Source organism: Flavobacterium sp. ENC (assembly GCF_020991415.1).
In the GTDB taxonomy this organism is placed as follows: domain Bacteria; phylum Bacteroidota; class Bacteroidia; order Flavobacteriales; family Flavobacteriaceae; genus Flavobacterium.
In genome coordinates this window covers 1-461,373 of the sequence record NZ_JAJMOY010000001.1, presented here as the reverse complement: position 1 = coordinate 461,373, position 461,373 = coordinate 1, and the positions used below count along the sequence as shown (strand labels likewise).

The 461,373-nt window shown below is 36.5% G+C and carries 366 protein-coding genes, 6 tRNA genes and 3 riboswitches (1 of these 375 only partly in view); of the genes, 177 read left to right on the top strand and 195 right to left on the bottom strand.

The features are described from left to right. The 3 genes from LPB89_RS01850 to LPB89_RS01840 form a co-directional block, all read left to right on the top strand. Positions 1-1,902: the 3' portion of a peptidase domain-containing ABC transporter gene (locus tag LPB89_RS01850; RefSeq protein WP_230700009.1), read on the top strand. It extends 291 nt beyond the left edge of the window; the window shows 1,902 of its 2,193 coding nt (coding positions 292-2,193); its start codon lies off the left edge, out of view; its stop codon occupies positions 1,900-1,902. A 2-nt stretch (positions 1,903-1,904) separates the two neighbouring features. Then, a complete protein-coding gene (locus LPB89_RS01845; protein WP_230700008.1) occupies positions 1,905-3,200 on the top strand; it encodes an HlyD family secretion protein in 1,296 nt (431 codons plus the stop codon). 420 nt (positions 3,201-3,620) lie between these two features. Further along, complete coding sequence (locus tag LPB89_RS01840) at positions 3,621-3,800, top strand: hypothetical protein (RefSeq protein ID WP_230700007.1); 180 nt, start codon at positions 3,621-3,623, stop codon at positions 3,798-3,800. Positions 3,801-3,847: 47 nt separating this feature from the next. On the opposite strand, the gene LPB89_RS01835 is transcribed toward LPB89_RS01840, so the two are convergent. From LPB89_RS01835 to LPB89_RS01825, 3 genes are all read right to left on the bottom strand, one after another. Beyond that, entirely contained in the window at positions 3,848-4,555 is a 708-nt protein-coding gene (locus LPB89_RS01835) for a tRNA1(Val) (adenine(37)-N6)-methyltransferase (RefSeq protein WP_230700006.1), read from the bottom strand. A 113-nt stretch (positions 4,556-4,668) separates the two neighbouring features. Next, positions 4,669-5,193, bottom strand: coding sequence for a ribosome maturation factor RimM (gene rimM, locus LPB89_RS01830; RefSeq protein WP_127340642.1), 525 nt, complete (start codon positions 5,191-5,193; stop codon positions 4,669-4,671). A 15-nt stretch (positions 5,194-5,208) separates the two neighbouring features. Beyond that, positions 5,209-5,784: a 30S ribosomal protein S16 gene (locus tag LPB89_RS01825; RefSeq protein WP_230700005.1), complete on the bottom strand. Its 576-nt coding sequence runs from the start codon at positions 5,782-5,784 to the stop codon at positions 5,209-5,211. Positions 5,785-5,979: 195 nt separating this feature from the next. Here LPB89_RS01825 and LPB89_RS01820 point away from each other — a divergent pair, with 195 nt between their 5' ends. Together LPB89_RS01820 and LPB89_RS01815 are read left to right on the top strand one after the other, a co-directional pair. After that, entirely contained in the window at positions 5,980-6,471 is a 492-nt protein-coding gene (locus tag LPB89_RS01820) for a DUF6252 family protein (protein ID WP_230700004.1), read from the top strand. 130 nt (positions 6,472-6,601) lie between these two features. Beyond that, on the top strand, positions 6,602-6,961 hold the full coding sequence (locus tag LPB89_RS01815) for an RNA-binding protein (RefSeq protein ID WP_026982652.1): 360 nt from the start codon (positions 6,602-6,604) through the stop codon (positions 6,959-6,961). A gap of 253 nt (positions 6,962-7,214) precedes the next feature. On the opposite strand, the gene leuB is transcribed toward LPB89_RS01815, so the two are convergent. The 6 genes from leuB to LPB89_RS01785 all read right to left on the bottom strand — a co-directional run bounded on the left by leuB (position 7,215) and on the right by LPB89_RS01785 (position 14,481). Beyond that, positions 7,215-8,276 (bottom strand): 3-isopropylmalate dehydrogenase, encoded by a 1,062-nt coding sequence (gene leuB / locus LPB89_RS01810; RefSeq protein ID WP_127340647.1) that lies wholly within the window; start codon positions 8,274-8,276, stop codon positions 7,215-7,217. Between the two features lie 98 nt (positions 8,277-8,374). Beyond that, entirely contained in the window at positions 8,375-9,895 is a 1,521-nt protein-coding gene (locus LPB89_RS01805) for an alpha-isopropylmalate synthase regulatory domain-containing protein (RefSeq protein ID WP_230700003.1), read from the bottom strand. A gap of 122 nt (positions 9,896-10,017) precedes the next feature. Beyond that, positions 10,018-10,614, bottom strand: a complete 597-nt coding sequence (gene leuD, locus LPB89_RS01800) for a 3-isopropylmalate dehydratase small subunit (RefSeq protein ID WP_035686517.1) — start codon at positions 10,612-10,614, stop codon at positions 10,018-10,020. Between the two features lie 163 nt (positions 10,615-10,777). Next, positions 10,778-12,172, bottom strand: a complete 1,395-nt coding sequence (gene leuC / locus LPB89_RS01795) for a 3-isopropylmalate dehydratase large subunit (protein ID WP_230700002.1) — start codon at positions 12,170-12,172, stop codon at positions 10,778-10,780. Positions 12,173-12,687: 515 nt separating this feature from the next. Further along, positions 12,688-13,608 (bottom strand): AraC family transcriptional regulator, encoded by a 921-nt coding sequence (locus LPB89_RS01790; RefSeq protein ID WP_230700001.1) that lies wholly within the window; start codon positions 13,606-13,608, stop codon positions 12,688-12,690. A gap of 69 nt (positions 13,609-13,677) precedes the next feature. Continuing rightward, positions 13,678-14,481 (bottom strand): SDR family oxidoreductase, encoded by an 804-nt coding sequence (locus LPB89_RS01785; RefSeq protein ID WP_230700000.1) that lies wholly within the window; start codon positions 14,479-14,481, stop codon positions 13,678-13,680. A 332-nt stretch (positions 14,482-14,813) separates the two neighbouring features. Between LPB89_RS01785 and dnaE the strand changes: the two genes are divergently transcribed. After that, positions 14,814-19,352 carry a DNA polymerase III subunit alpha gene (dnaE, locus tag LPB89_RS01780; RefSeq protein ID WP_230699999.1) on the top strand — a complete coding sequence of 1,513 codons (4,539 nt, stop codon included), beginning with the start codon at positions 14,814-14,816 and terminating at the stop codon, positions 19,350-19,352. Between the two features lie 177 nt (positions 19,353-19,529). Then, a complete protein-coding gene (locus LPB89_RS01775; protein WP_154340237.1) occupies positions 19,530-20,498 on the top strand; it encodes an outer membrane beta-barrel protein in 969 nt (322 codons plus the stop codon). Between the two features lie 382 nt (positions 20,499-20,880). Here LPB89_RS01775 and LPB89_RS01770 read toward each other — a convergent pair whose 3' ends face one another. The 4 genes from LPB89_RS01770 to LPB89_RS01755 all read right to left on the bottom strand — a co-directional run bounded on the left by LPB89_RS01770 (position 20,881) and on the right by LPB89_RS01755 (position 28,415). Continuing rightward, the gene (locus tag LPB89_RS01770; RefSeq protein ID WP_230699998.1) at positions 20,881-21,873 is read right to left on the bottom strand and encodes a Gfo/Idh/MocA family protein; all 993 of its coding nucleotides are present in this window, start codon (positions 21,871-21,873) and stop codon (positions 20,881-20,883) included. A 1,551-nt stretch (positions 21,874-23,424) separates the two neighbouring features. Further along, entirely contained in the window at positions 23,425-25,533 is a 2,109-nt protein-coding gene (locus LPB89_RS01765) for a prolyl oligopeptidase family protein (protein ID WP_230699997.1), read from the bottom strand. Positions 25,534-25,695: 162 nt separating this feature from the next. Further along, positions 25,696-27,903 carry a TonB-dependent receptor gene (locus tag LPB89_RS01760; RefSeq protein WP_230699996.1) on the bottom strand — a complete coding sequence of 736 codons (2,208 nt, stop codon included), beginning with the start codon at positions 27,901-27,903 and terminating at the stop codon, positions 25,696-25,698. Between the two features lie 158 nt (positions 27,904-28,061). Further along, positions 28,062-28,415 carry a hypothetical protein gene (locus tag LPB89_RS01755; RefSeq protein WP_230699995.1) on the bottom strand — a complete coding sequence of 118 codons (354 nt, stop codon included), beginning with the start codon at positions 28,413-28,415 and terminating at the stop codon, positions 28,062-28,064. A 222-nt stretch (positions 28,416-28,637) separates the two neighbouring features. Here LPB89_RS01755 and LPB89_RS01750 point away from each other — a divergent pair, with 222 nt between their 5' ends. Next, a complete protein-coding gene (locus tag LPB89_RS01750; RefSeq protein ID WP_230699994.1) occupies positions 28,638-29,345 on the top strand; it encodes a porin family protein in 708 nt (235 codons plus the stop codon). Here the strand turns inward: LPB89_RS01750 and LPB89_RS01745 are convergent. After that, a complete protein-coding gene (locus tag LPB89_RS01745) occupies positions 29,340-29,945 on the bottom strand; it encodes a hypothetical protein (protein ID WP_230699993.1) in 606 nt (201 codons plus the stop codon). The genes LPB89_RS01750 and LPB89_RS01745 overlap by 6 nt on opposite strands. Positions 29,946-30,129: 184 nt before the next feature. Here LPB89_RS01745 and LPB89_RS01740 point away from each other — a divergent pair, with 184 nt between their 5' ends. From LPB89_RS01740 to LPB89_RS01730, 3 genes are all read left to right on the top strand, one after another. Continuing rightward, complete coding sequence (locus LPB89_RS01740) at positions 30,130-32,598, top strand: bifunctional UDP-N-acetylmuramoyl-tripeptide:D-alanyl-D-alanine ligase/alanine racemase (RefSeq protein ID WP_230699992.1); 2,469 nt, start codon at positions 30,130-30,132, stop codon at positions 32,596-32,598. Between the two features lie 68 nt (positions 32,599-32,666). Continuing rightward, positions 32,667-33,047, top strand: a complete 381-nt coding sequence (gene mscL / locus LPB89_RS01735) for a large conductance mechanosensitive channel protein MscL (RefSeq protein ID WP_127340661.1) — start codon at positions 32,667-32,669, stop codon at positions 33,045-33,047. A gap of 173 nt (positions 33,048-33,220) precedes the next feature. Continuing rightward, positions 33,221-34,210, top strand: coding sequence for an aspartate-semialdehyde dehydrogenase (locus LPB89_RS01730; protein ID WP_230699991.1), 990 nt, complete (start codon positions 33,221-33,223; stop codon positions 34,208-34,210). Between the two features lie 203 nt (positions 34,211-34,413). On the opposite strand, the gene LPB89_RS01725 is transcribed toward LPB89_RS01730, so the two are convergent. The 4 genes from LPB89_RS01725 to LPB89_RS01710 form a co-directional block, all read right to left on the bottom strand. Continuing rightward, complete coding sequence (locus tag LPB89_RS01725; protein ID WP_026982672.1) at positions 34,414-34,731, bottom strand: 2Fe-2S iron-sulfur cluster-binding protein; 318 nt, start codon at positions 34,729-34,731, stop codon at positions 34,414-34,416. Positions 34,732-34,789: 58 nt separating this feature from the next. Then, positions 34,790-35,275 carry a hypothetical protein gene (locus tag LPB89_RS01720; RefSeq protein WP_230699990.1) on the bottom strand — a complete coding sequence of 162 codons (486 nt, stop codon included), beginning with the start codon at positions 35,273-35,275 and terminating at the stop codon, positions 34,790-34,792. Positions 35,276-35,488: 213 nt separating this feature from the next. After that, positions 35,489-35,728 carry a NifU family protein gene (locus tag LPB89_RS01715; RefSeq protein ID WP_026982674.1) on the bottom strand — a complete coding sequence of 80 codons (240 nt, stop codon included), beginning with the start codon at positions 35,726-35,728 and terminating at the stop codon, positions 35,489-35,491. A gap of 106 nt (positions 35,729-35,834) precedes the next feature. Then, positions 35,835-36,965 carry an Mrp/NBP35 family ATP-binding protein gene (locus tag LPB89_RS01710; RefSeq protein ID WP_127340666.1) on the bottom strand — a complete coding sequence of 377 codons (1,131 nt, stop codon included), beginning with the start codon at positions 36,963-36,965 and terminating at the stop codon, positions 35,835-35,837. A gap of 413 nt (positions 36,966-37,378) precedes the next feature. On the opposite strand from LPB89_RS01710, the gene LPB89_RS01705 reads away from it, so the two are divergent. Further along, on the top strand, positions 37,379-38,992 hold the full coding sequence (locus LPB89_RS01705; protein WP_230699989.1) for a murein L,D-transpeptidase: 1,614 nt from the start codon (positions 37,379-37,381) through the stop codon (positions 38,990-38,992). Positions 38,993-39,066: 74 nt separating this feature from the next. Here LPB89_RS01705 and LPB89_RS01700 read toward each other — a convergent pair whose 3' ends face one another. From LPB89_RS01700 to LPB89_RS01690, 4 genes are all read right to left on the bottom strand, one after another. After that, a complete protein-coding gene (locus tag LPB89_RS01700; protein ID WP_230699988.1) occupies positions 39,067-41,502 on the bottom strand; it encodes an ABC transporter permease in 2,436 nt (811 codons plus the stop codon). Positions 41,503-41,506: 4 nt separating this feature from the next. Next, on the bottom strand, positions 41,507-41,629 hold the full coding sequence (locus tag LPB89_RS21975; RefSeq protein WP_255667660.1) for a hypothetical protein: 123 nt from the start codon (positions 41,627-41,629) through the stop codon (positions 41,507-41,509). Between the two features lie 8 nt (positions 41,630-41,637). Next, positions 41,638-42,345, bottom strand: coding sequence for an ABC transporter ATP-binding protein (locus tag LPB89_RS01695; protein ID WP_230699987.1), 708 nt, complete (start codon positions 42,343-42,345; stop codon positions 41,638-41,640). A 121-nt stretch (positions 42,346-42,466) separates the two neighbouring features. Next, positions 42,467-43,711 (bottom strand): efflux RND transporter periplasmic adaptor subunit, encoded by a 1,245-nt coding sequence (locus LPB89_RS01690; protein ID WP_230699986.1) that lies wholly within the window; start codon positions 43,709-43,711, stop codon positions 42,467-42,469. A 157-nt stretch (positions 43,712-43,868) separates the two neighbouring features. On the opposite strand from LPB89_RS01690, the gene LPB89_RS01685 reads away from it, so the two are divergent. Further along, on the top strand, positions 43,869-45,215 hold the full coding sequence (locus LPB89_RS01685; protein WP_127340671.1) for a sigma-54 dependent transcriptional regulator: 1,347 nt from the start codon (positions 43,869-43,871) through the stop codon (positions 45,213-45,215). 553 nt (positions 45,216-45,768) lie between these two features. Next, positions 45,769-47,094, top strand: a complete 1,326-nt coding sequence (locus LPB89_RS01680; RefSeq protein ID WP_230699985.1) for a PAS domain-containing sensor histidine kinase — start codon at positions 45,769-45,771, stop codon at positions 47,092-47,094. Between the two features lie 237 nt (positions 47,095-47,331). Here LPB89_RS01680 and LPB89_RS01675 read toward each other — a convergent pair whose 3' ends face one another. From LPB89_RS01675 to LPB89_RS01655, 5 genes are all read right to left on the bottom strand, one after another. Beyond that, complete coding sequence (locus LPB89_RS01675) at positions 47,332-47,658, bottom strand: MGMT family protein (RefSeq protein WP_230699984.1); 327 nt, start codon at positions 47,656-47,658, stop codon at positions 47,332-47,334. A 144-nt stretch (positions 47,659-47,802) separates the two neighbouring features. Further along, positions 47,803-48,438, bottom strand: a complete 636-nt coding sequence (locus LPB89_RS01670; RefSeq protein ID WP_230699983.1) for a LysE family transporter — start codon at positions 48,436-48,438, stop codon at positions 47,803-47,805. Between the two features lie 40 nt (positions 48,439-48,478). Further along, on the bottom strand, positions 48,479-49,156 hold the full coding sequence (gene trmB, locus LPB89_RS01665; RefSeq protein ID WP_230700545.1) for a tRNA (guanosine(46)-N7)-methyltransferase TrmB: 678 nt from the start codon (positions 49,154-49,156) through the stop codon (positions 48,479-48,481). A gap of 289 nt (positions 49,157-49,445) precedes the next feature. After that, on the bottom strand, positions 49,446-50,828 hold the full coding sequence (locus tag LPB89_RS01660; RefSeq protein WP_154340255.1) for an ammonium transporter: 1,383 nt from the start codon (positions 50,826-50,828) through the stop codon (positions 49,446-49,448). Between the two features lie 263 nt (positions 50,829-51,091). Continuing rightward, on the bottom strand, positions 51,092-51,583 hold the full coding sequence (locus LPB89_RS01655; protein WP_230699982.1) for a nuclear transport factor 2 family protein: 492 nt from the start codon (positions 51,581-51,583) through the stop codon (positions 51,092-51,094). A gap of 439 nt (positions 51,584-52,022) precedes the next feature. On the opposite strand from LPB89_RS01655, the gene LPB89_RS01650 reads away from it, so the two are divergent. After that, positions 52,023-52,703, top strand: coding sequence for a hypothetical protein (locus LPB89_RS01650; protein ID WP_230699981.1), 681 nt, complete (start codon positions 52,023-52,025; stop codon positions 52,701-52,703). Positions 52,704-52,789: 86 nt separating this feature from the next. Here the strand turns inward: LPB89_RS01650 and LPB89_RS01645 are convergent, their stop codons facing one another. Further along, positions 52,790-53,104, bottom strand: a complete 315-nt coding sequence (locus LPB89_RS01645; RefSeq protein WP_230699980.1) for an HPF/RaiA family ribosome-associated protein — start codon at positions 53,102-53,104, stop codon at positions 52,790-52,792. A gap of 362 nt (positions 53,105-53,466) precedes the next feature. Here LPB89_RS01645 and LPB89_RS01640 point away from each other — a divergent pair, with 362 nt between their 5' ends. Then, entirely contained in the window at positions 53,467-53,700 is a 234-nt protein-coding gene (locus LPB89_RS01640; RefSeq protein WP_127340679.1) for a hypothetical protein, read from the top strand. A 309-nt stretch (positions 53,701-54,009) separates the two neighbouring features. Here the strand turns inward: LPB89_RS01640 and LPB89_RS01635 are convergent, their stop codons facing one another. The 3 genes from LPB89_RS01635 to LPB89_RS01625 all read right to left on the bottom strand — a co-directional run bounded on the left by LPB89_RS01635 (position 54,010) and on the right by LPB89_RS01625 (position 60,205). Next, positions 54,010-57,159, bottom strand: coding sequence for a DUF3427 domain-containing protein (locus LPB89_RS01635; RefSeq protein ID WP_230699979.1), 3,150 nt, complete (start codon positions 57,157-57,159; stop codon positions 54,010-54,012). Next, complete coding sequence (locus tag LPB89_RS01630) at positions 57,156-57,551, bottom strand: (deoxy)nucleoside triphosphate pyrophosphohydrolase (RefSeq protein ID WP_255667658.1); 396 nt, start codon at positions 57,549-57,551, stop codon at positions 57,156-57,158. The genes LPB89_RS01635 and LPB89_RS01630 overlap by 4 nt, the downstream gene beginning before the upstream one ends. Before the next feature lie 191 nt (positions 57,552-57,742). Continuing rightward, on the bottom strand, positions 57,743-60,205 hold the full coding sequence (locus LPB89_RS01625) for an AsmA-like C-terminal region-containing protein (RefSeq protein ID WP_230699978.1): 2,463 nt from the start codon (positions 60,203-60,205) through the stop codon (positions 57,743-57,745). Between the two features lie 266 nt (positions 60,206-60,471). Here LPB89_RS01625 and trxA point away from each other — a divergent pair, with 266 nt between their 5' ends. After that, positions 60,472-60,789, top strand: a complete 318-nt coding sequence (gene trxA / locus LPB89_RS01620) for a thioredoxin (protein ID WP_041516662.1) — start codon at positions 60,472-60,474, stop codon at positions 60,787-60,789. A gap of 416 nt (positions 60,790-61,205) precedes the next feature. Here the strand turns inward: trxA and LPB89_RS01615 are convergent, their stop codons facing one another. After that, positions 61,206-63,287 (bottom strand): ATP-binding protein, encoded by a 2,082-nt coding sequence (locus tag LPB89_RS01615; protein ID WP_230699977.1) that lies wholly within the window; start codon positions 63,285-63,287, stop codon positions 61,206-61,208. Then, the gene (locus tag LPB89_RS01610; protein WP_230699976.1) at positions 63,288-63,992 is read right to left on the bottom strand and encodes a LytTR family DNA-binding domain-containing protein; all 705 of its coding nucleotides are present in this window, start codon (positions 63,990-63,992) and stop codon (positions 63,288-63,290) included. Between the two features lie 203 nt (positions 63,993-64,195). Between LPB89_RS01610 and LPB89_RS01605 the strand changes: the two genes are divergently transcribed. The 4 genes from LPB89_RS01605 to LPB89_RS01590 all read left to right on the top strand — a co-directional run bounded on the left by LPB89_RS01605 (position 64,196) and on the right by LPB89_RS01590 (position 66,581). Continuing rightward, entirely contained in the window at positions 64,196-64,732 is a 537-nt protein-coding gene (locus tag LPB89_RS01605) for a hypothetical protein (protein ID WP_230699975.1), read from the top strand. 68 nt (positions 64,733-64,800) lie between these two features. After that, positions 64,801-65,397: a hypothetical protein gene (locus LPB89_RS01600; RefSeq protein WP_230699974.1), complete on the top strand. Its 597-nt coding sequence runs from the start codon at positions 64,801-64,803 to the stop codon at positions 65,395-65,397. Positions 65,398-65,494: 97 nt separating this feature from the next. Then, the gene (locus LPB89_RS01595; RefSeq protein WP_127340691.1) at positions 65,495-66,421 is read left to right on the top strand and encodes a DUF58 domain-containing protein; all 927 of its coding nucleotides are present in this window, start codon (positions 65,495-65,497) and stop codon (positions 66,419-66,421) included. An 86-nt stretch (positions 66,422-66,507) separates the two neighbouring features. Further along, positions 66,508-66,581, top strand: a tRNA-Asp gene (locus LPB89_RS01590). A 312-nt stretch (positions 66,582-66,893) separates the two neighbouring features. On the opposite strand, the gene LPB89_RS01585 is transcribed toward LPB89_RS01590, so the two are convergent. Further along, complete coding sequence (locus tag LPB89_RS01585; RefSeq protein ID WP_230699973.1) at positions 66,894-67,073, bottom strand: hypothetical protein; 180 nt, start codon at positions 67,071-67,073, stop codon at positions 66,894-66,896. Between the two features lie 406 nt (positions 67,074-67,479). Between LPB89_RS01585 and LPB89_RS01580 the strand changes: the two genes are divergently transcribed. Further along, positions 67,480-67,553: transfer RNA gene (locus tag LPB89_RS01580), tRNA-Asp, on the top strand. A gap of 197 nt (positions 67,554-67,750) precedes the next feature. Here LPB89_RS01580 and map read toward each other — a convergent pair. The 3 genes from map to LPB89_RS01565 form a co-directional block, all read right to left on the bottom strand. Then, the gene (gene map / locus LPB89_RS01575; RefSeq protein ID WP_230699972.1) at positions 67,751-68,515 is read right to left on the bottom strand and encodes a type I methionyl aminopeptidase; all 765 of its coding nucleotides are present in this window, start codon (positions 68,513-68,515) and stop codon (positions 67,751-67,753) included. 40 nt (positions 68,516-68,555) lie between these two features. Next, positions 68,556-68,918 carry a ketosteroid isomerase gene (locus LPB89_RS01570; RefSeq protein WP_230699971.1) on the bottom strand — a complete coding sequence of 121 codons (363 nt, stop codon included), beginning with the start codon at positions 68,916-68,918 and terminating at the stop codon, positions 68,556-68,558. A gap of 130 nt (positions 68,919-69,048) precedes the next feature. Further along, complete coding sequence (locus LPB89_RS01565; RefSeq protein WP_230699970.1) at positions 69,049-69,522, bottom strand: YcxB family protein; 474 nt, start codon at positions 69,520-69,522, stop codon at positions 69,049-69,051. A gap of 274 nt (positions 69,523-69,796) precedes the next feature. On the opposite strand from LPB89_RS01565, the gene LPB89_RS01560 reads away from it, so the two are divergent. Beyond that, the gene (locus tag LPB89_RS01560; protein WP_370635436.1) at positions 69,797-70,078 is read left to right on the top strand and encodes a hypothetical protein; all 282 of its coding nucleotides are present in this window, start codon (positions 69,797-69,799) and stop codon (positions 70,076-70,078) included. Between the two features lie 819 nt (positions 70,079-70,897). Here the strand turns inward: LPB89_RS01560 and LPB89_RS01555 are convergent. The 4 genes from LPB89_RS01555 to LPB89_RS01540 form a co-directional block, all read right to left on the bottom strand. After that, positions 70,898-74,590, bottom strand: a complete 3,693-nt coding sequence (locus LPB89_RS01555; RefSeq protein WP_230699969.1) for a YecA family protein — start codon at positions 74,588-74,590, stop codon at positions 70,898-70,900. Between the two features lie 372 nt (positions 74,591-74,962). Continuing rightward, entirely contained in the window at positions 74,963-79,810 is a 4,848-nt protein-coding gene (locus tag LPB89_RS01550) for a RecQ family ATP-dependent DNA helicase (RefSeq protein WP_230700540.1), read from the bottom strand. Between the two features lie 201 nt (positions 79,811-80,011). Beyond that, positions 80,012-80,998, bottom strand: coding sequence for a hypothetical protein (locus LPB89_RS01545; protein ID WP_230699968.1), 987 nt, complete (start codon positions 80,996-80,998; stop codon positions 80,012-80,014). Between the two features lie 261 nt (positions 80,999-81,259). Beyond that, on the bottom strand, positions 81,260-82,165 hold the full coding sequence (locus LPB89_RS01540; protein ID WP_230699967.1) for a hypothetical protein: 906 nt from the start codon (positions 82,163-82,165) through the stop codon (positions 81,260-81,262). Positions 82,166-82,557: 392 nt separating this feature from the next. Here LPB89_RS01540 and LPB89_RS01535 point away from each other — a divergent pair, with 392 nt between their 5' ends. After that, positions 82,558-83,223 carry a GNAT family N-acetyltransferase gene (locus tag LPB89_RS01535; RefSeq protein ID WP_230699966.1) on the top strand — a complete coding sequence of 222 codons (666 nt, stop codon included), beginning with the start codon at positions 82,558-82,560 and terminating at the stop codon, positions 83,221-83,223. Positions 83,224-83,411: 188 nt separating this feature from the next. Here the strand turns inward: LPB89_RS01535 and LPB89_RS01530 are convergent, their stop codons facing one another. The 8 genes from LPB89_RS01530 to LPB89_RS01495 all read right to left on the bottom strand — a co-directional run bounded on the left by LPB89_RS01530 (position 83,412) and on the right by LPB89_RS01495 (position 95,076). Next, positions 83,412-83,906, bottom strand: a complete 495-nt coding sequence (locus LPB89_RS01530) for an AbiV family abortive infection protein (protein WP_230699965.1) — start codon at positions 83,904-83,906, stop codon at positions 83,412-83,414. A 29-nt stretch (positions 83,907-83,935) separates the two neighbouring features. Next, the gene (locus LPB89_RS01525) at positions 83,936-85,405 is read right to left on the bottom strand and encodes a class I SAM-dependent DNA methyltransferase (protein ID WP_230699964.1); all 1,470 of its coding nucleotides are present in this window, start codon (positions 85,403-85,405) and stop codon (positions 83,936-83,938) included. Between the two features lie 11 nt (positions 85,406-85,416). Further along, complete coding sequence (locus tag LPB89_RS01520; RefSeq protein ID WP_230699963.1) at positions 85,417-86,214, bottom strand: hypothetical protein; 798 nt, start codon at positions 86,212-86,214, stop codon at positions 85,417-85,419. After that, positions 86,211-87,791 carry an AAA family ATPase gene (locus LPB89_RS01515; RefSeq protein WP_230699962.1) on the bottom strand — a complete coding sequence of 527 codons (1,581 nt, stop codon included), beginning with the start codon at positions 87,789-87,791 and terminating at the stop codon, positions 86,211-86,213. Before LPB89_RS01515 ends, LPB89_RS01520 begins: the two co-directional genes overlap by 4 nt. Further along, positions 87,778-89,445: a restriction endonuclease subunit S gene (locus LPB89_RS01510; RefSeq protein ID WP_230699961.1), complete on the bottom strand. Its 1,668-nt coding sequence runs from the start codon at positions 89,443-89,445 to the stop codon at positions 87,778-87,780. Before LPB89_RS01510 ends, LPB89_RS01515 begins: the two co-directional genes overlap by 14 nt. Before the next feature lies 1 nt (position 89,446). After that, complete coding sequence (locus tag LPB89_RS01505) at positions 89,447-90,238, bottom strand: nucleotidyl transferase AbiEii/AbiGii toxin family protein (protein ID WP_230699960.1); 792 nt, start codon at positions 90,236-90,238, stop codon at positions 89,447-89,449. After that, positions 90,235-91,044 carry a type IV toxin-antitoxin system AbiEi family antitoxin gene (locus LPB89_RS01500; protein ID WP_230699959.1) on the bottom strand — a complete coding sequence of 270 codons (810 nt, stop codon included), beginning with the start codon at positions 91,042-91,044 and terminating at the stop codon, positions 90,235-90,237. Before LPB89_RS01500 ends, LPB89_RS01505 begins: the two co-directional genes overlap by 4 nt. Positions 91,045-91,842: 798 nt before the next feature. Beyond that, positions 91,843-95,076, bottom strand: coding sequence for a TM0106 family RecB-like putative nuclease (locus LPB89_RS01495; RefSeq protein WP_230699958.1), 3,234 nt, complete (start codon positions 95,074-95,076; stop codon positions 91,843-91,845). Between the two features lie 564 nt (positions 95,077-95,640). Between LPB89_RS01495 and LPB89_RS01490 the strand changes: the two genes are divergently transcribed. Next, a complete protein-coding gene (locus LPB89_RS01490) occupies positions 95,641-97,140 on the top strand; it encodes a recombinase family protein (RefSeq protein WP_230699957.1) in 1,500 nt (499 codons plus the stop codon). Continuing rightward, complete coding sequence (locus LPB89_RS01485; protein WP_230699956.1) at positions 97,124-97,345, top strand: PTS sugar transporter subunit IIBC; 222 nt, start codon at positions 97,124-97,126, stop codon at positions 97,343-97,345. Before LPB89_RS01490 ends, LPB89_RS01485 begins: the two co-directional genes overlap by 17 nt. Positions 97,346-97,477: 132 nt before the next feature. On the opposite strand, the gene LPB89_RS01480 is transcribed toward LPB89_RS01485, so the two are convergent. Then, positions 97,478-97,559, bottom strand: a tRNA-Leu gene (locus LPB89_RS01480). A 108-nt stretch (positions 97,560-97,667) separates the two neighbouring features. Between LPB89_RS01480 and LPB89_RS01475 the strand changes: the two genes are divergently transcribed. The 3 genes from LPB89_RS01475 to LPB89_RS01465 all read left to right on the top strand — a co-directional run bounded on the left by LPB89_RS01475 (position 97,668) and on the right by LPB89_RS01465 (position 101,227). Next, positions 97,668-99,056: a dipeptidase gene (locus LPB89_RS01475; RefSeq protein WP_230699955.1), complete on the top strand. Its 1,389-nt coding sequence runs from the start codon at positions 97,668-97,670 to the stop codon at positions 99,054-99,056. A 576-nt stretch (positions 99,057-99,632) separates the two neighbouring features. Then, positions 99,633-100,004 carry a BlaI/MecI/CopY family transcriptional regulator gene (locus tag LPB89_RS01470; protein WP_127337971.1) on the top strand — a complete coding sequence of 124 codons (372 nt, stop codon included), beginning with the start codon at positions 99,633-99,635 and terminating at the stop codon, positions 100,002-100,004. Beyond that, a complete protein-coding gene (locus tag LPB89_RS01465) occupies positions 100,001-101,227 on the top strand; it encodes an energy transducer TonB (RefSeq protein ID WP_230699954.1) in 1,227 nt (408 codons plus the stop codon). The genes LPB89_RS01470 and LPB89_RS01465 overlap by 4 nt, the downstream gene beginning before the upstream one ends. Positions 101,228-101,314: 87 nt before the next feature. On the opposite strand, the gene LPB89_RS01460 is transcribed toward LPB89_RS01465, so the two are convergent. Continuing rightward, positions 101,315-102,679: a saccharopine dehydrogenase family protein gene (locus LPB89_RS01460; RefSeq protein WP_230699953.1), complete on the bottom strand. Its 1,365-nt coding sequence runs from the start codon at positions 102,677-102,679 to the stop codon at positions 101,315-101,317. A 194-nt stretch (positions 102,680-102,873) separates the two neighbouring features. On the opposite strand from LPB89_RS01460, the gene LPB89_RS01455 reads away from it, so the two are divergent. Together LPB89_RS01455 and pckA are read left to right on the top strand one after the other, a co-directional pair. Then, on the top strand, positions 102,874-103,260 hold the full coding sequence (locus tag LPB89_RS01455) for a DUF423 domain-containing protein (RefSeq protein ID WP_230699952.1): 387 nt from the start codon (positions 102,874-102,876) through the stop codon (positions 103,258-103,260). A 203-nt stretch (positions 103,261-103,463) separates the two neighbouring features. Further along, a complete protein-coding gene (gene pckA / locus LPB89_RS01450; protein WP_230699951.1) occupies positions 103,464-105,068 on the top strand; it encodes a phosphoenolpyruvate carboxykinase (ATP) in 1,605 nt (534 codons plus the stop codon). A gap of 607 nt (positions 105,069-105,675) precedes the next feature. Here pckA and LPB89_RS01445 read toward each other — a convergent pair. Beyond that, positions 105,676-106,728, bottom strand: coding sequence for a phytase (locus LPB89_RS01445; protein ID WP_230699950.1), 1,053 nt, complete (start codon positions 106,726-106,728; stop codon positions 105,676-105,678). A 74-nt stretch (positions 106,729-106,802) separates the two neighbouring features. Then, the gene (locus tag LPB89_RS01440) at positions 106,803-109,613 is read right to left on the bottom strand and encodes a TonB-dependent receptor (RefSeq protein ID WP_230699949.1); all 2,811 of its coding nucleotides are present in this window, start codon (positions 109,611-109,613) and stop codon (positions 106,803-106,805) included. A 266-nt stretch (positions 109,614-109,879) separates the two neighbouring features. On the opposite strand from LPB89_RS01440, the gene LPB89_RS01435 reads away from it, so the two are divergent. Continuing rightward, positions 109,880-110,980, top strand: a complete 1,101-nt coding sequence (locus tag LPB89_RS01435; protein ID WP_230699948.1) for a DUF4407 domain-containing protein — start codon at positions 109,880-109,882, stop codon at positions 110,978-110,980. A gap of 138 nt (positions 110,981-111,118) precedes the next feature. On the opposite strand, the gene LPB89_RS01430 is transcribed toward LPB89_RS01435, so the two are convergent. The 9 genes from LPB89_RS01430 to ruvC form a co-directional block, all read right to left on the bottom strand. Next, positions 111,119-111,823, bottom strand: a complete 705-nt coding sequence (locus LPB89_RS01430; protein WP_230699947.1) for a PH domain-containing protein — start codon at positions 111,821-111,823, stop codon at positions 111,119-111,121. An 84-nt stretch (positions 111,824-111,907) separates the two neighbouring features. After that, on the bottom strand, positions 111,908-112,279 hold the full coding sequence (locus LPB89_RS01425; protein ID WP_230699946.1) for an MmcQ/YjbR family DNA-binding protein: 372 nt from the start codon (positions 112,277-112,279) through the stop codon (positions 111,908-111,910). Continuing rightward, positions 112,276-112,638: a DUF4260 domain-containing protein gene (locus LPB89_RS01420; protein WP_230699945.1), complete on the bottom strand. Its 363-nt coding sequence runs from the start codon at positions 112,636-112,638 to the stop codon at positions 112,276-112,278. Before LPB89_RS01420 ends, LPB89_RS01425 begins: the two co-directional genes overlap by 4 nt. Beyond that, the gene (locus LPB89_RS01415; RefSeq protein WP_230699944.1) at positions 112,635-113,042 is read right to left on the bottom strand and encodes a GNAT family N-acetyltransferase; all 408 of its coding nucleotides are present in this window, start codon (positions 113,040-113,042) and stop codon (positions 112,635-112,637) included. The genes LPB89_RS01420 and LPB89_RS01415 overlap by 4 nt, the downstream gene beginning before the upstream one ends. A gap of 51 nt (positions 113,043-113,093) precedes the next feature. Further along, the gene (locus LPB89_RS01410) at positions 113,094-114,149 is read right to left on the bottom strand and encodes a DUF4421 family protein (protein WP_230699943.1); all 1,056 of its coding nucleotides are present in this window, start codon (positions 114,147-114,149) and stop codon (positions 113,094-113,096) included. 63 nt (positions 114,150-114,212) lie between these two features. Next, the gene (locus LPB89_RS01405) at positions 114,213-114,998 is read right to left on the bottom strand and encodes a cyclase family protein (RefSeq protein WP_230699942.1); all 786 of its coding nucleotides are present in this window, start codon (positions 114,996-114,998) and stop codon (positions 114,213-114,215) included. A gap of 53 nt (positions 114,999-115,051) precedes the next feature. Further along, positions 115,052-115,429, bottom strand: a complete 378-nt coding sequence (locus LPB89_RS01400) for a GxxExxY protein (RefSeq protein ID WP_230699941.1) — start codon at positions 115,427-115,429, stop codon at positions 115,052-115,054. Between the two features lie 176 nt (positions 115,430-115,605). Further along, positions 115,606-116,739, bottom strand: a complete 1,134-nt coding sequence (gene hemW / locus LPB89_RS01395) for a radical SAM family heme chaperone HemW (protein ID WP_230700538.1) — start codon at positions 116,737-116,739, stop codon at positions 115,606-115,608. 103 nt (positions 116,740-116,842) lie between these two features. Beyond that, a complete protein-coding gene (gene ruvC / locus LPB89_RS01390) occupies positions 116,843-117,397 on the bottom strand; it encodes a crossover junction endodeoxyribonuclease RuvC (RefSeq protein WP_065449180.1) in 555 nt (184 codons plus the stop codon). 144 nt (positions 117,398-117,541) lie between these two features. Between ruvC and LPB89_RS01385 the strand changes: the two genes are divergently transcribed. Next, entirely contained in the window at positions 117,542-118,486 is a 945-nt protein-coding gene (locus LPB89_RS01385) for a flippase-like domain-containing protein (protein ID WP_230699940.1), read from the top strand. Further along, a complete protein-coding gene (locus LPB89_RS01380; protein WP_230699939.1) occupies positions 118,483-119,586 on the top strand; it encodes a glycosyltransferase in 1,104 nt (367 codons plus the stop codon). Before LPB89_RS01385 ends, LPB89_RS01380 begins: the two co-directional genes overlap by 4 nt. A gap of 87 nt (positions 119,587-119,673) precedes the next feature. On the opposite strand, the gene LPB89_RS01375 is transcribed toward LPB89_RS01380, so the two are convergent. Next, a complete protein-coding gene (locus LPB89_RS01375; RefSeq protein ID WP_127337954.1) occupies positions 119,674-120,159 on the bottom strand; it encodes a hypothetical protein in 486 nt (161 codons plus the stop codon). Positions 120,160-120,318: 159 nt separating this feature from the next. On the opposite strand from LPB89_RS01375, the gene LPB89_RS01370 reads away from it, so the two are divergent. Both LPB89_RS01370 and LPB89_RS01365 read left to right on the top strand, forming a co-directional pair. Then, complete coding sequence (locus LPB89_RS01370) at positions 120,319-120,819, top strand: DUF456 domain-containing protein (RefSeq protein ID WP_230699938.1); 501 nt, start codon at positions 120,319-120,321, stop codon at positions 120,817-120,819. 282 nt (positions 120,820-121,101) lie between these two features. Further along, positions 121,102-121,701 (top strand): DUF937 domain-containing protein, encoded by a 600-nt coding sequence (locus tag LPB89_RS01365; RefSeq protein ID WP_230699937.1) that lies wholly within the window; start codon positions 121,102-121,104, stop codon positions 121,699-121,701. A gap of 82 nt (positions 121,702-121,783) precedes the next feature. Here the strand turns inward: LPB89_RS01365 and LPB89_RS01360 are convergent, their stop codons facing one another. The 5 genes from LPB89_RS01360 to LPB89_RS01340 form a co-directional block, all read right to left on the bottom strand. Next, positions 121,784-122,692: a pseudouridine synthase gene (locus tag LPB89_RS01360; RefSeq protein WP_230700536.1), complete on the bottom strand. Its 909-nt coding sequence runs from the start codon at positions 122,690-122,692 to the stop codon at positions 121,784-121,786. Between the two features lie 172 nt (positions 122,693-122,864). Continuing rightward, a complete protein-coding gene (locus LPB89_RS01355; RefSeq protein WP_230699936.1) occupies positions 122,865-123,821 on the bottom strand; it encodes a geranylgeranylglycerol-phosphate geranylgeranyltransferase in 957 nt (318 codons plus the stop codon). A 115-nt stretch (positions 123,822-123,936) separates the two neighbouring features. Continuing rightward, positions 123,937-124,875 (bottom strand): mevalonate kinase, encoded by a 939-nt coding sequence (locus tag LPB89_RS01350; protein ID WP_230699935.1) that lies wholly within the window; start codon positions 124,873-124,875, stop codon positions 123,937-123,939. Between the two features lie 30 nt (positions 124,876-124,905). Continuing rightward, positions 124,906-125,256, bottom strand: a complete 351-nt coding sequence (locus LPB89_RS01345; RefSeq protein ID WP_230699934.1) for a four helix bundle protein — start codon at positions 125,254-125,256, stop codon at positions 124,906-124,908. A 28-nt stretch (positions 125,257-125,284) separates the two neighbouring features. Beyond that, complete coding sequence (locus LPB89_RS01340; protein WP_230699933.1) at positions 125,285-126,394, bottom strand: diphosphomevalonate/mevalonate 3,5-bisphosphate decarboxylase family protein; 1,110 nt, start codon at positions 126,392-126,394, stop codon at positions 125,285-125,287. A 160-nt stretch (positions 126,395-126,554) separates the two neighbouring features. Here LPB89_RS01340 and LPB89_RS01335 point away from each other — a divergent pair, with 160 nt between their 5' ends. Then, the gene (locus LPB89_RS01335; protein WP_230699932.1) at positions 126,555-127,031 is read left to right on the top strand and encodes a TspO/MBR family protein; all 477 of its coding nucleotides are present in this window, start codon (positions 126,555-126,557) and stop codon (positions 127,029-127,031) included. Positions 127,032-127,041: 10 nt separating this feature from the next. Here the strand turns inward: LPB89_RS01335 and LPB89_RS01330 are convergent, their stop codons facing one another. The 11 genes from LPB89_RS01330 to LPB89_RS01280 all read right to left on the bottom strand — a co-directional run bounded on the left by LPB89_RS01330 (position 127,042) and on the right by LPB89_RS01280 (position 142,486). Continuing rightward, a complete protein-coding gene (locus LPB89_RS01330) occupies positions 127,042-127,788 on the bottom strand; it encodes a hypothetical protein (protein WP_230699931.1) in 747 nt (248 codons plus the stop codon). Between the two features lie 154 nt (positions 127,789-127,942). After that, positions 127,943-128,590: an HAD family hydrolase gene (locus tag LPB89_RS01325; protein ID WP_230699930.1), complete on the bottom strand. Its 648-nt coding sequence runs from the start codon at positions 128,588-128,590 to the stop codon at positions 127,943-127,945. A 4-nt stretch (positions 128,591-128,594) separates the two neighbouring features. Beyond that, positions 128,595-129,803 (bottom strand): NAD(P)/FAD-dependent oxidoreductase, encoded by a 1,209-nt coding sequence (locus LPB89_RS01320; RefSeq protein WP_230699929.1) that lies wholly within the window; start codon positions 129,801-129,803, stop codon positions 128,595-128,597. A 118-nt stretch (positions 129,804-129,921) separates the two neighbouring features. Further along, on the bottom strand, positions 129,922-130,599 hold the full coding sequence (locus tag LPB89_RS01315; RefSeq protein WP_230699928.1) for a glycerophosphodiester phosphodiesterase family protein: 678 nt from the start codon (positions 130,597-130,599) through the stop codon (positions 129,922-129,924). A 268-nt stretch (positions 130,600-130,867) separates the two neighbouring features. Continuing rightward, positions 130,868-132,457, bottom strand: a complete 1,590-nt coding sequence (locus LPB89_RS01310; protein WP_230699927.1) for an alpha-amylase family glycosyl hydrolase — start codon at positions 132,455-132,457, stop codon at positions 130,868-130,870. 176 nt (positions 132,458-132,633) lie between these two features. Continuing rightward, positions 132,634-134,505 carry a glycoside hydrolase family 13 protein gene (locus LPB89_RS01305; protein WP_230699926.1) on the bottom strand — a complete coding sequence of 624 codons (1,872 nt, stop codon included), beginning with the start codon at positions 134,503-134,505 and terminating at the stop codon, positions 132,634-132,636. 145 nt (positions 134,506-134,650) lie between these two features. Further along, positions 134,651-136,765, bottom strand: coding sequence for a glycoside hydrolase family 97 protein (locus LPB89_RS01300; RefSeq protein WP_230699925.1), 2,115 nt, complete (start codon positions 136,763-136,765; stop codon positions 134,651-134,653). A 27-nt stretch (positions 136,766-136,792) separates the two neighbouring features. Further along, positions 136,793-139,099 (bottom strand): glycoside hydrolase family 65 protein, encoded by a 2,307-nt coding sequence (locus tag LPB89_RS01295; RefSeq protein ID WP_230699924.1) that lies wholly within the window; start codon positions 139,097-139,099, stop codon positions 136,793-136,795. A 145-nt stretch (positions 139,100-139,244) separates the two neighbouring features. Beyond that, positions 139,245-139,898: a beta-phosphoglucomutase gene (gene pgmB, locus LPB89_RS01290; protein WP_230699923.1), complete on the bottom strand. Its 654-nt coding sequence runs from the start codon at positions 139,896-139,898 to the stop codon at positions 139,245-139,247. Between the two features lie 20 nt (positions 139,899-139,918). Continuing rightward, positions 139,919-141,274 (bottom strand): MFS transporter, encoded by a 1,356-nt coding sequence (locus LPB89_RS01285; protein ID WP_230699922.1) that lies wholly within the window; start codon positions 141,272-141,274, stop codon positions 139,919-139,921. A 180-nt stretch (positions 141,275-141,454) separates the two neighbouring features. Then, positions 141,455-142,486, bottom strand: coding sequence for a LacI family DNA-binding transcriptional regulator (locus LPB89_RS01280; protein WP_230699921.1), 1,032 nt, complete (start codon positions 142,484-142,486; stop codon positions 141,455-141,457). 235 nt (positions 142,487-142,721) lie between these two features. On the opposite strand from LPB89_RS01280, the gene LPB89_RS01275 reads away from it, so the two are divergent. The 4 genes from LPB89_RS01275 (at position 142,722) to LPB89_RS01260 (ending at position 151,420) form a co-directional block, all read left to right on the top strand. After that, the gene (locus LPB89_RS01275) at positions 142,722-145,697 is read left to right on the top strand and encodes a TonB-dependent receptor (protein WP_230699920.1); all 2,976 of its coding nucleotides are present in this window, start codon (positions 142,722-142,724) and stop codon (positions 145,695-145,697) included. 37 nt (positions 145,698-145,734) lie between these two features. Then, entirely contained in the window at positions 145,735-147,363 is a 1,629-nt protein-coding gene (locus LPB89_RS01270) for a RagB/SusD family nutrient uptake outer membrane protein (protein ID WP_230699919.1), read from the top strand. A 19-nt stretch (positions 147,364-147,382) separates the two neighbouring features. Continuing rightward, positions 147,383-148,480 carry a SusE domain-containing protein gene (locus LPB89_RS01265; protein ID WP_230699918.1) on the top strand — a complete coding sequence of 366 codons (1,098 nt, stop codon included), beginning with the start codon at positions 147,383-147,385 and terminating at the stop codon, positions 148,478-148,480. Between the two features lie 72 nt (positions 148,481-148,552). After that, positions 148,553-151,420 (top strand): alpha-amylase family glycosyl hydrolase, encoded by a 2,868-nt coding sequence (locus LPB89_RS01260; RefSeq protein ID WP_230699917.1) that lies wholly within the window; start codon positions 148,553-148,555, stop codon positions 151,418-151,420. Between the two features lie 69 nt (positions 151,421-151,489). Here LPB89_RS01260 and LPB89_RS01255 read toward each other — a convergent pair whose 3' ends face one another. From LPB89_RS01255 to LPB89_RS01245, 3 genes are all read right to left on the bottom strand, one after another. Continuing rightward, complete coding sequence (locus LPB89_RS01255; RefSeq protein WP_127337929.1) at positions 151,490-151,714, bottom strand: DUF6814 family protein; 225 nt, start codon at positions 151,712-151,714, stop codon at positions 151,490-151,492. 10 nt (positions 151,715-151,724) lie between these two features. Beyond that, positions 151,725-153,221 carry an MFS transporter gene (locus tag LPB89_RS01250; RefSeq protein WP_230699916.1) on the bottom strand — a complete coding sequence of 499 codons (1,497 nt, stop codon included), beginning with the start codon at positions 153,219-153,221 and terminating at the stop codon, positions 151,725-151,727. Between the two features lie 1,148 nt (positions 153,222-154,369). Continuing rightward, positions 154,370-154,442: transfer RNA gene (locus tag LPB89_RS01245), tRNA-Phe, on the bottom strand. A 99-nt stretch (positions 154,443-154,541) separates the two neighbouring features. On the opposite strand from LPB89_RS01245, the gene LPB89_RS01240 reads away from it, so the two are divergent. From LPB89_RS01240 to LPB89_RS01210, 7 genes are all read left to right on the top strand, one after another. Continuing rightward, on the top strand, positions 154,542-155,276 hold the full coding sequence (locus LPB89_RS01240) for a type III pantothenate kinase (protein WP_230699915.1): 735 nt from the start codon (positions 154,542-154,544) through the stop codon (positions 155,274-155,276). After that, on the top strand, positions 155,269-156,498 hold the full coding sequence (locus LPB89_RS01235) for an outer membrane protein transport protein (RefSeq protein WP_230699914.1): 1,230 nt from the start codon (positions 155,269-155,271) through the stop codon (positions 156,496-156,498). Before LPB89_RS01240 ends, LPB89_RS01235 begins: the two co-directional genes overlap by 8 nt. Positions 156,499-156,548: 50 nt before the next feature. Continuing rightward, positions 156,549-157,100 (top strand): LPS export ABC transporter periplasmic protein LptC, encoded by a 552-nt coding sequence (gene lptC, locus LPB89_RS01230; protein ID WP_154338879.1) that lies wholly within the window; start codon positions 156,549-156,551, stop codon positions 157,098-157,100. A 10-nt stretch (positions 157,101-157,110) separates the two neighbouring features. After that, entirely contained in the window at positions 157,111-157,305 is a 195-nt protein-coding gene (locus LPB89_RS01225) for a hypothetical protein (RefSeq protein ID WP_230699913.1), read from the top strand. Between the two features lie 3 nt (positions 157,306-157,308). Further along, a complete protein-coding gene (locus tag LPB89_RS01220; RefSeq protein ID WP_230699912.1) occupies positions 157,309-158,568 on the top strand; it encodes a hemolysin family protein in 1,260 nt (419 codons plus the stop codon). A gap of 109 nt (positions 158,569-158,677) precedes the next feature. Then, a complete protein-coding gene (locus LPB89_RS01215) occupies positions 158,678-160,777 on the top strand; it encodes a peptidylprolyl isomerase (RefSeq protein WP_230699911.1) in 2,100 nt (699 codons plus the stop codon). A gap of 285 nt (positions 160,778-161,062) precedes the next feature. Further along, positions 161,063-161,515: a hypothetical protein gene (locus LPB89_RS01210; protein ID WP_230699910.1), complete on the top strand. Its 453-nt coding sequence runs from the start codon at positions 161,063-161,065 to the stop codon at positions 161,513-161,515. 33 nt (positions 161,516-161,548) lie between these two features. Here LPB89_RS01210 and LPB89_RS01205 read toward each other — a convergent pair whose 3' ends face one another. Next, entirely contained in the window at positions 161,549-162,463 is a 915-nt protein-coding gene (locus tag LPB89_RS01205; protein ID WP_230699909.1) for a GYDIA family GHMP kinase, read from the bottom strand. A 112-nt stretch (positions 162,464-162,575) separates the two neighbouring features. Continuing rightward, the gene (locus tag LPB89_RS01200; protein WP_230699908.1) at positions 162,576-163,889 is read right to left on the bottom strand and encodes a hydroxymethylglutaryl-CoA reductase, degradative; all 1,314 of its coding nucleotides are present in this window, start codon (positions 163,887-163,889) and stop codon (positions 162,576-162,578) included. 182 nt (positions 163,890-164,071) lie between these two features. Here LPB89_RS01200 and LPB89_RS01195 point away from each other — a divergent pair, with 182 nt between their 5' ends. From LPB89_RS01195 to LPB89_RS01170, 6 genes are all read left to right on the top strand, one after another. Further along, a complete protein-coding gene (locus LPB89_RS01195; RefSeq protein ID WP_230699907.1) occupies positions 164,072-166,243 on the top strand; it encodes a S9 family peptidase in 2,172 nt (723 codons plus the stop codon). A 36-nt stretch (positions 166,244-166,279) separates the two neighbouring features. Beyond that, on the top strand, positions 166,280-167,956 hold the full coding sequence (locus LPB89_RS01190; protein WP_230699906.1) for a peptide MFS transporter: 1,677 nt from the start codon (positions 166,280-166,282) through the stop codon (positions 167,954-167,956). A 1-nt stretch (position 167,957) separates the two neighbouring features. Beyond that, positions 167,958-169,442 (top strand): peptide MFS transporter, encoded by a 1,485-nt coding sequence (locus tag LPB89_RS01185; protein WP_230700534.1) that lies wholly within the window; start codon positions 167,958-167,960, stop codon positions 169,440-169,442. 53 nt (positions 169,443-169,495) lie between these two features. Beyond that, on the top strand, positions 169,496-169,963 hold the full coding sequence (locus LPB89_RS01180) for a thioredoxin family protein (RefSeq protein WP_230699905.1): 468 nt from the start codon (positions 169,496-169,498) through the stop codon (positions 169,961-169,963). Positions 169,964-170,183: 220 nt separating this feature from the next. Beyond that, positions 170,184-170,636 (top strand): thioredoxin family protein, encoded by a 453-nt coding sequence (locus LPB89_RS01175; RefSeq protein WP_230699904.1) that lies wholly within the window; start codon positions 170,184-170,186, stop codon positions 170,634-170,636. A gap of 269 nt (positions 170,637-170,905) precedes the next feature. Continuing rightward, positions 170,906-171,355: a thioredoxin family protein gene (locus LPB89_RS01170; protein WP_230699903.1), complete on the top strand. Its 450-nt coding sequence runs from the start codon at positions 170,906-170,908 to the stop codon at positions 171,353-171,355. Here LPB89_RS01170 and LPB89_RS01165 read toward each other — a convergent pair. The 5 genes from LPB89_RS01165 to surE form a co-directional block, all read right to left on the bottom strand. Then, positions 171,347-173,407, bottom strand: coding sequence for a ComEC/Rec2 family competence protein (locus LPB89_RS01165; RefSeq protein WP_230699902.1), 2,061 nt, complete (start codon positions 173,405-173,407; stop codon positions 171,347-171,349). The two genes, LPB89_RS01170 and LPB89_RS01165, sit on opposite strands and share 9 nt — an antisense overlap. 53 nt (positions 173,408-173,460) lie before the next feature. Further along, positions 173,461-173,946, bottom strand: coding sequence for a C40 family peptidase (locus LPB89_RS01160; protein WP_230699901.1), 486 nt, complete (start codon positions 173,944-173,946; stop codon positions 173,461-173,463). Positions 173,947-173,956: 10 nt separating this feature from the next. Further along, positions 173,957-175,075, bottom strand: a complete 1,119-nt coding sequence (gene lpxB, locus LPB89_RS01155; RefSeq protein WP_230699900.1) for a lipid-A-disaccharide synthase — start codon at positions 175,073-175,075, stop codon at positions 173,957-173,959. 65 nt (positions 175,076-175,140) lie between these two features. Then, positions 175,141-175,413, bottom strand: coding sequence for a hypothetical protein (locus LPB89_RS01150; protein ID WP_154338894.1), 273 nt, complete (start codon positions 175,411-175,413; stop codon positions 175,141-175,143). Further along, positions 175,406-176,185, bottom strand: a complete 780-nt coding sequence (surE, locus tag LPB89_RS01145) for a 5'/3'-nucleotidase SurE (protein WP_230699899.1) — start codon at positions 176,183-176,185, stop codon at positions 175,406-175,408. Before surE ends, LPB89_RS01150 begins: the two co-directional genes overlap by 8 nt. Before the next feature lie 204 nt (positions 176,186-176,389). Between surE and LPB89_RS01140 the strand changes: the two genes are divergently transcribed. Then, complete coding sequence (locus LPB89_RS01140) at positions 176,390-178,576, top strand: carboxy terminal-processing peptidase (RefSeq protein WP_230699898.1); 2,187 nt, start codon at positions 176,390-176,392, stop codon at positions 178,574-178,576. Positions 178,577-178,663: 87 nt separating this feature from the next. After that, positions 178,664-179,443, top strand: a complete 780-nt coding sequence (locus tag LPB89_RS01135; protein ID WP_230699897.1) for a DNA/RNA non-specific endonuclease — start codon at positions 178,664-178,666, stop codon at positions 179,441-179,443. Here the strand turns inward: LPB89_RS01135 and rpe are convergent. The 16 genes from rpe to LPB89_RS01055 form a co-directional block, all read right to left on the bottom strand. Then, the gene (gene rpe / locus LPB89_RS01130) at positions 179,420-180,082 is read right to left on the bottom strand and encodes a ribulose-phosphate 3-epimerase (protein ID WP_230699896.1); all 663 of its coding nucleotides are present in this window, start codon (positions 180,080-180,082) and stop codon (positions 179,420-179,422) included. The genes LPB89_RS01135 and rpe overlap by 24 nt on opposite strands. A 366-nt stretch (positions 180,083-180,448) precedes the next feature. Beyond that, positions 180,449-181,312: an RNA polymerase sigma factor RpoD/SigA gene (locus LPB89_RS01125; RefSeq protein ID WP_007804760.1), complete on the bottom strand. Its 864-nt coding sequence runs from the start codon at positions 181,310-181,312 to the stop codon at positions 180,449-180,451. Between the two features lie 84 nt (positions 181,313-181,396). Next, on the bottom strand, positions 181,397-182,872 hold the full coding sequence (locus LPB89_RS01120) for a porin family protein (RefSeq protein WP_230699895.1): 1,476 nt from the start codon (positions 182,870-182,872) through the stop codon (positions 181,397-181,399). After that, positions 182,862-183,413, bottom strand: a complete 552-nt coding sequence (locus LPB89_RS01115; protein WP_230699894.1) for an RNA polymerase sigma factor — start codon at positions 183,411-183,413, stop codon at positions 182,862-182,864. Before LPB89_RS01115 ends, LPB89_RS01120 begins: the two co-directional genes overlap by 11 nt. Positions 183,414-183,562: 149 nt before the next feature. Then, positions 183,563-185,317 carry a hypothetical protein gene (locus tag LPB89_RS01110; protein WP_230699893.1) on the bottom strand — a complete coding sequence of 585 codons (1,755 nt, stop codon included), beginning with the start codon at positions 185,315-185,317 and terminating at the stop codon, positions 183,563-183,565. Between the two features lie 20 nt (positions 185,318-185,337). Next, positions 185,338-186,564, bottom strand: coding sequence for a DUF4249 domain-containing protein (locus LPB89_RS01105; protein ID WP_230699892.1), 1,227 nt, complete (start codon positions 186,562-186,564; stop codon positions 185,338-185,340). Positions 186,565-186,662: 98 nt separating this feature from the next. Next, the gene (locus LPB89_RS01100; protein ID WP_230699891.1) at positions 186,663-187,883 is read right to left on the bottom strand and encodes a DUF4249 domain-containing protein; all 1,221 of its coding nucleotides are present in this window, start codon (positions 187,881-187,883) and stop codon (positions 186,663-186,665) included. Positions 187,884-187,894: 11 nt separating this feature from the next. Further along, positions 187,895-190,672 (bottom strand): TonB-dependent receptor domain-containing protein, encoded by a 2,778-nt coding sequence (locus LPB89_RS01095; protein WP_230699890.1) that lies wholly within the window; start codon positions 190,670-190,672, stop codon positions 187,895-187,897. Between the two features lie 4 nt (positions 190,673-190,676). Next, positions 190,677-191,447 (bottom strand): hypothetical protein, encoded by a 771-nt coding sequence (locus LPB89_RS01090; RefSeq protein ID WP_230699889.1) that lies wholly within the window; start codon positions 191,445-191,447, stop codon positions 190,677-190,679. A gap of 195 nt (positions 191,448-191,642) precedes the next feature. After that, positions 191,643-193,385 (bottom strand): hypothetical protein, encoded by a 1,743-nt coding sequence (locus tag LPB89_RS01085; RefSeq protein ID WP_230699888.1) that lies wholly within the window; start codon positions 193,383-193,385, stop codon positions 191,643-191,645. Continuing rightward, complete coding sequence (locus LPB89_RS01080) at positions 193,373-194,587, bottom strand: DUF4249 domain-containing protein (protein ID WP_230699887.1); 1,215 nt, start codon at positions 194,585-194,587, stop codon at positions 193,373-193,375. Before LPB89_RS01080 ends, LPB89_RS01085 begins: the two co-directional genes overlap by 13 nt. Before the next feature lie 2 nt (positions 194,588-194,589). Further along, a complete protein-coding gene (locus LPB89_RS01075) occupies positions 194,590-197,340 on the bottom strand; it encodes a TonB-dependent receptor (RefSeq protein ID WP_230699886.1) in 2,751 nt (916 codons plus the stop codon). Positions 197,341-197,351: 11 nt separating this feature from the next. After that, complete coding sequence (locus LPB89_RS01070; RefSeq protein WP_230699885.1) at positions 197,352-198,077, bottom strand: hypothetical protein; 726 nt, start codon at positions 198,075-198,077, stop codon at positions 197,352-197,354. A 158-nt stretch (positions 198,078-198,235) separates the two neighbouring features. Then, entirely contained in the window at positions 198,236-200,371 is a 2,136-nt protein-coding gene (locus LPB89_RS01065) for a polyribonucleotide nucleotidyltransferase (protein ID WP_127337893.1), read from the bottom strand. 178 nt (positions 200,372-200,549) lie between these two features. After that, positions 200,550-200,816 (bottom strand): 30S ribosomal protein S15, encoded by a 267-nt coding sequence (gene rpsO, locus LPB89_RS01060; RefSeq protein ID WP_041516556.1) that lies wholly within the window; start codon positions 200,814-200,816, stop codon positions 200,550-200,552. Positions 200,817-200,979: 163 nt separating this feature from the next. Beyond that, complete coding sequence (locus tag LPB89_RS01055) at positions 200,980-201,435, bottom strand: GAF domain-containing protein (RefSeq protein ID WP_230699884.1); 456 nt, start codon at positions 201,433-201,435, stop codon at positions 200,980-200,982. A 70-nt stretch (positions 201,436-201,505) separates the two neighbouring features. On the opposite strand from LPB89_RS01055, the gene xrtF reads away from it, so the two are divergent. The 6 genes from xrtF (at position 201,506) to LPB89_RS01025 (ending at position 206,213) form a co-directional block, all read left to right on the top strand. Then, entirely contained in the window at positions 201,506-202,042 is a 537-nt protein-coding gene (xrtF, locus tag LPB89_RS01050; RefSeq protein ID WP_230699883.1) for an exosortase family protein XrtF, read from the top strand. Beyond that, positions 202,032-202,478 carry an exosortase F system-associated protein gene (locus LPB89_RS01045; protein WP_230699882.1) on the top strand — a complete coding sequence of 149 codons (447 nt, stop codon included), beginning with the start codon at positions 202,032-202,034 and terminating at the stop codon, positions 202,476-202,478. Before xrtF ends, LPB89_RS01045 begins: the two co-directional genes overlap by 11 nt. Positions 202,479-202,524: 46 nt before the next feature. After that, the gene (locus LPB89_RS01040; protein WP_230699881.1) at positions 202,525-202,923 is read left to right on the top strand and encodes a hypothetical protein; all 399 of its coding nucleotides are present in this window, start codon (positions 202,525-202,527) and stop codon (positions 202,921-202,923) included. A gap of 102 nt (positions 202,924-203,025) precedes the next feature. Beyond that, the gene (locus LPB89_RS01035; RefSeq protein ID WP_230699880.1) at positions 203,026-205,032 is read left to right on the top strand and encodes a TonB-dependent siderophore receptor; all 2,007 of its coding nucleotides are present in this window, start codon (positions 203,026-203,028) and stop codon (positions 205,030-205,032) included. A 29-nt stretch (positions 205,033-205,061) separates the two neighbouring features. After that, positions 205,062-205,403 (top strand): heavy-metal-associated domain-containing protein, encoded by a 342-nt coding sequence (locus LPB89_RS01030; protein WP_230699879.1) that lies wholly within the window; start codon positions 205,062-205,064, stop codon positions 205,401-205,403. Between the two features lie 129 nt (positions 205,404-205,532). Further along, complete coding sequence (locus LPB89_RS01025; protein ID WP_230699878.1) at positions 205,533-206,213, top strand: DedA family protein; 681 nt, start codon at positions 205,533-205,535, stop codon at positions 206,211-206,213. 228 nt (positions 206,214-206,441) lie between these two features. On the opposite strand, the gene rodA is transcribed toward LPB89_RS01025, so the two are convergent. The 6 genes from rodA to purH all read right to left on the bottom strand — a co-directional run bounded on the left by rodA (position 206,442) and on the right by purH (position 213,695). Further along, on the bottom strand, positions 206,442-207,677 hold the full coding sequence (gene rodA / locus LPB89_RS01020; protein WP_230699877.1) for a rod shape-determining protein RodA: 1,236 nt from the start codon (positions 207,675-207,677) through the stop codon (positions 206,442-206,444). Positions 207,678-207,690: 13 nt separating this feature from the next. Then, complete coding sequence (gene mrdA / locus LPB89_RS01015) at positions 207,691-209,655, bottom strand: penicillin-binding protein 2 (protein ID WP_230699876.1); 1,965 nt, start codon at positions 209,653-209,655, stop codon at positions 207,691-207,693. Continuing rightward, entirely contained in the window at positions 209,652-210,158 is a 507-nt protein-coding gene (locus tag LPB89_RS01010; protein ID WP_230699875.1) for a rod shape-determining protein MreD, read from the bottom strand. Before LPB89_RS01010 ends, mrdA begins: the two co-directional genes overlap by 4 nt. Beyond that, positions 210,151-210,975 carry a rod shape-determining protein MreC gene (gene mreC / locus LPB89_RS01005; RefSeq protein WP_230699874.1) on the bottom strand — a complete coding sequence of 275 codons (825 nt, stop codon included), beginning with the start codon at positions 210,973-210,975 and terminating at the stop codon, positions 210,151-210,153. The genes LPB89_RS01010 and mreC overlap by 8 nt, the downstream gene beginning before the upstream one ends. 110 nt (positions 210,976-211,085) lie before the next feature. After that, positions 211,086-212,114: a rod shape-determining protein gene (locus tag LPB89_RS01000; RefSeq protein ID WP_007804822.1), complete on the bottom strand. Its 1,029-nt coding sequence runs from the start codon at positions 212,112-212,114 to the stop codon at positions 211,086-211,088. Between the two features lie 54 nt (positions 212,115-212,168). After that, the gene (gene purH, locus LPB89_RS00995) at positions 212,169-213,695 is read right to left on the bottom strand and encodes a bifunctional phosphoribosylaminoimidazolecarboxamide formyltransferase/IMP cyclohydrolase (RefSeq protein ID WP_230699873.1); all 1,527 of its coding nucleotides are present in this window, start codon (positions 213,693-213,695) and stop codon (positions 212,169-212,171) included. 165 nt (positions 213,696-213,860) lie between these two features. Here purH and LPB89_RS00990 point away from each other — a divergent pair, with 165 nt between their 5' ends. From LPB89_RS00990 to LPB89_RS00980, 3 genes are all read left to right on the top strand, one after another. Then, complete coding sequence (locus LPB89_RS00990; RefSeq protein ID WP_230699872.1) at positions 213,861-215,108, top strand: ABC transporter permease; 1,248 nt, start codon at positions 213,861-213,863, stop codon at positions 215,106-215,108. A gap of 99 nt (positions 215,109-215,207) precedes the next feature. After that, positions 215,208-216,254: an NAD(P)-dependent alcohol dehydrogenase gene (locus LPB89_RS00985; protein ID WP_230699871.1), complete on the top strand. Its 1,047-nt coding sequence runs from the start codon at positions 215,208-215,210 to the stop codon at positions 216,252-216,254. 299 nt (positions 216,255-216,553) lie between these two features. Then, positions 216,554-217,438 carry a cupin-like domain-containing protein gene (locus LPB89_RS00980; RefSeq protein WP_230699870.1) on the top strand — a complete coding sequence of 295 codons (885 nt, stop codon included), beginning with the start codon at positions 216,554-216,556 and terminating at the stop codon, positions 217,436-217,438. A gap of 102 nt (positions 217,439-217,540) precedes the next feature. Here the strand turns inward: LPB89_RS00980 and LPB89_RS00975 are convergent, their stop codons facing one another. The 8 genes from LPB89_RS00975 to LPB89_RS00940 all read right to left on the bottom strand — a co-directional run bounded on the left by LPB89_RS00975 (position 217,541) and on the right by LPB89_RS00940 (position 226,607). Then, positions 217,541-217,960 (bottom strand): helix-turn-helix domain-containing protein, encoded by a 420-nt coding sequence (locus LPB89_RS00975; RefSeq protein WP_230699869.1) that lies wholly within the window; start codon positions 217,958-217,960, stop codon positions 217,541-217,543. A 190-nt stretch (positions 217,961-218,150) separates the two neighbouring features. Continuing rightward, positions 218,151-218,768 (bottom strand): hypothetical protein, encoded by a 618-nt coding sequence (locus LPB89_RS00970; RefSeq protein WP_230699868.1) that lies wholly within the window; start codon positions 218,766-218,768, stop codon positions 218,151-218,153. Positions 218,769-219,057: 289 nt separating this feature from the next. Next, positions 219,058-219,519 carry a hypothetical protein gene (locus tag LPB89_RS00965; protein WP_230699867.1) on the bottom strand — a complete coding sequence of 154 codons (462 nt, stop codon included), beginning with the start codon at positions 219,517-219,519 and terminating at the stop codon, positions 219,058-219,060. A gap of 58 nt (positions 219,520-219,577) precedes the next feature. After that, entirely contained in the window at positions 219,578-219,913 is a 336-nt protein-coding gene (locus tag LPB89_RS00960) for a hypothetical protein (RefSeq protein WP_230699866.1), read from the bottom strand. A 127-nt stretch (positions 219,914-220,040) separates the two neighbouring features. Further along, entirely contained in the window at positions 220,041-221,831 is a 1,791-nt protein-coding gene (locus LPB89_RS00955) for a hypothetical protein (RefSeq protein ID WP_230699865.1), read from the bottom strand. Positions 221,832-221,994: 163 nt separating this feature from the next. Further along, positions 221,995-222,849 (bottom strand): acetyl-CoA carboxylase, carboxyltransferase subunit beta, encoded by an 855-nt coding sequence (gene accD / locus LPB89_RS00950; RefSeq protein ID WP_042566115.1) that lies wholly within the window; start codon positions 222,847-222,849, stop codon positions 221,995-221,997. A 74-nt stretch (positions 222,850-222,923) separates the two neighbouring features. After that, a complete protein-coding gene (gene fbaA / locus LPB89_RS00945) occupies positions 222,924-223,991 on the bottom strand; it encodes a class II fructose-bisphosphate aldolase (protein WP_127337875.1) in 1,068 nt (355 codons plus the stop codon). Between the two features lie 60 nt (positions 223,992-224,051). After that, positions 224,052-226,607 carry a BamA/TamA family outer membrane protein gene (locus tag LPB89_RS00940; RefSeq protein ID WP_230699864.1) on the bottom strand — a complete coding sequence of 852 codons (2,556 nt, stop codon included), beginning with the start codon at positions 226,605-226,607 and terminating at the stop codon, positions 224,052-224,054. A gap of 37 nt (positions 226,608-226,644) precedes the next feature. On the opposite strand from LPB89_RS00940, the gene LPB89_RS00935 reads away from it, so the two are divergent. Further along, positions 226,645-227,373, top strand: a complete 729-nt coding sequence (locus LPB89_RS00935) for an RNA methyltransferase (RefSeq protein ID WP_230699863.1) — start codon at positions 226,645-226,647, stop codon at positions 227,371-227,373. Between the two features lie 9 nt (positions 227,374-227,382). Here LPB89_RS00935 and LPB89_RS00930 read toward each other — a convergent pair whose 3' ends face one another. From LPB89_RS00930 to LPB89_RS00915, 4 genes are all read right to left on the bottom strand, one after another. Beyond that, positions 227,383-228,108, bottom strand: coding sequence for a porin family protein (locus LPB89_RS00930; RefSeq protein ID WP_230699862.1), 726 nt, complete (start codon positions 228,106-228,108; stop codon positions 227,383-227,385). Between the two features lies 1 nt (position 228,109). Then, positions 228,110-228,841: a bifunctional demethylmenaquinone methyltransferase/2-methoxy-6-polyprenyl-1,4-benzoquinol methylase UbiE gene (ubiE, locus tag LPB89_RS00925; RefSeq protein WP_154338938.1), complete on the bottom strand. Its 732-nt coding sequence runs from the start codon at positions 228,839-228,841 to the stop codon at positions 228,110-228,112. 564 nt (positions 228,842-229,405) lie between these two features. Further along, positions 229,406-229,888 (bottom strand): dihydrofolate reductase, encoded by a 483-nt coding sequence (locus LPB89_RS00920; protein WP_230699861.1) that lies wholly within the window; start codon positions 229,886-229,888, stop codon positions 229,406-229,408. 11 nt (positions 229,889-229,899) lie between these two features. Beyond that, a complete protein-coding gene (locus LPB89_RS00915) occupies positions 229,900-230,271 on the bottom strand; it encodes a 2TM domain-containing protein (RefSeq protein ID WP_230699860.1) in 372 nt (123 codons plus the stop codon). 244 nt (positions 230,272-230,515) lie between these two features. Between LPB89_RS00915 and LPB89_RS00910 the strand changes: the two genes are divergently transcribed. Beyond that, on the top strand, positions 230,516-230,812 hold the full coding sequence (locus tag LPB89_RS00910; protein WP_230699859.1) for an isoamylase early set domain-containing protein: 297 nt from the start codon (positions 230,516-230,518) through the stop codon (positions 230,810-230,812). Between the two features lie 30 nt (positions 230,813-230,842). Here LPB89_RS00910 and LPB89_RS00905 read toward each other — a convergent pair whose 3' ends face one another. The 4 genes from LPB89_RS00905 to LPB89_RS00890 form a co-directional block, all read right to left on the bottom strand. After that, complete coding sequence (locus tag LPB89_RS00905; protein WP_230699858.1) at positions 230,843-231,694, bottom strand: thymidylate synthase; 852 nt, start codon at positions 231,692-231,694, stop codon at positions 230,843-230,845. Positions 231,695-231,883: 189 nt separating this feature from the next. Further along, on the bottom strand, positions 231,884-232,507 hold the full coding sequence (locus tag LPB89_RS00900) for a bifunctional nuclease family protein (RefSeq protein ID WP_127337866.1): 624 nt from the start codon (positions 232,505-232,507) through the stop codon (positions 231,884-231,886). A gap of 165 nt (positions 232,508-232,672) precedes the next feature. Next, positions 232,673-233,641, bottom strand: a complete 969-nt coding sequence (locus LPB89_RS00895) for an electron transfer flavoprotein subunit alpha/FixB family protein (RefSeq protein ID WP_230699857.1) — start codon at positions 233,639-233,641, stop codon at positions 232,673-232,675. A gap of 145 nt (positions 233,642-233,786) precedes the next feature. Then, positions 233,787-234,533 (bottom strand): electron transfer flavoprotein subunit beta/FixA family protein, encoded by a 747-nt coding sequence (locus LPB89_RS00890; protein ID WP_154338942.1) that lies wholly within the window; start codon positions 234,531-234,533, stop codon positions 233,787-233,789. A gap of 477 nt (positions 234,534-235,010) precedes the next feature. Between LPB89_RS00890 and LPB89_RS00885 the strand changes: the two genes are divergently transcribed. The 5 genes from LPB89_RS00885 to LPB89_RS00865 all read left to right on the top strand — a co-directional run bounded on the left by LPB89_RS00885 (position 235,011) and on the right by LPB89_RS00865 (position 242,923). Beyond that, positions 235,011-235,988 carry a pyruvate dehydrogenase complex E1 component subunit beta gene (locus LPB89_RS00885; RefSeq protein ID WP_127337862.1) on the top strand — a complete coding sequence of 326 codons (978 nt, stop codon included), beginning with the start codon at positions 235,011-235,013 and terminating at the stop codon, positions 235,986-235,988. Between the two features lie 69 nt (positions 235,989-236,057). After that, positions 236,058-238,559: a DUF5686 family protein gene (locus tag LPB89_RS00880; RefSeq protein WP_230699856.1), complete on the top strand. Its 2,502-nt coding sequence runs from the start codon at positions 236,058-236,060 to the stop codon at positions 238,557-238,559. 461 nt (positions 238,560-239,020) lie between these two features. After that, positions 239,021-239,620 (top strand): DNA-3-methyladenine glycosylase, encoded by a 600-nt coding sequence (locus tag LPB89_RS00875; protein WP_230699855.1) that lies wholly within the window; start codon positions 239,021-239,023, stop codon positions 239,618-239,620. 110 nt (positions 239,621-239,730) lie between these two features. Next, entirely contained in the window at positions 239,731-240,261 is a 531-nt protein-coding gene (locus LPB89_RS00870) for an inorganic diphosphatase (RefSeq protein WP_230699854.1), read from the top strand. Between the two features lie 112 nt (positions 240,262-240,373). After that, positions 240,374-242,923 (top strand): sodium-translocating pyrophosphatase, encoded by a 2,550-nt coding sequence (locus tag LPB89_RS00865; protein WP_230699853.1) that lies wholly within the window; start codon positions 240,374-240,376, stop codon positions 242,921-242,923. 53 nt (positions 242,924-242,976) lie between these two features. Here LPB89_RS00865 and LPB89_RS00860 read toward each other — a convergent pair whose 3' ends face one another. The 3 genes from LPB89_RS00860 to LPB89_RS00850 all read right to left on the bottom strand — a co-directional run bounded on the left by LPB89_RS00860 (position 242,977) and on the right by LPB89_RS00850 (position 244,753). After that, entirely contained in the window at positions 242,977-243,156 is a 180-nt protein-coding gene (locus LPB89_RS00860) for a hypothetical protein (RefSeq protein WP_230699852.1), read from the bottom strand. A gap of 167 nt (positions 243,157-243,323) precedes the next feature. Next, positions 243,324-243,938 (bottom strand): deoxynucleoside kinase, encoded by a 615-nt coding sequence (locus LPB89_RS00855; protein WP_154338948.1) that lies wholly within the window; start codon positions 243,936-243,938, stop codon positions 243,324-243,326. Further along, positions 243,938-244,753, bottom strand: a complete 816-nt coding sequence (locus LPB89_RS00850) for a hypothetical protein (protein WP_230699851.1) — start codon at positions 244,751-244,753, stop codon at positions 243,938-243,940. Before LPB89_RS00850 ends, LPB89_RS00855 begins: the two co-directional genes overlap by 1 nt. A gap of 222 nt (positions 244,754-244,975) precedes the next feature. Between LPB89_RS00850 and LPB89_RS00845 the strand changes: the two genes are divergently transcribed. The 4 genes from LPB89_RS00845 (at position 244,976) to LPB89_RS00830 (ending at position 252,555) form a co-directional block, all read left to right on the top strand. Next, positions 244,976-245,884 (top strand): GLPGLI family protein, encoded by a 909-nt coding sequence (locus LPB89_RS00845; RefSeq protein ID WP_230699850.1) that lies wholly within the window; start codon positions 244,976-244,978, stop codon positions 245,882-245,884. Between the two features lie 40 nt (positions 245,885-245,924). Further along, entirely contained in the window at positions 245,925-248,612 is a 2,688-nt protein-coding gene (locus LPB89_RS00840; RefSeq protein ID WP_230699849.1) for a carboxypeptidase-like regulatory domain-containing protein, read from the top strand. A gap of 94 nt (positions 248,613-248,706) precedes the next feature. Continuing rightward, complete coding sequence (locus tag LPB89_RS00835; RefSeq protein WP_230699848.1) at positions 248,707-250,950, top strand: CDC27 family protein; 2,244 nt, start codon at positions 248,707-248,709, stop codon at positions 250,948-250,950. A 138-nt stretch (positions 250,951-251,088) separates the two neighbouring features. Further along, the gene (locus tag LPB89_RS00830; protein WP_230699847.1) at positions 251,089-252,555 is read left to right on the top strand and encodes a M28 family peptidase; all 1,467 of its coding nucleotides are present in this window, start codon (positions 251,089-251,091) and stop codon (positions 252,553-252,555) included. Positions 252,556-252,702: 147 nt separating this feature from the next. Here LPB89_RS00830 and metK read toward each other — a convergent pair whose 3' ends face one another. Beyond that, positions 252,703-253,953 (bottom strand): methionine adenosyltransferase, encoded by a 1,251-nt coding sequence (gene metK, locus LPB89_RS00825; protein ID WP_127337849.1) that lies wholly within the window; start codon positions 253,951-253,953, stop codon positions 252,703-252,705. 538 nt (positions 253,954-254,491) lie between these two features. On the opposite strand from metK, the gene LPB89_RS00820 reads away from it, so the two are divergent. From LPB89_RS00820 to LPB89_RS00765, 12 genes are all read left to right on the top strand, one after another. Then, a complete protein-coding gene (locus LPB89_RS00820; RefSeq protein WP_230699846.1) occupies positions 254,492-257,338 on the top strand; it encodes a TonB-dependent siderophore receptor in 2,847 nt (948 codons plus the stop codon). Between the two features lie 384 nt (positions 257,339-257,722). Further along, positions 257,723-257,905, top strand: coding sequence for a hypothetical protein (locus tag LPB89_RS00815; RefSeq protein WP_230699845.1), 183 nt, complete (start codon positions 257,723-257,725; stop codon positions 257,903-257,905). Between the two features lie 53 nt (positions 257,906-257,958). Next, positions 257,959-259,260, top strand: coding sequence for an O-acetylhomoserine aminocarboxypropyltransferase/cysteine synthase family protein (locus tag LPB89_RS00810; RefSeq protein WP_230699844.1), 1,302 nt, complete (start codon positions 257,959-257,961; stop codon positions 259,258-259,260). Positions 259,261-259,476: 216 nt separating this feature from the next. After that, the gene (locus LPB89_RS00805) at positions 259,477-260,565 is read left to right on the top strand and encodes an aspartate kinase (protein ID WP_230699843.1); all 1,089 of its coding nucleotides are present in this window, start codon (positions 259,477-259,479) and stop codon (positions 260,563-260,565) included. Positions 260,566-261,204: 639 nt separating this feature from the next. Beyond that, positions 261,205-261,408, top strand: coding sequence for a hypothetical protein (locus LPB89_RS00800; RefSeq protein WP_230699842.1), 204 nt, complete (start codon positions 261,205-261,207; stop codon positions 261,406-261,408). Positions 261,409-261,595: 187 nt separating this feature from the next. Beyond that, a riboswitch (SAM riboswitch) is annotated at positions 261,596-261,704 on the top strand. 77 nt (positions 261,705-261,781) lie between these two features. Beyond that, positions 261,782-262,765, top strand: coding sequence for an alpha/beta fold hydrolase (locus LPB89_RS00795; protein WP_230699841.1), 984 nt, complete (start codon positions 261,782-261,784; stop codon positions 262,763-262,765). A gap of 1 nt (position 262,766) precedes the next feature. Further along, positions 262,767-265,181: a bifunctional aspartate kinase/homoserine dehydrogenase I gene (gene thrA, locus LPB89_RS00790; protein WP_230699840.1), complete on the top strand. Its 2,415-nt coding sequence runs from the start codon at positions 262,767-262,769 to the stop codon at positions 265,179-265,181. 52 nt (positions 265,182-265,233) lie between these two features. Next, on the top strand, positions 265,234-265,665 hold the full coding sequence (locus tag LPB89_RS00785; protein WP_127337842.1) for an OsmC family protein: 432 nt from the start codon (positions 265,234-265,236) through the stop codon (positions 265,663-265,665). A 149-nt stretch (positions 265,666-265,814) separates the two neighbouring features. Further along, positions 265,815-266,987, top strand: a complete 1,173-nt coding sequence (locus LPB89_RS00780; protein WP_230699839.1) for a PLP-dependent aspartate aminotransferase family protein — start codon at positions 265,815-265,817, stop codon at positions 266,985-266,987. A 199-nt stretch (positions 266,988-267,186) separates the two neighbouring features. Then, on the top strand, positions 267,187-267,696 hold the full coding sequence (locus LPB89_RS00775) for an RDD family protein (RefSeq protein WP_230699838.1): 510 nt from the start codon (positions 267,187-267,189) through the stop codon (positions 267,694-267,696). Between the two features lie 5 nt (positions 267,697-267,701). Continuing rightward, a complete protein-coding gene (locus tag LPB89_RS00770; RefSeq protein WP_230699837.1) occupies positions 267,702-268,241 on the top strand; it encodes an RDD family protein in 540 nt (179 codons plus the stop codon). A 135-nt stretch (positions 268,242-268,376) separates the two neighbouring features. Further along, positions 268,377-268,787 (top strand): Rrf2 family transcriptional regulator, encoded by a 411-nt coding sequence (locus tag LPB89_RS00765; RefSeq protein WP_008466594.1) that lies wholly within the window; start codon positions 268,377-268,379, stop codon positions 268,785-268,787. A gap of 121 nt (positions 268,788-268,908) precedes the next feature. Here the strand turns inward: LPB89_RS00765 and LPB89_RS00760 are convergent, their stop codons facing one another. Continuing rightward, the gene (locus tag LPB89_RS00760) at positions 268,909-269,691 is read right to left on the bottom strand and encodes a sulfite exporter TauE/SafE family protein (protein WP_154338965.1); all 783 of its coding nucleotides are present in this window, start codon (positions 269,689-269,691) and stop codon (positions 268,909-268,911) included. Positions 269,692-269,971: 280 nt separating this feature from the next. Here LPB89_RS00760 and LPB89_RS00755 point away from each other — a divergent pair, with 280 nt between their 5' ends. The 16 genes from LPB89_RS00755 (at position 269,972) to LPB89_RS00680 (ending at position 290,635) form a co-directional block, all read left to right on the top strand. After that, a complete protein-coding gene (locus LPB89_RS00755; protein WP_230699836.1) occupies positions 269,972-270,904 on the top strand; it encodes a sulfite exporter TauE/SafE family protein in 933 nt (310 codons plus the stop codon). Between the two features lie 26 nt (positions 270,905-270,930). Then, on the top strand, positions 270,931-271,641 hold the full coding sequence (locus LPB89_RS00750) for a phosphoadenylyl-sulfate reductase (protein WP_230699835.1): 711 nt from the start codon (positions 270,931-270,933) through the stop codon (positions 271,639-271,641). Positions 271,642-271,846: 205 nt separating this feature from the next. Further along, positions 271,847-272,746, top strand: a complete 900-nt coding sequence (cysD, locus tag LPB89_RS00745; protein WP_127337837.1) for a sulfate adenylyltransferase subunit CysD — start codon at positions 271,847-271,849, stop codon at positions 272,744-272,746. A 155-nt stretch (positions 272,747-272,901) separates the two neighbouring features. Further along, the gene (locus LPB89_RS00740) at positions 272,902-274,146 is read left to right on the top strand and encodes a sulfate adenylyltransferase subunit 1 (RefSeq protein WP_230699834.1); all 1,245 of its coding nucleotides are present in this window, start codon (positions 272,902-272,904) and stop codon (positions 274,144-274,146) included. A gap of 114 nt (positions 274,147-274,260) precedes the next feature. Then, the gene (locus tag LPB89_RS00735; RefSeq protein WP_230699833.1) at positions 274,261-276,351 is read left to right on the top strand and encodes a HEPN domain-containing protein; all 2,091 of its coding nucleotides are present in this window, start codon (positions 274,261-274,263) and stop codon (positions 276,349-276,351) included. Continuing rightward, a complete protein-coding gene (gene cobA / locus LPB89_RS00730) occupies positions 276,344-277,120 on the top strand; it encodes a uroporphyrinogen-III C-methyltransferase (RefSeq protein ID WP_230699832.1) in 777 nt (258 codons plus the stop codon). Before LPB89_RS00735 ends, cobA begins: the two co-directional genes overlap by 8 nt. Before the next feature lie 42 nt (positions 277,121-277,162). After that, positions 277,163-277,744 (top strand): bifunctional precorrin-2 dehydrogenase/sirohydrochlorin ferrochelatase, encoded by a 582-nt coding sequence (locus LPB89_RS00725; RefSeq protein WP_127337833.1) that lies wholly within the window; start codon positions 277,163-277,165, stop codon positions 277,742-277,744. A gap of 97 nt (positions 277,745-277,841) precedes the next feature. Next, on the top strand, positions 277,842-278,894 hold the full coding sequence (locus tag LPB89_RS00720) for an NAD(P)/FAD-dependent oxidoreductase (protein WP_127337832.1): 1,053 nt from the start codon (positions 277,842-277,844) through the stop codon (positions 278,892-278,894). A 466-nt stretch (positions 278,895-279,360) separates the two neighbouring features. Next, a riboswitch (SAM riboswitch) is annotated at positions 279,361-279,474 on the top strand. 218 nt (positions 279,475-279,692) lie between these two features. Further along, the gene (locus LPB89_RS00715; RefSeq protein ID WP_230699831.1) at positions 279,693-280,697 is read left to right on the top strand and encodes a homocysteine S-methyltransferase family protein; all 1,005 of its coding nucleotides are present in this window, start codon (positions 279,693-279,695) and stop codon (positions 280,695-280,697) included. A 479-nt stretch (positions 280,698-281,176) separates the two neighbouring features. Further along, on the top strand, positions 281,177-283,852 hold the full coding sequence (gene metH, locus LPB89_RS00710; RefSeq protein WP_230699830.1) for a methionine synthase: 2,676 nt from the start codon (positions 281,177-281,179) through the stop codon (positions 283,850-283,852). A 158-nt stretch (positions 283,853-284,010) separates the two neighbouring features. After that, positions 284,011-284,967, top strand: coding sequence for a methylenetetrahydrofolate reductase [NAD(P)H] (gene metF, locus LPB89_RS00705; protein WP_127337827.1), 957 nt, complete (start codon positions 284,011-284,013; stop codon positions 284,965-284,967). 160 nt (positions 284,968-285,127) lie between these two features. Beyond that, positions 285,128-285,781 carry a class I SAM-dependent methyltransferase gene (locus tag LPB89_RS00700; RefSeq protein ID WP_230699829.1) on the top strand — a complete coding sequence of 218 codons (654 nt, stop codon included), beginning with the start codon at positions 285,128-285,130 and terminating at the stop codon, positions 285,779-285,781. A 100-nt stretch (positions 285,782-285,881) separates the two neighbouring features. Beyond that, positions 285,882-287,105, top strand: a complete 1,224-nt coding sequence (locus tag LPB89_RS00695; protein WP_230699828.1) for a dicarboxylate/amino acid:cation symporter — start codon at positions 285,882-285,884, stop codon at positions 287,103-287,105. Between the two features lie 93 nt (positions 287,106-287,198). After that, positions 287,199-288,605, top strand: coding sequence for a pyridoxal-dependent decarboxylase (locus LPB89_RS00690; RefSeq protein ID WP_230699827.1), 1,407 nt, complete (start codon positions 287,199-287,201; stop codon positions 288,603-288,605). Positions 288,606-288,661: 56 nt separating this feature from the next. Then, complete coding sequence (locus LPB89_RS00685) at positions 288,662-289,789, top strand: AraC family transcriptional regulator (protein WP_230699826.1); 1,128 nt, start codon at positions 288,662-288,664, stop codon at positions 289,787-289,789. 81 nt (positions 289,790-289,870) lie between these two features. After that, entirely contained in the window at positions 289,871-290,635 is a 765-nt protein-coding gene (locus LPB89_RS00680; RefSeq protein ID WP_230699825.1) for a hypothetical protein, read from the top strand. Between the two features lie 71 nt (positions 290,636-290,706). Here the strand turns inward: LPB89_RS00680 and gldA are convergent, their stop codons facing one another. Next, positions 290,707-291,603 carry a gliding motility-associated ABC transporter ATP-binding subunit GldA gene (gldA, locus tag LPB89_RS00675; RefSeq protein ID WP_230699824.1) on the bottom strand — a complete coding sequence of 299 codons (897 nt, stop codon included), beginning with the start codon at positions 291,601-291,603 and terminating at the stop codon, positions 290,707-290,709. A 144-nt stretch (positions 291,604-291,747) separates the two neighbouring features. Between gldA and LPB89_RS00670 the strand changes: the two genes are divergently transcribed. After that, on the top strand, positions 291,748-292,329 hold the full coding sequence (locus LPB89_RS00670; protein ID WP_230699823.1) for an outer membrane beta-barrel protein: 582 nt from the start codon (positions 291,748-291,750) through the stop codon (positions 292,327-292,329). Between the two features lie 351 nt (positions 292,330-292,680). Here LPB89_RS00670 and metE read toward each other — a convergent pair whose 3' ends face one another. Continuing rightward, positions 292,681-294,999 carry a 5-methyltetrahydropteroyltriglutamate--homocysteine S-methyltransferase gene (metE, locus tag LPB89_RS00665; RefSeq protein ID WP_230699822.1) on the bottom strand — a complete coding sequence of 773 codons (2,319 nt, stop codon included), beginning with the start codon at positions 294,997-294,999 and terminating at the stop codon, positions 292,681-292,683. Positions 295,000-295,155: 156 nt separating this feature from the next. Here metE and LPB89_RS00660 point away from each other — a divergent pair, with 156 nt between their 5' ends. Together LPB89_RS00660 and LPB89_RS00655 are read left to right on the top strand one after the other, a co-directional pair. Continuing rightward, positions 295,156-295,617: an Lrp/AsnC family transcriptional regulator gene (locus LPB89_RS00660; RefSeq protein WP_230699821.1), complete on the top strand. Its 462-nt coding sequence runs from the start codon at positions 295,156-295,158 to the stop codon at positions 295,615-295,617. A 257-nt stretch (positions 295,618-295,874) separates the two neighbouring features. Further along, positions 295,875-297,221: a deoxyguanosinetriphosphate triphosphohydrolase gene (locus LPB89_RS00655; protein WP_230699820.1), complete on the top strand. Its 1,347-nt coding sequence runs from the start codon at positions 295,875-295,877 to the stop codon at positions 297,219-297,221. 1 nt (position 297,222) lies between these two features. Here LPB89_RS00655 and LPB89_RS00650 read toward each other — a convergent pair whose 3' ends face one another. The 3 genes from LPB89_RS00650 to LPB89_RS00640 form a co-directional block, all read right to left on the bottom strand. Continuing rightward, positions 297,223-298,227 (bottom strand): DUF3078 domain-containing protein, encoded by a 1,005-nt coding sequence (locus LPB89_RS00650; RefSeq protein WP_230699819.1) that lies wholly within the window; start codon positions 298,225-298,227, stop codon positions 297,223-297,225. 46 nt (positions 298,228-298,273) lie between these two features. Beyond that, complete coding sequence (locus LPB89_RS00645) at positions 298,274-300,055, bottom strand: 1-deoxy-D-xylulose-5-phosphate synthase (RefSeq protein ID WP_230699818.1); 1,782 nt, start codon at positions 300,053-300,055, stop codon at positions 298,274-298,276. 66 nt (positions 300,056-300,121) lie between these two features. Then, positions 300,122-300,988, bottom strand: coding sequence for a hypothetical protein (locus LPB89_RS00640; protein ID WP_230699817.1), 867 nt, complete (start codon positions 300,986-300,988; stop codon positions 300,122-300,124). Between the two features lie 276 nt (positions 300,989-301,264). On the opposite strand from LPB89_RS00640, the gene LPB89_RS00635 reads away from it, so the two are divergent. The 4 genes from LPB89_RS00635 (at position 301,265) to pbpC (ending at position 310,785) form a co-directional block, all read left to right on the top strand. Further along, positions 301,265-301,708: a nucleoside deaminase gene (locus LPB89_RS00635; protein WP_089477896.1), complete on the top strand. Its 444-nt coding sequence runs from the start codon at positions 301,265-301,267 to the stop codon at positions 301,706-301,708. 15 nt (positions 301,709-301,723) lie between these two features. After that, on the top strand, positions 301,724-302,356 hold the full coding sequence (locus LPB89_RS00630) for a hypothetical protein (RefSeq protein ID WP_230699816.1): 633 nt from the start codon (positions 301,724-301,726) through the stop codon (positions 302,354-302,356). A 234-nt stretch (positions 302,357-302,590) separates the two neighbouring features. Beyond that, complete coding sequence (locus LPB89_RS00625) at positions 302,591-308,281, top strand: MG2 domain-containing protein (protein WP_230699815.1); 5,691 nt, start codon at positions 302,591-302,593, stop codon at positions 308,279-308,281. A gap of 128 nt (positions 308,282-308,409) precedes the next feature. Beyond that, a complete protein-coding gene (pbpC, locus tag LPB89_RS00620; protein WP_230699814.1) occupies positions 308,410-310,785 on the top strand; it encodes a penicillin-binding protein 1C in 2,376 nt (791 codons plus the stop codon). A 475-nt stretch (positions 310,786-311,260) separates the two neighbouring features. Here the strand turns inward: pbpC and LPB89_RS00615 are convergent, their stop codons facing one another. Continuing rightward, on the bottom strand, positions 311,261-312,805 hold the full coding sequence (locus LPB89_RS00615) for a ribonuclease E/G (RefSeq protein ID WP_127337806.1): 1,545 nt from the start codon (positions 312,803-312,805) through the stop codon (positions 311,261-311,263). 388 nt (positions 312,806-313,193) lie between these two features. Continuing rightward, positions 313,194-313,484: an HU family DNA-binding protein gene (locus LPB89_RS00610; protein WP_007805026.1), complete on the bottom strand. Its 291-nt coding sequence runs from the start codon at positions 313,482-313,484 to the stop codon at positions 313,194-313,196. Positions 313,485-313,624: 140 nt separating this feature from the next. Between LPB89_RS00610 and mutY the strand changes: the two genes are divergently transcribed. Genes mutY through gldD form a run of 4 tightly spaced genes read left to right on the top strand, consistent with a single transcriptional unit; the run spans position 313,625 to position 317,030 of the window. Then, on the top strand, positions 313,625-314,671 hold the full coding sequence (gene mutY / locus LPB89_RS00605; RefSeq protein WP_230699813.1) for an A/G-specific adenine glycosylase: 1,047 nt from the start codon (positions 313,625-313,627) through the stop codon (positions 314,669-314,671). A 37-nt stretch (positions 314,672-314,708) separates the two neighbouring features. Continuing rightward, entirely contained in the window at positions 314,709-315,149 is a 441-nt protein-coding gene (locus LPB89_RS00600; RefSeq protein ID WP_127337985.1) for a single-stranded DNA-binding protein, read from the top strand. Between the two features lie 23 nt (positions 315,150-315,172). Beyond that, positions 315,173-316,468 (top strand): gliding motility-associated protein GldE, encoded by a 1,296-nt coding sequence (locus LPB89_RS00595; RefSeq protein WP_230699812.1) that lies wholly within the window; start codon positions 315,173-315,175, stop codon positions 316,466-316,468. Position 316,469: 1 nt separating this feature from the next. Then, positions 316,470-317,030: a gliding motility lipoprotein GldD gene (gene gldD / locus LPB89_RS00590; protein ID WP_132031868.1), complete on the top strand. Its 561-nt coding sequence runs from the start codon at positions 316,470-316,472 to the stop codon at positions 317,028-317,030. 56 nt (positions 317,031-317,086) lie between these two features. Here the strand turns inward: gldD and LPB89_RS00585 are convergent, their stop codons facing one another. Beyond that, positions 317,087-319,525, bottom strand: coding sequence for a T9SS type A sorting domain-containing protein (locus LPB89_RS00585; protein WP_230699811.1), 2,439 nt, complete (start codon positions 319,523-319,525; stop codon positions 317,087-317,089). A 188-nt stretch (positions 319,526-319,713) separates the two neighbouring features. Next, a complete protein-coding gene (locus LPB89_RS00580) occupies positions 319,714-320,091 on the bottom strand; it encodes a heavy-metal-associated domain-containing protein (RefSeq protein WP_230699810.1) in 378 nt (125 codons plus the stop codon). A 102-nt stretch (positions 320,092-320,193) separates the two neighbouring features. Between LPB89_RS00580 and LPB89_RS00575 the strand changes: the two genes are divergently transcribed. Continuing rightward, positions 320,194-321,060 carry a DMT family transporter gene (locus tag LPB89_RS00575; protein ID WP_230699809.1) on the top strand — a complete coding sequence of 289 codons (867 nt, stop codon included), beginning with the start codon at positions 320,194-320,196 and terminating at the stop codon, positions 321,058-321,060. Between the two features lie 192 nt (positions 321,061-321,252). Here the strand turns inward: LPB89_RS00575 and LPB89_RS00570 are convergent, their stop codons facing one another. Both LPB89_RS00570 and LPB89_RS00565 read right to left on the bottom strand, forming a co-directional pair. Continuing rightward, complete coding sequence (locus LPB89_RS00570; RefSeq protein ID WP_230699808.1) at positions 321,253-323,301, bottom strand: pitrilysin family protein; 2,049 nt, start codon at positions 323,299-323,301, stop codon at positions 321,253-321,255. Between the two features lie 12 nt (positions 323,302-323,313). Beyond that, entirely contained in the window at positions 323,314-324,636 is a 1,323-nt protein-coding gene (locus LPB89_RS00565; protein ID WP_127337800.1) for a pitrilysin family protein, read from the bottom strand. 264 nt (positions 324,637-324,900) lie between these two features. Here LPB89_RS00565 and rplU point away from each other — a divergent pair, with 264 nt between their 5' ends. From rplU to LPB89_RS00550, 3 genes are all read left to right on the top strand, one after another. Next, positions 324,901-325,344 carry a 50S ribosomal protein L21 gene (gene rplU / locus LPB89_RS00560; RefSeq protein ID WP_230699807.1) on the top strand — a complete coding sequence of 148 codons (444 nt, stop codon included), beginning with the start codon at positions 324,901-324,903 and terminating at the stop codon, positions 325,342-325,344. Positions 325,345-325,368: 24 nt separating this feature from the next. Beyond that, positions 325,369-325,629 (top strand): 50S ribosomal protein L27, encoded by a 261-nt coding sequence (gene rpmA, locus LPB89_RS00555; protein ID WP_035685981.1) that lies wholly within the window; start codon positions 325,369-325,371, stop codon positions 325,627-325,629. A 385-nt stretch (positions 325,630-326,014) separates the two neighbouring features. Next, entirely contained in the window at positions 326,015-327,301 is a 1,287-nt protein-coding gene (locus LPB89_RS00550; protein WP_230699806.1) for a hypothetical protein, read from the top strand. A gap of 242 nt (positions 327,302-327,543) precedes the next feature. Here LPB89_RS00550 and LPB89_RS00545 read toward each other — a convergent pair whose 3' ends face one another. After that, positions 327,544-330,300, bottom strand: a complete 2,757-nt coding sequence (locus LPB89_RS00545; protein ID WP_230699805.1) for an AsmA-like C-terminal region-containing protein — start codon at positions 330,298-330,300, stop codon at positions 327,544-327,546. 54 nt (positions 330,301-330,354) lie between these two features. Then, positions 330,355-330,936, bottom strand: a complete 582-nt coding sequence (locus LPB89_RS00540) for a tRNA-(ms[2]io[6]A)-hydroxylase (protein ID WP_127337796.1) — start codon at positions 330,934-330,936, stop codon at positions 330,355-330,357. A 114-nt stretch (positions 330,937-331,050) separates the two neighbouring features. On the opposite strand from LPB89_RS00540, the gene LPB89_RS00535 reads away from it, so the two are divergent. Beyond that, complete coding sequence (locus tag LPB89_RS00535) at positions 331,051-332,295, top strand: glycosyltransferase family 4 protein (protein WP_230699804.1); 1,245 nt, start codon at positions 331,051-331,053, stop codon at positions 332,293-332,295. Here the strand turns inward: LPB89_RS00535 and LPB89_RS00530 are convergent. From LPB89_RS00530 to porU, 9 genes are all read right to left on the bottom strand, one after another. Next, positions 332,292-333,167 carry a helix-turn-helix domain-containing protein gene (locus tag LPB89_RS00530; protein WP_230699803.1) on the bottom strand — a complete coding sequence of 292 codons (876 nt, stop codon included), beginning with the start codon at positions 333,165-333,167 and terminating at the stop codon, positions 332,292-332,294. The genes LPB89_RS00535 and LPB89_RS00530 overlap by 4 nt on opposite strands. A gap of 11 nt (positions 333,168-333,178) precedes the next feature. Continuing rightward, a complete protein-coding gene (locus LPB89_RS00525) occupies positions 333,179-333,592 on the bottom strand; it encodes a nuclear transport factor 2 family protein (protein ID WP_230699802.1) in 414 nt (137 codons plus the stop codon). Between the two features lie 78 nt (positions 333,593-333,670). Further along, positions 333,671-334,222: a carboxymuconolactone decarboxylase family protein gene (locus tag LPB89_RS00520; protein ID WP_230699801.1), complete on the bottom strand. Its 552-nt coding sequence runs from the start codon at positions 334,220-334,222 to the stop codon at positions 333,671-333,673. A 270-nt stretch (positions 334,223-334,492) separates the two neighbouring features. Next, positions 334,493-336,355 (bottom strand): hydrolase/aminopeptidase, encoded by a 1,863-nt coding sequence (locus LPB89_RS00515; RefSeq protein ID WP_230699800.1) that lies wholly within the window; start codon positions 336,353-336,355, stop codon positions 334,493-334,495. Between the two features lie 116 nt (positions 336,356-336,471). Continuing rightward, positions 336,472-338,142: a dihydrolipoamide acetyltransferase family protein gene (locus LPB89_RS00510; RefSeq protein WP_230699799.1), complete on the bottom strand. Its 1,671-nt coding sequence runs from the start codon at positions 338,140-338,142 to the stop codon at positions 336,472-336,474. Positions 338,143-338,148: 6 nt separating this feature from the next. Further along, positions 338,149-339,147, bottom strand: a complete 999-nt coding sequence (pdhA, locus tag LPB89_RS00505; protein ID WP_230699798.1) for a pyruvate dehydrogenase (acetyl-transferring) E1 component subunit alpha — start codon at positions 339,145-339,147, stop codon at positions 338,149-338,151. Between the two features lie 157 nt (positions 339,148-339,304). Then, entirely contained in the window at positions 339,305-339,787 is a 483-nt protein-coding gene (gene cdd / locus LPB89_RS00500; RefSeq protein ID WP_127337788.1) for a cytidine deaminase, read from the bottom strand. Positions 339,788-339,862: 75 nt separating this feature from the next. After that, on the bottom strand, positions 339,863-341,062 hold the full coding sequence (porV, locus tag LPB89_RS00495) for a type IX secretion system outer membrane channel protein PorV (RefSeq protein ID WP_230699797.1): 1,200 nt from the start codon (positions 341,060-341,062) through the stop codon (positions 339,863-339,865). A gap of 40 nt (positions 341,063-341,102) precedes the next feature. Continuing rightward, on the bottom strand, positions 341,103-344,939 hold the full coding sequence (gene porU, locus LPB89_RS00490) for a type IX secretion system sortase PorU (protein ID WP_230699796.1): 3,837 nt from the start codon (positions 344,937-344,939) through the stop codon (positions 341,103-341,105). Positions 344,940-345,152: 213 nt separating this feature from the next. On the opposite strand from porU, the gene gldJ reads away from it, so the two are divergent. Next, positions 345,153-346,835, top strand: coding sequence for a gliding motility lipoprotein GldJ (gene gldJ / locus LPB89_RS00485; protein ID WP_230699795.1), 1,683 nt, complete (start codon positions 345,153-345,155; stop codon positions 346,833-346,835). Between the two features lie 116 nt (positions 346,836-346,951). Then, positions 346,952-348,235, top strand: a complete 1,284-nt coding sequence (murF, locus tag LPB89_RS00480) for a UDP-N-acetylmuramoyl-tripeptide--D-alanyl-D-alanine ligase (protein ID WP_230699794.1) — start codon at positions 346,952-346,954, stop codon at positions 348,233-348,235. A gap of 43 nt (positions 348,236-348,278) precedes the next feature. On the opposite strand, the gene LPB89_RS00475 is transcribed toward murF, so the two are convergent. Next, positions 348,279-351,158: a triple tyrosine motif-containing protein gene (locus LPB89_RS00475; RefSeq protein ID WP_230699793.1), complete on the bottom strand. Its 2,880-nt coding sequence runs from the start codon at positions 351,156-351,158 to the stop codon at positions 348,279-348,281. 344 nt (positions 351,159-351,502) lie between these two features. Between LPB89_RS00475 and LPB89_RS00470 the strand changes: the two genes are divergently transcribed. From LPB89_RS00470 to bglX, 11 genes are all read left to right on the top strand, one after another. Further along, entirely contained in the window at positions 351,503-354,625 is a 3,123-nt protein-coding gene (locus LPB89_RS00470) for a TonB-dependent receptor (RefSeq protein WP_230699792.1), read from the top strand. Positions 354,626-354,642: 17 nt separating this feature from the next. Beyond that, entirely contained in the window at positions 354,643-356,169 is a 1,527-nt protein-coding gene (locus tag LPB89_RS00465; RefSeq protein WP_230699791.1) for a RagB/SusD family nutrient uptake outer membrane protein, read from the top strand. Between the two features lie 185 nt (positions 356,170-356,354). Continuing rightward, positions 356,355-357,815, top strand: a complete 1,461-nt coding sequence (locus tag LPB89_RS00460; RefSeq protein ID WP_230699790.1) for a glycoside hydrolase family 30 beta sandwich domain-containing protein — start codon at positions 356,355-356,357, stop codon at positions 357,813-357,815. 87 nt (positions 357,816-357,902) lie between these two features. After that, a complete protein-coding gene (locus LPB89_RS00455; protein WP_230699789.1) occupies positions 357,903-359,372 on the top strand; it encodes a glycoside hydrolase family 30 beta sandwich domain-containing protein in 1,470 nt (489 codons plus the stop codon). A 34-nt stretch (positions 359,373-359,406) separates the two neighbouring features. Further along, positions 359,407-361,671 carry a glycoside hydrolase family 3 N-terminal domain-containing protein gene (locus LPB89_RS00450; protein WP_230699788.1) on the top strand — a complete coding sequence of 755 codons (2,265 nt, stop codon included), beginning with the start codon at positions 359,407-359,409 and terminating at the stop codon, positions 361,669-361,671. Between the two features lie 100 nt (positions 361,672-361,771). After that, on the top strand, positions 361,772-363,514 hold the full coding sequence (locus LPB89_RS00445; protein ID WP_230699787.1) for a cellulase family glycosylhydrolase: 1,743 nt from the start codon (positions 361,772-361,774) through the stop codon (positions 363,512-363,514). Between the two features lie 208 nt (positions 363,515-363,722). After that, positions 363,723-366,716, top strand: coding sequence for a TonB-dependent receptor (locus LPB89_RS00440; protein ID WP_230699786.1), 2,994 nt, complete (start codon positions 363,723-363,725; stop codon positions 366,714-366,716). A 29-nt stretch (positions 366,717-366,745) separates the two neighbouring features. Next, the gene (locus LPB89_RS00435; protein WP_230699785.1) at positions 366,746-368,197 is read left to right on the top strand and encodes a RagB/SusD family nutrient uptake outer membrane protein; all 1,452 of its coding nucleotides are present in this window, start codon (positions 366,746-366,748) and stop codon (positions 368,195-368,197) included. Positions 368,198-368,416: 219 nt separating this feature from the next. After that, on the top strand, positions 368,417-369,256 hold the full coding sequence (locus LPB89_RS00430; RefSeq protein ID WP_230699784.1) for an endonuclease/exonuclease/phosphatase family protein: 840 nt from the start codon (positions 368,417-368,419) through the stop codon (positions 369,254-369,256). 1 nt (position 369,257) lies between these two features. Beyond that, a complete protein-coding gene (locus LPB89_RS00425; protein WP_230699783.1) occupies positions 369,258-370,682 on the top strand; it encodes a glycoside hydrolase family 30 beta sandwich domain-containing protein in 1,425 nt (474 codons plus the stop codon). A gap of 14 nt (positions 370,683-370,696) precedes the next feature. Beyond that, complete coding sequence (gene bglX / locus LPB89_RS00420; protein ID WP_230699782.1) at positions 370,697-372,922, top strand: beta-glucosidase BglX; 2,226 nt, start codon at positions 370,697-370,699, stop codon at positions 372,920-372,922. Between the two features lie 80 nt (positions 372,923-373,002). On the opposite strand, the gene LPB89_RS00415 is transcribed toward bglX, so the two are convergent. Next, entirely contained in the window at positions 373,003-375,024 is a 2,022-nt protein-coding gene (locus LPB89_RS00415) for a hypothetical protein (protein WP_230699781.1), read from the bottom strand. 294 nt (positions 375,025-375,318) lie between these two features. Then, a complete protein-coding gene (locus tag LPB89_RS00410) occupies positions 375,319-375,576 on the bottom strand; it encodes a hypothetical protein (protein ID WP_230699780.1) in 258 nt (85 codons plus the stop codon). 306 nt (positions 375,577-375,882) lie between these two features. Here LPB89_RS00410 and LPB89_RS00405 point away from each other — a divergent pair, with 306 nt between their 5' ends. After that, positions 375,883-376,638: an NUDIX domain-containing protein gene (locus LPB89_RS00405; RefSeq protein WP_230699779.1), complete on the top strand. Its 756-nt coding sequence runs from the start codon at positions 375,883-375,885 to the stop codon at positions 376,636-376,638. A gap of 30 nt (positions 376,639-376,668) precedes the next feature. Continuing rightward, the gene (locus LPB89_RS00400) at positions 376,669-376,989 is read left to right on the top strand and encodes an MmcQ/YjbR family DNA-binding protein (RefSeq protein WP_230699778.1); all 321 of its coding nucleotides are present in this window, start codon (positions 376,669-376,671) and stop codon (positions 376,987-376,989) included. 37 nt (positions 376,990-377,026) lie between these two features. On the opposite strand, the gene LPB89_RS00395 is transcribed toward LPB89_RS00400, so the two are convergent. The 9 genes from LPB89_RS00395 to ahcY form a co-directional block, all read right to left on the bottom strand. Beyond that, a complete protein-coding gene (locus LPB89_RS00395; RefSeq protein ID WP_230699777.1) occupies positions 377,027-377,635 on the bottom strand; it encodes an alpha-ketoglutarate-dependent dioxygenase AlkB in 609 nt (202 codons plus the stop codon). Further along, complete coding sequence (locus LPB89_RS00390) at positions 377,622-377,867, bottom strand: Ada metal-binding domain-containing protein (RefSeq protein WP_230699776.1); 246 nt, start codon at positions 377,865-377,867, stop codon at positions 377,622-377,624. Before LPB89_RS00390 ends, LPB89_RS00395 begins: the two co-directional genes overlap by 14 nt. A gap of 723 nt (positions 377,868-378,590) precedes the next feature. Next, on the bottom strand, positions 378,591-379,304 hold the full coding sequence (locus LPB89_RS00385) for a 2OG-Fe(II) oxygenase (RefSeq protein WP_230699775.1): 714 nt from the start codon (positions 379,302-379,304) through the stop codon (positions 378,591-378,593). Positions 379,305-379,306: 2 nt separating this feature from the next. Continuing rightward, on the bottom strand, positions 379,307-380,029 hold the full coding sequence (locus LPB89_RS00380) for an alpha/beta fold hydrolase (RefSeq protein WP_230699774.1): 723 nt from the start codon (positions 380,027-380,029) through the stop codon (positions 379,307-379,309). Positions 380,030-380,102: 73 nt separating this feature from the next. Then, positions 380,103-380,948: a methylated-DNA--[protein]-cysteine S-methyltransferase gene (locus LPB89_RS00375; protein WP_230699773.1), complete on the bottom strand. Its 846-nt coding sequence runs from the start codon at positions 380,946-380,948 to the stop codon at positions 380,103-380,105. Between the two features lie 162 nt (positions 380,949-381,110). Next, positions 381,111-382,187, bottom strand: coding sequence for a WG repeat-containing protein (locus tag LPB89_RS00370; protein ID WP_230699772.1), 1,077 nt, complete (start codon positions 382,185-382,187; stop codon positions 381,111-381,113). Between the two features lie 115 nt (positions 382,188-382,302). Then, positions 382,303-382,425, bottom strand: coding sequence for a hypothetical protein (locus tag LPB89_RS21970; protein WP_255667655.1), 123 nt, complete (start codon positions 382,423-382,425; stop codon positions 382,303-382,305). 202 nt (positions 382,426-382,627) lie between these two features. Then, positions 382,628-382,843: a hypothetical protein gene (locus LPB89_RS00365; RefSeq protein WP_230699771.1), complete on the bottom strand. Its 216-nt coding sequence runs from the start codon at positions 382,841-382,843 to the stop codon at positions 382,628-382,630. Between the two features lie 385 nt (positions 382,844-383,228). Next, positions 383,229-384,545 carry an adenosylhomocysteinase gene (gene ahcY / locus LPB89_RS00360; RefSeq protein ID WP_230699770.1) on the bottom strand — a complete coding sequence of 439 codons (1,317 nt, stop codon included), beginning with the start codon at positions 384,543-384,545 and terminating at the stop codon, positions 383,229-383,231. A gap of 296 nt (positions 384,546-384,841) precedes the next feature. On the opposite strand from ahcY, the gene LPB89_RS00355 reads away from it, so the two are divergent. Next, entirely contained in the window at positions 384,842-385,498 is a 657-nt protein-coding gene (locus tag LPB89_RS00355) for a 4'-phosphopantetheinyl transferase superfamily protein (RefSeq protein ID WP_230699769.1), read from the top strand. Between the two features lie 95 nt (positions 385,499-385,593). On the opposite strand, the gene LPB89_RS00350 is transcribed toward LPB89_RS00355, so the two are convergent. The 3 genes from LPB89_RS00350 to LPB89_RS00340 all read right to left on the bottom strand — a co-directional run bounded on the left by LPB89_RS00350 (position 385,594) and on the right by LPB89_RS00340 (position 386,954). Then, a complete protein-coding gene (locus tag LPB89_RS00350; RefSeq protein ID WP_230699768.1) occupies positions 385,594-385,992 on the bottom strand; it encodes a group III truncated hemoglobin in 399 nt (132 codons plus the stop codon). After that, the gene (locus LPB89_RS00345; protein WP_230699767.1) at positions 385,989-386,276 is read right to left on the bottom strand and encodes a hypothetical protein; all 288 of its coding nucleotides are present in this window, start codon (positions 386,274-386,276) and stop codon (positions 385,989-385,991) included. Before LPB89_RS00345 ends, LPB89_RS00350 begins: the two co-directional genes overlap by 4 nt. An 81-nt stretch (positions 386,277-386,357) precedes the next feature. Next, a complete protein-coding gene (locus tag LPB89_RS00340; protein WP_230699766.1) occupies positions 386,358-386,954 on the bottom strand; it encodes a Crp/Fnr family transcriptional regulator in 597 nt (198 codons plus the stop codon). A gap of 94 nt (positions 386,955-387,048) precedes the next feature. On the opposite strand from LPB89_RS00340, the gene LPB89_RS00335 reads away from it, so the two are divergent. The 5 genes from LPB89_RS00335 to LPB89_RS00315 all read left to right on the top strand — a co-directional run bounded on the left by LPB89_RS00335 (position 387,049) and on the right by LPB89_RS00315 (position 393,367). Continuing rightward, positions 387,049-387,774 carry a geranylgeranylglyceryl/heptaprenylglyceryl phosphate synthase gene (locus tag LPB89_RS00335; protein WP_230699765.1) on the top strand — a complete coding sequence of 242 codons (726 nt, stop codon included), beginning with the start codon at positions 387,049-387,051 and terminating at the stop codon, positions 387,772-387,774. A 20-nt stretch (positions 387,775-387,794) separates the two neighbouring features. Next, the gene (gene pnuC, locus LPB89_RS00330) at positions 387,795-388,418 is read left to right on the top strand and encodes a nicotinamide riboside transporter PnuC (RefSeq protein ID WP_230699764.1); all 624 of its coding nucleotides are present in this window, start codon (positions 387,795-387,797) and stop codon (positions 388,416-388,418) included. Continuing rightward, on the top strand, positions 388,379-390,493 hold the full coding sequence (locus LPB89_RS00325) for a DUF4301 family protein (protein ID WP_230699763.1): 2,115 nt from the start codon (positions 388,379-388,381) through the stop codon (positions 390,491-390,493). Before pnuC ends, LPB89_RS00325 begins: the two co-directional genes overlap by 40 nt. Then, the gene (gene arfB / locus LPB89_RS00320) at positions 390,493-390,897 is read left to right on the top strand and encodes an alternative ribosome rescue aminoacyl-tRNA hydrolase ArfB (protein WP_230699762.1); all 405 of its coding nucleotides are present in this window, start codon (positions 390,493-390,495) and stop codon (positions 390,895-390,897) included. Before LPB89_RS00325 ends, arfB begins: the two co-directional genes overlap by 1 nt. A gap of 280 nt (positions 390,898-391,177) precedes the next feature. Beyond that, complete coding sequence (locus LPB89_RS00315) at positions 391,178-393,367, top strand: TonB-dependent receptor (protein ID WP_230699761.1); 2,190 nt, start codon at positions 391,178-391,180, stop codon at positions 393,365-393,367. Between the two features lie 55 nt (positions 393,368-393,422). On the opposite strand, the gene LPB89_RS00310 is transcribed toward LPB89_RS00315, so the two are convergent. Then, positions 393,423-393,836: a hypothetical protein gene (locus LPB89_RS00310; protein ID WP_230699760.1), complete on the bottom strand. Its 414-nt coding sequence runs from the start codon at positions 393,834-393,836 to the stop codon at positions 393,423-393,425. A 155-nt stretch (positions 393,837-393,991) separates the two neighbouring features. On the opposite strand from LPB89_RS00310, the gene greA reads away from it, so the two are divergent. Both greA and LPB89_RS00300 read left to right on the top strand, forming a co-directional pair. Then, entirely contained in the window at positions 393,992-394,468 is a 477-nt protein-coding gene (gene greA / locus LPB89_RS00305; protein WP_029271926.1) for a transcription elongation factor GreA, read from the top strand. Between the two features lie 74 nt (positions 394,469-394,542). After that, positions 394,543-394,932 (top strand): HIT family protein, encoded by a 390-nt coding sequence (locus LPB89_RS00300; protein ID WP_230699759.1) that lies wholly within the window; start codon positions 394,543-394,545, stop codon positions 394,930-394,932. Positions 394,933-395,020: 88 nt separating this feature from the next. Here the strand turns inward: LPB89_RS00300 and LPB89_RS00295 are convergent, their stop codons facing one another. Next, positions 395,021-396,178, bottom strand: coding sequence for a PAS domain-containing sensor histidine kinase (locus LPB89_RS00295; protein ID WP_230699758.1), 1,158 nt, complete (start codon positions 396,176-396,178; stop codon positions 395,021-395,023). 159 nt (positions 396,179-396,337) lie between these two features. On the opposite strand from LPB89_RS00295, the gene LPB89_RS00290 reads away from it, so the two are divergent. The 4 genes from LPB89_RS00290 to LPB89_RS00275 all read left to right on the top strand — a co-directional run bounded on the left by LPB89_RS00290 (position 396,338) and on the right by LPB89_RS00275 (position 399,231). Beyond that, a complete protein-coding gene (locus LPB89_RS00290; protein ID WP_230699757.1) occupies positions 396,338-397,213 on the top strand; it encodes a flavin reductase family protein in 876 nt (291 codons plus the stop codon). A 30-nt stretch (positions 397,214-397,243) separates the two neighbouring features. Beyond that, positions 397,244-397,615 carry a DUF3127 domain-containing protein gene (locus tag LPB89_RS00285; RefSeq protein WP_230699756.1) on the top strand — a complete coding sequence of 124 codons (372 nt, stop codon included), beginning with the start codon at positions 397,244-397,246 and terminating at the stop codon, positions 397,613-397,615. Between the two features lie 181 nt (positions 397,616-397,796). Then, entirely contained in the window at positions 397,797-398,435 is a 639-nt protein-coding gene (aat, locus tag LPB89_RS00280) for a leucyl/phenylalanyl-tRNA--protein transferase (RefSeq protein WP_230699755.1), read from the top strand. A 1-nt stretch (position 398,436) separates the two neighbouring features. Then, complete coding sequence (locus LPB89_RS00275; protein WP_230699754.1) at positions 398,437-399,231, top strand: MOSC domain-containing protein; 795 nt, start codon at positions 398,437-398,439, stop codon at positions 399,229-399,231. On the opposite strand, the gene LPB89_RS00270 is transcribed toward LPB89_RS00275, so the two are convergent. From LPB89_RS00270 to LPB89_RS00220, 11 genes are all read right to left on the bottom strand, one after another. Beyond that, on the bottom strand, positions 399,228-399,938 hold the full coding sequence (locus LPB89_RS00270; RefSeq protein WP_230699753.1) for a HesA/MoeB/ThiF family protein: 711 nt from the start codon (positions 399,936-399,938) through the stop codon (positions 399,228-399,230). The genes LPB89_RS00275 and LPB89_RS00270 overlap by 4 nt on opposite strands. Before the next feature lie 159 nt (positions 399,939-400,097). Continuing rightward, a complete protein-coding gene (gene thiH, locus LPB89_RS00265) occupies positions 400,098-401,210 on the bottom strand; it encodes a 2-iminoacetate synthase ThiH (protein ID WP_230699752.1) in 1,113 nt (370 codons plus the stop codon). 137 nt (positions 401,211-401,347) lie between these two features. After that, positions 401,348-402,124 carry a thiazole synthase gene (locus tag LPB89_RS00260; protein WP_305070299.1) on the bottom strand — a complete coding sequence of 259 codons (777 nt, stop codon included), beginning with the start codon at positions 402,122-402,124 and terminating at the stop codon, positions 401,348-401,350. After that, positions 402,105-402,743: a thiamine phosphate synthase gene (locus LPB89_RS00255; RefSeq protein ID WP_230699751.1), complete on the bottom strand. Its 639-nt coding sequence runs from the start codon at positions 402,741-402,743 to the stop codon at positions 402,105-402,107. Before LPB89_RS00255 ends, LPB89_RS00260 begins: the two co-directional genes overlap by 20 nt. After that, positions 402,733-403,488 (bottom strand): hydroxymethylpyrimidine/phosphomethylpyrimidine kinase, encoded by a 756-nt coding sequence (locus tag LPB89_RS00250; protein ID WP_230699750.1) that lies wholly within the window; start codon positions 403,486-403,488, stop codon positions 402,733-402,735. Before LPB89_RS00250 ends, LPB89_RS00255 begins: the two co-directional genes overlap by 11 nt. Continuing rightward, positions 403,455-404,045, bottom strand: coding sequence for a thiamine phosphate synthase (locus LPB89_RS00245; protein ID WP_230699749.1), 591 nt, complete (start codon positions 404,043-404,045; stop codon positions 403,455-403,457). The genes LPB89_RS00250 and LPB89_RS00245 overlap by 34 nt, the downstream gene beginning before the upstream one ends. A gap of 53 nt (positions 404,046-404,098) precedes the next feature. Then, positions 404,099-405,922 carry a phosphomethylpyrimidine synthase ThiC gene (gene thiC / locus LPB89_RS00240; protein WP_230699748.1) on the bottom strand — a complete coding sequence of 608 codons (1,824 nt, stop codon included), beginning with the start codon at positions 405,920-405,922 and terminating at the stop codon, positions 404,099-404,101. 153 nt (positions 405,923-406,075) lie between these two features. After that, positions 406,076-406,282, bottom strand: coding sequence for a sulfur carrier protein ThiS (gene thiS, locus LPB89_RS00235; RefSeq protein WP_154339062.1), 207 nt, complete (start codon positions 406,280-406,282; stop codon positions 406,076-406,078). A gap of 65 nt (positions 406,283-406,347) precedes the next feature. Beyond that, a riboswitch (TPP riboswitch) is annotated at positions 406,348-406,445 on the bottom strand. A 155-nt stretch (positions 406,446-406,600) separates the two neighbouring features. Beyond that, the gene (locus LPB89_RS00230; protein WP_230699747.1) at positions 406,601-407,179 is read right to left on the bottom strand and encodes a DNA-3-methyladenine glycosylase I; all 579 of its coding nucleotides are present in this window, start codon (positions 407,177-407,179) and stop codon (positions 406,601-406,603) included. A 48-nt stretch (positions 407,180-407,227) separates the two neighbouring features. Continuing rightward, positions 407,228-407,908, bottom strand: a complete 681-nt coding sequence (locus tag LPB89_RS00225) for a hypothetical protein (RefSeq protein ID WP_230699746.1) — start codon at positions 407,906-407,908, stop codon at positions 407,228-407,230. A gap of 15 nt (positions 407,909-407,923) precedes the next feature. Then, a complete protein-coding gene (locus LPB89_RS00220; protein ID WP_230699745.1) occupies positions 407,924-408,586 on the bottom strand; it encodes a queuosine precursor transporter in 663 nt (220 codons plus the stop codon). A gap of 180 nt (positions 408,587-408,766) precedes the next feature. Between LPB89_RS00220 and LPB89_RS00215 the strand changes: the two genes are divergently transcribed. Beyond that, entirely contained in the window at positions 408,767-410,887 is a 2,121-nt protein-coding gene (locus tag LPB89_RS00215; RefSeq protein ID WP_230699744.1) for a M3 family metallopeptidase, read from the top strand. Between the two features lie 75 nt (positions 410,888-410,962). On the opposite strand, the gene tsf is transcribed toward LPB89_RS00215, so the two are convergent. From tsf to LPB89_RS00185, 6 genes are all read right to left on the bottom strand, one after another. Continuing rightward, on the bottom strand, positions 410,963-411,925 hold the full coding sequence (gene tsf / locus LPB89_RS00210) for a translation elongation factor Ts (protein ID WP_230699743.1): 963 nt from the start codon (positions 411,923-411,925) through the stop codon (positions 410,963-410,965). Between the two features lie 138 nt (positions 411,926-412,063). Further along, positions 412,064-412,873 carry a 30S ribosomal protein S2 gene (gene rpsB, locus LPB89_RS00205; protein WP_230699742.1) on the bottom strand — a complete coding sequence of 270 codons (810 nt, stop codon included), beginning with the start codon at positions 412,871-412,873 and terminating at the stop codon, positions 412,064-412,066. A gap of 176 nt (positions 412,874-413,049) precedes the next feature. Beyond that, positions 413,050-413,436 (bottom strand): 30S ribosomal protein S9, encoded by a 387-nt coding sequence (gene rpsI, locus LPB89_RS00200; protein ID WP_007808909.1) that lies wholly within the window; start codon positions 413,434-413,436, stop codon positions 413,050-413,052. Then, positions 413,436-413,891 (bottom strand): 50S ribosomal protein L13, encoded by a 456-nt coding sequence (gene rplM, locus LPB89_RS00195; protein WP_026983738.1) that lies wholly within the window; start codon positions 413,889-413,891, stop codon positions 413,436-413,438. The genes rpsI and rplM overlap by 1 nt, the downstream gene beginning before the upstream one ends. Positions 413,892-414,088: 197 nt before the next feature. Then, positions 414,089-414,901, bottom strand: a complete 813-nt coding sequence (locus tag LPB89_RS00190) for a ferritin-like domain-containing protein (RefSeq protein ID WP_230699741.1) — start codon at positions 414,899-414,901, stop codon at positions 414,089-414,091. A 28-nt stretch (positions 414,902-414,929) separates the two neighbouring features. Next, positions 414,930-415,676, bottom strand: a complete 747-nt coding sequence (locus tag LPB89_RS00185) for a ferritin-like domain-containing protein (protein WP_230699740.1) — start codon at positions 415,674-415,676, stop codon at positions 414,930-414,932. Positions 415,677-415,905: 229 nt separating this feature from the next. Here LPB89_RS00185 and LPB89_RS00180 point away from each other — a divergent pair, with 229 nt between their 5' ends. After that, on the top strand, positions 415,906-416,931 hold the full coding sequence (locus tag LPB89_RS00180) for a LacI family DNA-binding transcriptional regulator (RefSeq protein WP_127337729.1): 1,026 nt from the start codon (positions 415,906-415,908) through the stop codon (positions 416,929-416,931). Between the two features lie 206 nt (positions 416,932-417,137). Here LPB89_RS00180 and polA read toward each other — a convergent pair whose 3' ends face one another. Next, complete coding sequence (gene polA, locus LPB89_RS00175) at positions 417,138-419,975, bottom strand: DNA polymerase I (RefSeq protein WP_230699739.1); 2,838 nt, start codon at positions 419,973-419,975, stop codon at positions 417,138-417,140. Between the two features lie 313 nt (positions 419,976-420,288). Between polA and LPB89_RS00170 the strand changes: the two genes are divergently transcribed. The 6 genes from LPB89_RS00170 to LPB89_RS00145 all read left to right on the top strand — a co-directional run bounded on the left by LPB89_RS00170 (position 420,289) and on the right by LPB89_RS00145 (position 424,794). Then, positions 420,289-420,504 (top strand): hypothetical protein, encoded by a 216-nt coding sequence (locus LPB89_RS00170; protein WP_230699738.1) that lies wholly within the window; start codon positions 420,289-420,291, stop codon positions 420,502-420,504. Positions 420,505-420,680: 176 nt separating this feature from the next. Next, entirely contained in the window at positions 420,681-421,355 is a 675-nt protein-coding gene (locus tag LPB89_RS00165; RefSeq protein ID WP_230699737.1) for a response regulator transcription factor, read from the top strand. Positions 421,356-421,365: 10 nt separating this feature from the next. After that, positions 421,366-422,703 (top strand): HAMP domain-containing sensor histidine kinase, encoded by a 1,338-nt coding sequence (locus LPB89_RS00160; RefSeq protein ID WP_230699736.1) that lies wholly within the window; start codon positions 421,366-421,368, stop codon positions 422,701-422,703. 105 nt (positions 422,704-422,808) lie between these two features. Beyond that, on the top strand, positions 422,809-422,997 hold the full coding sequence (locus LPB89_RS00155) for a hypothetical protein (protein WP_230699735.1): 189 nt from the start codon (positions 422,809-422,811) through the stop codon (positions 422,995-422,997). A 186-nt stretch (positions 422,998-423,183) separates the two neighbouring features. After that, a complete protein-coding gene (locus LPB89_RS00150) occupies positions 423,184-424,419 on the top strand; it encodes a metallophosphoesterase (RefSeq protein ID WP_230699734.1) in 1,236 nt (411 codons plus the stop codon). Positions 424,420-424,491: 72 nt separating this feature from the next. Then, a complete protein-coding gene (locus LPB89_RS00145; RefSeq protein WP_115843618.1) occupies positions 424,492-424,794 on the top strand; it encodes a co-chaperone YbbN in 303 nt (100 codons plus the stop codon). Between the two features lie 22 nt (positions 424,795-424,816). Here LPB89_RS00145 and LPB89_RS00140 read toward each other — a convergent pair whose 3' ends face one another. After that, on the bottom strand, positions 424,817-425,455 hold the full coding sequence (locus LPB89_RS00140) for a polysaccharide deacetylase family protein (RefSeq protein WP_230699733.1): 639 nt from the start codon (positions 425,453-425,455) through the stop codon (positions 424,817-424,819). 94 nt (positions 425,456-425,549) lie between these two features. Continuing rightward, positions 425,550-428,831 carry a DUF2723 domain-containing protein gene (locus tag LPB89_RS00135; protein WP_230699732.1) on the bottom strand — a complete coding sequence of 1,094 codons (3,282 nt, stop codon included), beginning with the start codon at positions 428,829-428,831 and terminating at the stop codon, positions 425,550-425,552. A 245-nt stretch (positions 428,832-429,076) separates the two neighbouring features. Here LPB89_RS00135 and LPB89_RS00130 point away from each other — a divergent pair. Beyond that, positions 429,077-429,147: transfer RNA gene (locus LPB89_RS00130), tRNA-Gln, on the top strand. 96 nt (positions 429,148-429,243) lie between these two features. After that, positions 429,244-429,314: transfer RNA gene (locus tag LPB89_RS00125), tRNA-Gln, on the top strand. A gap of 171 nt (positions 429,315-429,485) precedes the next feature. Here LPB89_RS00125 and LPB89_RS00120 read toward each other — a convergent pair. The 3 genes from LPB89_RS00120 to LPB89_RS00110 form a co-directional block, all read right to left on the bottom strand. Continuing rightward, positions 429,486-430,298, bottom strand: coding sequence for an AraC family transcriptional regulator (locus tag LPB89_RS00120; protein WP_230699731.1), 813 nt, complete (start codon positions 430,296-430,298; stop codon positions 429,486-429,488). 64 nt (positions 430,299-430,362) lie between these two features. Then, complete coding sequence (locus tag LPB89_RS00115; RefSeq protein WP_230699730.1) at positions 430,363-431,781, bottom strand: aldehyde dehydrogenase family protein; 1,419 nt, start codon at positions 431,779-431,781, stop codon at positions 430,363-430,365. A 166-nt stretch (positions 431,782-431,947) separates the two neighbouring features. Further along, positions 431,948-432,772 (bottom strand): universal stress protein, encoded by an 825-nt coding sequence (locus LPB89_RS00110; RefSeq protein ID WP_230699729.1) that lies wholly within the window; start codon positions 432,770-432,772, stop codon positions 431,948-431,950. A 175-nt stretch (positions 432,773-432,947) separates the two neighbouring features. Here LPB89_RS00110 and rimP point away from each other — a divergent pair, with 175 nt between their 5' ends. The 8 genes from rimP to LPB89_RS00070 all read left to right on the top strand — a co-directional run bounded on the left by rimP (position 432,948) and on the right by LPB89_RS00070 (position 441,827). Continuing rightward, entirely contained in the window at positions 432,948-433,412 is a 465-nt protein-coding gene (gene rimP, locus LPB89_RS00105) for a ribosome assembly cofactor RimP (RefSeq protein WP_230699728.1), read from the top strand. A 13-nt stretch (positions 433,413-433,425) separates the two neighbouring features. Then, a complete protein-coding gene (gene nusA / locus LPB89_RS00100; protein WP_127337718.1) occupies positions 433,426-434,679 on the top strand; it encodes a transcription termination factor NusA in 1,254 nt (417 codons plus the stop codon). Positions 434,680-434,727: 48 nt separating this feature from the next. Continuing rightward, on the top strand, positions 434,728-437,625 hold the full coding sequence (gene infB / locus LPB89_RS00095) for a translation initiation factor IF-2 (RefSeq protein WP_230699727.1): 2,898 nt from the start codon (positions 434,728-434,730) through the stop codon (positions 437,623-437,625). Between the two features lie 145 nt (positions 437,626-437,770). Further along, positions 437,771-438,280: a DUF4920 domain-containing protein gene (locus tag LPB89_RS00090; RefSeq protein WP_230699726.1), complete on the top strand. Its 510-nt coding sequence runs from the start codon at positions 437,771-437,773 to the stop codon at positions 438,278-438,280. 273 nt (positions 438,281-438,553) lie between these two features. Then, positions 438,554-439,864: a hypothetical protein gene (locus LPB89_RS00085; RefSeq protein WP_230699725.1), complete on the top strand. Its 1,311-nt coding sequence runs from the start codon at positions 438,554-438,556 to the stop codon at positions 439,862-439,864. Between the two features lie 12 nt (positions 439,865-439,876). Continuing rightward, complete coding sequence (locus tag LPB89_RS00080) at positions 439,877-440,347, top strand: hypothetical protein (RefSeq protein ID WP_230699724.1); 471 nt, start codon at positions 439,877-439,879, stop codon at positions 440,345-440,347. 113 nt (positions 440,348-440,460) lie between these two features. Continuing rightward, positions 440,461-440,688: a DUF4920 domain-containing protein gene (locus LPB89_RS00075; protein ID WP_370635424.1), complete on the top strand. Its 228-nt coding sequence runs from the start codon at positions 440,461-440,463 to the stop codon at positions 440,686-440,688. 365 nt (positions 440,689-441,053) lie between these two features. After that, a complete protein-coding gene (locus tag LPB89_RS00070) occupies positions 441,054-441,827 on the top strand; it encodes a phosphatase PAP2 family protein (protein WP_230699723.1) in 774 nt (257 codons plus the stop codon). A 118-nt stretch (positions 441,828-441,945) separates the two neighbouring features. Here LPB89_RS00070 and LPB89_RS00065 read toward each other — a convergent pair whose 3' ends face one another. Beyond that, positions 441,946-442,335, bottom strand: coding sequence for an SPOR domain-containing protein (locus LPB89_RS00065; protein WP_230699722.1), 390 nt, complete (start codon positions 442,333-442,335; stop codon positions 441,946-441,948). A 218-nt stretch (positions 442,336-442,553) separates the two neighbouring features. On the opposite strand from LPB89_RS00065, the gene LPB89_RS00060 reads away from it, so the two are divergent. From LPB89_RS00060 to LPB89_RS00005, 12 genes are all read left to right on the top strand, one after another. After that, positions 442,554-443,882, top strand: a complete 1,329-nt coding sequence (locus LPB89_RS00060; protein WP_230699721.1) for a c-type cytochrome — start codon at positions 442,554-442,556, stop codon at positions 443,880-443,882. Positions 443,883-443,914: 32 nt separating this feature from the next. Continuing rightward, on the top strand, positions 443,915-446,971 hold the full coding sequence (locus LPB89_RS00055; protein WP_230699720.1) for a TAT-variant-translocated molybdopterin oxidoreductase: 3,057 nt from the start codon (positions 443,915-443,917) through the stop codon (positions 446,969-446,971). A gap of 33 nt (positions 446,972-447,004) precedes the next feature. Then, the gene (gene nrfD / locus LPB89_RS00050) at positions 447,005-448,405 is read left to right on the top strand and encodes an NrfD/PsrC family molybdoenzyme membrane anchor subunit (RefSeq protein WP_127337707.1); all 1,401 of its coding nucleotides are present in this window, start codon (positions 447,005-447,007) and stop codon (positions 448,403-448,405) included. Next, the gene (locus LPB89_RS00045; protein WP_127337706.1) at positions 448,398-448,922 is read left to right on the top strand and encodes a DUF3341 domain-containing protein; all 525 of its coding nucleotides are present in this window, start codon (positions 448,398-448,400) and stop codon (positions 448,920-448,922) included. The genes nrfD and LPB89_RS00045 overlap by 8 nt, the downstream gene beginning before the upstream one ends. A gap of 8 nt (positions 448,923-448,930) precedes the next feature. Continuing rightward, entirely contained in the window at positions 448,931-449,476 is a 546-nt protein-coding gene (locus LPB89_RS00040; protein ID WP_059117857.1) for a cytochrome c, read from the top strand. Positions 449,477-449,503: 27 nt separating this feature from the next. Next, on the top strand, positions 449,504-450,898 hold the full coding sequence (locus LPB89_RS00035) for a quinol:cytochrome C oxidoreductase (protein ID WP_230699719.1): 1,395 nt from the start codon (positions 449,504-449,506) through the stop codon (positions 450,896-450,898). Positions 450,899-450,917: 19 nt separating this feature from the next. Continuing rightward, positions 450,918-452,105: a cytochrome c oxidase subunit II gene (locus tag LPB89_RS00030; RefSeq protein ID WP_230699718.1), complete on the top strand. Its 1,188-nt coding sequence runs from the start codon at positions 450,918-450,920 to the stop codon at positions 452,103-452,105. Positions 452,106-452,136: 31 nt separating this feature from the next. After that, a complete protein-coding gene (locus LPB89_RS00025) occupies positions 452,137-453,939 on the top strand; it encodes a cbb3-type cytochrome c oxidase subunit I (protein ID WP_230699717.1) in 1,803 nt (600 codons plus the stop codon). A 189-nt stretch (positions 453,940-454,128) separates the two neighbouring features. Next, positions 454,129-455,151 carry a Holliday junction branch migration DNA helicase RuvB gene (ruvB, locus tag LPB89_RS00020; RefSeq protein ID WP_055096839.1) on the top strand — a complete coding sequence of 341 codons (1,023 nt, stop codon included), beginning with the start codon at positions 454,129-454,131 and terminating at the stop codon, positions 455,149-455,151. A 12-nt stretch (positions 455,152-455,163) separates the two neighbouring features. Beyond that, complete coding sequence (locus tag LPB89_RS00015) at positions 455,164-456,510, top strand: cytochrome P450 (RefSeq protein ID WP_230699716.1); 1,347 nt, start codon at positions 455,164-455,166, stop codon at positions 456,508-456,510. Then, a complete protein-coding gene (gene queG, locus LPB89_RS00010; protein ID WP_230699715.1) occupies positions 456,510-457,439 on the top strand; it encodes a tRNA epoxyqueuosine(34) reductase QueG in 930 nt (309 codons plus the stop codon). Before LPB89_RS00015 ends, queG begins: the two co-directional genes overlap by 1 nt. A gap of 602 nt (positions 457,440-458,041) precedes the next feature. Further along, positions 458,042-461,373: HYR domain-containing protein (locus LPB89_RS00005; protein ID WP_230699714.1), on the top strand; the 3,332-nt coding region annotated here is incomplete at its 3' end.

The window sequence follows — 461,373 nt, the reverse complement described above, 5'->3', positions numbered from 1 at the left end:
GGTATTTATTATATTTCTGATCCCGCTTTTGGTTTAATTGAATATAATAAAGAAGATTTTATTAAATTCTGGATAGGGAACAATGCCGACGAATCTACTCCCGAAGGAATTGCACTGCTGATAGAAGCAACTCCGAAATTCTTCCAGACCGATTTTGATAAAGAGGAAAATAATAGTTTCGGATTCGGATTATTATCACAATATGTTTTACGCTATAAATCATTTTTGATTCAGTTAAGTGTAGGCCTACTGGCGAGCAGTTTGCTGCAATTGATTTTTCCTTTTCTAACCCAGAGTATTGTTGATATTGGAATTCAAAATCAAAACATTCATTTTATATATCTTATTCTTTTTGCGCAATTGTTTCTTTTTGCCGGAAGAATAGGTTTAGAACTCATCCGGAGCTGGATATTACTCCATCTTTCGACGCGGATAAATATTTCGTTGATTTCAGACTTCTTTATCAAACTAATGAACCTGCCGATTTCCTTTTTTGATGTTCGTATGACCGGAGATATAATGCAGCGTATAAACGATCACCGAAGAATAGAGCGAATCCTGACTACTTCGTCATTAAATGTATTGTTTTCCGTAATCAATATGTTTGTTATGGGGGGAGTTCTGGCTTACTTTAATCTCAAGATCTTTTTTGTGTTTTTTGCGGGAAGTGTTCTTTATTTTGTGTGGATCACTTTATTCCTAAAACGAAGAGAAATTCTGGATTACAAACGTTTTGCCGAAGTATCGCAGGAACAAAGTAAAGTAATGGAGCTCATTAACGGTATGCAGGAAATAAAACTTCATAATGCCGAGAAGCAAAAGCGCTGGGGTTGGGAGTATGTGCAGGCCAGATTATTCAGGGTTTCCATAAAAGGACTGGTTTTAGAACAAACGCAGACGATTGGCTCCTCTGTAATAAATGAGCTTAAAAATATTTTTATCATCTTCTTATCCGCAAAATTGGTTATTGACGGTTCTATTACACTGGGTATGATGCTTGCGATAAGTTCAATTGTAGGCAGTTTAAACGGTCCGATTACACAGCTTATCGAGTTTGTCCGTGAACTTCAGGATGCTAAAATTTCACTGGCAAGATTATCTGAAATCCATAACAAGGAAGATGAAACCCAGCAGGAAGCACAGCAGACTACTGAAGTTCCTTTTAATGCTGATCTGGAGATAAAAAACGTATCGTACCGCTATTTGGGATCTGATATCCCCGTATTGGATGATCTTAGCTTAGTAATTCCGGCCAATAAGGTTACAGCCATTGTCGGTGTTAGCGGAAGCGGGAAAACAACCCTGATGAAATTACTGCTGAAATTTTATGAACCTGAAAAAGGAGAGGTAACAATTGGCAGCCTGCAGCTGAAAAATATTTCTCAAAAAGCCTGGAGAGCTAATATTGGTGCTGTTATGCAGGAAGGTTTTATTTTTAGTGACACTATTGCAAATAATATTGCCATTGGCGTTGACAGGGTTAATAAGGAACGATTGGTTTATGCAGCCGATGTGGCTAATATAAAGGAATACATAAGCAGTTTGCCACTGGGCTACAACACAAAAATAGGGGCTGAAGGATTAGGGATGAGCACAGGCCAGAAACAACGGCTCCTCATTGCAAGGGCCGTTTACAAAAATCCGGAAATTCTGTTTTTTGACGAAGCCACTTCTGCCCTGGATGCTAACAATGAAAAAGAAATTATGCGGAAGCTGGATATCTTTTTCAAAGATAAAACAGTAGTTGTAATTGCCCACCGGTTAAGTACCGTAATGAATGCGGATCAGATTGTGGTTTTAGATAAAGGAAAAATTATTGAAATTGGAAGTCATTCGGCTTTAGTAGAACAAAAAGGGAATTATTTTGAATTGGTTCGAAATCAATTGCAATTAGGGAATTAATCATGGCAGAAGATCATAATACATTCGAATTAAGAAGTGAAGAAGTTCAGGATATCCTCACCAAAGTACCACATTGGATGATACGTTGGGGGACGGTCCTGATATTTGCCATCCTTTTTCTACTGTTTTTCGTGTCCTGGTTTATTAAATACCCGGATGTTGTAAATACCGAAATTGTTATTACAACCAATATTCCTCCGGAGAAAATAGTTTCTAAAACATCCGGGCGTATAGAAGCAATACTGGTTAAAGATAAATCGGTTATTAAAAAAAATACGACCCTGGCTATTATAGAAAATACCGCGAGTTATAAAGATGTCTTTTTATTGAAAAGTATAGTGGAAGGTTATAGTATTAATGATTCAAAAAAAGATTTTCCATTTGGTTTACTGAAAAATGCGCAGTTGGGAGAAATTGAAAGTGCTTATGCTGTTTTTCAAAAAGATTACCAGGCACAGGAATTAAATAAAAATCTGCAGCCCTTTGAAGTGGAAAACAGGGCGCAGAGTTCAGAAAACATTCAGATTAAGGAGCGTTTGGAAATTTTGCAGCAGCAAAAAGTCATTAATGAAAGCGAATTACAGCTTCAGAAGAATGAAGTTTCCCGTTTTGAAACATTGTTTAATAAAGGAATCGTTTCCACTCAGGAAATGGAAGCAAAAAAACTAAATTACCTGCAGGCGCAGAAGAACTACAGAAGTCTGTTGTCGTCTATTTCCCAATTAAGGTCATCATTGATCGATAATACGAAATCAAGTCAGAATTCTCATATAAACAGCACTAAGGAAGAGGTTAATTTGGGAAGAAATATGGCGCAGTCTTTTTATCAGTTAAAAAAGGTGATAAAAGACTGGGAACTGACCTATGCCTTAAAATCATCGATTAGTGGTGTTGTTACTTTCTTGCAGGTCTGGACAGAAAATCAAACCATCAATTCGGGAGACAATGTTTTTTCAATAATCCCCGATGCTAAAAATGGATTTATTGGTAAAGTAAAAGCACCGGCGCTGAATTCCGGAAAAATAAAAGTAGGGCAGAGAGTAAATATCAGACTGGCTAATTTTCCCGATCGTGAATTCGGGGTTTTATACGGTAAAATTCAGAACATTTCTCTGGTTCCCGATAAAGACGGCAATTTATTGCTGGACGTTGCCTTGCCAAACGGATTGGAGACTTCTTATAAAAAACAAATCATATTCCAGCAGGAAATGAAAGGCAGTGCCGAAATCGTAACCGAGGATTTGCGATTGCTCGAAAGAATTTTATATCAGTTTAAAAATATTTTTGAGCAGGTTTAATACCACAAAGGTTTGCATCTTACAGTGTTTATTAGGAATGCCTCACGCTTTGCTAAAGTACTGCCTGTTAGGTTTTAATTTCACAAAATAGTGCGAAAATGTTTTTAATTAACCTTTTATTTCCTTCATTTTCACAGATCAATATTTATCTTTATAAGGTTAGTTTTACATAATCATCTCTTTAGATTGATTAGGTCGCAACTTATTTATATATATTCCTGTGTTCAGATTTTACAAACGGTTAGAATCAGTTATTCGGTATATTAAATATGTATGTCATTTAGATTTTCAACTCCCCCGTTGAATGGCTCTTTTTTATATAATTCTAAATGAATTAAAATATTCTTGCGCAAGAGTAGGCATAAGGCTCAAGTGTCTTAAAATGATTGAGTTATTAACAAATCTATAAATTTTTAAATTATGTTAAAAAAAGTTTTAAACTTAAACGGGGTTAAAGAGTTAACTGAAAAAGAACAGAAATTAATAAAAGGAGGAGACTGGAGCTATTCTGAAAAAACAGGCTATTGTGTGAATCCAAGTCCAACTTGTGGAGGAGTCTATCCGGTGCAATATCCCGGAAGCTGGTGTTGTCAAAAATAATCACATCATAAGTATAGAGAGGGAGCTTGGCTTTCTCTCTATCACAATTAAAATTTTAAATAAAAATCCTTAGTCAGTTCCTTATATTCAGAAGTGTAATCGTGTCTTTCGATTTCGATAATTAATTCATCGGTTTCAATTGCTGCTTTTTCGTTTCTGCTAAAAGCCAGTAAACTACGTTTGATATTTGAGGTCGGAGTTCCTTTTACGCGTGTAATTTTTAAAGGGTACAACTCTGATTCTTTAGCCAGGGCGATAAAATTTTCTTCTTCTTTGTAGGGAAGAATTAAGGCGAAAATTCCATTTTCAGAAAGCAGCAGATCTGCAGCTTCTACTAATTCTTCAAAAGGCATAGCGTCCTGAAAACGGGCCAGATCACGCTGTTCATTTTCAGATTTATAATCTTCAGAATAGAAAGGAGGGTTCGAAACGATTAAGTCGTATTCATCTTCAGGTTCTTCAATAAATTCATCCAAACCTGCATGATAGCAGAATAGACGATCGCCCCAGGGAGAACTTTCAAAATTTTCGACAGCTTGTTCGTAAGCATCTTCATCAATTTCCAAAGCATCAATTTGCTCCGCATGGGTTCGCTGAGCAAGCATCAGAGCAATGATTCCCGTTCCGGCACCAATATCTAAAACGCTAAAAGGATTGTGGTCTATTGGAGCCCAGGCACCTAATAAAACACCATCGGTTCCGACCTTCATAGCGGTTTTATCTTGTTGGATAGCGAATTGCTTGAATTTAAACATCAGGTTTGAGATTTAATGGTAATGATTTAGGTAGAAACTTAATAATAGAGACAAAGACTGTTTTGAGAGTAAATCTAAAAATCCAACAATCTAAGAAGTCTGAATAAATCTAATTAAAGGTACATCTCAACCAATCCTTCCGGAAGGTTCATGATAACCTTTTTATTATCACGATCAATTTTCACTAAAAAGTGATCAATCATCGGAATCAGCATTTCAACCTCGCCGTTTAAAACTTCAAAAAGGGGCTGTGCAGTAGTATCGTTTACGGCAGCAATTTTTCCAAATACGCCTAAACGCTGGTCTTCGATTTCAAAACCGATTACTTCGTGGAAATAAAATTTGTTGCCTGTAAGTTTTGGCAGCATATTTAAAGGAAGATAGATGGCATTTCCCATGATGGCATCTGCATCTTCTTCGGTGTTCATGTCTTCAAAACGGATTCTGAGAAAATCGTTTTTATGCAAGGAACTTTTTTCAATAAAAAAAGGAACCAGATGTTTGTTGCATTCAACAAACACTGATTCCAGATTTTCGTATAACTCAGGTTCGTCCGTGTCTAAATAAGCCAGAACTTCTCCTTTGAAACTAAATTTTTTAGCGATTTTACCTAAATAAAAACAATCTTCTTTACGCATTATCGCTAACTAAAATTATGCTTCAGTTGTTTCGTTATTTTCTTCAGCAGCAGGAGCTTCTTCAGTAGCAGCTTCTGCTTCTACTTCAGCAACTTCTTCTTCTTCAACTGCAGGAGTTGCAGCAGCGATAGCATCAGCTTCAGCCTGAGCTGCAGCAGCTAAACGTTTAGCGTTAACTTCTTGTTCTGCTTTAAAAGCTTTAGCTTTAGCATCAGCTTGCGCTTTTGTTAAACCGTCTTTTTTAGCATCAACTTTTCCAGCTTTAGCATCTAACCAGGCAGCTAATTTAGTATCAGCTTGCTCTTGAGTTAAAGCACCTTTACGAATACCTCCATCAAGGTGGTGTTTCAATAAAGCACCTTTGTAAGAAAGAATTGCTCTGGCAGTATCAGTTGGTTGTGCACCATTGTGTAACCATTTAACTGCACTATCAAGGTTTAAGTCGATAGTTGCCGGGTTTGTGTTTGGATTGTAAGTACCGATTTTCTCTAAATATTTACCGTCTCTTTTTGAGCGTGCATCTGCAGCTACAACCCAGTAAAAAGGTTTTCCTTTTTTACCGTGTCTTTGTAATCTAATTTTTACTGACATAATCGTATGATTAAATTTTGAGGTACTCGACCTCTGTTAATTAAGGGCGCAAAGATATAATTTTTTTCTGAATTGTACGTTCAAAATGGTATTAAATGTCCTTAGAGTAAATTATTCCTGATTTTTATTGTTTTTCCGATTTGTTTTTTAATTATTTCTCTCAAATGAAATACTTTTGCGCTAAATTTATTTTACATGAAAAAATGTTTCTGTTTTCTTTCATTAATTTTTTTGCTTGTCACTTCTTGTACAGAAGATGTGAAATTTAATAATCCGGCATTTCAAAGCTTAAAAGACAATGTTTTTTGGCGGGCGCAAATTTATGAAGCTCAAATTGCCCCGGATGATAAAGTAACAATTAAAGGAACGATGGGTTCTGAGCAGGTACAACTTAATTTGCCTTCTTCAGAGGAAAGGACCTACTTCCTAGGATCTGATAATGTTACAAGAGCCTCTTATTATTATGAGATTGGCTCAGATGTTTTTTTATTTAGTACCGGACCAAATATTGGAGAAGGCGAGATAACAATTACAGAATACAATCTCGAAAATAAAACTATTTCAGGAACATTTAAATTTAAGGCTGTAAATTCAAATGCAGCCGAAAATGAAAAAAAGAATATAAGTTTTACCGAAGGCGTGTTTTACAAGGTTCCGGTCACTCCCGGCACAAGTTTCGAAAATTAATTCAATTTTAATTATTAAATTTTTCTAAAATAAGGGTTTTAAAATTAAAATAAAAACATAAATAAACTAATATATAGTAGATTAGAGAAAAATAAGATTACATTTGCTACATTATTATAAATAAGTACATATGAACATTTTTGTTGGAAGCCTTCCATTCAGTATTGAGGAAGCAGATTTAAGAGAGTCTTTCGAGGCTTACGGAGCAGTAGATTCAGTTAAGATCATTACTGATAAATTTACAGGAAGAAGCAAAGGTTTTGGTTTCGTAGAGATGCCAAACGATGCAGAAGCTCAAAAAGCAATTGATGAATTGAACGGAGCTACTGTTCAAGGTCGTGCAATTGTGGTTAATAAATCTGAACCGAAACCAGAAGGCGAAAGAAGAAGCTTCAACAATAACAGTCGCGGTGGAGATTCACGCGGAGGTTATGGTGGAGGAAACAGCCGTGGTGGAAATGACCGTGGTGGTAACAGAGGAGGATATTAATATTTTTTTCTAAATATATAAAAGGGATCAACGAAAGTTGATCCCTTTTTTTTTGTTTCAGGTTTTTTTTGTTTCAAGTTTCAAGTTGGAAAATCTGAAACTTTTGTTTGTCACTTTTTCACAGAGATGCACAGCAGGGGATTAAAGCGAAGACGCATTTCTATGCCTCGCTACATGAAATAAAATTAACTATAAGTCTCAGGTTTCACGTTCCAACAATAACTTGAAACTTGAAACCTGAAACAAAAAAAAACTATAAGTTCGCTACAAGCCAGTCTCCAACTTCGCTGGTTTTGTAGGTTTTTGATCCTTTCGGTGCTAAATCTTCCGTTACAACTCCTTGTTCTAACGATTTGTTTACAACCGCTCTGATGGCTTCAGCTTCGGCTTTTAATCCAAAAGCATCTTCGAACATCATGGCGGCAGATAAAATAGTGGCTAACGGATTTGCAATATTTAATCCGGTTGCCTGTGGATAAGAGCCGTGAATTGGCTCGTATAAGGAAGTATGTTCCCCAACAGAAGCCGAAGGCATTAATCCCATAGAACCTGAAATTACAGAAGCTTCGTCCGTTAGAATATCTCCGAATAAGTTTTCAGTAATCAATACGTCATAAGAGTTTGGCCATTGCACCAAACGCATGGCAACAGCATCAACAAATTCATAAGAAACCGTAACTTCAGGATAATCTTTCTCCATTGCCTGAACGGTTTCTCTCCATAAACGTGAAGTTTCCAAAACGTTTGCTTTGTCTACACAACATAGTTTTTTGCTTCGTGTCATGGCTAATTCAAATCCTTTTTTGGCTAAACGCTGCACTTCGGCTCTGGTATACACACAGTTATCGAAAGCAGTTTCTCCGTCGTCTCTTCTTCCTTTTTCACCAAAGTAGATTCCGCCTGTTAATTCTCTTAAGAAAACCAAATCAGTTCCTTCAATTCGCTCTCTTTTTAAAGGAGAATTGTCAATTAAAGAAGGGAATGTAAAAGTTGGACGCACATTTGCAAATAACCCTAATTTTTTGCGCATCAACAATAATCCCTGCTCCGGACGAACTGGTGCGCTAGGATCATTATCATATTTTGGGTGACCGATTGCGCCAAACAAAACAGCATCAGCTTTCATACAAATTTCGTGAGTTTCATCAGGATAAGGAACCCCAACGGCATCAATGGCACAAGCTCCTGTAAGAGCTGGTGTCCAGGTTATTTCATGATTGAATTTTTTTGCAATAGCATCAGATACTTTTACAGCTTCATTTATTACCTCAGGACCAATTCCGTCTCCTGCTAAAAGGGCTATGTTAAATTTCATTTTTTATGTTTGTTATGTTATTTGTTAGGTTCTAAGTTTCTGAGATGCTAAGTTCCTAAGTTTTCTTAGTGTCTTAGAAACTTAGCACCTTAGTAGCTTTACGGAATCACATTCAGCATTTTTTGTGTTGCAATAATCGCCGCAACGGTCTGATCTGAGTCTAATCCTCTGGTTTTAAATTCTTTTCCGTTGTTTACCCAGGTGATAATCGTTTCGCATAAGGCATCAGAGCTGCTGCCTGGCGGAATTCTCACGGCGTAATCGATCAGTTTTGGTAATGTTAATTTCTTTTGTTTATAAATTTTAGACAATGCATTCATGAAAGCATCAAATTGTCCGTCCCCCTGCGCATTTTCTTCGATAACTTCGCCATCAATTTTCAATAGCAAAGTGGTTGACGGTCGCATTCCTTTGGAGTGTACTAATATATAGGACTCGATCGTGATTTTATCCTGATAGGTATGACTGTCCAGAACGTCTGAAATGATATAGGGAAGATCTTCTTTGGTGACAGTTTCTTTTTTGTCTCCCAATTCAATGATTCTCTGTGTAACTAATTTTAAGTCTTCCTGGTTGAGTTTTAAACCCAGCTCCTGAAGGTTTTTTTCAATATTAGCTTTTCCTGAGGTTTTCCCAAGAGCGTATTTTCTTTTTCTTCCAAAACGTTCCGGAAGCAAATCGTTAAAATACAAGTTGTTTTTATTGTCGCCGTCGGCATGAATTCCGGCAGTCTGTGTAAAAACGTTATCGCCTACAATGGGTTTGTTGGCAGGAATCCTGTACCCTGTAAAAGTTTCCACCAGTTTGCTTACCGAATACAAGGAAGTCTCTTTTATATTGATGCTTACTTCCGGCATGTAATCGTTTATTACGGCCACGGTGCTTTCCAAAGGGGCATTTCCGGCGCGTTCTCCCATTCCGTTTACGGTTACGTGCAAGCCGTTAATCCCGGCTTTTACAGCTTCCATAACATTGGCCACACTTAAATCGTAATCATTGTGAGCGTGAAAATCAAAATGGGTTTTTGGATATCTCGCTGTAATTTTTGAAATAAATTCAAAAGCCTGCGACGGAATTAATACGCCAAGGGTATCCGGAAGTAAAATCCTTTTTACGGGCTGCTGCGTTAAAAAATCCAAATACTGAAAAACGTATTCAGGAGAATTACGCATTCCGTTGCTCCAGTCTTCCAGATATACATTAGTTTCTATATTATTTTCTTTCGCTAAAGTGATAGCTTGTGCAATTTCGGAAAAATGCTGTTCAGGTGTTTTTTTTAATTGATGGGTGAGGTGATTTAAAGAACCTTTCGTTAATAAATTCTGGACTTTTGCACCCGATTTTTTCATCCATTCAATAGATAATCCTCCGTCTACAAAGGTAAGAACTTCGATCCGGTTGGCGTATCCTTTTTCTTCAGCCCAGGACATAATGCCTTTTACGCCCTGAAATTCGCCTTCGCTCACCCTTGCAGAAGCAATTTCGATTCTATCAATATTTAATTCTTCCAATAATAATTGTGCAATGGTCAGTTTTTCTGCAGCAGAAAAAGATACTCCGGAGGTTTGTTCACCATCACGAAGCGTCGTATCCATTATTTCAATTTTTCTTTTTTCCATATTGATATGCTATATTTCTAAAAATGAAATTATAGTTGTTTTATGTTTTTCTCTCTTTAATTTAGAAAGACCCGACAGGTTTTTGGAATCTGTCGGGTCTAAATAGAATGAACAAGATTTTTTTAGTAAGGAAGTTTATCGGCGAAAGCCACAATGTCTTCTTTAATATTTTGCAGATAATCAATGTCATCAAAACCATTGATCATATTGTTCTTTTTGTATCCGTTGATGGCGAAAGACTCTTGTTGTCCTGTCGCTAATAAAGTAATCGTCTGGTTGGGTAAGTTGATTTCTAACTCGGTTTTCGGATCTGCTTCGATGGCTTTGAAAATGGTATCGGCAAACTCAGGGCTAACCTGAACCGGTAAAACGCCAATATTCAGACAGTTTCCTTTAAAGATATCGGCAAAGAAACTTGAAACCACAGCTCTGAAACCGTAATCATAAACGGCCCACGCAGCATGTTCTCTGGAAGAACCTGAACCAAAGTTTTTTCCTCCCACCAGAATTTTTCCGCTGTAAGTGGAGTCGTTTAAAACGAAATCCGCTTTTGGGGTATCATCGCCGTTGTATCTCCAGTCTCTAAAAAGATTGTCTCCAAAACCTTCACGTTTTGTAGCTTTCAGGAAACGCGCCGGGATGATTTGATCTGTATCTACGTTCTCAATTGGTAGTGGCACAGCACTACTGGTAAGTATATTAAATTTATCGTATGCCATTTTAATTTTAGATTTTTGGATTTTAGATTTTAGATTTCTCTCGTCGGGATGAATTCTAAAGGCTAAAATTTTTTGTATTAAATAATGTAAATCAGTTTTTTGTTTGAAAATATTTAGACAGAAGACTACACAAAGTGAAAATCTAAAATCTAAACTCTCCAATCTAAAATAATTCTCTAGGGTCTGTTAGTTTTCCGGTAACAGCAGCAGCAGCAGCCATAATCGGGCTGGCTAATAATGTTCTTGAACCGGGGCCCTGACGGCCTTCAAAATTTCGGTTTGAAGTACTTACTGCATATTTTCCGGCTGGAACCTTATCATCGTTCATGGCCAGACATGCGGAGCATCCAGGCTGACGTAATACAAAACCGGCTTCTGTCAGGATGTCCAATAAACCTTCTTCTTTAATCTGAGCTTCCACAACGTGGGAACCCGGAACTAACCAGGCGGTAACGTTTTCTGCTTTTTTTCTTCCTTTCACAATTTCTGTAAAAGCCCTGAAATCTTCAATACGGCCATTTGTGCAGCTTCCAAGGAAAACGTAATCAATTGGTTTTCCAATCATCACGTCGTCTTCTTCAAAGCCCATATAGGCTAAGGATTTTTTATATGTTTCCTCACCGCCTTCAACCTGATTGGCGTTCGGAATATGTTTAGAGATACCAATTCCCATTCCAGGGTTCGTACCATAAGTAATCATTGGTTCAATGTCTGAAGCTTTGATGTTTAGTTCCGCATCAAAAACAGCATCATCATCCGTTTTTAAAGTTTTCCAGTATTCAACTGCTTTGGTCCATGCTTCACCTTTTGGAGCGTATAATCTTCCTTCAAGGAAATCAAAAGTAGTCTGGTCAGGAGCGATCATTCCGCCGCGGGCACCCATTTCAATACTTAGGTTACAAACCGTCATACGACCTTCCATAGTCATATTTTCAAAAACATCTCCGGCGTATTCAACAAAATATCCTGTACCTCCGGAAGTGGTCAGTTGCGCAATAATATAAAGTGCAACGTCTTTTGGACCAACACCTTTGCTCAGTTCGCCATTTACGTTGATACGCATTTTCTTTGGTTTTGGCTGCATGATACACTGCGTAGAAAGTACCATCTCCACCTCAGAAGTTCCGATACCAAAAGCAATCGCTCCGAAGGCACCGTGAGTAGACGTGTGGGAATCTCCACAAACAATAGTGGCACCCGGCAAAGTAATTCCGTTTTCAGGACCCACTACGTGCACAATTCCATTTTTAATGTGACCTAATCCCCAGTGCGAAATTCCGTATTCGGCAGCATTATCTTCAAGAGCTTTAAGCTGATTGGCAGATAAAGCATCCTCCACTGGTAAATGTTGGTTTATGGTTGGTGTATTGTGATCGGCAGTTGCAAAAGTACGTTCCGGGTATAAAACCTTTACGTCTCTGGCTTTTAATCCTAAAAAAGCAACGGGACTTGTAACCTCATGAATGAAATGACGGTCAATAAAAAACACATCCGGTCCATCTTCAATTTTACGCACTACATGTGAATCCCATACTTTGTCAAATAATGTCTTACTCATTTTTTATTTTTTTTAATTGTAATTTCTAACCACAGCAATTTCCTGCTCATTATAATAGGAAAACAAAAGTAAAAAAAGATACAAGGGCGTCAATTTCAATATTTCATTATATACGATACCCAAACCGGAATACAAATTGCAATTGGCATTTATACGCTTGGATTTTATCGAAAAAGGAATAGAAAATTGAATTTATTTTTCTTTTTCTGCTTAAATTATTTCTTATTGTTTTTTGTTTTGATAGTTTGCAAAATTATCTTAAAATAGCTACTAAACAGTGTGTTTTGGCTAAAAAAATGTAACAAATTGAATAAAAGTAGTAATAATTATCAGTTTTGATTTGTTTTTTAAATCTGTTGCCTGTAGGGATTTGAAGGCTTAAAACAGCAATTTTTAAAGATTTTCATTATTCTGAAATTTACCAAAATACTACGACATCCAAGAAGTATATTTTTTATGAAAATTATGATTTTTGAGGCAAAAAAATGATTTGTGGGTGCAGATAATCCTGAAGGCTAATTCAGTGAATTTTTAAACTCTAATGGGGTCAGGCTGGTTTTCTTTTTGAAAAGTTTACTGAAGGACTGAGGGTATTCAAAACCCAGTTCATAAGCTATTTCCGCTACCGAAAGATTGGTGCTAATGAGAAAATCCTTTGATTTTTCTATTAGTTTGGAATGGATATGCTGTTGTGCATTTTGCCCGGTTAGATTCCGAAGCATATCACTCAGGTAATGACTCGAAACGTTAATTTGTGAAGCGAGGAAATCTACTGTAGGCAGCCCTCTTTTTAGTGTTTCAGCGTTATTGAGATAATTATCCAGTGTTTCTTCGACTTTGAGTAATAAATCGTGGCTGATTGTTTTTCGCGTAATGAACTGGCGTTTGTAAAAACGATTGCTGTAATTAAGCAACACGTCAAGATAAGAGACAATCACATCCTGGCTCATTTCGTCGATAGCGGTTTGAAGCTCCTTATCAATGCTGGTTAATAATCCGATAATGGTTGTTTTTTCGCTATCGGAAAGATGCAGTGCTTCATTGGTATCATACGCGAAGAAGCCGTATTTTTTAATCGTTTTTCCTAAAGGATAATTTCGGATAAAGTCCGGATGAAAAAAAAGCGTATAGCCAAAATATTCAGCCCCTTCTTCATTATCGGTAAAAATCAATTGGTTGGGTGAGGTAAACATTAATCCTCCTTCATTAAAATCATAATATCCCTGACCGTAACCCATTTTTCCAGTAGTAGAATATTTATATGATATTTTATAGAAATCAAGCAGGAAATGATTATTGGTCAGATCGGCATTTATGACCAGTTTGGTGTTATCCACCAAAGTTATGAGTGGATGAACCGGTTTAGGTAACCTGAACAAACTATGAAATTGTGATATTGAGGAAATTTTGGTTGGATTATTGTTTTTCTTTTCCATGATATAAATGTATAAAAAATCAAGAATACTACCGCACAGGATTTGATACACTGTGCGGTAGTATTAAATTTAAGCTCCCAAAAATTGTTTGCCAAAGGCAGCGCGAAAAACCTCGTCACCTTGTTCCTGTCTTTGTTTGTAAAGTGCTTTAGCATCTTCTCCGGCTACATATCTCAATTGGATTTTTCCGTCTGTCGCAGCTTCGTAAACTACGTCGGCAATTTGTTCTGCAGTAGATGCCATTTCAAACATCGTGTCAACACTTGCAAACAAGCTTTGTGTCATTGCTTCGTATTCGGGTTTAGTTGCTGAATCAAGTGAGCCGTGCAGGAATTCGGTTTTGATCCCGCCCGGAGAAACCGTTTTAATATGTACGCCAAACGGATTCAATTCATACGCCATGCTTTCACTCCATCCTTCCAGTCCCCATTTGGTGGCGTGGTATACAGAGCCCAGAGGAAAAGAAATCAATCCGCCGATAGAAGTAGTTGAGATAAATAATCCGCTTTTTCTTTCTCTGAAATACGGAATAAAAGCATTGGTCACGCGAATCACTCCAAGCAAATTGGTGTTGAGCTGTTTGGTAATCTGGTCGTCATTGAAGCTCTCCAATGGACCTATTAAACCATAACCGGCATTGTTAAAAACGACATCAATATCGCTTAATGCCAGCGCTTTTTGAACCGTGCTTTGTATCTGGCCATAATTCGTAACATCCAAAGGCAATAGGGTTACATTGTTTAAATTAGAAAGTTCTGTTTCCTTCTCAGGATTTCTCATTGTTGCGATTACATTCCATCCTTTTGCGTGGAATAATTTTGCTGTAGCTTTTCCTAATCCGGAAGAAGCGCCCGTGATAAAAATTGTTTTCATAACTAATTGTTTTAATTTGATAAGGCAAAGTTCAGGATAGGCTACAGTTTAAAAGTGTTCATTTTGGTGCAATGAGTATCCAAAATGGATAATCGAATTTTTGAGGATCAAATAATCGAATTTTTATCATTTTTATTGGTTTTTAACAGTTTCTAATCATGATCCTGATTAATGCTTTTTGTTTAATTCTTTATTTCCTTAAGCGAAAAAAAAGCGTAAATTTGAACTTCCTCCATATTTTACCTGTCGTTTTTCATCGTCCATATAATCAATGATTTACAAGGGTAATAATTGGAATTTGGAATTTATAAAATTGTCTTTTTACAAAACTTATGTATTTAATATTCGATACCGAAACCACCGGATTACCCAAACGCTGGGATGCCCCGATAACCGATTCTGACAACTGGCCCCGCTGTATACAGATCGCATGGCAGCTGCATGACGAAATGGGACAATTGATCGAACATCAGGATTACTTGGTTAAACCAGACGGATTTAATATTCCGTATGATGCAGAACGTATTCACGGAATCTCCACAGAGTTGGCTGAAGCAGATGGAATCACCCTGGCCGAAGTTTTAGAGAAATTCAACATCGCTTTAAGCAAAACCAAATTTATCGTCGGTCAGAATTTAGGTTTTGACGTTAACATCATGGGGGCCGAATTTCATAGAATGGGAGTGGATTCTCCGATGAGTGCTATGCCGGTTTTAGATACCTGTACGGAAGTAACCGCGTCTTTATTACAGCTTCCGGGAGGTCGTGGAGGTAAATTTAAATTACCGACCTTAACAGAATTACACAGTTATCTTTTTAATAAACCGTTTGCAGAAGCCCACAACGCAACTGCCGACGTTGAGGCCACTACGCGTTGTTTTCTGGAACTAATCAGAAGAGAGGTTTTTACCAAAGAAGAATTAGATGTCCCGCAGGATTATTTCAGGGAATTTCAAAATAGAAATCCGCAGGAATTTCCGCTCATTGGTCTGAAACATATCAACTTAAAAGCAGCCTCTGATAAAATCAGGGAGCAATTAAGAGCTTTAGAAGGAAATGCAAGACAGACAACGGTTTCAGATTCTGACAGAGAAGATTTTAAAGCGGCAAAATACGCGCACTTACACAATCATACCCAGTTTTCGGTTTTACAATCCACCATAGGAATTGGCAATATCGTTGCGGCTACAGCCAAAAACGGAATGCCGGCCGTTGCCATGACCGATACCGGAAACATGATGGGGGCTTTCCACTTTGTGAGCGCCGTTATGAATCACAACAAAGCAGCATCAGCTAAAAACAAAGCTTTGGCTGAGGCTGGTGAAGAGCCAACAGAAACCGAAATCAAACCAATCGTGGGCTGTGAATTTAATGTTTGCGACAACCACCTGGATAAAAGCAAAAAAGACAACGGTAATCAGGTTGTATTGCTGGCCAAAAATAAAAAAGGCTATCACAATCTGGCCAAAATGTCGTCGATTGCCTTTACCGACGGGTTTTATTATGTTCCCAGGGTCGATCGAAAAATTATCGAACAATACAAGGAAGATATCATGGTATTGTCCGGAAATTTATACGGAGAAATCCAGAGTAAAATTCTGAACATAGGTGAAAACCAGGCCGAAGAAGCCCTGATTTGGTGGAAAGAACAATTTGGGGATGACTTTTATCTGGAAGTCATGCGCCACAACCAGGAAGATGAGAATCGTGTCAACAAAACCCTGATTGAGTTTTCCCAAAAGCACAATGTCAAATTAATTGCCACCAACAATACCTATTATTTAAATAAAGAAGATGCCAATGCACACGATATTTTATTGTGTGTAAAAGACGGAGAAAAACAAGCGACACCAATTGGCCGTGGCCGCGGGTATCGCTACGGATTACCCAATCAGGAATACTATTACAAGTCGCAGGAAGAGATGAAAAAACTCTTTGCCGATTTGCCGGATGCCATTATCAATATTCAGGAAATTGTAGACAAGGTCGAGATTTACTCGCTTTACAGGGACGTATTGCTTCCGAAATTTGATATTCCCGAAGAATTTATAGTGGCTGAGGATGAAGCCGATGGCGGAGTAAGAGGAGAAAATAAATATTTGCGACACCTGACGATGGTGGGTGCCAAAAAGAGATATGGAGAAATTACGGAATCAATTCAGGAACGTCTGGATTTCGAATTATTAACGATTTCGAATTCCGGATATCCGGGGTACTTTCTGATTGTTCAGGATTTTATCGCCGAAGCCCGGAACATGGACGTTTCGGTAGGTCCGGGCCGTGGATCTGCGGCGGGTTCTGCCGTTGCTTATTGCCTGGGAATTACGAATATTGACCCGATTAAGTACGACTTGCTTTTTGAGCGTTTCCTGAATCCGGATCGTGTATCCATGCCCGATATTGATATCGATTTTGATGACGAGGGCCGTGGACGTGTTATGGATTATGTAATCAATAAGTACGGTAAAAATCAGGTAGCGCAAATTATTACCTATGGTAAAATGGCCACCAAGTCGGCGATTCGTGATACGGCCCGTGTATTGGATTTGCCGTTGTTTGAAGCTGACAGAATTGCAAAACTGATTCCGGCCATGATGCCGTCGAAATGGAATTTAGCGCGTTTTATTTCTGAAAACGAAGACGAGGTTAAAAAAGCACTTCGTTCGGATGAATTTGACAATGTAAAAGAACTGATCGCGATTGCCAATGAAGACGATTTGGCAGGAGAAACCATCCAGCAGGCCAAAATCCTGGAGGGATCAATGCGAAATACCGGTATTCACGCCTGTGGGGTAATTATTACGCCATCGGATATTACGAATTTCGTTCCGGTTACCACTGCTAAAGATTCTGATTTATATGTAACCCAGTTTGATAACTCGGTGGCCGAAAGTGCAGGATTGCTAAAAATGGACTTCCTGGGTCTGAAGACCCTTACCCTGATAAAAGATACCGTTAAACTGGTAAAATACAGAACCGGAATTGATTTGGATCCGGATGTTTTCCCAATAGATGATCAGGAAACGTACGCACTTTTCCAAAGAGGAGAAACGGTTGGAATCTTCCAGTACGAGTCACCCGGAATGCAGAAATACATGAAGGATCTGAAACCAACGGTCTTCGGGGATTTAATTGCCATGAACGCCTTGTATCGACCTGGACCTTTGGAATATATCCCTTCTTTCGTTCGAAGAAAAAATGGCGAAGAAGAAATCAAATACGATTTAGATGCCTGTGAGGAATATTTAGGAGAGACCTACGGAATTACGGTTTACCAGGAGCAGGTAATGCTTTTGTCGCAATCGCTGGCTGATTTTACCAAAGGTGAAGCCGACGTTTTGCGTAAGGCGATGGGTAAGAAACAAAAAGACGTTCTGGATAAAATGAAGCCTAAATTTGTAGAGCAGGCGGCAAAAAAAGGGCATGATGCCAAAATTCTCGAGAAGATCTGGAAAGACTGGGAAGCTTTTGCGAGTTATGCCTTCAACAAATCCCACTCCACTTGTTATGCCTGGATCGCTTATCAGACCGCTTATTTAAAAGCACACTACCCTGCGGAATATATGGCGGCGGTGCTTTCGAATAATATGAATGATATCAAGCAGGTATCCTTTTTTATGGAAGAATGCAAACGTATGGGATTAGAGGTGTTAGGCCCTGATGTGAATGAGTCGTACTATAAATTTACGGTAAATGATAATTATGCTGTCCGTTTCGGGATGGGAGCCATCAAAGGAGTAGGTTCAGGAGCCGTTGCAACAATTGTCGAGAACAGAAAAGACGGAAGATATAAATCTATTTTTGACTTGGCGAAGCGTATTGATTTACGTGCGGCCAATAAAAAAGCAATCGAGAACCTGGCTTTGGCCGGAGGATTTGATTCGTTTGAAGGAACAACAAGAGCCCAGTATTTTCATGACGATGGTGACGGAATAACTTTTTATGAAAAAGCGATGCGTTATGGGGCAAAGTTTCAGGAAAATGAAAACTCATCTCAGGTAAGTTTGTTCGGAGAAGCAAGTGAAGTCCAGATTGCCGAACCTGTTGTGCCTCCTTGTGAAGACTGGAGTACCATGGAAAAACTGGCCAAAGAAAAAGAAGTGGTGGGAATTTATATCTCCGGACATCCGCTGGATGATTTTAGGTTTGAAATGAAATACTTTTGTAATGCCCGACTCGAAGCCCTGAAAAGCATGGAGTTATATGTGGGTAAAAACCTGAATTTTGCCGGAATCATAAATAATGTACAGCACCGTGTCGCTAAAAACGGAAAAGGCTGGGCAGTATTCAATTTAGAAGGCTATGATGAAAGTTACGAGTTTAAGATTTTTGGTGAAGAATACTTAAAGTTTCGCCATTTCCTCATTCAGAATAATTTTGCTTTCCTGAAAATATTAATAAAAGACGGCTGGGTCAATCACGATACCGGTAAAAAATCAGAACCGAGAATGCAGTTTGTTGAGATCAGGCAATTGCAGGATATTCTGGAAGCTTTTGCCAAAAAATTGGTTTTATTGCTAAATATAAAAGACCTGCAAACCGAATTTATTCATAAACTGAGTCATTTATTTAATGAAAACAAAGGGGACAATACGGTTACTTTTGAAATCATGGAATTAGAAAAGATAAAACGACTGGTAGCAGTAGAAACACCAACTGATTTCGAAGAAACAGAGGATGCTGTTTTTGCAGAGGAAAATGAAAATGAAGATGCACCGCTCGAAGAAACTAAAATTCAGGAAGTAAATGAGGTTGAGGAAATTAAGGTAGTAACTAAATTAACGATGCCAAGCAGAAGATTAAAGATTAAAATTTCGACCGAATTACTGCAGGAATTAGAAAAAATGCAGGTTAATTTTAAGCTGAACTAAATTTTAACAGTTAAAATTTGAAAGGATGCATTTTTTTTTAGTTAAAAATATGCATGCATAATAGTTTTTTAGTAATATTGCTCAAAATTACAACGATTTCGCTATAAGTCTAACGAAGCAAACTGTAAGATTGTGTTAAAATAATCTAAGTTTGTATAAATTAATTAAATCAGAATTATGAAAAAGAACCTATTTTTATTAGGATTATTAGTTTGCTCTATGGCCACAATGGCGCAAACAGAAAAAGCAGACAAACCAGAAAGCTGGTATTTTAAATTGGGAGGGTCATACTTTAATCAAACAGCTTCAACTGAGTTTCCGGTTGTTGGAGGTCAATTGCCAAACAGAGATGTTTATGTAGGTACTTTAGCAAATAATAAATTAGCTTCAAGAGAAAGTGTTACAGGATCTTTCGGACAGGGTTTCAGAAGTGGGATTACTGCAGGTTATAGATTTTCTGCACGTTTAGGGGTTGAGATGGCTGCAAACTATTACGTTAGTAACGAAAAAACGATGTCTCAAACAACGAATAGACTTATTTCATATAATCCAGCTAACAGTCCGGCAGCTACATACGTAAGCTTTACTGCGGAAGGAGAAATTAAAGCTTTTGATTTAGCTCCTGCAATTGTAATGTTTTTAGGTGAATCTCATGGTTTTGAGCCATATACTAAAGTTGGAATCATTGTTCCTATCCATGGTACATTAGATATTAAAACGGATAGACAATATACAACGTTCGTAGGTGCTAATCAGGTTGCTTTAACAGATGCATATTCAAAAGATGTAGTGAAACCAAATCCAACTCTTGGATTCATGGCATCTTTAGGTACTTCTTATAAATTAGGAAAACATATTTCTGCTTTCGCAGAATTAGAATACCGTAACTTTACTGTACACGGAAAAACGAAAGAAACAGAAGTATACACTGAAAACGGAGTAGATAAATTAAATACTACAACTTCATTTAGAGCAGCATCATATTCTGCTAATCATACTAAATATGTAGATCATTTAGATGGAAGCTCTAACAATAAAGATTATAATCCAGCTGGATATGATTCTACTAAACCAATGAACGAATTAAGTTCTTATGTTGGAATTTCAGGTTTAGGTTTGACTTTAGGTCTTAAATACAGCCTTTAATTTTATAAAGTTTTATAGTTTTTAGAAAAGAGGATATTCGAAATGGATATCCTCTTTTTTTGGTTTTGTGTCATTTCATTTCTCTACTAAAATTAAATCTTTTTAGGAGCTAATCCCGCTATTCGTTTCAATCTTTTGTGGCGAACCCCCACAAAAGGATTTGCACTGCTATCGGGGCTATGGCAATCATTTTCATAAAAGCTTTTAGTTTACACCAAATCCGACACGTTTTTAAAACCTGTCGGGTTTCCGGGATTGTGTGATCTAAATTTTGAAGGATAAAAAGGCTTTAGCCAAAAGCTCAGGTCTTTTGGCTAAAGCCTTTTCATATTTGATTCTTCAACCTCCGGCTAAAGCTGGAGGCAATTCAAAATTGTAATGATTATTTCGAATTTCTAAATTCTTTCAATACTTCATCGATAACCCAGGTTGTTCTCGCTGCTGAGGTTCCTTTTGACGGAGAAATTCCTTCATTGCCCAAAAGTTCGGCAACAACGGTTTCGATAAAAGGCTGCTGAATATGAAGCGGGTTTTCGATTGTAATAGTTTCTTTTTCCCCGTTTGCATATTGAATATGAATCGGGTCATTTCCGAAAGTAGAGAAAGATATTTTTCCTTTATCACCTACAATTTCAGTATTGTCATAACGCTCAAAACTGGCAAAATTCCATAAACCGGTTCCATGTATTCCGTTTTCGAATAAAAAGGACATCGAAACCGAATCTTCGGCAGGATAAGCGAGAAGTTGCGAAGTCGCATGTCCGCGAACCGATTTGATCGGACCAAAGACAAAGTCCAGAAAATCTAACGTGTGGCAAGCCAAATCAACAAAAATACCACCTCCGGAAATATGGGGTAAAACCGTCCAGGGTAAATTAATATCATCGTCGTATCTTTTTTCAAACGGATGATATAAAACACAATTTACGTGTCTGATCTTGCCTAATTTATTTTGATCTATGAGTTCTTTTATTTTTAAAAATCTTGGCAGACTTCTTCTGTAATAGGCAACAAATAAAGGTACATTATGTTCTTTGCACGCACTTATCATTTCGTTGCATTCTTCAAATGTGAGTGCCATCGGTTTTTCTACATACACCGGCTTTCCGGCTTTGGCACACAAAATAGTATATTCTTTATGGGAAGAAGGCGGTGTTGCAATATATACGGCGTCGACTTCCGTATCGTTAATTAAATCAATTGCATTCGAATACCATTTCGGAACATTATGGCGTTTGGCGTAATCTTCGGCAAGGGCAGCATCCCGACGCATTACAGCTACTAAAGCTGAATTTGGAGCCTTTTGGAAAGCAGGTCCGCTTTTAACTTCGGTTACATTCCCACAACCTATTATTCCCCATTTTACAATTTTCATTTTTCTGGTTTTTTAGTTATTTCAAATTTAAAAAAGGTTTGCCACTAATGGCACGAATTTTCGCGAATTATTTATTTTGTAGCGGAGTAAAAAGAATCTGTTGCTAATTCATGAATTATTTTTTCTCGCAGATCTTGCAGATTTAGCGGATTTTTTTCTAACAGAATCTGCTAAATCTGCAAGATCTGCAGGAGTAAATTATAATAAAAATTCAAAAAGAATAGCCAGGATTTACACATTCCCATGGAATTTAAATTCGTGAAAATTGGTGTAATTCGTGGCTAAAAACAACTTAAGCTTTATTTACTTTTCGGCAAAGCCTTAAACCCCATATTGTAAAGTGTGAACGCCTGATTGTCTACATTTTCCTGAATCATGGCAGCAACAGATTTCAAATTTAAGTATTGTCTGAAAAAGTTTTGCCACGAATTGCACGAATTTGCACGAATTATTTTCACGCAGATTTAAGCAGATGTATACAGATTTTATTTTACCGCAAAGCACGCAAAGTTTTTGCATCAGCTTGGTTTGGTAAAAACACAAAGTTCGCAAAGCTGGTTCAATACAAAGCTTTGCGAACTTTGCATTTTCTGAAGATACTTTTGTAGGTAAAACTTTGCGTGCTTTGCGGTAAAATCAAAGTAGTCCATCGCAAAAAAATAATGCAAAAAATAACCACGAACTCACAAAAATAATTCGTGGCTAATAACATTAAAAGAATAAAGTTTTACTTTTCGGCAAAGTCTTAAACCCAATATTGTAAGTGTGAACGCCTGATTGTCTACATTTTCCTGAATCTTGGCAGCAACAGATTTCAAATTTAAGTATTGTTTGAAAAGGTTTGCCACGAATTACACTAATATCCACGAATTATTTATTTTGTAGCTGAATAAAAAAATTCAATTGCTAATGCATGTATTGTTTTGTCTCGCAGATCTTGCAGATTTAGCAGATTCTGGTGGAAAAAAAATCCGCTAAATCTGCAAAATCAGCGGGAGTAAATTATAATAAAAATTCAAAAAGAATAGCCACGAATTACACTAATATCCACGAATTAGATTCGCGATAATTCGTGCAATTCGTGGCAAAAAAAATCATTTTAATCCTTAAATCTGTGGCAAAAAAAAACAGACTTAGTTTTACTTTTTAGGTAAAGCCGTAAATCCCATATTGTAAAGTGAACGCCTGAATGTCTACATTTTCCTGAATAGTGGCAGCAACAGATTTCAAATTTAAGTATTGTTTGAAAAAGGTTTGTCACGAATTACACTAATATCCACGAATTATTTATTTTGTAGCTGAATAAAAAAATTCAATTGCTAATGCATGTATTGTTTTGTCTCGCAGATCTTGCAGATTTAGCAGATTCTGGTGGAAAAAAAATCCGCTAAATCTGCAAAATCAGCGGGAGTAAATTATAATAAAAATTCAAAAAGAATAGCCACGAATTACACTAATATCCACGAATTAGATTCGCGATAATTCGTGCAATTCGTGGCAAAAAAATCATTTTAATCCTTAAATCTGTGGCTAAAAAAAACAGACTTAGTTTTATTTTTTCGGTAAAGCCGTAAATCCCATATTGTAAAGCGTGAACGCCTGAATATCAACATTTTCCTGAATGGTAGCAGCAACAGATTTTCCTGCACCGTGTCCGGCTTTTACATCAATGCGGATTAAAACAGGATTGTCTCCGGTTTGTTTTTCCTGTAATTCGGCAGCAAATTTAAAACTGTGCGCAGGAACAACACGATCATCATGATCTCCTGTCGTCACCATAGTTGCCGGATAATGTACGCCTTTTTTAACGTTCTGAACCGGTGAATATCCTTTTAGGTATTCGAACATTTCTTTGCTGTCCTGTGCAGTTCCGTAATCAAAAGCCCAACCCGCTCCGGCAGTAAAAGCATTGTAACGCAACATGTCCATAACTCCAACAGCCGGTAAAGCTACTTTCATCAAATCAGGACGCTGCGTCATCGTGGCACCTACTAATAAACCTCCGTTTGAGCCTCCGCGAATGGCTAAGAAATCAGATGAAGTATATTTTTGGGCAATCAGATATTCGGCAGCAGCAATGAAATCATCAAATACATTTTGCTTTTTCAGTTTGGTTCCTGCATCATGCCATTTTTTTCCGTATTCGCCTCCGCCTCTTAAATTGGCAACAGCGTATACACCGTCGTTTTCCATCCAGACTGCATTGGCAATACTGAAGCCCGGCGTCAGGCTAATATTGAATCCGCCATATCCATAAAGGATGGTCGGGTTTTTACCGTTTAATTTCAATCCTTTTTTATACGTGATGATCATTGGGATTTTTGTTCCGTCTTTTGAAGTATAGAAAACCTGTTTTGATTCGTAATCCTCACTTTTGAAATCCACCACTGGCTTTTGATAAATTTCTGATTTCCCTGATTTAGGATCGAAAGAAAAGACAGTTCCTGGAGTCGTATAGTTTGTAAAGCTGTAATACAGAATTTTTTCTTCCTTTTTTCCGCCAAATCCTCCTGCAGTTCCAACGGCCGGAAGTTTAATTTCACGAACTAATTTTCCATTGTAATCGTACTGCAATACTAATGAAACCGCATCTTTGGTATAATTCGCAAAGAAATATCCTGAACCCGTTGAAGGGGCTAAAACATTCTCGGTTTCTTTGATGAAATCTTTCCAGTTTTCCGGTTTTGGATTGCTGACATCTACAGTTACAATACGCTTGTTCGGTGCACCTAAATCAGTATCTATAAACAGTTTACTTCCTTCATTTTCGATAATCTGGTTGTCGCTGTTAAAATTGTCCACAATGGTAATAATCGGGCTGTCCGGTTTGGATAAATCCTTAATGTATAATTCATTTCCGTATGTAGAATTGGCTGCGGAGATTACCAGATAGCGATCATCTTCTGTAACATAACCACCCACATATCTTCTTTTCTGATCGGCTCCAAAAATTATTTTATCGTCTTTTTGAGAAGTGCCTAATTTGTGGAAATACAATTTATGCTGATCTGTTTTGGCAGATAATTCGCTTCCTTTTGGTTTATCATAACTGGAGTAATAAAAACCTTTATTTCCCAACCAGGAAACACCGCTAAATTTGACATCCACTATAGTATCTTCTAAAACTTTTTTAGAAACAGCATCAATGATAATCACTTTTCTCCAGTCGCTTCCACCTTCAGAAATGGAATAAGCTGCTTTTGATCCGTCTTTAGAGAAATTTAAACCACCCAGTGAAGTCGTTCCGTCTTTCGAAAAAGTATTGGGATCGAGAAAGATTTCATCTTTACCTTTTTCTCCTTTTCTATAAATTACGGATTGGTTCTGAAGTCCGTTGTTTTTCGAATAATACGTGAATTTTCCTTCTGTAAAAGGGGCGCCTATTTTTTCGAAATTCCAAAGCTTTTCCATCCGTTTTTTAAGTTCTTCGCGAAATGGAATTTTGTCTAAATAACCGTACGTTACTTCATTTTCAGCCTTTACCCAGGCGCCGGTTTCTGATGATTTGTCATCTTCAAGCCAACGGTACGGATCATTTACTTTCGTATCAAAGTAAGTATCAATTGTTTCTCCTTTTTTGGTTTCGGGGTACTGAATTTTATTTTGTCCAAATGAAATTCCTGCGGTTGTAATAGCCATTATAAGAATTGTTTTTTTCATAGTTAAAGTTTATGGTTGTAACAAAAATAGCACTTTTTGTGGGATGATTAAAAAATTAACCGCAAAGTGCGCCAGGGAATATTGCAAGGTTCGCAAAGCTTTATTTTAAACTTTGCGAACCTTGCGGAAGACACCTTGCGTACTTTGCGGTTAAGACAAAAATTACAAATTGAAATTCACTCCCAGAACAATGTTTCTTCCAATATTCGGAATCCCGTCTGTTTTTAATCTGGAGAGATGTGCAATGTATTTTTTATCGAATAAATTATTTCCATTCAGGTTAATATCGAAGGCCGTTTTACCAAGTTTAACCGTTCCTCCAAAGCCTAAATTTACCAGCGTATACCCTTTTGAAGCGGTTTCGAAACCACTCACATTATCCTGATCAAAAGTAGACGAAACGTTTAGGGATGCAAATCCTTCCTCTAACCAATTTTTGATTTTGAATTCCGTTCTAAGCGTGTTATTCCAGTTATTAGCCGGAATTAAAGGTAAATAATCGTTATTGTCTTTTTTACCTGTCACGGTTTCAAAGCTGGTTTCAAAATGCAGCCAGTCCAGCGGGTGCGGGTGAAAGTGAAAACCAACTTCACCACCGTATAGTTTGGCATTATCCTGAACATAAGCAAAAACATCATTGTCCTCTAAGGTTTGTCCCGTTGGGGAAGTGTAGATGTAATTGTTGATGTGATTGTAAAATCCGTTAACAAAAAATTCAAAATGCGAATTTTTGTATTCCAGGTTCAAATCGGTCTGAACGTTTTGCTCGGTTTTTAAGGCAGCGTTTCCAATTTCGTATCTGTTGGTTCCTTCGTGAACACCATTTGACGTTAATTCAGCTAAGTTGGGTGCCCGGAATCCGGTAGCAACATTCAGGCGAAGGGTTAGTGGTTCAGCCAGTTTGGTTTTGTAGCCTAATGAAGCATTAAAACTGTCAAAAGAGCGGTCTAAAGGCTGAAAATAACCTTCTTCGTCTACAATTCCATGCGCCTCAGAGCTCACGTTTCGGTTGTCAAAACGCAGTCCGGCCTGAATAACATTACTGTTCCATTCGTAATTTGCAGTTCCAAAAACCCCAAAATCATTGGTAGTCGCATCCGGAATCAAATATTCTTCTCCCGAATTGGTATTGGTCTGATGCATTCCCTGTACACCAAGAATGGTTTCAATTTTACCAAATTTCGGAAAATGGTATTTTGCATTATAATTCAAAGTGTTCAGCTTCATGTGCAAAGACGCTGTATTGCTGTCTTCAAATTCACTTCGGTCATTAGAAATGTAACCTAAATCAACATCTAATTTCGAATTTTCAAAAAAGATTACGTTGTTTAAACTCAACAAGTGATTAAAAATTCCCTGTCTTGGAAACTGTGTGTCTTTACTTGAAGACTGTTCCGCAATACCGTCTTCGGGAATCCCGATATCCAATTTATTGTAATTGTATCGTAACACACTTGAAAAAGTCGAGTTGCTGTATCCGATTCCGGTTTTAAAATCCGTTTCGTTGTAACGTGAATTGGTTACACGGTCTCCGTCGGCAATTTTGTAATCGGAGTGGGTGTTGAAACTTCCGCGGGCTAAAAATTTCCAGTTGTCCGTAGACGTTTTCAGTCCAATCGAGGAATTGCTTCCTTGCGTATTAGTAAAGTATTTTTGACTGAAATTGGCTTTGAAAGTATTCGCGTCGGCAAATTTTTCAGGATTAAAGTATAAAACCCCACCCAAAGCATCCGATCCGTACAACAAAGAAGCAGGGCCTTTAATGACTTCAACGCTTTCGATTCCGGCATCATTTAATCCTAATCCGTGTTCGTCTCCAAACTGTTGATTTTCGATACGCACACCTTGCGAATACACCAAAACACGATTCCCGCTAAGTCCCCTGATTACGGGCTTCCCGATAGAAGTTCCTGTTGAAATCTGAGAAACCCCCGGAATGGTTGCCAAACCTTCTATTAAAGTTGAGGTTCCTTTTTGCTGTAATGTTTTGATACTTTCATGTTCTACTTTCATCACGTTTTGCGATTGCAGTTTGTTGAAAGGCGTAGAGACAATTACTTCATCCATTTCGAAAATAGATTCAAGCAATGTAATGTCGAGCGTATTCTCTTTTACCGGTTTGGCAATTGTTTTATTTTGCGTGGTGTAACCGACAAAAGTAAAAGAAAGGCGCAAGTTTCCGTTTGGAAGATTGGTGATTTCATATTTTCCGTTGGCATCAGTTGTGGTGCCTTTATGTAATTCCGGAGCATACACAGAAACTCCCGGCATAGGTTGATTTTGAAGATCGGATACGGTTCCGGAAACGGAATTTTGAGCTGAAAGCAGCCCTGAAAACCCTAAAATAAGGGCTAATAGTAATTTTTTCATTTGAAAATGATGCTATAGTTAAATGGATTTTTCTTTTAAAATAAAACACCAAAATAATAGTAAAGTCTGCCGATCCTGAGACTGTCAGGATGGGGAAACCCAATGCTTTTTTGAAATGTAACTTAAAAGATTTTTAATTTTATTTCGATGTTTCGAAATTAAGCAACTATAGCGGCCGGGGGACCACGAAGTAAGTAAGCGCTTTCTGAAAACGGAAATATTTTTTCTGAAAGAGCAAAGAAATAAGGTATTTCTTTATGGGAAGTATGAAAGTCAAATGAAAATTCCTCCGGAACCAAATAGCTTCCAAAAGAAAAATGACATACATAACAAAGATCATAATTATGATGCTGATGTGTGATTTCTCCGCTTGGATCACTATAATCGTGATGGCATTGTTTCTCTGAAAGTTGCTTTACAATATGCTCATAACTGTGTATCGACTGAAACAATATTGAGAACAATACTGTCAGGGCCAGAGAGACACTTAATATGAGCTGTTTTTTCTTCATGCCAGACAAAGGTATAAAAGAGCAGTCGAAAATGGATCGTTTTTTTTAAATTCTGTTGTTGATTTATTAAAATTAATTCGGCAAATCGGTTTATTTTTACAGAAAAAGAGAATAATTGCTTTCTAATCTTCTCCTGAGCCGGCATTATATTATATTTGTAAGTGAAATAAATCATCTCCAAAAAACGTTTACTTGAAAAACTCTTTAAAATCAAAATACGATATGAGATTACTTTTTAGCTGTTTATTTTTAGTCTCGTTTTTTACTGTTTTTTCGCAGGAAGAAACAAAACCTAAAATAGAGCCAATCGTTAAAATCGATTCGTTGTACCGTGAAGATCAGTTTTACTTTTCTGTAACCTATAATCTTTTTGTGAATATTCCTCCGGGACTGAAGCAGGATAAATTTTCTGTGGGACTGTCGGGCGGTTTTTTGCGTGATATGCCCATTAACAAAAAAAGAACCCTTGCCGTTGCTACAGGTCTTGGTTTAAGTTATCAGAATTTCTTTCAGAATTTTACGATTTCCAAAGATGGGCAGGGAAAGCTGGTATATGGTGTAAATGATTATAATGAAATTGTTTCCAATCGATACAGACAATATTTAATAGATCTTCCGATTGAATTCCGCTGGAGAAATTCAACTTATGAAAGTTATAAGTTCTGGAGAGTTTACGGAGGACTTAAAGTCAGTTATGCATTCTCTACCAAATCTGCTGTAGATGATGGGGAGACGACGTATAAGGTCAGCAATAATCCCGATATCAATAAACTGCAATACGGTACTTATCTTGCAGCAGGTTATAATACCTGGAATGTTTATATCTATTACGGATTAAATCCTTTATTTAAATCATCAGTCAAAACGATTTCAGGTCAGAATGTAAACATTCAGACCATCAATGCCGGTTTGATTTTCTACATTCTATAGCCACAAAGACAGGAATAAAATCTGAGGAAGACTTCCGGCTAAAAGACCAATAAGCAATTCTGTATTGGTATGAGCTTCCATTTCCAGACGTGACGATGCTACTATACCTGTTAATACTACTGCCAGAGCCGTCCAATAAGGATTTTGCATTTGCAGGTGAATGTTTAAGCCTATAATAAAAACAGTTAGTCCGCTAATCGCCAGCATATGAAGGCTTGCTTTTATCTTAAACAGGGAAAGCACCAGTGCTAAAATGGTACTGAACAAGGCGCCAAGAAAAAAGAAATGAAGTTCCGGATAACGGGTGATGACAATACTTCTCTTAACCAGTAAAATGTATAAAAAACATTGTAAAATAAGCGGAATTTTGCGCTGTGAAGTGTCAGGCACCATCACGGATTTTACATGTCCGGTGGAGCGAAGTAACAGGAAAAACAATACGGGTACCAAAACGGTTATAATCAGGATTTGAAATAAAACATAATATTTTTCCCTGTTCGTAAAAACATCCTCTTTGCAGTACAGATAAAACAAAGTGGCATAGACCGATATAAAAACCGGATGCAGAATATAAGAGAATAGGGGCAGTATTTTTTTCAAAACCGGGTAATTTGAGGTGTTAAACAAATATAATAAAATAAAGTTTTTTGCTGCGAATTTGATACGTTTTCACAAATCAAATTATTTTAGTGCAGTTTTTTGCTGCAATTCACCCCGGTATTTTTAAGAAAATCACAACTCTTTTCTGTCTTTAATGTTTTAAATTTGACAAAAAGATTTTTAAATGAGCATAGACTTAAAAAACCTCATTCCTGTTCTTCAGGCCGAATGGATTGGTTTCAATACAGATACTTTTGTAGATCACGTTTCGATCGACAGCCGTTCTTTACAAAACGGATCAAAAACTTTGTTTATTGCCCTGTCCGGCATAAACAATGATGCTCATTTGTATATTCGGGAACTTATTGAAAAAGGCGTTCAGAATTTCGTGGTGCAGTATATTCCTGAAGAGGCAAAGGGAAAAGCCAATTTCCTGCTGGTCGAAAATAGCCTGACTGCACTACAGCAATTTGCGGCGTATTACAGGGATTTATTTCATTTTCCTGTTATCGGACTAACTGGAAGTAACGGCAAAACGATCGTAAAAGAATGGCTTAATTTTTTACTGAGTCCTGATTACAATATTATTAGAAGCCCTAAAAGTTACAACTCTCAGGTGGGAGTTCCCTTATCGGTAATTGCCATTAATGAAAAACACAACCTTGGTATTTTTGAAGCCGGAATTTCGATGGTTAACGAAATGACCCATCTGGAGCAGATCATCAAGCCAAATATTGGCGTTTTAACCAATATTGGATCCGCCCACGATGAAGGGTTTGAGAGTTTGGAACAGAAAATAAACGAGAAACTCCAGCTTTTCAAAAGAGCCACAGTAATTATCTATCAGAAAAATGAACTTGTTGACGCATGTCTGGCTTCTTTTTCGAAAGAAAACCAATTAAAAGGCAGGGTACTTTTTTCGTGGAGTTTCACGGATAAAACCGCGGATGTTTTAATTCTTAAAAAAGAAAGTAAAGACGATACCACCCTTATTCAGTATCAATATCAAAACGGGATTTTTGATTTAGAAATTCCTTTTCAGGATTCTGCTTCAATAGAAAATGTGGTTTCCTGTTTGTTGGTTTTGCTGTATTTCAAATACGACTCCGCAACGATTCAAAACCGAATGCAGCTGCTGTATCCGGTAGAAATGCGCCTTGAAGTAAAAAACGGAATTAATAATTGCAGTATTATTGACGATAGTTACAGTTCCGATTTTCAATCCCTCAAAATTGCTTTGGACTTTCTGGAAAGCCAGAAAAAGAACGCTTCGAAAACGGTAATCTTATCGGATATTTTTCAGAGCGGATTTTCAAATGAAGAATTATATTCCAAAGTTGCGCAATTGATCGCAGACAATAAAGTAAACCGTATTATAGGTATAGGAAAGACGATTTCGTCCTTCGCAGATAAATTTTCAAATGCTATAATGTTTGAGACCACAGCCGATTTTATCTCCGGTTTTGAAAGCCTGAACTTTGCCAATGAAACCATTCTGATAAAAGGGGCAAGGTCTTTTCAGTTTGAAGAGATTGTAACTTTACTCGAAGAGAAAACACACGAAACAATTCTCGAAATCAATCTCAATTCCATCAGTCATAACCTGAATTTCTTTAAAGCCAAATTAGCGTCAAATGTAAAAATGATGGTAATGGTGAAGGCTTTTGGCTATGGGAACGGAGGTTTGGAAATTGCAAAATTATTAGAATATCACAAAGTAGATTACTTGGGTGTAGCTTTCGCCGATGAAGGAATTTCGCTCAAAAGTGGCGGCATCCAATTGCCGATTATGGTTTTGAACCCGGAATCGACAAGCTTCCCGTCCATTATTCAATACCAGCTGGAACCGGAAATTTACAGTGTAAAAGGATTAAATGCTTTTCTGAAGATTGCCCGCGAAAAGAATCTGAAAGATTATCCGATTCATATAAAACTTGATACAGGAATGCACCGTTTGGGTTTTGAAGAAAATACTATTGGGGAATTAATTGCCACTTTAAAAGGAAATACAACCGTCAAAGTTCAGAGTGTTTTATCACATCTGGCAACAAGCGATGATATGAATCATTATGATTTTGTAATTTCCCAGATCAATTTATTTGAAAAATTATCTTCTGAATTAATAAAAGAATTAGGCATCAATCCGATCCGTCATATCCTCAATACATCCGGAATCAGCAATTTTCCGGAAGCGCAATATAATATGGTACGTCTTGGAATTGGTTTATACGGTGTTTCAAATGATCCTCTGGAGCAGAAATACCTCGAAAATGTGGGAACTTTAAAATCAATTATTTCACAGGTTCGTACCATCCCGGCAGGAGACAGCGTGGGCTACGGCCGTCGTTTTATGGCAGAGAAAGAAACAAAAATTGCAACGATCCCGATTGGTTATGCCGATGGCATTTCGAGATTGTGGGGAAATCAGGTGGGCTACATCAATATTAAAAACCAAAAAGCACCCATCGTCGGCAGTATCTGCATGGATATGCTGATGGTTGATGTAAGTGAAATAGATTGTAAAGAAGGAGATTCCGTTGTTATCTTTGGCGAAAATCCAACTGTAACAGAGATTGCAGACGCTTTAAAAACCATACCGTATGAGATTCTGACGAGTATTTCGCAACGGGTAAAGCGCGTTTTTTTCAGGTAGATTTCAGGAACTTTAGAGAAAATTACGTATTTTCGATATCAATTAATTATTAAACTAAAGAGAGAATCATGGGAATATTTTCAGAATTTAAGGAATTTGCAATGAAAGGCAACGTAGTCGATTTGGCTGTCGGGGTTATAATTGGAGCTGCTTTTGGAAAAATTGTAAGCTCATTAATTGAGAATGTTATTACACCATTGTTACTAAAACCGGCATTAGATGCGGCTCATTTGTCTACTATCGAAGAGCTGACGGCATTTGGAGGAGTCAAATATGGTTTGTTTCTTTCGGCAGTCATTAACTTTGTTATTGTTGCCTTTGTTTTATTCTTAATTATTAAAGGAATAAATAATCTTAAAAAGAAAGACGTTCCGCCACCGCCACCGGCTGGCCCGACTCAGGAAGAGTTACTGATCCAGATCAGAGATCTTTTGAAAAATAAACAATAATTACCATATACCGCTACACTAAGTCTAACTTAACCGCTTCTTGATTGAGGCGGTTTTTTTGCTTTTGTTTTTTTTGTAACATTTTGTTATTTTTTGTGAATCGCCTTGTTTTGATTTTTATTATGTATACTTTTGCGTTGTAATTTAGATTAATTCATACTAAAAATATAAAAATGAGAATAGCGGTTGTAGGTGCCACTGGTATGGTTGGCGAAGTAATGCTGAAAGTTTTAGCGGAAAGAAATTTTCCCGTTACAGAATTGATTCCCGTTGCTTCTGAGAGGTCAGTTGGAAAAGAAATTGAATATAAAGGTCAAAAATATAAAGTTGTAGGATTGCAAACTGCTGTTGACATGAAAGCCGATATTGCGGTTTTTTCTGCAGGAGGGGACACTTCATTAGAATGGGCACCAAAATTTGCAGCTGCGGGAACTACAGTAATCGATAATTCTTCTGCCTGGAGAATGGATCCGACCAAAAAACTGATTGTTCCTGAAATCAATGCATCAATATTAACAAAGGAAGATAAAATTATTGCCAATCCCAACTGTTCTACGATTCAGATGGTGCTGGCATTAGCGCCTTTGCATAAAAAATACAACATCAGAAGAATTATTGTTTCTACGTACCAGTCGATCACCGGAACAGGCGTAAAAGCGGTAAGACAATTAGAAAATGAGTATGCAGGAATTCAGGGAGAAATGGCGTATAAATATCCAATTCACAGAAATGCGATTCCACATTGCGACAGTTTTGAAGATAACGGATACACGAAAGAAGAAATGAAATTAGTTCGTGAGACTCAAAAAATCCTTGGGGACAATACGATCAGGGTTACGGCCACTGCGGTGCGTGTTCCGGTGGTTGGCGGTCACAGTGAGGCTGTAAACGTTGAGTTCACCAATGATTTTGATGTAAACGAAGTACGTGAAATTTTACACCATACCGATGGCGTAACCGTTCAGGATAATTTAGATACTTTTACATATCCAATGCCTCTGTATGCTGAAGGAAAAAATGATGTTTTTGTTGGAAGAATCCGTCGTGACGAAAGCCAGGAAAACACCCTAAACATGTGGATTGTTGCCGATAACCTTAGAAAAGGTGCCGCGACAAACACGATTCAAATCGCTGAATATTTAATAGCAGCAGGTTTGGTGTAAAACCGGAGATTAAAGAAAATTGTTATAAAGAGAAAACCGTAATTGCAGTAATGTAATTGCGGTTTTTTTGTAAAATAAATTGAAGAATGAAACCCGACAGGTTTTTAAAACCTGTCGGGTTTAAATGCATAAAAAATTCCAAATTCCAATAGCACACCCGGTACTATTGGAATTTGGAATTTTAAAATATTGTAATTTAGTATTTAATATTCCGGTGCCAGTTCTAATTCCAGCCCTTCTAATTCTGTTGTAATTGGGATCTGACAGCCTAGGCGGCTATTAGATTTAACATAAAACGCTTCCGACAGCATGGCTTCTTCTTCATCTCCCATTTCCGGCAATGCAACATCATTCAGAACATAACACTGGCAGGAAGCACACATTGCCATTCCTCCGCAGGTTCCTTCAACAGGAAGTTCGTATGCTTTGCATAACTCCATTATATTCATTGCCATATCAGTTGGAGCCTGTAATTCGTGTATAACTCCTTCTCGATCTTTGATCTTTATTAATACATCCATTTTAATTGTTGGAATTTTTTTGAGGATTTGAAAACGTGAACAAACCCTTTGTCTTTAATTAACTGTTAGGTTTTAAACTAAAAGCATATTCTCTTCTGTCGTTATCTTTTAAATGCATTTTTACACCCAGCATCGTTCCTTCTTTTTCTAACAAGGTCACTACCGCAATTACGGAGTAATAATCTCTGTCAGACTGAAAAATTAAAGTCCCTTCATAAGTTGAATTGACAACTCCTTGTTTATCTGTTGTTACAGAAAGTTTTCTTGGGTGTGCAAATTCAGCTGCGCTATAGGTTGCTTTATTCGCAAATTTAGCTTTTCCCTCGCAGAAATCATATAAAAAATCGTAATTACCAATTCTCAATGATCCTTCTTCTGCACTTGGATTTGTCGAAAATACAATTTGTCCTGCATAAGTAAAATCAGACCATTCTTCAGACTCATTTACCCAGGCTTTATCAACCACTAGGGTTTTGGAACTTTGTTGCGCATAGTTCGCGGAAACAAAAAATAATAATAAAATTAAAGTGTAAAAATTTCTCATAGATCATGGCTTAAGGGTTCGTCACAAATTTAAGTTAATTCTGTAATAATAAAGCAATATAATCTCTTAAAACTTTATATTATTTTTTGTTAAAATCGCAAAAACAAGTATTTTTATGAATGTTTTTTTTGATTTTACCACTAAAAACACCTTAAGGCCTATTATTCTTGTTAATTATACTACGCAGAAACATGCACAAAAATATCTTTTTTATTACATGATATTTACTACAGTTTCAATCTGCGGTGCATATTTTTTTATCGTGGTTTCAACGCCTGCTTTTAGAGTCATCTGGTTTACACTACAGCTAATGCATGCCCCTTCAAGACGAACTTTAACATGTTTGTCATCGTCAATAGAAATGAGTGTAATGTCTCCTCCGTCAGAATTTAAAAAAGGCCTGATTTCGTCCAGAGCCAGTAATACGTTGCTTGTTAATTCTTCTGTTGTCATAATATTTTGATGTGTCAATTAGAGAATTAGAGAATTAGAAAATGTGTTATCTGTGAAATTTAAATTTTCAAAACAGCATTATCTAATTATCCAATTATCTCATTATCTAATTTTTTTTAACTGCTGAACAACCTGCCATAGTTGTAATTTTAATGGCTTCGGTAGCGGGTAAGCTATCATTTCTGTTTACTACTTCCTGTACCACATTTCGGGTAATTTCTTCAAAAACAGTTTCGATTACCGAAGCTGTCTGCAAAGCTGCCGGGCGGCCATAATCTCCCGCTTCACGGATAGACTGTACAATTGGCACTTCTCCAAGAAAAGGAACATCTAAATCTTCTGCCAGGTTTTTGGCCCCTTCTTGTCCAAAAATGTAATATTTATTATCAGGTAATTCTTCCGGTGTAAAGTACGCCATATTTTCTATGATCCCCAAAACAGGAACATTGATGTTGTCCTGCATAAACATGGCAACCCCTTTTTTGGCATCAGCAAGGGCAACAGCCTGAGGCGTACTTACGACTACTGCTCCTGTAATTGGTAACGATTGCATGATCGAAAGGTGTATGTCTCCTGTCCCCGGAGGTAAATCGATTAACATAAAATCCAATTCTCCCCAGTCTGCATCAAAAATCATTTGGTTTAGTGCTTTTGAAGCCATTGGACCTCTCCAGATAACGGCCTGACTCGGAGCGGTAAAGAATCCGATAGAAAGTATTTTTATTTCGTAGCTTTCAACCGGTTTCATTTTCGATTTTCCGTCAACGGTAATAGAAATTGGTTTTTCATTCTCAACATCAAACATAATTGGCATCGACGGACCGTAAATATCAGCATCAAGAATACCCACTGCAAATCCCATTTTTGCCAGTGTTACCGCAAGATTGGCCGTAACAGTAGATTTTCCTACACCACCTTTACCGGATGCAACGGCGATTATATTTTTGATTCCCGGAATTGCACGACCTTTAATTTCGTTTTTCTCCGGAGTTTCCACTTTAATATTTACTTTAATTTTTGCTTCAGGAGACACCAGTTCGTGAATGGTTTTCCTGATATCGTCTTCTGCTCTTTTTTTAATGTGCATAGCAGGAGTGTGAAGTACTAAATCTACCACAACTTCATCACCAAAAGTAATTACATTGGCAACAGCGCCACTTTCAACCATATTTTTTCCTTCTCCGGCTATAGTGATTGTTTCTAGAGCTTTAAGAATTTCTTTTCTGTCTAATTTCATTTTAACGTCGTATTTTTCAATTGATTGAAATTAATTTAAAAACTGTTTTTATTTAAACTCATTTCAGACTGCAAAGATAACGGATTATGTTCGGATTTTAACTTTTTTACATTGGATTTGTTGATATTGAGATTATTCAAAATTATAGGGTCTAAAGTTCTGTTTCATTGTGTTTGATGAAAAAAAGATTTATTTGCTTTTCTGGCTGATGAGTAATTTGTAGGAAAAATATATTAATTTTAAGACAATTTCACCCTCGCGCCAGGAATAAATTTCAGGAATGTTGCTTATCTTTGAATTACCTCAAATTTAAATTTTTCATCGTTTAAAAAACAGGCAAAAGCGTATTATGGCTCAGCCAAAGGCCTGTTAATTTTATGTGAGTTTATTTATCAATCCAAATAAATAAAATTATGCGAAATTCTATACCCTTTAAATTCATGATTGCCATTGGCATTTGTTGTTTTTGTTTGGCTTCAGCAGAAGCTGTTGAAAGTAAATCAAATAAAACGTTTGAAAATTCATTTACCATTACCAATAGTGCCACAACAGTTACATTGGATAGTGTTTCGGTAAATCAGTTTTTTAAAAAATATTCCAAACTAAAGAAATATAAAAGTGATGTTTTGGATATTTATAAAAACCGGGGCTTCAAATCCATCTGGTACAATCAAAAAAATATCACGGAATTTGGTCATTTGCTGTATCAAAAGGTAAATGTTTTGAAAGAGCAGGGAATTGAAAAGGAAATGCCTTATAAAGACGATATAGATGAAGTTTTTAATGAAAGTTCGGCTGAAAAACCTTCTCAGACCGAAACAGAATTGCTGCTTACCAACATGTATGTTTTTTATGCCAGCAATGTGTATTCGGGCGTTGATCCGGCAACTTTAAAGAAAATCGGATGGTTTTTGCCGGCCAAAACAATTTCGTATGCCAAAATATTAGATTCGCTTATAGTAGATTCAAACCGGTTAGATGAAGATGATAATCTGTTATTCAGTCAGTATTACAAACTTCAGTCAGCCTTAAAAAAATACCGAAAAATGGAGACTGATAATTTGTGGCAGCCCATTACAATTGACCCTGCAACTTACAAAGACCTAAAACCTTTTGATATATCGAATACGATTAAGGATATAAGACAGCGTTTATTTGTAACAGGTGATCTGGCACAGGATTCTAAAAGTGATGTTTATGACGAAGAACTCATGGCAGGCGTTCTGAATTACAAGAAAAGATATGGCCTGAAGCTGAATTATACCTTAACAAAAGAACATATCGATCAGCTGAATGAGCCGATTTCAAAAAGGATAAAAACCATCATGCTCAATATGGAGCGCTGCAGATGGATACCGGCGAAACTCGCAAAAGCAGATGAATACATTATGGTCAATATTCCTTCGTTCCGGCTGATTTATGTCAAAGACGGGAAATATGATTTTACATCAGATATTTTTGTGGGTACAAGAATGACCGAAACGGTTATTTTTAGCGGCAATATGGATCGAATTGTTTTTAGTCCGTATTGGTATGTGCCGAAAAGTATCATTCAAAACGAATTAAAACTGCAGATGGCCAGTGACAAAAATTACCTCGCAGACCATAATATGGAATGGAACGGGGGACGTGTACGACAAAAACCGGGACCGAAAAATTCTCTCGGCCTGGTTAAGTTTATGTTTCCGAATCCCAATGATATTTACCTGCATGATACACCCGCAAAAAGTTTGTTCGATTTCGAAAAACGTACTTTTAGCCATGGCTGTATCAATGTAAAAGAGGCAAAAGGACTGGCACTTGCGATTTTGAAAAATGATCCCGACTGGCCGGCCAATAAAATTGATCAGGCAATGAGCGGCGAAAAAGAAACTACCTGTATGCTTAAAAAGAAAATCCCGATTTATATCGGCTACTTTACTTCCTGGGTAAATGATCAGGGTGAAATTAGTTTTTTTCCGGACGTTTATGAACGCGATGAAAGCCTTGATCAGTTACTGTATTCAGATTCAGGTGCTGTGAAGTAAAAGTCGCAGTCGCAGTATTCAGTCACAGTTCTAACGGAACACTGCGACTGAATACTGCGACTGAAAACTTAAAACTACTCGTATTTCAAATACCTCAGGATGTCTATTTTAGTGACCTGATAGGCTTTGGTTAAAACAATTATCAGCGTCAAAACCAACAAAGAAACTAATGCAATACTGAACGGAACAATGGAAACACCGATTCTGAAAGCAAAATCTTCTAGCCATTTCTGCAATAAAATGTAGGCCGGAACAATTCCGAGAACAAACCCCATCAGGCAGAAAATGACATATTGTTTTGATAATTCTTTCAGTAAAATATCGGTCTCCGCACCCAGTGTTTTCCGGATCGCAATTTCTTTCAGTCTTCTTTCCATCGAAAAGGACGCCAAAGCAAACAATCCAAAAATGGCGATGATGATCACGACAAGATTTAAAATGAAAAACAAATCCTTTTGTTTTACCTGTTCCTCATAGGTTTTGGCAAATCCTTTATCTACAAATTCATATTTAAAAGGATAATCAGAATTTATATTTTTCTGCATGTAAACCTCCAGTTTGGCTAAAGTCTCCGCTAAATTATTGGGCGAAACTTTGACGTAGATATTGTTGAAATTGTTCCATTCTATAGTTTTCATGTTGATAAAAACCATAGGAGGAATTTTGTCCTGTAATCCCGTAATGTTGAAATCCTTTACAACGCCTACAATTTTAAATTTCATATTTTCACCTTCCTCAGTACCCCAGCCTGAAGTAATGATAGTGTTGATGGGATTTTTAAGGTTTAACGTCTTCACCAGCGTTTCATTCATCAGCATATTATCGATCGTATCCGAAGCAAATTGCGGAGACAAATCGCGTCCCTGTACGATTTTGATTTTCATCATTTCCAGAAAACCAAAATCCATTTCAACATTTCTCGGCTGTACAAAAATGCCATTATGGGTAAAACCTGAACTTGAATTCGTACTGTTCCCGAAAGTTCCGGCAAAAGTAGAAACGTTTTCTACTCCCGGTATTTTTAGGATTTCCTGCTTTGAAGACAGGTATTTGTCTGTTCTTTTACCTCGATCCTGATAATTAAAAGGAATTCGGATGATCTGACTGCCGCTAAAACCAAGATCTTTATTCATCATGTAACTTACCTGTGAATTCACGATTAAGGCACCCACAATAAAAAAGGCAGCGATTCCAAACTGAAAAATAAGCATCGAATTTCTGATCCAGATACCGCTTTTGCTTCTGGAGAAATTTCCTTTTAAGACTTTAAGTGTTTCAAAATTTGAAATATAAACGGCTGGAAAAATACCCGCAAGAATAATTACTAATCCAAAAATGAAAATAAGCTGCAGGTAAAATTCACCACCATTCATCGTTAAGGTTTTGTTCAGAAAGGTGTTGTAATAAGGTAATGAAAGTTCCACGATCGCCAAGGCAAAAAGAATCGCCAGAATAACAATAATGGTAGTTTCGAATATAAACTGAACAATTACCTGATTTTTAGTAGCACCGACAACTTTGCGGACTCCGACTTCTTTAGCACGCTTGATAGCCGATGCCGTTGCCAGATTGATATAGTTTACCAACGATAAAACCAAAATCAAAAGCGACAGGCCAATCATGATATAAAGTAATTGCAGGTTGCCTCGTCCTTCCGGATAGTTGCGTCCATTGCTTGATTTTGTGCCGTGCAGGCGGGACGTTTTCAACTGGTCAAGTATGACGGTCGTCTGTCCGTTTTCTTTGATATATTGTGCTACTGTCTGCCCGCTCGATTTAGCGTCTTTCAGCGTTCTGTTGACATAATCAATATTTTGCATTTTTTTCAAAACAGCAGCAGGGTCGCTTCCTTTTTTAGTTTTGATTAATAAACCATAATTAAAATTTCCCCAGCTGTTTTTATCCTGATCTCTCAGAATTCCCCCAAACACATAATTAGGCTCTATAGAAGACGGACTGATCAGGTGATAAACCGATTTTACAATGTAATTATTATTGTCATAATTAATTGACTTGCCAATCGGATCCTCGTTTTTGAAAATTAATTGTGCCGTTTCTTCTGAAATTGCAACGCTGTTCTTTTCTTTCAGGATATTTGTTTTGGCTCCCTTTACAATTGGGAAAGGAAAAATATCAAAAAAACCATTGTCAGAGACCGTAATTTTGGTACCAATGATTTTTTTAGTCCCATATTTTACAGGCGCATCGTTATACCAGGTATTATTCAGGAAACAAATCGATTCAATTTCAGAAATCGTGGCTTTGCAGGTCTCTCCAAAAGGGATCGAGTTCGAAGCCCAGATATCTCCGGTCATTCCGATTTTATTCAGGACCTGAAAGGAATTTTCCTTTTCGGGATTCCACTGATCGTAGGCATTTTCGTTATTCCAGTATAAAATGGCAAAAATTACACCGGCAATGCCGATACTTAATCCCAGAACATTTAAAAATGAAAACAGTTTGTTTTGCTTTAAATGATAAATAAATATTTTAAACCAGTTGCGGATCATCTTTTTATTTCTTTAAAATTACTTCGGTCAAAGTCGAAACAGAAACCTCATTTTTACTTTCGATAGTCATTATTTTGCAAACAAATCCTACCAGAATTAAGATTGCAGTTACAATAAATTTGATCATTTTAATTGTTATTTAGTGTCCATAAAAACATCCACATTTCTCTGGTTGAAGCGTTCAGAGAAGATCACGCCGTCTTTCATATGAATCGTTTTTTGCGAAAACGAAGCATCATAATCAGAGTGCGTCACCATCAGGATTGTTGCGCCTTTAGCGTGTAAATCTGTTAAAAGTTCCATTACTTCATTACCGTTTTTACTGTCCAGGTTTCCCGTTGGCTCATCGGCAAGAATAATTTTGGGATCGTTGACCAAGGCTCTTGCTACCGCAACCCTTTGTTGTTGTCCTCCCGAAAGTTGTTGTGGGAAGTGTTTTAAACGGTGTGAGATATTTAATTTTTCGGCAATCGCTTCAATTTTTTGTTTTCGCTCCGATGATTTGACATTGTTGTACAGCAACGGCAATTCGATATTATCATACACCGAAAGCTCATCGATAAGATTGAAATTCTGAAAAATGAACCCAATGTTTTCTTTACGGACACGTGCTCTTCCTTTCTCCTTTAAGCCAATCATTTCCTCATCCAGCAGTTTATAACTTCCGTCGGTTGCACTGTCCAATAGCCCGATTATATTCAGTAAAGTCGATTTTCCACAGCCCGAAGGTCCCATAATAGTTAAAAAATCACCTTTTTTAATTTCTAAGTTAATTCCGCTTAAGGCAGCTGTTTCTACTTCTTCGGTTCTGAAAACTTTGGTTAAATTTTGAATGGTTATCATATTTTTAAAGTATTAGGTGTTGTTGATTTATTTTTTGATTGATTGATGATTGAAACTTTTATTAATTGTGAATTGTAAATGGTAAACTGAGACTGCGACTGAGACCTGTGACTGCAAACTGTCACTGCGAACTTATAGAAAGCTCTTCAATATCCTTATAATCGGAGTAAGAAGATGTTATTACCGATTCGCCTTCTTTTAATCCTTCGAGTACTTCATAGTACGAAGGGTTTTCGCGGCCTAATTTGATGGTTCTTCTTTCGGCTTTATTTCCTTTTACTACGAAAATCCATTTTCCGGCGGTGTCCTGATTGAAACTTCCTTTCTGAACAACAAGGGTTTTGTTTTTCTCTGATAAGATCAGTTTTACCCCAAAGCTTAATCCGTCCTGTAAAAGGATAGTTTCTTTAGACGTAAAAGCCAGTTCAACCGTAAAATGGCCGTTTTTTACTTCCGGAATTACTTTGGTTACCAAAACTTCAAGCGTCTGGCCTTTAAATTCTACCTGACCTTTCAGCCCTTCGCGTAATTTCTCCAGATAAAACTCATCTACTTCGGCAATAAGTTTGTAGCCTTTTTTGGAATCGATTTTTCCGATGCTTTCCCCGGCCTGAAATGTTTTTCCCAATACCGGTTCAAAAGAAGTCAGTCTTCCGGATTCCGGAGCCGTGATCAAAAAGTTATTTTTGTTGTTTCTCAGAATTTCAAGACTCTTTTCCATGGTTTGTATAGAGCGGTTGATTTGCGAAATCTGAACCTGATTGCTTTGTTTTTCTTTCTGAATACTTTGGTGAATCGTTCTTTTTCGCTCTTCCTGAAAACGCAGTCCTTCCTTAAACGTATTCCAGTCATTTTTCGAAATCACATCTTTGTCAAACAATTTCGAGTTCATGTCGTACAATCTTTTGGCATCGTTATAATCATGCTCAATCAGCACCAGATCCTTGTTCAGGTTTAATTCCTGATTTCTAATGTTCAGTTTGCCTGAATTCAGATTGTTGATTTGCTCGATAATGGCCGTTTCCTGTGTCAGGTAATTAAGTTCAGTGTTCGGATTGTACAAACGGGCCAACGATTGTCCCTTGGTTACCATCGCACCATTTTCTACAAAAATCTCTTTTACCGATCCGCCTTCGGTTACGTTGACAAGCATTACGTTCAGAGGTTCTACTTTGGCCTGAAAAACCACGAAGTCTTCAAAAAACGCTCTTTCGACTTTTTGAACCGTCAGTTCATCTGCTTTTACATTCAGCGTTCGTTTAGTACTGAAAGAAAAAAAGACAATTACTGCCAAAGCTAAAAAAACACCAATTAGTATTGTGAGATTTCTAAATTTTCTATTTTTACGAGGAATTACCTTGTCCATTTTTTAAATAATTTACTGATAATCAATAGGTAAATATTGTGCCATAAAAAGTATTATTGGTAAAGCATTGATTTTAAAGAGACTTTAAAAACCATCAAAAAAAGGAGTGTCCGATAATGAACAGTTGACCGTTCGAAATCGAACAAAAACAAATGACATGCGAAAAAAACTAGCCCAAATATTAGTTGTTGATGATCAGGAAGAAATTCTTTTTTCGGCAAAAATGATTCTGAAAAAGCATTTTGAAACCATTTTTACGGCAAACAGTCCCAAAAAAATCATTTCAATTCTCAATGAAAATGAAATTAATGTGGTTTTACTGGACATGAATTACCGGATAGGTTTTGAAGACGGACGCGAAGGAATTCACTGGCTGAAAGAAATCAAAACACTTTCGCCGCAAACCGTTGTGATTTTAATGACTGCTTTCGGAAAAATTGATACCGCTGTTGAAGGCATCAAAATAGGCGCTTTCGATTATGTACTGAAACCCTGGCACAACGAAAAATTACTCGAAACGATTGATAAAGCAGTTACCGAAAGCCGAAAAAACAGCAAAAAAACACCAGCTGAAAAAGAAGATAAAAAATATTTTGTAGGGACTTCGGCTAAAATAAAACAAGCCTATCTGATGGCTGAAAAAGTAGCCCGAACAGAGGCCAATGTTTTGATTTTGGGAGAAAACGGAACCGGAAAATATGTATTTGCCGAGTTTATCCATTTAAATTCAGCGCGAAAGAAACAGCCGTTTGTACATGTAGATTTAGGTTCACTGAGCGATAGTTTATTCGAAAGTGAGCTTTTTGGCTACGCAAAAGGAGCTTTTACAGATGCCAAAACCGATACGCCCGGAAGATTCGAAATGGCTGCTGAAGGAACCATTTTTCTGGATGAAATTGGAAATATACCGCTTCATCTGCAGGTTAAATTGTTGCATGTTTTACAGACCAAGACCGTTACGCGTCTGGGAGAAAGCAAGCCACGACCGCTGAATGTACGGATTATTGCAGCCACAAACAGCGACATTAAGGCTGAGGTAAAAAACAAAACCTTCAGGGAAGATTTACTGTACCGAATCAATACGATGGAAATCAGCCTGCCGTCACTTCGCGAGCGAAAGGATGATATTGTCCCGATGGCGGATTTTATTTTAGATCAGATTGCGGCCAAATACAATCAGGAAAACTGGCATTTTGAAGCCAATGTGGGCCCTTATTTAGAGAAGTATCCCTGGAAAGGAAATATCCGTGAAATGGAAAACAAAATCGAGCGTGCCTTGATTCTGGCCGATAACCAGACCATTTCGGTAACCGATCTTGATATTCTTGATTTCGAGGATTTTCAGGAAAATGATGATAACCCTTTATCCGAACTGGAGAAAAATGCGATCGAAAAAGCTTTATTCAAACACAACGGAAACATTAGCAAAACAGCGGAGGAACTGGGGTTGTCACGAGCGGCTTTGTACCGCAGAATTGAAAAATACGATTTGAAAAATACATAGATGTAGCGTGATGAATAGTTTTTTCTCTCGCAGATTTTGGAGATTTGGCGGATTTTTTTTTAATATATTTTATCTGCTTAATCTGCCAAATCTGCGAGAGCTAATATTTAAGAAATAATTTAAAAGATATATTGATGAACAGTTTTTTTTCTCGCAGATTTTGGAGGTTTAGCAGATAAATTAGCTTTAGAAACTTTAAACTTTTAATCAGTGAGAATCTGCTTAATCTGCCAAATCTGCGGGAGCCAATATTTAGGAAATAATTTAAAGATTATATTGATGAACAGTTTTTTTTCTCGCAGATTTTGGAGGTTTAGCAGATAAATTAGCTTTAGAAACTTTAAACTTTTAATCAGTGAGAATCTGCTTAATCTGCCAAATCTGCGAGAGCCAATATTAAGAACCAATTTAAAAGATTATATTGATGAACAGTTTTTTCTCTCGCAGATTTTGGAGATTTAGCAGATAAATTAGCTTTAGAAACTTTAAACTTTTAATCAGTGAGAATCTGCACAATCTGCTAAATCTGCGGGAGCCAATAAAAAAATAAACAATGAAAAACCTGAAATTCTACAATGCTTTGTTTTTAAGAATACTGTGTATTATGGTATTGTTTTTCTTTTGCGGTTTTCTGATTTATAAAGGCCTTTATTACAATGCCATTTTGGTTGGTTTTTTTGCGGTTATACTGATTTCTGAAATGTATGTTGCCATAAAAAACCGATTGCTGTTTTACGATAAAACCCTGCTTTCGATACTACAGAATGATTTTTCGACCAATTTCCCGGAAGAGTATAGAAAAGAAAACTTTAAGACGTTGTATCTGTTGTACAATACATTAAAGTTTAAGGAACAAGAGCAGATCTCGAAAGAACTTATTTATCAATCGATTCTGGACAATATTGATACCGCCACTTTAATTTTGGAAAAAGAAAATGACGAATGGCACATTTTCCTGATGAATGATTGTTTTTCGAACCTTTTTAAAGTACCAAAAGTCAGTCATTGGAAATACCTTAAAAATTATCTGCCTTCGCTTTGTAATGAAATCGAGAAACTGGGTTTTACCGAATTAAAATCAGCTATTTCGATAAAAATTGAAGAACAGGATCTGCAGACTTTTGTGTTGCAGACTTCCCATACCAAAACATACGACAAAGAATATTTCATCATTTTATTAGACAGCATACAGCGCGTCATTGAGAAAAAAGAGAAGGAAGCCTGGATCAATCTGATGAAGATTATTTCACACGAATTAATGAATTCCCTGACGCCAATTCGGGCACTTTCGCAAAATTTACTGCACATTGTAGATCAGGAACAACTGGAAGAAGAAGATTTTGAAGATATCAAAAGCAGTATTTCGACCATCATAAACAGAAGCGATCACTTGCAGGTTTTTGTCGAGAATTACCGAAAACTGGCCATGCTTCCGACACCGACTAAAGTAATGACACCAATCAATGCGCTTTTTGAAGATTGTATGCGAATCATGAGCCCGATTCTGAAAGCGGAAAATATCGAATTGATAAACGAAATTAATAGTTCACGATCGATTCTGATTGACAAAAACCAGATGGAACAGGTGATTATCAATTTAATTACCAATAGCGTGTATGCTTTGAAAGAGAAGAGCGAAAAGAAAATGTTTTTGTCCAGTTATACCGAAAACAACCGCTTTTTCATCACCATTTCAGACAACGGAAAAGGAATCGACAACGAGATCAGGGACAAAGTTTTCCTTCCGTTTTTCACCACCAGAAAAGACGGCGCAGGAATTGGGTTAACGCTTTCTAAAAACATCATAGAAGCACACGGCGGTTACCTAAGCTACCAGACCGATGAAGACCGGACGAGTTTTGTGATTTGTTTGATTTAGGGCTTCGACTCCGCTCAGCCTGACAAATTTTGGCTTTCACTCACAGTCACAGTCGCAGTCGCAGTTTTGGTGTCACCCTGAGCGAAGTCGAACGCTTTATTACGAAAAAGGGCTTCGACTCCGCTCAGCCTGACAATGGTTATGGTAAGTTGTCATTTTAATTTTAATAGAGTGTCACCCTGAGCGAAGTCGAAGGCTTTATAACGAAAAGGGCTTCGACTCCGCTCAGCCGGACAATTACAATTGAATTTCCGGTGTCCAAAAGTGTTTTTCGAGATCGATAATCTGATTGTTTTCTATAGCAATACCTTCGCTTTCCAGAAGCTGCTGCATTAGATTGGTTCCGTCAAAATGATGTTTTCCGGTCAGGAGTCCTTTTCGGTTAACGACCCGATGGGCGGGAACATCTTCCATGTTATGACAGGCATTCATGGCCCAGCCTACCATTCTTGCCGAACGGGCTGTCCCCAATGCCTTTGCGATAGCGCCATACGAAGTTACTTTCCCATACGGGATTTGTCTGGCAATCGCATAAACTCTTTCGAAAAAATTATCTTCAGCCATAGTTGATTTTTTTTATCACTCCCAGTAGCTATTCGGGATAAAAAGATTAAGATTTCTAACTAAATAATCGGCTAAATCTCCAAAATCTGCGTGAAAAATATTCCTCACAACAAGAATCATTTTTAATCTGCGGCAAATATATTTTTACCCAAAATAGTAATTCAGAATATTAAAAAGCGTCACCACAGCAATCAAACCGGTAATGCTTCCAATGATCGTATTCATATTTCGCATGATATAATCGGTTTTCTTTTCGATTCTTCCAAAGAAACCAATGTAGCTGTACAAAGCAGCAAATGAACCTACAACTGATCCAAATACAAAAGTAAAAATGACATTGTTTTCAAAAGCAAAAAGATGGTAAGAAGCCAAAGTGACACTCACCACAACATAGTACGGAATCGGGAAGAAATTCAGCCCCGAAAGCAACATGCCCAGAAAGAAACGGCTTTTTTTACTACTTTTTTTAATCTTCGATTTTTTGGCTTTCGGTTCTTTGGCGATAAACAAAAAGTAAATCGTCAGGATCGAAAAGATCGCAAAACCAACTTCACGCAATAAAGTAACCACATCCGGCCTATTGTCGATGACCTGAGCGAATAAAACGGCTAAAGAAACCTGAAAAAAAATGACCAGAACCGCACCAATGACAAACCATAAAGCATTCTTTTTTCCCTCTTTCAGATTTATTTTGGCTGCCGTCATGTTGATTAGACCAGGTGGAATAATTCCGATGAAAGCGGCAATGAAACCTGAAAGTAATGGAGTAAGTAATGCCATTCAGTTAAATGATGGGTTAGTATTTGTTTTTAAAACTAAATTAATCTTTAATTTTAAAACGAATATACGTAATTGCCTTGTTAATCTCTAAATATTGTTTCTCATAAAAAGTCTGGAAAGCAGTTACTTCTTCCGGACTTCCTTCGTTTGTATACACATTATGGTTGGCGTATAAAACTTCGTGTCCTTCTCCGTGCAGTAAGCCTAAGGTATAACCGTGCATAAATTCACTGTCGGTTTTCAGGTTTACCACACCGTCTTTTTTGAGGATTGTTTTGTATAATTTCAGGAACTCAGAATTTGTCATTCTGTGTTTGGTTCTTTTGTATTTGATTTGCGGATCCGGAAAAGTAATCCAGATTTCATCCACTTCATTTTCAGCGAAAATATGATTGATCAATTCGATTTGAGTTCGGATAAACGCAACATTATGCAGGCCTGTTTCAACAGCAGTTTTCGCACCTCTCCAGAAACGCGCGCCTTTAATATCAATTCCAATAAAATTTTTGTCGGGGTATTTTTCGGCTAATCCAACAGAATATTCTCCTTTTCCACAGCCTAATTCTAAAACTAACGGATTGTCATTTTTAAAGAAATCAGTATTCCATTTTCCTCTTAAAGGCATTAAATTGCCCACCACTTCTTCTCTGGTTGGTTGAAAAACGTTTTCAAATGTTTCGTTTTCCCTGAATCTTTTAAGTTTATTTTTACTTCCCACTTTTACAAAAATTTTCAGCAAAATTAAGGAATATAAACGAATGAATCGGAGTGGTTTTGTTTTTTGCCACGAATTACACGAATTTTTACGAATTAATTAAGCAGCATACTCGAAAAAATCAAGTTTAAAGTTTTTAGTTGTCAATTTTTATAATGTTTTTTGCCACGAATTACACGAATTTTCACGAATTAATTTAAGCAGCATACGCAAAGAAAAATTAGTGGAAATTAGTGTAATTCGTGGCAAACCATCTCTTTATTTAATTATAATTCGTAGCAAACCAAATATCTTAATGGTATTGCGTTTCCGGTACGGCCAGCATTTTAGGGTCAAGGGTTTCGTCGTGTTGGGATAAATCCAGTCCGATATGTTCGGATTCTTCGGAAACACGAAGCGGAATAATAAAGTTGGTTACTTTGAATAAGAAATAAGCCCCGAAGAAAGTAAAGATCGAAACCAGTACCAAAGCAATCATATGATGCATAAATACGTTCCAGCCGCCGTGCAGTAAACTAGCTTTTTCGCCATGCGCAAAAATCGCGGTTAGGATCATTCCCATGATTCCGCCCACACCATGACAGGCAAAAACGTCAAGCGTATCATCAAATCTTCTGGAGAAACTACAATTCACAACTGAATTAGAAACCAAAGCCGTTACAAATCCGAAAAACATACTTTCCGGAACCGAAACATAACCTGCTGCGGGAGTTATGGCAACCAAACCTACCACAGCTCCGATACAGGCGCCGAGAGCCGAAACTTTTCTTCCGTTCATTCGGTCAAAGAAAACCCACGTCAGCATGGCTGCCGCCGATGAGGTTGTAGTCGTTGCAAAAGCCATCGCAGCAGTTCCGTTGGCAGCAAGAGCAGACCCGGCGTTAAACCCGAACCAGCCAAACCATAACATTCCGGTTCCTAATAAGACAAACGGAATATTGGTCGGGATATGTAAACTGTTTTTTCTTTTTCCTAAAACCAGCACTCCGGCCAAAGCAGCAAAACCGGAACTCATGTGTACCACGGTTCCCCCTGCAAAATCTTTCACACCAAAATAACTGCCCAAAACACCGGTTGGATACCAAACGGCATGGCATAAAGGTGCATAGATGAAAATCGTAAACAAACTGATGAAAATTAAATACGATATAAAACGAACGCGTTCTGCAAATGAACCTGTAATAATCGCCGGAGCAATAATCGCAAATTTCATCTGAAACAAAGCGAATAACATAAACGGAATCGTGCTCGCTAATTTTTTATGCGGAAGAACGCCCACATAATCCATAAAAGCAAAAGTCGTCGGGTTGCCAAAGAAACTGTAAAAATGTGCTCCTGTGCCAAAACCTACCGGATCTCCAAAAGCTAAACTGAAACCCACGGTAACCCATAAAAGCGTTACCACACCCAGACAGATAAAACTCTGCAGCATCGTCGAGATTACATTTTTTTTGCCGACCATTCCGCCGTAAAAAAAGGATAATCCGGGTGTCATAATCAAAACCAGACAGCAGGAGGTAAGCATCCAGGCAACATCGGCAGGAACAATATGATCTGTAGTTCCAAATTCAGACAGTACGTAATTGTTTTCGGTAACCGTTGGCCAAAATGCGCCTGTAATACAAACAATACTTATAATAATAAAGGAAATGATCCAGCGTTTTTCTATTTTCATTTTTCAGATACTTTATTTAAACCCTATTTTTTTTGGGGTCAAAGTTAAAAAAAAATAAATATTCAGCTTTTTAGGGCTCATAAAATAGAGGGCGCGGCTTTATTTTAGTCAATTTTGTAAAATTCAATACCTTTTTTTGACAGTATGCTATTTTCAGGATTAAAAAAACAGGCTTACTTGATAAATATGTTATAATTAAATCGATATTCGGTTTTGTAAAGCACTCAAAAAGTTAGGATTATAATAACAATCCCTTAATTTGTTTATTTTTTCTGAAGCTTTGCAATCAGGGCATCTTCAATGGGCGCTTTTATTTTGGTCACAGCGTCAACCTCATCGTTCGGAACGGTCATCGATAAAACGTAGTGCTGAATTTTCCATTCTTTTCCCACTTTCACCAAAACACCCGATCCGCGGCAGATTTTCATTTGGGTACTGAGCAATTCATCAAACCAGGCGATTTTTCCAGTTTTGTCAAAAAAGATATGGCGTTCCAAAGCCTTAAAATTCCATGTAGTTCCTTTGTCGAAAAAAGGTTTAGCCCAGGCTTTGAAATCCGGTTTGGTCCAGTTTTCGGTGGCATCGGTTCCGATATAAATTGCATCATCAGCCATGGCATTAAAGTAGGCCTCAAACCTTACTTCGGCAGCTGCTTTGTGCCAGTGGTCTAAAGTATTGTTGATGTTTTCTTTTTCAGCATTTTGTGCATGGACAAAAGTCGCAACGAATAATAAAAGGAGAAGTGATTTTTTCATAATGGGTTTGTTTTTGGTTTTAAAGTTAGTAAATATATTTAACCGAAAAGGGCGCAATATGAAAAGCGCGAAGCACGCAAAGTTTTATTTTTTTTTCTTTGCGACTTCGCGTCTTTGCGTGCAATTCTCAACGCTTCGGGAGGCAGGTGGATATAGTTTAATCACGCAAAGACGCAAAGGCGCAAAGTTTTTTTTTAAGTTTTTCTTTGCGACTTCGCGACTTTGCGTGCAATTTCTCAACGCTTCGGGAGGCAGGTATACATAGTTTAATCACGCAAAGGCGCAAAAGCGCAAAGTCTTTTTTAAAAATCCTTGCGTGCTTTGCGTAAATCTTAGCGCTCCTTGCGGTTAAAAACACACAGTAATCAAAACTTAAATGAACTTATATCCCTTATATGGTTTATTTAGTATATTTGAATGCTCTAAAAATACTACCGTTATGAATTCAAAAATCATTATAAGCTCTATAGTCCTTTCTTCTTTGGTTTTGGTATCCTGCAAGAAGGAACTCGAGCCACAGGAAAACACGCCAACCTCAGAATTGGTAAAACTGGGACTAATGAAAGACACAACCAAAGTCAATACAGCAGCGGCTGCACCTGCGCCAACTGCCAACCCGAATACCGTTATGAACGCCACCGGCGGAATAAATCCGGCACACGGACAACCCGGCCACCGTTGTGATATTGCGGTTGGAGCACCGTTAAATTCGGCTCCGACACAAACACAAACGCAGACCACCACAACTCAAACGGCACAAACCATGCAGGTCAATCCGGGTAAACAGGTGGTGACTACGACCACAACAACGGCAGCTCCCGTAAAAGTGGCCAAAGGAATGAATCCGTCGCACGGGCAACCGGGACATAGATGTGATATTCCTGTTGGAGCACCGCTGAATTCTCCGAAAGCGAGTACAACCGCTACAGCTTCGGCTCCTTCGCAAGGCGGGTCTTTTTCGCAAAAAATAACCGTAACACCACCGCCTGCCAAAAGTAACTTACCGGCATTGCTGAGTACAGAAACTACGAATCAGGTAGCAGAAGGCATGAATCCTGCACATGGACAACCGGGACATCGTTGCGATATTCCTGTTGGGCAGCCGTTACCAAAATCATAAACACAAAAAAACCGAATACAAATCGTATTCGGTTTTTTGTTTCTATTCGTTAGCGATATCTCTATTGGTAGATTGATCTATATAAATTAATACTCTTTCATTTTTTCGAAAGTCGTAGTAAGTGATTTTTTTGCTTTGGCCATCGCACCGCTGAAGGCTTTTTCAAGCGTATCGGAGTGGTCTGTTACAGTTAAGGGTTGTAAATTGGCGACACGAACTTCGATCACGCATTTTTTATCGTTTACGCTGAATTTCTCTCCGTTTTCATCTCCGAAATGTACTTCAACGCGGGTAATTTTTTCTTCAAAACGGTTTAGGCCTTTTTCTAATTCTTCAGAAAAGTAAGTAGCTAATCTTTCGTGTCCTTCGATGTTCTTGTCTGTATTGATTTGAATTTTCATATGGTTTATATTTAATGATTGTTTCTCAAAGCTATCTTAATTAGAATGAAAAGCCAAGTGAGTTAATAAAACATTATGAAAATATTTACCCCATTTTGTCATTTCGACGAAGGAGAAATCACATCACAAACTGCACACCAATAGGAAAATATAAATTGTAAGAATTTATCTTGTATTTTTTTGTACTGACTTGCAGAAGTTCCCATCTTTTGTGTATCTTCGCAGTCCTAAAACTTTCAGATTATGACTTTAAAAAGATTTTCCCGTGTGGTATGCTGGCGGTATTGGAAACAACCGCAACGTTCTGAAAGGCGTAGGACAGCTAACCTACGCGGGTTTTATATTACCTAACCTTTCAGATTATGAGTACCAACACCTTTTCAAAAGAAACCGAATTGAGGTTAAATGATTTCTTCACCCAATCAATTGATCCGGAGAGCATGGCCAAAACCATCAGACACGTCAATTATCTGCTTGCGCTCGGCGTCATGCGCGATCACGAACCGCTGCATTCAGATAAAAGGAGTCTCGAAGTTTGCTTTTATTGGATGAACGAATTAGCCGAAATCCTAAATCCTTATCTGGATGTTGACTGATTAAAAAATTGGAAAAGCCACTGTTAGCAGTGGCTTTTTTTTGTTTAAAGCCGGTTTATTTTGAAAAAAATCTGTTGTAAAATTTCTGTTGTAAAAAAAAGTACAACAAAATATTTACAACGGTTTTGTTGTAAAAGCTTTGTTGGAGAAAAAAGTACAACAGAATATTTACAACAAATTTGTTGTAGAAATGAAATCAAAAAGTAAAAATACAACAAAGGAACTCCTGACTTTATAAATGAAAAAACCAGTCTAACTAGTGACTGGTTGATTTGGGTTTTTGATTGTTTTGCATGCACTTATTAAAAGTTAGTCTATTGACATTTTTGCAGATTCTTTCCAAAGGTAATTCGGAAGTGGTTCATTTAGCTCCCATTTAATATTCATTGGTTTTTCATTTTCATATTCTTTGAAATTTCCTTCTCCAATAAAAACATAGCCCATTGTATTTCCTTTCTCATCATTTGCTTTTTCTCTGATAAAAAGTAAAATTTTCTTATCATTTTCTTGTTGCTTAATATAAGATAAGCCTTTGCCAGTATCTGGTCTCGAGGAGTTTTGACTTTGCCAATGAAATAGAGTTTCACTTATAGCATAATCATCATACATAGTTGTTGGCGAAAAGTTCTCTTCAGTTTTAATTAAATTAATAAAAAGTATTTCTGTATTTAAATTTTTATTTTCTGCAGCGCCTTCTCGATTAGATGATTTTTTATCAAATGTACTCAAACGGAAAGCTGCTAATATTTGATCTCTCGTATATCGAGCATGTAATTTTAAGGGTTGTTGATAAGGTAATTGAATGTCAATTTCTTTAAAACCAATTTTATCGATTAATATTTCTAAAACTTCTATAATCTCATTAACAAGAGTTTTATTTTTTCCTATTTGAATTATACTTTCCTCTAAAGAATCGAATCCTCCAGCATTTTGCCATACATCATAATGTAACATTAACAACATGGTTTTTTGGTTTTCCTCGAAATCATCAATTCTAATATTAAAACCTTTTTTTGCAATTCCTAAAATGAAATTAAAATAACTTGTTGAATTTGTAGAAAGCCATTTATTACTTATAGCAGAATAAATTTGGTTTTCATTTATGTTTTCTAAATCATCAATTATTCCTGCTCGTTGACATAACCTTGACCAGCTATCTTTTTTGTAAATTGTTTCAATTGAGATATGATACAATTCAATGAAATTATTTAAGGTCAAAGGCAAATCAGTTTGATGTTGAAAATTTATGATTTTAGTTATCAATTGATTTACATTTAATGATGTAGCTTTTTTAATGTTTTCAAGAATTGTTTCTTTTGCTTTTTTCTCTAAGACAATTGAACAACCTAAGGGTAAATGGGGAAAATCATCTTCAATTTCTTTTTGAACTGAAGTTGTTGTTTTTCCTATTAAAGCTCTAAACTTACTTTCAAAATCATATTCTGATCTTGAATTTCCAACAAAATCCAAAACAGTTAAGCAATCTTTTCCTTCTGCTAAGCGCAAGCCACGACCTAACTGCTGAAGAAAAACAGTCAAACTTTCTGTTGGTCTTAAAAACAAAACGGTATCAATTTCAGGAATATCAACACCTTCATTGAAAATGTCAACTACAAATAAATAATTGAATTCTTTTTTCTTGAATTTCGCTCTGATTTGGTCTCTTTCACTTGCATTTTTAGCTGTCAAATAACTTGCTTTTAATCCTGCTAAATTAAATTTTTCTGCCATGAAGACCGCATGTTCAATGGTTACGCAAAAGCCAATCGCACGAATGTCACTTATATCATTAATGTATTTATTAAGATTGGTAATTATTTCTCCAACACGAATATCATTTTTAGTATATAATGATGTCAATTCGCTTGCAACATATTTACCTTTTTCCCATTTTACATTTGTTAAATCAATACTATCAGTAATTCCAAAATATTGAAAAGGGCTTAACAGTTTTTTGTTTAATGCTTCAGGAAGTCTAATTTCTGCTGCGATACGGTTACAGAAATCATCTAGGATATTTTCATTATCCATTCTTTCTGGAGTTGCAGTTAATCCTAATAAGATTTTAGGTTTAAAATAGTTTAGAAAAGGTCTATAACTTGAAGCTGATCCATGATGTGCTTCATCAAGAATTATAAAGTCATAGTAATCTGGAGAAAGGTTTAAATCTTTTAATCTATTATTTAAAGTTTGAACAGAAACAAAAAGGTATTCATTAGAATTGGGCTCAATTCCATCAACCCATAAATCACCAAAGTTATTATCTTTTAAAACTCCTTGAAAAGTTGCTTTAGCTTGTTGCAAAATTTCCTTTCTATGTGCTACGAAAAGTAATTTCGATGATTTATTATTATTTCTGAAATTTTTGTAATCAAATGCAGATATTACAGTTTTACCAGTTCCTGTCGCTGCTACTAAAAGATTTCTATATCTATTGTGAACCGTTCTTTCAACTTCTAACTTTTCGAGAATCTCATTTTGGTAGGGAAAGGGTTTAATATCAAAATAAGTTGTTGTGAATGAATATTCTTTTGAAAATCTACCTTGTTTAAGAGCATCAACTAATTTCTCAGAATGAATATTTTTATCGTATAATTCAAAGTCTGCATTTTGCCAATATGCCTCAAATGTTTTTTTAAATTTATCAATTATATGTCCAACTTCTTTAGTGGTAACTTTTAAATTCCACTCTAAGCCATCAGTTAAAGCTGAGCGAGAAAAATTAGAAGAGCCAATATAACCCGTATGAAATCCTGTATTTCTTTGAAACAAATAAGCTTTTGCATGTAAGCGTTCATTTCCTGTATTATAGGAAACCTTAACTTCTGTGTTTTCTAATGACGCCAAAAATTCAACAGCTTTTGAATCCGTTGCACCAATATATGTAGTTGTAATTACTCTTAGTTTTCCTCCTCTTTCGGTAAATTCTCTTAATTCACGCTCAAGAATTCGAATACCTTTCCATTTGATAAACGAAACTAATAAATCGATTTTATCTGAAGATAATATTTCTTTTCGCAATTCACTTTCTAAAGTTGTTCCTGCATTTCCTCCAGTAAAAAGCTCGCTATGAATTAGTCTAGTGTAAGGCGTAATTTGTTTTAAATGTAAATCTAAGTCGGTAAAATGAGCATCGACTTTTGTAAAAACAGCGTTCAATATTTTTCCTTCTGTTTCAATTAAATCACCTTCAAACTCTTCGTTTTTTAATTCATCTCTTAAAAGTTGAATTATTTTATTTGAAATTTTTATTTGATTATCTATTAAATCAATCTCTTTTTGTTTAGGTAAATTTTCTAAAGCATATTTGATGACTTTGCCAATATGTTGTGATAATAATTGAGATGCTTCAGCTTTGTCTATTGAAGTTTTTTTTATTTGAAATGTATCTTTATCTAATTCGTTTATTTTGTGGTTTATCAGCTTAGTAACTAATTCTTCATATAATCCTTGGTTCATATTTCAAGTTTTAAAAATTCTTCAACGATTGGTAAATCTGCATCTGCCCAATCAAGGTTTAATAATTCAGATTTTTCTACTAGTTTATAGTCTTTATGTTCTGCTAACTTAACTTCACCTGAAATGTAATGAGTTAAAAAAGGAATTAAATTAATTTTAAAAGAGCCATAGTCATGAATGTTATTTGATAATTTTTGCAGTACTTCAATATTTATATTTATTTCTTCTTTAACTTCTCTTTTGATACAATCTATTTCACTTTCATTAAATTCTAACTTACCGCCAGGAAATTCCCATTTTAAAGGCAATTTCATTTTTTCATTTCTTTGCGCAACGAGAATTTTTTCATCTTTTAAGATGATTGCACAGGTGACATTTATGATTTTAGACATTTATGATAATTTATAAATAGAAGAGTTGATAATGAAGTTTAATATTAGTGAAATATAATCATATTAGCTATAGTTCTGCTTTTTATAAATATATAAATGAAAACAAAAAAAGAAAATCTTTGTCGAATTACGAGTGTGATTTCTCCCTTCGTTCGAAATGACAAGATTGGGTGGAAGTGTTATAAATAAATCTACTTCCCCTTCTTCCCCCACTTAATTTTCATTTTCCCTTCATCATCAACAGCATTTAAATGCAGGACAAGACCACGTTCGCGAACCGCATCGCGTTCGGCCTGGGTGGCTAGATTGATGTCGTTTTTGGAGTTTCGGAGTGGGATGGTGAGGGCGAGATTGGTGCCACGGCCAAAGGAATAAATACCTTCGGCATCGAGGTTTAGGACGCTCGAACTGATGGTGAAATCCTTGACATCAATCTGCTCTCCGCGCAATTTAAGAATGCCCGATAAATCACTAAACGTAATGTTTTTGACATCGCGAAACGGGAAAGCAAACTTTCCGATTTTTACAATAGGCTCGAAGTTTAACAAAGCGCCCTGTTTGACGTTGAATGTCAGATTGCCGTGCATCGAATTCGTAATCAGCGAGCCATTACCGTTGATAAAACCTGTTACATTGGCCTGGCTGCTGAGTTTTCCCTTGATGTTCCCGGGGTTAAAAGACGTAACGCCGAAGTTGTTAAACGAGCGTAAAAAACTCGCAATATCTACCCGCTTGACCTGTGCGTCAGCGCTAAAGGCAAAGTTTTTTCCGCTGGGCTGTACTTCGCTGTTAAAGGTGATGCTTCCGCCGGAGGTTTGCAGCGAACCGTTTTTGATGACTAATTTCGAGTCGATCATCTGAACCGTTGCCGTGGTATGAGTCGCCGTTAGTTTATTATAATTGATTTTGTCGGCTTTGATGTCGATTACGACCAAACATTTGTCGATTACGGTTCTGAGATGGTTCGAGATAGTAGTTCTTTTGCCTGCTTTTGCAACCGCTTTCGTTTTTTTGGAAGTAGCCAAAACGCCCAGAAATTGTTTAAGGTCGATATTCGGGCAATAGATTTTCCAGTTGACGATCATTTTCTCCGGAGCGTCGTAATAGAGGTTCAGGAAATTGTCAATTTTTCCTTCTATGAAAACAGTGTTGTTTTGGTGTTTATAGGCAATTTGTTTGATCAGCAGCGCCTTTTCGGTAAAGTCCAGATGAATGTTGGTTTTTACGGCACGCACATTTTTTGGGATGTAATGAAAGGAAGCATCATCCACATCTATTTTGCCAATAAAACGCGGTTTTGTAATGTACAAATCGACAATATCAAACTGGAATTTCAGGTTGGCTTTGGCGTGACCGGATGTAAACTGAATCCATTTGTCGTTGCTGATTTCGTTGAGTTTTTCTACTTCAAAATCAGAACTTACGTTTCCGGTAGCCACAGGTTTATTGAGATTGTTAATCGACAATTGTGGAATCGTAAGCGGAATATTTTCATAATCCCCCGCAAATTGGGTCAGGATAATTGCCGAATTGGCGTCGTTGTAACCGTCTTTGGGTTTGAAATTATTGGTGAAAATTCCCTTGAAATTACAGTTTTTGATCAACCCGTCGGGAATACTCAGTTCGTTGTCTTTTATGATCGCCTGAACGACAATTTTGGGATCGCCCTCGGCATTAAAATCGCCTTTGATGTCGCAATTTACGTCTATGGGTTGGCTCAAATTGAATCGGTTTAACTTCGAACTGATGTTGGCAGATAAGACATTCGAAGCATTTTGCCATAAAATGGTAGTCCCGATATTGATTCCGAACAGGGCATTGCCTTTGGCGAGATTAAAAAAAGCGATGATGTCAAAAGAGTCCGTTCCGATTTTTAGATTTCGGGTGACGACATTTATTTTTTCTTTTTCGGAAGAATACGCAACATTAAAAGTTCCCCTGAGTTCTTTCTCTTTGGCAAAACTGCCATGTTTGGTATTAAAAGCCAGACTTTTGATTTGCGTGTCCAGAAATACATCGGTTTGCCAGTCGTCTCCGTCGTATTCTACTTTGGTTTTCAGGCTGGAAACATCAAAATCAAACAGTTTATGTCCCAAACGATTGTCCAGAATAAAATGTACGTCGTTGAGGTCGACCTGATCGATTGTCGTTCCGGTATTGGATTGATCTGCGGGTGATTTTTTCTTTTTGGGTTTAAAGATATCCGCGTTCGAATAACCGTTTTCGGCTTTGTAGACGTAAATATCCGCATCGTTAATGAGGATTTTATGAATGTTGACTTCGTTTTGCAGCAGGCTCCAGATGTTCAGACGCGCTTCGATTTCTTTGGCTTTTAGTAAAGTGTGCTGATGGGTTTTCCATTGGTTATCCTTAAGTTCAACCTCTTTTAAAGCCAGGGTAAAATTAGGGAAGCCGGTTAGGAACTTATACTGAAAATCGCCCACATGAAACTGTCCGTTGATGTTTTCGTTGATGGTGGTGTTGATCTTCGCGATGATTTCAGTCTTGTTCCGGTTGAAATAAAAAGACAGGCTTCCGGCCAGAATAAGAACCATTACAATGCAGCCTGCAACGAAATAGCCAAAACGTCTGGCGTATTTTTTAAAACCCGCGTATTGCAAGAAGTTTTTGATCTGAAGTAAAGCTGTTTTCATCTGAACGGTTTTTCCGGATTACTAAAGGTACACTAAAAATGGGTGAAATTCCTAAAAACGTGCCTTCTCAATCGGGTATAGGACAAAACTTACAAATAAGAATTTTAGTACTAATATAATTAATGACAATACGTTTATAATGAAAACTAATTTGGTTATGGCGTTTGATTGATTTAAAATTTCTAAATTTGTACTCAGTTAAGGAACAAATTAAAAATTGCTCCCCTGAGAGAAATTCAAGGGATAAACTTTAAATAAAAATTATTATGGCATTAGCAATAACAGATGCTACTTTTGACGAAGTAGTTTTGAAATCAGATAAACCAGTAATGGTAGATTTTTGGGCAGCATGGTGCGGTCCTTGTAGAATGGTTGGTCCGATCATTGATCAGATTAGCGAAGAATACGCAGGTAAAGTAGTTGTTGGTAAGGTAGATGTAGATGCTAACCAGGAATTCGCTGCAAAATATGGTGTGCGTAACATACCTACCGTTTTGGTTTTTCATAACGGTGAAGTAGTAGGAAAACAAGTAGGAGTTGCTCCGAAACAAACCTACGCAGATAGTTTAGACGCTTTGTTGTAATCGTAAGATTATGATTTATATAAAGAAGGTTTGGCGAAAGTCAGACCTTTTTTATTTATAAAAAAATGCCAGACCCGACAGGTTTTTAAAACCTGTCGGGTCTAATCGTTACAGGTTAAAAGGTTTTTTTTGCCACGAATGTCACGAATTTCCGCGAATTAATTATTTTGATTTTGCTTAAAAAAGGTTGCCAGAGATTAAAGTGATTTAAAAGGATTTTTTTTGCCACGAATTACACGAATTATCACGAATTATTTATTACGTTTATTGAAAAAGCTTGCTGCAGATTAAAGGAATTTAAAAGATTTTTCTAATCTGTGAAAATCCCTTAATCTGTGGCATAAAAACACACACATTTTAATTCGTGAAAATTCGTGAAATTTGTGGCAACTTATTATTTAAATTCGTGGCAAACTCTATTTTAAGAATTTAATTGTAAAGGTCGTTCCTGAATCGGGTTTTGAAGTTACTTCGATTTTACAATTAATGGCGGTTGCCAAATCCCGAATTAAGTGTAATCCCAATCCGGATTTGATTCCGATGACTTCGGAGTCGTCGTATAAGGCTTTAAACTGTTCCTGAGTTCCGCCGGGGCCATTGTCGGTAATGGAAAGACAGGTTTGGTTGTTTTCTTTGCGGGCTTTCCAGATTATTTTTCCATCGGGAGTTTTATCCAGTGCTTTTATGGCGTTTCCGGTCAGGTTTCGGATAATGGTTTTCAGGTAATTTTCGTCGGTATCCAAAATGATATTTTGCGGATCTTCAAATGAAATTTGGATGTTTTCAATTCCGGAGAAATGCTTTTGGATTTCATCAAATAAAACGGCAACCGGCGTTTTCTGAAGATGAGGTTTAAAGTTTTCCATCTGCCCTTTACTCCACAACAGAATATCTTCCATGGAGGAGAGTAAATTCTCGGCCCCACTAATGACTTTGGTCTGCATTCGTAAAGCGGTGGCTTCGTCAATGAGTTCCGGACTTTCTTTCTGAAGGTGCAGGAAGTGAATTAAATTCGAAACCGGGCTTCGTAAATCGTGGTTCAGGATACTAAAGAAACGTGCTTTTATTTTGTTGGCTTCATCTAATTCCTGATTCAAAACCTGTAATTTCTGATTGGTTTTCTTTCTGTTCTGACTTTGTTTGAATAATAATAATCCGATAATGGCGACTAATGCCAGTCCGAAAACTAAAAATAAAAGCTGTTTTTTAGTTTCTTTAATCTGAATGTTTTTAATCGTATTTTGTGCTGAAAGGCTTTTTATTTCCTGCTTTTTGGTTTTGTTCTGATAACTTGCTTCGGCATTGGCAATGCTTTGTTTGGCCGATTCCTGCATTATCTCGTCATTGTATTTGCTGTAGATTTCGTTGTAATGGTACGCTTCTTTCCACAGCCCCAATGCGGCATAACTCTGGGAAAGTTTTTTATTGATATTTACATAGGATTCCTTATCGTAGGTCAATGCATTTTCTGAAGCTTTTTTTAAGGTTTCGATGGCCTTTTTGTATTCTCCTTTTTCATATAGAACCCTTCCCATTATGGCGTTTGCTTCCATAATGATATCCTCATCATTTGATTTTTTTCCTAATACAACTGCTTTTTTAGCATAACTAAAGGCGGTATTTATTTGGCCTTCATTAGCGTAATATTCCGATACGCTTCTATTGGCAAAACTTAAATTAAGAAATAACGAATCTTTTTTAGAAGGAAAAGTATATACTAAGCGGTAATATTTCTGAATGCTGTCGAGGTTTTTTAAAGGAACAAAACACTGTAGGTAATAGTTGCAGGAAAAAGCACTGACATAAGGAGAAGTCTGTATGTAGGGCTGGGCATAATTTAAATATTCAATGGCTTTATTGTATTGTTTCATTTTGGTGTACGCAGCTGCAATCTGGCTATAAGAAACGCCGATGGTCTCATCGTTGGCCACGGTTTCTCTAAGCAGTTTTTTGTAATTAATCGCTTTGAGCTGGTAACTGATAAAGGTTTCATATTCGGCATTATCAAGATAATATTCGCCAAGGCTTCCGTAAAGAACAGATTTGGTATAGGTGTTTTTTGTCGTGTCCAGAACTTGTTTGATATGGGCTATTAATTGTTTTCGTTTTGAAGTTTCATTAAGGGCGTAATAGGCATAACTGAGGCGCATTAAAATTGAGGTTTCGTTTTTAAGATGGCGGGCCTTTTGTGCAAATTTTAAGGCAAGCTCATAATTAACGCATGCTTGTTTGTTCTGATTGTTGTTGAATTCGTAAGCGTTTCCTTTTAAGAAATAAAACCTTGATTTGTAAGCGAGATGATCTTTAGAAAGTGCAATCCCTTTTTGTGCGGCGATCAGCAGTTTAGGATAATCTTCGGAATCTAAAACTTCGTAGGTGTATTTCAGCCAGACTTTTAGTTTTTCGTTGTTAGTTTTATAGCGGGACAAATTCGGTTCTTGTTGTGCAAAAACAGAAAGCGTTATAAAAAACAGAAATAAAGAAAGGCCCTTTCTCATCTAGATCAGATTTAGGTTTTCCTTATAACTTCTTCCCACCGGAATTGAAATATTATTGTTTAGAATAATTTCCGTCGAATTCATTTTATGGATAAACTGTTTCTGCACCGCAAAACTTCTGTGAATCCGTATGAAGGACTGAAAATGATCTTCTTTGAGAAGATTGCCGATGCTCGACAAAACGCAATGTCTCTTTTTTTCGGTAATCACCAGCGTGTAATCTTTAAGGGCTTCGAGATATAAAATTTCATGCAGTTTGACTTTGGTCTGTTCGTGGCCTTCTTTGATATAAATGGTATCGCCACCGATGCTGGCTTCAAAAAGTAAGGCTTTGAGTTTAATTTCCATAAACTCTTCGACGCGGCTCATAGTCTGAGTGAAGCGATCGAGCTTTAAGGGTTTTACAATAAAATCGAGTGTTTCTATTTCAAAACTTTCTACGGCATGTTCCGGATGTGCGGTGATAAAAATACAAACCGGAATTTCCATAGCCTTTTTTCTAAACTCTATTCCGTTTAGGCCCGGCATATCGATATCCAGAAATAAGATATCGACTTTTTGTTCTTCGATAAACGGAAGCGCTTCATCGGCCGATTCAAAAACACCTAAGATATCCAGGACCGGAAATTTTTTGGCAAACGATAACACCGTAAGTCTGTCTATTTCGTCATCGTCAATAATAATACAAGTATATTTTTTGGTCATTTAATTCGATTTTACGTCGTCTGTCTATTTAAAATGTCGTCTGTCTATTAGCTGTTTTTCCGCCGATTTTAATGCTGCAAATTTGTCTCGTAATAAAGCACAAGATAGAAAGAAACGTTCTTTTAATCGTCTTTGGCTTTTACAAAAATAACGCTATTGAATTAAATACGAATCATTTAATAAATTTTAAAACCAAAATTATTATGAAAATTTCAAAAACCATTTTTACGCTTTTTTTAGTCGCCATTTCTACCATGTCCTGCAGCAGCGATGACGGAACTGACGGAAAAGACGGAATCGATGGACAAGCAGGAGCAACCGGAACCGCCAACGTTATTTACAGTGCATGGCTAACAGCGCCAACAGCAGTTGCAGAAACTATTGATGGGACTTCAGGGATGTCTACCAGCATTGTTGCGCCCCAGTTATCAGAAGATATTCTTGCCAAGGGAACCGTATTGGTCTATATGTCTTTTGGAGCAGGAAACTATCCATTACCTTATACCTCAACAGCAGGAGGATTTGTTAACACCATTACAGCTATCTCTACGGTAAAGAAAATCAAATTGTTCCGATTCAGACATGACGCAGGAGGAACTGTAAATCTTCCAACATCCCTTAGCTGGCGTTATATCCTGATTCCGGGTGGCGTTGCCGCTGCAACAGCTAAAACTGCAAAACCGGATTATTCTAAAATGAGTTATCAGGAAGTTTGTGCACGTTTTAATATTCAGCCTTAATTTTTAGAAAAATAAATAAATATTTAGAATTTAAAAGACCAGATAAATAACCAGTTAAAATAATTTTTATGAAAACTTTAAAAACAATTTTGTCCATTTTTTCGCTTGCTGTGTTTGCTATTTCCTGCAGCAGTGACAACGATAACGGACCAGAACCGATTAAATACGCAGAAGAAAATCCTTTAGATGCTTATATGGCAGGTTCAGGATTCAGCCAAAAAGCGGTTGATGTAAAAAACTCAGGAATCTACGAATATGGTTTTAGCTTTAAACCAACAGTAACGGGAAAAATAAACGCTTTAGTGGTAAAAATTCCGGATGTAAACCCAACTTTAAGAATTACAATATGGGATGCAGCAACCAAAACAGTTATAAAATCTGAAGTTATAAATGTAGCAACAGCCAATGTTACCGTTGAAAAAGCGATCACTCCGATTGCATTGACAAAAGATAAAGAATATTTCTTCACGGTAAACAGTGACGACTGGATCAACAGAACCAAAACAGACGGATCAGCAGCGACTTATCCGATTGTAGCCGGAAATATAACCATTACAGGATATGCGTATATCTCAAGTACAGCAGCAGAAACACTGTTCCCGACAAACGCTCGTAATACCTACTATGCAGGAGATATGAGCTTTAAATTTCAACGAACTGAATAATTTTTATTTTGGATGATTTGAATTAGTTAAAAAGGTTTGGCGTCAGTCAGGCCTTTTTTTATTTTTAAATGATTTAATCTTTTAATACATTTGAAAGATGAAGATCGAATCGGAAATAGAGAAAGTATCCAGCTTTCAGCACCTCGAAATGCTGGCGAATCAGGTAGTGGAAGGATTTATATCGGGAATGCACAAGAGTCCGTTTCATGGGTTCTCGGCTGAATTTGCGGAGCATAAAGTGTATAATGCCGGAGAAAGCACCAAACATATCGACTGGAAATTGTTTGCTAAAACCGATCGCCTGTACACCAAACGTTTTGAGGAAGAAACCAATTTGCGCTGTCACCTGATTGTCGATAACTCGTCGTCGATGCATTATCCGGAACTCAAATCAAATCAGCCCTTTTACGAAAAAAAGATTGGTTTTGCTGTCCTGGCTTCGGCAGTTTTAATGAATATCCTGAAGAAACAGCGTGATGCCGTTGGTCTGAGCGTTTTCTCGGATACGTACGAATATTACGCTCCCGAAAAAGGAAGTGACCGTCACCACCGAATGCTGCTCAATAAATTAGAACAGTTATTAGAACAGCCAAAAGTTAAAAAAAGCACCGATACGATTACTTATCTGCACCAGATTGCCGAAAAAATGCACCGCCGCTCGATGATCATTTTATTTACGGATATGCTGCAATCGGAAGAGGATGAAAAGTTGTTTAACGCCTTGCAGCATTTAAAACACAACAAGCATAAAGTGGTACTGTTTCATGTTATTGACAACAAAACAGAGTTGAAATTCGATTTTGACAATACCCCCAGAAAGTTTATCGACTTAGAATCAGGAGAAGAAGTGTCGATTTTTGCCGATAATGTAAAAGCAGAATATGAAAAAAGAGCAGAGGAGTACTTTAAAACACTGGCGCTGACCTGTGCAAAGAACCAGATTAAGTACGTTCCGGTGAACGTGGGAGATAATTTTGAAAAAATATTGACTACATATTTAGTTGAAAAACAAAACTTTGGCTAACGAATTAAAAATATATTTAATTTTTTTTAGCAAAACGCTTGCAGAAATGAAATTCTGTACTATCTTTGCAACCGCAATAACGCAGAGGTTTGGTAGTTCAGTTGGTTAGAATACATGCCTGTCACGCATGGGGTCGCGGGTTCGAGTCCCGTCCAGACCGCAATATTGGGAGAAGCCTTTCTTAACGGAAAGGCTTTTTTGCCCAAATACGGTATCTAAGATTAGTTGTGTTGTTTGCTACGAATTTGTAACTCGTAGCTGGTTTAGTAGTTAGACCAATGAAAAGCTTTCCACTTTTGTGGATGGCTTTTTTGATTTAGGACCTATCAGAATTAACCGCAAAGAGCGCTAAGATTTACGCAAAGGTTCGCAAAGTTATTTATAGCTTTGCGAACCTTTGCGATTTAAACCTTGCGTACTTTGCGGTTAAATTAGGATTAATTCCTAAATTTTACTTCAAATAAACGAACAGTTAGTTCTGGTCATCATCCTTTACACATCTTGGAAGATTTCTTGGATTTGGACAATAATACGGTCCGGTAATGCAAGTGTCTGTAACATCTGCTGCCGGGCATGTTGGGTTAACGCCCCCATTAATAGATTTTAATTCGTTAACGGTTAATTTTTCGGCACCTTTTAAATTCTTTAACATAGATCTATGGTTTTAATATTGGTTAATATTCCAATCATTTAAGACACTTGGAATTTGTGTCTGCAACACTAAAAAAACAGTGATGCATATCCTTACAAATATTAAGTTTTTATTCAACATAAATACTTTTAGATTGCAGTTTTAAAATTCTGACACAGATAATTTATAAATTGTAGAAGAGGGTAAAAAATAAAAAATTTTCATCCTTCAAGGATTATGATGATACACTTAACACAGTTTAATGTTTTTATCTTACCTAATAAGGGTTAAATCCGGCTCTTTTTGTTTTTGTACTTCAATAGAAATCAATTGGTTAAAATTTTAACTATTTTATTTGTTTAAAAAACGAAAAAAACCTTGCAAAACCCAACTTCTATTGTATTTTTGCACTCACAATAACGCAGTTGGTTTGGTAGTTCAGTTGGTTAGAATACATGCCTGTCACGCATGGGGTCGCGGGTTCGAGTCCCGTCCAGACCGCAATATTGGAAGAAGCCTTTCTTAACGGAAAGGCTTTTTTATTTTTATATTTAACCGCAAAGTTCGCAAGGAGAAAAACGCAAGGTTCGCAAAGTTTATTTATCACTTTGCGAACCTTTGCGTAAATCATAGCGCTCTTTGCGGTTAAATCTTTACTACCCAGCTTTGGAATTTGGCATTTTTAAAACATTTGAAATTTAATTCCAGATTTCATTCATGGCCGTTAGTATAATCGGTTTGCCGTCGGTAACTACAATTGTGTGTTCGTGTTGTGCCATAAAACCGCCTTTGTTCCCGACCATCGTCCAGCCGTCCTGCAGCGTTTCGGCATAGGTTGAGGTGGTGGCAATGAAAGTCTCTATCGCAACCACCGAATTTTTCTTAAATCGGGTCAGGTTAAATTTGTCCCTGTAATTCGCTATTTCGTGCGGGGCTTCGTGAAGGCTTCTTCCGATACCGTGGCCGGTTAGGTTTTTAATCACCTTGTAGCCTCTTTTTTTGGCTTCGGTTTCCATGATAAAACCGATGTCCGAAATGCGGACACCGCCTTTTATATTGTGTATGGCTTTGTGTAAAATTTGTTTCGAAGCCTCAATCAGTTTTTCGTGCTGGTTGACATCGGCACCAATCACAAACGAGCCTCCGTTATCGGACCAAAATCCGCCCAATTCTGCCGAAACATCAATATTAATCAGATCCCCTTCGGCCAATATTTTTTTTTCGGATGGAATGCCGTGACAAAATTCATTGTTCACACTGATGCACGTCCATCCCGGAAAACCGTACGTTAAATATGGAGCCGATTTAGCGCCCATTTCATTAAGGATTTGTCCGCCATAATCGTCTAATTCTTTGGTAGACATTCCCAGTTTGGCAAATTCTCTCATTTTTTTTAAAGTGAAAGCAACAGCGTCACTGGCTTTTTGCATTCCAACTAATTCTGATTCTGTTGTAATTGACATGATTCCTTTTTTTAAAATAAAGTATGCAAAGATAAAAGTTCTATTGCTCTTCTACCAATTCAATATCCATTGTATTGATGAGGTTGTCTTCGAAAGTATAAATATGCTTAACGCTTCCGTCAAACATAAGTTTATCTTCCAGATCTTTTACAATTTGATGCACCACAACTTCAAGGCTTCCGTTTGGTCTTTCGTTAAATTCAGTTGGATATACTTTCGGATTAATTTCTTTCCATTGTCTGGTCCAGTAGGCGTTTATTTCGTCATGACCGCTAATGTAGCCGCCTTCCCAGGCCTTTGACCATTGTACATTAGGCTGCATGGTTTCAAGAGCGGCCTGTATGTTCCTGTCGTTAAAAGCTCCGTAAGCCTTTTCGATTACTTTTTGAAATTCTGTTGCCATAATTTTTGATTAAGAGTTTTTATTTCCCGAAGAATCCTGATAAAAGTTTAAAGATATTTATAATAAATGAATTGCCTCCAGTTTTAACTGGAGGTTATGTATGCTCGAAAAGAAAGGCTTTAGCCGAAATTTATTTATTTTTAATCTTCAAAAACACTTCCTTTCTAAACCAATTTTCATCTTCTTGAGTTTCAAAAACTCGTTTTGGAAAATAGAAACATTGACTTTTTGAAATATATAAAAGATAAAGACCTTTTAGTTCTAAAGCTTTTATGAAGCTCCCTATGGCAATTGTACCTTCAGAGACTTCTCCCATGTTAGAAATAATTTTGTCCGTGAAAATTTCATATTGTGTTTCTTTAAAAAAAATCTCGTTTTCCTTTGAATTTGCAAATCTCCAATATTGAAATAATGTTACTAGCGGTAAAAGAAACCCAAAGGCAATCATAAAAATATCGGAAGAATCTTTCTGATCCTTAAATAAGATTGCCACAGAAAGGAACAATATAAAAGAATACAGCCACCATCGTTTTTTTAATAAAATTCTAATAAGAAAAGATAAATATTCTTTTTTCGTGAGATGGAATTTTTTGGTTTTAATCATTTGATGTTAGTGAAAATTAGATTTAGGGTTTTATAACTAAAGAAAAAAATAAGAAAAACTACCGCCGCTAATACAATATTGATAACTCTATTTTTGAGACTTTGACATTTGCATTATCTGAGGATAATTTGTTATTTATAAACAAATCTAATAATAAATGTATAGCCTCCAGTTTTAACTGGAGGTTTTTTGTGTTTGAAAGTGAAAGGCTTTAGCCGAAATCAATTTTGCATACGAAAAAAATAATTAGAGTTGCACTCATATATGCGTCCAAATGAAAGAAAATTCTCTTGATTTTTGCAATGATTTAAATTGTAAAATTATGACTACAGAAAACCTTTCAAAAGAAGTTGACAAACGACTAACTGAATTTTTTAGCAACACGATTGATCCGAAAGATATGGCAAAAACCATACGGCAAGTCAATTATACGCTTTCTCTATGTACAATGAGTGGATGCGAAACCGTACAACCTGAACTAAACCATCTTGAAAGTAATTTTTACTGGCTGCATAGATTAGCGGAAGTTTTAGATCCTTATCTGGAGGTGGAGTGAGCAAGGTCTGAAGGATACGGAAAACCGTAAAACAAAATCATCGTTATAAATTAGTTTTGGATTATTAATCAAAACCACAACTAAGATGAAATGCAGCAACTGCGGAAAAAAGACATCGTTTATTGGTAAAGTCTGCCACTGGTGCAATAACGACAAATCAAAAGATCAGAAAACCAACTGCGTCATGCTGATTATATCCATAATTATAGTTGTTATTATCTGGACGTGGTTTTGAAAATCGCTTGTCATTCCGAGGAACGAAGGAATCTCATCCAGTATTCGACAACAGTGTGTGCTCAGCGCATGCGATTCCTTCGTTCCTCGGAATGACAAACTGTGTTAAAACAAAAAAGCTTCTGATTTCTCAGAAGCTTTTTTTCAGTGCACCTTATAGTACAAAACTCGAGCCATTTGCTAGAAGATTTGAGGCTTTTGAGTGAGATGCTTTAGAAAAGAGCCGATTAAAGGTATCTAAAATTGATAAGCATTGCTCATAAATTAGTTTTGAGTCTATCTAAAAAGTATGTTTGATGATGTAAGATTTCATTATTATCGAGTGTAATATTTTTCGTTTTAAAATCAAATAATATGGGATTTCTCCCATACATATAAAAGATTTATTAGCAAAAAATGAGAGAATAATCTATTTTTCTTGTATCGGTTGGATCATTGAATAAATTGTAAATGAAACCTTGAATTTCTTCAGGGAAAACCAACTAATGAAATAAAGATTGAACTAAGTATGTTTGATTGCAGTTCAAAATCATTGCTGTATTCCAAGAAGTTCATACTTTCTGCTTTCCATATAATGTCTTTTGGTTAATCAAAAAGTTTTTCACGTTTAATTTCTTGAAATGAATAAATTGGAATTTCTATGTCATGTAAATATTTCACTGGCAATTGATATGATGAAATTACAATTGGAGAAACAGTATATCCTTTTAAATCTATATTTACTTTTTCAGAAAGTTGCTCTAAATTATTAGATATAAATTCACCTCTTTTAATATGCTTTGGCAATTGCTTTTCAAGATAGTTTTTAGAATCAAAATGAAAATCATACATAACTTTAGCCTGCTTGGTATTTTTGCATTCAATCAAATAAACCATTTTTTTGTTGCTATCAATAGTTAAAATATCAATGTCGCCATAGTCTCTGTCAGCATTAGGGAAAACACTTCTTCTGATTCTAATTTCATTTTCTATAACTTGCAGTGGGGTGTTTTTAAACCACTTTAAAACTTTATTTCTAAATTCCTTTGATTTTATATTTAATCGCTCATTTATGAGTGTTGCTATATTTGGGTGTCTAACTTCATCAACCTTTAATGTTCCATTATAAAATATTGCCTTTAAGTTATCTGAAGCCATTATCAAGTGTCTTGCACTCCATATAAGGACCTCAGAATCTCCTTGTTTTAATCTTATTATTGGTCTCCGAATGTAGGATAGTTTTCTGTTAAATCGCCAAATCCACGTTTCTTTAGCATGAAGTCCTTCTGGCACATTTTCTATCTTACCTCTAGATTCTAATTGAGTAAAAGATAGAAATGCTTGTATTTCTGCCTTTGAAAGATTTGAATTTGACATTACTAAATCTATGAATTCATTTTCGGTACAATACCACCAAGAACTTTCCTTCGAAAAGCAGTAACCTGCCATGAACTCTGCAATCATGCCAATTTGATAAAAGTCTATTCCTAAATCTGTTTGAAACACATTTGTAATTTTGTCGTAGTAAGCTTCTTTTTCTATATCAATTTCGGAATTTTGGTCATCATTTTGAAAATGACTATCGAAATCTTCGTTAATACCTTGAATCTCATCTAAGATTATTGAATCTTTGTAACCTGCCAAAATTGTGTCGTGAAAATCATGATTCATCCCTAATCGCCCTGATGGAAGCAATCCCATTTCGGGATTATCTATCCCTAACGCAATACTATCTCTGGTAGTTCCATAAAAGATGATCTCATTAATTAAAGCCAATAAAAAATCAACATCATCAATATTTACTTTTTTGTTGCCTGCAGGAGATTCTGCTACGACATATTCTATTAAACTTCTTAAAGAATGTGAAGCTTTTACCACATTGTTGTAATCTTCGCTATATTCCTTAATTACATCTTGATACTTTTCAAAGCATTTTATTCTCGCTGGCAAATCTAAGTCCCAGTTACTAGAGCTTTGGATAATAGCTTCATGTCTTAACATTAAATCGACAAGAAGTTCTTTTGCATTATAATTATTTAAACATTCCTTTAACTTATTCGTCAATGTATTTATCAATTCACTTAAGAAAGGAACTTTATCGACAGCATTAATTTTTTCAGGAACTTGATATGAAAGATTCATCCATTTAATTTGACTCTCAAGCACAACCGAGACATCAGCATCTTGTATATATCTTGGTTTAGGAATATATCTATCATATCTTTTGAAGTCATTTGCTTTATGAGAAGTTAGCAGCATTTTTTTACTGTTGAGAGGCATTTGAGAAGCTAAGAATCTCTCTCTTTCTTCTTGACTAAATTCTCTCAGTCCATAACCATGCTGTAAAACAATGAATGATTTTAAAATAGTATCCATTAAAATTTGTTCCCCATAATTATCCTTTCGATGTAAAGCGGAAAATATTTCAATAGGTATTTTTAGTTTTATTTTTCTTAAGTACGTATCAGCTTCATATTTTACATTAATCTTTACGCCCTTTTCAATCTCAAATCCTGATATCAGAAAAGATTTTAGTCTTTCATCAAATGACAATATAAATTCAATTGGTAGATTGCCCAGATTTGCCAAGTATGGACTCAAAGTCTCGGCAAATTCATTTAGCCAATAAATCATAGATTCAATAAAATTGCTGCCTACTATCCCAACACTCTCATCATAGCTAAACCAAATCGGAAAAGAATAAACTTCTAAAACTTTGCGTAATTTTCTGTTGAATATTTCTTCAGACGTATAAATTGGCGCATAATCTTTTGTTTTAATCACTGGTAGGTGCCTAAGTTTAACTTCCGAATTATCTCCGATTTTATTTTCAACTTGCATTACAAAATGCTTATCACTTTTTTGTGCAGATTCGGCAATTATTTTCGCTTGAGTACTAAAATCAAAACTCACCATGTTAGGGGCTGGATCATCTGTTGGAAAAAATGAGTCATGATTTCTTTTATACCATTGAAAATATGCTAATATCGAAAATATAGGCATCATTTTTAGATTAGCTTTATCTGCTCTTTCTTCAGCTTTGGCATATTTCCATAAAGTTAATTCGTCTGGTTTCCAATGATTGTAAATGCGCTCAAAGTCAAAAAAACTAAATGCAATTTGGTACTTGGTTTCTTTTAGATACTCAATGGGATAAGTATGGATTTCATCTATTTCATAATGTGCGAATATAGTTACTGAAAGAAATTCGGTTTCTTCGTTATTGATCCTCTTTTTAGCTAAAGCTATAGTTGAATCTGCCCTTTTTTTTATATCATCATCCTGATGTTTTGAAATAAATCTAACGTAGGCATATTTGTTGGCATCCATCTGCCACAATGATTCATAGTTTTTCAATTCCACACCCAAATCAACACTTTCCCACATAACATTGAGATATTTATGCGACTCATTTAAAACCATTTTTTCATAGCATGAATTTAAAACTTCAATCTGGTCTTTCGATTCTATTTGCTTTCTAATAAAAAGGTTTAGACTGTACATTTGCGCAGAAGGCAATGCTAAATAAAATTTATCTTCAAACTTAAAAAAGGGCTTTTTTACTAATACTGTATCTTCCCCTTTGTTTTTAATCAGTTCCTGTTGGGTGGTTACAAAATGCTGTATGACATCTTCCTCAATATGCAGTCTTTTATAAATTTCCTCAATATCTTCTCTTGTAAACTCAAACAAACCTTTATGAATATTAACGAAGCTACTTTCTGGAAAATAAATTTCACCTCTCCAATCATCTTCAAATAGATATCTTTTAAGCCCTATCCGCTCAGCAATCATGTTGTGAATAAACAGCATAAAATATGCTCCGTCACGAATTGTTAGTTTCAATTCTTCAGATAAATCATTTTCCCAAGCAAATATTGAATTTAAGAGTAATTGGTTAATTGGTGTGCTATCTTTAGCTATTCCGGGAAATACAATATTATTGCCATTGAAAAACATAAAATTTTCCGTCCCACATGATTCAGCAGGGTCTTCTCTATAATCATCAGGATAGTCTTTGCCAATTAATCGCTTTACAGAATTATAATCTATTTCTTTACCACCTGTTTCAAAGTTTGAGCAAATTAAATCTTGAATGCTTTCCAATCTGATGAGTTTGGATTGGTTTATCGGTAATAACTGAATTAAAGAAATCATCTTCAATAATTCAGAAGCATCATGTGTTTTGAGGTAGTTTTGAAAAGTATCTGTCGAAAATGTCGTATCTGAATTTATACAACACTTTTTATATTTTTGACCACTTCCACATGGACATAAATCATTTCTTCCAATCTTCATTTTGATTGTATTAGTTAGCTCATAAATTTACAATAAAAATGATGTTGCTAACTGAAAACAATTAAGATTCAATTACATTACAAATTGTTTAGAAATTGGAAATAGGGTAAAATGGGCATTTTACTAAAACAAAAAAAAGCTTATTCGCTTTTAAATAAAGTAAATAAGCTCTTAGAGTTGTACACCAGATATTGCAAAACTCAAACCATTTGCTGGAAGATTTGAAGCTTTTGAGCGAGATAACTATATAATATTTAAAAGTAAGGTCGGAAAGGTAAATACTGGATTTTTTGCGGAAGATTTGTAAAAAAATAGATGTTGGGGGGCATCATTTTTAATTTGGCTAGCATTATTAATCCTTAGTGCTATATTTTACTTATACTCAATAGCTTCAAAATAAAGCTCAGGTAAAATTATTTTGATTTCGTGCGAAGTTCCTTCCTTAAGCCAGTACAATATGAAATTCACATTCGCACTTCTCAATTTATAATGTTTTGACTCCATTTCCTCAATTTTCTTAATGAGTAGCTTTGAAAATTTCAACACAGATTGCCCATTTGAATTTAAGCACTCATCACCCTTAATATATAATATTTCTCCACAGACCAGTTGGGAAACTAAAACCTGTTTGTTGATGAAATAGTCTAACCAGATATCTTTCAGGGTTGCATGTATAGCAATTTTATCAGGTGTATTGTAAGTTTCAAAATCGTCGATTTGTTCAAGATTTTCCGCTGCTAAATGATTGAGATAGTCTGCGTTTAGATGCACATATAGATTGCGTTTTGCTCTTGTCATTGCTACATACAGTTGTCGCTTAGCTTCATCTGTAGCTATATTAAAGTGCTCAAGTAAAAGGAATATATTGTCAAACTCTTTACCCTTGGCTTTATGAATAGTCGACACAAAAATTGTTTCGCCATTTTCATTATAAAAATCCTCCAGTTTAGATTCTCGGATCAAAACTTCTAAATCAGATTTATACTTTTTGTAAGGATTAGTGGTTTCAAAATCTTTGATGATGTTCAGGCAGATTTCTAATTTATTGCTGTTACGGAAGGTGTTGAGTAGCTCTCGTTTAGCATTGTCCCAAACCTCATCACTGATTGTGTAAATATCAGCTCCCAAATCTACTTTATCCAGTAAAAACCGGACTTCAACAAGATTATACAAACTAAAACCGTCATTAGATTGTATCAGTTTTGCCTTAATGCCATTCTTTAAAAGCAGTCCAGCAACTTTGATAGCCTCCTCGTTCGTTTTTGTGAGTACACACGTGGTTCCAGAAAGATCTGCGTTAGCTATATCAGTTACAAGAGGCGTAATCAGATTATTGCTTTGATGCCTAACAACCTTGATCTTTCCATTATCAGTTTGATTAGCAATAATCGGTGTTTCTTTTAACCTGTGATGAATTTGTCGGACAAATTGATTTGAAAATGTAACCAGATTGCTTTTACTACGGTAATTTTCAACCAATTCATGTTTTATGGCCTTGTTGTCATAAATGAACTGTTCAAGATATTTAGAACTCGCGCCCCTAAATTCATAAATATTTTGATCATCATCTCCCACAGCAATAACCCTCATTTCTTCATTCTGCTCCATTAATGCGTTAATAAGAGCGAACTCGTCTGCATTCATATCCTGGGCTTCGTCAATAACTAAAACGGTCTTTGTAATTTTACTGGTCTCAACATCGCCATTTTTAATTCTTTCAACCGTAGTGTTTAAAATATCTGTCGATTTTTCTAAAGTGCCGACCTTACCCAAAAGATCAAAACAGTAAGAATGAAATGTCTTAATCTCAATAAAGTTTGCGGCATTGCCAATCAGTTTTAATAAACGCTTTTTAAATTCGGTAGCAGCCAACCTTGAAAATGTCAGCATTAATAGCTGCTCATGCTTAACATCCTCCATTAACAGGAGCGAAGCCAGTTTATGGACTAACACCTTTGTTTTTCCACTGCCTGGACCGGCAGCAACAACTATATGCTGTGTTTCGTTATCATTAATAATTTTCAACTGTGTAGGGGACAGTTCCCCAAACAGTTGTCTGAATTTTGAAGGGGTAATATTTCGCTTAATCTCATTTTGTCTGCTACCTTTAAAATATTTGTTTAAGAAAGAACTATAATTGAGTTGGAAATAATCTTCCACAAACTGAAGTGCATTCCTGTAATCGGTAATCATTCTTTGGGCATATTCGCCTACTATGTGAATTTGCTGGACTTTGCTTTCGTAAAACTGGTTGAGCTTTTGATAATCTTCTTTAGTGTATTGCTTTTTATTATTTTGTTCGGTTCGCTCAATGGTTAAGCGGTTATACACGACAAGAAAACCACCTTCTATCTTTATTGCCTCAATTCGTGAAAGATAGAACAACGTATCTTCAATATCATCAATGCTTATTTCTTTTTTGAAAAGGCTGAAACTATTATCATAAGCAGCTTTTAGCTCATGTACTGAAAACTCCACCAAAATCTCATCTTTATCTTCCTGATCTTTTATAGCTTCAGTGATAGTTTTATCATAAAAAAATTCAACGATAAATTTTGCAAGCTCATGCCGTTTTTCAAGCTTATCTTTTAGTTGCTCTTTACTTTGAAGGTAGTATACAGCAATGTGATTTTTAGAATGTTCTAAGTTTTTCCTCTTAATCCAGTTTTTAATAGACCAAAAGTTAATTACTGTTTTCAGCCTATTGGTATTTACACCTTCACAACCATTTTTTTCTGCCTCCTCGTTCAATTCTTTCAAATGAAAAATACTTTCTTCTTCTTTGAAAATCGGAAGTAAAAAGTTTTCAATTTTACTGTATGTCTCTACAATGGAAAGTGAACGATTTTTATTGTCTACTTTCTTTATAAATGCGGTCAGATCCTTTGCATCTGCCAGAATATTCTCCTCACGCAGCAAGTTTATCACATTAATGACCTCTTCTTTTACAATACCCAAATGATCGCTAATATAATCTACCCTTGATTCGGCAGTTTCGTTATTGGTCTGCTTTCTGCTTTTACTTGAAAAGAGTTTTTTTATAATACGTACGCCTTGTTCTTTTTGCTTTTCTTCAAACTTTTCGGAAGTGCTTATCTTATCAATAGCTTCCTGGGCATTTTTAGATAAAATACTGTTAGCAAATACCCTGGGCATATTCTGTCCACGTTTTAAATACCCTGCGTCTTCAAGGGCTGCAATTGCGGTAGTTACACGCGTTTCTATTTCTATAACATTGTCATCCCATCCTGCCTTACGGGCGATTTCTAATGCAGAGTTGGATACTTTAGAACGAAATCGTGTAATGTCCTTTATCGCTTTCCACACCTGCTGGATTTCCTTAATGGAAAGCTTAGTCTGGTTCAGGAGAATAAAATGTTTACTTAGGTCTTCTTCGTTAAATAGTACAAAACAATCAGCTGAAATATTTTCATCCCTGCCTGCACGCCCTGCTTCCTGCACATAGTTTTCAAGTGAATCTGAGATTTCGTAATGAAGGACCAAGCCCACATCTTTCTTGTCAACCCCCATACCAAAAGCAGAGGTCGCCACCATAATTTGCGTTTCACCATTTAAAAAGGCATCCTGGTTTTCGGTCTTTTCCTGCTTATCCATTTTGCCATGGTATGGTTTTGCACTAAAACCATCATTTGCTAACCTTTCAGCAAGCAGATAAGCCTTTCTCGTTCGGGACACATAGATAATCGTTGGACAGTTTTTCTCTTCAATTAAATCCCGCGCAGTCAAATATTTTTCTTCTTCATTTTGCTTTTCAAACACCTTGTACTGAAGGTTAGTCCTTGACGCTTTTGAAGTGAAAACTTCAAGATCCAGCGATAACTTTTCACTAAAATAATCCCGTATGTCCTCAATTACCTTTTGTTTTGCCGTTGCAGTAAAGCAGGACACGGGTATGGTATCTTCAAGGCTTTTCTTTTCCTGAATTAATTTTATAAAATCACCAATATATAGATAGTCGACCCTGAAATCTTGTCCCCATGATGAAAAACAGTGTGCTTCATCAATTACAAAACGGACAACTTTCCGCCCTAAAATTAGCTTTTCGATAGTCTTTGAGCGAAGCGACTCAGGAGAAATGTATAAAATAGAAGCAGAACCATCTTCAATCCTCTCAAACGATTTGGCTCTTTCAATCGGATCTAATAGTCCGTTAATAGTAACAGCTTCAGTTATTCCGTTCTTTTCAAGGTTATCAACCTGGTCTTTCATTAGTGACTGAAGCGGAGAAATTATTATGGTCAATCCTTTTGAATTTTCAGCGCTCATAAGTGCCGGAACCTGAAATGTAATTGATTTTCCACCACCTGTTGGAAAAACAGCCAGTACCGACTTGTTATTCACAGCTGCCTTTACAGCTTTTTCCTGAAGCGGTTCACCATCATAAGTCCGGTATGAATCGAAACCAAAGAATCTTTTTAATCCTTTGTAGATGTCAAGGGCATTATTACAGTAATTACAACCGGTTATACAAGGTTTACTTCGTAACCATAGCATTATGCGCTCTACCTCAGGGAAGTTCTTTAGAACCCATGGAGGTGTAATGGAGTGAACCGTTTTATGGGTTATAAATGAATTAATCAATGCCAGGCAATAGGCCAATTCAATAGGATGTTCAGCTATCATTTTGGTTAGATCTACATATTCACAAATTTCGTTACGGAACTTTAATCTAACCAGAGCTTCTGTATTAGGGTTGATACTCCTGTAATTTACAAACTTAAAAAATGCACCAAACTCCTTTGTGGAATTTAAAAGAAGGTAAAAGATTTCTTTAAGGGGTTCATCCGCTTGCCAAAAAGCGGCAACCTCACTATAGAATAAATCTCGTGCCTTGATAGAATCGTTTAACGGGTTGTTTGTGTCTTCCGTCTGAAGTTTGTCATCCTTCAATAATGCATGGTAGGGCTTTGTGGGGAATAGTAAGGGGGATAGGTATAGAGTATCAATTATGTTTTGAGAGTTAATACCAACATCATAAATTGCCTTACCTATATATTTTATATCGTGATTTAAAATGTTATGCCCGCACACATAATCGTCGCCTTTGAGGAACTGGACAAAATCCCCTAAAGATGCTTTATGGAATTGACTGCCGTTTTGTTTAATTGCACCTATATCAAGTATTTTACCTTTGTTTGGTTCAATTTCGGTGTCAATGAATGTAATTAAACGGGTATTATTTTGTTCATCTATTAGCATTAAGCTCAACAAGATTATGGTTTTGTTTATCTATCTGGCTATAAAGTTCACAAATATTTAATAGCGAGCATGATAGTAAGCTAATTTAGCGTAATTTCTTAGTTTATTACAGTGTCTTTCAATAAATTTAATCTGACGCGATTTAATATAAAATATTGCGATAATATTTAATAAATTTCCATTTTGATGCTGGCATTTTTTCTACTCTAAAAAATAACTCAAGGTACCTATTTTGGCTAATACATCTTTTAAGTGATGAGATTTATTCCCCATATCCTCTTCATAGGTGATAGTCATCCCAACATTCAATCTTAACTGTTCTGTTTCTATATCGTCAATAGTTACTTTGATATCCTCTCTTAAAAAATAATATTGGTACGCTATCTGTTCTACTTCTGCAAGTGTTATTTCACTTATAATAGACCTATGAATAACACGGTTACGATCTTCATATAAATTAAACAACAATTTATAAACCGTGTCTGTAATAACTTCGAGGGACAATGCTGTTTTATAAATGTCTTTTTCAGATTTTTTCTTATCGTTGGATCCTTGATATATCCATTCTCGTTCAATTAGGTCATTACTATTCAGGATTTGCTTTTTTAGAATAATTCCAATGCGCAACAATGAATCAATTTGATTACCAAAAAGACAGGTTGCTTCAAAGAAAGCTTTGTTTTCGATAGCTTTGCGGATCAATAAGTCTGTTGCCCCAATACCTTGTAAAAACATTTCAAATCGATAAGACGTCAGTATCCTTTCGCGTTCGCTGTCCTCAATTAGATAAATTGACGCAATGGAACTATACACCACTTTCAATTTCTCAGATAATAAGCCTTCATCGAATCCATCTTCAGGATTTGTCGAGTAGGTATAGGTAAAATAAATATGGTCTGTACCATAGATTGTAGACCAGGATTTACTAACATATCCATCTTTAATCGTATCATTATAATTGCGACAGTCAAAGTCACCCATTTGAGTCGGCGGGAGATACCCCAATAAATCTACTAATTTTTTCTTTTCATCTTCTATTAAGGGGCTGATAGAAAATTGAAAGCAGTCTGAATCTCCTACATTATCATTTTCTTCAAAGCTGTGTACGTCTTTCTCCATTACCCAATATTTCCAGGTAGGAGGAATAGAAATTTGAAATGTACCTTTATAGTCAATTACTTTTTTCATTCAAATATTTCTGTTTGATAATCAGGCTCCCTACACTATTGATAGTTTCGCATTGACTTAATTTATAAATTCAAAAATTGAAAACGATATGGGTTTAGGCTCTTTTTTTAGTTCGTGGATATGATTTGACTACGTTTCGCGTGTATGCGAAGTTGCGGAAAAAGAGCAGAGTATTTTCAGCTAATAAAGACAAACTTAGGAAAAATAATGTTTCTGTTGCCTGAAAATCAGCAATTCATATAAATGTTGTTGAGTGAAGTTTTATGCCAAATAAGTTTCAATTTTTGTACTTATTCCTTCTAGATTTTGAATGTAGCTCTCTATTGTTGAAAAATGTTTTTCGGTAATATATTCCATATCATTAAATGCATTGTGAGCTTCATTTGCTACATCATTAATTTCGATGGCATCAATATCTTCAGGAATATACTTAAATGTTATCTCATTAATTAATGGAACTAGAAATCTTTCGTTTAAAAGGCCACGATCTTTCAAACCGCTTTCGTCCATTATTTCTTTATCTAACAATATGTTTGCTCTAAGAGTGGAATATTCTCTCATAAAAATATCAGTGTCTTCAAATCGCCATTTTTTTGTATTGTTTTCAATTATGAAATCTTTTCCCCGGCGATTACAAAGTTTGAAGTATTTAGAATATAGTACTTGCCTATAACTATAAAACCGTAATTCGAAAAAACCATATTTTTCAAGATACGCACGCACTTCGCTTCTCAAGGATTGTCTGAAATCGTACAAGCGATATAAATTAGACATTAAATCGTTTATATTTGATATAGCCTCTTCATTGCCAAATCCAACTTTTTCATACAAAGATTTTACATCAATAAATTGTAAAAAATCTACCTGAACATCTGGGTGAAAAGTCAACTTAAAATTTTTCTCTTTGTGATATTCTTCTAAGCTAATTTTTTGAGCTTTTATAGCTGCATTAAGTTGATTCAGATTATTTTTAAAAAGCTGAAAAGTTGATTTTACTAACGTTTCATTTTCCTTTTTTTTATCCCTTTTCTCTTTGCTGTAAATCCATTTCGCTATATAATATGCAAGAAAAATACTCGCTGTGCTGACAAACAATGAAAGCCAATCAAACCAGCTAGGAGAACTTTCTGAAAAACTTCCAAACTGGAAATTGAAAATTGATGCCATAGATTATCGTTTTTTAGAAATTACCGCCAATTTATATATACCCGCTACTGAATAGCGCATATCTACCTCTTGATAGATGTATATGCTCTAGTTGATCAAGCGTAAGGTTTTACAATACTACACAAAAAGAACAATATGATTGACATTTTTTAGTCAATCAAAATTTATTTTTTGAAATAGTAAAAACTAGGCTAGCAATTGTGAAATGCATTAGGAAATTAAAGTGATTGTCTTCTAGTGGTTGTACTTGTCTTTCTGTGGAATGTCAGGGAAGGCAATCGAACACCTCATACCGGTTTTGACATTTTTAGAGAGGTTGATATTGTCTGAAATATATATGTTTGTACGTTATTATCTTCGCGTACTTTTGTAGTTCTTATACTTTTAATAAAATGTACACAACAAATAAAATCTCACATGAGATTTCCGATGAGCAAACATTTCAAATTTTAAATTTAGTGGCGCAAGACGCTAATTTAATCAGCGTAAATGTTTTTCAACGACAGAGCCCCATATTTGAATATCTAATGATGCGTGAAATTATGAAAACAAGAACGTACTTAGTACGTTTAGGGGATTTTGGAGCACGAGCAACGCATCTTTTAACCACAGAATATAATGGAATAATTGTCGGCTATATTTTATATCACAGAAGTCTAACGAGTGCTAAAGATATTGCCATTATCAGTACGATAGTTGACCGTCGATATCGCAAGCAGGGCATTCTTAAAAACATGATGAATATTTTAAAAGGAGAAAATGACAGTATATCCTTGACCTGTTTTGCCAATCGAGTACCAGTTTATGAAAAATTAGGTTTTGTGGTTTTTATGCAACAAGAAACACAAATCTGTATGTACTATGGTTATACGGATGATGGAGATATAATTTCTGTCGATGATGAATATATTGACCAAATTGACGTGGTTATAAATGCAAGGAAGAAATTTCAAGATGATAACCCTGGAACATGGCAAACATTATGGAAACAACAGAGCCAAGACAATAGTGCAGAGATTCGAAATGCGGAATTATTCCTTCATAGCAGAACTAATTAAGATCGAAAATTCAAAGTAGAATCCTGTATAATCAATTATATTCCGACTGTTTAAATAATTTAATAATTGTTCGTCGTCAAGAGGAAGCGTAAATATAGGCTCTATTACATCTTTAAGAATTTTCACTATCCGATAAGATTCGTTGAATTCATTTAAAGTAAATCTTGCCGGTGTTTCCCAATTGTCAGTTACACCCAGGTAAAACCTTGGTTTTTTATTTCATTAGCGTTATCCAGCCAACTGAGAAGAAGTTTACAATCATCATCGCTTAGCGAAATCTGTTGAAAAACTTTGTTCATGTAATACCCATCAACTGAAAATTTTGTCAGTGGATCAATATTATTCACAAATCTATCAAAAAATCCAGCCTCAAAATCTTCTGCCGCTGAATCTGTTATTGACTTAAATAATTCTGCAATGTTTTTATGTTTGAATTTGTGATTTTTGAAAAGTTCTTCTTTTTCCTTGGCATCAAGAAAATTATCGTCACCGCTTAGATTTAAAAGTATCAAGGATTTTATATATTCTTCGCTTGATAATATCAATAGTGAAATTGCAATACCGTGTAAGTTTTGGTTACTTAATGTTTCCGCCGCCAGAAAGTGATTTTTTGCATTTTCTAAGGTTAGGCATGCACCATCTATGTAATCTGCTCCGCTGAACTTGAGGAAAGTGTCTTTCATTGATTACAATATTTTCAAATGTTTTTGATTTATTCGCTTAACGATTCTTTTATGGTTTTAAAATTCAAAAGTGCGCTTTCAAGGTCATTTACAATTTCATCAATTAAATCGTCAGGATCGGGCAAGTTATCTAAATCGATTAAATTTTCGTCTTTCAACCAAAAAATATCGAGATTGGTTTTTTCATTTTGCACAATTTCATCGTACTTGTACTTTCTCCAACGTCCTTCTGGATTTTCCGAACCCCAAGTTTCATTCCTTTTAATTATATCCGAAGCATTGTAGCAGTTTATAAAATCTTTTAAACTCTCAAAAGTCAAAGGATTTTTGCGCGGTGTATGATGAATGTTAGTTCGATAATCATAGAACCAAACATCGTTAGTTCCATTTTTTGCAGACGCTTTTTTCTTATCAAAAAATAACACATTAGCCTTAACTCCTTGGGCATAAAAAATGCCTGTTGGCAATCTAAGAATCGTGTGTAAATTTAATTCTTGAAGCATCTTTTGCCTGATCACTTCACCAGCACCGCCTTCAAATAAAACATTGTCTGGTAATACTACTGCGGCTCTGCCATCTTCATCTAACATCGTAACAATATGCTGCAAGAATGCAAGTTGTTTATTACTTGTCGTCACCCAAAAATCCTTTCTTAAAAAATATCCTTCTTTTTCGGCCAGCTTTTCATCTACTGTTGGCACGTCACTACTACTTTTACCAAATGGTGGATTGGCTAGAACAATTTTCACTTTATCAGACAATGTACTTTTTAGACTGTCCGTAACTTCAATTTCCGGAGTTTTCTGCAAATCGCCAATGCCGTGAAGAAACAAATTCATTAAACACAATCTTGCTGTTGAAGGAACTATTTCCCATCCGTGAAACGTCTTAAACCTTAAAAAATCAATTTCACTTTCAGTTAATTTTGAGTTGTTTTCATGGATATAGTTTAGTGCCCCTAGGAAAAATCCTCCTGTACCGCAAGATGGGTCAGCTATTTTTTCTTTAGGTAACGGTTGAATACAATTTACCATTGCTTCAATAACGGGACGTGGTGTAAAATACTGTCCTGCGCCACTACTTTCAGCATTTTTCTGCAATAAAGATTCATATATCTCACCTTTAATGTCTACCGATTCACTTATCCATTTCTCCTCGTTAATCAGATCAATTAATTTTCGTAATTTATATCTGTCGTTGATTTTATTTTGAGCACCACTAAATATTTTGGACAACATTCCGCCCGATTCGCTAAGCTTTTTTAAATTATCACTATACACACTAATTAGTAAATCATCAGCAGTGTTAAGTAAGATTTGCCAATTACAATCTTCAGGAATTTTAAAATTTTTCTTATACTGTGGATCATCATATTCATCAGCCATTTTTAAGAATAACAAGTATGTAATCTGTTCCAAGTAATCACCATAACTAACACCATCATCTCTTAAGGTGTCACAAAATGACCAAATTTTCGCAACTAATGTATTTGTAGACATAATTTAATTTTTTAAGCGGCTATTCTCATTGCCCAAATGAATCCAGAAGTAATGCAGCAAGATTGTGCGGTTGCAGAATATTCAGCATCTTTCTGAACATACTTCTCTAATTCTTTCATCTTATCTTCGATTTCTTGTTCTCTAGAAATGCTTATTATAGTTTGATTTTCCTTTAATAGCTCTGCGATTTTATTAATTAATGTTGCGCAGTCATGCCAAATTTTCTTTCTAGCATCTAATAACCCACCATCATTTAATTTTAGCGACTTAACTGTGTAATCTGCTCTTCGATAATCCCAGTCAGCTTTATTGTTTGATAAAGATTTTGCTTTACCTTCCTCATCAAAAGTCAGCTTCTGAACATCTTTTAATTTTAAGGGATCTAAAAAAAGATGCAACTCATCATTTATAGGATCTGTATTGCAATTTGCTTTATTCTTTTCAACTGCAAATTTATCACTTTTATTAACGTTACTAATACTTCCACAATATCTGAAATTAGTCCATTCAAAAGCTAACCACCAATAACCGCCATAATCTTTTTTGTCTATACCCATTGCACGCTTTTTAGGCCGGAAATGATCAACGTGCATATAGGAGTTATCATCTTTAGATTCTGAGTACCAACACTTCCCATAATTTAGGTCACGAAGAAATTGCTTAATTTCTTTCCACACATTCTCGTTCCCTTCAATTAGTAAAAATCGCTCGGCGTCAGTCGTTGCAGCTAATAATTTTCCCGTGAGACCATTGGCTTTAGTTAGCCAAGCAGCCTCTGGTTTATTGTCTTCAATTGCTATATATCTCATTGCTTGCTTTCTTTATAAATCTTATCCAATATCTTCAATGCAATCTCATTTTGTTGCTTTAATTGTTCAGGTGTTGTGTCATAGTCTATTTTAAATTGTTCCATGCCTCCCACAATTTGAATGAATTTTTGATATAATGGATCCCTATATGTCATATTAATACCCTTGTCGTGATTTAATATCTGGAAAATCTCTTGTAGTTTCAGTTGTTCTTCACTAGAGAGTTCAGAAACAAACTGTTTAGAAACTAATTCATTACGTTGATTTAAAAGTTCTTGTGTTGGTAAATCTAATGTAGTCGGTAACTTAAATATCTCGCTTGTTAAAATTCCTGCTACACCTAATCCACGCGGATCAACTTCAGATTCTTCAACAATAGTTTTACCTTCACTATCTGTTGCAAAAATTCTAACCTGCTCTTTTCGTAAACTACCTATGACTAAAGGGTCATGAGTGCAAAAAATTATTTGAGTAGTTTCTGGACGCTTAACAACTTGATCGATATAATCTAAATATTTCCACTTCCACATTGGATTAAGGTGAGTATCGGGTTCATCTAATAAGATTAATGATTCTTCATCTTTTGTGAATTTTAATAGTCCGAGCACGGTTAAAAGTTGTTTTTCACCTTCGCTTAGCTCGCCCATTGCAAGTTCGCCGTCAACGTTTTCCTTCCATACCTTAATTTTCACATCATGTAATAGATCCGAGATGTGTATGCTCTCTAGGGCATTAAAAAGTTGTATTTTGTCGGAATATTTTAAATCGACTAAGCTTTGGAAGCTTTCTTTATCACTCAAAAAAAGGTAAAGCAAATTGAGCTTTTCTGCCTTTTTATAGTTTGTGCTAATTCTTTCTTCATGATAAATTGGTGCTAACGAGAAAAGCCATAGATCCTCTATAAATCTTCTAACTAATCCTTTAGCATTCCAAAATTGATCAGTTTCTTTTTTGACTTTAGACCAAGCTGGTTGTTTTAAGACAAATAATGCAGAGCCAAAATCGTGAATTTTCAATTCGTCCTTTAAAAATTGTATAGTTTCACTTTCCCGTTCTTTAAACATATAAAATGCGATTAAAGCGAAACTAGCGTGAATATTTTGTGATAGAAAAATTCTTCTGATTCTGTCAAACTTTTCATACTTAGCATCAGCCTTAATTATCTCAGAATAGTATCTTTTTTCATGTTCCGAATAAAGATTCTTTAACCTGTCACTTGTTCCTGAATAATATATAAATACATGTCGTGGCAGGTAATCATCTTTGCTTTTAAAAAATTCATTTTTAGAGCGTAATTTCACATTATCTACAATAAATGAATATCCTGTAGTTGTGGAGAAAGAAACCTCAATATCATAAGTTTTACATTTATATTTTATAAAATAAGTAAATGCTGGCTCGGGGTCTCGTTCTAAATCTAAATCACGAAAAATTATTACTAATGCTTCGAAAAAATTTGACTTGCCGGTAGCATTTAGTCCAATCAAAACAGTTTCCATTGAAGTTTCATCAAAATCAATTTCGAAATTGTCAAGATTTTTAAATGTTGATTTTATATGGACTTTATCTATTCTCATGTTTTAAGGATAAAAGTGATTGAGAACCTTTTTTTACTGCAATTATATCATTTTGAATTAGCTTTAAGGCAGCATAAAAGTTTTCGATCTTGTCCTTATGCTCTGATTGTAACCATACTTCCTCAGCCGAAATAGGAGATTGGGAACTTTTCAATATTTCAATTATTGTCTTTTTTTCTACCATTATTTTCCTTTTTACTGGTTTTTGCTTCTCAATCAGTTTTTGCTTCTTAAAATATTCGGTTTTTTCTAAAGCAATTTTCTGTAACAATAGTTCTGCGCTTTCTCCATTTGGATCAGAAGTAATTAGCTGACCGGAAAAAGCATTCTGCAATATTTTTTTTCTAAAAGTTGAAATCCTTTTCTGGTTTAATAAAATTATTTCTTCCAGCTTTTCTGCAATTGTAAACCTATATTCAATTTCATGTATAATCTGTTGCTGTTCCTCTGGAGGAGGAACATTTAATCTGAACTCACGAATGTCTTTTTGAAAAAGGTGTGGAATTGCACTTCCCGAAATCCGTTCATTAACAAGCGCCTGCAATTGTGGGCCAAGAAATAAATAATATAGGTAGTCCGGTAAAAAAGCTTCTTTTCCGCGTATTATCGCTAAAGATGAATTTATCGTAGCTTTTTCGTTTAATTGCTTTACAATTCCTATTTTTCCAATGCCTGCCCCATCTTTGCATAATAGAACATCGTTGACAGCTAATTTTATTTCTGGGCTTTCCTCATAACGCTTTTCTGTGATATTGTATGCATCTTTAAACTCAACATACTTTCCATAATTTAAGCAATGTACGGAAAGGAATAATGGGCCTTCTTTTGTGTATTCTTCTTTTTTAAGACCTTTCCAGCCAACTCTAGCATTGATTGAAATTAACTTGTCAAGCTTAGCAATTGCCCACCGTGAGATATTAGGATTGTAGTCAAATTCGAAATCGAAATCTTTCTTTAATTTTTTACCAGTTTTTTGCGCTTGATCATATTTATCTTTTCTGTTTTTTGCAATTTCTGTTAGGTAATCGAAAGCGGAAGTTGATAAGCTTGCGTCTCTTTCTTTTTGAGTTAATTCTCCATTAAAAGCCGTTCGTAATATAACTTGTTTATAAATTTTAATCTTCTTTTGAATTTTTAAAAACATTTTTTCAGCCAAATCCAATTCATTAAAAAGTTCTTCTATCTTTTCAACAATTTCATGTTGTTCTGAAAGGGGTGGTACTACGACCAACAAATCTTCTAAATTTTTCTTTGATATTGCTTGGAAAGTTGATCCTGTCCCAAGATTTACTAAATCCTTTTCAATATATCTTAGATAATATAAGATAAACCGATTTGGTATACCACCATATCCGTTGATACTTGCTAATCCGCGACCTATGCATGACTTTTCAGGTGCAATATTAGTAGGGCCAATAGGCGCTCTAACAGAAATTAAAATATTATCTTTTTCCGCAATTTTTAAGGGCTCTGAGCAATATTTATTTATATTCGGGTAAAAGCTGCCGAATTCCGTCTTTCCTTGAAAAAATGGCAACCCGATTTGTTGAGTATTATATGTACTTGATGGAGGTGATTGTCCCATATTAATATGTGAAATATCAACTAATTTTGCTGAAGTCCAGAGTGTAGGTAAAGTAGTTTCTTTATTCATCTTAAATTTTCTCCAATAATTCTTTTTTTATAACTTCATAAGCTGCAACATTATCATACTCTACACCAGGGCGAAGGATCGTATAAATATCCTGCATGAATTCGTCGTCTTTCATCTTCAAATCCATATTGGCGATATACATCTTCTGTGTTGGTGGTTCACCGTCAGAAAACTTCATGTATTCTTTGTAACAATGAATGAGCTTATCACCATCAATTTTCACATTTGCCAATGCATGTTCTAAATCGAATAGATCACGTCCTTTTCGGCGTTGGTATAACGCCCGCATTTTTGTGCCGAGTAATTCCTCTAACTGGTAAGTATTGATTTCACACTGACCCGAAAACCAACCGCTTTTTACCTCGAACGGCACTTTTTGCAATCCTAATACCGTGAAATGCTCTTTGCAATTGATTTCAATTTTTAAGCGCATCGTAATAATCGGAGCAATTTCTGTTTCGAATTTGTAAACGACCGTGTTGTTGTGCGCCCGCGGCTTTGTTGTTCTTTTCATTCCCAAAAATGCCAGTGCTTTCCCCAGTTCTTCCAGTATCGGCTTAATAGGGCCAGCCTTGATTTGTACCAGGTCTATATCTTCTGAATACCTGACCTGTGGCTTTAAGAATATCTTATGCAAAGCCGTACCACCGCGAAATGCAAGATGCTCACTTAAAAAGGGATCGGAAAATATTTCGACTAAAGCCCTCTCTATTACCAAATCTTGCTCTACCTGAGAATCATCCGGCCAAGGCGCATTTGCTTTCCATTCTTGTATATATCGCCTTGGTATCATAGGTCACTTTCGATTTCAACGTTCCTGATAATCTTCCATCTGGGATTTGTTTCGCCAATTTTATCTTTCCCTGGCATAAGCGGAATATTTACGCCTATTCTATCTGCAATTATTCTATATAATATTTCGGCTAATTTTTCATTTTCTAATTCGACCTCCAAAAGATATCCAAGTCTTTGTATTGCAGCAGTTTGGGAGTAGTATTTTGCGGTCTTTTTTAAGCTGGTAGGTCTTATTGCCTCTACTAATTCTTCAAGAATAGTCAATATCCTATTCATACCAATACTTTCAGCATAGTATAATAAATCTAAAGCCGTCAGCTCAGGAGATGAAACATTCATATAACCTGCCTCAGTTTTGATTTCGTTGACATCTTCTTTATTCCATTCATTTTTGATGAAGAAATTCAGCTTCAGCTTCTTGTTTTTAATATCCCGGAGTGCCGGTCTTTCGGTAATTATAAACGTTTCCATTGGCTGCTGATGTCCAGCACCATGAAGTGCGGCGGCAGAAACCAGCCCAACGTAATAATTTTTCCCCAATGCCTTCATCATGTCATCGATGAACATATTTACCGGGATTATTCCCTGATGTGAGTATTCGGCAGGAAGTAATGTATAAAAACCTTTTCTGACCTGAACAATCTTCTTCTTCTTTTTTAATCGGTACAGGTTTTGATTAAGTGCCTTATCAGATACAGGAAATCTTTCTTTAGCTTCGTCTAATGTAAATGCATATCTTCCTTTAGACCTTAATTCATCTAAATATTCATCAAGATAATTATATGTAACAACAGCTTCAGACATGTATATATTTTGTTTGCTATTTACTACACAATGTGTAGTGTTACGCAAATATAATATTTCTCTATTAATATCAGCATTTTGTGTTCGTAAATATTCATATACACCACCGTCATTAGTTATAGCAAGTAAAGTATTTATTATACTTCATGAATTTGTTCATCAACTTGAAGTTTTATTTATTCTATAACTGTCTGAAAGATATTCTTTAGAACTTCTTCAATTACAGCCTATATGGTTAAGCAAAAGGCATTGATTGACGCTCTTATATCTTAGGAGTAGCAACAGTGAATCTATGGGCAATGGCAAAGCAGATTAGATGTCAATCACTTATAGGTAAAAGAGACGAAATCCTTGATATATGAAACCATAGTTTAGCTTTTAAATGTCTGTGAATAATCGTTACCTTTACCAAGGAAATTATGCCAAATGAAAAAAACAGGAAATAGTTCGCGTTGACCATGTGAATAGGACTGTAGTCTATAAAGACCAGTTCCATATCGCGTACCATCCCGAAAAGTACCCTGTTACGAGTGAACCGCATCGCCACAATTATTACGAAATCCTATGGTTCCCGAAAGCCGAAGGTACGCATTGCATCGATGATGTTTGCTTTAAAATGAAAGGGAATGACCTTTTTTTACTTTCTGAAGGCCAATGCACTATTTTCAGAATGTCAATAGTATAATGAATGATATACCTTCGAGATATAATAAACTTTTTCGAGTAGTTCAAATAGTGTAGTTTGAGTTAGCGGAAATTCCTGCTACGTTTGGATGAGTAGGGATTTCATTAACTCAACTATTTTCCAAAGAAATCAGGAAAGCTTATCCATGTTTTTTGTTTAGAGTAAAATGCATAAGGACTGTTAGGTATATCTGTTGGAATTATTCCTAATGCACATAATTCCCTGAAATGCTTTGCGGAAGTAATCCGTAGAGGTTTAAGAAACGTTTTTGCTTCTTCATAACTACGGTATTTTTTATTCTGGTTGGCAATCCTACCGGTACCCAAAAATACACCCCAGCCTTCAAATTCAAAATAAACTTTATTTGGGTCGGGAGGCATCGTATCGGGACGCTGGTCCGTTTTCCTCCATGCAAAGAATTCATGCTGTGTTTTAATTCCGACTGCTTGGATATATGTCTTGGCTTGGTCATAGGTCATTCTTTTCTTTCGTTGCCTTCCTGTGTTGCCGGTACCCAGCCAATCGCCAAGATCAATCCACCCTGTGCGCTTATATTCCTTTTCAGGAGAATAGGGAATTGTGCTTGGTCTTTTGTCACTTCGCAGCCATGCCCAATATTCATCGCGATTCTTTAAACCTAATCTTCTCATATAAGTCCTGGCCTTTTCAAATGGGAGGAATTTGAAGCCAAGCCAGTCGTGCCAGTCGGTCCATCCAGTCTTTTTATAGGTTGAATTGGGCGATGCGGGTATAAAAATCGGCCGCTTTCCTGATTTTATCCATTCATTCCATTGTCCCTTCCGGGTAAATTTTAACCGGCGGACATATAACCGGGCTTGGAGAAATGGCAAAAAAGGAGGCAAATAATCTGGCGGGACATTCTCCCAAAGACCCGCCTTGTGACGTAAAAGGTCAAGAAACGGAATGTTTCTATACCGACATGTCTGGGCAAGGCTAAGCATCTTAAGGTATTCGATGAGCTTTCCTTCACGAATCCTGCCATTCACATTATGTCTGTGCTGTGCAAATGCCTTGATTGCGGCCTCAGCATTATTGTTATTCCATGGGATATCGTCATGTTTGAGGAAGACCCATAATTCATCCCAATGCTTTTTCAAGCGCTTAGAGTATTTTAGGGAGAGCTCACCTCTGTATTCGATGGAAAGATAGGTCTTGTAAAAATCCTCGGTATTTCTCAGATGCTTTTGAAGGTGCTTGTGACTGAGGCCGAATTTGTCTATCGTAGCAATTATCTTAACTAACAGCTCGCTGAAGGCATCCATAAGATTTTTGTATCCTTCGTCAAATGGATTCTTATGGAGGTCATCATTCAAATCCCTGATAAGGTGTATCAGGCACTTTTGCCGCTGAAGCTTCAGCGCATCGTATCCAGGGAAGAAATCGGTGATAATAATGCCATTGTAATCCTTTAGCCATTGTTTTAGAAATTCCGTTTCGCGGGTTAATGTAAAATGATAAAATACGGTATGCGATGTTGCAAATACCCAAACATAGCCCGTGTCTTTTGTCAGCTTTACTGTAGTTTCGTCAATATGGATTACAGGGCTCTTTAATATAATTTTCCATAAGTAATCTACTTCGGGCTGCCACTGGAGCCACCATTTATATTTTCTGCTCACTACATACATGGGGCTTATCCAGATATGGTATTGATCCATTATCATTTTCGCAATCATGTTGCTGCTTATATGGTAGCTTATATACATTTGAGTTATTAATGCCAAAAGGTTGTTTCCATATCGCATTCGTTTGAGGATGGCATTATTGTATTTTATTCCACATTTGCCACACTTACCTTGAGTTGATTTATATTCGACAACATGACGGCGTACACCTGATGAGGTAAATTTTATATCGGTCTGTTTGAAAGACCGCATCGTGTTTTTGAGATAATAAACTTTAGAAGACCCACATCCGGGACAGTTTTGCAGTGGCTTTGCAATTATAACTTCATTCGCCTTTCCGGGCTGCCAGCCCATAACGCCTTTGCCGGGATGTATGCTTGATTCCTTTTCAGAAGTATTAGATATAAAGGGAGCTGTTTTCTTATTGCGCCAATAGATCTTTGTCTGCTGGTAGTCAAAATAAGCGGCCTTGCTGATCATATCATAATCTTCTCCAAAATTCAGATTTGCCTGGAATTTATAAGGGCTTAGCTTTTTCATGGAAGCCACTGCAAGTACATTGTCAGGATTTGCATTAATTGTAAGATCATGAAGCCAGCCGCACACTATTTCCAATGCCTGGCAGTCTTCAAGATTATAATGGGTCAACTTTTCCCTTATACCGGGATCTTTAGTTTCTTCCCATTGCTTTCGTAAGACGATGCTTTGCAGTCCATCGATATTTTCTGTCCAGCCGTAACCGAGAAAATGCGCCAGTTCTTTCAACCCATTGCTGTAGATTGGCGGATATACGGAAGTTCTCAGGTAGGAAAGCAGGTTTGCCATCCTTTTTTGGAGACCGATAAATTCCTGCTTAAAAGGTGTGCCGTACCTTTGCACAATAGCATTTAACGATTTGGTTTCATAGCTTCCATAATGGTAGATAGGAAGGTCAGGATATTGGTTCAAAAGCCGAAACAGGTTTCGGAATATCTCCTTTTCGTTTTCCCTGCTATCAGCCCAGAAAGAAAATGTTTCATCAGGCTTATCCGCGAAATGGACTATTCCTCCAATCAGATAAATAAATCTTTCATCAGGCAGGCCTTCAAAATCTAAATATATGGCTTCTGATATATCTTCAATATCGGGCGTATACATAACATAGGTCTTCTGTTCACGTATCGCCAGTGCCTTAAGCTCCCATAGGTAATTGGAAGCAATTTTCGGCTTGCGTCGGCTGCGCCTTCTTGGACGGAACAGATGGGATAATTGCAGGACTGTAAAGATACCTTTCTTGTGGTATCGTTCGATAATTTTAGGGGAGATGCTCCCTAGAAGACTGATGCAGTCTTTCTCTTTTAGCTTCTGATGGCAGGTTTTCCAGAATTGGCATTCGGGACAGTGCTTGTTTTTATAAAAGGCAGGTGCATCGCTGTCAAGAATCCTTTTTGTATCGGCAAGCAGCTTTTCTGCTTTTATTGAAGGTTTAATTTGGATTAAAAGGTTTTCTTTTCCTTTCAATATATTTAAATGGCTCACTTTTTCACCTGTATCCTCGGATAAAAAGAAAGCATCTGCTGTCAATGCAATTTTATCTATGGCTGAAATTTTTGCAGAGGATAGCTGCGGTGTCTCCAATTCAGAATCAGGATCCCTGTTTATCTGCCATGCTTTGTATGGACAATACTGCATGGCCTGTAATATTTTCCAGTTCGGTTTCATACCGCTTATTCATAAATATGGAGTAAAATAAAAAGTTTCTGAACCTTTATTACGACCATTAAAGTTAAATAAAATATTGCCATTTTTTTTATGATTGAATTGTTTTCTAGTCTAAGATGAAGGAAAGATGACGTACCGCACTGTTTGCTGTTTTAGTATTTTATTGTAAATTTGACTATTGAAAATCAATACTTTATAGGTTATATGATGTTTGAAAATCAATTGTATTTTCTTCTTCATACTGGCTCAGAATTAGCAAGTAAATAATTCCAATCATACAGATAATCTTAAAATCACCTTCCACAATATGCTGTTCAAGTGGTAGTGTGGGACTAGCTACTAAAAGCCTAGCTTTTGATTGGGCAGTGAAGTATACTAAAATTTAAATTATTCCGTGCCTTGCAATAACAACATGAAAATTCTCATCTACGCCTGTAAGATTTAGATTTTAAAAAGCAAGCTGTATTCAAATTATCACAAGTATAGTTGTAAAAATGAATAATCTTTAAAAAAAGGTGTCTGCCCTTAGGAGGAATTTATGATGTTAAATTTAAAAATCAAGGTATGTATGATCAGACTAAATCGGCCTATTTATATATCCGGGTCAGTACAGACGAGCAAAAAAGGAAAGGATATTCCCTGCCCGAACAGGAAGACCGGTTATTAAAATATTGTGCATTCAACAATATAGAGGTAAAAGGTATTTATCGCGAGGACTTCTCAGCCAAAAACTTCAACAGGCCTGAATGGAAAAAGTTAATAACAGTAATTAAAAACAAGTCAAAGGAAGGCAAGAGTATACTTTTCATAAAATGGGATCGGTTTAGCCGAAATATTGAACTTGCCTATGAGATGATAGGAATACTTCGAAAACACAGGACCACAGCAATGGCTATTGATCAACCTATAGATTTTTCTGTTCCTGAAAGTACGGTCATGCTTGCCGTTTACCTATCTGTACCGGAAGCAGAAAACAGCAGGAGGGCTCTAAATACGGCAAATGGTATTCGTCGGGCAAAACTAATGGGCAGGTACCCTAATAAAGCTCCTATAGGATATATCAATATGACGCTTGTTGACGGCAGAAAAATTATTGCTCCTAAACAGCCCGATGCAGAAATTATAAGCTGGGCTTTCCATCAGCTTGCAAAAAATATCCATAAAATAGAGAAAATCCGCAATATGGCCTATGATAAAGGCTTGAAATGTTCCCGATCGCATTTTTTCAGGATCATACATAATCCCGTTTACTGTGGACTTATCCCGGTAAAATTCAATTCAGAAGAACAGCAAATGGTAAAAGGAACCCACGATCCATTGATATCGGAAACATTGTTTTATGAAGTCCAGCATATCATTAATACAAAAAGAAAAGTTACTGCTAAAACTGATATTCTCAAATCGACATTTTTTCTAAGGGGATTTTTAACATGCCCTCTTTGCGGAAGGAAACTAAGCGGAAGCTTTTCCCAAGGATCTACAAAAAAGTATTCATACTATCATTGTCAGGGAAGATGTAAAACAAGAATTAGCGCCCCTTTCCTCAATGATTGTTACCAACGCAAGCTGCAACAGATTGTGCTTTCAAATGGAGCAATTGGGTTATTAAAAATTATTTTAGAAGACTGTAATACAAATTCACAAAAAGCAAAGTACTTACATGACCGAAATATGGTGACAATAAAGCTAAATGAGGAGAATTCAATCCTTTCCAAAGCCCGGAAGTTATTTGTAGTGGATACACTGAAATATGATGATTATAGCGAGTTAAAAAAAGAGAGCCTGGCCAATTCTAAATGCTTGAAAAGTGAGCTGCAGGACATCAATATCAAATTAAAGAGTATTGAAGAGCAAAGCCAATTGGCAAGCAAACCATTTGTAGATATCTTTAAAGGTTTCTCAAGTTTGGATACAGCAAATAAAAAATATCTTGTCAATCTAATTCCACCTGTTAAGGTTGATTTCCAAACAGGAAACATTTCCTTGGAATTGAACGGTGCACTATCAAAAATATTAACATCAAAAAAAAACAAAAAAAACAGTGAATATGAATTTTATAGATAGAAGGATTTCAGTTAACAGGGCAATAGCGATGTTAGCGAAAAATGGCATCGAGGTGGATGATGGTGAAGCGGCTGTTATATTAGACTTTCTTTATCTGATATCGAAAAATCGCAATAAGCCTGAAGATGCGAAAAACGCCGGAACTCTAAAGAGAAATCGAACTTTGGAAAAATGCCATAAAACCACCATAAACAAAGGTTTTTAAATAGTTCTTACGACTGTAAGGATTTTAAACAGTAAAAAAAATCGAACTAAAATGACTAAACAGTAACTGTTTGTGTCATAGATTTTTATTGTCAAAAAAAAAGGAGATACTGTTTAATAGTATCTCCTTAAGTGCGGATAATAGGACTCGAACCTACACGCCTTGCGGCACCAGATCCTAAGTCTGGCATGTCTACCAATTTCACCATATCCGCTCAATTGTGGGTGCAAAGATAAACATAACTTCTAAATTTCAAAGCATTTTTGCAAAAAAATATTAATTCTATTTTTTGTATTTTTGAATTTCTGTAAAAATTAAATAAATGGAAAATATAAAATCTTACGTTCAACAACATAAAGATCGCTTTATCAATGAGTTGATCGAATTATTAAAAATTCCGTCGGTAAGTGCCGACACCGCATATTCGCAAGATGTTATTGACACGGCCGAAGCTGTAAAGGAAAGTTTATCGAAAGCAGGCTGCGATTTTGTCGAAATTTGCGATACTCCGGGGTATCCAATCATCTACGGAGAGAAAATAATCGACCCTAATCTGCCTACCGTTCTCGTATACGGACATTATGATGTACAACCACCGGATCCAATCGAATTATGGACATCGCCACCATTTGAACCCGTAATCAAAAACACGGAAATTCATCCGGAAGGCGCTATTTTTGCCCGTGGTGCCTGTGATGACAAAGGACAAATGTACATGCACGTAAAAGCTTTAGAGCTAATGGTGCAAACCAATACATTGCCTTGTAACGTAAAATTCATGATTGAAGGCGAAGAAGAAGTAGGTTCGGCAAGTTTGGCCTGGTTCGTAGAACGCAATCAGGAAAAACTGAAAAACGACGTGATTCTAATTTCAGATACCGGAATGATTTCGAACCAACAGCCGTCAATCACGACAGGTTTACGTGGTTTGAGTTATGTTGAGGTAGAAGTTACGGGGCCGAATCGTGATTTACATTCCGGTTTATACGGTGGAGCAGTAGCGAATCCGATTAACGTTCTGGCAAAAATGATCGCTTCACTTCATGATGAAGACAATCATATTACGATTCCGGGTTTCTACGATAACGTTCAGGAATTATCTACTGAAGAAAGAGCTGAAATGGCAAAAGCGCCTTTCAGTTTGGAAAAATATAAAAATGCCTTGGCGCTAAACGATGTTTATGGTGAAAAAGGATACGTAACCAACGAACGCAACTCGATTCGTCCAACGTTAGACGTAAACGGAATCTGGGGCGGATATCAGGGTGAAGGTGCCAAAACGGTTATTGCAAGCAAAGCTTTCGCTAAAATCTCGATGCGTTTGGTTCCAAATCAGGACTGGCATGAAATCACAGAACTTTTCACAAAACATTTTACAAGCATTGCACCGTCAGGAGTTACTGTAAAGGTGACGCCTCACCACGGAGGACAGGGCTATGTAACGCCAATTGACAGTATTGGGTACAAAGCGGCAAACATGGCGTATACGGAAACTTTCGGAGTTCCGGCAATTCCGGTTCGTTCCGGTGGAAGTATTCCAATTGTAGCTTTGTTCGAAAAAGAATTAAAAAGCAAAACCATCCTTATGGGCTTCGGATTGGACAGTGACGCGATTCACTCGCCAAACGAGCATTTCGGAATCTTTAATTACCTGAAAGGAATTGAAACGATTCCGTTGTTTTATAAGTATTTTGTAGAGCTTTCGAAATAGGTTTTTGGAAAAAGGTGCAAAGGAACATAGGAGCAAAGGTGCAAAGGTTTTGGCACCGTATGTGTTTTAAATTATAGAGACTCCGGCTTTTAGCCGGAGTTTTTTTTTGCTTTAATCGAAATTTTTAATCTTCGGGTTAATTATTTGGCTAAAGCCATTTTCTTCTGCACTATTGTAAACCCCCAGCTAAAGCTGGGGGCTATTGAAAAAACCTTTGTACCTCTGCATCTATGCACCTTTGCCTCTCAAAAAAGCCTTTGTTCCTTTGAGCCTCTGCCTCTTTGCACCTGCCTACTGAACCTCAAAAGAAAACCTCAGGACCTAAGAAAAAACCTTAGCACCTTTGCCTCTTTGTACCTTAAAAAAACCTTTTTTCTAAAATTCTCTTGCACATTAAAAATTAATCTCTACATTTGTAGAGCAACAACTATAAGTGTAGAGTAAAAAAAATAAAACATACATTAAATCATTGAAATCAATTAATCTGTGGCAAAATAAAAATTCGCGAAAATTCGTGTAATTAGTGGCAAAAAAAACTCAAAAACTTAGTAAATCAGAACCTTAGAACCTCAAAAAATGCAATTATCAAACTCAGAAGAACAATTAATGGAGCATCTGTGGAAGCTTGAAAAGGCTTTTATGAAAGATTTGCTTGAAGCGTATCCCGATCCAAAACCGGCAACGACTACAGTCGCGACTTTGCTGAAACGAATGATCGACAAGAAATTCGTAGCTTATAATGAATTCGGGAATTCAAGGGAATATTATCCTTTGGTCGAAAAGACGGTTTATTTTTCCAAACACGTCAACGGACTGATTAGCAATTTCTTTAATAATTCGGCCTCGCAGTTTGCTTCGTTTTTTACGACCGAAACCAATCTTAGCACTTCTGAATTGGAAGAACTTAGAAAAATAATCGATTCGCAAATTCAAAAAAAGAAAAAATGATCACCTATCTTTTAAAATCCGGAATACTGCTTTTTGTTTTTTATGCGGTATATAAATTGTGGCTGGAAAACGAAAAAATGCTTCGTTTCAACAGGGCGTATTTACTTTTGAGCCTGTTTTTTAGTTTGGTTATTCCCCTTCAGCTTGTTTCATTTCAATCGGTTATTTCGAATGAAACCGGAATTGTTCAGCTGAATGAACTGGTGATTCAAAAAGGTACTGAAAACCTAAGCTCCATCTCAGTAAATGATTTTATAATCGGTTTAATCCTTTCGATTTATGTTTTCATAGTCAGCTTATTCGCTATTCGTTTTTTTGTAAATCTCTATTCATTTTATAAAAAAACCAGGAGAAGTAAAGTACTGGTAATAAATGATGAAAAAATAGTGTTGCTACAGGAAACTGTTTTGCCACACTCCTTTTTGAATACGATTTTCATCAATAAAGAGGAATTCGAAAAAGGTAAAATTCCATCAGAATTAATAGCGCATGAAAAAGCGCATTTACAGCAAAAACACACTTTGGATCTTCTTTTTATCGAGATGCTGCAAATCGTCTTTTGGTTTAATCCATTGCTTGTCTTCTATAAAAAAGCCATCAAACTCAATCATGAATTTTTGGCTGATGAAGCGGTAAATGTTCAGTTCAAATCAGTTGAAAATTATCAAAAGCTATTGCTTGATTTTGCTTTGAATAAAAATACGGTTGCTCTGGCGAGTAACATCAATTATCTAATAACTAAAAAACGTTTACTTATGATGACCAAAAAAGAATCTCCGATTAAAGTAGTATTGAAAATATGTACCGTAAGCATTGTGGGTACTTTGTTGTTGCTTGTTTTTAGCAGCAGAACAATCGCTCAGACAGAAAAAAGTTCCCCAAAATTGAAGGAAGGATTTGCTATTAGCTACGATACTACTAGTGTAAAAGGCCCCGAATTCCCGGGTGGAATGGTCGAATTCTACAAATTTATTGGTAAAAATTTCAAAATGCCGGCAGAAGCATCCAAAAACAAAATAGAGGGAAAAGTATTAATGGAGTTTATGGTTGAAAAAGACGGAAGTTTGTCTGAAATAAAAATTATAAAAGATTTAGGAAATGGCTTAGGTGATGAAGCAACAAGAGTTTTAAAACTTTCCCCAAAATGGAATCCGGCGACGCAGGAAGGTAAGCCTGTGCGGGTAACATATGCTTTACCAATAACAATTAAAAACGATAAGTAAAAAATAAAAAAATCCGCTTCTAAAAACTTTAGAAGCGGATAAAATTAAAAACTAAAAAAATTCTCAAAAAAAATAAATAAATCCGGACTAAAACAAGTCCGGATTATATCCAAAGTAAGGCATGGTCTGTTCGTTGAAAACAACACCATACTCTTCTAATTCTTTTAAAATAGGCAGATACACTTCTTTGTTTATCGGAAGCTGAACGCCGGGGGTTGTGATTTTTCCATTCAAAATCAATAAAGTAGCCATGGCAACCGGTAGACCGACTGTTTTTGCCATCGCGGTATAGGTCTGATCGTCTCCGATGCAAACCATTTTAGAATCGATTTGCTTTTTCTCGCCGTTGATTTCGTATCCGAATTTGTGGTACATGACAATCATATCTTTGTCGTCTGGCTCTAATGTCCAGCTGTCGGAAAGTATTTTTTCTAAAATCTGAGCCGGAGTGGCATTTGATAAATTTACTTTTTTATGCGGATTGAACAAATCCAGTTCCAGAAGTTTGTCCCACATAATATCGTCCTGATCAATTTTTAAGATTAATCGGGTCTTGATTTCAACAGAATCGGTGGGATGATACGGTAAAAAAGAATTTACAAACTGGCGATAGCTCATGTTTTCGGAATCTTCCATGATATAACTGTCATCCGTCATTCCAAGCTGCACAAACATATTCCAGGCTTTCGAATAACCCACTCTTCTGATGGTTCCTCTGTATAACGTCAGGATATCATCTAATCCGTAAATAGAGCGGTATTTTAGCGAATCCCGATTCGAGTACGCTTCAAATTTTCCGTAACCTTCCACCTCAAGGAATTCAGTTCTTCGGAATAAATTGCAATACGGAATGTATTTGTAAGTACCTTCCTGAACAAACTTGGCGGCGCCTCCCTGTCCTGCTAAGACTACGTTTCGGGGTGCCCATGTAAATTTATAATTCCATAAATTATTGTCGGATTCAGGAGCGACCAATCCGCCGCAAAAAGATTCAAAAAGCAGCATTTTTCCGCCTTTTACCCTGATTTCATCAATGACCTTCATGGCACTCATATGGTCTATTCCGGGGTCAAGACCAATTTCGTTCATGAAAATCAGGTTGTTTTCTTTGGCTTCTTCATTTAAGGCCTGCATGGCATCACTTATATAAGAAGCGGTGACAAGGTGTTTTCCGAATTGGATACAGTCTTTGGCAATCTCAATATGTAAATGTGCGGGAAGCATTGATATGACAATAGACGCTTTTTCTATTGCTTCTTTTCTTTCGGTAATATTAAATATGTCTAAAGCTATTGGGGTGGCATTCGGATGTTGCTGCGTCTTTTTTTCTGCCAGGGCTAACGATAAGTCGGCTACAACAAGGTGTAGATTTTCACTCTCTGATTTGGAAAGTAAATAACGGATCAGCGAAGAGGCAGAACGACCAGCTCCAATAATTAAAATGCTTCTCATGTTTTATATTTATAACACAAATATATTAAAATGTTATAAATATAACAATCGGATTGTTCAAAAAAAATCATTTATTTTTAATTTTAAGAATAAAACGAACAAATTCCCGTTACTGCAAAAGATTTTCGAAAAGAGAAAACTTTTTTAAATGGTTTTGAAGTATTTTTGTCTTAATATTGAAAAACATAGAAAACATGAAAAGAAAAATTGTTTTAACAGGTGCTTTTATCGGGATGTTAGCTATTATTTTGGGCGCTTTCGGAGCCCATTTACTTAAAAAATGGCTATCGGTTGAACAATTAAATACTTTTGAAGTTGGCGTCCGTTATCAGATGTACCACGCTTTTTTTCTGTTTTTTCTATCGACCCGAAAAGATATTGCTGAAAAAACCTTAAAGACCATCTATACTCTTGCAGTTGCCGGTGTGGTGCTGTTTAGCGGATCTATCTATTTATTAGTGACCAAAGAGTACACTGTTTTTGACTCAAAAATTATCGTATTCGCAACACCTTTAGGAGGATTTTTATTAATTCTTGCATGGTTGGTGTTATTTGCTACTATTTTGAAGAAAAAATCATAAAATCCCGAATAAAAAATTCTATCTAAAAATTAATCTTTAATTTTGTCTCATAAATAACATATAAGATTACTTATGTGAATTTTTATTGGTTTTTATCTGTATTGATAAAAAATATAACAATTCATGTTTTGAGTATAAAAGCTTAGAATCAAAGTAATTATGTTTGTTCACTAAAAAAAGAAACACACACAACAACAAAATTTATGGACACTAACACACTTTTCACGCAATCGATTTCGTTGAAAGAACTAGGAATTGAAAATGCAACAGTTCGCTATCAATTATCAGCAGATGAATTGCATGCGATTACTTTGCAGGCAGGCCAGGGTGTTGAGAACTCTACGGGAGCGTTGGCAATTAATACGGGCGAATTTACAGGACGTTCTCCACAGGACCGTTTTATCGTAAAAGACAGCATTACAGAAGATAAAGTTTGGTGGGGAAATGTAAATATTCCATTTTCACCGGAAGCTTTTGAAAAGTTATACAATAAAGTAACTCAGTTTTTATCTCATAAAGAAGTATTTGTCAGAGATTCTTACGTTTGCTCTGATGCCAATTACAGATTAAATGTTCGTGTAGTAACCGAAACGGCATGGTCTAATTTGTTTTGTTATAATATGTTTTTAAGACCTGAAGATTCAGAATTAGCCAACTTTACTCCGGAATGGACGGTAATTTGTGCTCCGAGTTTTATGGCAGATCCTGCTGTAGACGGAACACGCCAGTCTAATTTTGCGATTCTGGATTTTACCAAAAAAATTGCCCTTATCGGTGGAACGGGGTATACGGGAGAAATGAAAAAAGGAATTTTTTCTGCTTTGAATTTCATTTTACCGGTTTTCAAAAATACATTACCAATGCACTGCAGCGCCAATGTGGGTGAAGCAGGAGATACGGCGATTTTCTTCGGATTGTCAGGGACAGGAAAAACAACTTTATCGGCAGATCCTGCCCGTAAGTTAATTGGTGATGATGAACACGGATGGACTGCTGAAAATACCGTTTTTAATTTTGAAGGTGGCTGTTATGCTAAAGTTATTAATTTAACGGAAGAAAACGAGCCGGACATTTTTAGAGCGATCAAAAAAGGGGCGCTTTTAGAAAATGTGGTTTTCAAAGCGGGAACAAACGAAGTGGATTACGATGATGTTTCGATCACTCAAAATACACGTGTAAGTTACCCAATCACACATATCGACAATATTCAGCCGGGTTCTATCGGACATAACCCTAAAAATATATTTTTCCTAACGGCAGATTCTTTCGGAATTTTGCCTCCAATCTCAAAACTGACTCCGGGTCAGGCCGCTTACCATTTTATCTCAGGATATACGGCTAAAGTTGCCGGAACTGAAGCAGGAGTTACAGAACCACAACCTAATTTCTCCGCTTGTTTTGGAGCACCATTCATGCCTTTGCACCCAACACGTTATGCAGAAATGCTGACTAAAAAGATGAAAGATGCAGATGTAAAAGTATGGTTGATTAATACCGGTTGGACTGGTGGTGCATACGGAATCGGAACGCGTATGAAATTGAAATATACCCGTGCGATGATTACTGCTGCACTAAACGGTGAACTGGACAATGTAGAATTTAAAAACCATGCCGTTTTTGGAATTGCAAAACCACAAAGCTGTCCGAATGTTCCAAGCGAGATTCTGAATCCAAGAAACACCTGGGAAGACAAAGATTTATACGACAAAAAAGCAATTGAACTGGCTCAGAAATTCAAAGCGAATTTTGCCAAATTTGAAGAGTTTGCCAATGCCGAAATTTTGGCCGGCGCACCGATTACAGAATAAGGAAATTACTAATTCAAACTTGAAAAAGCTGTTCGTTATGAACAGCTTTTTTTTTGTCTCAGTCTCAGTCTCAGTCTCGGTCTCAGTTTTCAGTCTCTGTCTCGATGTCACCCTGAGCGAAGTCGAAGGGCTTTCGTTGCGGGGCTTCGACTTCGCTCAGCCTGACAGATTTTGGGTTTTCGGTCTCAGTTTTCAGTCTCTGTCTCGATGTCACCCTGAGCGAAGTCGAAGGGCTTTACGTTGCGGGGCTTCGACTTCGCTCAGCCTGACAGATTTTGGGTTTTCGGTCTCAGTTTTTAGTCTCTGTCTCGATGTCACCCTGAGCGAAGTTGAAGGGCTTTTGTTGTGGGGCTTCGACTTCGCTCAGCCTGACAGATTTTGGGTTTTCGGTCTCAGTTTTCGGTCTCAGTTTTCAGTCTCTGTTTCGATGTCACCCTGAGCGAAGTCGAAGGGCTTTACGTTGTGGGGGCTTCGACTTCGCTCAGCCTGATAGATTTTGGGTTTTCAGTCGCAGTATGCAGTTTTCGGTCTCAGTTAAAAAACTGAAAACTGAATACCGCGACTGCGACTGAACTCTGCGACTGCGACTAAAAACTGCGACTAAAAACTACTCCTTATCGATACGTGCCTGAATCAAATCCCAGGCGTAATACTGAAAAACCATTCCGTTGCTCATGGCTACGAAAAGGCCGTCTTTATATTTCCCGCCTAAATTAAGGCTGGTTACATCCGCTCCGTCACATTCGATTGTGGATGTTGGGATTTCTGCCAGTAACGGATAATTGTTCGGATTCCCTTTTGCCCCTTCTCTCGGATATACCATAAAAGTATTGGCTTGTTGGTTCGATACTAAAATATAACCTGTAGAATCGGTCTTTTTGTAAATCGCGATTCCTTCATTATCGGCTTTGAAACCTGTTTTTCCGAAAAGAGCTATTTCTTTATTATCGTTTAAAGCAGGATCAGCTTTGTATTTCCTGATTCCAAATTGTTCGTCGCAATATAAAACGGTTCCCAATTCGTTGTCCACTGCAATCGCTTCGATTTCTTTTTTTGCGCTGTAGGCTCCAAATTTTCGAACCACTTTTGCAGTGGCCCCTTTTCCGGTACCTGAAAGTTCGTATTGCCATAAATAACTTCCTGAAGGCCCTGATTTTCTGCCCACAATAGCGAAAATCTTTTTATCACTTGGTCTTGTGTATAATGCGATTCCCATCGGGTCGCGTAATGCTTCGCCTTCAAAAACAGCAATTCCTCCATTGTCAATTGGTTCTAAATCCGGCAGGCTGAAAATTCTGATTTTGTTGCTTTCGCGCTCTGTAGTAACGGCAATGTCTGTTTTTTTTCCGTCAATTACTAAGCCGTAAGCGATATCAACATTGTTCGGTCTTTTTAACGCAATTGATTTTTTTAGAATTTTTCCGTTCAGATCAAAAGCGTACAAACCACCGTCAGTGTCTTTGTCAGTCCCTACAATTATACTTTTTGAAGGATCTGTCGGGTGAATCCAGATGGAGGGATCATCAGTATCGTGAGGTAAAGTTTGTGTAACGACAGTTGGTTTTACGGCATTTTTTGCAATGGGAGCTAACTTGTCTTCTTTGCAGGAAACGAATAAAACACCTAAAAGTAAAAATGACAGTTTTGATTTATTTTTCATTTGGTTCATTATTTTAATGCAATTAGACAGAGCGGTTAAGCCCTGTCTAATTTAAGAATTATATAAATTGATTATTACAAGTCGAATTTCAATCCAAAATTATATCTGGCCTGATAGTATTCTGCTTGTTTGGTATGCGCTTCGATACCTTGATAGTAGCGCAACGGTTGGTTGGTTAAATTATTGGCTTCTGCAAAAAGACGCAATTTCGGTGTGATTTTGAAAGAAGCATTGGCATCAACAAAAAGCTGTTTGTCATAGTAGCTGTCTTTGTAAGACTCTGAACCTAATTCATCTAAATAATCAGAAGTAAAGTTGGTCGAAACTCTGGCAGAGAATCTTTTGTTTTCCCACGATAACGATCCGTTAAACATATGAGGAGTGGTACCCGGAAGGCTGATGTTGTTTCTTTCGTTTCCGTCTTCATCGGCGATTCCTTTTGCTTTAGATTTGGTGTAGGTGTAGTTCAGGTAGATTCCAAAACCTTTCAGGAATTTTCCCGGAAGGAAATCCAACTGACGCTGAAATGCCACTTCAAAACCATACACATCAACAGTATCCCCGTTTCTGGATTGTACAAATGACCAGTTTTCACCCGCCGGAATTGGATTGGCCTGATTTGGAAAATCATTGGCAAATTTTGCATCCGTATATTGATTGTCGCTGTAGTTGTAAATGAAGTCATTTAATTTTTTGTAGAAAACACCTCCTGAAATTAATCCGACAGATTTGAAATAATTTTCTGCCATGAAATCATAATTATAGGAATACGTTACGTCAAGGTCCGGATTTCCGGCAGTAATTTCTTTATCGGCAGCAATATTGTTAACGTAAGGAGCCAGGGCGTAATAGTTTGGTCTTGCTAAAGCGGTTGTAGCCGCCGCTCTTAAAACTAAATCTTTCGTAGCATTATATTGGAACGAGATGCTTGGTAATACGTTAGTATATGAATTGGTCGTGTTGATTGTACTTTCTAATTCTTCTTCGTCTAAGACACGATTTCCGGTATAGTCAATATGCGTATTTTCAACACGGAAACCCAATACCATTGATAATTTATCATTAAAATCCTGATCCCATCTTACATAAGCCGCATAAATGTTTTCTTTGGCATTATAGTTTACCGCCAAATATTCAGCAGCATCAGCTTCTTTATCAAATAAAGTTGCGTTATTCAAATCAAGACTTCCTAAAAAACTTGCAGAAGCAAAGGTCCCCGGAACATATTTGCTGCCCGGATTAAAGTTTTTACCATCAAAATAACTTGTTGGAACTTCTGATAACAATTCCATTCCATCACCCGTTGGTTCGTAGGAAAAGAAAATATTATCTCTCTTTTTTTCTTTTAAACGAAGTCTAAGTCCTGTTCTTAGCCTTCCTTTCTGAGAAGGAATAATCGTAAACGGAAAACGGATGTTTACTTTGGCTCCAAATTCACTTTCGCTCGTATCATCTGTATTTTCTGTTACGGAATCAAATTTGAAATCCTCGACAGATTCTCCGGTTGTCGTTAATAAAGGAAATCTTAAATCAGATAAGTTTTCGTTGATTTCCAAACCTTTCTGACGGTATTCGATATAACGTTCACCCGGACGGTATTCTCTAGCTTTGGCGTAATTTGCCGACCAGTCCAGATCTAATTTCGAGTTGATTAAATGCTCTCCGCGAATAGAATAATTCTGCACACGCTGATCTTCCAGTCTTCTGTTTTTGTTTCTGCTGTTGTCAACTCCGCCTTTTGTCTGGCGTTTTACACGACCTTCAAAACCGGTAATGGTTTCACCATTGTAAATCGGTTCGATATCATCATAAGTTGTTCTGAAGCGATTTTCCCGGTCATCTCTCCAGTTATAAATAGCATTGGCAAAAATGGTGTTGTTTTCATCAAATTTATAATCTAAAGCAACAGATCCGCTGCGGCGAATACGCTGTACATCGTATTTTCTAACTTCTGAAGCTTGTAAATATTCATTTCCAAATTCATCTTTTACCCATTCGTTTTCGACGTTGTCTGAACCGTAATCTACATTATTATAAGATCCGCTGAAAACAGCCCCTAATTTGTTGTCAAAAAAACGGTTTCCGTATACTAAACCTGCGGTGTAGCTTGCGTTTTCGCGTATAGGTAAATAACCTCCGGCAAGAGTAGCAGAAATTCTTTCGCCGTTCGGAGTGGCTCTGGTAATTAAATTTACAGAACCCCCGATAGCATCCGCATCCATATCTGAAGTCAGGGTTTTGTTCACTTCGATAGTCGAAATCATATCAGACGGAATTAAATCCATTTGTACATTTCTGTTGTCTCCTTCAGCAGATGGAATTCTGTCGCCATTTAAAGTAACCGAGTTCAGAGAAGGTGCTAAACCTCTTATGATGATATTACGCGCTTCACCCTGATCATTTTGCATCGTTATCCCCGGAACACGTTTTAAGGCATCTCCGACATTGGCATCAGGAAAACGGCCTACCTGATCAGAAGAAATTACGTTTCCGATATTTTTATTGTTTTTTTGTTGGTTTAAGGCTTTGGCCTGACCTTTTAAGATGTCTCCGACAATCACTTCATTCAATTCAGTTCCTGAAGCTTTAAGGACAAAGTCAAGTACATTATTTTTTCCTTGTTCAACTGTTATTTCATGTGTTATTGACGTATAACCAATATATTTTACTAAAACCTGGTAGGTGCCGACATTTATGTTAAGCAATTCAAAACGACCATTGTAATCGGAAACCGTGTATTTGTTTTCCCCTACAATCTGAATCATTGCTCCCGGCAAGGGAAGTTTATCATCAGCATCTAATACCTTTCCTGATATTATGGCCTTTTGAGCATAACCGGCAAGGGTCAAAAGCATGAATGTTACTACTAAATAATTTTTTTTCATTGTGTGTTTAGTTTCTTTTTTGCGAAACTAGAACCTTAATGTTACTAAAGTCATTAAAGAAAATTAACATAGTGTTATGATTCCTGGCCAACATTAGAAATAGATTAATGTTAAAATAACATTTAATAAAAAATGAATTTTACACTCTCAAGTAAAAACAAATCAAGTATTTACGTCAGAATTAAATTTTTGGCGCTAAATTTGCCCTATCACACGAGCCCGAAGGGCGAACTGACGAAATAATCATCAATCAAAAATCATCAATCATGTTAAAACAATTTTTTATCCTTTGTTCAGGAGTCGACCGAGACCTGCTGGACGGCTGTTCAGAAGGGGAACAAACCAAATATGTAGGTATTGGCGCCACTGTTTTTTTTACTGCGGTTATGGCTTTCTTAGCCAGTGCTTATGCGCTTTTTACTGTTTTTGACTCTATTTATCCGGCCTTGATTTTCGGATTTGTATGGAGTTTATTAATCTTCAATTTAGATCGCTTTATCGTTTCGACGATTAAAAAAAGAGATCGTTTTTTTGATGAATTTCTTCAGGCTACGCCGCGTATTATGCTGGCGGTTATTATTGCCATCGTTATTTCGAAGCCATTGGAAATTAAAATTTTCGAAAAAGAAATCAATACGGTTTTACTGAAAGAAAAAAATGAAATGGAACTGGCCAACAAAAAACAGGTGGGTAATTATTTCAAATCAGACTTAGACAAGAATAAAGCGGAGATCGCAGCTTTGAAAAGTGATATCCTGAAAAAAGAGAAGGAAGTAAATGCTTTATACTCCACTTATATCACAGAAGCGGAAGGTACTGCAGGAACTAAAAAATTAGGAAAAGGTCCCGTTTATAAAGAAAAACGCGAAAAGCACGACGCTTCCCTAAAAGAATTTGCAGCGCTAAAGGCGGCTAACGAAGCAAAAATAGCTGAGAAAGAAAAAACAGGAAAACAGCTTCAGGCCGATTTAGATAAAAAAGTATCGCAGACACAGCCCATCATAGAAGGTTTCGATGGTTTAATGGCAAGAATTAATGCGTTGGACAAATTGCCTTGGCTTCCATCCTTCTTTATTATGTTATTGTTTCTGGCGATTGAGACTTCTCCGATTATTGCGAAACTATTAGCTCCGAAAGGCGAATTTGATTTCAAACAGGAAGAAGCCGAAACAGCAGTAAAAGCTACTTTAGCACAGAATAAATACCAACGTGATTTATTGGTTAAAACCAGCGCTGAAATGCACGACAGGGTTTACGCAGATATCGCAGAAGATAAGAACCTGTATGATTTGCAGCGTAAAAACGCAGCAGATTTATTAGAACTCCAGTCCAATAGTTTTGTAGAAAAACAGAAGGCTACTTTATAGAATTAACCGCAAGGGACGCAAGGTTTTACGCAGTGTTCGCAAAAGTTTATATAAAAAAACATCCTAATTAATAGGATGTTTTTTATGGTTTTTTCTTGCGTGCTTTGCGTAAAACCTTGCGTCCCTTGCGGTTAAATGCTACATATAGCTTAAAATTTCTTTTTTGAATGTATCGTATTCGCCCTGCATAATCAAACCGTTATCCAGTAGCTTTTTGTAATTCTGTAATTTATCAAAAAGTTCTTCTTTCGATAATTCGCTTAATTTACGATCTCCGGTTGGAGCCTGAGGCTGAATCGGCTCAAAAGTTTCCGTGTAAGATGGAGTAGTAGCCGGCATAATTTCTGCAAAACTGGTTACTTCTTCTGTTTCCACTTCTTCGATTTCGTCTTCCGTTTCCACTTCTTCTGTCTGAACAGCTTCCACAACGGGAGTTGCGACAGTTGGGTTTTTTAAGATATCCAGTTGTTCTTTAGCATACGTAAAAATTTTACGGGCCTGAATCTTAGGGATATAATCTATAGAAGCCTGAATATCTGTTTTCGTAGAAAAAGAGAACTCTGAACCTAAAATGTTTTCTTTTACAAAAGTACCTACGATTTCATCCCAGGTATAATCTGTAAAGTCCATTGAAAGACCTAAATTTTTAGGTTTACAAATAATAATTCTTTTGTTTGTTAATACAATACTATCAGGAAAAACAGTTATTGCCGGTTTTTTCTGAACCGCGATATATCCGACTTCTTCACCTTTCATCAATAAATCATTGAGTTTTGAAGTGATTTTTTCAATCGCTTTAGGATCTTGTTCTTCGTTTAAAAACTTTTTAAATTGTTCTTTCATGGGGTATAATTTGCTAAGTTACAATCGCGACAGCTATCGGGACTGAGTGGCTAAGTTTTTTTTCTAACGATGCAAATGTAATGCCTAATTTTCTAATTCAATAATTTCATTTTGAATTTTCTTCGTCAAACTTTTGAAAACCAGTTCGTACGAATGGTCTATTAATTCTTTTACAAATTTTGCCGGCAGATTTCCGTTTAGCGCTATCGTATTCCAGTGCACTTTACTCATATGAAAACCCGGTTTTATCTCTTCATATTCGGCTCTTAGCTCCTGTGCACGATCCGGGTCGCATTTTAAATTTACCGAAGGTTCGTTCTTTTCCCATTGCGATAGAGATGATAGAGCAAACATTTTTCCGCCCACTTTAAAAACCAGCGTGTCTTCATCAAACGGGAAATGTTCGGTCGTTCCTTTTTTCGAAAGACAATATTCGTAAAACGTTTCTAAATTCATACTGTATTGTTTTTACCAATTTTACCTAAATGTGTATCCTGAAATCCGGTTACTAATTTTAATCCATAACCAAACATACGATCCATGGCGGAGTGTGAAAATAAAATAATTCCGGCCAATTTCAAAATTTCAGTTTGGAAATAAATTCCAGACAAATAAACTAAAACAGCAATTCCCCTATGGTGAAAAAAGTTATAGAAAAAGGCACCGCTTTTATTTCCAAAGAGATAGCCCAGCATTGACAAATCGGGAGCCAAGATCAGAACTAAAAACCACCACCATTGATAATTTAAGAGACTGAATAAATAAATTCCCAAAATAAATAAACCTAATTCTTCCAGTTTGATTATTGTTTTCATAGTAATTTTTTTTCCATCATTTTTTCAGGATGTTCTAATAATTTAAAGCCAAATTTCTCATATAAAAAATGCGCATCTGTGGTGGCCAGTCTCCAGATTTTAAGGTCTTTTAAAATGGGTTCGTTCATCATATTTTCGATTAGGACAGACGAATACCCTTTGCCACGATGTTCTTCGCTAATAAAAACATCCATCACATATCCGAAAACCACATAATCGGTAATCACACGCGCAAAGCCAATCTGTTTATCGTTCCGGTAAATTCCAAAACAAACCGAAGCATTAATTGCAGTCTGAACTTCTTCGATCGTTCTTGGCGCTGCCCAGTAAATATCTTTTAAAAAGTTTTGTATAAACGGAACATCAAGTTTGTTTTTATCGGTCGAAACGGTAATCTGATTCATGATTTTTTGCATTACAATAGCTAAACAAACTTTAAGGCTTTTTAGTATTTATTACATTTTAATTTTGCCGTCAATTTTTTCAATTGGTTTTCTAACAAAATCGGGCGCATCAAAACGATAGCCAAAATACAATAATCCGTAGACTTTGTCATTAGAAATACGGGTAGATTTATCTTCGTTATACGAACTGCTGCTAAAGTTTAAACTTGCTCCGCAAAGTATACGACTGCTGTTATAGCCTATTTTGATGCCACCGTCAAGATTTCTGGTGAAGTACGTATTTTTCTCAATAGTTGTAACACCGGCAGTTGTACTCTTGTCCCTGGAGAATTTCACACCAAGCGATGGGGATAAATTGGGTGCAATATAAAATCGATCCCAGATGATGAAATTATAATAATAGCCCGCAGCCAGTCGAAGGTCAAATTCTTTTTGTTTGCCGTCAAGATCATTTATTTTTGATTTGATGGTATTGTAGTTGTAAATTAAGGACGGAACAAAACTTCCCGCACTCTTCTTTTGCCATTCGGTAAGCGACGTAATACTTTTAAGCGAAAACTTAGGATTAAAAATATAAGATGTTGACATTCCGAACTGTATTGTTTTAAAATCCGGAAACTGAAGATAAGGATCTTTCCCTTCGACCCAGTCAGGTGAAAAATCAGACATATTAGAGACGTAATAGCCTTTTGTTTTACTGTATTGAACTGTCTGAAGCCATCTTCCTAAAAAGAACCGAAAATTGTAATCTGAAAATGAAGATTTCCCTTTTAAATTTTCGTCTTTGTTTCCTCCAAAAAATTTCGGGTAAAATCCGTAGCTGAACCCTATAAATTTATAATCGATATTGAGGAATAGTTTGTAACTGTTGTTCGTTTCCAGATTTAAATTGGGTCCTTTTTTGTCATTTAACAAATAACTGTCACTTTGCGTGCTTAAGTTTGCCCGAATCATTATTTTATCCGGATAATAAATAAAGTTTGCTGTGTCTTTTTCCGTCTTTTTCTGGCTGTAAGATTTTGTAAAAGGGAGACAAAAAAAGAGCAGGAACAAACTGACGGCAATAGTTTTTCGCTGAATCTGGCCAAAGTTTTGTCTCTTCTTCATTTTCAAAATATTTTATTGGTAAGTGTAAAAAAAATACAAATTAAATAAAATAATCAGTAATCGTCAAAAAAATACTACAGAATATAAAATCGGCTTGCTTGGACTTGCATCATTTTCAAACGAAGCAATTTGTAAATTTAAGATATAATCCCCATCCTGTGTTTCATCGGGAACATAAATCATTTCGGTAATCGTTGCATTTAAACGTGCATCAGAATTTAGATGCAAGGTGTCTTTTACATTCCAGAATGCTTTATGGGCCAGTAATTTTCCTTCGTCATGCTCTTTATCAACACTTGGCAAATCGATTAGTAAATGCTGAATTCCGTTTTCACGAATGAAAATTGCCGCTTCTTCCGACAAATAAGGCGGATTCGTATTCGAATATTTTCTGGATTTTTTTTCTTTTTGATTCGGAAGTGTTCGGATTATTAAAGCTTCGGTTTTTCCATTGAGTGAAGCTGAGTTTTTTGTCGCATTAAGCGAAGTAGAAATCTGTTCCCTGGTAATCACGAAATCATCTCCGATTTTTTCAGGTGCAATAGTAATGAGTTTTGCGGAAAAGAAAAACTGTTTCAGGGATTCATTAATACTGTAAAAATCATTGGTAATATGCCCCAGACATTCCGTGTGTGTTCCGTGCCCGTGTGGATTGAAAAAGATATTATTAAAGTTCGTTGAAGATTTTCCTTCGGAGACTTTTCCGATCCATTCACCAAAAACTACAGGTTCAATAACCGGTTTTTCAATGTACCAGGCTATCGGATTCTCGTCTGTATTCGTTAAAGGAATCGAGATATCGATTGGTTTTGATAAGTCGATTTCGAAGTTGTTTATTTTTGCTATCATGATTTCTAACCGGAAGGTTCGCCAGGGCTTACGCAAAGGGCGCTACGTTTTTGTTAAAGATTGTTTACAATTCTTCTAATACCATTTTTTATTAAAGCAACATTGAAATTGATTAATAAACCTAACTTGCAATTTGTTAGTTTTAAGTAGGTCAATAACTGGGCAAAATGAATTTCATTTAAAGCATCAACAGCTTTTATTTCCAAAATTAATTTATTTTCAATGATAATGTCTAATCGATATCCAATATCTAACCTTACTTCTTCGTAAATTAAAGGTAAAGGTTTTTGCTTTTCAATTTCTAATCCGGTTTTTTTTAGTTCATAATATAAACATTCTTCGTACGCACTTTCTAATAAACCGGGTCCTAAAGTCTGATGGACTTTTAAAGAACAATTAAAGACAACTTTTGATAATTCATTCTCTGTCATTTTATTTTTTTTCAAATCTAATAAAACAGCAGTAGAATTTAATATCTTTTGAAAGATTTAACTTACTTGTTGTAGTCGCAAAGTTCGCAAGGATTTACGCAGAGTTCGCAAAGGCTTATTTAAAATTTCCTTGTGTCCCTTGCGTAAAACTTTGCGTTCCTTGCGGTTAAACGTAGCTATTCCAAATTTAGATAAAATAAATCTGAAGCAATTCCATCCGTTAAAAATTTTCCTTTTGCGGTTGGTTTAAGGATATTATTTTCAATAAAAAGTAAATCGTCATCAAGAAATTTCCGAGTTTGTTTATTCAGATAAATCAGATAGTCAGGTCCGAATTCAGTTTCAATTCTTTCGAGAGAAACGCCCCAGATAGTTCGTAGTCCTGTCATGATATATTCGTTATAGCGATCTGATTTTGATAGCGTTTCAGTTTCAATAGGCAATACGTTTTCCTGAATTGATTTTATATAAAGTGAATTATTGGCGATATTCCAGCCTCTTTTTAGACCATCATAACTATGTGCCGAAGGCCCGATTCCGATGTATTTTTTTCCCAGCCAATAAGCGGAATTGTTTTTGGAGAAGTAATTCTCTTTTCCGAAATTCGATAATTCGTAATGAATAAAACCACTTTTCTCAAGCGTTTCCACCAAAATCATAAAATGATTAGAAGCCACATCATCTTGTGGTTCGGCAATCTTTCCGGTATCGATAAGTTTTCTTAAAGCCGTTTTTGGTTCCACCGTCAAGGCATAACTCGAAATATGCGGAATGCCGAAACTCAATGCTGTTTCAATATTCTGTTCCCACATTTCATCGCTCATTCCCGGAATTCCATAAATTAAATCCAGTGAAATATTGTCAAAATATTTTGTCGCTTCTGTCAGGCAATTTATTGCTTCTGTGGCATCATGAGCACGATTCATCATCTTTAAATCCTCTTCATAAAAAGACTGAATTCCAATGCTTAAACGATTTATCGGGCTTTTCGATAATTCAAGAATTCGTTCTGCCGACAAATCATCGGGATTGGCTTCAAGCGTAATCTCCGGATTTTCGGAGACGTTGTAATTTTTATAAACTTCTGAAATTAAAAAATTGATTTCTTCATTTGTCAATACAGAAGGTGTTCCACCGCCGAAATAAATGGTTTCAATGGTGTTGTCACTTTGGGCGGAGTCGGGAAGCTCAAACTCGCTTTTGCGCATCCCGATTTCTTTGGCGAGAGCCAAAACCATTTCCTCTTTTTTCTTCATGGAAGTCGAAAAATGAAAATCGCAATAATGGCAAGCCTGTTTGCAGAAGGGTATGTGGATGTAGATTCCGCTCATTTTTTAGTTTTCAGTCTCGGTTTTCAGTCTCAGTCTCAGTCTCAGTCTCAGTAAAACTGCCAACTGCGACTGCGACTGAAAACTATTTTTTCACTCGTTCTTCATTCTGTTTCACAAAAGCATCCCAGCCGGTGTAACTTTTTCCCGCAACGATTTTTCCGGAGTTAAAGAAATGACAGACTGCTGCTGCAAGACCATCGGTGGAATCGAGATTCTTCGGTAGTTCTTTTAATCCTAAAAGCTGTTGCAGCATTTTGGCAACCTGTTCTTTGCTGGCGTTTCCGTTTCCGGTAATGGCCATTTTGATCTTTTTAGGTTCGTATTCCGTAATCGGAATATCTCTGGAAAGTCCCGCTGCCATGGCGACACCTTGCGCACGGCCTAACTTTAGCATCGATTGCACGTTTTTACCAAAGAAAGGGGCTTCGATGGCAATCTCGTCGGGATGATGCGTTTCGATTAATTCTATGGTACGTTCAAAAATAATTTTAAGCTTCTGGTAATGATTGTCATATTTAGAAAGCTGCAATTCGTTCAGCTGAAGGAATTCCATTTTTTTATTGATGACTTTAATCAGTCCGAAACCCATAATTGTTGTTCCGGGGTCAATGCCTAATATGATGCGTTCTTTTGTCATTTTTTATTAGAGGGTTACACAAAGTTTCACCAAATAGTCACAGAGATTCACTAAGTTTGTTTTAATCTTTCTGTGTAACTTTGAGGTTACTTTGTGAATCTTTGTGAAATAGCTTTTTCGCAATAGTTTGCTTTACTTTGCAGCATGATTTCAATTCCCCACAAAGCTAAACAATTCCTTGTTCTTCTGGTCAAACTTTTGATTGTTGGCGGTGCATTTTATTTTATTTACAATCAGCTGGCACACAACGATAAACTCGACTGGCAGAAATTTATCACTTTATTTCGTAAAAACCAGTCTGTTTCAGGAATTGCCTTTATTCTGCTTTTGAGTGTTTTAAACCGGTATTTTGAAATTTTGAAATGGCAGAATCTGGTCAGGGTAATTCACGAAATTTCAATAGGAGAAGCCACCAGACAGGTTCTGGCAGCTTTAACCGCCGGAATTTTTACACCAAACGGAGTCGGAGAGTACGCCGGAAAAGCATTGTTTTATCCCAAAGCAGAAGCAAAGAAAGTGGTTTTTCTCAATCTGATCTGTAACGGAATCCAGATGATCCTAACGGTGATTTTTGGTGTTTTCGGTTTGCTGTATTTTAATGCCAAATACAATGTAATTACACCTCAAACCGTTGCCATTTTATTTGTCGTTTTCTTTTTGTTCTTCGGCATTTTGTTCTCTTTGAAAAAGATTAAAATCAAGGTATATTCGATAGAAAAACTGCTTCATAAAATCAATGAAATTCCAAAGCCGGTTCATCAGAAAAATATAGTTTTAGGCACTTGCCGTTACTTGGTTTTTTCACATCAATATTACTTTTTGTTTTTGGCTTTTGATGTTGAACTACCCTATTTTACGCTAATCGCAACGATTGCAGTAGTATATTTTTTGGCTTCATCGCTGCCCACTTTTCAGTTTCTGGATTTTGCAGTTAAAGGAAGTGTTGCGGTCTATTTCTTTGGAATTCTAGGCGTTAATGAATGGATTGTCGTTTTTATTTCGACTTTGATGTGGTTTTTAAATGTCGTTTTACCGGTGATTTTAGGCAGTTATTATGTGCTGAATTTTAAAGCGAAAACTGTAAAATGAATCTGGCCTTATTCCTCATATTAGCCGTTTACATCATTACGATTGGCGTACTGATTTATGGTTTTTTCAAAGTAAAAAAATATGCAAATACGAATCTGGAGCCACAAACGAGTTTCACCATTATTGTTCCTTTCAGAAATGAAGCGGAGAATTTGCCCCACCTTTTAAAAAGTTTTTCAAAACTGAATTATCCGGCTGATTTATTTGAAGTCATTTTAGTGGATGATGAATCTGCGGAAAAATTCCAAATTCCAAATTCTAAATTCCAAGTTAGGATCATTGATACTATCAGGGTTTCGAAATCTCCTAAAAAAGATGCCATCTCCACGGCAATGAAACACGTAAAAACAGATTGGGTGATTACCACCGACGCAGATTGTACCGTTCATTCAAATTGGTTGTTAACTTTTGATAATTACATTCAGGAAAACGAAGTTTCTATGCTTGCCGGTGCTGTTACTTATGAGGCCAACAATTCGTTTTTGCATCATTTTCAGCAATTAGATTTAACGAGCCTGCAGGGCGCAACCATTGGGAGCTTTGGAATAAAAAAAGCTTTTATGTGCAATGGGGCAAATTTTGCTTATACCAAATCATTATTTGAAAAAATGAATGGTTTTGAAGGAAACAATGCTATTGCAAGCGGAGATGACGTTTTTTTACTCCAAAAAGTTGCAAATTCAGACCAAAACCTGATGCATTATTTAAAATCAGAAGAAACGATTGTAAAAACAAAACCAACCCAGGACTGGGAATCACTATTTTACCAAAGGGTACGGTGGGCGGCGAAAACAAGTTCCTATCAAAGCATCTTTGGAAAAGTGTTGGGACTGATAGTTTTCTTTGCAAATTTGAGTTTCGTAATCGGAACTGTATTTGCGATTTTTGGGATCTGGTCATGGCAACTTTTGATTTTATATGCCGTTTCAAAATTCATAATTGATTTTGGCTTGTTGTATGTCACCAATCAATTTTTAACACGCAGACCAATTAAGAGCTTGGTTTTAAATAGTTTGTTTTACCCTTTCTTCAGTTCGGCTGTTGCTTTGTACAGTTTGTTTGGTTCTTACAAATGGAAGGGGCGAAACTTTAGAGTATAGCTTTTTATCTAAGAAGAAATGCTTCAAAGGTTGCGTAAAGAAAACCGAATACTCTTAAAAACTTCAAACTTAAAAGTTTTCAGAAATTTACTTCGTACTTTTTTCTTTGATAATTACCGGAAGAATAAACTGGGTTTTTACCGGAACTCCGCGTTTGATAGCAGGATTTACTTTTGGAAAATCAACCAGGCGTGCATGAAGGATGCTGTCGATTTTAATAGTGTCATAAGCAACGGAATCTTTTGGGAATTGTGGCTCGAATTTCATTGTAGCGTTAGGAAATACGGTTACTTTTACCTCAATAGTATCCAGTTCAGGATAAAGAATAGACAAGGAATCTACATCCAGTTTTTCCTGAATAAGCTGTGCCATTTTTTCAAAAAAACAGTGCTGACGCAGTTTTTTGTCTGCTATTTTTTCGCAATCGGCGACAGACGGAAATTCATCTACTTCTTTCCAGTTAATCGATTTCAGTTCTTTTTGTAATAATTCTTTTTCAGACGGAACCTGCTTCTCAAAATATTGACAAGAATTTAAAAGTAATACGACTAAAAAAAGAGGGAACTGCTTCAAGATTATGATGTTGAATTGAACTAAATTAATTATGGTATAAAAATACAATTATTTTTTTTGAGAACCTTTGTATTACAGATATTCTTCGTAGCTTTCTGAAAGACATTATTGTTTTAAACAGCAATTTTGTTTTGTCTTATAAAAAAATATTTTTTTCGTATGGATTCAGTATTGCTAGTACTTGGTTTTGTTTGCATGATTGTTGGTGTATTCGGCAGTTTTATGCCGGTTTTACCGGGATTATCCAGTTGTTGGGTAGGTTTATTATTGTTGTATTTAACAAAAGCAGTTGAAAATAATTATTGGGTTTTAGGGATTACACTTTTAATAACAGTAGTTATTACGATTCTGGATTATGTGATTCCGGCAAAAGGGACTAAGAAGTTCGGAGGCAGTTCTTACGGAGTCTGGGGCACCAATATTGGTCTAATAGTTGGGATTCTTTCTCCGATTCCTTTTGGTGTAATTATTGGTCCATTTGTCGGGGCTTTTATAGGAGAACTTATCTATGATTCTCAAAATCATCGCAGGGCACTAAAAGCTGCAACGGGATCCTTACTCGGATTTTTGGCTTCCAGTTTTATTAATTTCCTCTTTTGTATCATTTTTGTCGGTATTTTTATCAGTATAGTGTGGCAAAACCGAAGTGTATTGTTTTAAAATTTCACTTTAGGTTTAAGCTTTTTCTTATTTTTTTATTTTTTTTGAAAAATATTTTAAATTTCTTTTAATTTTTTTTATTTGTTTTTGATTACGAAAGGGTTATGTTCATTGAGACTTTTAGAATTTGATGTTAAATACGTCATAAATGCTTAAGGAAATTTTTAACTGATCTTTTGGAAATGTTAAAATATTTTATATTTTTATCCTGATAAACGATTAAAAGCCCCACTTTGTCGATTATTTTGAATGGATTTAAATAATTTCTAAAAATTAAATATCATGACTCCAAACCTACAAATTGAACTTAGACGTTTTATATCTTCCAATGTTGTTTCAAAGCTGAATAAATTTTATTTTGAAAATGATGCCCTTCTAATAAAAGGAATTGATGTTTCAATAGGAACAGTGCTGATGGGATTGTATAATAAATCAGAGGAGTCGGGTTTTTATAAAGAAATTATTTCACTGATTGGCGACAATTCAACATTTTATGGCGAAGTTGATTTTGCTTCCGGAAGAATTCTTTCCGTAGATGATTGTTATCGAGTAGAAGGGAATGATTTGCTAAAAGAAATTTTCACCAACAAAAAAGGAAGAATTTCAGAAATGATTTCAAATGAAGTCGGAATCAAAAGCGAAACAGCAAGGGAAATTTTAAATTTTTCAGCACTATTAGTCGTTTCGTATCTGAAAAACAATATCCAGCTTTTAGACAGTTTAAAACTACTACTGGAAGAACAAAAAAGAGATATCCTGAATAGTATTCATCCCGGAATTAAAATTATACTTGGTTTTTCGTGTTACGAATCAGTAGATGATAAAAATCAGGCCAACTTGGGAAGATCAATCTTTACACTTTTCGGACACAACTTCTTTTAGTATTTTCAACAAATATTCTTAAATAAAAAATCCCATTTTACAGCAGTAAAACAGGATTTGTATGATTGATTTGAATCGTTTATTAAACGTTTTTCAAATTAATAACTTCTTGGTCCGTCAGAAAACGCCAGTTACCACGTGGTAAATTCTTTTTGGTAAGACCGGCAAAAGAAACACGATCTATACGTAAAACATCATACTCAAAGTTTTCGAAAATTGCACGTACGACCTTTACATTAGATGAACGTAATTTAAGACCCACTTCACTTTTCGCTTCTTTTTCAATATAACTGATTTCTTCAACAAAAACACGGTGTCCGTCAAGAACAAGACCTTTGCTGATTTTTTCCAAATCTTCAAATTTTAGATTTTTATCTAAAGAAACCTGATAAATTTTAGATGATTTCTGATTCGGTAATGTGAACTTACGAATCATATCCGTATCATTGGTAAACAGCAACAAACCGGTTGTGTTTTTATCCATTCTGCCAATAGGGGCAATTTTAGCGGTAGTTGAACCACGAACTAATTCCAGCACATTACGGTATTCCTGACCTTCGTCTAAGGCAGTTGTAAAGTTTTTAGGTTTGTTCAATAAGATGTATTCTTTCTTTTCAGGAGTCAGAACAACACCGTCAAAGTTTACAACATCATTTAATTTCACTAAATATCCCATTTCAGTAACCGGGACACCATTCACTTTAACGTTACCGGACTGAATGTATATATCGGCATCACGACGCGAGCATACACCAGAATTTGAGATGTACTTGTTCAGACGAATTTCGTCTGCAGCTTTTTGTCTTTTTGGCGCCTGATTTTGTTTCTTAATTTTTTGTGCCGCTTCTTCTTCAGCTGCTTTCACAGCAGGTTTCACTTTTTTCGGCCCTTGAGCACGCTTTTGCATGGCAGGTTTTGGCTTGTTAGAGTTTGATCTGGAGCTATTTGGTCTCGATCCGCCTCTGTTATTATTGCCTTCCTTATTGTTCATATAATTCTGTAATTTGTGCAAAGATAGTTTATTCTTGCTAAATAATCCTAAGTTCATTGTTCTTAGATTAGTAGCTATTGTTTTTTGGGTATAGTTACACAGAGATTCATAAAGATATGTAGCGAACCTTATGCAGTTTTGTGTGAATTTGAAAATCTCTGTCGATACTAAATTAAGATCTCAACAGCAGACTCTTGCCATGCCACAAAACACTCGGATTGATTAAAACAATGCAGAAAACCCCGGAAACGATCAGGAATTTCAATACATTGTGAAGTAGTAAATATTGTTCTTTTGAGTTTGATTTCCAGAGATATAAAAGAAAAAAAAGCATTACAACAAAACAGACATAAAAATAGATATCCATAAAGCCCACATCGTAAATATTAATCAGGATATAAACCGGAAAAATCGTCAAAAAGGTTAAAACCGTAATGATTTGTTTTGAAGTTGTTTCATTGTATAATATCGGAATGGTCTTGTAATTGTTTGCAAGGTCGCCTTTCAGGTTTTCAAGATCTTTTATCATTTCGCGAATCAAAAGCAATAAAAACAAGAACATTGCATGTGCTGAAATCACTGCAAAATGGCTCATGTGATCTTCAATTTCTTCAAAGGATATTTTGTTGTAAAAATAGAGTAAGATGGCAAAAAACGGAATTACAGCCAGTAAAGCCGCAGTTAAATTACCAATAATCGGGTATTTTTTTATTTTATGTGAGTAAAACCAAATTAAGAAAATATAAACGGAAAAGAATAAAAAAGCACGCCAGGAAACAATAAGGGCCATTAATACAGCCATGAAATTCAAAGTGAAGTATACCGATAATTTAGTTTTCTGACTCACCAGCCTGTCCAGCATTGATTTGTTGGGCCTGTTGATCAGGTCTTTCTGACTGTCATAAAAATTATTGATAATGTATCCGGAAGCAATTGTAATTGCTGAGGCAAAGACAATCAGAAATAATTTGAAATCAAGTAAAATGTCTAAAGCTCTTTTGTCGGGAGCCAAGATAAAAATAGCCGATAAATACTGTGCTAAAACAATAATGGGAATGTTATAACCTCTCACTACAGAGAATAAACTAATAACTTTCATCGCTAAAATTTTATTCTTTCTGCTTAACATTTTGGGTTAACGGGTTATTTTTTAATAAAAAAAATCAGACAAAGTAGCAAATTAAAAAGGAAAATCAGTAGTAATACTATTTACAGTAACGGCTAATTAGAAGAAAAATTACAATTTAAAACTGGTAAACAACTTCAAGTTTGTAATCTTTAAGGGAAACTTTAGCACGTTCCAGGTCTTCTGTAAAACCAAGAATATAACCGCCTCCTCCTGAGCCGCAAAGTTTTAAGTAATAATCATTAGTATCAATACCATGCTGCCAGATTCCGTGAAATTGCTCCGGGATCATTGGTTTGAAATTGTTTAAAACAACTTTGGAAAGTTTTTTGGTATTGGTAAACAACGACTTCATGTCACCATGCAAAAAGTTTTCTACGCAGGCATCTGTATATTTTACAAATTGGTTTTTAAGCATCGTACGGAAACCTTTGTCTTTCAGGTTTTCCATAAAAATGTTTACCATCGGAGCCGTTTCACCAACAATTCCTGAATCTAATAAAAACACAGCACCCTTTCCGTCAAAACTCTGAGTCGGAATTCCGGTTGCTTCAATATTATCTTTAGAGTTGATTAAAATCGGAATACTTAAATAACTGTTTAAAGGATCTAAACCAGAACTTTTTCCGTGGAAAAAACTCTCCATCTGAGAAAATATATTTTTTAACTGTAATAGTTTTTCGCGGGTTAAGTTCTCTAAAACCGTAATTTTATTAGCCGCATATTTATCATAAATTGCAGCAACAAGTGCACCGCTGCTTCCAACCCCATATCCTTGCGGGATACTTGAATCGAAATACATGCCTGTTTCAACATCATTTTTTAGGGAAGACAAATCAAAAGTAACCAGTTCGGGCTGTTCTGTTTGTAACGTCTCAAGATAAATTACAAAACGTTGTAAACTTGCGTTTGATGCGATTGCTTCAGCCGAAGGATTTTCGGTTTTCTTCAAAGCACCATTATAAAAATTATAAGGGATAGAAAGTCCTTTAGAGTCGCGGATGATTCCGTATTCTCCAAAGAGTAATATTTTTGAGTAAAATAAGGGTCCTTTCATAATTGAAAATGAATAATTAACAATGGATAATTATATGTTTTTAGAAGTTTTTATGATACTCGTAAGCAATCTTAATAATTCTATGATTTTAGGTTTAATATTTTGAAATTCGACATCAGAAAGATATTTTGTTTCGTATAACAAATCTAGCCAATATTCTGTTTCGTTTGCTTCTTTTAATGAAATTGATAATTTATGGATAAAATCTGCTTTACTTTGAGCATGCTCAGACTCTCTTACATTTGCACCAATTGATGTTCCTGAACGTAAAAACTGTTTGGACAAAACAAATTCTTTTTTGTCAATCAAGACTTTATAAAGGTTCACAATGTCAATTGCAAAAGCAAAAGATTTTTCTTTAATAATGTTTTTCTTTTCCATAAAGTTACTAATTATTAATTGACAATTGTTAATTATCAATTAATAAAGATCCGTCTCCAATTTCATCGCAAATGTACTGACCATTCTGGCAAAATACAACTAATTCGTCCTGAATAAATTGAAGTACTTTTTCGCTAACGTTTTCGGGATATAAAACGTGGACATTGGCACCGGCATCCAGCGTAAAGCAAACCGGAATCTGCGTTTCGGTTCTGAATTTCCAAATGGCATTTATGATCTGCAATGTGTTTGGTTTCATTAAAATATAATACGGCATCGAAGTCATCATCATGGCGTGTAAAGTCAAAGCTTCGCTTTCGACCACTTTTATGAATTCGTCAACATTGCCACTTTCAAAAATCGAAATTAAAAGGTCCACATTTTCGTGTGCCTGGGCGAAACGTCTTTCGGCATACGGATGGTTGTGCATTAAATCATGTCCAACGGTACTTGAAACCTGTTTTTCGCCTTTATCGACCAATAAAATAGTATCCTGGTAATTCCTGAAATTATCGTGAATGGTATACGGAAATTCAACGCCAAATAAATCCGAACTTCCTTCAATATTAGCCTGATTTCCCCAAACCACTACATTTCCTTTTACGCTTCTGCAGGCACTTCCCGAACCTAAACGAGCCAAAAATGACGCTTTTTGGTAAAAATATTCTGCTGTCATTTCAGGATTCAGCTCTTTTTCCAAACTCATAAAATTCATGGCCAAAGCAGCCATTCCCGACGCCGAAGAAGCAATTCCGGAACTATGTGGAAACGTATTTTGGGTATCAATCGTAAAATGATATTCTTTGAGGAACGGAAGGTAAACTTCAATTCGTTCTAAAAACTTCTGGATTTTAGGTTTGAAATCTTCTTTTGTTTTTCCTTCAAAAAGTAAATCAAACGAAAAAACGGCTGTTGTCCCACTCAGCGGAGCAGAAGTATATCGCTTTGCAAAACCTAACTTCGTAATGGTTTTGCAATTGCTTAAAGTAAAACTCACCGATGGATTGGCCGGAATCTGGTTGTCTTTTTTCCCCCAGTATTTCACTAATGCAATATTGCTGGGAGCACTCCATTCAAAGTTTCCGGTTTCGATAGTCGAAGTATATTTTTTTGGAATAAAATCAGTTGCTGTAAACATGAAATATAAAATTTTGGCAAAGATAGTTTTTAAAATATTTCACCATAGAAGTTATATAAGAAAATGTAACATCAAACTCAAACCAATTGCTAATATGAACTTCAATAACTTATATGGTTTAACTCTTATTTTTGATTATTTTTGACTAAAAATTAAATAAATGAACAAAATAGCCAAAATTGCAATAACGCTAATAGTGTGTCTGATGGTAGGATATTCGTCAAGTCTTGTGACGAGACCAAGTGTCGAAACCTGGTACCCAACCATTCTAAAGCCATCTTTTAATCCGCCCAATTGGATTTTCATGCCGGTCTGGACGTTGCTGTATGTTTTGATGGCAGTTGCTGCAGGATTGGTGTGGGATAAAATAAAAGAGCAAAATGAAGAAGTAAAAAAAGCATTAGGCTTCTTTGTAGTTCAGCTGATATTGAATGCCATCTGGTCATACCTTTTCTTTGGATTAAAAAACCCAATGCTGGCTTTAATAGAAATTGCACTGCTATGGCTTATGATTTATGAAACCTATTTAAAGTTCGTCAAAATCAATAAAACGGCCGGTTATTTACTGATTCCTTATATGGCCTGGGTAAGTTTTGCGGGAATTTTGAATGCCAGTATATGGTGGCTGAACAGGTAATTTTTTAGTTTCAGTCTTTAGTCTCAGTTTTAAGTTTTTTAAATGTTTCATTTTTAGCATATAAGAAATCCATTGTGGTTAGTATATTATTGTTCTCTATAAGTTTTGCAGATCTTGCGTCAGCATCACAGAATTCAATAAATAAATCTACCTCTTCCGGTTTTAATTTTAAATCTTTTATGAAAAAATCATGAGGTATTGAAGCGGCTATGAGTTTTTTGAAAACAGTTTCAGAAGATTTCTTTTTGAGTTCGTCTTTGTCTTTTTTAAATAAATTTAAAAGTCCTGTTCCCATTCGCGCAAAGTCCATACCATTTGTAATAGTTCCGTCATATACGCCGGTATATTTTTGCAGCGAACCGACATCTTTGGTAAATTTTATGGTATCTATATCGTGTTGGGAGATGTTTATTTTGTCAAATTTTATAGCTGTAACGACTACTTCATCCAGTTCCTCAGGTTTTATAATCATATTGACAAGAATATTGTTGTAATCAATATTTTGCTGAGTTATTTTTAGCCTTGTAAAAAAATAATCTTTAGAAAAAAATAAGATACTGTCTTTCTCTTTTACCGGAATCGAAAATTGTCCCAGCTCATTCGTTCTGGTACTTGTTTTGGCTGTTTTATTAATAACCTCTACCTTGTTAAGCGGATTGTTATTGGAAACTACTTTTCCGTGAAGTAATTTTTCGGTTTGAGAAACAGAAAGCTGATAAGAAAAAAGTGAAATTGTGGTAAGTAAGCTTACTTTCATTGACTGGTATTTAGTTGAAAGTAAAATTATTAGAATAGTCTTAATGAAAACTTATTGAATCTGTAAAGTCTTGTTAATTTAGTCTCAGTCTCAGTTAACAGTTTACAGTTGTCCAGATTGTGACTGCGACTGCGACTGAATACTGGAAAACTTCCTAAACTAACTGAATCAAATCAGAAGGAACGTTCAATACCCATTTTGCACCGCTTGCGATCAGTTCTTCTTTGGTTCGATACCCCCACGAAACCCCTACGGGAAACATATTGGAGTTGATTGCGGTCTGCATGTCTATATCAGAATCTCCGACAAAAAGAATCTCTTCGGGTTTTAAGTTCCATTTTTTGCTTATTTCTATGGCTTCAAACGGATTCGGTTTTTTGAGTGCTTCTGTACTCAGGCCAATTGCAGCATCAAAATAATCAGGAAATATTTCAGTCGCTATTTTTTTGGTCAGTTCATCGGCTTTGTTGGAGAACACAGCCAATTTAATATTTCGGGAGGACAAATGATCCAATAATTCAACAATGCCCTGATAAGGTTTTGTTTTAAGCGTGCAAGTTGTACGATATTCATTGATCATGGCCTGAAAACAAGTTTCGATTTGAGCTTCACTATTATTGAATGCAGGTAAAGCCTTGCTTACTAAATTTCGTAAACCACTACCGATGAAATATTGATAAGTGTCGTACGTATGAGTAGGATGATTCAGGCTTTGAAGTACTGTATTCATGGCATCTGAAATGTCTTCCAATGAATTTACGAGCGTTCCGTCTAAATCAAAAATAATTCCTTTAAATGTCATTCTGTTAAATGTTATTGGCTAAAATAAATCCGCTTGTCCACGCGTTCTGGAAGTTAAACCCGCCCGTGATGGCATCAATATTGACGATTTCGCCGGCAAAATAAAGGTTTTGATGTAATTTGCTTTCCATGGTTTTAAAGTTGATTTCCTTTAAGTCGATACCACCGGCAGTTACAAATTCCTCCTTGAAGGTACTTTTTCCGTTGACCTGAAATGTTGCTTTTGTCAATTGCGAAGCTAAATGCTGCAATTGAATTTTAGATAAGTCAGCCCATTTTGTTTCTGCTTCAATTTCAGAAGCCAGAACTAAGCTTTCCCACAAACGATTCGGAAAGTCGAAAGGCGATTTTTTGGAAACGGCTTTTTTGGCGTGTTCCTGTTTTAGTTCTTTCAGGATTTTTTCTGCATCTTCGGTATCAACATCATTCAGCCAGTTGACAAAGATGGTAAACTGGTAATTTTTGTCGTGTAAAATACGTGCACCCCAGGCAGAAAGTTTTAAAATTGCGGGACCGCTCATTCCCCAGTGCGTAATTAACAAAGGCCCTGTTGATTCAAGTTTGGTATCTTTTACGTTTACGGTCACCTGTGCCGCAACGCCCGGTAATTCTTTGATGCGGGAATCTTTGATGTTGAATGTAAAAAGAGAAGGAACAGGGCTTACAATAGCATGCCCCTGCGTCTGCAGCATTTCCCATATTTTCGGGTTGCTTCCTGTGGCCAGCACTAATTTTTCAGTCGCATAATTTTCATCCTGGGTATCAATTTTCCAGTGATTTTCGGCTTTAAAAATCGATTGTACACTTTGTCCTGTCAGGACTTTAATGCCTAGTTTTCCGGTTGCTTCCAGAAAACAGTCAATGATGGTTTGCGAAGAATTGGAAACCGGAAACATTCGGCCATCGTCTTCGATTTTTAATTCCACACCGTGTTTTTCGAACCATTCAATCGTATCGCCCGAACAAAACTGATGAAAAGGCCCGCGAAGTTCTTTTTCGCCACGCGGATAAAATTTAACCAGTTCATCCGGTTCAAAACAGGCATGTGTTACGTTGCATCTTCCGCCGCCGGAAACACGGACTTTAGAAAGTACTTCTTTTCCTCTTTCCAGAATGGCAATTTTGAGTTTCGGATTTTTCTCTGCAATATTAATGGCTGTAAAAAAGCCTGCAGCACCTCCGCCAACGATGATTATGTCGAAATTTTTGATCATATTTTTTTGGTTGCCATTGATTACAAGAATTGGCACTAATTTTTTATTTGCCACAGATTAAAATGATTTCCGCAGATTTTAAAATCCTTTTAATCTGTGAAATCGGTGGCTGTTTTTTCTATACTTTATCCGGAAAATCAGTTATGATTCCGTCGACGTTGAATTTTTTTATTTTTTGAATGTCTTCCCCGATATTTACTGTCCAGGGCAAAACTAAAAATCCCTGTTTCTGCATTTTTGCTGTGTTTTCCTGATTCAATAAATGATAATAGGGATGAACCGCTTTTGCTTTTATGGTTTCGGCAAAAGCCACAGCTAAATCAAGATCAGTTTCTGTCAAAACGCCAATCGGAATTTTTGAATCTAAATTATGAACTTCCAGCAAAGCATTCCAGTCAAAACTTGAAACAATAAAGTGTTCATATTTCCAGTTTTTCCCGGAAACATATTCATCGATTAAAGCGACAACTTTTGTTAAAGTATCTGCATTCTTTAATTCGATATTGATCAGGCATTTTTTGTTTACCAGATCAAAAACTTCTTTTAAAGTCGGAATTTCATATAGATCTTCAATTAAAAACGATTTCAATTCGGGCAAAGATAGTGTATTTACAAAGCCTTTTCCGTTGGTCATTTTGTCGATGGTTTCGTCGTGAATCACGATCACATGTCCGTCGGAGCTTAGGTGAACGTCGAGTTCGATTCCGTCAGCATTTAGATCTAATGCTTTTTGAAAGGCTTTTAAAGTGTTCTCGGGTTCGTAGGCTTTGGCACCGCGATGTGCTATTTTTAGCATGTCTGAAAAGTTTAACCGCAAAGGTCGCAAAGTTTTACGCAAGGTTCGCAAGGATTTTGTAAAAAAGTTTGCCAATCACGATAGCTATCGGGATAAGAATTAAAATGTTTTTTGTTTCACGCAGATTTTGCAGATAAGGCAGATAAAAAAAAATAATTCATACGCAGATTATTAAATGCATTCTAAAAGATCTGCGTTATCTGCAAAATCTGCGAGCGAAAAATTCCAGCAATAAATTTAAGAAAACGTTTTGATAACGACCTTGCGGTTAAGCAAGTTCCAACAATACAAGCCCAAATTCAGAATCGATGATTGCTTTTCCGTTTTGAACTGTTGTTTCTTTTCCGGAAAAGGCATCTTTTAGTTTTGTACCGCCTTTGAAAATGGAGTCAACAGGAAGTTCTTTAGCGCCAATTCCTAAATCTAAACCAATTATAACTTCATCAACGTAACTTCCATTAGCATAACTTCTGGAGAAAACATAGGGTTTTGCTGAAATCTGCTGGTGGATTCCTGCGCCCACTGCCGGATGATTTTTGCGGAATTGCCCCAGTTTCTGCCAATGCCAAAGGATTCTTTGTGTTTCGGAATTATTTTGAATATCATCCCAGTTCATAAAAGAACGTAAGGTTGCATCTCCTTCTGTACCTTCAATAACCAGTGCGCGGCCCGATTCATCACCATAGTACACCTGAGACATTCCGGGAGAAAGCAATAATTTGGTTCCGGATTCAAAAGTTCGGTTCCGATGTGCGTCAAATGGGTTAGGATCGTCGTGAGAGGATATATAATTAAGAACACTGTATCCTTTTAAGTCCTTCTGAAGTTTCTCTGAATACTTGGAAAATATCAATTCATAATCGTTTTGGGCATCCACTTTAAACTCAAAATTAATCAGGCTGTTAAAACCATGCTCAAAATAATTTACTTTCCGGTCTCCAAAATCATAATCCTCCCCACCACTGATTTCATAACCGTAGACTTCGGCAATGGTATAAAATGGGTTTTGGTCTAAAACTTCTAATGGATGATGTTTTTTCCAGGTTTCAAAAGCATATTCGCATTCTTTTTTAAAATCGACCCAGACAATTTCTTCGGTATGTTTTACGGTGTCGGCCCTGTAGCCGTCAATTCCGAACTCCAGGATATAATCCGTCAGCCACTTTATAATGTAATATTTAGGGGTTCTCGGATAGCCGGTTCTTTTGAAAAAGGAATTCAATGAATCCATTTCTTTCTCGTAACGGCCTTCGTTTTTCCATTTTTCGATTAAAAAAGAGGGGAGTGCAACTTCCTGATTACTTTCGGTTCTAACATCCGGAAGATTATCGACCAAAGTACACATGGTGGTATTTTCGAATGATTTGTAATCGCAGACAATTCCCGTTCTGACCCAGTCTTCCGGCCAGATCGGATCTTCTGGAGTTACGGGGCCGGTATGATTGATCACGCCATCCAGTACAATTCGGATGCCTTTTGCGTGAGCTTTCTTAACCAGATTAGCCAAATCTTCTTTGGTTCCGAAATTAGGATCTAAAGCCGTCCAGTCTCTCGCCCAGTAACCGTGAAATCCGTAACTCAGTCCGGTGCCTTCGTCAACGCCATCGTGAATTTGCTCTACAATCGGCGTAAGCCAGATGGCATTTATTCCTAACAGATCAAAATAACCTTCGTCGATTTTCTTAGTAATTCCGATGATATCCCCGCCTTCAAAACCACGCAGTTTTCCGGGAGTTTTGGTTCGGTTGAAATTTAAATCGTTAGCAGGGTTTCCGTTATAAAAACGATCGGTAAGTAAAAAGTAAACATTTGCTCCTTCCCATACGAAAGGTGTTTTTGCAGTATTGTCTTTATTCATTAAAACTGATTTTAAGCCAGAATATTAAAGATACAGAAAGGAAAGTATAAAATTTAAAAAAATGCCACAGATTATAAGATTAACTCAGATTTTAAAAAATCATTTTAATCTTGTAATCTGTGGCAGAAAATATTGCGAACCTTGCAATTGCCCTTGCGGACTTTGCGGTTAAGTTTTTATTCCAATTCTAAAACAACAGCCGATTTTGGTTCTAAGGTAATCTCGGTAGCTAAATCGAATGTTTTTCCGGTAAGGATATCTTTTCCTGATTTAAAGTTTTTGATGTTTTCCTTAAAGCGATTTGTTTTAACGGTTTGCTCTTTTGCATTGTTATTGAAAACGACCATTACAGTTTTGGCATCCGTGTATCTGAAATAAACATACGTATTGTTTTCCGGGATATAATGCGTCATTTTTCCGAAATGAACGGCTTCATTTGTTTTTCTCCAAGTGAATAATTTGGAGGTAAAATCGAAAAATTTAGCCTGTTCAGCGGTTCTTCCTGCTGCGGTTAAGGCATTATTTTTATCGCCGGCCCATCCGCCCGGGAAATCCTGACGAATGTCTGCGTCGCCACTTTTGCCTTTATCACCGCCCATTCCAATTTCTGAACCGTAATACAATTGCGGAATTCCACGAACAGTAGCCAGTAAAGTCATGACCAGTTTGTATTTCGTAAAATCATATTTATACGTATGATTGATGCGGTCTGTGTCGTGATTTTCGGCAAAAACCAGAATATTATTGGTATTTGGATACAAATAATCTAAAGCGAAATTATTGTAGAATTTAATCATACCGTTATCCCAGTTTGCATTATCGTCATTAAAAGCCGAACCAATCTGATCCTGCAGGGTAAAGTCCATTACGCTTGGCAAATTCGAATTGTAGTTTTCAATGGCCCCAATTTTACTGTCTTTTTGCCAGTACGCTAAATTCGCCTGATTGTGCATCCAGATTTCACCTACGATGTTAAAGTTGGGGTATTCAGTTGTAATTGCTTTAGCCCAATTGGCCATTGCAGTCGCATCAGAATAATTGTAAGTGTCTACTCTGAATCCGTCAAGATTGGCAAATTCGATCCACCAAATGGCGTTTTGTGTGAGGTATTTTGCCACCAGCGGATTTCTTAGGTTTAAATCCGGCATTGAAGGGACAAACCATCCGTCAACACAAATTTCCTGATCTGATTTTGAAGCATGAATATCGGTAAGCACTTCACGTCTGTGGTGCGTTTGCGTGTAATTTTCAAATTGATTGATCCAGGATTTTGTGGGCAGGTCTTTGATCATCCAATGGGTAATTCCCCAGTGGTTGGTAACATAATCCATCACCAGTTTCATGTCTTTTTTATGCATTTCTGCTGAAAGACGGGCATAATCGTCATTGGTTCCGTAACGCGGATCAATTTTGTAAACATCAGATTGTCCGTACGTATGATACGAATGCTGTTTGTCATTGTCTTCGCATAAAGGCGTACTCCAGATTGTTGTGGCGCCTAAAGACGAAATATAATCTAAGTTTTTGATGATTCCTTCGATATCGCCTCCGTGGCGTCCGCCCGGTTCTGCGCGGTTTGCTTTTTCGGTCAATACAGCATCACTGTCGTTCTTAGGGTTTCCATTGGCAAAACGATCCGGCATGATCAGGTAAATCATATCTGATGCATCGTAACTTTTTCGGTCTGCCGAATTGGCTCTTCTTTCCTTAAGCGAATATTTTTGTGTGAAAGCGACTTTATTTTTCAATTTAAACGAAAAAACCAATTCAGAAGCTTTTAGGTTTTGTGTATCGATGGTAACGAAAAGGTAATTTGGATTTTCTGTTTTCTCTACATTTTTGATTGTCACATTGTTCGAAACCGAGGCTTCGTACTGTGCGATATTTTTTCCGTAGAACATAATTTGTACTTCCGGATTTTTCATGCCGGCGTACCAAAATGGTGGTTCGACTTTTTGGATTTGTGCTTTCGCGGAAGCAGCAAATAATAAAATAAAAAGGATTATTTTGTAGAATGAATGATTGTGTGTTGTTTTTTGGGTATTCATAGTTTTTAGATATAAGTATCATCATTGTCAGTTCGAGCGGAGTCGGGATGCCGCAAAGGTTCGCGACTCCGCCCGAACTGACAAAAAAGATATAGTTAAAAAAAAGACAAGTAATCTTGGGGAGGATTACTTGCCTTTGAAAAAATTATTTAGTTTCGATTACACTGATTGCGTAACCTCCGCCCGGGGCAGATAACTGAGATAATTTTGATTTATTGGTTACAGCAATTTTTCTGATGGTGTAAGCCTGCGGATTTGTTTTGTAATGCGCATCTTTTGCATCAGCATAGATTGTTGCGGTGTATTTTTTGCCTTTTTCAAGGAAACTGAAATCGATGTTTGAAGTACGTGGAGTTTCTCCGTTTACGTTTCCAACGAACCAGTTGTTGGTTCCTTTGGCTTTACGGGCAACCGTGATAAAATCGCCTGGTTCAGCTTCGATATACTTACTTTCAGACCAGTCTACCGCGACATCTTTAATGAACTGGAATGCATCAGGAAAACGGTTGTAATTATCAGGAGTATCAGCTGCCATTTGCAACGGGCTGTACATGGTAACATATAATGCCAATTGGTTTGCAATGGTACTGTTTACGTGCGATTTGTTGTCAGGATTCATTTTGCTGATATCCATTTCGAAGATTCCCGGCGTATAATCCATTGGACCTCCAATCAAACGTGTAAAAGGTAAAACCGTCACGTGATTTGGTTTAGAACCTCCAAAAGCCTGGTATTCTGTTCCTCTTGCAGCTTCGTTTCCAATTAAGTTCGGGTACGTTCTGCAAATTCCGGTTGGACGCACTGCTTCGTGAGCGTTCACCATAATTTTATAATCAGCTGCTTTTTCGATGGCATATTGATAGTGGTTTACAATCCACTGGTCGTAATGGTTTTCGCCACGAGGTAAAATGTCTCCAACGTAACCGCTTTTTACAGCATCGTATCCGTTGTCTTTCATGAACTGGTACGCTTTGTCCATATGGCGTTCGTAGTTACGAACAGAGCCTGAAGTTTCGTGGTGCATGATAATTTTAATTCCTTTCGATTTTGCGTATTCGTGCAAGCCTTTCACATCAAAATCAGGGTAAGGCGTTACGAAATCAAAAACATAATCTTTGGAGTGACCAAACCAGTCTTCCCAGCCTTCGTTCCAGCCTTCTACCAAAACGGCATCGAAACCATTTGCAGCAGCAAAATCAATGTATTTTTTTACGTTGGCATTATTGGCTCCGTGTGTTCCGCTTGGTTTTGCTTTTGAGAAATCAGAAACGCCCAATTGTACGGTTGGAAAATCGTTAGTATACGACCACGAGCTTTTTCCTGTAATCATTTCCCACCAGACACCCACATATTTTACGGGTTTAATCCATGAAGTATCGTCAATTTTAGACGGATCGTTCAGGTTTAAAGTCATTTTTGAAGAAAGGATTTCTGTAGCATTATCGCTTACCATAATCGTTCTCCAGGGAGAGTGGCTTGGCGCCTGCATATAACCTTTGTCACCTTTTGCATCCGGCGTTAACCAGGATTCGAAAATCATGTTTTTATCATCCAGATTCAGGTGCATGCAGGAATAGTTGATTAAAGCCGCTTCGTGTAAATTGATGTAGATTCCGTCATTGGTTTTCAGCATCAAAGAAGTCTGAACTCCGGTTGGCGAAAAGTTTTTTTGCGAAACATTTGCTGTATATGCTTTTTCAGATAATCCTCTGATTTCAGATAATTTAGATTTGGTGTAATCGTATTCCTGAGTGTCATAATCTCCCGGAATCCAAAAAGCCGTGTGGTCGCCCGCCATGGCAAATTGAGTTCTTTCTTCTTTGATGACAAAATAAGTAAGGTTCTTTTGTGCCGGAAATTCATATCGAAATCCTAAACCGTCATCAAACAAACGGAAACGGATTACGATTTGTCTGTCGGTTCCTTTTTGGTTTAAAGTAACGGCCAATTCGTTGTAATGATTTCTGATATTGTCCACTTCTCCCCAAACCGGTTTCCAGGTTTCATCAAAAGTCGAAGTTTTGGTATCAACAACCGTAAAATCATTCAGTAAAGATTTTTTGTCATCTTTAAGTTCAAGACCCAATTTACTGGTTTTTACAACTTCTTTATTTTTGTATTTTAAATTATAAGTGGGAGTTCCGTCATTCTGAAGCGAAAATTCCATTACGAACTTGCCTTCGGGTGATTTTAATTGCTGTGCATTTGCAAGGGAGCTAAATGCAAACAAGATTAAACTTGCGAAAAATAAGTTTTTCATGTTTTTTAGTTTTTAAAGTATTGTAATTTAATTAATCTGAACAAGTTGTTTATGGGCCACTATTGGTTTTCCATTTACTACAATTGTTAAATCCTGGTCTCCGTCTACTGTAAAAGTCGTTTCATTATGATTGACAGCCACTTTCAGAATTTGATTCCTGAAATTAATTTTAAAGGAATACCCTTCCCATTCTTTTGGGATTTTCGGAGAAAAATGAAGCTGGTCGTTTTTAACACGCATTCCTCCAAAACCTTCTACTATACTCATCCAGGTTCCGGCCATGGAGGTAATGTGGCAGCCTTCTTCTACTTCTTTGTTGTAATCATCTAAGTCTAAACGGGAAGTTCTTAAATAGAATGTATACGCCATATCCATTTTGTCTAAAGCGGCAGCCTGAATCGAATGCACGCAAGGCGAAAGCGAACTTTCATGAACGGTAAAGGATTCGTAAAACTCAAAGTTACGTTTTAATTCTTCTTTAGTGAAATGGCTTTCAAAGAAATAAAAACACTGTAAAACGTCTGCCTGTTTGATATATGGTGAACGTAAAACGCGGTCCCAGGACCATTTCTGGTTGATTGGACGCTGTGCTTTATCCAGATCTTTTACTGGAACCAAATCTTTGTCTAAGAAACCGTCCTGCTGTAAATAAATCCCCAATTCCTCAGAAGTTGGGAAATACATATCGTCGGCCACTTTTTTCCATTCCTGGATTTCAGCAGCTGAAAGATTTACTTTTTCTATAATGCGTTTGTGGTCGGAAGGATATTCTGAAGCCACCTTTTTAATTTGTTCCGCAGCATAATCAATACACCATTTTGCGATATAATTGGTATAGAAATTATTGTTAATGTTATTCTCGTATTCGTTCGGACCTGTCACTCCAAGAATCACATATTGGTTTTTGTCTTTCGAAAAAGAAGCTCTCTGGTGCCAGAAACGGGCAATTCCGATTAAGACTTCTAATCCTTTTTCAGGAATATACGAGTAATCTCCGGTGTAACGGTAATAATTGAAAATCGCAAAAGCAATCGCTCCATTTCTGTGGATTTCTTCGTGTGTGATTTCCCATTCGTTATGGCATTCTTCGCCATTCATGGTTACCATCGGGTAAAGTGCGGCGCCGTTTTTGAAACCTAAATTATCTTTGGCATTTTCAATCGCCTTATCTAATTGGTTGAAACGGTACGTCAATAAATTACGGGCTACCTGCTGATCTTTGGTTGCCATGTAAAACGGAATGCAATACGCTTCCGTGTCCCAGTAAGTAGATCCGCCGTATTTTTCTCCGGTAAACCCTTTTGGTCCAATGTTCAATCGGCTGTCTTTTCCTAAATAAGTCTGGTTTAACTGGAAGATATTAAAACGGATCCCCTGTTGCGCTTTTACATCGCCCTCGATCGTAATATCCGACATCTCCCAGATTTTACCCCAGGCCTCAATCTGGTTCTGAAGTAATGTATCGTATCCTAAATGTAAAGCTGCTTTAATGGCTTTTTCGGCAGCGGTTAAAGTATTTTCATGATTTAAGGAAACCGTATACCCACCAATTTTCTGAATGGATGAGGTTTGTCCTTTGGCAATAATCGTTCCGTATGTATACTGAACCCTGTCTGCTGTTGAATCGATTGTTGAAGGGGAAATGTTTACATTTTCTCCGTTTGCAAAAATCGTATTGTGCATGAAAGTGGTTACTTTGAAATGCGTTTTAAAAGTCTGTGCGGTTACAAAAGCTTCATTGGTCCCTTTTTTTACTTCAAGGGGTTCCCAAAATTTTTCTTCCCAGTTGGCATCTTCGTTGGTAACGCCGGCATCTACATAAGGTCTGTAAACAATTTTGGCATCTTTGTTTAAAGGCGTAATATCAAATTTAATGACACCCGTTTCATCCAGGTCTAAAGAAAGAAAACGACGCACGTTTACGGCGATTTCAGTTCCGTTTTTCAGGACAGCTTCGAAAGAACGATGGTACCATCCTTCTTTCATATTCAGTTCCCTGCGGAAATTTCTAACTTCTGTACACGTATTCAAATCAAGATTTTCTTCATTGATTTCAACGTCAATTCCAATCCAGTTGGGTGCATTTAATACTTTGGCAAAATATTTCGGATAACCGTTTTTCCACCAGCCCACTTTGGTTTTGTCCGGGTAATAAATTCCGGCGATGTAACTTCCCTGAAAAGTTTCACCGGAATACGTTTCTTCAAAATTGGCGCGTTGTCCCATAGCACCGTTTCCGATACTAAAAAGACTCTCCGACGATTTTACTCTTTCATGGTCAAATCCTTCTTCGATGATGGACCAGTTGTCTGGTTTTATATAATCTTGATTCATTTTTTCAAATTAGATAATATGGCAATTTGATAATTAGATAATTGCCTTGGTTTTTAATAACTTTTTCACATTAGATAAAACAGAAATAATAAGCTAATTAGAGAATTTGTCGATAAGATCATTATCTCATTGACACATTTTCTAATTATCCCATTAACTGCTCTATAAAGCTTGAGTCGATTTCGGTGAAATCTTTAAAAATATAATCAGCTTCATGTAAAATTGTTTCCTCACCAATTCCTACACTCACCATTTCTCCTATGTTTGCTGCCTGAATTCCGGCAACTGAATCTTCGAATACTATTGCATTTTTGGGTTCAATGTTTAATAATTGAGCCGCTTTTAAGAAAACTTCCGGATCCGGCTTGGCATTGGTGACGTCATTCCCGTCTACAATAACATCGAAATACGAAAGGATTCCGGTTTTTTCAAGGATTGGTCTGGCATTTTTACTCGCAGAGCCTAACGCAATTCCCTGATTTTTTTCTTTCAATAGTTGCAGAATTTTAAAAACTCCGGGAAGAATCTCGCTTTCGTCCATGTCAACTAAATAAGATAAGTAATCTTCATTTTTCTGAATCAGCCATTTGTCTTTGTCTTCCTGCGAAGCCTGAACATTTCCTAATTCAAGAATTATATCTAACGAACGAACGCGGCTTACACCTTTTAGCAATTCGTTATTTTCGTGTGTAAAATTTATGTTTAATGCCTTAGCTATTTTCTGCCAGGCCAAAAAGTGGTATTTAGCGGTATCAACGATTACGCCATCAAGATCGAATATGAATGCTTTTTTGTTCATTATAAGGGGGGATTCTTAATTTATGATTTTTGTACAGTATCATCTACATCTTTTACTTTGTAGACTAAAAGAGCGGCAATTAAAAAACTAATTCCACTTGTAATTAAAGCATAGATTGCATCGCCATTATAAAGGTATTTTACAATTGGACCTCCAATAAGTGCATTTACAATTTGTGGAATAACGACAAAGAAGTTGAAGATTCCCATGTAAACTCCCATCTTTTTTGGCGCAATTGATCCTGCAAGAATAGCGTATGGCATGGCCAGAATACTAGCCCATGCGACTCCAATTAAAATCATTGGTAATACAACCCAGTCTTCATTTGGCATGAAATAAATAGAGATTAATCCAATTCCTCCAATAACTAAAGAAAGTGCATGAGTAGATTTTCTTCCAATTTTTTTAGCGATGTAAGGCAGGAAAAACAGTGCGATAATAGCAGAAACTAAGTTGTAAACTCCAAATAAAATCCCAACCCAATCTCCGGCGTCCTGATATTGCTGACTTGAAGTATCATCCAAAGATAATCCGTAAATATGATGTGCAATAGCGGGAGTTGTAAAAACCCACATTCCAAATAATCCAAACCAGGAAAAAAATTGTACCCAGCTCAACTGACGCATTGTTGTTGGCATTTTTGCAAAGTCTGTAAAAATATCTGTAAGTTTTGATTTTTCTTCAGAAGGAACATCAACTTCACTTTGAGGATCTTCAAAATTGGCTAATTCTTCCGGAGTGTATTCTTTTGTGGTAAAAAGTGTCACCAGAATAGAACCTATTAAAACGGCTGCTCCAATAATAAAAGATAATTTCAGATTTAAAGGAATGCTTCCAGGAGCGGCATTGTTCGAAATATGAAAATATTTTGTTAAAACATAAGGCAAAGCCGACCCAATTACGGCTCCAAAGCCAATTAATGAAGTTTGAATACTAAAACCTGCAGTACGCTGATCTGTTCTTAAATTATCACCAACTAAAGCGCGAAACGGCTCCATGGCAATGTTGAAAGAAGCATCCATAATCATTAACATTCCGGCTCCAACCCATAAGGCAGGCAGGACAGAAATGAAGATATTAGCCTGAGGCATTAAAATTAATCCAACTGAAGCTAAAACAGCACCAACAAGAAAAAATGGTTTTCGTCTTCCGAAACGTCCCCAGGTTTTATCGCTGTAATGACCAATAACAGGCTGCACTATTAATCCCATTAGGGGAGCAATAATCCAGAACCATGAAAGTTCATGTACGTCGGCACCAAAAATTTGAAGAATTCTGCTGGCATTTGCATTCTGAAGTGCAAACCCCATTTGTATTCCTAAGAATCCGAAACTCATGTTCCAAATTTCCCAGAAACTTAATTTACGCTTTTCCATTATCGTAATTAAGAAATTAATTAGACGATAAGCGCTTTGCTTATCAAAACTTACTTATTTTTTCGAAGTAAAAGTAAAAGCTTTGAGCAGGCGTAAAAGTATTAATTATTTTTTAAAACAGCCTAACAAAAAAGCCACAAATATTATTCATGGCTTTAGAAAAGGTTGATTTTAAGATTTTTAGTCAGTAGATTCTCTTTTTATCAAATGGGTTTCGATAACTTCGGTGGTATAATTTTCATTTTCTTCCTCCTCATCATTATGTTCGGCTTCCAGTCTTTCGATCAGCATTTTAGCCGCTTTGTTTCCCATTTTTTCCCCACTCTGGCTTACGGTTGTAATACTTGGCGTGGAGTATTTCGAGATAATTCCGTCCGTAAAAGCAATTACGGCCAGGTCTTCGGGAACTTTAAGTCCCATTTTGCTTGCAGTTTTTATAATAGTAACGGCAAAAAGCTCATTTACAGCAAAAACAGCATCAAATGCCCTGTCGTGTAAAAGCTGGCTGATTGTGATTTCGCAGGTATCGACATCTTCAATTTTTATGATTAAATCTTCGTTAAAAGGCAATCCGTTGTCTAATAAGGCTTTTTCGTATCCGTCAGTACGTAATTTCCCGACACTTACATAATCAACAGTGGTCACAAGGGCGATCTTTTTTCGGCCATTATCGATTAAGCTCTGGACCGCTTCGTAAGCGGCAGCTTTATCGTCGATGATCACTTTGTCGCATAAAATATCGTTGGTGACGCGATCGAACATGACTACGGGCATTCCCTGATTGATGACTTCGGTAATGTGGTGAAAATCACCTTTGTACTGGGTTTCTTTTGAAAGGGACATAATAAAACCATCAATGCTTCCGTTGGCCAGCATTTCCATATTTAAGACTTCTTTATCGAAAGAATCGTCCGATAAACATATCACAACACTGTAGCCGTTTTCGTTGGCCACCTGTTCAATTCCGTTGATTACGGTAGAGAAAAAATAATGTACAATTTCCGGAATGATAATACCAATACTTTTGGTTTTTCGATTTTTTAAACTAAGGGCGATGTTGTTGGGCTTGTAGTTGTAAAACTTTGCAAAAGCCTGCACTTTTAATCGTGTTTCTTCACCGATTTCAAGACTGTTTCGCAGTGATTTCGAGACAGTTGAAATCGATACGTCAAGTTCCTTTGCAATCTGTTTTAAGGTTATTTTACGTTTCATATACTAATTTGAAAAAAATCTAATTGTTAATAAAGGTATCCAATATTTTTATAATTGATAATTTTTGACTTAAAAGATTACAAAAAATAGAAAGTTTTCAACACTATCACGTTTTCGTAACCCTATTAAAATTGTAAGTCGTTGAGCATGTTAATAAATTCCTAATTTTGAAATTCGAAGTAAAATTAAAAACTAAACTAACAATCAAAAACTCAAACTAATTTAAACAAAAAGTATGAAAACAATTTACAAAAAGTTGTTATTTTTATTCTTACTGTTGCCGTTTACTGTACTAGCTCAAAGTACTTTAAAAGGAACAGTTGCCGATCTGGCAACGGGACAACCAATTCCGGGAGTAAATGTAAATGTACAAGGTGCTCCGGGCGGAACATCAACAGATTTTGACGGTAAATTTCAGTTATCTAATGTAAAAAACGGAGACAAAATTATTGTTTCGTTTATTGGGTATAAAACGTCAACTGTAACTTATAATGGCCAACAAACCTTAAGTGTTTCCTTAGAAGAAGATACCAATCAGCTGAAAGAAGTTGTGGTACAAGTAGGTTACGGTACTGTTAAGAAAAAAGACGCAACAGGATCTGTATCACAAATTTCTGCTAAAGAATTTAATAAAGGAATTAACGTGACTCCGGAAAGTTTGATCAGCGGTCGTATTGCTGGTGTAAATGTTGTTGGAGGAGGAGCTCCGGGAGCCAAAGCAGATATTAGAATTCGTGGAGGATCTTCATTAAATGCTTCTAATGAGCCTTTAATCGTTTTAGACGGACTTCCTTTGAGCAATGCGGTTCCTAGTGGGGCTACAAGTATCCTTTCTACAATTGACCCGAATGATATTGAATCATTTACGGTTCTTAAAGATGCTTCTGCTGCTGCAATCTACGGATCAAGAGCTGCAAATGGTGTAATTGTTATTACGACTAAAAAAGGAACAAAAGGAGCTGTAAAAGTGAATTTCAGTTCTCAGATTGGTGTGAATACAGTAGCCAATACGGTTGACGTAATGAGTGCAGATCAATACCGTGAACTGGTAAAAACAAAAGGTTCTGCGGCACAACAAGCTTTATTGGGTACTGCCAATACAAACTGGCAGGATGAAATTTTCCATACAGCTTTAACAACCAACAACAATATCTCTGTAAGTGGTTCTTTATTCAATAAATTACCGGTACGTTTATCTGTTGGAAATGTTGATAATCCAGGAATCCTGAGAAACACTTCTTTTGAAAGAACTACGACATCGTTATCGTTAAATCCGGTTCTTTTCGACAATCACTTAAAAATTGATATTAGCGGAAATTTATCTTTTGGTAAAAACCAATTTCAGGATGAAGGTGCTGTAATCGGAAGTGCTATCGGATTTGATCCAACGCAGCCCGTTTACCAGGCAGGTTCCCGTTACGGAGGTTACTTCGAATGGTTGGAGCCTACAGGAAACTTACCATTATTGCCGGCAAGAAATCCTGTGGCAAGATTAAACCAGGATAACAGAAGAGCAACTTCAACAAGAAAATGGGGTAATGTAAGATTAGATTACAAACTGCATTTCTTTGAAGACTTAAGAGTTGTTGTGGAAGCAGGGATTGACAGATTTGACAGTAGCGGATTTACTGAGGTAAGTACTCAAAGTGCTTTAGGATATCAGCCAAAAGCGTTTAGTGATCCTGCTTACGTAAATTTAGGAAACTATTCCAGCTATACGGATGCACTTCAAAACAAAAACTTAAATGCTTATTTTAATTATACTAAAGATTTAGGAAAAATTAAAATTGATGCAACTGCTGGTTATAACTACCAATTGTTTCAAAAAGAAAAATATTCTTCCGGTGAAACCAGACAGCCAAATCCGAATGAGGATGTTGCGACTGATCCGGACGTTAACTTACAATCGTTCTTCGGACGTTTGAATTTAGGATACGACAGCAGATATTTACTGACTTTAAATTACAGAAGAGACGGAACTTCGCGTTTTTCTGAAGACAACAGATGGGGTAATTTCGCAGGGGGTGCTTTTGCATGGAACCTTTCTGAGGAAGCTTTCTTAAAAGATAATGCTACTTTTTCAACTGTAAAATTAAGAGTTGGTTACGGTACAACAGGTCAGCAGGATATTTCTGCTCAATACGATTATTTACGAAGAGTAACTTTGGGAACTATTAATTCGCAGTATATTTTTGGTAATACCGTTTATTCTACGGCAAGACCTGAAGGATATAATGAAAATATCAAATGGGAAGAATTGGCGGAGATGAACTTAGGTATCGATTACGGATTCTTCAACGACAGAGTTACAGGATCTATTAACTATTTCGATAAAAAATCAACCGATTTATTAGCAGATATTGCTGTTCCTGATGGTGCCAACCTAAGAAATCAGGGTTTCTTTAATATTGGTAGTGTAAGAACAAAAGGGGTTGAGTTTAGTATTGCTTCTGATATTGTTAAAACGGATAATCTGACCTGGAATGTAGCTTTTAATACGACTTACATTGATCAGAATATTTCTGAATTAGGAATTACGGTTCCGGGTTTTCAGGGGTATTTAGCAGGAGATAACATTGCCGGTGGAAACGGAAATAAAATCCTGATTAACTCCGTAGGATATGCGCCAAATTCATTCTTTGTATACGAGCAGCTATATGATGCCAATAAGAGACCAATTGCAGGAGCTTATGTGGATAGAAACGCGGATGGTAAAATTGATGCGGGTGACCGTTACAGAGCTGGTAAAACAGCACCGGATTATACTTTTGGTTTGTTCTCTACTTTAAACTACAAAAAGTTTGATTTTACAATGAACTGGAGAGCAAGTGTAGGAAACAAAATTTTTGATAACGTAAGTTCTAACTTAGGGTATTCTGATGCGGGATTAAGAAGACAAACCGATTTATCTAACGTAAGCTCCGATTACTACAATACCGGATTTACTTTTGAAGATAACGGAACATCACGTTATTTGTCTGATTATTTTGTAAAAGATGCTTCTTTTATCAAATTAGATAACGTTACACTTGGATATACTTTTGACAAAACAATCATCAAAAGTGCTTCTTTAAGATTTACAGCGGGTGTTCAGAATGTTTTCATTCTAACGAAATATAACGGTTTAGATCCTGAAAGATTCAACGGAATTGATAATAATGTTTACCCAAGAGCGAGAACTTTCCTGTTTGGAGTAAATGCCAATTTCTAATAGTAGCGTGAAAATCAAAAATTTAAAAACAAACAAAATGAAAATATCATTTAAATATATATCTTATTTTTTCCTATTCGTTTTAGGATTAAGTATGACGCTTACCTCCTGTACGGACGACTTAAATGTGACGCCAAAGGATGATGATGAATTTTTATCTGAAACCTTTTTTCAGGATCCCGGATCTTACAAACAAGTACTGGCAAAATTATACGCAGGTTTGTATGTGGGAGGAAATGACGGTGACGGGACTGTTGGAGATCCATTAAAGAGCCCTGATATCGCAGGACTTGGAGGAGACTTTAGTAGTTATTTAAGATTACTTTTTGTAACACAGGAGTTTACAACAGATGAGGCAATTATTGCCTGGGCCGATGGTACTTTGCCAACTTTGAATTCTCAGACATGGGCTCCGGCCAATGAATTTTTGGAAGGAACATTTTCAAGAGCATTTTATCACATTAGTGTTGCCAATGAGTTTTTAAGACAAACCAGCGATGAAAAATTAACTGCAAGGGGCGTTGATGCAAATCTAAAAGCTGATATCGCTAAATTTAGAGCTGAAGCCCGTTTTTTAAGAGCGTTCTCTTATTATAACTTAATGGATTTGTTCGGAAATGTGCCAATTACTACAGAAAATGACCCTGTTGGATTCTTTTATCCGGTACAAAAATCAAGAGCAGAAGTTTTTGCTTTTATCGAATCTGAATTGAAAGACCTGGACAATAGTTTAGTGGCTTCAAAACAAAATGAATATGGTAGAGTTGATAAAACAGCTGCTAAATTTTTATTGGCGCAAATTTATTTAAATTCTAAAGTTTATACAGGAGTAGAAAGAAATAACGAAGCTGCAACATTACTAAGCGAAATCATTACTGGTTCAGGATATACTTTTGCAGATGTTCCTTATCGTTATTTATTCTCTGCGGATAATAACAGAAATGGTGCTCAAAGTGAATTTATTTTTCCAATTGTTGGAGATGGTAATGCTATCAGAGCAACTGGTGGAGGAATGAGTTTTATCATGCACGCTTCTATTGGAGGTAGTATGAATGCGGCTTCAAGAGGTATGGACGGTGGATGGCAAGGGATTAGAACTCGTAGAGAGTTTGTAAATCTTTTTCCAGACGAAACCGGAACCGGAGATAAAAGAGGTACATTTTATACAGATGGTCAGTCAAAAGATATTAATAATGTTGGAACTTTTACAGATGGTTATGCTGTAACAAAATATATCAATAAAAATGCTGATGGTTCTGCTGCCCAAAGAAATGATATCCCTGATATCGATTTCCCAATGTTCAGATTAACAGATGCTTATTTAATGTATGCTGAAGCAACTGTAAGAGGTGCTAGTACCGGAAACATTAATACCGCTTTAGGGTATGTAAACCAAATTAGAACAAGAGCTGGTGCACAAACTATTACAATTCCTCAGTTAACACTTGATTTCCTTTTGGATGAAAGAGGAAGAGAGTTGTTTTGGGAATGTCACAGAAGAACGGATTTGATTCGTTTTGGAAAATTCACAGGCGGATCTAAAATCTGGCAGTGGAAAGGTGGTTCTGTAAATGGGAATGCTACTGAGTCGTACAGAGATTTAATGCCAATTCCTGCAAGAAACATTCAGGCAAATCCAACATTAAAGCAAAATCCTCAATACTAACATCTTATAAAATATTAAAATGAAAAATAGTTATAAAATTTTAATCGCATTTATTGGTGTATTGCTGGTTTCATGTAACGCTGATGATGTAGAAAACAGACCAATTGTAGAAGGTACTTCTATACCGGAAATTACTTCTCCTGCTGCTGGAAAAGAGTTTATTCTGGATGCAGACAAACCTGCAGAGGAGGCTGGCAAATTTGAATGGTCAGCTGCGAAATATTCAAGAAGTGTTGTTGTTGAATATACTTTGTTAATTGATAAAAAAGGAGGAGATTTTACGGCTGCAAAAACGCTTGCAACTTCTAAAAATACTACTTCTGCGTCAATACTTGCCAGAGATTTAAATCAGGCAGCAATTGATCTTGGGGGACCAACAGAAGTAGCAACGTTATTTGATGTGAAAGTTCGTTCAAGTGTTTCCGGAGGAGTTCCTCAATTAGCTAAAACGGCAGTTACAATTAGTGTAACTCCTTATACTGGAAAAGTTAATTATAATTTTAACGAATGGTATCTAGTTGGGGATGCGACAGTTTCAGGCTGGGATAACAATAAAGGAAATCAGATCTTATTTAGAAGCGGAAAAAATGCTAATGAATATACTTTTACAGGATTTTTTAAAGCAGGAGCTTTCAAAACAATTAAAAACCTTGGTAATTGGGCTCCAATGTACGGAGGTGCTAGTGGTACATTAGCGTATAGAGGAACAGAATCTGATCCTGATCCGGCTAGTTTTGTTATTCCTGCAGATGGATATTACAAATTTACAATGGATGTTCAAAAATTGACTTACAAACTAGAAGCTTATGATGCTTCTGCTGCAAACACATTTGCAACAGTTGGTATTATTGGTAGTAGTACAGCAGGCGGTTGGGATGCATCTACGGCAATGACAAAATCAGCTTTTAATGATCATATTTGGAGTTTAGGCGTAACTTCTTTAAAAGATGGAGAGCTTAAATTTAGAGCAAATAATGCATGGGATGTTTCATGGGGAGGTAATACTGCTTTCTCAGGAGGCGGAACAGGTGATAATATACCAGTGGCAAAATCTAAATATGTAATTTATTTCAATGATTTAGACGGAAGCTACTTAATGATTCCAAATCAGGAATAATTTATTATTGAAATATAAAGGGCTATCTATAAGGTAGCCCTTTTTTAATCCAACTAACCAATCAGCCACATTATGAAAAAAACTTTACTCTTATTTTTCCTTTTGCTGTCGACGGCTATTTTTGCACAACAGCAAACAGTGACATACGCCATAAATCCGTCACCTTTTGAAGATACCACTTCTATTACCATAACAATTAATGGTTCAAGTATTAATGAAGGTACCTGGGGTGTTGCCGGCAATGCCTTATATCTTTGGTCATGGTCGTATAATGTAAACGATGCCGCTCAAATGGATTCCCCTTCAAACGGTTCCTGGACGGCTTCAAACGAAGCCAGTAAATTCACGTATAATGCTGGAACAGATACCTATACAAAAACGTTTGTCCCGTCAGTATATTTTAATAGAAGCGGAATCGGCAGGATGGGATTTCTGGTTAAGGCAAAAGACGGATCAGGAGGAAAACAATCTCAGGATATTGTTGTTGAAGTAGGTTCTTTTCAGGCCACTTTAACTGCTCCGGCCGAAAATAGCGCAAGTATTATTGCTTCAGGTTCCAATTTTACTGTTTCAGCGACCAATACAAATGGTGCTGCAAGCTATACCCTGAAAGCAAACGGAACGACAATCAATACCAATGCAGCTGCATCATCTTATTCCTATTCTCACACGAACATCACGAGCAATCAAAGCTATGAATTAACTATCGTCCAGGGAGCAACAACTATTCTTAAAAAGTTCTCTGTAATTGTAAATCCAAATACGGTTTCAGCAGCAATGCCAGCCGGTTTAGTGGATGGAATTAACTATAATGCTGGTGATGCTACAAAAGCCACATTGGTTCTGGATGCACCATTCAAAGACTTTGTTTACGTTGCAGGAAGTTTTAACAACTGGCAGCCTTCATCGGCATACGCCATGAAAAAAGATCCCACTTCCGGGAAATTCTGGCTCGAAATTACAGGTTTGGTTTCCGGAGTAAACAATACCTATCAATATTGGGTAGTTGATGCAACACCGCTTGCTAATTCACCTTCCCTGGTAAAAACGGCTGATCCGTATTCTACTTTGGTGTTATCTCCTTATGATGATGCCGGAATTCCATCGGCTTCTTATCCGAATATGCCGGTTTATCCGACAGGTCAAAATTTTGAAGTTACCGTACTTAAAACAGGTCAGGCGCCTTACAATTGGCAGGTGACTAATTTTACAAAACCGGAGAAAGATAAATTGGTCGTGTATGAAGTTTTGGTTCGCGATTTTGATGCTGCCAGAAATTATCAAAGTTTGATTGATAAAATAGATTATTTTAAAAATCTTAAAATAAATGCGATCGAATTAATGCCGGTAATGGAATTTGAAGGCAATGAAAGCTGGGGGTATAATACTTCATTTCATATGGCCTTGGATAAATTTTACGGAACATCAGATAAATTAAAAGAGCTGATCGATTTATGTCACCAAAACGGAATTGCAGTTATTCTCGATGTAGCTTTAAATCATGCCTTCGGAAGAAATCCGATGGTGAGAATGTGGATGAATGATCCTGACGGAGATGGTTTTGGTTCGCCAACAGCCGAAAATCCGTATTTTAATATGGTTGCCAAACATACTTACAGCGTTGGGGAAGATTTTAACCATCAATCGCTAAAAACGCAGAATTATGTAGACCGTGTGATCAAACAATGGATTCAGGAATACAAAATAGATGGATTCCGTTGGGATTTGACCAAAGGATTTACACAAGCCTGTACAGCCAGTGATGAGCCCTGTACTAATGGTTACCAACAGGACAGAGTTGATGTTTTGAGAAAATATGCCGATTATTCCTGGAGCCTGGATCCTACGCATTATACGATTTTCGAACATTTAGGTTCAGATTCGGAAGAGCAGCAATGGGCCAATTACAGAGTGAATGAAACTCCAAGCAAGGGAGTTATGATGTGGGGAAAAATGACAGATCCCTATAATGAATTGTCAATGGGCTATGTGAGCAATATTTCAAGAATGACCAGCGGCAGTCGTGGTTTTACGGCTAATCGATTAATGGGTTATGCAGAAAGTCATGATGAAGAACGCCTGATGTATAAAAATATACAATACGGAGCTTCAAACGGAACGTACAATGTGAAGACATTAAATACAGCCTTATCAAGAATGTCTGCTATTGGAGCAGTTTCTTTATTGGTGCCGGGCCCGAAAATGATCTGGCATTTTGGAGAATTAGGATGGGATGATTCAATTTTTACCTGTAATAATGGTACGGTAAATGATGCTTCTGCAACCATTTCGGGAGATTGTAAATTAGATACAAAACCGCAACCGCAATGGGTGGAGAACTGGCTGGGGAATTCAAACAGAAATAAAATCTACAATGACTGGGCTAAAATGATTACGCTAAAAACTACAGAACCGGTATTTTTGGGAACACCGACAATTGCTAATGCAAGTTCGTTAAGTGTCAACATAAAAATCACCAATGCAAATTTAGCGTCAACACAACTGAAAGATGTGTTGATTCTGGCCAACTTTGGACTGACGGCTCAAAATGTCGCAACAGGTTTTCAGTACACAGGAACCTGGTATAATCTAATGGATAATACCACCATAAATGTTACTGATGCTGCAGCACCGATAAATATTCCGGCAGGAGAATACCGAATTTACGGTAACAAACAGGCAAGTCTGGCAATAGCTGATTTTGAAAAAGGAAATATGGTAAATCTGTATCCAAACCCGGTTTCAGATTATTTTACCTTAAATGTAACCACATCAAAAGTGCAGATATATTCTGTTTCAGGGCAATTGGTAAAAAGTTTTGTAACGAATGGAAATGCAGATTTTCAGTTTTCGGTAACAGACCTCACAACAGGATTGTATCTTGTGAAAGCTGTTGATGAAAACAATAAAACACAAGTGATGAAATTCATCAAGAAATAATGGTTTGTTAGTTAGGTAAAAGGGCTGTCTGTAAATAGGCAGCCTTTTTCTTTTAATGTTTTTTCTAATTTATTTCTTTTCGTTGTATTCCCCAATAACGGCGAAATAACCAAAAGTTCCCAAACCCAGCACAATTAAGGGAGTGAGAATAAATAGGATTATAATCCCAAAGACAAGATCATCCTGTTTGTCTGACAGTAGTTTTGGTAAGCCAAATTCAAAAACGCAAAAATAGGCAGCTGCAATTGCCAGTATCACCCATAGAACACCTAACGCCTGTTTGATTGTATTCATTTTTTTAAATTTAAAGGTGATTAATTTTGTTTTTATTATCAATGTAAATCATTCCAATTATAAAGCTTACCGAAGCAATAATAATAGGGTACCATAATCCGTCCAGATAAAAATCAGTTTTTGCTGTTTCTTTGGCATGTGTTACGAAATAAGTGGATATGGCGGGAAGCAATCCTCCAAAAATTCCGTTTCCAACATGATAAGGCAAAGACATCGACGTATATCTGATTTTGGCTGGAAACATTTCCACCAAAAATGCTGCAATTGGACCGTATACCATCGTGACAAATAAAACCTGAATGAACACCAGTAAAATCAAGGTCCATTCATCATTGGAATTAATAAGGATGGAGACGGTAGTCTGGGGTTCTTTCTTCGTATTATATGCCGTTCGTTTTTCTACATACGAAGTTCCGTCACTATAGGTTTTTGAAATTGTGGTGATTACGTCATTATTTTTTGCTATTGCTGTGTTTTGACTTCTTTTTTCTACAATTTCAGTTTTGGTACTAACATCTGTAGTTGTATACATGGTTTTGTAAATGGGTCTGTAGCATAAAATGGCAAGCAGCATTCCGCCCATCATAATGTATTTTCGTCCTATTTTGTCGCTTAACCATCCAAAGACAATAAAAAAAGGTGTTCCCAGTAATAATGCAATTCCCAGTAATCCATCGACTTGCGAGGAGTCAATATTCATTACCGTTTTCATAAAACTCATGGCATAAAATTGTCCGGTGTACCAGACAACCCCTTGTCCCATTGTCGCGCCAAATAAGGCCAGTAAAACAAATTTTAAATTATACCGGTTACCAAAGCTTTCTTTTAGCGGATTTGTACTGGTAGTGCCTTCTTTTTTAGCTTTAGCAAAAACAGGGGATTCATCCATGTTTTTTCGAATCAGATAAGAGACGCCAACCATAACAATAGAAACCCAAAACGGTACACGCCATCCCCAGGAGTCAAAGTCTTCGGCAGAGAGTACATTTTTTGTGGCTAAGATGACCATCAAAGAGATAAATAAACCAACAGTTGCAGTAGTCTGAATCCAGGAAGTCCAATAGCCTTTCTGCCCTTTAGGAGCATGCTCGGCAACATAAGTGGCTGCGCCTCCATATTCTCCGCCAAGAGCAAGTCCTTGCAGTAAACGCAGGATCAACACCAATAAAGGCGCTAAAAAACCGATTGTCTCATAACTGGGAATACAGCCGATTAAAAAGGTCGAACCGCCCATTAATAATAAGGTAGCCATAAACGTATATTTACGGCCAATGATATCTCCGAGTCTTCCAAAAAATAAAGCACCAAAAGGGCGCACTACAAATCCGGCGGCAAAAGTGGCTAAAGTGGATAAAAAAGCTGCAGTCGGATTATCAGTCGGAAAGAATTTGGTTGAGATTACAACAGCCAGACTTCCGAAAATATAGAAGTCATACCATTCTATCATAGTTCCCATTGAGGAGGCTGAAATTACTTTCCAAATGCCTTTTGTAGAATTTTTACTCATAAAATATTTTGTGGTTTTAATAACAAATGAAATCATAAGGTATCATTTCACGAATATATGAGATATTTTTTTATTTAGTTAATACTTTTTTAACAAAAGCGCATTATTTTAAAACAAGTGTGTTTTTAACAGTAATAAACCTTGTTAAAATTATAATTTAAACGCAAAGACACAAAGAAAAAACGCAGTACACGCAAAGTTTATTTAAGTTTTCTTTGCGACTCCGCGACTTTGCGTGAAAAAAAGATGTTAGAAAGAAGGAATTGAAATTTTAAAAGCAAAGACACAAAGAAAAAAACGCAGGGCATGCAAAGTTTATTTTAAGTTTTCTTTGCGACTCCGCGACTTTGCGTGAAAAAACGATGTTTGAAAGAAGGAATTGAAATTTAATTTAAACGCAAAGGCACAAAGAAAAAAACGCAGTGCACGCAAAGTTTATTTAAGTTTTCTTTGCGACTCCGCGACTTTGCGTGAAAAAAAGATGTTCGAAAGAAGGAATTGAAATTTAATTTAAAAGCAAAGACACAAAGAAAAAAGTGCAGGGCGCGCAAAGTTTATTTAAGTTTTCCTTGCGACTCCGCGACTTTGCGTGAAAAAAATGATGTTCGAAAGAAGGAATTGAAGTTTAATTTAAACGCAAAGACACAAAGAAAAAAACGCAGGGCACGCAAAGTTTATTTAAGTTTTCTTTGCGACTCTGCGACTTTGCGTGAAAAAAAGATGTTCGAAAGAAGGAATTGAAATTTAATTTAAACGCAAAGGCACAAAGAAAAAAACGCAAGGCACGCAAAGTTTATTTAAGTTTTCTTTGCGCCTCTGTATGAAGCGATTTCCCGATAGAGAGAAACAAAAAGCTGGTCTTCCCAAGCGTCTGGAATTGCACGCAAAGTCGCAAAGGCGCAAAGTTATTTAAGTTTTTTTTCTTTGCGCTTTTGCGCCTTTGCGTGAAAACTATGTTCAAATAAAGGAAGTGAATTTATTTAATGAAAAGACACAAAGAAAAAAATGCAATCCCGATAGCTATTGGGAGCAAAGCTTAAACTAGACTTTGCGAACCATTGCGTAAACCTTAGTGCACCTTGCGGTTAAATACTTAAGGAAAGTATTAAAAACAAAAAACCCGAATATTTCTATTCGGGTTTTAACGGTGGTGCCTCCAGGGATCGAACCAGGGACACATGGATTTTCAGTCCATTGCTCTACCATCTGAGCTAAGGCACCGTGCTGATTGCGGGTGCAAAGATAGAATCATTTTTCGTTTATCCAAAACATTTTTTAAAAAAAATCAATTCGTATCTTTGCATTTATAAAAAAGCAAACATGATTTTAACTGTTGATGTTGGGAATACCAGAATTAAAGCTGCTGTCTTTGAGGGAAGTACTGTTGTTGAAAATTTTGTTTTTGAGAAAAATGAGCTTGAAAAAAAAATTAAAAAAATTTTAAAAAAATTTCAAAATTGCTCCGATTTGGTCGTTGCTTCGGTCGGAAATATAGAAAAACAGTCTTTTTTGGCTTTCGAAAAGGAACTCAATATTCATTTTTTAACACATGAGGATATTTTTCCTTTTACGAATCAATATTCCACCCCAAAAACTTTGGGAATTGACAGAATGGTTTTGGCGGCGGGCGCCACTTTGCAGTTTCCAAAACAAAACAGATTAGTAATCGATGCGGGAACTTGTATTACCTACGATTTTATCGACGAAAAGGACAATTATCTGGGCGGGGCCATTTCTCCTGGCTTAAGATTGCGATATGAGGCTTTGCATAATTTCACGGCCAGACTGCCTTTACTAACTTTGGAAGTTCCGGAACACTATATAGGAAATTCTACAAAAGAGGCGATTCACTCTGGTGTTGTGAATGGGTTCGTCTATGAGATTGATGGTTTTATCGATGAATATCGGGCAAACTTTTCAAATTTTATAATAATTTTAACGGGTGGCGATGCAGATTTTTTGGCTAAACGATTAAAAAATACCATATTTGCCAATTCAAATTTCCTTTTGGAAAGTTTGAACCAAACATTTCAATATAAAATCGACAATGATTAAAAAAATTATAATAAGTACCTGTTTACTTATATCGTTCGTTTCATTCGCGCAACAAGGTACTGCTTCCCCATATTCTTTCTACGGAATTGGAGATGTAAAGTTCAAAGGAACTCTTGAATTCAGGTCTATGGCAGGTGTTGCGGTAGAACAGGATAGTATACATTTGAATATTGAAAATCCGGCAAGTTATGCCAGTTTGGGACAAACCACTTTTTCTGTGGGGGGAACTTTTGGAACTTCCAAGATCAAAACAGAAGGCGAAACTTCAAAAGCACAAAGAACAACTTTTGATTATCTGGCAGTAGGAATTCCTATGGGAAAATTTGGTGCAGCATTTGGTCTGGTTCCTTTGTCGGCTGTAGGATATAGAATTGCAAATGATAATACGGATACTCCCGGAGCTGTAAGCAGTCAGTTAGAAGGAAAAGGCGGCGTTAATAAAGTGTTCTTTGGTTTAGGATATAAAATTACGCCTAAATGGAACATCGGAGCTGATGTACAATATAATTTTGGTAAAATTACGACCACTAGTATAGAACTTGTAACAGATGTTCAAAATGCCACAAGAGAAGAGAATATTTCTAAAATATCGGGTGCTACTTTCAACATTGGTACCATGTATCAAACCAAAATTTATAAGAAAACGAATTTATATACCAGCTTAAGTTATAACTTTTCAGGTAATTTAAATTCTGATAATACGAGAACAGCTCAGGTTGACGGTGATGCAGATTCCTATACGTACCCTGTTGCTGCAACCGAGTTGAAATTGCCTGGTAAATTTACCATTGGCGCAGGTATTGGAGAAGCAAGAAAATGGCTGATTGGTACTACGCTGGCTTTTCAGGGAGAAGGAAAACTGAATAATCACTACAATACAGTAAGTAATGTGCGTTATGAAAATTATGCAAAATATGCTATTGGAGGTTATTACATTCCGAACTATACCTCTTTCTCAAGTTACTTTAGCAGAATCACCTACAGAGCAGGTCTTAAATACGAAAAAATTGGTTTAGTAATAAAAAACGAATCAGTTAATGATGTAGGGATGAGTTTAGGGGCAGGTTTACCGATTACCGGGTCTTTTTCAAATGTAAATTTTGGAATTGAGTTTGGTAAAAGAGGAACCACTAATTCAGGTTTAGTTCAGGAAAATTATCTAAACTTTAGTGTAGGTTTTTCTTTCAACGACAAATGGTTCGTGAAAAGTAAATACAACTAAGCAGAACTTAATATTTTTTTAAGCTCATTACAATTTACTACATTTGGCAAATGAATTTACCAAAGAAATATATAATTACCATTGTCACAGTGCTAGCTGTGACAATGTTTTTTGGATGCGAAAGTAATTTTAAAGAAGTTCAGAAAATCAACTTTTCAGAGTTTGTTCCCGGAAGTGATGCCGATACGGTTAATATAAAATATACAGATTCCGGACGCATAACCGGAGTACTGATCAGTTCAAAAATGCTGGATTATTCTAATCTTGAATTCCCGTTTACAGAATTTCCGAAAGGCATCGATGTTACCTTATATGATAAAAAACAAAAGCGTACTTTTATAAGGTCCAATTATGCGGTTTCATACAAACAAACCGGAATTATTGATTTGCAGGGAAAAGTAAAAATTACTTCTGAAACAGGTCAGATGCTTGAAACAGAGCAATTGTATTTTGATCAGAAAAACGAATGGTTTTATACCGAAAGAAAATTCAAGCTTACCGATGCAAAGGGAGTTTCTTACGGGCAGGGAATAGATTTTAGTAAAGACTTTAAAGTCATCAATTCACAACGAATAACAGGCGAATTAGAAGCCGAAGAATAAATACAGATTTATGGGCATATTAAAATATACACAATACGTTTACATATTGTTTGCGGTTTTCTTTATTTACGATGGAATTATAAAAGTGAATGAAGGAAATGACACTTCTACATTAAGCTTTATAATCGCCGGCTTAGCGGTTTTTATGTTTTTCTTCAGAAGGAAATATGCTAAGAAATTTGACGATCGTAACAAAAAACAATAAAAAATGGAGATTAGTATTATAATACTATGTTTAATACTATCAGCCTTTTTTTCAGGAATGGAAATAGCTTTTATTTCCTCAAACAAAATTTATCTTGAAATAGAAAAAAAACAAGACAATTTTGTTTCCCAGATCCTGACCAGACTTACAGAGAATCCTTCCAAGTTTATTGCTGCAATGCTTATTGGTAACAACGTGGCACTTGTAGTTTATGGTTTTTATATGGGGGATCTTATTCTGGCTCAGATTGCGAAATTTGGGTTCCATTTTTCTAGCCTTACCAGTTTGCTGGTTCAGACCGCCCTTTCTACTTTTATCGTTTTAATAACGGCAGAGTTTTTTCCGAAAGTCTTTTTTCAGATTTATGCCAATTCATTAATTCGCATTTTTGCCATTCCGGCCTATCTGTTTTATAGGTTGTTTTACTATATCTCGACCTTCTTTATCTGGATTTCAGACTTTATTTTAAGAAAGTTTTTCAAAACAGAAGGAGATCAGGTGCAATTGTACTTCAGTAAAATAGAGCTGGGCAATTATATCACCGAGCAAATGAGTTCTGTTGAGGATAATGAAGAAGTCGATTCCGAGATTCAGATTTTTCAGAATGCTTTAGAGTTTTCAGGTGTAAAAGCACGTGATATTATGACACCGCGCACAGAAATTGTCGATATAGATTTATTTGACAGCGTTGAGGAGCTTAAGGATTTGTTTGTAGAAACCGGTTATTCTAAAATTGTAGTGAGCCAAAACTCACTGGATGATATTGTGGGTTATGTACACTCTTTCGACTTGTTTAAAAAGCCCAAAACCATTAAATCTGTTTTGATGACCGTTGAGTTTGTACCGGAAACCATTTCGATAAAAGATGCCCTGAACCTGCTGATCAAAAAAAGGAGAAATGTAGCTGTGGTGCTGGATGAACACGGAGGTACTTCAGGTATCATAACCATCGAGGATATCGTAGAAGAGCTTTTTGGGGAAATAGAAGATGAGCATGACTTAGACGAAGAACTGATAGAACAGGAGCTGGGAGAAGGTAAATATTTGTTTTCGACACGCCTGGATGTGGAGTATCTGAATGAAGTTTATAAACTGGCTATTCCGGAAGAAGATTCTTACGGAACTTTAGGAGGTTTTATTGTGAATTCGACGAAGGAGATTCCGCAAAAAGGAGTAGAAATCGTTATTGGGCGCTATTATTTTGTGATAGAGGAAGCGTCAAACAAGAAAATTGAATTAGTAAAAATGACTATAAAAGAGTAATTTTTTTAGTAATTAAAAAAAAATGTGCAAAATAAAACACTAGTTGTATTGTTATTAACTAGATAATTGTATTTTCGCAAACTGAATATAAAAATTAACGATAATAAAAATGGCAGTTTTAGCAAAAATTAGACAGCGTTCCGCTTTATTGATAGGAGTTATTGCACTTGCATTATTTGCATTTATAATACAAGATCTGTTCACAAGAGGGACTTTCGGTCAAAGTTCAAAAGATGTGGGAAGCATCGATGGAAAAGATATTTCATTTGAAGACTTTAGAGTTAAAGTTAGTAATGTTGAAAAAAGTGGGCAAGGGATTTCTTCCACTGAAGCTGCAAACAGAGTTTGGGATCAAGAGGTTTCAATCGCTTTATTGTCATCTCAGTTTGATAAATTAGGATTGAGAGTAGGTGAAAAACACCTTTTGGAAGTTTTAAAAGCAGATCCGAATATTGGTAAAAACCCAATGTTCCTGAATGCAGCCGGTATGTTTGATATTGCTAAATTCAAAGAATACATTAAAACAAACCCGGAAGCAGCACAATATATTTCTGAGAAAGAAAAAGATGCTACTTTAAATGCAAAATTTCAAATCTACAATACATTAGTAAAATCAGGACTTTACACAACTGCTAGTGAAGGAAAACTGAAATATGAAATGGAAGCGAACAAAGTAAACTTTGCTTATGCTGCCGGATTATATTCTTCTATTAAAGACAGCGAAGTGAAAATTTCTGATTCTGACATTGTTGATTATATGAAGAAAAACGAGAAAAAATTCAAAGCAGATGAAACTCGTGAAATTCAATACGTTTTAATTGAAGATAAAGCTTCAAAAGAAGACGAAGCTGAAATCAAAGCGAAAATCACTTCATTATTATCAGGAAGCGTTGTTTACAATGCAAAAACAGCTAAGAATGATACTTTGCCAGGTTTCAGAAATGCAACTAACATTGCTGAATTTGTAAACGCAAACTCTGATATTCCTTACGATTCGACTTATGTGGCTAAAAACAATTTACCTGCAGTTGATGCTGATAAATTATTCAGTCTGGCTCCGGGTGAAATCTACGGACCTTATGTTTACGGTAAATACTACTGTATTTCTAAATCTCAGGGATTTAAAGCAGGAGTTAATGCAAAAGCAAGTCATATCTTAATAGGATATACAGGATCTCAGACTCCAAATACAAAAGAAAAAAGAACGAAAGAAGAAGCTAAAGCCAAAGCAGAAGAAATTCTGGCTCAGGTTCAGGCAAATCCGGATAGTTTCATGATGCTGGCTTTTACAAGCTCTGATGATTCATCTGCACAACAAGGTGGTGATTTAGGATATTTTGGTCCAAACCAGATGGTAAAACCATTCAATGACTTTGTATTCAGTAACGGAATTGGTAAAGTTGGTTTAGTTGAAACTCCTTTCGGATTTCATATTATCAAAATTACAGACAAACAGGACGGAATTCGTTTAGCTACAATTGCTCAGAAAATTGAGCCTTCTGAAGCTACTTCTGATAAAGTATTTACTTTAGCTACCAAATTTGAAATGGAAGCTGCTGATAAAGATTTTAATGCTACGGCAAAAGAATTAGGATTGAAAGTTGCTCCTCCTGTAACTGCAAAAGCAATGGATGAAGCGTTTGGATCTTTAGGAAACCAACGTAACATTATAAGATGGGCATTTGATAAAGAAACTAATACAGGTGATGTAAAAAGATTTGAATTAGCAAATATCGGGCACGTAATTGCACAATACAAAAGCGAAAACAAATCAGGTTTAGTATCTGTAAGTTTAGCAAGACCTTATGTTGAGCCAATCTTAAAAAACAAGAAAAAAGCTGAAATGCTAAAAGCTAAAATGACAGGTTCAAGCCTTGAGGCAATTGCTAAAAGTGCAGGTGTTGCTGTTCAGCAGGCTACCAATGTAACTATGGACAACCCGGTTCTTCCTGGAGGAGTTGGACAAGAGCCAAAAGTGGTAGGAAATGCATTTGCTTTAACAGCTAATAAAATTTCTGCTCCAATTGAAGGAAATACAGGTGTTTATGTTGTTAAAAACATTAGTGTAGTAAAAGCTCCGGCTATTACTAACCACGCTGAGTATGTAGCAAAAGTAAAAGCACAAAGCGCATCTGATGCAAGCAGAATTTTACCAGCGTTAAAAAACAATGCCAAAATTGAAGACAACAGATTGCAATTTAACTACTAGTTTTTAGTGTAGTATTTAAATAAAAAATAGATAGCCCGAAATGTTCTTTTGAATGTTTCGGGCTTTTTTATTTTTGATTTATTTGTAATAATAACCCCTCAAATTTTGCTTAATTATATAGAAATAATATAAATACGATCTAAAAAATTTGGGTTATTGAAAATATTAATGTTAATTTGTCTGATTTTTTGTTTTAGCAAATGGTCTAAATCATTAAACAGGTTTAATAAATAAAAGAGACTATGATGAACAAATACTTTAATAATCAAGTGTTTAATGCTTTTTATGTTTAAGTTGTTTAAAAAGAAACCCAGAGTTTATTCCAAAATTGAAAATCATATTTTCGGAATCATCACAGAACTATTAAAAGTGGGTAGTACCGACATCAATTGTGATGAATTGGGAGGGAAGTATTACTTAAGTAACGAGGAACAACACTTTAAAGTTACTATATTAGGAAACGATAATGTGATCAGGCTGACTAACACCCGGGATTCCGTTGCAGAAAAATACGATAAGATTTTTGTTGAGGATGTTTTAAGAGCTGTAAAGGAAGAAAAGCACCGAAGAATGGAGGTTGTTTACGATTCTATAACCAACAGTATCGAAAAGATGGCAGAGCGCTTGCACAACACGCTTATCGAGTCTAATTCTGTTGTGGATTTAGGTGAACAGGAAAATCAAATAGTCCGGCTACTTGAGACGAAACATGTGAAAAATAAAAAAGTAAATTATTAAAAAGGCTTTTTGTTTAAAATAAAAATGATTTACCTACAAGATCATTTCATCATACGAAAGAATAGTTTCATAGCCCCTTGAAACGAAATAGTCCCTCGGATTTTCTTTCGAAATTGCCATTACAAAATCGCCTCCCCAGGCTCCAAGACTTTTAACAACACCATTAAAATCAGGAAAAGCAATCTCTTTTATAGTTTGTATTTCTAAGATGTTACTTAAATGAATTTCATGTTTCTCTACAGCGGAAGCAAATTCTTTTAGCGTTTTAGCGTTTATAACAGCGGCGGTAATTTTATTATTGTGTGCAATATTTTGTGCTAAATGTTCATTCCTGTTATTATAATACGAACTGATGGCTGCTTTACTGCTTTGCTTTTTATTAAGGTAAACAAAGTGAATATTTTCCCTAAATTCAGGATGGAAATCAATTTTATCTACAACAGGGGAGTTCTGATCTAAACGGTACATAATTGGAGTATTGTTTTGCGCGCAGGCAATATCGTAGCCACTGCCGCCAAAACTGTTTTTAAGCAGTGTAAAGGCATCAATTTTGGCCCATTGTGCAATATTGTTCAATAAAGTGGAAGAAGTCCCCAATCCCCAGTTTTTGGGAAATGTAAGGTGCGTACTTGCTTTATAGCCTTCCGAAGAGTCAATAAAAGCAGGATTAAGAAGATAGGCCTCGTGTAAAATATTGATTAATGTCGTTTTTACATTTTCGATTTTAGATTCCGTATTGTTTCTGATTTCAGAAAAAGTAATCGTGTCTTCAAACCAGAGGTGATTATCAAAGTCAAAACTTTTCCATTTAATTTCGGGATCAGAATCGTTTTCAATGATTAAGTTCTGACCAAATTTGGTTGGCAAAGCAAGTGCCTCGGCGCCGTCCAAAACTAAATATTCGCCTGTAATTAGGAGTTTTCCGTTACTATAATAGGTTGTTTTCATGCTTCAATTTAAAATAAATTCCAATTCCGAAGCCTCAGGATAAATTCCAAATTTCAACAATTGGGATTTGCAATTTATTCAGAAGCTATAATACTTGGAATTTTTATTTATTTTATTTTCTTAGATTTTCGATAAATTCGACTACGGCGCTGTGAGAAATCGCATTTTTCTTAAAATGAGCTTTAATTAAATGACGTTCTTCTTCGTTTGCTTCAAATTGATTGATGATGTTGTTCAGGTGCATTTTCATATGCCCTTCCTGGATTCCGGTTGTAGTCAGCGAACGCAAAGCGGCAAAGTTTTGAGCCAGTCCGGCAACCGCAACAATTTGCATTAATTCTTCCGCTGAAGGTTTTTCGAGTATGTCTAAACATAATTTTACCAAAGGATGTAAGGAAGTTAATCCGCCGACAGTACCTAAAGCCAGTGGGATTTCAAGCCAGAAGGTGAAAATTCCGTTTTCGATTTTAGCATGCGATAAACTTGCATACTGACCATTTTTTGCTGCGTAGGCGTGCACGCCGGCTTCTACAGCCCTAAAGTCATTTCCGGTAGCCAGAATGACTGCGTCAACACCATTCATAATACCCTTGTTGTGCGTGACTGCTCTGAAAGGTTCCACTTCGGCAATCTGAACGGCTTGTACAAATCGTTCCGCAAAATCCTGTGGATTTGCAATATGTTTCTCAGTTAAATCTTCAACAGGGCAGGAAACTTCAGCCCTAACGATGCAGTTGGGTACATAATTGGACAGAATACTCATGATGACATTAATGTTTTCATTTTCATCAAACGCATCAGAATTCTGAAATTCCTCTTTCAGGGTCGACGCAAATTGCTCGAGACAGGAATTGATAAAGTTGGCCCCCATGCTGTCTTTGGTTTTGAAAGTAGCATGCAGCTGAAAGTAATGTTCCAGCAGGTTACGTTTGTCTTTGAGCTGGATGTCGAGAATTCCGCCGCCGCGTTGTTGCATGTTTTTTGTAATGCCCTGTGTGCCGGAGAAAAACAGCGGTTTTATTTTATCAAAGAAAGATTGTAATTTTTGTGCATCTCCATTAAAAGTAAAATGAACCTGACCAATTTTTTGCGTATCTAAAACAGTTGCTTTAAATCCGCCGCGTGTTGCCCAGTATTTTGCCGATTTTGAAGCCGCTGCCACCACGGAACTTTCTTCAATTGCCATTGGAATTGTTTTGTACTTCCCGTTAATTAAAAAATTAGGGGCAACTCCGAGTGGTATATATAAATTGGTAATGGTGTTTTCAATGAATTCATCGTGCAGTTGCTGGAGCTTGTCGTCTGAATTCCAGTAATTTCCTATTATTTTAAGGGCCTCCTCAGGCGTTGAAAAATAGGTTTCTGCAATCCAGTTTACTTTTTCTTTTTTGGATAATTTCGAAAATCCGGCAACGGCGTTGTTCATTCTCAGTATATTAAATAGTAATGTTGCCGCAAATATACCAATTCTGGGGTTTTGTTTGCAATCTATTTGAAAATTGAAAAGTACGCAATCGTTATTTTTTTTAACATTTAACACTTGAAATGTGTATTATGTTTATTTTTTTTACTAAAATTGGGCTCTTTTTTATATTTAAAATAATTCTAATGAATGCAAGTAAAATTACTGTAATATTTTTGTTATTAGTTGGTACCGTTTTCGGACAACAAAAAATCACTGTTGAGAATATTTATGGCGGGACTTTCCGCGCCAAGGGGATGGATGAACTGCAATCCCTGAAAAATACAGATCAGTATACGGTGTTGAATGTTGATCAGGCCAGCCGGAGTATGCAGATTGACTTATATGATTTTGCAACGCTGAAAAAAGTATCCAATTTAATTGATACCAAAAATCATAAGGAACTTGCAGACGGTATCGACAGCTATACCTTTGATGCTTCAGAAAAAAAGATTTTAATTGCCTGCAACTCCAATAAAATTTTCCGCCACTCTTTTACCGCAGATTATTTTTTATACGATATCACTTCGAAGTCACTAACCAAATTGTTTGACTTTCAAATTCAGGAGCCTACTTTTTCTCCTGATGGAACCAAAATAGCTTACGCCAGAGAAAACAACTTATACATTTACGACGTAGCTTCAAAAAAAGCAACCGCTGTTACAACTGACGGTAAGAAAAATGCAGTCATTAATGGTATTACCGACTGGGTTTATGAAGAAGAGTTTGCTTTTGTACGAGCATTTGACTGGAGTAAAGACAGTAAAAAATTAGCGTATATCCGTTTTGACGAAAGTGCCGTTCCGGAATTCTCGATGTCCATGTTTCATAAAGATTTATATCCGACAATTGAGACTTTTAAATATCCGAAAGCAGGAGAGAAAAATTCACTGGTTTCATTGCATATTTATGATGCTGCAGCAAATACAGGTAAAAAAGTTGATTTAGGAAACTACAATGATTTTTATATTGCCAGATTACAGTGGACAAATGATGCTAATGTATTATCGGCTCAGGTTTTAAACCGCCATCAGGACAATTTAGATTTGTTGTTTGTAGATGGAACAACGGCTGCCGCAAAAGTAGTTTTGAATGAAAAAGACAAAGCTTATGTAGATGTTACGGATAATTTGACTTTCCTGAAAGACAATAGTTTTATCTGGACAAGCGAAAAAGACGGTTTTAATCATATCTATGTGTATGATAAAGCCGGAAAATTAAAAAATCAGGTTACAAAAGGAAACTGGGAAGTAACTTCCTACTACGGTTTCGACGAAAAGTCAAAAACTGTTTTCTATCAGTCTACGGAGAATGGTTCCATTAACAGAGATATTTACAGAATTGGTTTAGATGGAAAAAACAAAGTACGTTTAACTTCAAAAGTGGGAACAAGTGTTGCGACTTTTAGTCCAAATTTCCAATATTTCATTACTACTTTTTCCAGTAATTTAGTACCAACGACTTATACTTTAAATGAGTCAAAAACAGGAAAAGAAATTCAGGTTATCGAAAACAATCAGGCACTTGCTGACAAATTGAAAGGGTATAATCTTCCTGCCAAAGAATTCTTAGTTCTAAAAACCGCTAAAGGAAACGAACTTAATGCATGGATTTTAAAACCAAAAGATTTTGATGCCTCGAAAAAATATCCTGTTTTCATGTACCAATATTCTGGTCCGGGATCTCAACAGGTAAACAATGACTGGAACAATACAGATGATTACTGGTTTTTATCACTTACACAACAAGGTTATATTGTAGTTTGTGTGGATGGAAGAGGAACTGGTTTTAAAGGTGCTGATTTCAAAAAAGTAACACAATTACAATTAGGAAAATACGAAGTGGAAGATCAGATTGATGCTGCCAAAGTAATTGGTGCTTATCCGTATGTGGATCCTTCAAGAATTGGAATCTTCGGATGGAGTTATGGAGGTTTTATGGCTTCAAACTGTATTTTTCAGGGGAATGATGTTTTCAAAATGGCCATCGCTGTTGCACCGGTAACCAACTGGCGTTTTTATGACAGTGTTTACACGGAAAGATACATGCAGACGCCTCAGGAAAATGCAGGCGGATATGATCAAAATTCTCCTATCAATCATGTTGATAAGTTAAAAGGTAAATTTCTATTGATTCACGGATCCGGTGATGATAACGTTCATGTGCAAAATTCAATGCAAATGATGGAAGCTTTAATTCAGGCAAACAAACAGTTTGATTCTCAGATATATCCGGATAAAAATCATGGTATTTATGGTGGAAAGACCAGAATTCAGCTTTATAATAAAATGACTAACTTTATCAAAGAAAATTTATAATCTAAATCTTATTAACCTTTAAAAATAATGAATAATATGGGAGAAACTCAAGTAAAAACTGGGCATCCAAAAGGACTTTGGGTATTGTTTGGAACGGAGATGTGGGAGCGATTCAACTTTTATGGAATGCGAGCTTTATTAACTTTATTTCTTGTGAATTCATTATTGATGAAGGAAGAAGAAGCGTCTTTAATTTATGGAGGTTTCCTTGGACTTTGTTACCTGACGCCAATGTTGGGTGGTTTTGTGGCCGATCGTTTTTTAGGGAATAGAAATTGTATCCTTTTAGGCGGATTATTGATGGCAACAGGACAAATGTTATTGTTTACCAGCGGTAGTTTGTTTGAGGGTAATTTACCTCTGGCTAAAATTATCATGTACTGTGGTTTGGGGGTTATTGTTTTTGGTAACGGATTCTTTAAGCCGAACATTTCAAGTATGGTGGGAAGTTTGTACCCAAAACAGGAAAAAACAAAACTGGATACTGCTTTTACTATTTTCTACATGGGAATTAATATTGGAGCTTTCTTAGGGCAATCTATTTGTCCTTTGTTGGGAGACGTTAAGGATTCTGGTGGAATTAGAGATATACACGCTTTCAGATGGGGATTTATGGCAGCTTCCGGAGCTATGCTTATCGGAACAGTTCTTTTCTATTTCCTGAAAAATAAATATGTGGTTTCTCCGGAAGGAAGACCGTTAGGAGGTCTTCCATCTAAAAATGTGGCGGAAGATTTTGAAGAAGGAGAAGCTCAAAAAGCTAATTTTTCCGGTAAAGCACTGACTATTGCGGGAATTGCCTTTATAGCATTAGGATTCTTTTTTCATTATGCGGTAGGTCAGAATTTAATTTATACGTTGATTTACTCCAGTGGATTGTCATTGGCAGGATTAATTATATCCGATACTTCGTTGACAAAGATCGAAAGAGACAGAATTATTGTAATTTATATTGTTTCGTTCTTTATTATTTTCTTTTGGGCTGCATTTGAGCAGGCTGGTTCTTCATTGACTTTTATTGCCGATAATCAGACAGACAGACATTTCTTCGGCTGGCAAATGCCTCCGTCGATGGTGCAGATTTTTAATGGTTTGTTCGTGGTAGTAATGGCCGTGCCGTTTAGTATTTTATGGGATTCTTTGAGAGCTAATAACAGAGAGCCGATTTCACCGGTTAAGCTGGCCGTTGGTCTGGTTATTATTTCCGTGAGTTTCTTTATGATTGCAACACAGGTTTCCTATATCGGAACTTCTGGTTTGTTATTGGTAAAATGGCTTATTTTATTGTATTTCTTAAATACATGTGCAGAATTGTGCTTGTCTCCAATTGGTTTATCATTGGTAGGTAAATTATCTCCAAAGCGTTTTGCCTCATTGTTATACGGGGTTTTCTTCCTGTCTAATGCGTCAGGGTATGCCTTAGGAGGAACTTTAGGATCTATTTTGCCAGCAACAGGCGATAAATTTGAAAAAGCAAAGGAATTAGGAATTGACCTTCAGGCAGTTTTAGATAATAAAATAACACCAACTGCAGAGCAACTGGCTTTGTTGGATCAACATCAGATTAGTGCACACAATCACTTTTTTGCCGGTTTTGAAATTCATAACTTATATGAGTTTTTTATGGTATTTGTTGTTCTTACAGGTATCGCGGCACTTGTATTGTTTGCATTGACTCCGTTCCTGAAAAAAATGATGCATGGAGTCAGATAAAATGGAGAAAACAATTACGTTAGAAGAAATTCAGAATTTTAAGGGCAATTATCCAAAACAATTGTGGTATTTGTTTTTTGTTGAAATGTGGGAACGTTTCTGTTTTTACGGAATGCGCGGAGTGCTTACATTTTTTATGGTAGATCAGCTTTTACTGAAAGATGAACATGCTAATTTACAATATGGGGCTATTCAGGCTTTTGTATATGCTTTTACTTTTATCGGAGGTATTTTTGCCGATAAAGTATTAGGGTTCAAAAAATCATTATTCTTCGGTGGAATCGTCATGATTCTAGGAAATCTTTTGATTGCTTTTTCACCACAGGTGCTGTTTTACTACGGGATTGCATTTTCTATTATTGGAACAGGTTTTTTTAAACCGAATGTTTCTTCAATGGTAGGGGAATTATATCACGAAGATGATCACAGACGGGACGCAGGTTACGGAATGTTTTATGCCGGGATCAATGTAGGAGGTCTTTTAGGAGGTGCCTTATGTATTTATCTCGGGAAATATTATTCCTGGCAATTGTGCTTTTTGTCTGCAGCAATAGTCATGTTTTTAGGTTTGGTTACGTTTTTATTTACCAAAAAATATTTAGGCCCGATTGGAGATTCTCCATTATTAAATTTAGAGCCCGGTAAAAGAAGAATTCGCGAGATAGCAGTTTATGCCGTATCAATTTTAAGCTTGCCGTTTATTTTTATAATGGTAAAAAATACAGATTATACAGATTATTTCATGTATACAATCGGTATCATTGCTGTTCTTTATTTTACATATGAACTAATTAAGTTAGGGGATGTGAAACTGCAGAAAAAGCTCTTTGCAGCCTTTTTGTTTGTATTCTTCTATTTGTTGTTTAATGCAATCTATGAGCAAAGTGGTGGTTCGTTATCTCTTTTTGCTAAAGATAACTTAAGTAATAAACTGTTGTTTTTTAACATTGATCCCAATGTTGTAAATAATAGTTCGAACACCTTCTTTGTGGTCGTGTTAAGTCCGCTTATTGGTCTCTTATGGATCTGGCTTGGAAAGAAAAGAATTGAACCTAATACTTTAATTAAATTCGGAATTGGATTCTTGTTTTTGGGAGCTTCTTTTTATATTTTTTATCTCACGAAATTCTTCGCAAATTCTGAAGGTATTGCCTCTTTAAATGTGTTTACTTTTGCTTATCTGGTAACTACTATTGGAGAACTTTGTTTAGGACCAATCGGAATGTCCATTATTACGAAGTTATCGCCAAAAAGATTATTTGGTATGATGATGGGGCTTTGGTTTCTGGCCAGTGCGTTTGGACAACTATTCGCCGGAAAATTAGGTGCTGAAATATCCAGGTCAAATACGGGTGTTACCTTGCTTTCTAAGCTGCAGTCTTACACGGAAGGATATTATCAGCTGGCTATTTATTCTGTTGTTGCCGGAGTTATTTTAATTGCAATTTCGCCAATTATTAGAAAATTAATGCAAGAAGTAAAATAGACGACATTTTGCAATTCAAATTTTGTTTAGATTTGTAAAAAATTAAAACGATCATGAAAAAAATATTTTTAGTTGCCCTGTTTATAGTGGGTGCTTTTACTTCACAGGCACAGGAATTAAAATGGTACACTGATGTCAAAGAAGCCATTACAATAAGCAATAAGGAAAACAAGCCTATGCTGTTGTTTTTTACAGGAAGCGACTGGTGTGGCTGGTGTATCCGATTGCAAAATGAAGTTTTGAAAACACCTGAATTTACAAAATGGGCAAGTCAGAATGTTGTTTTAGTTGAATTGGATTATCCAAGAAGAACGCCTCAGACTCCTGAATTAAAAAATCAGAATAACGAATTGCAGCAGGCTTTCGGAATACAGGGTTTCCCGACCATTTATTTCACAAGTGCTGAAGCCAAAGACGGAAAAGTTAATTTTAAAGGCCTTGGTCAGACAGGATATGTTGCCGGAGGACCATCTGCATGGTTAGCAGTTGCTGACGGAATTGTACATCCAAATAAATCTTAAAAGAATAAATCCTTATAATTTTTTAAAAAACTCCTTACGGTAACGTAAGGAGTTTTTTTGTTTAGTAAGAAAAAGTATCCACTTGTGTTTTGTGTAATTATTAGTTTAATATTTAATTATAGTAAAAAAAACAAATAGTGTATTTTTTGTATTAATAAAAGTTGGAAAATTAAAATATTATGTTAATTTCGTTATGCTAATCTAACCAAAACCTATCGATATGACCAAAAAATTACTTATCCTACTGTTCTTTTTAGGTTCATTTTTAATGCAGTCTCAAAATTTAGTCTGGAGAACTAATATGACCGATGCCATTGCAATAAGTAATGAACAAAGAAAACCAATGTTGATATTATTCACCGCCGCAGGTGTGCCGGATAATCTTCAAAATGAAATATTTAAGACACCGGATTTTGCTGTCTGGTCAAGAGACAATGTTGTTCTTGTAAAATTGGATTTATCAGACATTAATGCATCTGATAGTGATAAAGAGCAAAATCTTAGATTAAAAAATGCTTTTGGGGTTGTAGATTTACCGGAAGTATGTTATGCAAGTGCTTCGATCAGGAAAAACAAAACTACTTTTAGTGCATTAGGGAAAATTGCATACAAGCCTGGAGGTGCACGATCCTGGATTTCAGAATCAGATGCTATTTTGCATCCAAGCGAATGAATAAAATTTAAATTAAGTTTCTTAGTTTAATTTGTAGAATCCCTTTTTGCCGCAAAGCAAAAAGGGATATTTTTTTACATTTTAGAAACAGCACATGAAGTATTGTTATTTAAAGTCCTTATTTTTTTTATTATATAAAATATTTAACGTTTTAATAATAAATATCATTTTACTTCATGTTTAGTTCGTTTTTAGTGATAATATTTATTGTTTTTTATGTCCATTATGTTAATTTAGTTTTTATTTGTTAACTTAATTGACTGAATTCCATGAATAGAAAACTACTTATCCTACTATTTTTTTTAGTTACATTTTTGACAAAGGCACAGAATGTAGTTTGGACCACAAACGTGACTGATGCAATTGCACTGAGTAATGAACAAAGAAAACCCCTGCTAATTTTATTTACCGGAACAGGTGCCTCTGAAAGTATCCAGAGAGAGGTTTTTAATACGATCGAATTTCAGAACTGGTCCCGCAAAAAAGTGATATTAGTAAAACTGGATTTATCTGCTGAGACTTCAAGCGAGATAAAAGAGCAAAGTATTAAATTAAAAAATGCTTTTAATATTATCGAGTTACCGGAAGTGTGTTTTGCCTTTGCTAACACCAGGAATGGAAAGACAATGTTTCAGGCACTTGGAAAATTATCCTATAAAAATGAAGGCGCAAAAAGCTGGATATCTCAATCGGAAATGATTTTAAATCCATCAGAATAAACCAGTAGTAATTTCCTGGTTTAATTTATAGAATCCCATTTCGCCGGTTGAGTGAAATGGGATTCTTTTTTTTGCACAGCTCATCTTCCAGTGTTTTTGAATTGAGTACGAGTTTGATGCATCAGCAATTATTAGTTTGGGTTTTAAATCAAGTAACAGGCGATCTAAATTAATCTTTGGCGATTGGGTAAGAATCAAAATATCGGGACAGCTATTTTTTTTGTAAACACCGCTACTATCAATCAACAGGATTTTGTGGTGGTTAAAAAAGAAGGTATTTTTAATTTTGCTTAGGGATTTTATGGAATCGGAATTTTCAATTATAGCAGGATTCAGTCGATACTTTTCAGAACTTTTATTCCCGACATTCTCATTCGAAAAAAGAAAGATGTCTTTTCCGTTTCTTTCTGTAATAACCGTCTTTCCCTTGACATGATATACGATTAGTTCCTGCCTTTGTTCAAGATCTTTTTTGGTCATAATAAAGGTGATCTGTACAAAAATTACAGAAATAAAAATGGCGATCAATTTAGGGTAACTTGGTTTTTTGAACCAAAAGACAGTAGTAACGGTCAGTGCATAAAAAGCAAGGAGATAATAAGAATTGAAGCCAATGTCACGAATTACGAAGGATTCCAGCGAAGCTACACCATGTGTAATGAGGTTTAGAATGTAAATACTCTTTTCGAAAATTTTAATTAATAAAACAGGACAGCTGTAAAACGCGGAAATTATCATTACCACAATTCCTGTAATCATTATAAAAGACAAAATCGGAAGAATAAGAATGTTGGTCACAAAAAACAGACAGGGAAATTGATGAAAATAGTACAAACAAATCGGAAAAGTTCCAATCTGAGCGGCAAATGAAACCACTAAAGCTTCCCAAATGTAATTGTAAATTTTGTTTTTCGGTTTCCAAAGCTCTTTTAGTAAGGGCTGTATCCAGAGAATAGAAAATAAGGCAATGTAACTCAGCTGAAAACCAACATCAAATAAAAAATAAGGCTCGAATAATAAGATCAGCAAAACAGAAACCAGTAAAGTATGGTAAATATTACTGCCTCTTCTCAGATGATTTCCGATTGCAAGAAAAGAGAACATGATAACCGAACGTAAAACCGGAGGCGAAAGTCCTGAAATAATCCCGAAAAGACTTAAGGAAACTAATATGGCGATTAATTTTATAAAGGAACCTTTTCTTGTATTGGGTATTGGCTTTAAAATAAATAATATAAATAACATTATAAAACCAACATGAAGCCCCGAAACAGACAAAATATGTGTTGCTCCGGAATACTGATAATCCTTGATGATATCGGATGATATTTCCTGGCGCTGCCCTAAAATCAATGCCATTGCGACATTCATTTCCGTTTTATTGAAATGTGCTTTCTCAAGATTATGAATTATTCTTGAATGTATTCCTGCAGCATAAAACCAAATGTCTTTTTTGATCTTTTTACTGACCTTTATTTCGGATCTTGAAATATATAGCTGCGCATAAATGTTCTTGTTAGAAAGATATTTGGCATAATCAAATTGATTGGGATTTTTTGGGGATTTTGCATGCTGTAAAATAGCGTCAGTCTGAATCGTATTCCCGATAAGCAGTGTATTCCGGGTATTGTCTTTTTTGATATTCACAATAATTTTTCCAGTGTAAGTAATGCTGTTAATATAGTTTAAAGAAGCAACATATCGATCATTATAGGTATTGCTTTTTAATTGTTCCGTTAAAGTGAAAGAAATAGGTTGTTCGTTTTCGAAAGCTTTTTTATAATGGATATAATTGGATGGCTTTAAAGAATCTTTATGCAGTAATAAGGTAATAATGCCAAACCAAAAGGAAACAAGGCAGCTACTTATTCCGAAAAAAAGGAGTAGTCTTTTGCTTTTCCCGGACAAGAAATACAGAACAGAAAAAACAAGTCCTGTAATTATTAAAATACAGCCGGCCATAAAAATTGTTGGTTGCCAATAATAACAAGCCAATATGCCTAATATAAAACTGATGGTAACTTTAGCCAACGGGAAATCTAATACTTTCATGGTCTAAAAGTATTAAAATTTTGTAAGAAAAATAATATTATATCGAAAAATAATTATTCAATAACCCTGTTGATCTGAACAAAGGAATTTTGATAATACGGTTCTTTGGTTGATGAAATTATAACGCCTTTTGAGGTTGAAGAATGTACAAATTTTATTTCAGCGCCTGTCCTTTCCGTAATAAGGCCAACGTGATTGATTTGTTTGCTTTTGTTGGTTTTAAAGAAAATCAAATCTCCTTTTCGGGCATCATCAAAAGATATTATTTTTCCAATTTTTGATTGCTCGTAGGAACTTCGGGGCATTGTAATGTTTTCACTTTGAAACGTAGTAAAAACTAAGCCCGAGCAGTCATAGCCACTTTTAGTTGTACCTCCTGCTTTGTACCGCACACCAATATTATCGGTGGCGGTATCAATTAAATGCTTCACCGTACTTTTGTTTTCCCGTTTCGGTTCATTTCTGTCTACGGTTGCCGAACCTGATTTGCAGGAAGCAAATATGATAGATAATAGAGCTAAAACGAGTAATTTTTTCAAAACAAAAATTTTAAAGTTGTTTTAAATCAGCAACAATAAGTTTTGCTGTTTTTTTACTGGCACCGATTCCGCCTAATTTCTGCTCTAAAATGTCATAATTTTTCAGCAGTTTTTCGCGATAGGCAGGCTCCAGTAATTTTTGTAATTCTTCTTTAATGCGTTTGGTAGTACACTCACTCTGAATTAATTCCGTTACCACTTCCTGATCCATAATTAAGTTGACAAGAGAAATGTATTTTAAGGTAATAATACGTTTTGCAATCTGATAGGAAATGTTGCTTCCTTTGTAACAAACTACTTCCGGAACTTTAAATAAAGCTGTTTCCAACGTTGCCGTACCTGATGTCACCAAGGCCGCTGTTGAAGACCGAAGTAAATCGTAGGTCTTATTGGAAATAAATTTGATGTTTTTGTTGGTGATAAATTGCTGGTAAAATTCAAAATCCTGACTTGGGGCACCTGCAATTACAAATTCATACTCCTGAAAATCATCTACAACACTCAGCATTACGCTCAGCATCTTGATAATTTCCTGCTGACGGCTTCCCGGTAAAACGGCTATAATTGGTTTGTTGCTTAAATGATTTTCTCTTCTAAAAACAGCTTCATCAAAAGGAGGCTGGTTCTGAATAGCATCAATTAAAGGATGTCCCACAAAATCAACGGGAAAATGATGTTTATCTTCATAGAAACTTTTCTCAAAAGGTAAGATGACAAACATTTTGTCAACATCTTGCTTGATAGCCTTAATCCTGTTTTCTTTCCAGGCCCATATTTGCGGGGAAATATAATAATGCGTTTTGTAATTAAGCGCTTTGGCCCATTTTGCAATACGCATATTAAAACCCGGATAATCAATAAAAACAATCACATCGGGCTTAAAGGCCGTAATGTCTTTTTTGCAGAAAGTAATGTTCGATAAAATGGTTTTTAAATTGAAAACAACTTCAATAAAACCCATAAAAGCCAATTCCCGGTAGTGTTTTACTAAAGTTCCTCCTGCTTTCTGCATCAAATCACCGCCCCAGAATCTAATTTCAGCCTGGGGATCTTCCTCATAAAGGGCTTTCATTAAATTAGAACCATGCAGGTCTCCCGAAGCTTCACCGGCTATTATATAGTATTTCATATTCGTATTTTTGAGGATGTGTTCTGCTTTTTTTAAAACTAACTTTTGCAACGCAAAGATAAGATTTAAATAAACATAGTAGAAATTGCCAGTACAATCACCGCTAAGATAACGCCACGAGCCATAAATTCCTTGTCTTTTTTTAAAAGAATGGCAAAAACGGCAAGGTCTAAAATAGTTCCCAAAGTGATAATTTTTCCTAAATAACCATGATCTTTAATAGTCTTGAATCCTGTTGCCAGATCAAACTGAGTGAAGAACGTAATAAATAAATAACTTCCTAAAAGAGAAGTAAAAATTCCAACGATAAAACCGATGAGCAGTTCTTTTTTATTCATTTAAATTCCAGGTGTTAAGTTGTTGTATAGAATGGTGGGCCGTTAAGTCAAATTGAACAGGAACGACCGAAATGTATCCGTTTTCCAGTGCCCATTCGTCGGTGTCTTCCCCTTTGTCTTCGTTTACAAATTTCCCTGTCAGCCAGTAATAGTCTTTGCCGAAGGGCGTTTGTCTTTTGTCGAATTTTTGGGCATAATACGCTTTCGCCTGACGGCAGATTTTTATTCCTTTGATTTCATTTTCCTTTAATTTCGGAAAATTGACATTTAAAACGATTCCTTTGGGAAGTTTATTCTCAAGAGTTTCGAGAGTTATTCTTTTTATAAAGGACTTTATAGGTTCAAAATCCGCATTCCAGTCATAATCTAATAAAGAAAATCCGATGGCCGGGATTCCTTCGATTCCTGCCTCAACCGCGGCACTCATGGTTCCGGAATAAATTACATTTATAGAAGAGTTTGAACCGTGATTCACTCCGGAAACACAAAGATCCGGTTTTCTTTTCAGGATTTCATTAACGGCCAGTTTTACGCAGTCGACCGGGGTTCCGGAACAGCTATATTCTGCAATAGGGTCATTTTCTCCTGAAATTTTATCGAGGTACAGCGTATTGTTGATGGTGATGGCATGCCCCATGGCACTTTGCGGTTTGTCCGGTGCAACAACCAGCACTTCTCCAATGGTTTCCATAACACTTATCAAAGCTCTGATTCCCGGAGCGAGAATACCATCATCGTTGGTGACTAATATAAGTGGTTTTTCTTGTTTCATGGTGGCAAATATTTGTCAGTTTAAACGATAAGAAAAGCAAATGTAGTGACAGAATTTCTTAGAATAGTAACAAATAAAATAAAATTTGTCAACTAAATAAAAGTTAACTTTGGGAAGTAAAACATTTTTATATCTTTAACAAAAAATTATAGTGAACTTGGCTTAACTGGCATAGTTTTTACCGTAACTTAGATTAAAAAATTGATGAATGCTATTATTAAATTTATGAAAAGAAATTATAAAATACTTATAGCCGTATTATGCTTGTCGTTGACCTTATTTGCTTTTAAAATAAATGCCGATAAGACAGTTGATCCGGATCCAAACAGAGATAAAACCCTGTTAGAATTACTTGCCTTTGTTATTGAAAAAGGACATTACAGTCCTGCAGAAATTAACGATGAGTTTTCTAAGGGAATTTTTAAAGATTATATAGACGCGCTGGATCCCTCAAAAAGATTCTTCCTTCAGTCTGATATTGATGAATTCAAGCAATATGAGCTGATGCTGGACGATCAGTTCCTAAATAAGGACCTTACTTTTTTCAATCTTACCTATACAAGATTGATGAAACGTATGGAAGAAAGCAAAAAACGTTATAAGACTATTTTAGCACAGCCCTTCAACTACAATGTTGATGAGACTTTTAATGCTGATTATGAGCATTTGCCTTATGCTAAAAATGCAGTTGAAATCAACGAAAGATGGAGAAAGCAAATTAAACTTTCAACGCTTTCTTCTCTTGTGACAAAGCAAAAATTAGAAGAGGATAAAAAGAAAACAGATCCTGCTTATAAAGCAAAATCTTTTGAAACTTTAGAAAAAGAAACCCGTGAGAGTTCTTTGAAATCCCTCGATGATAATTTCAGCCTGATCAAGGATTTGAATAAGGAAGATTGGTTTTCTGTGTATGTAAATTCTATCATGACACGTTTTGATCCGCATACAAGTTATTTTGCACCGGAAGAAAAGGACCGTTTTGATGTGAATATCAGTGGAAAACTGGAAGGGATCGGAGCGAGACTGACAAAGAAAAATGACTTTACCCAGATTGATGAATTGATTTCAGGCGGACCTGCCTGGAAAGGAAAACAACTGGAAGCCGGTGATTTAATTTTGAAAGTAGCACAAGGAAATGAAGAGCCTGTAGATGTTGTAGGTATGCGTCTGGATGATGTTGTGAAGAAAATTAAAGGGCATAAAGGTACTGAGGTTAAACTTACCGTTAAAAAAGTAGACGGAAGCATCAAGGTTATTTCTATTATAAGAGACGTAGTCGAAATAGAGGAAACCTACGCTAAATCCAGTATTGTAGAGAAAAACGGATTGAAATACGGGGTGATTTATTTGCCTAAATTTTATATCGATTTTGAAAATAAAGATGGCCGTGATGCCGGAAAAGATATTGCTCTTGAAGTAGAAAGACTTAAAAAAGAAGATATCAACGGAATCGTACTTGATGTTCGTGATGATGGAGGAGGGTCTTTATCTACAGTAGTTGATATTGCCGGTTTATTTATCGAGGAAGGACCAATTGTTCAGGTAAAATCTGCCGGTAAAAAGAAAGAAGTGCTATACGATAAAGATAAAAAAATCGAGTGGGATGGACCGTTGGTAATTATGGTAAACAGTTTCTCTGCTTCTGCATCGGAAATTTTGGCTGCCGCAATTCAGGATTACAAACGTGGCGTTATTATTGGAAGTAAACAAACGTACGGAAAAGGAACGGTACAAAATGTACTTGATCTGAACCAGTTTGTTCGTAATGCCAATTACGGAGACTTAGGTGCTTTGAAAATTACAGGACAAAAGTTTTACAGAATCAACGGAGGTTCAACACAATTAGAAGGTGTTCATAGTGACGTTGTTATGCCAGATCGTTATGCTTACCTGAAAATGGGAGAACGTGATATTGATAATGCAATGCCATGGGATAAAATAGATCCGGCTGATTACAGTACCTGGACTTCAAATGAAAAATTCAATCAGGCTATCGCAAACAGTACCAGCAGAATTGCTCAGAATTCTCAATTTAAATTAATTGAAGATAATGCAAAATGGATTGATATTAAAAGTAAAGAGAATACGTATAGCTTAAATATTACAAGCTTTAAGGCAACTCAGGAGCAGGTTGAAAATGAAGGTAAAAAATACAAACCAATTTCAGAGTATAAAAATAATTTAGTGTTTAAGTCTTTACCTTATGAAGAGCTTGAAATTAAAAACGATGCTACCTTAAAAGAGAAAAGAGAGGCCTGGCACCAGGCATTATCAAAAGATGTTTATGTAGAAGAAGCCTTAAATGTTTTAGATGATTTACAGACTAATAAATCCTCTATGGTTAAAAATAATTCTTCGAAATTAAAAAAAGATAAATTAGTAAAATCTTAATTTTTACAGAAGATTAATTTGTTATTAAAACGCTCCGAAAGTTTATATTTACGGAGCGTTTTTTTTATGGATTTTAAGTATAAGAATATGAGAAAATTTCTTGTTTTGGTTTTGATGAATTTTGTGTTTTTTTCCTGTAAAAATGAAGTGGAAATCAAGAAGGCAGTGGTAGAAAAGCAGCCCCATTTTACGTCTGATCAAAGTAGTTCTGATTCATTGTACACAGTGGCTTATTTGCCAACATCTACAACGAAACAGATTGTGAATCATAAATATTACACACTTTCTTATAACGAAAAGTTCGAGCAGGCGGAATGGGTTGCTTATGAATTAAAAAAAGAATATTTAAAAAACGGGAATTATAAGCGTCCGTATTTTATTGCAGACCCTAAGGTAACGACAGGTTCTGCCGATTGGAGAAATTATAAAAAATCAGGATATGACAAAGGCCATCTTTGTCCGGCGGGCGATATGGAGTTTGATGTTAATGCCTATACTGACACTTTTTATACCTCAAATATTTCACCCCAAAAGCATGATTTTAATAGTGGTATCTGGAATAGAATAGAGCAGAAAACACGTTATTGGGCAGAAAAATATAATGATATTTACATCGTAACGGGAGGAGTTTTGAAAGATTCAGATAAAAAAATAGGAACAGAAGAGGTTGCTGTTCCTAAGTATTTTTATAAAATCATTCTGGCTAAATCAGGCAATAAACACAAAGCCATTGCATTTTTAGTGCCAAATGAAGACAGTGATAATTCGCTTTACGATTTTGTAGTTCCTGTTGAAACTATCGAAAACAAAACAGGAATTGATTTTTTCCCGAATTTGAAAAATTTAAAAAGCAGTCAGGACTTTTAAATCAGCAATAGTTGCTGTGGGGTTTTCGGCTTTAAAAACAAAGCTTCCGGCAACCAAAACATCTGCTCCGGCTTCTACTAGTTGTTTTGCATTTTTATTGGTTACACCACCATCAATTTCAATAATTGTAGAAGCATTTTTGCGGGTAATCAGTTCTTTTAGTTTTTTTACTTTGGCATAGGTATTTTCAATAAAGGATTGTCCGCCAAATCCGGGATTGACACTCATCACGCAGACAAGATCAATGTCATTGATAACGTCTTCTAATAAATCAATATTGGTATGAGGGTTAATCGCTACTCCGGCTTTCATTCCTTCGGCTTTTATAGCCTGTAATGTTCTGTGCAGGTGTGGGCAGGCTTCGTAATGAACGGTTAATCCATTTGCTCCTAAATCAGCAAAAGTTTTGATGTAACGATCCGGATCGATAATCATTAAATGTACATCAATATATTTTTTAGTATGTTTCGAAATAGCTTCCAAAACAGGCATTCCAAAAGAAATGTTGGGAACAAAAACACCGTCCATAATATCGATATGAAACCAGTCAGCCTCGCTGTTATTGATCATTTCGATATCACGTTGTAAATTGGCAAAATCAGCTGCTAAAACAGAAGGTGCAATAAGTGTATTTTTCATTGTGTAGTGGTGTGTTGTTTTTTTACAAAGATAAATTTTTTATGATTTGCAGTAAAATTTAACCGCAAAGCACGCAAAGATTTTTGGCTTATAAGATTTTGTGAAAAATGCAAAGTTCGCAAAGCTTGTGCTTTTCATATATTTTTAAAATAAACAGCAAAAAAATCTGGCGAACTTTGCGTAAACCCCTTGTGTGCTTTTCGGTTAAAAAATAAAATAAAAAACTCCGGTAATCAGCCGGAGTTTCAATCATCAATCAAAAAACGAACAGTCAATCAAACTGTTGTTTGCGTTAAAATTGTTTCAAGTTTAAGGTTTCAAGTTGTTTTGATCAACCTGAAACTTTAAACCTGAAACAAATATATGTTATCCTAAGTAAGTTTTAAGGATTTTACTTCTTGAAGTATGTTTTAATCTGCGGATCGCTTTTTCCTTAATCTGGCGTACACGTTCACGGGTTAAGTCAAAAGTTTCTCCAATTTCTTCTAATGTCATTGGATGCTGATCGCCAAGTCCAAAATACAAACGAACTACATCTGCCTCTCTTGGAGTTAATGTTTCTAACGAACGTTCAATTTCAGTACGAAGGGATTCGTGGATTAATTCTCTGTCAGGATTTGGAGATTCTCCGGAACGTAAAACGTCATAAAGGTTAGAATCTTCACCTTCAACAAGAGGTGCATCCATAGATAAGTGACGGCCAGAGTTTTTCATGGACTCTTTTACATCATTTACGGTCATGTCAAGTTCTTTTGCAATTTCCTCAGCAGAAGGCGGACGCTCGTTAGATTGCTCTAATAAAGCGTACATTTTGTTGATTTTATTGATAGAACCAATTTTGTTTAATGGTAAACGTACAATACGTGATTGTTCTGCCAAAGCCTGAAGGATCGATTGACGAATCCACCAAACTGCGTAAGAGATAAATTTGAAACCACGTGTTTCATCAAAACGCTGAGCCGCTTTAATCAGACCTAAGTTTCCTTCGTTAATTAAATCAGGAAGTGTTAATCCTTGATTTTGATATTGTTTTGCCACAGATACTACGAAACGTAGGTTGGCTTTTGTTAATTTTTCTAAAGCTCTTTGATCACCGGCCTTTATTCTTTGTGCTAATTCTACCTCTTCATCAGCGGTAATCAGGTCAACTTTTCCGATTTCTTGTAGATATTTATCTAACGATGCAGTTTCACGATTGGTTACCTGCTTGGTGATTTTAAGTTGTCTCATGTTGTTGTCTCCCTATTTTTTAAAGTGTACAAATAGTTATACGTAAGAAGTGGAGAAAAAGTTACAACGAATTGAAAAATATTTTTAAAATTTATAACTAACGCCGGATTGAAGTGAGAAACTATACGGTTTAGCGTCGCCGCTTTCTTTGAAAGTACTTAAATAATATTTGAAGAGAGGATTGATGTCCAGATTAAATTTTGAATTTAATTTATAGCTGATTCCTATTCCTAAATTGTATGAAAAATTGATGCCTGAAATATTTTTTGCTTCCCCGATATTTTGCATAGCAACTTTTTCAGATTGTAGGGAAAGCTGGTTTTTGTCTGAAATTAAGAAGCTGCATCCCGTAAAAGCTTCCATTCCGATTTTACTTTCCTCTTTTTTGAAAGCATATACAAATTCTATTGGAAGTTCATAGTAGGATAGCTTTTGTACTAAGTCCACTTCATTTGAACCGGCAAAGGTTTGTTTTATATTAATTTCAGACTTTAATGCGATATTGTTATAATTTGCTATTAATTCATCTTTATCTAATCGGGTTGAATTTTTTAAGTTTATTTTAGAAAATCCCGCCCTAAAACCGATTCTGTCGTACATGGTTTTTACATAGATACCATAATGCGAAGTGATTGGGTGTTTTTTAGCCAAGTTATCCATAGATGGATCGATCATTGAGGCACTGTTTAAAGATCCTGAAATGGCGGGACCGTAAAAAATGGATATACTCACTTCCGGATCTGATTCTTTGCTTTCAGTAGTATAAACGGTTTTTTTATAGGCTCTTTTCGGAAGTGTGCCTTTGTTTAATTTGAGACTGTCAATTTTTGCAATGGTATCGGTTTTTACTTCAATTATTCGTGGAATGTTTTCCGTTTTTGTTGGTGTTGCAGCGTCTTTTTCCGTAGCGTTCTTTTTAGGAATTTCGTTGACTAGGGGTTTATAGACAGTTTTTTCGGCTTTTGTACTATGATTTTTGGTCTTTTTTTTAGACTTTGGGTCTGTAGTTTTGTTTTTTTTTACCAGTAGTTTATTTTCCTGAGCTTTTGGCTGAATCGTTTTTTTTACGGTTCCCGACTTTAATAGTTTCGTGGTTACCTGTTCTTTTTTAAGTATGACTTTGTATTTTTTTACGACTTCGTATTCTTCGTACTCATTTGTAGAAGTCACCAGTTTGCTCGATTCCTTAACTAGTTTTACACTTTTGGTTTTTTTAACTCGGGTAACGATATCAGATCCTGATTTTTGCAGTTTTGGATTTGATCCCTGATTTTGTTTTTGATCTGATACAAGATCTGATTTTGCTGTAGAAGTTTTAGTTTCTTGTTTTGCATGAGCTGCCGTTTTTTGAGTTTTGTCCTGAAAATCTGAATTAAAATAGAATATTGCAGCAATAAACGCAATAGCAATTGCGCCTGAAAATATCCAGGATAAAATTCTTTTGTTCCTTTTTTTATTAAGATCGGTTTCAATCTTGGACCAGACAAATTCACTTGGATTTTTATCCAAATCAGCTAACTTGCCTTTGATTTTCTTTCCTATTTCAGTTCTATTTTCCATTTTTCCGTTTAGAATAATAAAATGTGCTTTTTGATTTGATTTTTTCTTTCAAAATCTGTTTTGCCCTGTGTAAGTTTGATTTTGAGGTACTTTCGGATATTGATAACATTGCTGCGATTTCCTGATGGGAGTAATCATCCAGTTCGTATAAATTGAAAACCAGACGATATTGGTGAGGCAGCTCCTGAACAAAAGATAAAATAGTTTCCAGAGGCAAATCAATTTCAGTTTCATTGATAGTATGGTCCTCAGGATAATCGTCTTTGATAGCAGTGAGCGTATACGATTGCTTGTACCGGGTTATTGCCTTGTTGATGGTGATTCTTTTAATCCAGCCCTCAAAACTTCCATCTCCTTTATATTTTTTTATATTGGTAAAAATTTCAATAAAAGAGTCGTGAAGATTGTCTTCTGCTTCTGCAGCATTGGGGCAATATTTGAGACTTAACACAAAAAGAGTCTTTTTATACATTTCGTATAACGCTTCTTGTGCTTTTCTGTTTTGCCTGCAACAGTCCTTGATGAGTTGGTCTAAATTCAAATTTTATTTTTTATTCTAACTTACGTTTTATAATCAATAGTATTAAAATGATAAAAAGGTTGCGTGGTGAAATTGAAAATAAATGAAAAACCCTTGTTTCCAGATTTAGAAACAAGGGTTTTTTTCGGAGAAAAACATTGCTTTATTTTTTAATTTACCGTTGAATCTTTTACTTCAAAAGTTTCTTTTAAGGAAACAGGAGTTCCTTCATTTGTAAATCCTTCCAGGTTTACTTCGTATTTTCCTGAAACATCAGAAGTAAAAAAGGAGATTATGTTTTCTTTGTTTTCTAAAGTTAATTCCGGCTGCCAAAGCAATTGATATCTGAAATCCGGAATTCTTTCGTATTTGCTTTTATCGGTGTAATCTTCTTTGAAAGCGATGATTTTATTCTGAGGTCTTTGAATCTCCGTTTTCAAAATATAACTGCCACTTGCCGATGTTACATAATCAGTGTTTTTAGTAGTGAAATTGATTACGCCATTAAAAGCTTTTGGACCATAAAAATAGACGCCCGGAACAATGCTTACTTTATAGATGTTTTCTGTTTTGTAAGTAAATAATTCATTTACATTCTGAATTAAAAGCCCGTCCACCAATACCAAAGCCGGTTCCGAAAAATATTCCAGGTCGTAATTGATATCTCTTAGATTTAAAGAATAATTATTGTCCTTTTCGCGATAATACATCTCTTTTACAACTTCTGTGATAGTTTCTTTTAGGGTAGGGAATTTTGTATAGTCAGCCAGTACATATTCTTTTTCCAGCGGATGATAAAACGGAAAAGTACTCTGATTTGCCGCTATACTGTCTTTTTTTAGCGGGTAATACGAATTCTCTATCTGGTTGGCAACGGATCTTTGTTCGATAGCTTCTTTGTAATCTGCAGTCAGGGATAGCTCATCGTTCGTTTTTAAATCGGAAAAACTGTAGCCTGTCTTTTTATCGATTTCTATTTTATAGTCGTTCTTATCATTTTCCAATACCTGAACCACAACGTTAGAATAATTTGGATTTTTATCCAGAACAAAGTTGAATCTTCCGGATTGATTGGTTTGAACTATTTTAAAGGCAAATTCCTTACCGGGAATAGATAATGCTACGTTTTTATAGCTTACCTGTTTAGGGTCTTTGCTATTTGTAATAGTGCCGGAAATAATTTCTCCTCTAAGCTCAGGAAGAAACTGGATCGAATCATTTATTCGGTTTGTGATTTCATTAGTAGAATTTAATTTTACAAACTCTGAAGCGTTTATTTGTCTTTTCGCAGGCAAATTGTCAATTTTCTTTACCGAAAGAGAAAAACTTCCTTTTTTGATTTCAGGAGTTAAAGAGTTTATTTTTAACTGAACCAGTTCTCTTTCCTGAAATGTATTTTTATCTAATGTTATTGCGAAATTTTTATCCTTAATTTGATTTTCTGCAACAGATGCACTCTCTAATGCTTTTGTTTCCTGGCTCTGGGAGTTATAATTTTTATTTGGGTTAGATTTTTTAGCAGCTAAATAAGGATTTATTACTAAAAGATCCGTTTTAGAAGTTTTAAAATCATTTTTATTCAACATCCATTTGGTGTAGGCAATAAGTCTATAGTTGCCTGTTTCAATTGTGGCCGGAATGAAAAATTCGCCCTGTCCTTTTCCGTTATCCAGATAAATTTTATTGGTAAAAACAACCTGATTGTCACTGTTGATAAGATCAACATAAGCAATTTTGCTGATTTTGCTCAAAGCATTATTGGCCGGATTGGTACAATACAATTTGCAATGCAGTGTCTCTCCGGTAATTAATGTTGTGTTGTTTAAATGAACAAATATATTTTCAGTCGTAGCTGTACTAATAGTTTCATTTTTGTTTAATGAACTATTTTGAGCAATAGCAAAAGTATTTATTGCTATTAGCATTATTGTGCTGGTTATTCGTTTTAATCTATCCAAAATAAAGGTTTAATGTTAGATGAAATTTTAGTACAGTCACCACAAGGTGCAGGAGTAAAAACATAGGTAGTGTTATTATTAAGAGCGGCAAAAAACACATACTCTGTTCCGGCCCCTGTAACTATCGAATATATTTGCGGCCCTCTGCAGAATTTGTCTGTAAAACAGTTAGCCAATGATATTGTCTGACTGCAATCTGCAATAAAAGGCGGGTAAGGATCGTCTTTAAAGATATCCCTGAAATTAAAAAAGATTCTTTTTGATGAAACGGACGATACTTCAAAATAGCCAATTATTTTGTCGTCGGAATTATCATTTGATTTTAAATTACCATAATTAAAACCCGGCTGAACTTGTGATAAAAGACTTGAGGAGGTGGAAAGGTTTTTTAAAGTTTTATAATAGGTATATGAGGCCAGATTCTGAACATATTCACGGACTACAATGCTGTATCGCTCGTACAGGATCGGACTTTTTACATCTATAAAACGGATTGGCAGATTGATTCGGTCCTCACCAAGGCCTACGTTGCTGATTAACAGCAAATCATCTGATTTTTTAGTGGTATAACAAACTCTTGATTCTCCATTATCTCTGGGCACCGTCAGATACGTAAAATCAGGACCCGGATTGCTTGGGTCTAAGATTAGTTTATTGGGTTTCCAGTCGGGAGATACTATTTTATAAGTTTCGTCATATTCGAATCTGTAAAATTGTGATTTTGAAGCCGGGTCATAACTGGTCACTACTATCTGTACCCCTTTTTGGCCATCGATTGTTTCGATTTTAGGTTCCACCTGTACTTCAGTAATAGGAGTTAAGGTTTCTGGTTCAGACGAGTACGATTTTCCGTCAGGGGTTGTTATATTCAGTTGGTATGATTTTCCGGGAACCGCCTGAAAAGCAGTGTTTGAAACATAAAGACCAGAGAATTCTTCAAATTCAAATTCATACGTATTATTATCGCTATCGGTGATGAAGACAGTTGCTCCTTTTTCAGGAGTTGGGCCATTTTCCTCCAGACGATAGGATCGGGTGATTTTTACTTCCTGTTTTTTTAATTCATTGGTAAGGATTGCCTGAACAACCGGTATGCTTTCAAAGGTGTTGGTTTGAAAAGCATATTGCTCGGTACAACTGCTCATAAAAAGGCAAAAAAGTACTAAAGCAATTGTCCTGCCTAAAAAGTTGATATGTTGAATTATAAATTTCATAAGTAGGTAATTTGTATTCTCTTTTTTTATTCTTACCGACATATTTGGTATAGTAACTAAATGTGTCAGGTACTGCTAATTATTTTATTTGTTATTTTTTAGTCTATCCAGAATAAAGGCCTGATGTTAGATGAAATTTGTGTACAATCACCACAAGGTGACGGAACAAATATAATTCTTTCCATATAGTCCTGAGATCCGTAAAATATAAACTCTCGCCCTAATCCCGTAACTATGGAATATATTTTTGGTCCGCCGCAACCCAAACCCCAGCAATTTAATAATTCAAGTGGAGCACAACTGAAAAAAAATGAAGGATGCTGTTCCGTTATAAAGATATCCCTGAAATTGAAAAATATTCTTTTTGATGAAATTGATGATACCTCAAAGAGGCCAATTATTTTCTCATTCGGATCATCATTTGATTTTAAATTGCCATAATTAAACCCTGGTTGTACTTGTGAAAGCAGACTGGCAGAAGTAGAAAGATTTTTTAAGGTTTTGTAATACGTATAAGAAGCTAAATTCTGAACATATTGGCGGACTATAATGCTGTAACGCTGCATAATAACGGGATCCTTGATGTTTATGAAACGGATGGGCAGATTGATACGGTCTTCACTAAGGCCTACATTGCTTATTAACATTAAATCATCTGATTTTTTTGTGGTGTAGCATATTCTTGATTCGCCATTATTTCTGGGAACAGTCAGGAAAGTGTATTCCGGACCCGGGTTGCTTGGGTCTACAATAAGTTTATTAGGTTTCCAGTCGGGCGCTACTATTTTATATGTTTCGTCATATTCGAATCTGTAAAATTGTGATTTTGAGCTGGGATCAAAACTGGTTACCCTTATTTGTACCCCTTTTTCTCCGTCAATGGTTTCGATTTTTGGCTCTACTTCAATTTCACTAACAGGAGTCAGGGTTTCCATTTCGGACGAATATGATTTCCCGTCTTTGGTGGAGAAATTCAACTGGTAGGATCTCCCGGCGACTGCCTGAAAAGGATTGCTGGAAACATACAGACCGGAGAAGTCTTCAAATTCAAATTCGTAGCTGTTGTTTTCGCTGTCGGTTACGTAAACGATAGCTCCTTTTTCGGGAGTTGGTAAGTTTTCCTCCAGACGATAGGATCTCGTAATCTTAATTTCCTGTTTTTTTAACTCATTGGTAATGCTTGCCTGAACAACAAGTATGTTTTCAAATGTATTGGTCTGAAAAGCGTATTGCTCCGTACAACTGCCCGTAGAAAGGCAAAAAAGTACTAAAACAAGTGCTTTACAAAGAAAACGAATATGTCGAATCATGAACTTCATTGTAATGAGTATTAAAATTTGACATTGTAAGTTATGGTAGGAATAGGCACCGAAAATATAGACGTTTTATATGCTTTTATCTCGCCATTAGTTGTTACAAAAAAGATAGAATACGGATTGTTTCTTCCTAAAACATTATAAATCGATATGTTCCAGAAACTATGCGACAGCTTTTTGATTTTATGGTTTCCTTCAATGTTAAATCCAAGATCTAATCGGTAGTAATCAGGGATTCTAAATTTATTCCTGTCACTATACAAGGTATATTCCAAACCATTATAGACATAGCTTCCTATCGGATAGGTAATTGGTCTTCCGGATTGGTATACAAAATTACCGGAAAGACTGTATCTTTTTGTGAATTTATAATTTAATACAGCACTTACTTCGTGTGGTTTGTCAAAGTTTGTCGGGAAATAATGGCCATTGTTTACCTTTTCTTCTGCAAACTGACTGTCTGATTTAATAAAAGTTCGGGCATAGGTATAGCCTAACCAGCCATTAAGGCTGCCTGTATTTTTTTTGATTAACAACTCTACTCCGTAAGCTTTTCCTTCTCCCTGAAGCAGCTGCGTTTCAGGATTTTTATTCAATAGCAATTCAGCGCCAACCTTGTAGTCTAATAAGTTATCAGATTTTTTATAATATCCTTCTAAACTAAGTTCTAATTTGTCATCGTCTAGGTTTTTATAAAAACCTAATGAAAATTGCTGTGCTTTTTGAGGCGCTATATTTAAATCAGACAACTTCCAGGCATCGGTAGGCGATTGTGTTGTATTGCTGGTTAACAGGTGAATGTATTGATATGTTTTGTCATAGCTGGCTTTTACAGAGAAATCATCTGTAAATAAATAACGGGCTGCAATTCGGGGTTCAAATCCACCGTATGTTTTAATCGCTTCATTTTTCTTGTAATATTGGGTTCCAATTACCGTGTTGTCATTAATGGGGGCATTACTTTGGTAAATTCTTTCCGTGGCTTCCCCCAGTGCAGAATAACTCGAATAGCGTAAACCCATAGTGATCAGTAATTTTTCAGTAACATTATAATTGTCTGAAAAATAAACCGCTGATTCTAATGCTTTTTCCCCGTCTATATTTACGGGAATTAAAGTGGCATCTTCCGGTTTTTTAGGATGCAGGTATCCCGGATCAACATTGTAAAGTTTGCTTGAAACACCATAGTTAAAAGCGTGCTTTTTATTTAAGGTATAATTTCCATTTAGGATACCCTGGGTTTCATTTAGTTTATATCCGTAATCAAACGAATTGATTCCTCCGTTGTCATAGTCAATATTGAATTTGTATTCACTATTCGTAAATATCAGATCCGCCTTACTTTTCGCGTTAAAAGAGTGATTCCATTTTAATGAAACCAATGCATTACTGTATTTATAGACAGAATCCGAAGAAATGCTAAAACGATCTTTACTGTAATATAAAGTTGTCTCAATATTATTGTTGTCGCTTATTTTGTGATTGTATTTTAGAATTCCATCAAAAAATGAGGCTTCACTGTTTTTTAAAGATTCATCTTTTAAACGTTTTAGAATCCATTCTGAATAGGTTCCTCTGACACCGACTAATAAGCTAGATTTGTTTTTTATTATAGGCGTGCTTATCGAAAGGTTACTTGTTACAGATCCGATTCCTCCTTCACCTGAGAATTTTTCAGGATTGCCATTTTTTGTGGTAATATCAAAAACAGAAGATAATCTTCCGCCAAATCTTGCGGGAATACTTCCTTTATAAATATCTACTTTACTGGTGGTGTATGGATTAACAGCAGAGAAAAATCCAAGGAAATGCGAGGTATTGTATAAAACAGCATTGTCTAAAAGTATCAGGTTCTGATCGTCTTTTCCTCCACGCACATTAAATCCTGCAGAGCCTTCACCAGTAGTTTTAATCCCGGGTAAGGTAGTGGCAACCCTAAAAATATCACGTTCTCCCAGGACCAGCGGAATGTTTTTTATTCCTTCGACATCTATACTGGAAACCCCGGCTACGGCAGTTTTTACATTTCGATTGGCGTTCTTATTAATGACTACTTCGTCCAGCTCATTGATGCTTTCGTAAAGCGTTACGTCCAGCTTGCCATCGTCATAAACCATAATCGGTTGTGTGTCTTTTCTATGGTTGATAGATTCTATCTCTATATAATTGAGGCCGTAAGGAACATCAATTTTATAATAACCCTGTTCGTCAGTTGTGGTACTGATGTTTTTATCACGCACTTTAATGGTTACGTTAGAAAGAGGTTTTTTAGTTTTCTCATTCTTTATGGTGCCGGATAAGGTGTATGATTTTAATTCTTCTTCTTTTTTCTCTTTCCCAATATAGGTTATGCCGTTACTGGTAGTATTTTGTTTTTTGCTATCGAGTTGTTGGTGAAACAAAGGTTTTGCTTTTTCCTTGTTTTCGGTAATTATTTGCGCAGTAGTGGCAGGTTCAAAATAATTATCGGGCAGGGAACTGTGGATGATAGTATTTTTTGTCAGTATTATTTTTTTATTGGTAATGAAGTAATTCAGGTTTGTTTTTTCGAAAATGACATTAAGCACTTCATCAATGGAAGTATCTGTGAAAGTCCCGTTTATTACAACAGTTTCAGATTTGATCCAGTTTTCATCAAAATAAAATTTGTAACCTGCCGCTTTTTCGAGACTTTCTATAGCTGTTTTTAAGTCGGCATTTTTAAATTCAATTGATATGTTGTTCTTTTTTTCCTGACTAAACGATAACGTATGAAAAGCTAATAAAAACAGGGCTAATATAATTTTTCTCATTTCTTTAATTGACTTCATTAGGGATAAGGCTGTTGATTTCTTTTATTAAATTTTCAATAAAAACTTTCTTATCGTATTCTTCTAATTGAGTATTAGAGTTATAGTATCTTTTTATTTCGCTTTTTTGCTCCGGAAAAATTTCAATAACGTCACTTTTTGAACTTATTTTGTAGTAGGCATCTTTGTATTTTAAGACATATTCATTTTTTTCTTTGAATTCATCAGAGCTATTCTGATTGGTTCCGTCAGAAATAGCCTTGGTATCAATAACTTTTGTTCTGTTTTTATGATGTTTGATATAAAGTGTAATGTTTTTTGAAAAAAGGATTTCCTGGTAATAACCACTCATGTAAGCCGGACTTGCAGGGTTATTGAAATTTATATTAATAAATTTTTTGTTGTTCAGGGTAAACCAGGCTGTTTTCTCTTTAATCAGATTAATGCCCAGATAATCATATTCGCCAGTAGCCTTCAAAACTATGATGTCATTATTGATATCATATTTAAGATCCAGATTGTAATAATTCTGATCCTGATATTTAAGATCTCCTTTGCTGTAGTTATTGGAGAAATAGTAACTATGACTTTTATCCAGCGTCCTGTAGAGATTAACATGACGCGGGCCATTATACAGTTCTAAATTTTGTTTCCCCACTGATTTATCAAACCAGCTGTGTAAGGATGTAGTATTGTTTGTCTGACTGTGTATGGCTTGAATATGTAAGAATAATCCAAATAAGATAAGGAAAATAGATTTATTTTGATAATTTTTCAAAATATTGTGTGATTTTAAGGATTTGATTTGATGATTTCAAAAGTATTAAAAAATGTGATAAAAATCACACAGTAACTGTTAAAACATACTATTTTCTTTTAATTTTTTAGTATAATAGTTTGTTTTATTCAAAGAAAGGTTTCCAAAAGGCCGATTTAGTAATTAGAACAGTTTATTATCCGGATATTCTAAAGATTAATTGGAATTGGATTTTTTCACTTCGATAATTTCCCTTATATAAACAGGCTTTCCACTTGCTGAAAATCCTTCTAACAATACCTCAAATTTTCCGGATATATCGGATGTGTAAAATTTAATACTGGAAACACTTAAATCGGCATTGGGTACCCATAAAAGCTGATGCCTGTAATCTGGGATTCTGGTATTTTTATTGTCTGAATAATCCGGTTGAAAGTGTTGTTTTTTACCCTGAGGCCTCAAAAGTTCCGGTGTTATTATAAAATTACCTTTTAGTTTAGTTTTATAATCTCCATTTTTTGTAGTAAACGCCACCACTCCGTTAAATGATTTTGAACCATAATAATAAAGTCCTTTTACCACATTGACTTTATAAATATTCTTAGGGTTGTAGGTGAAAAATTCGTTTAAATCGTCAAGAATAAGCCCGTCAACAACAACTAATGGTTGCGATGAGGATTCGTAATTTTCATCATAATCATATACATGCAAAGAATAGTTTTGATTGTTTTTTCTGAAAACCACTCCACTTATCACTTCTGTAATGGTTTCTTCCATGGTTGGAAATCTTGTAAAATCATCAAGTTTATATTCTTTAGACAAAGAACCATAAAACGGAGTAAAATTAGCAGGAGAAAGCAAACTGTCTTTTTTGATGTTGTAATAGGCGTTTTCTACCTGACTTGAAACCAGTCTTTCGGTTATATTTTTGTCGGAGTCGGGGTTGAATTTCAAATCAGGAAATTTTAGGTTAGAAAGATCCGCTTCCTTCTGTTTGTCCATTTCGATGCTATAACTTTCTTTGTTATATTCCAGTACCTGAACGATAATATTAGGGTTTGGATTTGCTTTTTCTATATTAAAGATAAATCTCCCTTGCTCGTCTGTTTTGCTAATTTTCGCATCATAATTCTTCCCTACAAGCGAAAGGCCAATTTGTTTATTTTTAATTTCTTCTGTTGCAGATGTTATTCTGCCGGAGATTATCTCTCCTCTCAATTCAGGCAAAACTAAATTTGAGTTATTAACGATATTACTGTAAGAAGTACTCTGATGTGTTGCCTGATAATCGCTAAAAATTATTTTGTTTTGCGCTAAAAAACCATCCGTTTTTCTAACCGAAATCATATAATTTCCTTTTAAAAAATCATCAGAACCGGCATTGACTTTTAGCTCGACTTGCTCCCGATTATTAAATATTTTGTTCTTTAAATCAAAAGAAATATTGTCATTAGTTGTACTTGACAGCACGATCTCTTGTGGATCGGTAACCGGATCAGGAGTAGAAACTGCCTTTTCCCTATAAGGATTTACAATATAGATATCAGTATTGAAAAATTCTTCAGCGCCATTATTTGACAACATCCAGTTTGTATACCCAATAATTTTATAAGTTCCGGTTTCTAAGGTAGTTGGAATAAAAAAATCGCCATTCCCGCTACCGTTTTCCAGAAATAGTTTATGAGTGACAACGGGTTTTTTATTATTGTCAATGAGTTCAAAATAAGCGACTTTGGTGTATTTTGTGGGTGCATTTGTGGTTTTGTCAACACAAAATATTTTATAGTACAACGTCTCACCTGTTAAGAAAGAGTTCGTGTTGGTGCTGATGAAAACCGACTCGTTTAAATTTTTGTCGATAGTTTTAAGTTCCGCTAAAGCATTATTTTTCTGAGCAAATACAATTTGCTGATAACTTAGTAGTAAAGTTAAACCCAATAAATATCTTAATCTATCCAAAATGATGGTTTTATGTTTGAGGAAAAGGAGGTACAATCTCCGCATTGTATAGTATATAATATAATTTTTTGAGAGTCGTCGGTTGGGAAAAACACTCTTGCCCGGGTTTTGATTAATTCTACTATAGTTGGGCCCTGACAAGTTGAATTTGGGCTTGTACTGTAGCAATTATTAAAGTAAAAATTGGCAGCTTCACCTTCGGGAATTACTATTGGGCAGTAATATTGGTATTCCGGAGATGATGTTTTGGGAAAAAGATCATTAAAATTAAAAAATATTCTTTTTTCGGAATAAGACGACACTTCAAAAAAACCAATTACTTTTTCACGCGAATCATCAACAGATTTGATATTTCCACGAAAGAAACCGGGTTGGGTCTGGGACAAAATGCTTCCGTTATCTGATATTTCTTTTAGCGTTTCATAATACGTATGGGCAGCAAGAGTTTGTACATATTGTTTTACCAGAATACTATATCTGTTTCTAATGATGGGGTCTTTGCTGCTGATGAACTTAACAGGGAAATTGCTCACCCGGTCTTCAGATAAGTCGTTGGTGCTTGTTAGTATTATTTCATTCGATTTTTGATCTGAATAGCAAGTTCGTGCTTCTGTGGTTCTTGGACTAAGAGTGACCACATTGCCAGCAGGAACAGCTTCCTGGGAAAACCACATAGGCGCTACAACTTTATAGGTTTCGTCATATTTATACCTGTAATATCTGGATGTACCCGTGGGGTCCGAACTGTTTACTTCAATTTCTACTCCGCGTATTCCATTTTTGGTTATTACATTTGGTACTACACTTCCAATCTGCGTCTGAGTGGTCAGTTTTTCTGTACCCGAAACATATGTTCTTCCGTTTTTGGTTATAATATGTAATTGGTATTGCCGCTCCGGGACTGCCTGAAATTTATCGACAGATACGTAGGAAGAACCAGTCTCGGCAAAATCGTATTTGTTTCCTAAATCATCGGTTACATTTACAATAGCCTGAGATTCAAATTGCGGAAAGCTTTCTTCCAGAGAATACGTTCTGGAAATTTTTACTTCGTGGTTTTTATATTCGTTTGTTAAGGTAGCTTCTACTATTATAACATCTTCAAAGTCATTGTTTTGGTAATTATAGGGCGTAGTGCAGCCGAAAATTGATGCTAAGAGTGCAATTCCGGGAAAGCTATACAGAAAGATCTTTTTCATCATCTTTAAAATTTAAAATTATAAGTAATAGTAGGTATCGGCATTCCAAAAATAGAAGTTTGGTACGCCTTTACCTGTCCTTCTTTCGTTACAAAAAAGATGGAATACGGATTGTTTCTTCCCAATACATTGTATACTGAAATGTTCCAAAAACTATGTGCCAGTTTCTTTATCTTATGATTTCCCTCAATATTTAACCCGATATCGAGTCTGTAATAATCAGGAATTCTAAATTTATTTCGGTCACTGTAAAGCGTATATTCTGCTCCTTCATAGGTGTATTTTCCAATAGGATAGGTAACTGGCCTCCCGGTTTGATAAACAAAATTAGAAGAAAAGCTGTAACGATGTGTAAATTTGTAATTCATCACAATACTTACATCATGAGGTTTGTCAAAATTGGCAGGGAAATAATTTCCGCCATTCACCTTTTCATCATTAAACTGACTGTCCAGTTTTATAAAAGCTCTAGAGTAGGTGTAGCCAATCCATCCGTTAAGTCTTCCGTATGGTTTTTTTAATAAAAATTCTACCCCGTAGGCTTTTCCTTCCCCCTGAAGTAATTCGGTTTCCAGATTTTGATTTAAAAGTATGTTGGCTCCAACTTTGTAGTCTAAAATGTTCTTGGAAGTTTTATAATACCCTTCAAGGCTTAGTTCTAAATGTTCGTAATCTAATGTTTTAAAAAGACCTAATGAATACTGTAATCCGCTTTGCGGTTTAACATTCAGATCCGATAATTTCCAGGTATCTGTTGGCGATTGTGTGGTATTGTTGGATAGTAAATGAATGTATTGAAAATTTTTGTCGAAGCCGGCTTTTATAAAGAAACTGTCATCAACAATATAGCGTAATCCAATTCTGGGTTCAAAACCTCCGGAGGAATTAATAACCTCATTAGTACCATATTTTTTTTCCTCTATTACTGTTGATGGTGTTTTTGGCACCCCATCCTGATAAATCTTTTGGGTTGCTGCTCCCAAAGGGGCATAAAACGAATATCTTGCGCCAATATCGAGCAATAATTGATCTGTAATTTCAAACTTATCCGAGAAAAATAATGCTGATTCCCAGCCTTTTTCGTCATCAATCCGTATCGGAGCTATTAATGAAGATTCGCCATTTGGGTTTAATTGTCCGGGATTAATTTTATAAAGTTTGCTCGAAAGTCCGTAAGTAAATTTATGTTTATCAGTATACAGCGTATTAAATTTTACATTGACCTGAGTTTCGTCAATTTTATATTTAAATAAAAATGATTCAGGAGTAGTGGATTCATAATCAATACTGAATTTATATTCGCTGTTGGTTACGTTAAATTCGCTGCTTGTTTTTTCATTAAAAGCATGTTTCCATTTCAGAGAAACCAGCCTGTTACTGTACTTATATAAAGAGTCAGGCGTTATTGTGTAAGCGTCTTTGCTATAGTATACAGTTCCTTCAACAGTATTGTTTTTGTTTATTTTATGACTGTATTTCGCAATTAAATCATAAAAAGAGGCATGGCTGTTTTTTAGGTTTTCATCGTCCAGGGTTTTTAAAATCCAGTCAGAATAAGTGGCTCTTCCTCCAACCAATAAGCTGGCTTTTCCTTTTACAACAGGAATTGAAGCAGTAAGATTGCTTGTTACGGGACCTAAACCTCCTTCACCGGAAAATTTTTCTGTGTTTCCATTTTTAGAAACAATATCAAAAACAGAGGATAATCTGCCGCCATATTCGGAAGGAATTCCTCCTTTATAAATGTCTACTTTGTTAATGGTATAAGGGTTGAGAGAAGAGAAGAACCCGAATAGGTGAGTGGGATTGTATAGCGTTGCATTGTCTAATAATACAAGATTCTGATCTTCTTTTCCTCCACGCACATTAAAACCGGACGAACCTTCACCTGCCGTTTTTACTCCGGGAATTGTCAGCGCAACTTTAAGAATGTCCCTTTCTCCAAGAACCAAAGGAATCGTTTTTACTCCTTCTGCTTCAATAGTGGTAACGCCTGTTATAGCAGTCCTGACATTCTGATTGCCTTTTCCTTTTACGACAACTTCATCCAGTTGGTTTATTTTTTCAGTGGTCGAAAAGTCAAGATTACCATTGCTGTAAATCATTATTTTTCGTGAGGCAGATCGGTAAAAAACAGATTCAATTTCGATAGTACTTATTCCGGTTGGAAGCTTTAAGCTGTAAAACCCCTCTGCATTTGTAATGGTACTGATAGAAGTGTTTTTTGCTTTTACCGTAATATCTGCCAGAGGTTTATTGTCTTTTAAGTCCGTAATATGTCCTGAAAGCGTATAGAAATCAATTTCAGAAGCTACGGCTTCTTTTCCAATTAAGGCAATTGGAGCGGTGGTATCTGTCTTGTCTTTTTTAACCGAATCATATTGTTGGAAAAAGATTGGAGTTTTGGATTTTTCAGTGCCTTTTGCGGTTTTTCCTTTGTATTTGTCGTAAATAATACTGTTTTTCGTTAGTATGATTTTAGTATCATCAATAAAAAAATTAAGCTCTGTATCTTCAAAAACTTTTGACAATACTTCCCCGATGGTTTCATTGGAATAATTTCCTGATATCAGAACGGTTTTATCAAACCAGTCCTCCTGAAAATAAAACGTATAATGGGTTGAAGCTTCTATTTTTTTTAAAACCTCGACCCTGTTAACATTACTGTAACTGATGCTTATTTTTGTTTGTTGACCCTGCGCATACATGAATTGATTTAAACCAAAAAATAATAAAATAATAGTAAATATTCTCATTGGGATAATTTCTACAGATTTAAATTGTTAATGTATCTCATTAGATTTTTGATAAATAATGAGGGGTCTTCCTTTTTTAAGTTTCGGTTCTTAAAATAAAAATCATTTATTTTTCTTTTGTCTTCAGGATATAATTTTATGATTTCTTTCTTATCATTTATTAAATGGAAGTCGTTGTCCTTAAAAAGAATATAATCATATTTAAGAAGATACCCGATGTAAAAAGCGTTCTCTCCCACGACATTGTTTCTCTCCTTGTAATATTTGATGTAAAGAATGGTGTTGTTAGCAAGAATCACTTCTTCGTAATAGCCTTTTTTGAGATTCGGCGAACTTAGTTCTTTTAGGTTGGTAAATTTTTGATTGCCAATTTTAAAAGAACTGACATAATCCTTAATGATATTTATTTTTGTAGTGTTAGATTCGGCATACGGCCTTAATACTAATTCATCGGCATAGATGTCATACTTTAAGTATAAATCGAAATAGTGCTGGCCATTGTACATAATACTGCCGTTTTTAAAATCATCAATATAATAGCGATTCTGATTATTGGCTGTTTTATCAAAGTTTAAATGGGCGGGTCCGTTTTTGAAGTCTAAAGATTCTATTCCAAGATTTTTATCAAACCAGTTATAAGTAGAAACTTCATTGTTGGTTTGGCTGTGAATATTATAAATGTTTAGGAATAATCCAAATAAAATTAAAAAATACAGGTTTTTTTGAAGTCTTTTCAAAGGATTTTTGGTTTTTGTGTTTTTGGTTTGGGTGTTTCCAAAAGTATCAAAAAAATATTATAAAACCATTTTTATTTATTCTTTCAAACGAAAAACCCCAATTCAAATAAATGAATTGGGGTTTTCTATGAATAAACCTTTAGTAAACTAAGATCTGATTACTCTTTTTTGTCCTCACGCGGAGGTCTTTGTAAAAGCGCTTTTCTGGACACTTTTTCTTTTCTTGTTTTAGGATCAAGACCTAAATATTTTACTTCAAAAACATCTCCCATGTTTACAACATCGGTAACATTTTCAGTACGTTCCCAGGCTAGCTCGGATACGTGCAGTAAAACTTCATTTCCTGGTGCAGCAGTATATTCTACTACAGCTCCAAAGTCAAGCATTTTGATTACTTTAACTTCGTAAGCTTCTCCCATTTGCGGTTTGAAAGTGATCGACTTAATTTTAGCCAATACTGCCTCAATTCCTGCAGGGTCTGTACCTAAGATTTCAATAACACCTTCTTCGTTTACTTCGTTGATCACGATAGTTGTTCCGGTAGCTTTTTGTAATTCCTGAATTACTTTTCCACCAGGTCCGATCAACGCTCCGATAAAGCTTCCAGGAATAGTTCTGGTGATGATTTTAGGAGAGTGTGCTTTAACATCTGCATTTGGTTTTGCAAGAGTTTCAAGTAATTTTCCTAAAATATGCAAACGTCCTTCACGGGCCTGAGCCAAAGCCTGCTCCATGATTTCGTATTTCAATCCGTCAATTTTGATGTCCATCTGACAAGCTGTAATACCTTCAGAAGTTCCGGTTACTTTGAAATCCATATCCCCTAAGTGATCTTCATCACCTAAAATATCAGATAAAACAGCAAAACGCTCTCCGTCTGTAATCAATCCCATTGCAATTCCTGAAACCGGACGAATCATTTGAATACCGGCATCCATTAAAGCTAATGTTCCCGCACAAACGGTAGCCATAGAAGAGGAACCATTTGATTCCAGTACTTCAGAAACAACTCTGATAGTATATGGATTTTCAGCAGGAATCATGTTTTTCAACGCTCTTTGTGCCAGATTTCCGTGTCCAACTTCTCTTCTTGAAGTTCCTCTTAACGGACGAGCTTCACCTGTAGAAAAGGGTGGGAAGTTATAATGTAAATAGAATTTTTCTTCTCCTTGTTCAGAAGGTGAATCGATTTGGTTTGCTTCTCTGGATGTTCCTAAAGTTGCTGTTGCCAAAGCCTGGGTTTCTCCACGTGTAAACAATGCAGAACCGTGAACAGATGGTAAGTAATCTACTTCACACCAGATTGGTCTGATTTCTGTAGTTTTTCTTCCGTCAAGACGGGTTCCTAAATCTAAAGTTACATTACGAACCGCTTCTTTATTGGTTTTGTAGAAATATTTAGCAACTAAATCTCCATTTTCTGCCAATTCTTCTTCAGTAAATAAGGCTTTTACTTCTTCTTTTACGGCATCAAATGCAGCAGAACGTTCGTGTTTCGCCGAACCTTTGCTTGCAATGGCGTAAATTTTATCGTAAGCTGCTGCTTTTACTTTTGCGTAAATAGCATCGTCTGTTTTTTCAGTTTCATAAGTACGAACTTCTTTTTTTCCAAAAGCAGCTGCCAGTCTTTCCTGAGCAGCAATTTGTACTTTAATATGCTCGTGTGCAAATTTAATCGCTTCTAACATTTCAGCTTCTGAGATTTCTTTCATCTCTCCTTCTACCATTGCGATAGAATCAGTCGAAGCTCCAATCATCATATCAATATCAGATAATTCTAATTGTGCGCGGGATGGATTGATGATAAATTTACCGTCAATTCTTCCAACTCTGGCTTCAGAAATTAAAGTTTCAAAAGGAATATCAGACAAAGCAAGTGCTGCCGAAGCGGCTAATCCTGCTAATGCATCCGGCATAACTTCATCGTCATGAGACATAAGCTGAATCATAACCTGAACTTCTGCGTGATAATCACTTGGGAAAAGCGGACGTAAAACACGGTCAACTAATCTCATTGTTAATACTTCGCTATCACTAGGACGAGCTTCTCTTTTGAAGAAACCACCAGGGAAACGACCTGCTGCTGCAAATTTTTCACGGTAATCTACCGTTAATGGTAAAAAGTCAATACCAGGACTTGCTTTTCTTGATGATACAACTGTTCCTAAAATAACAGTTTTACCAATTCTTACTACTACAGAACCATCCGCTTGTTTTGCTAAACGGCCTGTCTCGATTGTGATGCTTCTGCCATCACCTAAATCGATACTTTCTACAAATAATTGTGGAATCATAAATTTTTTCCTTATTGGTTATACAATGGGTTTTAGTTGTGTTGTAGTTGTTGTGTGTAGTTGTTGTTTATTCTAAAACCCAATGAAAAACCAAACTTTTTTTCTTATAAAATGCTTGTAATAAATATATTCCGTAAAAAACAAAAAGAGGCACTTTCGCACCTCTTTTCTATATTGATTATTTTCTGATATTCAATACTTTGATAATCTCACGATATCTGTTGATCTCTTTCTTTTTCAAGTAATCCAACAAAGATCTTCTTTTACCTACTAACAGTACAAGAGAACGCTCAGTGTTGTAATCGTGACGATTTTTTTTCAAGTGCTCAGTTAAGTGTGAAATTCTGTAAGTGAACAATGCAATTTGAGCTTCTGCTTTTCCAGTGTTTGTTGCTTCACCGTGTTGTGCAAAAATCTCTTCTTTTTTTTCTTTAGTTAAATACATTCCAATATTATTTAATGATTTTTATGTAGTCGTACATCTTTTGTAAGACGGTGCAAAATTACATTTTTTTTTCGAAAAAATAAATTTAAAGACTGAAAAATTTAAAGTTCCAATAATTTAGGCAAAAAAATGCCTTTCTGGTAATTCTTTACTATGTTGTTTTTTAAAATAATTTAGCAACTTCCTGGTTTACAAATTCTAAAAACCTTTCGTCGGCTTCTGTAAACGGATCGATAACGTGACTGTCAATGTCAATCTGACCAATGTTTTGTCCGTTAACAAATAAAGGAACAACGATTTCTGACTTCACCGTAAAACTGCAGGCAATATAATTGTCCTGTGCAGCAACATCCGGTACTACAAAGTTGGCATTGCTTTCCGCAACCTGGCCACAGATTCCTTTCCCAAAAGGAATCACGGTGTGATCAGTTTCTGCCCCGACATAAGGACCTAAATGAAGAGTTTTGTTTTCGTGATTCGCAAAATAAAATCCAACCCAATTGTAATATTCAACGTGTTCATTTAACAATTGGCAGACAGCTAATAATTTTTCGTCCCTAACAGTATTGGTGTCAGCAATAATAGCGCTTATTTTTGGTTGTAATTCCTGAAATGTCATAATGCAAAATTTTATGCAAAAGTATTTAATACTGAATTTAAAAAATACATAAATTTGTTAAAAATTTCACTTGAAAAAATATTTACTTCAATTTAAACCTTTTCTGATTTTTATGGGCACTTTTTTTGCTGCTTATATCGGATTGACGGTGATTTATAAACTTTACTTAAACAGTTTTGTAGCAAATGATATTGATGGAATAACCACAATCATTAGTCGTAATGTAGAGCAGTTGATGCACTTGTTCACTGCTGATATTAAAGTTATTAAGAGTGTCTCAGGTCCCTACACGGAGGTTTGGTATAATAACAGGTTTACAATTCGAATTGTAGAAGGGTGTAATGCTGTAAGTGTTATTATTCTGTTTGTTTCTTTTGTGTTAGCATTTTCCGGAAAGTTTAAAACGACTTTGCTCTTTATTCTGTTTGGTATTGCGCTGATTTATGTTATGAATGTCATCCGAATTGGGTTATTGACAGTATTGCTGTATCATTTTCATCAGCAGGAACATCTTCTCCACGGAGTCCTTTTTCCATTAATAATCTACGGACTGGTTTTTAGTTTGTGGGTTTTTTGGGTCAACAAATTTTCTAAGTATGCTAAATAAAGTAAGGGATAATAAGGGAAAAATCACCATTGCGGTTCTTATAGTACTGTGCTTTGGACTTATAAGAGCTTTTGAAGAGGCATTGTTCTATGATCCTTTTTTGGTTTATTTTGATTCCGATTTTAAGGGGCTGCCTTTTCCTGAAGTTGATGTGTCTAAACTTTTTTTCGGACTTTTAGTGCGCTATTTTCTAAACTCCGGTTTGTCGCTTCTGCTTATTTATGTACTGTTTCAGGATTTGGAAATTGTGAAGTTCAGTGCATTGCTCTATAGTTGTTTTCTGGTGATCCTTTTCGCGGCGTTTTTTGTAATTCTCCACTATTATCGTGACGGGAGCTGGCTGCTTTTTTACGTCAGGAGGTTTATTATTCAGCCCATTTTTGTTTTGCTTTTTATTCCTGCCTTTTATTATCAGATGCAGGGTTTTAAAAAATAACATTTTATTTGTTCTTTTCTAAGGTCTTTTGAATATTTTTGCAGCTATGAATGTAAAGAAGTGCACCGGATTATTTTTAGCGTTCCTGCTGTTGGTTTCCAACATAGGGTTTGCTTTTGATGTGCATTATTGCGGAGGTAAAATCGCTTCCGTTTCTTTAAATACTACAGTTTCTGCTGCTCCTGAAAAGAAATGCTGTGGAGCATCCGAGAAAAAATCATCCTGTTGTAAAGATAAAGTAGTTCATTTCGAAAAAAAATCGGATAACGCAACTTTTAAAATATTCTTTTTTCAGGTTCCTTTTCCTGCTGTAATTCAGGATTTCCAGCCGATTACTTTTCTGGCTGTACCAAATTTTAAAAGCCATCAGATTATTTCCTATTATTCTGATGCAAATGCACCACCTTTATATCAGTTATACAGACAATATATTTTTTACGCCTGATTTTACTATTTAGAATCAAGTCTCTCAAGGCTTGTATTGAACTGTTTTTGTGTTTCCCAAAACTTCAGAAATAGCATTTTCTAAATAATTAAAATCATTTTTATGCAAAAAAATATCATGCTTTTTGTGATGCTTTTGCTTTCCGTTTCTGTGTTTTCACAAGAAGACCTCGAAGAAGTAAAAATCACAAAAAAGCAAAAAGGGATTAAAAAATCCTATACTGTTACCGCCAACACGACGCTCATTACAAGCAAAGAATTACTAAAAGCCGCTTGTTGTAACCTTGCCGAAAGTTTCGAGACAAATCCGTCGATTGATGTCAATTTTTCGGATGCTCTGACCGGAACCAAACAAATAAAAATGCTGGGATTAACGAGTCCATATTTAATGATCACGGAAGAAAATATTCCTTCTGTCCGCGGTGCTTCCCAGGCTTACGGGCTATCATTTACACCGGGAACCTGGATCGAAAGCGTACAGATTACCAAAGGAGCCGGAAGTGTTATTAATGGTTACGAAAGTATTTCGGGACAAATAAATACAGAGCTTTTAAAACCGTTAAGTGACATTCCGTTTTTTCTGAATGCTTACGGATCTACTGATTCCCGTTTTGAACTGAATACGCATTTCAATAAAAAATTATCCGACAAATGGGCAACGAGCCTCTTCCTTCATGGCAATACACGTGTGGCAAAGAACGACATGAATAATGATGGTTTTCTCGACAATCCTTTAGGAAAACAAATCAATATTCTGAATCGCTATCAGTATTACGATGCCGAAAGTGGTCTGGTGAGTTTTATCAATTTCAGGTATATGAATGATAAAAAACAAACAGGTGAGGTCAATTTTGATAAAGACCGGGATAAAGGAACCACTAATTACTGGGGCTCGGAAATCAATACAGAACGCTTTGATGTTTCCACAAAAATAGGCTATGTTTTTCCGGATATGCCCTATCAGAGTATTGGTTTTCAGAATGCTTTCAACAGTCATAATCAACAGTCTTACTTCGGCCTAAATCAGTATAACATCAAACAAAACAGTTATTATTCGAATTTGATTTTCAATTCAATTATCAATAATACGATGCATAAATTCACAACAGGCCTGAATTTTTCGTACGATCAGTATCAGGAGTTTGTAAATGTAAATGATTACAGCAGAATTGATAATTCGGTGGGAGCATTTTTTGAATACACCTATGATAATACGGATAATTTCAGTTTGATTTTAGGCGGAAGGGTAGATAATCATAACCGCTTAGGCTTTTTTGTAACACCGCGTTTGCACATGCGATACAATCCGTGGAAGGATGGGGTGCTTCGTTTTTCAGCAGGAAGAGGAAAGCGTTCGGCTAATATCTTTGCCGAAAACCAGCAGCTTTTTGCAAGTGCAAGAACGTTTTCAATTTTAGATAATAATGGAAAACTTTATGGACTGAATCCTGAAATAGCCTGGAATTATGGTGTGAGTTTTTCCCAGAAGTTCAAACTGTTTGGGAAAAACGCCGATGCCGGATTTGATTTATATCGTACGGATTTTCAGAATCAGGCTGTTGTCGATCTGATGCAGAGCCCTCAGGAAGTTTTGTTTTATAATCTTAAAGGAAATTCATTTGCGAACAGCCTGCAGGTAGAGTTTAATTATGAGTTGATTCATAATCTGAATCTGAGAACGGCTTATAAATATTACGATATCCAGACCGATTATCTAAGAGGAACTTTTCAGCGACCGTTGCAGGCAAAACACCGTTTTTTAGGAAATCTTGAATATGAAACCAATCTCAATGATGACAGGCAATGGAAGTTTGATTATACCTTTAACTGGTCAGGAAAACAGCAATTACCGTATACGGAATCAAATCCTGCTGTAGATCAGTTTCCTGATTTTTCGCCTTCTTATGCAGTGATGAATATGCAGGTTACCAGAGTTTTCTCTTCGGTATTTGAGGTTTATATCGGCGGGGAAAACATAGGGAATTATAAACAGGAAAAAGCAATTTTAGGAGCCAATGATCCTTTCGGGCCTAACTTTGATGCTTCTGTAGCATATGCGCCAATATTTGGGCAAATGTATTACGCGGGATTACGATTTAAAATAAAATAATAACTTTATAAACTTTAATATTGAATAAAATGAAACATATAATTTTAATTGCCCTGATTGCTGTTTTTGGATTTTCAGCGCAGGCACAGACTAAGAAAAACAAGAATTTAAAATATGCCACCGAAGTAAATGGCAATTGTGAACAATGTAAGAAACGTATCGAAAAAGCAGCTTTTGGCGTGCCGGGTGTAAAGACAGCCAGCTGGGATATGAGTTCGCACCAGCTTACCGTTATTCTGAATGAAGAAAAATCCTCTCCGGCAGATCTGAATAAGGCAATTGCAAAAGTCGGTCATGATACCAAAGAGGTAAAAGCAGCTCAGGCAGATTACGATAATTTACATTCTTGCTGTAAGTACGAAAGACAATAATTTGAAGAGCCCGGGTTCGAATCCGGGCTTTTTTGAATCGTTAATTTATCTTTAAAATACCGCATTTTATTGTGGTTGAATTAAATTATTGTTACTTTCACGAACTTATAAATATAACCAAACGCATTTATGAATAATTTCGACTGGACCCAATTAATTAACCCTGAATTTTATATTACGTTAAGTGTCGGAGGATTTCAGATTGGATTATATATTGTTTTGTTTATAGTATTTGCTGAGACAGGACTTTTTGCAGGTTTTTTTCTGCCGGGAGACAGCCTGCTTTTTCTAGCGGGTATTTACAGTCGTGATTTGATTCAGAATGTGGTATATATTCCAAGCGATTTTATTAACGTCTTTTTGCTTTCAACGTTGGTTGCGGTGATGGGAGTTTTGGGTAATATGACGGGATATTGGTTTGGAGCCAAAAGCGGCTATTACCTCTTTAAAAAAGAAGATTCCTTCTGGTTTAAAAAGAAATACCTGCTGCAGTCAAAAGATTTCTTTGAGAAATATGGAGGCAAGGCCATTATTTATGCCCGTTTTCTTCCGATCTTCAGGACTTTCGCTCCAATCATTGCAGGGATAGTTTCCATGGATAAAAAGAAATTCATGTTTTATAATATTCTGAGTTCATTCCTCTGGTCATTCTTATTGATCTTTTCAGGGCATTATTTATATGGTGTTTTTCTAAAAGAAGGAATAGATTTAAAGGAACATATTGAATACATTATTATTATCATTGTAATCATCTCTACATTTCCGGTTTTACTTAAATTATTAAAGAAAAGGCCAAGCGAAAAAATATAAACATCAAAATATACACATAAAAAAGTCCGAAGTTTTAAGCTTCGGACTTTTTTATGTGATACAGTCAGTGATAAAAATACGGATCAGCTACTATATTATTTTGATACTATTTAAGTGTTAATTGGAATTTGGAATTCAGTATTGGAATTTAAAATTTACACCCAAGTTTCAGTATTGGAATTTGGAATTTATGCCCATGCTACGGAATTGGAATTTAACTTTTAAAGTTTACCATTCATTAACCTTATTGGCATCCATTTTTAAGAAGATAAACAATAAAATAGTGAATCCCCAAAGTCCGGAACCTCCATAAGAAAAGAAAGGCAACGGCACTCCAATAGTCGGAAAAATCCCGGCAACCATGGCAATATTTACAAAAAAGTGTGTGAATAAAATTCCGGCCACACAATAGCCATACACCCGACTGAATTTTGTCTTCTGCCTTTCAGCTAAATAAATGACTCTCAGTAATAATCCAACGAAAAGGGAAATGACCACTAAGGATCCCAGAAAACCCCATTCCTCACCAACAGTTGTAAAGATGTAATCGGTATGTTGTTCCGGCACAAATCCGCCTTTGGTCTGAGTTCCTTCCAGGAAACCTTTTCCCATCCAGCCACCGGATCCAATGGCGATTTCAGATTGATTGGTGTTGTATCCGATACCTTTCATATCGACACTTTTTCCTAAAAGGATATTGAAGCGGTCTCTATGGTGTTGTTTGAAAACATTGTCAAATACATAATCAACAGAAAGAACAAAACCTGAAATTATGGCCAGTAAGATTGCACTTAAAAGAAGGTTTCGATCGACGACTCTTCCCTTGAAATAGATGATGGTTAATACTGCCAGGGAGATTAAAATTACGACATAGGGTTCCAGGACAAGCGTTAAAACAAATAGTAATATCGCTAAAAAGCCGGTCCATACGTACCATGCCGGTAATCCTTCCCTGAACAAAACAACGATAAAAATACTGTAAATCAGCGCACTTCCCGGGTCGGGTTGTGGTAATATCAGAAGGACCGGTAAAAACACAATGGCTAAAGCCTGAATTTGCCTGTTGGTTTCTTTTAAGTTAATCTGACTGTCACTCAGGTATTTTGCCAATGCCAGTGAAGTTGCCGCTTTGGCAAACTCCGAAGGCTGTATCGTAAAACTTCCTATAGCATACCAGCATCTCTGGCCGGCTATTGTTTTTCCAAAAAGAAACAAACCAGCCAACGATAATAAGGAGACACCAAAAATAATACTGGCATACTTTTCATAAAATTTACCATCCACAAAAAGAACAATAAAAATTAATGGAATTGTACAGGCAATAAAAATTAATTGTTTTTCATAAGTACCATCAGTAGATAATAATGAAGAAGAATAGATGTTTAGCCACCCCAATACTACAAGTACAGCGTAGATAATAACACTTATCCAGTCAATATTATTTTTTACACTTTGATTTCTCATTTGAAATGATCTTTTAGTTTTCTTTTGTTGTGTCTACCGGAATTTTTTTAATTTCTGTTTTTGGAGTTCCTGCTTTTGGAACAATAATCTTAGCTTTCAAAACAGAATCTTTAGGTGTAGATTCAATTAAGCTTGCAGGATTTATTCCTCCAACTTTTGCATATTCGCTAACTAAGCTTTTGTTTAAAACCCGAATTTCCAAATCGGTTCTCGAGATTTTTTTTCTAAGGTATTTTTCAACCATCAAACTGGCAATTGGACCTGCAACAGTGGCTCCAAAACCTCCATTTTCAATCATAATAGCAATTGCGATTTTAGGATTGTCTTTTGGGGCAAAAGCCACAAAAATAGAGTGATCCTTTAGTTTTGTTCTGACACCATCGATTTTTGCATAGTTTTCGGCAGTTCCCGTTTTTCCGCAAATATCGATTCCTTCCACTCTTAAGGCGTAAGCGGTTCCCTTGTTGTATACGTCGAATAAACCACTGATAACCGGAGGAAAATACTTTTTGTCAATTGTAGTCTCATGTTTCGTGGTGAATTTTGCATCAATTTTTTTGCCTTCAATTTTTTTAATAATATGAGGCGTATAATAATAACCCTGATTGGCAACGGTAGCCATCATGTTGGCTAATTGAATTGGAGTCATTAAAACTTCTCCCTGTCCGATTGCGTTTGATACAATAGTAGTACTTCTCCAGCCGCCGTTAGGATATATTTTTTTATATGTTTTTGAAGTCGGAATGTTTCCTTTTTTACCCGTTGGTAAATCGTATCCCATAAATTGGCCTAAACCGAAACTTTTTACGTGATTGCTCCATACATCCACCGCTTCTGCCGGATTTTTGTATTTATTAATGGTCAGCATATACGACTGGGCAAAATAAGTATTACACGAATTGTAAATTCCATTGTGTAACTGGTGCGGGCCAAAACCGTGGCATTTCATAAAACGGCCTCTACCATAACTGAAACCGTGATGGCACATAAAAGTAGTTTGTTCGTTAATGACACCTTCCTGAAGGGCAACCAGTCCGGTTAAGATTTTAAATGGAGATCCCGGAGGATATTCTGCCAGAAGTCCCCTGTCGTACAATGGTTTCGCAATAGAATCATGATACAAAAGCGTATAGTTTTTAGATCTTTGTCTTCCAACCAAAATACCGGGATCATAAGATGGAGCCGTAACCAATGCAAGGATTTCCCCTGATTTCGGTTCAATCGCAACAATTCCGCCTCGTTTGTTGATCATTAATTCTTCACCATACTTTTGAAGTTCAGCATCTATCGTTAAATTAATATCTTCTCCGGCAACGGCAATCGTATCGTATTTTCCTTCTTTATAGGAACCAATTTCCCGGTTATATTTGTCTTTCTGAATGTATTTTACACCTTTTATACCGCGTAAAATTTCTTCGTAGCTTTCTTCAACACCTTGTTTTCCAATTAAATCACCACTATTGTAGTACGGATTTTTGGCAATTAATCTTTCGTTTACCTGAGTGATAAAACCAAAAATATTGGCACCATAGTCTACTTCGTAATCACGAAGTGATCTTTTTTGGAAATAGAAGCCTTCATATTTTCGGATTTTCTCCTGAAAGGCAGCAAATTCGGCCTTGTTTAATTGTGACAGGAAAACAGAAGGCAATCTTGGGCTGTATACTCTGGCCTTTGCGATTCTTTTTTGGTATTCGTCTTTTGTGATATTCAGTAAAGTACAGAACTCATCGACGTTCAGGTCTTCCTTGATTTCGCGGGGAATCACCATGATGTCATAAGAGGCCTGGTTGGCTACCAGTAATTTACCATTTCGATCGTATATGTATCCTCTTTCCGGATAGTCATATACTTTCTTAATTGCATTATTTTCTGATTTTAATTTGAAGGAATCATCAATAATCTGCAAATAAAATACCCTGATCACTAGCAAAGATGCTGCAATAATAATTAAAGAGGGCAGCAGGACTTTTCTCATCTTTTATTGGGCTTAATAAGATATATTATTATAATTGAAACGATTATGGTAAATATGGAACTAAATAAAGTTCGGAGTAAAATGTCACCAATAAACTTAAACTGAAAAGCTTCCAGTGTAAATAGTATGATATGATGTAATATCACTGACACTAAAATAAAGGAGAACCTTTCCGGTGTTAGGGATTCATTCAGTTTTATAGTTTGGTACTCATAACTTAATCCAAATGAAAATTTAAAAATATAAGGCCTGTAATAGGCTAGAATAACACAGGCTGTCGCATGAATTCCGCCTGAATTACAAAACATGTCCATCGTTAATCCAAGCAGGAAACTTGAAATAATTAAACCGGATCTATTACTGTTTACAGGATAAAGAATAATATACAACAGGTACGGAAAAGGACTTATGTATCCAAGGAAATTCATATTATTGAAAATAACAACCTGAATTGCCAGTAACATAATAAATCGAAAAATATTGACTAACAATGCGCTATTCATCTTTCTCCTTTTTTTCTAAATTAATAAGTTCTTCTCGGTCTTTACTTTTAATAATATAAACATGTCCAAGGTTGGTCATGTCGTTAAACAGTTTTACGTTGATCACATAAAAACTGGTTTTGTCCTTAGTGTATATTTTGTCCACCGTTCCGATGTTAATTCCTTCGGGGAAAATTACAGATTGTCCACCGGTCACAATCGTATCTCCTTTTCGGATTGAAGCCAATCTTGGAACGTCTTCCAGCTGCACAAATCCTGTACTTTTGCCATTCCAGGTCAAAGAACCAAAGTGATTTGATTTCTTGATTTTGGCATTGATCTGCGATTTCATATTCAGAATACTAACTACAGTAGAATAGTTTTTTGATGTATTGTCTACAACACCAATAATTCCTAAACTATTGATAACTCCCATATCCTGTTTCACTCCTTCTTTTGTACCGGAGTTTAAGGTGATATAGTTTTCATGTGTATTGTAGGAGTTGTGAATAACCTTTGAAACAATAATATCCGCAGGTTTAACACCTTTTATGCTGTCTGCTAAAGGTACCTTTGTGGTGTCTTCCTTATTGAATAAAAGACTTTTTAATCTTGCGTTTTCAAGTACCAGTTCGTCGTTTTGTGTTCTTAGATTCAAATATTCGTTTACGCGATTAATTCTTTCATAAACACCTCCGCTTAAAAAATTTGCCGAACTGATTACTCTGCTTCTATGGTACGAATGAGATTGAATTGTGAGAGCCAACGAAATACCTAAAAGCAGCAAAAACAGCAATCGATTACTGTTTCTTATAATGAAATTAAAAATTTGCTGCATTTCTTGTTCGGTTATTTTGTTTCAGGATATGCTATTAGGTTCAAATTTTATTAGAGTCAAATGATTCAATCTGACTCTAATAAAAATATAGGAATTGTTTATTTTGAATCTTATTTTATTAAGATGCTTTTGAATTTTGCAATGTTTTTAAGTGCCATTCCGGTCCCGCGAACAACAGCTCTTAATGGATCTTCGGCAATGTAAACCGGTAAATCTGTTTTTTGTGAAATACGTTTGTCAAGACCTCTTAACATCGATCCGCCACCTGCTAAATAAATACCTGTGTTGTAAATGTCGGCGGCTAATTCCGGAGGAGTTTGTGATAAAGTCTCCATTACGGCATCTTCTATACGCTGAATTGATTTGTCTAATGCTTTGGCGATTTCACGGTACGAAACGTCAACTTGTTTAGGTTTACCGGTAAGTAAATCTCTACCCTGAACTGACATATCTTCCGGTGGGCCGTCTAAATCTTCAATAGCAGCTCCAATCTGAATTTTTATTTTCTCAGCAGTGCTTTCTCCAACAAAAAGGTTGTGTTGCGTACGCATGTAGTACACAATATCATTTGTGAAAACGTCACCTGCAATTTTTACAGATTTGTCACATACAATTCCGCCTAATGCAATAACCGCAATTTCAGTTGTTCCACCACCAATATCAACAATCATGTTTCCTTTTGGCTGCATGATATCGATACCGATACCAATTGCAGCTGCCATTGGCTCATGAATCAGATACACTTCTTTTCCGTTTACTCGTTCACAAGATTCTTTTACGGCACGCATTTCAACCTCAGTAATTCCGGAAGGAATACATACTACCATTCTTAAAGCGGGAGTAAACATTCTCTTTTTCAATGCCGGAATACTTTTAATGAACATATTGATCATTTTTTCCGAAGCATCAAAATCGGCAATTACACCGTCCTTCAAAGGCCTTATGGTCTTGATGTTTTCATGCGTTTTACCTTGCATCATGTTGGCTTCCTTACCAACTGCAATGATTTTGCCTGATATTCTGTCACGTGCAACGATTGACGGACTATCAATAACAACTTTATCATTATGTATGATTAAAGTGTTTGCGGTACCAAGGTCTATCGCAATATCCTCGGTCATGAAATCAAAAAATCCCATAAGTTTTTTAGGGGTTTAAAATGTTATAAATTATTTTGAACAAAGTTAAACAAATTAATGTTTAAAATGACGTGTTCCTGTAAATACCATTGCAAGATTATTTTCGTTGCAATAATTTATGCTTAATTCGTCTTTTATTGATCCTCCCGGCTGAATAACAGCGGTTATTCCGGCTTTTTTGGCTAATTCTACACAATCCGGAAAAGGGAAAAATGCATCACTTGCCATTGAAGCTCCTGTCAGGTCGAAACCGAAAGCTTTAGCCTTGTCAATAGCCTGCATTAAAGCATCAACTCTTGAGGTCTGACCCGTTCCTGACGAGATTAATGTTCCGTTTTTAGCAAAAACAATCGTATTCGATTTGGTGTTCTTGCAGATTTTCGAAGCAAATATCAAATCTTCTACTTCCTGAGCGGTCGGCGCTGTAGTAGTAACGGTTTTTAAATGCTCTTTAGTATCCGTAATGTTATTTCTGTCCTGAATTAACAAACCGTTAAGACATGTTCTCACTTGTCTTGAAGGCAATTCAACTTCATTCTGAACTAATATGATTCTGTTTTTCTTTTCCTGTAAAACCGTAATAGCTTCGTCGTCATAACTTGGAGCGATTACCACTTCACAGAATAATTTATTGATTTCCTGAGCAGTAGCCAGATCAATTTTAGTATTTGCAATCAAAACTCCGCCAAACGCAGAGGTAGGATCACAAGCCAAAGCGGCTAAGTAAGCCTCGCTGATCGTTTTTCTTGAAGCTAAACCGCAAGCATTGTTATGTTTTAAAATAGCGAAAGTAGGCCCGTCAGTTTTAAACTCATTAATTAAGTTTACGGCAGCATCTACATCCAGCAGGTTGTTGTATGATAATTCTTTTCCGTGCACTTTTTTGAACATCGCGTCAAAATCTCCGAAGAAGAAGCCTTTTTGGTGTGGATTTTCCCCATAACGTAAAATCTGGCCGTTATCAATACTTTCTTTATAGATGGTTTCATCTGTATTGAAGTAATTAAAAATAGCACCGTCATAATGAGAGGAAACGTGGAACGCTTTTGTAGCAAACAATCTTCTGTTTTCAAGGGTTGTTGCTCCGTTTTGTTCTGTAATCAAATCCAGAAGCAGACTGTATTCATTTACCGAAGCTACAATTACAGTGTCTTTGAAATTTTTGGCACCGGCACGGATTAATGAAATTCCGCCAATATCAATCTTTTCAATAATATCCTGTTCGCTGGCACCTGAAGCAACTGTTTTTTCAAACGGATACAAATCAACTATCACTAAATCAATCTGAGGAATATCAAACTCCTTCATTTGCTGAACGTCACTTTCGTTATCCTGACGGTTCAGGATTCCTCCAAAAATTTTCGGGTGCAGGGTTTTTACTCTTCCGCCAAGAATTTCAGGAAAAGAAGTGATGTCCTCAACCGGAACTACAGGAATACCTAAATTTTTGATAAAATCTTCAGTTCCTCCGGTTGAATAAAGTGTTACATTCTGTTCGTGTAATTTTCTAACGATTGGCTCCAGTCCATCTTTCGAAAAAACAGATATTAACGCCGATTGTATTGTTTTAGTTGTGCTCATTGTGTAGTTATGATTTTCAGACTGCAAAAGTAGTTTTTTTAAATATTATTTTAAAGAAAATTAATGTAACATTATGGTAAAAAAATCTACTGATGAGTAACTTAACTTTTGTTAGGTTTTTGTTTTTAAATTATTGAATTTTACTTTATTGAAAAATACAAAAATATGATTGTTTATCTAAGGTTGCTAAAAGAAAGTTTAAGCTTTGCCATAAATGCTTTACGGAATAACAAATTGCGTACGTTATTGTCATTACTTGGTGTAACAATCGGTATTTTTTCGATTATTGCGGTACTTGCTGCAGTAGATTCTTTAGACCGTAAAATTTCTAAAGACCTGAGCAGTTTAGATAAAAATACAATTTATTTGATGAAATATTGTTTTGGGCCTTCCGAAATTCCGCAATGGAAAAGAGAACAGTTCCCAAACGTAAAATATGACGAGTACATTGCCTTAAAAAATTCGCTTAACAACACACAACAGGTCGGTTATCAGCTTTTTGTCAATCATGAAAGTTTAAAATACGATTCCAAGACCGTTGCCGATGTCAATATTGTGCCTTCTTCCTTTGAGATGGTTGATATTGACGGACTAAGTTTTGATAAAGGAAGGTTTTACAACGAATCAGAATCAAATTCAGGAACCGCGGTTATTGTTTTGGGATATGAAATTGCACAGGGTCTTTTTGGGACGATGGATCCCATTGGGAAAAATATCAGGCTTTACGGGCAACGTTTTACCGTAATTGGCGTGATAACCAAACAGGGTGCAGGTCTGTTTGGCGATAGTAATGATACTTCCGTTTATTTACCGGCCAATTTTTTACGCCGAATGTATGGCGACAACGATTCAATGACACCCGTAATTGTTCTGAAACCGGTAAAAGGGGTTGATATGGATGCCTACAAAGCCGAAGTAGCCCAAAAAATAAGAGGAATCCGTGGAATGAAAGCGGGTGAAATGGATAATTTTTTTGTTAATGTACTTTCAGGGTTTACCGATTTTATTGACGGGATTTTAGGCCAGATGAATGTGGTGGGCTGGATTATCAGTGGCTTTTCGCTTTTGGTTGGCGGTTTCGGTATTGCCAATATCATGTTTGTATCTGTAAAAGAACGTACCAATCTTATCGGAATCCAGAAGTCGTTAGGGGCTAAAAACAGGTTTATTTTATTTCAGTTTTTGTTCGAAGCCATTATTTTATCGGTGATCGGAGGAATCATCGGATTGCTGATGGTTTGGGGGATTTCGGTTATATTGACCAAAGTATTGGATTTTGAATTCGTCTTAAGTTTCGGAAACATAATTTTAGGAACCAGCCTGGCTGCACTTATCGGATTGATTTCGGGAATTCTGCCGGCAATTTCGGCTGCAAATTTAGATCCGGTGGAAGCCATCAGGACCGGAATGTAAATTCAGACCCTAAAAAAAATCATCTTTTTTTACCACTTCAAATTTTATTTTGATGGAGAATTTATTGTAATTTTAATAGCTTAATTAAAATATAATAACATGATACCAGTAAAAGCTTATGCAGCATATGATGCAGAAAATCCGTTAAAACCCTATACGTTTGAAAGAAAAGAAGTTGGTGCTCATCAGGTTCAGATAGAAATCCTGTATAGCGGTGTTTGCCATTCTGATATTCATACGGCAAAAGGAGAATGGGGACCGGTGAATTACCCGTTAGTTCCGGGACACGAAATTGTCGGCCGTATTGTTGCTGTTGGAAGTGAGGTTTCGAAATTTAAAGTGGGAGAATTAGCCGGAATAGGCTGTTTTGTGGATTCCTGCAGAACTTGTCCGAGCTGCCAGGCAGGTGAGGAGCAGTTTTGTGACGAAGGAATGACGCAAACTTACAACAGCGTCGAAAGAGGAACCGATATTCCAACCAGAGGCGGTTATTCGACCAGTATTATCGTCGATGAAAATTATACCCTTCACGTTTCTGAAAAATTAGATTTAAAAGGAGTAGCGCCTTTATTATGTGCCGGAATCACTACGTATTCTCCGTTGCGCTATTTAAAAGTAGGCAAGGGACATAAAGTAGGCGTTTTAGGTTTAGGGGGTTTGGGACATATGGCCGTAAAATTTGCGGTTTCCTTTGGGGCTGAAGTGACCATGTTAAGTCATTCCCCGTCTAAAGAAGCAGATGCCAAAAAATTAGGGGCACATCATTTCGCTCTGACTTCAAATCCGGAGACCATGGAATCATTAGCGAACAGCTTCGATTTTATTTTAAATACCGTTTCGGCCAAACACGATCACAATGCGTATCTGAATTTACTAAAAACAAACGGAACGATGATTGTCGTGGGAGCACCTCCGGCACCGGCAGAAATTCCTGTTTTTACGTTAATCATGAAAAGAAGAAGCATTATTGGAAGTTTGATTGGCGGAATCAAAGAGACGCAGGAAATGCTTGATTACTGCGCCGAACACAATATTACGTCAGATGTAGAAATCATCGATATGTCGTACATTAATGAAGCTTACGAGCGTATGAATAAAAGTGATGTAAAATATCGTTTTGTGATTGATATGGCTTCGCTTAAATAAAAGGTTCTAAGGTGCTGAGTGGCTAAGGTTCTAAGGTTTTTTGCCTCTTTACGCGATTTAATTTCAGAACTATATCGCAAGAACCGGAGAATATTTCTTCGGTTTTTTTGATTTAAATGGTCTGGTTCTGAAATATAAGGACTGGAAAACTTGATGCTTTTGAATGTAAGAGTTGACCCTCTTGAAGCTATTTGGCAGGAAGATCGTCTGTTTTTCTTTTGTGCTATTTTAATGTGAATGTTATGGATAGGAAATAATTAGATAATTTTGAGAAACGGACAATTTAAATTGGGAAAAAAATGAGCTTTATACTAAAACCTGTCGATGTTGTTGAGTCTATTTCCAGACAAGATTTTAAGAAGAACTATTTAGATAAAAAAAAGCCTTTGATCCTAAAAGGGTTAACAAAAGACTGGCCGGCAAGAGAAAAATGGACCACCGATTATTTTAAGGAAATTGCAGGCGATATTGAGGTAAAACTCGTTGACAACTCCAAGGCAGATCCCAAAAAAGTAATTAATGCTTCGATTGCCACGATGAAATTTGGCGATTATCTTGATTTAATAAAAAGGGAGCCCACACAACTGCGTATTTTTTTCTTCAATCTTTTCAAGCACAAACCTGAATTGGTTCAGGATGTAAAAGTGCCAAAAGAATTAATGGGAGGGTTTATAGAAAGTATGCCTGCCATGTTTTTCGGAGGCTCTGAGGCCATCACATTTTTACATTATGATATCGATTTGCCCCATCTTTTTCACACCCATTTTGGAGGAAGAAAACAGGTTATATTGTTTGACTATAAATGGAAAAAAAGGCTCTATTGTGTTCCCAATACAACGTATGCTTTAGAAGAATATGATGTTTCCAACCCTGATTTTGAAAAATTCCCAGCCCTGAAAGGCGTCGAAGGTTATGAAGTTTTCCTGGAACACGGAGACACCTTATTCATGCCCACCGGTATGTGGCACTGGATGCGGTATATTGACGGCTCTTTTTCACTGAGTCTTCGGGCGTGGGACAGTTCCATAACCCGCAAAATGGCCAGCGTCTGGAGTTTGTTCCTGCATGGCGCGGTAGATAGCGCTGTAAAAATAGTTTTCAGGGAACGTTATGCGATATGGCGTGAGAAACTAGCCTTCACCATAGCCGAAAAAGAATTAAAAAAAGGCAGACCTAAAAAATAAGTACAGCTTTAGCGATATCATTTTTGGACAGGCCAAAGTAAAAAATCCCGGGGAAAAATTTCCTCGGGATTTTTTATTAAAATTCATGGGTTTCGAAAAAGCTTATTTTACTTTTAGCAGTTTTTCCAGATATTCATTCTTTTCTTTTTCTGACTGTATCAAACGTTCGTACAATTTTCTGTTTTCATCTGCCATTTCCATTATTTTATCTAATGCGTTGAATGTGCAGTGACTTGGGTTAGCGATAAAGCTATTGACAGCACTACTGTTGTCATAAAAATTATTGAAATAACTGATCATATTTTCTTCTGTAAAGTTTTTTACCGCTGCAACACTTACGCCAAGCGCTTTTGCTACTTGTTTAAGTTTTTCCTCGTCTATAGTTTCGCTGTTCTCGATAATCGAAATTGCCTTTTGGTCGGTTCCTAAAGCTTTAGCAAGGGCTTCCTGTTTCATTTCTTTCCGTTCACGAATACGGCTGATTTTTTGCCCGATATGATTTGGTTTTATTGCTGTGTTCATAATCCAAAGATATTTATATTGCTTTAGAAAAAAATGCCTTTGGTAAAAAACAGCTTTGCTTTTGTAAGTTACTTTTTTGGGTTCTTTTCGGGTGAAATGATTACTTACGGTGTATAAAGCAAAAATGTAATTATTCGCACAATTACTGATTGACGGAGAAAAATTTAAGATATCCCAGAATCTTAAGAATTTAATTTGAAAAATTCACTTTTGGTTTTATGAATGGAAAGGCAATTCTATTTTTGTCCCATTTAATATCCTCCGAATAATAATACTCGTTGTTACGCTTATATTTCAAAACAGTATCTTCTTCTTGTGTTGTTCTTCGTATAAATAAACGGTCCCGAAATTTCGTAAAAGAGTTCAAAGATTTGCGTAAGTCAAAAAATGCTTTAGAATTTACTGTGTCGGAGTTTGAGGCAATACAAGTTATGTTACGGAAATTATCATTATAATTCAATTTGATAAAATCGTAAATATTTTTATTTGAAAGTAAAATTAAGCCTCTGGGTTGTAAATTAATAAAGTATGGAATTGTATCCGCTGTTGGAGTTCCGCAGATCATCCCTATTTCATTCCTTTGAAAATAGTATATTGTGGTGTCTGAATCTATAATAAAAGTATCTGTTCCATAAACAAGCCAGCCGGGAATGGGAGGCATAGGTGGAATAGTGTCTTTACCAATGATTTTTTCGCGATTCTCCTGAGAAATTATATAGGGAATATTTTTTTCAACAATCTTTTCTTCTTTTTTAGCACAGTTCAAAAGAGCTAAACAAAATAATAAAGCAACAAATACTCTTTTCATAAACACTAAGATTTAAAATAAAGATATAAAAAAAGATGAATTATTCAATTTCGTGCTGGCGTTGTCAAGGTTGACCATTATGCATCTTTTTGTTCTATTAGTTGATAAATGGAATCGTTTTTATAGCTTTCTTTAATACAAGCGAAAAAAATATTGTCCTTATAGGCAGTTATCCATGGATTATTACTTTTGGTATAACTAAACTTTTCATATGAGTTTTTGCTGCAAGAGCAGAAACATATCAATATTAAAATGTATTTCATATAGCTTAAATAATTTATTTTATTTGTCACTCATACACGGGACAAAAATCTAATAAATAGACTCTGTAAAGAATGATTTTCCTTTTCTTCTTTTCGGTGTAATCTATTATATAAAGTACTTTCGGAGCACGTAGCAGCTTGCATGCAATGTATTCTCTATCTAAGTCTGTAAAAAAATCAATTCCAATAATATCCTTTTTATGTTTTCGTAAAAAAGATTGATTTTTAATTTTTGTATAGCTTTTGGAATCACCTTCATTAGTTAAAGAATCTTTTATGTCAGGTTTCTCAAATACAATTTGTTTAGTTTTGCCATCTTCTGTTTTTAACAAAAAACTATAGCGTCTGAAGTTCGCAGCGTAAACCTCTTTTTTTTCATTTTCATGTTTTTTAAATGCAATATAAATAGTGTCTAGCTGTTTAACATGGTCAATATTCTGGCTGAATCCAATATTTGTAATAAACAGTAAAATAATTAGCTTTTTCATCTGTTTTATTTTATCGATCAATTTCATTATGCTAATAGGCTATAAAAAACTCCATAGATTATTCAATTGATATAAGACTGCTTCTGTCAACCATTTTTACTTCTACTATTTTGATTTTAGAACGGCAAATATTATCATGATCAATTAAGTATATTTTCTTCTTTTCTAAAAGGAGTATTTCACTTTCACGAAACCCTAATTTTTTAAGAAAATTATAATTGAGGGTAATGTCCCTTCTTTTCTTTAGAAATGATTTTTTTTCAAACTTTACTTCCGGTGTAATCCTATAATTATTCACCAGAGTTAAATCTTGCCTTATTTTTGTATTCTCGACATCAAAATAAAAGTAATAATTGTAATTGTCTCTGTTTACAATGTTGTTTAAACCCTTCATTTGATTTAAATTATCGTTTTTGAAATAGAAATATACGGTATCAGATTCTTTTATCTTTTTAATATCCTGTCCATTTGATTTAACGGACAGACAGAATAAAATACTTAAAACGAAATAAAAGAAGTTTCTATTTTGAAAGGTAGAGTCTAACATAAGTTTGATATTGATTATAATAATTCATTTTGACTTGGTCAATTATATTTGTAGGGATGTTTTCTCCTGTTTGAGGATTATGTACTAAAGTCCCTATTTCAGACTTAAAAAAAGCGCAATCTTGTAATCCAGAAAGTGATATGTTTTTATAAAAATCATCCCAATTGAAATAAACGTCCTGAGTCGGAGACACTGGATGAAAAACTAATTCTTGCAATGATTTACTTTCTGAATTTGAAACCAAAATATTTTTTATCTCTGCAAGCACAGTTTTCATCGTGGGAATCATATTATTATATATAAAATCGTGTTGATTTTGTGTAGCTGTGAAACCATTGTACTTCTGGTTAACAATATTATAAAATTCCATATTATTAATATTAGGTATTGCCATGCCACTTCCAGCGTCACAGAGTTTTACATTCAAAAATGCATGTATGCATTCGTGTAAAATGGTTTTTGCAACAATTAATTTACTGTTATTTTTTATAAAATTGGGATCAATAGTTATAATGTTGGTTGTTGGATTTAATAAATTAGTATCTGTAGTGCCTCCTGCTCCGCTGCTAATACTTCCAATCTGGAATTTCACATTAAATCGCTTACTTTCCGCAAACGTATCAATAAATAGTTTTTTAAACTCCGGAGATTTCGTCAAAGCATCATAAACTTCAATAAACTTTTTCCCTTCAGTAGTCGCGTTTGTAATAGCCAATATATCAATATTCATTGGTGAATTTACAGAGGCGGTAAAATTAATCTTTAAACCGGGATTCGCTACCATGGCCCCTATTATTTGAGTCGTAAGCGCTTTCGCCGCAGCATTAGTATTCTGATCCAGGTAATTTTTTACTTCATTAGCAATATTATCATTGTTGAATAAAAAGGTTAATTGCTCAAAATTAAGTGTATTTCCTAATAATACGTTGATGTCATTGGCCAGTATCGGCACCTCACAATCTACAGACTGACAAGAAGGAGGCAACGATATTCCGGTATCTACCGGGGCACCGCCACCGCTGCCCGGAGTGCTGCCGCCGCCGCCGCCGCCGGCACCACTTTGGTCTCCGCCCATACCACCGCCTCCCATGCTTTCTCCGCAAGAGGCAATTTGGTAGGCTACAACCTGATACGTCGAGTACGGCAAAGAACCTTTGCCCTCGCAATTGGCTGCTTCGGAAGATCCGGAATGGGCTCCGCTGTAGCACTTATGTGCAGTTTCGATTACAGTATACTCGTATGTATTTTCACAGGCCGACTTAGAAGTCAAATTGTTAAAAGAAAAGGTTTCACTATTTACGGCTTTAAACCCCGTTACTTTAAAGTTTTTATGCTCACTCGCGATCCCATCAGGAAAGAAATAAGTGATGATGTAGGCTTTGTATTCCTCCTCGTTAAATCGTTTGGTCAGGATGAGGTTCTCAATCGTGTTGCTGGCAGGGGAATAATTATTTCGCTCAATGTAAAACGTAAACGATTCTTTGGCTTGTTCGTCATTTTTTACATAGGTCAGCCTCTCGGTAAAGATTTTAAAATCCAAAGCCTGAACGGTTCTTTTGGAAGTTGATTTTTGAGTTTCTGAGTTGGTGATCACCTTAAAAAGCGATTCCCTAGATCTAAGGAATTCATAATTTTTATGAAGCATTACTGCACCTTTTTGATCGGTATTTTCTGTTAGTCCTGACTCGCTGCTGCAGCCTGAAAGACATAATACAATGGCAAACACCACTGTTTTAATAAACGGGATGATTTTTTTGGTTGGCATATAAATGGTTTTATAAATTACAAATTTGGCTTATAGGGGGTATATAGGCAGCTAATTTATAAAAAAAAAGCTACAAACAAAATGCGGCTCTAATTTTTTTAATAAAAAAGAAACCCGACAGTTTTAAGGCTGTCGGGTTTGATATTTTAGAAGTTTATAGAAACTATCTGATGTTATTATTCTGAATTAAATCAATATACAAGTTGATCTTATCCTTTAAATCTTTTCTTGGCGTAATAAAATCAAGGAAACCGTGTTCTAAAAGAAATTCGGCAGTCTGGAAACCTTCCGGTAAATCTTTTCCTGTCGTATCACGAACCACACGCGGACCTGCAAAACCAATTAAAGCACCCGGCTCAGAAATATTAATATCTCCCAACATGGCGTAAGAGGCAGTCGTTCCTCCGGTGGTAGGATCTGTGCATAAAGAAATGTACGGTAATCCTGCTTCTGCAAGCTGTGCCAGTTTTACAGAGGTTTTAGCCAGCTGCATTAACGAATAAGCCGCTTCCATCATACGGGCTCCGCCTGATTTTGAAATCATTACAAAAGGCATGTTGTTTTTGATCGCGTGATCAATTCCTCTTGCAATTTTTTCCCCTACAACAGCTCCCATAGACCCGCCAATAAAGGCAAAATCCATACAGCAGATCACAAGTTCTTTTCCTTTCGATTTTCCCACTCCGGTACGCACAGCGTCTTTAAGGTGGGTTTTCTCCATCACATCTTTCAGTCTTTCCGCATATTTTTTTGTATCCACAAAATGCAGGGGATCTTTAGAAGTCATGTTTTTATCTAATTCAACAAACTCATTGTTGTCGAATAAAATCTCAAAATAGGTTGCGCTTCCAATTCTTACGTGAAAATCATCTTCCGGACTCACAAATAGGTTTCTGGCCAATTCGTCAGCATCAATAATTTTTCCCGTTGGAGATTTGTACCACAATCCTTTCGGAACGTCCATCTTATCTTCTGTAGCGGTCGTAATCCCTTTTTCCTGTCTTTTAAACCAAGCCATATTTATTGTTTTTGTTGTTTCAGGTTTAAAGTTTAAAGTTGCGAAACCTGAAACCTGAAACTTTAAACTTTTACTTATAGTGTATTCACATTGTTTAAGTCTGCAAAAGCCTGCTCCAGTCTTGTATTGAATGTTACTTCGCTTTCACGTACCCATCTTCTTGGGTCATAATATTTTTTGTTAGGAGCTTCAGCACCTTCAGGGTTACCGATTTGTGTTTTTAAATAGTCAATGTTTTTAACCATATAATCACGAATTCCCTCTGTATAGGCAAATTGTAAATCGGTATCGATATTCATTTTGATCACTCCGTAGCTAATTCCTTCTCTGATTTCTTCAAGTGTAGAACCTGAACCTCCGTGGAAAACGAAATCTACCGGATTATGACCCGTGTTGAATTTGTTCTGAACGAAATCCTGAGAATTTTTTAAGATTTTCGGAGTTAATTTTACGTTTCCTGGTTTGTAAACACCGTGAACGTTTCCAAAAGCGGCTGCAATAGTAAATTTAGGGCTTACTTTAGATAATTCTTCGTAAGCATAAGCTACTTCTTCCGGTTGTGTATATAATTTTGAGCTGTCTACATCAGAGTTGTCAACACCATCTTCTTCACCACCTGTAATTCCAAGCTCGATTTCCAGTGTCATTCCCATTTTGCTCATTCTTGCCAAATATTCTTTACAGATCTCAATATTTTCTTCGATTGGCTCCTCAGACAAATCGATCATGTGAGAACTGAATAATGGTTTTCCTGTTTCTGCAAAATGTTTTTCAGATGCATCCAATAAACCATCAATCCAGGGTAACAGTTTTTTTGCACAGTGGTCAGTGTGTAAAATTACAGTTGCACCGTAAGCTTCTGCTAAAGTATGAATGTGTTTTGCGCCTGCGATTCCACCAGCGATAGCTGCTTTTTCACCTGCATTAGATAATCCTTTACCAGCGTTAAACTGAGCTCCACCGTTTGAAAACTGAATGATAACCGGAGCGTTTAGTTTAGCTGCAGTTTCAAGAACTCCATTGATTGTACTTGAACCCGTAACATTTACTGCCGGAAGTGCAAATCCTTTTTCTTTCGCATAATTAAAAATCTCCTGAACCTGATCTCCTGTAGCTACTCCTGGTTTAATATTGTGTGCCATTGTAATTTTTTTTATAGTTGTTTTTAGTTTTTAGGTTGCAAAAATAAGAATTAATTAGCATTAGAACGGATAATTTATTCCAAAATTTAAAACCGAGTGGCCAAAATTGTATTCTTTGAACCAACGATTTCCTTCGTCATGCGCCGGATTATAGGTCTTGAAGCCTAAATCTAAACGAATAACAAAGAAGCTTAAATCGTAACGTAATCCAAATCCTGAACCTAAAGCAATTTCAGCTAAATCGTTTACGCCAGAGAATTTCGCTTTCTCATCGATGACATTATCGAGCACATTCCAGATATTTCCGGCATCTGCAAAGATAGCTCCTTTCACGTCTCCAAAAACTTTAAAGCGGAATTCGGCGCTAAGGGCAATTTTCATATTCGCCTCATTAAAGTCATTGGAAGCATTTGTAGTTCCCGGGCCTAATGAGTACGGCTGCCAGGCACGGTTATCATTTGATCCCCCGGAATAATAACTTCGGGAGAACGGAATATAATTTGAATTTCCAAACGGAATTGCGATTCCAAAGAAACTTCTTACGGCCAATACTTTTTCTTTCCCAAAATCCCAGTGCTTGATATAATCAAATTCGGTCTTTATGTATTCGGAATATTCCAGGTTGAATATTTCGTAATTGCCACTGGTGTTTTTCGGTAAATTGGCAACGTTTGAAATGGCGGTCAGTAAAGTACCGGCAGACTCCAGTTTTGTTTTAAACTGATAAAAAGTATTGTCAGCCAAATCTTTTTTGGTCGTTTTGGTGAACGTATAACTGGTGGCCAGAATAAAATCATTCTCCGTTAGACGAACTCTTCGTTCTTCAATGCTCTCGACCTGTTTGTAGTCTGAATTCCCGGGTGTTAAAGCAGTTCGTCCGTTTATAACATCATCGGTAAAACCGGCGGTTCCTTTTGTTATGATCAGATTATTATCGTCATTCAGATTGTCAGGGTTTATGTTATAGGTGCTGGCAATATTATTCAGTTCATTATACGAGGATGTATAAACGTTAAAATAGTTGCCCGGATTTAAATTGCGTACAAACTGAACGTTCAGCAATTCCAGTTTTGCAGTATTGTTTCGTTTAGGTGACCAGTTGTAGGCAAGTCCTCCTGTGAAATTTTCTTTGTCGAGACCAATGTTCCTTTGTTTGGAAAAACCGCTCGAAATACTTGTGGACGGAATCATTCTTTTCGGAATAATTTTTTCGGTTCCGAAAGGCAATAGAATCCTCGGGAAATTTAATTTCATGTCAAGACCATATTCCGAAACATTAAAGAAATTATTATTCGGATTGGCCATGTCTTTTGATGATCCCACATTTACACGTGCTGAAATCTCTAAGGTTTCCGCCCTGTTAAAAACGTTTCGGATCGTTTCCGAAATACTGGCACCGATTCCAAAATCCTGAATATTGGAATGCGTTAAATCTAAACTGGCACCAAAACTGTATTTTTTTCTCGGGGTTAAAAAAACATTCGCAATCAGCGATTCTCCCAGTGGGTCCCGTTTGTCTACTTCATATTGTATCGACGGATAATTGAAAATCTTCAGATTGTTTAAATAGCGTGAAGAAAGCGTTGTTCTGGTGTCGGAGAAAGTGCTTCCTTTCGAAATAAAAACGGCATCTGTAATAGCTCGCGGTTTGTATTTTAATTTTTTATAACTGTACAAATTAAAGTTGTTGTAAGTCGTACTGTCTTTGATCGGAGTTTTCGAATTGGCCGGTGAATAGTCAGTGTAGATATTTACATCGCTTATTTTGTATAATTTAAAGGGTTCTGTTCTGCTGGAATCCCTTTCCTGAATAGTATTGTTGTTGATGATTAAATTGACATCGGCTTTGTTTTTTTTGCCAATGGTATCAATGTCATAAGTCACATAAGTAGGCTGGAAGAAATACGCACCGTGATTTCTGAAATAAGTGGTGATACGGTTTTTCTCGTCTTCAAAATCGGTGGTTTTGTATTGGTTTCCTGATTTTAATAAGGAAGGTTCCTTATTGGTTTTGTATAATGAATCCAAAGCCGGAGTCATAATACTGGTTCTTATGGAATCCAGAAGAAAAGCCGGGCCTGTAGTGATATTGTAATTTATTTTGGCTTTTTTATGGCCTGTACTGTCGATATCATAATTAGTTTTTACATTAAAATAACCATTGTTGAAATAATAAAATTTCAGACGCAATAAAGATTTTTTTGTTTTCGTGGTATCAATGATAACCGGTGGCTCTCCCGTATTTTTCAAAAATTCATGAATCCCCTTGTATAGAAAAGACTGTCCAAGACGGTCTACCTGCTTGGCAGATAATATTTTTGCCTGGCGCTCATATAAGCCCGGATTATTTTTGAATTTTGCCTGGTAGGTAGAATCCGGATTTAAGTTGGCTAAGTTGTATAAATTCAGACGTAATTTGTATCCCAGCAAAGTACCATTTGGTTTTTGGTACATCTGATTGGATGCCGTTTCATCATTTGTAGACTTTCCATTTACAAGAATAGTGTTTTTCGTAAGAAGGCTTTTTCCGTCCGGAACTCTTTTTACAGCATTACAAGCGCAAATAAGTATTGCTATTAGAATAAATGCTAGTATTTTTGTGGAATTCTTTTTCAAGTGATATTAAATATTTAATTCAAAAGTACATTATTTTATGGTTAGTAAAAACCAAATAAAGCTTATATCAGGTTTACATCAAAAAAAGCAACGTTTTGCAAATCAATTATTTTTTGCAGAAGGAGTAAAAGTAATTCAGGAACTTTTACAATCCAACTTTGAATTAGAACATTTATACACCACCCAAAATGATTTTGAGGCCGTTCAGTCTTCAAAACGTACGCTTATTAATGAGCAGGAACTTAAAAAAATAAGTGCGTTATCAACTCCGAATTCGTGTTTAGCGGTTTTCAAAATGCCTTCCGAAAATAAAATTACCGATACCGGCTTAATTCTGGCACTGGACGATATTCGTGATCCCGGAAATTTAGGGACCATTTTACGTCTTTGCGACTGGTTTGGTATTAAGCAGATTATCTGCTCTAAGGAAACCGTTGATATTTACAATCCAAAAGTAGTACAGGCCACAATGGGCTCTATCACCAGGGTAAATGTAAATTATGTCGATTTGAAAACGTTTATGACAAAAACAAAGTTGCCTGTTTTTGGAACCTTTATGGACGGAGAAAACATTTATCAGTCTAATCTGCCACAAAACGGAATCATTATTATGGGTAATGAAGCCAATGGCATTTCTGAAGAGATTGAAAAAATGGTGACGAGCCGACTCACAATTCCAAGGTTCGGCGAACTACAAAAAACCGAAAGTTTGAACGTAGCTACCGCAACAGCAATTATTCTTAGTGAATTTAAACGAAATAGTTAGGCTTTTGTTTTAATGAAAAGTAAAATTTATTAAAATCGCCCTTGATTTCATGGAATCGATGTTATCTGTCCATTGACTCGGGCCGTTAGCCGGATTGTCGCGAATTAATTCGTCTGTTATACCAAACATTCCTCTGATAGACGGTGAGAAAATAAAATATTCCGAGAAAATATCAATTCCAAAGCCAAGTTCGTAAGCCGCAGTCCATGGTTTAACCCTGAATTTTCCTTCAAAGTTATCGTCTTTAGATTTTGAATTACTGGATAAATTTAGCGTAGTCGACATGCCTCCAACTAAATACGGACGAATATTTCCGGTACGTAAGGACGAGAATTTTAATAATAAGGGAAAATGAATATAAGTACTGCTTACTTCTCGTAAATATTCGTTTTTCAACTCTATATTTGGGAAATATAAATCACGCTTTGTGTAATACAATCCTGGTTCAAATCGCAAATTGATATATTCCTGCAATCTTAAATCAGCAACAACACCAACATTAAAACCGGTAGTTTTCTTGACCTGAATATCCGCACCTGGAGGAACAGGAACGGGATTTTTATAATCAAATTTAAAGTCGAAACTATTAAAGCCCAGATAATAACCGAAGTAAAGGCGTTGTTTTTGCCAGTTTTCGAGATTAATAATAGGGTCTTTGCTAAACATGTTTTTAGCAAATTGCGAATATCCTTTTGTCGTTAAGACTAATAAAATTAAGATTACTGTTTTTTTCATACTATTTTTTAGAAGCAGAATAAATGGTTGCAACTCCAAAAGTTTGAGGCATAGCCACAACATCTATAAACCCAATTTTTCGTAAAATATTGTTCAGGGCTTCTCCATAAGGAAAAGCTGCAGCAGATTCGGATAAATATCCGTAAGCCGAATTGTCTTTTGAAAACAGTTTTCCTATTAACGGAAGTATGTTTTTGGTATAAAAGTTATATCCTTGTTTATAAGGTGTTTTGTCCGGAACCGAAGTTTCAAGAATTACAAAGACGCCATTTGGCTTCAGAACTCTTAAGATTTCGGCAAAGCCTTTCTCAAGTGTTTCAAAATTGCGAACTCCAAAACTCACTGTTATGGCATCAAAATAATTGTCCCCAAAAGGCATGTTTTCCGAATCGCCTAAAACTAATTCAATAACATTCGATAATTTCTTTTCTTCTACTTTCTTTTTTCCAACTTCAAGCATTCCTGCCGAAATATCAAGACCTATAATTTTTTCGGCATTCGTCTGTGCCATCAAAATAGCAAGGTCACCGGTTCCAGTCGCAATATCAAGTATGATTTTCGGTTTTTTGTCAGAAACTATTTTTAATACCTTTTTTCGCCACTTAATATCAATACCAAATGAAATTACGCGGTTTAAATTATCATAGTTCCCGGAGATCGTATCAAACATTTGGGCAACTTGTTCTTTTTTGCCTAATGAAGAATTTTTATACGGAGTTATTTTTTCAGACATTTTTTTTATTTACGCAAATATAATACAAATCTTCTTTAACTGTAATTCAGTTTTTTAATTTGTAAATCAAATGTTTTGGAAAAAGATATTTCTGAAGGGGATTCTTTTTTTTTGGGCTATCACGGAAATCCGGTATTTAAAAAAAATCACGGTAAGTGGGTATTGCCGATGTAAGAATTTATGATCAATTTTGTAATGTAATAATAGTTTAATGATTATATGATTGCCGGTTATTTAGTGACTTAAACCAAATGAATGCTGCTGCACTGGTTGTAATTTGTTCTTGAGTAGTTTTTCAAATATTGTTGTGGTTAACAATATTTTATTTTAAAGTGCAAACACGTTCTTAGGATTAAATTTGTTTTTGGAAATTTTAATTTTCTTGTCTTTACGCCTTCGTGGTATTTGGTAGTAAAGACCTTTTGAGATCAGATCTCAAAAGAATTAGTATATGTTGTAACAATCACGCCAGTTGATTTTTATTTTTTACCCAATTCTACTCTTGAAAAGTCCAAACCGGAAATCACTTTAACTAAAAACATCCTCAACTGAGGATGTTTTTTTTTATTTCTTAATGTAAGTTTCGTAAGTATAATCGTATTGATGTTTTTCATCTTTGAAATTCGTTTCGGCTTCAACCAGTTCCCACTCGTTTTTATTGATTTTCGGAAAAAAAGTATCAGCCTCAAAAGTATGATGCACTTTAGTTATTTCAATAATATCTGCATATGGCAGGGCCAGGTTATAGATCTCGCCTCCGCCAATTATATACGAATCTTCGTTATCAGGGCATACTGCAATTGCTTTTTCTATACTATCCACAACAATGCAGCCTTCGGGATTATAGTCTTTTTGACGCGTTACAATCACGTGGGTCCTGTTGGGTAATGGTTTTGGGAAACTCTCAAAAGTCTTTCTGCCCATTATAATATAATGGTTGGTCGTTAATGCTTTGAATCTTTTAAAGTCATTTGGCAGGTGCCAGACCAATTCATTGTTTTTTCCAAGGGCATTGTTTTCGGCAACAGCCGCTATCATTATAATCATGGTATGCTGAACTAAATTTTGTTTTCGTTATCCTCGTTTATTTTTGATGCTAATTGGCTGATCCTTTTTTGCTGTAAGGCAACAAGCCGGTCAATTTGCTCTCTTTCCCAGCCTTTATTCATAAATCTGTCCGTAATATAGACTTTTATAAAATGCAGGATAAAAATGAAAAACCATATTGTTATGGCCCAGATACACCAATTTTGAGTATTATTGGTAGCATTAGCGGTAACAGTCGTATTGGTGCCAAATCCAAAAAACCGATTCGCAATAAATAAAAATAAGCTGCCTAAAAGAAATAAAACAAAATGGAAATAGAGTATTTTCTTTTGTCTCATTCTCCTTCTGGCATATTCATATTGCTCGTGCACTTCTTTTTCCATAAGATCTAAAAAATAATAAGATTATAAAGTTAGAATTTATTTTGAAATCACAATATTTTAAGCCGGGAATATTTACTTTAAATGGAGCTAAGAATCTGAAATCCAAAATTTAAGGCAGTATTAATTAGGAATACGGCTAAAAAAATAACGCCTTTTTGATATTATCACAAATCGCATATGTGTGTATGGAATGTTCTTGTTAATTTGTGTAATTTAGGTGTATCAATCTAAAAATTAAATAGTTATGTCGTTAAAGAAACAATTTGTAAAAACAAAGCCAGTTTGTAAAGTTACATTTTCAATTGATGCCAAAGATGCCAGTGCGGCAGCTGTCGTGGGAGATTTTAACAACTGGAACGCGGAAGAAGGGACTTTAAGTAAATTGAAAAACGGAACTTTTAAAGCCACCTATGATCTGGTTAAGGATGCCATTTACGAGTTCAAATACGTAATCGACGGGACTTACGTTAATGAACCGGAAGCAGATTCCTATAAATGGAATGATTTTGCAGGAAGTGAAAACAGTGTATTAGTAGTATAAAAAAATCCGCTAAAAAGCGGATTTTATATCTTATACGGCAACACTTCCTTTTATGCCGGCGTGCGGCTCGTACTCTAAAAGTGTAAAATCATTATAGTCAAAATCAAAAATATTCCTGATCTCCGGATTTAAAATCATTTTTGGTAATGGTTTCGGTTCACGCGTCAATTGCAATTCCAATTGTTCAAAATGATTGTTATAGATATGCGCATCTCCAAAAGTGTGAATGAATTCACCATACTCTAAATCGCAAACCTGTGCAATCATCATGGTTAAAAGCGCATAAGAAGCAATGTTGAACGGAACTCCCAAAAATATATCAGCACTTCGCTGGTATAGCTGGCACGATAATTTTCCTTTCGTTTCTCCTTTTTCAATATCGGGGCTCGTCACATAAAACTGAAAAAAAGCATGGCACGGAGGCAATGCAGCTTTGTTGTTGGCTACATTTTCTTCAAATGATTTTTTTGTATCGGGTAAAACTGAAGGATTCCATGCGGAAACAAGCATTCTCCTGCTGTTCGGATTTGTTTTTAATTCCGTAATTAATTCCGAAATCTGATCGATTTCCTCACTGTTCCAGTTACGCCACTGATGTCCGTAAACAGGTCCCAGATCTCCGTTTGAATCGGCCCAGGCATCCCAGATTTTAACTCCGTTTTCCTGTAGATATTTAATATTGGTATCGCCTTTTAAAAACCAGAGCAATTCGTAAATGATCGATTTTAAGTGTAATTTTTTGGTCGTAACCATTGGGAAACCTTCACTTAAATCAAAACGCATCTGGTATCCAAAAACACTTTTTGTTCCGGTTCCTGTACGGTCTCCTTTTTGGTTGCCGTTTTCTAAAACATGTTTTACTAAATCTAAGTATTGCTTCATGATTGCTTTATGATTTATGCTGTAGGCTTTAAGCTTTAAGCTTGCTGCTTACAGTTTGATCTTTAATCTCGTTTGCTTTTGCTTTATGCTGTAGGCTTTAAGCTTTAAGCTTGCTGCTTACATTGATCTTTAATCTCCTTTGCTTACTGCCTAAAGCTTATAGCGTAATGCATTCTATAATGTAATGCGTTAACGTTTCGAGATTTCGTCTCTGATTTTTGCTGCTTTTTCATAATCTTCCTGAGAAACTGCCTGATCTAAAAGATCGTTTAATTCCTGCAGGCTGTGTTTTGCATACACATCACCGGATTGGTTGCTTTCTTCCTCACGTCCAAAAGTCTCCGGATTTGATAACACATCATCTATTTCCTGAGCGCCCTGATCTGTCTCTGCAGAATTTGATTTCAGATAAATTCCAGCCTTATCCAGGATGTTTTTATACGTAAAAATAGGAGCATTAAAACGCAATGCCAAAGCTATGGCATCAGATGTTCTGGCATCGATGATTTCTTCGATTTTATCCCTTTCACAGATTAAGCTGGAGTAAAAAACACCGTCGACAAGTTTATGGATAATAACTTGTTTCACTACAATATCAAATCTTTCAGCGAAGTTTTTGAATAAATCGTGTGTCAGCGGGCGTGGAGGTTTTATTTCTTTTTCTAAGGCAATAGCGATCGACTGGGCTTCAAAAGCACCAATTACGATCGGAAGTTTTCTTTCGCCATCAACTTCATTCAAAATAAGGGCATAAGCGCCATTTTGAGTTTGACTGTACGATATTCCTTTTATGGATAGTTTTACTAGACTCATATATGTGGGTAAAAAAGGGCAATTAATGCCTCATTTTAATACTTTTTTTGATTGAAAAATAAAGGTGCAATTTTAATCAAAAAATATGGAACAAAAAAGCTACCTAAAACAAAGATACGATTATCTTGTTTTTAGGCAGCTATATTTTTATAGAGAATTTTATTTCTAAGAGTGTTGTGCTTTAAAGGCTTTTAATTTCTCAATCAATTTTGGTACAATTTCAAAAGCATCACCTACAACACCATAGTCAGCTACTTTAAAGAAAGGAGCCTCAGGATCATTATTGATTACTACTTTTACTTTTGAGGAGTTAATACCCGCAATATGCTGGATTGCTCCCGAAATACCGATTGCGATATAAAGATTGGTTGCAACTGGTTTTCCTGTTTGGCCAACGTGTTCGCTGTGAGGTCTCCATCCTAAATCAGAAACTGGTTTAGAACAGGCAGTTGCAGCGCCCAAAACAGCCGCTAAATCTTCCACTAATCCCCAGTTCTCAGGACCTTTCAATCCACGGCCTCCTGAAACTACTACATCAGCATCAGCGATAGAAACTTTTCCGGTTACTTTTTCTACAGATTCTACTTTTACGCCAAAATCGTTATCACCGATCGTAGGATTAAAATCTTCTTCTGTTGCAGATCCTGCGCTTTCGAAAATTCCGTACGAGTTTTTAGCCAGACCAAGAACTTTTACATCCGTGTCGATTTGTGTAATATTGAAAGCTTTGTTCGAGAACGCATTTCTTTTCACCTGAAATGGTGAAGTGCTCACTGGTAAACCAACCACATTGGAAGCAAAACCAGCTTCCAGAGATACAGCCACAAGTGAAGAAAGGTAGATACTGTCTGTTGTAGAAGATAGTAAAACTAATTTTGTTCCTTCTTTCTGAGCCGCTTGTTTGATTACATCAGCGTAAGCTTTAGCCGTAAAACCAGCTAATTTGTCATTGTTTACTTTCAATACTTTATCAACTCCGTATTTTGATAATTCGCTTACATCACTAGTGTTTATAGTTAAAGCGGTTACGGTTGTTCCTAAAGATTCAGCTACCTTTTTAGCATAAGAAGCTAATTCAAAAGCAACTTTTTTAAATTTTCCTTCTGCAGATTCTGCATATATTAATATTGACATAATAATTTTAGATTTTAGATTTTAGATTTCAGATTTTAAAAATTGAAATCTAAAATGATTATTGATTTTAGATTTGAAGTGAATCAAATGTTGAGTTTTAGATTTTGCATTGCTATCAGCAATCTAAAATCTATATTCTACAATCTTAAATCACCTTAGCCTCGTTGTGTAATAAATTAACTAACTCATCCAGATTATCAGGAGAAACTAATTTCACTGCTGATTTAGGAGCTGGTTTTTCAAATTTCACTGCTTTTGTATTTACGGGAGCGTCAACCGGCTCAAGAATAGTCAGGGCTTTGGTTCTTGCTGTCATAATTCCTCTCATGTTCGGGATACGTAAATCTTTTTCTTCAACAAGACCTTTCTGACCTCCGATAATCAAAGGCAAAGTAGTGCTTACGGTTTCTTTTCCACCATCAATTTCACGAACCGCTTTCACGTTATTTCCTTCAACAGTTACACTTGTACAAGAGTTTAGGAAGTTAGAACCTAAAATTCCTGCAATCATTCCCGGAACCATTCCGCCATTATAATCTAAAGATTCTTTTCCTGCGATTACTAAATCGTAACCACCGGTTTTAATTACTTCAGCCAATTGCTTTGCAACAAAAAAACCATCAGTTGGGTTTGCATTTACGCGAATAGCTTCATTTGCACCAATAGCAAGCGCTTTACGTAAAGTTGGTTCAGTATCAGGACCTCCAACATTTACGACAGTTACAGTAGCGCCTTGTTGCTCCTGAAACCAGATCGCACGTGTTAAACCAAACTCGTCATTAGGATTAATCACATATTGTACACCATTGGTATCGAATTCTGAGTCACCATTTGAGAAGTTAATTTTTGAAGTAGTATCAGGCACATGGCTGATGCAAACTAATATTTTCATAAGTATATAATTTATATTTATAATATTCTTTTACAAATTTAGAAATTAAAATTGGAATAATATACTATGCATGCATAATATTTTTTAAAAACTATTACGTTTTCGAAGATTCCGGATTTTTGACGGCTTTTCATCGAAAAACAAAAATGAAAATGTACTGATTATGACTGATTCTTAGGAATTTTGCAAAGCAGAGCAGGTTTGCAGTGGCTGAATTACCGCAATTATTCCTGTTTAATTTAGGAGAATCAATGCGGGTACCATTTAAAAGAAACAAATACACCAAAGTTTGTGTAAAAGGACAGCGGAATAAAAAAAACGGGAATTACATCGATTTCGTAAACAGCATAATATATTTTTAAAAGTTAAAACCTAAATCGATAGGGAAGTTAGTGTGATTTTAAATTCAATTTATGCTTTTAAGTTATTTAAAATATTTATTTTTGCTCTTCAGAAAATTCAACATACAATATAAATATGAGAACAATACAATTTAGAGAGGCCATTTGTGAAGCGATGAGCGAAGAAATGCGTCACGATGAATCCATATATTTAATGGGCGAAGAAGTTGCAGAATACAACGGAGCTTACAAAGCTTCAAAAGGAATGCTTGCTGAGTTTGGCGAAAAAAGAGTAATTGATACTCCGATTGCAGAGCTTGGTTTTACAGGAATCGCAGTAGGATCAGCAATGAATGGCTGTCGTCCGATCGTAGAATATATGACTTTCAACTTCTGTTTAGTTGGTATTGATCAGATTATAAATAACGCTGCTAAAATGCGTCAGATGACTGGTGGGCAATTTAATGTGCCTATCGTTTTCCGCGGACCAACTGCTTCTGCAGGACAGTTAGGAGCAACTCACTCTCAGGCTTTAGAAAACTGGTTTGCCAATACTCCGGGTCTTAAAGTAGTCGTGCCTTCTACTCCTTATGATGCAAAAGGGCTTTTAAAATCGGCTATTCGTGATAATGATCCTGTAATTTTTATGGAATCTGAGCAAATGTATGGTGACAAAGGTGAAGTGCCGGACGGAGAATACACAATTCCATTGGGAGTTGCTGATGTGAAACGTGAAGGAAAAGATGTTACTATTGTTTCTTTCGGAAAAATTATCAAAGAAGCTTTTATCGCTGCTGATGAATTGGCAAAAGAAGGGATTTCATGTGAAATTATCGATTTAAGAACAGTACGTCCAATGGATAAAGATGCTATTCTTACTTCTGTTAAAAAGACAAACCGTTTGGTAATTTTAGAAGAAGCATGGCCATTTGCAAGTATTTCTTCTGAAATCACTTATATCGTTCAGGAACAGGCTTTCGATTTCCTTGATGCGCCAATTCAGCGTATTACAACGGCAGATACTCCTGCACCTTACTCTCCTGTTTTACTAAAAGACTGGTTGCCAAACGCAGCTGATGTAGTAAAAGCAGTAAAAAAAGTAATGTACAAATAGTTCAATAAACAATACTTATAAAACTTCATCAGTCATAATTAATTGATGAAGTTTTTTTTTTGCCGGATTATGAAAAGATTAATTTTACTTAGCCTCTTTTTTGTATTTGCATTTGCAAATATGGCTACTGCACAAACTAAAGTGAGTGGAATTGTTTTGGATAAATCCAATCAGCCGATCCCGTTTGCTAATGTGGTTTTTAAAGGCTCCAATACAGGAATTGTTTCGAATGAGGATGGGCGTTTTTATCTGGAATCACCTGTTACTTATACCGCTTTACTGGTTACGTCTGCAGGATTTTCAGATAAGGAAGTTCCTTTGGAAAAAGCGGTGAATTATGATTTTAAAATTGTTTTGGGCGAAGCCGAGGCACTTAATGAAGTTGTAATTTTTACCGGAAAAACATCAAAGAAAAACAATCCGGCCTTAGATATCCTGAGAAAAATCTGGGAACGAAAGCGTAAAAACGGGTTGTACCAGTTCAATCAGTATCAAATGCAGAAGTACGAAAAAGTCGAATTCGATATGAATACGATTGACAGTGCTTTCATGAAAAACAAACTTTTCAAAGGAATGGAGTTTGTTTTTAATCATGTGGATACTTCTGATGTTACCGGAAAAACGTATCTGCCGATTTTCATCAACGAATCGGTGTATGATGTGTATGGCGACAATAAACTTAAAAAAACCAAAGAGAATATTACCGGAAGCAAAACATCCGGATTTAATGGAAATCAGCAAATTCTGGCTTTTGTAAAAGACCTTTATTCAGATTATAATATTTACGACAATCACCTTAAATTTTTTGATAAAAGCTTTACAAGCCCGCTCTCAAGAACAGGAATTGATGTTTACAATTATGTGTTGAAAGACAGTGCTTTTATTGATAAAAAATGGTGCTATAACATTGTTTTTTATCCGAGACGTAAAAACGAACTGACCTTTAAAGGAGATTTCTGGGTCAACGATACGACTTTTGCCATCAAGAAAATCAATATGGGCGTTACTAAAAGCGCTAATATCAACTGGGTAAAAGATATTTATATTGAGCAGGAATTTGAGGTAGAAAATGATTCTGTTTTTCTATTGACCCGTGATTATATGATGTCTGATTTTGCCCTGAATAAAAAGGAAAAATCAAAAGGAGTTTACGGTAAGCGAACCACCCTGTTCCGAAATCATAAATTTAATATCCCGAAACCGGAAAAGTTTTATAAAGAAGAAGTCAATTTTATTGATAATGCCGTCTATGACCGACCGCCTGAATTTTGGGAAGAGAATCGTTTCGAAAAACTAAACAAAGATGAAGCGGGCATTTATAAAATGCTGGATACCCTGCAAACCGTTAAAAGATTCAAGCAGCTATATAGTTTGGTCTCCATTTTAGGAAGTGGTTACGTCGAATTTAAAAACTTTGATTACGGACCAATTTTCTCCACATTTGGTTATAATGAGGTCGAAGGTCTGCGTGTACGGGTAGGTGGACGAACCTATTTCGGACCAAATGATCCCTGGCGTGTGCAGGCTTATACAGCTTATGGATTTGATGATCATAAATTCAAATACGGAGCATCCGGAAAATGGATGGTCGATAAGCAAAAACGCGTTATTATCTCCGGAGGAAACAGGCGTGACATCGAACAGATCGGTGCCAGCTTAACGACAACAAATGATATTTTAGGGCGAAGTTTTGCTTCTTCTGCCTTGTTTACAACGGGAAGTAACGGAAAACTGACCAATATTAATCTGAGCAATGTTTCGGTAGAAATGGAACCGATTAAAAACTTTGTAGTTCAGGCCGGTATTTCATACAGGACCTTAGCATCGGCATCACCAACATTTAGTTTAGATTATTATACCACACTGCCTACTGCCGCAAATCCTGCCGGAGTTGTTGCAAGCGAAGTAAAACAGTTTGAAGCCAATGTTCAGTTTGAACTGATGCCAAAACGAAAAACAATTGGTTTTGGAGTAGAACGTGATTTGGTAGACAGTCCTTTCAGTCATTTCTTTGTTAATTTCAGCTATGGACTTAAAGGGGTGATGCAAAGTGATTTCGCTTACGAAAAAATACAGTTGTTTTATAAACAGCCTATTATTATAGGGCCGTTAGGAAGATCGAATATTATTCTGGAAACAGGAAAAACTTTTGGGACTATTCCGTTAGGGTTAATGAGCGTAATTCCGGGTAACCAGACTTATTTTACGATAGAAAATACCTTTAGTAATTTAAATTTCTACGAATTCATCACAGATCAGTATACAACACTACAATGGAATCATGATTTTGGCGGAAGATTATTTGCCAGAATTCCGTTTATGAGAAAACTAAACTGGAGAGAGTTTGTGGGGGTAAAAGGAGTTTACGGAACCATATCTAATGCCAACAGAGCGATAAATGCTTCCGACCAGCCTTATGTGGCACCGGAAAATGTATACTGGGAATATAACGCAGGAATCGGAAATATCTTCAAGGTATTCCGTATTGATTTCTCCTGGAGGGGCAGTTATTTAAATAATCCTGATGCTAATAAATTTGCTGTAAAAGGATCATTTGGATTCTATTTTTAATATTTAGATTAAAATAATCTCACAAAAAAACGTCAGGTTGCCAGATTTTATTTCTTGCAGCCTGGCGTTTTTTCTTGATTTCTAATTAACGATAGGAGTTTAGATTGTTTTACACGGATTTGACAAATTACACGGATTAACGCAGGTTATATAGTTAAAAATAGAATCCGTTAAATCTGCATAAAAAAACTTGGCGACTCTGCGTCCTTGCGTGATTAATTTTAAGAGAGCTTAATTTCCCGCAGATTGAGCAGATTGGACGGATTTTTATTGCTGTTTCTTTTTCTATTATTTGTATTTTTAAGCATTAAGTAATTAAAAATCTGCGTACAAAAAACTTTGCGCCTTTGCGTCTTTGCGTGATTAATTTTAAAACAGCTTAATCTGCCAAATCTGCGAGCAAAAAAACTTTCCGTCTCTGCATGATTTTTATTTAATTTTGGGAAAGACTTACACAACTTATGCAGGAAGCAATCGATTTTCTTTCCGGTAAAAATCCAATATTTCAGGAAATCATAACGAAATACGGATTACCACAAATTCCAAAACGTCCACAGGGTTTTGAAACTTTGGTGTTGCTAATACTCGAGCAGCAGGTTTCCATTGATTCTGCGAAAGCCACATTCTTAAAAATAAAAGCATACACAACTTGTAATCCCGAAACAATGTCGGTTTTACCAGACGAGGAATTTAGAAGTCTTGGCGTGAGCCGTCAAAAAACAAAATATATTAAAATCCTGGCTGATGCCGTTCTGAACAAAGAATTGGATATTGAAAGTTTAGCCACAAAATCAGCACAACAGGTCAGGGAAGAACTCATTAAATTAAAAGGAATAGGAAACTGGACAATAGACATCTATTTAATGTTTTGTTTACAAGAACCGGATTTAATTCCGCTTGGAGATATTGCAGTGATCAATACCATCAAAGAATTATTGAATATTCATGACAAAGTTGAAATGGAAATTCATGCACAGCAGTGGAGTCCTTATCGCTCTTATGCAACCTATTTGCTATGGCATTATTACTTAAATAAGCGAAATCGGAAAATTACCTATTAAATGATTGTTTTTTAAAAGGTAAAGCAGACATTTAACCTGTTTTTTTATTGTAAAAAAGGATTCTTTAGTTACTTTTGCAACCGAAATTAAAGATATAATAAAAAACAAAAATGACCGCAGACAAACTAACAACTTTCGATGTATTAATCGAAATACCAAGAGGAAGCAGAAATAAATACGAGTACGATTTTGAAATTAAAAGAATGCGTTTTGACAGAATGTTATTCTCTTCCATGATGTACCCGGCTGATTACGGATTTATTCCTGAAACTTTAGCTCTTGACGGTGATCCTCTTGATGTATTGGTTTTAATAAACGAACCAACTTTTCCAGGATGTGTTATAGAAGTAAAACCAATTGGTGTTTTCCATATGGCAGATGACAAAGGACCAGACGAAAAAATTATCTGTGTACCGGTTTCAGATCCAATCTGGAATTCACTAAATGATCTTTCAGATATAAACGCACACTTATTGAAAGAAATCGAGCATTTCTTCCAGGTTTATAAAGATCTTGAAAACAAAAAAGTTGATGTTGAAGGTTGGGGAGATGTAAACGAAGCATTTGCAATTATTGCCGAGTGTACAAAGCGTTTTAACGATATCGAAAACAAACCAGAGGGATTATTTAGTATTAAATAATTTTAAGCCTCTTATTTTGTAAAAAAAGCAATACTCCGTCAGGAGTATTGCTTTTTTGTTTAAATTCGTTTTGTTAGTTTGTTGACTATTAACCAAAAACCATTAATATATTATGAATGCATTTATGATTTATTTGCCAATCGTTATGGCAATTTTAGGATTACTTTTCATGGGAATAAAAAGGAGTTGGGTTTTAAAACAAGATGCCGGCGATGGCAAAATGAAAGAGATTTCAGATCACATTTACGAAGGTGCACTTGCCTTTTTAAAAGCAGAATACCGATTGCTGACTTTCTTCGTAATTGCGGCCAGTTTAGTTTTGGCGGGAATTTCATTTATTGTTCCCACCACACATATATTAATAGTAGTAGCGTTTATTTTTGGCGCTTTTTTTTCGGCTTTAGCAGGAAATATGGGAATGAAAATTGCCACGAAAACAAATGTCAGAACAACACAGGCAGCCCGTACCAGTTTACCGCAGGCTTTAAAAGTTTCTTTTGGTGGCGGTACCGTCATGGGACTTGGCGTTGCTGGTTTAGCAGTTTTAGGACTGACAGGTTTCTTTATTGTTTTCTTTCAGATATTCATGAATGGTGTCTGGACTTCGTCTGAAGATATGACAAAAGTTCTGGAAACATTGGCAGGATTTTCACTTGGCGCTGAATCTATCGCATTGTTTGCGAGAGTTGGCGGCGGAATTTATACGAAAGCGGCCGATGTAGGTGCGGATTTAGTAGGTAAAGTTGAGGCAGGAATTCCGGAAGATGATCCGCGTAACCCGGCAACAATCGCAGATAACGTAGGAGATAATGTAGGAGATGTAGCAGGTATGGGAGCCGATTTGTTTGGTTCGTATGTAGCAACAGTTTTAGCGGCTATGGTTTTAGGAAACTATGTCATCAAAGATATGGGCGGAAATATCCAGGATGCCTTTGGAGGAATTGGCCCAATTTTATTGCCAATGGCGATTGCCGGTTTCGGAATTTTATTTTCGATTATCGGAACAACATTGGTAAAAATATCAGATGACAATGCCAAAGAAGCACAAGTACAAAAAGCATTAAATATAGGAAACTGGGTTTCGATTGTCTTAACGGCAATTGCCTGTTTCTTTTTGGTCAGCTATATGTTACCCGAAGTAATGACCATGGAATTCTTCGGAGAAGGAGCACAGCAAATTTCTTCCATGCGTGTTTTCTATGCCACTTTAGTTGGTCTGGTAGTGGGTGGAGCCATTTCATCCGTTACGGAATATTATACAGGATTGGGTACAAAACCGGTAATGGCTATTGTTCAGAAATCCTCAACCGGAGCAGGTACCAATGTTATTGCAGGTTTGGCAACCGGAATGATTTCAACCTTTCCAACCGTATTGTTATTCGCAGCAGCCATCTGGATTTCGTATGCTTTAGCAGGTTTCTATGGCGTGGCATTGGCAGCTTCGGCCATGATGGCAACGACGGCCATGCAATTGGCAATTGATGCTTTCGGGCCAATTTCAGATAATGCCGGAGGAATCGCAGAAATGAGTGAATTGCCAAAAGAAGTTCGTACAAGAACCGATATTCTCGATTCAGTAGGAAATACAACAGCAGCAACCGGAAAAGGGTTTGCGATTGCTTCTGCCGCTTTAACTTCCTTAGCCTTATTTGCCGCCTATGTAACCTTTACGGGAATTGACGGAATCAATATCTTTAAAGCGCCTGTTTTAGCGATGTTATTTGTGGGTGGAATGATACCTGTAGTGTTCTCTGCTTTGGCTATGAATTCTGTTGGAAAAGCCGCTATGGACATGGTGTACGAAGTTCGTCGTCAGTTTAAGGAAATTCCCGGAATCATGGAAGGAACCGGAAAACCGGAATACGGAAAATGTGTTGAAATTTCAACAAAAGCAGCTTTACGCGAAATGATGCTGCCGGGAATTTTGACCATTGGTTTCCCAATTGCCATTGTGCTGTTAGGAAAATTGGTTTACGCAGACAACAATCAGTTAATTGCTGAAATGTTAGGTGGATATATGGCAGGTGTTACTGTTTCCGGTGTACTTTGGGCTGTTTTTCAAAACAATGCCGGAGGAGCCTGGGACAATGCTAAAAAATCTTTTGAAGCAGGAGTTCTCATCAACGGTGAAATGACCTACAAAGGTTCCGATGCGCATAAAGCAGCTGTAACGGGTGATACGGTTGGAGATCCGTTTAAAGATACTTCCGGTCCGTCAATGAATATTTTAATCAAATTAACTTGTCTGATTGGTTTGGTAATCGCACCTATTTTAGGGGAAGGCCATACTGCTTCGGCTATGGCTGGAAAAACTTCTTGTTGTGCCAAAACTGAAATGCATGCCGGAGGTGTTTTCAAATGTGGAGATTTGTCCGGAATGACCAAAGAAGAATGCATTAAAATGTGCAAAGAAAAAGGCTGTACCGCTGAAGAAACAGCAAAATGCCTGGCGCATTACGATGCAAACGGTAAATATGTACACCAAAAAACAGATTGTTTTGATACTACAAAATATGAAAAAAACCGTCTGGAAGTAAATCTCTCTACCGTAAATGGCGTTACTGTCGGAACCGTAACTAAAACGGAGAATGGTAAAACAACAACGGAGGTTTATGAAGGTACTGAAGCTGAAGTAAAAGCAAAAATTGAAGCAGCGAAATAAAATTGCTGCTAATTATCCATAAAAAAATGCCTCTAAGTTTTTAGAGGCATTTTTTATTGATTTTGATTGGGTTCCGGAATCGGATAATGAATTCCCTCATATTTTTCGATTAGAGCTATTAATTCTTCTAATTCCCTGAATTCATTAGTCTCAGGTTTGGCCTCGAAAAGAGCATTCACTCTTTCTAATGCCAGATCATAATCTTTTTCTGTTCTAATGGCGTTGATCTTCATTTTATCAATTTTTAAAATTAGGAAAACTATTTTGCCTGTGTAAAAATAGGAAATTAATTACATTTTAAAAACATTTGCCAAATTAAAATATGTTAGCAAATTTCTTAAAACAAAAATGCCTCTAATTATATTTAGAGGCATTCTTTATTTCGTATAAATCCGTGTTTCTAAAACAATCCGTTTAGTTCAGCATCAATTCGATTGATGATGTTTCCTAAATCTTCCGGATTATCCACGAAATTGATATTGTCTACGTCAATTATCAATAATTTTCCTTTGGTATACGTCTGAATCCAGGCTTCGTATCTTTCGTTCAGGCGGCTCAGATATTCGATTGAGATAGAATTTTCATACTCACGGCCACGTTTGTGAATCTGGCCTACGAGATTGGGAATAGAACTTCTTAAGTAAATTAATAAATCAGGGGCTTTTACCAAAGATTCCATTAATTCGAACAAGGAAGTGTAATTTTCGAAATCACGACTTGTCATTAATCCCATCGAATATAAGTTGGGCGCAAAAATATGGGCGTCTTCGTAAATAGTTCTGTCCTGAACAATTTTTTTCCCGCTTTCACGAATCTGCAGTACCTGACGGAAACGGCTATTGAGGAAATAAATCTGTAAATTAAAGGACCAGCGTTCCATCTGATGATAGAAATCATCCAGATAGGGATTGTCTACCACATCTTCATAATGAGGCTCCCACTTAAAATGCTTGGCTAATAATTTAGTTAAAGTTGTTTTTCCTGCCCCTATATTTCCTGCTATTGCTATGTGCATTACGGTGTTACGATTTTATAATTTGTGATTTCTTTAGCTGTAAAAATAGATAAAATTTGGTCTTTGTAGCAGAATTTATCAAAGGTTTTTTCTAAAATTTCTATTTCAGAAATTGTTTTCGAATTTGTATCAGAAATGTCTTTAAAAAACAAAAAACCACCCTTGCTGAAAATGTATTGATGCGTATTCATAATTTCTATTTTATCAAAATCGGGTATTTTTCCTAACGCGGTCGTTTTTCCAAAAATGTCGCACGAAAACCAATTGTTTTTCTTGTCGATCCAGTAAAAAGTATTAAAATCGGTTTGATAATATTTAATGGTTTCCGTCAGGGGAGTAGAGACCGTTTTATATTCATTTTTCAGATAATCAAAAAGTCCAATCTGCTGGTTTAAGGAATTATAAACCCAAAGCTGATTTTGTGTCGACATACCAATAAACGGAACTACGATCGGGATATTGTTTTGGGAAAAATTAATCTCCGTAATTTTATTCAATTGATTGTCGAGTAGGACAACGCTATTGAAATCTTCATAAAACAATACGATTTTAAGCGGGTTTTGCAAATCGACTTTCGTGATGTTTCCAAGTGAAACGCTTTTGTATTCAAAGGTTTCATTTCCTTTTACTTTTTGGAAAACATTGTTTTTGATGAGGTAGCAATATCCAAATGAGTCATATCCTGAAAATTCATCTGCATCTGTCTTAAAACGGGAAATAGCATCAGGTTTTGATTTTTGATTTTGTGCAAAAGTAACTGGTGAGCAACAGCCAATAAAAAGTATAAATAAAAAATGGCGCACTGTTCTGCTCATGATGTTTGGGTTTGTGAACAGCCAAATTACAAAAACTATCACAGAAACCGGTAAAGGAGACCGTATTTTGACTTTTAAACCTTTATCATTTCTAATAGTCTAATTAATAGTTCATTCTGTCGATAGCCTTAAGGTGTTTATATATTTAATTTTTACCTTTTTAAAATTAATGATACATTTGAAGGTAACTTTATCAAATTACCTAACTTTATAAAAAAACCAATGAAAAATATATACTATTGTTTGTTTTTGATGTTTGCTTTTACCCAACTGCACGCACAGAAGGATTTTCAGGGAATGGCTGTTTATGAGTCCAAAACCCAGGCTCCTAAAATTGAAGGAATGAGAGGAGGCAACCGGGATATTACACCCGAAATGCAGAAAAACATAGAAGAGCGAATGAAAAAAATGCTCGAGAAAACCTTTATCCTGAACTTTGACAAATCGGCTTCTGTTTATAAAGAGGAAGAGAAACTGGAAGCTCCGGGACAACAAGGCGGCGGAATGCGTGTCATGATGAACTCCTTCATGGGCGGCGGCGGAACTTTCTACAAAGATGTAAAGACAAAATCCTATACCGTTGATAAAGAATTTATGGGAAAAGAATTTCTCGTAATAGATTCTTTGCCAAAACTAAACTGGAAACTGGAACCCGAAACCAAACAAATTGGCGGGTATACCTGTTACAGAGCAACGGCTGTAAAAGAAGCCAGTAAAACAGATTTTAGAAATTTCAGACCTAAAAATAACGACGAAAAAAAACCTGAAGATAAAAAGGACGATCCGAAAAAGACCTCCGGAGAAACGAAAACCAATTTTGAGGATAATTTCGAAATGCCAAAAGAAATTATAGTAACAGCCTGGTATTCGCCGGAAATTCCGGTAAATCAGGGTCCTGAAAATTATTGGGGATTACCGGGTTTAATTCTGGAAGTAAACGACGGAAGAACCACTATTTTATGCTCTAAAATTGTTTTGAACGCTAAAGATAAAGTAACCATAAAAGCATCCACAAAAGGGAAAGTAGTTTCACAAAAGGAATACGATGAAACAGTAATGAAAAAAATGGAGGAATTCAGAGAGATGAACCGCGGACGCACCTCAGGACCTACAATCATGGGAGGAAGATAAAAAAGCTTTCCCGTAAATTACTTATTCTAATTCTATCTTCATGAACAAAATACTTTGTTTCTGCGCCTTTCTGTTTACCTGTATTTCATTTTCGCAAAGCGTCCGTTTTGATGGTTTTATTCAGGACGATCAGAAAAATCCGTTGGAAATGGCCAATATTATGGCTGTAAATTCTGCCACAAAAGCAATGGATTCGTATGGCATTACCAATGACAAAGGCAAGTTTCAGTTAACCCTGAAGCCTAACAGTTCTTATGTCATTAAGGTGAGTTACCTCGGAATGAAATCCAAGGAAATTACAATTGCGACGCAAACCGCAAATATGGTTCAGAATATTGTAATGGACGGATCCGGAATTGAACTAGATGATGTTGAAATTGTACGCGAAATGCCTGTTTCGATAAAAGGCGATACCATTGTGTATAATGCCGATTCGTTTAAATCCGGAACGGAAAAGAAACTCGAAGATATTCTTAAAAAACTGCCCGGTGTTGAGGTAAATGCCGACGGAGAAATAGAAGTTGAAGGAAAAAAAGTCTCGAAATTGATGGTGGAAGGCAAAGATTTTTTTGACGGGGATACCAAATTAGGCGTCAAAAATATTCCGGCGGATGCCATCGACAAAGTTCAGGTTTTGCGAAATTATAACGAAGTCGGCGCTTTGAAAGGGCTGGAAAATGATCAGGATAATGTGGCGATGAACATTAAGCTGAAAGAAGGGAAAAAGAACTTCTGGTTTGGAGACATGACAGCCGGAACCGGAGTCGGGGAACTGGACAGCCGGTATATTATAAATCCCAAGTTATTTTATTACAGTCCGAAATACAGCATTAACCTAATCAGCAATTTTAATAATATCGGCGAACTGCCACTGACGGCTCAGGATTATTTTAAGTTCAGCGGAGGGTTTAAGAATATGATGAAAAAAGGCGGCAGTAATTTTAATGTGTCATCAAACGATTTGGGGATTTCGATTTTAAGAAACAATCGCGCGAAGGAAATTGAAACCAAATTCGGTGCGACCAACTTTGCCTATTCGGTGACCAAAGAATGGAATATTAGCGGTTTCGGAATCCTTTCATCCTCAAAGACAGATTTGGAGACCAAATCACAAACCACTATTTTAGAATCCGGAGACCAGCAAAAAAGAGACGAGGTAACGCATCAGAAGAACGATTTGGGACTGTTTAAACTAAGCTCCAGCTACAAGCCAAACGAAAAATTTCAGTTTGATTATGATATCCTGACCAAATTATCGAAACAGGATGAAGATACTGATTTACTCCGTGAGTCGGTTGTAAATACTATTGCGGCAACAGAAACAATCTTTACCCATAAAAAACAGGATCCAACTTCCATCAATCAGAATTTGAGTTTGTATTATACGCAAAGCGATAAAAATATTTTTGCCTTTGAAATGCAGCATTTGTATCAGGAGGAGAACCCGTTTTATAATGCGAATCTGCAATCCAGACCATTTGTTTTGTCCGGTTACGACCTAAATCAGGCCAGAAATGACCTGAACCAGGATCGCTTTGTGAAAACCAACAAAATAGATGCTAAGCTGGATTATTACTATATGGTTACGCCAAAAAGTAATGTCAATATTACTTTGGGCAATACCTATTCGTATCAGGATTTTAACTCCCATATTTTTCAGATGTTAGATAACGGAGCTAAAAATGACCTGAATGATTCCAAAAATAACAATCAGGTAAATTATAATTTTAATGATTCGTTTTTAGGCTTTCATTATAAAATACTGGCAGGGAAATTCACTTTGACTCCCGGAATTAGTCTGCATTCGTACGGAATGAAAAATACCCAGCTGGAAACCGGTTATTCACAGAATTTCACAAAAGTACTGCCGGACTTTTTTGCCTTATACCAAATCAAAAAATCAGAATCGTTAACGTATAATTTTTCGCTTTCCAATGATTTTACCGATATTAACCAATTGGCTGCGGGTTATGTAATATCAGATTACAGCAGTTTGTTTCGCGGAGATCGTTCTTTGGAAAATGCGACTTCTCAGGTCCATTCGCTGCGCTATTTTAAATACAATATGTTCAATTTTGAGAATATTTTTGCAAACGCTACCTATACTAAAAAAGTAGATGCCATAAAAACAGAAGCAGATTTTACCGGAATCAACCAGTCTTCTGTGCCTTATAATTCTAACCTTGCCGATGAAACTTTTTCGGGGATGGGAAATTACGGGCGATCCTTTCTCAAAAACTATAAAGCTTCTGTAAACGCCACTTTAAATTGGTCTAAATTCAATAATATTCAAAATAATAAATCGGCCACAACGGAAAGTTTTAGTCAAAGTTATACCATAAAAGCTTCCACAAATTATAAGAACCTGCCGAACATCGAATTTGGTTATAATGCTCTGATCAATCAATACAGCGGTTCTACATTTTATACCGATAAGCCTTTTGCGCGATTGGATTATTACTTTTTAGAAAGTTTTGCATTTGTTTCAGAGTATGAATTTTATCATTACTACAATTCAGGCAAAACAGTGGACAATGAATATGATTTTTTAAGCGCCAGCTTAATTTACCAAAAAAAAGACAGCAAGTGGGAATATAAAATTGCCGCGACAAACCTTTTAAATACAAGGTATCTTAACGATGAAAACTTTTCCCAGTTTTCTACAAGAGTGTCACAATACACCGTTCAGCCACGCTACATCATCTTTTCGATGAAATATAACTTATAGTATTTTGATTACTAAAAATTAAATATTTGTTGGGTCATTTGTGATCAGAATAAAATATCTTTGTGTTTAGTATTAACAACCAAAAAAGCTAAGCATGCGCAATTTTATATGGAGTTTCTCCGCGTTTTTTTGTTTACTATCGGTTTCTTTTTCTCAGACAAAAAGTATTGAAAAAGGAACTTATATCTCAACAAACAAAGGACAAAAAATCAAATTAAATTTATTAGATGACGGTAAATACGAGCTCGTATTTTATTCCGGCGATTACAAGATCAAAGGCGATTCATTATTATTTTCTCAAAATAAAAAAACAGATAATACCTTCGATTTAACTTTTGCAAGTGATAAAAAAGCAAAAAAAATTAAAATTAAATTCTTAGATCCATCTTATAATGCATTTTATATAGGTACCCAAAAAGGATCTGAAGCAGTACAGTATCAAAAACTGTCAGATATAAAAACCAAGGAAGATCCCGATTGGAAAAATATAGACGTAGCATTCGAAATTGACCGCGCAGATTACCTGTATCTGGTTTTGGAAGGATATGAAACAGACTCTAAGCTTTATAAATATGCTTTGCCAAAAGATGTTTCAGAAATAACTATTAAATACGAGTTGGACGTTTTAGGGGATCTAAATATTTCAGGCGTATACGATCAGAAAACAAATAACCTCAAAATTTTTGGACCCGGAGGAAAAGACCCGATTCTTTTTTTAAGTGATAAAGAAACCCAGCCTGTAACGACTTCCAATGTGACTGCGATTGAAAAACAAACTATTTCAAACTGGACATATCCCGGGAAAGATGTTGCGGGGACTGACGATTACAGCGTAGCTGTCGACAGCACGGTAGTTACTGTTGATAGTGCTTATACTTCTCCTAAAATTAATTTTAAATTGAAGATTGAAAACACCTTAAAAGAGGCAATTGCAGCAACTAAAAAGGCAAATACAAAATTTCTGGTAGTGTATGCGGACAGTAAAAATGCAACTGCAAAAGCTGATTTTGATGCTTTTGTAAAAGAACAGGAAGTTCAGGTGGGTTACAATATGTATGATGTTTATGATCCACAATATGATATCTTTAATTATTATCTGGCGACTGCCGACGATAAAAAATGGCTGAAGGCCAACAAAATTAATGATAACCCAGGTGTCATTATTTTAAATGGGGACGGAGACGTTCTGACCACTGCGAAGTCAACGTTAAATGATCAAAAATCCAAATTCAATTACTATGATGATTTTTGTAAAAAAGTACAGCGTGTCAATGCTTTCAGTTCTTTTAATAAAATAGTAAAAAATAAAAAAACTACAGATGCAGAGCTAATTGCCACTTTTAACAGGGCGGCGGTACTCGAATTGCCTTACGATTATGAAGCGGATTATGATGTCGCTGTTGTTGCAGAAAACAATGCAGCAGATTTTAAACTGCCAAAAGTGGCCTTAGATAAAAAAGAGGTGATGCAGACCTGGAAAAAATTAATAGAAGCCCATCAAAAAGATACGAAACCCAATATGCTTTTGGTAGAAACCATTTTGAAAGAAATTAAAAACCAGGGCTTTTCTAAACAGTTTTTCAAAGAAGACCGTGTTTTGAATGATACGGATTTTCTTTCTATAGATTATTTAATCAAACATTACGACGCTATTGAAAAGGCAAAAACAGAAGCTGTTGATCCGGCTGTACCGGCTACGAATGTTACTAGCTTAAGCGCTGATATTTCATCTGCTTTGCAAATAAACAGCTATGTTTCGCAGGAAGGTGTTGAAGGAACGGCAAATAAAAATAAGATAATCTCAATCTATAAAAAATTAATTGCGATTGGAAAAGGCGGTTTTGAATGTTATAAAAATTATTTTGCCTATCTGAGTCAGGATACAGAGGAAAGTGCCGATAATACTGCCTTTCTCAAAGAATTCAGTACCTACTTTAATACCTATTTAGCTCCGGAGAAAGGAAATGTAATTGAGACCTTAGATCAATTGTTTGCGACAATCGACGCTAATTCCGAGTATTCTTATGATGGATGGAATTCATTTAAGGAATACCACTCTAATTTAGCCAATACAGCAGCATGGTCTGTGGTAGAGAAACCTGCAAATGCGGCTTTTATTAAATCAGCAATTGTATGGTCGGAATACAGCCTGGTGGTGACGAAAAACAATCCGTATTATTTAGATACGCTGGCACAGCTGTATTACAAAGACGGCCAAAAAGAGAAAGCAATCGAATTACAGAAAAAAGCATTGCAATATTCCGCTACTGTTTATGAACCGGATACATTAAATGATATGAAAGAAGTACTGGAAAAAATGCAAAACGGAACGTACTAAAAACAAAACTGATTAAAATTAGAAAGCCTTTGAAACTATATCAAAGGCTTTTTTTTAGTGCTTATATTTTGCAATTTCAGTATGCGGAGTTCTTTTTTGGCTTTAAATTAGTAAGTTTGAAAGAGTAAATGAAACCATATGAAAAACAAAATGATCTTAGGTTTGATAATTTGTGGAGGAATTGCTTTCTCCCAGACCATCAAAAAACCTTTAGTTACGGCAATTACTGAAAAAGACCTTAGGACCGATATGTACCAGATGGCCGGTGACCACTTTAACGGACGTGAAGCCGGAACACTAGATGAATTAAAAGTATCGATGTGGCTGGCCAATAAAGCGAAAGAAGCCGGAATGTCTCCTGTGGGTGACGACGGGACCTATTTTCAGTTTTTTGATATGTACAGGCATCAGGTGACGGCAAATACGAAATTTAAAATAGGACAAAAAGAATTTAAACTGTGGAAAGAAGTCCTGGTAGCAGAAACCACAAATACCAAAGTTGAGGCGCCATTAGTATATTTAGGAGCAGCAACAAAAGAAGACATTGAAAAAGCGGACCTTAAAGGAAAAGCCGTTATTCTGTTAGCTTCGAAAGAAGGAATTGCAGACGATATTTCGCTTTTTGACAGACGTTATCCGGGTCTTGTACGAACAAAATATTATGATGTATTGGTTAAAAAAGGAGCCGCAGCCGTCATTTTTGTAGCCGATGAATTAGCAGAACAAAGCTGGTCACAGGTAGAACCGCAAATGACAAGAGGTATTTACGGAATAGAAGGTTTTCGTGATAAAATTGGCACTACAATGCCTGTTTTCTGGGTACATGGCGATCAGCTGGAATACCTGAAAAGTACAAAAGACCTTTTGTCAGCAGAAGTAGTTTCGGAGACGTATAAATATCCTTCGGTAAATGTTGTAGGGAAAATAGAAGGGACAGATCCTAAACTGAAAAACGAATACGTTCTTTTTAGCGGACATCAGGATCATGACGGGATACGACAAAAATACGGTCAGGATTCGATTTACAATGGAGCCGACGATAACGCCAGTACCTGTGTGGCGATGCTGGCGATTGCAAGAGCGTATAAAAAACAACCCGGAAAAAGAACCGCCTTGTTTGTATTTCACGGTTCTGAAGAGCGTGGTTTGTTAGGATCCAGATGGTACGCCGCACATGCAACCGTTCCCGAGAAAGACATTGTTGCGGTATTAAACGGAGATATGATTGGAAGAAACAACGTCAATCAGGCGGCTTTATTAGGATCCAGTTCGCCTCACGAAAACTCCTCAGACTTAGTGGCTATTGCTAAAAGAGCCAACGATGAAGGTCCAAAATTTGATCTGGATAAACTCTGGGACAGGCCGGAGCATCCGGAATATTTTTACTTCCGTTCCGACCATTTGCCCTATGCGCGCAGGGGAATTCCGTCTGTGTTCTTTACCAGTGTGCTGCACAGCCAGTACCACACCCCAATGGATGAATCGGAGAATATCGATTACGTAAAACTGCATAAAATGACCGAGTGGATGTACCGCACAGGCTGGATTTTATCGAACGATGTCGCTCGTCCTAAAACATTACCGAACGTGAAACTGGAAAGATAAAGTCGCTTTCAATTCATAAAATAAAAGCCCGATTTCTAAAAATTAGAAATCAGGCTTTTTATGTTTAAGAGTAAAGATTTTCAAAAAATCTAACAATCTAAAAATCTAAGACAGTCTAAGAATCTAAGACAGTCTAAGAATCTAAATTTACAATCCAAATTCAGCTTTTACTTTATCTACGAAATCAAGTTTTTCCCAGGTAAATAACTCAACAGTAACGGTTTTTACATGTCCTCCCGGAGCAGAAAAAGTTTTCGTTACCACTTCCGGCGTACGTCCCATGTGTCCGTAAGCAGCCGTTTCGCTGTAAATAGGGTTTCTTAATTTCAAACGTTGTTCGATGAAGTAAGGACGCATATCAAAGATCGCTTCTACTTTTTTAGCGATTTCGCCGTTTGTTAAGTTCACTTTAGAAGTTCCGTAAGTATCGATAAAGATACCCATTGGTTCAGCTACTCCAATTGCGTAAGAAACCTGTACTAAGATTTCGTCAGCAACACCTGCAGCCACTAAGTTTTTAGCGATATGACGGGTAGCGTAGGCCGCACTTCTGTCTACTTTACTCGGGTCTTTTCCGGAGAAAGCCCCACCACCGTGAGCACCTTTTCCACCGTAAGTATCCACGATAATTTTTCTTCCTGTTAAACCAGTATCTCCGTGAGGTCCTCCGATAACGAATTTTCCTGTTGGGTTAATGTGATATTGAATTTTATCATTGAATAAATGAGCGTGAGCCGGGTTTTTAGCAATGATTCTAGGAATCAAAATCTCGATAATGTCTTTTTTGATTTTAGCCAGCATAGTAGCTTCTTCCTCAAAATCATCGTGTTGAGTCGAAATTACGATCGCATCAATACGTGTTGGCTTATTGTCATCACTATATTCTAAAGTAACCTGCGATTTTGCATCAGGACGCAAATACGTGATTTCTTTGTTTTCGCGTCTTAAGATCGCTAATTCCTGTAATAGTTTATGAGATAAATCAAGTGCCAGTGGCATGTAGTTTTCGGTTTCGTTAGTGGCGTAACCAAACATCATTCCCTGATCTCCTGCACCTTGTTCTTCTGGTTTGGCTCTGTCAACACCCTGATTAATATCGGCAGACTGTTCGTGAATAGCCGAAAGAATTCCACAAGAATTCGCTTCAAACATATATTCACTTTTAGTGTAACCGATTTTACGGATTACCTCACGAGCAATTTGCTGAACATCCAGATAGGTATTTGATTTTACTTCACCGGCCAAAATTACCTGACCCGTTGTAACTAAAGTTTCACATGCTACTTTTGAGTTAGCATCAAATGCCAGAAAGTTGTCGATTAATGCATCCGAAATTTGATCTGCAACTTTGTCTGGATGCCCTTCACTAACAGATTCTGACGTAAATAAATAAGCCATAATAATTTATTAAATTAAAATTAAGCGAGGTAAAAAAATTGCTAAAAAAGGCTAAAGGAGAATGTCTGCTTTAGCATTTTTTACTACCGAAACAAAAACGTTTCAGTATTCATAACGAACCATTTCATTATGAAGAGGTTGCAATCAGTTCAAATTTTTCCTCTGTATTCGCGTGCAAAGGTATAAAACCATTTTGATTTGCAAATTAAACTGATGGTTTTTTTATTTTAATACAGATAAATTTAACATAACATACTACTTTGATAGGGTAATAGAAATATTTTTAAGTTTTCTTTGGCGGTTTCAAAAAAAGTTCTCAAATTTGCCGGAAGAAAATGTAAGAAAAAATGAAATCAATCTCTAAGAATATGTCTTGTATGATGCCGGAAACTTCCGCAGAGAGACTATTGTAGATTATTTTTTAAACTATAAACAAAGAACCTCTGCCAGCTGCAGAGGTTTTTTTTTGCCCGAAAGTGTAAGAAAGAAATAAGTAAAACTAATTATAAACCTGAATAATAATATCCAATTAAATAAGATGAAAAATAAATTAATAGTGCTTTTTGGCTTAGCTGCATTCTCCGGATTGTATGCGCAAGACAATAAAACAGAAAAGGACAGTTTACAAAACAACGAATTGTCTGAAGTGACCATCGTAGGTTCCAGAAGTAAAAACAGGGTAAAAACAGATGTGCCCGTTCCTGTTGATGTATTTAATATTTCAGAAATAACCAAAGGCGCTCCGCAAACAAGCGTAACGCAAATCTTAAATTATGTAGCACCGTCTTTTACCAGTAATCCAACCTCTACCGCAGACGGGACAGACCACGTTGATCCGGCACAACTAAGAGGGTTGGGACCCGATCAGGTTTTAATTCTGGTCAACGGAAAAAGAAGACACACCAGTGCTCTGGTAAATATAAACGGATCTCCGGGAAGGGGTTCTGTGGGTACCGATTTAAACGCGATTCCGTCTTATGCGATTGAACGAATTGAAGTTTTAAGAGACGGAGCTGCCGCGCAATATGGTTCTGATGCTATTGCCGGAGTCATTAATATTGTACTGAAAAAGAATGCCAAATATGTTTCAGGCGATATCCAGTATGGAGCGAATTTATCCTCCGGTTCGAATAATTTTGAAGGCGGAAGTGACGGGCAATCGCTGCAGGTAGATTTAAACTACGGAACCTCTTTGGGCAAAGCAGGAAGTTACCTGAATTTTACGGGAAGCGCTGTTACCAGGCAGGCCACAAGCCGAGCCGGTATCAGGAATAATGCTATTTTTAATGCCTACAATGCGGTAGAAAACAGGGCGGCTCAAAATGGAGTGCAGGTGAATTCTTTGTTCACCAACATTAACACAACACCCAATTCGGCTCAGATTATAAGCACTCTGCAGCAGTACGCCCCTCAGGTGAGTTATTTTACGCCGGCACAGCAGACCGCTATTGCTTCCGCATCTACAATTGCCCAGATTCAGACGGCATTAAATTTTGATGTGACCAATAACGAACTGAACTATAGAGGCCAGCAAAGAAGCGACTATAATATGAGCGTTGGCCAGTCAGAACTGGCTGCGGGACAATTGTATTATAATGCGAAATATCCTTTAACAGCGCTTACATCACTGTATTCTTTTGGGGGCGTTTCATACAGAAACGGAAAATCGTATGCTTTCAACAGGCTTCCAAACGGTTCCGGAACTTTCACGCAAGTGTATTCTAACGGATTTTTACCGGAAATAGAATCAGACATTCTGGATGCTTCCGCGGCAGTAGGAGTGACCACGCAGTTGTTCGGATTTGATACCGATATCAGTTCAAATCTTGGAACGAACTCTTTTAAATATGGAGTCAACAACACGATCAATGCCACTTTGGGAACCGCATCACCCACTAGTTTTGATGCCGGTAAAGTTTCATTTTTACAGAGTACCACCAACCTGGATTTCACAAAGAAATTAGATGTTTTAGAAGGTCTGAACGTTGCCTTTGGCGGGGAATTCAGATATGAAAATTACCAGATCAAAGCAGGAGAACAAGCCTCTTACGGATTATATGATGTAAACGGGAATTTCGTTCCCGGTACACTGCCAACAACCTCACCATTAATTGTGACGGATTTCTTCGGTAACAAGCGTGGAGCGGGAGCGCAGGGATTTTCAGGTTTTCAGCCTGCAGATGCTAAAGAAAAAGACAGAAAAAGCGTTGCGGCTTATGTCGATTTAGAACTTAACCCGACAGAAAACTGGCTTTTAAACGGAGCAGCACGCTTTGAGAACTATTCAGATTTTGGAAATACAGTGATTTTTAAACTGGCTTCTCTTTTAAAATTAAATGACTTCATCAATTGGAGAGTTTCCGGACAAACCGGATTCAGGGCGCCATCGTTGCAGCAAAAATATTTCGAAGCCAGTTCTACTCAGTTTATTAACGGATCGCCTTATCAGGTAGGTTATTTTACAAACGACTCCGATGCGGCAAAAAGTATTGGCGTAGAAAATTTGAAACCGGAGAAATCTAAAAGTATAAGTACAGGTTTTACATTCAAAATTCCCGATGCCAATATTACGATTGCTACAGATGCCTATTTTACAAGAATCGATGACAGGATTGTTTTAACGGGGCAATATTCAAGACCGACAGATGCGCAAATTGGCGGGGCAACATCTCCGGAACAGGCAGAAGCCTTGACCTTATTCCAGGAAGCCTTTGATTTGAAAGGGGTGGAAAGAGCCTCTTTCTGGACCAACGGAATCAACTCGGAGACAAAAGGAGTAGATGTGGTCATTTCCCAGAAATATGATGTGATCCGGGATTTCACCATCAGAAATGATTTTGCCATCAGTTATAATGAAACGAAAAGAGTAGGCGATTTAAATGTGCCGCAGTCTATTCTTGATGCCGGCGGAGAACCTTTTAAATATTCCTTTTTTCCGGAATCCAGCAGGGTTTATTTAGAAGAAGCCATTCCGAAACTGAAAGCTAATTTAACAACGACTTTCAATATCAAAAAACTGGATATTTATTTAAGAAACAGTTATTTCGGAAAAGTGACCGATCCCGGAGCAACAGATGTAAACTTAGACGGATTCTCTTCCGTGTACGAGCATCCGGAATACAGCGCCAAAATTGTAACCGATTTATCTTTTGGATATCAGATCAGTGAAAAATTCAGGGTAACGCTTGGGGTTAATAATATAGGAGATGTTTATCCGGATCGAAATAATCCGTCTACTCCGGCCTTTACAAACACAACGCCGACATTGTCACCCGCTCCAAGCGCAGATTTAACGAATGCCAATCAGTTTGCGTATTCGAGAGCGGTTTCCCAATTCGGATTAAACGGAAGATTTGGTTTTGCACGTCTGAGTTTTAAATTTTAAGCAAAAAAAATCTCTTTCCCGTCAAAATAGTGCAAAGCCTTATTTGAAAGGGGTTTACAAAGGATTTCAAAAGAATTTTCAATGCTGAATTCTTTTTTAAATGTTAAATTATACATTTCTGTTTGGTGGTTAGGAAATAGTTATTATATTTACTCTATCAAATTAGTAGAATTAAAGAATGACTGATTATAAATTAATACAATTTCTAAAATGAAAACAATTGCAGATAAAATGATGATATGTTGTATGATGCGTAAATGCGCCCCGATCTGCTGTTGCCAAAAGTGAAAGATAAATCTTTGTTATAGTTAAAACTATAAACCCTTTTGGTCAGCCAGCTAAAAGGGTTTTTTTATTTCAACATTTAAAAAAAAATATATACTCATGAAAACAACCAATAGAAATTCAGCAACAATACAGTGGTTATCGGATACCGATTCACAAAACATCAATTCAGTAAAAAATACACAAACAGTAAAAACGCCACGCCGTGAAGAGTCTTCTTTAAGAAACCAGAAGTCAGTACTGTTTCAAATTTATGAACTGGGAGGAAAATCTTCGAATTAAAATAAACCAATCACAAGTCAACATACGATTTAACAATATAAAAATACGAAATCATGAGCACACAAAAATTTGCAACAAACGCACTGCACGCAGGACACGATGTTACTAAAAATGGCGGAACCAGAGCAGTGCCTATCTATCAGACCTCCTCTTATGTATTTAATAATTCAGATCATGCCGCCAATTTATTTGGTCTTGCCGAAGCCGGATTTATCTACACCCGCTTAAACAATCCGACAAATGATATTTTAGAGCAACGACTGGCAGCGCTTGAGGGCGGAATTGCAGCGGTTGTTACTGCTTCCGGAGCCTCAGCAATTGCAACCACTTTTCTCACTTTGCTAAAAGCAGGCGATCATATTGTAGCATCAAATAGTTTGTATGGAGGAACCTATAATTTATTAAAAGTGACTCTGCCGAGACTAGGAATCACAACAACATTTGTTGATCCGTCCGATGCCAAAAACTTCACCAAAGCGGCAAAAGAAAATACCAGGGCCTTCTTTGTAGAATCCTTAGGGAATCCAAAATTGGATGTACTGGATCTGAAAGCGATATCAGCAGAAGCCAAAGCTTTCAAAGTACCTTTTATTGTAGACAATACCGTGGCCACTCCTTATTTGCTGAAACCAATCGAATACGGGGCAAACATCGTTATTCATTCTTTGACTAAATATATTTCAGGAAACGGAACCTCATTAGGAGGTGTCATTATTGATGCCGGAACTTTTGACTGGTCTAACGGAAAATTCCCTGAATTTACAGAACCTTCAGCAGGATATCACGGGCTGGTGTACCACGAAGCGTTAGGAAATGCGGCTTTTATTGCAAAAGCACGAATAGAAGGGCTGCGTGATTTTGGTTCGGCTTTGAGTCCGTTTAATGCCTTCCAGATCATTCAGGGATTAGAAACATTGCCCATCCGCATTAAGAAACACAGCGAAAATGCCCTGGCTTTGGCCGAATGGTTAGAGAAACAGGACGAAGTGGTCTGGGTTAACTATCCGGGACTGAAATCCAACAAATATTTTGATCTGGCCCAGGAATATCTTCCCGAAGGACAAAGCGGAATTATCACTTTCGGATTAAAAGGGGGTTTTGATGCTGCTAAAAAAGTAGTGGACGAAACTAAAATTTTCTCTCTTTTGGCCAATATCGGTGATACCAAATCACTCATTATTCATCCGGCAAGCACTACACATCAGCAATTGACAGATGCGGAACAATTAGAGACGGGAGTTTCTAAAGATTTGGTTCGTCTTTCTGTCGGAATCGAGGACATCGAGGATTTAATTGCCGATCTGCAGACTGTTTTTGCAAGCGTTACGCAATCGCAATACAGTATTAAAAATTAGGTTTTTTTGTTTTTTGTTTGAAAAATTGCCTTTAGCAATGTGAGTTTTGCTAGAGGTGATTTTTTATAAAAAACGTTCATCATAAAGGTTTGAAAAATAAAATTTTAAACCCTGTAAGTATGATAAGTTCATTTAAAACTGGGCTTGCTTTACTTAACTGAACTTATCATACGTATTGGTTTACTTAACCTAAAATGGTTTTTAAAAATTAAAATTATGTCAAAGCTTAGAATAAATATCATCCTTTTCGGAATCGGTAATATCGGAAGCACTTTAATCAATCAGATTATCGAAAGTCAGGAGTTTTTTCTTCAGAACAAAAACATTGATTTTCATTTTCCGATTATCACGAATTCAACCGTGGCTTTTTTTGAGAAAGAAGGCGTGGGATATGCCTGGGAAACCAATTTTGTTCAACTGGCAGTGCCTTTTAGGGTAGAGGACATTGTTGAATTTGCCAAAGAAAATGAATTTGAAAATCTAATTGCGGTAGATGCCACGGCGAGCGATCAGCTGATCAGTCATTACAATACCTTAATTCAGAACGGTTTTAATATTGTTGCGGTAAATAAAAAAGCCAATACCTTACCCATTGGACTTTATAAAGAAATAAGGGAGAATCTTAAAAAGTACGATAAAGAGTTTTTATACGAAACTTCGGTTGATACAGGGTTTCCGATTTTACAGACATTGAGGGATTTGTATTATTCGGGAGAAAAAATCACTAAAATAAGAGGTGTTTTTTCAGATAATCTCAGTTATGTTTTCAATCGTTTTTCCTCAGATGAAACTACTTTTTCTGCTGTTTTGAAAGATGCCAGTCTTCTGGGCTTCATGCGTTCTACCTTCAGGGAGGATTTATCGGGAAATGATACGGCGCGAAAATTACTGATTCTGACAAGGGAAATTGGGAAAGATTTCGAGCTTTCGGACATAAAAATCACTTCATTACTAAAAGAAGAGCATCTGGAGAAAAACGGGACACTTAATAAGGATGCCATTGACAGGTCCTTCAAGATCGCCAAAATCACCCAGGCCGATAACCACGTGCTTCGATATGTAGGTGAATTTGATGTTCAGAAAAACACACTGGAAGTAAAGTTAGTTTCAGAACCGGCAACATCGGCAATTGGACAATTGAAAGGATCGGATACGATTTTTGAAATTTTTACACAGTCGTATGCAGATGTCCCGATTGTAATCAAAAGTGCTTCAGCTTGTAAGCAGGCCATCTCCCGCGGAATTATCACGGATATTTTAAAAGTAGCCGAGAAAATTAAAAATAAAGAAGCGGTTTGGTTGTAAAATGCTCATAATGAGTAAATAATTTAAAAATGTTCTTTGATAAACTGATTTGAGAGGATAAATTAGAAAGAGAAAAGTATTTAATTGTAGGTTTTAACTTATTTATAGTGAAAATTGTTATTTGTAGGATGATTTTTAACGTTAAAAGAATGTTTTTTAACGATTTTTGTAATTAAATTCTTCATTATTATTTGTGTATTTAAAATAATATTTGCATATTTGTTAAACCCAAAAGCTACTAAATCAAATGGATTTAAATTTAAATGTCTACAAAATGTTTTGTGCCATTTCGGTTAAAACCGTTGGGATGCTTATTGCTTAAAATTGTAAAAACAATAAAAATATAGCAAAGCCTCCCAAAATTTTTGAGAGGCTTTTTAAATTTATACAAATGCAGAAATTTTTTAAAATAACAAATAATTCACAGATGAACAAGTCCCTACAGATGAACAAGATGTTTAACGTCGCACGTATTTGTGCATGCGTCTGTTGATACTAAAAGAATATATAAGTTGTAAAAAACTTAAACCCTTTTGGTATTTCGATCCAAAAGGGTTTTTTTATTCCTTTTGGTCGGGTAACAATTAAATAAACAAATAATAAAGATAAAATACGATAACTTACTTAAACTTAAATATCATGAGCACATTTAACTTCCTTACAAAGAAATTTTCTGCATTGAAAAGCCTTAGAGCAAAAAGAAACAATCCGCCGCCGCCATTAAATGAATTGGCTCATCCAAGCTTTGGAATCACGGAAACAGATAAAAACGCAGAAAAAAAAGCACCAAATTCATTATTGTTTTTGATGTATTCTAAAGAAAATGAGACACTTTTCATTTAAATCGGAAAGTACCATCAGATAGGGGGAATCCCGCTTAATTTTACTGGGCGTACTGTTCGGTGATTTTTTGCGTACAGTAGTTTTGAATTGAATTATATTCAGGAAATTGAAGAATCAATTCAGATAAATTTGCTTGTTTAAGAAAATAGTAGTTAATTTGCACCGTTAAGTTCAGAAACGTATTGAAATGTTATAAAGAAAGGACGAGGGATTAGACCCGATGAATCCTTAGCAACCCTTCGTTAATTCGAAGAAGGTGCTGCATTCTACCACGCCCAAACGTGGAAAGATAACAACAAGAATTTGTCTGGTTCCGTCCGGGCTTTCTTTCTAATATTTCCTCATACAAATCAATAATACAACAGATTTGAAATTGGAAAATATACCAAACCCTATAAACATTCAGAATTTCACCACAGAAAATGGTGCGGTTTACCCTTCGTTACCCTTAAGTTTTACCATTGCCGGCCAGCCATTATATAGCGCACCCGTGGTTCTGGTTAATCATGCCCTGACAGGAAATGCTGAGGTTACCGGTGAAAACGGATGGTGGAATGACTTAATCGGACCGGATAAAACGATAGATACCACTATTTATACCGTGCTGGCCTTTAATGTTCCGGGTAACGGAACGGATTCTTTTATCATTGAAAACTATCAGGATTTTACCACCAGGGATATTGCCCGGATTTTTATACAAGGACTTGAACTTCTACAAACCGAACAGGTTCATACCATCATCGGTGGTTCTGTCGGAGGCGGAATTGCGTGGGAAATGCTGGCACTGCAACCTGACATTACACAAAATTTAATACCGATTGCAACAGACTGGAAATCTACAGACTGGATGATTGCAAACTGTTATTTACAGGAACAAATCCTGAATAATTCTTCACGTCCCATAGAAGACGCCCGAATTCATGCGATGTTGTGTTACAGATCCCCGGAATCATTCAAAGAAAAATTCCAGCGTACGGTCAATAATAACCTTGCGATTTTTAACATAGAAAGCTGGCTGGCACATCACGGGGAAAAATTACAAAAGAGGTATCAATTATCATCATACAAACTGATGAATCAATTGCTTAAAACCATAGATATTACCAGAAACACTGCCGATTTCGAAACATTGCTGTCCAAAACAACTGCTGCCATTCATATTATAGGAATCAATTCAGACTTGTTTTTTACACCAAAGGAAAACCGCGAAACGTATCAGGAATTAAAAAAAATCAAAGACAATGTATATTACAGCGAAATAGATTCCGTACACGGACATGACGCTTTTTTAATCGAGTACAAACAACTAGACCATTTACTTGCCGATATTTTTAAGGCAGAAACAATAAAAAGATAAAATGAAAGTATTAAAATTTGGAGGCAGATCGTTATCAAACGGAGAAGGACTTAACAAAGTTGTTTCGATTATTACAGAAAAAATAAATCAGGGCGAGAAAATTGCCGTTGTCGTTTCTGCCCGCGGAAATGCTACTGATGAATTGGAAGATATTTTAAAAATTGCCTCTAAAAACGGAAATTACAAACCCTTATTGGAAAGTTTTAAAACCTATCAGATTTCAGATTATCCACAGGTTGATTTATCGGAAGAATTTAATATTCTGGACAAACTTTTTGAAGGAGTCAGCTTAATTGGAGATTACAGTAACAAAATCAAAGATCAGATTTTATCCAAAGGCGAATTGCTATCGGCTAAATTACTGACCGCCATTTTACTTGAAAAAGGGATTCCTGCCAATTTCGTAGACACCCGGGAATTGCTGAAAACCGATTCAAAATTTGGTGATGCACAGCCTTTAGAACAGCTTTCCAAAAAAAATGTTGTCAATTATTTTAAAGAGCATAATGGAGAAACTGTAAACATTGTTACTGGTTTCATTGGTTCCAATAACAACAACGACACTACTACTTTAGGCAGAAACGGAAGTAATTATACCGCTTCGCTAATTGCCAATTATTTAAATGCAGAAGAGCTTCAGAACTTCACGCACGTTGACGGAATTTACACAGCAAACCCTGATTTGGTGGCCGATGCAAAAAAAATCGAATATTTGTCTTTTAATGAAGCCAATGAGCTGGCCAATTTCGGAGCCACCATTCTGCATGCAAAAACGATAATTCCGTTACTGGAGAAAAATATTCCGTTGCGAATTTTAAATACGTTCAATCACGAAAACAGAGGGACATTAATTACTTCTGATGCGACGAAAGAAGGAATTAAAACACTTTCTGTACTTGAAAATGTTTCGCTGGTAAATCTGGAAGGCCGCGGGTTATTAGGAAAAGCAGGTGTTGATGCCCGTATTTTTAAAGTAATGGGGGATCATAATATCAGTGTAAGTATCATTTCGCAGGGTTCTTCCGAAAGAGGAATCGGGCTGGTGGTGGCCACTGACAAAGCGACCACTGCTATGGTAGAATTAGAAAAAGAGTTCGAAAATGACTTTTATTCCAAAGATGTAAATCAGATTACGGTAACAGACCATGTTTCGGTGATTTCGATTATCGGACAGGATCTGAGTACGTTTCATAAACCCTACACCGCATTAATTAAAAATAAAATTGTTCCGATACTCTTCAACAACACCGTTACCGGTAAAAACGTGAGTTTGGTGGTTAAGAAATCAGAACTGAACAGAGCGCTAAGTGTAATTCACGGAGAAATCTTCGGAGTTTCCAAAAAGATAAACATTGCGATTTTTGGTCATGGATTAGTGGGGGGAACTTTAATCAATCAGATATTAGAATCCACTACAGCTATTGAAAAACGTAAAGGAATTAAACTGAATGTTTTTGCTATTGCGAATTCCAAAAAAGTAATTTTAAACAAAAAAGGCGTAACTTCAGATTGGAAAAATGAAATTCAGAATAACGGAATTGCCTATACGATAGACGATGTGATCGCCTACGCGAACGAGCACCACCTTGAAAACTTAATTGCAATTGATAATACGGCAAGTGCCACTTTTGTAGAAAATTATATTTCACTGATTGAAAGCAGTTTCGACCTGATTTCATCCAATAAAGTAGCCAATACTTTAAGTTATGGTTTTTATAAGGAACTGAGAAAATCATTGGCGGAGAACCAGAAGAATTACCTGTACGAAACCAATGTTGGTGCGGGATTGCCTTTAATTGATACGATAAAACTATTACATCTTTCCGGTGAAAACATCACCAAAATAAAAGGCGTTTTCTCCGGAACCCTGAGTTACTTGTTCAATAATTTCTCTGCAAAAGATGCTCCTTTTAGCCAGATTTTACAGGAAGCAATTGATAATGGCTATACAGAACCTGACCCGCGCGAAGATTTAGGCGGAAATGACGTGGGAAGAAAATTATTGATTCTGGCCAGGGAACTGGATCTGCAAAATGAGTTTGAAGAAATTTCAATTCAAAACCTGATTCCGGAACATTTAAGAGACGGAAATGTTTCTGATTTCCTGACTAAATTAAAAGAATTTGATCCGGTTTATGAAAAGATAAAAGCCGATCAAAAACCAAATCACGTATTGCGATACATAGGCGAATTGTCCGGTGATTTGCAAAACGACAAAGGAATTCTGGAAGTCAAATTAGTTTCTGTTCCTTCAGACACTGCTTTAGGCGGACTGAAAGGTTCTGATTCTTTCTTTGAAATTTACACAGAATCTTACGGAGACCGACCAATCGTAATTCAGGGAGCCGGTGCAGGTTCAGCGGTTACGGCGAGAGGTGTTTTCGGGGATATTTTGAGATTGTCAGATAAAGAATAGCAATTTTAGATTTTCGAATTCAAAAACAAACAACACAACAAAAAACAAAAAAATGAAAGTAACCTTAAACAGAGTAAATGACGCATTTCATTTTAAACTCAAAAATGAACGCGGTCATGTAGTCGATGTGGACAGCAGAGCCGAATTTGGAGGAAGCGATTTAGGCGCAAGTCCAATGGAGCTTGTTTTAATGGGCGTTGCAGGATGCAGTGCTATCGATATGATTTCGATTTTAAAAAAACAACGTCAGGAAATTACCTCTTTTAATGCTGAGGTAGAAGGACTTCGCGTTCAGATTGACGAAGCAAAACCTTTTAAGGAAATCAATGTGGTTTTCTATTTAGAAGGAGATATCAATCCGGAAAAGGCACATCGTGCTGCACAGCTTTCTTTCGAGAAATATTGTTCAGTAGCCAAAACGGTTGAACCGACAGCTACAATAAAATACAAGGTTGTGCTGAACAATATCGAATTAGAGAATTAGTCAATTAGAGAATTAGTTAATTAGATAATTCTTTGGGTGATTCCTAAATAATAAAAATTTGCATCAAATTCCTTAGTGAATCTTTTGTGAAATTTAAAAAAGTGATGATTTGTGCTACTTGGCGCAATTCGTGTTAAACAAAAAAAAAAATGAGAGAACAAGAATTTGGTTTTGAAACACAGGCCATAAGAACACAATTAGAAAGATCTCAGTATTTAGAGCATTCGGTGCCATTATACTTATCGTCAAGCTTTGTATTTGAAGATGCGGAAGATATGAGAGCTTCTTTTACAGAAGAAAAAGAAAGAAATATTTACAGTCGTTTCAGCAACCCGAATACGACTGAATTTGTAGATAAAATATGCAAAATGGAAGGCGCTGAAGCCGGATATGCCTTTGCTACCGGAATGGCAGCCGTTTACTCCACTTTTGCAGCCCTCTTAAATGCAGGAGATCACATTGTATCCGCGAGCAGCGTTTTCGGTTCGACACATGCGTTGTTTATGACCTATTTTCCAAAATGGAATATCGAGACTTCGTATTTTGAGATTAACAAACCGGAAACCATTGAGAGTTTCATCAAGCCTAATACTAAGATATTATATGCGGAGTCGCCTACAAATCCCGGTGTTGACGTAATTGACCTGCAATTTTTGGGAGATATTGCCAAAAAACACAATCTGATTTTAATTATTGATAACTGTTTTGCAACCCCTTATTTGCAGCAGCCAATTAAGTTTGGGGCGCATCTGGTAGTGCATTCAGCGACCAAATTAATTGACGGTCAGGGCCGTGTTTTAGGAGGAGTGACCGTAGGAAGCGAAGATTTGATCCGACAGATCTATTTGTTTTCAAGGAATACAGGTCCGGCTTTGTCTCCGTTTAATGCCTGGATTTTATCAAAAAGTTTGGAAACGCTTGCCATTCGTGTGGAGAAACACTGCGAGAACGCTTTAAAAGTAGCGGAGTTTTTAGAAGCACATCCGAATGTGAACAGCGTAAAATACCCGTTTTTGAAATCGCACCCTCAATATGAAATTGCCAAAAAACAAATGCTTTTAGGTGGAAATATCATTGCGTTTGAAATCAAAGGTGGCATAGAAGCCGGACGAAAATTTTTAGATAAAATAAAACTCTGCTCGCTTTCTGCTAATATTGGAGATACCCGATCCATTGTTACGCATCCGGCGTCAACAACGCACAGCAAGCTGTCTGAAGAAGATCAGTTGGCAGTGGGTATTACACAAGGTTTGGTGCGTGTATCTGTAGGTTTGGAAACCGTAAAAGATGTAATTGCCGATTTGGAGCAGGCGCTTTCTTAAATAAATTTTAGAGTTTAGATTTCTGATTTTAGATTGTTAGAAATCTATAATGCAGGTTATAAATAACGATTTTTGGCTGTAATTTAATTACGGTTAAAAATCGTTATTCTTTTTATTGCGGTTTGGCTAAAAAGTATACTTTTGTCCGGACTAAGATTAAAATACGATTACTAATCATAAACTTAAAACCAAACCAAACATGAGCAACTCTACTTACATTCTTGATGACAAATTATTAGTTTCAGGGGGACAGAGATTTCTTAATTATCTTCTGGATACTATCTTTATTCTGGCATTCATCTTTCTTTTAGCTATTTTTTTAGGATTTCTTGGGGCTCTTTTAGGGTTGAACGGATTAGCGAACTGGATGGATAATATTGGTGACTTAGAAGGAAGAATACTTTTTATTCTTTTCACGATTATTTATTATACCGTGACCGAAGGTTTCTTTGGAAGATCTTTGGCTAAACTAATCACAGGTACAATTGTAGTGGATGAGAATGGCGAAAAACCTGATTTTGGAACTATTTTTAAAAGAAGCTTATGCAGAGTAATTCCTTTTGACGGACTTTCGTTTCTGAGAAGTTCAGGAAGAGGATGGCATGATTCAATGTCTGATACTTATGTCGTGAATAAAAAAGCTTTAGATGAAGAAGTGAAAATATTTCATGAATTTAACTTAATTGGTGTTCAGGAAACAGAATCATAAAAAAAATGAAAACGATTAGATTAAAGAATAAAGATCAAAATGGGAATCCCTTTATAGATGTTCCTGAAAAGAAATTACTAACTTCTGATCGTGATCGTTTCTTTAACTGTATTATTGATTTTGCCTTTATTCTTATTTCGATATTTATTGTTTCACTACTTATTGTACTTACGGGAAATATTTTACAATGGGATATCTATAGAATGTGGGAAGAAATTTTGATTTATCTTGGATTCACAGGAACGTATTTATCTTTTGCTATGATTTACTATTTTATTTTTGAGAGTCTTTCGGGCAGAACTTTAGGTAAGATCATGACAGGTAGCATTATAATTAATGAATATGGAGTAAAACCTGGTGTTGCTGTTATTTTCAAAAGAACATTATGTCGTTTTATTCCTTTTGAGGCTTTATCTTTTTTAGGAGAATCAGGAAGAATGTGGCATGATTCTCTTTCTAATACCTATGTAGTTGAAAAAAATGTCTTAGAGGATGAAATGAAACTGCAAGAATTGAATTTAATTGGAGCCAAAGAAGTAATTTGATAGGTAAAGTAGAATTTAAATTTCATCTTGTTAGTATTCTCATATAAAAAGCATATTTTTGTTATTTAAAAATATAAGTTTGCGGATTTAGATAAAAATCTAAAATCAACACTCTAAAATCTAAAATATTCAAAAGTGCTTTCAAAGAAAACAAAATACGGAATCAAAGCTTTAACTTATTTAGCAAGACGCGAGAATAACGAACCTGTACAAATTGCTGAAATTGCAAAGAGCGAACATATTTCAATTAAATTCCTGGAAAGTATTTTGTTGCTGTTAAGAAACTCCGGTTTCCTTGGTGCTAAAAAAGGAAAGGGCGGCGGGTATTACTTAATTAAAGATCCGAAAGACATCAGTATGGCCAAAGTGTACCGTATTCTGGAAGGTCCGATTGCATTGCTGCCTTGTGCAAGTCATAATTTTTATGAGCGATGCGATGATTGTGATGACGAGTCCACCTGCGCCGCAAGACGTTTAATGACGGAGGTTAGGGACAATACACTTAAAATACTGGAAAGCAATTCGTTAGCAGATATTGCTTTTTAAGAATTAGCAAACGATAGGAATTTATTGAAAAATTATAATTTAAAGATCATTTCACAGGAGGAAACTTGCTGAAATGGTTTTTTTTTACAGCGTAATATTTTTTATTTTCTAAAGTAAAGGTTTAAAAAATCAATTTATAGCCTACCATAAACAACATTACGGCAATAGCGTTTCTTAAAAGTAAATCAGGAACTTTTCCGCTTAACATACTTCCGATGTAAATTCCGGGTAAGGATCCCAATAACAATTGTCCGAGTAAAACCAAATCCAGATTTCCCATTGAAGCATGTCCAATTCCTGCTACAAGAGTTAAGGGTACCGCATGTGCGATTTCAGTTCCTACTAATTTCGGAGTGGGCAGCAACGGATAGAGGAAAAATAAAGTTACTGTTCCCAATGCACCCGCACCAATCGAGGTCAGTGTTACAGTAGCGCCCAATAACACACCAATAGCAACAGTCAGTACATTCTGAGTCGTACTCTCTTTGTGAAAGCGGTCGCCGGCATGTTTTTTAGAAAACTTCATAATCCTGTTTTTAAACAAAATCGCCACAGAAGTAAAAAGCAATGCCCAGCCTAAACTGTATTTAATCAATGCATTCAGGGTGGTAATATCGGTTTTGATACTTTCTAATATCCACAAAGTGATCAGGGCAGCCGGCACACTTCCGAGAGAAAGCCAGCCCGTAATCTTCCAGTTGATATTACTTTTTTTATTATGCACATATACACCGCCCATTTTGGTAAAAGCGGCGTACAATAAATCAGTTCCAACAGCGGTTGTAGGAGGAATGTTGAACCACAATAAAATCGGAGTCATCAAAGAACCGCCGCCAACTCCGGTCATTCCTACGATAAAACCAACGACTAAGCCCGCAATTACTATTCCTATCTGAAAATCCATACCTAAAAAATTTTGCCAAAAATAATAACTAATTAACTACAATCCTATCGATTTTATAGACGTTATGTGTAGTGGTTTCTAATTATTGCTAAGTTATTGTTTTTTAGTTTGTTATTGTTAGGGCTAATTCTCAAAGTAGTATCAATTTAGATAGAAAACGTAAGTTTTATTTTAAATGTTTGGTGTTCAGTTGTTTTTTCAATTAAAAAATCCGGATATTGTTTTGATATTTACAAATAAATACTAATTTTGCATAGTAATCTACTAAGCCTATAGGATAATGGATTTAAATAAAGATGGTTCAAAAATTATGGAGAAAGGATTGGAAATAAACGCAGTTGAAGTAAAGTCTGAAGTTTCTTTAAAAGAGAGATTATGGATTATCATACCGGTTGTCTTGTTAATTGGTTTATTAGCAACACTTGGTTATAACCATTATGCTGAATTTACCTGGGATGGATTCGTAGGCGGTTTTAATCAGGAACTTTTGGTTTTCTTCTTAATTGGGGTTTTCGCCCAGTTGGTAGACGGAACTTTAGGAATGGGTTACGGAGCAACTTCCACTTCATTTTTACTGGCATACGGAGTACCTCCGGTGGTGAGCAGTACTGCGGTGCACGTGTCAGAAATGTTTACAACAGGAGCATCGGCACTTTCACATCACCGATTTGGAAATATCAATAAAAAACTCGTAAAACATTTATTGATTCCGGGAGTTTTAGGTTCCATAACAGGTGCTTATTTATTGTCAGATGTGATTAATGGAGATGTTATCAAGCCCTTTATTGCCGTTTACATGATTATTCTGGCTATTATCATTATCAAAAAGGCCCTGAAAAAAAACATTGTAAAAAAGAAAACTAAAAAATTAAGTGTTTTAGCTGTTTTTGGAGGTTTTATGGATTCTGTCGGTGGCGGCGGCTGGGGACCCATTGTGACTTCAACATTATTAGGAAGAGGAAGAAACCCGAGATATACAATCGGTTCCGTAAATGCAGCTGAGTTTGCGATTTCATTTGCAAGTGGTATCACCTTCATGCTTTTTGGAGGAATTCACGGATGGCAGGTGATTATCGGTTTGATTTTAGGAGGCGTAATTTCGGCACCATTAGCCGCATTTTTAGTAAATAAAATAAAAAGAAAACCAATGATGATTGCGGTTGGAATACTAATCATCTTATTGAGTTTAAAAACATTATCTAAATTATTATAAGATAAATTTAGAAGGAGAAAGAGAATATGAGCGCGACAGTTACAGAATTATTATTAGAAAAAACAAAAGACTTTACACTGGAACAAACATTGGCTTTTTTGGCTGATGAGTATCCCGGGAAAGTAATTTTTTCAACTTCATTTGGACAGGAAGATCAGGTAATTACTGATTTTATCTTTAAAAATGATTTGGCCATCACGGTGTTTACGTTAGATACCGGAAGATTATTTCAGGAAACCTATGATGTTTTTCACAGAACATTAAAAAAGTATAAAAAACAGATTGAGGTTTATTTTCCGGAAGCAGCAGCGGTAGAAAACTTACTTCAGACCAAAGGCCCGAACAGCTTTTACGATTCGGTTGAAAACAGAAAAGAATGCTGTTTTATCCGAAAAGTAGTGCCGCTACGAAAAGCTTTATCCGGAAATGCCGTCTGGATTACGGGTCTAAGAGCCGAACAATCCGAAAACAGGCACGATTTAAACCTTTTTGAATATGATGGCGGTTTTGAAATCATAAAATTCAATCCGTTACTAAAATGGAGTTTAGAAGAAGTAGAAAATCACCTGAAAGAATTTAATGTTCCGCAGAATGCCCTGCACAAAGAAGGTTTCGTAAGCATTGGCTGTGCGCCTTGTACCAGAGCCATTTTCCCCGGAGAGGATATCAGAGCCGGAAGATGGTGGTGGGAATCGAGTCATAAGGAGTGTGGTTTGCATGGGGCTAGGAAAGACTAGTTGGAAGCAAGAAGCCAGAGACAAGACTTGGTTCTGGAGAATAGAAAATAGAGAATAGAATAAAGAGTAAAGAATTAAGATTGGAGCAACGGATTTAATCTGTTGAACAAAAAGAAACAAAAAAACAGAATAACGATAGTTTAAGATTTCAGACAAGGTAAAACAACCTAAACCTGAAACCTGAAACCTGAAACAAAAAAACACAATGAGTTCAGTATTAAAAACAAACGCTTTAGAGAGTGAAGCCATATACATTTTCAGAGAAGTAATTTCACAGTTTGACAAACCGGTTTTACTTTTTTCGGGAGGAAAAGATTCTATAACATTAGTTCGTTTGGCCCAAAAAGCTTTTTTTCCTGCAAAGATTCCGTTTCCTCTTTTACACGTTGATACGGGACACAATTTTCCTGAAACAATCGCTTTCAGGGATAAACTGGTAGAAGAATTAGGTTTAGAGCTGATCGTTCGTAATGTTCAGGATGCCATTGATGAAGGAAAAGTAGTGGAGGAAACCGGAAAATATTCCAGTAGAAACAGCTTACAGACGATCACGCTTTTAGATGCCATCGAAGAATTTAAGTTTGATGCCTGTATTGGTGGTGCACGTCGTGATGAAGAAAAAGCAAGAGCAAAAGAGCGTATTTTTTCAGTTCGTGATGATTTCGGTCAGTGGGACGAAAAAAATCAACGCCCGGAGTTATTTGATATTTTGAATGGAAAAATAGAAAATGGTCAGAACGTTCGTGTTTTCCCAATTTCAAACTGGACAGAGTTAGATGTCTGGAGCTATATTGAGAAAGAGCACATCGAAATTCCGTCGATCTATTTTTCACATAAAAGAAAGGTTTTTTTGAGAGACGGTTTAATCTGGTCACATTCTCCTTTTGTGTACCAGGAAGAAGACGAACAAATCGAAGAACGAATTGTTCGCTTCAGAACCGTTGGCGATATGACTTGTACAGCCGCAGTTGATTCTTATGCTGCAACCATTCAGGAAGTAGTAGGGGAAATCAGAACTTCAACGATTTCTGAAAGAGGTGCCAGAATTGATGACAAACGTTCTGAAGCCGCAATGGAAAAGAGAAAACAACAAGGATACTTTTAATAATTATGAGTTATGAATTGTGAATTATTAATGCAATTCGGAACGTAATTAAAAACGAAATCAGAAAAACAAAAACATACAGTTTTAAATTTTAATTCAAAGGGAGCAACCTGAAACCTGAAACTAAAATTTTAAACCTGAAACAAAATACAAGAATGGAAGTTTTAAAAATAGCAACAGCAGGAAGTGTAGATGACGGAAAAAGTACTTTGATCGGAAGATTATTGTACGATACAAAATCATTGACGACAGATAAAATCGAAGCAATCGAAAAAAGCAGTAAACAAAAAGGATACGATTATCTTGATTTTTCACTGGCAACTGATGGTTTGGTAGCCGAAAGAGAGCAGGGAATCACGATTGATGTGGCGCACATTTATTTTTCGACAGCAAAGAAAAGTTATATCATTGCCGATACTCCGGGTCACGTAGAATATACGAGAAACATGGTAACAGGCGCTTCGACTTCCCAGGTTTCTATCATTTTGATTGATGCCAGAAAAGGCGTAATTGAGCAAACCTACCGTCACTTTTTTATCAATAATTTATTACGTGTAAAAGAGGTAATTGTAGCGATCAACAAAATGGATTTGGTAGATTATTCCGAAGAAGTTTACAATAAAATTAAAGCTGATTTTCAGGCATTGAATGCTAAAAGCACATTCAAAGAACAAAATGTAAGCTACATTCCATTAAGCGCCATCAACGGCGGAAACGTGGTGGATCAGTCTAAAGATATGCCTTGGTACACAGGTCAAACCGTTTTAGAGCATTTAGAAGGACTGCATTCTTCGGATGTTTTTGAAGCCGGAAAAGCCCGTTTTCCGGTTCAGACCGTAATTCGTCCTAAGACACAGGAATACCATGACTTTAGGGGATATGCCGGAAAATTATACGGAAATTCAATAAAAGTAGGAGATGCGGTTACCGTTTTGCCTTCTTTAACAGAATCAAAAGTATCTAAAATTCACTTTTTCGATAAAACATTTGATGAAGCCGCTGCAGGTTCATCCATTACTATCGAATTAGAAAACGATATCAATGTGACAAGAGGCGATATGATCGTAAAATCATCAGAGCTTCCAAAAATTGAAAAAGAAATCAGTACAACGGTCTGTTGGATGGACAGTAAAAAACTGGTTGCCGGTACCAAATATATTGTACAGCACAATACCAACTCCGTTTTGGCCAAAGTAGAAAGTGTCAAGAATACGATCTCGACGGACTATTCCGGAACCAAAGAAGCCACACAATTAGCAATCAACGAAATTGGAGAAGTAACGATCAAATTAAGCAAGCCTTTATATTTTGATGCCTACAACGACAATAAATCAAACGGAGCATTTATCCTGATTGATACAGCGACAAACACCACAGCAGGAGTAGGATTCATTAGATAGTTTCACTGCTGTAAGCAATACGCTTTAGGCGGTAAGCTTTAAGCAAAAAATGTATAACACGGTACGCAAGAAAGCCTACAGCTTATTGCTTAAAGCCTAAAGCATTAAAAAGAAATGGAAAGTTTTAGAACAGAAATAGAAAATCCGATAGTTCAGAAAGAGATTATCGATCTTGAAAAAAAGATTCACTTATTCCGTGGCGGAAAAATTGATGATGAGCGTTTTCGCAGTCTTCGTTTAGCACGTGGAATCTACGGACAACGTCAGGAAGGCGTACAAATGATTCGTATTAAATTGCCTTACGGTAAAGTAACGAGCGAACAATTGGTGCGAATTACCAAAGTTTCTGATGAATATTCAACAGGACGTTTGCATATAACAACACGTCAGGACATTCAGATTCACTACGTAAGTTTAGACAGAACTCCGGAACTGTGGGCAAACCTGGCGAAAGACGATATCACCTTACGTGAAGCTTGTGGTAACACGGTTAGAAATATTACCGGAAGCGAACTCGCCGGTGTAGACGTAAACGAACCATTTGACGTTTCGCCTTATGCACATGGTTTATTTCAATATTTATTAAGAAATCCAATTTGTCAGGAAATGGGACGTAAATTTAAAATTTCGTTCTCATCCTCTGAAGAAGATACCGCTTTGAGTTATTTACATGATTTAGGATTTATACCTAAAATTGTAAATGGTGAAAAAGGATTTAAAATCATGTTTGGGGGAGGTTTAGGTTCCCAGCCTGCACATGCCGAATTGCTTTCAGAGTTTGTTCCCGTAAACCAGATTATTCCAACAGCAGAAGGTATCATCCGTATTTTCGACCGATACGGCGAGCGTGCCAAAAGAATGAAAGCCCGTATGAAATTTTTGATCAAAGAAATGGGAAGAGATGTTTTCCTTGATTTGGTTGAAAAAGAAAAAAAAGCAATCGCTTTTGAAACTTACGAAATTGACACAACAGCTTTTGATGGCCCGATTCCGGAACCATTATTAGAAGTGCCGCAGGTTACAATCGAAGATACAGCCGCTTATGAAGCGTGGAAAGAATCGAATGTAATTGCACAGAAACAAGCGGGCTATTATGCGATCGGAATCAAAGTTTTATTAGGAGATTTTTACACTGATAAAGCAAGGTTGTTAGCTGACTTAATTAAAAATTACGCTGCGAATGAATTGCGTTTTTCATTGCGTCAAAATATTGTAATCCGTCACGTAAAAGAAGAGAATCTTTCTTTCTTTTATCAGGAATTAGCCAAGCTGGACTTTGTTCATTTAGGCTATAATTCAACGGCGGATATTACAGCTTGTCCGGGTACTGATACTTGTAATTTGGGGATTGCAAGTAGTACCGGTATAGCTGAAGAATTAGAAAAGGTAATCAATGCCGAATACCCGCAGTACCGAAATAACCGTGAAATTGAAATCAAAATCAGTGGCTGTATGAATGCCTGCGGACAGCACAATATGTCAGCAATTGGTTTTCAGGGAATGTCGATCAACTCCGGAAAATTGGTAGCGCCGGCCCTACAGGTTTTATTGGGCGGAGGAAGATTAGGAAACGGAGCAGGACGCTTTGCTGACAAAGTTATTAAAATTCCAAGCCGAAGAGGTCCAGATGCATTGCGTACCATTTTAAATGATTTTGATGCAAATGCCAACGGAGAAAAATTCCTGAATTATTACGATCTGAAAGGGGAGAAATATTTCTATGAAATTTTAAAACCATTTGCAGATGTAACCAATCTGACGGAAGCTGATTTCATCGATTGGGGGAATGCAGACAACTACGTAAAAGCAGTCGGAGTAGGAGAATGTGCCGGAGTTGTAATAGATTTGGTTGCGACTTTATTATTAGAAGCCAAAGATAAACTGACTTTCGCCCAGGAATCATTCGACGAAGGAAAATGGTCAGATGCAATCTATCATGCTTATGCGGGATTTGTAAATGGCGCGAAAGCGTTGTTGCTTTCAGAAAACGAAAAAACAAACCATCACGCAGGAATTGTAGATTTGTTTGATACCGTTTTTATAGCAACAGGAAAAATAGGATTGCCAACAACTTTCAGGGAATTGGTATATCAAATCAATCAAAATGAACCTTCAGAAGCATTTGCAAAACAATACATTCAGGAAGGAATTGCATTTTTTGCAATTATAGAAAAATACAGAGCTCAAGAATTAGCAAATGCTTAAGACCATAAAACCCAAAGTTACTTTAGTCGGTGCAGGTCCCGGCGATCCGGATTTACTTACGCTAAAAGCTGTAAAAGCGTTGGCTGAAGCGAATGTGGTTTTGTACGATGCATTGGCCAATGATGAAATATTAGCACACGCTCCCAAAAATGCGATCCGGATTTTTGTCGGGAAAAAAATAGGAAACCATGCTTATACACAGGATGAGATCAATCAATTGATTGTTGATAATGCCTTAACGTATGGAAATGTGGTCCGGTTAAAAGGCGGAGACCCTTTTATTTTCGGGCGTGGAAGCGAAGAAATAGAATTTGTTGAAAGTTTCGGAATCCCGACCGTTGTAGTTCCCGGAATTTCTTCAGTAGTTGCCGTTCAGGCGAGTCAGGGGATTTCGATTACAAAAAGAGGTGTTTCAGAGAGTTTCTGGGCCATTACAGGAACAACTTCCGACAGGAAATTATCTTCAGACGTAGCCTTGGCAGCACAATCCTCTGCGACAGTAGTAATTTTGATGGGGATGCATAAATTGAGCCAGATTATAGAGCTGTTTCAAAAAGAAGACAAAGGAAATTTACCTGTAGCGATTATTCAAAACGGAACAACTGCCAAAGAAAAAGTAGGCGTTGGAACAGTAGATTCTATTCTAGAAATTGTAAAAGAACAACAATTAAGTTCACCGGCCATTATTGTTTTGGGAGAAGTAGTTCGCGAAAGCAATAAACTGAAAGGATTTTACGAAGAATTTCTATCAAAAGAAATCGTTCGGTAAAATATAAATCATCTAATTTTGGTAAGATGAAAATAAATTAAAATGGAACAGAACGAATTATATCCCATATTCTTAAAACTTCATAATCTGAATGTGTTAATTGTGGGCGGGGGAAACGTTGGATTAGAAAAACTTTCTTTTTTGCTGAAGTCGAGTCCAAATGCCAATGTTGAGGTTGTAGCACCGGACTTTCATTTAGAGATTAAAGTCTTAGCCGAAAAGCATCCTTCTATTAAATTGACGGAAGCAAAGTTCAAAAAAAGAATGCTCAAAAAGCGTCACATGGTAATCGCCTGTACCGATGACCTGAAAGTCAATAAAAGAGTATACGATTTGTCCCGAAAGCGTTATCTGATTTGCAATATCGCTGATACGCCTGATTTATGTGATTATTATCTAGGCGGAATAGTCACCAAAGGAAATGTCAAAATTGCTATTTCGACCAACGGAAAATCGCCAACAACCGCCAAAAGACTGCGGGAGTTTTTCGAAGAAGTAATTCCGGAAGATATCAATCAGATGGTTGAAAACCTCAATGAATACAGGAAAACACTGAAAGGCAATTTTGAAGACAAGGTAAAAAAGATGAACGAAATCACCGCTTCATTAAAAAATAAAGAGTAAAAAATTTCGCAAAGAAATCAATGACAAAAATCATTGGCAGAAGAATAAATTATTCGTTCCTTTGCATTATTAAGAATGATTATAAACAACAAGCATAATGATTAAAACAGATATACTTATAATTGGAGCAGGACCAACAGGTTTATTTGCCGTTTTTGAGGCAGGATTATTAAAATTAAAATGTCATATTTTGGATGCTTTGCCACAAGCAGGCGGACAACTTTCAGAATTATATCCAAAAAAACCTATTTATGATATTCCCGGATTCCCGGAAGTTTTGGCAGGAGATTTAATTGATAACCTACAGGAACAAATCAAACAATTTGAGCCGGGTTATACTTTAGGAGAGCGCGCTGAAACTATCGAAAAACAAGAAGACGGAAGTTTTATCGTAACCTCAAATAAAGGAACTAAATTTCACGCACCGGTGATTGCTATCGCAGGAGGTTTGGGAAGTTTTGAGCCACGCAAGCCACTTATAGAAGATATCGAGTTTTATGAAGATAAAGGGGTAAAATATTTCATCAAAAACCCGGAGAAATTCAGGGACAAGAGAGTAGTGATTGCCGGAGGAGGAGATTCAGCTTTAGACTGGAGTATTTTCCTTTCTAACGTAGCTTCAGAGGTAACTTTAATTCACCGAAGAAACGAATTTAGAGGAGCTTTAGATTCTGTTGAAAAAGTACAGGAATTAAAAACAGCCGGAAAAATTAAACTAATCACCCCTGCAGAAGTAATCGGAATCAATGGTGCTGAGCATGTGGAGTCTCTGGATATAGAAGAAAACGGAGCACACCGTAAAATCGAAACTGATTTCTTTATTCCCCTTTTCGGATTAACGCCTAAATTAGGACCAATCGGAGACTGGGGACTGGACATCGAGAAAAACGCGATTAAAGTAAACAATGCCTTAGATTACCAAACCAATATTCCGGGAATCTTTGCTATCGGAGACGTTAATACATATCCCGGCAAATTAAAACTGATCCTTTGTGGTTTCCACGAAGCCACTTTGATGTGTCAGGCAGCTTACCAGATCATCAATCCGGGTAAAAAATACGTTTTAAAATATACCACAGTTTCCGGTGTAGACGGTTTCGACGGAACTCGTAAAGAAGCGCCGAAAGCGGTCGTGAAAGCGATTGTTTAAGTTGCTAAGACGATAAGATACTAAGGTTCTAAGATTTTTATATAGAAAGCTCAAACGTATGGTTTGGGCTTTTTCGTTTTTAAAAACATTGATGCTTTTGTGAAGCATAAACGTAGCCAGTGGTTTCAACCACTGGAGCTTATGGTTTGAGCTTTTCGTTTTTTAAAACATTGATGCTTTTGGGAAGAGCATAAACATAGCCAGTGGTTTCAACCACTGGAGCGTAATGCATATCAAATGCATTGTCACGGTGTACAATCGCGATCCGTCTTCCACGGTTGAAGCCGTGGGCTGTATTTGAAAAACATAGGTGAAACTGTAACCTTGGAACCTTAATATCTCAGAATTTCACCACCTTTAAAAAAACCTTAGAATCTTAGTCACTTAGCATCTCAGCATCTTCAAAAAAAAAACTTGCAAGTAGCAATGCTATTTCATACCTTTGCACTGTTCTTAAAATTATTGAAAGTTATCACGAAAGGCGGAGGGAAAGACCCAATGAAACCTTAGCAACCCTTTATCATAAAGAAGGTGCTACATTCTACTTTATACTATTCTTAGTATTAAAGATAGATAACACAAAATACATAAACGTATTTCTCAAAACTCTTCCTGACAACCATACAATATTATTTTACTGAATTCAGTATCATGAGCGAAGCATTGGCACATTTTTGCCGTCAATTTAAACCAGACCGGTTTTCAAAACCCGTCTGGTTTAAATTCGAAATTATAATTTAATAAGAAACTTAGCTTCTCAGAACCTTACAGTCTTAGCAGCTAAAAGATAAAAAAAACATGTCAATAACAATTCAGGAAGCCATTAAAAAAAATATCCTAATCCTTGACGGAGCGATGGGAACGATGCTGCAGCGCTATAACTTCTCCGAAGAAGATTTTCGTGGCGAGCGTTTCAAGGATTTTCCACATCCGTTAAAAGGAAACAACGATTTACTATCCATAACACAACCACAAGCTATTCGCGATGTCCACGCCGCTTATTATGAAGCGGGTGCAGACATCGTAGAAACCAACACTTTTTCAGGAACGACGATTGGTATGGCCGATTATTTCCTGGAAGATCTGGTTTATGAATTAAACTATGAATCAGCTAAACTTGCCCGTCAGGTAGCAGATGAATTCACCGCTAAAAATCCGGACAAACCGCGTTTCGTAGCCGGATCCATCGGACCGACCAACAGAACGGCAAGTATGTCGCCAGACGTAAACGATCCGGGTTACAGGGCCGTAACGTTTGATGATTTGCGAATTGCCTACAAACAACAAGTAGAAGCCTTAATGGATGGCGGCTGCGATTTACTTTTAGTAGAAACGATTTTCGATACGTTAAATGCTAAAGCAGCACTTTTCGCCATCGAAGAAGTAAAAGACGAACGCAACCTGGATATTCCAATCATGGTCTCAGGAACGATTACCGATGCTTCCGGAAGAACACTTTCCGGGCAAACGGTAGAAGCGTTTTTGATTTCTGTATCGCATATTCCGTTATTAAGTGTAGGTTTCAATTGCGCTCTTGGAGCCGATTTATTGAAGCCATATTTAAAAACATTATCACAGCATACACAGTTCAACGTTTCGGCACACCCAAACGCGGGTTTACCCAACGCATTCGGACAATATGATGAAACACCGGAACAAACCCAGGCTTTAATCAAAGAATATTTAGATGACAATTTAATCAACATTATAGGCGGTTGTTGCGGAACAACTCCGGATCATATTCGATTAATTGCAGAAGTGGCAAAGGATTATAAGCCTAGAGTAGCGCCAATATTGGTATAAAACAAACCGCTAAGTTTTTGCCACAGATTTCACGGATTAAAAGGATTTTACCGGAAATGCATAAAAAAAAATCCGCAATAATCCTGTAATCAGTGGCAAGAAAAAATTAGAGGGAATTAGAGGAATTCGTGGCAAACCTTTATGATACGTGAATAAAACAAACCGTTAAGTTTTTGGCACAAATTTCACGGATTAAACGGATTTTACCGGAAACACATAAAAAAAATCTGCAATAATCCTTTAATCAGTGGCAAGAAAAAATTAGAGGGAATTAGAGGAATTCGTGGCAAACCTTTTATGATACGTGAATAAAACAAACCGTTAAGTTTTTGACACAGATTTCACGGATTGAACGGGTTTTATTGGACATGCACAAGAAAAAAACACCTACAACGTTTTGAAAACCTTGCAGGAAAGAAAATAAAGAATAAAAAAAACTTAGACCCTAAGCACCTTAGGACCTTAGTAACTTAGAAAAAATGGCAGAAAACAGAAGAGACCTTGTATTAGCAGGATTAGAACCCTTAATCATTACGCCAACCAGTGTTTTTGTAAACATTGGCGAGCGTACGAACGTAACCGGTTCGCGAAAATTCCTTCGATTAATCAAGGAAGAGAAATATGACGAGGCGCTTGATATTGCAAGACAGCAGGTAGAAGGAGGAGCACAGATCATCGATATTAATATGGATGAAGGAATGCTGGATGGCGTTCAGGCAATGACAAAATTCCTGAATTTAATTGCATCCGAACCTGATATTTCGAGAGTGCCGATTATGATTGACAGCTCGAAATGGGAAATCATCGAAGCAGGTCTAAAAGTAGTACAAGGAAAAAGCGTTGTCAACTCGATCTCTTTGAAAGAAGGCGAAGAAGCCTTTATACACCACGCCAAATTAATCAAACGTTACGGAGCGGCGGCGATTATCATGGCTTTTGATGAAGTGGGCCAGGCCGATAATTTCGAACGAAGAGTGGAGATTTGTCAGCGTTCGTATGATATTCTGGTTAATAAAGTTGGTTTTCCTCCGCAGGATATTATTTTCGATTTGAATATTTTTCCCGTTGCCACCGGAATGGAAGAACATCGCTTAAACGCTTTGGACTTTTTCAGAGGTACAAAATGGGTTCGCGAAAACCTGCCACATGCCCATATTAGTGGAGGAGTAAGTAACGTTTCGTTTTCTTTCAGAGGAAATGATACCGTTCGTGAAGCCATGCACTCGGTATTTTTATACCACGCCATTCAGAACGGAATGACGATGGGAATTGTAAATCCGGAAATGCTTTCGATTTACGATGATATTCCAAAAGACTTACTGGAGCATGTTGAAGATGTAATTCTGAACAGACGCGACGACGCAACGGAACGACTTTTAGATTTTGCTGAAAACGTAAAAGGCGAAGTAAAATCAGATGAAAAAGCGATTCAGGAATGGCGTTTAGGAACGGTTCAGGAACGTATCACGCATTCCCTGGTAAAAGGAGTTGATGCTTTTATAGAAATTGATGTCGAAGAGGCACGTTTAGCTGCAACAAAACCAATTGAAGTGATCGAAATCAATTTGATGACGGGAATGAATGTGGTTGGAGATTTATTCGGAAGCGGAAAAATGTTCCTGCCTCAGGTAGTGAAATCGGCACGTGTAATGAAAAAAGCCGTGGCGTATTTATTGCCGTATATTGAAGCCAGCAAACAAGCCGGCGACAAACAAGGAAACGGAAAAATCCTGATGGCAACCGTAAAAGGGGACGTTCACGATATTGGTAAAAACATCGTTTCGGTGGTTTTGGCCTGTAACAATTACGAGATTGTAGATCTTGGGGTTATGGTGCCTCCGGAAAAAATTATTGCTGCAGCGATTGAACACAATGTAGACATTATCGGATTAAGCGGACTGATCACCCCTTCGCTTGACGAAATGGTGTACCTGGCCAAAGAATTAGACAAACAGGGAATTAAAATTCCCATTATGATTGGCGGGGCAACCACTTCGCGCGCGCATACCGCCGTGAAAATCGCTCCGCAATACAGGGAAACCGTAATCCACGTCAACGATGCTTCGAGAGCCGTTACCGTTGCAGGAAATCTGTTAGATCATAACCGTAAAATATATGCAAGCGATATTCGGGCAGAATATGATGCGTTTAGGGAAACATTTTTAAATCGTTCGAGAGATAAAAACTTCCTGACGATTGAACAGGCCCGTAAAAACAAACTCCAACTGGATTGGGACGAATATACGCCAGTTAAACCAAAAGTAATTGGCAAACAAATTATTGAAGTCGAACTGGATGTTTTGGTTCCGTATATCGACTGGACCCCATTTTTCAGAACCTGGGAATTGTTCGGGAAATATCCGGCGATTTTAACCGATGAGGTGGTGGGAACAGAAGCAACTTCTCTTTTTGCAGATGCTCAGGCCATGTTAAAAGTGATTCTGGCAGAGAAAAAACTATCCGCCAAAGGAATTTACGGTATTTTCCCTGCGAACCAGATTGATGACGATGATATCGAATTGCGTGATGAAAACGGAAAAGTACTGGAGAAATTCCTGACCCTTCGTCAACAGTCACAAAAGACAAAAGGAGCGCCAAACATCGCTTTGTCTGATTTTATTCTGCCAAAAGATTCCGGAATTACAGATTATATCGGCGCATTTTGTGTTACAACCGGTTTTGGCGTAGACGAATGGGCAGCCGAATTTGAAAAGGACCTGGACGATTACAATTCGATTATGGTCAAAGCATTAGCGGATCGTTTTGCTGAAGCTTTCGCGGAATATTTACACGAAAAAGTACGTCAGGATTTCTGGGGTTATGATGCAGAAGAATCACTTTCGACAGAAGATCTAATCGAGGAAAATTATAAAGGAATCCGTCCGGCACCGGGCTATCCGGCATGTCCCGATCACCTGGAGAAACCAACAATCTGGAAACTTCTGAATGTAGCTGAAGAAATTGGTGTAACCTTAACGGAAAGTATGGCCATGTGGCCGGCATCATCCGTATCGGGTTATTATTTCGGAAATCCAAAAAGCAAATACTTCGGACTCGGAAAAATAAAAGAAGATCAGGTGGTCGATTATGCCAAACGACGAAATGTTCCCACAGATTACGCGATGAAGTGGTTGAACCCTAATATAGCAGATTAAAATAGTTTCAGGTTTATTTAGTTTCAGGTTTCAGGATATCCAAAGTAACCTGAAACCTGAAACCTGAAACAAAAAAGATATTTGATTTACGTTTTTTGATTCAGATTTTTTACACAATTCAAACTCAAAATTCATAACTCATAACTCATAATTTAAAAATGAAAGTAACAGAACATATAGAAAACGCCAAAGGAAATACATTATTTTCATTTGAAATTATTCCGCCTCAGAAGGGGAAAAGCATTCAGGAATTATACGATAATATCGATCCGTTGATGGAGTTTAAACCACCGTTTATTGATGTAACCACTTCACGCGAAGAATACATCTACATCGACAAAGGCAACGGACTATTAGACAAAAAACTGACCCGTATGCGCCCTGGAACGCTTGGAATCTGCGCTTCTATAAAACATAAGTACAATGTAGATACCGTACCTCACGTACTCTGCGGAGGTTTTACCAAAGAAGAAACAGAATATCTTCTGGTGGATTGTAATTACTTAGGAATTGATAACATCATGGCTTTGCGGGGCGATGCCATGAAAGACGAACAATATTTTATTCCAAAAGCAGGAGGGAATGATTACGCGATCGATCTGGTAAAACAAATCAGTTTGCTGAATCAGGGAAAATACCTGCATGAAGTAATGGATATCGATAACAAAGCTGATTTCTGTATTGGAGTTGCCGGTTATCCGGAGAAACATTTAGAATCGCCATCGCTTCAGTCGGATTTGAAAAGACTTAAAGAAAAGGTAGATGCCGGAGCTGATTACGTAGTAACGCAAATGTTTTTCGACAACACTAAATATTTCGAATTTGTGGCAAAAGCCAGAGAAATGGGAATTACCGTGCCGATCATTCCGGGGATCAAACCTATCGCTGTGAAAAGACATTTACAGATTCTGCCACAGATTTTCCGAATAGATTTACCGGAAGATTTAATTCATGAAGTGGATAAATGCAAAGATAATGCAGAGATAAAACAAGTCGGAATTGAATGGGCGATTCAGCAGTCGCTAGAATTAAAAGCGGCAGGAGTTCCGGTACTGCATTATTATTCCATGGGAAAATCAGAGAATATCCGCCAAATTGCGAGCCGTATTTTTTAAGGTCCTTGCTAGGAACGAAGCAATCTCATAAAAGCATCTCCGTAGTGCTTATTTTAGTGCGGTTGCTTCGTTCCCTGCAATGACCAAACAGATTGGAATTTGGGCACGAGCGATAGCGAATTGGCGAAGCAATTTTTTATTTGGAATTTAAATTAAGTTTATGAAAAAAGAAGAATTACAAGCAATCGCGGCACAACTCAAACACCCCAACGGAGAAAAAGGAATTGAGATGGCGAACATGATGCATGAAACCAACATCAACATGACCCGTCATTCGATTCAGAACTTAAATATTGCAGCAGAAAACAAAATTCTGGAACTGGGTCACGGAAATGCCGGCCATGTAGAATTTGTAATGCAGCAAGCTGAAAAATTAACCTATTACGGACTCGAAATGTCTGAATTAATGTTTCAGGAGGCGCGCCGGATCAATAGAAATTTGGTCTCTCAAAAACAGGCTTTCTTTTCGCTTTATGATGGAAATGCAATTCCGTTTCAGAATTCGTTTTTTGATAAAATTTTCACCGTAAACACTATTTATTTTTGGCAGGAACCTGAAAAATTTCTCATGGAAATCTACAGGATTTTAAAGGCAGCTGGAAATTTCTGCTTAACATTTGCGGAGGAAAGTTTCATGAAGCAGCTACCGTTTACAGCATACGAATTTACCCTTTACAGCACAGAAACAGCAAAGCAGTTAATCGAAAAAACAGCATTTAAAATTGTTTACACCGAAACCTTAACCGAAAAAGTAAAAAGCAAAACCGGCGAATTTATGGACAGGGCTTTTACCACTATCGTTTTGGAAAAATAAGAAAAAAACGACTTATTCGTTTTAGTGCTCTTTTTTTAAGTAATTTAATTGATTTTTTAGTTCACGTTTCTAATCCTGAATCCAATACTCTTTTAAAATTATGGAAGTTAAAAAAATCAATTTTCTAAAAAGCTACAGCAGCATTTTATTACTTCTGGGAGGTATTATAATCGGAAGCATTCTCGGGTTAATTTTTAAAGACAAAGTTGAGGTTATAAAACCTCTTGGAGATATCTTCCTAAACCTGCTCTTTACGGCTATTATTCCGCTTATTTTCTTTACCATTGCTTCTTCTGTAGCCAATTTGGAGCAGACAGAAAAACTGGGAAAGCTTTTCATGATTATGATTGCGGTTTTTTTAAGCACCATTCTGATTTCAGCACTTGTTATGATTGTGGCAGTTTATCTTTTTCCTATTCATCAGAGTATTATTATTTCTAAAGTTCCGCTGGAAAATATTCAATCCGGAAGTATTGGGGAGCAAATTGCACAATTGCTTACGGTAAATGATTTCTTTGAGTTACTGTCCCGTAAAAGCATGCTGGCATTGATTATTTTTTCTTTTCTGATCGGATTTGCAAGCTTACAGTCGGGAGAAAAAGGAAGTGCTTTCAGAGGTTTTCTCGATTCGGGAAATGAAGTCATGAAACAGCTTCTGACTATGATTATGAAATTGGCTCCAATAGGGTTAGGGGCTTATTTTGCCTATCAGGTTGGGGTTTTCGGGCCACAATTATTCGGACTTTATGCTAAACCACTGGGTGTTTATTACGCAGCCTGCGTTTTTTATTTCTTTGTGTTTTTTAGTTTGTATGCTTTGGTTGCCGGAGGAAAAAGAGCTTTTATCGTTTTCTGGAGCAATAATATTACGCCTTCTTTAACAGCGGTAGGAACCTGCAGCAGCATTGCAACAATTCCGGCAAATCTTGAGGCAGCCGAAAAAATGAGCATACCAAAACATATCAGAAACCTCGTTATTCCGCTGGGAGGGCCTTTGCATAAAGACGGTTCGAGTATGTCCTCTATTTTAAAAATAACCTTCCTTTTTGCCATGTTTGGAAAAGATTTTACTTCACCATCCACCATACTTCTGGCATTAGGAATTACTGTAATCGTTTCGATTGTAGAAGGCGGAATCCCAAATGGGGGCTATATAGGAGAAGTTCTGGCTATTACAGTCTACGGACTGCCAATGGAACAGGCTTTGCCCGTCGCCATGATTTTAGGGACTCTGGTTGACCCCATTGCCACTTTATTAAATGCCAATGGCGATGTAATTTCTTCTATGATGGTTGCCCGATTTTCTGAAAAAACGAAATGGTAGCATAAAGTTATTCTTTCCGGTAAATAAAAAAAATCAGCTTTATCTGCAAAATCTGCATAAAACAAAATTAAAAATACAGCTAACAAAATAAAAATGAATGCCATACTTCAACAAGATCTAAACGACTTCGAAAATATCTTAGAAAAAACAAAACAGCAGGGAATTGGTTTTTTGAATAATTTGGAAAACATTCCGACATCAAATAAAAATACAATTGATCCAACACGCGATTTAAACGAGTTAGGTCTTGGTTCAATAGAAGCCTTAAGAGAATTTAACGAGCGAATGGCACCCTTAATGGTTGCTTCTCCAGGGTCAAGATATCTGGGATTTGTGACCGGCGGATCAACACCGGCATCCATTGTCGGAGATTGGCTGGCTTCGGTTTATGACCAGAATACGCAGGCGATAAAAGCACAAGGCGGAGTTTCAGCACTGATTGAATTTGAAACGATTCATCTGTTGCTGCAATTGTTTGATCTGCCCAAAACATTTTTAGGCGGATTTGTAACAGGAGCCACAATGTCTAATTTTACCTGCCTCGGAATTGCAAGACAATGGTTTGGAGCTCAGTCTGGAAAAGATTTTGCTAAGAACGGAATTTCTGAAACCCTGAATATTTTGACGGCTACACCACATTCTTCGGCTGTAAAATCATTAGCGATGCTGGGAATCGGAAGCCAGAATTACAGTGTCATTAAGACCATCGAAGGAAATCGGGAGGCTATCGATACTATTGATTTAGAAGAAAAAATAAAAGCCTTAAACGGAAAACCTTTTATTTTAATTTCAAGCGCAGGGACAGTAAATACAGCCGATTTCGATGATTTTAAAGCGATTTCAACGCTAAAGGAAAAGTATAATTTCTGGTGGCATATTGATGCTGCTTTTGGAGGCTTTGCAGCGGTGTCTGATAAATTTAAACATTTAGTGGAAGGCTGGGAAAATGCAGACAGCATCACAATAGATTGTCATAAATGGCTGAACGTGCCGTATGAAAGTGCTTTTTATCTGGTAAAAAAGGATCATGTGAATTTGCAAATCGAAACGTTCCAGAACTCGAATGCGCCTTATTTGGGCAATCCGCTGGAGAATTTCAATTATTTGAATGTATTGCCGGAAAATTCAAGACGTCTGAGGGCGCTGCCGGTTTGGTTTTCTTTACTGGCCTATGGAAAAGAAGGTTTTTGTGATATTGTAGAAAACAGCGTTCATATGGCCTTGCATTTTGGAAATGCACTCATTGAAGCGGATCATTTTGAGCTCCTCGCGCCAATTCGCCTTAATAATGTTTGTTTTACTTTGAAAGGCGATCACAATCAGGAGAAAGTCGCTTCGTTTCTGACGCTGCTAAATGATAGTGGAAAAGTGTTTATGACACCAACAGTTTATCAAAACAGAAAAGGAATAAGAGCTTCTTTTGTCAACTGGAGAACTTCAGAGAAAGATATTAAAATTATAATCGAAGAAATGAAACAAGCTATTTTGGCTATAAATTAATGCATAAAGGAGGAGCTGAATAGTTTTTTGCAATACTAAAATTTGATGATTTTTATATGATGAATTTTCCAATTATAATGGGTATCACTTCAGGAGCTGCATTTTTGTTGGGCTTTTTGCTTATTGCTCATTTCGGAAAAGTAAATGTAACCGCAAACAGATACCTTGGCTTATTTGTCATAACCCTTGGTTTGGCTATGATTGAAGTGCCATTATTTTATCAAAAAATTCATTTAAAACATCCCGCGCTTTTTGAAATGATAGGCCTGATACGATTCCTTACTGCGCCCTTTTTGTACATCAGCATTCTGTGTTTTACATCATTCGAAAAAAAAATAAAAAAGAAATATGTATGGCATTTTTTACCGTTTCTGATTTTTTGCGTTTTTAGATTTCCTTTTTTTGTAACAGGTGAAAATTTTGAATTTAGTGATGGAACAGCAAAAGTGGTCTTTTTTATTCTGAAAATTGCATTGCCGCTTCAGACCATAATTTATTGGTGTTTGTCGTTCACAAGACTGCAGCATCACTTAAAAAACATACATACATTCACATCTTCAACTGAAGGGATTAATCTATTTTGGCTAAAGTCCTTTTTATTGGTTTTATTGTTTATCCTGATAGCCTGGTTTAATCTTGTGTTTTTCAATTTAGACGACTTCATTCAGTTTACACCTTTCATTTATCTCTTTAGCGTTTTTTTTCTGGCTTATTTTTCATTGCAGCAAAAAGAGGTCTTCGATTTTAGTAAAAGTGAATTAAATGACTTGTCTGGTATCAAAACAGATAAAAAAGAGCCTCCCAAAAGAGTTTCCGAGGACCGATTGAATGAACTGAACCAAAAGCTGCAAATACTTATAGAGGAAAAAAAAATATATTTAGACAATGATTTAAGTCTGCCAAAACTTGCAGGAAATTTGAATGCCAGTTGTAATGAAACCTCTTTTGTTATTAACGAATTGTATGGCGACAATTTTTATAATTTTATAAATAAATACCGGATTGAGAAAGCTAAAAATCTGCTGCTTTCTGAAAAATACAATCAGTTAAATATTTTAGGCATTGCTTACGAATCGGGATTTAACTCGAAAACTACCTTTAACACCACATTTAAAAAAAACACCGGATTTTCTCCAACTGAATTTGTGAAGTTACATTCCGGAGCAGCAGAAAAAGAACTTTAATACGTTCGTCTGCATACACCGGAACGTTTGCTGTTTAATTAATATTCAAATTTGCTCCATATTAACTTAAACAGAAACACAATGTCAGAACAATCACTTTTAGAGATTTCAAATTCATTTGGAAAAAAAATCAGCACATCTTTAATTTTAGCCCTGGAGTTTTCCGCTTTGTTATTATTACTTGGTAACGGAGGAAATATTCCATGGCTGCCACCGGTCTTAGTTTTTTCAATGATTGGTATTTCCTTAGTAAGCGCTTTGCTTTTTCCGCTTTTATGGCATTTTTCAGAGCGAAAGAAAACACAGAACTCCATAAAGATTTACGGATTTATGTACGCTGCCATTAGATATTGCATTGCTTTTAGTATTATCGCCTTTGGCTGGAAAAAGTTTTACGGCCTTCAGTTTATCGTCCCTGCAGAAATTTCGAATAGGCCAATGAATCAGCAAAGTGGAGAATGGCTGACCTGGTTTTATTTTGGATATTCGCACGCGTATGGAATCCTAATAGCCAGTATTCAGATTATTGGCGGTTGTTTGCTGCTATTCAAAAGAACAGTGTTACCGGGAGCTGTCATTTTGTTTTCAGTGCTTTTTAATTTGACTTTAATTAATGTTTTTTATCAAATGAATGCCGGAGCGTTGTTAGAATCGCTATTATTAACAATTGGTGTTTTATATTTAATGCTGCTGGATTATAAAAAAATAATTATTTTTTTTCTTAAAACAAATTCTGAATTGCCTTCAGTAAATCTCAAGAGTGTTGTTGTTAAAAATATAATCAGATTTTCAGTAATAGTCTTGTCGTTATTGTACACGATATATCTTAAAAATTTGATAAAATAAAAAGAAGCCCGTTTAAAATTTTAAACGGGCTTCTTTTATTTTATTTGTAAACCGGGACTGAGACTGTAAACTTATTTAGTAATCTCCCTAAACACCGCTTCCAGGTTTTTATTTTTCTGATTCAGTTGTAGTGTCTTTAATCCGTTGGCGTTTGCAAAATCAAAAATCATCGGACGCATATCCTTTTCAGTAACGAAAGTTAGCTCCCAGGTCATATCATGAATGTTTTTATAAGAACTGATGTTTTCCAGTCGGGCCAGTAATTGTTCTTCTATCTGGTAATCGAATTCTACTTCGATAACTTGTTCTTTGTTTTCAGAAATTAACTTATCTAATTTTTTATCGGCCACAATTTGTCCTTTGTCAATAATTATGACACGGTCGCAGATGGCTTCCACTTCCTGCATGATGTGGGTTGACAGGAAAACGGTTTTATCTTTCCCCACATTTTTAATTACATTTCGAATTTCCATTAACTGGTTCGGATCCAGACCTGTAGTCGGTTCGTCCAGAATCAAAACATCGGGATTGTGCAGCAAAGCGTTGGCCAATCCCACACGCTGACGGTATCCTTTAGACAGTTGTCCGATCTTTTTATCACTTTCAGCTGACAGTCCTGTCAGTTGAATTACTTCTTCAATTCTTGATTTTTCAACATGGTAAACATCGGCATTAAATGCCAAATACTCACGAACATACAAATCCAGATATAGCGGATTATGCTCCGGTAAATACCCTATTGAAAGTTGTACCGCTTTAGTGTCTGTCATGACATCATGACCATTTACAAGGGCTGAGCCGCCATCAGCAAGTAAGTAAGTAGTCAAAATTTTCATCAAAGTTGATTTTCCGGCACCATTCGGACCCAGAAATCCGACGATTTCACCTTTCTCAATTTTAAATGAAATTTCATTAAGGGCTTTTTGTGCTCCGTAACTTTTTGATATACTGTTTACTTCTATCGACATAACTTTTTATTTACTGCAAAAGTAAACAGAAATAGCTTTGATTGCTAAAAATAGTCTTTCAAAGAACTCTTAAATAAAATATAAATTCTCCCGTAGCACGGCATTGTTATTGTTAAAGCATTGCTAAAATTAAAATAAAACAAAATGAAAAAAATTCTAGTGATGGCTGCATTGGCTATCTGCAGTTTTGCAAATGCTCAAAAAGGAACAATCTTAGTAGGTGGTAGTATCGGATATACTTCTGAGAAGGCAGAATACCAATTTAACGAAGATAAAACAAGTACTTTTAGTTTTTCTCCAAAAGTAGGTTACCAATTCCATGATAACTGGACTGTTGGGGGTGAATTCACAGTTTCTTCTGCTAATGATGACAACGGTGCAAGAGAAATAAAAGATAATGGTTTCAGAGCAGGTGCATTTGTGCGTTACTCAGTGCCATTAAGCCAGACTTTCTCTATTTTTGCAGATATGGGTGCTGGTTTTCAAAATATTAAATCTAAAGTTTACGGACCTGGAAATGATTTCGCAAAATCTAAAGCAGATGGTATGTATGTTGGTGTAACTCCGGCTCTTTTCATTAACATGAAAAAAGGTTTTGGCTTAAACTTCAGCATTGGTGGTTTAGAATACGAAACATTAAGCTACGATAATAACGGTCCTGATGTTAGTAGTTTTAATTTCAACTTTGGAAAAACATTTAACATTGGAGTTTCTAAAAACTTCTAATCTTAAATTAATTGTTATTCAGAATAAAAGCACTCCATTGGAGTGCTTTTTTGTGTTTTAAGGTTAGAATATTTTGAAAATAAGGTTTTCCAGGGTAGCCCCGATAGAAGCGGCATCCTGTTGTGGCGGCGTTCGCCACAACAGATACAGCGGATAGCGGGACTGAGGTTATTTTGAATACTGCAATTTTCTGCTTCAAAAAAAAACTAACAGGTGTGAGTTCGCTCTTGAAAATAATTTGGTAAAAAAAAATGCCAACATAGTGAAGTCGAAACAAATCATAACTACAAGATTTTCGACTCCACCGTTGGCACTAAAAAAACAAAAATTATCTAAATAATAAGGTATTGATTAAACAGCACTTTCTACGGCAGTTCTCATTTCCTGAGCAGCAGCTACCATTTCGATAAGTGCTTTTTTGGTTTCATCCCAGTGACGTGTTTTTAAACCACAATCAGGGTTTACCCAAAGCTGGTCTGCCGGAATAACATCGGCCGCTTTTTCAAGCAGTTTTACCATTTCCTCACTAGACGGAACACGCGGAGAGTGAATGTCATAAACTCCCGGTCCGATCTCGTTTGGATATTTAAAATCGGCAAAGGCATCTAAAAGCTCCATCTGGGAGCGTGAACATTCGATGGTGATCACGTCAGCATCCATGTCGGCAATGTTCTGAATGATATCGTTGAATTCGCTGTAGCACATATGAGTGTGAATCTGCGTGTCATCCTTTACACCGCTGGCAGAGATCCGGAAAGCTTTTACCGCCCAGTCCAGATAAGCGGCCCATTCTTCTTTTCGTAAAGGCAGGCCTTCGCGAATGGCAGGCTCGTCAATCTGAATAATCTTGATTCCGGCTTTTTCTAAGTCCACCACCTCATCACGAATCGCCAGAGCAATCTGCGTACAGGTTTCAGAACGCGGCTGATCGTTACGGACAAAGGACCATTGTAAGATGGTTACAGGTCCGGTAAGCATTCCTTTTACCCATTTTGGCGTCAGGAATTGTGCATATTTAGACCATTTTACCGTCATTGGCGTGGGTCTCGATACATCACCATAAATAACCGGAGGTTTTACGCAACGGCTGCCGTAACTCTGTACCCATCCGTTTTTTGTAAAAGTAAAACCGGCCAGTTGTTCTCCGAAATATTCCACCATGTCATTGCGTTCAAACTCACCATGAACCAGGACATCGATACCGGTTTCTTCCTGAAAACGAATAGTCGCTTCGGTTTCTTTTTCGATTAAGTCGTTGTATTGTTCCGCTGTTAATTCTCCCTTTTTGAATTTAGCTCTCCAGCTTCGTACTTCTGCAGTCTGTGGAAAGGAACCAATTGTTGTCGTTGGGAACAACGGAAGGTTTAAAGCCTCAATCTGGCTTTTTCTTCTCGTTGCAAAAGTGCTATTACGTTTGTCGTCGGAAGCTGAAATACTGGCAACGCGGTTTTTTACACTGTTATTATGAATTAATTTTGAAGTTTTGCGATTTTCATTAGCAACGGTATTTTCTTCAAATGCAGCCGAAGTTTTAATATCTGTTTCATTAGAAGCAAATTGTTTCAACAGTACAATTTCCAGGATTTTTTGTTTGGCGAAAGCCAGCCATTGTTTGATTTCGGGAGTCAGGGTTGCATCGTTCGTTTCCAGATCCAGGTCACACGGACTGTGGATTAAAGAACAGGACGGCCCAATCAATACTCTTTTTTCTCCCAATGCATCCGTTGCTTTTTGGATAAGGCTTAAGGAATTTTTGAAATCATTTTTCCAGATATTTCTTCCGTCCACAACTCCCAGGGAAAGATTTACCTTCGGATCCAGCTGGCCGGATTCTAAAATATCATCTAATTGCGATGGACAGCGCACTAAATCCAAATGGAAAGTGTCCACCGGCAAGGCTAAAGCCGTTGCCAGATTTTCTCCGAAACAATCAAAGTAATTCGCCAGGATGATTTTAATTTTTGGAAAACGGATATTGATTTCATGATACACTTCCGTGAACGTCTTACGCTCTTTATCCGTTAAATTCAAAGCCAGAAAAGGTTCGTCTAATTGAATGTATTCGACATTTTCGGCTTGTAACTTTTCGAAAATTTCAAAATAAACAGGCAGTAATGCATCGATCAGATCAATCCGGTGAAAGCCCTCCTCTTTTTCTTTCCCTAAAAGCAAATAAGAAACAGGTCCGATTAAAACCGGTTTTGTGGCAATTCCCAAAGCATTGGCCTCTTTGAATTCGGTAATTATTTTTTCTGAAAACAATGTAAACTTTTGGTTTTTTGTAAATTCAGGAACAATATAATGATAGTTGGTGTCAAACCATTTGGTCATTTCCATCGCTACCACATCCTGTCCGTTTTTTTGTGCACCTCTCGCCATGGCGAAATACAAATCTATCGAAGAATTTGATTTGGCAAAATCAGCGTAACGATCCGGAATTGCTCCCAAAGTCAACGTTAAATCAAGCACCTGATCATAAAAGGAGAAATCATTAGACGGAATTAAATCTACGCCCGCTTCAGCCTGTAATTGCCAGTTGGTGCGGCGAATGTCTTTTCCGGTCCGGATCAGTTCGTCAACCGAAATTTTTCCTCCCCAATATAATTCACTGGCTTTTTTTAATTCCCTGTTACTGCCAATTCTTGGATAACCTAAGTTGTTTGTTTTCATTTTGATTCAGTATTTTTTACTGAACAAATGTATTGTATTAGATTATAATACTTAAATTTGGCTTTTATTTCAGTGAATTGTGTTTAAAAAGAATGATTTAAAAGATTATATTACTGACGAATGGTTTAAAAAGAACTTTTAGCCGTAAAAATTACTATGGAAAACCTGGACAAAACCGATTTGCAAATCCTGAAGTACCTTCAGGAGAACTCCAATATCAACACAAAAGACCTTGCTGCCAAATTATTCCTGACCGTTACGCCGGTTTATGAACGTATCAAAAGACTGGAACGCGACGGCTACATTACCAAATACGTGGCACTTTTGGACAAGAAAAAAATGAACCGCGGTATGACCGTTTTTTGTAATGTCCGTTTAAAAGAGCATGCAAAAAATGTCGGAAGCAATTTTGTAAAAGATATTGTGGCACTTCCCGAAATTATTGAATGTTATAATATTGCCGGGGATTATGATTTTATGCTGAAGATTTTAGTGCAGGATATGACTAGTTATCAGGATTTTGTCATGAATAAATTATCGACCATCGAAAATATCGGAAACACCAACAGTATTTTTGTAATGGGCGAAATCAAACATAGTACAGCATTAGAGTTTTAATATTTTTTGCCACAGATTACGCAGATTATAATGATTTTTTATAATTGGTGTTTCGGTTTTATCGCCACGAATTTCGCTAATTACCGAAAATCAATGTGTTTAATTAATTCGTGAAATTCGTGGCGACAAAAGCATTTAATTTTTTAAATCAAATTAATCGGTGGCCTATTTTTATTCAGCATTGTCCTAAAATAAAACGTATTTTTGGTGTTTAGATCAAAAATCTAAACTCAATAATCTGAAATCTAAAATTGAAAATGAACTGGGAACAACTTTTATCTCTTAAAAAGCAAGGCGACACCGGCAAAAGATTACGTATAGAGCAAGACGATACCCGATTGGGTTTTGAGGTAGATTATGACCGTATTATCTTTTCGTCCGCCTTTAGATCATTGCAGGATAAAACGCAGGTCATTCCGCTTTCCAAAACAGATTTTGTGCATACAAGACTGACCCACAGTTTAGAAGTGTCGGTGGTTGGGCGTTCCCTGGGGCGTCTGGTTGGGAAAAAAATCATCGAAAAATATCCGTACCTCAAAGAAGTTCATGGGTATCATATGAATGATTTTGGAGCCATCGTAGCCGCTGCATCTTTGGCGCATGATATCGGAAACCCGCCTTTCGGACATTCAGGCGAGAAAGCGATCGGAGAATATTTTTCGATAGGAAACGGAAAGCAGTATAAAAAAGAACTGACCGACAAACAGTGGCAGGATTTAATCGATTTTGAAGGAAACGCCAACGGATTTTCAGTCCTTACAGCGAGCCGTCCGGGAATTGAAGGCGGTTTAAGGATTTCGTATGCAACTCTGGGCGCTTTTATGAAATATCCGAAAGAAAGTTTACCTAAAAAGCCCACTCAGAATATTGCCGATAAAAAATATGGTTTCTTCCAGACGGATAAAGCCTTTTTTGAAGAAGTAGCGAAAGACATGGGAATGATCGCCAATAAATCCGGAGATGATATCGGTTTTGAAAGACATCCTTTGGCCTATCTGGTAGAAGCAGCCGATGATATCTGCTACACGATCATAGATTTTGAAGACGGAATCAATCTGGGTCTGGTGTCAGAAGATTATGCCTTGGAATATTTAATAAAACTCGTAAAAGACAATATTGGTGTAGCCAAATATAAATTGCTGGAAACCAAAGAAGACCGAATCAGCTATTTGCGTGCCTTAGCAATTGGTGCCTTAATTAATGATGCTGTTGATGTTTTTATCGAAAACGAAGAAGCAATCCTGGCCGGAAAATTTCCCTTTGCTTTAACAGATAAAAGCAAATACAAAGCCCAAATGGATGATATTATCAAATTAAGTGTTGAAAAAATCTACCAGAGCCGTGAAGTGATCGAGAAAGAAATTGTCGGTTACCAGATCATCCAGACTTTACTGGATAAATTCATTACCGCTTTCAATAACAAATATGAAGGAAAAGCATCCAATTATGATAAATTGCTTCTAAAAATGCTGCCGGAAAAGCACCATTTGGAGAAAACAAATTTATACGAGCGTTTGCTTCATATCTGTCATTATGTTTCCCTTCTGACAGATGGGAATGCGTTGGAATTATTCGAAATGATTAACGGCAGAAAACCGAATTAATTTATTGAAAAGCATACACAAGACCCACACCTAAAACTTGTCTCAGCTGCGCTCTTGGCCCGTCGTTTACCTGGCTGGTTGCTCCGGTTGTCGGGTCAACGACATCTTTTTTAGTCTTAATGTCATCGTCGTACACCAAATGAATTCCAATATTTGCTTTGACATACGCATTGACAACAAGATCAAGACGTGTGTCGTAATCTACATCGACGTTTCCAAACCGGTTCAGGTAATCGGTATATAAACTCAGTCTGTTTTCGTAGAAAATGTTTTTGAAAATTTCATTTTTCATATAAGCGGTAAGCAAAATACCAAACTCCGCTTTTACTTTTTGTCCCTGCTCGATTAAAATATTGTTCGCAGGATCAAGAGGATCCGGAGCGTAAACGGCTTTTTTAACACCAAATGCTCCCTGGTCTGCTAAATACTGGTCTAAAACCAAAGTAGTCTTTAAAGTGATTGGAGAGAAATAGAAAGTCCTGTTTTTGGCTTTATTTGAATTCTCAGCTCCGGCTCCTAAAAAGATATATGCCGGTGCAAAGGGTCTCGATATGGCAATATCCCTGTTCGGATAATTGTAACCGTCCGTAAACTGAGTGCTGAAATTATATTTGGCAGAATAATACCAGTTGGATGTCGTGTCTTTTCTGAAACCGTAAGTGGAGTTGAAAATAAGGGCGTCGTCTGTTTTTCTAAGTTCCGTACCATCTTGCTTATTCAAGCCGTACTTAACAATTAATTCGTTAAACCATTTGTGATTTCCTTTTACATACGTCCTTGCGAATTCTCCTTTAAACAAACCTGAAATAGAACTTGTTCCCCCCGCACTCCAGTTGACAAAAGCAATTTCGGAGATGTCAAAACCAAGCTGATTTTTTTTGGTCCAGTTCGAAGGCGCCTCAGGCTCCTGATTGGGTTCTAAAGTGGTTTTAATAATACTTTGAGCAGAAATAGTGGTGGCAAAAGTAAAAAGGAATAGTAAAAGGGTAAATCGAAATAATTTCATTAGGCTTGAATTTTTATTTTTTTTTGGCTTTGCAAAATAATTCTTTTCAATGGTTTGAAAAAAGTTTTGATAAATTTTTAACGTCAATTTTGCACAATTGTTGTAACTGCAGGACAGTTCCATGCTCAATAAACGTGTCAGGAACGCCTAAAATTTTCACCGGATTGCTGAAGTTATTTGAAGCTGCAAATTCTAAAATGGAGCTTCCAAAACCGCCGTTTATGGTTCCGTCTTCGATAGTAAAAATGGTGTCGAAAGTGGTGAATATTTCTTTTAATAAATTGATATCCAGTGGTTTGATAAACGGAAAATCGTAATGGGCAATGGCATCGGCATTCGAACATTCGTTTAAGGCATCGATCACATTATTTCCAATAGTTCCGGTAGATAAAACAGCTGTTTTTGTTCCTTTTTTCAGGCAATTTGCCTGTCCAATTTTAACATTTTCATATTGTCCGAAATTTTCTACTTCCCACCCTGGAAGCACCCCTCTTCCTCTCGGATATCGGATCGCAATCGGATGATCTAAGCCTGATTGTGCGGTATAAAGTATATTTTGCAATGCAATTTCATTGATCGGAGCGTAAATTATCAGGTTCGGGATGCATCGCAAATACGCAATGTCATAAACACCGTGATGGGTTGCCCCGTCTTCGCCCACCAGACCCGCACGGTCGAGGCAGAAAATTACGGGTAAGTTCTGCAATGCCACATCATGAATGACCTGATCATAAGCACGCTGTAAAAACGTGGAATAAATGTTGCAATAAACGATCATGCCCTGAGTCGCCATTCCGGCCGCAAGCGTTACCGCATGCTGTTCAGCAATTCCAACGTCAAAAGCGCGTTCCGGAATTTCGTCCATCATAAACTTCAGGGAACTTCCTGATGGCATAGCGGGGGTGATTCCGATGATTTTTTCATTCTTTCTGGCTAAATCTAAAATCGTTAAACCAAAAACATCCTGATATTTAGGCGGTAAATTTTCTTCAGATTTCAAATGGATTTCTCCTGTCGAAGCATCAAATTTTCCTGGTGCATGATATTTTACCTGATTTTCTTCCGCCTGTTGCAGTCCCTTTCCTTTTGTGGTGACAATATGAAGAAATTTAGGGCCTTTTATATTTTTTAAACGATTTAATTCTTTAATTAAAGTTGGAAGATCATGACCATCAATAGGACCTGAATAATCAAAATTCAAAGATTTGATCATGTTGTTCTTCTTCGGATTCTTTCCTTCTTTTACAGCGGTAAGGTATTTTTTTAGCGCACCCACACTCGGATCAATACCAATGGCATTATCGTTAAGGATGACCAGCAAATTCGCATCGGTAACTCCGGCATGATTCAGGCCTTCAAAAGCCATTCCGGAGGCGATAGAAGCATCGCCTATAACGGCAATATGCTGTTTATTGGTTTCGCCTTTTAGCTGAGAGGCAATCGCCATTCCCAAAGCGGCAGAAATAGAAGTAGAGGAGTGCCCGACGCCAAAAGTATCATACACACTTTCGCTTCTTTTCGGGAAACCGGAAATACCGCCGAGTTGCCGGTTCGTATCGAAATTTTCTCGCCTTTCGGTCAGGATTTTGTGGCCGTAAGCCTGATGACCGACGTCCCAAACCAGTAAATCATCGGGGGTATCAAAAACATAATGCAAAGCAATTGTGAGTTCTACAACTCCTAAACTCGCGCCCAAATGTCCTTCTTTTACCGAAACAATAGCAATGATAAAATCGCGTAATTCTTTTGCCAATTGTGGTAGCTGCGTTTCGTCAAGTAAACGTAAATCGGCCGGATTGCTTATGTTGGAGAGTAAATTGCTTTTCATTTTTTTATAAAAAACAAATTTACGGTTTTAAATTTAATTTTAGAGCCCGGCTATTTAGCAGAATGTTTATTGCAGCGTTATTGGTAAAGAATATTGCATTTTTATTTTTTTTCCATTTGATTCTCCCGGCTGCCATTTTGGACATAATTTTAAAACCCGGATCACTTCCTTTTCTATAGTTTGGTCAATACCGGGTGTGGATTCAAGATAACTTAAAGAGCCATCTTTTTCAACGGCAAAAGAAATCCTGAATTTGTTGTTTGCAGCATTTACGTTTTCTGGATTTTTAAATTCTTTTCCGAAAAAATTATAAAATTGTTCAATACCCCCAGGGAATTCCGCATTGGTTTGCATTACCGCACCAGTTACAAATGCAGATTCCTCTTCCTGACCTTCATTTGAGGATTTTACTTTATTTTTAACCGGTTTGGTACAATCTTTAGTTACTGGTTTTACAAATTTTACCTGATCTGCTTTTGGCGGTGGTGGCGGAAGAGTTTGTTCTGAAGAGCCCTTGGGAGGTAATGTTATTCCAACCGTTACATGGTTTTCGGGAGTTTCTTCTTTATCAACGACTTCTACCTTGTTGATTTTTTTCTTATTGCCGTCTTTATCGGCACAACTAAACAAAGTAGTTCCCATCGAAATAAACAAGGCGAGTACAAACATTTTATAATAGGATGTCTGAGTATATAAAACACGACTTGGAATCTGAATCGATATTGTGTCTAATTGCGTGTTTTTAAATCTGCCACAAATACTTTTGTTTGAGTTTGAAATAAAATAATGCTGAATTTCATCCGGAAGCATTTTTGTAAAATCAACAACAGTTTTTGCGCAGCTCAAACAAAATCTCCCATTGTCTTTTGGAGTCATTTTATCCCAGTTTTCGTTGCAGGGTTCCGGAATGGTGATTGTATGTTTTGTATCCATTATTTGAAATATCAGTGTTTAAATGTAATAAAAAATATAAATTAAAAATGAACTTTTCAACGATATAGATTCTTTCGTAGATTTCATAAATAGCAGTTTACATAAAATGAGGCGATTATTTCGGTTAATTGCCTCAAAAAAGCTCAATATTTGAGGCGATTAAATTTAAAAAATGCCGCACGAAGTAAAATTGGCAGTTGTGAGTGTAGAAACAATTCGTGTGTTCTCGTATGTTTAGCTAATGAAAATTATTTCAAAAACCTTATTTTTGCAACTATGATAAATCCTTTCACCGACGAATACTTTATGAAAAAAGCTTTGCAGGAAGCTGAAATGGCTTTTGATAAAGGCGAAATTCCTGTTGGAGCCATAATTGTCGTTGCCGATAAAGTGATTGCCAGAAGTCACAATCTCACCGAGTTATTAAATGATGTTACGGCCCATGCCGAAATGCAGGCGATTACTGCAGCAGCAAATTTCTTAGGCGGAAAATACCTTAAGGATTGTACGTTATATGTCACACTCGAACCTTGCCAGATGTGTGCCGGAGCTTTGTACTGGAGCCAGATTTCGAAAATTGTATTTGGTGCCCGCGATGAACAACGCGGTTTCATGACAATGGGAACCAAATTACACCCCAAGACTACCGTAGTTTCCGGAATTATGGCCAATGAAGCGGCCGATTTGATGAAACGTTTTTTTGTGGAGCGACGTAAATAAATCACATTGAATAGTATGGCAGATTTTTCAATAATAAAAAAACTATTTCATATTACAGAAAGTAATGGTTTTAGTAATGATGAAATTCAAACGGTTAAAAACATCTTTGGGAAACTTCCCGGGATATTAGTTGATTACTATGCTGAATTAGGAAAAGTTCAAAATTTAAATCATACGCAAGATTTATTAATTATACCGGAACGTCTTCAATATTATAAGCATACGGATTACTTAATATTCTATTCTGAAAATCAAAAAGCTTGTGTTTGGGGAATCCACAAAGATGATTTACTAAAAGACAATCCGCCAGTTTACATGACCTATGATGAAAAACAATGGTATCTGGAAACAGAATCTTTAACTGATTTTTTTACTGCAATGGCTTTTCTTCAGGCAGGTTTCGGATTGGAATTTCCAAAAAACACATTTTATGAATTAGAAAAGCATGAATTAAAATTTATTAGTGAAAACTTCAAAAATAAAGGATATTCCTTTAAGAAGTGGCTTGAAGGAATATGTTTTTATGGTAATTATGACGATGATGTGATTGTATTGCAGGCTACTAATCAATTATTTTATGCAGCAAATACAAAAGAACATTTTGTCGAATTGGATAGCGTATTATCAAGCCTTGGGACAGAATTATAAAAAATTTGTATTTTCTATAAGACCCTTTAAGACTAAATTTATTTTTTAGATTAAGAAAATATTCATGAATATTAAATAATTCTATCCACTGAATTTTCCTCTTAAAATATTTCAAAAAATATTCTACATTTACTACAATATATTAAACATTCCGATAGTTATGCTCTGTAACTGCCAAATGTTAAAACGTTCTGTCATTTTCTATAATTTGTAACCTTATAACTCTAAATAAAAGTGAAAGCAAAAGGATTAGTTCTCGTGTTTTGTGTGTTTTTTATTTTTCAATCTTGTGGCAGAAAATCAGCTGCCGATTTCAATTCCGATTTTTCATTATTCAAAGAGTACATAAGTAGTTTTACAGGCGGAATCGTTCCTTCACAGTCAGACATACGCGTAGTTTTGGCTTTCGAAAAAAAAGAATGGAAAATCAATGAGGTTTTAGATGACGATCTGTTTGATATTTCGCCAAGTGTGAATGGAAAAGTAGTTGCACTATCGGGTAATACCCTTGCTTTTATTCCGGAGAAAAAATTAAAGCCGGGAACGGAATATCAGGTGACACTGCACTTAGACAAACTGATTACGCTTCCAAAAGAAAAAGAAAAGGAACTTTCTGAATTTAATTTTACGGTTAAAACCATAAAACAGGATTTTACTATAAATACACTTGATATTCAGTCCCACAGTAAAGAATATCAGTACCTGAACTGCGTGTTGAAAACAGCAGACGATATTGATTCCGAAACGGCTCAAAAATTAATTTTAGCCAGCCAAAAAGGAAATACCCTTAAAATTAAATTTGATAAAAACGTAAAGTCAGGAAAAGAATTCAAATTTACCATTGACAGTATCCAGCGTTTTTCCGAGCCAAGTGAACTTGAAATCGCGTATGACGGAACTGATTTTGATATTGACCAAAAAGGAAAAATTGACTTCCCGATCACATCCATAAATGAATTTAAAGTTATAAAAGTCGATGTTCCCGACGAAAACAATCAGTCGGTTTTAATCAATTTTTCAGAACCTTTAGAGAAAGGCCAGGATTTTAAAGGTCTGGTTGCCATTCAAAACACCAATAATTTAAAATTTTCAACTCAGGGAAATGTACTGAAAGTCTATTTCAGTAATGAAAAACCGGCACCTGAAGTAGTTCACGAAGTGGTAGTCGAAGAACCGGCTGCCACCGTGATGGTAGATTCGGCAAGCGTTGCTGTTGATAGCGCAGCGACGGCAACACCGGAAGCAACCGTCGAAGCAGAACCGGAAGTTGTAGAGGAAGAAGAAGAAGCCGCACCGGAACAAAATATAACCGGCGAATTGCTGCTTGAAGTTTTTCAGGGGATCGAAAGCCAGTATGGCAAGAAAATGATAGCGAGTTATTCTCAGAAAATTTCTTTCGACCAGATAAAACCAAATGTACGATTTGTAAAAAACGGGACGATCCTGCCAAGTTCCAATAATCTGAAACTGAATTTTGAAGCTGCAAATCTGAGTGCCGTAGACGTAAAAGTGTACAAAATCTACAAAAACAACATCCTGCAGTTTCTTCAGAATAATGAATTAAAAGGATCGCAAAACCTGAAGCGTGTTTCTCAGCCCGTGGCCAAAACGACCATTAACCTTAAAGAAAACACTCTGGTTAATTTAAGCAAATGGAACACTTTTGCCCTGGATTTATCCAAAATTATTAAGCCGGAACCGGGCGCGATCTACAGGGTAGAGTTCTCTTATAAAAAGAAATATTCTCTATACAAATGCGAAACATCAGAAGAGGATTCCGATCAGAATGAAGAGGAAGAAGAGATAGATGAAAACGATGTGAATTACAGTGAGAATCCGTATGACGACTACTATTATGACGATTATCAGTGGAGAGAAAGCCAGGATCCGTGTACAGGTTCCTACTATTACAATGCCCGCATCGCGACCAATATTTTAGCATCAGACTTAGGGGTAATTGCAAAAAGGGGAGAAAATAAATCGTATTTGTTTGCCGTCAATAATATCCTTACCACCGAGCCGGTTTCGAACGCGCGTGTTGATTTATACACCTACCAGCAGCAAAAAATTGCTACTGCATCGACCAGCAGCGAAGGTATTGCTACTTTCCAGATCAATAAATTCGCGTATTTTGCCATCGTTACATTAGGAGATCAGTCGACCTATGTAAAACTGGATGATGGGAATTCATTGTCCGTAAGTAATTTTGATGTAGCCGGAGAAACACTTCAGAAAGGGCTGAAAGGATTTATCTATGGAGAACGTGGCGTCTGGCGCCCGGGCGATAATTTGTATTTGTCTTTTATTCTGAATGATGTTTCGAATAAACTTCCAAAAGCACACCCGATAAAATTCAGGCTAACTGATCCAAACGGAAAAGTATCGTATCAGACCGTTCAGAAATCGAATGAATTAAATCATTATGCTTTTATCGTACCGACAGATCCGGATGCGCCAACGGGAAGCTGGGAAGCCATGGTGAGCGTTGGAGGAGCCAAATTTTATAAAAACATAAAAATTGAAACGATAAAACCCAATCGTCTGAAAATCAAGAATAGTTTTCAGAGAGCGATTTTGTCTTCTTCCTATCCGAACACCAGCAATCTTGAAGTGACCTGGCTACATGGTGCGATTGCTAAAAACCTGAATGTAGAAATGCAGGCTAAATTCTCCGAACAGAAAACGACTTTCAAAGGTTATGACAAATATACTTTTGATGACTTAGTTCGCAGATTCAGTACCGAAGAAGTGAATATTTTCTCCGGAAAATTAGACGCGAACGGAAGGGCAGCGGTCAATATTAATCCAAAGTTACAGGGACAGGCACCCGGAATGCTGAGAGCTTCCTTCATTACAAAAGTATACGAAGAAGGCGGGGATTTCAGTATGGATGCCATGGCCACGACCTATTCGCCATACAAAACCTATGTGGGCGTAAAAGCACCGGAAGTCAACAAATACGGAATGCTTGAAACCAGAACCAACAATCGTTTTGATATTGTGACCGTTGATGAAAACGGAAGACCAAAATCGGTAAGGGATCTGGAAGTAAAAGTATATAAAGTAGAATGGCGCTGGTGGTGGGATGCTTCCAGTGATAATTTATCCAATTATAATTCATCTGAAGCTACAACTTCTTACAAAACATTTAAAGTTAACACCGATTCAAGCGGAAAAGGCAGCGTTCAGTTTGCCTTAACCGATGAAGAATGGGGACGTTATATGATTCGCGTTTCAGATGAAACCGGCGGACATGCAACAGCCTTAACCGTAAATATTGACTGGCCGATCTGGTCCGGAAAAACCCGAAATACAGATGCTTCAACCGCGAATATGCTTGTTTTTTCTACCGATAAAAGAGATTATGCAGTAGGCGAGAAAGCACAGATTTCTTTCCCTTCAAGTGAAGGCGGACGCGCTTTGGTTTCTATCGAAAACGGATCAAAAGTAGTACAGACCCTTTGGGTAGAAACGAAAAAAGGAGAAACAAAAGTCGAAATTCCGATTACGGCGGCAATGGCACCGAATGTCTATTTTAATATTACGCTTTTACAACCGCACGCCTCGACTAAAAATGATTCCCCGATTCGTATGTACGGAATTGTTCCGATTGGAGTAGTAGATAAAAACACAAAACTGGAACCAATGATTACGATGTCGGATGTTTTAAGGCCTGAAAAATCTTTCCCTGTAAAAGTGAGCGAGAAATCAGGTAAGGAAATGACCTATACCATTGCCATAGTTGATGAAGGATTATTGGATCTAACCCGATTTAAAACACCAAATGCCTGGGATAGTTTCTACGTTCGTGAAGCCCTGGGGGTAAAAACCTGGGACGTATACGATGATGTGATTGGCGCTTACGGCGGAAAAGTAAACCAGATTTTCAGTATTGGTGGAGATCAGGATTTAGGTGGAGGAAAGGCCAAGAAAGCCAATCGTTTTAAACCGGTGGTCATTTATCTGGGACCCTTCAAACTCGAAAAAGGACAAACCAAAACACATCAGGTTACTTTGCCAAAATATATCGGGTCAGTACGAACTATGGTGGTGGCGGGTGATGCGGCAACAAGTGCTTACGGAAGCGTGGAAAAAGCAACTCCGGTCCGCAGTCCGTTAATGGTGCTGGCTTCCTTGCCAAGAAAAATTTCACCATCCGAAAAAGTGACTATTCCGGTTACGGTTTTTGCAACGGAGAAAAATATTAAAAATGTAAAACTTCAGATAAAAACCAGCAAAGGGCTACAGGTAATCGGAAGTACAACTCAGAATGTAAACTTTGCGCAGCCGGATGAGAAAATGGCGTATTTTAATCTTGCCGTAGGAAACCAGACAGGAATTGCTAAAGTGCAGATTATTGCCACCTCCGGAAAGGAAAAATCATCTTATGATGTCGAGATTGATATGACCAATCCGAATCCGGTGACGAATACGTATACAGATGTGATTTTATCTCCCGGCAGCACTAAAACCATTTCCTGGAAAACCTTCGGTGTTTCGGGAAGTAATAAAGCGAAGCTGGAGGTTTCTTCCATGCCGACCATTAATCTGAATGGAAGATTGCAATACCTGATTCAGTATCCGCATGGTTGTGTAGAGCAGACCACTTCCTCTGTTTTTCCACAGTTGTTTTTAAGTGATGTAGCCGATATTGATGCTACACGCCAACAGCTTATTCAAAAAAATGTGACGACAGGAATTACCAGATTAGGAGGTTTTCAGTTACCAAACGGAGGACTTTCGTACTGGCAGGGAAATACCATTGCAGACGATTGGGGAACTTCTTATGCCGGGCATTTTATAATAGAAGCAGAGAAAAAAGGATATGTGTTGCCGATTAACTTTAAATCAAAATGGATTTCCTACCAGCAAAAAGAAGCCAAAAAATGGCGTTTTGAACCACGTTATGGAAATGACATGGCGCAGGCCTACCGTTTATATACCCTGGCTTTGGCAGGCTCTCCCGATTTGTCTTCCATGAACAGATTGCGCGAAACAACCGGAATCTCAAACGAAAGTAAACTACGTCTTGCAGCGGCTTATGTGCTGGCAGGACAGAAAAGCGCCGGATTGACGTTGCTGTTGCACAGTAAAATCGATGATACTTCAAGTGATTATAATTATTATTACTATGGTTCGGGTGACAGAAACAGAGCCATGGCTTTGGAAACATTATTGTTGTTAAACCAAAAAGAAAATTCATTCCTGATGGCTGCAAAACTGGCCAAAAACATGGCAAGTGATCAATGGATGAGTACGCAGACCACTGCTTATTGTTTGTATGCGATCTCGAAATTCTCACTCCATAACGGCCCTAAAGGAATTGATCTTCAGTTTAGCAAGGACGGAAAAGCACAGACTATAAAAACGGCTAAAACTGTTGCAGACCGGAATCTGGTGGTGAAATCAGGAGCGAACAGTATCACTTTAAAAAACAATAAAAAGAATACGATTTATGTTCGTGTGTTAAATACCGGAATTCTTCCTATTGGTCAGGAAAATGCGGTAGAAAATAATCTTTCGGCCGGAATTGTTTTCCGAAATAGAAAAGGCAGTGTAATTGAGGTGTCGAAAATTGCTCAGGGAACGGAGTTCGTTGCTGAGGTAACTATTAAAAATCTGAAGAATGAATACGTTCAAAATGTAGCTTTGTCGCAGATTTTACCATCCGGTTTCGAAATTGTAAACACCCGTTTTACCGATTACGGTGAAGCGACGAATAATACAGCCGATTATATTGATATCCGCGATGACAGAACAAATTTCTATTTTGGACTAAAAGCCGGAGAAACCAAAACATTCAAAATTTTACTGAATGCCTCGTATCTGGGAACTTATTATTTACCGGGACTGCAATGTGAAGCGATGTACGATCATACTTTCCTGGCCAGAACCAAAGGATTTTGGGTTCAGGTGGTGAAATAAAGTTTTACGCAGATTTTGGAGATCTGGCAGATAAAAAAATCTGCAAAATCTGCAAAATCTGCGTGAAAAAAACTTTATAAACTTTGCAAATAACCTCGCGTTCCTTGCGGTTAAATTACGATTAAACTTTGAAAAATAAATTAATTGCGTTCTCACAACGCCTTATAAACTGGATAAAAAAGAATAAAATAAAATCAGCAATTGCATTTCTGCTCTTGCTGATTTATTATTTCTCCCTACCCCGAACTTTATTTCAGGAGCCTTATTCTACGGTGATTGAAAGTAAAGAAGGGGAATTATTAGGAGCAAAAATTGCCAGGGACGGGCAATGGCGTTTCCCGGCGCAGGACAGTGTTCCGGATAAGTTCAAAAAATGTATTGTTTATTTTGAAGACGAATATTTCTATAAACATCCCGGTTTTAATCCGGTTGCAATGGTCAATGCGATCCGGCAGAACAGAAAAGCCGGAAAAGTAGTTCGCGGAGGAAGTACATTGACACAACAAGTGATACGTTTATCCAGAAAAGGAAAGGGAAGGACTTATTTTGAAAAAATAATAGAACTTATTCTTGCAACACGATTGGAATTAGGCTATTCTAAAAATGAAATTTTGGAATTATATGCCGCTCATGCTCCTTTTGGTGGAAATGTTGTCGGACTCGAAATGGCTGCATGGCGGTATTTTGGCGTACAATCCAATCAGTTGTCATGGGCGGAAAGTGCGACTTTGGCCGTTTTGCCCAATGCACCGAGTTTGATTTATCCGGGAAAAAATCAAATAAGATTATTACAAAAACGCAATCGTCTTTTATTAAAGCTGAATCAGGAAGGGATTATTGATAAGCAGACCTATGAACTTTCCGTAGATGAACCATTGCCGCAAAAGCCGTATAATTTGCCGCAAATCGCACCTCACTTATTAGAACGTGTGGCAAAAAATGAAGAAGGAACGCGGGTGAAAACAACATTGGATTTTACACTGCAAAACAGGGTCAATCAGATTGCAAAATATTATTACAATCAATACCGGCAAAATGAAGTCAGCAATCTGGCGATTCTGGTCATAGATGTTCAGAATAGAAATGTCATCAGTTATGTCGGAAATGCTCCGACAGATGGTGATCACCAGAAAGATGTTGACATTATTGACGCGCCAAGAAGTACCGGAAGTATTCTTAAACCGCTGTTGTATGCAGCGATGCTGGATGACGGCGAATTGCTGCCCAACACTTTAGTAGCCGATGTCCCTACGCAGATTGCGGGTTATACCCCCCAGAATTTTAATCTCACTTTTGATGGCGCTGTTCCGGCACATCGGGCACTGTCACGTTCCTTAAATATTCCGGCCGTTTTGATGCTGCAGGATTTTGGAGTGAATAAGTTTTATGAAGAATTGCAGAAATTTCAGTTGAGTGACATTGACAAATCGCCGGACCACTATGGATTATCGCTTATTTTAGGAGGTGCCGAAAGTAATTTATGGGATTTGTGCAGAACGTATTCCAATTTATCTTCAACGGTCAATTATTTTAATAAAAGCCACGGAAAATACAGAACGAAAGAGTTTACAGAACTTAATTATAAGAATGACTTTCAGCCTGATTTTGGATCAGAAAGCGAACAGAAGAACATTTTAGGTGCCGGATCAATCTGGCTTACGTATAACGCAATGGAAGAAGTAAACCGTCCGGAAGGAGATGAAGCCTGGAAATTTTACGACAGTTCGCTTAAAATTGCCTGGAAAACAGGAACCAGTTTCGGGAATCGTGATGCCTGGGCTATTGGAACAAATTCGAGATATGTAGTAGGAATCTGGGTGGGAAATGCAACCGGTGAGGGAAGGCCGACACTGACAGGAGTGACGAGCGCAGCACCGATTTTATTTGATGTGTTTAATTTATTGCCAAGGCAAAGATGGTTCGGGATTCCCTATGAAGATTTAAATGAAGTTGAGGTTTGCAGCCTAAGCGGACATCTGGCAAAAGAAGGCTGCCCCAAAATTAAACAATGGGTGACCAAAAAAGGAAAAACAACAACAGTCTGCCCGTATCATAAAACCGTTCATTTGGATCAGACCGGACAATTTCAGGTAAACAGCAGTTGTGAAAGTGTAGAAAATATAGTGACCAAAAACTGGTTTATATTGCCTCCGGTGATGGCCTGGTACTACAAAAGCAAACATATTGAATATTTGCCTTTACCTCCTTTTAAAGAAGATTGTGTCGGAACACAGACCGTTGCAATGGATTTTATTTATCCGAAAACGAACAGTAAAATTTATCTAACGAAGGATTTTAATAGTGAAGTGCAGCCGGTAATTTTTAAAATTGCTTATGCACAAAGAGAAAAACAATTGTTCTGGTATGTAGATCATGTGTACAAAGGCGTCACAAAAGTGTTTCATGAAAAACCAATAATCATGAGTGCAGGCTTTCATCATATTACTGTTGTGGATGAATCGGGTAATGAAATCAGCAGAAAAGTAGAAATCATTAGGGAATAATATACAGTTGTCAGGCTGAGCGTAGTCGAAGCCCCCTGTTAGCTGGTGAGCCTTCGACTACGCTCAGGGTGACAATATGATGAAAAGTTATGTAACTGTTGTAGATGAATCGGGTAATGAAATCAGCAGAAAAGTAGAAATCATTAGGGAATAATATACAGTTGTCAGGCTGAGCGTAGTCGAAGCCCCCTGTTAGCTGGCGATCCTTCGACTACGCTCAGGGTGACAATATGATGAAAAGACGTTATGTAACTGTTGTGGATGAATCGGGTAATGAAATCAGCAGAAAAGTAGAAATCATTAGGGAATAATATACAGTTGTCAGGCTGCGCGTAGTCGAAGCCACTTTCAGGATAACAACAATAGTACATAAAGTTCCACAAAATAATTCGTGTTCATTCGTGCAATTCGTTGCAAAAAAAACAAAAAATAAGACATAAAAAAACCGCTACTCTTTCGAGAAGCGGTTTTTTATTTATTCTGAAATAACATTTCCTTTTTTATCATAGAAATGGTATTCTAAGTACGTGTAAGCGTCACGAGGTATGATTTTCACCCATTTTTTATGCTCAAAAAACCATTTTGAACGTAATGATGGAAAACCTTTACTGAGGTATGCAGCCACAAACGGATGTACATTAAGCACAACACTTTTGTGGATTTTTAAAATTCTTTCCAGATCGGAGTTGATTCTGTCAATGATTAAAATAGGCGCTTCAATTTCGCCATGTTCATTGTTGGGATCTTCTTCTCTGGTTTTTATATTAACTTCTGGTCTTACGCGTTGTCTTGTAATCTGGACTAAACCAAATTTACTCGGCGGTAAGATTTTATGCTTTGCTTTATCGTCGCTCATTTCTTCTCGCAAGAAGTCGAACAGGACTTTCCTGTTTTCAGGATTAGACATATCGATAAAATCAACTACGATTATTCCACCCATATCACGCAGACGAAGTTGTCTGGCAATTTCAGCGGCAGCAATCATATTCACTTCCATGGCAGTATCTTCCTGATTCGTGGCCTTATTCGAACGGTTTCCGCTGTTTACGTCAATAACGTGAAGCGCTTCGGTGTGTTCGATTATAAGATAAGCGCCTTTGCTCATCGAAACTGTTCTTCCAAATGAAGTTTTGATTTGTCTCTCTATATTGTATTTCTCGAAAATCGGAGTATCATTTGATTGATAAAACTTCACAATCGATTGTTTTGAAGGTGCAATTTCCTGCAGGTATTCCTTCGTTTGATGGAACAACTCTTCATCATCTATCTGAATACCGCTAAAGGTATCATTAAATACATCTCTTAGTATTGAAGAAGCTCTGTTAAGCTCTCCTAATACTTTTGACGGATGATGAGCAGTTGGTAATTTTTTACACATTGCAGTCCATCTGCTAAGCAGGTTCTGCAAATCTTTTTCTAATTCGGCTACGTTTTTGCCTTCGGCTACTGTGCGAACAATAACACCAAATCCTTTAGGTTTGATCGATAGAACAAGTTTTTTTAGACGATCCTTTTCCTTTTTGTCTTCTATTTTTTGAGAAATAGAAACACGGTCAGAAAACGGAACGAGAACAATAAATCTTCCAGCCAGGGAAAGCTCAGCGCTTATCCTTGGACCTTTGGTCGATATAGGTTCTTTTACAACTTGAACTAAAACAGATTGATTGGCACTTAAAATATCAGTAATGATGCCATCTTTGTCAATCTCTTTTTCAAACTGAAAGGTTTTTAGGGAGAAATCTTTTATTTTACCTGCGCTTACAAGTTTTATGAATTTCAGTTGGGAAGCTAAGTTAGGTCCTAAATCGTGATAATGTAAAAAGGCATCTTTTTCGAAGCCTACATTTACAAAAGCAGCATTAAGTCCGGCAACTGGTTTTCTTATTTTGGCGATAAAAATATCACCAACCTGAAAGTTGCTTTTCTCTTCTTCCTTGTGTAATTCAATTAGTTTTCCATCTTTTAATAAGGCAAAATCTACGGCTTCAGAACTAGATCTAATGATTAATTCTTTATTCACACTGTAAATTTTTATCTGTTTTTTCAGAAAATAGAATATAGAAAAAAGAAGATAGATTATAAAAATCTAAAATCTAAAATCCAAAATCTAAAATCTTATCTACAGATGGATTAAACAATATTTTTTAACAGGTATTGAACCCGGGGGATTTTAGTTAGCAGTTTTCAGTATCAGCTGGCAGTTTTTACGCTGCAAACTGTGACTGGTCACTGAGACTAAATTCCAATTTCAATGAACGTTTAAAAAGAAAAAAGTAGTTTAAAACTACTTTTTCTTTTTGTGACGGTTAGCTCTCGCTCTTTTCTTTCTTTTGTGAGTAGCTACCTTATGTCTCTTTCTTTTTTTACCACTTGGCATATCGTGTCGATTTTATGATTAATTAATAGTATTATTTTGCTTCGTTGTTTGTTTTAACTCCCTCTACAAATACTTTTGCAGGTTTAAAAGCAGGAATGTTGTGTGCTGGAATTTTGATAGTGGTGTTTTTAGAAATGTTTCTACCTGTTTTTTCAGCTCTTGTTTTTACGATGAAACTTCCAAAACCTCTTAGGTAAACATTGTCTCCAGTTTCTAATGAAGTTTTAACTTCTTCCATAAAAGTTTCTACTGTTGCTTGAACATCTCCTTTTTCAAGACCTAGTTTCTCTGAAATTTTCGCTACGATATCTGCTTTCGTCATTTTCTTTCCTATTTAATTTTATAAATGGTGTACTATTTTTTTGAGTTTGCAAATATAGGAATTAAAAAAATAATTAATCAAGCTAATTCGTTAAATTTTAATTACATAAACATTTACTTTTGTATTCTAAGTATTTTGCGATGAATTTTCATAACATATTGATAAATTGGTATTTACAAAACAAACGTGATTTGCCATGGCGAAAAACGACTAATCCTTACCTAATTTGGCTCTCAGAAATTATGCTGCAACAGACAAGAGTTGCGCAGGGAATGCCTTATTTTTTTTCATTTACCAAGGAATTTCCTACTGTATTTGATTTGGCAAATGCTGACGAAGAGCAGGTTTTGAAACTTTGGCAGGGATTAGGGTACTATTCGAGGGCCAGAAATTTGCATAAAACGGCTCAATATGTAGCAAATGAGTTGAATGGTGTTTTTCCGCCTTCTTATAAGGAGTTATTAAAATTAAAAGGTGTTGGTGAATATACAGCAGCTGCAATTGCTTCTTTTTCTTATAACGAAGCAGTTCCTGTTGTGGATGGAAATGTATTTCGGGTGCTTTCCCGTTATTTCGATATAGAATCGGATATTGCATCGCCGGCAGCTAAAAAAGAGTTTACCGAACTTGCCACGGAATTAATGCCAAAAGACAACCCGGCAATTTTTAATCAGGCCATTATGGAGTTTGGCGCTTTGCAATGCGTGCCTAAAAGTCCTAATTGTACTATTTGTGTTTTTAATGACAGTTGCCTGGCACTGCAAAAGAAAAAAGTAGATGTCCTGCCGGTAAAATCCAAAAAGACAAAAATCACCAATCGGTTTTTTAATTATTTGATTCTGGAAGATGTTTTGGGGAATACCTTAATTCAAAAAAGAACAGCAAAAGGAATCTGGCATAATTTATATGAATTTCCCCTTTTAGAGACTCAGGAGATTGCGGACTTTGATTTTGTTTCTAAAGCGGTTGAAAACGAGCTGTTTTCCGCCTATACAATTATAGGTATAGAAGAATGCAGCCATGCGACGGTTATTCATAAACTGTCCCATCAGCATTTGCATATTCAGTTTTGGAAAATTAAAATTGAAGAAATAATTGAAAAGGGGATCGATGCTAACAATTTGAAAACGTTTCCTTTTCCAATTGTAATATATAATTTTATTGAAAAGCAGGAAATAAATTGCTAAAAAAATGTATCTTTGGGATAAATACCACAAAAAAACCATGAACGGAACATTAAATAAAGTGATGCTCATTGGCCATTTGGGCGATGATGTTAAGATGCATTATTTTGATGGAGGAAACTGCATCGGACGTTTTCAGTTGGCTACAAATGAGGTTTATATCAATAAAACTACAAACGAAAAGATAACGTCAACAGAATGGCATAACCTGGTTGTACGCAATAAAGCAGCTGAAATTTGCGAAAAGTACCTTTCTAAAGGGGATAAGATTTTTATCGAAGGACGTATAAAATCCCGTCAGTGGCAAGCCGAAGACGGTACGACAAAATATACTACAGAAATTCAGGTTACAGAATTTACTTTCCTGACAACCAAAAAAGAAACTACATTACATAAACCAAATACCGATTCAGAATCCGTAAAAAACACTAACTTTGACACGACTAACGAGGACTTGCCTATAAATGACCTGCCTTTTTGATTGTTTAACTAATTTTTTTCAGTTTGGACCCGGAGCCCAGTTTACTTTTTAGTACAAATTTTGACATCAATTTAATAATTGGTTTTGTCGGAATATTTATTTTGCTGTTTTTATCGGCAATTGTCTCAGGTGCCGAAGTGGCACTTTTTTCTTTATCCCAAAAAGATATTGACGACACTCTTCAGGAAGACCTTTCAAAAGGTAAAATCATTTCCAGTCTTTTAGATAAACCCAAAAAACTTTTAGCAACACTATTAGTCGCTAATAACTTTCTTAATATAGGTGTGGTTATTTTGTTCTCCTTTATAGGACAAAATATTTTCTCCGGCGTAGAATCTCCTGCTTTTAAATTTATGTTAGAAGTAATTCTGGTGACTTTTTTAATTTTGTTGTTCGGAGAAGTTTTGCCCAAAGTGTATGCCAGCCGAAACAATATAAAATTTGCGAAGTGGTCGGCCTATCCCGTTGCTGTCCTTGATAAATTACTTTCACCTGTCAGCTTGCCCATGCGAAGCCTTACCTTATATTTGCAAAATAAATTAGGGAAACAAAAAAACAATTTTTCGATCAATCAGTTATCGCAGGCGCTGGAGCTTACGGATTCTGAAGGAACGTCAAGCGAAGAACAAAAAATACTGGAAGGAATCGTTTCTTTTGGAAATACAGATACCAAGCAGGTGATGAGTCCGAGGATTGATATTTTTGCTTTGGAAATTTCAGAAGCCTTTGAAGCGATTTGCCCGAAGATCATTGAAAAAGGATTTTCAAGAATTCCGGTTTACAAAGACAATATCGATCAGATTGAAGGTGTACTGTTTGTAAAGGATTTATTGCCTCATATCGATAAAAAAGAATTCGACTGGACCTCCCTGGTACGAGATGCTTTTTTTGTCCCTGAGAATAAAAAACTGGATAATTTGCTAAAAGATTTTCAGAGCCTCAAAAGCCATCTGGCCATTGTGGTGGACGAATACGGAGGTACATCCGGACTGGTTTCTTTAGAAGACGTTATTGAAGAAATTGTCGGGGATATCAGTGATGAGTTTGACGATGAAAATTTAAATTTTTCACAAATTGATGAAAAGAACTTTCTGTTTGAAGGAAAGATCAATATGAAAGATTTTTACAGGATTGTTGAAGTCGATGAAGATGTTTTTGAATCCCAAAAAGGCGAAGCGGAAACCTTAGCAGGCTTTATTTTGGAAATCCTGGGTAACTTCCCTAAAAAAGATCAGAAAGTAACGTTTGAAAACTGTGTCTTTACAATTGAAGCAGTTGATAAAAAACGGGTAAAACAAATAAAAGTAACATTAGAATAAAATGCTTAAAAAAATAATTTCAACACTGACAATTTTGCTGATTTTTACAATTATAAGTTGTAAAAATGAAGTCTTACCTAAGCCATCAAGCTATTTGAGGTTAGATTACCCGGAAGCAAAATATGTAAATTTTGAAAACAATTGTCCGTTTACTTTCGAAATGAATGAAGGTGCTGTAATCAAAGGAGAAAAAAATTGTGGGTTTGCAATTACTTATCCCAAAATGAAAGCCACCATATATCTCACATATAAACCGGTAAATAATAATATTGAGAAATTGTTAAAAGATGCCCAGAAGCTAACTTACGAGCATGTCATAAAAGCGGATGATATTTTAGAACAGCCGTATTTAAACCCTGAAAAAAAAGTATACGGAATGTTTTACCAGGTGGATGGAAACGCGGCTACAAATTCACAATTTTATGTGACAGACAGTACAAAACATTTCATAACCGGATCGGTTTATTTTTATGCAAAGCCCAACTTTGATTCTATTATGCCGGCGGCCAGTTATATTAAAAATGATATGCGACAGCTTATGGAAACACTGAAGTGGAAATAATATTTTAAAAAAAGCATTCATCTTGTGGTGAATGCTTTTTTTTTGATTAAAAGAAATTATTCTTTAATTATCTTCATTGTGTAAGATCCTTTTTCTGTCTGTATCTTAATTACGTAAATTCCTTTCGGCAAAGATTCAATATTATAAGTTTCACTTTCCAGGAATGATTTATAAACGGATTTCCCTAATAAATCAAATATTTCTAATCCAAGAACAGTTTCTTCTCCCGAAACAGAAAATGAATTTCGGACAGGATTTGGGAATAAATTAATTTTTTGCGAAGGTGATTTTGTTGGTGTACTTGTGCTAAGGGTATTTGAGGCACCAAAATACTTTGCATAAATACTGTTGCTGCTGTCATTGTTGTCGTTATTGCTGCAGTAAATAACTATTGGAACATTTTTGTTGTTGATTAAGATCAGGGGTCTGTATATTGGATTTTGGGAAAACTCAGCTGCTCCTACCAATTCCCAGGATGTCCCGTTAAATTTTCGAACGGTACTTTTTTTACTGTTATTCATCTGATCACAATAGAATATATAGGGAACATTATTGTGGTCTATGGCTATAGATTTTTCTTCGCCCTTGCAAAAACCTGCACTTCCAACTATTTCCCAGGAAGTTCCATTAAATTTCTGGATCGTATTCCATTCGCTCAAAGAGCTGGAAGCATTTAACACATACGGAATATTATTAGAATCGATTGCAATGTATCCGGGAAAAGAATAGTTTTTTCCGGTTCCCAATGTTTCCCACGAATTGTTTTTAAATCTTTTAATGGTACCACGATCCTCAAAATTCTGACTGTCTAAAAAGCATACATAAGGTATATTGTTGTTGTCGATAGCAATAGAACTTACAAATGTTTCGGAAAAGGCTCCTGATGAATAGCCCAAAGTTCCCACCGGTATCCAGGTTGAACCATTAAACTTTTGAACCACCGCATCATAAACACCTGCGCTTATAAATTGCGTGTAAGCAACATAAGGTATGTTATTATGGTCAATAGCGATATTTAAATTTCCTGCAAGCTCTGGTGAGAATCCCTTAATTCCTAATAATTCCCATGACGTTCCGTTAAATTTCTGAACCGTACATTTTCCGTTTGAATACGATGTACCTTCTTTGTAAGCAACATACGGTACGTTATTATTATCAATGGCTATAGAAATAAGATTAACCTGTCCGATAGAAAAACCGACTTTTCCAACAATTTCCCAGGTTTTTCCATTGTATTTCTGAACCGTACATTTCTCTAAATTTTTTGGATCTGAATAAGCGACATAAGTAACATTATTGTGGTCTATCGCGCTTGAAATAATTTCTACCAGAGGTCCTTCTTCAGAAATTCCTCTCGGGCCAACTTCCTCCCAGTTTGTACCATTAAATTTCGTTACGACAGTGTTGTTATTCTTTCCTGCATCTTTATATACGACATAAGGTAAGTCGCTATCATCGATTGCAATAGAGACATAGTTTACCGCCCCGGCTGAAAGCCCGGGCGTACCTATGGGATTCCAGTCAGTTCCGTTAAATTTTTCGATCCTGATTTTTGAAGCGTTTGCTTCGTCTCTGTAAGCTATATAGGGCAAATTATTTTTATCAATTGCAATGACAGGTTCTGTTGCCTGTCCTGCAGAAAATCCTGCTTTCCCTACTAATTCCCATGCTGTACCATTGAATTTCTGGACGGTGCTGCCATATGAATTTTCAACATCCAGATAGGAGACATAAGGAACATTATTGTGGTCCAGAGCCAAAGAGACCGTACCGACGAAGCCTTCTGAGAATCCGGGGCTTCCTAATGTTTCCCACCCAGTTCCGTTAAATTTCTGAACAATGCTTTTATATCCGCCGGCTTCTCCGCTATTTTTATATGCTATGAAAGGGATATTGTTATTGTCTATGGCAATTGAACTGCTATACGTATCGCTGCTTCCTTCAGAAAATCGGGTTAAACCTACCAATTCCCAATCGGTACCATTGTATTTTTGTACCGTAAGTTTGTTGGTATAATCGGTTGTTTTCCGGCCACTATATGCCACGTAGGGTATATTATTTTTGTCTATAATGATAGAAATGTATTCCGCAGAGCCTATAGAAAAACCTTCATTACCAACTTTTGTCCAGGTGGTGCCGTTAAATTTCTGAACAATAATTTTAGAATTTAAATTGTTTTTGTACGCAACGTATGGAATATTGTTCTGATCTACAGCAATGGAAACATCATCTACAGTTCCCGGGGAAAATCCTTGTACTCCAACCAGTTCCCAGGATACTCCGTTAAATTTCTGCACCGTACCTTTTCCATCAGCCCAATCATCTTTATAGGCTACGTAAGGCAGTTTGTTTTTGCCTATTGCCAAGTGTGTTTTTGAAGCTTTTAAAAAAGCATTGCGATTCAGGTCATTGGTGTTCATCGGTTGCCAGCTGTCCTGAGCATACGTGAAATTTAAGAAGAAAATACAAAAGATAAAAAGTAGAAGTCTTTTCATAGAGAAGGTTTGATTTTAAAACAAATATAGAAACAATCTGATGTGATTGTGTCGTTTTTTATGATGAAAATTCAGTTTAAAGTATAATCTTCAGTTTTTTTAATTCATCCGGATATTCTTTCTTTAAAAACGAATCATAAAAAAAGCGTCCCGATTAGGACGCTTTTTTTTATGTAAAATGTTTTTGCTTATGATTTCATATTCGAAACTTTATAGGTTTTTCCGTCTCCGGTAGCCTGAACTGTTTTTGTTAGGTTTTCAGGGTTTTGAATGGTTTTGTCAAAAGTGACAGTGGCTGTTTTTTTGTCAAAATCAACGGCAGCTTTTTCAACTCCTTCCAGACTGGATAATTCTTCTTCTATTGTTTTTGCACATCCCACTGCACAGGTCATTCCTTCTATAGTGAAGCTTGCTGTCTGCACATTTTCAGGCGCGATTACTACGGGTTCTTTTGTTTTTTTTACTTCAGCTGTCTGTGGAATTATTTTTTCGCTTTCTGTTTTTTTGCATCCCACTAATACTAAACCTGCAATTGCCGCAACAGCTATGATTCTTGTAAATTTCATTATATATGATTTTTAAATTGCTAATACCCTTTCGTGCAAAATTAATAAAAAACCGAAGGTCAGTTCATAAAAATAGTACAAATTTGCAGTAAAATACAATTTATGGATGCAAAACAGTTAAAGTGGATTTACTTATTTGTGCTTTCGCTCATTTGGGGAAGTTCTTTTATTTTAATCAAAAGAGGATTGGTGGGCTTAACCGCAATTCAGGTGGGTTCCTTCCGTATTATTTTTGCAGCACTTTTTTTGCTTATCGTTGGATTTAAGAGTCTAAAGAAGATTTCCCGCCATCAGTGGAAATTTATTGCTTTAACATCCCTTTTCGGAACCTTTATGCCGGCCTATCTTTTTGCTATTGCAGAAACGGAAGTAGATAGTTCTATCGTGGCGATTTTAAATTCGCTTACGCCCTTAAATACATTGGTTCTTGGGACAATTGCTTTTGGAATCCAATTTCAAAAACGACAAATTCTGGGAGTTTTTATCGGATTAATTGGGTGTTTGCTTTTGGTTTTGAGTGGTGCTTCTTCACATCCCGGACAAAATTACTATTATGTGATTCTGGTGGTTATTGCAACAATTTGTTATGCTTTGAATGTCAATCTGATTAAGAAATATTTGTCCGATTTAAATTCGTTAAGTATTACAACAGGAAATTTCGCTATTTTACTTCTACCTGCTTTACTTATTTTAAGTACAACAGATATTACGCACAGTATAAATCTGGAAGTCACACAAAATTCTATTTTATTTGTGATGATCCTTGGGGTTTTAGGAACAGGAATCGCAAATGTTATTTTCTTCAAACTGATACAAATGTCGTCGCCTGTTTTTGCAACATCGGTAACCTATCTGATTCCGATAGTAGCTTTCTTCTGGGGATTGTTAGACAATGAAATGCTGACACCGGTACAGTTTTTCGGAGCCTTTATTATCTTGATCGGAGTCTATTTGTCAGCAAAAAAATAAAGGTTTTGTGAATATCACTCCGACAGAAGTCGAAGCGCACATCAATTGCAACGGCACTTCGATTTCGCTCAGCATGACAAAAAATAATATTAAAAAAGCCCTGTAAAAGTTTTAAACTTTTACAGGGCTTTTTTAAAAATCTCAGCACCTTAGAAACTCAGAACCTCAGAACCTTTTCTGAAGTACCTTGTTCTAAAGAAAATCTGCTGCCGAAACACCTTCATTGATTTTGATATCAGACATTTTGATGTCCAATTCAAAGCCTGCATTCTGAATGATATTGAAAGGAACTTTTACTCCTTTTACCTCTTTATAATCATTGAAATAAGTCGTTTGCGTAGTCGATTGTCCGCTTTGCTCTTTCACTTTAAGTTTGGCAACCTTCAGGCCTGATTGTACATCATAATAGTAAACGGTTTTGCCGTCTTTTATGGAATAAGCATCATGGCCGTTTATTGGTTCTATGGCATCAACTTTCAGATCTGTTCTTTTGCTCAGGCGTAATTCTTCAAAAGGAGTTGCGCTTGCTTTCATTTCGGCTAAATCATCACCTTCTAAGTTTTTACGTTGTCCCTGCTGTTCTACATAAGCGCCTTTTTCGTTTACCACCTGTTTCATTAAAGGCATACTTCCCATATTAAGCGAAACCATCATTTTTCCATTAGAATCTAATTTTGAAGTAAAACTCAACGGAGAAGGAGCTTGTGGGATTGTTGTCGTACCAGTCATAGCCAGTGTTTTAACTGCCAAAACTGCTTTTTCACCGCCAATTGCCTTGATATAATTGTCGAAAACAGTTTTTGCTGTAATTCCTGCAGGAGCTTCTTTTTTGGTAACTGGTTTCTCCACCGGGTTTCCGTATTTATCAAAATAGAAAATTGGAATCTGAAGTTTTTCCAAACCTGAAATTACCTCCGAACCTTTACCAACAATCACGATACGCATGTTATCTACCGGAAAATATTTATTGGCTACGCGGTAAATATCGTCGGCAGTTACATTATTGATCGTCTGGATGTATTTTTCATAAAAATCAGCCGGAAGTTTTTCTGTCTCAATGTTAAGGGCATATCGGGCAACAGTTTGCGGCTTTTCAACCTGCATTACAAATCTTCCGATATAACCTGCTTTTACATTTTTTAAAACATCTTCAGAAACTTTTTCGGTTCTGATTCTCTTTATTTCTTTTACAAATTCAGCTACGGCACTATCTGTAACGGCATTTCTTACCGCAGACGAAGCTTTGAATTTAGTCGTGTATTTTCCGGTTCCGATACTTGAGCTCGCCCCATAGGTCCAGGCGTGTTGCTCGCGTAAATTCATGTTCAGGTAACTGTTAAAATCACCTCCAAGAATTTGATTTGCAATTACGGCAGCAAAAAAATCAGGATCGCTCATTTTTAAGTTCACGGTATTTACCAATGAAATCTCTGACTGAACGGCATTTGGAACATCAACAAAATCAATTTGAAGTTTCGAAACGTCTGTCGGATTTGGATACGTAGTTTTTGGGGCAGCTTGTTTTTTCCATCCTCCAAAAAGTTTTTCGACAGCTGCTTTTGTTTCTTTGAATTTAACATCACCAATTATAACTAAATAGGCGTTTTCAGGAACAAAATACGTAGCATAATTCGCCTGAACATCGGCAAGGGTTACATTTTTTAAGGTCTCTTCCGAAATATATTCTCCCGCAGGATGATTTTTTCCAAAGACTAAAACATCTACCACACGGTTTGCAATAGCAGGAACACTTTTTTCCTCTGCTTTAAGGCCTTCCGATAATTTTGCTTTTTCCTTATCAAATTCTGTTTGTGTAAAATTAGGCTGTAATGCACCTTCGGCCAAAAGTTCTAAAACACGCCCTGAATATTTTGACAGGGAGCTGGCATAAGCGCCGCTGGAAGTAAAGTTGATGTTAGCGCCATAAAAATCAATCTCTTCGTTGAAGGCTTGTTTGGTGGTTTTTTTAGTGCCATTTCCAATTAAGCTGCTGGTCAGTTCATCAACACCTTTTTTGTTTCCTTCCGTGAAAGGAGCATTGTCCAGGCTAAGGTTGAAACTGACTCTTGGTAATTTATGGTTTTCAACTACCAAAACTTTCATACCGTTGGCCAGCACAAAAGTTTGCGGTTTTTTGATATTGACTACTGGTGAGGTTCCGGGTTTTGGCTGTGGACGATCTTGTGCTTGCATAATTCCAGTCAGGAATAAAAGGATTAAAACGGTATGTATTTTTTTCATGATTCGATTTTCTTAGTTTTGAACTTTTTTTGAAGGAACATAATCTAAAATTAAACGCTGATTAGGGTTTAAATACTTTTTGGCAACTTCTCTGATTTCTTCTCTGGTAATAGAGTGGTAGAGGTCGATTTCGGTATTAATAAGATTTACGTCTCCATAAAGTAAATAAAAGGAAGCTAAATTTTCAGCAATTCCTTCAACGCTGGCATTCGCATTGACAAAATTATTATCGAATTTATTTTGCAGTTTTTCATAATCTTTTTCAGAAATCAAATCGGTTTGGATTTTTACGATCTCCTCATCCATTTCTTTTAAGATGTCAGCTGTTGTATGAGTTCCCATTGGTAAACCATACAAAATGTACATTCCGTAATCTTCCTGGCTAAAACCTACAGCACCAATCTGCAGTGCCATTTTTTTATCATCAACAATTTTTTTGTATAGTTTTGAACTTTTTCCATCACTTAAATACGAAGAGATTAAGTCTAAGACTCTGGCGTCTCTTGTTTTCATTGATGGTGTTCTGTAAGCGGCAACCACCATAGGAATCTGGATATTCGGATCCTCATAAGTTGCTTTTATGGTTTCGGTAATAGGCGCTTCTGTAAAAGTTTGTTTTTTTACTTCTTCCCCTTTTGGAATCGGACCGAAATATTTCTGAATCCATTCTTTGGTTTTGTTTTTGTCAAAATCTCCCGCAACTACCAGAACGGCATTGTTTGGTGTATAGAATTTTTTATTAAATGCCTGAAACTCTTCAAGGGTTGCAGCATCTAAGTCTTTCATGGATCCGATCGTGGTCCAGCGGTACGGATGGTTTTTAAACATGTTTTTCTTAACCTCCGGAAGAATATTTCCGTAAGGCTGATTGTCGTAACGCATTCTTTTTTCTTCTTTCACAACTTCATTTTGCGTGTCAACACCAATTTTATTTATGATAGGGTGCATTAATCGTTCTGATTCGAGCCATAAACCCAATTCCAGGCTGTTGGAAGGAAAAACTTCGTAATAATAAGTCCTGTCATCGGAAGTGTTGGCATTGTTGACTCCGCCATTTGCGGTAACGATTTTCATCCATTCGCCACGTTTTATATTTTCAGTTCCTTCGAATAATAAATGTTCAAAGAAATGCGCAAAACCAGTTCGGTCAGGGCGTTCGTCTTTTGAACCAACATGATACATAACAGAAGTGATAACCACCGGAGCAGAAGGGTCATTGTGCAGAATAACGTGCATGCCGTTATCTAAATTGTATTCTTCAAAAGCTACTTTTTGAGCATGAGCTACTCCGCCGAGCATTAGTGCAGCGCTTAACATCATTATCGAATTTTTCATAAAGATTAATAATTTTAGTTACCTAATATGTAAATAGGTAGCTAAGAGTTAATATTAGTTACATCAAAAATAACTTTTTTTTAATTACTAAATAACAATTGTTTTTAATTTAATACTATTTAACTTATAAAAAATTTTTGTCTTGAACTAAAATGGCCTGAAAGACAGCCTTTAAATAGATTAAAATATTTTTGAAATAAGAGATTGCACAGTAAATTATTAATTGTATATTTGCAACCTTAAAAATCAATAAATCAATTTGGTATGTATGCAATCGTAGAGATAGCAGGGCAACAATTTAAAGTAAGCAAAGACTTAAAGGTTTATGTTAACCGTTTGGCTAACGAAGAAGGTTCAAGTATTTCATTTGACAAAGTTCTTTTATTAGACGATAACGGAAGCGTAACTTTAGGCGCCCCAGCTATAGAAGGTGCTTCAGTAGAAGCTAAAGTGTTACAACACTTAAAAGGAGATAAAGTAATCGTTTTCAAAAAGAAAAGAAGAAAAGGTTACAAAAAGAGAAATGGTCACAGACAATATCTTACTCAAATTGTAATTGAAGGTATTACTGCAGTAGGAGGAACTAAAAAAGCAGCAGCTAAAAAAGCGGTTGTAGCAGAAGATGCTCCGGCAACTGAAGTTGAAGCAGCTCCAAAAGTAAAAAAAGCAGCAGCTCCAAAAGCAAAAAAAGAAGCTACTAAAGAATAATAACAATATTTAAACTCATACGTCATGGCTCACAAGAAAGGTGTCGGTAGTTCGAAGAATGGTAGAGAATCAGAATCAAAACGTCTAGGCGTTAAGATTTTTGGTGGACAAGCTGCTATTGCTGGGAACATCATCGTTAGACAAAGAGGTTCAAAACATAATCCAGGTGAAAACGTTTACATCAGTAAAGATCACACACTACACGCAAGAGTAGCTGGAGTTGTTAAGTTCCAAAAGAAAAGAGATAACAAATCTTATGTATCTATCCTTCCATTCGAAGCATAATCATTAGATTACTTATTACAAAACCCGTTCGCATTGCGAGCGGGTTTTTTGTTTATAATTAATTCAAGAGTTGTAAATATTAATTGAATAAGCCTTTAATGGTAGATTTAGTATGAATTAATATCTAAAGCCGTTGGAGCGAAAAAAGATATTACCGCAAAGAACGCTAGGATTTTTATCTAAAATACATTAGAAAGTAAAAAGTTCGCAAAGCTATGTATTGACTTAGCTTTGCGAACTTTGCCTTTTATAAATCAGGAATAAAAAATCTTAGCGTTCCTTGCGGTAAAAATAACGAGTGTCTATGTTTTTTTATCTTTTTCCATAACATGTAGTGTTGATCCTTTATTATCAGTATTTTTGGCTGGATTAATCTATTCCAATTTTGAAAAAAATACTTATCCTTTTATTTCTTTTCTGCTCAGGCTTATTTGCAAAAGAAATTAACCCTACGGAACAAATCGTATCACTAAACGATAGTCAGAAAAAGATTTTATATGAATTTGCCGTTTTACAGAAAGGCGGTGCTGATGCTAACTCGTATTGGCAACAGCATAAAAATCAGTTTTCAGTACTTAATGATAACGTAAGAAATCAGCTGGCGAACGAAATCTATACTAATTCGCATGTTGTTTATATTCCTGCAAAAGATTCCGCGGTTCAATTATGGATACAAACGCAATCCCTGACCAAATGGATGTTGTATCTGGCGGCATTTATCGCAATATGTGCCATAATAGGTTTATTGCGTAATTATTGGGGTATGCTTCTAAATATACTTATAAAACAATTCGCACCCTTATTCAGGTTTTTATTTTCAGCAGTAATTTTGACTTATGAATTACTATTAATAGGTATTGTCTGTGTTGTTGGGGGCTGTTTTATAGACGAAATGACATTACGTACTGTTGTAATCCATACAGGTTTCTTTTTATTGTGGAGTCAGTCCACGGCACTTTTTACCCGGAAATATTTAGTGAGTAAGTATCTTTTTGAAATAAAAAATAATTTCTGGGCAACTGATAAGTGGGAAACGGTAAAAACGATTTGTCTTCCTGCCTTAATTGTTACCGGTGCTCTTATATTTGTATTGTATAAAGTTCCGGATGATGTTTTGTATAATTATGAGATTGTTGTCTCTGTTATGGCTGCCATCTGTGCTTTGCCGTTTTGGCGTACCCTGGAAAAATACATTTCCCCAATCCTGATCCCTTTTAAGGATACGTATGTGGAAAGAAGTGTTTACTCACTCGCTGCTTGTATTCTTATAGCTTTATTTATTGATGGTTTTCTGATTGGTCAGCAGAATCCGGTTTTTTACTATGTGATAACTGCCCTGACCAGTTTGCTGATTATTTCATTTTTGATTTTATCGCTTAAACATAATTTCAAATACAATTATAAGAATTACTATTATTTGCAATTGATTACATTTCTTTTTCTTTCGGCTTCTTTGTTATATAGCTTTTATGCACATTCAACCGAAATGATCTGGGCCTCTTTACTTGGAATGAGCATCTATATTGTGATCAAATATTGGGAGATCCCCACCTTTTTTATGAGCTGGAAAAGAAGTAAAACAGTGACCTGGGGATTTTTAGGAATGGCAGTCTTGCTGTGGATATTGGCAAAGGGAATTTTGTACGTGAGTGAAATGTTGTATGTGGGTTAAGGTATTTGTTTTACTTTCATTTTGGAGTATGTACTGTCATTTCGACGAAGGAGAAATCGCATCCAGTATTCGCCAACCTGCATGTTCACATCTTTAGTGCTAAACTAGTGTGATTTACTTCGTCTGTTCGCTAGTGGTGGAGTCTCATTCGTCGAAATGACAAAGGGGACTTCGAATTTCGATTCAATTGATCAGAAAACCCCAGATAATTGGAATTTTGAATTTTTGCTATTGGAATTTTACTATTCAATATCCTTAGTTTCCTCAAGATCCTCTGTTTTTCTTCCCAGTTTTACTTTAGGACTATTCTGTGTTCCGGTAATGGTTAACGGAATTCCGAAGATCCCAAGCGGAGGAAGTCCTAAGCGCATTTTTAAGTTTAGTTTTCCGTCTAAACTTGTTGTGCCTTCAATTCTGGGTCTGAAGCCGGCAAACTTAAATTTAAAGCGTTCTACCGTCATGATATTATTTTTGATGGTCGTTTTAATATCAACTTTCGATACATCCGGATTTTTCATTGCTTCAGAACTGGTCTGTTTGCTTACGGCATTGAACATTTTCAGGCCTCTTACCTTAACGTCTTTTACAGAAAGCGTTCCGCCGCCCACAAGCGAAGGGTAAACAGGTTCCATATTTCCGGTTAATCTTCCTTTAAGCTGATAATCCAACGAAACAATTCCTTGTGCTTTTTCTGCGGCACTGGCCATTTTTCGGAACACTTCAATTTCATTATAGGCTCTCTTAATGTCGAAATCGGTTGCTTTAATTCCGTAGTCGAAGTTGGCTTTTTGAGGAGTTACAGCCTGATAATTGGCATTCATGGTTACCTTGCAGCCGATTAAGTTAAAACCGGTATTTTGCATAGTCAATTTCCCTTTTTTCATCTTTAAATGCCCGGTTGCATTTTGAAGATTCAGTTTGTCAAAATTTACTTTTTGTGCATTCGCTAATAATTGCAGATCCAGATTAGCCGGAATTATAATAACACCCGTTTCTTTTGCCCCGGTTTTTGGCGCTTCGGTTTTTGTTGGTGCTGCTGTTACGGTTGTATTACCGTCAGTATTGGACATAAATTCGTCCACATTGATGTAGCGTGCGGAAACTTTAAAAGAACCTCTTAAAACGCCCGTGTTGGTAGTTGCGAAGTTAAAAACGTTCTGCATATACCCATTCATCGTAAAATCAGATTGCCCGTAAGCCGCCAAAAAGTTATTGAACGACATCTTATCCTGATTGATTTTAAAGATACCTTCTTTGATCACAAACTTTTTAGGCAAATATTCGGAAGCAATCCCGATATTTCTGAGTTCAAGCGTTCCCTTGTTGTATAGTTTGCTGTAATTGCCTTTTTCAGCATCACTTTGTTTGCCTTTCAAAACCAGATCAGCTTTTACAAAACCATCCAGATCAAGTCCTTTCTGCGAAAAGACTTTGTATATTTTATTGACATCCAGTTCTCCGTTTGCTTTGATATCATAATTCAAATCATCAAAATCACTCAGGTCCGCCTGTACAAAAACAGGTTTTCCTTCAAAAGTAAACCGGGCAGGTTTTAGATTGACTTTTAAATCCCGGAAAGTTCCTTTTTGATTTTCAATTTTCGATTTTACAACAATATTGGTAATGGGATTGGGATAATATTTTGTTTTTAAATAACCGTTTGTCAAATCGATTGCGCCCTTTGTGACAGGGAAAAGTTTGTTCTTCTGATCAAATTTACCGTTGGCTTTAACATCCCCAATTAAATTTCCTTTTAGTGTCAAATTCGGTATTCCGAGTGCTTTGTTAAGTTTCTCAAGATCAATTTTGGCTTTAAATTCGGCATTGATGTCGGGCGTATTAAGGCCTTTCATGTAGAACTTCGACTTTAGGTAATCTTTATTGATGTTTAGGGAAAAGTTTTTAGCCTCAACAATCAAAAGGTCCGGATTTAAGGATGGGACTTTTGTTTTGATGTCTAAATTCAGGTTCGAAACAGGGAAAGCACTCTTGTTATAATTCACAAATCCGTTGTCCAATTTTAAATCTAAATTCAGATCAGGGGCAATATTTTGTGAAGCAATGTAATTTCCTTTTACCGTTAAAAGTAAATTGGTATTCCCTCTTAATTCCGTTTTGGAAAGCCAGGTGATGTACTTGGGCGGGAAAGCGGTAAAAACATCATATAGTTTACTATTGTCGGATTTTAGGACAAGATCCATATTGTAGCCGTCTTTCAGGAAATCGAATTTCCCTTTAAAATCGACCAGAAGCTGATTGATTTTCAGGTTGTTTTGCTCAAAAACGAACGATAATGAGTTTACGTTTACTTTGGTAATCAGATCCGCATCGATCTGTTTGTTCATCAAATAAGGTTCGTTGTCATAAACGATATTTAATTTTTCAATTTTCGCTTTCGAATACAAATCAAAAACAGCTTTGTCCAGATTTCCTTTTCCTAAGTAATTAAAGTTTAAAGCATCAAAATGAACCCTGGTAGACTGATCGTCATAAATAATTTTGCTGTTCAGAATCTCGATTCGTTCCAGTTTCAATGCCGTGTCCGTACTGTCTTTCGAAGCAGAAGCCTGTGCTGTGGATTTGTAGATATTGTAATTCGCTTCCCCGTTCGGATTTACTTTTACATTAATAAACGAATCAGATAAATAAATCTGGTCTATTTTTACTGATTTGCTAAAAATTAAACTCGCAACATCTATTCCGAAGGAAACTTCTTTGGCCGTGATAAATTTTTCGTTTTTGTATGGTGCCGATCCGTTTAACTTTAAGTCGTTTAAAGTCAAGGTCAGGGAAGGGAAATGGCGAAAAAAGGATACGGAAACATCTGAATAATTCAATTCGGCACTCAGTCGCTCATTTGCCGTTTTTTTGATCTGTTCTTTGATCTGATCGGCAAAAAGTATTGGGGTTAAAAACAATAATCCTAAAATAACAACAAAGGTTATTCCGACGTATTTCAATATTTTGAATACGATCGATCTGGACTTATTTTTTTGCATAACAAAAATTGTTAGGATTAAATTTTATAAAAAAGAATAGTAAAAACGAATGAATTATCCGTGAACGGTCTCACTCTTGCCGTAATTGGTAATAATGGAACCTTCGAACTCAATCCATTCTTTCCAGCGCTTGTCAATATCTATATTGTCTTTATATTTTCGGGCGAATCCTAAAAAAGTAGTGTAGTGGCCCGCTTCGGAAATCATCAGGTCACGATAAAAAGTAGCCAGTTCTTCGTCTTTTATGTTTTCAGAAAGAACTTTAAAACGCTCACAGCTTCTGGCTTCGATCATGGCTGAAAACAGGAGGCGGTCACAAAGGGCATCTTTGCGGCTTCCGTCTTTTTTCATGAATTTAAAAAGCTCATTTACATAATGATCTTTTCTTTCGCGCCCTAATGTCAGTCCTCTTTTTTTGATTAGGTCGTGTACCATTTGCAAATGCTCTAACTCTTCTCTGGCAATAACCAGCATTTCGGTTACTAATTCCTCTAATTCAGAGTTGTACGTAACTAAACTTATGGCATTCGAAGCTGCTTTTTGCTCACACCAGGCATGATCGGTCAGGATCTCTTCGATATTCGACTCGACTATATTTACCCAACGAGGGTCTGTGGCTAATTTTAATCCTAACATAATTTTATTGAAAAATTGAATACTGCAAAATTAGTCTTTTTTACGACCGAAAATCAGGAAATAACGTGTTATTGCGCTCAAAAAAGCATTATTTTGCAGGTTCAAAGAATTAAAATGAGTCGAATAAAAAAACTTTTAATTATAGGTTTTGTATGGCCGGAACCCAATTCGTCTGCGGCGGGTGGCAGAATGATGCAGCTGATTTCTATTTTTAAACAAAATGGATTTGAAATTACATTTGCCAGTGCGGCTATGGACAGCGATTTTATGGTTGATCTGGCCTCTTTTGGAATTGTAAAAAAATCTATTGCACTCAATAATTCCAGTTTTGATGATTTTGTTATCGAATTAAATCCGGACGTGGTTTTATTTGACCGTTTTATGATTGAAGAACAATTTGGCTGGAGGGTTGCTGAAAATTGCCCGAACGCCCTACGATTACTGGACACCGAAGATTTGCATTGTCTGAGAGCAGCAAGGCAAAAGGCTTTTAAGGAAAACAGAACTTTTGAGCTGAATGATCTTTTGTCCGAAGAGGTGGCAAAACGCGAAATTGCCAGTATTCTGAGATGTGATTTATCGTTTATTATTTCTGAATTCGAAATGAAAATTTTGAACGAGGTGTTTAAAATTGACCCGAAAATATTGTTCTATCTTCCTTTTCTGGTGGATGAAATGACCCAAAAGGAACTTATGAATTTACCTTTATTTGAAGATCGGGAGCATTTTGTTTTTATTGGGAATTTCCTCCACGAACCCAACTGGAATACGGTTCAGTATCTGAAAGAAACCATTTGGCCTTTAGTAAAAAAAGATTTTCCGGAAGCCGTTTTGCAAGTGTACGGTGCATATCCGTCGCAAAAAGTATTGCAGCTGCATCAGCCTAGAGATGGTTTTTTTATAATGGGAAGGGCTGCTGACGCTAATGAAGTGGTACGAAAGGCCAGAGTAGTGCTGGCGCCAATTCGTTTTGGAGCGGGTTTAAAAGGAAAGTTACTGGAAGCCATGCAATGCGGAACGCCAAGTATAACTACAGAAGCAGGAGCAGAGGCCATGCATTCCGATTTGCCATGGAACGGATTTATAGCCAATGATACGGCACTTTTTGCAAAACAAGCGATCGAATTATATAACGATGAAACGCTTTGGAAACAGGCACAGCAAAACGGTGTCACCATTATAAATCAATGCTATCAGAAGAATCAGTTTGATACGACATTAATTACTGAAATCAATGCCCTGATGAGTGATTCAGCAAACCACCGCCTTCATAATTTTATGGGAAGCCTGCTGCAGCATCATACTTTAAAAAGTACCAAATACATGGCAAAGTGGATTGAAGCAAAGAATAAAAACTAAACCATTCTTCCAAAACCTACTGTTTCCCGATACAATTGAGGCGAAACATCGGCATTCGTTTTAAAGAACCGACTGAAATAATGTTCGTCATCATAACCTAACTGGTATGCAATCTCTTTTACCGTTTTATTGGTCATATACAATTCTCTTTTGGCTTCAATGATGATTCTTTCGGCGATAAGATCTGTAAGTGTTTTGTTGAAATAATTTTTAGACAATTTAGCTAAAGCTTTGGGTGAAATATTAAGCATTTCAGCATAATGCCCGGCTGAATGTTTGGTTTTGAAATGGTCTTCAATTGCATCTTTAAGATTTTGAAGAATAAAAGGTTCTTTGGAATCCGGTGTTGTTTTTAATTCTTCCAGTTGCTCTCTTTTCAGTCGGGAAGCGATAATAAGAAATATTTTCAGGTAGGAAATCAGTAATTCATATTGGGCTAATTTTTCATTTTGAATCTCCGTTTTCATTTGATCAATAACCATTTGGAAGGTTATTTTGGCCTGATCGGTTATACGTGTAAAAGGAGGCTGATACACATTATTGAACAACACGCCGTTGCAGGAAACTTCTTTTTGATGCATGTGAATGCAATAAAAATCAGGGTGGAAATGTATGGCGATTCCCTGAATGTCTTCCTTCGTGCAAATCATAAACGGCTGATAAGGCGAAAAAGCAAGCAGTGAATCTTCTTCAAAATGATGTTCGGCAAAGTCAGCTTTTACTTTGCCGTTACCTTTGGTAATCCAGATTAAGGAGAAATAATTATTGCGTTGTAAATGATCAAAATGGCTGTTGTCCTCAAACGAAAGTAATTTGAAGGCCAGATTGCCATTTTGAGGATTTATTAATGTAAAAACATTCTGATGGATCATGAAATCGATGTTTATAGTGTACGGTCTGATTCTTCTATAGCCAGATCGTTAATGCTGGCATATCGTTTTTGCATGTAGCCATTTTCGTCAAACTCCCAAAGTTCATTTCCATAACTTCGAAACCACTGCCCGGAATGATCCTGCCATTCGTATTCAAATCGGACAGCCATGCGGTTTTCCTTAAAGCCCCACAGTTCTTTTTTGAGTTTGTAGTTTAATTCTTTTTGCCATTTTTTGGTTAAAAATTCTTTTACTTCCTCACGGCCATTGATGAAGTCGGTCCTGTTTCGCCATTCCGTATCGATCGTATAGGCTAAGGCTACTTTTTCCGGGTCTTTTGTGTTCCATGCATCTTCTGCAATTTGTACTTTTTGCAATGCGGTTTCCATTGTAAACGGAGGTAAAGGATGTCTTGGTGTTTCCATGATTTTTTTTATACTAATATAGTCATGAAATGAATCATGACTATATTTAGGGATTATTATTATTATTACTATTTGAAATTAGTTTTGCAATTCTAAAGACTGAACTGCCGGGAAATCAATTTCTGTATTGGCCGTATTGTTGAAATAGTTGGTCAGGATATTCAAAGCGACATGTGCGACAGTTTCAGCTAATTCAGTATCAGAAACGCCTGCATTTTTTACTTTGTTTACATCTTCATCATTTACCAAACCATTTTTGCTGACCAAAGTTTTGGCAAATTGTAAAATTGCTTCCGTTTTTACATCTGTTGAGTTTCCTGTTCTTGCAGCGTGTAAAACGGCCGGATCAGCTTTTACCAATTTTTCTCCGATAAAAGTATGAGCTGCCAGACAGTAATCACAAGCGTTTTCTTCTGAAATGGCCAGCGCTAAAAGTTCACCTGTTTTTGCATTTAATTTACCGTGGCTCAAAGCGCCGCTTAAATTCAAATAACCTTCCAGTACTGCCGGAGAATTTCCCATTGTACGCATCATGTTAGGTACAACTCCTAGTTTAGCCTGTACGGCATTGAATAAATCTTTTGTTTTACCTGTAACTTCTTCCGGGTTTAATGCTGTTAATCGTGTCATCTTATTTTGTTTTAATGTTATTATGAGTTGTTGTCTTTTGACATTACAAAGATGCGACGATTGCAGTTTTCAGAACATGGAGAATGTACGCTATGTGATGGACAATTTTCCCCTCAGGCATTTGTTATAAAAAAATCCCCGATTACGAGGTGTAACCGGGGATTTTAGTGTTCAGTCTCGGTCTCAGTCTCAGTTTTCAGTCTCAGTGTTCAGTGAAACTGCAAACTGTGACCGCGACTGTAAGCTGTGACTGAATACTGAGACTGAAAACTATTTCAAAACGCCTTCAACCGCCTGAACAGTGGTGGCGTGATAACCTGATTTTGCTTTTTCGAAAATCTTTTTCGCCCAGTCTTTGCCCGGAGAGGTTTTTACTAATTCTTTATACAATGTCATTAAAGATCCTGTTCGGCTCGTTCCGATCATAAATTGTTCGATTGCAGGATAAGCAACGGTGTAATGACTGCGGATGGACGGAACAAACCACTGACGTCTGATGACGAAGTTGCCGCCTTTGGTGAAGTTGAATTCGGCATCAATTTCCGCCATTTCTTTCGGAGTGACATCTTCTGGCAAATAATCTATGAAATGCTGTTTTTCAGTTGTTGATTTTATTTTCTGGCTTAAGCCTTTCACTCCGGTTGTTCTCCAGCTTTTCTGGATAGCGTCGATTGCTGCAAAATCTTCCGAAACGGATGGGGTAATGTTAGAAGGAATTCCCGGTTTGTAAATCCATTCGTCGGCTTTTATTTTATCAGCAAGAGCTTTGTCGCCTTTGATAAGGTTTTCATTCAGGTACTTGATAAAATCTTCTGTCGTGATGGATTTGAACGCATGTGCATTAAAATAATTTTTAATAAACGGATCAAATTTTTCACGCCCTACGGCAGCTTCTATTACTTTTAAGAAGTTGTATCCCTTCACATAAGGAATCTGGCTGATTCCATCGTCCGGATTTCTGTTGGTAAGGCTTACTTTTAAACGCGTATCCGGATTTGTAGCGCCGTATTCTTCTATGTTGTCATCCAGGTCTTTACGAGTAAGGACATCCTGCATTTTAGCCTCTTTTACACCAAAAATTTCTTCTCCGATACGGTGTTCCACATAGGTGGTAAAACCTTCGTTTAACCAAATATCATCCCAGGTGGCATTAGTCACTAAGTTACCACTCCAGCTGTGCCCTAATTCGTGCGCCAGTAAGCTTGTTAAAGAGCGATCGCCTGCAATAACACCGGGAGTTAAAAATGTCAGGTTTGGATTTTCCATTCCGCCATAAGGAAAACTTGGAGGTAAAACCAATACATCATAGCGTCCCCAACGGTAAGGTCCGTATAGTTTTTCAGCAGCGCCAACCATTTTTCCCAGTTCAGCAAATTCCCATGCCGCCTTCTTCAGTAAAGAAGGTTCAGCATACACTCCGGTTCTGTTGTCTATGGATTGAAATTCAATGTCACCAACGGCAATTGCCATTAGATAAGACGGGATTGCCTTGTCTTGTTTGAACGTGTAAACGCCTGTATCATTCTTTTTCTGCGGATTGACAGAAGCGCTCATGACAGCCAGTAAATCTTTTGGAACCGTAACTTTTGCGTTATACGTAAAACGAATGCCCGGAGAATCCTGACACGGAATCCAGGTACGGGACCATATGCTTTCTCCCTGGGAAAAAAGAAACGGTTTCTTTTTGTCTGCAGTTTGCTGCGGATTTAGCCATTGCAATGCCACCGCATCTTTGGTCGTGCTATAGTAAATGTTGACTTTGGTTGTATTGGGTTCGATTGTGATATGAAGTGGTTTTCCGTGAAATTCAACTTCAGATCCAAGTTCAAATTTGGTTTCTTTCTCATCATCACCCAAAGTTACTTTTGTAATGTTAAGTGTATTTTCGTCAAAAATGATTTCATTTCCTTTGCTGATATTGTCAATCAGCCAGGATGCTTTTCCGGAAATGGTCTGCGTGCCAAAATCAACTTTGATGTCGAGATCTAAATGTTTTACAACCGCTAAATCCGGTTTAGAGAAAGTATGTTCGTCTGTAACGATTGCCGCTTCTTTATTTGTTTCTTTGGTAGTTTCTTTTTTCTGACAGGCGAGTGCCGCCATAAATAAAGTGAGGAGAAATATTTTTTTCATAGGTTAAAAAGTTGAATGATGAATCTAAATTAAATAAAAAATCCCGTTTTGAAAGTTCAAAACGGGATTTTAATATAAATAACCTTCGGCTTCGCTCAGGGTGACATCATAAATAATTATGCCAACATAGTTACCGGGCTTTCGATGTATTGTTTTAGTGTCTGTAAAAATTGAGCTCCGGTTGCACCATCAATTGTTCTGTGGTCACACGCTAATGATAACATCATGGTGTTTCCTACTACAATCTGACCGTTTTTAACCACTGGTTTTTCTACAATTGCCCCTACAGAAAGGATAGCAGAATTCGGCTGGTTGATAATTGAATTGAATTCAGTAATACCAAACATTCCAAGGTTAGAAACTGTAAAAGTGCTTCCTTCCATTTCCTGCGGTCCTAATTTTTTGTTTTTAGCTCTTCCGGCCAAATCTCTTACGGAAGCACCAATCTGAGATAAACTCATAGCATCTGTAAATTTCAGTACAGGTACTACCAATCCGTCTTCAACAGCAACAGCAACTCCAATATTTACGTGGTGGTTGATGATAATAGCATCTTCTTTCCACTGAGAGTTGATTTTTGGATGTTTTTTCAAGGCTAAAGCACAAGCTTTAATAACCATATCGTTGAAAGATACTTTTGTATCCGGAACCGTATTGATTGTCGCTCTTGCCGCCATTGCGTCATCCATGCTTACTTCGATCACTAAGTTGTAGTGAGGTGCTGTAAATAAAGATTCTGCCAGACGTTTTGCGATGATTTTACGCATTTGGGAGTTTTTGATCTCTTCGGTGAAAACTTCACCGGCAGGAACAAATACTTTTGGAGCAGCAGGCGCAGCAGTTTCAGTTTTTGGTGCAGTAGCAGTTGCGTTTGCAGCAGGTTGTCCCTGAGCAGCAGGAGTGAAGTTTTCGATATCGCTTTTTACGATACGTCCGTTTTCTCCTGAACCTTTCACCTGAGTTAACTGGATTCCTTTGTCAGAAGCGATTTTCTTTGCCAGTGGCGAAGCTAAAATTCTTCCGCCATTTGATGAAGTATCGGCTACAGCTTCCGTTGCTTTTTCAGCAGCAGGAGCCGCTTTTTCTTCAGCAGCAGGAGTACTTGCAGTTGCAGTTCCTCCGGCAGTATAATTATCGGCAATTCCTGAAATGTCAGTTCCGGCAGGTCCGATGATCGCTAATAAGCTGTCAACAGGAGCTGTGTTCCCTTCCTGAATTCCGATGTATAATAATGTTCCGGCATTGAAAGACTCAAATTCCATAGTGGCTTTGTCTGTTTCAATTTCAGCTAAGATATCACCTTCAGCTACGGCATCACCTTCTTTTTTCAACCAGGTTGCTACAGTTCCTTCGGTCATTGTATCACTCAAGCGTGGCATAGTTACGACTACAACACCTTTAGGTAATTCAGTCGCCGCTTTTGCAGCCGGAGCAGGAGTTTCAGTTTTAGTTTCTTCTGATTTTGCTTCAGCAGCCGGAGCAGCATCCGCTTTTGGAGCTTCCGCAGCAGGAGCATCACCACCGGCTAAAAGAGCAGAAATATCTTCTCCTTCGTTCCCAATGATTGCCAATAAGGAATCAACCGGAGCAGTTTCTCCAGCCTGAATTCCAATATGTAAAAGAGTTCCTTCGTTAAAAGATTCGAACTCCATTGTAGCTTTATCTGTTTCAATTTCAGCAAGGATATCACCTTCACTGATTTTGTCGCCTACTTTTTTTAACCAGGTCGCTACCGTTCCTTCCGTCATAGTATCGCTCAAACGAGGCATTGTTACTTTTATCGCCATAATATGTTATAGTTTATGAGGTGTGAATGGATAGTCTTCTTGTGCGTATACTACATCGTATAATTGTTGCAATTCAGGATATGGAGATTCTTCAGCGAATTTCACACATTCTTCAACCAGATCTTTAACCCTTTGGTCAATTGCTTCAATTTCTTCTTCCGTAGCATATTTTTGATCCATAATTACATCTAAAACCTGAGTAATCGGGTCAATTTTTTTGTATTCTTCCACCTCTTCTTTCGAACGGTATAATTGTGCATCAGACATAGAATGTCCTCTGTAACGGTACGTTTTCATTTCAAGGAAAGTTGGTCCGTCTCCACGACGCGCTCTGTCAATTGCTTCAGTCATTGCTTCAGCTACTTTTACAGGGTTCATTCCGTCAACTGGTCCGCAAGGCATTTCGTATCCTAAACCAAGTTTCCAGATGTCAGTGTGATTGGCTGTTCTTTCCACAGAAGTTCCCATCGCATAACCGTTGTTTTCAACGATAAATACAACTGGCAATTTCCATAACATAGCCATGTTGAAAGCTTCGTGTAATGAACCTTGTCTTGCTGCTCCGTCACCAAAATAAGTCATGGTAACACCACCGGTTTCAAAATATTTATCAGCAAAAGCCAAACCGGCTCCTACCGGAATTTGTCCACCTACAATTCCGTGTCCTCCGTAAAAACGGTGCTCTTTAGAGAAAATGTGCATAGAACCTCCCATACCTTTAGAAGTTCCTGTTGCTTTTCCTAAAAGCTCAGCCATTACACGTCTTGGATCAACTCCCATACCAATTGGCTGAACGTGGTTTCTGTAAGCAGTAATCATTTTATCTTTAGTCAGGTCCATAACGTGCAAAGCACCCGCTAATACGGCTTCCTGTCCATTATATAAGTGTAGAAAACCTCTAACTTTTTGTTGAATGTATAATGCTGCAAGTTTGTCTTCAAACTTTCTCCAAAGCAGCATGTCTTCGTACCACTTTAAATATACTTCTTTTGTAACTTCTTTCATCTGAATTCTTTCTTTTGCTAAAGTTGTTTGTGTTATCAATTGTTGCCTATAACGCAAAATAGTTTCCTCCCACAAATTTGCGCCCGAAAGGTCGGGATGCAAAAATAAGACATTCCGTTTAAGAACTAAAATTTAAAAGCTACTTTTTGGTCTTTTTTTACAAGAACTTTTTATCGAACATAAAAGGAAGGAGATTTTTTAGGGATGCAGATTTGTAAATGTCACCAATTTCACCCATAAAATAAATTTCTATAGGAGTGTCCTGTTTTATTTCATATTCTGCAATTGATTGTCTACAGGACCCGCAGGGCGGAATTGGCGCTGTGGTCTGGTTGGTATCGGAAGCTGCGGTAATGGCCATTTTCAGAATTTTGGCTTCAGGGTACTTGCTTCCTGCGTAAAAAATGGCAGTTCTTTCTGCGCACAATCCTGATGGATAAGCGGCATTTTCCTGATTTGAACCTGAAATTATTTCCCCGTTATCTAAAAGTAAAGCTGCTCCAACCTTAAATTGTGAATAGGGAGCATAAGCTTTTTTGCGAATTTCGACTGCTTCATTCATTAAATCCTGAACATCTTTCGGTAGTTCGTTCAGGGAATCGTATGCCGTAAATGATGATGTAACACTAATTTCTTTCATTCTGTTTAAGGGAAAAAAAATCCAAATTCCTAAAAAGTAGAAATTTGGATTATAATTATTCGTTATTAATTTTATTTAGTAAACTTCGTATTTGTCGCCAAAGTTAAAGGTTAAAGAAAAACGAAGTGTGTTTTCCAGTGGATTTTTAACTTTCGATGATGAAAATAAGTAAGAAACGTCAACTTTTACTACATTGTATTTGAATCCGGCTCCCAGAGAGAAAAACTGACGGGCTCCTTTTTCAGGGCTTTCGTGGAAATAACCTGCTCGTACCGCAAAGGAATCCTGATACATATATTCTGCTCCTAAACTATAGGTAATTTCTTTTAGCTCTTCACTAAAACCGCCCGGTGCATCTCCAAAAGATTTAAAAATTCCTGATGCCCATCCTGTTTCGTTGTATTTATTGTAGCTTATCGAATTTGCTTCTTCCTGAGTAACGTCTTCAGGATCCGTAAAATCGCCATCACCATTGGTGTCAACAGCAGTTCCCGGTCCCGGAGGAGTCGGTACTAAAAGTTTTGTAAATTCAAGACTTACGCCAACTTTGTTGTAATCGTCAAGAATAAAGTCAAAACCACCACCCAGTCTTAAGTTGGCCGGTAAAAAGTTTGCACTTAAATCGTCATTGTCATAACTGATTTTAGGTCCAATATTCTGAATGTTAAAACCACCTCTCCATCTTCCGTTGAAGCTGTTGTAGGCAATTTCTTCTGATTGGTAAAATCCGGCAACGTCTACGGCAAAAGAACCCGCAGCTGATGCGTCAGTATCCTCGGAAGCCACTTTTAGATTGGAACGGATATATCTCGCAGCAACTGCCATCGAGAATTCGTCGCTAAGCTTCAAAGAGTAAGAACCGTCTAAGGCAAATTCATTCGGAGATACGACATTTGGAATATCGTTAGGATCTCTCCTTAATTCAATATCACCAAAACCAAAATAACGAATGCTACCCGCGAAGGCGCTTCGTTCGTTGATCTTATTGTAATAGGTTACTTGTCCAAGCGAAATATCGTTGGCCAAGTCTGTTAAATAAGGAGTGTAACTTACTGAGAAACCTTGCTTGTCTACTGAAAAAGCATATTTAGCAGGATTCCATTGTTGCGAGTACGCATCGGCTGCAGTCGCAACACCCTGATCCGCCAAACCGGCTGCTCTGGCATCTGCTGCTACTAATAAAAAAGGAACTCCGGTAGTAATTGGTACTATGTTCTGTGCTTTTGCGTATGAAATAACGAGGAAACAAATTAAGAAGAGTGATATTTTTTTCATTTATGGACTAAATATGTTTATGGTACAAATATATATATTTTTATAAGATGACAAGCTTTTCGTACTTTTCTGCCTTTTTATTTGTTAAATTAGATCTTACGGTAAGTTTATAGATATAAACTCCCTTTCCGATCCGGTCTCCAAAATCATCTTTTCCGTCCCAGGTTATTTCTCTTGATAAGAATCCTTCTGTTGTAATGACCTGGTTTTTAGTCCATACGACTTTTCCTGTAATGGTCATTACCTGAACCTGTACATCCAGCGGTTCATAAGGTCTGTTGTGTGAAAACCAAAATTGGGTATAGGTGGAAAACGGGTTTGGATAATTAAGAACGTGTGAAAGGGTCAGAGATTCATCTCCTACGACTATAAATTGTATTTCGCTTGTCACAGGGTTGTTGTAAACATCCCATGCCGTAAAACTTATAGTGTGTATTCCTGCTGTTAAATTTCTTAAAGGGAAACGCAAATTTCCGTTCGTATAATCGTCTAATTTAGTTTGATAATAATCATTTAAAACATACGGATTACTAACATCTCCATCTAAAATCGCTACAATATCATGACCAATTCCACTAGCGGTATTTATACCATTTTCATCTTCTAAAAAAGCCAATAAGAAGGGGGAACTATTTGTAATTCCACCCGAAACAAATGTTTCGTCGTTCATATATAACTTCACTTTCGGACTTATATTGTCCTGAGGTGCATTTTCATTTATTCCGCCAATTTTAATTGTGGTATTGTAACCGGTTTGATTTTCGAGAAGGCCGTCTTTCTTTGCGTAAAAACTAATGCGGCCATTATCAAGCGGGATTCTGATATCCCTTGGTACGATAAAGCTGAACTCGAATTGTCCGTTTTTTACAGAGGCATTTCCTCTGAAAATGGTCTCTCCCAAAGTTTTAAACGACATCGCAGGGCTCAGACCATCATTGTTTAACGTTGAGGAAGTAATTGATTTGTCGAAGATAGCGGTGAATAATTCTCCATTATAATTGGTTAACAGCGTATTGTTTTCATCGGTTATTTCGCCTGTAATTTTAATTTTGGAAAGCGATTTAAAATCAGAAATCGGTTGTGAAACAACAACATCGTTTACTTTTGTTAAATTAATTCGGGGTTTTGGAATGGCTAACATTAAAGCAGGGTCTCCCAGGTAAAAGATAACATTACTGGATGAACTTGGTTTTTCATTTTTTGAAATCCGAAGTGTTTCTGCAATCGTAGTATATTGATTCGATCCGTAGGCCAGTAAATTTTTGCTTAGGCTGTCATTAAAGTTTTCTGCGTTGTATTGTCCGATAGAACGAATAGTAGTCAGCATTGAGATGGCACCACCTTTCGGGTTCCAGAACGTGTATTCGCCTGCGGTTGGCCTTGTGGGGTCGTCAAATCGGGAAAATTCACAGGTAATGGTGATAAATAGGGGGTATTTATATTGATTATTCAGGTTTTGCCCGTCGGTTTTTTCCCAAATTCGTTCGCTGGCTAATCCGTCTTCTCCTCCGTGGCCTAAATAATTAAAAACTAAAGCTCCTTTTTCAAAAGCATTAAATAAGTCTGTTCTCGCTTTCGGGTACCGGGAACCGCCGGATGAAGCTTCCTGTGTATAAGAGTCAAGGATAATTTTATAGATATTAAAGAATGGTTTTTCTGTGGCTATCACATCGGCCAGAGTGTTTTGCCTGGACTGTAAGGTGGCATCTGAATCTTTGTCGGAATCATCACTGATCAGAACAAAGTTGTTTCTCCAGTTTCCGTAAGATTTCACATTGTGATATTCTAAAACTTTATTGACCATTTCCTGGGCCTGAGTATTGCCTGAAACCAGCATTCTTCCCACGGCTATATCAATCCCTTTGGCAAAAGAAGTCAGGTTTCCTTCGTCGGAATCCATTAGTCCAAAAAAATCATCTGAAGCAAAAGATGCTTCTCCAATAGTATTACTTACTAAAGACTGATATATAGGTACAATGTTGTTGTTGTTTTGTGTTCGGTTTTTATAGTCAAATGAGGCGTCGCCAAATAAATTCAGGTATTTTATTCTTTTGTCTGTAGCAGAAGCATTGTCATAAATGTATTTAATGCAATTTCTAATGGCTGCAACATCCTGTTTTCCGGAAGAGAATTCCTGATAGATGTTTTCTAAGGCAATTACTTTTACATTCAAATTCGAATAGTTACGATGAAAGTTTGCCAGATTTTCAGCCTGGGAAGCTAAAAATTTTGGTGTAACGATTACGTAATCAATATCCTGAAATGTATTTTGCGAGTTTTTAAAAAGAGTTCCTTTTAAATTCTGGTTGGCAACTTTGGACTGGTTTTCTTTTAAAGGACTGTAATAATCTGCCGGATCAATTGCGATATATTTTCGGATTTCTCCTAAAGAAGCTTTGAAGCTGAAATTGGCCTGGGCGGTATTTTCGATTTTAAAGACATTATATAGGTCAGTAATATCCCAGATTTGAGTAATGCCTGCTGCATTGCCAATAGTGTAATTTACGATTCCCGGCGTTGAAGCGGCCAAATCATATTGAAATTTAAATTGTTTGCCGATACCTAATAGTTTTCTTTTGGCAATTAAATTGATATAATCCAGATATCCTTTTGATCCCGGAACACTATTATTATTGTATGCAAGTTTGATTTTTATATTTTCAGCACCTTGAAATGTGGTATTTGAAGGAAGTTTGTTATCACTGAATTTAACTTCCGAATTTGTTTCTAAAGGAGTAAAATTAAGAGTGCTGATATTCTGTCCGTTTGCCGAGATGGTAAATGAAGTGGTTGTGTACGCAGCTGAAACTGCATTTAATTGTATTTTTACAGGAGTTGCAGTATCAAGGTTGGGAAAACTAAAATCGAATTCCTGCTCCGTATCAATATCAAAGGCTTCTCCGAACCATTGTCTTCCGCTATGGGCAATGTTTATTTTGTCGATTTCGTGATATTGATAGTCGTCGTAAGTATTTAGCTCCAGTGTGCTGTTGTTTGTGGGTTGGTTTAGGGTCGAAATCCTTTTTCCTTCTCCTCCTGCGATGGTTATATAGTAGTACGATTTTGAATCGAATATGTTAATGTTCGTCTGGCTTTCAGCGTTCCAGTTGTCAACACCTTCACCATAAAAAAGAATATAATCTTCATTGTTAAAAACACCGTCATTTTCTCCGATAACCTGAATGGCATTTTCAGTTAAATCATTGGGATAGTAACTATTGTTGTCAAGGGGAAGCATCCTGCCGCCATTTCCGTAAATTTTGATTCTTTTTGGGTCAGCTTTGTCGGCATCAAACCCTAAACTTTGTAAAAAAGACTTTGAGATTTTATAAACACCTGATTTTTCGATATAAAACCGATACCAGTCCCCGGATGATAAAACCGAATTCTGAATTTCATTTGCTTTTTGAAAAGAAGCTGCGTTATTGCTTTTTGATGTTGTGTTATTTATGGAATAGGAGAATGATCTTACACGTTTGAATCCGTTTCCATCTCGAATAATTGGATTAAGAGAGATAAAAGCTTGTGTTTTATCTCTTGCTGAAGCGATTTCCAGCGTTTCATCTAATTTGGAGGGTATGTTTTTTAGTGTTAAATCTCCCAGGTCGGCAGTTGAAATCATTTCGTATGTGATGTTGGTAATTTGAAGAGAACTGCCGTTTGAGTAGCCCGATTCGGCCAGATTAAGCAACAATGTTATGCTTTTTTTAGTAGTATCCAGTCGAAAAGCGTCTCCGGAAAAGTAGGGGATAACAATTCTGTTGTCGCCGAAACCTGTCCCTTTTTTACTTTGCCAATCTAGCGTAAAGCTCCCGTTTATCTGGGAAAATGAAGCAAATGAGATGAAAAACAGGTATAGAAAAAAGGTTTGTTTCATAGACTTAAAAATGGAAATTATTTTTAAAATATTTTAGTAAGTAAAAATATAGTATTTCATGTTATAGTAAATAATAAAAAGTATATTTTTGCGTTCGTAACTATAGGTTATTTTCTGGTAAAAAACAGCTAAATAAAATTATGAGAACAGATGTTGCTAATTAAATGTTAATTATTATATTGCAGCACCTAAATTTATCACCTAAGAATGAGTATGAAAGTAAACAAAATTGTAGTCTTGCAATTAATGATGTCAATGGTATTGATGTTGGGCACGGCTAGTTGTAGCAAAAAATCGAGTTCCAGTCACGCTTCCAGAGCAACTGGTTGGGATGTAGACAGTCAGAATGGAACTTCTGCCAGAAATGCAGGAAAAAAACAACAGGCTGGTCCTGGTTTAGTTTTTGTTGAAGGAGGTACGTTTACTATGGGTAAAGTACAGGATGATGTTATGCATGATTGGAATAACACACCAACTCAACAACACGTTCAATCATTCTACATGGACGAAACTGAAGTTACTAACGGTATGTATTTAGAATACCTGGAGTGGCTTAAAAAAGTTTTTCCTCCAACAGAAGAAAATTACAAAAATATTTATGAAGGAGCATCTCCTGATACTTTAGTATGGAGAAATCGTTTAGGATACAACGAAACGATGACAAACAACTATTTAAGACACCCTTCTTATGCTAACTACCCTGTGGTTGGTGTGAACTGGATTCAGGCAGTTGAATTTAGTAAATGGAGAACAGACCGTGTAAACGAAGCTGTTTTAGAGAAAAACGGATATCTTAAAAAAGGTGCTAAAACTACAGATGTTAGTGCAGAAAGTTTGTTTAATACTGAAGCGTATGTTGCATCTCCATCTACTACTTATGGTGGTAATGAAGAATTGGTATTAAAGAAAAATCCTAACGGAAAAAGACCAAAAGCGAATAAGGATGGTGTTGTAGAAGAGAAAAATGTGTACGCACAACGTTCTTCAGGTGTTATTTTACCGGAATACAGACTTCCTACTGAAGCAGAATGGGAGTACGCTGCTGCTGCTGATGTTGGACAAAGAGAATACAACATATATAAAGGACAAAAGAAATATCCTTGGTCCGGAGATTATACACGTTCAGCTAAACGTAAAAACAAAGGAGATCAATTGGCTAACTTTAAGCAAGGTAACGGTGATTACGGTGGAATTGCTGGCTGGTCAGATGATGGAGCAGATATTACAAACGCTGTAAAAAGTTACGCACCAAATGATTTTGGTCTATACGACATGGCAGGTAACGTTGCAGAATGGGTAGCTGACGTTTACAGACCTATTATTGATAATGAAGCAAATGATTTTAACTACTATAGAGGAAATCAATATGCTAAAAACAAAATTGGTAAAGACGGTAAACTTGAAATTATTACTAAAGAAAACATCAAATACGATACTTTAAGTAATGGTAAAGTGGTAGCAAGAAACCTTCCGGGAGAAATTGCTCAGGTGCCGGTTGACGAAAACGAAACATATTTGAGAACAAACTTCAGTACAAGCGACAATATCAATTATAGAGATGGTGACAAACAATCATCTAAATATTTTGACTTTGGAGATTCTGAAGCGGGAGCAAAAGCAGATCAAAATATGTACAATTCTCCTAAACATAATATCACAACAGATAGTTTAGGTAAAATGGTAAGAAAATATGACAACTCCAGTAAACGTACTACTTTAATCGATGATAAAGTTAGAGTTTACAAAGGTGGATCATGGAGAGACAGAGCTTATTGGTTAGATCCGGCTCAAAGAAGATATTTTCCTCAGGATATGGCAACAGATTACATCGGATTCAGATGTGCGATGTCAAGAGTAGGTTCAAAAGCTGAAAGAAGAAAATCACCTAGAAACTAGGTTTTAGAAAATTTCAATAAAAAAATTCCAAATTCCAAAAGCTGATTCTTCAGTACGGAATTTGGAATTTTTTTATTCTTTTTTTTCTATTTTTATCCTAATAAAAAATTTTACAAATGAATATTCAGGACATTCATAATTTATTCTTGCAATGTAAATCGGTTTCAATAGATACCAGAAAAATCGAAGCGAAATCTATGTTTTTTGCCATCAAAGGAGAAAACTTTGATGCAAACACTTTTGCAAAACAGGCACTTGATTTAGGCGCTTTATTTGTTGTTATTGACAATGCGTCTTATTTTATTGATGAAAGAACAATACTGGTTCAGGACAGTTTGGAAACGTTGCAGGAACTGGCAAAATTTCACCGTGCTTATTTAGGTCTGCCCGTTATTGCGCTAACCGGAAGTAATGGTAAAACGACAACTAAAGAACTTATAAATGTAGTGTTGTCAAAAAAGTTTAAGACAAAAGCTACCGTTGGTAATTTAAATAATCATATTGGTGTTCCGTTGACTTTATTGTCTTTTACAAAAGATACCGAGATTGGAATTGTTGAAATGGGCGCTAATCATAAAAAGGAAATTGAGTTTTTGTGCGAAATAGCGCAACCCGATTACGGCTACATTACAAACTTTGGTAAGGCACATTTAGAAGGCTTTGGTGGTGTTGAAGGAGTGATACAAGGTAAAAGTGAAATGTATAAGTATCTTGCTGTAAATAATAAAACCGCTTTTATTAATCTTGAAGATCCGATTCAGGTGGAGAAGTCTAAAGAGATCAAACATTTTACTTTCGGGCTGAATAAGGCTGAAGCCGATGTCAGAATCAATGCTATAGAAGCAAATCCTTTTGTGGTTATTAATTATGATGCGTTTGGTGTAAATTCTAATTTAATAGGGCTTTATAATGCAAATAATATAAATGCGGCAGTTGCTATTGCTATTTATTTTAAAGTTGAAAATAACGCTATTAAGGCAGCAATTGAGAGTTATACGCCTGACAATAACAGGTCTCAATTACTAAAAAAAGGAACGAACCAGATTATTTTAGATGCTTACAACGCCAATCCGAGCAGTATGGCTGTTGCTATTGCGAATTTTGTACAATTGGACAATTCGAATAAAATAATGATACTGGGTGATATGTTTGAGCTTGGAAGTGAAAGCAGTCAGGAGCATAAAATTATTGTGGATGCCGTAGTCAGTCAGAATCAATCTCTTTGTTATTTGATTGGAAAAGATTTCTACGCACACCGGATTGCTAATGACAATGTTTCTTTCTTTGAAACTTTCGATACTTTTGCAGACCATTTAAAAACGATTACGTTAACTGATAATACCATTCTGATAAAAGGTTCGCGGGGAATGGCCTTAGAGCGTACATTAGAGTACATTTAAGTGAAACAATAAAGAAACGCCATCAATTGATGGCGTTTTTTATTTATATGCTCATTAAAAAACCAATCAGGTTTTCTTTTTTGTTCAGGCCGAGTTTTTTTCTTAGGCGGTATCTGGCTAATTCTACCCCTCCTGTTGAAATGTTCATGATTTCAGCGATTTCCTTTGTCGACATATTCATCAACAGATAAGTAGATAAATCCAGTTCGCGGGGTGAAATGGTTGGGTATTTTTCTTTTAGTCTTTTCAGGAACTCGAAGTGCACGTTTTTAATGTGCTTTTCCAGGTCTTTCCAGCTTTTATCGGTATTGACTTCTTTTACGATGCTTTTGTGCAGCTTGTTAAATTCAAATTTAGTCGTATCGTCTAAAGTATTGGTGTCGATGTCTTTAATCTTTTGAATAATACCGTTCAGTACCTTGTTTTTCTTTACTACCTGAAGGGAATTGCTTACCAGTTCCTTGTCTTTCGCCAGGATTTTTATTTGAAGTTTATCACTTTTTAATCTTTCAATTTCTTTTTCCAGCTCGTGTTGATCGGATCGGATTTTGGATTCCTTTTCCAGATACAGCCTTCTTTGTTCTATGGTTTCGTAATATTTGTTTTTTCTGATTTTGAGTTTTATCCTGTTAGAAGTAATATAAACTCCGGCAAGAATTAAGAGAAAATAAGCGAGGTACGCTAATAAATGTCTGTACCAGGGCGGCGAAATAGTAAAGTTAATTTCTGAAACCTCAGACTCTACACCGTAGCTGTTTTTTGCCTTGATTTGCATTTTATAATTTCCTTCTCTTAAGTTCGTGTACTCTTTTATCGAAATAGTGGACCAGTTACGCCAGTTCTCTTCAAAGGGCTCCAGTTTATACGAATACGTTACGTTTTCCTGATTTTCGTAAGTTGGAGATGAAAAAGTGAATTTTACGTGGTTGGAGTGGTATGGAATTGTAAGATCGGTTAATGGTTTTTCAAGATTGCCAGCTGTAATCGTATCAGTTGACGACGAAAAGCTTTCAAAAAACACTTTGGGTTTGGTTATGAAATTATTCGATATTTTGGAATCATAATGTGCAAGTCCGTCTGTCAGTCCAATGAAAATATTGTTAGCGTCAATTGTATTGACAGATATGTAATTATTTACCAGATTGCCTGTCAGGTTAGAAAACGGAGCCTCCTGACGATCATAAGTTCCGTTTTTCATTTTCAATAAGACGCCAATAGATTCGTTATACGAATACCACAAATTATGAGCACTGTCTTCTATTAGTGTGTTTATCGGTGGTATTTTCCGGAACAAAGCGCTTAATTTTTTGTCTTCAAAAAAGTTTTCCTGTTCATTGCTGTACCTGTAAAAATGGTTTTTAGTTTGAAAGTACACTTTCTCATTTACATATTGCAGGCTCCCGATTCCCTTGTAGGAAGGCGAAATTTGCAGGTGTTTTTTTATGTAGTCAAATCTTTTAAGATCATCTGATAATTTCATCTGATACAAGTAAGGATCTTTTTTTAACCACAAAAAATTGTTGTCCAGCTCGATTTCAAAAGTATTTGTTGTTTCGTCAAATCCCGTTACCTGATTGATAAAATTGATTCCTCTGGAGGAATTTTTAAAAACGGAGAATCCATTATAACTTTCCCCAATAATATAACCGGGATGACTGGGAATTGTTTTGAAACCAAAATATCCCCTGCTGTCTAAAATTTTGGAAACCTTATTTTGATCTATTACCAGTGCCCCGCTATTACTTGCGCAAAGGAGCGTGTTGTTTATTACCTGAATGTTCCAGGCTTGCGCAATTGTTCCTTCAACGCGATTAAATGGTTCATCTTTAAAAGGAATGGTCCAGGAATGGTAAAACAAACCCTGATTGGTGGCTACGTATAAATTTTTGTTGAAAATTACGGAAGCATAAACAGTACCTATATTATAGCTATAGTCGAAAAAGGTAAAGGGTGAATTTTGATTTATAAAGGTAATCCCGTTATCGAGACCCAGCCATAAATTGTTCTTGTTGTCTACAAATGAGGTTAAGATGGTATTGTTCTGTAAGCCTTTTTGCCGGTTTAGGTGCTGGATTATTTTTCCGTTTAAATCACAAATAATGACACCATTAAGAACAGAGTTTAAAACAATAAATTTGTTTTTTATGATAGATCCGCCGAGAGAGGTGTTTTTTTTGATAAAAAAATTGGCTTCTGTTTCCCAGGGTTTTACGCTGTTGTAGTCGTAAATAAATAGTCCTTTTTCTAATGTTGCAAAAAGTATTTTATTGTTAGGCAGCGGAAACATGGCCCATATTTCCTTGTCGTTTAAAGAAGTAGTTCCTTTTAGGGCAACCAATTTGTGGTCCTTATACTCTAAAATTCCGAGTACTTTATCCTGAAAGTACAAATGGTTATCTACAAGGAAAGAAAATTGAAATTTTCTGGGTGCATTTAAGACATGGAGCTTTTCATTTTTGTAAAAGAAGACTTTTGTAAAGGACTGAAAAATTACTTCACCTTTATAGATATGTATTCTCCAGATCAGGTTGATATTTCTGCTGTCTTTTGAACTGACTAACTTGGAAAGGGAGTGATATATTAGCTTTCCTTTCTCATCACTTTTAAAAAAACCAAATTCATTATTTCCGCCGACGTAAATCTTTCCCGAACCATCTATTTTCAGACTTCGGATTGCGGTATTATTTGGAAGGGAATATTTCTTCCAGGTCGAACCGTCAAATTGTATTAATCCGCTATTGTTTGCAAAATAAACATTGCCATTTTTATCCTGATCAATATTCCAGTTTTGCGTCCCGCCTTTATAATCCGATCGCTTATAGTTCTTAATCCCCGGCAATCCGATGTTTTTTACCTGTGAAGAAACACCAAAAGGCATCATAAACAAGAGAAAAATTGAAATATATGTATTTATGAATTTCATAATTTTAAATCAGTATTTTTATTAGTAATGTTTTATAATCTGCTTTTTTTCTGATTATTGCAGATGCTTTATTGTGTTTTATTTGAAAATTTTCTCATAATAGCGAAAATAATTCATTTTCATTAAATGTAGTGTTTATTTTATTTAGTTAACAATTCTATAACAATATAAAATTATTATTAATTAACTAAAAATCAATTGATTAAAAATATATTGATGTGTTTTTGTAATGTGTAAATTTATCTTTTGATGTGTTTTTGTAATGAATTTTAATTATAAATAGTAAAAATTTAACTTTATTATTGCATCAAATTACTAATTAATTAACCAAAATTTTTAGAAAAATGAAATTAACAAAATTACTTATTTTTTGTTTTTCATCTCTATTGTTTTCAGTTATCGCAATGGCACAGGATGTTACGGTAAATGGAATTATAAATGATGAAAGTGGATTACCCGTCCCAGGGGCAACAATCTTAATTAAAGGTACAAACAAGGCAACTGCCTCTGATTTTGATGGAAAATTTCAAATCAATGTTCCGTCAAATGGTACGCTAACAGTTAGTTTTGTAGGTTATAATACAGTACAGGAAGCTGTAAACGGAAGAACTAAAATTGAAATCAGATTAAAAGCTGAATCTCAAAGTTTAAATGAAGTAGTAGTAGTAGGATACGGTACACAAAAGAAAAGTGTAGTAACGGGTTCTATTTCAAGTGTTAAAGCGAAAGCTTTGGAGAATCTTCCTGTAACCAGAATCGAGCAGTCTTTGCAAGGTAGAGTTTCGGGGGTTTCGATTGCAGCAAATGCAGGACAGCCGGGATCTGCTTCGACGATCCGTATTCGTGGATTTACTACCTTAAACAATAACGATCCTTTATGGGTAGTGGATGGTGTTATCGTTGATAACGGAGGTATAGGATACCTGAACCAGTCTGATATCGAATCTATCGAGGTGTTAAAAGATGGTGCTTCAGGAGCAATCTATGGTTCTCGTGCAGCTGCAGGGGTGATCTTAGTAACTACTAAAAAAGGTAAATCTGGTGGAATCTCAGTGAATTACAGTGGCTATGCAGGTACTTCGCAAGCTTCTAACAAAATTGATTTACTGAATGCATCTCAGTATGTAACTATCATGAATGAGGCATATACAAATGGAGGTAAACCGGCACCTTATTCAACTGCAACAAATTACGGAAAAGGGACAAACTGGCAGGATGCTATTTTCAACAATAGTGCGCAACGTTACTCTCACGAATTAAGTTTCAGTGGAGGAAATGACACTTCTACATTCTACATGTCATTTGGTTTGTTAGATCAGGAAGGTATTGTAACAACTGATATTTCTCACTACACCAGAAAAAATATTCGTTTAAACTCGAATCATAAATTAGGGAAGTATATTAAAATTGGTCAGACTTTAGGGTACTCTAACGAAAAAACAATTGGTATTGGTAATACGAATGACGAATTCGGTGGTCCATTGGCATCTGCGATCAATTTAGATCCATTGACACCAATCATTGAGACCAATCCAAATCAGCCAATTTATCAAAATAATCCGAATGCACTTAGAGATGCTAATGGAAACTATTATGGTATTTCAACTATCGTAACTCAGGAAAATACAAACCCGTTGGCTTACACGCAAACCAGATTGGGCAATAATGATTTCTCTGATAATTTTGTAGGTAACATTTTTGTTGAAGCAGAAATCTTACCTGGATTGAAATTTAAATCGACGGCTGGTGGTAAATTAGCATACTACGGATCAGATAATTTTACTCCGGTATTTTTCCTTAACGGAGCTACAAAAAGAGATAAAAATGAATTATTCAGATCATACAAAAAGTCATTCAGCTGGAACTGGGAGAATACTTTAAACTACACTAAAAAATTTGGTGATCATAATTTCAGTGTGTTAGTAGGAAAAGGTACGTATGTGGATAACATTACTTCTGGTAATGATGTTACGTATCAGGGAGTTCCTGCAACAACTCATGCGGAAGCTTCTTTTAATGTTGAAGTTCCTATTACAGATAAAATTGCCAATGCATATGATTCTCAGGCATACGAGCACAGAGTAGAGTCTTTATTCGGAAGATTAAACTATGATTACAAAGAAAAGTACATTTTTACAGGTATTATTCGTCGTGATGGTTCTACAAGATTTGGACCAAATCATAAATACGGAACTTTCCCTTCAGTATCTTTAGGATGGGTACCATCAAAAGAAGGTTTCTGGAAAGAAAATAACGTTATAAGCAACTTAAAAATCAGAGGAGGTTACGGGGTAACAGGTAATGACTCTTCACCGGAATTCTTGTTTATCTCAACAGTAGGTATTAAAAGAAATTATACAATTGGAGGAATACCTACACCAGGGCAAAGTCCAAATGCTATTCCTAACCCTGATTTGAAATGGGAAGAAACAAAACAAGCGAACGTTGGTTTTGAAACAACATTATTTCAGGATTTTAATTTAAGTGTAGATTTATTCAACAAAAAGACTGAGGGTATTATCATGGCAGTTCCTAACCCGGGTTATGTTGGATCAACAGGAGATACTTACGCTAACTTAGCAAGTATGCAAAACAAAGGTCTTGACATAGAGTTGGGGTACAGAAAAAAAATCGGAGCTTTAAATCTTTCGGTAAATGGTAATTTCTCTTATATCAAAAATGAAATCACTTATATCGCTGAAGGAACCGGATTTATTGCAGGAGATGAGACAGTGCAATCAAGTTCTTATGAAATTAACAGAACTCAGATTGGACAGGCATACAATTCATTTTACGGATTCAGAACAAATGGTATTTTTCAGTCTCAGGCAGAAGTTAATGCTTACACAAGTTCAGGAGGTACTGTAATACAACCTAATGCTAAACCAGGAGATTTCCGTTGGAAAGATTTAAATGATGATGGTGTTATTGATGGAAATGATAGAGATTTCTTAGGAACTTCTTTACCTAAATTCACTTATGGATTTACTTTAAACTTAGACTACAAAGGATTTGACTTATTAGTTTTCGGTCAGGGCGCTGGTGGAAACAAGATCTATCAAGGTCTAAGAAGATTAGATATCATAAATGCAAATTACTCAACAGATGTTTTAGGACGCTGGACAGGACCGGGATCTACAAACACTTATCCTAGAGTTACGACAGACGATACCAATAAAAACTTTAGTAATCCATCTGATTTTAATTTGGAAAAAGGAGATTTCTTCAGATTTAAAACAATTCAACTTGGATATTCATTGCCAAAAGAATGGATACAAAGTATTGCATTGCAAAGAGTTAGATTGTACCTGACAGGAGAAAATTTGTTCACTATCACTAAATATAGTGGTTTTGATCCAGAAATTGGAGGCCCAACTGCGGCTGGTATGGACAATGTACAAGGTGTTGACAGAGGATATTACCCTCAGGCAAAATCGTACATGTTAGGAGTTAATTTGCAATTTTAATTAAAAAATAAAATATTATGAAACTTATAAGTTTTAAACAGTCGTTCATCGCGTTAGGAGTGTTAGTGACACTTGGATCGTGTGATACCGATGAAAAATTAGATGTAAAAGGAAATGGAGTTGTATTTGAACAGGATTTTTACAGAAATGAAACAGAAGCCTATTCAGGTTTAGTTGCTGCTTATGATAAAGTAGGAAAGTTTGCAGGATCCATGGAAACTGCACCCTTATTATTTTTAAATTCAGCTTCAGATGATTTTTATGCCGGAGGTGGAAATTCAGGTGACCAGCCAGGTCTTCAGGTGGCATCAAATTACACTATAACTCCAAGTAACATTCCGCCTGCAATCTGGGCAAATTATTTTCAGGGTGTTTTCAGATGTAATGTTATGATTCAAAAACTTCCTGCCGTTCCTATGGATGCTGCGAAAAAAGCAAGATTTATGAGTGAAGTAAAAGCATTACGTGCTTATTACTATTTTGATCTTGTGAGAATGTTTAAAAATGTTCCTTTAATCCTGACTCCACTTACTAAAGAGGAAGTTCCAAATGTTTTGCAGGCAAAACCTCAGGATGTGTATTTACAAATCGAAAAGGATTTAAACGATGCCATCGCAGATTTACCTGTTACGGTGCCAGCAAATGAGTCAGGACGTTTAACAAAAGGTGCAGCAACAGCACTTTTAGGAAAAGTGTACTTATATGATAACAAAAAAGCTGAAGCCGCTGTTCAATTAGAAAAAGTAAATGGTACTCCTGGTGGTACAAGTAGTTTTGGTTATAAATTGATGCCAACTTTTGCTTCGCTATGGGATCACAGTAATAAATTTAACACAGAATCTATTTTTGAAATTGCTTACTCGGACAAATCAAATGCGGACTGGGGTAATTTTGAAACAGGAAATGATGAAGGAAATGTTGCTGCTCAGTTAATGGGAATGAGAGATTATTCCAGAACTGCAGCAGGAAAGGCAGCAGGTTTACCTGATTACATTAACGGATGGGGTTTCATGGTGGTTACGACAGATTTGGCAAATGCACTAAAAACAGACCCTCGTTTTGCCTCTACAATATTTGATGCTAATGCTGAAAAAGCTGCAGGGCGTATCACTTTTACAGATAGTTATAATGAAACTGGATACCATTTTATAAAGTATGCAGCCTTAAATAAGGATATTACAGCAACAAATCCTTTCTTAAATTTTGCTATCAATACTTATGTGATTCGTTTGGCTGATACGTATTTGTTAGAAGCAGAAGCTTTAGGAGGAACCGGAGCAAGAGCTCAGGCACTTCTTGATGCTGTAAGAGCAAGAGTTGGATTAGGATCTGTTCCGGTTTCTTTAAATGCTATTTACGCAGAAAGAAGACTGGAACTTGCAGGAGAAGGGCACCGTTGGTATGATTTAGTAAGAACAGGTCAGGCAGCTGCCAAACTTGCTTTTAAAGGATTTATACCTAATAAAAATGAAGCTTTCCCAATTCCATATACTGAATTCAACAACACTAAGATGGATCAGAATGATGGATATATTCAAAATTAATACAGAGGTAAAAAACAAAAAACAGGTGTTTAGCGCAGTTTTTTAAAACCATCTCAGAAATAAGTTAAGTTTAAGTTTGGTTGTAAATAGCCCATAATCATTATGAGTATGGGCTATTTTTTAATCAGAACGGTACTGATTTTACTAATAAATTCAAAAGCTATTAAATTATTAAAACATATTCAATGAAAAAATTTGGCTTTATTATTACTTGTTTATGTTTTTCACTAGCTGTTTTTTCACAACAGAAAAACCAAAAACAACAACAAAAATTTACCACTAAAAATAAAAAAATTACTGTTTATACTACGGCAGCTAATACAAAATTAAGGTTAACCCCTACAGATAATTTAGATTTTACAGCATCAAAACAGCCAGTTGAGACAGAGATATCCGTCTTTGTAGAACCGGCAAAACATTTTCAGAGTTTTCTGGGAATCGGAGGAGCAATTACGGATGCAAGTGCCGAGATTTTCGCCAAATTATCAAAAGAAAAACAAACGGAATTTTTAAATGCCTATTACGATACACAAAAAGGAATCGGATATTCATTGCTAAGAACAACTATCCAAAGTTCTGATTTTAGCAGTGGAAATTATTCCTATATCGAAGAGGGCGATAAAGAGCTAAAAACGTTTTCAATTGATCATGACCGCAAATATCGTATTCCGATGATTAAAGAAGCCATTAAAACGGCTGGTGGAAAATTAGTCACCTATGCAACACCCTGGTCACCAAACGCTTTCATGAAAAGCAATAAAAATGTATTAAAAGGAGGAAAGCTACTGCCTGAATATTTTCAGTCCTGGGCTAATTTCTATTCCAAATTTATAAAAGCATACAATAAAGAAGGAATTCCAATTTGGGCAACATCGGTTCAGAACGAACCAATGGCTACGCAAACCTGGGAATCTTGTTTATATACCGCTGAGGAAGAAAGAGACTTCCTGAAGAATTTTCTGGGACCAACATTAAAAAAGGACGGACTTGGTAATGTAAAAATAATTGCATGGGACCATAACCGTGATTTAATGGTGCAGAGGGCAAACGTTATTTTCTCTGATCCGGAAGCTTCCAAATATGTTTGGGGAATAGGCTTTCACTGGTACGAAACCTGGACAGGTGCCCAGCCGATGTTTGACAACGTGGCAAGAGTACATGAAGCTTATCCCGACAAAAAACTATTATTTACAGAAGGCTGCGTGGAAAAGTTTGATGCGGCAAAATACCAGTTCTGGCCAAATGCGGAAAGATACGGGACTTCTATGATTAATGATTTTAATAACGGAACTGTAGGCTGGACAGACTGGAACATACTGCTGGATCAATTTGGAGGACCAAACCACGTAGGTAATTTTTGTTTTGCGCCCATACACGCAGACACCACTACCGGTGAGTTAATCTATACGCCATCGTATTATTACATTGGTCATTTTTCGAAATTTATCCGCCCGGATGCAGTTAGGGTCAGTACCTCTGTAAGCCGCAGTTATTTGTCCAGTACTTCTTTCCTGAATAAGGATGGAAAGATGGCAACTGTAATAATGAATAATACCGATAATGAAATTACATACAATTTTATAATTGCCACTGAGCAGGCCATTGTAAAAATTCCTGCACATGCGATACAAACGCTTGTGTATTAATATTTTTTGAGTTAGTTAGAGGGTTAATGTGATCATCCATTTTAACCCTCATTTTTTTAATTAAAATTAAATCGTTTCTAAACTACAATGAAACCTATAAACAGAATTTTAATAGCACCAATACTCCTTCTGCAATTAAGCTGTTCTTCATCAAAAAATGTGGACACCTCTGCTGGCTCTGCATCAAAATCAAACAAAAAGATAGAAGTTTATACGACAGCTGAAAACACAAATTTACGATTGTCATCATCCGGTAATTTCATATTAAATCCAACCGCACAACAAGCAAAAACATCAGGTTCAATTACAGTTGACAGTAAAAAAGCCGATCAGACTTTTCTGGGGATAGGCGGAGCAATAACAGATGCCAGTGCTGAAGTTTTCGCTAAGTTATCACCCAAAAAACAACAGGAATTCCTAACCGCTTACTATGATAAAAGTAAAGGAATTGGGTATTCTTTAGCCAGAACCAATATTCATAGTTGCGATTTTAGCAGCGAAAGTTATACGTACATCGAAGAAGGTGACAAAGACCTGAAAACCTTCAGTATCGATCACGATAAGAAATACAGAATCCCATTACTTAAAAGAGCAATTGAAACTGCCGGCGGTAACTTAACTTTATTTGTTAGTCCGTGGAGTCCCCCAGCTTTCATGAAAGACAATAATGATATTTTGCACGGCGGCGTTTTATTGCCTGAATTTGCACAATCGTGGGCAAATTATTATTCCAAATTTATAAAAGCCTACGAAAAAGAAGGCATCCCGGTTTGGGGACTAACCATTCAGAATGAACCTATGGCGAGCCAGAGATGGGAATCCTGTATTTATACTCCTGAAGCCGAAAGGGACTTTCTGAAAAACTTTCTGGGACCAACATTACAAAAGGACGGACTGGGTTCCAAAAAGATTATTATCTGGGATCACAACCGTGGAGACATGCTGGAAAAAAGAGCCAATCTTGTTTTCTCAGATCCCGAAGTTTCAAAATATGCCTGGGGAATCGGATTTCACTGGTATGAAACATGGAACGGCGGAACTCCGAAATTTGAATCAGTAGGAAAGGTTCACGAAGCTTTTCCAAATAAGAATTTACTTTTTACGGAAGGCTGTATCGAAAAATTTGATGCGTCAAAGTTTCAGTTTTGGGGAAATGCCGAACGCTACGGAATCAATATGATCAATGATTTCAATAACGGAACCACAGGCTGGACAGACTGGAATATTCTTCTTGACCAGAACGGAGGCCCAAACCATGTAGGCAATTTTTGTTTTGCACCCATTCATGCAGATACCACAAAAGACGAACTGATTTATACGCCGATGTATTATTATATTGGTCACCTGTCAAAATTTATCCAGCCGGGAGCCAAAAGAGTAAGCAATACCACAAGTGATAAAACTTTATTAAGCACTTCTTTCCTGAATACAAATGGAAAAATTGCAACCATTGTTATGAATACATCTGACAATGAAGTGGTCTATGAAATCAGAATAGATTCTTCTGCAAACACAATTACAATACCAGCACATGCCATGCAGACTCTGGTGTATTAGGTTTTTTAATACGATATTAATATAAAAAGATAAAATGAAAAATACAAAGTTTCTAGTGATTGCCTTCCTGTTTTGCGGAGCAATATGGGGCCAGGAAGTCAAAAAGACAAAAGCAGAAATCGACGCTAAAGTTTCTGAGTTATTATCCAAAATGACACTTGAAGAAAAAGTGGGTCAGATGACTCAGATTACGGTTACTATTTTTGAAGACCCTAAAAAACCGGGTTATTTTGATGCCGCGAAATTAAAACAGGGAATTCAGGAATATCATATTGGTTCTATTCTGAATGTACCCAATCCGGGAGCACCGACTTTACAAAGATGGCAGGAAACCATGACGGCTATTACCAATGAAGCGAATAAATCAAGACTTAAAATTCCAATATTGTACGGTATTGACGCCATACATGGAGCAAGTTATACGGCGGGAGCAACATTATTTCCACAGCAAATTGGTTTAGCAGCAACTTTTAATACCGATTTAGTAAAACGCGGCGCAGAAATTTCGGCTTACGAAACTAGGGCGTCCTCCATTCCATGGGTTTTCTCGCCCGATCTGGATTTTCCACGAAACCCGGCCTGGTCCAGAATGTGGGAATCCTTTGGTGAAGATGCTTATTTGTCTTCCAGAATGGCTGTTGCCTTAGTAGATGGTTTTGAAGGAAGCAATGTAGGTTCAAAATATAGCGTAGCTGCCTGTATGAAACATTACATCGGTTACGGAAGCACAACCACCGGAAAAGACAGAACACCAAGCATAATCCCGGAACGCACTTTAAGACAATATGATTTAACCATTTATCAGGCTGCCATAAAAGCAGGAGCCAAAAGTGTAATGGTAAGTTCCGGTGAAATCAACGGAACTCCGGTACACGCCAGTAAACATTTAATTACAGATATCCTTAAAAACGAATTAGGTTTTGACGGAGTGGTCGTAACAGACTGGAAAGATATTATTTACCTGAACACCCGACATAAAGTGGCAGAAACCAAAAGAGATGCTGTCCGTATCGCTGTTATGGCCGGAATCGACATGAGTATGGTACCGGAAGAATTTACTTTTTATACCGATCTGGTAGATTTGGTTAAAAAAGGAGAAGTTCCAATGTCCCGTATTGATGACGCTGTAACCAGAATTCTGAGAATGAAATTCGAATTGAATTTATTCCAGAATACAGTAGCAAACTTAAAAGACTATCCAAAATTTGGTTCAGCAGAACATATTCAGGAAGCCTATAAAACAGCTGCCGAATCGATTACTTTACTGAAAAATAAAGAGGCGGTTTTACCCTTAAACAAAAGCGAAAAAATCCTTGTAACAGGAGCAACGGCCAACAGTATGAAAAATCTCAACGGAGGCTGGTCTTATACCTGGCAGGGTGAAAATGCAGACACGTATGCTGCTGAAAAATTAACAATTTTAGAAGCTTTTCAGGCTAAACTGGGCAAAGAAAATGTCTTGTATACTCCGGGCGCTGATATTGAAAAAGAAGATGATGCCGAAATCCAAAAAGCAGTGGAACTTGCCAAAACCGCTTCCAAAATTGTACTGTGCCTTGGTGAAAAAAATTACACGGAAACTCCGGGAGACATCAGCAATATTTTTATGAGTAAATCACAGGTAAAATTAGGCATGGCGTTAGCGCAGCTAAACAAGCCCGTTATCCTGGTGCTGAATGAAGGAAGACCAAGACTGATCAGTGATTTTGAAGATAAAATGAGTGCCGTTGTACAATGTTATTTGCCGGGTAATGAAGGCGCAAGAGCATTGGTTGATATTTTATACGGAGACGTGAATCCTAGCGGAAGACTGCCTTACAACTACCCAAGATATCCTAATTCATTAGAAAAATACAACAGAAAATACACAGAGAGTTTAGCCGACGAAGAGCAGAATAATGATGCGAAATACGAAAAAAGCTATTCCCCTCAGTTTGAATTCGGAAGTGGATTATCCTACACGACTTTCAACTATTCCAATTTAAAAATCGACAAAACAGAAATTAACAATACCGATGAAGTAAATGTTACTGTCGATGTAACCAACGCAGGAAAAAGAGCCGGAAAAGAAGCTGTTTTATTATACCTGTCTGATAATTTCGCTTCCATAACACCCGAAGTTAAGGCATTAAAAAGATTTGATAAAATTAGTTTAGAGCCAAACGAAACCAAAACAGTGAAGTTTACTTTAAATCAAAAAGACCTGCAATTTGTAAATGAGGACCTCAAATGGATTTCTGAAAAAGGAACTTTTACTGTTCAGATAGCCAACCTTAAAAAGGACTTTTTACTGAAATAAAAAAGGACTGAATTGGATTAAATAATAAAACATCTTTCTGAAAGGGAAGATGTTTTTATACGAAAATCAAAAACGAAATAAGCCTTCATATTAAGCAATAATGAAAAAAACAATTGTAATAGTACAGCTCTTATGGGCGATGGCAACCTTCGGGCAGGGTTTCCTGCACAGGGAAGGACAGAAAATTGCAGACGGAACCGGAAAGAATATAATCCTGAGAGGTTTAGGAACAGGAGGCTGGATGGTACAGGAGGGATATATGCTGCAGACACAGCCTTTTGCCAGTCCGCAATACATGATCAGGCAAAAAATTCAGGACGTTATTGGAGAGCAGGGCACAAAAGAATTTTATGCCGCCTACAAGGCAAACGGAATCACCAAAAGAGATGTTGATTCTTTAGCGGCCTGGGGATTCAATTCGATTCGTTTGCCGATGCACTACAATTTATATACGCCTGCCATCGAAGCAGAGAAAAACGGAGAAATAACCTGGATCGAAGAAGGTTTTACCATGACAGATAATTTACTGAAATGGTGCGCCGAAAATAAAATGTACCTGATTTTAGATTTACATGCAGCACCCGGCGGACAGGGAAATGACGCAGCCATATCAGATTTTGACACTACAAAACCATCTCTTTGGCAAAGCCAGGAGAATCAGAAAAAAATGATTGCCCTATGGAAAAAACTGGCTTCCCGTTACAGGGATAATCCGTGGATTGGCGCTTACGACATCATCAATGAACCCAACTGGAATTTTACCGGAACCAATAAAAACGGCTGCGATGAAAACTCAAACGGACCCTTAAGGGATTTAATGGTAGCTGTTACCAAAGCAATTCGGGAAGTCGATACCAATCATTTAATTTTTATTGAAGGAAATTGCTGGGGGAATAATTACAACGGAATTTTTCCTTTATGGGATGAAAACATGGCATTGAGTTTTCATAAATACTGGAATTACAACACGACCGCATCGATTCAGAAAATGCTGGATTACAGGACACAATACAACGTTCCGATCTGGCTCGGAGAAAGCGGTGAAAATTCGAATGTCTGGTTTAAAGACGCTCTTTCACTGGTGGAAAGCAATAATATTGGCTGGGCGTTCTGGCCCATGAAAAAAATCGAAAATATTGCCGGAGTAACTTCGGTGACCAAAATTCCGGAGTACGATGTTTTATTGGAATACTGGAAAGACGGCGGAGAAAAACCTTCCGCAGATTTTGCCAAAAAGACGCTCCTGAAAATAGCGGACAATTACAAAATGGAAAATGTGACCGTTAAACCTGATGTAATCGACGCCATGTTCAGACAAGTACAAACGAACAATACCAAACCCTACAAAAGACATTTGATTCCGGGAAAAATTGCGGCAACGGAATATGATTTAGGAACAAACGAATATGCATATTCCGATAAGGATTTTATCAATTACAGAGTAGAAACCGGAAAGTTTGAGGAATGGAACAAAGGCAATACGATGCGAAATGACGGAGTTGATATTTTGCCCTGCAAAGATCCCGGTTCCAATGGTTATCAGGTGTCTTTTATCGAAGACGGTGAGTGGCTGCAATACACAGTAGAAGTTGCCAAACAAGGCAGATACAATCTGGCGATTCGATATTCAGCTGAAAAAACAGAAGGAAAGCTTCACGTAGAAATAGAGAACGGAAATAAGTCCAATGCTATTTTGCTCCCGTCAACCGGAGGAAACGACAACTGGAAAACCATTGTTTTGTCCGCAGTAGAATTAAAAGCGGGAACACAAAAAATTAAGGTTGTGTTTGATAAAGGCGGTTTTAATTTGAACTATCTGGATTTTTCGAAGAATAAAAAATAATTTTTAGTAAAGAAACTGTGATCCTGTTGCAGTATGATTTATTGGCTAAAAAGGTGTTTTGTAATGGTTTACAAATAATAGAATTGATTTTTAATACATTTAACATTGTATTTGTTATAATTTGTAGGATTTTATCTTTAATTATAACTTATAAATAGCTAATATTGTAGTATTATTACGCTAAAATGTTAATTAATAAATTATTAAAATGAAATTTACAAAATCACTTATTTTTTGTATTTCGTCTTTGTTGTTTACTCTTGTGGCTGTGGCTCAGGATGTTACCGTAAACGGAATAATAAGGGACGAAAAAGGGATACCGGTTCCACATGCTACTGTGCTATTAAAAGGCACCGCTAAAGCAGCAGTATCAGACATCGATGGAAATTTTCAATTAAAAGCACCTTCAAACGGAGTTCTGATTGTTAGTTATGTAGGATATGTTACCGTTACGGAAATGGTAAACGGACGAACGAAAATAGACATTCAGCTGGAGCCTGAATTGCAATCCTTAAAAGAGGTTGTAATCAATGTAGGATATGGTTCCCAAAAGAAAAGCAAACTTACCACAGCTGTTTCTACAGTGAAGGCAGAAGTGTTTGCAGACCGGCCGATATATTCTGTGGCACAGGCCTTACAGGGAAATGCGGCGGGGATTTCGGTAACTCAGCCTTCGGGTAAGCCCGGATCAGGATTAGATGTAAGAATCAGGGGTTTAAATTCGATTAATTCAGGAAATAACCCATTGTATGTTATTGACGGAATACAAACAACAAATATTGACGGCATAAATACCGACGATATCGTAGATATGCAAATACTTAAAGATGCTTCAGCAACAGCTATTTATGGTGTAAATGGAGCTTCGGGAGTAATAATTATTACCACCAAAAGAGGAAAAGCAAATAAAAACATATTTGAGTTTAACTCTTTTGTCGGTATTTCAAATGTGGTAAAAAATATTGACGTATTAAATTTAGGACAATACAAGACAATGTTAGCAGAGATCAATCCATCTTATCTATCCAATGCAAATAATCCCCGATATGAAGGGATCAATACCAATTGGGCAGATAAGGTTCTGGATACCGGAGTAGATCAGAATTATAATTTTTCATATGCAGGAGGAACAGATAACCTGAGAATATACGGAGCTTTAGGATACCAGAACACCAAAGGGGTGATTAGTCCGTCGGAATACAAAAGGCTTTCAGGAAAATTAAATGTAGATGCTAACCTTACTAATTGGCTGAAACTTAATGCCAGTCTTAATGTTATCAATTCCGATTTAAGTAATATTGGAGATAATAATAGCGTAGGTCAGGGCGGAGCCGTAATGAGTCTGTTTGTTACTCCCGGTTTTATGCCGGCTTATGGTTCGGAGTTGAAAGTAAGGGACAAAGACGCCTTAGGCAACTATACAGATGGCTACAAAGAGGGGCAATTTGCTAAAAATCCCTATCAGTCAGCCTGGGAAAATCCGGTTTCGCTATTAGCGAGACAAAACATTTCTAATGTCAACAGGGTTTTGAGCAATTTAGGATTCGAAGCTACTCTTGTAAAAGATCTGGTTTGGAAAACGAATTTATCAACAGATATAAAAGTTCAGGAAGATAAATATTTTGTAGATGCCTATCGTTCTTCAGCGGGTCGTGTAAACGATAACGATCCTACGGTCGACAAAGGGTATGGAAACGTAACCAATAGTCAAAACGTTAATATCAATTTTGAAAACACACTGGGATATAAAATCTCACACGATAAAAACGATATAAACCTGCTTTTCGGAAACTCGTTACAAAAAAATAAAGAAGACTGGGCCAGGATTTCAGGAAGGGGATTTGCCACTGATGTAAGAAGTTTTGAAACCCGGGAAGCAAAAATAATAACTGAAAATCAGGTTCGCGAAAAAGAAATAACAAATGCTTCTTTTTTCGGACGTGCGATTTACACCTTTGATAATAAATATATTCTATCCGGGGTTTTTAGGGCCAGCGGCGTTTCACAATTGAGTAGAGACAACAAATGGGGTTATTTTCCCGGAGTCTCGGGAGCATGGATTATTTCTAATGAAAATTTCCTGAAAGAAAATAAGGTTGTAAATCAATTAAAAATCCGTGGAGGATGGGGTCAGACGGGAAATGTATCCGGAATTCCGGCTTACTCCTCGTACGATTTAAATTATACAGACCCTATTAATGGTGGTACTTCGCTCGATCAGATTGGAAACAGCGATTTACGCTGGGAGACAAATACCGATATCAATATTGGACTTGATTTAGCCGTTTTAAATAACCGAATCAAATTTACGACTGACGTCTACAAAAAAAACACCAAAAATTTACTTCAGGTAATTTACTTTCCGGGATTCAGCCAGCCCTATTATTATAATGTTGGGGAAATCGAAAACAAAGGAGTAGAGTTTTCTATTGATACACAAAATTTTAAAGGAGATTTTAAATGGAATACCAATTTTAATATTTCTTTTAACAGCAATGTAATAAACAAATTAGGACTTCAGAAAACACTTGATTTACAAACGCTGACTTCAGTAGGGGAAAAAGTGGTGCGACTTGAAGAAGGAAAATCGCTGGGAACTTTTTACGGTTACAAAGTAGATAAAGTAGATCCTGCTACGGGATCATTATTATACAAAGATACCAATGGCGACGGTCAGGTAACCCCTGATGACCGAACAGAAATAGGCAGTGCAATGCCACACTATGTTTTCGGATTTACCAATAATTTTTCTTATAAAGGAGCTTATTTAGATGTCCTGGTTACAGGTTCACAGGGAAATGATGTTTACAACGCATCCAGAATGGACTTAACCCTGATGAGTGATTTTAAAAATCAATCAACAGAAGTCCTAAACAGATGGACGGCTCCGGGACAGGTAACCAATACGCCCAGGGCAAATGATCCCGACGCGCTTCATGTATCCGACAGATTTGTAGAAGACGGCTCCTATGTGCGTATCAAAGCCGTGACCATAGGATATAAATTTACGAAACCAATTTTAGGACTTAATACTCTTAGTATATATGCGACGGCACAAAACCTGTACACTTTTACAAAATACAAGGGTTTTGATCCCGAAGTAGGTGCTTTCAATGACAACAAAGGAGTTACGCCGGGTATCGATTTAGGAACATACCCCCAGGTAAAAACTTTTGTTTTTGGTATAAAAGCAAGCTTCTAGCCGATTGTTAATTATAAAAAGAAATTAAGATGAAAACTACAATAAAAAATATAATGCTTATGATTAGTGCTTTTACGGTGCTAAGTGTAAGTTCATGCTCTAATTATCTGGATACAGAGCCGATTACCGAAACAACGGTGGAGAGTACAGGAAAAGTAATTGCTACTGCAGCCGAAGGGGAAAGCAGGATGACCTCTATTTATGCAAGTTTTGGTGGTGAATACTGGCAGCTGGATTATTTTTTCAACGGAGATGCCCAGACAGATAATTCCTATGCGGGATCAGATAACACACAAAATTTTCAACAGGACGAGTATCGTATTTTATCAACCAATACCAATGTCAGCAGAGATTGGGGATATATTTATGACAACATCAATAAATGTAATTTTATTTTGAATTATATCGATGAGGCAAAAGATTTGCCTGCAGCCAGAAAAGAAGAAATGATAGGAGAAGCGTCATTGGTGAGGGCTCTGAATCTCTTTCATGCCGTTCAGTTGTGGGGAGATGTACCAATCGCGACAAAAGCAGTTGTCAACGTAAATCAGGATAATTTTGATGAGGTATATCCGCAATTGTATCCTACCCGCAAGCCAAAGGCCGAAGTTTACGCAGCCATTATTGCAGATTGCGAAACAGCCATACAAAAGGCACCTGCTTCAACGTATAAATTCAGGGCAAATAAAGGCGCTGCAAATGCGCTTTTAGCCAAAGTCTATGCAACGAAGGACAATCCGGATTGGGGAAAAGTAAAACAATATAGTGACGCTGTACTAGCAGGAGGATACACGCTTCTGGCGAATTACGATAATCTTTTCGATACGGCACACGAAGGAAATTCTGAGTCAATTTGGGAAGCCAACGGAGAAGGTTGGGGATCTCCTATCGGAGCATGGGGAACCTCTATGTTTTATGGAACAGACTGGAAAAAATTCATGACACCATCGAATGATTTAATCGAAACCTTTGCAAATGAAGGAGATGTTGTTAGGGAAAAATCATCAATAATCCGAAAAGAGGTAAGCTGGACCGATAACTATTGGACTTCTGCTGACTATCCGTTTGCATACAAAATGCGAATTACTGATGGCAAGCAAAATTTTTACCTTTTTAGATTGGCGGATATTATGCTCCTCAAGGCTGAAGCACTGGCACAGACGGAGGATATTGAAGGAGCAATGACCTTAGTAAATAAGATAAGAGCAAGGGTTGGATTAGCAAAAGTTAGTGCAGCCAATAAAGAAAATGCATTAGATTTAATCCTTAAAGAAAGAAAAATGGAACTTGCTTTCGAGGGACATCGCTGGTTTGATTTAAAAAGGACAGGTAAGGCAATTGAAATTCTTTCGAAACAAAAAGATGGGAAAGGTGTCATTTTACCATATGCAGGAAACCTGAATCAGAACAGATTGTTGTGGCCAGTTCCACAAACAAAAAAAGATGCAAATCCTAATTTAACCCAAAATCCGGGCTATTAAAAAAGGAATAAAAAAACAGCTTACAATCATTTTAGAGAGTAAGCTGTTTTTAGTGTCTCAGAAAGAATAAGGGGAATTTAAATTTAAATAAAAATAAAAGAAAGGCAAAAACTTTCGAAAAGGATGACATAAGAAGAGTTAATTAACATAAATTTTAAACATTGTTTTTTTATTAAGGTCAATGAAATGGTAGCTTTACAGGACTAAAAAAATTTTAACATGAAAAAGATAAACAAAGTTGTTATAGTACTGGTATTGCTTTTGGTAAGTAGCTCATTTTATGGTCAGAACTTAAAAATTATGACCTATAATATCCGTTTGGATGTTGCCTCGGACGGAGAAAATGCCTGGCATAACCGAAAGGATTTTTTTGCTTCTCAGATACAATTTTACAGTCCTGATATTTTTGGAGTCCAGGAAGCAATGCCCAATCAGGTAGCTGAGATAGCTTCAGCATTGCCGGAGTATAACAAATTTGGTATCGGAAGAGAAATGGAAGGAAAAGGAGAAGCCTGTACGATTTATTATAAAAAAGACCGCTTTCAGCTACAGGAATCGAATACATTCTGGTTGTCAGAAACGCCGGCTGTAGTATCAAGAGGCTGGGATGCAGCATGTAACAGGGTTTGTACGTACGGCCTTTTTAAAGACAAAAACAGCAAAACAACATTTTGGGTTTTTAATGTACACCTCGATCACATGGGTAATGAAGCAAGGGTCAAAGGCGTACAGCTCATTCTATCCAAAATAAAGGAAATTAATACCAGGAAATATCCCGTTTTTTTAATGGGAGATTTTAATTCAGAACCCGATACGCCGCAGATTGCTGAAATAAAAAAAGAAATGGATGATACCAGGAATGTCTCAAAAGAAAAACCGTTCGGGCCTTCAGGGACCTTCAATGGATTTAAGCATGGTGAACCGGTAACACTATTAATAGATTACATTTTTGTTTCTAAAAATAGTGGACTTAAAATTAAAAAACATGCAGTTTTAAGTGATTCTAAAGATTTAAAATATCCATCGGATCATTTACCTGTTTTAATAGAAGTAGATTAAAATGAAAAACATCAACAAAAAACTACAGATTTTACTTTTACTGCCGCTTATGGCAGTTCAGGTAAAATGTGGAATTTCAAAACCAGCAGTTACCGGTTCCGGTAAGGCTGAGTACTGGATTACAAATACTGATGAATCCTCTAAATTGCAAAAGCAAAATGATTTGGTTTTTAATACCGAAATCAATTCCAACCAGACAATTGAAGTCAATCCGGCTCAAAAATTTCAGACTATAGAAGGTTTTGGGTTTTCACTAACAGGAGGAAGTGCACAGGCTATTTTAAAGCTGGATAAAGCCAAAAGAGAAGCCTTGCTTCAGGAATTATTTTCCGGAAAAAAGGAAGCGATTGGATTGAGTTATTTGCGTATTAGTATTGGAGCTTCTGATTTGAATGAAAAAGTTTTTTCGTATGATGATATGCCGGAAGGCCAAACCGATTTAAAACTGGAACACTTTAATCTGGGCCCGGATCTACAAGATGTGGTGCCGCTTTTAAAAGAAATTTTGGCTATAAATCCAAAGATAAAAATTATGGGCTCCCCGTGGTCGCCACCCGTCTGGATGAAAGACAACGGAAGCTCAAAAGGCGGAAGTTTACAGCCACAATATTATCAGGTGTATGCGGAATATTTTGTAAAATACATTCAGGCAATGAAATCGCACGGAATAGTGATTGACGCCATTACGCCTCAAAACGAACCCTTGCATCCCGGGAATAACCCAAGTATGTATATGACCGCTTTGCAGCAGGCCGAATTCATTAAATCGAATCTGGGTCCCGCTTTTGCCAAAGCAAAAATCAAAACCAAAATCGTAGTGTACGATCATAATTGCAACAAACCCGAATATCCTTTAACGATTTTAAATGACCCGGAAGCACTTCCTTTCGTTGCCGGTTCTGCTTTTCATTTGTATGAAGGCGATATCAGTGCGCTCTCAAAAGTTCATGATGCTTTTCCGGATAAAGACATCTATTTTACAGAACAATATACAGGATCCGGAAGCAGTTTCGAATCGGATTTAAAATGGAGTGTGAAAAATGTGGTAATCGGTTCTATGCGTAACTGGAGTGTCAATGCACTTTCATGGGGACTGGCCAATGATGAATATTACAAACCTTTTACACCGGGAGGCTGTTCTACCTGTAAAGGGGCTTTAATGATCGATCAAAACCAGAACATTAAAAGAGAAGTCGGCTACTATATTATTGCCCATGCATCCAAATTTGTTCCGGAAGGATCGGTTAGAATCGCAAGTAATAATACTGGTAATTTATACAATGTCGCTTTCAGAACACCATCGGGGCAAATCGTTCTGCTGGTAGAAAATGATGGAAATGAAGCTGAAACATTCAATATCAAATATAACCAAAAACAAATTTCCACTACTTTAAACGCTGGTGCAGTCGCTACTTACGTTTGGTAACTAAAATTAAATTCATGAAAAAAAATGCCACATTCCTCTTGCTGATGGTTTCGCTCTTTGCGACAGCCCAACAGGAAACAATAGACCAGAAAGTAAATGTATTATTGAAAAAAATGACCATTGAAGAAAAAATAGGCCAGCTTAATCAGTATACTGGGGATAACTCTGCAACAGGTCCAATTACCATCAACCCTAATAAGCAAGCTGAGATAAAAGCAGGTTTGGTAGGTTCTATGCTGAATATCATCGGAACAAAATATACACGGCAATATCAGGAATTGGCGATGCAGTCACGCCTTAAAATTCCGTTGTTATTTGGTCAGGATGTTATTCACGGATACAAAACCACTTTCCCGATTCCGTTAGCCGAAGCGGCAAGCTGGGATTTGGCGGCAATAGAATTAGCGGCAAGGGTTGCAGCCTCAGAAGCTGCTGCCAGTGGAATTCACTGGACATTTGCGCCAATGGTTGATATTGGTCGTGATCCGCGTTGGGGAAGAGTGATGGAAGGGGCAGGAGAAGATACCTACTTAGGTTCTAAAATTGCTTATGCAAGGGTAAAAGGTTTTCAGGGAAATAAACTGGGCGATTTAAATTCGGTTATGGCCTGTGTAAAACACTTTGCAGCTTATGGAGCCGCTACCGGAGGAAGAGATTATAATTCTGTGGACATGAGTGAAAGAATGCTGTTTGAGACCTATTTGCCTCCTTTCAAAGCGGCTTTAGATGCAGGAGCAGCAACATTTATGAATTCATTTAATGATGTTAACGGAATTCCTGCGACAGGAAATGCTCATTTGCAGCGTGACATCTTAAAAGGGAAATGGAACTTTCAGGGATTTGTAGTATCAGATTGGGGTTCTATCGGAGAAATGGTAGCGCATGGTTATTCAAAAGACCTGAAAGCTGCAGCTCTTTCTGCCATCACAGCAGGAAGCGATATGGATATGGAAAGTAATGCTTACCGTTACAATTTAGCCGAATTGGTAAAGGAAGGAAAAGTTTCCGTTGATCTGATTGATGATGCCGTAAAACGTATTCTTCGTAAAAAGTTCGAATTGGGATTATTTGAAGATCCCTACCGATATTCAGATGAAAAAAGAGCTGAAAAAGTACTGAATAATCCTGAAAACAGAAAAGCAGCCCGAGAAGTAGCGGAAAAAAGTATTGTTTTATTAAAGAATGATAATGAAACATTACCACTTTCTAAAAATCTTAAAACAATTGCATTCATCGGACCAATGGTGAAAGAATACAAAGCCAATATGGGGTTTTGGTCTGTTGAGTTACCGGATGTAAATTATGAAAAATGGGTAGTTTCACAATGGGACGGTTTGCAGAATAAAGTAGGTAAAAACACAAAATTGCTTTACGCTAAAGGCTGTGAGGTTGACGGAGACAATAAAGAGGGTTTTGCAGAAGCCGTTGCAACAGCAAAACAGGCAGATGTGGTTATCCTGAGTATTGGTGAAAGACGCGATATGAGCGGAGAAGCCAAAAGTAGAAGTGATCTTCATATACCAGGCGTTCAGGAAGATTTAGTAAAAGCAATTCAGGCTACGGGAAAACCTGTAATCGTTCTGGTAAACGCGGGACGACCACTTATTTTTAACTGGACAGCCGATAATGTACCGGCAATTGTATACACCTGGTGGCTGGGAACAGAGGCGGGTAATGCTATCGCCGATGTTTTATTCGGGGATTACAACCCTTCCGGAAAATTGCCGATGACTTTTCCAAGAGAAGTAGGGCAGATTCCAATTTATTACAATCATTTTAGCACCGGAAGACCACCTGCAGATGAAAATTCAAAAGGATACGTTTCTTCTTATATTGATCTGAAAAACTCGCCTAAATTTCCTTTTGGATATGGATTGAGTTATACAAAATTCAATTATTCAGATTTGAAATTATCTTCGACTAAAATAAAAAGCAATGAAACCCTAAAAGTTTCTTTTCAGTTATCGAATACTGGAAAAGTGGCAGGTGAGGAAGTGGTTCAGTTGTATTTAAAAGATAAATTCGGATCTGTAGTGAGACCGGTTTTGGAACTGAGAGATTTTCAGAAAGTAAAACTGAATGCGGGAGAATCAAAAACAATCGAATTTACAATTGACAAAGAGAAGCTTTCTTTCTACAATGACAAATTAGAATGGATTGCTGAACCCGGAGATTTTGAAGTGATGATTGGAGCTTCATCAGCAGATATTAAACTTACATCAGGTTTTGAATTAAATTAAGAAGCGAAATTTCCAAAGATGATATAATTTAAAAAGCGGAGTAGTAACACTCCGCTTTTTGTTTAAAAAGAATTTCATTCTTAGTTAAAATGCTTTTTGAAATTGAATTTCAATTTATTGATAAAGCCATCTTCTATGATATCAACTCCGATTCCAAAATTACTGTCCGCAACTTCATGATGTGCAGTCCTGAAATCTTCAAATTCTTTTTCCGGAATTTCTAAATTGACCAAAGGTTTATAGTCAACAGAGATGGTTCCTCCGTTTTTACTGATTTTTTTACGGCTTACAAAATCAAAATATGCATTGTTGATCGTGCTTTCCTGAATCGTATATTTTTCAGTTACATCTATTTTCTGATCCGTAAAAAGGGATATTTCATATCTTTCATTGTCGAAATTGTGCCAGAAAGTGATGTCTTTGTGGATAAAATCCCTGGCAGTGTTCTTCACAATATTACGATCGAAATACATTAAAAAACGGTTGTTTTTAGCATCTGTAAAATAAGGATTTTCGACCGTTGTTTTGTACTCAATCTTAAATTCATTGCTTTTTTTGTCGTCACTAACAATTTCGATTACAGCATCTTTGAATATATTTCTAAGATCAGTTCCGTTACGGTCATTATTGTAGTTCAGTGTATAAAAGAAAAAATTATTCCAGCTGTCTATGATTTCTCTTTTGTTTGTGTTTTTAAAGTACTTACGCATATTATTGGCGCGGTTTCCTTTGTAGATGGTCGTTAATTTGAGTTTGCCAATATTATTTTCAACAAAAAGCTCCGATTTTTCATCAACGGCATAATAAGAAAAACGATGCGGTGGTTTAATTTGTAATTCCAGATTAGGTTTAACCTCCAGATAATGCAAAAAATAGATGAAGCCGCGGTTTTCGATCAATCCAAATTCATCGCGGGTCGTTGCGTCAACAAAATAACTTTCGCCTTTATAATTGATTTTTACAATTACGTGGTTAAAAGTAAGTAAAGAAGGCAAATAATATTTCATGTAGAAGTCAGTATTAAAATTGACCAGAACAATAGAAGAATCAATGCCAAGATAATCTAAAACAACTTTCAGTAAAACCGATTTTGCTTTGCAATCTCCCTGTTTGTTTTCGTAAGTAACTGCTGGTTCCTGCGGTTTGTGACCGTTCATTTCATCTGCATTATAGATGTAATTAATGTGGTTTTGCACATATTCTATGGCAAATTGCAGCTGTTCGTCCTTATCGCTGATGGCATCCAGTTTCTCAATCAGTTTGGGAGCAAATTCAGTTAATGACGATTTGGTAAAAATATCCTCGTAGATAGGAGAGATATAATTTGAAAATTCTTTCCAGTTGCCTTCTGTGGCAAAATCTATGAATGGGGAAACTTCCCGGTTTGAATCAACAAAATTGATATAATTGTCTTCTTCAATTACAAATTGCTCTCCCTTTTTTAGGTAGTTAATTTCCGGTTCCAGCACATTTCCGTCCTCATCTCTGAAAAAGGTTTTTTTGTAAGCAATTGTTTTTTCACGATCATTCTTAAAAGTGAATTTATACTTTCCGTAAGCCCAGTAACTATCCGGACCAACCCAGACATATTTGGAGAATTCTTTGCGTAAAAAATCACGTTCCGTAAAAATTTTAATTCTCGAATCTTCCATAATCAAAATATCATACAGACGAAGATCTTTTATGGTAAGATTGATTTTTTTGTTGCTGCTCAAAACGCCTCCGCCACTTTGATTTTCGCTGTCAAGTATTTTAATTTTGGTATCCGCAATTTTATCTACTAAAACACCATCTCTCAAAACGCTGATTCGGTGTATCACATAAGTTTCGTTTTCCTCCAGGACGACATCTACAACAGAAGCTCTTTCTAAATTGGAAGGTTCGTTTAAGGTATAGGCTAAACACGCATATTCGCTGTTTTCGTTGTCAGTGGTGTAATAGATTTTATCTAAAAAATAGCAGTAATCACGTCCTTCATCTGCCTGTTTCTGAGAGAATTCAGATTCTTTGATATAATCAATAAGCTGAGCATCATCGATATTACTTGCCCATTGTTCCGGCTTTTGAATTTTGTAAATTTCTGTTTGAATGGCTTGTTCCATATTGTAAGGCTTTTATTGAATACATAAATTTTTCGTATCTAACAAAAATATAGAATTTTGATAATATCTGACAGAGCCCAATTAACTATTGAGATAAGTTTTATTTTCTTACAATAAATAAGTTGTAATTTGAATTTAAGGAAATTTCTTCTTCGATAATTTAAAGAAAAACGGAAAGAATTGAGAAAATTGCAAAGAGCATTACTGCTAAAAACGCGATAATTTAATCTTGAGGCAACGATTTTGCTGAAAAGGGAGAATTGTTTTAGGAATAGTAAAATTGAATCTTAAAAATTATTTCAGGACAGTATGCACAAAATCCATAACTCCGATTCCTTTATAAGAAGCATACAGAGCTTTGTCAAAAGCTTCACGTTTTGCTTTTTTATCTTTGGCTTCAGTTTCAATAATCATCTCATTGAAAATTCTTTCCTGCTCTTCGCTATATTTTATAGAAGCCTCTAAAAGATATGTTTTTGAAACAAATCCGAAAGAGGTCCAGATTTTTGTTGTAATTTTTTTATTTAAATTTTTTAGCGTACTTGTAATCATATCTCTTGCATTAACTTTTTATAGTCTTCAATTTTATAAGAAAATACAAACGCAACTACATCTGTAAAAACTATTCCTTTTTTAGTAAAAATAATACAACATTTAGGATGTGTGTTATTTTGACGCAATGTAATTCTTTTTTCAATTCGATTTTAATTTTAAGTAAAAATTGTGATTTACACACTTTTTGTTTTAAGAAAATAGGTACTGAAAGAGAGTGATTTGTAAAAAAATATTTTCTTTTATAAAAATGACTTAAATTGCAGGTTTGTTTGAAGGAGCGAATAGTGAATTAATAAAAAAGGAATGTTGAAAGGAATAGTATTGAATAACGAAAATTACCAGCCAGGCCTTTCTATCGACTGTGTTATTTTTGGGTTTCATGACAATCAGCTTAAAGTGCTGCTGATTAAAGCCCCATATGAAGATAAATGGTCTTTGCCCGGCGGATTCGTGCCACTCCATCTGGATATTGATACCGCGGCTGTTACTGTTCTAAACGAACGAACGGGAATGCAGGGGATTTTTTTAAGACAATTTGCTGCTTTTGGAAGGGTAAAACGAAACGACCAGCATTTTGGGAAGGCAGTATTAGACCATTTTAAAATTCCCGAAGAAGCAGGAAAATGGTTTACACAGCGATTCGTTACCATTGGGTATTATGCTTTGGTGGATTTTCTAAAGGCTGTGCCGCAAAAGGGAAATACTCAGGAAATCATAGAATGGATTGATCATAACGAGGTTCCTGAATTGATCCTGGATCATAAAGAAATTCTCGATAAAGCGCTGGATACCCTTCGAATTGAACTTAATCTGATGCCGGTCGGATATAATTTGTTGCCCGAAAAATTTACGATTCCGGAATTGCAGAAGCTGTACGAAACCATTTTAGGTAAAAAACTGGACAGAAGAAATTTTCTTCGAAAAATCACCAACATCGGAATCCTCAATAAACTGGACGAAAAGAAAAGTAACGTAGCACACAAAGCACCCAATCTGTATACGTTTGACAAAGAAAAATACGAAGAAGTCCTTAAAAATGGTTTGAATCAGGGCTGGTGAGGCTAAAAGTTTAATTTAAACGAAGCGATTATGGTAACTGTTGAAACATTCAAAACACTAGCTTTATCTCTTCCGGAAGCAACAGAAGAACCTCATTTTGAAAAAACTTCCTTCAGGATAAAGAAAAAAATATTTGCCACGATTGAAGAGAAAAACAACAGGGGTGTTTTTAAATTTAACGAAATCGATCAGTCTGTATTTTGTGCATCGCACGAAATGATTTTTTATCCGATTCCGAACAAATGGGGCAAACAAGGCTGGACATTTGTAGATTTAGCCAAAGTTCCGGTTGAAATGTTTCAGGATGCATTATTACTGTCCTACAATACGGCAGCATTCGGTAAAAAATAACTTCCGGACTATTTACCAATTAAGATTTACTTCGTTTTTATACAACAATAGTTCTGAAAGTAAGGTTTACCCGTGGTTTTAAAGTTGTTTTAGTTGGTGGTAAACGATGCAGCCAATGCGTTTGCGTGGTGTCTTTCATAACCAGTAAACTGCCGTGTTCGAGAATTAGAGAAACGACTTCCTTGGTTTCTTTATGTTTGAAAGCAAATTTGCGTTCAGCGCCAAAACTTAGGGAAGCAATAGCTCCGTTTTTTTTTAAATCCTTTTCAGCATCACTGTGCCATGCCATGCCTTCATCGCCGCTATGGTATAAATTAAGCAGACAGGAATTAAATGTTTCGCCTGTTTTTTCTTCAATTGCGGCTTTAAGCGTGAGCAATTCATTGGTCCACGGCAGGGCTTTTTTTGTGGTTTTAGAATACGTGTATTCAAATTCCTGATCGCCGTACCAGGCTACTTTTCTCTTAGTTAAGATTAATTTTCCAAAGATAATCGCTTCATCATTTTTCCATTCTATCGTGTTTAATAAAGAATCCCGATAGGAATTGGCTTTTTCTCGCCCAAACAGTTTTCCGTAATAATTTACGGTTCCGTCTTTGGGTAGCAAATTGGTATTTTCGTTTATTTCAGGATTAAATAAGTCCATTTTTCCATTTTTGATATTCGGTTTTCATGCAATGTCCGCAAGGTCTGAAACCATTTTTTTCGGCTTCTTCTTGAGAACAAAAGAAAACCCGGTTTTCACGTTTCATTCTTTTGCCGGAAGCACATTTCAGTGTCCCGTAAATTTTTAGCTTTTGGTTTCCACCAAGGCAAATCTCGGCATTTTTGATTTTAATTCGCAATTGGAAATCAGTAATTTTAGCATGTTCAATCATTTTTTTTAAGTTGAAAAGGTTCAAAGTAGCAAAGGTTCAGAGGTTTTGGAATGTTGAAAGCTTTGGACTTCTGAGCATATGTGTTATAACGTTTTTTATCGTAGAGGCGCACAGCAGTGCGTCTTTCGCAAAGATTGTCGACGATGGGAAACCTCTGCACCTTGTAACTCTACCTCTCTGCACCTGTGTTATAACGTTTTTTATCGTAGAGGCGCACAGCAGTGCGTCTTTCGCAAAGATTGTCGACGATGGGAAACCTCTGCACCTTTGTAACTCTGCCTCTCTGAACCTGTGTTATAAAGTTTTTTATCGTAGAGTCGCACAGCAGTGCGTCTTTTCGCAAAGATTGTCGACAATGGGAAACCTCTGCATCTTTGTAACTCTGCCTCTCTGCACCTGTGTTATAACGTTTTTTATCGTAGAGGCGCACAGCAGTGCGTCTTTTCGCAAAGATTGTCGACAATGGGAAACCTCTGCACCTTTGTAACGCTGCCTCTCTGAACCTGTGTCATAACGTTTTTTATCGTAGAGACGCACAGCAGTGCGTCTTTTCGCAAAGATTGTCGACGATGGGAAACCTCTGCACCTTTGTAACTCTGCCTCTCTGAACCTGTGTTATAACGTTTTTTATCGTAGAGGCGCACAGCAGTGCGTCTTTCGCAAAGATTGTCGACGATGGGAAACCTCTGCACCTTTGTAACTCTGCCTCTCTGCACCTTAAAATCAAGACAACGCGTCATGAAAAATAATTCCCAACGTATGCCGCTCACCACTATGGATTTCGCTCACACCATGCCTCATATTCACACGATAATAGCCTTTCGTACCTTTTACAGGACGGAAATTTGTCGTAAAAACCAAAACAGCTCCTTTTTTAGGTTTTAGCACAATTGCTTTAGATTGTGCTCTGGGCGTTTGTTGTGTTAATACAAATTCGCCACCCGTAAAATCTTCGTCAGGTTCATTTAGGAAAATAACAATTTGAATCGGAAAATAAATAGCACCGTATAAATCCTGATGGAGCGTATTAAAACCAGTTTTGCCGTATTTTAATAGTAAAACGGTTGCCTTTAACTGATTATTGGCGTGACATTGTTCGAGCAATTTTTCGTGTGTTTCAGGAAAAAAAGTGTCAATATTCAGTGCTTTCATCCACGCATTAGCAATTGGCGTAAGTTTGGGATACATAGTAGTCCGAATGGTCTGAATTAAATCAGGCAGCGGATAATTAAAATATTTGTATTCGCCCAAACCGAAACGATAACGCTCCATTATAACCGTTTTTCGATATAAATTAGGATTATCATAATCGAATTTTAAATCTTCACATTGTTCGTTATCAAGTACATTCGGAATAATGGCGAACCCATTTTCGTGCATAGATTCGGTGATGCTGTCCCAATTAAGGGAAGCAATTTTAGATTGTATATTTTGCATTTTTAGAATGTTGCTATTTCACATAAGAGGGCAGACAGTTCTTCCGGTTGACTAAAAAAAGGAGAATGACTGGTAGGAATACTGTACACTTTTTCGCAAATAGTTTCTGTGTACATTTTTCTTTGAATAAAAGGTGTTACAGCTTTATCTTCGGTACATTCTATGTAAAATCGAGGAACACTGCCGTATTTTTCTTCCGATAATGCTAAAGGCGTAATCCCTGAGGCGACAGGTTCATGGCTTAATAATAATTTTGCCAGCTGCGTTATGGAATTATCACAATCATGATAAAGGCCCTCTTTGTATATTTCCGGTTGTAAAGTATGCGCATTTAACTCTGGGTAGCGCGTTACATAAGGTTTTAATACACCATTTGCATCCTGAGCCGAATATTCGCTTTGCGTTTTGCCGTCCGGAATTAAATAAGCAGCCAGATAAATTAGTTTTTCTATTTTTTCAGACCGATATTCTGCAGCTTGCGAAATCATAATTCCATTTTTGCTGTGTCCTACAAGAATTACTTTTTCCTCTAAGGTATCAATTAAATTGCAAATTTTATCTACTGCAGTTTTTAATGTAACCTCTTGAATCGGTGTTTTGTCTCTTCCCATTCCCGGCAGATCTATGGCAATTGCTTTATGTCCTCTGCTTTCTAAAACCGGAATTACTCTGTGCCAATTCCATGCGCTATGCCACGAGCCATGAATTAAAATAAATGTTTTCATCTCTATACTTTTTGTTATTGATGAAACAAAATTAGCTTTGAAAGCACGAAGATAAAATCTGTTTCTTGCTCTGTTACAAATTAATTTGCGCGCCTTCCCAACCAATAATAGCCGTTTTTCGCGTATTTCCCCACATATAACCGCCAAAGGTGCCTGAAGATTGAATAACGCGATGACAGGGGATTAAAAAGGCTACCGGATTGCTGCCAATAGCAGTTCCGACTGCTCTTGAAGCATTTGGTTTTTCGATTTGCTGTGCAATGGTACCGTACGTAGAAAGCTGTCCCATTGGGATCTTAAGCAATGTTTCCCAGACTTTCAACTGAAAATCGGTTCCTTTTAAATGCAGTTTTATTTCAGACAATTTACTCCAGTCATTTTGAAAAATAAACAGGGCATTTTGTTGTGCTAAATCAAGTTTTCTGGAAAATGTGGCGTTTGGAAATTTATGTTTTAAATCTTCAAACCCGATTGCTTCACTTTCGGCGAAAGCCATAAAACAAACTCCTTTTTCTGTTGAAGCTACAATGATATTCCCAAACGGACTTTCGGCAAAGCTATAATTGATAAAAAGGTTTTTGCCGCCATTTTTATATTCAGCCGGTGTCATTCCTTCGATGTTTACAAATAAATCATGTAAACGACTGGTTCCGGAAAGTCCTGTTTCATAGGCGGTGTCAGACAAAGTCGCCTGATTGTTTTCCTTTAGGATTTTCTTGGCATGTTCGACACTGATGTATTGCAAAAATTTCTTCGGACTTGTCCCTGCCCATTCTGTAAACAAACGCTGAAAGTGAAAAGGGCTTAAGTGTACTTTTTCGGCAACGGCATCAAGATTAGGCTGGTCGCGAAAATTAGCTTTGATATAATCGATGGCATCTGCAATACGATTGTAATTGATATTTTCCTGTGTATTCATTTTTGTTCCATTTTATAGTACAAATATCGACTGGTTTTTGCAGGTATAAAATCCGAAACTTGCTGAAGTTTGATGTTTGGTTTTTCTGTTTCAGGTTTCAGCAAAACCTGAAACCTGAAACAATTTACCAACGAATCATCTAAGTTTTGTCAAGGGTTTTAATTATTTCAGCGTCCTGTCTCTTAATGAAACACTAATTAACTTATAGCCTTTTTCGGTTCTTAAAAACTCAAAATGATCTTGCCCTGAATCTGTTTTCTTCTTTGGGGAGATTACGATATTTTTCACCGGATATATCCAGTCTTTAGGTTCATTGCAATTATTAAAATAAGTTTCGAATTCGCTTGTTTTGAAAATAAACTTATTTAAGCCATCAGTTGAAACAAAGTAGTCACAATCTGAGGAGGTAAGTTCCTGAAGTTTAAGTTTTATAAATTTATAATTTTCATCAATAAATGTAGTGTTCGACTGCTTTATCCAGCCATTCGGCTCTTTCCAGTAGGTTATAGTGGAAAATGAATGTTTTAGTAAATTCTCTCTGGATAAATCAGAAAGTAAAATGTTTTTCAGCCACAATTTGAACTCCTTATCAAAGTTGACAAATGAATAATATTCGCCATCAACGCCGCGAAAATTTTCTCTTATCGGATCTTTATCCGGATCTTTAGATTTTTCTACAGAATAAAAGTCCAGTTCACTATTGTATCCGAAATTTTCAATTAAAATTTTATTGTTACTATCAATTAGGAATTCTTTTCCTCCAGACCAGAAAAAATGTTCTCCATCTATTTCTTTTTTAGCATCTTTTAATGCGATGAACATTCCGTTTTTTAATTTGGTTACATCACTATAGTCGGGTGGAATTGCAATTTTTCCGTCACCATTAAAGAAACCCGTTTTATCTGTTTTAGGATCTCTAAAACGGATAAAACCTTCATTTTCACAATCAGGGCCATTGTCAAAAATGTATAAGCTGTCCCGGCCAACAATTTTTCCGGTTTTGGTTAAATAATAGCTTTTCCATGTTTCATTTTCTTCGCTTACAGCAATGATGTTTTCGAATTGATTAGCAATCGTCATACCTGTAAATTTAGGTTCTATTTTGATGTTGCCGTTTTTATCTTTAAAACCAATATGTGTAGTGTCTTTATCCCAAAATGAAATCCAGGCATCATTTTTTTGTGCGAATAACGAACAGTTTATAAAAAGAATTATATATAAAAGAATAAGTCGCTTCATGAAAAGTATTTCCAGTAAATATAAGGCAAGCTTTTGAAAAAGAAAAACCTTCGCCTTCAAACTAAATTTATTTCAGTTTTTGGCAAAGGTTTATTATGTTGTTGTGTAGGTGAGATTAATTTTTGGCTTCTTTTTTCTCTTTCTCTTCTTCTTTTGCTTTCTTTTCGGCCGCTTGTTTTTTTTCCAGTTCTGCTTTTTCTGACTTAGATGTTTCTACTTGTTTTTTGAAATCTTCCACTTTTTTAGAACTCGCTTCTAGTTTTGTTTTAGATTTATCTAATTTCTCTTGAGACCTGACCGTCTTTTTTTCAGATTTTTCAATATTCTTTTGAAGATCGGGATTGTTATTTTTCTCTGATTCGCTTTTAAGATTGGCTAATTCTTCCTGGTTTGTTTTTAAATCAGCACTTAATTTCTGCGTTTTTTCTTCCAGTTTCTTTTTATTTTTTTTCTTCTTTGGCTAATTTATTTTCTGCAGTCTGAATTTTATTGGTGTGCTGAGACATCATGCTTCTCATTTGCCATTGCTGGTCTGATGCTCTGCGCTCACTTGCCCATTTTTGATTCTGGTTGTTCATTTGCTGATGCATAGTCCTAACTTGTTGCATTTGCATTTGGTGGTTGTTAAATTGTGCAGAAGCAAGAATAGGAAGCATTAGTAACATCATTAAAATAAAGCGAATTTTCATAATTTGGATTTAGGGTTTGTTTTGTGAATCCAAATGTATACTTATATTTTAAAAAGGCTAATAAACATCGAATTAATTTAAGGCCTTTGATGACCGTTCGCGTGAGGGATAGGAGAAAGCTACCGAAGTAGCACGGATAGCCCGACAGCATTTAAGAAAAGGCCTAATGACCGCAACAGCACATTAGGCCTTTTCTTAAATGGTGGCACGCCCGGATAATTTTAGATTTGTGAGTTTAGATTTAATTGTAATCAAAAACAAAACCCGACAGGTTTTTAAAGCCTGTCGGGTTTGATATAAATAATTGAAGAAATCTAAAATCTAAAATCAGAAATCTTCAATCTGAAATTTACTAGTATCTGTAGTATTCCGGTTTGAACGGACCTTCAACAGGAACACCAATATAAGCAGCCTGATCGTCACGTAAAGTTTCAAGTTCAACGCCTAATTTAGCTAAGTGCAAAGCAGCCACTTTTTCATCTAAATGTTTTGGTAACATATACACGTCATTGTTGTAAGCAGCACTGTTTTTCCATAATTCGATTTGAGCCAAAGTCTGGTTTGTGAATGAGTTACTCATTACAAAGCTTGGGTGACCTGTAGCGCAACCAAGGTTTACCAAACGACCTTCAGCCAAAATGATGATATCTTTTCCGGCGATAGTATATTTGTCCACCTGAGGTTTGATTTCGATTTTAGACGCACCGTGGTTTTTGTTTAACCAGGCCATGTCAATTTCATTATCAAAGTGCCCGATGTTACAAACAACAGTTTTGTCTTTCATTTGCTCGAAGTGCTCTCCAAGAACGATATCTTTATTTCCTGTAGTGGTAATGATGATATCAGCAGTAGCAATTACAGTATTTAATTTTTTAACTTCATAACCGTCCATTGCAGCTTGTAAAGCACAAATTGGATCGATTTCAGTAACCGTTACAATAGATCCTGCACCTCTGAAAGAAGCAGCAGTTCCTTTTCCAACATCACCGTATCCGCAAACAATTACTCTTTTTCCGGCTAACATTAAGTCAGTTGCACGACGTACAGCATCTACAGCAGATTCTTTACAACCGTATTTGTTATCAAATTTAGATTTAGTAACAGAGTCGTTAATGTTAATGGCAGGCATTGGTAAAGTTCCGGCTTTTACTCTTTCGTAAAGTCTGTGAACACCAGTTGTAGTTTCTTCAGACAATCCTTTGATTCCAGGAACCAATTCCGGGAAACGGTCGATAACCATGTTTGTTAAATCTCCACCATCATCAAGGATCATGTTCAATGGTTTTCTGTCTTCACCAAAGAATAAAGTTTGCTCAATACACCAGTCAAATGACTCTTCGTCAAGACCTTTCCAGGCGTACACCTGAATTCCTGCAGCAGCAATAGCAGCAGCAGCCTGATCCTGAGTAGAGAAGATGTTGCAGGAAGACCATGTAACTTCAGCACCAAGCGCAATTAAAGTTTCGATCAAAACTGCAGTCTGAATCGTCATGTGCAAACATCCGGCGATACGGGCACCTGCAAGAGGTTGTTCGTCTTTATATTCAGCACGAAGCGCCATTAAACCTGGCATTTCAGCTTCAGCCAGTTCAATTTCTTTTCTTCCCCAAGCCGCTAGAGAAATGTCTTTTACTTTGAAAGCCACAAAAGGCGTAGTTGTAGTACTCATTTATAGTATATTTGTATATTGTAAAATTTTTGCAAATTTACGGAATACCTTTGGAATTTTTACTATTTCTGTAAGATTTGTGAAATGTTTAATTTCTTAATCTTTAGAACATTAGTTTGTAAATTGTTTTTTACCATATAAGTAATATAAGTTCATTTAAAAAAGATTCTTTATAATGTACTTTCTTTACTATTTGCTTAAATTTACTAAACTCATTTTTTAGACCCTAAAATTATATGTACTTGTATGACTTATATGGTTTAGAAAATTAAACCGCATAAAACATAAGAGAACGAATGCCTTTATATAAAACAATACAATTCAACGAAACAACCAAAATCTTAATTTGGGAAATAACCGAATCCTTTGACGAGTTATTGAGCAAAGTAGTATTGAAAGAGAAGACGAAGCTGCGATTGAACGGAATGAAATCCCAAATGCACCAGCGTGCCTTTCTGAGCGTTCGGATGCTGATTCAGGAAATGGGTTTCACGGATCATGATTTGCATTATGACGAGTTTGGAAAACCTTATTTCGATTGTCATAATTACATTTCCATAACACATTCGTATCATTTTGCAGCAATCATCGTCAGCCATGAAACGGTTGGAATTGATATGGAATTACAACGGCAGAAAATTACTCGCATTGCCGATAAATTTACGGATTTCGAATGTGATTATTTAAAACCGGACCCTATTGAGGAATATGTAAAAAAACTCACTGTAATCTGGGGAGCTAAGGAAGCTATTTTTAAAATCAGGAACGAAAAAGGTATCAGTTTTAAAGACCATATTAAAGTTGAAGATTTTTCTTTAAACAAAAACCAGGCAGAAGCGAGCCTTCATTTTGATGATCTGGTCAAAGATTTTGAGGTATATTATAAGGAAATCAAGTCAGATAATTTTGAAGGACAGTTTACTTTGGTCTATGCTTTTGAGAAACAGGATTGAATGAAATTCCAAATTTTTGGCTTCAGGAATAAGCACAATCTTGTCATTCCGGGGAACGAGGAATCTCCCCAAGAAACTCCGCAAAGAGAGAGCGACTAAATTTTAGTTTCTGTCTTACGATGCTCAAACATACTTACAAGCAGGAAAGTTCCCATTTTTCGGGCACGTCTCTTTAGTGTTTCTGCATTTTCGCCTTCAAAGTGTTCTTCTAAGGTCTGAAACCAATAGTTCAGCCAGATTCCAAATTCGTTTGAAGTGATTTTTCCATCAAAACGGGCATCGACTTCATTGTGTACCGCATGTGGATTGCCTTTGTATTTTTTAACCGCAAATAAGTTGGTCTCCCAAAAATCGGTTAGTTTTTCCAGATGTGCCTCCCAGTCTTTTATGATTGTATTAAAATAAAAGCCGATTTCCTGATCGGCTCTTATTTTAGCATAGAACTGATGAACTAAAAAAGAAATATCAGTTCTGTTTTCGATTTGTTTTTTCACAGAATGAAATTATTTAAAATGATAAGAGATACACTTAAAACGGCGCTTAGAATCAAAAGATTAAAAACGATTTTGTGTTTCATCTGTGCCAGTATTGAAGTGTTTACAAAAATACAGGCTAGTACAATAATGGCCAGCTGAATCATTTGGGGAACAGAAGTTCCATTTGCTAAAACGTACATGGCAGCGGCACCACCTAAACAGCTCTGACCAATTACCGCCATTGCAGCAGAACCCATGTAACTTTTATTGAAATTTTCGAATGTTGTTTGATATAGTGTCATGATATTGAGATTTTTATACCGCAAAGATACGCTCACAATACCGCTGCGTTTTATGACTTAAATCATAAAACGGGAACTTTTTTATCGGTATACTTTTCTGTTTATAATCTTCAAAACACCTTTTTTTTCCAATGTTTTAATAGTCCGAATAACGGTTTCTACACGCAAACCGGTTAAATCTCCAATCTGCTGCCTTGTAAAATTGATGAGGTAGCCGTTTGGATCTTTCTTAAAATTAAAATACGCTATTCCGTGATCAATAAGTTTCAAAACACGATGTTCGGGTTCCTGAGTAGACATTTCGGCTGCCATAACCGATTTATAATAGAGCCGCTGTGCTAAATTTTCAATTATTCGAATGCTTACTACCGGATTTTCCTCCAGTAACTTCATAAAATCGGATTTTGGAAGACAAAGAACCTGGGTTTCTTCAACGGCAACTGCGCTTGCGGGATATTTTTGATTTAAAAATAAAGGCGGTTCTCCAAAAGACTGATCTTTATAGAAAATTCCCTGAATAAATTCGCGACCGTCATCATTGTAATTGTTCATTTTTATTTCACCCGAGACAATCTGATAATAATGGGTAGGTAATTTTCCTTCTTCAAATACAGTTGAGGCTTTCTCGTAAAATTTCTTTGAGGCTCCATATTTTTCTAAAAGATCGGCAGCAATCATAATTTGTTTCTTAGGTTGTCAAAAGCGTTACACAAATATAATTCATTCAAAATAGTTCTTGTGCATTAAAAAACTTTTACTTTTACGCCCGATTATGAGACAAAAAATACCCAATATTTACCAGCAAATTATTCAGGCCAAGACAGACGGGCAAAAACTGCTTGCTATTCTTCTGGATCCGGATAAAATTGTCTGGGAAAATTTAGAGGATCTTTTGTTTAAAATAAACCAATCACCGGCAACTCATATTTTTGTGGGGGGAAGTATCGTCACGACTACCATTTTGGAAGAATTAATGACGGAATTAAAACAAAAAACGAACTTGCCCGTTGTTATATTTCCGGGAGATCCGTCACAGATTTCACCGCAGGCCGATGCTATTTTGTTTTTGTCTTTATTGTCCGGTCGAAATGCGGATTATTTAATAGAATATCAGGTGCAGGCAGCACCAATCCTGAAAAAAACAAATCTGGAAGTCCTGTCGACAGGATATATTTTAATAGAAAGCGGCAACGAAACTGCCGTAGCAAGAGTGAGTAAAACACAACCGCTGGATCGTAAGGATCTTGATCTGGTTTTAGCAACAGCACAGGCTGGCGAAATGTTAGGGAATAAATTGGTCTATCTTGAAGCCGGAAGCGGAGCAAAAAAAGCTGTACCGCTGGAAATGATAGCGTTAATTGCTCAAAATATTGAAATTCCCATAATTGTTGGCGGAGGAATTGTAGATTTGCAGGGAATTCAGGAAGCCTACAATGCAGGTGCAGATTTAGTAGTGATTGGAACTGCTTTTGAGAATAACAGTCATTTTTTTGATTAAAAGAACTTAAAAAAATATAAATGTTTGAATATTTTTTTGCTCAATACAGAGATTACCCAACATTAGATATAATCTTGGAAATTGTTGCTGTAATTTTCGGTTTACTAAGTGTTTGGTACGCTAAAAAAGATAATATCCTTGTTTTTCATACTGGAATTGTCAGTACATTAATTTATGTGTATCTACTCTGGAAATGGACTTTATGGGGCGATATGATGATTAATGGTTATTATTTTATAATGAGCATTTATGGATTGTATCATTGGACAAGAAAAAAAGGAGATGTAGTAGAATTTCCTATTTCCAGAGCAACAAAAAAGGAAATTATAACGGGTATTGTTATTTTTATTGCAACTTTTATATTTGTGTCCCTGGTGTATCATTTTTTCAATAAGTTTACCAATTGGTATTCGTATGTTGATACGTTCTTAACGGGTGTTTTCTTCGTAGGAATGTGGCTTATGGCTAAAAGAAAAATTGAAAATTGGATATTATGGATTATAGGAGATATTATATCTATTCCGCTATATTTTGCTAAAGGAGTTACTTTTACCAGTTTTCAATATTTAGTATTTACAATTATTGCCATTTTTGGCTATTTAGAATGGAGAAAAATCTTAGACAGCAAAAAACAGCTATCCTGAAAATTGCTTTGTTTGGCCCTGAAAGTACAGGGAAAACCACATTGGCAAAACAGCTTGCGGAGTATTACGAAACCGAATGGGTTCCGGAATTTGCGCGTGATTATTTGCAGGAAAAATGGGAAGAGAACCAGCATATATGCACAGCAGATGATATGATGCCTATTGCTTACGGGCAGGTTGCATTAGAAAATGAAAAACTTTCTTCCGCAAATAAATATTTGTTCTGCGACACCAATCTTATGGTTACCAAAGTTTTTTCAGAAATGTATTATGGGTTTTGTGATCCGCTCCTGAACGAAGCTGCACTTGAACATGATTATGATTTGTTTTTTCTTACCGATATAGATGTGCCCTGGGAAAAAGATGACATCAGAGATACGCCTGACGGAAGAGAAACGGTGTTTTCTGTTTTTAAACAAACCTTAATCAAAACCAAAAAGCCATTTATTACCCTTTCTGGCGATAAAGAAAATCGTCTGGCAAAAGCTACCGCTATTATTAATACGCTTACAATTGCCAAAGGAAAAGGTTTTTCATCTGCTGATTTTGTTGAGATTTATGAACATGGAATTCCTTTTGAAAAAATAATAAAACAACTGGAGATTTTTAAAAACGGAATTGCAAAAAGCAATTTAATAAGTCCTGCAACCATAAATAATGGAATTTTAAGCCTGACAGAAAAAGATTTTGAGGAAAAAGCTGCTTTTTTTGATCTTCGGAAGGAGAGATTGAAATTGAAAAAATTTGTTCCGGCATCCGGAGCCGCAAGCAGGATGTTTAAGTTTTTAACTTCTTTTCTGAACGATTTTGATATTCAGACAGAAACTATAAATGCCTATATCAATAGAAAAAAAGACAGCAATCTGTCTATTTTTATTGTAGCGATGGACAAGTTTCCGTTTTTTGAAGCTTTGGATAAAAAGCTGAGAGAAGTATACCCTGATTTTGAAACGCTGGATAGAGATTATAAAAATTATTATTTTATAAAATTACTTTTATCGCCTGATTATTTTGACTTTGCAAACAAGCCGAAAGCAGTTTTGCCCTTTCATCAGTATAACACACATATTGCAATTCCGATCGAAGAACATTTAAATGAATGTGTGCATTACGCTACGGCAAATCAGATTTCCAATTTGCATTTTACAGTGTCGGAAGCGCATCAGAATCAGTTTGAAAAAGCTGTTGAAAGTGTTAAAGAAAAAATAGAAAAAGATTCGGTCACACAAATAAATATCGGTTACTCCTACCAAAACAGGAGTACAGATTCCATCACGGTTGACGCTAAAAATAAAATTGTAAGAGATAAAAACGAATCATTAATTTTCAGACCTGGCGGACATGGCGCATTAATTGAAAATTTAAATGAACTGGATGCAGATATTATCTTTATCAAAAATATTGACAATGTAATTCAGAACCATATTGATAAAATCACACTCTACAAAAAAGCTTTAGCCGGAATTTTAATCGAAATTCAGGAAAGCGTTTTTAGTTATCTGAATATTATAGAAAGGCAGGAAATCGACGAAGAACATATTGATGATGTTGTTCGTTTTTTAACTAAGAAACTTAATATCCAGATGACCAGGGATTTTAACAAGTTTACTTTTGAGAATAAAATAAATAAGATTAAACGATTATTAAACAGACCCATCAGAGTTTGCGGGATGGTTAAAAATGAAGGAGAACCGGGCGGAGGGCCTTTTTGGGTGATGAATGAGAAGGGGAAAATCTCTCTTCAGATTGTAGAGACATCACAGGTAGATTTAACCAATAAAAAGCAACTCGAAATCTTATCGGCAGCCACACATTTTAATCCGGTAGATTTAGTTTGTGGGATAAAGAATTATAAAAATGAAAAATTTAATCTGAACGAATTTGTGGATTCGAAAACAGGTTTTATCGTAGAAAAAAGTGTTGACGGAAAAACAGTAAAGAGTTACGAATTACCCGGTTTGTGGAATGGAGCAATGGCCAATTGGTTAACGATTTTTGTTGCGGTTCCGTTAATCACTTTTAATCCTGTAAAGACAGTAAACGATTTATTGAAACCAGCACATCAGCCCCAATAATGGATACGGAAAAAATCATATCAGAATTAAGTTTTAAAGCTGTCAGAAGCAGTGGAGCAGGAGGGCAAAATGTAAACAAAGTGTCTTCAAAAGTTGTCCTGACTTTTGATCTGAATACTTCGCAGGCTTTATCTGAGGAAGAAAAAGAGCTTTTACGAACCAATATTTCAGCACGCCTGACTTCTGAAAATATATTAATTTTAAATTGTGACGAAGACAGAAGTCAAATTAAAAACAAAGATATTGTTGTAAAACGTTTTTTAGAAATTATCAAAAAAGGATTATTCGTTCCTAAAATCCGCAAGGCGACTAAGATTCCAAAGTCTGTAATTAAGAAGAGAATTAAGGACAAAAAGAATATTTCTGAGATAAAACAATCCCGCAGAAAACCGAATTTGGATTAAATTTCAATTTATAAGTTCCAAATTCCAATGAAATTCATGCAAAATGATTTTTGGAATTTGGAATTTCAGTTCTTGGAATTTCATTTTTAAAGTTTACATTTGCACTGTCTCAAAGGGGTGCTCTAAATAACGAGCTGAGATCATACCCAAGGAACCTGAGCGAGTAATGTCGCTAAGGGAAAAAACGACAAATTTAGCGTATATACTACATTTTGTCGTGAAACAATTTTATTAATTTAACAAAAGAATAATTCCCCCTTTTATTCGTAATTTTTTACGGATGAAAACTATTATTAAAAGTGCTGAGGTACTAAGTTACAAAGGTTTTAAGGTTCAAAATGTAACCGGAACCAAATCTATTTTCTTTCTTTTATTTTCTATTTTCTCAACTCTTTTTTCTTTTGCTCAGGAGCGGGATTCAACAAAAGTGAATCAGCTTGACGATGTATTGGTTTCAGCGGTTCGTGTTACGACAAAAACACCGGTTTCCTTTAGCAATATGGATAAGAAGGAAATTAAATTCAGAAATCTGGGTCAGGATATTCCAATTCTTATGAATTATTTACCATCTGTAGTGACAACTTCAGATGCCGGAAACGGAATGGGATATACCGGAATACGCGTACGTGGAAGCGATGCGACAAGGGTCAATGTTACGATTAATGGAATTCCGTATAACGATGGAGAAAGTCAGGGAACGTTTTGGGTAAACATGCCTGATTTTGCTTCTTCAGTGGAGAGCCTGCAATTACAGCGTGGTGTTGGGACTTCAACTAACGGATCGGGAGCTTTTGGGGCAAGTTTAAATATGCTGACCGATAATTACGCTTCTAAACCGACCGGTGAAATTTCAAATTCTTTTGGGAGTTTCAATTCCCGTAAACATACGGTAAAATTCAGTACAGGTTTATTAAACGATCATTTTGAAATTGCCGGACGTTTGTCGGCTTTAAAATCTGATGGATATGTTGACAGGGCAAGTTCTGATTTAAAGTCTTATTTCCTTCAGGCGACATATGTAGGTAAAACTACTTTGATCAAAGCCCTGGTTTTTGGCGGAACAGAGAAAACCTACCAGTCCTGGAACGGAATTGATGGCGAAACTTTAAACACGAACCGCACCTACAATTCCGCGGGAAAATTTACAGATGAGGCCGGTAATATTCGGTTTTATGACAATGAAACGGATAATTACAAACAAGACCATTATCAATTGCACTGGAGCGAATCGGTTTCGGATAAATGGAGTACCAATCTCGCGCTTCATTATACAAAAGGGCTGGGCTACTATGAAAATTATAAATTTAATGAACCAGTGGAGGGTTATGGAGCAATCCAGCCCACTAAAATGGTGGAAAATGATAATGGTGATTTAGTTCCGGGAACGGATTTAATTCGTCAGAAATGGCTGGACAATGATTTTTACGGAACGACTTTCTCTGTAAAATATAAAGATGAAAAACTCGATATTATTTTTGGCGGAGGCTGGAATAAATATGAAGGGGATCATTTCGGAAAAGTAATCTGGGCAAGAAATGCTTCAATAACAGAATTGGGAGATCATTACTATGACGATTTTTCAGCCAAAACCGATGGTAATATTTTTGCAAAGGCCAATTATCAGTTCACCGAAAAATTAAGTTTCTACGGAGATTTACAATACAGAAGGGTAACCTATAAAGCAAACAGTTACGAAACGGGTGTAGTGGATGATGAGTTTAATTTCTTTAATCCGAAAGCAGGATTAAATTATGAAATCAATGCAAAAAACACCTTGTACTTCTCTTATGCACGAGCCAATCGGGAACCAAACCGAACAGATTACGAAGGAGGGAATGTAAAGCCGGAGAAACTAAACGATTTTGAATTAGGCTGGCGATTTAATAGTGAGAAATTCCAATTGAATTCCAACTTCTATTACATGGGGTACAAAGATCAGTTAATCCTGACAGGAAGACTGGACGATGTTGGATCTCCGATTCGGTCTAATAGTGAAAAAAGCTATCGTTTAGGCCTTGAAGTTGATGCTACGATTGTACTTTCGGAGAAATTCATCCTGCGTCCCAACTTTACCTTAAGCAATAATAAAAATGTAGATCTTGCCGTTGAAGGACAGAATTACGGAACAAAAGATATTGCATATTCTCCCTCAGTTATTGCCGGAAATATTATTGTTTACAGCCCGATGGAGAATTTGCATCTTTCCTTATTGCAGAAATTTGTCGGAGAACAATACATGAATAATATCGAATTACCGGAAGCCAAACTGGCTGATTATTTTGTAAATGATCTGAATGTTTCTTATGAGATAAAACCAAAAACAGTTTTCAAATCCATTATGGTGACAGGTTTGGTCAATAACTTTTTAGACAAACAATATGTTTCAAACGGAGCGATGTACGATATATATCCGTACTATTATCCTCAGGCAGGAATCAATTTCCTCGTTGGACTGACGTTGAAATTCTAATCTATTCACAGAATAAAAAAGCCTGAAAATTTAAAACTTTCAGGCTTTTTTATTTTTAGTTATAAACGTGAAGTACCATTCCGGCAACGTCTACTTTATATTGTTTTAGCGGATATTCCTTTCCACCCAGACCCGTAAACAGATTGTATTCTGCTTTATCACAGGAACACACAGCATTAATGCCTTTAATCGTCATTGCGACGCAGGAAGACAATTCCTGATTCGGGCATGCTGCATCGAAAGCAGTATAACCGCTGCCGGTATTAAAAATAATAATCCCCTTTGCTCCAAAACCGGATACAATAACACCACTGCTTGGATATTTAAGATCTGAATAAGCAGGTAAACTCATATTTACAGATAAATTAACAGAATAATTCGGAATGTAAGGATTATTATTACTGCGTTCTTTATCGCTACAAGATAAAAACAGCGAAGTCAATACAATGAATAGACAGATTTTTTTCATTATTTTAATATCAATTAGTGAAACAAAATTAAATTATTTAGATTTGAATTCTATATGATTAACATATAATTATGTACTATAAAAAATAATAGTATATTTGTAATAAGAAATCCCGTCCTGATGGGATTTTTTGTATTTATATAAACGATGAAGTTATGAGTAAAGTATCTTATTATACAGCAGAAGGATTAAAAAAATTAAAAGATGAATTGGAGCATTTAAAAAGTGTAATGCGTCCAAAGGCATCTCAGGATATAGCGGAAGCAAGAGACAAAGGTGATTTATCTGAAAATGCAGAATACGATGCAGCTAAGGAAGCCCAGGGATTATTAGAAATGAGAATTGCTAAGCTGGAAGAAGTATATTCTAATGCGAGATTAATAGACGAATCACAATTAGATGTTTCTAAAGCATTGGTGCTTTCAAATGTAAAAATCAAGAACCAAAGCAATGGGATGGAAATGAAATATACATTGGTTGCAGAGAGTGAAGCAGATCTTAAAACCGGAAAAATCTCGGTAACTTCTCCTATTGGAAAAGGCTTACTTGGGAAATCGGTTGGAGAAGTAGCTGAAATCACAGTTCCAAACGGAGTTTTGAAATTCGAAATCCTTGAAATCTCAAGGGACTAAATTATAAATGTTTATTCGTTAAATCGTTTATTTGTTTAATCGATTTAACGAATAAACGGTTTAACAAATAAACAATGTCAACAATATTTACCAAAATAGTCAACGGAGAAATTCCGGCTTATAAAATCGCTGAAGACGATCATTATCTTTCTTTTTTAGATGTAAATCCAAATGCAAAAGGCCACACGCTTTGTATTCCAAAACAGGAAATCAATAAGATTTTTGATATGGATGACGAACTGTATTTAGGGCTGATGAAGTTTTCTAAGAAAATAGCAATTGCTTTAGAAAAAACAGTTCCCTGCAAAAGAGTCGGAATGGCAGTTGTAGGTCTGGAAGTGCCTCATGCACACGTGCATTTGATTCCGTTGAACGAAATGGATGAAATGCGTTTTCAAAACAAAGTATCGTTTTCTAAAGAAGAATTTGAGGCTCTTGCCAAAAGTATTCAGGCGAATTTGTAAAACATAAGAGGCTTCGACTTCGCTCAGCCTGACAGTTTCGACTTCGCTAAGCGTGACATTCAAACATAAATAAAAAAGTGCAGTAAATTTACTTTTGCTGCACTTTTTTATTGAACTGAATCTGAAAAGTAGTTCCTTTTCCGATTTCAGAGTTCAAAACCTTGATCTTTCCGTTATGGTATTCCTCTACAATTCTTTTTGTTAAGGAAAGTCCCAATCCCCAACCGCGTTTTTTGGTCGTAAAACCAGGCTCAAAGATCGTTTTAAACTGATTTTTCGGAATTCCTGTACCGGAATCTTTTACAATTATTTTCACATGATGATTATCCTGCTCAATCTGGAGGTCTAAAGTCCCTTTTCCCTTCATGGCATCAATGGCATTTTTTACCAGATTTTCGATGGTCCAGCTATGTAGTATTGGATTGATCATAATAAAAATGGGATCTTTCGGAATATGGTGCGAAAAAGTAACCTGTTTAGAAAAACGGGATTGTAAATACTCATAACTATTTAAAGTCTCGGTAACGATATCATGAAGCTCCAGAACCGGAACAGATCCGATTTTTGAAAAACGATCGGTAATAGTCTGGAGGCGGTCCACGTCTTTTTCAATTTCTACCGTAATTGACTGATCTATTTCTTCCGTTTTTAAAATTTCAATCCAGCCGATCAGGGAAGAAAGCGGTGTTCCGATCTGGTGGGCCGTTTCTTTTGCCATTCCCGCCCAGAGCTTATTTTGAATAGCCATTTTGGTGCTTTTGTAAAAATTATAAATCAGGGCACCAAACAAAAAGATAATCAGCAATAAAGCAATCGGATAATATTTGAGTTTATTAAGCAAAGCCGAATTCCCATAATAGAGTTTCTGATATTTTCCGGGCGCATATTCAAAAACGATTGGTTCGTTTTCGTTTTGCAGGTTATTCAGAAAAGACATTGATTTTTTTTCATCCTGTAAGACCGTTTCGGGGACATTTCTGGTCGTCAGGATTTTGTCGTACATCGTCAGGATTACGGGAATAGAAGTGTTATTGCTGGAAATCTGAAGCGGAAGTTCCAGATCGGTATTCTCATCAGCGTTGATTAATGCAATCTGTGCGTTCGCCAGGAGTTTCATTTTTATCCTTTCCTCATTTTTGAAAATTTGAAAAAACGTATACGTATTCCAGAGAATCAGGGAAATGATTAAAAAGGAGATGCTGATGATAACCCAACGGGTAGTATTTCTTCTGTCCGAAAAAAACATATCTTAAATTTTGAGGTATAAATATAACGAAATAAACACATTTAATATTTTGCGGACCGCGAAAGATTTTTGTTTTTTAAGTCTAAAACTATTTCTTAGTCAGTAACGATTTCTATACTTTTGTAGTACCGGAAAGAGATTCGGTTAAAAAGGAAAAATATGATCAGTATTAACCCAAAAGAAATTCCGACTGCAAAATTGCACGGCTATCTGCAGAGCGCCATTGGACCGAGACCTATTGCTTTTGCCAGTACAATTAGCGAAAAAGGAATTCCGAACTTATCACCGTTCAGTTTCTTTAATGTGTTTAGTGCCAATCCGCCGATCCTGATTTTTTCACCTGCACGACGTGTTCGTGACAATACGGTCAAACATACCTTAATCAATGCCGAAGCAACCCGTGAAGTAGTGATCAATGTGGTCAATTATGATTTGGTGCAACAAACCTCTTTAGCCAGTACCGAGTATGGAGAAGGCGTAAACGAATTTATCAAGGCCGGTTTAACACAAATTCCTTCAGATCTGGTAAAACCGTATCGCGTAAAAGAATCCCCGGTGCAATTTGAGTGTAAAATCACGCAGATTATTCCATTGGGAACCGAAGGCGGAGCAGGTAACCTGATTCTGTGCGAAGTGGTAAAAATTCATATTCACGAAGCTGTTCTGGATGAAAACGGAGCGATCGACCAGCACAAGATTGATTTGGTTTCAAGATTGGGAAGTAATTGGTACTCAAGGTCAAACCAGGGACTTTTTGAAGTACCCAAACCACTTACAACTTTAGGGGTCGGAGTAGACGTGATTCCGAATTTTATCAGGGAAAGCGCCGTTTTTGACGGAAATGACCTTGGGAAACTGGGAAATATTGAAGCCTTGCCTACAAAGGAAGAAGTTAGTATATTTGTGAAAGAAAACTTTTCAGTGAAAGGAGTCCTAAGCTCCGATGATCAGGAAAAAATACATTTAGAGGCCAAAAAATACCTCAATAATGATGATGTCGTATCGGCCTGGAAAGTGCTTTTAGCAAAGAAATAAGAAAAGAATCAATAATTAATATAAACGAAGATGGAAGTTACAGGAAAAGTAAAAGTGGTTAACCCGGAGCAACAAGTTAGTGCCTCATTCAAAAAAAGAGAATTAGTTGTTACTACTGATGAGCAATATCCACAACATATTTTAATCGAATTTACACAAGATAAATGCGATTTGTTAAGTAGCTATAAGCAAGGAGAGGCAGTAAAAGTTTCTATCAATTTAAGAGGAAGAGAATGGGTTAATCCACAAGGAGAAACCAGATATTTCAATAGTATTCAGGGTTGGAGAATCGAAAGAGCAGGTGCTGAGTCTCCTTCACAAGCTCCGCCAATGCCTGCTGCAGAAACTTTTGCTCCGGCTACAAATGTAAATAACGACGAACCGGACGATTTGCCGTTCTAAAAATTTAAATTACAAAAATTATAAATTCCAAATCCCAAATCAGTAACGTATTTGGAATTTGGAATTTTGTTTTTGCAAATATTTTGTGTCATTTCGACCGAAGGCAGAAATGACATAAAAGTTGGAATTTGTAATTTCAATATTGGAATTTCCCTTTTAATTTTATTGGAGTTTTTTAAAAATGTATTATTTATCCGAAGAGTTCTTTTTTCCTCCCGTTTCAGAAGCCGATGAAGAAGGAATTCTTGCCATTGGTGGTGATCTGAATCCGGAACGTTTGCAATTAGCCTATAAAAGCGGTGTTTTTCCGTGGTTTAACGAAGGAGAACCCATCCTTTGGTGGTCGCCGGATCCAAGAATGGTTTTGTTTTTAGATGAATTAATAGTGTCTAAAAGCATGCGGAATATTTTGAATAGAAATATATTTAAGGTTACTTTTAATCAAAATTTTAAAGAAGTCATTTCAAATTGTCAAAACATAAAAAGAGAAGGCCAGGACGGAACCTGGATTTCTAATGAAATGATTGATGCCTATTGTCAATTACATGCAGGGGGAATTGCAAAATCAGTTGAGGTCTGGCAGGATGAAGTTTTAGTTGGAGGCTTGTACGGAATTGATCTGGGACATGTTTTCTGTGGGGAAAGTATGTTCTCAAAAGTATCCAATGCATCAAAAGTTGCTTTTATTGCGTTAGTTGAATATTTAAGGAATAATAATTATAAACTTTTGGACTGTCAGGTTTATAATCCGCATTTAGAAAGTTTAGGCTGTTGCGAAATTGACCGCAAAGTATTTATGTCTATTTTAAAAAGTGAATAAAATGAGCGCGATTCATATTGTAAAAGAAATTTATATCTATCCAATAAAAAGTCTGGCAGGAATAAGTTGTAAAAATGCGCTGGCAGAAGAAATGGGTTTCGAAAACGATCGAAGATGGATGTTAGTTGATGCAGAAAATCAGATGATAACACAGCGGGAACACCGGATCATGAGTCAGTTTTATCCGCAGATTTCAGATGGAAAAATCAGTATTACTTTTCAGGATAAAAAGCATGAATTTTCTATTGATGAACATTTGGAAAACCCGCTGGAAGTGAATGTCTGGGAGGATAAAAGCGAAGTTGTTGAAGTAAGTAAAGCAACTTCAAAATGGTTCAGTGAGCATTTGGGTTTTGAATGTAAATTGGTCAAAATTATCAAAATTGGAAATCGCAAACATGAAAGTTCAAAATTAAAAGAAACATTCAACGTAAGCCTTGCGGATGGTTATCCGTATTTGTTGGTAGGAACGGAAAGCATGGATTTTTTAAATGAAAAATTAAAAGATAAAATCACTGTTTTAAGATTTCGCCCAAACATTGTTATAAGTTCAAAAAAACCTCATGAGGAAGATGATTTTGACACTTTTAAAATTGGCGAAGTACAATTTAAAAACGTAAAACCCTGTGGGAGATGCATCATGGTCAATAACGATCCACAGAATGGAGCCCTGAAAAAAGAGCCTCTTAAAACTTTAAGTACCTACAGAAAAGCTGAAAATTTAGTTTTTTTCGGGACTAATATTGTGAGTTTAAACACTGGAATTATAAACGTCGGAGATGAGATTGTCTTCTAAAAATTAAGTTTTGTAAAATGCCAGTCCAGCGTGTTAAAAAGGACTAATTCATTTCTTAAAGTGGGCAAATCTAAAATCAATTTAAGCGTTTCGTGCGCCATCATAGTGCCAATAATTCCCGGTAAAGTGCCCAGAACACCATTCAGATTACAATTCGGCACCTCTTTCGGATCTGGCATTTCAGGAAATAAATCGCGCAAGTTTTTACTTCCGTTATGATTGAAAACTGCAATTTGCCCTTCAAATTTTAAAATGCTTCCGTAGACCAGAGGTTTGTGAAATTGTACGCAAGTGTCGTTTATCAAATAACGTGTTGAAAAATTATCAGACCCATCAACAATAACATCGTATTGCTGAATGATTGTTGCTGCGTTTTCAACTGTCAACTTCAAATTAATAGCTTCAGCCTCAATTAACGGATTTAATTTAGAGACAACTTCTTTCGCAACAACTGCTTTCTCTCTTCCGATTTCGTTTTCAGTATATAAAATCTGTCGGTGAAGGTTGTGAATCTCAATCGTATCAAAATCCATGATTCCAATAAATCCGACGCCAGCCGTTGCAATATATTGTAAAACAGGACAGCCTAAACCTCCGGCTCCAATAACCAGAACTTTGGCTTTTTTGAGTTTTTCCTGACCTTCATCACCAATTTCAGGAAGAATGGTTTGTCGGTTATACCGCAGAAATTCTTGTATAATGCTCATTTTAGATTGTAGAATTTAGATTGTAGATTTTAGAATTTAGATTGTAGATTTTAGAATTTAGAATTTAGATTTTGGAATTTGGAATTTGGATTTTGGAATTTGAAATTTGGAATTTGAGATTTGGATTTTGAGATTTGGATTTTGAGATTTTAAATATTTCTAATGATAACTTTTATCCCAATCTTTCCAGACAGGTTCATAGCCCGACTCTTTGATCACCTGAGCGATTTCTTTGGCGGAACGCTCATCACTGATTTCAAATTGTTCCAGGGATTGCGGGTCCACAACATAACCACCCGGATTCGTTTTGGAACCGGCACTCATGCTCGTTGTCCCGATCTGAATAATATTATTTCTGAATTTTTCGTTTTCACGGGTTGAAATTGAAATCTCCAAATCCTCATTCCACAAACGATACGCACAGATGAGCTGTGTCAGGTCTTTATCATCCATAATAAAATTAGGTTCAATAATGCCTTCGGCAGGACGTAATCTCGGAAAGGAAACGGAATACTTGGTTTGCCAGTATTTCTTCTGGAGATAGTCGATATGCAAGGCATTAAAAAAACTATCCGTCCGCCAGTCTTCCAATCCCAGTAAAACGCCCAAACCCATTTTGTGAATCCCTGCAGTTCCTATTCTGTCCGGAGTTTCCAGACGAAAATCGAAGTTTGATTTTTTGCCTTTGGTATGGTATTTTTTATACACTTCCTGATGATACGTTTCCTGATAAACCAGAATCGAATAAACACCAGCCTGATGCAAGCGCTCATATTCTTCCGTGGAAAGCGGCTGAACTTCTGCCGAAATAATCGAAAATTGCTCTTTTAGCTGCGCAATTGCATTCAGGAAATAATTAATATTTACGGTATAATTGGCTTCACCCGTAACCAGTAAAACATGGTCGAATCCTGCTTCTTTTAACGCCTCGGTTTCCAGTTTAATTTCGGCAGTTGAAAGTGTTTTTCGCTTGATTTTATTATCGAGGCTAAAACCGCAGTAAGTACAGATATTTTGGCATTCATTGCTTAAATACAAAGGCGCATACATCTGAATTGTTTTGCCAAAGCGTTTTTTGGTCAGCTCATGGCACTCCAGGGCCATTTGCTCCAGATAAGGTTGCGCGGCGGGTGAGATTAAGGCTAAAAAATCATCCAGATTTCGTTTGGTTTTTGCCAAAGAACGTTCTGCCTCTTTTGAGGAGGTTTGATATATTTTAGATTGAATGGAATCCCAGTCATACTGATCAAAAACCGATTTAAATGTTTTCATTGGATTTTTTTTTACCGCAAAGGGCACTAAGATTTACGCGAAGTTCGCTAAGCTTTGTGTTGTTTAGGTCTGATTAAAAGTTCGCTAAGCGTTGCGGACTTTGCGAAATAACCTTGCGAACTTTGCGGTTAAGCAAACTAGTCATATAAAAAAGAGGTCAAAGGGCTGGAAGCAACTGCATGGTTTTGTTGACTGGCAATTTTGGCTTCGAATGCTTTTCGGCCGGCGATTACAGCTTCCTTAAAAGCCTCGGCCATTAACTTCGGGTTTCCGGCGACGGCAATTGCAGTATTGACTAAAACAGCATCGGCACCAATTTCCATTGCTTTTGCAGCATCAGACGGAGCGCCGATTCCTGCATCAATAATCACAGGGACATTGCTTTGCTCTATGATGATCTCGAGGAAATCGATAGTTTTCAGTCCTTTGTTACTGCCAATCGGGGACCCTAAAGGCATTACGGCTGCGGTTCCCGCATTTTCCAAATGTTTGCACAAAACAGGATCGGCATGAATGTACGGAAGAACAATAAAACCCAGTTTAGCTAATTCTTCTGTCGCTTTTAGAGTTTCAATGGCATCCGGCATAAGGTATTTGGGATCCGGATGTATTTCGAGCTTCAGCCAGTTCGTTTCCAGGGCCTCGCGGGCTAACTGTGCAGCAAAAATGGCTTCTTTGGCATTTCTTGCGCCCGATGTATTGGGTAATAAATGAATTCCGGGATGTTTCAAATGTGTTAGAATAGCATCTGTTTCAGTCTCTAAATCAATTCGTTTTAAGGCAACCGTTACCAATTCGCTTTGGGATGCCAGAATAGCTTCTTCCATTTCGAAATTGGAACCAAACTTTCCGGTTCCCAGAAACAGGCGCGAGGTTAAGGTTTTATCACCAATTTTAAACAAAGATGTTTGCATATAATTTTTCGTTTAATTGTTGAATCAGTTTTTCTTTTTGATTACTATTTGTAATGAGTCCGGAAACGGCAATACCATGAACTCCGGTTTCCATCAGTGTATCGATATCGTCAGCGATAATTCCGCCAATAGCATAAACCGGAATCTCAAGATTGTTTTCTTTTAATTTCTGAAGAATGGTACGATAGCCTTCAAAACCTAAAATCGGACTTAATTGTTCCTTTGTTGTTGTGAATCGAAGAGGCCCTAACCCAATATAATCACAGCCATTTTCGATATGATTCTGAATATCGTCGAATGTATTGGCGGTTGCCCCAATGATTTTGGTGTTACCGAGAATGGCGCGGGCTTCTTCAATTTTGGTATCAAGGAGACCTAAATGCACACCATCTGCGGCAATTTGTTGTGCCAGGTATACGTTGTCGTTTACAATGAAATTCGCCAGATACTCTTCGCATAAAAACTTTACCGCTTCTGCCAAAACAAAACAGTTTTTTGTACTTTGATTTTTGAAACGCAGCTGAACCCAGTCACAGCCGTTATCGAGCGCGTTATGAATATTGTACAATTGCTTTTCGATTGTATTTCCCTGCGAGATGTATTGTAGTTTATGGTACATAATGATAGCCTATTAAAGTTGATGTTGAACTCAGGTATTTTTCTATGTAGATTTTAGCATTTTTACAAGCCTCTTTTTTAGTCTGGTTCAATGCAAGATTTGAGGTGATCGCAGCCGATAATACACAGCCGGAACCGTGTTTTTCGAAACATTTTTGTTCAGAAGGCAATAGTGTCACCATTTCGTTCTTCAGAAGCAAATAATCAGTTCCGGGTTTACCAGTGTTATGTCCTCCTTTTACTAAAACAGCGGTTGGTATTTTATTTTTTTTCCAAAGTTCCCGGGATAAAAAACCGGGAAATAAAATTTCTGCTTCATTATAATTAGGCGTAATCAGATCAATTTGTGATAAAACATCGTGGAGATCCAAATCAGCTGTGATTTTTAGGAACTCAAATTGTGTTGTTGATTTTAAAACCGGATCCCAGACAATTTTTGTGGCTGGCGAGGCGAGTTTTATAGTCGAGAGAATTCGGTTTAAATAATGTAAATCCGGCGTAATTCCGATTTTTACAGCTTTGATGTTATAGTTTTGAAATAAAGTTTCGACAGACCGAATAACAAAACTTAAATCAGTCCATTGAATGTCATAGAACTGATTTTCGGTCTGCAGTGTATTGGCAGTCGAAATGGCAAAACCACGAACCTGATGCTGCTCGAAAGTTTTAATATCCGCTAAAACTCCTGCGCCGCCGGTCGGGTCAAAACCCGCTATAGAGAGTGCGAATGGACGATTTTCTGGCATACTTTAAATTGATTTACAGGATTTTCATGATGCCACACTGCTCCTAAAAGCGCAATGTCATCAAAGCCGTTTTCAAGTGTTTTTTGAATGTTTTCAGGTTCAATTCCACCTAAGGCAATTACTTTTGTTTTGAAATTTGTTCTTGATTTTAAAGCTTCAAAAAGATCAGTTTCGGATTGATAATTTTCTTTTGAAATACTTTTAAAAACAGGACTTACAAAGGCATATTCAAAATTTGGGTGCAAGGCATTAAAAGTTTCGATTGAATGCACAGACGTTGAAATTATTTTGTTTTCTCGTGAAATTTCAAACTCTTCCTTTCTTTGTTTCTCTGAAAAATGGATTCTGTTAATTCCAAAATCCTGTGCTAATTCATGATGACTGTGCAAAACCAGATTTGCTCTGAATCTCAGTTTTATCTGGTGAATAAACAGCGCCATTTCAAGCTCAGAAAAATCAGGTTTCCGAATGTGAAGCAAAGACAATCCTTCTTCAAATAGAGAATCGATAATGCTGATTTCATTTGCAATAGCAGAAGGATTGGTAATAACAATCATAGCCTGATTTATTTCTTTACTCTTTATTCTATTTTCTTTTCTCTATTCTCTCCTCAGATATAAATTTCTTTCCCCTGCTCTATAAACTCCTCTGATTTTTCCTGCATGCCTTTTTCGGCAGCCGCAACGTCACGGATTTCCTGAGAGATTTTCATCGAGCAGAATTTCGGACCGCACATTGAACAAAAGTGTGCAATTTTAGCACCCTCCGCCGGAAGGGTTTCATCGTGAAATTCTCTTGCCGTGTCCGGATCCAGTGATAAATTAAACTGATCTTCCCAGCGGAATTCAAAACGGGCCTTGCTTAAAGCATTGTCACGATACTGAGCACCTGGATGTCCTTTGGCAAGATCAGCGGCATGTGCCGAAATTTTATAGGTGATAACACCGTCTTTAACATCTTTTTTATTGGGCAGGCCTAAATGTTCTTTAGGAGTCACGTAACAAAGCATCGCACAGCCGTACCATCCAATCATAGCGGCACCAATTGCAGAAGTGATATGATCATAGCCCGGCGCAATATCGGTTGTTAAGGGGCCAAGTGTGTAAAACGGTGCTTCATTGCAGTGTTCTAACTGTTTGTCCATATTTTCTTTAATCATATGCATGGGCACGTGACCAGGGCCTTCAATAAATACCTGCACATCATGTTTCCAGGCAATCTTAGCTAGTTCTCCGAGCGTTTCCAGTTCGGCAAATTGTGCGGCATCATTGGCATCGGCAATAGAACCCGGACGCAAACCGTCACCCAGTGAAAAAGCAACATCGTACTGTTTCATGATTTCGCAGATTTCCTCAAAATGGGTGTACAAAAAGTTTTCCTTATGATGAAACAAACACCATTTTGCCATAATCGATCCGCCACGGGAAACAATTCCGGTAACACGGTCAGCAGTTAAGTGAATGTAGCGCAATAATACACCCGCATGAATCGTGAAATAGGAAACGCCTTGTTCTGCCTGTTCGATTAGGGTATCGCGGAAAACTTCCCAGGTTAAATCTTCGGCGATGCCTTTTACTTTTTCCAAAGCCTGATAAATCGGCACCGTTCCGATGGGTACAGGGGAGTTGCGAATGATCCATTCTCTCGTTTCGTGAATGTTTTTTCCGGTTGATAAATCCATGATGGTGTCTGCTCCCCAACGGCAGGCCCACACGGCTTTTTCGACTTCTTCCTCAATACTCGAGGTCACGGCACTATTACCAATATTGGCATTTATTTTTACAAGGAAATTGCGGCCAACAATCATAGGTTCGCTTTCAGGATGATTGATATTATTTGGAATAATAGCACGGCCAATGGCCACTTCACTACGGACAAATTCAGGTGTAATTTTGCTTTTTGGTGTATTTGCTCCAAAACTATGACCGGCGTGCTGGCATTGCATGGCCTTGGTTTGTTCATTTAAAAGTTCAATCCGCTGATTTTCACGAATGGCGATATATTCCATTTCAGGAGTTATGATGCCTTGTTTTGCGTAGTACAGTTGCGTAACATTTGCTCCTTTTTTGGCACGTTTCGGCTGATGCAAATATTCAAAACGAAGATGCTTTAAACTTTCGTCTTTTAGGCGTGTCTGTCCGTAATCAGAGGTGATTTCGTTTAGGATTTCGACATCATTTCTGTTTAAAATCCATTCTTCTCTTAGGCGAGGCAGGCCTTTTCGAATGTCGATTGTGATATCCGGATCGGTATAAGCACCCGATGTGTCATAAATGGTTACAGGAGGATTTTTTTCAGTCCCGCCGTTTGAAAGCCTGGTATCGCTTAAAATCACTTCGCGCATGGCCACTTTGATCGGATGTATTTCTCCGCTGACGTATATCTTTTTAGAATTAGGAAAAGGTGTTCTGGATATTTTCTCTTCGTTAGTCATATTTTTTTGTTTTTTTGTTTCAGGTTTCAGGTTTCAGGTTTCAGGTTTCATGTTGACCCTGATCATAGATTTTACGTAGAGACGCACAGCAGTGCGTCTACGCGTTGTATGAAATTGGAATTTGGATGTCTTTCTATTGGAATTTTAAAACAATTATCCGCCCTGCGTTGCAGAAATAATTAGAATTTCGTCTGTTTCCTGAATAAGGTGTGAATTCCAGTGTAGTTTTGGAATTATGGTGCTGTTGACAGCCACGGCAATTCCGTTTTGTTTGTTTGGAATTTCGAGATCGAGCAATGACTGAACGCTAAGGGTCTCAGCATTGAATGTTTTGATTTTTTGGTTGATTTTTAGTTCCATTCCTTTTGGGTTTAGTATATAGTAATACTTTAGGAATGGCTACAATTGCGCACAAAAATGCGCGAAGAAGTCATCTTACTTTTCCCTACGCTAGTATGAACTAGATCAGGTTCAGAGGGTAAAATCTCAGCCTGCGATATTGCAGACACCCCTAAAGTGTGAAGCAAATGTAAGGAAAAAAAGTTTTCAGTCGCAGTTTTTAGTCACAGTTTTCAGATTTGTATAAAACTGAATGCTGCAAACCAGCTAAGACACTGAAAACTGCGACTGAGAAGAGGACTAGCAGAGAGACTGAAAACTGCGACTGAAAACTGAAAACTACTTCAATCTTGTCCAGCAATCTTCAACATGATCGTTAACCATACCGGTAGCCTGCATGTGAGCGTAAATAACAGTTGATCCGACAAATTTGAACCCTCTCTTTTTTAAATCTTTACTGATTTCGTCTGAAAGTGGAGTGGTAGCGGGAACGTCTTTTGATGTTTTCGGATTATTGTTAATCGGTTTTCCATTGGTGAATTTCCAGATGTACTCAGAGAAACTTCCAAATTCTTCCTGGATGTCCATAAAAGCCTGTGCGTTCGTAACTGCCGAACGAATTTTTAGTTTATTTCGAATAATTCCGGTATCTTCCAGAAGGGATTCGATTTTATCTTCGGTATAATTGGCTATTTTTTTATAATCAAAATGATCGAAAGCAGTTCTGAAATTTTCTCTTTTATTTAAAATGGTAATCCAGCTCAAACCCGCCTGAAAAGTTTCCAGCATTAAAAATTCAAATAACGAGGCATCGTCATACACGGGAACGCCCCATTCTTCATCATGGTATTTTTTGTATAAATCGCTGGCGGAACACCAGCTGCATCGTATTGGCTCTATTGCCTCATTCTTCGTCATGCTGTTTTTTGTTTAAATTCAAGTCTGGAGGATCAGGTCTTTATTCTATTATCTCCCAATTTGCCATTTGTATCCTTTTACGCCCGGAATATAAGCAGAACGGCCAATGATGACCAGTTCATTATAAATCTTCTTATCGTATTTGATGCCGATAGCAGTTCCTGAAGTGTATAGTTTATTGGCTTTAAAGGTGATTTTCATCAGGCCGTCTTTAAATTTAGCATCGGAGATCTTTTCTACAAGCCAGGTCGAACGCCATTTTACAGCAATTTCGTCATCGTCAGTTTTAGTAATGCTTTTGACAAGTTTAACCGCTTCTTCCGGTATTTCAAATCTTTCAGTAAGCTGTTCCTGAGTCAGAGTCTGCCCAATTTTGCTTCCGTAAAGTATTTTGCGTAAGTTAACAAAGGTCAGTAAAGTTTTATTTGCCTCAGGACTCAGGTCTAATTTAGGATTATCTGTTAGAACCTCTTTATGTTGAATTTGAGAACCTGGTTCATTTCCTTCTTTTACAGAGAAGATATTCTTTTTTTCGACAATAAGTTTTTTTCCGGAATTTAAAATAATTGTAGCTTGCGGCACTCTTTTTCTAAATATTTTTGGCTTAGCAGGTTTTAATTTATTAACAGGATAGACTGTTTTTTGTTTAGACTCTTTTTTTGCATCGTTACCGCAGCCAGTAAAAAAATAGGCTATGGAAAGCAGCAGGATGGCAATTGTCTTTTTCATAACTACAAGATACGCTTAATCTTTAACAGAAGAATCCTCTTCCAGATATTTCTTAATTAAATAATGTCCAAGGTAAATCAACGGAGTTAATAAAACGGCAACAGAAAGTTTAAAAATATAACCTGTTAAGGCCGAGGTTATAAAAGTATCAAAATTGATTTTTCCGGGCAGCCAAAAAGCAATTCCGAGAACAATAAAAGAATCAAATAATTGTGATATGACGGTAGATCCGGTCGTTCTCAGCCATATTTTCTTTTCTCCCGTTCGTCTTTTAAAAAACCAGAAAATCCAGACGTCTATAAGTTGGGAGGCCATAAAAGCGATAAGACTCCCGACGATAATCCACATACTTTGTCCGAAAACGGCAAGAAATTGTTCGTCATTCACCGGGCTAATGCCTTTTGCTGCGGGAATTACAATGGCCATAAATAAGACCAGAAAAGCATAAGCGATTAAACAGGCGGTGATGAAAGAAAGTTTTTTCACTCCCTTTTCGCCAAAATATTCATTGATTAAATCTGTGGTAAGAAAAACGATGGGCCAGGGCAGAATTCCGATACTCATTACAAATGGTCCGATTTGAATTAATTTCCCCCCGATTAATTCCGCTACTACGGCATTAGTGATAAAAATTCCTGCAAGAATAACAAAGACAATTTCTTTTTTGGTTTTGAACATATCTTTTTTGTGATTGAAATTTCAAATTTAAGATATTTCTTTATAAACATCACATGGTTTGAATCAAAATTAATTGGCGGATATTAAAGAATACGAACCGTTAAATTTTCTTTTCAATGGTGTTTTTTCGTTATTTTTGAATACTAACAAAATTCATTTATATCAAGTAAATTAATGATAATGAAAAAAATAATAGGAATTTTTCTTATGGGTACAACTTTTTTTGCGTCAAACGCACAAACCAATTCTGAGAATCCGCTGCTTAAAAAATGGATCGGCCCGTATGGTGGCGTCCCTGCATTTAATGAGTACAAAGTATCAGATTTTAAACCGGCGATTGAGTTCGCAATTCAGGAAAAGCTTAATGAAGTAGATGCCATCGCCAATAATCCGAAAGCTCCGACTTTTGACAATACGATAGCGGCTTTAGAGCTTTCCGGAAAAACAATCACTAGAATTTCAGCGGTTTACGGAATTTACAGATCAAATTTAAGCAGTCCGGAGTTTAATGCCGTCGATACGGAAATGTCTCCGAAATTTTCTGAATTCAGTGATAAGATCAATCAGAATAAAAAGCTTTTCGAAAGGATCGAAACTTTATACAATTCAAAAGAAAGTAAAAAACTAACAAGCGAACAGCAACGCTTAATTTGGCTCTATTACACGGAATTTGTTCGTGAAGGAGCGAAATTAAACAATGCAGATAAAGAAAAGGTAGCCGAAATCAATAAACAGCTGGCAACACTTTTTACAAAATTCAGTCAAAATTTGCTGGCAGAAGAACACGATCAGTTTGTGGCATTAAAAACGGAAGCAGATTTCGACGGCCTTCCTGCTGAAGTGAAAAATGCAGCTATGGCAGAAGCAAAGGATCGAAAATTGGACGTGATGGGATGTGTTGCGAATACGCGTTCTTCAATTGAACCCTTTTTGACTTTCTCCAATCGCAGGGATTTACGCGAAAAGGCTTTTAATATTTTCGTAAAACGTGGTGATAACGGGAATGCAAATGATAATAATGCGACTTTAGTTTCTATTTTGCAATTGCGTACAGAAAAAGCTAAAATATTGGGTTTCCCTTCTTTTGCGCATTGGAGTTTGTCTAATAAAATGGCAAAAGATCCACAGAAAACACTGGCACTAATGGAATCTGTATGGGAGCCAGCGGTTGAAAAAGTACATCAGGATGTTGCCGAAATGCAAAAAATTGCAGATGCTGAGGGAGGGAAATTTAAAATCCAGCCCTGGGATTATCGTTTCTATGCTGAAAAAGTAAGGAAAGCAAAATATGACCTGGACCAAAATGAAGTTAAGCCTTATTTGCAATTAGAAAACCTTCGTGAAGGCATGTTTTGGGTTGCGGGTGAATTATTCAACTTAAGTTTTAAACAAATTACAAATGTTCCGGTCTATCATCCGGATGTACGTGTATGGGAGGTAAGCAGTAAGGTTACCGGTAAAGTTGTGGGATTGTGGTATTTTGATCCTTACGCACGCACAGGAAAGCGTTCGGGAGCCTGGATGAATTCTTATAGAGATCAGCAAAAACTGGAAGGAGATGTGCAGACTATTGTCTCTAATAATTGCAATTTTATTAAAGGTGATACAAATGAGCCCATTTTAATTTCGTGGGAAGACGCTTCGACACTATTTCATGAATTCGGACATGCACTTCATGGTTTGTGTTCAAACGTAACGTATCCGAGCTTGTCCGGTACTTCGGTAGCCAGGGATTATGTTGAGTTTCCTTCTCAGTTGCTGGAGCATTGGCTGGCTACTCCGGAAGTATTGAATAAATTTGCCCTGCACTATAAAACAAATCAGCCCTTGCCGCAGGCGTTGGTGGAAAGAATTGAAAAAGCAGCCAACTTTGGTGAAGGATTTGCTACTGTTGAAACAATTTCAAGCTCATTAATAGATATGAAGCTCCATTTAACTACAACAACAATCAATCCGCGTGAATTTGAAAAAGTGACATTAGATGCGCTTCATATGCCTTCTGAAATTGTAATGCGTCACAGGATTCCGCAGTTTGGGCACATTTTTTCAAGTGACGGCTATGCAGCCGGGTATTACAGTTACTTATGGGCGGATGTTATAAACGCAGATGCCTACGAGGCTTTCCTTGAAGGTAAAGGTCCTTATGACAAAGAAGTGGCCAAACGACTTTATGATACTGTTTTTAGTGTCGGAAATACGATTGATCAGGAAAAAGCATATGAGAATTTTAGAGGAAGAGCACCTAAATCTGATGCTTTGATGCGAGCGAGAAATTTTCCGATTGCAGGGAAGAAAAAATAAGATACTGAAGTAAGCAAATAAAAAAAAGCCCGAATAAATTAATATTCGGGCTTTTTATATTGAAAAAATAATATATTAACCTAAAGTAACTCTTTTGAAACCTGTGATTACAACATTGAATCCTTTAACATAATCACCAACTTTTTTACTATCATCTTTGATAAAGTTTTGATCTAATAAAGCTTTCTCCTGATCTAGAGTAGTATTGTCAGAGATGAAACGCTGCACTTTTCCAGGAATAATTTTATCCCAGATTTGTTCTGGTTTACCTTCAGCTTTTAATTCAGCTTTAGCATCTTCTTCAGCTTGTTTTAAAACTTCTTCAGTTAATTGAGAGTAAGAAATATATTTAGGAACATTTTTTAAAGTTTTTCCTAAACGTTTAGCTTCTTCATTATCCTTTTCGATTACAGCAATACGGGCAGCAAGTTCAGATTCAACGAAAGCAGGATCAAAATCTTTGTAAGATAATGTATCAGCTCCCATAGAAGCAACTTGCATAGAAACATCTTTAGTTAAAACGTCAGCGTTAGGAATTGCAGCAGAAATTGCAGTTAATGCAGCAATTTTGTTAACGTGAACGTAAGATCCAACGAAAGCGCCTTCTAAGATTTCGAAACCACCGATTTCGATTTTTTCACCGATAACACCAGTTTGCTCAATTAATTTTTCAGCAACAGTAATTCCGTTGAAATCTGAAGCTAAAAATTCTTCTTTAGAAGAGAAGTTAATAGCTCTTTCTACTAATTCTTTAGCTAAAGTTACGAAAGCCTCATTTTTACCTACGAAATCTGTTTCGCAGTTTAAAGTGATGATAGCTCCTTTAGTTTTGTCAGCATTAACAAAAGAAACAGCAGCTCCTTCAGAAGACTCACGGTCAGAACGGTTAGCAGCAACTTTTTGTCCTTTTTCTCTAAGGTTTTGTATCGCTTTATCGAAATCTCCATCAGCTTCAACTAAAGCTTTTTTACAGTCCATCATTCCGGCACCTGTAGTTTGTCTTAATTTATTTACGTCTGCAGCAGTAATTGTTGCCATAATATTTTGAATTTTAATGTTAAAAGTAAAAATTCCATCTTTTAAATCCCAAACTCCAATTTTAATAAATTATCAACATTATGTTTTTAATTATTCTTTGGATTTTGGAATTTAAAATTTGGAATTTAAATTGTTTATTTATTCTTCAGTTGCAGGAGCAGCAGCTTCAACAGCCGGTGCAGCCTCTGCGGCAGGAGCAGATTCAACAGCTTCAGTAGCCGGAGCTTCTTCTGTAAAAACGTCAGCTTCTTTGTCAGAACCTCTGTCAGAAAGACCTTCGATTACGGCAGCAGTTACTAAAGATAAAATTTTGTCAATTGATTTAGAAGCATCATCATTTGCAGGAATAACGTAATCAACCTCTCTTGGGTCAGAATTCGTATCAACCATTGCGAAAACTGGAATGTTTAATTTTTGTGCTTCTTTTATTGCGATATGTTCCGCTTTGATATCTACTACGAACAATGCTGCAGGTAGTCTTGACATATCAGCGATTGAACCTAAGTTTTTCTCTAATTTAGCACGTAGACGATCCACTTGCAAACGCTCTTTTTTAGAAAGAGTCATGAAAGTACCATCTTTCTTCATTTTATCAATAGAAGACATTTTTTTAACTGCCTTTCTGATAGTTACGAAGTTAGTTAGCATTCCACCAGGCCATCTTTCAGTGATGTAAGGCATGTTGGCAGCTTTTGCTTTTTCAGCAACGATGTCTTTTGCTTGTTTTTTGGTAGCTACGAATAAAATTTTTCTACCTGATGCAGCGATTTTTTTCAAAGCTTCATTAGCTTCTTCAATTTTAGCTGCAGTTTTATATAGATTGATAATGTGAATACCATTACGCTCCATATAAATGTAAGGGGCCATGTTTGGATCCCATTTTCTAGTCATGTGTCCGAAGTGAACACCTGCTTCTAGTAAGTCTTTTACTTCTATTTTGTTTGCCATTTTTGTACTAGTTTACGTTCTGTTGATTAGCAATGCATAAATGGCGGTTTCCCAGGCTTTATACATTTAGATGCTAAACTATTTCCTGCCTCGACAGGAGAGCAACAACAACTGTGTTTTTTAATTTCAATAAATAATTGATCATGTCTTGTCCCAAATGAACAAGACAGGTAATATTAACGTTTAGAGAATTGGAATCTCTTACGAGCTTTCTTCTGACCGAATTTCTTACGTTCAACCATTCTTGGATCTCTTGTTAATAAACCTTCTGGTTTAAGGATAGCTCTGTTTTCAGCATTTACTTCACACATAACACGTGCTAATGCCATTCTTACAGCTTCTGCCTGACCAGTTGAACCACCTCCGTAAACGTTTACTTTTACATCAAAGTTGTTTACATTTTCTGTCATAGACATTGGTTGTAAAACTTTGTATTGTAAAGTTGCAGTTGGAAAGTAAGTTGCGAATTCTTTTTTGTTTACAGTGATTTTTCCTGTTCCTTCAGAAACATATACACGTGCAACAGCGGTTTTTCTTCTACCGATTTTGTGAATAACTCCCATTACTTAAGATCGTTTAGGTTAACAGTTCTAGGTTTTTGAGCTCCGTGAGTATGCTCAGCACCTACAACAACATTTAGATTTCTAAAAAGTTCAGCACCTAGTTTGTTTTTAGGTAACATTCCTTTTACAGCTTTCTCTACTAGTAATGCAGGGTTTTTAGATTGCAATACTTTAGCAGTTAAAGTTCTTTGTCCTCCTGGGTAACCTGTATGACGCATGTAAATTTTGTCATTCATTTTTGTACCTGTAAGGTTAATTTTTTCTGAGTTGATAACAATTACGTTATCTCCACAGTCAACGTGCGGTGTGTAACTTGGCTTGTACTTACCTCTTAAGATCATTGCAACCTTTGAAGCAAGACGACCTAAGTTATGACCTTCAGCGTCAACAACAATCCACTCTTTCGTTACAGTGGCTTTGCTAGCTGAAATTGTCTTGTAGCTTAATGCGTCCATAATATTATTTTAATTAAACATTCCATCCCCAATAAAGGGGATGCAAAAGTACAATTAATTATTTTAAAACCAAATACCTTAAAAGATTATTTTAACTGCTGATTTTCAGGAGTTATTTTTTCTTTGAAAACAACAAAAAAACCATCTTTACAAAATGAAGCAAAGATGGTTTCTAGCCAGGCTAAAAAAAAAATTAATTATACTATAAATATGTTGGCTATGTTTACAACTTGTTGTGTAGTAAGCGGTTCGTCATAAGCTTCAGATCCGGCTGCAGCTCCGAATAAAGTTGCAGTATTATATCCTGCCTGCATGGTAAGTCCTTCGCCATCATATACGGCTTGTGTGGCCGCTGGCATTCCGGCACCTCTGTCGCTATTAGAAATCCATCCTTTTAAACCACGCAGTCGTCTTACTTCAGAGGCATGACGTGCTTCAACAGAATGTATTTGTAGTGCGGCTGTGAGTAATTCCGGAGTTGAAATCAGGTTTGCGGCCTGACCTTTATAAGCTCTTACGCCTGTGTCTTCAAATGCCTGGGCCAATGCTAAAAATGTCGGATAATCTCCGAAAGGATCGAAAGCACCGCCAACCGTAAAATCGAAAGTCGGTTTCGGAACAAAATTAGCACTTGAGCTGCCTCCTAGTCCGGCAATCAGGAATTTTACGTGATCTGCTTCATGATCCGCTATTTGCTGAAAAACCTTTAAATCACGTCCCCCGTTTTCTGATGCCGGAATAACACCCGAATCTAATGCCATCGCATAAAATTCATTTTCCAGATATTCTAAGGTCAGTGCAAATTGCAAAGCTCCGATAGGTGTTGCCGGAGTGGCGGTTATATCTTGTGCCATTGCTTTATTCGCTAGTGCCGATAAACCGAACGGAATGGATGCAAATGCTAAATTTTTTCCAAGATTTCCAAATTGTGTAAAACTGTCTCTTCTGGAACCTGTGCTGGTCATAATACCCTCATTAGTAAATGACTCTATAAATTTTAATATATTCATAATTTCTAGTTTTTAAAGTGCATTAATATTAAGGTAAAAATTTAGCTGTAAATTGTGTTGTAATAAATCCGCCTGCAATAGCTAGTATTTTAGAAGGGTCTTTTGCATCATCCAGTCCGGTAGTCATATTTACAATATCGTCTCCTGCAAAATCTTTCGAATTAGGATTAATTAAGCTTCTGATGGCAGAGGCATGCCGGGCTTCTACCGAAACAATTTTTCCTGCTAACAATAAATAGTCGGGACTTTTGATCAGTTTGCCTGCACCATTATAGGCCGCTACTCCCGTATCTTCAAGAGCTTTGGCAGTGGCCAGAACATCAGTACGGCTGTTAAAGTTTAAGGCACCATAATTAAAGGCCAGTGTTGGCAGCAGCTGAGAAGCTGGGTCTGGTAGTCCGCCACTCAAAGCAGCCTTAAAAAAATCTCTGTGCACAACTTCGTGATGGTACAAGTCGGTAAGGACCTGTTTCTCTATTTCGTTAAAAGTGGCATTGAAATTTGAGGCATTTACGACTTTAGTATAAAAGTCAGCTTCCAATTGCTCTAAAGCATATGCATAGGTTAGAACGCCAAAATCTCCGGCGCCTAAGTCAAATTTTCCATTTCTGATTCCCGGTAACATATTATCTACAACTGGATCGTCATTATCATTATCACTGCATCCGGCCATAAGTAATCCCGCACTAACGACGGTCAGCCCGCTAAGTTTGAGAAAATTCCTTCTGTTGTTCAGGGCCGTGTCAACCTCCTGAATCCTTACTTCGTTTTTCATAATTAATACTTTTAAATGGTTATTAATAGGAATTACATTTTACATGTATTAAGTTAGTTACGGCCTTTTGTAGGAAGTGGTTTTGAAAATTGGCTTTATTTTGTATTTATTTTACAATTCCCTTAAGACACAGCAGCAAGACGGTAAAATTTAATGTAGTCTGATGTGTTTTTTGTTGTAATTTCACTAATTCTACTATATTTGTACTAATTCCATAAATTATGATAGAATGAAAGCTAAAGCAACTTTAAAACAAATCGCGAAAGAACTTAATGTTTCTGTATCAACAGTTTCTAAAGCGCTTAATGATAGCCCCGAAATTAGTGAGCAAACTAAAATTAAAATTAAAGAGTACGCTAAACTAAAAAATTACAAACCGAATGTTATTGGTCTGAATTTAAAAAATCGTAAAACAAAAACAATTGGAGTTATTATACCGAATATACTAAACTCTTTTTTCGCAAAGGTTTTTAGCGGTATTGAGAAAGTAGCAGACAAAAAAGGATATAACGTTATTACCTGTATTTCCAATGAATCTCTGGAAAAAGAAATTCATACGCTTGAAATGCTTAGCAACGGAACTATAGACGGTTTCATCTTGTCCGTTTCTGAAGAAGCGCAAAAATTACAGGAATACAATCATTTTTCAGCGATTATAAATGACGGAACTCCTATTGTGATGTTTGACAGAATTGCCGATGAAGTAGAATGTGACAAAGTGGTGGTTGATGACTTTGATTCAGCTTTGAATTCCACTCAGCATTTAATAAATTTAGGATGCAAAAATATCGCCCTGATTTCTTCTGTAGATAATTTAAGTGTCGGAAAACTAAGAGCTGATGGCTATTTGAAAGCTTTAAAAGACAACAACATTCCGGTAAATGAAAAAATCATTCTTCGTACCGATTCTGAAGACGACATGAAAGCTAAAATTGATGCCATTTTTGATAATAAAATTGACGCCATTTTTGCTTTGGATGAAAATGACTCAGTAGCTGCTTTAAGAGTGAGCCTGAAAAAGGGTTTCAGAGTTCCGGAAGATATCTCCATTATAGGTTTTGCAGATGGAATCCTGGCTTCAAGACGCCTGTCACCAAGTTTAACCACAGTAAGTCAGCACGGAATTGAAATTGGAGAAGTTGCAGCCAAAAGGTTAATCAAAAGACTGGAAGAAACCGAAGAAGAAACTTCAGATTACGAAACAATCGTTATTAAAACAGTACTAAAAGAACGGGAGTCAACTCGTAAAGTATAGTTCAAAAAAAAAATAAATAAAAAAAAGACTGTCCCAAAAAGGACGGTCTTTTTTCATTTGTGTAATTTCGACGAAGGAGAAATCACACAAAGTGAAGACATATAGTGTGTCTCCCTTTGGATATGATTTCTCCTTCGTCGAAATGACAAGATTGTGTTTCTCTCGATCCGAAAATCTAAAATCTACAATCTGCACTCTAAAATAAATTAATGCGCTTCCAGCCAGTCTTTACCCAAACCTAATTCAACTTCTAACGGAACGGCCATTTTAAAAGCATTTTCCATTTCGTGTTTGATCATGGGCTGGATTTTTTCGAGTTCATCATTGTGGACATCGAACACAAGTTCATCATGTACCTGAAGCAGCATTTTAGATTTCCAGTTTTCTTCTTTTAATTTTTTATGAATGTTGATCATGGCAATTTTAATGACATCGGCAGCACTTCCCTGAATAGGCGCGTTTACCGCATTTCGTTCAGCGGCGCTTCTCACCACTGCATTTGCCGAATTGATATCTTTCAGATAACGACGACGTCCCAAAATGGTTTGAACGTATCCTTTTTCGCGGGCAAACTCAATTTGATCCGAAATATAGGATTTCAGTCTCGGGTACGTTTTATAATACGCTTCGATGAGAGCAGCACTTTCACTTCGCGACAATGAAGTCTGGTTGCTCAGTCCAAAAGCCGAAACACCATAGATAATTCCGAAATTTACGGTTTTGGCATTGCTTCTTTGTTCGCGGGAAACTTCTTCTAAGGGAACATCAAACACTTTTGCAGCAGTTGCTTTGTGGATGTCTTCTCCGTTTTGGAAAGCGGCAATCATATTTTCTTCTCCGCTTAGGGCAGCAATAATCCTTAATTCAATTTGAGAGTAATCGGCAGAAATCAGCGTATGGTTTTCATCTCGTGCGACAAACGCTTTACGAATCTGACGGCCTCTTTCGGTACGAATCGGAATATTCTGCAGGTTCGGATTATTAGAACTCAAACGTCCCGTTGCGGCAACGGTCTGCATATAATCGGTATGAACGCGTAATGTTTTTTTGTCGACCTGTTCGGGTAAAGCCATAATGTAAGTGCTTTGCAATTTTACCATTTGTCGCCAGTCCAGAATTTCCTTTATAATCGGATTATCATTGGCTAAATAGGTTAAAACATCTTCACCAGTCGCATATTGGCCTGTTTTGGTTTTCTTTTGTTTTACGCCGCCAATTTTCATTTTGTCAAATAAAACATCTCCTAATTGTTTCGGAGAAGCAAGGTTGAATTTCTCACCGGCAGTTTCGTATATTTTTTGTTCTAAAGATTTAATCTCAACGTCCATTTCTTTAGACATGACACTTAAGAATTCCACATCCAGACGAATTCCTTCGGTTTCCATGGCAGCCAGAACACTTACTAACGGAATTTCGATTTCGTCAAATAACTTTTTAGTTTCTGTTTTATCTAATTCTGTTGTAAAAATTTCTTTTAACTGCAAAGTTACATCAGCATCTTCAGCAGCATATTCTTTGATTTCTTCCAACGCAACATCGCGCATGGAAATTTGATTTTTACCTTTTTTACCAATTAAGGTTTCAATTGATTTTGGTGAATACTTCAAATACGTTTCCGCTAAAATATCCATATTATGACGCATATCCGGGTTAATCAGATAATGTGCAATCATGGTATCAAAAAGTTTTCCTTTTACAGTAACACCGTAATTAGAAAGGATTTTTAAATCGTATTTTAAATTCTGGCCAATTTTTTCGATGTTTTCGTTTTCAAAAAAGGGTCTGAATTTATCAATCAACACCTGGGCTTCTTCCTGACTTTCCGGAAACGGAACATAAAATGCCTTTCCCTTTTCATACGAAAAAGAAATTCCAACCAGCTCCGCATGCAAAGCATCTAATCCCGTAGTTTCGGTGTCGAAACAAACGGAAGTCTGTTTTTGCAGATTTTGCAAAAGCAATTTAATTCCCAAATCGCCTTCAACAGCCTGATAGGAATGCGCTGTATTTTCTAAAGTACTGTAAAATGAAGTTCTTTCTTCTGTTTCATCTATGGTTGCACCGCCTCCGAATAAATCAAACTGATCTTCGTTTTTCGGTTGTGGTTTTTTGTATAATTTGGCTTCATCGCCTTTATTTGCTAGTTCGTTTCCGCCGCCAATTTTAAACAAATTGTCAAATTGTTCTGCCATTCTTCTAAATTCCAGTTCCTGAAAAATAGCATCGGTTTTTTCAATATCAGGGCGCGAAAGTTCATAATCGTTTTCATTAAAAACAACATCGCAATCGCAAATAATAGTCGCCAGTTTTTTAGATAAAATTCCTTTGTCTTTATTCGCTTCGATATTTTCCTTCATTTTACCTTTCAGTAAATGCGTGTTCTCCAGCAGATTTTCCATCGAACCATATTCTTTCAGGAATTTTTTGGCTGTAACTTCACCAACTCCGGGTAATCCCGGAATGTTATCTACAGCATCGCCCATCATTCCAAGAAAATCAATAACCTGTTCCGGTCTTTCAATTTCAAACTTGGCCAAAACTTCGGGAACACCCCAAATTTCTATGCCATTTCCCATACGGGCCGGTTTGTACATGAAGATATTTTCAGAAACCAATTGTGCAAAATCCTTATCAGGCGTAACCATGTAGACTTTGTAGTTTTCTTTTTCAGCTTGTTTGGCAATGGTACCAATTAAATCATCAGCTTCGCAACCTGCCATTTCTATAATAGGAATGTGCATTGCTCTTAGTAAATCCTGAATGTACGGAATCGCAATTTTAATCGCTTCAGGCGTAGCATCACGATTGGCTTTGTAATCAGAATACATTTCTGTTCGTACCTGGCTTCCTTCTTTATCAAAAGCAACGGCCAAATGATCCGGTTTTTCTCTTTTGATAACATCCAGCAGCGAATTCATAAAGCCCATAATGGCAGAGGTATCCATTCCTTTGGAGTTAATCCTTGGGTTTTTTATAAAAGCATAATAACCACGGAATATGAGTGCATACGCATCAAGAAGAAAAAGACGTTTTTGAGTTGACATAAAAAAAATATTAGTCTGTAAAAATAATCAATTGGGTTCTCAAAAATTAGCCTGACAGGATTTTTTTTTAACCATGTAAGTAATATAAGTTCATTTAAGTAAATGCGTAATACAGCATGCTTAAAACAGTATCCTATTCACAAGCTTAAATGAACTTATATAACTTACAGGGCAGAAAACGGTACCAATAATCACTGATAAGTTAATCTGAAGTTAAAATTTCTGAACCGGGTGGTTTCTTCATTTGGTCTTCATTTTACAGGGGTAAATTTGATCTGTAATTAAAAGGTTATTAATTTAAATTGTAGAAATCATGAGAAATTTTTTAATGTTACTCGTAGCAGTTTTAGGAACTACAGCAATGGTAAATGCCTTTCCGGCTGTAAAAGTTGGCCCTGTTAAAGAAGTTAAAGCAACTCCGGTAAAAGAGGTTAAAGCTACAAAACATCCCAGAAAAAAATCTGATAAAAAAGCAAAATCTGATAAAAAAGAAGCTGCAAAATCAGAAACACCTACCATGAAAAAATAAGAGTTGTTTTTGTTTTGCTTTTGAAGAATTGTAAGGAGGGCAAAACAGAAATGATAATTATGGAGAAAGCTGATAAAGAAATTTATCAGCTTTTTTTTGATTCGTTAATTTTGTAATAATAGGCAACATAGCTTTTTAGAATTGCTTAATTTTAGTTGCACTTAGAATCTGTAAATATGAATATTTTAATTGTTGAGGATAATAAAGAACTGGCTGCAGAAGTGTTTGATTTTTTGTCGAACACAGGTTATGTGTGCAGGATTGTGCATAATTGCAGTGATGCTTTAGAAGAAGTGAATAGTAATGACTATGATGCCATGCTGCTCGATCTTGGATTGCCGGATGGGGATGGTTTTGAGGTTTTAAAGGCCGTTCGGAAAACCAAATCAAAAATGGCTGTGATTGTCATTACGGCACGTGGCGAATTAGACGACAGGATCAATGGCTTGCATCTTGGGGCAGATGATTATCTGACAAAACCTTTTGCCTTAACAGAACTGAGTGCCAGATTGTTCGCTGTTATTCGCAGAATGCACGGCTTTACTTTGAATGATTTAGTGGTTCATGGTTTCTCGTTACAATTGCAGGATTATAAAGTAAGTTACAGCGATATCCCCATTAATCTGACCAAAAAAGAGTTTGATATTTTTCAATATTTAGTATTGAACAAAAACCGGGTCATTACCAGATTGCAATTAACGGAACATATCTGGGGAGACATTCTTGAAGTTAATTCAGATTCTAATTTTATCGATGTTCATGTCCGGAATCTTCGAAAAAAATTAGACAAACATACCGATATCAGCTGGTTTGAAACAGTCCGAAATGTCGGGTATCGAATTAATGAGTAAATAAAGTACTGTGAAGATAAAACACCAATTAGCAATTTTCAACGCGCTGACAAGACTGTTGGTCATTTTGGTTTTATGGTTAATGCTGCCCATTCTGGTTGAAAATGTAGTGTACAGCCATATCAATAATGGATTGCTGGAGAAAAAGAAAAAGTTCATTGACCATTTAAATCAGGATGAGATTAATGATTTTATCGAAAATTCCGGTGATTCGACTGAAACGTATTCGCAATTTTCGACACTGCACAGTGAATTCCTTGTGCTTTCAAAAGTTCCTGTAAAACCCCGTCAAAAAGAAACCACTTTTAGCAATGACTATCGGGTTATTGAAGGGGAAGAGAATGAATACCGAATTCTGCAATATCATTTTACCTATGAAAAAGAAGGATATCAGCTGGAAATAGGCAGTGACCTTAGCGAAGTAAATGACCTTACGTTTATCATCCGGTTGTTTATTATTATTGTTCTTGTGATTATTCTTCTCGTTACATTTCTGGCAGATACGTTCTATATTGAATATCTGCTGAAACCTTTTTATAAAATTATTGATACTAAAATCCGGCGCGTTAATGAACCTGAAACCTTCGATCACACACCAATAAAAGCAAAATCAAGTGATTTCATGGAACTGGATCTGGTTTTAAATCAGATGATGGATCGTATCGGAGAGCTCTTTAAAAAAGAAAAACAATTTATCTCGAATGTTTCGCACGAGCTTCTGACGCCAATTGCTTTGCTCAAAAATAAACTGGAAAATTTATTGCAGAATGATTCTTTAGATGACAATGCGGTAGATAAGATCGCGAGTTCTTTGAAAACATTAGACATGCTGAAGAAAATCATCAATAATCTGCTGTTGATTTCCAGAATCGAAAACAATCAGTATACAACCGAAGAAGATATTTATTTCCATGAAATCATAACAGACATACAGGAAGATCTGCAGGACAGGATTGAGGATAAAGAGATTGAATTTTCGAATACAATGAAACATGATGTTAGTTTTAAGGGGAATAAAACACTGATTCATATTCTCATTTATAATCTGATCACGAATGCAATTAAATACAATACCCCAAACGGAAAAATCACAATCGCTGACGGGTTTTTAGAGAAACACTATTTCATTTCTATTGCCGATTCAGGAATTGGGATGGATCCTTTTCAAATCGAAAAAATATTTAACCGTTTTGCGCGAATCAATTCCGATCAGGACGGACAAGGCCTGGGGCTGGCGATTGCTGACAGTATTGCTAATTTTCATCGTATAGAAATCAAAGTGACCTCAGAAATTAAAAAAGGAACGACATTCCTGCTTTTGTCCGGAAACGGCAAAAACCTAATTTAAAGTTAATTTTTTTTAACACAACAAATCTTCATTTAAACTTCATTTAGTGATTCTATCTTTGGCTTATAAATAATCAAATAATAATAATTTATAAAATTCAAAGTCATGAAAAAATTAGTAATGTTAGCAGTAGCAATTTTAGGAACAACAGCAATGGTAAACGCTCAGACTACTCCGGCACAAACAACTCCGGTAAAAGAAGCTAAGGCTCCTAAAAAAGAGAAAAAAGCAGAGAAAAAAGCTAAAAAAGCAGAGGTTAAAGCAGAAGCAGCTAAAGCAGAAGCAAAAAAATAAAGCATCATTTTTATTTGGTTGCATAGCATTTGGTTTGGCTGTGAATAGAATAAAAATAATTTTAAACAGAGGAAAAGGCTGGTAAAGAAATTTATCAGCCTTTTGATTTATATTTGAGTTAAATTTTTGATAATAAAAAGCAATAAAAAATTCATTCTTTGTTACTTTGCTTAAAACTATACCTAAATGATCATTCGTTTTATAATTCTTTGTGCTCTTTTTTTATTTATTGAGTTCTATTCTTATCAGGCCTTCCGTACTTTAATCAAACTAAGATGGATTCTGGTGAGCTATCAAATTATAAGTTTACTGCTTTTAATTTTTATAATTTATTCTTTTTCACAGGTGGATCGCTCCGTTGGGCAAACGAGACAGTTTATGTTTACTACCGGTCTGATGCTGTTAGTGTATGTGCCTAAAATTTTGCTGACACTAATTATGTTTGGCGAAGATATTTTTAGGGTAGGAGCAGGAATAGTGAATTATTTTGTTTACAATACAAGCGGGTCACAAGCGATTCCTTCGAGACGAAAATTCATCAGTCAGATAGGTTTAGGACTGGCAGCAGTGCCTTTTTTGTCTTTAATCTATGGGATTTTTGAAGGGAAATATAATTTTAAAGTCATTAAGCAGACGATATTTTTCCCGGATCTTCCGGATGCTTTTGATGGTTTTAAAATCACTCAGATTTCGGATGTGCACAGCGGAAGTTTTGATAATCCGGAGAAGATCAGTTATGCGATTGACCTGATCAATCAGCAGGAAGCAGACATGATCTTGTTTACAGGAGATATCGTAAATACACATGCAAAAGAAATGCATCCGTGGTTAGAAACTTTCAGCAGAATAAAAGACTATAAATACGGCAAGTTTTCAGTTTTAGGAAACCATGACTACGGTGAATATGTAACCTGGCCCACTGAAGCGGAAAAAGAAGAAAATTTTGAAGCTATTAAAAAATTATACGGTCAGATTGGCTTTAAATTGCTGCTAAATGAGCACACTTACATCCAAAAAGGCGATGATAAAATTGCATTAATCGGAGTAGAGAACTGGGGGCAGAATTTTAAAAAAGCCGGAGACCTGAACAAAGCATCGCAAAATGTGGCCCAGGACGATTTTAAGGTCTTAATGAGTCATGATCCAAGCCATTGGGAATACGAAATAAAAAATCATCCTAAAAACTTTCATCTGACATTGGCGGGACACACCCATGGGATGCAGTTTGGTATTGAAATACCGGGCTATTTTAAATGGAGTATTGCGCAGTATATTTACAAACAATGGGCGGGATTGTATGAAGAGTTAGGACGATATGTGTATGTAAACCGCGGTTTTGGTTTTCATGCATATCCTGGACGAGTGGGTATTATGCCTGAAATAACAGTCATTGAACTAAAAAAAGGCAAGAATGTGGCTTAATTCGTTAAAAATGCTACATTTGTATTAAACTATCTCTTTTTAATAGATTAAAAGAATTAAATTTTTGGTTTTATGTCAAAATTTGGAGAACTTATAAATGCTCAGGTTCCTGTATTAATTGATTTTTATACGGATTGGAACGAATCATCTGTGTCAATGCATCCTGTTATTAAGGATGTGGCTGCTGCACTTGGCGATAAGGCCAAAGTCATTAAAATTGATGTAGATAAAAACCAGGAACTTGCTGAGGCGTTACGTATAAAGGGACTTCCTACTTTAATGATCTACAAAGAAGGACAAATGATCTGGAGACAGTCAGGGGAGCTTGATGCCAATACGATAATCGGAATTGTTCAGGATCAATTCAACGTATAATACAGGGATTTCCGGATGTTATTTAATGGATAATATCAAAAGCAAATCCGTTTTCTTTTAGGAAATGCAGTGTCTTAGGTAAGGCAAATTTTAAATTTTGTGAAGCTTTTACACTGTCATGAAAAACAATAACACTTCCTGACTTTACATTTTTTGTAACGTTTTCAAGGCATTTTTCGGGTGTAATAGTCTGATCAAAGTCGGCACTTAAAACATCCCACATTACTATTTTATAGCCTAAGTTTCTTAAAATCTTAGATTGCTCTTTTTTTATCTTTCCGTAAGGAGGGCGAAATATTAACGGGTTTAAGTTTTTCTCTTCTGAAAGAACGGTGGCGCAATTTTTTACATTTTCAATATAATCATTGGTTTTGCTTTTCCATCCATTAATATGGTTCATGGTATGGTTTCCTATGGAATGTCCTTCCGCGATCAGTTTTTCAAATAAGGAGGAATTTGCTTTGATGTTTTTTCCGATACAAAAAAAGGTAGCTTTGGCATCAAATTTTTTCAATTCAGACAAAACCCAGTCGGTAACTTCAGGAGTTGGGCCATCATCAAAAGTGAGGTATATTTTCTTTTCATTGTTTGGAATATCCCAACAATATTTAGAAAACACCCTTTTGATAAATGTATTTGTTTTTACCCAATAGAAGCTCATTTTTATAAATGATTTAGTGATATGTAAAAATAAAAAATGTAGCGCTATTTTTCTAACAGCGCTACATTTTTTTAATTGCTAATATTTCCGTATATTATTCTTTTTCTCTTCCAAAACGTTCAAAAACATTTACATAAGTATTAAAAGTTACTTTGTGTTTTTCATAGAACGCATTGTCATTATTGTCTTTCATTACTTCCAGTAAGCTTCTGTAGCGCTCAATTTCGGTAATAATATCAATTGCCAGGTCGGTTTGGTCAGAAGGGCTTAATGTCGCGTAATAATTCAGCTCTTCTTTGTATTTCTGAACCAGTTTAGTGAGCAGATCCTGTGCTTTCGCCTTTTCTCCAACTTTATAATATCCTCCTGCAAAAGGTTCAACTAATGAATAATAGCCAAACTTATCCAAAGGCATTTTTGTCATGGCCAAGTTGATAACATTTTTGGCTTTATCAATTTTTCCTTCTTCAATAAGCTGATTCATTAAGCGAGACAGATTAGTACGGTAGGTGATGCTGTTTCTTCTTGTTTCAGGATCGTGATAAATTGTAGAACTCTCACTGTTGCCCCAGTCCCATTTCATTACAATATTGTACATTTTATCGGCATCAATTTGCCCCATATCCATTGGTCCGCCTTCTTTGGAAGGGGTGTTTTTGACAGGGACTAATTTATAAACCATTCCGTCTAATTGTAAATAATCTTTCAGCCACAAATAATCTTCATCATCAAAAGCACCTCCGCTAAAGTAGATTGGTCTTTTCCAGTTGTTGTTGGCTAAAATATCCAGCATCATTAAGCGGTTTTTGTATAACGCACTTCCTTTGATGTTAATGTCCATATAAGGAACAATAGAGTCGTTGTATTTAGGATTGACAATTTTGTTTTTAATAATTAAATCTTTGTCAACAGGGACCCTGATTTTATTCGTTGGATAAAAATGAATCGTTTGTCCGTTTTGCAACCCTACAGTTGATTTTGGGTTTTTAATAAAACTTATAAAGTCATTGATGTTCCAACGCGTTTCTATTTTTTGAATATAAGCCACATAATCCAGTTTGTCACCTACATATTCATCATGTTTAAATGATATCGGCAGCGGGTTGGATTCATACGATTTTGCTTTCATCTGATCAATGTACCAGTCGGTCATGAAAAGGCTCGTATTTACGATTTTCACGTCTGTTCGGATACCTTCGATTTCCTGGGCATACCAGAGCGGGAAAGTATCATTATCTCCAATGGTAAACAGGATAGCATCTTTATCACACGAAGTTAAATATGCTTTTGCCATTGCTACAGCCGTATATTTTCCTGATCTGTCATGGTCATCCCAGTTTTGAGAAGCCATTAAAACAGGGGCTGCCAGTAAACTTCCGGCAATAATAATCGGTCCGGCAAGCTTTGGTGCAATGTATTTCTGGATACTTTCGTATAGAGAATAGACTCCAAATCCTATCCAGATGGCAAAGACATAAAAGGATCCTACAAGTGCATAATCTCTTTCACGGGGTTCAAAAGGCCTTTCGTTCAGATAAATTTTAAGGGCAATTCCGGTGAACAGGAATAGAGCCAAAAGCACATAAAAACTTTTAAGGTCTTTATTGGCATGATACATAAGTCCGATGAGTCCTAAAATAAAAGGCAGGAAGAAATAAACGTTTCTTCCTTTGTTGTTTAGTACATCAGAAGGTAAATTATCCTGAGATCCAAGATGTAAGGAGTCAAGTTGTTTGATTCCGCTAATCCAGTTTCCGTCTAAGTTGTCGTATTTCCCCTGAATGTCGTTTTGACGTCCCACAAAGTTCCACATCAGGTATCTCCAGTACATATATCCGAATTGGTACTCGAACATAAAACTAAAATTGTCTACAGTGGATGGTTTTTCGATAATTAAGTAATCTCCGTAACTTTTCAGGAATTTGGTATAGCCTTCGTTGTCAATTTGTTTTTGAGCATACGCTTTTCTGAATTCAGAAACCGTTTTCTCTACTTCATTGCGCAATTGAGCGGTAGCCTTATTATATTCCTCTTCGCTTAGCTGACTGGCGTCAATTCCGTATTTAGCCAAATCATCTTCGTAAGGGTAATCCGGATTTATTTTGAAACTTGGAGGAGCAGTAAAACTTATATAGTTCTGAATGTGACTTGTTTCAGTACTCCACATTCTTGGCAGAATCGTTTTTTGATTATCATCTGTATTCTGTTCCGCGTTTTTATAATTATTGGTAATAATGTATTTACCAGTTTTATAATCTCTTTCGTAGTTTGGATTTTTGTCCAGATAAGGTGTTTTGGCATCCAGACCTGCAAAAACCTCGGTATACTGAGGTCCGTAAAACAATGGATTTACACCATATTGCTCACGATTGTAATACGCTAAAACTTCTATCGCATCAGATGGTTTGTTTTCGTTAATTACAGTATTGGCGTTAGCACGAACCGGCAGCATCATCCACGTGGAGAAACCTATTAAGATAAATAAGACGCAAAGAATGATAGTGTTATAGAAAACAAGTCCTTTTTGTTTGGTGTATTTTAAACCAAAATAAAAGAAAGCAATAAAAAGTAAGGCAACAAATATGGTCCCTGAGTTAAAAGGCAATCCCATGCTGTTTACCATGAAAATTTCCGTTTTTCCAAAGAAAGCCATTGTTAAGGGCAGAAGTAATTTGAAGATAAACAGCAAAATACCGATCACCACAACATTGGCAATCAGAAAGTTCTTGATTGTAACTTTTTCGTAGTGTTTAAAATAGTATAAAAATCCTATTGAAGGAATCGTAAGTAATGCCATGAAGTGAACTCCAAAGGAAAGACCAATAACAAGCGAAATAACCAATAACCATTTATTCCCTTTTGGTTGATCCATGTCCTGCTCCCAGCGAAGTCCAAGCCAGAAAAGCAATGCAATTAATAAAGAAGCCATTGCATACACTTCGGCTTCAACGGCATTAAACCAGAAACTGTCCGAAAAAGTATAGGCCAAAGCGCCCACAAAAGAACTTCCTAAAATAACAATTGAATTATTTTGATTGATCTCGGCAAAACGAGCTATAATTTTTTTCAAAATCATAGAAGAAGACCAGAACAAAAACAGAATAGTAAAGGCACTTGAGAAAACAGACATCATATTTACCATTACGGCTACGTGCTGATTGTCTATAGCAAACATGGCAAAGAAAGCGCCCATCATCTGAAATAAAGGGGCTCCGGGTGGGTGGCCCACTTCTAATTTGGCTGCTGTAGCAATATATTCGCCACAATCCCAAAAGCTCATTGTAGGTTCAACAGTTAGTGTATAAGTAATTAAAGCGATTGCAAATGCAAACCAACCAATAATTGTATTCCATTTATTGAAATTGAATTGTGCCATATTTAGGTGTTAAAATTTTGTTTGTTTTCTATCCTACAAAGAAAATGTTTTTTTGCGTAAAGAATAGAGCATTAACAAAAAATTCTACAAAAGTATTTCCTAAGAGTAATATATTGTTTGTGAAATACTTGCATGAATATTGTAGATTTTGAAGAAAGAAAAATGAAAAAAAATGATTTTTTTTCATCAAAAAGTTTGTGCAAACTAAAAAAAGCTTTAAATTTGCACTCGCTTAACAGCATTGCTGGTCTATGGTGTAATGGTAACACAACTGTTTTTGGTGCAGTCTTTCAAGGTTCGAGTCCTTGTAGACCAACATAAAAGCCTCTCATTCGAGAGGCTTTTTTTATGCGTAAAAAATTTGCGCAAACTAAAAAAAAGATTTAAGTTTGCACTCGCTTAACAGCACTGCTGGTCTATGGTGTAATGGTAACACAACTGTTTTTGGTGCAGTCTTTCAAGGTTCGAGTCCTTGTAGACCAACATAAAAAGCCTCTCAATCGGGAGGCTTTTTTTATGTCTAAAGTTTAGTGGGTTATTAACCGCAAAGGGCACAAAGATTTACGCAAGGTTCGCAGAGTTTTGGATATAGCTTTGCGAACCTTGCGTTTTTTTCACTGCGCCCTTTGCGGTTGAATCTACACTTAAAGAATATTATTTAAGAAGCAAAGAAGAAGGGACTTCTCCGAATTTCTTTTTGAATGAAAAGGAGAAATGAGACAAATCTTCAAAACCAACATTCAGATACACTTCAGTTGGTGTTTTTCCTTTTTCCTTAATAAGATAATACGCTTCCTGAAGTCTTTTGTTCAGCAGCCATTTTCCCGGTGTTTCCTGAAAAACTTTCTGGAAATCTCTTTTAAAGGTCGCTAAACTTCTTCCGGTCAGGTAGGCAAAGCGGGTAAGGTGGACGTTAAAGTGAAAATTCTTATTCATGAAGGCTTCCAGGTCAATTTTCCCGGGTTCGTTAAAGTCAAATAAGATGTCTTTGAGTTCAGGGTTTATTTTTAGTAAAAGATGAACGGCTTCTTTAATCTTTAAATTAAATAAAACTTCATTATTTTCCTGTTCAACTGCCAGATAAGAAAGGAGTGAAGTCATAAAAGACTGGTAAAGCGGATGTGGATTTAAGGGTATTATTGCGGCTTCGTCAGGTTTCTTCTCAATTTTAAATTGATATTCCTGATAGATTTCACGCAGGATTTCCTGATCCAAAAACAGTGATATTACTTTAAATTCGCCTCCTTCCGGCGGGATTTTTACAAACTTGGCCAGATGGTTTCTTTTGCTGATCCGAAAATCACCCGCTTTGGAATGGTAGGTTTTTTTGCCGTCAGAAGCAATCATTTCTCCGGATATCTGGTAGCTGAACACATGCTCGGGTATAAAATGTTCTCCTTCGCGGCTGCGCGCATAATAGCAAGAGTACAATATCCTGGGTTTTGTATTTGTTTTGATTGATGACATACTGTAAAGTTACTAAAAAGACACAGAAAATTGGGTTTGCAAAATTTTCTGTGCCTGAAAGTTGTTATTTTCTAATCAGTGTTCTTGGTTCTAAATAAGCTTCTAGCCCGAGAATCCCGAATTCCCTGCCAATTCCGGATTGTTTGAATCCCCCAAAAGGCGCCATAGAATCATGGCCGAGTACATTAACCTGAACACGTCCCGCATTTATTTGTGACGCAACGCTGTAAGCTCTCTCTTCGTTTTCGGAACTTACATAAGCTTGTAATCCATAAGTAGTGTCATTGGCGATTTCGATAGCTTCTTCTTCTGTTTTATAAGTAATAATAGATAAAACCGGCCCGAAAATTTCTTCTCTTGCAATTCTCATCTGATTATTTACGTTTACAAAAACGGTTGGTTTTACAAAGTTTCCGCTTTCCAGTCCTTCGGGTTTTCCTAAACCGCCGATTAGTACTTTAGCACCTTCATCAATTCCGATCTGGATGTAATTTTGCACACGGTCGTATTGTTTTTGACTCACCATTGGTCCAACCGCAGTAGTTTCGTTTTTCGGATCGCCAACGATGGTTTTAGCTACTACCGTTTTTACTAAGTTTTTCACATCTTCTAATTTATGTTCAGGCACTAATAAACGTGTTCCTGCAATACAGGCCTGTCCGCTATTCATGAACGCCGCGGCGATTGCCATCGGAATTGCTTTTGATAAATCGGCGTCGTCAAGAATGATATTCGGTGATTTTCCGCCCAATTCCAAAGTGATGCGTTTCATAGTATTCACTGCTTCTTTGGCGATCATTTTGCCCACCACAGTGGAGCCGGTAAACGAAATTTTTGCAATATCCGGATTACGGCTAATTTCCGCGCCAACAACTTCGCCCAGGCCATTCACGATATTAAACACGCCTTTTGGCAATCCGGCTTCATGAAAACATTCCAGTATCAACTGGGTTTGCTGAGCACTCATTTCACTTGGTTTGATTACAGCCGTACAGCCTGCCGCAATTGCAGTAGCTAATTTTCCGCAAATAAAACCGTTACTCGAATTCCACGGAATAATAATTCCGACAACTCCGACCGCTGCCATCTGTACTTCAGATTCCCCCATTGTTTTATGGAAAGAATAGGTGTTTAGTAATTTGATCGCTGAAGCGAAGCTATTTAGCATGTAACCGTAGCTGATTGTAGCAAATTGAAAAGTCCCTCCGTACTCTTCAGTTGTAATGTCAATAAATTCCTGTTTTCTTTTTTCGATGGAAGCCTGCATTTTTTCTAAATACATGATTCTTTCTTCCGTAGTGGTTTTGGAAAACGTTTTGAAAGCATTCTTTGCTGCGGCTATTGCGTCCAGTGTGTCTTCGATGTTTCCTAAAACTACTTCGCCTAATTTTTTATTGGTAGTAGGGCTGATAAGGTCAAAACGATCTTTTCCTTTTGGAGTTACGAATTCTCCATTAATATAAATCTTGTCAATTGTTCTCATGTTTTTTTATTTATGATTTTATTTGACAAAGGTCGGCAGGAATATAAGGTTCGACTTTGTTGGAAAGCTCAAAGTGACTTTGTTGAAAAGCTCATTTTTGCCAGGTTGAAAATAAAAAAAAAGCCTCTCACAGGAGAAGCTTTATGGCTTGGAACAGAAAATTTAATTAAATTTTAAAAGTAACAACCGGCTTTATAGCGTGATTAACTAAGCCTTCGCTAATGCTTCCATTGAAAAAATGAGCAAATCCTGTTCTTCCGTGCGTGCACATTCCGATAATATCAGCATTTATAGCGTTAGAAAAGTTAATAATCCCTTTTTCGATATTGGTGTCATTATAAATATGGGTCGAGTAGTTGGTCAGGCTGAATTCCGCGACAAATTCATTCATGGCTTTTTCGATGGTGTGTGTCGGTTTGAAACTATTGGGTGTACAAATCGTAACTAAAAGTATTTTTGAGTCGAAAAATTTAGTGAAGCCAAGGAATTTTTCGAATGGTTTTCTGGTTTCATCTGAAAAATCTGACGCAAAAACTATGGTGTCCGGATTGAAATCGGAAATATCTTTTTTGATCACTAAAACAGGAATCTCTGAATTTCGAACTACTTTTTCGGTATTGGATCCGATTAATAATTCTTCTATACCCGAAGCGCCGTGCGATCCCATTATGATTAAATCTATTTCGTAATCCTGGCTTACTTGTGAGATACCGTGTACGGGCTTGTCCATCTTTACGATTTCCGTAACGGGAATTCCGTCCAGATAGGGTCTCGCGGAGACTTCGTCAAGCATTTCGTTGGCTTTTTTCATGAAGAGCATTGTTTCGGGAATGCTTGCGCCTCCTGTAATAGCGTCACTCATTTGATGCGGCAGTTCGAGCATATGTAAAATTACGATTTCAGAATCATTTTTTTTGGCAATTTGAGAAGCAACTTTTAAGGCGTTTTCTGCATGTTCTGAAAAGTCAGTAGGTACTAGAATTCGTTTCATAATTTTTGGGATTAAATAATGTGAATTTCCTTTATTTTAATGCTTACATAAAGATAAGAAATATTTTCTTCGCCATCTATTTATTTTGATTTATAAAAAAAACACTATATTTGCACCGTTATTTATTAAAATCTAAATAATGAGGGGACTAAGTGTCCCCTCTTTTTATAAAATTATGACATTTAAAGAAAAAGTAAACGCATTAATTACAGAAGCTCTTCTGGAAAAGCCATCAATCTTTCTGATTGATTTATCTATTTCTGATTCTTTTAAGATTAGTGTGGGTTTAGACGGAGATAACGGAGTGGCATTGCAGGATTGTATTGATATTAGTCGTGCAATCGAGAATAATCTGGATCGTGAAGAGCAGGATTTTTCGCTGGAAGTAGCATCAGTTGGAGTAGGATCTCCTTTGAAAATGACAAGGCAATACAAGAAAAATATTGGTAGAACGTTGATTGTTACTACAAATACTGAAAAAATTGAGGCAGAATTAGTGGAAGCTAACGATGTTTTTATAATTTTGTCTTGGGAAGCAAGAGAACCGAAAAAAGTAGGAAAAGGAAAAGAAACAGTTCAAAAAGAGCAACAAATACCTTATACAGAAATTAAAGAGGCAATTGTTACAGTAACATTTTAATTAAAGAATTCGCATGGAAAATTTAGCATTAATCGATTCATTCTCAGAGTTTAAAGATAATAAACTTATTGATCGTGTAACGCTTATGGCAATTTTAGAGGATGTGTTTAGAAATGCATTGAAGAAAAAATACGGTTCTGATGATAACTTCGATATTATCATAAATCCTGATAAGGGAGATATGGAGATCTGGAGAAGAAGAGTAATCGTTGCTGATGAAGATTTGGATTTTGAAAACGAAGAAATTACCTTGACTGAAGCCAGAATGATCGAAGCGGATTTTGAAATTGGTGAAGAAGTTTCCGAAGAAGTTAAATTGATTGATTTAGGAAGAAGAGCTATTTTGGCCTTGCGTCAAAACCTGATTTCTAAAATTCATGAACACGATAATACGAATCTTTATAAGCAATTTAAAGATATTATTGGCGATATTTACACCGCAGAAGTACATCACGTACGTCCAAGAGTTGTAATTCTTGTTGATGATGAAGGAAATGAGATTGTGCTTCCGAAGGAAAAACAAATTCCATCTGACTTTTTCCGTAAAGGAGATAATGTTCGTGGAATTATTGAAAGCGTTGAATTAAAAGGAAACAAACCTCAAATTATTATGTCAAGAACTTCCGAGAAGTTCTTAGAGAAATTGTTTGAACAGGAAATTCCTGAAGTATTTGACGGTTTGATTACCGTTAAAAATGTAGTTCGTATTCCGGGTGAAAAAGCAAAAGTAGCGGTAGATTCTTATGATGACAGAATTGACCCTGTTGGAGCTTGTGTGGGTATGAAAGGATCCCGTATTCACGGAATTGTTCGTGAGTTAGGAAACGAAAATATCGATGTAATCAACTATACAAGTAATATTCAGTTGTTTATTACAAGAGCATTAAGCCCTGCAAAAGTTTCTTCTATCAAAATTGATGAGGAAAATAAAAGAGCCGAAGTGTTCTTAAAACTGGAAGAAGTTTCTAAAGCCATTGGTAGAGGTGGTCATAATATAAAATTGGCTGGTCAGCTGACGGGTTACGAATTAGACGTTATTCGTGAAGGAGACGTTGCGGGTGCAACTGCAGATGAAGACGATGTTGAATTAACAGAGTTTTCAGATGAAATCGAAGACTGGGTAATAGAAGAATTTGCTAAAATAGGCTTAGATACTGCAAAAAGTATTTTAAAACAAGAAGTAGAAGACTTAGTAAGAAGAACAGATTTAGAAGAGGAAACTATTCTTGATGTGATGAAAATACTAAAAGAAGAGTTTGATAGCTAGTTATCTGCTCTAACAACACAACGAAAAAGGTAATAATAAAAAGGTTATATGTCTGAAGAGAGAGTAATAAGAATAAACAAGGTTTTAAGGGAATTAAATATTTCGTTAGAAAGAGCTGTTGATTATCTAAAAGATAAGGGAATTGCTATTGACGCAAATCCGAATGCAAAAATTTCTGATAGCGAATTTAATATCCTACAAAGCCAATTTGCGGGCGATAAGGGGAATAAGGAAGCTTCGAAAGAGGTAGGAGAAGAGAAAAGAAAAGAGAAAGAAGCATTACGTGTAGAGCGTGAGAAAGAAATTGAGGACAAACGCAGACAAGACGAAGAACGCCAGAAACAACAAGAGGTTATAAAAGCCAAAGCTGTTGTGACAGGACCAGTTCAGGTTGGTAAAATAGATTTAAACCCAAAGAAACCTGAGAAGCCTGCAGCTGTTTCTGCTCCTGCAGAGGAGCCGGTAAAAGCGGAAGAACCTAAAGTTGTTGTTGCTGCTCCATCTCAAGAGGAAAAACCTGTTCAAAAAGAAGTAGTGCAGCCTGAGCCAACAGCTCCTGTAGTTGCTGAGAACAAAGTTGAAAAACCTATTATTACAGAGAAAAAAGAAGTAAAAGTGAATGCCGAAACTTCGGCGCCAAAAGTGGCCCAGGAACCGGTTGTATCAACTGATCCTGCAACTGCAGAGGAAACGATCACTACTCAATATCAAAAGTTATCAGGAACGACACTTACAGGTCAGACAATTGATTTATCTCAATTTAACAAGCCTAAGAAAAAGAAAGAAGATCCGAAGATAACTCCAAATAAACCGGGAGCTCCGGGGGCAGGAAATAATGCTAACAAAAATAAGCGTAAAAGAATTGCTCCTAAACCAGGAACACCGGGTGCGCCAAAACCTGCAACAGGAAATGCGCCGGGAACACCGAATCCTAATAAGATTACACCAAATACAGGTGGAGGAGGCTTTAATGCTAACAGAAGTGCAAGACCAGGTTTTGTAAAAGGAAACCGTCCTGCAATTGTTGCTAAAGTTGAGCCTACTGAAGAGGAAGTAAAAAACCAAATTAGAGAAACTCTTGAAAAACTTCAGGGGAAAGGTGGAAAATCAAAAGCAGCTAAATACAGAAGAGACAAAAGAGATACGCACCGTCAGAAATCTGATGAAGAGCAAAGAGCAATTGACGAAGGAAGTAAAACAATTAAAGTTACCGAGTTCGTTACTGTTGGTGAAATTGCGATCATGATGGATGTGCCGATTACTAAAGTAATTGGAACTTGTATGTCACTTGGAATCATGGTTACCATGAACCAGCGTTTAGATGCTGAAACTTTGACCATTGTAGCCGATGAATTTGGTTATGAAGTTGAGTTTATTACAGTTGATATCGAAGATGCCATTGAGGTAATTGAAGATAAAGAAGAAGATTTAGTAGTAAGAGCACCGATTGTAACTGTAATGGGTCACGTCGATCACGGTAAAACATCTTTACTGGATTATATCCGTAAAGAAAATGTTATCGCTGGTGAGTCCGGAGGTATTACACAGCACATTGGAGCTTACGGGGTAACTTTAGATAATGGTCAGAAGATCGCATTCTTAGATACACCGGGTCACGAGGCGTTTACCGCGATGCGTGCACGTGGAGCGCAGGTTACGGATATTGCTATTATCGTAGTTGCGGCGGATGATGATATCATGCCACAAACAAAAGAGGCTATTTCTCACGCACAGGCTGCGGGAGTGCCAATTATATTTGCAATCAATAAAATTGATAAACCAAACGCGAATGTTGAGAAAATCAAAGAACGTCTGGCTGGTATGAATTTACTTGTTGAAGATTGGGGTGGAAAAATTCAGTCACATGATATTTCTGCAAAAGTTGGAACAGGAGTAAAAGAATTACTGGAAAAAGTTTTATTGGAAGCTGAAATTTTAGATTTAAAATCAAATCCAAATAAAGCTGCACAGGGAACTGTTGTTGAGGCTTTCCTAGATAAAGGAAAAGGATATGTATCAACAATTTTAGTTCAACACGGAACTTTAAAAGTTGGGGATTATATGTTAGCTGGTAAGCACCATGGTAAAATTAAAGCCATGCATGACGAACGCGGGCATATTGTTAAAGAAGCAGGTCCTTCGACTCCGGTATCAGTATTAGGTTTAGATGGTGCAGCTACTGCAGGTGATAAGTTCAATGTGTTTGAAGATGAAAAAGAAGCAAAACAAATTGCCTCTAAACGTTCTCAGTTAATGCGTGAACAATCTGTACGTACGCAACGTCATATTACGCTTGATGAAATCGGTCGTCGTATTGCACTTGGTCAGTTTAAAGAATTGAACGTAATCCTTAAAGGAGACGTTGATGGATCTGTTGAAGCATTATCAGATTCGTTCTCTAAACTTTCTACAGAAGAAGTTCAGATTAATATCATCCATAAAGGTGTTGGAGCAATTACCGAAACTGACGTTATGTTGGCTTCTGCTTCTGATGCGATTATCATTGGATTTAACGTTCGTCCTGCCGGAAATGCGAGACAACTTGCAGATAAAGAAGAAATCGATATCCGTTACTATTCTATTATCTACGCAGCTATCGATGACTTGAAAGATGCGATGGAAGGAATGTTGGCTCCTGAGATGAAAGAAGAAATTTTAGGAACTGCTGAAATCCGTGAGATTTTCAAAATTTCTAAAGTAGGTTCTATTGCCGGATGTATGGTGATGGATGGTAAAATCATGAGAACTTCTAAAATTAGAGTGATCAGAGAAGGAGTAGTAGTGCATACAGGTGAGCTTGTAGCATTGAAACGTTTCAAAGATGATGTAAGAGAAGTTTCAAAAGGTTACGATTGTGGTATCCAGATTAAAGGTTACAATGATATCGAAGAAAGAGATGTTATTGAAGCATACCATGAAGTGGCTATCAAAAAGAAATTGAAATAAGATTCAATCTTAATATTATAAAGTCCCAATTTATGTTGGGACTTTTTTTTGTGCTTGTCTTTTCGAAAGAGTATTGTTTTTAAGTGAGGGGGAATTTTTATTTATTTCAGATTTTAATGTTATTTTTGATTAAAATTATTTGACTATGAGACGATTTATATATTCAGGACTTCTTTTTTTAAGTATTTCTACTTTATCTTTTTCACAAGAAGCTGTAGAGAAGAAATCTCCACCGGCAGGAAATGCATTAGTGGGGGATTATTACGGTTCCGATGTTTCTAAAGCATCTGAAAACAAAGCAATCTCGGTTGAGAAACTGGAAAGCGGATTGAAAAATTCGAAAAAAGTAGAAAATGTTGCTGTAAAAGGATTGGTAACTGATGTTTGCGAAAAAAGAGGATGCTGGCTGACTCTTAAAACAGAAGACGGCTCTCCTTTCTTTGTTAAGATGAAAGATTATGCCTTTTTTGTACCAACGGCTTTAAAAGGAAAAAATATTGTTTTGGAAGGGGTTGCCGAGAAAAAAATCACTTCTGTTGAAGAGCTGAAGCATTACGCAAAAGATGCTAAAAAAACGCAATCAGAAATTGATGCTATTATAGCACCAAAAGAAGAAATACGCTTTATGGCTGATGGAATTAAGGTGGTGAACTAAACCTTTCTTTAATTTCAAATGAATAACTACTTATGAAGTCTCAACGAAAGTTGAGGCTTTTTTATTTAACAATACTCTAATTTTTATTTTAGGGCTTAAAATATATAAGTTTATTTTTATAAGTTTTTTCTTTTATTTTTAAAATTAACATATGAAAAATCTTATTTTTTGTAAAAATATTTATATTTACAAAAAATAAGATTTTAGATGAAGATGAAAAAGTCAGTCAGACCATTTTTAAAAATTAGTTTTATCTTAGTGATAACATTTTTAATGCTTAATTGTAGTGATGAATCTCATGACAGTACCGCTGCAAGAACCGAATTAGACTTTCAGTCAGCCCAACTGGAAACAGTTCCTCTGAAAAAATCGTTTGATTTTTTTAATGAATTAAATAATGAGCAAATAAACAAAAAAGCTGTAGATGTTAATATTGATCTAAAAATTGATTTATCCTCTTTAGAACAAGTGGCCATCACAGATACAGATGCTAAATTAAATATTGCGACTGCTACGACCGGATTGGAAGGAGTAGAGACGCAAATTTTGCAAATTAAAATAAATGGAGAAGTGCAGACAGTTTTGTTTCATCGCATCCCTGAAAACAGAAAAGCTTCTGTGACTGCCAGAGCGCCCGATGACAATGCAGAATTTACGGGCCGTATCTATTCTACTAATTTAAGAGGTGAAGTACTTAGTGGTTTTAAATTCGAGAAGGGAATTGTTACGAATGTGAATATTCCTTCGGCTTATATTAAAGATCCTGTTCCGTTAAAAGAAGTTGTTGTTAAAAACACCTACATAGCACCCGTAACAAATGATGCCTATACAAGGATGAATTATCAGTTTGTGCGAACGCAAAACAATGGTTCTGCAATGGGTATCGCTTATGCTGCTTATTACAGCAGGTTAAATATAAAAAATTTTGATGATGGAATTAATGATTCTCAACTAGCGCCTTGTTTGCAAAAAATTCTTGATGATTTAAAAAAAACGGGTGCCAGTCCGGGTAACATGATTACTAATTTTACTAATGATCCCTGGAATTCAACCAGATTTAACTGGACAGTGAAAAGTGGAACAATAAAAGGGGTTCAGTCTACTACGGGTCAAACCTTAGCTTCTTATAATCTGGCTACTGGTGTTACGACTACGTTTAATTCTGATGCTTGGCCGAATGCGACAGATTTGTCTTGGGCCAGAACCATGTTACATGAATCAATTCACGCTTATTTAGTTGTGTATTATAATGTAAATGAGCCAAGCTGGAAAGCTACTTATCCTGAAATGCTTAAAGATTGGGAAATTAGAGGTCTGAATATAGCGCATCATGAAGAAATTGCCAAGACTTTAGTCGTACAGGTTGGTAATGCTTTAGAAGCGTATGGTTTAAGTAAAGGTTATAAGCTGGATAAGCAATTTTATCAGGATATGGCGTGGGGAGGTTTACATGAAACAAATGCCTTTAAAGCATTATCGAAAAGTGATCAAAAAAGGATTTCAAATACTGTCACTGTGGAGTTGAAGGGAACAGATGTCGATGGAGATGTAAAAAGTCAAAAAGGTAAAAAGACGGGATGTTAATACTAATTTATCATGAAAAGGAATAATTATATTTTATCATTAGCTTTTTTATTTATTTTGGGCGGATGTTCGATGTTTAAAAATGAACTGATCTCAACAAGTAACAAAGGAGGCTATAAAATAGCAGTGATCAAAAAAAAAATTAAACAGAATCCTAATGAACTTATGATCAAGGGAAGAGTGTTTGATGTTAAAACGGGTAGTATATTAAATTCTGAAACACGATTAGATATAGTGTGTTCTAAAATTCTGGCCTCCTCGAAAGGGGAATACACTTATAAACTTACAGTAGTAAAAGGAAATAAATTTAAACTTTCTAAAGAAGATTATTTTTTCATAGAAGCAATTTCTTTAGGTTATAAAACCATCCGAACAGATTATTTAGAATTTGATGATGTAAATGAGGTGCAGATTGATTTTTATCTGGAGGAAGAGGATAGGCCACTTATTAATTGTGAAGGAGTATTAGATCCTTATAAATAATTGTAGTTTCTGTCAATTGTATATTTCTGTAGTATAAATGTATGTGATTTATTTGATATGAATAAAAGAAGTTAGGATTTATTGGTATTGATTTCCTTTTTGTTTGTCCAGGGATGTTCTTCTTTGAAAAAGGAGGATGCTGGCTAACTATTAAAACAGAAGACGGCTCTCCTTTCTTTGTTAAGATGAAAGATTATGCCTTTTTTGTACCAATGGCTTTGAAAGGAAAAAATGTTATTTTAGAGGGTGTTGCTGAGAAAAAAATACCTTCTGTTGAGGAGCTGAATCGATGCTATTACAGCACCAAAAGAAGAAATTCGATTTGTAGCAGATTGAATTAAGGTGGTAGAGTAAGGGAGTTGTCAAATTATAGCTCCATGAATATTTTAAGGTCTCAACGAAAGTTGGGACTTTTTTTGTTTTGCTGAGATAAGAATACGGACTGTGAAGATTTGGAATTTGAGTAAGGAAGTTTTACAGGTTCGTATGGTATTTCTGTTTGTAAGGGAGGTCTTGTATTTTATCCCTGTAGAATGTTCTCTGATGCTGTAAAAGGTTTTATTCGACTTTGAATATATTGTTTCAATTTGTAAAGTGAAACGAAAATTGAGAATAGGTAATAGTTTTATTAAGTGTATATTGATTAATTTGTAAGATTTTTGTTTATTTTTGGAATAAATAAAAATCTAAGGGATGAAGATTTTATATGAGATTAAAGCTATTTCATATTGTCAGGACACTTGTTGGTGAAAAATTCGGGTCTAAAAGTGCTGTTCAAAAGTTTACAAACGTTGAGGAACTGAGAACAGTAATGCCGGATTTGTTGCATGGTTATCTGTCTGATGAAGAAATGCCAAATAGTTTGATTTTGTTGGCTCCACCACCAAAACCCGCTTCTGAAACATTCAAATTTGACCTGGAGTATGCTAAGAAAGTTTCGAAATCTAGAGATCAGATTCGTTTTTTGCAAGCTGTTAGCGATGCTAATTTGTCTTTTCCCTATGCGGTGAAATCCTTCCAGGCGACTTTGGGAATTGAGATCAGTGAAACACTAACACCAAAATTGTATCATCTTATGCGGCGAGTAATGACTGATGCGGGCTTGTCTACTTATACGGCCAAGAATTTTTACAATCGAGAACGTCCGTTCGTAGTTAACAAAGTCAAAACATGCACACCTGAACAAGAAGAAGTATTGCGTAAGGTGGGGTCTTTTCCTTCGGGGCATGCAGCAGTAGGCTGGGCATGGGCATTAGTGTTTGGTGAAATTTTTCCTGATAAAGAAGAGGTAATTCGTAAACGCGGACATGATTTTGGAGAGAGCCGGATTATTTGTAATGCGCACTGGCATAGTGATGTTGAGAAAGGAAGAGAAATGGGTAAGGCTACCGTAGATTGTCTTTGGGAAAATGAGGCTTTTCAGACTGATCTGGCACTGGTTAAAGAAGAAGTATTTCAGATTCTCCATTCGTCGAAATAGGAGAGATTAGTGTTATGTACAGAAAAAAGAAAGTCCCAGTCTCGGTTACAGGAATCAGTTTGAAACTGAAAACCGTGACCGAGACTGAGACTTTTTGATGAATTTGTCCCGTTGGTGATTACTTGCCGGGTTTCAATAAAAAAACACTTTTATATCTCTTCTTTATTTCGACTAAGTTTCTCTCCGCTTCGATTCTGGTTTTAAAATTCCCAACAATAACTTTATAGTTCGGTGTGTTAAAAATAATCGTTCCGTCAACTGTATAAAACTCTCTTTTGAAATCGGTTAGCGTTTTTTTTGCTTCCTCGCTTTTTCCGCTAAAAATTTGAATTCGGTAAGTGTCATTTGTACTTATTGATGTGTTAATTTTGCGTTTGTCGTTTAGTAACTGCTCAAATTTTGGGTCCTGATTTAGTGTTAAATTTTGGTCTTGAGCATGAATATTATAAGCTAAAGTTAGCATTGTTAATGTTAAGAAAACTCTTGTGGACGGGGTTAAAATTCTCATAATGTGATGGTTTTTATGCAAAAATAGTATTTAAAGTTTATATTGAAAATTTCAATATTATTTAGAATTGATATAAATTGATATTTAAGAGTATTTTAAGGTTTTGAGAATAGTTCATAAGTCGTATTTTTGTGCAAGTTTTAAAAGAAGGTGTTCGGTTTTTACTGTTTTAATACAGAAAAAACCATACCAAAAATTAGTAGATAATTTTATACTATATGAAAAAGGTGGGTAACCATAATTCGATCTCAAGAAAATTACTTCTTAGCTTATCGCTAACGTTAATTTTCTCCCTAACTTCATTTGCTCAAGAAGCTGCTGCTCCGGCGGCGCCTGCTGCTGCTGCTCCGGCTGCAACTGCGGGTGGTGATCCAGTAAAAGGGAAGGAACTTTTTAATGCAAATTGCGCTGCATGTCACAAATTAGATGCAAAATCAACAGGTCCTGCTTTAAGGGGAGTTGCTGCTAAGCATGATATGGCTTGGATTTACAAGTGGGTGCACAACAGTTCTGAAGTAATTAAGTCAGGTGATGCTGTTGCAGTTAAGCTTTTTGAAGAAAACAACAAGTCTGTAATGACTGCTTTTCCTCAATTATCTGAAGGTGATATTGATAATATTATCGCTTATACTTCTGAAGTAAAAGCTGAGCCTGCTCCGGGTGCTGTGACGACATTGCCAACAGGTCCTCAGGAAGGCGGAAGCGGAATTTCTAATAACATTATTTTGGGAGCTCTTGCTCTTGTAATGGCTATTTTGGTGGTTATGTTGTTCATGGTGAACAAAGTACTTACTAAGGTGGCAAGTAATAATGGTATTGTAGTTGCTCCGAAAGAGGCCAGAACGCCAATTTGGAAAGCTTTTGCCAGAAATCAGTTTTTAGTATTAGTTACTTCTATATTCCTGCTTTTGGCTAGTGGTTATTTTGTGTATGGATTTTTGATGCAAGTTGGTGTAGATCAAAACTATGAGCCAATTCAGCCGATCCATTATTCTCATAAAATTCACGCCGGTGACAACGAGATCAATTGTAAATATTGTCACTCTGCTGCCCGTGTGAGTAAAAATGCTGGTATTCCTTCTTTGAATGTTTGTATGAATTGTCATAAAAACATCTCTGAAGTTGCCGAGACTACTGCTACTCCTGAGTACAGCAAGGCGTTTTATGATGCTCAAATCCAAAAGCTGTATGATGCAGTTGGATGGGATAAAGCAAAACAAGCTTATACCGGAAAAACACAGCCTGTAAAATGGGTTCGTATTCATAATCTTCCTGATTTTGTTTACTTTAATCACTCACAACACGTTTCTGTTGCAGGTGTTGAATGTCAGACTTGTCACGGACCGGTACAGGAATTTGAAATCATGAAGCAATATTCTAAATTAACAATGGGATGGTGTATTGATTGCCATAGAAAAACTGATGTTAAGATGGAAGGAAATGCATATTATGATAAAATTCATGCTGAACTTTCTAAAAAATACGGTGTAGAAAAATTGACTGCAGCGCAAATGGGAGGTTTAGAATGCGGTAAATGCCACTATTAATCGAATTATTAAGATTTTAATATTTATATACAATGTCATCAAACAAAAAATACTGGAAAAGTGTTGAGGAACTAGAAAATAGTTCTATTGTTGAGGCGCTTAGAAATAACGAATTTGTTGAAGAGATTCCTACTGATGAATTTTTAGGAAACGCAGATGCATTAGCTTCATCTGGAACTTCACGTCGTGACTTTTTAAAGTACGTAGGGTTTAGTACTGCAGCCGTAACGCTAGCAGCTTGCGAGGGCCCTGTTCACAAGTCTATACCTTATGTGTTACAACCGGAACAAATCATTCCTGGTGTTGCTGATTATTATGCAACAACTGTTTTTGATGGTTTTGATTTTGCTAACCTTTTAGTAAAAACCCGTGAAGGTCGTCCAATTAAAATTGAAAACAATACTATTTCCGGAGCTAAGTTTTCAGCCAATGCGAGAATTCATGCGTCTATCCTGTCGTTATATGACAGTATGCGTCTGAAAGAACCTAAATTGGATGGAAAAAATAGTAGCTGGTCTGCTGTTGATTTGAAAATTAAATCAAGTATTGCTGATGCAAAAGCAAAAGGTGGACAAGTTGTATTGTTGACTAATACTTTAGCAAGTCCGTCTACTGAAAAGCTTATTGGTGAATTTATTGCTAAAAACCCGAATGCGAAGCATGTGGTTTATGATGCAGTATCTTCTTCAGAAGCCTTAGATGCATTTCAGACCGTGTATGGTGAAAGAGCTTTAGTTGATTATGATTTTTCAAAAGCTTCTTTAATTGTTTCTGTGGGAGCTGATTTCTTAGGAGACTGGCAAGGTGGAGGATACGATTCAGGATATGCAAAAGGACGTATTCCTCAAAATGGAAAAATGTCCCGTCATTTTCAGTTTGAATCAAACATGACTTTATCCGGAGCTGCTGCTGATAAGCGTATTCCTATGACAGGGGCTGATCAGAAACAAGCTTTGGTTCAAATATATAATATAGTTGCAGGTGCTTCTGTTCCGGTTTCTTTGGAAGCTAAATTTAAAGCAGAAGCTGTTAAAGCTGCTCAGCAGTTAAAAGCTGCTGGTTCAAAAGGAGTTTTAGTATCTGGAATTGAAGATAAAAACGCTCAGTTGTTAGTTTTGGCTATCAATCAGGCATTAGCTAGTGAGGCTTTTACTACTGTTGGAACAAGACAGATTAGAAAAGGTTCAAATGCGGTTGTTGCTCAATTATTAAAAGATATGAATGCAGGTAGTGTTCATACTTTAATCATGAGTGGAGTTAACCCTGTTTATACACTGGCAGATTCTGCTTCTTTTGAAGCCGGATTGAAAAAAGTAAAAACATCAGTGGCTTTCTCTTTGAAAGAAGATGAAACGGCATCTGTTACTACAATTGCTGCTCCTGTTGCTCATTATCTTGAAGCTTGGGGTGATGTTGAGATCACAAAAGGAACTTATAGTTTAACACAACCAACTATTCGTCCTATATTTAATACAAAACAATTTCAAGACGTTTTATTATCATTAAACGGAATTCCCGGAACTTTTTACGATTATATCAAAGCTAATTCTGCTGGTATTACCGTTGGTTCTTCATGGAATAAAGTTTTACATGATGGTGTTTTTGTAGTTGGATCAGCTGCTTTAGCAGGTGGTGCTGTTGATTATGCTGCTGCTGCAAATGCAGTTTCAAAATCAAAACCAGCTGGTGATTTCGAATTAGTGTTATATACTAAAACAGGTTTAGGTGACGGACAACAGGCAAACAACCCTTGGTTGCAGGAGTTCCCGGATCCAATCACAAGAGTTTCATGGGATAACTATGTTACTGTTTCGAATGCTGATGCTAAGAAACTTGGTTTAACAAATGAAATTGTGGCTAACGGAGGTCTAAATGGTAGTTATGCTACTATTACGCTGACTGACGGAGCTAAGTTAGAAAACGTTCCTGTAATTGTTCAGCCAGGACAAGCTGTTGGTACACTTGGTTTAGCTGTTGGTTACGGTCGTAAAGCGGCTTTGAAAGAAGAAATGCAGGTAGGTTTAAATGCTTACGCTTTATATAAAAACTTTAATAGTGTTCAGGCTGTTTCTTCTATTGTGAAAGCAAACGGAGTACACGAGTTTGCTTGTGTTCAGGGTCAGAAAACTTTAATGGGTAGAGGAGATATTATTAAGGAAACTACTCTTGAAGTATTTAACACTAAAGATGCCGAACATTGGAATCAACAACCAATGGTATCTTTGGATCACCAGGAAGTAGAGGCTACAACAGTAGATTTATGGGAATCATTTGATCGTTCAACAGGACATCACTTTAACCTTTCAATCGACTTAAATGCTTGTACAGGATGTGGGGCATGTGTTATTGCCTGTCATGCTGAAAACAATGTACCTGTTGTAGGAAAAGCTGAAGTAAGAAGAAGCCGTGATATGCACTGGTTGCGTATTGACAGGTATTATTCTTCTGAAAGTACTTTTGAAGGTGATAATGAAAGAAAAGAGAATATTGCCGGTTTATCCAGCTCGTTGTCTACCTTTAATGAAATGGAAAAAGCAGGAGATAATCCTCAGGTTGCTTTCCAGCCAGTAATGTGTCAGCACTGTAATCACGCACCTTGTGAAACAGTTTGTCCGGTTGCTGCAACTTCTCACGGTCGTGAGGGTCAAAATCATATGGCATACAACAGATGTGTTGGTACTCGTTACTGTGCAAATAACTGTCCGTATAAAGTACGTCGTTTTAACTGGTTCTTGTACAACAAAAACAGTGAGTTCGATTATCACATGAATGATGATTTAGGTCGTATGGTATTAAACCCAGACGTAAATGTTCGTTCTCGTGGAGTTATGGAAAAATGTTCTATGTGTATTCAAATGACACAAGCTACAAAATTGAAAGCGAAAAATGAAGGACGTCCGGTTGTTGATGGTGAATTCCAGACAGCTTGTTCAAGCGCTTGTTCTTCTGGAGCAATGATCTTTGGAGATGTTAATGATAAAGAAAGTAAAGTTGCTAAATTGGCAGCTGATGAAAGATCATACCATTTATTGGAGCATGTTGGAACAAAACCTAATGTGGTTTACCATGTTAAAGTTAGAAATACTTAGAATAATTATTAATTAAGAAACATATAAAGGATTATGTCGTCTCACTACGAAGCACCCATTAGAAAACCTTTAGTTATAGGTGATAAATCTTATCACGATGTAACTGTAGATGTAGCTGCGCCTGTTGAAGGTCCTGCAAATAAGCATTGGTGGATTGTATTTTCAATCGCATTAACAGCCTTCCTTTGGGGATTAGGTTGTATAATTTACACCGTATCTACCGGTATTGGAACATGGGGATTAAATAAAACAGTTGGTTGGGCCTGGGATATCACGAACTTCGTTTGGTGGGTTGGTATTGGTCACGCCGGAACATTAATTTCTGCGGTATTATTACTTTTCCGTCAACGTTGGAGAATGGCGATTAACCGTTCTGCAGAAGCAATGACTATCTTTTCAGTAGTTCAGGCAGGTTTATTTCCAATTATTCACATGGGTCGTCCATGGTTAGCATACTGGGTTTTACCTATTCCGAATCAGTTTGGTTCTCTGTGGGTAAACTTTAACTCACCATTGCTTTGGGACGTATTCGCAATTTCAACGTATCTTTCGGTATCATTAGTTTTCTGGTGGACTGGTTTATTGCCTGATTTTGCAATGCTGCGTGACAGAGCGGTTACTCCTTTTACTAAAAGAGTTTATTCTATCCTAAGTTTCGGATGGAGCGGTAGAGCAAAAGACTGGCAGCGTTTTGAAGAAGTATCATTAGTATTAGCTGGTTTGGCTACTCCTCTTGTACTTTCTGTACACACGATTGTATCGATGGACTTTGCTACTTCTGTAATTCCCGGATGGCATACTACAATTTTCCCTCCTTACTTCGTTGCAGGAGCGGTATTCTCAGGATTTGCGATGGTAAATACATTGTTGATTATCATGAGAAAAGTTTCTAACCTTGAAGCTTATATTACACTTCAGCATATCGAATTAATGAACATCGTAATTATGATTACTGGTTCTATCGTTGGTGTTGCTTACATCACTGAGTTATTTGTGGCCTGGTATTCAGGTGTAGAATATGAGCAGTATGCATTCTTGAACAGAGCTACCGGACCTTACTGGTGGGCCTATTGGTCAATGATGACTTGTAATGTTTTCTCTCCGCAATTTATGTGGTTTAAGAAATTAAGAACAAGTATCATGTTCTCATTTATTATTTCCATTGTAGTAAACATCGGAATGTGGTTTGAAAGATTCGTAATTATCGTTACTTCTTTACATAGAGATTATCTTCCGTCTTCATGGACAATGTTCTCACCAACATTTGTTGACATTGGAATTTTCATCGGAACAATTGGTTTCTTTTTCGTATTGTTTTTATTATACTCCAGAACATTCCCTGTAATTGCTCAGGCGGAGGTTAAAACAATTTTGAAAGGAACAGGAGATAATTACATTAGAGAAAGAGCAAATAAAGATTCACATCATGAGTAATAAAGTAATATACGCCATTTATAATGACGATGATATTTTGATGGATGCAGTAAAGAAAACCAGAGCTGCACATCATCATATTGAAGAAGTTTTTACTCCATTCCCAGTTCACGGATTGGATAAAGCTATGGGATTAGCACCAACAAGATTAGCAATTTGTGCTTTTTTATACGGATGTGTTGGTATCTCTGTTGCAACAACAATGATGAGTTATATTATGATTCATGACTGGCCACAGGATATTGGTGGAAAACCAAGTTTTAGTTTTATTCAGAATATGCCCTCTTTTGTGCCTATTATGTTTGAGATGACTGTATTTTTTGCTGCCCACTTAATGGTAATCACTTTTTATATGAGAAGCAGATTATGGCCATTTAAAGAAGCTGAAAATCCTGATGTAAGAACAACAGATGACCATTTTTTAATGGAAGTTGCTGTAAACGATAACGAAGCAGAACTAGTTTCTTTCTTTGAAGGTACAGGAGCAGTTGAAGTTAAAGTAATTGAAAAGAATTAATTGTAGCTATGAAAAGGATATATAAAATAACACTTTTAGTTGGTATAACTATTTTAGTTTCATCTTGCCACAATAATTCGGCACCAAACTATCAGTATTTCCCTAATATGTATGAGTCTGTAGGTTATGAAACTTATTCAGAAGCAAAAATATTTAAAGGAGGAAAAGAAGGACAGCTTCCTGTAGAAGGAACTATTAATAGAGGTTTTGAGCCTTATGAATATGAAAATTCAACTGCTGGTTATGAATTGGCTAAAGCTAATTTAAAGTCACCTTTGGATTCTATCGAGAGAAACTCAGGAAAAGGAAAAGAACTTTTCGAAATTTATTGTATCAGTTGCCATGGTGCAGCAGGAAACGGTAAAGGTAAATTGGTTGAAAGAGAAAAATTTCTTGGAGTACCTAGCTATAAAGACAGAGAAATCACTGAAGGAAGTATCTTTCACGTTGAAACTTATGGTTTAAATGCAATGGGTTCACATGCAAATCAATTAAGTGCCCACGAACGTTGGTTAGTTGCTGACTATGTTCTAAAACTAAAAAGCCAATTATAATTGTTGAACAAACTGATCGTAATAGATATGTATACATTTTCAAGTAAATTAAAAACTTTTTCTATCATCCTAATGGTTCTTGGCCTATTGGGAATTGGGTATGGTTTTTTAAGTGCGCCTAAAGATATTCAAGAAGTTGAAAAAATACTAGCTGCAGATGCGCATGGTTCTCATGGTGCAGCACATGAAGCTACTGCTGAGGCTTCTCACAAAGAAGCAGGTCATCATGAAGCTGCAGAAGCTTCTCATGAATCGCACAAAGGTGGGGAGCATGAAAAAGTGAATGCTGGTGATGAGCATGAAAAACATTTGGAACATGTATTGCACCAATTGCAAAACAAGCCTTGGTCTGCTTTATATGTTGCCTGTATTTTCTTCTTACTGCTTTCTATGGGTACTTTAGCATTTTATGCTATTCAACAAGTTGCCCAGGCAGGATGGTCTCCGGTTTTGTTTAGAGTTATGCAGGGAATAACAGCTTATTTGCCTGTAGGTTCTATCATTTTCTTTATCATACTAGTACTTTGCGGACTGCATTTTAATCACATTTTTGTATGGCTGGATAAAGGAATTACAGATCCTGCAAGCGCAAATTATGATGAAATTATTGCTGGTAAGGCAGGTTATTTAAATTTTTATTTCTGGATTATCAGAGCTGCTATCTTTTTAATAGGATGGAATTTATATCGTTACCAATCCCGAAAAAATTGTTTGGCTCAGGATGATGCTAATGATGATTTGAACTACAAAAAGAACTTTAAGTTAACCGCTGGTTTCTTGGTATTCTTTATTGTATCTGAGTCTATAATGTCTTGGGACTGGATTATGTCGATTGATCCACACTGGTTCAGTACATTATTCGGATGGTATGTATTCGCTTCATTCTTTGTAAGTGGTATCACTACTATTGCATTAGTGACAGTATACTTAAAGTCAAAAGGATATTTAGAGTATGTAAATACAAGCCACATACACGATTTAGCTAAATTTATGTTTGGTATTAGTGTTTTCTGGACGTACTTATGGTTCTCTCAATTTATGTTGATCTGGTATGCTAATATTCCTGAAGAGGTTACTTATTTTATAACAAGAATTCAATTGTACAACTTACCGTTCTTCGGAGCTGTAGTTATGAACTTTGTTTTCCCATTATTAATTTTGATCAACACAGACTTTAAACGTCTTAGCTGGGTTATTGTAATGGCTGGTATTGTTATATTGCTAGGTCACTATGTAGATTTCTTTAATATGATTATGCCTGGTACAGTTGGAGATAAATGGTTTATTGGAGTTCCTGAAATTGCATCTATACTTTTCTTCTTAGGTTTATTTATTTTTGTAGTGTTTACTGCATTAACTAAAGCTCCTTTGTTAGCAAAAAGAAATCCTTTCATTGAAGAAAGTAAACATTTTCATTATTAATATTTAAAGAAGTAAACAGATGACAAGTTTGTTGGTAATTATAGTTTTAGTTTTATTAGCAGTTGCATTATGGCAATTGACCAAGATATTTGATCTTACTCAAGTGGGATCCTCTTCGGACGATTCTCAGGTTGCATCGGATAATGATAATAATATTCAGGGATATGTTATGTTTGGCTTTTTAGCTTTCATTTACATATTTACAATCTACGGTTTACTAAAATGGGGTCATTTAGCACTTCATACTCCTGCTTCAGAGCACGGTCTTTTAGTAGATAACTTGATGAATATTACCTGGGTTTTAATTTTTATTGTTCAGTTTATTACGCAAGGTTTATTATACTGGTTTTCTTTTAAAAACAGAGGACATAAAGACAGAAAGGCTTTGTTCTTTGCTGACAGCAGCAAATTAGAAGCGATTTGGAGTATTATTCCATCTGTTGTTTTGGCTTGTTTAATTCTTTACGGATTGTATGCATGGAACAATATTATGTTCGTTGATAAAGATGAAGATGTTATTGAAATAGAATTATATGCACAACAATTTAAATGGACAGCAAGATATGCCGGACAAGACAATGTTCTTGGAAAAGCGAATGTTCGTTTAATAGAAGGTGTTAATACTTTAGGAGTTGACATGTCAGACCCTAATGCGCAGGATGATATCGTAGTTTCGGAATTACATATTCCTAAAGGTAAAAAAATACATTTCAAGATGCGTTCTCAGGACGTATTGCACTCCGCTTACATGCCTCACTTTAGAGCGCAAATGAACTGTGTTCCGGGTATGGTTACTGAATTTGCTTTCATTCCGACTTATACAACTGCTGAATACAGAGAGTTGCCTTTTATGATTGAAAAAGTAGCAAATATCAACAAACTTAGAGCTGAGAAAAGTGTAGAGTTGGTTGCTAAAGGAGGAACAGCTTTAGATCCTTATACATTTGATTATTTATTATTATGTAATAAAATCTGTGGAGCTTCTCATTACAACATGCAAATGAAAGTAGTAGTTGACACTCCGGAAGATTATAAAAAATGGTTAAGCGAAAAAACTACGCTAACTCAGGATATTAAGGCTGCTGCCGCTGCTGAAAAACCTGCTGAAGCAGTAAAAGCGCCAACTACAGATAGTACGGCTAAAGATACAGTAAAAGCAGTTATTGATACTGTTAAAGCTGTTGTAGCTAAAGTGGCTATGAAATAATATTTATTAAGAAAATTTAAAGTATACATATATGTCAGCAGAAGCACACGATCACGGACACGAACACGATCACGAGCACGAACATCACCATAAAGACACTTTCATTACCAAATACATATTTAGTATTGATCACAAAATGATTGCTAAGCAGTACCTGATTACTGGTATCATCATGGGGATTATTGGTATTGTAATGTCATTACTTTTTAGAATGCAGTTAGCATGGCCGGAAGAGTCTTTTAAAATATTTAATGTTTTATTAGGGGATAAATTTGCACCGGACGGTGTGATGGCTAATGATATTTATCTGGCTTTAGTTACAATTCACGGTACCATAATGGTATTCTTTGTACTGACAGCCGGTTTGAGTGGAACTTTTAGTAACTTACTTATTCCGCTTCAGATTGGAGCGCGAGATATGGCTTCCGGATTCATGAATATGATTTCATACTGGTTGTTTTTCTTATCTGCTGTAATTATGTTGTCTTCTTTATTTGTTGAAGCTGGACCAGCATCTGCAGGTTGGACAATTTATCCGCCTTTAAGTGCATTGCCACAAGCAATTCCAGGATCAGGAACAGGTATGACTTTATGGCTGGTTTCAATGGCGATATTTATTGCATCTTCTTTAATGGGATCATTAAACTACATTGTAACTGTTATCAATTTAAGAACTAAAGGAATGTCTATGACAAGACTTCCATTAACAATCTGGACATTTTTCGTAACAGCTATCATTGGTGTTATTTCGTTCCCGGTTTTATTATCAGCTGCATTATTATTGATTTTCGATAGAAGTTTTGGTACTTCATTCTTCTTGTCTGATATTTATATCGCAGGAGAGGTTTTACATTACCAAGGAGGTTCTCCGGTTTTGTTTGAGCACTTGTTCTGGTTCTTAGGACACCCTGAGGTTTATATCGTAATCTTGCCGGCAATGGGTCTTGTTTCTGAAATTATGGCTACGAATTCACGTAAACCAATCTTCGGATACAGAGCGATGATTATGTCAGTTCTTGCAATTGCATTTTTATCTACAATTGTTTGGGGTCACCATATGTTTATCTCTGGTATGAATCCATTCTTAGGATCGGTATTTACTTTTACAACCTTATTGATTGCGATTCCATCTGCCGTAAAAGCATTTAACTGGATTACAACTTTATGGAAAGGTAACCTGCAATTCAACCCTGCAATGTTATTCTCTATCGGAATGGTTTCTACTTTCATCACTGGAGGTTTAACCGGAATCATTTTAGGAGATAGTACTTTAGATATTAACGTTCACGATACATACTTCGTTATTGCTCACTTTCACTTAGTAATGGGTATCTCTGCACTTTACGGAATGTTTGCCGGTATTTACCACTGGTTCCCTAAAATGTACGGAAGAATGTTAAACAAAAACTTAGGTTATATTCACTTTTGGGTAACAGCAGTTTGTGCTTATGGAGTTTTCTTCCCAATGCACTTTATCGGATTAGCTGGTTTGCCAAGACGTTACTATACAAATACAAACTTCCCATTATTTGATGATTTGCAAAATGTGAATGTTTTAATTACAACATTTGCTCTTGTTGGAGGTGCTTTCCAGTTAGTATTCCTTTACAATTTCTTTAGTAGTATTTTCTACGGTAAGAAAGCTGTACAGAATCCATGGAGATCTACAACATTAGAATGGACAACTCCTGTAGAGCATATTCACGGTAACTGGCCAGGTGAAATTCCTCATGTATACCGTTGGCCGTATGACTACAGTAACCCTAATCATGATGTAGATTTTGTTCCTCAAAATGTACCGATGAAAGAAGGTGAAGAAGTTTTACACCACTAAATATTAAATAAAAAAGACCATCTTCTAAGATGGTTTTTTTTATTTAATATAAATTCCAATATTTTAAATTCCAAATTCCAGTAAAGTCTAACCTTGTATTGGAATTTGGAATTTGAAACATTGGAATTTGGTTCTTTTATTTAGAATTTAACTATTTTCCAGACTGATTACTTTGCCTATCTTTGTAAAATGAATGAGAACCTAGATCCCACTACAAACGGATATAATCCAGAAGAATTAGATCTTGAAAAAAGATTGCGTCCGCTGTCATTTGATGATTTTGCCGGACAAGATCAAGTTTTAGAGAATTTAAAAGTTTTTGTGGCTGCGGCTAATCAGCGTGGTGAAGCACTTGATCATACACTTTTTCACGGGCCTCCCGGATTAGGAAAAACTACTTTGGCTAATATTTTAGCAAACGAACTTGAAGTTGGAATTAAAATTACTTCAGGTCCGGTTTTGGATAAGCCCGGTGATTTGGCTGGCTTATTGACTAATCTGGACGAAAGAGATGTGCTGTTTATAGATGAAATTCATCGTTTGAGTCCTATTGTTGAAGAGTATTTGTACTCGGCGATGGAAGATTTCAAAATTGATATCATGATCGAATCTGGTCCAAATGCCAGAACGGTTCAGATCAATTTAAATCCTTTTACTTTAATCGGGGCAACAACAAGATCCGGATTACTGACTGCGCCAATGCGCGCCCGTTTCGGAATTTCATCCAGATTACAATATTACACTACTGAGCTTTTGACCACTATTGTTGAGAGAAGCTCTTCTATACTTAAAATGCCAATCTCATTAGATGCAGCAATTGAAATAGCGGGCAGAAGTCGTGGAACGCCGCGTATTGCTAATGCATTGTTGCGAAGAGTACGTGATTTTGCACAGATAAAAGGAAATGGAACGATTGATCTTGAAATTGCACGTTATGCCTTAAAAGCGCTTAATGTTGATGCACATGGGCTTGATGAAATGGACAATAAAATCCTGCTGACTATTATAAATAAATTCAAGGGCGGACCTGTTGGATTGTCAACTCTGGCAACCGCTGTATCCGAAAGTAGTGAAACGATAGAAGAAGTATATGAGCCTTTCCTGATTCAGGAAGGTTTTATCATGCGTACTCCGCGTGGTCGTGAAGTGACAGACAAGGCTTATAAACACTTAGGTAAAATAAATACTAATATTCAGGGCGGATTGTTTTAAATTCTTTTCAAAATGTCTGAGAATAATAAATATAACTATCCTGCAAAACTTTCAATCTCCAGATTTTTTTTGGATTCGGAGGGAGTTCGTAAAAACCCTATTCCATTTCACAGAAGGTATTTTGATAAGTTTGGAGATTCTTTTTCTATTAGAATTGGAAGATCAAAACACATCATTTTGTCAAGAGACAATGAGGTGGCCCAGTATATATTACAAAAAAATCAAAAGAATTACCATAAGTCGAAGTTTCAGTCCGTTTATCTTTCAAAATATTTAGGGAAGGGACTTTTAACGGTTGATGGTGATTTTTGGTTGAAGCAAAGAAGACTTATTCAGCCTGCTTTTCATAAACAAAAGATGAATCAGCTCGTTGAAAATATGCAGCAGACAATTGTTTCAGAACTCGAAGGTTTGGAACAGGATAGCGTTGTTAATCTTTTTCCGGTAATGAGTGAATTGGCGTTTAATGTTGTTGCAAAATCATTATTCCAGTTTTCCATTGCGGAGGAGAAGCTGAATCGTATTAAATTTATTATTGAAGCAGTACAGCACTTTTTAATCAAGGAAATCAGGCTTCCTCATAAAGCCTGGTGGTTCTCACTAAGTGGTCAGGTAAAAAAACACCTTGAGCTTGCCGAGGAGAATAACAGCATAATTCGGGAAATTATTGAAGAAAGAATGACTTCCAAGAATGAAGTTAATGATTTGCTGAATATGCTTCTTGAAACGCGATATGAAGATAGTGGAGAAGGAATGTCTGTTGGTCAGTTAATTGATGAGATAAAAATCCTATTTATTGCAGGACATGAGACGACCGCTAATGCACTAACCTTTACACTGCATCTTTTAGGAAATGATCCCGTTGTTCAGCAAAAAGTACTTGATGAAATTCTGAAAATTAAGTCAGAGACGGATGATGTAGTGGAACAGCTTCAGAAAATGACGTATACAAATGCCGTTTTAAACGAGTCTATGCGTCTCTATCCGCCTGCCTGGATTACAGATCGGCAAAATGTAGCAGATGATAAACTTGGACAATTCAATATAAAAAAAGGAACCTTAATCGGAGTTTCTTTTTATGAGCTGCACAGAAATCCAAAGTATTGGGACAAGCCTGATGAGTTTAATCCCGACCGCTTTCTTGGCGAACAAAGAAAACACTCGATGCAGTATTTTTATCCGTTTGGTGCTGGGCCGAGAATGTGCATAGGAGCTGGATTTGCTGTTTACGAGATGTGTCTGGCAATTTCCCATATTGTTGAAAAATACAAAATTATTTCAGTTGAAAAGACAGTTCTTTTTAACCCGTTAATCACTTTAAAACCTGTAGGTGTTAAAGTCAGTTTTTCACAGCGGTAATGATTAATTCGAGAGAGACATATTCTAAATTTATAAAAGAAGAGGCAAAGAGGCTTGGTTTTTTGTCCTGCGGTATATCGAAAGCAGGATTTCTGGAAACAGAAGCCCCAAGACTTGAAAATTGGTTAAAAAATAACCAAAATGGTCAAATGGCTTACATGGAGAACCATTTTGATAAACGATTAGATCCGACATTATTAGTAGATGATGCCAAAAGTGTCGTATCGCTTTTGCTTAATTATTATCCAGGGGAAACTCAAAATCAGGAGAGTTTTAAAATTTCAAAATATGCCTACGGGCAGGATTACCACACGGTTATAAAAGAGAAATTAAAAGAATTTCTTTTCTCTATACAGGAAAATATTGGCGAAGTTTCCGGTCGTGCATTTGTGGACTCAGCGCCTGTTCTTGATAAAGCGTGGGCAGCAAAAAGCGGTTTGGGATGGATTGGTAAAAACAGTAATCTACTGACCCAAAGAGTAGGTTCATTTTACTTTATAGCCGAACTTATCCTAGATCTGGATTTAGAATACGATCATGCCACAACAGACCATTGCGGTTCCTGTACGGCTTGCATTGATGCCTGTCCGACACAGGCAATCGTTGCTCCTTATGTGGTAGACGGAAGCAAATGTATTTCCTATTATACAATTGAACTCAAGGAAAATATTCCAGTCGAAATGAAGGGTAAATTTGATGAGTGGGCTTTCGGCTGTGATACTTGTCAGGATGTTTGTCCCTGGAACCGGTTCTCAAAACCTCATGCAGAACCATTATTTAACCCCAATCCTGAATTGCTTTCGTTCTCAAAGAAAGACTGGATTGAAATTACGGAAGAAACCTTTCGGGCGGTTTTTAAGAATTCCCCTATCAAAAGAACAAAGTTTGATGGCCTAAAACGCAATATTAAATTTCTGCAATTAGAGTAATTAATTGTTTTGCTCCCTTTGGAAATTTTAAATTTTAAATTTCAATTTTATAAGAATTTCAATTTTTTTTTCTTAGTGAGAATCTTATTTCGTTAAGTAGGTTTTTGTTTACGTTTAATTAATTAATGTGCTGGTATTTAGTTATTTGTGATTTTGTTTCAGTTTTGTCTTTTCATGCTTTTTTTGCGTTTTTGTCTGTAAAATATGTAAGAATGGTTAAAATCATCAATATTTTAATAACTTTTTAACCTTTGGTTATCAAATCATTACTTTTTCGCTAATTAAATGTGAATATCTACTCACAAAAGGTGTATTTCAACGACTTTCTGCGTAGTTTATCGACGAATGTATTTAGTATTGAGGACTTTACATATTTTCGCCGCACCAAAAACTACTAATTTAATCCTGGACAGTATTATTTAGTCTTGAAACTATTAACCTTATGGCCCACATGCGATGTTATTCTTTTAAAAATTCTGAAACGACTTTTGTTGAATTTCTAAAAACCAATCTTTCCCTTTTATCGTATCTGTCCTATATTCTAAAAACCAGGTTATGTTATTTGGTTTCTGATATTTCTATTTCAAAAACAATAGTTGTCTATGTGTAACTTTACTTTTAAAAAGATTAATTTATTTAAATTAGTCTCATTTTTAATTTTTTTCCTTCTTATAAATTTTACTGCTTCTGCCCAGTTTTATACGAAACATTATATCGCTCCGGCACCCTGGCAGTATTTTAGTAAAGCCAATGAAATTGTAATAGCGACAAATTCTGTTGCAGAAGTAAATATAACGGTAAGCAAAAGCGACGGTACTTTTATAACTTCCCTGAAGGCAAAAAAAGGAACACCGGCTGTTTACAGATTCCCGCTTTTGGCAAAAAATCTTCCAATGAACGCTTTAGATACGGTACTTACAGGTGCCGGATTAATTGTGACAAGCGATGGACCAGTAGCGATAAATCTTCGAAACATTGCTTCTGATGATTATTCAAATGGTGATAATGTCGATGCTAATATTAAAGGAAATGCAGCACTTACAAGTTTTGGAGATGCCGGGATTGGAGTGCGTTTTAGAATAGGATATTACAGAGATGGTTCCTTGGGCACTTTTAGCACTTTTGGAGATCAAAGGCCGATTTATAGTATTATGGCAACTGTTGATAATACCAGTATAACGATCGATAACGTCGTTAAAGCGACATTAAATGCAGGGCAAAGTTACATGTTTAAGGCTCCGATGGGAGCTTTAGTGGAATCCTCAAATCCAGCAGTGATGAATACCTCGGCTGCTATTGATGTACCGGGTGGTTGTGGAGATGGCGCTTTTAATCAGATTCCTCCAGAATCCGTTTTGGGAACAGAATATTTTCTGGAAAGAGGAACGGGAAATAATACGGCAGAACAGACTACTGTAGTAGCTACAAAAGATAATACAAAGGTAACAATAGAAGGTTATTCGGCTACCGGAGCACTTGTGTCTACAACTACTCAGACTCTGGCACAGGCAGGTAAGTTTTATACTTTTATAAATGGTGTTCCGGGCGCAAGTTTTACGGCATCCCACATCGTTGCAGATAAGAGAGTTGCTGTGTATTCAGGTACTGCACAAAATTGTGAAGTTGACATTTCAACAATTGCACCAGTATCAGAATGTGGCGGATCTAATTTTATAGAAACAACCAAATTTAAAAATTATGCTTCAAATAATTTAGATTATTTTGGTTATATCCTTTTACGAAGTGCTACAGAAATTGTAACGGTAAATGGGACTAATATTGCAAGTATTGCCGGCGTTTCAGCCCGTTATCAGATAGGTTCAACAGGCTGGTATCTGATAAACTTTAATAGTGTTCAAATTGGAAGTCCGGAAGTACTTTCTATTGCAAGTAATGCTAAACTGACCGTTTCGATAGTACAGCAGGCAGGAGGATTCTCAATGGCAGGATTTTTCTCGAGTTTTGCAGCGTTGCCTGACGATCCGACTATGGCCTATGTTTCAGGAGGAGGATGTACTAATAATACCGCAACGCTAAACACGCCTTCGGGTTTTGCTCCTTATCAATGGTATTATAATGGCACGGCAATTTCTGGTGCAAATTCAAATACTTATGTAGCTACGAAAACAGGTTCTTATGCTGTAGCTTCAACTTTAGCGTGTGGTGTTCAGACGCAATCTAAACCAGTTTCAGTTACTTTATGTACAGATTTAGGTGTCACAAAAATGGTTGATAATGCAACCCCATGTGTAGGATCTAATGTACTATTTACAGTTATCTTAAGTAATTTAGGAGTTAATAATGCTACAGGAGTTTCAATAAACGATTTGCTTCCTACGGGATATACTTATGTAAGTTCAGTAGCCTCAATTGGGAATTATGATTCAGCAACCGGAGTGTGGAGTATTGGAGATGTTGATGGAGGAGTTAGCCGGACATTAAAAATTACAGCAAAAGTAAATCCTACAGGAGTTTATAATAATACGGCAGCGTTGCCCAATTCTACAGTAGATAGTAATTTGGCCAATAATTCAGCAAGTGTTTCAACAACACCTAAAGCATTACCGGTAGCCCTTTCGTTAACAGGAAGCACTATATGTATTCCTGCGTCAGGAGGGACAATCACTTCCACAACGTCAGTCAATACTGTAAATTATCAATTATACAATTCGGCTAATACTGCTGTTCAGGCAGTAAAAGCAGGAACAGGATCTGGTCTTACCTGGTCAGGTCTTTCTGCAGGTACAGGTTATTATGTGATTGCAACTAATGCAGGAATGTGTACAATTACCAGTAATGCTGTTGCTGTCGTAGCTGATACCCAAAAACCAACGATTACGTGTCCTTCGAATGTTACAAAAACTACGGATGCCAATTCATGTACCGCAACAGGAGTTGTTTTGGGCACCCCAACAACAGCCGATAATTGCGGCGTGGCTTCGGTAACGAATAATGCACCGACTACTTATCCAATCGGAGTAACCACCGTAACGTGGACCGTGACGGACAATTCAGGAAATAAAGAAACTTGTACCCAAACCGTAACGATAAGCGATACCCAAAAACCAACCATTACCTGTCCTTCGAACGTTACAAAAACTACGGATGCCAATTCATGTACCGCAACAGGAGTTGTTTTGGGAACTCCAACAACAGCCGACAATTGTGGTGTTGCTTCGGTAACGAATAATGCACCGACTACCTACCCAATTGGAGTAACCACTGTAACATGGACCGTTACCGATAATTCAGGAAATAAAGAAACTTGTACCCAAACCGTAACGATAAGCGATACCCAAAAACCAACAATTACCTGTCCTTCGAACGTTACAAAAACTACGGATGCCAATTCATGTACTGCAACAGGAGTTGCTTTGGGCACCCCAACAACAGCCGATAATTGCGGCGTGGCTTCGGTAACGAATAATGCACCGACTACTTATCCAATTGGAGTAACCACCGTAACGTGGACCGTGACGGACAACTCAGGAAATACGCAAACTTGTACCCAAACCGTAACGATATCCGATACCCAAAAACCAACGATTACCTGTCCTTCGAATGTTACAAAAACTACGGATGCCAATTCATGTACCGCAACAGGAGTTGTTCTTGGAACCCCAACAACAGCTGACAATTGTGGCGTGGCTTCGGTAACGAATAATGCACCGACTACTTATCCAATCGGAGTCACAACCGTAACATGGACAGTTACCGATAACTCAGGAAATACACAGACTTGTACCCAAACCATAACGGTAAGCGATACCGAAAAACCAACGATTACCTGTCCTTCGAATGTTACAAAAACTACGGATGCCAATTCATGTACCGCAACAGGAGTTGTGTTGGGTACCCCAACAACAGCCGATAATTGTGGCGTGGCTTCGGTTACGAATAATGCACCAAGCTCATATCCAATCGGAGTAACCAT

Excerpts from the sequence above, each read along its gene's own strand:
- LPB89_RS01845 (WP_230700008.1), top strand. The coding sequence starts at position 1,905 with ATGGCAGAAGATCATAATACATTCGAATTAAGAAGTGAAGAAGTTCAG.
- LPB89_RS01840 (WP_230700007.1), top strand. The coding sequence starts at position 3,621 with ATGTTAAAAAAAGTTTTAAACTTAAACGGGGTTAAAGAGTTAACTGAA.
- LPB89_RS01835 (WP_230700006.1), bottom strand. The coding sequence starts at position 4,555 with ATGTTTAAATTCAAGCAATTCGCTATCCAACAAGATAAAACCGCTATG.
- rimM (WP_127340642.1), bottom strand. The coding sequence starts at position 5,193 with ATGCGTAAAGAAGATTGTTTTTATTTAGGTAAAATCGCTAAAAAATTT.
- LPB89_RS01825 (WP_230700005.1), bottom strand. The coding sequence starts at position 5,784 with ATGTCAGTAAAAATTAGATTACAAAGACACGGTAAAAAAGGAAAACCT.
- LPB89_RS01820 (WP_230700004.1), top strand. The coding sequence starts at position 5,980 with ATGAAAAAATGTTTCTGTTTTCTTTCATTAATTTTTTTGCTTGTCACT.
- LPB89_RS01815 (WP_026982652.1), top strand. The coding sequence starts at position 6,602 with ATGAACATTTTTGTTGGAAGCCTTCCATTCAGTATTGAGGAAGCAGAT.
- leuB (WP_127340647.1), bottom strand. The coding sequence starts at position 8,276 with ATGAAATTTAACATAGCCCTTTTAGCAGGAGACGGAATTGGTCCTGAG.
- LPB89_RS01805 (WP_230700003.1), bottom strand. The coding sequence starts at position 9,895 with ATGGAAAAAAGAAAAATTGAAATAATGGATACGACGCTTCGTGATGGT.
- leuD (WP_035686517.1), bottom strand. The coding sequence starts at position 10,614 with ATGGCATACGATAAATTTAATATACTTACCAGTAGTGCTGTGCCACTA.
- leuC (WP_230700002.1), bottom strand. The coding sequence starts at position 12,172 with ATGAGTAAGACATTATTTGACAAAGTATGGGATTCACATGTAGTGCGT.
- LPB89_RS01790 (WP_230700001.1), bottom strand. The coding sequence starts at position 13,608 with ATGGAAAAGAAAAACAATAATCCAACCAAAATTTCCTCAATATCACAA.
- LPB89_RS01785 (WP_230700000.1), bottom strand. The coding sequence starts at position 14,481 with ATGAAAACAATTTTTATCACGGGCGCTTCTTCCGGATTAGGAAAAGCT.
- dnaE (WP_230699999.1), top strand. The coding sequence starts at position 14,814 with ATGTATTTAATATTCGATACCGAAACCACCGGATTACCCAAACGCTGG.
- LPB89_RS01775 (WP_154340237.1), top strand. The coding sequence starts at position 19,530 with ATGAAAAAGAACCTATTTTTATTAGGATTATTAGTTTGCTCTATGGCC.
- LPB89_RS01770 (WP_230699998.1), bottom strand. The coding sequence starts at position 21,873 with ATGAAAATTGTAAAATGGGGAATAATAGGTTGTGGGAATGTAACCGAA.
- LPB89_RS01765 (WP_230699997.1), bottom strand. The coding sequence starts at position 25,533 with ATGAAAAAAACAATTCTTATAATGGCTATTACAACCGCAGGAATTTCA.
- LPB89_RS01760 (WP_230699996.1), bottom strand. The coding sequence starts at position 27,903 with ATGAAAAAATTACTATTAGCCCTTATTTTAGGGTTTTCAGGGCTGCTT.
- LPB89_RS01755 (WP_230699995.1), bottom strand. The coding sequence starts at position 28,415 with ATGAAGAAAAAACAGCTCATATTAAGTGTCTCTCTGGCCCTGACAGTA.
- LPB89_RS01750 (WP_230699994.1), top strand. The coding sequence starts at position 28,638 with ATGAGATTACTTTTTAGCTGTTTATTTTTAGTCTCGTTTTTTACTGTT.
- LPB89_RS01740 (WP_230699992.1), top strand. The coding sequence starts at position 30,130 with ATGAGCATAGACTTAAAAAACCTCATTCCTGTTCTTCAGGCCGAATGG.
- mscL (WP_127340661.1), top strand. The coding sequence starts at position 32,667 with ATGGGAATATTTTCAGAATTTAAGGAATTTGCAATGAAAGGCAACGTA.
- LPB89_RS01730 (WP_230699991.1), top strand. The coding sequence starts at position 33,221 with ATGAGAATAGCGGTTGTAGGTGCCACTGGTATGGTTGGCGAAGTAATG.
- LPB89_RS01725 (WP_026982672.1), bottom strand. The coding sequence starts at position 34,731 with ATGGATGTATTAATAAAGATCAAAGATCGAGAAGGAGTTATACACGAA.
- LPB89_RS01720 (WP_230699990.1), bottom strand. The coding sequence starts at position 35,275 with ATGAGAAATTTTTACACTTTAATTTTATTATTATTTTTTGTTTCCGCG.
- LPB89_RS01715 (WP_026982674.1), bottom strand. The coding sequence starts at position 35,728 with ATGACAACAGAAGAATTAACAAGCAACGTATTACTGGCTCTGGACGAA.
- LPB89_RS01710 (WP_127340666.1), bottom strand. The coding sequence starts at position 36,965 with ATGAAATTAGACAGAAAAGAAATTCTTAAAGCTCTAGAAACAATCACT.
- LPB89_RS01705 (WP_230699989.1), top strand. The coding sequence starts at position 37,379 with ATGCGAAATTCTATACCCTTTAAATTCATGATTGCCATTGGCATTTGT.
- LPB89_RS01700 (WP_230699988.1), bottom strand. The coding sequence starts at position 41,502 with ATGATCCGCAACTGGTTTAAAATATTTATTTATCATTTAAAGCAAAAC.
- LPB89_RS21975 (WP_255667660.1), bottom strand. The coding sequence starts at position 41,629 with ATGATCAAATTTATTGTAACTGCAATCTTAATTCTGGTAGGATTTGTT.
- LPB89_RS01695 (WP_230699987.1), bottom strand. The coding sequence starts at position 42,345 with ATGATAACCATTCAAAATTTAACCAAAGTTTTCAGAACCGAAGAAGTA.
- LPB89_RS01690 (WP_230699986.1), bottom strand. The coding sequence starts at position 43,711 with ATGGACAAGGTAATTCCTCGTAAAAATAGAAAATTTAGAAATCTCACA.
- LPB89_RS01685 (WP_127340671.1), top strand. The coding sequence starts at position 43,869 with ATGCGAAAAAAACTAGCCCAAATATTAGTTGTTGATGATCAGGAAGAA.
- LPB89_RS01680 (WP_230699985.1), top strand. The coding sequence starts at position 45,769 with ATGAAAAACCTGAAATTCTACAATGCTTTGTTTTTAAGAATACTGTGT.
- LPB89_RS01675 (WP_230699984.1), bottom strand. The coding sequence starts at position 47,658 with ATGGCTGAAGATAATTTTTTCGAAAGAGTTTATGCGATTGCCAGACAA.
- LPB89_RS01670 (WP_230699983.1), bottom strand. The coding sequence starts at position 48,438 with ATGGCATTACTTACTCCATTACTTTCAGGTTTCATTGCCGCTTTCATC.
- LPB89_RS01660 (WP_154340255.1), bottom strand. The coding sequence starts at position 50,828 with ATGAAAATAGAAAAACGCTGGATCATTTCCTTTATTATTATAAGTATT.
- LPB89_RS01655 (WP_230699982.1), bottom strand. The coding sequence starts at position 51,583 with ATGAAAAAATCACTTCTCCTTTTATTATTCGTTGCGACTTTTGTCCAT.
- LPB89_RS01650 (WP_230699981.1), top strand. The coding sequence starts at position 52,023 with ATGAATTCAAAAATCATTATAAGCTCTATAGTCCTTTCTTCTTTGGTT.
- LPB89_RS01645 (WP_230699980.1), bottom strand. The coding sequence starts at position 53,104 with ATGAAAATTCAAATCAATACAGACAAGAACATCGAAGGACACGAAAGA.
- LPB89_RS01640 (WP_127340679.1), top strand. The coding sequence starts at position 53,467 with ATGAGTACCAACACCTTTTCAAAAGAAACCGAATTGAGGTTAAATGAT.
- LPB89_RS01635 (WP_230699979.1), bottom strand. The coding sequence starts at position 57,159 with ATGAACCAAGGATTATATGAAGAATTAGTTACTAAGCTGATAAACCAC.
- LPB89_RS01630 (WP_255667658.1), bottom strand. The coding sequence starts at position 57,551 with ATGTCTAAAATCATAAATGTCACCTGTGCAATCATCTTAAAAGATGAA.
- LPB89_RS01625 (WP_230699978.1), bottom strand. The coding sequence starts at position 60,205 with ATGAAAACAGCTTTACTTCAGATCAAAAACTTCTTGCAATACGCGGGT.
- trxA (WP_041516662.1), top strand. The coding sequence starts at position 60,472 with ATGGCATTAGCAATAACAGATGCTACTTTTGACGAAGTAGTTTTGAAA.
- LPB89_RS01615 (WP_230699977.1), bottom strand. The coding sequence starts at position 63,287 with ATGAGAAAGGGCCTTTCTTTATTTCTGTTTTTTATAACGCTTTCTGTT.
- LPB89_RS01610 (WP_230699976.1), bottom strand. The coding sequence starts at position 63,992 with ATGACCAAAAAATATACTTGTATTATTATTGACGATGACGAAATAGAC.
- LPB89_RS01605 (WP_230699975.1), top strand. The coding sequence starts at position 64,196 with ATGAAAATTTCAAAAACCATTTTTACGCTTTTTTTAGTCGCCATTTCT.
- LPB89_RS01600 (WP_230699974.1), top strand. The coding sequence starts at position 64,801 with ATGAAAACTTTAAAAACAATTTTGTCCATTTTTTCGCTTGCTGTGTTT.
- LPB89_RS01595 (WP_127340691.1), top strand. The coding sequence starts at position 65,495 with ATGAAGATCGAATCGGAAATAGAGAAAGTATCCAGCTTTCAGCACCTC.
- LPB89_RS01585 (WP_230699973.1), bottom strand. The coding sequence starts at position 67,073 with ATGTTAAAGAATTTAAAAGGTGCCGAAAAATTAACCGTTAACGAATTA.
- map (WP_230699972.1), bottom strand. The coding sequence starts at position 68,515 with ATGTCAATTACAACAGAATCAGAATTAGTTGGAATGCAAAAAGCCAGT.
- LPB89_RS01570 (WP_230699971.1), bottom strand. The coding sequence starts at position 68,918 with ATGGCAACAGAATTTCAAAAAGTAATCGAAAAGGCTTACGGAGCTTTT.
- LPB89_RS01565 (WP_230699970.1), bottom strand. The coding sequence starts at position 69,522 with ATGATTAAAACCAAAAAATTCCATCTCACGAAAAAAGAATATTTATCT.
- LPB89_RS01560 (WP_370635436.1), top strand. The coding sequence starts at position 69,797 with ATGAAAGAAAATTCTCTTGATTTTTGCAATGATTTAAATTGTAAAATT.
- LPB89_RS01555 (WP_230699969.1), bottom strand. The coding sequence starts at position 74,590 with ATGAAGATTGGAAGAAATGATTTATGTCCATGTGGAAGTGGTCAAAAA.
- LPB89_RS01550 (WP_230700540.1), bottom strand. The coding sequence starts at position 79,810 with ATGCTAATAGATGAACAAAATAATACCCGTTTAATTACATTCATTGAC.
- LPB89_RS01545 (WP_230699968.1), bottom strand. The coding sequence starts at position 80,998 with ATGAAAAAAGTAATTGACTATAAAGGTACATTTCAAATTTCTATTCCT.
- LPB89_RS01540 (WP_230699967.1), bottom strand. The coding sequence starts at position 82,165 with ATGGCATCAATTTTCAATTTCCAGTTTGGAAGTTTTTCAGAAAGTTCT.
- LPB89_RS01535 (WP_230699966.1), top strand. The coding sequence starts at position 82,558 with ATGTACACAACAAATAAAATCTCACATGAGATTTCCGATGAGCAAACA.
- LPB89_RS01530 (WP_230699965.1), bottom strand. The coding sequence starts at position 83,906 with ATGAAAGACACTTTCCTCAAGTTCAGCGGAGCAGATTACATAGATGGT.
- LPB89_RS01525 (WP_230699964.1), bottom strand. The coding sequence starts at position 85,405 with ATGTCTACAAATACATTAGTTGCGAAAATTTGGTCATTTTGTGACACC.
- LPB89_RS01520 (WP_230699963.1), bottom strand. The coding sequence starts at position 86,214 with ATGAGATATATAGCAATTGAAGACAATAAACCAGAGGCTGCTTGGCTA.
- LPB89_RS01515 (WP_230699962.1), bottom strand. The coding sequence starts at position 87,791 with ATGAGAATAGATAAAGTCCATATAAAATCAACATTTAAAAATCTTGAC.
- LPB89_RS01510 (WP_230699961.1), bottom strand. The coding sequence starts at position 89,445 with ATGAATAAAGAAACTACTTTACCTACACTCTGGACTTCAGCAAAATTA.
- LPB89_RS01505 (WP_230699960.1), bottom strand. The coding sequence starts at position 90,238 with ATGATACCAAGGCGATATATACAAGAATGGAAAGCAAATGCGCCTTGG.
- LPB89_RS01500 (WP_230699959.1), bottom strand. The coding sequence starts at position 91,044 with ATGTCTGAAGCTGTTGTTACATATAATTATCTTGATGAATATTTAGAT.
- LPB89_RS01495 (WP_230699958.1), bottom strand. The coding sequence starts at position 95,076 with ATGAAACCGAACTGGAAAATATTACAGGCCATGCAGTATTGTCCATAC.
- LPB89_RS01490 (WP_230699957.1), top strand. The coding sequence starts at position 95,641 with ATGTATGATCAGACTAAATCGGCCTATTTATATATCCGGGTCAGTACA.
- LPB89_RS01485 (WP_230699956.1), top strand. The coding sequence starts at position 97,124 with ATGAATTTTATAGATAGAAGGATTTCAGTTAACAGGGCAATAGCGATG.
- LPB89_RS01475 (WP_230699955.1), top strand. The coding sequence starts at position 97,668 with ATGGAAAATATAAAATCTTACGTTCAACAACATAAAGATCGCTTTATC.
- LPB89_RS01470 (WP_127337971.1), top strand. The coding sequence starts at position 99,633 with ATGCAATTATCAAACTCAGAAGAACAATTAATGGAGCATCTGTGGAAG.
- LPB89_RS01465 (WP_230699954.1), top strand. The coding sequence starts at position 100,001 with ATGATCACCTATCTTTTAAAATCCGGAATACTGCTTTTTGTTTTTTAT.
- LPB89_RS01460 (WP_230699953.1), bottom strand. The coding sequence starts at position 102,679 with ATGAGAAGCATTTTAATTATTGGAGCTGGTCGTTCTGCCTCTTCGCTG.
- LPB89_RS01455 (WP_230699952.1), top strand. The coding sequence starts at position 102,874 with ATGAAAAGAAAAATTGTTTTAACAGGTGCTTTTATCGGGATGTTAGCT.
- pckA (WP_230699951.1), top strand. The coding sequence starts at position 103,464 with ATGGACACTAACACACTTTTCACGCAATCGATTTCGTTGAAAGAACTA.
- LPB89_RS01445 (WP_230699950.1), bottom strand. The coding sequence starts at position 106,728 with ATGAAAAATAAATCAAAACTGTCATTTTTACTTTTAGGTGTTTTATTC.
- LPB89_RS01440 (WP_230699949.1), bottom strand. The coding sequence starts at position 109,613 with ATGAAAAAAAATTATTTAGTAGTAACATTCATGCTTTTGACCCTTGCC.
- LPB89_RS01435 (WP_230699948.1), top strand. The coding sequence starts at position 109,880 with ATGTTAAAACAATTTTTTATCCTTTGTTCAGGAGTCGACCGAGACCTG.
- LPB89_RS01430 (WP_230699947.1), bottom strand. The coding sequence starts at position 111,823 with ATGAAAGAACAATTTAAAAAGTTTTTAAACGAAGAACAAGATCCTAAA.
- LPB89_RS01425 (WP_230699946.1), bottom strand. The coding sequence starts at position 112,279 with ATGAATTTAGAAACGTTTTACGAATATTGTCTTTCGAAAAAAGGAACG.
- LPB89_RS01420 (WP_230699945.1), bottom strand. The coding sequence starts at position 112,638 with ATGAAAACAATAATCAAACTGGAAGAATTAGGTTTATTTATTTTGGGA.
- LPB89_RS01415 (WP_230699944.1), bottom strand. The coding sequence starts at position 113,042 with ATGAATCAGATTACCGTTTCGACCGATAAAAACAAACTTGATGTTCCG.
- LPB89_RS01410 (WP_230699943.1), bottom strand. The coding sequence starts at position 114,149 with ATGAAGAAGAGACAAAACTTTGGCCAGATTCAGCGAAAAACTATTGCC.
- LPB89_RS01405 (WP_230699942.1), bottom strand. The coding sequence starts at position 114,998 with ATGATAGCAAAAATAAACAACTTCGAAATCGACTTATCAAAACCAATC.
- LPB89_RS01400 (WP_230699941.1), bottom strand. The coding sequence starts at position 115,429 with ATGACAGAGAATGAATTATCAAAAGTTGTCTTTAATTGTTCTTTAAAA.
- ruvC (WP_065449180.1), bottom strand. The coding sequence starts at position 117,397 with ATGACAAAAGAACGCATCATATTAGGCATTGACCCCGGAACAACAATT.
- LPB89_RS01385 (WP_230699940.1), top strand. The coding sequence starts at position 117,542 with ATGATTTCAATTCCCCACAAAGCTAAACAATTCCTTGTTCTTCTGGTC.
- LPB89_RS01380 (WP_230699939.1), top strand. The coding sequence starts at position 118,483 with ATGAATCTGGCCTTATTCCTCATATTAGCCGTTTACATCATTACGATT.
- LPB89_RS01370 (WP_230699938.1), top strand. The coding sequence starts at position 120,319 with ATGGATTCAGTATTGCTAGTACTTGGTTTTGTTTGCATGATTGTTGGT.
- LPB89_RS01365 (WP_230699937.1), top strand. The coding sequence starts at position 121,102 with ATGACTCCAAACCTACAAATTGAACTTAGACGTTTTATATCTTCCAAT.
- LPB89_RS01360 (WP_230700536.1), bottom strand. The coding sequence starts at position 122,692 with ATGAACAATAAGGAAGGCAATAATAACAGAGGCGGATCGAGACCAAAT.
- LPB89_RS01355 (WP_230699936.1), bottom strand. The coding sequence starts at position 123,821 with ATGTTAAGCAGAAAGAATAAAATTTTAGCGATGAAAGTTATTAGTTTA.
- LPB89_RS01350 (WP_230699935.1), bottom strand. The coding sequence starts at position 124,875 with ATGAAAGGACCCTTATTTTACTCAAAAATATTACTCTTTGGAGAATAC.
- LPB89_RS01345 (WP_230699934.1), bottom strand. The coding sequence starts at position 125,256 with ATGGAAAAGAAAAACATTATTAAAGAAAAATCTTTTGCTTTTGCAATT.
- LPB89_RS01340 (WP_230699933.1), bottom strand. The coding sequence starts at position 126,394 with ATGTTTACAGCAACTGATTTTATTCCAAAAAAATATACTTCGACTATC.
- LPB89_RS01335 (WP_230699932.1), top strand. The coding sequence starts at position 126,555 with ATGAACAAAATAGCCAAAATTGCAATAACGCTAATAGTGTGTCTGATG.
- LPB89_RS01330 (WP_230699931.1), bottom strand. The coding sequence starts at position 127,788 with ATGAAAGTAAGCTTACTTACCACAATTTCACTTTTTTCTTATCAGCTT.
- LPB89_RS01325 (WP_230699930.1), bottom strand. The coding sequence starts at position 128,590 with ATGACATTTAAAGGAATTATTTTTGATTTAGACGGAACGCTCGTAAAT.
- LPB89_RS01320 (WP_230699929.1), bottom strand. The coding sequence starts at position 129,803 with ATGATCAAAAATTTCGACATAATCATCGTTGGCGGAGGTGCTGCAGGC.
- LPB89_RS01315 (WP_230699928.1), bottom strand. The coding sequence starts at position 130,599 with ATGCTAAAAATAGCACATCGCGGTGCCAAAGCCTACGAACCCGAGAAC.
- LPB89_RS01310 (WP_230699927.1), bottom strand. The coding sequence starts at position 132,457 with ATGAATAAAGACAATACTGCAAAAACACCTTTCGTATGGGAAGGAGCA.
- LPB89_RS01305 (WP_230699926.1), bottom strand. The coding sequence starts at position 134,505 with ATGAATACCCAAAAAACAACACACAATCATTCATTCTACAAAATAATC.
- LPB89_RS01300 (WP_230699925.1), bottom strand. The coding sequence starts at position 136,765 with ATGAAAAACTTATTTTTCGCAAGTTTAATCTTGTTTGCATTTAGCTCC.
- LPB89_RS01295 (WP_230699924.1), bottom strand. The coding sequence starts at position 139,099 with ATGAATCAAGATTATATAAAACCAGACAACTGGTCCATCATCGAAGAA.
- pgmB (WP_230699923.1), bottom strand. The coding sequence starts at position 139,898 with ATGAACAAAAAAGCATTCATATTCGATCTTGATGGCGTAATCGTTGAT.
- LPB89_RS01285 (WP_230699922.1), bottom strand. The coding sequence starts at position 141,274 with ATGGAAAAGCGTAAATTAAGTTTCTGGGAAATTTGGAACATGAGTTTC.
- LPB89_RS01280 (WP_230699921.1), bottom strand. The coding sequence starts at position 142,486 with ATGAAACGTAAAATAACCTTAAAACAGATTGCAAAGGAACTTGACGTA.
- LPB89_RS01275 (WP_230699920.1), top strand. The coding sequence starts at position 142,722 with ATGAAAACAATTTACAAAAAGTTGTTATTTTTATTCTTACTGTTGCCG.
- LPB89_RS01270 (WP_230699919.1), top strand. The coding sequence starts at position 145,735 with ATGAAAATATCATTTAAATATATATCTTATTTTTTCCTATTCGTTTTA.
- LPB89_RS01265 (WP_230699918.1), top strand. The coding sequence starts at position 147,383 with ATGAAAAATAGTTATAAAATTTTAATCGCATTTATTGGTGTATTGCTG.
- LPB89_RS01260 (WP_230699917.1), top strand. The coding sequence starts at position 148,553 with ATGAAAAAAACTTTACTCTTATTTTTCCTTTTGCTGTCGACGGCTATT.
- LPB89_RS01255 (WP_127337929.1), bottom strand. The coding sequence starts at position 151,714 with ATGAATACAATCAAACAGGCGTTAGGTGTTCTATGGGTGATACTGGCA.
- LPB89_RS01250 (WP_230699916.1), bottom strand. The coding sequence starts at position 153,221 with ATGAGTAAAAATTCTACAAAAGGCATTTGGAAAGTAATTTCAGCCTCC.
- LPB89_RS01240 (WP_230699915.1), top strand. The coding sequence starts at position 154,542 with ATGATTTTAACTGTTGATGTTGGGAATACCAGAATTAAAGCTGCTGTC.
- LPB89_RS01235 (WP_230699914.1), top strand. The coding sequence starts at position 155,269 with ATGATTAAAAAAATTATAATAAGTACCTGTTTACTTATATCGTTCGTT.
- lptC (WP_154338879.1), top strand. The coding sequence starts at position 156,549 with ATGAATTTACCAAAGAAATATATAATTACCATTGTCACAGTGCTAGCT.
- LPB89_RS01225 (WP_230699913.1), top strand. The coding sequence starts at position 157,111 with ATGGGCATATTAAAATATACACAATACGTTTACATATTGTTTGCGGTT.
- LPB89_RS01220 (WP_230699912.1), top strand. The coding sequence starts at position 157,309 with ATGGAGATTAGTATTATAATACTATGTTTAATACTATCAGCCTTTTTT.
- LPB89_RS01215 (WP_230699911.1), top strand. The coding sequence starts at position 158,678 with ATGGCAGTTTTAGCAAAAATTAGACAGCGTTCCGCTTTATTGATAGGA.
- LPB89_RS01210 (WP_230699910.1), top strand. The coding sequence starts at position 161,063 with ATGTTTAAGTTGTTTAAAAAGAAACCCAGAGTTTATTCCAAAATTGAA.
- LPB89_RS01205 (WP_230699909.1), bottom strand. The coding sequence starts at position 162,463 with ATGAAAACAACCTATTATAGTAACGGAAAACTCCTAATTACAGGCGAA.
- LPB89_RS01200 (WP_230699908.1), bottom strand. The coding sequence starts at position 163,889 with ATGAACAACGCCGTTGCCGGATTTTCGAAATTATCCAAAAAAGAAAAA.
- LPB89_RS01195 (WP_230699907.1), top strand. The coding sequence starts at position 164,072 with ATGAATGCAAGTAAAATTACTGTAATATTTTTGTTATTAGTTGGTACC.
- LPB89_RS01190 (WP_230699906.1), top strand. The coding sequence starts at position 166,280 with ATGGGAGAAACTCAAGTAAAAACTGGGCATCCAAAAGGACTTTGGGTA.
- LPB89_RS01185 (WP_230700534.1), top strand. The coding sequence starts at position 167,958 with ATGGAGAAAACAATTACGTTAGAAGAAATTCAGAATTTTAAGGGCAAT.
- LPB89_RS01180 (WP_230699905.1), top strand. The coding sequence starts at position 169,496 with ATGAAAAAAATATTTTTAGTTGCCCTGTTTATAGTGGGTGCTTTTACT.
- LPB89_RS01175 (WP_230699904.1), top strand. The coding sequence starts at position 170,184 with ATGACCAAAAAATTACTTATCCTACTGTTCTTTTTAGGTTCATTTTTA.
- LPB89_RS01170 (WP_230699903.1), top strand. The coding sequence starts at position 170,906 with ATGAATAGAAAACTACTTATCCTACTATTTTTTTTAGTTACATTTTTG.
- LPB89_RS01165 (WP_230699902.1), bottom strand. The coding sequence starts at position 173,407 with ATGAAAGTATTAGATTTCCCGTTGGCTAAAGTTACCATCAGTTTTATA.
- lpxB (WP_230699900.1), bottom strand. The coding sequence starts at position 175,075 with ATGAAATACTATATAATAGCCGGTGAAGCTTCGGGAGACCTGCATGGT.
- LPB89_RS01150 (WP_154338894.1), bottom strand. The coding sequence starts at position 175,413 with ATGAATAAAAAAGAACTGCTCATCGGTTTTATCGTTGGAATTTTTACT.
- surE (WP_230699899.1), bottom strand. The coding sequence starts at position 176,185 with ATGAAACAAGAAAAACCACTTATATTAGTCACCAACGATGATGGTATT.
- LPB89_RS01140 (WP_230699898.1), top strand. The coding sequence starts at position 176,390 with ATGAATGCTATTATTAAATTTATGAAAAGAAATTATAAAATACTTATA.
- LPB89_RS01135 (WP_230699897.1), top strand. The coding sequence starts at position 178,664 with ATGAGAAAATTTCTTGTTTTGGTTTTGATGAATTTTGTGTTTTTTTCC.
- rpe (WP_230699896.1), bottom strand. The coding sequence starts at position 180,082 with ATGAAAAATACACTTATTGCACCTTCTGTTTTAGCAGCTGATTTTGCC.
- LPB89_RS01125 (WP_007804760.1), bottom strand. The coding sequence starts at position 181,312 with ATGAGACAACTTAAAATCACCAAGCAGGTAACCAATCGTGAAACTGCA.
- LPB89_RS01120 (WP_230699895.1), bottom strand. The coding sequence starts at position 182,872 with ATGGAAAATAGAACTGAAATAGGAAAGAAAATCAAAGGCAAGTTAGCT.
- LPB89_RS01110 (WP_230699893.1), bottom strand. The coding sequence starts at position 185,317 with ATGCTAATAGCAATAAATACTTTTGCTATTGCTCAAAATAGTTCATTA.
- LPB89_RS01105 (WP_230699892.1), bottom strand. The coding sequence starts at position 186,564 with ATGAAATTTATAATTCAACATATCAACTTTTTAGGCAGGACAATTGCT.
- LPB89_RS01100 (WP_230699891.1), bottom strand. The coding sequence starts at position 187,883 with ATGAAGTTCATGATTCGACATATTCGTTTTCTTTGTAAAGCACTTGTT.
- LPB89_RS01095 (WP_230699890.1), bottom strand. The coding sequence starts at position 190,672 with ATGAGAAAAATTATATTAGCCCTGTTTTTATTAGCTTTTCATACGTTA.
- LPB89_RS01080 (WP_230699887.1), bottom strand. The coding sequence starts at position 194,587 with ATGATGAAAAAGATCTTTCTGTATAGCTTTCCCGGAATTGCACTCTTA.
- LPB89_RS01075 (WP_230699886.1), bottom strand. The coding sequence starts at position 197,340 with ATGAGAATATTTACTATTATTTTATTATTTTTTGGTTTAAATCAATTC.
- LPB89_RS01065 (WP_127337893.1), bottom strand. The coding sequence starts at position 200,371 with ATGATTCCACAATTATTTGTAGAAAGTATCGATTTAGGTGATGGCAGA.
- rpsO (WP_041516556.1), bottom strand. The coding sequence starts at position 200,816 with ATGTATTTAACTAAAGAAAAAAAAGAAGAGATTTTTGCACAACACGGT.
- LPB89_RS01055 (WP_230699884.1), bottom strand. The coding sequence starts at position 201,435 with ATGACATTTCAGGAATTACAACCAAAAATAAGCGCTATTATTGCTGAC.
- LPB89_RS01045 (WP_230699882.1), top strand. The coding sequence starts at position 202,032 with ATGCTAAATAAAGTAAGGGATAATAAGGGAAAAATCACCATTGCGGTT.
- LPB89_RS01040 (WP_230699881.1), top strand. The coding sequence starts at position 202,525 with ATGAATGTAAAGAAGTGCACCGGATTATTTTTAGCGTTCCTGCTGTTG.
- LPB89_RS01035 (WP_230699880.1), top strand. The coding sequence starts at position 203,026 with ATGCAAAAAAATATCATGCTTTTTGTGATGCTTTTGCTTTCCGTTTCT.
- LPB89_RS01030 (WP_230699879.1), top strand. The coding sequence starts at position 205,062 with ATGAAACATATAATTTTAATTGCCCTGATTGCTGTTTTTGGATTTTCA.
- LPB89_RS01025 (WP_230699878.1), top strand. The coding sequence starts at position 205,533 with ATGAATAATTTCGACTGGACCCAATTAATTAACCCTGAATTTTATATT.
- rodA (WP_230699877.1), bottom strand. The coding sequence starts at position 207,677 with ATGAGAAATCAAAGTGTAAAAAATAATATTGACTGGATAAGTGTTATT.
- mrdA (WP_230699876.1), bottom strand. The coding sequence starts at position 209,655 with ATGAGAAAAGTCCTGCTGCCCTCTTTAATTATTATTGCAGCATCTTTG.
- LPB89_RS01010 (WP_230699875.1), bottom strand. The coding sequence starts at position 210,158 with ATGAATAGCGCATTGTTAGTCAATATTTTTCGATTTATTATGTTACTG.
- mreC (WP_230699874.1), bottom strand. The coding sequence starts at position 210,975 with ATGCAGCAAATTTTTAATTTCATTATAAGAAACAGTAATCGATTGCTG.
- LPB89_RS01000 (WP_007804822.1), bottom strand. The coding sequence starts at position 212,114 with ATGGGATTTTTTGATTTCATGACCGAGGATATTGCGATAGACCTTGGT.
- purH (WP_230699873.1), bottom strand. The coding sequence starts at position 213,695 with ATGAGCACAACTAAAACAATACAATCGGCGTTAATATCTGTTTTTTCG.
- LPB89_RS00990 (WP_230699872.1), top strand. The coding sequence starts at position 213,861 with ATGATTGTTTATCTAAGGTTGCTAAAAGAAAGTTTAAGCTTTGCCATA.
- LPB89_RS00985 (WP_230699871.1), top strand. The coding sequence starts at position 215,208 with ATGATACCAGTAAAAGCTTATGCAGCATATGATGCAGAAAATCCGTTA.
- LPB89_RS00980 (WP_230699870.1), top strand. The coding sequence starts at position 216,554 with ATGAGCTTTATACTAAAACCTGTCGATGTTGTTGAGTCTATTTCCAGA.
- LPB89_RS00975 (WP_230699869.1), bottom strand. The coding sequence starts at position 217,960 with ATGAACACAGCAATAAAACCAAATCATATCGGGCAAAAAATCAGCCGT.
- LPB89_RS00970 (WP_230699868.1), bottom strand. The coding sequence starts at position 218,768 with ATGAAAAGAGTATTTGTTGCTTTATTATTTTGTTTAGCTCTTTTGAAC.
- LPB89_RS00965 (WP_230699867.1), bottom strand. The coding sequence starts at position 219,519 with ATGAAAAAGCTAATTATTTTACTGTTTATTACAAATATTGGATTCAGC.
- LPB89_RS00960 (WP_230699866.1), bottom strand. The coding sequence starts at position 219,913 with ATGAAGGGTTTAAACAACATTGTAAACAGAGACAATTACAATTATTAC.
- LPB89_RS00955 (WP_230699865.1), bottom strand. The coding sequence starts at position 221,831 with ATGCCAACCAAAAAAATCATCCCGTTTATTAAAACAGTGGTGTTTGCC.
- accD (WP_042566115.1), bottom strand. The coding sequence starts at position 222,849 with ATGGCTTGGTTTAAAAGACAGGAAAAAGGGATTACGACCGCTACAGAA.
- fbaA (WP_127337875.1), bottom strand. The coding sequence starts at position 223,991 with ATGGCACACAATATTAAACCAGGAGTAGCTACAGGAGATCAGGTTCAG.
- LPB89_RS00935 (WP_230699863.1), top strand. The coding sequence starts at position 226,645 with ATGGTTAGTAAAAACCAAATAAAGCTTATATCAGGTTTACATCAAAAA.
- LPB89_RS00930 (WP_230699862.1), bottom strand. The coding sequence starts at position 228,108 with ATGAAAAAAACAGTAATCTTAATTTTATTAGTCTTAACGACAAAAGGA.
- ubiE (WP_154338938.1), bottom strand. The coding sequence starts at position 228,841 with ATGTCTGAAAAAATAACTCCGTATAAAAATTCTTCATTAGGCAAAAAA.
- LPB89_RS00920 (WP_230699861.1), bottom strand. The coding sequence starts at position 229,888 with ATGATTATAATGATAGCGGCTGTTGCCGAAAACAATGCCCTTGGAAAA.
- LPB89_RS00915 (WP_230699860.1), bottom strand. The coding sequence starts at position 230,271 with ATGGAAAAAGAAGTGCACGAGCAATATGAATATGCCAGAAGGAGAATG.
- LPB89_RS00910 (WP_230699859.1), top strand. The coding sequence starts at position 230,516 with ATGTCGTTAAAGAAACAATTTGTAAAAACAAAGCCAGTTTGTAAAGTT.
- LPB89_RS00905 (WP_230699858.1), bottom strand. The coding sequence starts at position 231,694 with ATGAAGCAATACTTAGATTTAGTAAAACATGTTTTAGAAAACGGCAAC.
- LPB89_RS00900 (WP_127337866.1), bottom strand. The coding sequence starts at position 232,507 with ATGAGTCTAGTAAAACTATCCATAAAAGGAATATCGTACAGTCAAACT.
- LPB89_RS00895 (WP_230699857.1), bottom strand. The coding sequence starts at position 233,641 with ATGTCAATATTAATATATGCAGAATCTGCAGAAGGAAAATTTAAAAAA.
- LPB89_RS00890 (WP_154338942.1), bottom strand. The coding sequence starts at position 234,533 with ATGAAAATATTAGTTTGCATCAGCCATGTGCCTGATACTACTTCAAAA.
- LPB89_RS00885 (WP_127337862.1), top strand. The coding sequence starts at position 235,011 with ATGAGAACAATACAATTTAGAGAGGCCATTTGTGAAGCGATGAGCGAA.
- LPB89_RS00880 (WP_230699856.1), top strand. The coding sequence starts at position 236,058 with ATGAAAAGATTAATTTTACTTAGCCTCTTTTTTGTATTTGCATTTGCA.
- LPB89_RS00875 (WP_230699855.1), top strand. The coding sequence starts at position 239,021 with ATGCAGGAAGCAATCGATTTTCTTTCCGGTAAAAATCCAATATTTCAG.
- LPB89_RS00870 (WP_230699854.1), top strand. The coding sequence starts at position 239,731 with ATGACCGCAGACAAACTAACAACTTTCGATGTATTAATCGAAATACCA.
- LPB89_RS00865 (WP_230699853.1), top strand. The coding sequence starts at position 240,374 with ATGAATGCATTTATGATTTATTTGCCAATCGTTATGGCAATTTTAGGA.
- LPB89_RS00860 (WP_230699852.1), bottom strand. The coding sequence starts at position 243,156 with ATGAAGATCAACGCCATTAGAACAGAAAAAGATTATGATCTGGCATTA.
- LPB89_RS00855 (WP_154338948.1), bottom strand. The coding sequence starts at position 243,938 with ATGCACATAGCAATAGCAGGAAATATAGGGGCAGGAAAAACAACTTTA.
- LPB89_RS00850 (WP_230699851.1), bottom strand. The coding sequence starts at position 244,753 with ATGAGCAGAACAGTGCGCCATTTTTTATTTATACTTTTTATTGGCTGT.
- LPB89_RS00845 (WP_230699850.1), top strand. The coding sequence starts at position 244,976 with ATGAAAAATATATACTATTGTTTGTTTTTGATGTTTGCTTTTACCCAA.
- LPB89_RS00840 (WP_230699849.1), top strand. The coding sequence starts at position 245,925 with ATGAACAAAATACTTTGTTTCTGCGCCTTTCTGTTTACCTGTATTTCA.
- LPB89_RS00835 (WP_230699848.1), top strand. The coding sequence starts at position 248,707 with ATGCGCAATTTTATATGGAGTTTCTCCGCGTTTTTTTGTTTACTATCG.
- LPB89_RS00830 (WP_230699847.1), top strand. The coding sequence starts at position 251,089 with ATGAAAAACAAAATGATCTTAGGTTTGATAATTTGTGGAGGAATTGCT.
- metK (WP_127337849.1), bottom strand. The coding sequence starts at position 253,953 with ATGGCTTATTTATTTACGTCAGAATCTGTTAGTGAAGGGCATCCAGAC.
- LPB89_RS00820 (WP_230699846.1), top strand. The coding sequence starts at position 254,492 with ATGAAAAATAAATTAATAGTGCTTTTTGGCTTAGCTGCATTCTCCGGA.
- LPB89_RS00815 (WP_230699845.1), top strand. The coding sequence starts at position 257,723 with ATGAAAACAACCAATAGAAATTCAGCAACAATACAGTGGTTATCGGAT.
- LPB89_RS00810 (WP_230699844.1), top strand. The coding sequence starts at position 257,959 with ATGAGCACACAAAAATTTGCAACAAACGCACTGCACGCAGGACACGAT.
- LPB89_RS00805 (WP_230699843.1), top strand. The coding sequence starts at position 259,477 with ATGTCAAAGCTTAGAATAAATATCATCCTTTTCGGAATCGGTAATATC.
- LPB89_RS00800 (WP_230699842.1), top strand. The coding sequence starts at position 261,205 with ATGAGCACATTTAACTTCCTTACAAAGAAATTTTCTGCATTGAAAAGC.
- thrA (WP_230699840.1), top strand. The coding sequence starts at position 262,767 with ATGAAAGTATTAAAATTTGGAGGCAGATCGTTATCAAACGGAGAAGGA.
- LPB89_RS00785 (WP_127337842.1), top strand. The coding sequence starts at position 265,234 with ATGAAAGTAACCTTAAACAGAGTAAATGACGCATTTCATTTTAAACTC.
- LPB89_RS00780 (WP_230699839.1), top strand. The coding sequence starts at position 265,815 with ATGAGAGAACAAGAATTTGGTTTTGAAACACAGGCCATAAGAACACAA.
- LPB89_RS00775 (WP_230699838.1), top strand. The coding sequence starts at position 267,187 with ATGAGCAACTCTACTTACATTCTTGATGACAAATTATTAGTTTCAGGG.
- LPB89_RS00770 (WP_230699837.1), top strand. The coding sequence starts at position 267,702 with ATGAAAACGATTAGATTAAAGAATAAAGATCAAAATGGGAATCCCTTT.
- LPB89_RS00760 (WP_154338965.1), bottom strand. The coding sequence starts at position 269,691 with ATGGATTTTCAGATAGGAATAGTAATTGCGGGCTTAGTCGTTGGTTTT.
- LPB89_RS00755 (WP_230699836.1), top strand. The coding sequence starts at position 269,972 with ATGGATTTAAATAAAGATGGTTCAAAAATTATGGAGAAAGGATTGGAA.
- LPB89_RS00750 (WP_230699835.1), top strand. The coding sequence starts at position 270,931 with ATGAGCGCGACAGTTACAGAATTATTATTAGAAAAAACAAAAGACTTT.
- cysD (WP_127337837.1), top strand. The coding sequence starts at position 271,847 with ATGAGTTCAGTATTAAAAACAAACGCTTTAGAGAGTGAAGCCATATAC.
- LPB89_RS00740 (WP_230699834.1), top strand. The coding sequence starts at position 272,902 with ATGGAAGTTTTAAAAATAGCAACAGCAGGAAGTGTAGATGACGGAAAA.
- LPB89_RS00735 (WP_230699833.1), top strand. The coding sequence starts at position 274,261 with ATGGAAAGTTTTAGAACAGAAATAGAAAATCCGATAGTTCAGAAAGAG.
- cobA (WP_230699832.1), top strand. The coding sequence starts at position 276,344 with ATGCTTAAGACCATAAAACCCAAAGTTACTTTAGTCGGTGCAGGTCCC.
- LPB89_RS00725 (WP_127337833.1), top strand. The coding sequence starts at position 277,163 with ATGGAACAGAACGAATTATATCCCATATTCTTAAAACTTCATAATCTG.
- LPB89_RS00720 (WP_127337832.1), top strand. The coding sequence starts at position 277,842 with ATGATTAAAACAGATATACTTATAATTGGAGCAGGACCAACAGGTTTA.
- LPB89_RS00715 (WP_230699831.1), top strand. The coding sequence starts at position 279,693 with ATGTCAATAACAATTCAGGAAGCCATTAAAAAAAATATCCTAATCCTT.
- metH (WP_230699830.1), top strand. The coding sequence starts at position 281,177 with ATGGCAGAAAACAGAAGAGACCTTGTATTAGCAGGATTAGAACCCTTA.
- metF (WP_127337827.1), top strand. The coding sequence starts at position 284,011 with ATGAAAGTAACAGAACATATAGAAAACGCCAAAGGAAATACATTATTT.
- LPB89_RS00700 (WP_230699829.1), top strand. The coding sequence starts at position 285,128 with ATGAAAAAAGAAGAATTACAAGCAATCGCGGCACAACTCAAACACCCC.
- LPB89_RS00695 (WP_230699828.1), top strand. The coding sequence starts at position 285,882 with ATGGAAGTTAAAAAAATCAATTTTCTAAAAAGCTACAGCAGCATTTTA.
- LPB89_RS00690 (WP_230699827.1), top strand. The coding sequence starts at position 287,199 with ATGAATGCCATACTTCAACAAGATCTAAACGACTTCGAAAATATCTTA.
- LPB89_RS00685 (WP_230699826.1), top strand. The coding sequence starts at position 288,662 with ATGATGAATTTTCCAATTATAATGGGTATCACTTCAGGAGCTGCATTT.
- LPB89_RS00680 (WP_230699825.1), top strand. The coding sequence starts at position 289,871 with ATGTCAGAACAATCACTTTTAGAGATTTCAAATTCATTTGGAAAAAAA.
- gldA (WP_230699824.1), bottom strand. The coding sequence starts at position 291,603 with ATGTCGATAGAAGTAAACAGTATATCAAAAAGTTACGGAGCACAAAAA.
- LPB89_RS00670 (WP_230699823.1), top strand. The coding sequence starts at position 291,748 with ATGAAAAAAATTCTAGTGATGGCTGCATTGGCTATCTGCAGTTTTGCA.
- metE (WP_230699822.1), bottom strand. The coding sequence starts at position 294,999 with ATGAAAACAAACAACTTAGGTTATCCAAGAATTGGCAGTAACAGGGAA.
- LPB89_RS00660 (WP_230699821.1), top strand. The coding sequence starts at position 295,156 with ATGGAAAACCTGGACAAAACCGATTTGCAAATCCTGAAGTACCTTCAG.
- LPB89_RS00655 (WP_230699820.1), top strand. The coding sequence starts at position 295,875 with ATGAACTGGGAACAACTTTTATCTCTTAAAAAGCAAGGCGACACCGGC.
- LPB89_RS00650 (WP_230699819.1), bottom strand. The coding sequence starts at position 298,227 with ATGAAATTATTTCGATTTACCCTTTTACTATTCCTTTTTACTTTTGCC.
- LPB89_RS00645 (WP_230699818.1), bottom strand. The coding sequence starts at position 300,055 with ATGAAAAGCAATTTACTCTCCAACATAAGCAATCCGGCCGATTTACGT.
- LPB89_RS00640 (WP_230699817.1), bottom strand. The coding sequence starts at position 300,988 with ATGGATACAAAACATACAATCACCATTCCGGAACCCTGCAACGAAAAC.
- LPB89_RS00635 (WP_089477896.1), top strand. The coding sequence starts at position 301,265 with ATGATAAATCCTTTCACCGACGAATACTTTATGAAAAAAGCTTTGCAG.
- LPB89_RS00630 (WP_230699816.1), top strand. The coding sequence starts at position 301,724 with ATGGCAGATTTTTCAATAATAAAAAAACTATTTCATATTACAGAAAGT.
- LPB89_RS00610 (WP_007805026.1), bottom strand. The coding sequence starts at position 313,484 with ATGACGAAAGCAGATATCGTAGCGAAAATTTCAGAGAAACTAGGTCTT.
- mutY (WP_230699813.1), top strand. The coding sequence starts at position 313,625 with ATGAATTTTCATAACATATTGATAAATTGGTATTTACAAAACAAACGT.
- LPB89_RS00600 (WP_127337985.1), top strand. The coding sequence starts at position 314,709 with ATGAACGGAACATTAAATAAAGTGATGCTCATTGGCCATTTGGGCGAT.
- gldD (WP_132031868.1), top strand. The coding sequence starts at position 316,470 with ATGCTTAAAAAAATAATTTCAACACTGACAATTTTGCTGATTTTTACA.
- LPB89_RS00585 (WP_230699811.1), bottom strand. The coding sequence starts at position 319,525 with ATGAAAAGACTTCTACTTTTTATCTTTTGTATTTTCTTCTTAAATTTC.
- LPB89_RS00580 (WP_230699810.1), bottom strand. The coding sequence starts at position 320,091 with ATGAAATTTACAAGAATCATAGCTGTTGCGGCAATTGCAGGTTTAGTA.
- LPB89_RS00575 (WP_230699809.1), top strand. The coding sequence starts at position 320,194 with ATGGATGCAAAACAGTTAAAGTGGATTTACTTATTTGTGCTTTCGCTC.
- LPB89_RS00570 (WP_230699808.1), bottom strand. The coding sequence starts at position 323,301 with ATGAAAAAAATACATACCGTTTTAATCCTTTTATTCCTGACTGGAATT.
- LPB89_RS00565 (WP_127337800.1), bottom strand. The coding sequence starts at position 324,636 with ATGAAAAATTCGATAATGATGTTAAGCGCTGCACTAATGCTCGGCGGA.
- rplU (WP_230699807.1), top strand. The coding sequence starts at position 324,901 with ATGTATGCAATCGTAGAGATAGCAGGGCAACAATTTAAAGTAAGCAAA.
- rpmA (WP_035685981.1), top strand. The coding sequence starts at position 325,369 with ATGGCTCACAAGAAAGGTGTCGGTAGTTCGAAGAATGGTAGAGAATCA.
- LPB89_RS00545 (WP_230699805.1), bottom strand. The coding sequence starts at position 330,300 with ATGCAAAAAAATAAGTCCAGATCGATCGTATTCAAAATATTGAAATAC.
- LPB89_RS00540 (WP_127337796.1), bottom strand. The coding sequence starts at position 330,936 with ATGTTAGGATTAAAATTAGCCACAGACCCTCGTTGGGTAAATATAGTC.
- LPB89_RS00535 (WP_230699804.1), top strand. The coding sequence starts at position 331,051 with ATGAGTCGAATAAAAAAACTTTTAATTATAGGTTTTGTATGGCCGGAA.
- LPB89_RS00530 (WP_230699803.1), bottom strand. The coding sequence starts at position 333,167 with ATGATCCATCAGAATGTTTTTACATTAATAAATCCTCAAAATGGCAAT.
- LPB89_RS00525 (WP_230699802.1), bottom strand. The coding sequence starts at position 333,592 with ATGGAAACACCAAGACATCCTTTACCTCCGTTTACAATGGAAACCGCA.
- LPB89_RS00520 (WP_230699801.1), bottom strand. The coding sequence starts at position 334,222 with ATGACACGATTAACAGCATTAAACCCGGAAGAAGTTACAGGTAAAACA.
- LPB89_RS00515 (WP_230699800.1), bottom strand. The coding sequence starts at position 336,355 with ATGAAAAAAATATTTCTCCTCACTTTATTTATGGCGGCACTCGCCTGT.
- LPB89_RS00510 (WP_230699799.1), bottom strand. The coding sequence starts at position 338,142 with ATGGCGATAAAAGTAACAATGCCTCGTTTGAGCGATACTATGACGGAA.
- pdhA (WP_230699798.1), bottom strand. The coding sequence starts at position 339,147 with ATGAAAGAAGTTACAAAAGAAGTATATTTAAAGTGGTACGAAGACATG.
- cdd (WP_127337788.1), bottom strand. The coding sequence starts at position 339,787 with ATGAAAGAAATTAGTGTTACATCATCATTTACGGCATACGATTCCCTG.
- porV (WP_230699797.1), bottom strand. The coding sequence starts at position 341,062 with ATGAAAAAAATATCACTCTTCTTAATTTGTTTCCTCGTTATTTCATAC.
- porU (WP_230699796.1), bottom strand. The coding sequence starts at position 344,939 with ATGAAACAAACCTTTTTTCTATACCTGTTTTTCATCTCATTTGCTTCA.
- gldJ (WP_230699795.1), top strand. The coding sequence starts at position 345,153 with ATGAAAGTAAACAAAATTGTAGTCTTGCAATTAATGATGTCAATGGTA.
- murF (WP_230699794.1), top strand. The coding sequence starts at position 346,952 with ATGAATATTCAGGACATTCATAATTTATTCTTGCAATGTAAATCGGTT.
- LPB89_RS00475 (WP_230699793.1), bottom strand. The coding sequence starts at position 351,158 with ATGAAATTCATAAATACATATATTTCAATTTTTCTCTTGTTTATGATG.
- LPB89_RS00470 (WP_230699792.1), top strand. The coding sequence starts at position 351,503 with ATGAAATTAACAAAATTACTTATTTTTTGTTTTTCATCTCTATTGTTT.
- LPB89_RS00465 (WP_230699791.1), top strand. The coding sequence starts at position 354,643 with ATGAAACTTATAAGTTTTAAACAGTCGTTCATCGCGTTAGGAGTGTTA.
- LPB89_RS00460 (WP_230699790.1), top strand. The coding sequence starts at position 356,355 with ATGAAAAAATTTGGCTTTATTATTACTTGTTTATGTTTTTCACTAGCT.
- LPB89_RS00455 (WP_230699789.1), top strand. The coding sequence starts at position 357,903 with ATGAAACCTATAAACAGAATTTTAATAGCACCAATACTCCTTCTGCAA.
- LPB89_RS00450 (WP_230699788.1), top strand. The coding sequence starts at position 359,407 with ATGAAAAATACAAAGTTTCTAGTGATTGCCTTCCTGTTTTGCGGAGCA.
- LPB89_RS00445 (WP_230699787.1), top strand. The coding sequence starts at position 361,772 with ATGAAAAAAACAATTGTAATAGTACAGCTCTTATGGGCGATGGCAACC.
- LPB89_RS00440 (WP_230699786.1), top strand. The coding sequence starts at position 363,723 with ATGAAATTTACAAAATCACTTATTTTTTGTATTTCGTCTTTGTTGTTT.
- LPB89_RS00435 (WP_230699785.1), top strand. The coding sequence starts at position 366,746 with ATGAAAACTACAATAAAAAATATAATGCTTATGATTAGTGCTTTTACG.
- LPB89_RS00430 (WP_230699784.1), top strand. The coding sequence starts at position 368,417 with ATGAAAAAGATAAACAAAGTTGTTATAGTACTGGTATTGCTTTTGGTA.
- LPB89_RS00425 (WP_230699783.1), top strand. The coding sequence starts at position 369,258 with ATGAAAAACATCAACAAAAAACTACAGATTTTACTTTTACTGCCGCTT.
- bglX (WP_230699782.1), top strand. The coding sequence starts at position 370,697 with ATGAAAAAAAATGCCACATTCCTCTTGCTGATGGTTTCGCTCTTTGCG.
- LPB89_RS00415 (WP_230699781.1), bottom strand. The coding sequence starts at position 375,024 with ATGGAACAAGCCATTCAAACAGAAATTTACAAAATTCAAAAGCCGGAA.
- LPB89_RS00410 (WP_230699780.1), bottom strand. The coding sequence starts at position 375,576 with ATGATTACAAGTACGCTAAAAAATTTAAATAAAAAAATTACAACAAAA.
- LPB89_RS00405 (WP_230699779.1), top strand. The coding sequence starts at position 375,883 with ATGTTGAAAGGAATAGTATTGAATAACGAAAATTACCAGCCAGGCCTT.
- LPB89_RS00400 (WP_230699778.1), top strand. The coding sequence starts at position 376,669 with ATGGTAACTGTTGAAACATTCAAAACACTAGCTTTATCTCTTCCGGAA.
- LPB89_RS00395 (WP_230699777.1), bottom strand. The coding sequence starts at position 377,635 with ATGGACTTATTTAATCCTGAAATAAACGAAAATACCAATTTGCTACCC.
- LPB89_RS00390 (WP_230699776.1), bottom strand. The coding sequence starts at position 377,867 with ATGATTGAACATGCTAAAATTACTGATTTCCAATTGCGAATTAAAATC.
- LPB89_RS00385 (WP_230699775.1), bottom strand. The coding sequence starts at position 379,304 with ATGCAAAATATACAATCTAAAATTGCTTCCCTTAATTGGGACAGCATC.
- LPB89_RS00380 (WP_230699774.1), bottom strand. The coding sequence starts at position 380,029 with ATGAAAACATTTATTTTAATTCATGGCTCGTGGCATAGCGCATGGAAT.
- LPB89_RS00375 (WP_230699773.1), bottom strand. The coding sequence starts at position 380,948 with ATGAATACACAGGAAAATATCAATTACAATCGTATTGCAGATGCCATC.
- LPB89_RS00370 (WP_230699772.1), bottom strand. The coding sequence starts at position 382,187 with ATGAAGCGACTTATTCTTTTATATATAATTCTTTTTATAAACTGTTCG.
- LPB89_RS00365 (WP_230699771.1), bottom strand. The coding sequence starts at position 382,843 with ATGCTTCCTATTCTTGCTTCTGCACAATTTAACAACCACCAAATGCAA.
- ahcY (WP_230699770.1), bottom strand. The coding sequence starts at position 384,545 with ATGAGTACTACAACTACGCCTTTTGTGGCTTTCAAAGTAAAAGACATT.
- LPB89_RS00355 (WP_230699769.1), top strand. The coding sequence starts at position 384,842 with ATGCCTTTATATAAAACAATACAATTCAACGAAACAACCAAAATCTTA.
- LPB89_RS00345 (WP_230699767.1), bottom strand. The coding sequence starts at position 386,276 with ATGACACTATATCAAACAACATTCGAAAATTTCAATAAAAGTTACATG.
- LPB89_RS00340 (WP_230699766.1), bottom strand. The coding sequence starts at position 386,954 with ATGATTGCTGCCGATCTTTTAGAAAAATATGGAGCCTCAAAGAAATTT.
- LPB89_RS00335 (WP_230699765.1), top strand. The coding sequence starts at position 387,049 with ATGAGACAAAAAATACCCAATATTTACCAGCAAATTATTCAGGCCAAG.
- pnuC (WP_230699764.1), top strand. The coding sequence starts at position 387,795 with ATGTTTGAATATTTTTTTGCTCAATACAGAGATTACCCAACATTAGAT.
- LPB89_RS00325 (WP_230699763.1), top strand. The coding sequence starts at position 388,379 with ATGGAGAAAAATCTTAGACAGCAAAAAACAGCTATCCTGAAAATTGCT.
- arfB (WP_230699762.1), top strand. The coding sequence starts at position 390,493 with ATGGATACGGAAAAAATCATATCAGAATTAAGTTTTAAAGCTGTCAGA.
- LPB89_RS00315 (WP_230699761.1), top strand. The coding sequence starts at position 391,178 with ATGAAAACTATTATTAAAAGTGCTGAGGTACTAAGTTACAAAGGTTTT.
- LPB89_RS00310 (WP_230699760.1), bottom strand. The coding sequence starts at position 393,836 with ATGAAAAAAATCTGTCTATTCATTGTATTGACTTCGCTGTTTTTATCT.
- greA (WP_029271926.1), top strand. The coding sequence starts at position 393,992 with ATGAGTAAAGTATCTTATTATACAGCAGAAGGATTAAAAAAATTAAAA.
- LPB89_RS00300 (WP_230699759.1), top strand. The coding sequence starts at position 394,543 with ATGTCAACAATATTTACCAAAATAGTCAACGGAGAAATTCCGGCTTAT.
- LPB89_RS00295 (WP_230699758.1), bottom strand. The coding sequence starts at position 396,178 with ATGTTTTTTTCGGACAGAAGAAATACTACCCGTTGGGTTATCATCAGC.
- LPB89_RS00290 (WP_230699757.1), top strand. The coding sequence starts at position 396,338 with ATGATCAGTATTAACCCAAAAGAAATTCCGACTGCAAAATTGCACGGC.
- LPB89_RS00285 (WP_230699756.1), top strand. The coding sequence starts at position 397,244 with ATGGAAGTTACAGGAAAAGTAAAAGTGGTTAACCCGGAGCAACAAGTT.
- aat (WP_230699755.1), top strand. The coding sequence starts at position 397,797 with ATGTATTATTTATCCGAAGAGTTCTTTTTTCCTCCCGTTTCAGAAGCC.
- LPB89_RS00275 (WP_230699754.1), top strand. The coding sequence starts at position 398,437 with ATGAGCGCGATTCATATTGTAAAAGAAATTTATATCTATCCAATAAAA.
- LPB89_RS00270 (WP_230699753.1), bottom strand. The coding sequence starts at position 399,938 with ATGAGCATTATACAAGAATTTCTGCGGTATAACCGACAAACCATTCTT.
- thiH (WP_230699752.1), bottom strand. The coding sequence starts at position 401,210 with ATGAAAACATTTAAATCGGTTTTTGATCAGTATGACTGGGATTCCATT.
- LPB89_RS00260 (WP_305070299.1), bottom strand. The coding sequence starts at position 402,124 with ATGCAAACATCTTTGTTTAAAATTGGTGATAAAACCTTAACCTCGCGC.
- LPB89_RS00255 (WP_230699751.1), bottom strand. The coding sequence starts at position 402,743 with ATGTACCATAAACTACAATACATCTCGCAGGGAAATACAATCGAAAAG.
- LPB89_RS00250 (WP_230699750.1), bottom strand. The coding sequence starts at position 403,488 with ATGCCAGAAAATCGTCCATTCGCACTCTCTATAGCGGGTTTTGACCCG.
- LPB89_RS00245 (WP_230699749.1), bottom strand. The coding sequence starts at position 404,045 with ATGATTGTTATTACCAATCCTTCTGCTATTGCAAATGAAATCAGCATT.
- thiC (WP_230699748.1), bottom strand. The coding sequence starts at position 405,922 with ATGACTAACGAAGAGAAAATATCCAGAACACCTTTTCCTAATTCTAAA.
- thiS (WP_154339062.1), bottom strand. The coding sequence starts at position 406,282 with ATGGAACTAAAAATCAACCAAAAAATCAAAACATTCAATGCTGAGACC.
- LPB89_RS00230 (WP_230699747.1), bottom strand. The coding sequence starts at position 407,179 with ATGACGAAGAATGAGGCAATAGAGCCAATACGATGCAGCTGGTGTTCC.
- LPB89_RS00225 (WP_230699746.1), bottom strand. The coding sequence starts at position 407,908 with ATGAAAAAGACAATTGCCATCCTGCTGCTTTCCATAGCCTATTTTTTT.
- LPB89_RS00220 (WP_230699745.1), bottom strand. The coding sequence starts at position 408,586 with ATGTTCAAAACCAAAAAAGAAATTGTCTTTGTTATTCTTGCAGGAATT.
- LPB89_RS00215 (WP_230699744.1), top strand. The coding sequence starts at position 408,767 with ATGAAAAAAATAATAGGAATTTTTCTTATGGGTACAACTTTTTTTGCG.
- tsf (WP_230699743.1), bottom strand. The coding sequence starts at position 411,925 with ATGGCAACAATTACTGCTGCAGACGTAAATAAATTAAGACAAACTACA.
- rpsB (WP_230699742.1), bottom strand. The coding sequence starts at position 412,873 with ATGGCAAACAAAATAGAAGTAAAAGACTTACTAGAAGCAGGTGTTCAC.
- rpsI (WP_007808909.1), bottom strand. The coding sequence starts at position 413,436 with ATGGGAGTTATTCACAAAATCGGTAGAAGAAAAACCGCTGTTGCACGT.
- rplM (WP_026983738.1), bottom strand. The coding sequence starts at position 413,891 with ATGGACGCATTAAGCTACAAGACAATTTCAGCTAGCAAAGCCACTGTA.
- LPB89_RS00190 (WP_230699741.1), bottom strand. The coding sequence starts at position 414,901 with ATGAATATATTAAAATTTATAGAGTCATTTACTAATGAGGGTATTATG.
- LPB89_RS00185 (WP_230699740.1), bottom strand. The coding sequence starts at position 415,676 with ATGAAAAACGAAGTAAGGATTCAGGAGGTTGACACGGCCCTGAACAAC.
- LPB89_RS00180 (WP_127337729.1), top strand. The coding sequence starts at position 415,906 with ATGAAAGCTAAAGCAACTTTAAAACAAATCGCGAAAGAACTTAATGTT.
- polA (WP_230699739.1), bottom strand. The coding sequence starts at position 419,975 with ATGTCAACTCAAAAACGTCTTTTTCTTCTTGATGCGTATGCACTCATA.
- LPB89_RS00170 (WP_230699738.1), top strand. The coding sequence starts at position 420,289 with ATGAGAAATTTTTTAATGTTACTCGTAGCAGTTTTAGGAACTACAGCA.
- LPB89_RS00165 (WP_230699737.1), top strand. The coding sequence starts at position 420,681 with ATGAATATTTTAATTGTTGAGGATAATAAAGAACTGGCTGCAGAAGTG.
- LPB89_RS00155 (WP_230699735.1), top strand. The coding sequence starts at position 422,809 with ATGAAAAAATTAGTAATGTTAGCAGTAGCAATTTTAGGAACAACAGCA.
- LPB89_RS00150 (WP_230699734.1), top strand. The coding sequence starts at position 423,184 with ATGATCATTCGTTTTATAATTCTTTGTGCTCTTTTTTTATTTATTGAG.
- LPB89_RS00145 (WP_115843618.1), top strand. The coding sequence starts at position 424,492 with ATGTCAAAATTTGGAGAACTTATAAATGCTCAGGTTCCTGTATTAATT.
- LPB89_RS00140 (WP_230699733.1), bottom strand. The coding sequence starts at position 425,455 with ATGAGCTTCTATTGGGTAAAAACAAATACATTTATCAAAAGGGTGTTT.
- LPB89_RS00135 (WP_230699732.1), bottom strand. The coding sequence starts at position 428,831 with ATGGCACAATTCAATTTCAATAAATGGAATACAATTATTGGTTGGTTT.
- LPB89_RS00120 (WP_230699731.1), bottom strand. The coding sequence starts at position 430,298 with ATGTCATCAATCAAAACAAATACAAAACCCAGGATATTGTACTCTTGC.
- LPB89_RS00115 (WP_230699730.1), bottom strand. The coding sequence starts at position 431,781 with ATGAGAACAATTGACAAGATTTATATTAATGGAGAATTCGTAACTCCA.
- LPB89_RS00110 (WP_230699729.1), bottom strand. The coding sequence starts at position 432,772 with ATGAAACGAATTCTAGTACCTACTGACTTTTCAGAACATGCAGAAAAC.
- rimP (WP_230699728.1), top strand. The coding sequence starts at position 432,948 with ATGACATTTAAAGAAAAAGTAAACGCATTAATTACAGAAGCTCTTCTG.
- nusA (WP_127337718.1), top strand. The coding sequence starts at position 433,426 with ATGGAAAATTTAGCATTAATCGATTCATTCTCAGAGTTTAAAGATAAT.
- infB (WP_230699727.1), top strand. The coding sequence starts at position 434,728 with ATGTCTGAAGAGAGAGTAATAAGAATAAACAAGGTTTTAAGGGAATTA.
- LPB89_RS00090 (WP_230699726.1), top strand. The coding sequence starts at position 437,771 with ATGAGACGATTTATATATTCAGGACTTCTTTTTTTAAGTATTTCTACT.
- LPB89_RS00085 (WP_230699725.1), top strand. The coding sequence starts at position 438,554 with ATGCTTAATTGTAGTGATGAATCTCATGACAGTACCGCTGCAAGAACC.
- LPB89_RS00080 (WP_230699724.1), top strand. The coding sequence starts at position 439,877 with ATGAAAAGGAATAATTATATTTTATCATTAGCTTTTTTATTTATTTTG.
- LPB89_RS00075 (WP_370635424.1), top strand. The coding sequence starts at position 440,461 with ATGTTCTTCTTTGAAAAAGGAGGATGCTGGCTAACTATTAAAACAGAA.
- LPB89_RS00070 (WP_230699723.1), top strand. The coding sequence starts at position 441,054 with ATGAGATTAAAGCTATTTCATATTGTCAGGACACTTGTTGGTGAAAAA.
- LPB89_RS00065 (WP_230699722.1), bottom strand. The coding sequence starts at position 442,335 with ATGAGAATTTTAACCCCGTCCACAAGAGTTTTCTTAACATTAACAATG.
- LPB89_RS00060 (WP_230699721.1), top strand. The coding sequence starts at position 442,554 with ATGAAAAAGGTGGGTAACCATAATTCGATCTCAAGAAAATTACTTCTT.
- LPB89_RS00055 (WP_230699720.1), top strand. The coding sequence starts at position 443,915 with ATGTCATCAAACAAAAAATACTGGAAAAGTGTTGAGGAACTAGAAAAT.
- nrfD (WP_127337707.1), top strand. The coding sequence starts at position 447,005 with ATGTCGTCTCACTACGAAGCACCCATTAGAAAACCTTTAGTTATAGGT.
- LPB89_RS00045 (WP_127337706.1), top strand. The coding sequence starts at position 448,398 with ATGAGTAATAAAGTAATATACGCCATTTATAATGACGATGATATTTTG.
- LPB89_RS00040 (WP_059117857.1), top strand. The coding sequence starts at position 448,931 with ATGAAAAGGATATATAAAATAACACTTTTAGTTGGTATAACTATTTTA.
- LPB89_RS00035 (WP_230699719.1), top strand. The coding sequence starts at position 449,504 with ATGTATACATTTTCAAGTAAATTAAAAACTTTTTCTATCATCCTAATG.
- LPB89_RS00030 (WP_230699718.1), top strand. The coding sequence starts at position 450,918 with ATGACAAGTTTGTTGGTAATTATAGTTTTAGTTTTATTAGCAGTTGCA.
- LPB89_RS00025 (WP_230699717.1), top strand. The coding sequence starts at position 452,137 with ATGTCAGCAGAAGCACACGATCACGGACACGAACACGATCACGAGCAC.
- ruvB (WP_055096839.1), top strand. The coding sequence starts at position 454,129 with ATGAATGAGAACCTAGATCCCACTACAAACGGATATAATCCAGAAGAA.
- LPB89_RS00015 (WP_230699716.1), top strand. The coding sequence starts at position 455,164 with ATGTCTGAGAATAATAAATATAACTATCCTGCAAAACTTTCAATCTCC.
- queG (WP_230699715.1), top strand. The coding sequence starts at position 456,510 with ATGATTAATTCGAGAGAGACATATTCTAAATTTATAAAAGAAGAGGCA.